Origin of the sequence: Parvularcula maris, assembly GCF_024505085.1 — a bacterium.
Classification (GTDB): domain Bacteria; phylum Pseudomonadota; class Alphaproteobacteria; order Caulobacterales; family Parvularculaceae; genus Parvularcula; species Parvularcula maris.
The window spans coordinates 57672-499732 of the sequence record NZ_JANIBC010000002.1; the positions used below are offsets into that span (position 1 = coordinate 57672).

Sequence of the window (442061 nt, forward strand, 5' to 3'; positions counted from 1 at the left end):
GCGCCGTCGAGCGCGCCGCCTGCCCCGGCGCAGGCGCCTGCGGGGGTCAGTTCACGGCCAACACCATGGCCATGGCGTTGGCCTTTCTGGGTCTCGCCCCGTTCGGCGCAGGAGACGTCCCCGCCGCCCATCCAGGCAAGGCTGACGAAGCGAAGAGATGTGGGCAGATGATAGCCGAAGCTGCAAAGGGTAGCGGCGCCCGGCACTTCGTCACGGAAGCGTCGCTTCAGAACGCTGCCACCGCCGTGGTCGCCTCGGGCGGCAGCACCAACGCCGTGCTGCACCTCGCCGCGATCGCCGCCGAGACCCATGTCCCCTTCGAGATCGAGACCTTCGACCGGCTCAGCCGCGAGGTCCCCATCATCACGGACCTCAAACCCGGCGGACGCTTTTTGGCCCAGGACCTCTTCGAGGCGGGGGGCTGCCGCCTCTTCGGCCAGCGTCTGAAGGAAGCCGGGTTTCTCGCCGATACACCGACCGTCAGTGGCAAGAGCCTTTTCGAGGAGCTTTCGTCGGCAGTCGAGACGAAGGACCAAGAGGTCGTCCGAAGCGTGAACGAGCCGGTCAAGGAGCGCGGCGGGCTTTCCATCCTCTATGGAGAAGTCGCCCCAGAGGGGGCGGTGCTCAAGACCGCGGGCCACACCGCCACCCGCTTCGAAGGCCCCGCGCGCATCTTCGACAGCGAGGAAGAAGCCTTCGCCGCCGTCCAGTCGGGCCGGATAGAGGAGGGCGACGTGGTCGTCATCCGCTGGGAGGGTCCAAGAGGCGGCCCCGGCATGAGAGAGATGCTGCAGGTGACGGCGGCCCTCGCCGGGCAGGGGCTGGCCGGTAAGGTTGCTCTTCTCACGGACGGCAGGTTCTCCGGCGCCTCCCACGGCTTCGTCGTCGGCCACTGCGCACCGGAGGCGGCCGTAGGCGGACCGATTGCCAGGCTTCGAGAGGGTGATCGGATCAGCTTCGATGCCGAGACCCGCCGTATCGACGTGGATGCCGACCTTCGCAGCCGAGCCCCCGTCCCCCGCCCCTCCTCCGCCCCGGCGGTTCAGGGCGTCTTCGCCAAATATGCCCGTCTCGCTGGATCGGCCAGCCGCGGCGCCACCACCATGCAGGAGAACTCGTGATGACCGAAACCTTGAGAGCCTACACCCAAGCCGACGCTACACCCGTCCTACAGGGTACACGGATCGCCGTTATCGGCTATGGCAGCCAGGGCCGTGCCCATGCCATGAACCTGCACGACTCGGGGCTGGACGTGGTGATCGGCGCTAGGCCCGACGGCCCCTCCCATGGCAGGGCGATGGCCGATGGTTTCGAGGTCGCCTCACCGGTGGATGCGGCGAAGCAGGCACAGTTCATTGCCATGACGGCTCCCGATATGGCCCACCGAGAGATCTTCCAGGACGCCATCGCGCCGAACCTCGACGAGGGCGACACGCTGATGTTCGCCCACGGATTCTCCGTGCTCTACGGTCATGTCAGGCCTCCCAAAGGCATCGATGTCATCCTCGTCGCGCCCAAGGGGCCTGGCGACCTCGTCCGCAAGGAGTATGAGCGGGACCGCGGCGTGCCGTGTCTCTTCGCGGTCCACCAGGACGCGACCGGCAAGGCCCATGAGAAAGCCATCGCCTACGCCCATGGCCTGGGCGGCACGCGGGCCGCTCTGTTCGAGACGAGCTTCAAGGACGAGACGGAGACGGATCTTTTCGGCGAGCAGGCGGTTCTCTGCGGCGGCGCCACCGAGCTCGTCAAGATGGGCTACGAGACCCTGGTCGAGGCGGGCTATCCGCGAGAGCTCGCATATTACGAGTGCCTGCACGAGCTCAAGCTGATCGTGGACCTTCTCTACGAGGGCGGCATCACCAAGATGCACGAGTTCATCTCCGAGACCGCGATCTACGGCGATCTGCGCTCGGGCCGCAGGATCATCAACGAGGAGACCCGCGAGCGTATGCGGACGATCCTCTCGGAGATCCAATCCGGCCAGTTCGCCCGCGAGTGGGACGAAGAGAACGCCGCCGGCCGGCCGGTCTATAACCAGCGCCTGCAGGAGGACTTCGACCATTCCATCGAAGAGGTGGGCAAGATGCTCCGGGGACATATGACCTGGCTTCAAGAAGACGCTCGCACGGCGGCTATGGAGGCAGCGGAATGAGCACCTCACCGGCAGCCCGAACCCCCGTCTCAAGCCAAGCCAAGGATAAGCCGAAGGCGGAGAAAGCGCAGCCCGAACCCTCCAAGCCCAACCCCTTCGCCTTCTTCAAGGGAGCGGCGCCGTGACCGCTGCGGCCAAACCCTTATTGGTGGAAGAGGAGGCGGTGGCGACGAAGCCCCGAACCGGCGCGCATGTTCTTGTCGATGCCATCGCAGCGCAGGGGACGGAGCTCGTCTTTGGCTATCCCGGCGGCGCCATCATGCCGGTCTATGACGCCCTTCCCGGCTCGGCGCTCCGCCACATCCTCTGTAGGCACGAGCAGGCCTGCGCCTTCGCTGCTGCCGGATACGGACGGATGACGGGAAAGCCGGGCGTCTGTCTGGCCACGTCGGGGCCTGGGGCGACGAACCTCGTCACCGGCATCGCCGATGCCTTCATGGACTCCGTCCCCATGGTCGCGATCACTGGCCAGGTCGCTCAGCCAATCATGGGCACCGATGCCTTCCAGGAGATCGACACGTTCGGCATCACCATGCCCATCGTCAAGCACAGCTACATCGTCAGGGCCGTGAGCGATATACCGTCGGTGGTGGCCGAGGCCTTCCAGATCGCCGGCACGGGCAGGCCAGGTCCGGTTCTCATTGACCTTCCCAAAGACGTGCAGCAGGCGATGTGCGACATGCCGCCCACCGTTCTGGACGCGCCCGCCCCCCTGCCGCTCGATGAGGAAGGCCTGCGCCGCGCCGAGGCCGCCGTGAGCGTGGCCGAGCGGCCCCTCTTCTACTTGGGCGGAGGGATCACCAGGGCCGGGGCTACCGAAGCCGTCAGACGCATGGTCGAGCGCAGCGGCATCCCCGCCGTCTGTACCCTGCACGGAAACGGGGTTCTGCCGACCGGGCACGAGCAGCTCTTGGGCATGGTGGGGATGCACGGTGCCCAGGCAGCAAACCACGCGGTGCAGCAGTGCGACCTTCTCATCAATATTGGCGGGCGCTTCGACGACCGCGCCACGGGCCGCCTCGACGGTTTCGCCCCCCACGCGTCGGTGGTGCATTTCGACTGTGACCGCAGTGAGGTCTCCAAGCTGCGCCACGCCGACGTCTCCGTAGGCGGATCGCTGAAACATGCGGTCAAGAGCTTCCGGCCCGAAGCCCAAGCTATCGCTCCATGGCTCGGCGAAGTCTATGAGAAGCGGCGGGCCACACCCCACCGCTACGACGCACCCGGAGAGGGCGTCTACGCCCCGGCCCTGCTGAAAGAGCTGTCCGAGAAAGCGGGCAAGCGGTTCGTCGCCGTGCCCGATGTAGGTCAGCATCAGATGTGGACGGCGCAGCACTGCGAGTTCTCCCGGCCCGAAGCGCACCTCACCTCCGGCGGCCTCGGCTCCATGGGGTTCAGCCTGCCGACGGCCATAGGCGCACAGCTCGCCGAGCCGGACGCCGTGGTGGTGTCCATTTCCGGCGATGGCGGCATCATGATGAACATCCAGGAGCTTGCCACCCTTCGCCGCTACGGCATCCCGCTGAAAGTCGTCGTGATCGACAATGCACGCCTCGGCATGGTCCGTCAGTGGCAGGAGCTGTTCTTCGACGGCAACTTCTCCGAGGTGGACCTCTCCGACAACCCCGACTTCGCCCGCGTGGCTGAAGCGTTCGGGATCGAAGCCTTGACGGTCTCCCAGCGTTCCGAGGTCACCCCCGGTATCGAGCGGCTCCTTGCCGCCGAGGGACCGATCCTCATGCATGTCGTCATCGACCCCGCCGAGAATGTCTGGCCGCTGGTGCCGCCCGGCCATGCCAACCACCAGATGATGGAGGGCTGACCCCATGAGCATCCGTCCGCGCGGCAATATGCGCCGCGGCACCATCGAGACGCTGACCATCGCTTCCGACGATGTGAACGGCACGCTACGGCGCATCTGGACCGTGATCGAACAGCGCGGCTGGAACGTCCGTTCACTGCTCGTCAAGGAGGTCGAGGGCGGGGTGGAGACCCGCGTGCAGGTCTCACCCACGGGCAACCACCGCTCTATCGAGACGCTCCGCCATCAGATCGAACGCCTGATCAATGTCCGCTTCGTCCGTCTGGAACGCCGAAGCCGCGAGCAGCCGAGCCAGTGGAAGGAGATCCCCTATGGCACGGTCATCTGAGCTGAAGGCGGTCGTCAGTGAGCTGCCGAACCCGTTCGGTCTGCCCGAAGAAGTCTGGCGTTCGATTCTGGAGAAGCGCGACCCGGCCTGGCGCCGCATCCTCACCCCGCCCTGCCTGCGCAGCGAGAAGCTATCCGAGCTGACGGGCTGCGATCTTCACCTCCAGCTCGAGACCATGCAGGTCACCGGGTCGTTCAAGGAGCGCGGTGCCCTTTCCAAACTTCTGTCGCTGACGGAAGAAGAGCGCGCTGCCGGTGTGGTGGCTGCCTCCGCAGGCAACCATGCCCAGGGGCTGGCGCGGCACGCCAAGTTGCTCGGCATCCACGCCGTCATCGTCATGCCGAAGCGCACCCCACTGGTGAAGATCGAGGAGACCAAGCGCTACGGCGCGGAGATCGTTCTTTACGGAGAGGGTTTTGAGGAAGCCTCGGAGGAAGCGGAGCGCCGCGTGCGGGAGGACGGCCTCACACTGGTCCATCCTTTCGACGATCCCTTTGTCTCCGCAGGCCAGGGCACCATCGCTGCCGAGATGCTCGATGCCGTTCCCGACCTGGACGTCCTTATTGTACCTATCGGCGGCGGCGGCCTCATCGCAGGTATGGCGGCAGCGGCGAAGGAGCGCCGCCCGGACATCGAAGTGATCGGTGTCCAGGCCGACCTCTATCCAGGAATGCTCAACGCGCTCGAAGGCTGGGCGCGGCCTTGCGGCGGCATGACCTTGGCGGAGGGTATCGCCGTCTGCCGTCCCGGTTCCCTGACCCGCGAAGTCGTCCGTACCCATGTGGACCGGATCATCACGGTGGACGAGCAGCACCTGGAGCGGGCTCTCTGCCTTCTTCTCAACACGCAGAAGGTTCTTGCGGAGGGCGCAGGCGCCTCGGGCCTGGCCGCTGTCTTGGCCCACCCGCAGCTCTTCGAGGGCCGGAAGGTCGGCTCGGTGGTTTGCGGAGGCAATATCGACGCGCGGCTCATCTCGGCCATCCTGATGCGGGACCTTGCGCGTCAGAAGCGTTTGGCACGGCTGCGCGTCGTTCTGATGGACGTACCCGGAGAGCTCACCCGTGTGGCCTCGGCCATCGGTGAGGCTGGGGGCAACGTCATCGACGTCTCCTACCACAAGGTCTTCAACGATCTGCCTGCCAAGGAAACCCATCTCGACATCTCCGTCGAGGCCACAGGCCACGACCACATGAACCAGATCATCGGCGCGCTGAAGGCCGAGGGTCTGACCGCCGTTACCGCCAACTACTGACCCCCGAGCGAGACCATCATGACCTACGAGCCCCCTGCCCATGTCCGCATTTTCGACACCACACTGAGGGACGGAGAGCAGAGCCCCGGCTTCTCCATGACCATGAAGGGCAAGCTGAAGATGGCGAGGGTGCTCTCCGCCCTGAACGTCGATGTGATCGAGGCGGGGTTTGCTGCCGCCTCGCCGGGCGATTTCGAGGCGGTTCAGGCGGTGGCCTCCGAGGCCGAAGGCCCCATCGTCTGCTCCCTCGCCAGGGTCAATGAGCGGGACATCGACCGCGCGGCGGAAGCACTGGAGCCCGCCCGGCGCAAGCGCGCCCATGTCTTCATCGGCACCAGCCCCACCCACCGGGAGCATAAGCTCCGTATGCGAAAGGGGGAGGTCCTCGACGCCATCGACCACGGGGTCAGGCATGCGCGGCAGATCTTCGGCGATGTGGAGTTCTCCGCCGAGGACGCCATGCGAACGGAGAAGACCTTCCTCGCCGAATGCCTCAAGACGGCCGCGGAGGCAGGCGCCAAGACCCTCAACGTTCCCGACACGGTGGGCTACTTCACACCGGAGGAGACCTTCGATGTCTTCAGCTATCTGATCGATGCGGTGGAGCCGGAGGACGACGTCATCTTCTCCACCCATTGCCACGACGACCTTGGCATGGCGGTCGCCAACAGCTTGGCCGCAGTGCGGGCGGGTGTGCGCCAGATCGAGTGCACCATCAACGGTATCGGCGAGCGGGCAGGCAACTGCGCCATGGAGGAGGCAGTGATGGCCCTTCGTACCCGGAAGGATACCTACGGCGTCACCACCCAGCTTGATACAGCCAGGTTCTACGAAGCCTCTCGCCTGCTCGAGGACATCACCGGCGAGAAGGTCCAACGCAACAAGGCTGTGGTCGGGCGCAACGCCTTCGCCCATGAAGCGGGCATCCACCAGCACGGCATGCTGTCCAACCGCAAGACCTACGAGATCATGTGCCCGGAAGATGTCGGTGCACCCATCTCCTCTCTCGTCCTGGGCAAGCATTCAGGTAAGCACGCCCTCTTCGCCCGGTTGGAGGAGCTCGGTCACGAGGTAGGTATCGAGGCCCGCGAGCCCGTCTTCGCCGCTTTCAAGCTCCTGGCCGATCAGCATCACGAGGTGTCGGACGACCAGCTCCGCACCCTCGTCTCCGGGGCATCGAACAGGGTGACGGTGGCATCCTGATGGCCAAGACCCTGTTTCAGAAGGTCTGGGAGCGGAACGTCGTTCGAGAAGAGCGGACCGACAGCCCGGCGATCCTTCATGTCGGCCTTCATCTCATCCACGAGGTGACGAGCCCCCAGGCTTTCTCGGTGCTCGACGAGCGGGGCCTGACGGTGAGGCGGCCCGACCTCACCCTAGCGACCATCGACCACTCCGTACCCACCTTACCTGCGGACGAGGCGGGCCGCCCGCCCTACGCTACGCCGGAGGCGGAGCATCAGGTCGAAACCCTGCGCCGCAACTGCGCCCGCCACGGCATCGAGCTCTTGGATATCGGCGATCCCCGCCGCGGCATCGTGCATATGGTGGGGCCTGAGCTAGGGCGGACGCACCCCGGTAGCGTGGTGGTATGCGGTGACAGCCATACCTCCACTCATGGGGCGTTCGGCGCTCTGGCGTTCGGGATCGGCACGACGGAGGTCGGGCACGTTCTGGCGACCCAGTGCCTGTTCCAGCGGAGGCCCAGGACGCTGCGCGTGCTGTTCGAAGGCAGGACCGCGCCCGATGTGACGGCCAAGGATATGGCGTTGGCGGTGATCGCCAAGCTCGGCATGGATGGCGGTACGGGCCATGTCATCGAGTACGCGGGCGATGCCGTCCGCAGGCTGTCGATGGAGGGGCGCATGACCCTCTGCAACCTCTCCATCGAGGCGGGGGCGAGAGCGGGCATGGTGGCGCCCGACGAGGTGACCCTCGCCTATCTCAAGGACCGCTCGGGCACACCCCAGGACTGGGACGCTGCGTGCGGGCAGTGGCTTTCCCTGCGTAGCGACGAGGGAGCGGCTTTCGACAAGGAGGTCATCATCGACGCTGCCGCCATCCGTCCGATGGTCACCTACGGCGTCAGCCCGCATGAGGGCGTCTCCGCTGACGGCGCCGTGCCGAGCGACGTTCGCGCCGAAGCCGCCGCCTATATGAAACTCGGTCCCGGACAGAAACTAGGTGAGGTCGAGATCGACCGGGTCTTCGTGGGCTCCTGCACCAATGGCCGCCTTGAAGACCTGCGCGCAGCAGCGCATGTCCTTCGCGGGCGGAAGGTTTCTTCGGGGGTGACCATGCTGGTCGTTCCCGGCTCCGAGGAGGTCAAGCGCCGAGCCGAAGCCGAGGGTCTCCGCGAGCTCTTCACTGCAGCCGGTGCGCAGTGGCGGGAGCCCGGCTGCTCGATGTGCATCGCGATGAACGGCGACAGGGGTATGCCGGGGGAGCTGGTGGTCTCGACCTCGAACAGGAACTTCAAAGGGCGGCAGGGCGACGGCGCACGTACCGTCCTGGCCAGCCCCGCCACCGCCGCAGCCAGCGCGGTCATGGGCAGGATCGCCCATGCGGGGATGCTGGAGGCGGAGCAGTGACCGAACCTTTCACGAGGCTGACGAGCCGCACGCTGGCGCTGCCCGAGAACAATATCGACACCGATCAGATCATCCCGGCGAAGTTTCTGACCACGACGGACAAGGAGGGTCTGGGACGCCGCTGCTTCTACTCCTGGCGTTTCGATGAGGCGGGCCATGAGACGGACCATCCGCTCAATAAAGCCGATATGTCCGTCCACCGCATTCTGGTGGCGGGTGACAATTTCGGATGCGGCAGCTCCCGCGAGCACGCGCCTTGGGCGCTCGCCGCGTTCGGTGTGGGGGCGGTCATCAGCACCTCCTTCGGCGATATCTTCCGCTCCAACGCTCTCAAGAACGGGCTGTTGCCGGTCGAGGTGCCGGGCGACACCTTGCAGCGCTTGATGCTGCATGAGGGCGAGGAGGTCACGGTCGATCTGGAGGCCGAGGTTCTGCGGTTCGGCAACCAGGAGGTCGCCTTCGAAACGGAGCCCTTCGCTAGGCGCTGTCTTCTGGGTGGGACGGACTCCCTCGGCGCCCTTCTCTCGGCTCTGCCCGACATCGAAGCCTTCGAGGCTCGCAGGGAGGAGCGAGGGTGAGACTGAACATCGTCGTCCTACCAGGAGACGGGATCGGTCCGGAAGTCACCGGCGCCGCGCTCGACATCCTCGAAGCCGTCTCGAGATCCGAGGGTATCGAGCTTCAGCACCGGGACTATCCTTTCGGCGGGGCCGCCATCGACGCTTGCGGCCAGCCTTTGCCCGAGGAGACACTTCGGGCGTGCTTGGCCTCGGACGGTGTTCTGCTCGGCGCGGTGGGCGGCCCCGGCTACGACGAAGCGGCCAAGAGGGGCGCCCCTCGCCCCGAACAGGGGCTCCTCGGTCTGCGCAGGGAGATGAACCTCTTCGCCAACCTCCGTCCCTCGCGGCTCTATCCAGGCCTCGAGGCGGCGTCCCCCCTTCGCGAGGAGGTCGTCGCGGGCACGGACATCCTGATCGTCAGGGAGCTGACGGGCGGCCTTTACTTCGGTGAGCGCGAGGAGGGTACGGTCAGCGCGCTCGACCGCCTGCCCTACAGCGCCGAGGAGGTCGAGCGGGTGGCGAGAGCGGCGGTCCAGGCGGCGAAGGGGCGCAGCGGCAAGCTGGTCTCGGTCGACAAGGCCAACGTGCTCGCCACCTCCCGCCTCTGGCGTATGGTCGTGGACAGGGTGGCGGCAGAGGAAGGCATGGAGGTCGAGCACATCCTGGTGGACGCCATGGCGATGTATCTCGTCAGCGAGCCCTCCCGCTTCGATGTGGTGCTGACGGAGAACCTCTTCGGTGACATCCTCTCCGATCAGGCCTCCGCCGTGGCCGGATCGGTGGGCCTCGCCCCCTCCGCCTCGCTCAGCGATCCGGGCCGGCCCGGTCTCTTCGAGCCGATCCACGGCAGCGCGCCGGATATCGCCGGGCAGGGCATCGCCAACCCCATCGGTGCCATCCTCTCCGCGGCTCTTCTCCTGCGCTACGCCATAGGTGCCGAGACGGCAGCCCGGAAGATCGAAGGAGCGGTAGAGGCGGCGCTCGCGGCGGGGCTTCGAACCCGCGACCTCGGCGGCCGGGCGACCACCATGGAGGCTACGAAGGCGGTCCTGCAGCAGCTCTAGCCGTGGCCGTAGCGGCCATGATAGGCGCTCCTGTCACCAGCAGGAACGCGCCATGAGCAGCCAGGAACAGATCGTCATCGTCGGCGCCGGTCACGGAGGGACCACGGCTGCGGTAGAGTTGCGAAGCCGAGGTTTCGAGGGCGGGATCGTTCTTCTCTCGGACGAACCGGTGGAGCCCTATGAGCGCCCGCCCCTCTCCAAGGCGTGGCTGACCGCGGACGGCGCGGAGAAGGACAGCCTCTACGGGCTCGACACGCTCTCGGAGCGCGGCATCGACCTCAGACTGGGTGCCAAGGCCGAAACGTTGGACCTTGCTGCGAGATCGCTTCGGCTGGGGGACGGTAGCGAGCTGACCTACTCGGCGCTAATCCTCGCCACCGGCAGCCAGGCACGGAAACTGCCCATCTCCGGCATGGAGTGCGAGAACGTCTTCAGCTTGCGGACGGCCGGTGATGCCGATGCGCTGAGGGCCGCCCTCGTTCCGGGCAGCAAGCTGGTGGTCGTAGGCGCAGGCTATATCGGGCTGGAAGTCGCGGCCTCCGCCAGGAAGCTGGGCGCGGACGTCACCATCGTGGAGCTGGCCGACCGCTGCATGCCCCGCACGGCCAGCGTCACCATTTCCGACTTCTACCATCAGTACCATGAGGAGCACGGTGTTGCCTTCGTGCTGAAGGACGGTGTGAGCGCGCTGGAGGCGGAGGGAGACCACGTGACCGGCGTCGCGCTCAGCTCCGGCTCGGTTCTTCCTGCGGACGCCGTCCTGATCGCAGCAGGCGGGGTTCCCGATGACATTCTCGCACAGCAGGCGGGTATCGCCTGCGACAACGGCATCCTCACGGATGAGAACGGGCGCACCAGTGATCCATCCGTATACGCCATCGGCGATGCAGCCCGAAGGCCTACGCCGTGGGCGGAGGAGGCGCTGCGGCTCGAAAGCGTGCACAGCGCCTTGGAGATGGCGCGCCTAGTCGCGGCGGACATCACCGGCAGCCAGCCTCCGGCGCTACAGCCTCCCTGGTTCTGGTCCGATCAGTACGACCTCAAGCTTCAGATCGTCGGCCTCGTCACCCCCGGCTTCGAACAGATCAAGCGGCATACGGAGGGCAGTCTCTCCGTCTTCCACCTCAAGGGCGACGAGCTCATGGCGGTGGAGGCGGTCAACGATCCGCGTGCCTATATGTTAGGGCGTACCGCACTGTCGAAAGGGTTGGCGGTGGACCGCCATGTTCTGAGCGATCCCGAGGCCGATCTGAAGAACGCTCTTCTTCGCTAAGGGGTGGGTGTGCTCATCCCAGGAGCGATCGCCCTCTCGCTGCCGCTTCTTCCCTCGAACAGTTTGGTGAGGAAGAGCGCGCTTACGCCGTGCACGACGATGCTGAGGCCGACCGTCAGGTAGATGACGGCGATGAGCCGGTCGGCCACCGGCATGCCCGCCTCCTCGAAGACGAAAACGGTGAAGAGCACCGAGGCGAGACCCCTCGGCCCGAACCAGCCTAGGAACAGCTTGTCGCGGGTTTTCAGCCCCGCTCCGGTCAGGGAGAGGAAAACTGGCACGATACGGATAACCGTCACGCTGAGAACCGCGTAGAGCGCCGTCGCCCAACTCAGCTCGCTGAGCGCTCCGGGCAGAAGACTTGCTCCGAACACCGCAAAGACCAGCAGCGCGAGGGTCTGCCCCTCCGCCTCCATGAACTCGGTCAGGAAGGACGCGCTGCTCTTCAACCGGTAGCCGAAGACCAGCCCACCTACGAAAGCGGCGATGAAGCCGTTGCCGCCGATCAGCTCGGCGAGGAGGTAAGTCGCTGCCGCCAGGGCGATGGTGGCCGTGCCTGTGGCTGCTTTCTCGGTCCATCCCCGTTCGTCGGCGTAGTCGAGGAGCGCCGCTCCCCCTGCCCCGACCAACGCGCCCGCCGCAGGCCCCAAAAGAAGCTGCCCTGCCACGAAGAGCGCCCAGTTGACGTCGAGCTCGGCGCTGTGCCCGAGCCGCGCCACGCAGGCGAAGAACAGGATCAGCGGCAGGACCAGCCCATCATTCATCCCGCTCTCGACGGTGAGGATGCGGCGAAGCCTTTCCGGCACGCGCTCGCTGGTGATGACCGCCTGGCCTAGCGCTGCGTCGGTCGGGGTCAGGATGGCTGCTAAGAGAGCAGCCTGCCAGAGCTCCACCCCCAGAGGCAGCACCAGTGCCGCTGCGGTCCCTGCCGCCGCCACAAGAGGGATGCCGATGAACAGCATGCGGCTCGGCACGGAGAGGTCCATCGACAGCGCCTTGGCGTCGACCTTCGATGCATCGGTGAAGAGCACTAGGATCAGGGTGAACTCCGCCAGAAGGTTCAGGGTCTCGTTCTCGAAATCGAGCGCCAGCGCCCCCGCTCCAGCCGGGCCTAGGGCCAGCCCGATCGCCATGAAGAGGATCGGCGCGGTCACAATGGTGCTAGCGATCCTCCGGGAGAACGCCGCATAGGCGACCAGCGCCGCGCATAGCAGCAGCAAGGTGAGCTGGTTCATGGGCCTTCCTCCGTGCCAGCTTCTTCGCGGATTTGAGCGGGTTAGTTACTTCCGCCCCCACCGGCTCGGTCGGGTTCCGGCGTAACCGCGGGGGGCGGATCGGAGGCGTTGAGGATACTGCACGTCCTCATGGCGCAAGCTCGATCAGGAGCTAACATAAGCGAAGTGTTATGTTCCTGCCGCCCCGCGGCAGCTCACCAAAGCTAAGCTCCTATGTATCGCTCTCTACTCCTGACCCTCCTCCTGCTGGCTGCTGCCTGTGGCGGCGGCGGCGAGCCCGCTTCAGGCCAAGCAGACGCTCTCCCCGTCAGAACCCAGAAGCCCGAGGCTCGCGAGGTGGTGCTGTGGGACGAGTATATCGGCCGCTTCGAGGCGGTAGAGAGAGCCGAGTTGCGTCCCCGCGTCTCCGGCTATCTCGAAGAGGTCCATTTCGAGGACGGCGCCATGGTGGAGGAAGGGCAGCTCCTCTTCACCATCGACCAGCGCCCTTTCCAGGCGACCCTCGACCAGGCCCGCTCCTCCTTCGAGCAGGTGCGCACCAACCAGCGCCTCGCCGATGCGGAGCTGAGCCGCGCCAAGCAGCTTCTCGATGCGAGAGCAGGCTCCCAGGAGGAGTACGACCGCGCGCTTCAGGCAAGGGACGCCGCGCGGGCCAGCCTCGCCGGGGCCGAGGCCGAGGTGCGCCGGGCACAGCTCGACATGGGCTTCACCGAGGTCAAGGCTCCCATCTCCGGCCGCATCGGCCAGCGCCGGATCGACCGCGGCAACCTCATCACCGCCGGGGAGACCGTGCTCACGACCATCGTGGCGGTGGACCCGATCCACTTCACCTTCACCGGTACCGAGGGCGACTACCTCAACTATGTCCGCCTCGCCCGGCAGGGGAACCGGCCTAGCTCTCGCGACGCGCCGAACCCCGTTCAGATCAAGATCGAGGGCGCCGAGAGCTACGATGTCCGAGGCGAGATGGACTTCGTCGACAACGAGATCGACGCCAGCACCGGCACGATCGTCGGGCGGGCCATCGTCCGCAACGAGGAGTCGATCCTGACCCCCGGCATGTTCGGCGAGATGAGGCTTTACGGCCGCGACCCCTTCGAGGCGATGGTGATCCCCGACCGGGCCGTGCAGTTCGACCAGGACAAGCAGTTCGTCTGGGTCATCGGCGAGGACGGCAACTCGGCCATGCGCTTCGTGGAGCTCGGGCGGCTGCTCGGCGACAATATGCGGATCATCGACGGAGGCTTGGAGGCCGATGCGGACGTCATCGTCGGCGGCTTCACCAATCTGCGGCCCGGCACACCGGTGGTCTCGAAGGCTCCCGAGGAGCAGCCCGCCAGCGTCGCCCAGGCCTCGGAGCAGTAAACGCCGTGCCGATCTCCAACTTCTTCATCGACCGCCCGATCTTCGCCTCGGTGATCTCGATCATCACCATGATCGTCGGGTTCATCTCCTATGTCGCGCTTCCGGTGGCGCAGTTCCCCGAAGTGGCCCCGCCCACGGTGCAGGTGAGCGCGACCTATCCCGGAGCCTCCGCCGACACGGTGGCCAAGACCGTGGCCACGCCCATCGAGCAGGAGATCAACGGCGTCGAGGGCATGATCTACATGCAGAGCCAGGCGGTGGACGGTCAGGTCACGACCACCATCAGCTTCGCGCAAGGCACCAATATCGACGACGCCCAGGTGCTGGTGCAGAACCGGGTGGCGAGGGCCGAGCCGCGCCTGCCCGAGCCGGTCCGCCGCCTGGGCGTGGTCACCCAGAAGTCCTCGCCGGACTTCCTCATGGTGATCCATCTCCTGTCGCCTGACGAGACCTATGACCAGCTCTACGTCTCGAACTATGCGACGCTGCAGGTGCGCGACCGCCTCTCGCGGGTGGACGGGGTGGGGCAGGTGCTGGTCTTCGGCGCCCGCGACTACGCCATGCGCATCTGGATCGACCCGCACAAGGCGGCGGAGCTCGACCTCTCCGTCGGCGACATCGTCCGCTCCTTGCGCGCGCAGAATGTGCAGGTGGCCTCGGGCACGCTGGGCCAGTCCCCCATCGCCGACCCCAGCGCCTTCCAGCTCGCCGTGCAGACTCAAGGCCGCCTCACCGCGCCGGAGGAGTTCGGCAACATCATCATCCGCTCCGACGGCGAGGACTCCCTCGTCAGGGTGCGGGATGTCGCAAGGGTCGAGCTCGGCGCCCAGGACTACAACACCAACGCCTATCTCGATAACCAGCCCGCCGTCGCCATGGCGATCTTCCAGCGGCCGGGATCGAACGCCCTGACCACCGCTGGTGAAGTGCTGGAGCTGATCGAGGACCTGTCCGGCGACTTCCCCCCCGGCCTCGAATACCAAGTCATCTACAACCCGACGGAGTTCGTCGATCAGTCCGTGAAGGCAGTCTACCGTACGCTCTTCGAAGCCACCCTTCTGGTCGTTTTGGTGGTCTTCATCTTCCTGCAAAGCGTCCGCGCTGCCATGATCCCGGTGATCGCCATTCCGGTGTCGCTGATCGGCACCTTCGCGATCATGAACGCCTTCGGCTTCTCCCTGAACACGCTCTCGCTGTTTGGCCTCGTCCTCGCCATCGGCATCGTCGTGGATGACGCCATCGTCGTCGTCGAGAACGTCGAGCGCAATCTGGAACAGGGCAAATCGCCTAGGGAGGCGACGAGGGACTCCATGGCCGAGATCGGCGGCGCACTGATCGCCACCTCACTGGTCCTCTGCGCTGTGTTCGTTCCGACCGCCTTCATTCCAGGGCTGTCGGGCGCCTTCTATCGCCAGTTTGCCCTGACCATTGCCGCTTCGACGGTCATCTCGACCATTGTCTCGTTGACGCTCAGCCCGGCCATGGCGACCCTTCTTCTGAGGCCGAAGGAAGAGGGCGAGAGCAACCGTCCGGCCTTCCTCAAACCGCTCGATGAATTCTTCGGCTGGTTCAACCGCGGCTTCGACAGGCTGTCGTCCACCTATGCCGACTGGGTCTGCCGGGTGGTGAGAAGAGGTTTGATCGCCGGAGCCGTCTACGGCGTGCTCCTCTTAGCCACAGTGGGTGTCTTTCGTGCCGTACCCGGCGGCTTCGTTCCCGCCCAGGACCAGGGCTATCTCATCACCGTGGTCAACCTGCCCCAGGGCGCCTCCCTTCAGCGCACGGACGAGATTGTCCAGAAGGTGACTGCGCTGGGGCTAGAGGTCGAAGGCGTCGAGCACGCCGCGCAGTTCGCAGGCTTCAACGGCGCCACCTTCACCAACGCCTCGAACGCCGGCGCCATCTTCTTTACCATGTCCGATTTTGGCACGAGACCCGGCTATCTCGACATCCAGAACGAGCTTCAGCAGAAGCTCGCCGGAGCCATCGACGAGGCTTTCGTCCTGGTGATCGCGCCGCCGCCCATCCGCGGCATCGGTAACGGCTCGGGCTTCAAAATGATGGTCCAGGACCGCACCGGGGCGGGCCTGCCTGCCCTGCAGCAGGCTGCCTTCTCCCTCATGATGGCCGCGAACGAGGACCCCGACCTGCGCAACGTCATCACCTTCTTCGAAACCTCGACGCCGCAGATCTATCTCGACATCGACCGTCAGAAGGCGGAGCTGATGGGGCTTCCCGTCAGCAATGTGTTCGAGGCGCTGGAGGGGTATCTCGGCTCCTCCTTCATCAACGACTTCAACTATCTCGGCCGCACCTACCGCGTCACGGCGCAGGCTGACGATGTCTTCCGGCGGGACGTCGACGATATCTCCGCCTACTACGCCCGCAACGCGCAGGGCGAGATGGTCCCCGTCGGCGCCGTCGCCGAGGCGGAGCGGACCACCGGTGCATCGCGGGTCCTCCGCTTCAACCTCTACCCGTCCGCCGCCGTGCAGGGAGAGCCCGTCATCGGGGTCTCCTCCGGCGAGGCCATCGCCCGCATGGAAGCGCTGGCCGAGGAGGTGCTGCCGCCCGGCTTCGGGTTCGAATGGACGGAGATCGCCTACCAGCAGACCAGCGCCGGGAACACGGGCTCGCTCGCCTTCGTCCTCGCGGTGGTGTTCGTCTTCCTCTTCCTGGCTGCGCAGTATGAGAGCCTCACCCTGCCCCTCGCGGTGATCCTCATCGTGCCCATGGGCCTTCTTTCCGCCATGGTCGGCGTGATGGTGGCGGGGCAGGCCAACACCATCCTGACACAGATCGGTCTCGTGGTGCTGATCGGCCTTGCCACGAAGAACGCTGTCCTGATCGTCGAGTTCGCCAAGCAGCTTCAAGAGCGCGAGGGCATGAGCCGCTACGCCGCCGCCACCGAGGCCGCTAAGATCCGCCTGCGTCCGGTCCTGATGACGGCCTTCTCCTTTATCCTGGGTGTGTTGCCGCTGGTGCTCGCCAGCGGTGCCGGTGCGGAGATGCGCAACGTCCTCGGCGTGGCCGTCTTCGCGGGCATGCTGGGCGTGACGCTGTTCGGCCTGTTCCTCACGCCCGTCTTCTACGTGTTCGCCGCCTGGATTGAGGAGAAGATGGAGGGGCGGGGTAAAGACAAAGAGCTCGATAGCTCCACCCAGATGGGAGCTGCGGAATGAGGCGCGTTCTGATCGCCGCCGTTCTTCTTGGCGGCTGCACCATCATCGGACCCGACTACGAAGAGCCGTCTACGGAAGGCTATACAGACGGAGCTTTCCTCGAAAGCGAGGGATACGCAAGCGAGGCGCCTCTATCGGACTGGTGGACGGCCTTCGACGATGAAAGCCTGGACGCCTTCGTCGCCCTTGCCATCGCGCAGAACAACGAGCTCGGCGCCGCGCTGGCCAATGTCAACGCGGCGAGGGCGCAGGTCGGTCTGAGGCGTCTCGACCGCCTCCCCTTCGACACGATTACTTCCGTTTACAACGTTCAGCGCCAGTCCGCGACCACGTTAGCTGCGGGCTTTGGCGATGAGGGCGGCTTCGACATCGGCGACGAGCTCCTACCTACCATCGACATCTTCAGCATCTCCGCCGCAGCGAGCTGGGAGGTCGATCTCTGGGGGCGGATCACCCGCGGGATCAATGTGGCTGAGGCCCGCTTCGGTGAGGCTCAGGCGCAGCTTGCCGACCTTCAGACCATCGTCATCGCCGAGACCGTCGACGCCTATATCGGCCTTCGCGGTACCCAGGAGCAGCTCGACGTTGCGCGCGAGAACGCCCGCAACCAGCGCGAGACGGTGAAGCTCGTCACCGCCCGCCGCGATGCAGGCCGCGGCACGGATCTCGATGTGGAGCGCGCGCAGTCGCAGCTTGCCGTCACCCTCGCCGCCATCCCGCCCCTGGAGGCCGCCGTGGCGCAGGAGCGCTATAGGCTGGGCGTCCTTGTCGGTGAGACCCCCGCCCGCATCGCGGCAATGACCCAGGAGAACCGCCCGCTTCCCAGCATCGAGAGGGCGCTGCCGGTGGGGGATATGAGCGCCCTTCTGGAACGGCGGCCCGACATCCGGGCGGCCGAGCGTTCCCTGGCGGCAGCCACCGAAGAGATCGGCCTGCAGATGACTTCGGCCTTCCCTAGGGTTCAGCTTCTCGGCGGCATCGGTGTGCAGAGCGTCGAGTTCGAGAACACCTTCACCGAGCAGGCCATCAACTTCTCCTACGGCCCGTCGATCACCTGGTCCCTGACCGACCTTCTGCGGTTCAGGCAGACCGTCAGGGCCGCCTCCGCACGGGCCGAAGGCGCCTTCGATACCTACGAGCAGACCATCCTCTCCGCCCTCGCCGAGACCGAAACGGCCCTGGCTTCGCAGCGCGCCGCCCAGCGGCAGCTCGTTGCCCTTGCCGAAGCCGAGCGCGCCAGCACCGCGGCGGCAAGGCTCGCAAGGCTTCGCTTCGAGAACGGCGCCTCTGACTTTCTCGCCGTGCTGGATGCCGAGCGGCGGCAGCTCGAAGCGGCCACTGACCTCGCCGCCGCGCGGATCGGCACGGCCAGAGCGCAGATCACCGTCTTCCGTACCCTGCGCGCCGGTCCAGGCCTGATGGTGGCGGAGGCGCAGCCCGAGCGAGAGCGGCCCCGCTAGGTCCCGTTCAAGCCGAGTCCTGCAGATAGGCGTGGACCGCCGAGATACACACCGAGCCCTCGCCAACTCCCGAGGCGACCCGCTTCACCGAGCCGGAGCGTACATCGCCGACAGCGAAGATGCCGGGTTCGGACGTATCGAAAGGTCCGGCCTCGTCGCCTCTGGGTGATACGGCCGCACCGGTCCGAACGAAGCCGCGCTCATCAAGCTCGAGACAGTCACCGAGCCACTCCGTGTTCGGCACGGCGCCGATCATCACAAAGACATTGCCGATGGCCTTGGTCTCCTGCTCGCCGCTCGTCCGGTTGCGCCAGGTCACCTCTTCCAGCATCCGCCTGCCGCTGAGTGCGGTGAGTTCAGTCTCCGTATGCAGCGTGATGCGCGAGGACTGCTCGATCCGGCTGACCAGATAGTCCGACATCGACGCAGCCAAGCCATCAGAACGCACCAAAACGTGCACGTGGCTCGCATGGCGCGAGAGAAAGACCGCCGCCTGCCCCGCGGAGTTGCCGCCGCCCACCACCACGACCTCCTGCGCCTGACAGAGCTGCGCCTCTAATGCGGTCGCGGCATAGTGGATACCCTGGCCCTCGAACTTCTCGTAGCCTGGCAGGTCCAGCTTGCGGTACGTGGCGCCGCTGGCCACGATCGCGGCGCTGGCGCATACGGACTGTCCGTCCTGGGTGGTGATCCTGATGAGGCGGCCCTCCTTCTTGATCGTCTCGGCGGCCCTGGCGATTGCGAAGGTCGCACCGAACTTCTGCGCTTGGATCCAGGCTCTGCCTGCTAGGGCTTGCCCGGAGATGCCCGTGGGGAAGCCGAGATAGTTCTCGATCTTCGAGCTGGTCCCCGCCTGGCCGCCCGGCGCCTCGGTCTCGATGACGATGGTGTCGAGCGCTTCGGAGGCCGCGTAAACGGCCGCCGACAGCCCAGACGGCCCCGCCCCGATCACCACCAGATCGTAGCAGTGATCCGGGTCGAGAGGAACGGTGATGCCCAGCGCATCGGCCAGCTCCGCCGTCGAAGGGTTGTGATAGACACGGCCGTCGCTCGTCCTGACCGCCGGAAGAGTGCTGACATGCATCGAGCACTCGCGCGCATAGGCAGCGGCATCGTCACTGGACGCTTCGAGCAGCCTTGCCGGGTAGCCGTTGCGCGCCAGAAAGCGCCTGATACGCACCGTATCGCGCCCGTTCGGCTCGCCGATCACGGTGACCGCCGCCTCGTCGTGCAGAAGAAAAGCCGTACGCCTCAGGATGAAGGCCCGCATCATCAGCTCGCCAATGTCCTGCTCGGTGGAGGACATGCGCCGGAACTGCTGCCGGTCCAGCCTGACAAGACGGCTCGGTCCCGATGTCTGTCCACTGACGAGAATCTTGGAGCGGTTGAAAAGATCCAGCTCACCGGTGAACTGGTGCACGCCGTGGGTAGTGATGACTTTCTCTTCGCCCTCGGCATCCATGTCGATGATGTCGATACCGCCTTCGAGCACCAAGAAGAAATCCGCCTCGCGGTCGCCGCGCTGGAATAGAACCTCGCCAGCGCCGTAATCGGCGGTCTGTCCGTAGCCCGCGATCCGGGCGATCTGCTCTTCGTTCAGTGTGGGGAAGGTCTGCCGCCGCCGCTGATAAGGATCGGATGCATCGGCCGGGGCCGCGTCCTCCGCCGCCTCTCTTGCCCCTTCGATGGCGCTGTCAGCCGTCTGCTCCATGATGTGGTCTCCTGTTCGGAGAACAGGATAGGCGTCCTGCGCCGCGCTTGCCACATCGGCGGTCAGCAGCCGACCTGAACCTGATACGGGTTCAGGTCTCGGAGCAGGTGCCGTCCATCTCCGCGATCCACTGGTTCAGCAGCGCCAGCCCTTCTTCATGCACCAGGCTGCGGCCGAGCTCGGGCATCATGGCGCCCGGATCGGTCGAGCCGACGCGGTAGGTCAGGATCGAGGCTTCGGGCCTCCCCGGCTCGATGCCGAAGCGGTGCCCACCCGTGCCGGAGCCTGCAGCGATCGGCGGCTTGCACCTTCCCACTGCAGCGCCGGTGGCGCCTAGGCTGAGATCGAGGCCCGACGTATCGGCGGGGCCTTGGGGGTTGTGACAGTGGGCACAATTGGCGGCGAGATAGCTGCGTGCGCGCTGGTCCAGCGATGCCGAGGCATCGTCCCAGCGGGTCTGCACCACGGCAGGCTCATCACCCAACGTGACGAAGCCCGCCTCAGCCAGCCGTAAAAGCTGCTCGCCCTCTTCGTCGCCGACCACCTCACGGCGGCTAAGCTGCCCGGCAGTGGGTCCAAGCGGCTCGATCCGTCCCGATGCGGCGTCAGGCGCATGGCACCCGGCGCACTGGTTCTCGTTCGGCACCACATAGGCGAAAGGTCCCGCCTGCTGATGATCCGCCAGTGTCAGCGGCACCACTGCGCCCGTGCGCTTGAGCGTGGCTTCCGTCTGCTCTTCGTTCCAGACATAGGAGACAGGATGCCAACCGTCCTCGCGCCTGACGAGGAGCCTGGTCTCGATCAGACGGTGGGTAGACAGATCGACCTCGCTACTAAGATCGACGCTCTGATAGGCTGCGGCCGTCACCGTACCGTCCTCGCCTTCTGGATAGTAGAAGGTCTTGGTGATGACGGTGCCCACGGGGAAGTCCAGACTGCCTTCCTCGCCGATACTGGCCGAGCCGGACAGCATCCACACCGTCCGCAGCTTGCTGGCGTAGTCGGTAAAAAGAGGGGTATTGAGGGTGTAGGGCTCGACACCCTCGCCCAGGATCAACCTCCCCTTCTCGACCTGAAGCGCCCCCCAGGCGGAAAGCGTGGGGGGGTTCGCTTCCGGATGGAAGGAGGGCCGCACCCGCTCCTGCCCACAGGCGGTCAGAAGCATCAGTACCGAGATGAGCAAGTACCGCAAGCCGCTACTCCGCTGAGGCGAGCCTGACGGCTTTAAGGCGAGGAAGCGAGCAGTCGAAGGGGGCGCTCTCGACACTGATGTTCTTCGAGCTGTTCGGCAGGTCGGCGTTCAGGACCTTGGCGCCCTCGTCCTGGATGCAGATCTGCGGGTCGCGGCCTTCGGCGGCGTAGCCGTCCCACAGCACATGGGGAAAGCTGCCGCCGGGGCCGAACTTCAGCAGTTTCAGCGCTTTCAGCTCTGCGCCGTCGGGCTTGTCGCCGCCTCCAGACAGGCGGTTGGAGTGGAAATGGATGCGCTCGGGATAGGGGTCGAAGCTGTCCGACCAGCTATTGTCCGCATAATTCGATGCGTAGACGGAAGAGATGATGACATTAGCCGTGCGGTTGTCGCGTATGTCGTTGTCGAAGACCTCCACATCGTCATGGCTGTTGATGACGATGCCCGAGCCTGCGGGGATGGAGGCCACCGGGGTACCGGGATGACCGAAATTGCGCAGGTCGTTCTCATACACCTCGTTGCCGTAGATCCTCACCCTGCCGCCCTCCTGACTGAGGTTCGGCATGTTGAAGACCAGAATACCGCCGGTATTGTCCGTCGCCACATTGCCGTAGACATCCGCGTCTTGCGTGTTCTCGATCTCGATACCGGCGACGTTGCGCTCAGCCCGGTTGTTCCGCACCACGACGTTCTTCGACTGACCCACATAGATGCCTGCGTCCGAGGCGCCGATGGCCACCGAATCCTCGATCAGAACGTTCGTGGTCTGAACGGGGTAGAAGCCGTAGGCGCCGTTCTCGGTCTTAGGCTCGCCGGTCCACTCGACCCGCACCCGGCGGATGACGACCCCGTCAGCCTCGTTGATTTTGAGCGCGTCGCCGATCGTGTCCTCGATCGCCATGTCCTCGATGGTGAAGTCGTCGGCGGTGACGAGAAGCCCCTCCGCGCCTGCCACCTGACCCGCGAAGCTCAGCACGGTCTCCTCCATGCCCGCCCCGCGGATGGTCACGCCGTCCGCTGTCAGTGAGAGACCCCGGTCGAGGGCGTAGCGCCCCGCGGGGATCTCGATCACGTCGCCAGGTTTTGCGTCGAGAAGTTGAAGCTGGAGCTCCTCCTGAAAGCTCTCATCGGTCGCCTCGGCGACCCTGGCCGTATCCTCGCTTCCGCAGGCGGCAAGAGTGACGAGCGAAAGTCCCAGAAGCAGATGGCGCATATTCAGTCTCCTCCAGCCCGAAAGATGAGCCAAGCTCGCTTTTCTGGCAAGGTCTTTTGCTGCTAGAGGTAGCATGTGCCGAGCCTTACCCAGCGCCCCCCGCCCCGCCAGCAACGTGCCGAGGCGAAACGCCAGTCCATCCTCGACGCGGCCGAACGTGTGCTCGTAGGCCGCACGCCAAGCGAGCTGACCACCAAGGAGATCGCAGCCGAGGCGGGCGTGCCCATCGGCTCGCTCTACCGCTACTTCGCCAATCTCGACGACCTGCTCGGCGCGATGATGGAGCGCTTCAACGAAGAGACCCTCGAAGCGTTGGCGACGGCGGGGATGCGCAGCGACGACTGGCGCGGCGGCGTGCGCCTGGTGATGGGCGTCATCAAGAAGATGCATCAGCGTCACCCCATCTACGGCGCAGTGGCCGCGGCGCTGACCGCCTCCCCCCATACCGGCGAGCCGGTTCGGCGGGCCTTGATGGAGAGCTTGGGCCAGGCCCTCCCCCATGCAGAAGCCAAGCGTATCGAGCGCTTGGCCATAACGGCCTACCTCATCGTGGAGGCAGCCGAGCGGCACTACCATGACGGGGGAAGACAGTCGCCCTGGCTGTTCGACGAGGCGGAGACTGCCATCGAGGCCTATCTCGGCCGGTATCTCGGCGGCTGACCGCAGGGCCCACAAAAAAGCCCGCCTTTCGGCGGGCTTCTTCGTCAGATCGGGAAGCCGATCTTAGAACATGTCCATTTCAGGATCGATGATCGTGGTGGTGCCGTTCCGGTTCTTGGCCCAGGCTTCCGGGGTGGAACGCGGGTCGATCGGACGCTCTTTGCCGTAGGACACGACGGAGATGCGGGCCGGGGAGACACCGAGGCCGACGAGGAAGGACTTGGCAGCTTCTGCGCGGCGCTCGCCGAGGGCGAGGTTGTACTCACGCGTGCCGCGCTCGTCAGCATTGCCGGCGATGCGGAAGTTGTAGTCCATGTTCTCGGGCATCATCATGAACGCGGCCTGGCGGCGAAGAACGGCCTGGGCGTCCGCGGTGAGGTTGTACTGGTCGTAGCCGTAGAAGACGCGGTTGCCGACGTTCTGCTCGAGCTCCATCTTGGCGACTTCGATGCCGGAGACGACCGGCTCTTCGATCACCGGCTCCTCGACGACGACGATGTCTTCTTCGGGAGTGGTGCTGCAAGCAGCGAGAAGGGCCATCGAGGCGACTGCGCCCAAGGTCCCCAGTTTGGTGAGTTTCATGGCTAATGCTCCGCTTTGCCTTTACCCGGGGACGTCTGCCCCGCCCTGACTCGGCTTGAGTTTGCCCCCAAGCCGCGATGATCTTTGGTCCATAATTCCCAAGATGAAACAGCGAAGGTGCCGTTTCCGCTCGAGTTCATGGTTAATTCCTGTTCACGCTACTCTGGCTTGCGCCCACGATCAATGATCATCGGCGCAAATTGTTAACCCTTAGTTCAAGCGCGGCGACCAGGCTGGATCGGAGGCTTCCGTCGGCGTCTGGATGCGGCGCAAATTCTGGCCCGTCAGGTCGATGGCGAAGAGACGGACCGGCCCACCGGGATACTCCTCCCGATGAAAGGCCAAAACACGGCCGTTTGGTGACCATGTCGGGCCCTCGACGAGGTAGCTCTCGGTCAGGAGACGCTCGCCTGAACCGTCGGGAGCCACGACACCGATATAGAACTTGCCCTTGTGCTGGCGGGTGAAGGCGATGAGGTCGCCGCGGGGTGACCAGACGGGCGTGCCGTAGGTGCCCTGGCCGAAAGTGATTCGGCGTTGGTCCGAGCCGTCGGCGTTCATCACATAGACCTGCTGACTGCCGCCACGGTCCGAGGCGAAGGCGATCTTGTCGCCGCGGGGGGACATGGAGGGCGAGACGTCGATGGCCGGGTTCGAGGTCAGGCGCTGCAGGCGGCCCGAGATCGGATCGAGATAGGCGACGTCCGAATTGCCGTTGCGGGCGAAGCTGACCAGCAGACGATCGCCATCGGGGGTGAAGCGGGGCGCAAACGTCATGCCGGGGAAGTCACCGACTTCGCGCTGCACGCCGGTCTCGATGTTGAAGAGATAGACCTTGGCCGGGCGGTCCTCGAACAGGGCGAGATAGGTGATCTCCTGCTCGTTGGGGGAGAAGCGCGGCGTCAGCACGTTGTAGGGGAGCCCCTGGGTCAGGGTCTGGGGGTTGTAGCCGTCCTGATCCATGATGACGAGCTGCTTCTTGCGGTCGGTCTTGGGACCGGTCTCGCCCACATAGACGAGGCGGCTGTCGAAATAGCCCGCCTCGCCGGTGAGCTGGGTGTAGACGAAGTCCGAGACCTTGTGCGCGGCGCGGCGCCAGTTCTCGCGCGGGGTCTTGTAGGCGACCGAGGCGACCTGCTGGTTGCCGACCACGTCCCAGAGGCGGGTGTTGATCTGCACCCTTCCGTCGCCGAGGTCCACGACCTCACCGGCCAGGAGCACACGCGCACCGATCACCCGCCAGTCGGCGAAGCGCGGCGTCACATTGATGTTGGTGATGTTCTCGATGAAGGCTTCCTCGCCGATCGGCGCCAGCAGCCCCGAATTGCGAAGGTCCGTCTCGATGACCCCGGAGATCTCCCCGCCGAGATCGGCGTCGGTCTCGCTGACATAGTCCGGGATGGCGATCGGCATGGGGTCCGTGCGGCCCCTGGTGACGTCGATCTCCACCTGCGCGCTGGCCATGACCGGCGCGAAGGCGAGCGTCATGGCGAGAGCGATCTGTCTCAGCATCGTGGCGCTACCTCTTCGTTGAAATTCCCTGCGGGTCCATGACTACCAAGGCCCGCATCATTAGAAAACCGTGCAAACTGTTCAGGTTCAGTGGCCCGAACGCGCCTACATCACCCCTTGCGGCGTGAAGTTCAGCGTGATCTCCGACCAGACATAGTACCGCTCCTGGGGGAGGAAATCGTAGGGTGCGCAGGCGGTCACGGCCTGCACCGCGCGGTCGCGCGTCGTCTTCCACCAAGTGTTGCCCGACAGGCTGATCTGCGCGTTGTTAAGGACCCTGGGCTGGCCGATGATCTCTCCCTCGCGATCGAGCTTGAAGTTGACCCGGACCACAAGCTTCTCGGCATCCGGCACACCAGTGGGCTGGTTGTAGCAGCTCTCCGCCATGCGGGCGCGGATGAGGTCCTCCTCCATCGCCGTAAGCGTATCGCCGAGGCCGATCTGCTCCTGATCGCGCAGACCCTCGGCGTCGAGCACCTCGGAAGGCGCCTTGCGATCGTCCTCTTCCTCGAGGTCCACCAGCGCATCGTCCAGGCCGGAGAAGAAGTCGTCCTCCTGCTTCGGCTTGTCCTGGGTCTCCTGCTTGGGCGGCTCCGGTTTTTGTTCAGGCTCGGGTTTAGGCTGCTCGGGCTCGGGAGTGGGTTCAGGCTCGGGCTGCGGCGTCTCCTCGATGGGCTGAGGCACCGGCACGGGATCGGGCAGCTCCGCCACCTCGATGTCGTCGCGCAGGGGCGCGGGGTCCTCGGCCACCTCCTCGGACTTCTGGTCGGCCTTGACCGAGACCATCTCACCGAACTCCGCTTCCGAGATCAGGTTGACCGGCACCACGGCGCGGTAGGCCACCTCGGGCACCGCCAGGAACGGCGCCACGATGAAGCCCGCGGCAAGGATGCCGACATGCAACAGCGCAGAGATGAAGGTCGCGTAGCGCAAACGGGCCTGCCCTTAGCTATTGCCGGGCTCCCCTGCCCGGCACCTGTTCTAACCGTTGTCGTTGACCAGTCCGAAGTCGCGGAAACCTGCGGCCTGGATGCGCCCCAGCACCTTGGCCACGTCGTCGTAGAGAACCCGCTTGTCCGCCCGGACATAGATCGTCTGGTCGTAGCCGGTCTGGGCGATGGCGGAGAGGTGCGAGATCAGATCGTCATAGGCGACCTCGGTCTCCTGCACGAAGATCTTGCCGTCCGCCGTGATCGAGATGGTCAGGGGCTCGACCTCCTCGGTCATGGCCTGGGCCTCGGTCTCGGGCAGCTCGACGTCGATGCCCACCGTGAGGAGCGGCGCCGCCACCATGAAGATGATGAGCAGCACCAGCATGACATCGACCAGCGGCGTCACGTTGATCTCGGACATGGGCGCGGAGGAGCGCTTGAGCTTGGAGCCCGAGAAGCCCCCGCCTCCGCCTGGCATCAGACCACCGGCCATGGCTCAGCGGCCTCCGTCGGCCTGGCGGCTGAGGATGGCGGTGAACTCGCCGGTGAAGCCCTCGACGCGGGTGATGTAGCTGTTGAGCGCCGCCGTGTAGCGGTTGTAGCCGACCACCGCCGGGATGGCGGCGACGAGGCCGATGGCCGTTGCGAACAGCGCCTCGGCGATGCCGGGGGCCACGACGGCAAGGTTGGCATCGCCGGTCTGGGCAATGCCCTGGAACGAGTTCATGATGCCCCAGACGGTGCCGAAGAGACCCACGAAGGGCGCGACCGAGCCGACGGTCGCCAGCACTGGAAGCTGGCTCGAAGCCTTCTCTAGTTCCCTTTGGGCCTCGGCCATCATGCGGCGCTCGGCGCGCTGGACGAGGGACGGGGCGAAGCCTCCCGAGGGCTGGTTCTTGGCGAACTCGTCCATGCCGGCGACGAAAACGCGGGCCATCGGATGGTCGAGACGGTCCTTGAGACGGCGATAGAGGTCGTCGAGCGGCCGGCCCGAATAGAACTGCTCCTCGAACTTCTTCGCCTTGCCCCGAAGCCGCGAGAAGGTCAGCGACTTGTCGATGATGATGGCCCAGGACCAGACACTGGCCAGGGCGAGCGCGATCATGACGGCTTTGACCACCGGGTCGGCCTGCATGAACATGGCGACCGCACCGAACTCCGTGCCGATCGCGTTCTGCGCGACGACCTCTTCTTCCATCACTGACTCCTAAATTCGCCCCGAAGGCGCCCTTACCCTGCCTAGACGTAAACCGTCTTTATTAACCAGTTCTACACGAGGTCGCTCACCATTTCGAGACCGGATGTGGGGGGTTTCTCTCTCAAATGGTTCAGCCGAACCCGTAGGAGCGATGGCGAAGCCATCCGCCTTGCCAGGCTGAGCGGCGGAAAGCTTCGCGTTCCGCCCTACGAAGCTTCAGTCGATCAGTCCCAGCGCCAGGCCCCGGAGCGCAGCCGTCACCCGGTCGCCCACATGCAGCTTCCTGAAGATCCGGCGCACATAGGTGTCCACCGTGTTGGGGCTGAGGTCGAGGATCTCCGCCATCACCCCGTTGGACTTGCCCTTGGCGATCCAGGCGAGGATCTCCCGCTCGCGCTCGGACAGCTTGGCGTAGCTCGGCAGCTTGGCGGTCAGGAGCTCGCAGTAGCGCAGGTGAGCGATCTGCGAGATGAAGTGGAAGCGGTTGATCTCGGTCTCGTCGGCGATGGCCTTCCCGCTGCCGCCGCCGATGCCGACATAGCCGTTGCGGCCATGGGGGCCGAAGACGGCGATGGCGAAGCCGTCCCCGAGGTTCTCTTCCTTCAGGATCTCCACATAGCGCTCCTCCGCCTCGGTCAGGTCGCGGTAGCGGCCCACCTCGCTCCACCGGAAGGGGCGGCACGCATCGAGGGCATGGCGGGGGATCGGATCGACCTTGTAGAGCTGCTCCTTCTTGTACCGCCTCACCCAGCTGCTGGGAAAACCGTTGGTCACCACCGGCACCCAGTCCGAGTGGTCCGAAGCACCGGGCGCCGGCATGTGGTGGTAGCTGATCATGGTGGCGCCCAGCTTGTCGAAGACGTCGATGCAGAGCGATCCGAGCTGATCGGTATGGCGGCACTTCCTGGCGGCTTCGGCGAAATTTAGCAGGCTGTCTCCTCCAGAACCGAAGTCCTGAAGCTCCCATTCTATCGTATCGTCGTCACTAAAAGGCATCTTGGCCGACCGGTCTACGGCTTCGTTCATGGGGTAAACAGTATCACTCAACACGGTAGAAGAATTCCTCGTCAGGATGACATCCTCTCCCTTCGCAAGGAAGACGTATATGGTTACCTGAACTGTACAAAAGGTCGCGCCCTTTCATTTGTGATCAGCCGCGCTACGTTTTATCATCACAGAAAAAAGTTCCAGGTACTCACTCGCAGTACTGCATTTTCCTGTTGCACCGCAGCGATTGACCCGAGCGGGGCTCCGTTGCACAGGGGGCGCGAGTTTCGAGGAGCACTCCCATGGCCATCAATGTCGCGATCGTAGGCGCCACCGGTATGGTTGGCCAGGAGCTTCTGGCCATTCTGGCGGAGCGACTTTTCCCCGCCGACGAGGTGGTGGCCCTCGCCTCGCGCAACTCCCTCGGCCGCGAGGTCAGCTACGGCGACAGGACGCTGAAGTGCCGCGACCTCGCCCAGTTCGACTTCAAGAACACCGCCGTCGCCATCTTCGCGGCGGGCGGCGACATCTCCAAGGAGTACGCGCCGAAGGCGGCGGCAGCCGGGGCCATCGTCATCGACAACTCCTCCGCCTTCCGTCTCGACCCGGACGTTCCACTGGTGGTGCCAGAGGTGAACCCCGAGGCTGTCGAGGGCTTCGGTAAGCGCCGCATCATCGCCAACCCGAACTGCTCCACCGCTCAGCTCGTCGTCGCGCTCAAGCCGCTTCACGACCGTGCACGGATCAAGCGGGTGGTGGTCTCGACCTACCAGTCGGTCTCGGGCGCTGGCAAGGAGGCCGCCGACGAGCTCTTCCGCCAGACCAAGGGCATCTTCGTCGGCGACGATGCGACCCCTGAGCACTTCACCAAGCAGATCGCCTTCAACGTCATCCCCCATATCGACGTCTTCATGGATGACGGCTCGACCAGGGAAGAGTTCAAGATGACGGCGGAGACGAAGAAGATCCTCGACCCCAAGATCAAGCTCACCGCCACGGCTGTCCGTGTACCCGTCTTCGTCGGCCACTCCGAGGCGGTGAATATCGAGTTCGAAGAGCCCCTCGACGCCGGCGAGGCCCGCAAGATCCTGCGCGAGGCGCCTGGCTGCCTCGTGGTCGATAAGCGCGAGGACGGGGGCTATGTCACGCCGGTGGAGTGCGTCGGCGACTTCGCCACCTTCATCAGCCGTATCCGTGACGACTCGACCGCGGACAACGCCATCAATATGTGGGTGGTGTCCGACAATCTGCGAAAGGGCGCCGCGCTCAACGCGGTGCAGATCGCGGAGCTGCTGCTCAACCGAGGTCTCCTCGGAGAGAGCGTACAGCTTCACTAGCGAGCCGCGGCGGACCATTCCTACCAGCAGGTCGCGCGCCGCAACCAAGCGTGCGGCCTGCACATAAACAAAAGTTAGCCCCGATCCCGTGTCCTTTCTCCGGCGCGCTCCGAACCTTTGTTCGTAGCCGAAGACGACAACTGTCCACGACACGGAGGTGTCCGATGAAAAGCCCCCTTACCCTCGCCCTCGTCGGCAGCGCCGCGCTCCTGGCCGCCTGCACGACCGCCACGCCGTTCAAGGAAGCCAGCAAGTCCGGCGCGCCTGGATATAGCGACGTGAAGATCAGCTCGTCCGTCTACCGGGTCTCGTTCAAAGGCAACTCCCAGACCGAGCGTGAGACGGTCGAGAACTCGCTTCTCTTCCGCTCTGCGCAGATCGCCGAGCAGAACGGCGCGCCCTTCTTCCAGATCATCGACCGCGACGTCGACCGGCAGTTCGTCGAGAACGATGCAATCGACACGGATGGGTTCACCCTGGCCGGATACAGCGTCGAGGACCCCTACCAGGCGGGCACGGATGCCAACTTCCACAACGCCCGCTTCAGAGGCGGCTTTCACGGACGCGGGTTCAGGGGACGCGGGTTCGCCGGACGGGGCTTCAGGGGCAGAACTTTCCGGGGCGGCTTCCACGGCACCGGTTTCAGCTATTACGGCGGCGGTTTCCGCGGCAGCGTCAGCGAGCGTTTCGAGGCGATCGCCTATATTCGTCTCTACGGCAACGATCCGGAAGTGACCGGGGCGGTGTTCGAAACGCAGACGGTGCTTGCTTCGCTCCGTCCCAGGATTACCTTCCCGAAGGAGGGCTAAAACCTCACCTTCGGCTCCTGCTGACCTCACCGAAGGCAGCGGGGGTCCGTCGATGAGATGAGGGCGCTCGTCGTTTCTGGCTTTCGAAGCACGCACAGCACCCGCTACGCTGCGGTCATGACCTCCCTTGCCCTCTCCTTCATCGCCGCTGCATCGCTTCAGAATGCGGGGGGTCCCTGCTCCGCCGAGGTGTACCAGCAGTACGATTTCTGGCTTGGGCATTGGGAGGTCATGTCCGGAGACACCCCTGCCGGACGAAGCGTGATCGAGAAGACGCCGACCGGCTGCGGCATTGTTCAGCACTGGACGGCCGCGGACGGCCAGACGGGAGTCAGCGTCAGCCACTACGAGGCCAGCGATGGCAGGTGGCACCAGACCTGGGTCGGCGACACCTTCTCGGTCCGCTATGCCGGCGGCCTCGACCGGCAAGGCGCCATGGTCCTGGAAGGAACCCTCTCTGCCTTTGGGTCGGACCTGAGCCTTCCTTTTCGGGGCCGCTGGCTCCCCGTCGGCGACGACCGGATCGTGCAGCGCTTCCACTACCGCGATGCCGAGACCGGCGAGTGGAAGGACTGGTTTCAGGGCACCTCCCGCCGCCTGCCTGCGGCGGAGAGCCCGGCGGGAGAAGCCGAACGATAGGCGGCTCCCGCCTGTTGTCTCCACCTAACAAGAAGTGGAGACCCCATGAGCGGCATCGAGAAACTGAACGCCAACGAGCACAAACCGGGCAGCCATGGCGAGGCCCTGGCCATGAGCAATGGCGACATGGCCCTGCGCATCTGGTTCGAGGGCAAGACCGACAAGAAGGACCTGCACGCCTCTGACTACGAGACCATCGGCTACGTCATCGAAGGCGAAGCGAAGCTGCACTCCGAGGGCGAGACCCTTCACCTCACCCAAGGCGATAGCTGGCGCGTGCCGAAGGGTGAGATGCACGCCTACGAGATCGAAGACAGCTTCCGCGCCGTGGAGGTGACGAGCCCGCCCGCCAGAGGCGCGGCGCTCGGCGGTCACGGCCACGCCCCCGCTTGAGGCCCCTTACCGTTGAAGGGCGGAGCAGCCGGTTTTGAACGAGCTGCTCCGTCTCGACACGCCAGCGGGCCTCGCCGCGGCTATCATCATCAGCGCGCTGGTGATCGTTGCTGCTGGCACGAGGCTCTCCGGCGTCGCCGACCGTATCGCCGACCGCACGGGCCTCGGCGAGGCCATGGTCGGCGCTGTTCTTCTCGGTGCCGCCACCTCGCTGCCCGGCCTGATCGTCTCGGTCACGGCTGCGGCGAACGGCTATGCCAGCCTCGCCGTCGCCAACTCCCTGGGCGGGATCGCCGCGCAGACCTTCTTCCTAGTGGTCGCGGATGCCACCTACCGGCGCGCCAATCTCGAGCACGCCGCCGCCTCTATCGAGAACCTCATCCAGTCCACCGTGCTGATGGGCTGCCTGGCCCTCTTGGTCATGGCTGCCTCGGCTCCCTCGCTGAGCCTGTTCTCCATCCACCCGATCAGCATCGGTATCTTCGCCCTCTACCTCTTCGGCCTCAACGTCACCAGGCGGGCACGCCAGCTTCCGGGCTGGAAGCCTCGCCGGACTTCGGAGACTGAGTTCGACGAACCGAATGGCGAGAATACGAGAAGCAGCCTATCGTTACTGTTCGCGAGCTTCACCGTCCTCGCCCTGGTCACCGGCGCGGCAGGCTTCGTCGTCGGAAGGGCGGCCGAGAGCGCCACCTCGATCTACGGACTGGAGGAGAGCGTGGCCGGAGCGTTCCTGGCGGCCATCGTGACCTCCCTCCCCGAACTCGTCACCACCATCGCAGCGGTAAGAAGAGGCGCTCTGACCTTGGCGGTGGGAGGGATCATCGGCGGCAACGCCTTCGACGTGCTGTTCATCAGCGCGGCCGATATCGCCTATCGGGAGGGGCCGATCTACGCCGCCATCAGCCGGGACCAGCTCTTCCAGACCGGGCTAGCCCTCACCATGACCGCGGTCCTGCTGATGGGTCTTCTGCGCCGGGAGAAACACGGGCCAGCCCGCCTCGGCTTCGAGACGGTGCTGATCGGCCTCCTCTACCTCGCAGGCTCCGCCGTCCTCTTCCTGTAGCGGTACGAACCGCGCTAGGTTGAAGGCTGGGCAGGCTGCTCGATCAGATGCTGGCGCATATAGCCGCCGGGCTTGGTCTTGGCGATGCTGAAGTTCATGGCCAGAAGGCCGACGCAGACAGCGGCAGCCGCAAACGCGAGACGTGCCCTGACCGGTCGGCGCCGGAAGATGTAGCGGCGCTGCGAAAACGAACCCATGGTGACCTCCCTCACAAGATCAGGGAGACACCATCGCAACCTATTGGGGCGAAAGTGGGGCAGGGTTGCAGTTCCCTGCCCGCCTCACCTTCAAGATCTAGGCGGCGATGTACTGGCCGCCGTTCTGGGTGAGGGTCGCGCCCGTGATGAACCCTGCGTTCTCACCGGCCAAGAAGCTGACCGCCGCGGCAATCTCTTCGGGCTGGCCGAGGCGCCCGACGGGGATGCCCGCGACGATGCTGTCCAGCACCTCCTTCTTCATCGCGCCGACCATCTCGGTCTCGATATAGCCGGGCGCGATGGCGTTCACGGTGATCCCCTTGCGCGCGGTTTCCTGGGCAAGGGCGCGGGTGAAGCCGAGAAGCCCGGCCTTTGCGGCGGAGTAGTTCACCTGCCCGAACTGACCCTTCTGGCCGTTGATCGAGCTGATGTTGACGATCCTGCCATAGCCTCGGTCGCGCATGCCGTTGATGAGGGGCCGCGTCATGTAGAAGACGCTGTCGAGATTGGTGGAGACGACCTGGCTCCACTGCTCGGCCGTCATCTTGTGGAAGGCGCCGTCGCGCGTGATGCCGGCATTGTTCACCAGCACCGAGACGCCGCCATGATCGCTCTCGATCTTTCCGATGACCTCCTCGCAGGCCGAAGCGTCGGACACGTCGCACTGATAGGTGGCGACGCCGATCTCGTCGGCGCATTTCTGTGCGGCCTCGGCGTTGCCGCCATAGATGGCCGCGACGGTCATGCCGTCCTCGCGCAGGCGTTTCGAGATGGCGTAGCCGATACCGCGGGTTCCGCCGGTAACGATGGCAACGTGGCTCATGGGTTTCCTCCCGGAAGGCTTGTTGTTCGAGAAGCCTTAGCGGCCCCCACGCGAGAGACCAGCATCATGCGCAGCCGGAACGGGAGGTGGTCCGCTCAGTGCGAGGGAGAGCCTAGTTCAGCGGTCGATCGTGATCTGGGGCAGCCTTGCCGCCCGCGGCGCTGGGCCGTCCGACCTGCTCCCCGCGGCGCATGGCGGATCGCTCGCTTTCCCGCTGCACCTCTTCGAGGATCTCCTCGTCGCGTTCGGCCAGGCTCGCCTTCAGCCGGTCGCGCTCTTGCTCGATGCAGCGCTGAGCCGCCTCCTCCGAGACATCCCGGCAGCGGTCATAAGCCTCCGCCTCCACGTAGCGCCCGGTGCTGGTGCAGGCTGCGGACATCAGGAAGACGGAGAGAAGAACGAGGCGCATGACAAAGAGCATATCGGCTACACCCAGACGACGCTAGCTGAAAAAAAGTGAGCTTTCAGGCGCGTAGGAACAGCAGTCGCCCGGCTTGTCTATGAGGACGAAGCCGACCTTTACGGATGGGTTACCATAGGTTAGGCGGCAAACACGGTTTCGTGAACCGTCGCAAACCCTGGGGGGAACAGGATGAAAAAGATGATCGCGCTCGCAGTGAGCGCTGTAGCAGCACTTGGTGCCGCCAACGCTGCCGTCGTGATCGGCGCCGATGCCGATACGTTCGTGCGCAACGGCTCCGACTCGGACGAAAACTACGGCAGCCTGCAGAACCTGCTGGTCAAGCGCCAGGGAGCGCCGAACTTCGAGCGGGAGGCTTTTGTCCGCTTCGATCTGTCGAACTTCAGCGGCAGCTTCATCGGTGCCGTTCTCGGCCTGACCCAGACCAACGACAACGACCAGCAGATCCGCGTCTTCGGCCTCAACGACGGCCGCGACGGCTGGGACGAGAGCACCGTGACCTGGGACAGCTCCGGCGCCCTCCGCGACCGTTCGCTGGCCACCGATCTTGGCACCATCGACCTTACCCAGGGCGGCACCGGCGATGCGCTGACGCTTTCGGGCACGGCACTGGAGACCTTCCTTGCCAACAATATTGGCATGGATGGACTCGTGACCTTCCTCCTCGTCAGTACACGCGGTAGCGATACCCAGCCTGCCATCGTGCGCGCACGCGAGAACATTCTCGGCGGCGGTCCCACCCTGGCGCTGGACGGCACGGTCCCCGTTCCGGCAGCAGCGCTTCTCTTCGCCCCGGTCGCAGGCATCGCAGCCCTGCGCCGTCGCCGCGCGAAGTAACGCTTTTTGTACTGAGTAAAAGAAAGGTGGGCCTCGGCCCACCTTTTTTCGTTTTAAGCCCCCGGCTGGCTACTCTTGAACGACCGGAGGCGAGGCGGTTACTTCGCCCACGAAGTAGTAGCCATCGAAACGACCCTCATCCACGCCGCCCTCGACTAGCGTGATGGAGGGTGCCGTAGCCCCCTCCGGCAGTAACCGGCTCTGACGGACAGGTTTGACACCGCCGTTGACCCAAGCTTCGCCGCCGGAGGTCATGCTGACCAGGGTCACCGTGCCCTCGGGTAACAGCATGGCTGCGTTGTCCGTATCGCCCAGAAAATCGAAGCGCGTCTTGCTGGCATGAATGCTGCCGACGAGCACGACGGCGCGGTCATAATCATCCGTGAACGCAGCATCAAGCTCTTCGGCCATGCGAGCGTCACGGACTCTCTGAAGGGCATGGGGCGGTAGGTTCTGATACCACGCGACGACTTCCTCCTGGGGAGCATCGACAGGACCATTGAGGTCACGCATCACATCGAAATCGTCGAAGAAAACGAGATCGACGCCGTCCATCTTGTCCAAAGCCAGGAGGAGGCCCAGCATAGCCTCACTGCCCCGGCCGTCGCTAGCGTAGAGCCGCCAAGTGGGGGCCATCGCCTCCTTGATCGCAGCTCCAGGGTCTTCCGACGCCAGGGCAGCCTCCACTGCAGCAGCATCGCCGGGCTGAAACTCAAGACCCACCAAGGTCCTGCCGCCCCGAGCGGATACGGCGCACACATAGCTTTCGAACAGGTCCGGTATCTCTTCGGTGCCGTGGCTCTCACCGAAGAGCAGGAACTGCCCTTCGGCCGCCTCCGCGACCTCCTGCCAACCGTCAGGCGCGTTGCAGGCACTCGCCGACCGGTCTTCGGTCGTGGCACAGGCCGAAAGCAGCACGGACAGCCCAGCTATCCCCATCCATAGACGCACGGCATATTCCTCCTCATCGCCCTGAGAACGATAGGCAGGAGCACTGGGCTGTCAACGCAGTAAAGCTGTGTGTGCGTTTACAAAAAAGGCGGGCCGAAGCCCGCCTTTCGATTGTTAGTGGGTCACCACCGAGCCCGGATCTTCCGTACCCGGCTCCGCTGCAGGAGACTGCTTCTTCAGCGCCTCCTCCTCCGGGTTCCACTCGATGGGGGTGAGCGGTCCGGTGAGGGCATGCTTCAGCACCTCGTCCACATGCTCGACAGGGATGACCTCGAGCTTGGAGAGGATGTTCTCCGGCACGTCGGCCAGGTCCTTCTCGTTCTCCTCGGGGATCAGCACCGTCTTCACGCCCGCACGGGAAGCCGCGAGCAGCTTCTCCTTGAGGCCGCCAATCGCGAGCACCCTGCCCCGCAAGCTGATCTCGCCGGTCATGGCAATGTCCTTGCGGATGGGAATACCCGTCAGGGCCGAGACGATGGCTGTGGCCATGGCGACACCGGCGGAGGGGCCGTCCTTGGGCGTGGCACCTTCGGGAACGTGGATGTGGATGTCCGTCGTCTCGAAGAGCGTCGGCTTGATGCCGAACTCCACCGCGCGCGAACGAACGTAGGAGGCCGCTGCCGAAACGCTCTCCTTCATCACCTCTTTGAGGTTGCCGGTGGGCGTCATGCGGCCCTTGCCCGGCATAGTGACACCCTCGATCTTAAGAATGTCGCCGCCCACGGACGTCCAGGCGAGGCCCGTGACCACGCCGACCGCGTCGTCGCCGTCGATCTCACCGTAGCGGAACTTGGAGACGCCAGCGAAGTCGCCGAGATTGTCCTCGGTCACCATGACCTTCTCGGCACTATCCTCCATCTCGAGCTTGGTCACCGCCTTACGGGCGAGGTTGGCAAGCTCGCGTTCGAGCGAACGCACACCGGCTTCGCGGGTGTAAAGACGGATCAGCTTCATCAGCGCGTCCGGCTCGATGACGAACTCATCCTCCTTGAGGCCGTGCTCCTTCATCTTGCGCGGAATGATGTGGCGCGTGGCGATCTCCATCTTCTCGTCCTCGGTATAGCCGGGGATACGGATGATCTCCATCCGGTCGAGAAGCGGTTGGGGCATGTTCAGCGAGTTCGCCGTGGTGACGAACATGATGTCGCTGAGGTCGTAGTCCACCTCGAGATAGTGGTCCGAGAACGTATCGTTCTGCGCCGGATCCAGCACCTCCAGAAGCGCCGCGGACGGATCGCCTCTGAAATCGTTACCCATCTTGTCGATCTCGTCGAGGAGGAAGAGCGGGTTGGTCTTCTTCACCTTCTTCATCGACTGGATGATCTTGCCGGGCATGGAGCCGATATAGGTCCGGCGGTGGCCACGGATCTCGCTCTCGTCACGCACGCCGCCGAGCGACACACGGACGAACTCGCGGTTGGTCGCCTCGGCCACAGACTTACCGAGCGAGGTCTTACCGACACCGGGAGGGCCGACGAGGCAGAGGATCGGACCCTTCAGCTTGCCGGTACGCTTCTGCACGGCGAGGTACTCGATGATCCGTTCCTTGACCTTGTCGAGGCCGTAGTGATCGCGGTCGAGCACTTCCTGGGCTTTGGGAAGGTCGGCCTTCACCTTGCCCTTGGTGCCCCACGGGATCGATAGCAGCCAGTCGAGATAGTTGCGCACCACGGTGCTTTCCGCCGACATGGGCGACATCTGGCGCAGCTTCTTCAGCTCGCCCTGGGCCTTCTCTTTGGCGGCCTTGGAGAGCTTGGTGTTCTCTATCTTCTCTTCGAGCTCGGTCAGCTCATCCTTGCCCTCGTCGCCGTCGCCGAGCTCCTTCTGGATGGCCTTCATCTGCTCGTTGAGATAGTACTCACGCTGGGTCTTCTCCATCTGGCGTTTGACACGTCCACGGATCTTCTTCTCGACCTGAAGCACGCTCATCTCGCCTTCCATGAAGCCGTAGACGGCTTCCAGGCGCTGGGGCACGGAGGTGATCTCCAGAAGCTCCTGCTTCTCGGCGATCTTGAGGTTGAGGTGGCTGGCCACCGTGTCGGCGAGCTTCGACGCGTCGTCGATCTGGCCGATCGAGACGATGACCTCGGGGCTGACCCGCTTGTTGAGCTTCACATAGCTCTCGAACTGGGTATTCACGGAACGGGACAGCGCTTCGACCTCGGCCTCGTCGCCTTCGGCCTCGTCGAGCTCGACGGCCTCGGCCTCGAAATACTCTTCTTCCGCCGTGTACTGCGTGATCTCGGCTCTACGCCCGCCCTCGACCAGCACCTTGACCGTGCCGTCGGGCAGCTTGAGAAGCTGCAGAACTTTCGCGATCACACCGATCGCGTAGATGTCGGATGTTTGCGGATCGTCATTGCCCGCGTCTTTCTGCGCGACGAGCAGGATCTCGCGGTCGGCTTCCATCACCGTCTCCAGAGCGCGCACGGATTTCTCGCGGCCCACGAAGAGGGGAACGACCATATGGGGGAACACGACGATGTCGCGCAGGGGCAGGACCGGATAGGCCCGTGTGTCTTCACTCATGAAGAACTCCTTTCGGCAGTCTTCCGGGAAGGCCGCCCGGAACATGATAGGCGCGGCCTCGCCACCGCTGCGCCCGGAATAGAACTCACACAACGGTCTCAACGATGTCGGGTGCCGGGACGTTCCTTACAAGCGCTGCTTTACCACAGCACGGATGACGGAAGCGTCACCTTTGATCTCACGGCGCGCGGCGCCTCCGATGGGGCGAGCCATACGGCTCGGGACCGCAGTCGCGGCCCTTTCCGCGGCTAGGTTGGTCGGTTGGGAAGCTGGAATTCATGGGTGCGCTCGCTTTCAGACGCTTTCCCACGGCTTGTCCGTGGGACCCATCTCCTTGGGCTCGAAAAGAGAGCCAATGCTGGAGTTGGGTCCTACGAACGTCGCTGCGCGCCGCCGTAGGAAAGCGCCGAAATGGGGACGAACCTAACCCGCCTGTGCCCGCTCCCAGTCCTTCGGCAGGAGCTTCGCCGAGACCGCGAACAGCACCACTGCCAGCACCCACGGCACGGAGAGCGTCCAGAGCGCCATGCGTAGCGCCTCGAGCTGGCTGAGATTGGTTGCGGCGAACCGGTCCCAGATCCAGCCCGTATAGGTCGGCCCGCCGCCTAGGGCGATCAGGTTGAGAACGAAGAAGAAGACCGCCGTCGAGGTCGCCCTCACCGAGACCCCGGCCAGGTTCTGCGCCACCGAGAAGCTCGGCCCGAGATAGAAGCCGAGGAAGAAGATATGCGCCGACAAAAGCGCGAAGAAGACAAACGCCGAGCCTGTCATCCAGGCCAGCGCGATGGCGAGCGCGGCGATGCCGATGGTGACCGCCGGGACGAGGCCGTAGGCGCCTACGCTGCGTTTGCCGAAATGGTCGGCGACGACCCCGCCCAGATACGTCCCCCCGGCGTAGAAGATGGCGTTGCCGACGCCGAGCCCGATCAGCAGCCAGAAGAGCGGCAGCTCGGAGAACATGCCCGCCATCTGGTTCGGCACGCCGACGATATAGGCCATGACGAAGTTCGACACCGAGTAGGAGCCGAAGCTCGCAAACGCCACGCCGAACGCCATGGTCCAGTAGCTCGGCACCTTGGCGAGGCGCGAGAGCCCCTCCTTGAAGGTCAGCTTCTCCACCTTGGCACCGGCATCGAGGCGCCCCCGCTCGGGCTCCGGTACCAGCCGCTTGACCAGGAAAGCGAAGGGCAGGCCCACCGCCCCCACCACCACGAAGGCCGTGCGCCACTCCACCGTGCCGCCCGACACGAAGAACGCGTTGACGAAGTAGGCGAACATGATGCCGAAGGGGATGCCGAGCGAGTAGGTCGCCAGCGCCTTGCCCCGCTCCTTCGGCGCGTAGAGGTCGGAGAGAAGCGAGTGGCTAGGCGGCGAGCAGCCCGCCTCCCCCACCGCCACGCCGATGCGCAGGAGCGCCAGGGCGAAGAAGCCGCCCGCAAAGCCCGTGAGCATGGTGAAGAAGCTCCAGGTCGCAAGGCTCAGCGCGATGATCGTCACCCGGTCGAAGGTGATCGAGAACGATCCGAACTTCATGGTTCTGGTGTTGTCGACCAATCCTGCCAGCGGGATGCCGACAAAGGTGTAGAACACCGCGAAGACCGCGCCCGTCAGGAGGCCGATCTGTGTGCCCGTCAGCCCCAGATCGCCCTGGATAAAGGGTGCCAGCACGCCCAGGATCTGGCGGTCGATGAAGTTGAAGGCATAGACCACGGTGAGGAGGCCGAGCACGGCCCCCCGGTTCTGCAATTTCGCCACGCGCCCTGCCCTCCCGGCTTTCGTTTTGCGCGAGCCTGCCTAGTGTCGCAGCCGAGGACAAGAACGAAGCGCCACCACTGGTGCAGAAAGGTGGGTATGGCCTTTGCCGATAGAGCCGATCAGCTCGCGACCGATTGGGCCGCGGCCCTCGACGACCGCGCGCCGATCAGCGACGAGGTCCTGCGCGACGCCGCCCTCGTCAGCTTCCTCACCAAGCCGGACGTCCAGTGGCGCTTCATCCGCCGCTGCCTGGAAGAGGCCCGGACCGACTACACGCTGGTGCATATCGGCGCCGGTCCGCTGGAGCATCTCCTCGCCAAGGAAGGTGCCGCCTTCATTGGTCAGGTGGAGCTTCTGGCCGCCAATAGCGAGCGGTTCGGGCTCGCTCTGCACGGCTGCGCCCGTAACAAGATCGAGGAAGAGGTATGGCAGCGCGTGCTGGCGGCTAGAGCTGCGGTCGAAGAGCCGGTATGGCTGGACGCGATCTTTCGCACCTCCCATGACATTCGCATAGAAGTAGAGAAGCTGGCCCTCGCATACCTCAAGGAGGTGAGGGACAGACGGCGTTCTTGACGACAGATGGCGCTTCCGACGAAGGCCTGACATCAGAAACGAAGAGGAGAGACCCATGCGCGCACTGATGTCCGTGACCCCCGGCGGGCCGGAAACGCTCGAGCTCCGCGAGATGGAGACCCCTGTCCCCGGCAAGGGGCAGGCGCTGGTCCGCATCCACGCGGCGGGCTGCAACTTCCCCGACACGCTGATCATCAAGGACCTCTACCAGTTCAAGCCCAAGCGCCCCTTCGCCCCCGGCGGCGAGGCGGCCGGGGTGGTCGAGGCCGTCGGCGAGGGCGCGGACGAGAGGCTCGTCGGCCAGCGAGTCGCCACCTCCGTCGGTGCGTTCGGCGGCTACGCCACCCACGCCCTGGTGGATGCGGGCATGGTCATGCCGATCCCCGAAGAGCTGCCCTTCGACGTCGCGGCGGGCTTCATCATGACCTACGGCACGAGCTACTACGCGCTCAAGGACCGGGCGAAGCTTCAGCGCGGCGAGACCCTGGTGGTGCTAGGCGCGGCAGGCGGCGTAGGCTCGGCAGCGGTCGAGCTAGGCAAGGCCATGGGCGCGAAGGTCGTCGCCTGCGTCAGCTCCGAGAGCAAAGCCAAGTTCTGCAGGGCCCTCGGCGCCGACGAGACCATCGTCTACCCCCGCGAGCTGGACCGCGATGCATCGAAGCTCCTCGCGGGCGCCATCAAGGAGAAGACCGGCGGCGGCGCGGACGTGCTCTACGACCCCGTGGGCGGCGCCTATTGCGAGCCCGCCCTGCGCGCTATGGCGTGGGAGGGGCGCTACCTAGTGGTCGGCTTCCCGGCGGGCATTCCGAACCCGCCGCTCAACCTCACCCTCCTCAAGAGCTGCCAGATCATGGGCGTCTTCTGGGGCGCCGCCGTGATGCGCGACCCCGCAGGTCACGCTCAGAACATGGGCGAGATCACCACCATGATGAAGGAGGGCACGCTGAAGCCGCGCATCACCAAGACCTTCCCGCTCGAAGAAGGCGCCGAGGCGCTGAAGCTCCTCGAAGGCCGCGAGGCGACGGGGAAGATCGTCCTGACGATGGGTTAGCGGGCCAAGCCCCTAACCCACCATCTGCATGGTCACCCACTCCGCCACGAGCGCGGCCTTAGGCTCGCCCTCGATCTCGACCTCGACTTTGTAGGTCAGCACATGGGTGCCGGGGCGGGGCTCCTTGTGAGCGTCGAGGACGAAGTGTCCTCGCACGCGCTTGCCCGCACGAACCGGGTTGAGGAAGCGGACCTTGTTGAAACCGTAGTTCACCCCCGCGGTGATGCCTTCGAGGACGAACGTGGTCTCGCTGGCGAGCTTCGACAGCATGGAGAGCGTCAGGAAACCGTGGGCGATGGTGCCGCCGAAGGGGGTCGCCTTGGCCGCTTCCTCGTCCACATGGATGAACTGGTGATCCTCGGTGACGTCGGCGAAGGCGTTGATTCGCTGCTGGTCGATCAGCACCCAGTCCGAGGTCAGGCGTGTGTTGCCAATTTGCGACATGAGGCTATCGACTGTGACTGAGTTCATAGCAACGCCCTTTCAAGGCCAGCGGTTTCGGGTATGGATTAAGATAAACGCAACGCCGTCGTTCGGGGTCTAGGGTGCATTTAGTCCTCCGCACAACACCAGGCGGCGCTGGGTCTTAACGGGCTCTCAAGGTCCGTGAAACAAACCGGTCCCGTCATAAGCGGGCACGAAACTGTGTCCGCAGCGGCACTCTAGGGAGGAATACCGTGAACAAAGCCCTTTTCCTTGCCACGACGGCACTCTTCAGCGTCTCGGCAGTCGGCACCGCCGCTGCCCAGGACGTTGACGAGATCGTCGTGACCGCCACCAAGCGTGAGCAGACCCTGCAGGAAGTTCCGATCGCCGTCTCCGTGATCCAGGAAGACACCATCGAGAACGCGCAGATCCAGGACGCCATCGACCTTCAGTCCGTCGTCCCCTCGCTTCGTGTCAGCCAGCTCGAGCGTACCTCGAACACCACCTTCATCATCCGCGGCTTCGGCTCGGGCGCCAATAACCCCGGCATCGAGCCCTCGGTCGCCGTGTTCATCGACGGCGTGTTCCGCACCCGTGCAGGCTCGGCCCTGGACGACTTCCTCGCGCTTGAGCGCATCGAGGTCCTGAAGGGTCCGCAGTCGACCCTGTTCGGCAAGAACGCCTCCGCCGGTGTGGTCTCGGTCGTCACCAAGAAGCCCGAGTACAACTGGAACGGCGTCGTCGAAGGCACGCTCGGCAATTTCGACCAGCGCATTGTCAAGGGCTACCTGACCGGCCCGATCAACGACATCTTCGCCTTCTCGCTCTCCGGCACCTATAACGAGCGTGACGGCTACTTCGAGAACCTCGGCGACACCGCCGACTACAACAACCGCGACCGCTACAGCCTCCGCGGCCAGCTTCTCGCCCAGCCCACCGACAATCTCGAGTTCCGCCTCATCGCCGACTATGCCGAGATCGACGAGCGCTGCTGCGGCACCGCGCGCGTCACCGACGGTGACGCCGGCGCCATCATCCGCGACCTTCTCGGCGGTCAGACCCCTAATGTCGGCGCGTTCGACTACGTCATCGCCAACGACGTCGAGAACAACAACGAGATCGTCAACTCCGGCCTCTCCTTCCAGGCCGAGTGGGACATCAACCCCGATGTCTCCCTGACCTATATCGGCGCGCTGCGTCGCTACGACGACTTCGTCGACTATGAGGGCGACTTCACCACCCTCTCCACCCTCGGCACGAACATCCGCGGCGTGAACAGCGATACCATGACCCACGAGCTTCGCCTCAGCGGGGTCAAGGATCGCTTCAGCTACCTTTTGGGCGCCTACTACTTCAACGAGGACCTGGTCATCAACGATGCCCGCCTCTATGGCGACGACACGCGGAACTACGTCGACCTGCTTTCCGCGGCGCTCGCTGGTGAGTTCGTCGAGGTCGCGCCTGGCGTGAACATTCCGAACGCAGCCGCCAGCCCGATCACGGCGCTCGAAGTCGGCCTCGGCCTGCCCGTCGGTCAGACCTTCTGGCAGGACGGCGGCGGTACCTTCTTCACCGCCGAGCAGGACGACGAGCAGTGGCAGCTCTTCGGTCAGTTCGACTTCGAGGTCACCGACCGTCTGACCCTGACCGCAGGCGTCGCCTGGTTCAACGCGGACAAGGCCGTCGACTTTCGCAATGTCGGCCGCACCAACCCGTTCTCGGACCTGAACTTCGTCGATATCGGCTTCGGCCAGGCCTTCGGCGCGGCGGTGAACGGTCTGCTGACCTCGCCTCTGGCGGCAGCGGTTCCCGATCCCAGCGTCTTCGCCAACGGCATCACGCCTGACGCCATCGCCGCCTACAGCGCGGCGGCCGCTCTGTCGGACGGTGCCCTTCCCTCGGTCGCAGCCCTTCAGGCGGCGGCTGCGGACCCCGAGCAGAACCCGCTCCTGGGTCTGTTCCCGGCGCTGCAGCCCCTCGGGCCGCTCACCCCGTTCCCGAACTCCGTCGAGGACGGCACGAGCTCCGACAGCGACGTGCCCTACACCCTGCGCGCGTCCTACGACCTGACCGACCGGACCAACATCTACCTCAGCTACGCGACCGGCTTCAAAGCCACCTCGTGGAACCTGACGCCGGATACCCGTCCGTTCGCTCAAGACTTCTCCGCTCTCCTCGCTTCCGGCGAGCTGGCGGCTGACGGTGTCGGCGGGCAGCCGGTGGTCAACACGGCCATCGCGCTCCAGTCGCTGGGCATCCCCAACCAGTACACCGGCACCCGCTTCGCCGAGCCTGAGACCACCAAGGTGCTCGAGTTCGGTCTGAAGACCCGCTTCGCTTGGGGCTCGCTGAACACGGCCGTGTTCCGCCAGATCGTCGAGGACCTTCAGAGCTCGATCTTCCAGGGCACGGGCTTCGTCGTCTCCAACGCCGGTGAGCAGGAAGCCATCGGTTTCGAGTTCGACGCCGTGATCCAGCCGCCGATGATCGAAGGCCTCACCTTCAACATCGCCGGTCTCTACCTGGACTCGCAGTTCAACGACTTCCCCAACGCTTCGGTCCTCATCGGCGGTGAAGCCGATCTGGCCGACGGCGTCGCGGACGGCATCGGCAACCTCGATGGCGAGCGTCCTGCGGGCGTGCCCGAGTTCTCCGGCTCCTTCGGTGCCGAGTACCGCGTGCCGCTCAGCGCCGGTGAGCTCTTCATCCGTGGTGACTACCAGTATGAGAGCAACGTGCAGGTCGTGCAGAACGTCCCGGAAGAGACGCTCTCCCGCGAGATCGGCATGCTCAACGCTTCGATCGGCGTGCAGCTCGACAACGGCCTCGAAGCGCTGGTCTGGGCTCGCAACCTGAACGAGGACGAGTTCTTCACCTCGGGCTTCCCGACCACGCTGCAGCCGGGCTCCATCTCGGCCTATCCGAACATGCCGCGCACCTACGGCGTGACGGTCCGCAAGCGCTTCTAAGCTTCGCACTCCAACAAGAAGAAAGCCCCGCCGAGCGATCGGCGGGGCTTTTTGTATCTAGGCGAATGGCGGGAACAGAGCGGCTAGCCTGGTAACCCTCCGTCAGCGAACGATTTCAGCCCTTAGCAGGCGCGTAGAAAGCCAGCTTGTTGCCGTCGAGGTCGCGGGCATAGGCCATGTAGAACTGCTCGCCGCGCACGCCCGGCTCGCCCTCGTCTTCGCCGCCGAGCTCCAACGCCTTGGCATGCAGGCTGTCCACCTTCTCCCGCGACCCAGCAAGAAGGGCCACCATCATGCCGTTGCCGACACTGGCCTTCTCGCCGTTGAAGGGCTTGGTCAGCACGATGAGCGGCTCGGAGAAGTTCTTGCCGATGCCCACCTGCTGATCGCCCTCCATCAGGACGTTCGCCTCCAAGATGGAGAGCAGCTCCGCATAGAAATCTTTGGCTTTCGGTAGATCGTTCGTGCCGATGGTCACGTAGGCCAGCATGGGTTTCTCCTCTTGCTGTTGATGGTGTTCAGCTACATCCCGACGAGGCACCGCAGCTCTCGCAGCGCAGGCACGTGCCGTTGCGGACGAGCGTGAACTGTCCGCACTCACCGCAGGCATCACCTTCATAGCCCTTGAGGCGGGCCTCTTCCTGCTCGCTGCGTTCAGGCACCGCCTGGAGCCGGGGCGCCTGCTTCGGAGCTTCAGTCTTGGTCGGTGCGTCCTCGTTCTCGCCCTCGCCCGCGCTGTCCTTGTTGCGGAAGCGGTCAAAGTCGCCGCCGCGCAGGACCACGAGGTTGTCCATCGCCTGACTGCGGGTCAGACCCTTCGAGATGAAGCGCTGCGCCTCCTTCTCGACGCCCTCCTTCTCCACTCCGCTGCCCAGGCCGAACGTGCCCTCTCCCTCCGGCACGTGGCCGAGGTCGGAGCGGCCGAGATAGGAGATGGCCAGCTCACGGAAGATATAGTCGAGGAGCGAGGTCGCGTTCTTGATCCGGTCGTTGCCCTGCACCGGCCCTGCAGGCTCGAAGCGGGTAAAGAGATAGGCATCGACGAACTCCTCCAGCGGCACGCCGTATTGGAGGCCTAGAGAGATCGCGATGGCGAAGTTGTTCATCAGCGACCGGAAGGCCGCGCCCTCCTTGTGCATGTCGATGAAGATCTCGCCTAGCTCGCCGTCCTCGAACTCCCCCGTATGCAGATAGACCTTGTGGCCGCCGATGATCGCCTTCTGGATATACCCCTTGCGCCGGTCGGGCAGCTTGCGGCGTCCGGGGCCGCGCTCGATGACCTTCTGCACGACCCGCTCGGCGAAGACCCGGCCCCGCTCTCCGGGGTTCATCTCGGCGAAGTCCTCCGTATCGAGCTCATCGGCCCCGGCCAGCACGCTGGAGAGCGGCTGGCTCAGCTTCGAGCCGTCGCGGTAGAGGGCCACCGCCTTGAGCCCGAGCGCATGGGCGCTCTCATAGGCTGTCAGGCAGTCCCGCACGCTGGCACTGGCGGGAAGGTTGACCGTCTTCGAGATGGCGCCAGACACGAAGGGCTGCACCGCCGCCATCATCTCCACATGGGCGCCGACGCTGAGTGCCCTCGTGCCGATCTTGCCGCAGGGCGCCGCGCAGTCGAAGACCGGCAGGTGCTCGCGCTTGAGATGCGGTGCGCCCTCCAGGGTCATCGTCCCGCAGCAGTAGAGGCTCGCCCGGTGCACATCCTCGTCGGAAAAACCCAGATCCCTCAGCGTTCTGTAGCCGGACTGGTAGAGCTGCTCGTCGTCGAAGCCGAGCGTACCCCGCATGAAGCTCTCGCCCAGCACATCGGCGGTGAAGGCGTAGGTCATGTCGAAGGCGCCTTCGAGCGCCGCCTCCAGCGCCTCGATCTGCCGCTCGCCAAAGCCCTCGTCGCGCAAGGAGTCGAAGGAGACACCCGGTGCATCCTCGAGCGTCGCCCGACCCAGAGCATAGGTCTGCATGTCGGCGATCTCGGCTTCGGAGTAGCCCAGTGTCCTCAGCGCTCTTGGCACGGAGCGGTTGATAATCTTGACCGTGCCTCCCCCAACGAGCTGCTTGAACTTGACCAGCGCATAGTCGGGCTCGATCCCCGTGGTGTCACAGTCCATCAGCAGGCCGATGGTCCCGGTCGGCGCGATGGCGGAGAGCTGCGCGTTGCGAAGCCCCTTCGCCTCTACCAGCGCAGCTCCCTCAGCGAGCGCCGAAGCGGCGGCTTCTGCCAGCCCCGCGAAGGGGACGCGGGCGGACTCCAGAACCGGAGGAACAACCTTCAGCTCGCGGAAGACACCTCTTCCCGCGGCGGCGAGGTGGTTGCGCATCACCTTCTCCACCGAGCCGCTATTGGCCTCGTACCGGTCGAAGGCGCCGATCTCACCGGCCATCTCGGCGGAGGTCTTCATGGCGACCCCCTGCATCAGGGCCATGATCGCGCCTCCGGCGGCGCGCCCCGCATCGCTGTCATAGGGCAGGCCGCAGGACATGAGGAGGCCCCCTAGATTGGCGAAACCGAGCCCCAGCGTGCGGTAGCGGTGGCTGCGCTCGGCGATGGCGGCGGAGGGGTAGCTCGCCATGCCGACGGAGATCTCGAGCGCGATCGTTAGAAGGCGGCTGGCCTGGGCGAGACCCTCGTGATCGAAGCCGCCGTCCTGCTTCAAGAACTTCAGAAGGTTGATGCTGGCAAGGTTGCAGGCCGTGTCGTCGAGGAAGAGGTACTCGGAACAGGGGTTCGACGCCCTGATCTCTCCGTCGGCAGCGCAAGTGTGCCAGTCGTTGATCGTGTCCGCGAACTGCACGCCGGGATCGGCGGAGGCCCAGGCGGCCTCGCCGATCTCCTGCCAGAGCTCACCGGCGTTCACCGTGCGGACCACCTTGCCGTCGAGGCGCCTGGTCAGCTTCCAGTCTTCGCCCTTTTCGGCAGCGTCGAGGAAGGCATCTGTCACCCTCACCGAAAGGTTGGCGTTCTGCCCACTGACCGTGCGGTAGCCCTCGCTGTCCCAGTCCACGGTGAAGACCTGCGTCTCCGGCCCCTTGCCCGAGGCTGCGAGCATCCGCAGGGCACGGTCGATGAGCCCTGCGGGCACCGCGTCGCGCTTCGCACGGCTCACCGCACGGCGCAGCTTCTCGTTCGAGCGCAGGTCGAAGGAGGAGTTCTCGAGCCCTTCCCCTACCGCCGAGGTGATGGCGCGCAGGTGCCGCTCGATCACGGCGGAGCCTGCGGCGAGCGCTGCGACCTTCTCCTCCTCACGCCGCTTCCAGGTGATGAACTCCTCGATGTCGGGATGGTCCGCATCGAGAACGACCATCTTGGCCGCCCGCCTGGTTGTGCCGCCGGATTTGATAGCGCCTGCCGCGCTGTCGGCGACTTTCAGGAAGCTGATGAGGCCGGAGGTCGTCCCCCCGCCGGAAAGCGGCTCGCCCGCCGAACGCAGCTTGGAGAAGTTGGATCCCGAGCCCGAGCCGTATTTGAACAGCTTCGCCTCGCGGGTGATGAGATCGAAGATGCCGTCCTTGCCGATCAACGAGTCCTCGACCGACTGGATGAAGCAGGCATGGGGCTGGGGGTGGGCGTAGACGTCTTCCACCTCCACGACCTCACCGGCCTTCTCGTCGAAGCGGTAGTGCCCCCGCCCGTCAGCAGACAGACCATAGGCCCAGTGGAGCCCCGTCGAGAACCACTGCGGCGAGTTGGGCGCGGCGATCTGGTGGCGCAGCATGGCCGCGATCTCATCGCGGAAGGTCAGCGCGTCCTCGGCGCCGAAGAGCCCCTGTTTGATACCGTGATAGGCCCAGGCCGAGGCGATGCGGCCGAAGGCCTGCTCGGCATCGGTCTCGGGGCCGAAGGAGGCACCCTCTTCCGGCTCGCGCCGCTGCAGCTCCTGCGGGATGCCGTCCTCCGGCACCGGGCGGGTGGAGGAGGGAACGCCGCGCTTGCGGAAGTACTTGCGCACCAGAATGTCGCCTGCGAGCGCGCTGAAGGTCTCGGGAAGGTCCGCCTCGATCTGCCCGCTCTCCAGCGCGATGCTGCGCCGCTCCGCTTTGATCGTTCCGAGCTTGGCGAAATGAGGGGTGATCTTCATGGCGGCTGAAACCTCCGAGAACCGGCGTCGTGCAGGACTGAGTTGGAGAGTGTCGCGCCCTGCGCCAAGTCATTTTGCGTTCAGCGGCGGTCTGTCCAGGCCGGGTGAACTGCAACCACCGGCTCATTTATGCATTTTTGGTTAACAAGCCGGATGACAAATCGTCAGTCGCGAATTAGGATAGCCGTCACAAGTTTTAGGAGTGGGGCCGAAGCATGGGCGAAGGGGTGTTCGCCGGCAGCGATCGTACTGGCAGCGGCGACGAGCCGCGCGAGGTTCGCGGCACGGTCAAATGGTTCGATCAGACCAAGGGCTACGGCTTCATCACCCCCGATGACGGCGGCTCCGACATCATGATCCACAGCTCCTGCCTGCGCTCTTCCGGCGTCGAGAACCCCGAAGAGGGAGACGCCATCACCTGCGAGGCGATCCGCCGGGACAAGGGGCTGCAGGCCACCAAGATCCTCAACCTCACCTGCTCGGAGAAGCGTCCCGTGCCGAGCCAGATCCCGCCGCGCGACCTGCCCGACGGACCGTTGACCACGGTGACGGTCAAGTGGTTCAGCCGCGCCAAGGGCTACGGCTTTCTGCAGGAAGAGGGCTCCTCCGAGGACATCTTCGTCCATATGGAGACTGTCCGTGCTGGCGGCTTTTCGGAGCTCGAGACCGGCCAGCGCCTCGATGCCAGCCTCGTCCGCGGACCGAAGGGCTGGATGGCCAAGGCCGTGGCGCCCCACCGGGCTCACTGAGACTTGGCAAAAGCGGCGGCCCAGGGCGGCTTTCTCGCCCCTGACCCCTTGCCTTTTCCCCACCTCCGCGTTACCCGCCGCGGCTACCGAATTTCTCGCTTAGGGCGGCCTGACCCATGAAAAAAGACATTCACCCCGAGTACCACATGATCACCGTCACCATGACGGACGGCTCCACCTTCCAGACGCGCTCCACCTGGGGCAAGGAAGGCGACACGCTGAACCTGGACATCGACCCCTCCAGCCACCCGGCCTGGACCGGTGGCCCGCAGAAGATCTCCGACAAGGGCCGCGTCTCGAAGTTCAAGAACAAGTTCGGCAATTTCGGGCTCTAGGCTAGTTCTCTCTTAAGTTATCCTGCCCTTCGGGGCAGTGCGATCGCATGTGTCTGAGAGTAGTTCGGCCGTCATCCCGGAAAGCCATTAGGCTTATCCGGGACCCATGGACCAAACCATTGCTCTTGCTTGGCTCGGTTAGTCCATGGGTCCCGGCTCTCCGCTGCGCTACGGCCGGGATGACGCCAGAATACACCATATGCAATTGCTCTCCCCCTCAGGGAGGAGGTAGTTCTTATCCCTTCTATCTCTCCCGATAACGCCCCCCAACCAGCCACCCTGAGCCGAGCGCTGGCTATCGCCTGGCCAGCCAGCCTGGCTGCCATCATCACCCCGCTTCTGGGTCTGATCGACGTGGCGGTGCTCGCTAGAGCCGCCGAAACCGAAGCCTTGGCCGGTGCGTCCCTGGCAGGGGCGGTCTTTTCCCTTCTCTATTGGAGCTTCGGCTTCCTGCGCATGAGCCTCTCCGGGCTCTCCGCCCAGGCGCTCGGTGAGGACAACGAAGCCAGGCTAAGGCGCTACCTGCTACAGGGTCTCCTCATCGGCGCAGGCGCCGGGCTTCTCCTTCTGCTGCTGGGCATCCCGATCCAGGCGGCGGCGAGGCTCGTGCTGGTGGAGGGGTCCGAGGCGTCCCCCGGCGCTGCCGCCGCCATGGACACCTATATCGGCATCAGGCTTCTCGCGGCTCCCTTCGCTGTCGCCACCACGGCGATCCTAGGCTGGCTCACCGGCCAGGGTCGGACCCGGCTCCTCATGCTGGTCACCAGCGCCATCGCGCTGATCAACGCAGGGCTCAGCGTCCTTTTCGTTCTTGGGTTGGGCTACGGCATCGCTGGCCTAGCGGCTGCCACGGCGCTTGCCGAGACCGCGGGCTTCCTGATTGGGCTGGCCTGCGTGGCCCACGTGGCAGGCAGTCGCGGCGGATGGCGGTCGGGCTGGCCGCTCGCCAGCATCCGCGAGGGGATCGGCGTAGTCCTCGGCCTCAACCGGGACATCTTCCTGCGTACCGTGCTTCTCGACATCGTGTTCCTGAGCTTCGCCCGGTTCGGCGCGGAGCTCGGCGATCTGACCTTGGCCGCCAACCACGTCCTTCTGAACTTGGTCCTGACCGCCACCCTCCTTCTCGACGGCCCGGCCATCGCCGCCGAGACCTTTGTCGGTCAGGCGGCCGGGGCCAGCGGCGACCGGAGCCGCCTGTTCGCCAGCGCCTGGCGAAGCGCGCTCGCGCCCGCGGTGCTTCTGGCTCTCACCCTGTGCGCGGTGCTGATTGTGTTCGGACAGCCGCTTCTCACCCTGACCATTGGCGATCAGGCGGGCGGGGCGGAGGTCCTCTCCGAGGCCCGCCGCTTCCTCCCCTGGCTCGCCCTCATGCCGGTCACGGTGGCCGGAGCTTACTATCTCGACGGCGTCTTCATCGGCGCGACCAGGGGCCGGGACCTGCGCAACACGATGGCGGTGAGCACGCTCTTCTTCCTCGGCACGGCGCTTCACCTGACGGACCGCTTCGGCAATCACGGCCTTTGGGCGGCACTGCTTCTCTTCATGCTGGTGAGAACCGCCGCGCTTCTGACCCGCTGGCCTTCTCTCGCAGCCCAGATCACCGCGCCGCGCGACGTCAAGGCAGGTTGAGCGCTTCTTGCGCCGAGGCCTTCGAAGCCCCAAACGAGACCCATGGCCAACCCGCTCACCATCCTGGCGAACCCCGACACGTTCAAGCGCTGGACGAAGCCGCTCATCCTGCCCATAGGGATCGCGGCCGTCGTTCTGCTGCTCGCTGGCAGCTTCGTCGGCCTCTTCGCTTCGCCGCCCGATTTCCGGCAGGGCGAGAGCGTGCGCATCATGTATGTCCACGTGCCCGCCGCCTGGATGGCGCTGCAGACCTACGCCCTCATCGCGGGCGCGAGCCTCGTCAGCTTTATCTGGCGGCACCGCCTGGCCGATGTGGTGGCGCGGGAGATGGCGCCCCTTGGCCTCCTCTTCACCCTCCTCGCCATCGCGACGGGCGCGCTCTGGGGCAAGGTCACCTGGGGCGTGTTCTGGGACTGGGACGCGCGGATGACCTCGATGCTGGTCCTGGCCTTCCTCTATGCAGGCTACATCGCCGTCTGGCAGATCATCGACAATGACTGGACCGCAGCCAAGACCGCCGGGATCCTCGCCATGCTGGGCGCTGTGAACCTGCCGATCATCAAGTTCTCGGTGGATTGGTGGGACAGCCTTCACCAGAAGGCCACGGTCATCAAGGAGGGCGGCCCCTCCATGCCCGCCTCCATGCTGCTGCCGCTCTTCCTGATGGCGTTCGGCTACATCGCCTTCTTCGGCGCCGTGGTCCTGATGCGCAGTCACACGGCCCTCGCCCGCAAGAAGGCCCCCGCCCGCAAGGTTTCCAGCGTCCGCATGGAGGAGGCCCCGGCCGCGTCATGACCCCGAACATGGCCCCCTATATCGCCCTCGCCTGGCTCCTCTCCGCGGGCAGCCTCGCCGCTGTCGCGGCGCTGACCGTTCGCGCCTATCGCCGCCGGAACCGCTAGCATCATGGCCACCCCGTTCGAGAAGCGCCGTCGCCGCAGCCTCTTCCTCACCCTGGTGCTGCCAGCCTTCGCAGGCGCCGCTGCGCTGTCCCTCTGGGCGGTGACCAAGACTCAGGTCTATGCTTACGCGCCCAGCAGCCTGCCCGCTCCCGCCGAACTCGGTGACCGGGAGGTGCGGCTGGCTGGGCTGGTGCAGGAGGGCACGTTGAGCATAAGCGAGGACGATCTGGTGGTCTTCACCGTCACCGACGGCGCGGCCAGCGTGCCGGTGACCTTCGAGGGCATCCTTCCAGCCCTGGTCGCCGAAAACGAAGGTATCATCGCCCAAGGTCGCCTTCAGCCCGAAGGTATCTTCCGCGCCGAGACCGTGCTCGCCCGCCACGACGAGAACTACGAGGCCCCCGAGGTGACCAAGGCCTTGCAGGAAGCGGCGGAGAAGAACGCTGACCTCTAGCCAACAGCCGGAGGCTCTCTCTTCCGCCCCTCCCCTCATCGCCATGGGCCGGTTCTGGAGCGTCTTTACCGCTCAGACCCTGGGCGCCTTCGCCGACAACTGCCTGCGCAACGCGGCCATCGTCGCGATCATCGCCACCGTGGGCGCGGGTTCGAGCGATACACCGTTCTACTTTTTCGGGGATCTCGCCAAGGAGGCGGGCACCATCGTCTCGGTCGGTTTCACCCTGCCGATCTTCCTCTTCGCCATGGTCTCCGGCCAGCTCGCTGACCGGCTGCCCCGGCACGTCATGGCGAGGCGACTGAAGTTTCTCGAGCTGATCCTGATGTCCCTCGCGGCGCTCTGGTTCTTTCTCGGCCAGGCCCTGCCGCTGGTGCTGACCTTGGCCGTCATGGGCGCGCAGACGGCGTTCTTCCAGCCCGTCCGCTTCGCCCTCATGCCGCAGTACTTCCCGCCCGAACGTTTGGCGCGAGCCAACGGCATCATGCAGGCCGGGACCTTCATCGCCATCGTCACGGGGCTGGGGCTCGGCGGCTACTTCTTCATGGTCGAGGGCGGCAGGCTGATCGTGTCCGTGATGCTCATCGGCGCCGCGGTCATCGGTGCGCTGGCTGCGACGAGGCTACCGCCGGCTCCCCCGCCCGGACGGGAGAAGGTGGACTGGAACATCCTGGGCGTCGCCTGGCGCTACACGGTGGAGGCCGGGAAAGTGCCGGGCGTCCTCTGGCCCATCCTCGCCAACGGCTATTTCTGGCTCGTCGGCGCGCTGCTTCTCGCGCATATGCCGATCTTCATGCTGACCCAGCTCAATGGTTCGGAGCAGGACTACGCGCTTCTCAACGCCGTCTTCGCGCTGGGCGCGGGGATCGGCTCGATCATCGCGGGGCTTCTAGCGCCGCGCCTGCGCGATCCGAAGTTCATGAGCGGCATCGCCCTCGGTGTCGGCATGGCGGCGCTGATCGGCGTCTATCTTTACACCCGCACACCCTTCGAGGGCAGCTTCGAACTCTTCGGCGCGCGGGGAGTACCGCTCGTTCTTCTCTTCGTCGTCGCCTCTGCCGCCAACGGGGTCTTCGCCGTGCCCATGCTGGCGAGCTTCCAGGCCAATGCACCCAAACCCATCAGCGCCCGGATCATGGGCGTCGCCAACATGGTCAACGGCCTCTTCGCCACCGTCGGCGCGATCCTGGCGACGGTGTTCAGAAGGCTTGGCGCAGACCCGGCGGAGATGTTCCTGGTGCTCGCCGGGATGGGGGCGTGCGTGCTGATCATTATGGTGTGGCGGTACCGGCGGTATCAGAGCGCTGACGCTCGGGGTCTTTAGCGACAGTTCGCCAACGACGGCTTCCCATGGTCGCGCAGCGATCCATGGGACCCACCTCCCTAGGCCTCAAGTAAGTGTCTCGTCTGGTGATGGGTCCCGCGGACAAGCCGTGGGAAACCGTCTCCTGGATTAACCGTTCGGGTTGCCATCCACGGAGTTCCACAGCGACGCACACGGAATGCGCCGCTTGTCGCAGCGGTCGGCGTACTTCTTGGTGATCTCGGTCACCTCTTCGAAGAGGCCCTTGTCCAGGGTGATCGGCTCGAGCCCGAGGTCGATGAAGCTGTCATTGGAGACGTGTAGGTCGTTCTCGTCCGCCTCGTTGCGGGGGTTGTCGACCTGGTCGATCTCCGCGCCGGTCATCTCAGCGATCATGTTGGCAAGATCGCGCACGCGGTGGGTCTCCACCATCTGGTTGCGGATCTTCACCCGGTCACCCCGCTCCGGCGGGTTGTCCACGGCAAGCTCGACGCAGCGCACCGTGTCCTGGATATGGATGAAGGCGCGCGTCTGACCCCCCGTTCCGTGCACGGTCAGCGGATAGCCGATGGCGGCCTGCATCAGGAAGCGGTTGAGCACCGTGCCGTAATCGCCGTCATAGTCGAAGCGGTTGATCAGCGCCGGGTCGCGCCGGGTCTCTTCGGTCTGTGTGCCCCAGACGATGCCCTGGTGAAGGTCCGTGATCCGCAGCTTGTCGTTCTTGGCATAGTACTGGAAGAACAAAGCGTCCTGGGTCTTGGTCATGTGGTAGATCGAGCCCGGATTGGCCGGATAGAGGATCTCGGTCTCCACCTCGCCGTTCTCACCGGCATCCACCTTCACGTTGAGATAGCCCTCGGGAATCTTCATCCCCGCTGTGCCGTAGCCGTAGACGCCCATCGTGCCGAGATGGACCACGTGGATGTCGAGGCCGGTCTCGACGATCGCGGCCAGCAAATTGTGGGTGGCGTTGAGGTTGTTGTCGACCGTGTACCGCTTATGGTTCGCGGACTTCATCGAGTAGGGGGCGGCGCGCTGCTCGGCGAAGTGGACCACGGCGTCGGGCTTGTAGCTCGCCAGCAGGTCACGGAAGGCGTCGTAGTCCTTGGCCACGTCCAGGGTCGAGGCTTCGATCTTGTTGTTCGAGACCCGCTGCCATGCCTCTAGGCGGTCGGAGAGGCTCGCGATGGGGGTGAGGGACTGGACCTCCAGCTCGATATCGATCTTACGGCGCGAGAGGTTGTCCACGATCATCACATCGTGCCCACGGGCCGAAAGATGCAGCGCCGTCGGCCATCCGCAAAAACCGTCGCCGCCGAGGATCATCAGCTTCATCACGTACCGTCCCTGTCTGAAAGCGAAGGCGCTCTTAGAAGGCTTGTTGCAGTGCCGCAACAGCGGAACGTGTTTCGGAGCTTCATTCTGTCAAGAAAGCTAGGGTGCCTAGTAGGCGTTCTCAGGCTTCAGCACGGCTTTTACCGTCAGCACCAGAATGCGCAGATCGAACCAGAGCGACCAGTTCTCGATATATTCGAGGTCGCATTTGAGCCGCGCTTCCATCTTCTCTGGCTCGTTGGTCTCGCCGCGGAAGCCGTTGACCTGCGCCCAGCCGGTCATGCCCGGCTTGACCCGGTGACGGGCGGCGTAGTCCTTGATCAGCTTGGAGTAGTAGGCGTCGTGCTTGAGCGCGTGGGGACGCGGGCCGACAAGGCTCATCTGGCCGCGCAGCACGTTGATGAGCTGGGGTAGCTCGTCGAGGGAGGTCTTGCGCAGGAACGCGCCCACCTTGGTGATCCGGTCGTCGTCCTTGGTGGCCTGTTTGACGTCGTCGCCGTCCTCCATGACCCGCATGGAGCGGAACTTCATAATGGGGAAGATGTCGCCAGCCATGCCTTGGCGCCGCTGGACGAAGAAGATCGGCCCCTTGCTGTCGAGGCGCACAGCGATGGCGCAGGCCAGCATGACCGGCGACAGCGCCAGCAGCATGAGGAAGGAGAGGATCCGGTCCTCCAGCATCTTGGTGAAAGTATCCCAGCCGGAGATCGGCCGCCGCTGCACCACATAGGTCGGCACCTTGCCGATCGATTCGGTCCGCCCCGTGCGCTGCACCCAGAGGGGGTGCGGCCCCAGGCTCACGTGAACCGGGAGCTGCCGCAGCTGGTCGAGAAGCTTGGCGAGGCTCTTATCTGTGTCGTCGCCGCGCGGACAGACGATGATGTCGTCCACCATGCCGCCCTCGACCATGCGCTGCAGGCCCAGGAAGTCGGGTGTGTCAGGTGCTTCGAGGTTCTCCGGTTCGTAGCTGCGGACGATCTCGACGCTGGTTTCGGTGCTGACCGCGCGGGCGGAGAAGAAGTGGGTCCGGCTCGGATTGCCCACGAAAACCAGGCGGCGGCAAAGGAGGCCGCCTGCCTTGGACAGGCTGCGCAGGATCCTCGCCATCACGAAGCGGGAGACGACCACGGAGCCGCCGCCCATCAACGCCCAAGCGATCAGCCAGCCGCGGGAGAGGAACTGAGTCAGACCTAGCGAGTAGCAGGCCGCCACGAAGCTCAACATGATCAGGCCGAACCGCCACACGACCCCGCGTACGGTTCCCCAGCTATCGATGAGCTGGTCGAAGCGGAAATAGCCGCCCTGACGCAGCGCCTCGGTGTAGACCAGACTAGTCAGGAACCCGACGGCACAGAGCGCGATCAGGCGAGGCTCGGTCACCATACCGTCCGGCAGCGTGACCAGGGTGGCAAACGGCGTCGCAGCCACCGCTGCGCTGGTAACGATGACGATCTGCAGCAGGGCAGCCAGGTCTGCGCATACGTCGCGGGAGATACCTCGGCGTCGCCGAGGACCGGTTTGTATGTCGTCGGTGGCAGTGATCGACATCGGAACGGCACCTCTCCTGACGCCATGACGGTTCAAGCTGGAAACTTGTCCCGAAGAAAGCAAATTGTGTACCACCTGTAGGTTACAGACCTTCTTCCCTACCATCGCTAGGAGTTCGCGTGTCCCCTCTCAAAAATGTCATGGTCGAGGCTGCTCTCGCCGGAAGCCGTGTGGTTCTCGATGTTTACGAGCGCGGCGCCGCCGTCAAGGAGAAGGCCGACGGCTCCCCCGTGACCGAAGCCGACGAGAAGGCCGAGGCCGCAATCCTCGATGTACTACATCGAGGCGCGGCCACGATCCCGATCATCGCCGAGGAGAGCGTCGCCGGAGGGCAGGTGCCCAAGGCCTCGCCAATTTTCTTCCTCGTTGACCCCTTGGACGGCACGAAGGAGTTCGTTCAGCGCACCGGCGAGTTCACCGTGAACATCGCCCTGATCGAAGACGGCGTACCGGCGGCGGGCGTCGTCACTGTGCCCGCTCAGGGCATGCTCTACTTCGGCGACGCGACCGAAGCTTTCAGGCAGCGCTACGACTTCGCCTCCGGGACCGCGAAAGGCGAAGAAGAAATGATCGCCGTCCGTTCGGCCCCTGACAGCGGCGCGATCGCCATGACATCGAGGTCCCACGGAAGCACGGAGACCCAAGCCATGCTGAAGCGCCTCGGCGTCACCGATGTTCTCCCGGCGGGCTCCTCACTCAAGTTCTGCGCCATCGCGGAGGGACGGGCGGACCTCTATCCCCGGCTGGGGCGCACCATGGAGTGGGATACGGCGGCTGCCCACGCCGTGCTGCGCGCGGCGGGCGGCGAGGTCTACGTGTTCGACGGGCAAAAGCGTGGTCCGGCGCTGGCCTACGGCAAGGAGGAGCGGGGGTTCGACAACCCTCATTTCCTCGCCGTGGGGGGTTGAGCGCTGACCACTAGCCTAGAGGATGAGATCAGGGCGGAGGGGCGGAGGCTCGGTTTCGACGCGGTCCGCTTCACCGCTGCGGAGCTCCCATCTTCCGTGCTGGCGCGGCTCCGCGAAGCCCTGGAGCAGGGTCGCCACGGCACCATGGCCTGGATGGAGGACCGGCTGGAGAAGCGGGCACAGCCCCGTGCCCTCTGGCCCGAAGCTCGCTCGGTCATCGCGCTCGGGGTGAACTACGGTCCCGACCAGGACCCGCTGGAGAAACTGACGCGGACGGATAGGGGCAACATCTCGGTCTACGCTCAGGGCGACGACTATCATGACGTCATCAAAAAGCGCCTCAAGGCGCTCGGCCGTTGGATGGCAGAGCGTTACGGCTGTCATCTCAAGGTCTTCGTCGACACTGCCCCCGTCTCGGAGAAACCTCTGGCCGAGCAGGCAGGTCTAGGGTGGCAGGGCAAGCACACGAACCTCGTCAGCCGGGAGTTCGGTAGCTGGCTGTTCCTAGGCGTGATCTACACCGATCTCGATCTTCGCGCCGATGAGGCGGAGAGCGATCACTGCGGCTCCTGCCGCGCCTGCTTGGAGGCCTGCCCGACCGATGCGTTTCCGGCGCCCTACCAGCTCGATGCCCGGCGGTGCATCAGCTACCTGACCATCGAGCATCACGGACCCATCCCCAACGAGTTCAGGCGGGCCATGGGTAACCGCATCTATGGCTGCGACGACTGCCTGGCGGTCTGTCCCTGGAACAAGTTCGCCGAACGCGGACGAGAGGCGAAGCTTCACGCGATGGAGGAGCTGCGCGAGCCGCCACTGACCGAACTCGTCCAGCTCGACGATGCAGGGTTCCGAGCGCTTTTCCGCAAGTCGCCGGTCAAGCGGATTGGTCGTGATCGGTTCGTGCGGAACGTCCTCATCGCGCTGGGCAACGAAGGCGACTCCCATCACCTTCAGTATGCAGAAGAACTACGGGGCGACCCTTCCTTCGTGGTGGCCGAAGCGGCCGACTGGGCGGTGAAGGAGATCAGCTCCTCAACAAAAAAACCTGCCTCCTGATGAGGAGGCAGGTCTTCGATCCTTCTACAGAAGGAGTTTGGCTTAGGCGGCGTTGCGGCGACGGCGCGCTGCGGCGAAACCACCAATGGCGGTTGCTAGCAGGATGCCCGCACCCGGAACCGGGACGACTTGGTCTGCGGTGCTCTCACCGGCGACGACCGTCAGGGTGAACGGAATGGTGCCGGTGAAGGCGCCAGCGGTGACGATCACCGAGAAGGCATCCGCCGTGTTGAAATCGTCGAAGTTGATCGTCCCGGAGTCGACCGAACCACCTTCTTCGATGTCGAGGGCGCTGGAGGTGCCGTTGGCGCTGACCAGAAGCACTTCGAGAAGACCACTTGCCGCGGTGGCGGAGAAGCTGACGTCGAAGTTCAGTGCACCGCCACCAATGGCGTTCGGCACGAAATCGTACTGGATGGTTTGCTCACCTTCGCTACCGAACAGGAAGCCCGTGTCGTTGAAGGTGTTCCCGACGAACAGGTCAAACGGACCGGTTTCGCCTACATCCATACCGTCGATGAAAGCTGCATTGGCAGCACCCGACATCACACCAAGAGCTGCCGCGGCAGCCACAATCTGTTTGAACATACTATGGTTCCCCATGTTTTCGACCGGCTGAGACATTCAGCTATTGGTAACAATGCATCTTGTGTCATGTCCGTTCCGCAATGGGCAGTAGGGAGCCGTACACAAACCGTTGAGGAACCGTTAATGGCGCGTTTTTTTACAGACCGGTAGCAAACCAAACCGCGCACGCGCGGAATTGTTCCGTACCTTTCCGTGAGTACACACGTATTCCGTGCAGGGAAGCTCCGTTCACGGTTCTGTGAACTGGCGTTTCCGTATGGGTGATTCCAATACCCAGCCTAATACCCCGACAATCCGAAGTTCACGGATCAGTGAACGAAAAAAGGGCGCCTGTGGGCGCCCCTCATCCGATCTATCGCAGCAGGTCCTAGCGCGGCGCCAGCACCATCATCATCTGGCGGCCTTCGAGCTTCGGCATCGCCTCCACCTTGGTGGTCTCCTCGAAGTCTTCGCGGACCTTGTTGAGGAGCTCCATGCCCCGTTCCTGGTGAGCCATCTCACGGCCACGGAAGCGCAGCGTGACCTTCACCTTGTCGCCCTCGTCGAAGAAGCGGCGCATGGCCTTGGTCTTCACCTCGTAGTCGTGCTTGTCGATGTTCGGGCGCATCTTGATCTCTTTGATCTCGACGACCTTCTGCTTCTTCTTGGCCTCGGCCTTCTTCTTCTGCTGCTGGTACTTGTGCTTGCCCCAGTCCATGAGCTTGCACACGGGGGTGTCGCCCTGGTTGACCTCGACGAGGTCCAGTCCTGCACGCGCAGCCAGCTCCATCCCCTGCTCGGGGGTCATCGGGCCTTGCTTCTCGCCTTCCTGGTCGATCACCAGGATCTTGGCGGCCCGGATCTGGTCGTTCATTCTCGGCCCCGTCTGCTTCGGCGGGGTCATGTTCATCGGTCTGCGTGCGATGGGGCGGTCTCCTTCTATCGCTGTTCTCGCGGCATGGTGCCACGCCGATAGATAAGCAAACCTTTCGCCCCGTTCAATCGCCAGTTGGGGCACAGCTCGGCGAGGTCAGGCGAAAGCCTGCCCCTGTGACCGGGAAGCCCCGCCCATGAGGCCCATATTAAGGAGCGTCCTGACCGCAAGCTCGGGCGCCACGTTCTGCATGCTCGTGGCCGTGAGCTTCACCACCTGCCGCCCGTAGAGCGCATCGCTGGCGAGGTCTTCGGAGGCCGGAAGCAGAACCAGGCCCGGCGTTCCGGCAGCAGCCACGAGATGCAGCTCCTCGGAGGGTCCGGCCAGGAAGAACCGGGCATGGCCTGCCAGCACGGCGAGCTGGGCCGCATCGGTCTTGCCCGTGAGGTCCACCGCAGCCCTGCCGCCCGCGCGGGACTGCTCCACGGCGTACTGCATGATGTCGTAGGCGTAGGAGCTGAGCTCCTGGCTGCCGATGATGACGGGGGTGACCCCTTCGGCGGCCAGCGACGCCGCCACGGTGCCGTAATACTCGGCAGGCCAGCGGTGCTGCGGGTTCTCGGAGGGGATAAAGAGAGCGAAGGCGCCGGAGATGCCGAACCAGCTCGGATCCATGTTGGCCCCGCCCTCCTGGGCGCTCAGCCAGCTCAGGCTCGGTAAGCGCTCTTCAAGGGGCAGCCCGCTGTCACGCAGCAGCTTGCGCACGGCCGGACCGGCAAAGGGTCCCGGCGCCAGCAGCTTCTTCGGCGAGGAGAGCTTGGGGCCGACCCATTGCGGGCCGCGAAAGCCCTTGAGAGACGAGCGCAGATCGCCGCTCTCCTTGGTGCCGTCGAGGTCGTAACCGAGATTGTAACCGATCTTCTTGAGCTGGCCTGCGAACTGCTTGCGCTCCTCGCTCTGCATGGTGTCGCGGGTGGCCACCACGCGGTCGAAATAGGGCGCGGCCTTGGCCAGGCGCTGAAGGCTAGCGGAGGTGACGAGGTCGATCGTGGCGCGAGGATGCGCCTCGCGGATCGAGGCGAAGACCGGCTCGGCCTCGATGAACTGGCGCAGGCCCGCCCGCTTGATCACCAGAATGCGTGAAGCACCACCCTTCATGCGCGCCATAGTTCTAGCCCTTCTGCCCTAACAGCCTTTCATAGACGAGGAGGGTCGATGTGGTCATCGCCTCGATCGTGAATTTTTGTCCTGCATGCTGCGTGCCGCGCTCGCCCATGGCCCGCCGCCCTTCGGCTCCCAAAGCGTGTAGCTTCCCTAACGCCTTGGCAAGGGCTTCGGCGTCCCCCGGCGGGACAAGATAGCCCGTCTCGCCGTCCAGGACGGTCTCGAGGCTTCCCCCATGGGCCGTAGCGATAACCGGCTTGCCCATGGCGGAAGCCTCGATCGCCACCCGGCCGAAGGCCTCGGGATCGGTACTCGCGGAGACCACGACGTCGGAGGCGGCCAGAAGGGCGGGAACGTCGTCCGTCGCCGGCATCAGCTCGACGACGCCCTGAAGTCCCGCCTCGGCGATCCGGCGGCGCAGCCCGTCCACATAGTCCGGCTTCTCGTCCATCCGCCCCGCCATCAGGACCCGAAGCGGCACATCGGGCCGCTCTTCGCGAAAGAGCCGGGCCGCCTCGATCAGGACCCCCTGCCCCTTCCAGCCCGTGAAGCGCCCAGGCATCACAACCTTGAACCCCTCCCCGAACCGCAAGGAGAAGGGCCTTATCCGCTCCTCGCCGACAGAAGCTGGATCGAAGCGCTCCAAATCGGCACCCCTGGGGATCGTCACCATGCGGGAGCCGTCGAAATAGGGCAGACCCTCATACTGCTTGCGCACGTGTTGCGCCGTGAAGGCCGAGTTTGCGATCACCGCGTCGCCGCGCACCATCACCGAGTTGTAGCGCCGTTTGATGGCGGTCTTGGCGCCGTAGGTGCCGTGATAGGTGGTGACGAACGGCGTCCCCGTTCGCCTCGCCGCGAAGAAGGCGGACCAGGCAGGCGCGCGGCTCCTTGCGTGAATGATGTTTACGCCTCGCTCTTTCACCAGATCCGCCAGGTCCCTGGCGTTCTGCGCTAGAAGCAGTGGGTTCTTGCTCTCCACGGGCATCGCAATGTGCTCCGAGCCGCCCTGCTCTAGCTCCTCCACCATGCCGCCGCCCGAGGAGACCACCAGCGAGGTGCCCCCCGCCCTCACGAAGGCCGCGCCGACCTCCAGCGTCGTCCGCTCCGCCCCGCCGCCCTTGAGCTTGGGGATCACCTGAAGAAGCGTTCTGCCGGTCATGTCGGGGGCTGAGGTCATGGCGCTCCCCTTCGGGCGTTCGCGGGAGGGGGGCAAGTGACCTCCGTCATCCCGGAAGCCGAAGGCTATCCGGGATCTATGGACCAAACGTCTGCTGCGAGTCCTCGCGCCCTCCATTGTCAGTAGTCAGTCCATGGGTCCCGGATAAGTGCTTCGCACTTTCCGGGATGACGAGGTTGGTCACTGATGACACCTGCCCCGGCCCGCTCTACCTTCCCATCATGACCTCAGAACCAAGCTTCGTCCAAGGCCCTAACGGCCAGATCGCCTACCGCATGCAAGAGGGCGAAGGCCCCATCGGCGTCTGGCTAGGCGGCTACGCCTCGGACATGCTCGGCACCAAAGCGCAGGCGCTTGCGGCTTCGGCAGAGGAGGCCGGGCGCGCCTTTCTCCGCTTCGACTATACCGGCCACGGCGAGAGCGAGGGGGATTTCGAGGAGGGCACGGTCTCGCGCTGGTACAAAGACGCCGAGACCGCCATCGCCGAGGCGGCGCCGGGCAAGAAGGTGCTGATCGGCTCCTCCATGGGCGGCTGGGTCACGCTTCTCTACGCCCTGCGGCACCCCGAGGAGCTGGCGGGCATGATCCTCATCGCCCCTGCCCCCGACTTCACCGAGAAGCTCGTCTATCCCCGCTTCAGCAGCGAGCAGCGCACGGTCCTTGAAAGCGACGGGGTTCTCAGAACCGGCACCAGCGGCCATCCGGCCGAGACCTATACCCAAGGGCTCTTCGTCGACGGCAGACAGAACCTCATCCTGGGCGAGACCATCCCCGTCCCCTGCCCCGTGCGCATCCTCCACGGCATGGAGGACGACGTGGTGCCTACTTCCCACGTCCTGGAGCTGGCCGAGCGGATCGACTGCCCCTCCCTCACCGTCACCCTGGTGAAGGGCGGCGATCACCGCCTGTCGTCCCCGGAGGACATCGAGCGGCTGACGTCGTTGTTCCTGAACTTCCCCGGTGACGGAACGATCACTCGTCATCAACACAAGCCCGGCATAACCAACAGGCCATGAAACTTCCCGTCTCCGTTCCTCTGCAGCGAAGCTTCGCGGTCCTGACCTGGGAGCGCGCCGTTCCGGCGTTTCTTCCACTGGCGGTCGCCGCATCGGTGGTCTTCGCGCTCCTCTGGACCGGAGCCTACGCCTTCCTGCCGCCGCTCTGGCATGCGGCCGCCCTGACGATCAGCGCGGCGGTCCTTCTGTTCCTGGCAGCCTGGGGCGGCAGGCGCTTCCGCTTCCCCAAGCGCGGCGAGACCCTGCGCCGGATCGAGGAGCGCTCGAACCTCAGGCCCGGCATCTTAGACGGGGTCTATGCGAGGCCCTTCGAGGGCGAGGAGACCGCCCCCCTCTGGATCGCCTCGCGCGAGCGTCTGCTCCAGTCCGTGGGCAGCCCCAAGGCGCCCCTGCCCCGCCTGCCCCTACGCAAGATCGATCCCTACTGGCTGCGCTACCTGGCTCTGGCCCTGGTCGCGGGGAGCCTGCTTCTCACCCTGGGCAGGATGGACGGCCTGCGCGCCAGCCTCGATCCCGGCTTCGTCTATGACGAGCCGGTGATGGTGGCGGCCTGGATCGAGCCCCCCGCTTATACCGGGCTCAGGCCGCAGACCGTCGATCTCAACCGCGCCAACGCCAATCTCGGTCTGGCTGCGGGCAGCGTCCTCCACGTGAAGCTGGAGGACCCAAGCGGCAGGCGCGCGCGAGGGGTTCTCACCCTGAGGGATGAGGAAGGCCGCCGGACCCGGCTCCGCCCTAGCGGAGAGGAGAACGGCTACGACCTCGAACTCACCGAGAACACCCTCCTGCAGATCAATGCGCGCGGCCGTTCCTCCCTCGTCAGGCTGCTCGTGCGCCCCGATCAGGTGCCGCAGGTGCGCCTGGTCGGCGAGCCGGAGACCGCCACCGGCCTCGTGCGCCTGGACGTCGAGACGGTGGACGACTTCCCGCTGAAAGAAGGCCGCCTGATCCTGTCGCTCCTCCCCGGCCAGCGGATCAGCCCCGACGCTCCCGCCGTCGAGAGAGACATCGCCGAGGAGCCGCAGATCATCAGCCTCCCCGAACTCGCCGGTACCCCAGGCGAACGAACGGTCGAGGCGGGCACCGAGGAGCACCCCTGGTCCGGCCTTTTGGTCAAGGCCGAGCTCGAAGTGACCGACGGTCTCGGTCAGAGCGCGAAGAGCGAGCCCTTCGCCTTCACCATGCCCGAGCGCACCTTCTACAGCCCCCTCAGCCGCGCGGTGATCGAGGAGCGGCGCAAGCTGGCCATGGCCCCCTCCTCCCTTAACCGAACGTCCGATCTGTTTGCCGGGCTGGTCGAAGCGCCGGATCTCTTCGACCTGCGCCTCTCCGAGCACCTTATGCTGAAGGCCGCCGCCGAGGCCGTCGCCGCCGCAAGGGTGCGCGATGTCCCGGACCTGATCGACACGCTCTGGCCTCTGGCGATAGAGCTAGAGGATGACGGTCTCGCCCTTGCCAAAGCCAGGCTGGACGAGGCCGAGGAAGCCCTGCGCGAGGCGCTGCGCAACGGCGCCTCTCAAGAGGAGATCGCTCAGCGGATCGCCGATCTCCGCCAGGCCATGAACGACTATATCGCGGCGCTGGCCGAGACCGACTACGCCGATGCCGACCCTGACGAGGGCGGCCCCTCCATGGGTCAGACCGACCTCGAGGAGCTTCTCGACCAGATGCAGGAGCTCGCCGAGAACGATCTGCGCGGCGAGGCGGAGGAGCTACTACGTCAGCTCGAGGCGCTGCTTCAGGACCTCCAGATCGCCCGCGGCGGCGAAGGTGGTCAGCAGCAGTCCGGCGGTCAGGGGCAGGGACAAGGCGGCCAGGGCCAGCCCGGCGGCGAAGGCGGCACGGGCGGACGGGGCCAGCAATCCCTCTCCGGCACCGGCGACATCCTGCAGAAGCAGCGCGAGCTGACCGACCGTACGTTTTCAGCCCGGCGCGGCGAGGAGCCTGGGGCAGGCAGTCTGTCGGGCGATCAGGAGGCCCTCGCCGACGAGCTCGGCGCCTTGGCCGAAGGTCTGCCACAGGAAGGCGAAGGCGCCCGCGAGAACTTCGAGGCTGCCGAGGAGTCCATGCGCGCCGCCGCGAGGGCCCTGGGCCAGGGCCGCTACGGCCTCGCCGAAGCCCTTCAGGAGCGCGCCATGGGACAGCTCCGCGAGGCGGGGACCGAGCTGGCCGAGGCCTTTGGCGAGGGCGAAGAAGGAGACGAGGCCGCCACCGATCCGCTGGGCCGAGCGGTGGCGGGCGAGGGTGCGAGAAATCCGGAAGATTTCGGCCTCTACGACCCCGAACGAATCAGGGCGCTGATCGAGCAGATCAGGCAGAGGCTCGAGCAGCCGAACCTCAGCGAGGCCGAGCGGGACTATCTGGAGAGCCTGCTGGAGCGGTTCTAAGGCTTCCTCGCTACCGCCATCCCGGAAAGCCGCGAGGCTTATCCGGGATCCATGGACGGAAGTAGCAACTTAAGAGGACCGACCGGCCCATGGGTCCCGGCTCTCCGCTCCGCTACGGCCGGGATGACGAGGGAAACTCCTAAAACCCGCCGCCAGCCGTCCAACCAGGCGACACCATCGGCATGTCGAGGGCCGGAACGCTGGGCTCCTTGGGGCTCAGGAGACGCACGGTCCTCGTACCCTCGGGCAGCAGCGCCCGCACGGTGAAGGGTCGTTCGGCGCCGGGGGGGAGGCTCGCCGTGCCAAGGCGGAGCTGCTCCTCCACCGCCACCCGCGTACCGGCGAGCTGGATCGTCACCTCGGGCTCCACCATCTCCTCGCCGATATTGCGGACCACGCCGGAGAGCTCCACGGCGGGGCCTTCGCTCGACTGGACGTAGCGGCTCGTGACGCCGGAGAAATCGAGGCCCGGCAGAAGCTCGGCGGCGACCATCTCGGCGGGCTTCAGCGTCTCATAGGCGAGGTAGCCGACGCTCGCCGCCATGATGGCGCAGGACCAGCCGAGGAGAAGGCTGGCCAGCCGCTTGCGGGTCTTCGGAGCGCGTTCATCCGCTGCCGGTTTAGCAGCCTGGCGGTGAAGCCCGCCGCGCTCCGCTGCCGCCTCGACCATGGCGAGAAGCTGGTTGGCGGGCGAAGACGAGCGGTCACGCAAACCTGCCAGGTCCTCGGCGTCGCGGAGCTTGGCACGGCGGCGGGGTTTGGAGCTTTGTTGAGGGCGATCTTCTCGCCACGCGGGAAGAGTCATTGCACTTCACCTCCGAAAGCGGGCAAACGGGGCCGATGCAGTCCGACCCCTCCCAGCCCATTGTCAGTTTCGACGACGTCCACCTCACCTATGACGGTGAGCGCGATGTGCTGCGCGGCACGAGGATGAGCCTCGGCACGGGAGATTTCCGCTTCCTCACCGGCCCCTCGGGTGCGGGTAAGACCAGCCTTCTCAAGCTGATCTACGCGGCCCACCGACCCACCTCGGGGAGCGTCGAAGTGTTCGGCCACGATCTCAGCGCCATGCCCGCCGACGAGATGCCGAAACTGCGCCGCCGCATCGGCGTCGTGTTCCAGGAGTTTCGTCTTCTCGACCATCTCACCGCCTTCGAAAACGTGGCGCTGCCGATGCGGGTGCTCGGCGTCAGTCCCAACAACTATCGCGATGACGTTGTGGAACTCTTAAGCTGGGTGGGGCTCGCGCACCGCATCGACGCGCAGCCCACCGTGCTGTCAGGCGGCGAGAAGCAGCGCGTCGCCCTGGCAAGGGCGCTGGTCAGCAAGCCCGACCTCATCCTCGCCGACGAGCCCACAGGGAACGTGGACCCGGTGATGGGCGAGAAGATCATGCGGCTCCTTCTGGAGCTCAACCGCCTCGGCACGGCCGTCGTGGTGGCGACCCATGACCTAGGGCTGGTGCGCGGTCTCAAACAGCCGATTCTCCGTTTGAAGGACGGCCAGGTGAACCTCCACGCCCCCATCCAGGACGAGCCCCAGGCAGTGGCGGGGGCGGCGCAATGAGCGAGACCGAAGAGACCGGCCCCGGCGTTCGCTCCGGCAACACGCCGATCATTCCAGGCAGCGGGGTGAGCGGCATCTCTCTCGCCCTGGTCATCGGCGTGCTCGCCTTCCTCGCTGGGATCGCCCTCACCGGTTTCTTCGCCGTGGACGCTGCCGTGGACGGCTGGTCGGGCGAGCTGACGGGCACGGTCACCGTGCAGGTCCGCGGCATGACGCCGGAGGAGATCGAGACCGGAGCGGAGGAGGTGATCTCCCTCCTCCGCTCGACGGACGGCATGAGCAATGTGACCCGCCTCCCTCGCGAAGAAGCGGAGGCGCTTCTCGAACCTTGGCTCGGCAGCGGCAACCTGCCCGAGGAGCTCCCCCTCCCCGCCCTCATCACCGGCGACGTCACCCACGAGCTGCGCCGCGATCTCGAGCCCTTGCGCGAGGCTTTGGCCGAAGCCGTGCCCCTCTCCAGCCTCAACGACCACAGCGCCTGGACCGACGAGCTGATCGCCGCCGCAGGCCGTCTAAGGAGCCTCGCTTTCCTCGCCTTCGTGCTCGTGGTGCTAGCTGCCTCCGCCGTGATCGTCTTCGCGGCCAGGGCAGGCCTCGCAGCCCATCGGGGCGTCGTGGAAGTGCTTCACCTTGTGGGCGCCACGGACGGGTTCATCGCCCGCCAGATCGGCAACCGCTACCTGGCGCTGGGCGCGCTGGGCGGCGCAGGCGGCGCGCTCCTGGCTTGGCTCGCCACCAAGTTCCTCGCCGTGGTCACCGACGATGCAGGCGGCTTCCTGCCCGCCTTCTCGATCGACGCGAGCACGGCGCTTTGGCTGCTGACGATACCTCTTCTTCTAGGCGGGCTGGCGACGATCTCGGCAAGGATCGCAGTGCTCAGAACGCTGAAGGGTGGCGACCGCTTCGTGGTGTAGGGCGGATTGCGAAGCCATCCGCCGTTCGAAGAGCTGGCGCCTGCGCGGCGGAAAGCTTCGCGTTCCGCCCTACGCCGGTTCAAGCCGCCGCGTCGTCCAGGGTCCAGTCGGGCCGGACATAGTGGCAGGTATAGCCGTTGGGGTATTTCTGCAGGTAGTCCTGATGAAACTCCTCTGCCCGCCAGAAGGGGCCGGCGGGGCCCAGCTCGGTGACCACGGGGCCAGGCCATTTGCCCGAGGCCTCGACCTCACCGATCACCCGCTCGGCTGCGGCCTTCTGCTCGTCATCGGCGTACCAGATGGCCGAGCGGTACTGGCTGCCGCGGTCGTTGCCCTGGCGGTCCTTGGTGGTCGGATCGTGGATCTGGAGGAACCAGCGCAGCAGCTTCTCATAGCTCATTACGGAAGGGTCGTAGGTGATCTCCACCGCCTCCGCATGGCCAGTGCGGCCGGTCTTCACATCGTTGTAGGTCGGGTTGTCGAGCGCTCCGCCCGCATAGCCAACTTGCGTCTTCACCACGCCGGGCTGGTTCCGGATCAACTCCTCCATGCCCCAGAAACAGCCGCCCGCCAGCACTGCCGTCTTCGTCTCAGCCATGATCGCATCTCCCGGTAATGAGCCAGGTGTGGATGTAGAGGCGCCCTGCGTAACCACAATGGGGGTCGGGAACGAAAGAGTTAGCAAAGCGTTAGGCACGTGGAAGGAACTGGGCAAAGGGTAGTGGACGATGGCCTTCGACCGTTCGGATTTTCAGGGCGCCATGCTCTATTTCGCGGGCACGACCTTCGTGGCCTCCGTGCTCCTGGGCAATGAGGGCATGAGCCTTGCCGAGTACACCGGCATGGCCAAGGAGGCTTTCGGCCGCCACGTGCCCGAGGACCTGCAGGTCCTAAACGACGTTCTCTCCGTCCCCGTCGGCGAGTACCGCATGCCCGAGAGCCTCGATGAGTGGCTGGCCAAGGGCAACGCGGTGCTGATGAGCCTCGGCTGGTCCATCAGCACGCTCGGCGCCGCCCTCCTCCGCCGCCTTCAGACCATCGGCCTCGTCATCCTCGCCACCGTCAGCGGACGGAGCGGTCAGGAGGCGCTGATGATGTGGGACCAGACCATGGGCAGCCAGGAGACCGCCGCGCTTCTCCTGCAGGGCGCAGCCTTCGCCTTCGCCAGCCTCGGCATCCTGGGCCGCGCCAAGGCCATGGCCTTCGCCAAGCGCAAGTTCGGCAAGGTCGTGCCCGCGACACTGCGGTAAATTTCATTTACGAAGATGAGGCGTTTACATCGTTTGCAAGCAGACGGATGCGTGAGCGTTCTTCGCTCCTACCCCTCAGCCTACCGGCAGCTCCCCCTCTGGGAGGGGGAGCGAAGAAGTGAGCGGCGTTGGTTCTGCTTCCCTTCCCTACGCGAGTGGGGAGGTGCCCGAAGGGCGGAGGGGGCTGCTCGCGTTTGAAAAAGAGACCAACGCCAAAATAAAGCCCGGCTGGCGAACCAGCCGGGCTTCCCCCGATCAGCTTAGAAGACGCCCTAGCGGCTTCTAAGCTGCGTCCTGTTCCGTGGTATAGGTTGCGGTGGTCACGGTACCGTCGAGCTTGAAGCCTGCGACCACGCGGTCGAGCTGGTCGAACTCGTGCTTGGCTTCGCCGATGGCGTGGTTGTTGCGGTCGACCAGGGTGTTGTTGCCCTGGGTGAGCCTGTCGAGGTCGGCCATGGCGGCGTTGATCTCGCGCAGGGTCAGGTTCTGGCTGTCGGTCGCCTGGCTGATCTCGTCGATCAGGGCGACATTGCCTGCCACCTCCTCGACGATGATCTTGAGGTCGTCGGCAGCCTTGCTAACGAGTTCCACCCCGCCCTTGATCTCCTCATTGGACTGACCGATGAGCTGGCCGATCTCCTTGGACGCGTTGGCGGTGGACTGAGCGAGGTTCCTCACCTCCGACGCCACCACGGCGAAGCCCTTGCCCGCTTCCCCGGCTCTTGCGGCTTCGACCGAAGCGTTGAGCGCCAGAAGGTTGGTCTGGAAGGCGATCGATTCGATCACGGAGGTGATCTCGGTCACCTTCTTGGAGGACTTGGCCACCCGGTCCATCGCCTCGTTGGCGCGGGTCATGACCTCGCCGCCCTCTTCGGCCCTGGCCTGGGTCGTCCGTGCACCCTCGCGCATCTCAGAAGTCCTTTTGGCAGTCTGCTCGACCGTGTTGGTGAAGCTCTGAAGGCTCGCGGAGGTCTCCTCTAGGGTCGCGGCCTGGGTGGAGGTCTGCGAGGAAAGCTCGTCCACCGAGGCCATCAGCTCACCGAGCGAGCTGCCGACCTTGGTCGAGGTCTGGCGCAGGTTGAGAAGCACGTTGCGCAGGCCGTCGGCGGAGAAGTTCACCCCGTCCTTCAGCTCGGCAAACGCGCCGTCGAAATCCGTCTGCACCCGCTGGGTCAGGTCGGAGTCCTGCAGCGCCCTCAAGACAAAGATCGTCTCTTCAAGGCCGCCCTTCACCGTTTCGACCAGCGAGTTCAGGTTCTGGGCAAGATCGTTCAGCTCCTCGTCGTCGAAATCGGCTTCGACGGTCTTGGAGAAGTCCCCGGCCTGGGCCGCACGGACCACCTCGCCAATGGAGGAGCCGAGCTTCTGGATCATCGCCCGGCGTTCCGCCTCGGCCCGCTCCTGCGCCTCGATCTCCTGCTGGCGCTGGCGCTCGGCAGCGGCCTCGCGCTCTTCCTGGGCGCGGCGTTCGGCCTCGGCGCGCTCTTCGAGGCGGCGCTTCTCTTCCTCCGCCTTCTCGCGCAGGGCCTTGGCTTCGGCCTCCTGGCGCTTCTTCTCGGCGATGCGCTCGCGCTCGGCGGCCTCTTCCTTGAGCTGGCGCTCCCGCTCTTCGGCCTCGGCCTTCTCCTGGCGGCGGCGCTCTTCTTCCTGGCGCTGGCGTTCGGCGGCGGCTTCGCGCTCCTGGCGGGCGAGCTCTTCGGCCTCCGCCTTCTCGCGCATCAGGCGGGCCTCTTCTTCCATCCGCTGACGCTCGGCCTCGGCCTCACGCTCGCGCTGGCGCTCGCGCTCTTCCATCTCGCGCTGAGCCGCTTCCTCCTTGAGCTGGCGCTCACGCTCGGCAGCAGCCTCGCGCTCGGCACGAGCGCGCTCTTCGGCCTCACGGCGCTCCTTCTCAGCCTTCGCCTCGGCCACACGGCGCTGCTCGGCAGCCTCGCGCTCCCGGCGCTCCGCTTCGAGGGCGGCTTCCTGGGCGGCTAGCATCTCCTTGTTGACTTCTTCGGCTTTGATGGCGTTCTCGCGGAAGATCTCCAGTGCCCTCGCCATGGTGCCGATCTCGTCCTGGACCTTGAGGCCTTCGGGCTTCGAGCTGAGATCGCCCTCGGCCACCTTGTCCATCACCGCGGACAGACCGTCCATGCGGCGAAGAATCCCTCTGTGGACGTAGAAATAGGCGAGCCATACGGCCATCCCCAGGCTGACGACGGTCAGCACGGAAAGGATCATGGAGTTGGTCTCGACGGTGTTCAGCGTGCGTCCCGCAGCAGCCGACGCGCTGGTCGAGATGTCGCTGAGAAGCTGGGCGATCGCCTCGCTCTGACGGACGACCGCGGCTTCAGCCTTGGCCTTGGCGACCTCGGCCGCCGCAGCGGCTTCGAGCTCGCCCTGGCGCACGGCGAAGATGCCGCCCTCTTCGCCCACGGCCAGGAAGCGCGTGGCGAAGTCGCGCACCGCCGGGGTGGCTGCGTCCTTCAGAATGGCGATGTTGATGCGGATGTCGTCCGCATAGTCGAAATAGGTGCTCTCCAGCGCCGCGATGTCGTTGGTGGTGCCAGCGACGGCTACATCCGCGTAAAGAGTAGCGAGGAAGTTGGCGGACAGCCCCAGGCGAAGAAGGGTCTCCACATCCGCGCCGGAGGCGCCGTCAATGGCGTCCTCGACGCTGTCCTGGAGGCCGGTGCGCAGCTCGGAGGCATCTTCCCTCAACTCACGGCGCTGGGTCTGGAGGGACAAGAAGGAGGCGCGCGCATCGTTCACCGAACGGGCGGCGCCCAAAAGCGAGGTCCTCGCCTCTTCCAGGCTGATCAGATGGCTTTCGCTGGCGATGTCGGCATCGAGCCCGCCAACGATGGAGGCCGAGCTGTCGAAGCGGTCGCGGAAGGCGTTGTAGCTCTCCTCACGGACGATGTCGTTCTCGGCAGTAGTCAGTCTACCAACATCGTCGCTCATCCTTTCGGAGACGGCGGCGAGGTTGCTAGCGAGAGTGGTCTGGGGCAGCTTCTTCATGCTGACCTGGCGCACGGCATCGAGGGTGGTGAACAGCGCCACCACCGCCACGGCCAGGGTCACAAGTTGCAAGAGCGCCGAAGCGGTCAGCCCGCTCAACAGTCTTGCCCGGATCGTTGTAAATCGCTTCATCTGCCCCAGCCCGCTCTCTCTTTGTTGGTCCTATGACGGACCGATCAGCCTTCCATCTTGAAGGCGACTTTTTTGACAATGCCGGTTGCCGGCTTGCCAGCCTCGAACTTCCAGCGCTGCACCGCGCGGGTGGCTGCGCCTTCGAAAATGCCCGCCGGCTCCGCCGACACGACGTTCACCGCGGTGACCGCGCCGCTGCCGTCCACGTCGATGCTGACGATGACGTGGCCTTCGAGGTCACGGCGTTCCGCAGCACGCGGATAGTCAGGCGCAATGGCCTTGATGATGGCAGGCTCTTCAGCGAAGGCCGTGCCGAAGCTCATCGATCCCAGGAAGACTGCCGCTGCTGCAGCAGGAATCGAAGCGCGAGCAGCGTTCTTGGTTTTGCTCATAGCTCTCTCCACAAAAGCCGGAACCCCCTTCCGGCGATTGGCAGTGTTTAGGAGAGACGAGTTAAGTTACCGTCTAGAAGCATCGAAAGACAGAGAACTAGTCGGGTAAGACTTGGTAAAGGACGTTGAAGGCTTCCTTGCCGCAGCGCAGCAACCCTTGCAAAACGGTGCGTTCAAGGATGTTCCGTCCCATGACGAGACACAAGCCAGGGCGGCGAGGCCTTGCTCGCCGCCCTTGTTTTCATGCTTACCGGCCTGGGAAGACGGCCGTTTCAGTTGATCAGACGGCTCTCGGGCGTCCTCATGGACGAAGCCTGCTCACCCCCGAGGCGAAACGCCTCACGCGAGCGCATGGGCTTGCCGTCGAGCAAGAGACCCTCCTCATCGGCGGAGAGCCTCAGCGTGCTGCCGTCCCGTACCTCGCCGGACAGGATCGCCTCGGCGAGGGGGTCCTGGACCGCTTTCTGGATCACCCGCTTCAAGGGCCGGGCGCCGAAGGCCGGATCGTAGCCCGCCGCCGCGAGCCAGTCCCGCGCCTTGTCGTCGAGCTCGATCTCGATCTTGCGCTCGGCGAGGAGCTTTTCGAGGCGAGCCATCTGGATATCGACGATCCCCCCCATCTGCTCCCGCTTGAGGCGGGAGAAAAGAATGATCTCATCAAGGCGGTTGAGGAATTCAGGCCGGAAGGCGGCGCGCACCGCGTCCATGACCTGCGGACGGACAGCTTCCACCTCCTGATCCTCGCCCAGCGCCGTCATGAACTCCGCCCCGAGGTTCGAGGTCAGGATGATCAGCGTGTTGCGGAAATCCACCACCCGGCCCTGACTGTCGGTCAGACGGCCTTCGTCCAGCACCTGGAGGAGGATGTTGAAGACGTCAGGGTGCGCCTTCTCCACCTCGTCGAACAGGACGACCTGATACGGCCTACGCCTGACGGCCTCGGTCAAAACGCCGCCCTCCTCATAGCCGACATAGCCCGGAGGCGCGCCGACCAGGCGGCTGACCGCGTGCTTCTCCATGTACTCGGACATGTCGATCCGCTGAATCGCCTGGTCGTCATCGAAGAGGAAGCTGGCCAGGGACTTGGTCAGCTCGGTCTTGCCGACCCCGGTCGGGCCGAGGAAGAGGAAGCTGCCGAGAGGGCGGTTGGGGTCCTGCAGACCCGCCCTCGCACGGCGCACGGCGGCGGAGACGGCGGTGACCGCCTCGTCCTGGCCGACCACGCGGGCATGGAGCTGCTCCTCCATCTGCAAGAGCTTGTCGCGTTCGCCCTCCAGCATCTTGGCGGCGGGGATGCCGGTCCAGCGGGAGACCACCTGGGCCACCGCGTCGCCGTCCACAACTTCCTGAACCAGGTCGCCGGGATCGCGGGCCTGGGCCTCCTCGATCTCGCGTTGCACCTGAGGGATGCGACCGTATTTGAGCTCGGACGCACGACCCAGATCGCCGGTGCGCTCGGCATCAGCCAGCTCCGCCCGCAGACGGTCGAGCTGCTCCTTTAGTTCGGTGGCAGAGGCAAGCGCTTGGCGCTCGGCTTCCCACTTCGTGGTCAGCTCGGCGGATTCCTGCTCCAGCTCCGCCAGCTCGGCTTCGAGCGTGGACAGACGGTCCTTGGACGCCGCATCCTCTTCTTTGAGGAGCGCCTCGCGCTCGATCTTCATCTGAATGATCTGCCGGTCGAGGGCGTCGAGCTCCTCGGGCTTCGAATCCACCGCCATGCGCAGGCGGGAAGCCGCCTCGTCCACAAGATCGATGGCCTTGTCCGGCAGGAACCGGTCGGTGATGTAGCGGTTGGAGAGCTGCGCCGCCGCCACGATCGCGCCGTCGGAGATGCGCACCCCGTGGTGCAGCTCGTACTTCTCCTTGAGGCCGCGCAGGATGGAGACCGTGTCCTCCACACTCGGCTCACTGACGAAGACCGCCTGGAAACGGCGGGCGAGCGCCGCGTCCTTCTCCACATGCTTTCTGTACTCATCGAGGGTCGTCGCGCCGATGCAATGCAGCTCGCCGCGAGCCAGCGCAGGCTTCAAAAGGTTCGACGCATCCATCGCGCCGTCGGATTTGCCCGCGCCGACCAGCGTGTGCATCTCGTCGATGAAGAGGATGATGCCGCCATCGGCGGCCTGCACTTCTTGCAGGACGGCCTTCAGCCGCTCCTCGAACTCGCCGCGATATTTCGCGCCCGCGATCAGCGAGCCCATATCGAGGCTGAGAAGGCTCTTGTCCTTGAGGCTCTCCGGCACGTCGCCATCGACGATGCGCAGAGCGAGGCCTTCCGCGATGGCGGTCTTACCGACGCCGGGCTCACCGATGAGGACGGGGTTGTTCTTGGTCCGCCGAGAGAGGATCTGCATCGAGCGGCGGATCTCCTCGTCGCGCCCGATAATGGGGTCGAGCTTGCCCTCCCGCGCCCTCTCGGTGAGGTCGGCGGCGTAGCGCTTGAGGGCGTCATAGGCTTGCTCGGCCGACGCGCTGTCGGCGGTCCGGCCCTTGCGGATGTCGTTGATGGCGGCGTTGAGGTTCTGCGGCGTCACCTTAGCCTTGGCGAGCGCGTCCTTGGCCGAGCCCTCCATGGCGAGGGCCACGAGCAGCCGCTCGGCTGTGACGAAGCTGTCGCCCGCCTTCTTGGCGATCTCCTCGGCACGGGCGAGCACCTTGCCGGTATCCTGGGCAAGATAGGTCTGCGCGCCCTGCCCCTCGACCTGGGGCAGCTTGGACAGCGCCTGGTCGGAGAGCTGCAGCGCCGCGGCGGGATCGCCGCCGGCCTTTCTGATGAGGTTGGAAGCCAGCCCCTCGCTGTCGTCCAGAAGCGCCTTCAGGACGTGGTGGGGGGTGATCTGCTGGTGGCTTTCCCGGACGGCAATCGTCTGGGCAGCCTGGATGAGACCGCGTGCGCGGTCGGTGAAGTTCTCAAATTGCATAGCGACCTCTCTTGAGCATCGTGAAATCCGGCGTCCCATTTCGGCAACGCCTCACGAGAAATGGAGGTTCGGAGGGTGGTGTTCAAGTTGGGGGCTAAGGGGAAGGTGTGGGGACAATGGAAGCGGGTGGTTACCTCTCCCGTTTACGGGAGAGGTCAAAGGCTTGCTTCAGCAAGGCTTTGGGTGAGGGCTTCAGCGAAGCCGTCCTGCCCCGCCCAGTGGGAAACATAGCGCTTAGAACACCCTCACCCTCGGTCCCTCTCCCGCCGGGCGGGAGAGGGAGGCGCTAGCGGCAACGGCCCCAGCCCTTGCGATGCACCGCACTTCCCGCCAAGCGGGGGCGTTAACCGATCGGGAGTCCGTCCATGTCCGCTTCGTCCTCGCTTCGCTTCCTTCTCGCAGCCGTCAGCAGCGCCGCGCTGCTCGCCGCCTGCAGCAGCGAAGAACGGGAGCCTGTGGCCCCCGGCGGCGAAACCCTGGAGACCCCTGCCGCCCAGAGCCAGGCCGACAGCGACATCCGCAGCGCCGATGAGAGCTTCGACCTCATCATCGAGGAGAGCTCCCGCGAGTATTTCCGCCTCCGCCCTTCGGCTGCGAGCCAGGCTGCCATCACCGACGAAGAGGCGGGCGGGCGCTATAAGGACCGCTTCGAGACCCCAGGCCTCGCCGGAGTGGAGGAACGCCGCGCGGCTTCCGAACGGATGGAAGAGCGCCTGGGCCGCATCGACATCAGCGAGCTGAGCCCCGCCAACCAGGAAGCCTACAAGGTCATGCTCGCCAAGAGCGAGGCCGTCACGGAGGCCTACGCCGTGGCCGATGCGGCGGGCTATGTCCTCGACCCGTTCAACTACTACAGCCCCTACAACATCACCCAGATCTTCGGCGTGCACGTGAACCTGCCGCAGTTCATGACCAATGTGCACAAGCTGGAGACGGCGGACGATGTGGAGGCCTATCTCTCACGCCTCGACCTCTTCTACGAGGTCTTCGAGGGCGAGATCGAGATCTTCCAGGCCAACGCCGCCGCGGGCGTTCTGCCCCCTGACTACGCGATCACCGGCGCCATCGCCAATGCCGCCCGCTTCATCGAGGGGGACCCGGTGGAGAACGTGCTGGTCACCCATCTGCGCGGCGCGCTCGAAGGCATGAATGTCGAAGGTGCCGAGGAGTTCGTAGAGCGCGCCGTGGGCGCCGTCGAAACCTCCGTCTTACCGGCCTATGAGGCGCTGATCGAGACCCTCCGCAGCTTCGAAGAGCAAGCGGTCCATGACGCCGGTATCTGGGACCTGCCCCGCGGCGGCGAGCTCTATGCGGCACTCGTCAAGGTGAACGGCGAGACCGAGTTCTCACCGTCAGAGGTCCACGATATCGGCCTTTCGGAAGTCGCGCGTATCCATGAGGATATGGGCGCTCTGTTCGAGCAGATCGGCCTCACCGAAGGCAGGGTCGGCCAGCGGCTTTCGGCCCTGACCGCCGACCCGGACCAGGTCTTTCCGAACACCGATGAGGGCCGCGAGGAGCTTCTCGCCTATGTCCGCGACCTTGCCGCCAAGGCGGAGGAGGTGATGGGCGACTACTTCCTCGTCACTCCGTCGAGCCCCGTCGAGGTCGTCCGCGTGCCCGAATATGCCGAACAGGGCGCACCCGGCGGCTACTACAACTCCCCGGCCGAGGATGGCTCCCGTCCGGGCCGCTATTTCATCAATTTGCGCGACACGGCGACACAGCCCAAGTTCTCCCTGCCCACCCTCACCTATCACGAGGCCGTCCCCGGACACCACTTCCAGCTCGCTCTGGCGACGGACGAGAAGGACACCCCCCTCCGTGTGCGTCAGGAAGCCTCCACCAACGGCTTCGTCGAGGGTTGGGCGCTCTACTCCGAAAGCTTCGCCGAGGAGATCGGTCTTTACGAGGACGATCCCTACGGCGACCTGGGCCGTTTGCGGGACGAGCTCTTCCGCGCCGTGCGCCTGGTGGTCGATACGGGCATGCACCACAAACAGTGGAGCCGCGAGGAGGCCATCGACTACATGGTTAAGAACGCGGGCATGGAGCCGTCGGGCGTCGCCATCGAGATCGAGCGCTACTCGGTCTGGCCCGGTCAGGCCCTAGGCTACAAGCTCGGCATGCTGAAGATCCAGCAGCTCCGCCGCGAAGCCGAAGCAGCGCTCGGCGAGGACTTCGACGTCGCCGCCTTCCACTACCAGGTGCTGCGGGGCGGCGGCGCGCCTATCCCTGTGCTGGAAGAGCGGATCGACGCATGGGTTGCCGAGGGCGGACCGCGTCCGGTTTTGAATTAAGTCCCCGCTTCCAGCGCCGTCATCCCGGAAAGTACGCAGTACTTATCCGGGACCCATGGACCGGACTTGCTCACTCATTGAAATAGTAGGTCCATGGGTCCCGGCTCTTCGCCCTTTGGGCTGCGGCCGGGATGACGGTGTGAAGTTTGCTCACAAAGCCGCCCGCACATCCCTTTGCAGCTCCGGCAGCACCTCCTCCTCGAACCAGAGGTTCTTCCTAAGCCACGCCGTGTTGCGCCAGCTCGGATGAGGCAGGACGTAGAGCTTCGCCCCGGTCACCGGATCGCGCGGATAGTCCCTCCACGCACGCACGGTCTCGGTCAGTGTCTTCCGGCGCTGGCCCGCTAAGTGCCAGTTCTGGCTGTAGCTGCCGATCAGCAGGGCCAGCTTCAGCTTACCTTCGAGATGCCGCAGGATACGCTCACGCCAGATCTCTGCGCAGACCTTGGGGGGCGGCAAATCCCCTCCCCGTCCCGTCGGCCCGGTGCCGTCATAACCGGGAAAGCAAAACGCCATCGGCGCAATGGCAAACCGCCCGCTGTCATAGAACTGCGCCTCGTCCACTCCGAGCCAGGCGCGAAGCCTGACCCCCGAGGGGTCGAGAAACGGCTTGCCGCCCCGGTGCGCGAGGTTGCCCGGCGCTTGGCTAAAGATGCCGATCCGCGCGCCCTCGGGGAGCTGGAAGATCGGCCTCGCCTCGGGGATCAGCCCCACGCGCTCGCAGTGGCGGCAGCGGGCGAGAGCCGCCTTGTCCGCCTCGAAGCTCCTACGCGTTGCCAATGGTGTCGAGGTCGACGTCGAGGATGGCCATGTGGAAGTCGTAGGAGAGGTCCTCGTCCTCGTCGTCGCGGGAGAGGACGCCGATGAACTCCTCGCCGACATAGACCTCGGCGCTGTCCTCCTTGTTGGGACGGCCGCGCACGGTGAGGCTCTCGTCGTTGAAGCGCTGGCGGAGATAGACCTGAAGGCGTTCGATCTCTTGGGACTGCATGGGCGGCTCCTTTCGGCGGCGTTCGGCTTTCGGTTTGCAACGGGGATGGGGTGTCCTAGGGGGCGCGTCAACAGCCCTCCTAAGGAAGCCCCCATGCGTCACCTCGTTCTGATCTTCGCTGCCTCCCTCCTTCTCGTCGCATGCAGCGCTGAGGACACAAACGCTCAGGGTGAAGCGCAAGAGGGCTTTATCCGCCTACCCGCCGAAGGGGCGGGGATGACGGCGGGCTACCTGACCGTCGAGGTCGAGGAGGCGGACATCCTCACCGGCGTCAGCGTCGAGGGTGTGGCGCGCACGGAGATGCACATCTCCTTCGAAGAGGACGGCATCAACCGCATGCGCCGGGTCGAGGGCTTCGAAGTCTCGCCCGGCGAACCCCTCGTGCTGGAGCCCCGCGGAAAGCACCTCATGCTGATCGGCATCGACGAGGCGATGAAGGAAGGGGAGAGCCGCGAGGTCACCCTAACCTTCGAGAGCGGACGGTCGCAGACGGTCGAGCTGCCGGTGAGAGGGTTGGCTCCTGGGAGGGGGCACCAGCACTGAATATGGGCATTGGTGCTACGCCCTTTCCTGAATGAACGTAGATCGTCTCAAGTGTCGTCAGGCGTCATCCCGGCCGTGGTGAAGCGGAGAGCCGGGACCCATGGACCAACCTCTTCACTAGTAGATACGAGCGGTCTGTGGATCCCGGATAAGCCTGAAGGCTTTCCGGGATGACGTACAAGTACCGTTGCGCCTAAAGCACCCGCCCCGCCACCGCCTTCAGCTTCTTCACCACCTCAGGGTCACGCGCCTCCTTCGGCGTCACGATCGCGTAGTCGAGGCAGGTCTCGATACCGTCCGGGCACGGCGTACGTTCGGGGCCAATCAGCTTGGTGATCTCGTCCACCGTCTTCTGCGCGTGAACCCGGTTCTTGGCGAGGATCGCTAGGACCGAGGCCACATCCACCGCGCCGTGGTCCTCGTGCCAGCAGTCGTAATCCGTCACCATGCCGAGGATCGCGTAGGGGAGCTCCGCCTCCCGCGCCAGCTTCGCCTCAGGCATGGCGGTCATGCCGATGATGTCCATCCCCCAAGCTCTGTAGAGCTCGCTCTCCGCAAGGGTCGAGAACTGCGGCCCCTCCATGGCGAGGTAGGTGCCGCCCCGGTGCACCTTGGTCCCCGCTGCCTCAGCAGCCTTGGCCGCTTCCTCCGACAGGCGAGAGCAAACGGGGTGCGCCATCGACACATGGGCCACGCAGCCCTCCTCGAAGAAGCTCGAAGGCCGGCCCTTCGTTCTGTCCACGAACTGGTCCGCCGCGACGAAATGGCCAGGCGCCAGCTCCTCCTTGAACGATCCGCAGGCGGACAGGCTGAGCACATCTGTGGCGCCTAGCATCTTGGCCGCCGCGATATTGGCGCGCGCGTTGAGGCCCGAGGGCGGAACCGTGTGCCCCTTGCCGTGGCGCGACAGGAAGAGAACCCTCACGCCGTTCAGCTCACCGATGGTCACCGGCGCCGAGGGGCTGCCCCAGGGCGTCTCCACCTCCCTTTCCTCCTCGATGGTCAGGCCGGGCATCTCATAGACACCGGAGCCGCCGAAGACGGCAAGACAGGTGGGGCGGGTCTGGTCGGTCATGGGGGCGCTCCGAAGGCAAAGCCCTCCGCTAGCAAAGCCGAAGGCGGGTGCAAACCGTGCGCCGCCGACTTGTATCACTCGGGCGCTTCTGTTCGAAGATGCTCCAAACCAGGGAGCGCCAGCATGAGCAAACACATTGTCGCCGTGGCCCAGGGGGCGGGGCCGATGTTCGACCTTCGCGGCACGATCGAGCGCTTCGGTGAGATACTGACTGAGGCCAAGGCCTCCGGCGCCGAGCTCGTGGTCTTCCCCGAAGCCTTCATCGGCGGCTATCCCAAGGGCATCGATTTCGGCTTGCGGCTCGGCTCCCGCAGCGATGAGGGCCGTGAGATGTTCCGCCTTTACGCCGAAAGCTGCCCCGTACGCGGCGACGAGACCTTCCGTGAGCTGAGCGCAGTGGTAGCCGAGGAAGGTGTTGCCGTATGCCTCGGCCTGATCGAACGCGAAGGCGGAACGCTCTACTGCTCCGCCGTTTTCTTCGAGCGGAACGGAGAGATCAAGGGCATCCACCGTAAACTGGTCCCTACCGCCTTGGAGCGCTGCGTCTGGGGCCGGGGCAGCGCGGCCGACCTTCCGGTGCCGGAGCTTTCGGTCGGCAAGGCCTGCTCAGCGATCTGCTGGGAGAACTACATGCCGCTCCTGCGCGCTCACTACGCAGCGCAGGCCCCTAATTTCTACTGTGCGCCGACCGTGGACGACCGCGATGTCTGGCTACCCACCATGCAGCATATAGCACTAGAGACGAGAAGTTTCGTCCTCTCCGCCTGCCAGCATCTACGCCGTGGACAGATCGATGTGCCCGGTTACGAAGCGGTGCAGGGCAATAGTCAAGACACGGTGCTGATCCGCGGCGGTAGCATGATCGTCTCACCCATGGGTGAGGTTCTGGCCGGACCGCTTTACGGTGAGGACGGGGTCCTGGTTGCGGAGATCGACAAGCAGGACCTCCTCCGTGCCCGCTTCGACATGGACAATGGCGGGCATTATACGCGCCCTGACGTTTTTACGTTTGGTTTGAGGAGGTAGCCCCCTCCGCCCTTCGGGCACCTCCCCCATGGAATGGGGGAGGGAGTGAAATCAGCGTTGCCCTCTATCTCGCTTCCCCTCCCCGAGGGGAAGCTGCCGGTAGGCTGAAGGGGAGGGAAGCGGAGCGTCAGTAAATCGGGAACCGCCCGGTTAGCGCTTCGACCTCGCCGCGGACCTCATCCTCAAGCGCCGTCGTGTCCCCGCCCTCGGCGAGCCCGTCCAGCACGCGGGCGATCAGACGTCCGGTCTCCTGGAACTCGGCCACGCCGAAGCCGCGGGTGGTGGCCGCGGGCGTCCCCAGGCGGATGCCTGACGTCACCGTGGGTTTCTCAGGATCGTTCGGCACGCCGTTCTTGTTGCAGGTCATGCCCGCCCGCTCGAGCGCTTCCTCGGCCGCGTTGCCCTTCACGCCCTTGGGACGGAGGTCCACCAGCATCACATGGGTGTCGGTCCCGCCGGAGACCACGGCGTAGCCCGCCTCGACCAGCACCGCGGCCAGCGCCTTCGCGTTCTCAATCACCTGTTTGGTGTAAAGCTTGAAGTCCGGCGTCAGCGCCTCGCCGAAGGCAGCCGCCTTGCCCGCGATGACATGCATGAGCGGGCCGCCCTGAAGGCCGGGGAAGAGGGCCGAGCGGAACTTCTTCGCAAGATCCTTCTCATTCGTCAGGATGATACCGCCCCTCGGGCCGCGCAGGGTCTTGTGGGTGGTCGAGGTCACCGCATGAGCGTGGGGCACCGGCGAGGGGTAGTGGCCGCCCGCCACGAGGCCTGCGAAATGCGCCATGTCCACGAGGAAGTAGGCGCCGACCTCGTCCGCAATCTTCCGGAAACCAGCGAAATCGATGACCCGGCTATAGGCCGAACCGCCAGCGATGATGAGCTGCGGCTTCTCCGCCAGGGCGATCTCCCGCACCCGGTCCATGTCGATGAGGTGGTCCTCCTCGCCGACGCCGTAATGGACGGCCTCGAACCACTTGCCCGACTGGTTGACCTTGGCGCCGTGGGTGAGGTGGCCGCCCGCGGCCAGGTCGAGGCCCAGGATCTTCTCGCCGGGCTTCAGCAGCGCCATGAACACCGCCTGGTTGGCCTGGCTGCCCGAGTGGGGCTGGACGATCGCCTCCTCGGCGCCGAACAAACGCTTGGCCCGGTCGATGGCGAGCTGCTCCACCTCGTCCACGAACTCGCAGCCGCCATAGTAGCGGCGGCCCGGATAGCCCTCGGCGTACTTGTTGGTGAGCACCGAGCCTTGCGCGTCGAGGACAGCCTGGCTGACAATATTTTCCGAGGCGATCAGTTCGATCTGTTTCTGCTGCCGCTCCAGCTCCTTCTGCATCATCTCGAACAGTGCAGGATCGGTACTCTTCAGCCCCGCTTCGAAGGTGAAGGGACTGGCGCTGAGGTCGTTGGCAGTGCTCATGGTGATTCTTTCCGCCGTCGGCAAAGGTAGAGGAAACCGGTCCCTACGCTGCCTTCGCGCCGACGGAAAGGGGACAGATCGGCCCTCTTTTCCCTATGCAACTACTGTTTGTCCCCTAATCGGGTCACACGCTTCTGCCAGAAAAAACTATTTTTCTTCTTGTGGTAACTGGCAAATCTACCTAAGCGAAATAAATTACGAGTAGTCGCAGTTATCCAAGTGACTGTAGAGAGCCAACCGGCTCGGTAATCTTAAGGAAGTTCAAGAAAACCTATGAGCGAAGAAAACACCAGCGAGAACGTCCTGGATCAGCACGAGACTCTGGCGCTGACCGCCGACATCGTCTCCGCGTTCGTCAGCAACAACTCAGTCCCTGCCGACCAACTGCAAGAGCTTCTGTCGAACACGTTTCAAACGCTTAATAATCTAGGCACCGCCCCCAAAGAAGAAGAATCGCCGCAGAAGCCTGCCGTTCCCGTCAAGAAGTCGGTGACCGACGATTACCTGGTCTGCCTCGAAGACGGCAAGCAGCTCAAGATGCTGAAGCGCTACCTTCGCACCCAGTACAATCTCAGCCCCGAAGAGTACCGCCGCAAGTGGAACCTCCCCGCCGACTACCCCATGGTCGCGCCGAACTACGCCAAGCGCCGTTCGGAGTTCGCGAAGCAGATCGGCCTCGGTACCCAGGGTGGCCGCAAAGCGGCGAAGAAAACCAGCCGGAAGAAGGCTGCGTAAGCTCGCGGGTTTACTGAGAATTCGCACGATGAAGGGCGGCCTGGATGATCGGGCCGCCCTTTTTGTTGGCTGCCTTGCGAATAGGTACCGCGGTTACCGATCCAACTCTCCGATAGCGAGCCACCTTCAAACGGCGGTGTCAGTAATCTTTCACCTCAGTTGGTTGCTTACTCATCTCTCCCTCCGGGAGAGATCGACATCTATGATGTCGAGTGAGGGCGAGTAGCAGGCGAAGCTTGCTATATGAAAGCCCTGACCCGAAGCCCGCTGCGCAGCCTTTGGCCTTTTTCCGGAAGGAGAGGCAGTTGCAGTGCCGCCACTGCGCGTAGAGCTGAAGCTCATCCACTACTTTCTTTTAGCGTTAGTGCCTCTTGCGAACACACGTGGCCCCCTCCGCCCTTCGGGCACCTCCCCCACTGGCGTAGGGGAGGAACACAGCACCAGCGCCGCTCCCTACGTCGCTCCCCCCTCCTCGTGGTCGGTTTGCCGTAGGCAAAAACATTCGGTCCGGGGAACCGAATGTAGACGGAGAAGGCCACGGCATTGGCGAGGGGGAGCTGCCGGTAGGCTGAGGGGGAGGAAGGTACTAACACGCAAGTCTCCGCCTGTTTGCGAGCGATACAAACGCCTTTTATCTTACGGTGCTAACGCCGCAGGCCGAATGCCAGCAAAAACCAAGCTGCCTAACTTCTATCTACTCGCCCCCCAAGCACTGCCCCACCCGTTCGGGACGGCCGAGCTGGTTCATCCCGGTCCGCCAGCAGCGGTCGTAGACCGAGCAGTAGCAGGCGGAGATCTCCACCGCCTCTCGTAGGGTCTGGACAGTCGTGAAAGCCGCCTCCTGCGCGCCTTCCGCATTGGGATCCCAGCTCACCTCGTAGAGGAGAAACGTGTCGCCGCCGCCCAGCACCTGACCCTGGATCGGTGCGGTCCAGAACTCCGCCTTCCCGGCCGTGTCCTCGACGTTGAACTTGAGGTCCTCCGCCGTCCGCACTTCTTCGCCGTTCCAGGCGATTCGGCCCCGGTCGATGAAGGCAGGGCCGATGCCGACGTTCGACACCTCGATTCGGAAGCTTCGGACTTCGTCGTCGTTCCTGAACGGTGTCTCGATTTTGACGATAGGCAGGACGGAGGCCGCCTGCTGTCGCCGCACGCTCCGCGCCTCGTCCCACGCCACGAAGAGCGAGGCCACGGCCACGACGATCGCGCTGATCGAGCCGATGGTCTCGAAGTTCAGCTTTCTCACCGCTTCACCACCTCAAGCTCCTGCCGCGCTCACCGCGGTCGTTCGGACAAAACGGGCTATGCCGCCTTCTTCCGCTGGGTCCACCGCACACCCCAGATCGCGATCTCGTAGAGGAGGAGGATCGTGCCCCCCAGTGCGATCTGGCTCATCGGATCCGGCGGCGTGAGGAAGGCAGCCACGAGGAAGATGAGCACGATGGCGTAGCGGCGGTTCTTCACCAGGAACTTGTCGTCGATTAGCCCCGCCTGGCCGAGTAGCATCAGCACCACGGGAAGCTGGAAGGCGAAGCCGAAGCCGATCATCAGCGAGACGGCGAGGTTGAGATAGTCGCCCACCTTGACGAAGAGGTTGTAGCTCGCCTGCGCACCCTCCTCCGCCCGGTTCTCGATGCCGAGGGCGAAGTCGAGCACCAGGGGCAGGATCATCTGATGGACCAGCGCGATGCCCAGGATGAACAGTACCGGCATGGCGAAGAGGAAGGGCAGAATCGCCCGCCGCTCGGACTTGTAGAGGCCCGGCGCCACGAAAGCGTAGAGCTGATAGGCGGTGATCGGAAAACTGATCATCAGCGCCGCGAAGAAGCTGAGCTTCACCTGCGCGAAGAAGAGCTCCAGCGGGAAGTAGTTGAGGACCGCGTCCTCCTGCCCGGCCTGCTCCAACGCGGTGACGTAGGGCAGCGTCAGAAGGTTGTAGAGCGGTGCGCTGACCAGAAAGCAGAGCACGAAGGTCACAGCCAGGACGCCGACCACGATCAGCAGCCGGTTGCGCAGCTCGGTCAGGTGCTCGATCAGCGGCGCGCGGCTGTCCTCGATGACGCTCGCGCCGTCATCGTCGTCGATGAGGTCGGGCGGCAGGGTGTCCTCAGCCATGGGAGGACGCCTTCTCTTCCCCGTCCTCGGCGGACGCTTCAGGGTCGGTCAGATCGTCCTCATCATCATCGTGCAAATGATCGAGCTCGTCTTCGTCCGTATGAGGCGCAGCCTGCGAAGGGGCCGCAGGCACGGTGGCGCTGCGCACATCGTCTTCGAGGTCGCGCATGGCGGACTTGATCTGCTCCGTGGGCGAGGCCTTCTTCAGGTTCTCGATCTCCTGCCGCATCTCCTCCATCTCGGCCTCGCGGGCCATCTGGCTGAGACCGGCGCGGAACTCGTCGGCCAGGCGGCGGGCCTTCCCCACCATCTGACCGGCGCCGTAGAGAAACTTCGGCAGATCCTTCGGCCCCACCACGAGGAGCACGAGAACCGCGAGAACCAGAAGCTCCGGCAGCCCTAGCTGCGGAACGAGGCTCATTTGGTCTTCGCCTGCTCCGTCTTCGGCTCGACGATCTCAGGTTCGACGGCGCCCTCCTTCTTCGCTTCCAGCGAGGCGCGGCTGGCCTCGGTGGAGGCCTCCTTGTCCTCGTCAGCCATGCCGGAGCGGAAGGATTTGAGGCCCTTGGCCAGGTCTTCCATCATGTTGGAAAAACGCCCCCGCCCGCCAAACAGGAGAAGAACGAGAACAAGAACGAGCGCGATCTGAAGCCAGCCGGGAACCATGGGTCAGTCTCCTACCCTAACGGACGTAACAGCGCCTTACCTGACGCTACCCGCCCGATAGTTCAAGCACAGGAGTATGAAGATACCCGCGCAGTCCTTGATGCAATGCTGAACAGCCGTTCGATGGAACTTGTGACTGCGCCGTGACGTCCCCCTGTCTCACCAAAGCGTAAAGGTAGCGGCCTCGCGCAGGCTGCCCTTGCCGCTGCGACCGGCGCAGGCTCCTGGCTGCGCCTTGCTGTCCACCGACGGCTCGCCCGAGGAAGGACAGGACGATGGAAGAACATTTCGGATTCGGCGAGGGCGGTCCCACCGCGGAGACGGCCCAGCACCTGATCGCTCACATGCCGCTCTCTATGGTGATCGCCGATCCCAACCGCCCGGACTGCCCGATCGTCTACGTCAACCGGGCCTTCACCGAAGTGACCGGCTACAGCCCGACCTTCGCGGTCGGCAGGAACTGCCGCTTTCTGCAGGGTGAGAACCGCGACCAGAAGGCCAGGGAGACACTCCGCCGCGCCATCGAGAACCGGCGGTCCTGCGCCGTCGACATCGTCAACTACCGGGCCGACGGGCGGAAGTTCTACAACCGGCTGATGATCGGACCGGTGCACGATCCGAGGGGCGAGGTCTTCGCCTTCATCGGCGTTCAGACCGAGCTCTCCGACCAGCAACAGATATCCAACGTCACCGCCGAGGAGGCGAATGCCATCCTGCAGGAGACCCAGCACCGGGTGAAGAACCATCTGAGCATGGTCGCGGCGATGATCCGCTTTCAGGAGCAGGACGACGACCCCGTCGAGACCTATGACATCCTGGCCCGGCAGGTCGAATCGCTCAGCCTTCTCTACGACGAGTTCTCCGCCCACGAGGTCGACAAGAAGGGCAGCTACGACGTCGTCTCGGCGGGCGCCTATATCAGCCCTGTCGCGGCCACGGTCGGTGCCCTGGACGGACGCAAATCGGTCCGCCTCAACGTCGATACGGAGGCTGTCTACATGAGGACCAACGACGCCGCCGCCCTCGGCCTGTTGACGTCGGAAATCCTCTCCAACGTCCTCCAGCACGCCTTCGAGGACCGCCCGGAGGGTCTGGTGGATGTGCGGCTGAAGTCGCTGACCAACGGACTTCTGCGTCTCGTCGTCACCGATGACGGCGTCGGCCTGCGGGACAAAGAATGGCCGGCCTAGGGAAATCTCGGCGCCAAGATCGTCCGCTCTCTGGTCTCCAAGCTCGGCGCCGATCTGAACGTGAACACCGGCGCCGGCGGTACCTCGATCACCGTAGACGTGCCCTACACGCTGGCCACCGGGTCGACGCCCAAGGCGAGCGTCAGATCGTGGAAAGCGACCACAACACCGAAGCGAAGGTTCCCGAGGGACCTCCGCGCAGCTAGGCAGCTATCTTACCGATGGCGGTCGCTGCCGAATATGATCGGTGCTGACCCGGCGTCACCCGTGATGTCGTAGGCTTCGCCCTGCCAGGGGGTCAGGCCGGGCGAGCCTCGATAGGCCAGAAGATAGTCCATGGCATCCGCGCCGCTCCCCGCCGCTTCCCAACGGAACACATAGGTCAGGTAGCCCGACGTCCCGGTCAGGCGCCGCCCCTCCTGATAGGGCGAGCCCACAAGGCCGATCGGGTAGAGAGCGGCCCTCTCCTCTCCCAGCGTCGCCATGATCTCCCCCGCCCCGCGCACCCGCTGAGCGTAAGGGTTCTCCACCTCCATAGGCAGCCAGACATAGGCCTGCCCTTCCGGACCTTGTAGCTGGCTCGGCAGCGCGGAGGCGGGCATCATGTTGAAGCACTGGCCGAAGCAGAGGGTGGAGATCGTCAATACCTCACCGGCATAGGGCTCGGCATCGTCCTGCAGCCACATGGACAGCGGCGTCACACCGTTGATGGGCGTCTCCGAGCCGTGGAACAGGCCCCAGAGCCCCGCGAACCTCGCCTCCTCGAAGCCGGGCATGGCCGCGAGCGCCCGCATGTTGGCCTTCATCACGGCGTATCGGCCCGCGTCTTCCGCGTGCGTCAGGTCCATCAGTGAACGGTTGATCGCATCGGCCGAGCGGAACGAGCCCAGATCGGCGGCGGGGCCATCTCCCCTGTTGGGCATCGGCAGCGCATCTTCGTCCGGCCGCGCTTTGTCGATACCGATCAGGCGGAAGGATCTGTCTTCGGGCCAAGCCTGCTGCATCGCGCGGAAGCGCTCGAACTTCTCAAAGAACTCGCGGTTGCCCCACTGGGCCTCCATCGCCGCGAAACGGTCGAAGACGGCGCGCAGATAGGTGTCATCGCCCGTATCGAGGTAATGGTTGGCGGCGATCGCCTCACGCGGCGTCATCTCCGCCAGGTACCAGCGCGCAGGACCTCGCTCCTGAAGATGCTGCATCAGCCCGGCATCGAAGCGCTGCGGCAGCGCGTAGCCGTGCATCTCGCTCAGGATGATGTAGCGGGCTTCGTAGTCATTCTCGGCCAAAACCAGACCCAGATCGGCAGCATCCGGATCGAGAACGGTCTCATGCGCTTCGAGATAGGCCCTGAACGGACCCGACGTCGCCTTCTCCGTCGCCACATCGTACCAAGGCAGGGCGGCGATCAGAACGACGACCAAAAGAACGAAAGCCGCCAAGCCCCCGACGATCCGAACAACCCACCGCATGTCTATCCACCCCACCTGAACTCCGCGCAATGTAGAGTGCGCGTGAGGGGAACGCTAGTGGCGCAACCGCTCCCATTCCACTTGTACCCGCCGTTATCCCGGCCGTAGCGAAGCGGAGAGCCGGGACCCATGGACCATAGGTAGTCTCGCGTTCACCGGTCAGTCTTGTAACGAGGCGGCAAGTTCATGGGTCCCGGATAGCTCTGCGAGCTTCCGGGATGACACGGAGAGGCCGGGACCATCCTACGGCTTCACGCCGCTTCGCCGTCCTCTTCCAGCTCGTCGCCCTCTTCACCGCTGGGCCTCGGCACGTCGAAGCCGGGCGGTAGCGTCCCTTCGAGGAGGCCTTGGGCCTTGAGGTCCTGGAGGCCCGGTAGGTCGCCCACCGTATCGAGGTCGAAGTGCTCGAGAAAGGCGGGCGTCGTGCCGTAGAGGAGCGGCCTTCCCGGTGCGTCCCGGCGGCCGCGCATCTTCACCCAGCCAAGCTGCATGAGCTGGTCGAGGGAGCCCTTGGAGACGGCGACGCCCCTCACCTCCTCGATGTCGGCGCGACTGCAGGGCTGGTGGTAGGCGATGATGGCAAGGGTCTCGAGTGCGGGCCGCGAGAGCTTTCGCGTGGTCTCCTGATGGGTGACCAGCACCTGGGCGCAGTCCTCGGCGGTGACGAACTGCCACCGGCCCGAGACCTGGCGCAGGTGAATGCCCCGGTCCTGATAGTGGCCCTGCAGCTCCTGCAGCAGCGGCGCCACGGGTCCTCCGGGCACACGGTCGGCGATGACGGTCTCGCTGAGCGGCTCGGGCGAGGCGAAAAGGAGCGCCTCGATGCGGCGGAGGCGCTGAGCCTCGGCGATGCCTTGGGCTTCGGGCTCGAGCGCCAGCTCGGCCTCCTCGAAGGCTTGCTCGTCTTCGGCGTGGAGCTCGCTCACGACGCGGCCCTGACCATGACCGGGGCGAAGGCCTCGTCCTGGCGGACCTCGCACTGGCCGTCGCGGGCCGCCTCCAGGGCGGCGGTGAAGGTCGAGGCCACCACCGAGCCCTCCGGAGCACGGAAGGGGTTGGGCATGGCGATCCGGCCGATCTCCTGCCACTCCTCGCTCGCGCTGAGAATCTCGCGCAGCTTCTCGCGGGCCTCTTCGATGCGCAGGAGCGGGATGGGGTCGGCGCGCTTCTCCGGCGGGGCTGCGCGCAGGCGCTGCACCGAGTAGGCCTGGAGGAGGTCGTAGAGCTCGGCCGCCGTGTGGGTGGTGCGGCGCACCTCGGTGCCGCGCACGCCGCGAGGGAAGACGTCACGGCCCAGAAGCCTGCGCCCGGTCAGCGCCCTTGCCGCCTTGCGCATGGCGTCGAGGCGCCGCAGGCGGTGGGCCAGAAGCTCGGCGATCTCCTCACCGGAGAGTTCCTCGTCGTCGTCCTGCTTGGGCAGCAGAAGCCGGGTCTTCAGATAGGTCAGCCAGCTCGCCATGACGAGGTAGTCGGCGGCGAGCTGCAGATTGCGCGAGCGCGCCTCTTCGACAAAGCGGATATACTGCTCGGCGAGGGCCAGGACGGAGATCTCGCGCAGGTCCACCTTCTGGCGGTGGGCGAGGTCGAGGAGCGCGTCGAGCGGCCCCTCATAGCCTTCGAGACGGAGGATCAGGGTCTCGGTGGGATCGGAGGCCCCCGCCTCCTCCTCGAACTCTGGTACCTGATCGTCGAACAAAGCTGCCCCCAGTGTGACGGTTCCGCTCAGTTAGAACGAGTCGCGCCGCGAACGCACGTTAAACTCCGCGAACCAGGCAGTCCTGCCCCTTGGCCTTGAGGCTCCGGCAGTAGGCGTCGGCGTCGGACTTCGATGTGAAGGGGCCGATGCGCAGGCGGTGATAGGTCCGGCCCTTCACTTCGGCCACTTGGATGTCCGGGCTCTTGCCGGAGAGAAGCCCGCCCATGCGGCTGCCGAGGCTGTCGAAGTAGTCGAGGGCCGCCTTGTTGCTGTCGAAGGCGCCGACCTGGACCACATGGGTCGCAGCGGCCGCGGCCGCCGGTGCGGGGCGCTGCTGGACCGGCTGGACGGCGGGGCGCTGCTCGACGGTGCGGACGACAGGGTCCTGGCGGACCGGCGTCTGGGCTGCGGCGACGGCGGGCTTCTGCCGCGGCGGCTCGGAGGCTTGCCGCTGCTGGGTGGTCTCGGACGTGGAGGCGGTCGAGGCCCGCTCGGCCACGGTCTCCTGCCGCACCGGCTCACGGCGAGCGGCCGTCGGCGCGCCCGAGTAGCCGTTAAGGGCGTCGCGCGAGGGGTTCTCTTCGGTCACCGTGCGGGTAGTAGAGTTGCCGGCGAGAAGGTCCTGGACTTCCTGGCGGGTGCCGTCGCGGTTGGCCGTCAAAGGAACGTCCTCTGCGATCGGGGTCGGGTCGGCGACCACGGCAGGCAGCGTCTCGGAGGCGGCGATCCCCGTCGCCATGCCCTGGCGGTAGGCGTAGTAGACCACCAGAGCGAACACCATCAGGAGCGTGGCGAGAATGGCCAGGATGGTGAAGCCGGACAGGCCGTCCTCTTCATCGTCGAAAATGCTACCGGGCTGGGCTACGGTGCTGGACATCGCTTGGGTCCTCGAAAATTGGTTTGTTAAGCGTTTGGCCCATCAAAGGTAAACGCCGCATTAACCATCGAGGCAAGGTTGGGGAGAAAATCTTGGTGCCTCCCTCTCCCCCGCGGGGAGAGGGACCGAGGGTGAGGGGCCTTCGAAGTGCAGAAGCTCACGCGAAGCAAAGCACCGAACGGCTTCGCCGAGGCCCCCACCCGAAATCAAATAGATTTCGACCTCTCCCGCGGGCGGGAGAGGTGAGCTTCCCGAACTACAAAAAACTCCGCGACAGGTCGAACAGACGCTTGTGCTCGTGGATGGCGTAGCGGTCGGTCATGCCGGCGATGTAGTCGCAGACGACGCGAAGGCGCTTCTCCCGCCCCTCCCCTTCCAGCCGTTCGAACCAGGCGGGGGGCAGGATCTCCGGCTCCTCCGCATAAAGATCGAAGAGATCTCTTACGATGCGCTTGGCCTGGGAGCGGACCTGGTTGACCTTGTGGTGGCGGTACATGCGGGTGAAGAGGAAGCGGCGGAGCTCGGTCATCTCCTCGGTCATGGCGTCGGAGAAAGCCGCCGTCGGCTGCTTCGCATGACGGATATCGTCAGCGTGCTGCGGGTTCAGCTCTTCGAGGCGGCGGGAGGTCTCTTCGAGCACATCCGCCACCATGCGGCCGATCAGGGCGCTGATGGCTTCGGCGATCTGCACCTCCTTCGGCTCGCCCGGCCAGTCCTGACGCGCCTGCCGCAGAGCCGGACCGAGCAGCGGCACCTCCATCGCCTCGTCGAAGCTGAAGAGCCCGGCGCGAAGCCCGTCATCGCTGTCATGGTTGTTGTAGGCGATGTCGTCGGCTAGCGCCGCGAGCTGCGCCTCGAGGCTGGGGAAGGTATGAAGCCAGAGGTCCTGGCGCTCCGCATACTCACGAATGGCAACGGGCACCTCTTCCTCCTTGCCGCGGAGGCTGCCTGTGAGGGGACCGTTATGCTTGACCACACCCTCCAGGGTCTCCCAGGTGAGGTTGAGGCCGAGATAGGCCCCGTGCTGACGTTCGAGCTTGGTCAGAAGGCGGAGGGTCTGGGCGTTGTGGTCGAACCCCCCTGCCCCCTCCATGCAGGCCTTCAGCACGTCCTCGCCGGTATGGCCGAAGGGCGGGTGGCCGAGGTCATGGCTGAGGGCCACCACTTCGGCCAAATCCTCGTCGAGCTTCAGGGTGCGCGACATGGCGCGGGCGATCTGGCTGACTTCGAGGCTGTGGGTCAGGCGGGTTCGGTAGTGGTCCCCCTCGTGGAAGACGAAGACCTGCGTCTTGTGCTTGAGGCGCCGGAAGGCCACCGTGTGCAGCACCCGGTCGCGGTCGCGCTGAAACGGTGTCCGCCCCTTGCTGTCGGTCTCCGGGTAGAGCCTGCCTCGGGTCTCGTGCGCACGGGCGGCGAAGGGGGCGAGAGGCGCGGGAAAAGCGAGCGGCATGAAAGCCTCCGGCAGAGAAACGAGACACGGCTGCGCCGATTCCAGGTCGAGCGTCGAGTCGCTTCTTGCGAAGCATTCGCAAATGAACGTGATGTTCTACCCCGTCATGTTTCAGTCAATACAAATACACAGTCACGCTGTACACGTACCTTTCGTATCTCTGCAATAAAACCGACACGTTCCGCGCTTACGCCTCGCCTATGCTACACGCTTAGGGAGTATGGCAGGTGAGAGCTTCATCCAGCACCGAACCGAACAATCTCGACAACAGTGCGATGCACGACGACAAGGAGAACGTCGGCAGCAACCGCTCAGGCAACAGACCGTTTGCGGACATTCTCGCCCGGACCCCGTCGCGCAGGCACATGCTGCAGGGATCGCTGGCCACGGCGGCGGCCGGTTTCCTCGTCCCCAACGTCATCGGCAAGGCCGAGGCCCAGGGGTTCGGCCGCAACCAGGACCTCATCGACTTCAAGACCGTCAGCCTGGCAGAGGCACAGACCGACCTCGCCAGCCCCAGCATCTCCGACGACTACGAGTACCAGGTGCTGATCCCCTGGGGCACGCCGATCGAGCCCGGCATCGTGCGGGAGTTCGACGGCGATCCGAACAACCGTCCGACCTCGGCCGAAGCGCCGCTTCAGGTGGGTATCGGCCATGACGGCATGTGGTACTTCCCCCTGGACGATCAGGGCCGCGGCAGGGGCAGCAGCTTCCGCCGCAACCTCTTCTCCTCGAACGAGGGGATGCTGTGCGTGAACCACGAGTTCGGTCAGACCTCGACGGTGCTGGGCAAGGTGGTGCCGGAGAGCCTCGACGATGTCCGCATCATGCAGGCCGTGCACGGCGTGTCGGTGGTCAAGATCGAGCGCGCCGGCAACGGAAGGTGGGACGTCGCGGCCAGCAAGAACGCTCGCCGCATCACCGTGAACACCCCTGTCGCCTTCAGCGGCCCGGTCGCAGGCTCGGAGCAGCTCGACAACGAGAACGGCAATATCCCCCTCGGCACGGTGAACAATTGCGGCTCCGGCCCAACCCCTTGGGGCACCTATCTGACCTGCGAGGAGAACTTCAACGGCTATTTCGGCGTACAGGGATCGATCAACGGTTCGGATACCGTGCCCCAGCCCGAAACCTTCAGCTTCCGCGATGCGCTCTCCGTTCAGGGGCTCGACCGCTACGGTTTCGACAATGACGGCTTCAACTACTACTGGCACGAGTTCGACGGACGCTTCGACCTCTCCGATGAGGAGTACGCGAACGAGCACAAGCGCTTCGGCTGGATCGTCGAGATCGACCCGATGAACGCCCGCCAGGTGCCGACCAAGCGCACTGCCATGGGCCGCTTCAAGCACGAGGCCGTCGCCATCGGCACCTCGCGCCGTGGCCGCGCCGTGCCCTTCGGTACGGACGGCCAGGTGGTCGCCTATATGGGCGACGACGAGCGCTTCGACTACTGCTACCGCTTCGTCTCGGACGAGACCTCCTGGCAGCGGGCCATCGCCCAGGGCCGCAACCCGCTGGACTTCGGAAAGCTGTTCGTCGCCAAGTTCTTCGAACCGGCCGAGGGCTCCTTGGAGGGGCGCGGCGAGTGGCTCGAGATCACCCGCAACGACCCCCTTCTCGCCGCTGCGTTCAAGGACGATGCGGAGATGCTGGTCTTCACCAGGATCGCAGCGGACATCCTCGGCGCGACGCCCATGGACAGGCCCGAATGGACCACGATCGGCGCCCGGAACGGCTGGCCCGACGGATCGGTCTACTGGACGCTGACCAACAACTCCCGGCGAGACGGCGGCACCGGCTTCCGCCCCGGCGTCTCGCCTAGCGGTGGTCAATCCTTCAATCTCGGTGCCGAAGGTCCCAACACGGAGGTCGACAACCCTGACGGCTACATCCTCAAGACCACGGATGATGGCCGCGGCTATACGGGCAAGGGCTTCTCGTGGGAGGTCTTCATCCTCGCCTCCTCCACGAGGGACACGGAGAACGTCTTCACCGACCCCGATGCGGCCTATGCCGACCCCTTCGGACGCCTCTTCATCGGCACGGATGGCGGCCAGCCCAACGGCATCAACAACCAGCTCGTCGTCTTCGACACCACCAAACCGGATGCGGAGCCGCAACGCCTCTTCACCGGCGTGGACGGTGACGAGATCACCGGCTGGGCGACCACGCCGGACTACCGCACCGCCTTCACCAACTCCCAGCACCCCGGCAATGGCGACCCCTCGGTCACCAACTTCCCGGCCCCGCGGGACAACTTCACCATCCCGCGCGACTGCACGGTGGTGATCCGCCGCAAGGACGGAGGTGTGGTGGGTTCGTAAGAACCGCCTACTGACAAAAGAAATGGACCCCTGCGGCTTACCCGCAGGAGGTTCTTCGTTTAGAAGGCTAGGCCGACTTGCTCAGCGGGCCGAACACGTCCTGGATCGCCTTGATGAGCTGCGCAGGCTCGAAGGGTTTGAGCAGGTAGTTGTTCATCTTCAGCGCGACCCCCTCTTCGAGGATCGTCCGCGTGGCCTTACCCGTGATAAGAATGAAGCCGACCTTCTGCGTCTTCGGGTTCTGGCGCAGGGCGTAGAGGAGGTCGATACCGGACATCTTCGGCATGTTGTAGTCCGAGATGACCAGATGCGCCGGGTCCTCGCGCATCATCTGCAGCGCCTCTTTACCATCCTCGGCGTAGCGAATGTTGGCGATCCCCACCGACGCGAGGGTCTGGGTGATCAAGCCGCGGCTGATCGACATGTCATCGACCACCAGAACCTTCAAGACCTTGACCAGCGACATGGCGCTCTGCTCCCTGCATGACCGGTTCGCCCGGTCTTGTTGTTTCTAGCACGGGAGCGTTAACGCCCCCCTTCCGTGTGCGGCATTCTGCCTTAACGCGGGCTACCGCCTGCGATAGGTCGTGAGGCCCGCAGGCTCGAACATCTCGCGCGCCGGGCCTGCAATGCGCTCCGAATGGCCGATCATCAGATGCCCGCCCGGCTTGATCGCGGAAGCGAAGCGCTGCCAGAGGACCGCCTTGGTAGCCTCGTCGAAATAGATCACGACGTTGCGGCAGAAGACGGCGTCGAACTGTCCCGACATGGGCCAGTGCTGCATCAGGTTCAGCGTCTTGAAGGTGGTCATGGAGCGCAGCGTGTCGCGCACCACATAGCGGTCCGCATTCGGGCCCCAGCCGGTCTCGAAATACTTGCTGAGAAGTCCGCTTTCGACCGGACGGACGATGTGCTTCTCATAGGCGCCGCGTTTGGCGTGGTCGACCACGTCGCTGTCGATATCGGTCGCTAGGATGTGCACGTCGCGCTGGGCCAGCTCCGGTGCGTGGCGCAGCAGGGCGAGCGCGACCGAGTAGGGCTCCTCCCCCGTCGAGCATCCCGCCGACCAGATGCGGTAGGACCTGCCCGAACTCGTCGCCTGTACCGCTTCGGGGCCTAGCACATTCGTGACCGTATCGAGATGGTGGGGCTCACGGAAGAAGTGGGTGAGGTTGGTGGTCAGCGCGTTGACGAGCTGCCGCCGCTCGGACTTCGCACCCGACCCCTGCACGTAGAGCACGTACTCGTAGAACGATTTGAGCCCCAGCGCCCTCAGGCGCTTGGTCAGCCGCGAGTAGACGAGGCTCATCTTCGTCGAGGGCAGGAAGATGCCCGCCTCGTCGTAGAGGATACCCTTGATCTGCTTGAAGTCCGTATCGGTGTACGGAAACTCCTGCTGACGTGCTTCTGCTGTCACGTTCTTCTCCTGGACTGCCGCGTTCAAGCGACCTGGGCCATCTGCTGGGGCAGGATCTGCTTGAGGTCCACGAAGCGGATCATCTGCTCCTCGCGGGCCACGACGTTCTTGATGAAGGTACGGGCCTGGTCCGAACCGATATTCGGCGTGGGCTGAAGATCGTCCGAGCCGATGGACATGATGTCCGAGACCGCGTCCACCAGAAGCCCGAAGAGCTGCCCCTCCACCTGCGCGACGATGATGACGTTGCGCTCGGAGGGCTCGGTGAGCTCGAAGCCCAGCCGCGCGCCGAGGTCGATGATGGGCAGCACCGCGCCGCGGAGGTTGATCACCCCGCGCACATAGGAGGGCGCGTGGGGAAGCCTAGTGGCGGGCGTCCAGCCCCTGATCTCCCGCACGGACATGATGTCCACGCAGTACTCGTCATTGTGCACCTTGAAGGCGATGACCTCGGTCATGAACTGGGTGTGTTCGGTCACAGGTTCGGCCATGATGGGTTCTCCTATGCGGCGCCGGCGAGGGGCGAGGGTGCGGCGACCATGCCCGCATCGGCCGTCAGATCGTTGACGTCGAGGATGAGGGCGATCTGCCCATCCCCCAGGATGGTGGCGGCGGCGACGCCCTGAATGCGTCCGTAGTTGTCCTGCAGGCCCTTGATGACGACCTGGCGCTGATCGACGATATCGTCCACCGCGAAGGCGAACTCCTGACCGTGATCGTTCTCGACCAGGAGCATGACCTTGCCGACGAAGCTCTCCAAAGGCTCGCGGTAGCCGAGCGCGGCGCCCACATCGAGGACGGGCACGAAGCTGCCGCGCACGAAGATGACCTGCTCGCCGCCGATGTTCTGGATGTCCTCCGCTTCGGGACGAAGGCTCTCCGCCACCGACGAGAGAGGCAGGACGCTGGTTTGGCCGGCCACGTTGATCAGCATGCCGTCGAGAACCGCGAGGGTCAGCGGCAGCGAGATGGTGAAGGTGGTCCCCTCCCCCGGCGCCGAGACCATGGAGATGCGGCCGCCGAGCGCGTTGATCTCGCGCTTGACCACATCCATGCCAACGCCGCGGCCAGAGACCTGGCTGATCGTGGCGGCCGTCGAGAAGCCCGGCGCGAAGAGGAGCTGGTCGATCTCGGCATCGGCAAGCTGCGCGTCCTCGGCGATGATACCCTTCTCGATGGCTTTCTTGCGCACGGCCTCGCGGTTCACCCCGCCGCCATCGTCCTTGACCGTCAGGACCACGCGGCCGGACTGGTGCTCGGCGGAGAGCTTGATCGTGCCCTCGGGCGGCTTGCCTGCGGCGGTGCGCTTCTCCGTGTCCTCCACGCCGTGGTCGACGGCGTTGCGGATCATGTGCGTCAGCGGCTCGGCCAGTCGCTCAATGACGGTCTTGTCGACCTCGGTCTGCTCGCCTTCGGTCACGAGGCGGACTTTCTTGCCGCAGACCTGCGCGGCCGACCGGGCGATCTGACCCATGCGCATGAACATGGAGCGCACGGGCTCGGCGCGGATGGCCATGACGCTCTCCTGCAGCTCACGTGTCAGCGCACGGAACTCGTCGAGGCCGGAGAGGAGATCACGGTTGTCCGTGGAGAGATGATGGCTCTCGACGGCGGAGGTCAGCATGGACTGGCTGATGACCAGCTCGGAGACCAGGTTGATGAGGCGGTCGACACGGGCAAGCTCGACCCGGACCACCGGCTTGGGCTGAACCGCCTGACGCGCAGGCGCAGGAGCCGCAGGCTTAGCCGGTTCGGGCTCGGCGGGTTTGACCTCGAGCTCAGGCTCAGGCGCTTCCGCCGCCACGACTTCCGGCTCGGACTCCGCTGCCGCTTCGGCTTCGAAGTCGATGAAGCCGCCCGCCTCCTCTGAAGCTCCGGGCTCGTCATCCGGTTCGGAGGGAAGCGCGATGGTGACTTCCGCCATCTCGATCTCGGGGGCGGAGGGCGCTTCGGCAGCCTCTACGACACCCACTTTCGCCTCGATCTCGCAGTCCTCGTCCACGAACTCGAAGATCTCTTCGACCACGCCGGGCCTGACCGTGACGTCTAGGGCCAGCGACCAGCTCAGATAGGCCGCCTCCGGATCGAGCTCGGCGAAGCCAGGGACGCCCGAGACATCCGCCTCGACCGTCACCGGCTCTTCGGAAAGCTCTGTCACCTCACGGATGAAGGGGGCGGCGTCGTTGCCGCGTTCGAAGAAGCTGCTCTTCGGTTTGAAGCGGACGAGAAGCTGCGGCTCGCCCTCCTCCTCGCCTTCTTCATCCGGGGCAGCTTCGAACTGCGCCAGGATGTCGAGCGGGTCGGCGGCCGTCTCTTCGGGCTCTCCCCCTAGCGCCGGTAGCTCGAGCTCCGGCAGCTCGATCTCGGCAGCACCGCCAACGGCGACCGGCTTGAAGATTTCCGAAGGGTCGAACGCTTCTTCTTCGGGGCAGACCTCCTCGAAGGCCTTAGCGACGGCTTCGATCTCGGCAGCGTCCGCCTCCAACCCGCCGTTCTCCGCACCGATCAGGACCGTGAGAAGATCCTTGCCGCGCAGGAAAAGCTGGCAGAGGTCGGGGTCCAGCTTCAGCTCGCCCGAACGCACATGGTCCAGCGCCGTCTCGAAGACGTGGGCGCTGTCGGTGATGGCCGACATGCCGAAGGCACCGGCCCCGCCCTTGATCGAGTGGACCGCGCGGAAGGCGGAGTTGACGAGCTCCTCGTCCTCCACCCCCTGTTCGAGGGCGAGAAGATCCGTCTCCAGCTTTTCGAGCAGCTCGTCGCATTCGAGGAAGAAGGTCTCCCTCAGCTCTGCCATCGGATCGGACACGGCCCCGCCCCTTCTTCAGCCTACGCCGCGAGGCGCTTGACGGCGGAGATCAGGCGCTCGTCGTGGAAGGGCTTGGCCATCCACCCGCTTGCGCCCAGGGCACGAGCCTTGTTCTTGAGTTCGGGCGCGGTCTCCGAAGAGATCACCAGGATCGGCGTCATCTTGTAGCGCGCATCGGCCCGCACGCCCTTGATGAAGCCGAGGCCGTCCATGATCGGCATGTTCATGTCCGTGGTGATCATGTCCGGCTGCACCTCAGCGAGACGCTTGAGGCCGTGCTGGCCGTCCTCGGCCAGGTGCACCTCGTAGCCTGCGCCCTTCAGCACGTGCTCGATCATCGTACGGACAGTCAGGCTGTCCTCTACCGCCAAGATCTTCAGGGTCACCCTATGCCCTCCCGGTTGCCGGCACGCCCAGAAGCTCCAGGTCGATGCCGAGTGTCTTCGCGCTCTCACAAAAGGCAGACGACGGATCGACCACCTCGAAATCAACGGACCGGGAGCCCCAGTCCTTCACTGCGGCGATGAGGATCTGCATGACCAGCACGCCGATCTGCTCCACCTTGGAAGCGTCGAGCACCACCGTGTCGGAGGCGTGCTGCTTCAGCTTGCCGTAGAGCTCCGGCGCCGCCCGAGAGGCGAGCTTCGGCTCCAAGGTAATCTCGCAGTAACCGCCCTCTTGGCTCACCGTCTGTTATCCTTCATACTTCACACGCTGCGCCCACTTGCCCTTGCGCACGCCGTTTTCCCTGATAGCAAAGCGCGGTTACTTTGCTTTTAATGAGGCCCCGCTGCCTCAGGAGGCGATGGTGGTGATCTCGCAGACCCCGGTGGAGGGGCTGAAGCGCACGCGCCTGGCCGATCCGCCACCGACATCCTTGCGGATGATCGGCACCCGTTTCTCGCGTAGCCAGGCCAAAGCGTAGGCTGTGTTCTCCGTACCGATCGGTTTCATGTTGTTGAGAACGTCCGAGCCTCCCGCAACGATGGCCTGAAGGCGCGAAAAGCTGCAGCCCACCTGGCAGAGGCTCTCGGCCAGGAGCGGCACGGCGACGTCGCCGTAGCGTGTGTCGTCGCTCGGCGTCTCCGGCGCTTCGGCCAGCAGGAAGTGCGTGATGCCGCCCTTCAGCGACTGCTGATCGAACAGGCACACGGCGATGCAGCTTCCCAGAAGGGTCGAGTAGACCACGGCCGGATCGCCGGACCAGGCGATGCCGCCGACGCCGATCAGGGTGGGCGGTGCGCCGCGGGAGCGCTGATGATCCGTTGCGAACCTCATGAGGCGTTCTTCAGTCTGCTCTGGCGGCAAGGGTCGAGAACCGCGTCCGCGATCTTCCCGAGGGCGATCGGGCGCTCCACCGCGCCGAGCTCCAGCGCCATGCGCGGCATGCCGTAGACGACGCTGGTAGCCTCGTCTTGGGCTACCGTGGAGCCGCCCGACTTCTTGATGGCAAGAAGCCCCTCCGCGCCGTCCCGCCCCATCCCCGTGAGAAGAGCCGCCACCGCCGAAGAGCCGAAGGCATCAGCCGCCGAATGAAAAAGAACGTCAACGGAGGGTCTGAAGCCGTTAACCGGCGGGCGGTCCTCCACCATGGCGATGTCGGGGCTCTTCCGGCTCACCCTGAGGTGAGCATCGCCGGGTGCGATCAGGATACGGCCCGGTTCGATCTTGGCCCCCGAATAGGCCACCAGGACCCGCGCGGAGCAGACCGAGCTCAGACGCTGAGCGAAGAGCTTCACGAACTTCTCCGGCATGTGCTGGACGACCAGCGTGGGCGGGCAGTTCTTCGGGAACTGACGAAGCACGCTGACGAGGGCGTCCACACCGCCTGTGGATGCTCCGAGGAAGATCCGCTTCTTCGGTCTGAAGAGCGGCTCCTGCTGGCAGGACTGGCCGCCGAACTCGTCCGTGCTCGCGGCTGCGTCCTTAATCTTCTGAGGCAGCGCTTCGAACAGCGCGAGACCCGATGCGCCGGCCGGTTTGAAGAGGCAGTGAGCGGCGCCGAGCCCCAAGGCCTGCTGCTCGATCGCCTCCGCGTTCTCGGTCTTGGAGGTGACCACCACCACGGGAAGCGGCCTCAATCGCATGACCTTCTCCAGGAAGGTCAGCCCGTCCATCCCCGGCATCTCGATGTCCAGGGTGGCTACATCCGGGTTCAGCGTCTTGATAGCCTCCCGCGCGCCATAGGCATCACCCGCATAGCCCACCACCTCGATGTCGTCGTGCTTCGAGAGAGCATGGGCCATCAGGGCACGCATGGTCGCACTGTCGTCAATGATCAGGACCCGAACGGGCCTCGCTACACCACCACCAGCCATCAGAGCCGTCCCCGCTTGCCCTCTCTACATGCCGGCCACTCACACCGGCACCGAGTTCTTCTTGTTCTACGGGTGCAGCGGGCCACTCTACCAACGTACACCAATTGTCAGTATGGACGGGAAGCCTTAAAACTCTTCCCAGTTGTCATCGAGGTTTTCGAACTTTTCCGCCGCTCCGCCAACGCCTGCGAAGAAGGCTTGGGCCGCTTCGCGCTGCTGGATGACCGGAGGCTGAGCAGGCACGGAGGCCGTGGACGGCTCCTCGCCATCGCCGTTGGTCTGCGGGGTGACAGCCACCTTGATCTCGGCACCGGTATCGAAATGGGTGACCCGTTCGATGAGCGCCGCCGAGGACTGCGCCAGACGGTGGCTTGCCGCCGTGGATTGCTCCACCATGGCCGCGTTCTCCTGGGTCACCTCGTCCATGCGGTTCATGGCCTGGTTCACCTCGAGGAGGCTGGTGGACTGCTCCTTCGCGGACTCGGCGATGTTGGCGACCAGGGCGGTCACGCTCTCCACACGGGTGACGATAGCGCTTAGCGCCTCGCCCGCTCGCCCGACCAGGTCCACGCCTCTCTCCACCTGCTCGGAGGATGTCGAGATGAGCTGCTTGATCTCCTTGGCCGCGTCGGAGGAGCGCTGGGCCAGCGCCCTGACCTCCTGGGCGACCACGGCGAAGCCCCTGCCCGCGTCTCCGGCGCGAGCGGCCTCGACGCCTGCGTTCAGTGCAAGGAGGTTCGTCTGGAAGGCGATGTCGTCGATGACCGTGATGATCTGGCTGATGTGGGAGGACGACTTCTCGATCTCGCCCATGGCAGCCACGGCGCTGGAGACCACCTCGCCGGAAACTTGCGCTTCCTCGCGAGTGTCCGACGCCACACGGCTCGCTTCGGCAGCGCCCTCCGCCGTGGTGCGCACCGTGCTGGTGATCTGGTCGAGGGCTGCAGCCGTCTCCTCCAGGGTCGCCGCCTGGTTCTCGGTCCTTTTGGAGAGATCGTCCGCGCCCTTGCTGATGTCGCCCGAGCCGTGCTGGATCGTCTCCGCCGTGACGACGATCGCCTCCATCACCTCCCGTAGGCGGGCGATGGCCTGGTTGAAGTCCGTGCGAAGCTGCTCGTACTGGCGCGGGAAGGTGTCGTCGATCTCCTGGTTGAGGACGCCGTTGGAGAGACCTTCGAGGGCGCTGGCGAGACGGGTGACTACCTCCTCCTGCTCCTGGGAGGTGCGGATACGGAGCTCCTCACCGGCCCGCAGCTTGCTGACCGCATCGTTGAAGTCGTAGCGGATCTGGCGGTAGTCCTCCGGGAACAGATCGTTCAGCTCCACGGAGAGGTCACCTTCGGAAAGCGATTTGAGACCGCGGGCCAGGTGGGTGACGACCTGCTCGTTCTCCTTGGTGACGCGTGCCTGCTCCAACTCGGCTTGGCGGTGGGTCGCGACCCGTTCGGTGACATCGGTCGCTACCTTGACCACCTTGTAGACCTCGCCCGCACTGTTCCTGATGGGAACATAGCTGGCCTGCAGGAAGACCCGCTCGCCGCTTTTCGTGCGGCGTTCGATCTCGCCGATCTGGTGTTCCCCGCGGGCCAGCTCCGTCCAGAAACCGGCATAGGCGGCGCTTTGCGCTTCCTCTCCGCCGACGAAGATGCGGTGGTACTCGCCCACGACCTCCTCGAGACGGTAGCCCATGCGGTCGAGAAACACGGCGTTCGCCGTCGTTACCATGCCTTCGGGGGTGAACTCGATGATGGCCTGCCGTTTGTCGAGTGCGTCCACCAGGCTCGTGGCCGCACTCGCTTCGGTGACGTCGTTCCACTCCATCGTGTAGCCGACATGCTCGCCGCGGCGGTCGTGAACCATGCCCATCCGCAGGTCGAACTCCAGCCCGCCCACGGCGAGGCTGATGCGAAGCGGCAGGTTCGCCGGATCGTTCAAACGGTCGAAGAAGGCGCTTTCGATGGCTTCGAACTTGCGGACCGAAAGGCCAACCAGGCGCTCGGCGTCAAACTCGGACCAGTGAGGTCCAAAACTCTCGGCGTTCTGCATGAACAGCTCGGTCGCCGCGGGGTTGATGTGTTGGATCACGAGGTCACGGGACAGAAGTGTGATCGGCGCCGAACCCTGCTCGAACGTGGCGCTTTTACAAGCGGCTTCCTCGGCTAGCACTTCGGCCTCGGTGATGTCGGCCGCGAACTTCACCACCCTGACGGGTCTGCCCGAGGCGTCGAGGACCGGGTTGTAGGTAGCTTGAATATGGACGGCCTTGCCGCCCTTGCCGACCCGCTGATACCGGCCGCTATCGAACTCGCCGCGGCCAAGCTTCGCCCAGAACGCTCGGTAGGCGTCGCTCGAGCGCTCTTCTTCGGTGACGAAGATCGAGTGGTGGCGGCCTACGACCTCCGCGCGCGTATAGCCGAGGCTGTCGAGGAACAGATCGTTCGCATCGAGAATGTTGCCCTCGAGGTCGAACTCGACCATTGCCTGGCTGCGATCCAGCGCAGCCAACAGCGCCTTCCGGCGCAAATCCTCATCGGTCTGATCGGTCACGTCCGCCGCCGTCTGGACGATCTTGACGACCTCGCCATCGGCACCCAGGACGGGCATGTAGGTTGCGTGCAGCCAGACCACCTCGCCGTCCTTGGCGAAACGCCTGAAGGTCCCGCTCTGCGGGGTGCCGCTGCGAAGTTTCGCCCAGAACTCCGTATAGGAAGAGGTCGCCGCCTCGCCGCGGCCCGCAAGCAGCGAGTGCGGCTTGCCGACGACTTCCTCGCGGGCATAGCCGAACCAGCCGAGTATGATGTCGTTCGCACTCAGAACGGTTCCGTCCGGGGAGAACTCGATCAGCCCTTGGTTCCTGTCCACCGCTTCGAGGAGGCGCTCGCGAGCCGCCTCTTCGGTCACTTCGCGCCACTCGGCGACGTTGCCGCCATGCGATCCGTCGGCGGACCAGACACCGCTCACCGTCAGCTCGACGGCCCGGTCACCAGAGGTAACGGAGATGCTCAGCGGCAGCTTCGCGCGGTCGGCGAAGGCGCGGCGCTGCTCGGCCATGTCCCTGCCGAAGAGGTGCATCTCCTCACCGGCGCCGCGTGCCGCCACGGCGGGCCAGCGCGAAGCCAGCTCCCGGTGCTCCTTCGTCATCACCCGCATGGCGCGGTTGGCAGCCACCATCCGTCCTTCCGGGTCGAGGACCAGCGTCGCAGTCGGCGCGTTCTGGAAGCGGGCCTCGGCCTTCGAGGCTGCCGCTTCAGCGTTCTTCAGCGTGGAGAAGTCCTGGAAACAGACCGCGATGCGGCCATCGGCGTCGGCCCCGCTCGCCTCCACCTCGACGGCGGTGCCGTCCTTGCGGAGAAGCTTGATCGTACCGGCGGCCTCCTCGCCCCCGGCCATTTCGTTCCAGAACGTGTCGGCATCGGCGCAGAACTCGTCCCAGCGGAGGGTCTTGGCCTCTTCCTCGTCATAGCCCGTAAGGGAGAGAAACCCCCTCCCCGCTTCCAGCAGCTTGCCCTCACCGGAGAAGACCGCCCGCGCCACCGCCTTGTCGGTCAGGGCCAGAACGGCGGAGGCCTCCTTGGCCTGCGCAGCGGACGCTTCGGCCAGAACGGCGGCTTCGCCTGCTCGCTCCTCGGCACCCTTCAGCACCGAACCCACGGCTTCCTTCAGCAGGGGCGCGTGAAGATGCGCCTCCGTACCCTTGGCCTTGAGCGCTGCGATATCGGCCTCGATCGCCGTGAGGGCGGCTGCGCTTCTCTTCTGCGCGAGGGCGGCACCGAAACCTGAGCCTGCCGCGAGGGCCGCAAAGGCGATGGCAGCGGCACCGGTGATGCCGGGAAGGACGGAGAGGTAGGCGAACCCGGCCGCTGCTGCGGCGAGCCCCCCTGCCAGCACCGCAAGTTTCGCCAACCGGCCGCCATCTGCTCTCTTCGTCACGTCTCGCACTCCTGCCCTGGAACCAGACGCCATGCCACAAGATGGCTAAGGTCCTCTTACGCAAGCCCGAACAACGCCGCACTTCGCCGTAAGGCCGGGGTCTTCCCTCGGAAGCCTGCGGCTCCTATCTTCACCCCATGGACGGAGAGACCCTGCCCCAACCGATCACCATGACCGACCGCGCAGCCACGCGGGTGGCCGAGATCCTGAGCGGCGAGCCCGAGGGCTCGATGTTGCGGATCGCGGTGCTCGGCGGCGGCTGCTCGGGCTTCCAGTACAGCTTCGAGATCGTCACCGAAGACGAGGAGAGCGACCTGGTCCTTGCCGACAAAGGCGCGAAAATCGTCATCGACGAGGTCAGCCAGCAATACATGCCCGGCGCGGTCATCGACTTCGCCGACGAGCTGATCGCCGCCGCCTTCAAGATCGACAACCCCCTGGCCAAGACCGGCTGCGGCTGCGGCACGTCGTTTAGTATTTGAGGCGTTGCTTCACCTCATCCAGTGAAGACCCCGCCTTCCGTCATCCCGGAAAGCCAAGGCTTATCCGGGACCCATGGACCATACGCCCCAATAAACGGGTCCGGTAGGTCCATGGGTCCCGGCTCTCCTTTCAGTCGGCCGGGATGACGGCGGCAAGATGCAAAGGCACAGAGACTCCCTCGCCAACCACAATCCCCTGGCCTCCCCCGCCCAACACCGTCTAAGCGCCACGCATCAAGGGAAGGGAGCCCCTCATGACCGCCGTTCTGCCGCCGCTCTTCATCATGGTCGCGCTTGCGATCGTCACCGTCTTCCTGCTGGCGGCGTTCCGCATCATCCCCTCGCTCTCCGACAAGGCGTTGGCCAAGGAAGCTGCCAAGGGGCGGAAGGACGTCTTCTCCCCCCGCTCGAAGCTCTTCGCCGACAACCTCCAGAACCAGTTCGAGACGCCGGTATTGTTCTACGCGGCGGTGCTGCTGGCGATCATTACCGAGCCGGTGTCCGACTGGTTCATCACCCTCGCCTGGGTCTATGCGATCGCCCGCGTGCTTCACACGATCGTCCATGTGACGGTGAACATCGTCATCGTCAGGCTGGCGCTCTTCACGGTGTCCGTCGTGGTACTGATCCTGATGTGGGTGTCGCTTCACAACAATCTGATGGGCTGAGCGCCGGTGAAGATCGCGACCTTCAACGTCAACTCGGTCAAGGCGCGCCTGCCCCGTGTCCTGCACTGGTTCGAGGAGGCGGCTCCGGACGTGGCCGTCCTGCAGGAGATCAAATGCGTGGACGAAGCATTTCCGCGCGAGGCTTTCGAGGATCTCGGCTACCATGTCGAGGTACACGGACAGAAGACCTACAATGGCGTGGCGTTCCTCTCAAAACACCCGGTAGAAGAGGTTCAACGCGGCCTGCCCGGCTTCGAGGACGAGCAGTCCCGCTATATCGAGGCGCTGGTGGTGCCGGATGAAGCCGAGCCGGTGCGCGTCGGCGGGCTCTACATGCCCAACGGCAACCCCGCGCCGGGGCCGAAATGGGACTACAAGCTCAGCTTCATCGAAGCGCTGACCCAGCACATGGAAGATCGTCTTGCCGCGGAGGAAGCGTTCCTGGTAGCCGGCGACTACAACATCATCCCTGACCCCACCGGCGTCTACGACCCGGACCGCTGGCGGGAGGACGCCCTCTTCCGCCCCGAGGCGAGAGCCGCGCTGCGCCGTATGCTGAACCTCGGCTACACCAGCGCCGTGCACGCGCTGATGGCGGAGAACTACTACACCTTTTGGGACTATCAGGGCGGGGCGTGGAAGAAGAACAACGGCCTGCAGATCGACCACCTCCTCCTGACCCCCGAAGCTGCCGACCGGCTGGAGGCGGCAGGGGTGGATACGGATGTGCGCGACCCGGAGGTGGGTCCTTCGGAGGCGAAACCCTCCGACCACGTACCGGTCTGGGTGGAGCTGTCGTAGGGCGTCAGCAGCTAGCGCCTCCCTCTCCCGTTTACGGGAGAGGGACCGAGGGTGAGGGCTTCGTAGGCGGTTTGCGGTAGCAAACGAAAGGGTCCGGAAGGCCTTTTCGAGCCGAAGAAGGCAGCGGCAGCGGCAAAGATATAAGCGTTGCCGGACGGCTTCGCCGATCCCCTCACCCGAAATCGAAGATTTCGACCTCTCCCGCAAGCGGGAGAGGTAAGGACATCTGCTACTCCCGCTCGCTCGCCACTTGCTCCACCTCTTCCCAGACCCGCATTGCATTGCCCGAGAGGATCTTCTTCACCTCTTCCTCCGAGTACCCACGACCCAGAAGCCCCTCGACCAGAACCGGAAAGCTCGCCGCATCCTTGAGGCCCGTAGGCAGGCTGTCCCCCACCCCATCATAGTCCGAGCCGATGCCCACATGGTCGATACCGGCCAGGCGCACGGCACGGTCGATATGATCGAGCACGTCCTCAAGGTCAGCATAGGGATAGGGGTTAGCCTCGTTCCAGGCCGCCACATAGCCCATGCGCCCTTCATCCGTGGCCGTCCCGCCGCCACGCTCGACGGCAGCCTCGTAAGCGGCATCGGCGGCGCTGCGCCGCTCATTGGCGTCCTTGGTCAGGAACGAAGAGCCGAAATTGATCATCACGACCCCGCCCTTCTTACCCAGCTCACGCACCATCCGGTCGGACATGTTGCGCTCAAAGCCGGGGGTGAAGTGCCTCAGCGATGAGTGGCTGGCAATCACCGGCGCACGGCTGATGCGCATCACATCGTCGAAGGCCTCGTCGGAGATGTGGCTGACATCCACCATGATGCCGAGATCGTTCATCCTGCTGACCATCATCTCGCCAAAGGGCGACAAGCCGCCCCAGCGGCGCTCCTCGTCATAGGAGCTGTCGGAGATGTGGTTCACCTTGGAATGGGTGAGCGTGATGTAGCGGATGCCCCTGTCGTAGAAGTGCTGAAGATTGCCGAGGTCCCCCTCGATCGGCGCGCCGTTCTCCATGCCCAAGGGAAGCGCGATCTTGCCCTCGCCGGTGATGCGCCGGACATCAGCCGGGGACTTGGCGATCTCGAACTTGTCCGGGTGCTGGAAGGTCAGCCCTTCGATGAGGCCGATCAGGCGGTCGGCCTGGGCCTTGGCGCCGCCGGTCTCCTGGTAGGTCGCTGCTACATAGATCGACATGAAGGGCGCGTTGAGCCCGCCCTCCATCGCGCGGGGGTAGTCGAAGTCGCCCGCCTCAGTGGCCTCGCCCACATCCTCGCCGGAGCGCGCCACCCGGTAGGGCACGTCGACATGGCCGTCGAGAATGATGGTCTCCTGCGCGATGCGCCGGGCCTGGTCCGAGGGCTCAGGCTGCAGCGCGGCAAGGGCGGCGGAGAGGAGGAGGGCCGAAAGCGTCATGAACTGGTTCCCGTGGTGTCATCTGAGCGCTCGGCCTAACAGAGGCAGCCCAAGCCTGCCACGAAGCGTTACAGCATCGCTAAGTTGCCAAAACGCCGCGCGGCCAGCATGGTCTCGCCCATGAAAACGCTCGCTCTTCTCACCGCCTCCGCCCTCGCCTTCACCGCTCCGGCCTTCGCGCAGAGCCTCAAGGAGGACGCGGCAGCGGACTGGAAGAACCTGAAGCCGCTCTACGAGCACCTGCACGCCAACCCCGAGCTGTCGTTCCAGGAGGTCGAGACCGCCCGCCGCATGGCGCGGGAGCTGAGGAACCTAGGCTACAAGGTGACGGAGAAGGTGGGCCGCACTGGGGTGGTCGGCGTGCTGCAGAACGGCGAGGGTCCGGTGGTGATGGTGCGTGCAGACATGGACGGCCTGCCGGTCATCGAAGATACAGGCCTCCCCTACGCCTCGACGGCGCGAGGCAAGAACCGCTTCGGCGAAGAGCAGCCGATCATGCATGCCTGCGGCCACGACGTGCACATGACCTCGCTGATCGGCACGCTGCGCCAGCTCGGCACCCGCAAGGATGAGTGGTCGGGCACCATCGTCGCCGTTCTTCAGCCTGCCGAGGAGATCGGTGAGGGCGCGAAGGCGATGCTGGACGACGGGCTCTACCGCCGCTTTCCCAAGCCCGACTACGTGCTCGGGCTCCACGACGCCGCCGCCATGCCAGCAGGTACGGTGGGCTACGCGCCCGGCTACGCGCTTGCCAATGTGGACAGCGTCGATATCTATGTGAAGGGCGTGGGCGGGCACGGCGCCTATCCGCACACGACCAAAGACCCGATCGTCGTCGCCTCTCAGATCGTCACCGCGCTCCAGACCCTGGTCAGCCGCGAGACCGACCCCCAGGACAGCGCCGTGGTGACCGTCGGCGCCTTCCAGGCGGGGGCCAAGCACAACATCATCTCCAACGAGGCGCATCTTCAGCTCACGGTCAGAAGCTACTCCGACGCGACCCGCGAGCGGTTGATCGAGGGCATCAAGCGGATCGCCCGCGCCCAGGCCATGTCCGTAGGCCTCCCCGAAGAGCTGATGCCCACGGTGGAGGTGGCCGAGCCCTATATCCCCGCCACCTTCAACGATGAGGCTTTGTCCGAACGCGCCGCCGCGGCGATGACCGCAGCCCTGGGCGAGGGGAAGGTGCTCAACACGCCCCCCGTGATGGGCGGGGAGGACTTCTCCCAGTTCGGACGCACCAGCGACGACATCCCCACACTGATCTTCTGGGTGGGTGCGGTGGATTCCGAGACCTTCGCCAAGTCCCAGACGGGAGAGGTCAGTCTACCCTCCCTCCACTCTCCCTTCTTTGCTCCGGCGGCCGAGCCCACGATCACCACCGGAGTGACGGCGATGACCGCGGCGGTGCTGGATCTGATGGGTACGGAGGGTGATGCCGAGGAGGGTGAGGATACGCGGTAGCTTCGCTCTCCCCTCTCCCGCTTGCGGGAGAGGGGCCGGGGGTGAGGGCATGCTGCGCTCGCTATCGCAGGACTTTGCTTCGCTACGGCTTCGCCGATGCCCTCACCCAAAATCATAGATTTTGACCTCTCCCGCACGCGGGAGAGGTAGACAATTAGTCAACCTGGCTAGGCGCCAGCAGCAGCGCGTTGGCCAGCATCAGATCGAGCCCGCCCAAGTAAGCCCTGGTCGTCGGGTCTTGGGTGAAGCCTATCACCATCCCGTCACCTGCCCTCGCGCTCACCAGGAAGGGCTTGCGGCCGATCTGGGTACGGACATCGTCCCAGAGATAACCCGAGGCGAGCACGTCGTCCGCGCCCTTATAGGTGAAGACATTGGTGCCCTCATCCCGCCTCAGCGGCGCGTAGATGGTGTTGCCGCGGAAGAGGACCGTGGCCTCTTCATAGCCTGCGCTGAGGAGGCTGTCCTCGTTGGCATCGGTGCTGAGGAGCACGCCCGGCACATAGTCGGGCCTGCCGGGGGCACCGGCGATGGCTTTCTCGTAGTCTTCTTCGGACCAGAGTTCCGTCCCCGCAGCGGGGCTATCGCTCGAGCCGCTCGGCTCCTCTCCCACCTTGTTTTCGCGGCGAAGAGGCAGAAGGCCTGCATCCTCCGACGTAAGAACGTCGAGGGCTGAGCCGAACCCGATCAGCACGCCGCCATCCTCTGCGAAAGCCTTCACGGCTCGTGTTCCGCCTGAACCGAGCATCTGCCCGAAGCTCCCGCGGATCTCTGGGACCACCAGGACGTCATAGGCGGAGAGGTCGGCACGGCCCATGCTCCTAACACGGATCGGCGTGACCGGCACACCGAGCCTTCGCTCCATCACATAGCGGGCCGAGCCGACGGATAGCGGCGAGGTCCCCTCGCCCCAGGCCATAGCGACCTTGGGCATGTCGAGCGCGGTGAAGCTGCCGGAGCCGACATTCGGGCCTTCTTCCACCCAGCTCGTCTCCATCGGGACGAGCTCGCCCCCATGCTCCTGCCGGAGGCTCACCAGCGTGCTCCGCATATCGTCAGGGTTCGATCCGTTGGGGAAGACCACGCTGCCGCGCGGGAACTTCCGCTCGTTCTGGACGAAAGGCTCTATGGTCACTCGCCCGTCAAGGCCTGCGGCGAGGGCCGCCACCAGAAGGCGGGCCTGCCCCGCTCCCTCCCAGGGCAGCACATAGCCGTAACCGGCGCGCAGCAGTTGATCATCTCCCTCAGGCATGGCGAACACCTCGAGGGCGTCCTCATCCACCCGGCGGCAGGACGTGAAAGTCACGCCGTCCATGAGCGGCATGGACCAGGCGGTGACGTCGTAGAGCTCATGCGGCAAACCGCGGCTGCGCCGGTCTTCCTGGGCAGCGATAAAGTCCTCCGCCATCGGCGTGTCGGGATCGAGCAGCGTACGGACCAGGCGGCCGTCGGGCTGCGCCTTGTCCACAACGATGGCACCCTCCTCATAGTTCGTTCCGCAAATATTGCTGCCAGGCTCCGCCATCTGCACTTCGATGCCCTGCATCTGAAGCTTCTCGGCGAGCCTGTCCGCCTGCGCAGGCCTGATCCTCCGGTCGATGACGGCGTAGCGGTCCTCCGCTCCCTCGTTCATCTCGATGGCCGTGGCGCGGTCTTCTGCCATGGCGCTGAGGAAGCGCTCCTTGTTCTCGGCCACCGCCCGCGCGGTCGTCAGGGTGGCGAGGAAGTGGTTCTTGACCCCGTCCTGATAGGTGAGCTCGGAGCCGTCGGCGCGGTCGTGCTTCAGCCCGCGAGCCGAGGACTGCTCGAAGGTCATCGCCACCGCGCCCCGAAGGCCCGGCCACATATCGCCGTAACCGGGGTAGAGGTTGTCGAAGACCTCGCGTGTGAAATAGTCCGTACCCTCCTCGTCGAAGACATCGGCGATCATCCGCCCGATGATCGCCTGGCCCTCGCGGGAACGCTCCGAGAGCTGAGGGTTGTAGGGGCGAGCAGCCGGGGGAAAGTAATAGGAGCTGTCCGAGCCCATCTCGTGGGCATCGACGAAGACCACCGGGTTCCATTCGGCCACCGCCTGCACCTTGCCGCGGGTCTCGGGCTGGCTGAGGGTGAACCAGTCGCGGTTCATGTCGAAGAGGTAGTGGTTGAAGCGCCCGCCAGGCCACTCCTCGTCACGCTCCGCCGAGTAGCGGTCGCCTTGCACTGCGAGGCCTCTCGCCTGTTCGAAGTGATGGGTGAAGCGGGCTCTTCCGTCGGGGTTCTGCACGGGGTCGATGATGACCACGGTCTCGGCGAGGATACGCTCGACATCGGCGTCGCCCTCGGCGGCGAGGAGGTGGTAGGCCACCTGAAGCCCCGCATCGGTAGAGCTGATCTCGTTGCCGTGGACGCCATAGGAGAGCCAGGTGATGGCGGGCAGGTCCGCGATCAGCTCGTCGCGCTTGTCATCGCTCAGCGTACCGCTGGCGAGCCGGGCCATCCCCTCCTTGATCTCGTCGAGGCGGGCGATGTTCTCCTCGGAGGAGATCATGCCGTAGACGAGCGGCCTGCCCTCCCAGCTTTCGGCGTAGCGGTAGAGGCGCATGCGGTCGGGCGAGGCCCGGCGGAGGCGGCGCATATAGTCCAGCGCGTCCTCCGGCTTGGTTATCTCCAGTCCGGGCTCATGGCCCGCGACTTCCGCAAGGGTCGGCACGTCCTCGCTATACTCCACCTCGACACCGGGAAGCTGCGCTGCGGCGGTGCCGAGCATGAGAAGTGCAGAACAGAAAATACGCATGGTGACCCTCGTCAGCTTCCCGAAGGGGGTGGTGTAGGGGAACTAAGCTAAAGAACCAATGGCGTGGGGCGATTGGGTTAGCGTGACCCGTCATCCCGGAAAGTGCGTAGCACTTATCCGGGACCCATGGCCGGGGGGCTCAAACTGGAGCGACGGCGCACTTTTGAACTAGCTTTTGGTCCATAGGTCCCGGATAGCCTTCGGCTTCCGGGATGACGGGTTGCTTACGATGCGCCAATCCCCCATCCGCCCACCATGCGCTTTCTCCAGGATAACGCCCGCTGGATTGGTGGGGGATTTCTTCTGACGCTCTTCTCGGGCTTCGGGCAGACGATCTTCATCGGCGCCTCGGGGGGAGAGCTGCGCGAGGCTTTCGGCATGACCAATGGCGAGTGGGGCAACCTCTACGGCCTCGCCACCTTGGGCAGCGCCGCTGTCCTGCCCTTCGTGGGCAAGGTGATGGATGTCCGCCCCGGCTGGCAGGTGGCGGCCGTGGTGATCCCGCTTCTGGCGACAGCCTGCGTCTCCATGGCGCTTGCCTCCTCGGTGCTGATGCTGGGGGTGAGCCTCTTTCTCCTTCGCCTCCTAGGCCAGGGCATGATGAGCCATATCGCCCTGACCGAGACCGCGCGCTGGTTCGCAGCCTCGCGGGGCAAGGCGATCTCCTTCGTGGTGCTCGGTTTCCAGGCGCAAGAGGCAGTGCTGCCCCTGACCTTCACGCTTCTGGTCGCGAGCTATGGATACCAGGTGGGGTGGCTCGCCGGAGCAGCGGTCCTGATCTTTCTCGCCTGGCCCGCGATCGTGTGGCTCCTGAAGAAGCCCCGCGAACCCGAAGGCGAAGCCGTCACCGCCAAAAGCCGTGCCCGCGACTGGACCCGCGGCGAGGTGCTGCGCGACCCGCTCTTCTACGCCATGAGCACCGGCGTGCTGGCGCCGCCTTTCATCGGCACGACCCTGTTCTTCCACCGCGACCACCTGGCCGAGCTGCGCGGGCTCTCCGACCAGGTGATGGGCGCGGGCATCCCGGTCATGGCCGCGCTCACCGTGGGCTTCGCGCTTCTGACGGGCAGGCTGGTGGACCGCTTCGGCGCGGTGCGCCTCCTGCCCGTGGTGATGATGCCTTTGGCGCTCGGCTGCCTGGCGGTCGCCTTCCTGGACGGAAGCCTCGGCGTCATCGTCTTCTTCGGCCTGTTCGGCGTCAGCTACGGCTTCGCCACCACCCTGTTCGGCTCCTTATGGCCCGAGGTCTACGGCACCAGATATCTTGGCGCGATCCGCTCGGTCACCCAGTCGGCCATGGTCTTCGCCACCGCCCTTGGCCCCTGGATCACAGGGGCGCTGATCGACCGGGGCGTCTCCCTTCCAAGCCAGTTCGGCTGGATGGCGTTCTACTGCGCGGGCGTGTTCGGGCTTCTGATCCTGGCCTCCAGGGGCTTTGCGAAACGAACTGCCGCGGAGCCAAAAACTGTAGCAGCATCAAGCGTTTGAGGGGATAGTTTTCCTACCCATTCGCCACTTGAACTACGCGGCAAAACGGAACATCTTCGGAACATGGCCGTATCCGAAAAGACCATCGCCAAGCTCAAGATCCTCGCCGACGCGGCGAAGTACGATGCCTCCTGCGCCTCCTCCGGCAGCAAGAAGCGCGACAGCCGGGACGGCAAGGGTGTCGGCTCGATCGAGGGCATGGGTATCTGCCACGCCTATGCGCCGGACGGCCGGTGCATCAGTCTTTTGAAGGTGCTGCTGACCAACTCCTGCATCTTCGACTGCGCCTACTGCATTAACCGGGCGAGCTCCGGGGTCGAGCGGGCGCGCTTCACCCCGCAGGAAGTCGCGGACCTGACCGTCGAGTTCTACAAGCGCAACTATATCGAGGGGCTTTTCCTCAGCTCGGGGATCATCCGCTCCCCCGACTACACGATGGAGCAGATCGTCGAGGTTGCTCGAATCTTACGCGAGGAGCACGACTTCGGCGGCTATATGCACCTCAAGACGATCCCCGAAGCCTCGCCCGAGCTGATCGAGGCGGCGGGGCGCCATGCCGACCGGGTGTCGATCAATATCGAGCTGCCTACCGCGAACAGCCTGAAGAAGCTCGCGCCGGAGAAGGACCGCGGCGGCATCGAAGATGCCATGGCGGGCCTCAAGGACGCGATCGAGGCCCATAAGCGCGAGAAGACTCTCCGTGCCAAACCAAAACTGTTCGCGCCGGGCGGCCAGTCCACCCAGATGATCGTCGGCGCCGACAAAGAAGACGATGCGCAGGTGCTTACCACCGCCACCGACCTCTACGACAAGCACCGCTTGCGGAGGGTCTACTACTCTGCCTTCTCGCCCATCCCCGACAGCAAGCCCGGCATGCCGGTGAACAAGCCGCCGCTGATCCGTGAGCACCGCCTCTACCAAGCGGACTGGCTGACGAGGTTCTACGGGTTCCGGCGCGACGAGATCATCTCCACCATGGATGGCGGCATGCTCGACCTTGCCGCGGACCCCAAGCTGATCTGGGCGCTGAAGAACCAGGGCTTCTTCCCCATCGACGTGAACTCGGCGACCAAGGAGGAGCTGCTGCGCATCCCCGGCGTCGGCACCAAGGGGGTGGAGAAGATCCTCGCCGCCCGCCGCTTCGGCCGCCTGCGCTATGACGACCTGACGCGGGTCGCGGCCTCGGTGCGCAAGATTAGGCCTTTCGTCACGGCGCTGGACTGGACGCCTACCTCGCTTCTCGAATCCGGGGCGCTCGAAGCGCGGATGAAGAAGCCCGCCGAGCAGCAGGACCTCTTCGCCGCGGCGGCCTAGGTCAGTGCTGATCCGCTTTCCTGTAGTGGCTCGTCCGGCGGAGGGCTGGGCGCTCGACGAGGTGCCATAGTAGCACGCTCGCGCCGAGGGTGCATAAGACCGAGGCCGCTACGGCGAGGGCGGGGCTCTCTTCGAACAGGCCGCTCGCCACCAGGCTCTGGATGATCGGGAAGTGGCAGATATAAATGCCGTAGGAGAAGTCTCCGTACCGCGTGACCGGCAGGGCGATGCCTGGAGACCAGGCCAGCCATGCGATGACCCCGGCCAGCCCTACCGGCCGGAGGAACGCCCCTTCGGGAACGAAGAAGGACAGCACCGTCAGGACCAATGCGGCGGCGCCGACCCGGCTCAGATGGGTACGGATCACCTGCTGCCAGTGCCAGAGCGCCATCCCGGCGGTGAAGTAGGCCATCTGGCCGGGAAGCTGCCTTGCCAGGATGGCGAGGATGGGCCTGCCCGTCTCTTCCGCCGCGATGAGGAAGCCGAGATGCCAGAGCTCTCCGCCGATATAGAAGACTGCGAGCAGCCCTGAGAGAAAGGCTGTGCGGCGCTCCGCGGTCCAGGCCAGGAGCGGACCGAGGATGACGAGGGCGATGTAGAACATCACCTCGATCTTCAGGGTCCAGAGCGATCCGTTGACCGCCTCGAACCGCTGCCCCTCGAAAAGCCCCGGCAGGTCGGGGTGGAGGAAGTTCAGGAAAGCGAGGTTCGCCGCGAGATACCGGGCCACTCCCCCCGCCTCCCCGCCGAGCAGCATGGCGATCAGCGAGGGCACAAGGATCACCGCCGCGTAGGCCGGGTAGAGCCTCCTGATGCGCTTGCCGGCATAGTCGGCGATGGAGGCCGAGCGCTGCCACGATCCGTATACCAGGGCGCCGGAGAGGATGAAAAATCCCTGGACGGACAGTTCGGCAAACCGTCCGAGAAGACGCTCCAGCTCCCCCGACGAATCGAGGGACGCCAGGACGACCAGGTGGTAGACCGCCACCGCCGCGGCGAAGACGAGACGAATGGCATCGAAACGGTTGGCGCTCACCCCGCGGGGCTTATGGACGGGCGCGCGGGTTGGCAAGCGGCCCCGCCGGGCGGCAGCGGGTCAGTTCGAAACGAAAGCGGCAGTCTTCTTGGTTGAGGGGGTCTGGTCGCCTTTCTCTCCCTTTGGGAGAGATCGACATCTTCGATGTCGAGTGAGGGCGAGTGATGGGATGAGTTTAGTTCCTCGAAGGCCCTCACCCGAAGCCTGCTACGCAGCCTTCGACCTCTCCCAGAGGGAGAGGTAGGGGTGGTGCCAGTTCTCTGCCTGGATGTTCGAACTGACCACTACCCGCTAGGCGGGTGCGTATCTTCAGGATCTGGGTAGGGCAGCCGCCCTCGCCGCACCCACCGTCCCTCGCTCTCTCGCGGCTGCCGGAAGCGGGGGCGCTTGGGGCGATCCGGGGACAGGCAGCCGCCCTAGGGCGTCAGCGCTTCCTCTTGTCGGCTTTCTGAGCCTCCTCGATCTGGCGCAGGCGCAGATCGTCATACTCCGTCCACCACGGGGCGAGGATACGTTTGGCCCGGCGCTTGGCGCAGGGCGTGTAGGTGTAGCGTCGGGGCATCAAAGGTTCCTTCTCGTAGGGCGGACGGCAAAGCCGGCCGCGTTCGGGGGCGGGCGTTGTCAGCGCGGCCGGCTGCGCCGTCCGCCCTACGTCCCCATCCGCCGTCATCCCGGAAGGCGAAGGCTATCCGGGACCCATGGACGGAGGGTTCGTAGGCGTTAGGCGGTCGCTTCGTGTTGCTGGCGTTCGGTCCATGGGTCCCGGATCGCTACGCGTCCGGGATGACGATGGGAGAAACCAGGCACGCCGAAACGTCCGCCCGAGGTCGGTTGTTCGTAANCGTAGACGTTCTGCGGTCGCTCTGTGCGGCAGCCTTCGGTCCATGGGTCCCGGATCGCTACGCGTCCGGGATGACGGCGGGAGAAACCAGGCACGCCGAAGCGCCCGCCCACGGTCGGTTGTCAGCTGGTCCGGGGTGTCCCGCGCGCCTCGTTGCCGAAGCGAGGGAAGAGGTTGTAAACTGTGCTTCCGCATGATCGGCTCCCACACCGATACGAGGCGCGCGGTACGGCGGACCATTCCGGTGGGAATGCAGGGGCCAATCCTTAGCTCACCCCGATGGCTGCCGTGATCCTCTGGCCGCGTTAGCCGGACGCACCAGCTCGCTTCCCCGAAGGGCACCAACACCCGCCGCAGCGACAAGCAGGAAGGTCAGGCGCCCACCGCCCCGGTCTTGTCGCAACGGTCGTTATTTAACGTGGGTGCAACGGAAGAGGATAAATTTCTCAAGCCAACATCTGACTCGACCTCGGAGAGCTTGCGAGCTAGAACGTTTTGAGAACACCCGTATTGGTATTTTTTAGAATCCGTCTAATCGCATTTCATGTTTCCTCCGTTCGATCCACGTGCTGTTTGCAACCTACTGCTGGATGAAGCTGACCATCGCGGTGTGCAGATTTCGAACTTGGCTTTGCAAAAGCTGCTATACTTTACGCACGGCTTGTTTCTGCAACGCACCGGCGAACCGCTAGTATCAGGATACTTTGAGGCATGGCGCTACGGCCCGGTCCATCCGGGATCATACGCCGCTTTCAAAAAATACGGTGCAGGGATCATTTGCGGGCGAGCTTCGAAGATCAACCCTCTGACGGAACAAGAGACGCAACTGCCAGCAGTCCGGGATAAAAATGTGCTTGCAGTGACAGGGCAAATCATTGCTACGCTCGGTCATATGACTGCAGGACAGCTAGTTGATTTGTCACACGTAGCAGGCTCGCCTTGGGCAGCAGTAGTCGAGTGCGGGGAAGCAACAGCAAACTTTGGGCTTCGTATACCGAACGAATTGATCCGAGAAAAATTCAATCAACACAAAATGCAAATCGGGCATGCCCCAAGACTGAGTGAGATCGCCGATGACGAACCGTTCAATCCCTGAGCAAGACCTTGCGCGCATCGCCCCAATGGGTCGAGACGAGAAAAGAGCTGCACTTCAGCGCCTGAAGAAAGGTTGGCCACCCTACAGCTACTCCCACGTCCGCAATGCTTTCGGCAGCATACTGAACCTGAAGGTCGGATTGTTTCCAGACGCAGAGAAGATTCCCCTGGATGCGATTTTGGCCGGAATAAAAGATAGCTGCAGGAAGGAACGCAACTTTGAAGACGCGTACAAAGCCAACGCCGAAGTTGCAAAATGCCTAAGATCTTTCGCTGATAGAGAAGAGATTATAGGCAGACCTCACGATTTTATTCCCATCTCAATCGGGACGTCACGGAAGTTATGTTACTGGTCGCCTATGGTCCTCCAGCTACGGAGTCAAACTTGCGTGCCACTCCTTGACGTAAGAAAGGTAGAGAAACTCACCGTAGATGCTAAGAGGTTTGCTTTCTCTACAATGCACCAACGTATTCGCGAAGGCAACCCTGACTTCGCTGACGTGAACCTAGCCATCATCACTCTTTCCGCTGGACGAAACAAGAAGCGAGTAGCCAATTTCGAGTTTGCAGATCAGTATGACCTCTTCAGCTACGCACAGTTAGATCAAATGGTCCGCGAAACCTACGAGATTTGGAATGATATTTGGTCTGAGCGAGCTGCTCAAGCCAAGGAAGAAGCGTCGAGCGACAGTAATCTTGGCCCGCTCTTTGCGAACATAGCGTAAGGTCAAGGTACGCTACACCTTACCGTCCGCTAGGCGAGTAACCCCCGTCGCTTACTGTCTCTTGCACCCAATCCCCTCCCCCGCCATAGCCCTGCGTTCACTCTTCAACCCGGCGGACACATCATGGGCTTCAAATGCGGCATTGTCGGGCTTCCCAATGTGGGCAAGTCGACGCTTTTCAACGCGCTGACCAAGACGGCGGCGGCGCAGGCGGCGAACTATCCTTTCTGCACCATCGAGCCCAATGTGGGGGATGTGGCGGTGCCCGAGCCTCGGCTCCAGAAGCTCGCCGAGATCGCGAAGTCCGCCGAGATCATCCCCTCGCGGCTTCAGTTCGTGGACATTGCCGGGCTGGTGCGTGGCGCCTCCAAGGGGGAAGGCCTCGGCAACCAGTTCCTGGCCAATATCCGCGAGGTGGACGCGGTGGCCTATGTGCTGCGCTGCTTCGAGGATGACGACATTACGCACGTCGAAGGTCGGATCGACCCCATCGCCGACTACGAGACGGTGGAGACGGAGCTGATGCTGGCCGATCTCGAGAGCCTGGAGAAGCGCCGGGCGAACCTCGAGAAGAAGGCCAAGGGGCAGGACAAGGAGGCTAAGAAGACCCTGGTCCTGGTCGACCGGGCGCTGGCCGAGCTGCGCGAGGGGCGGCCTGCACGCGCGGCGGAGGTCTCGAAGGACGAGATGAAGGCCTGGCGAGGGCTGCAGCTCCTGACCACCAAGCCGATCCTGTTCGTGGCCAATGTCGATGAGGATTCCGCCGGCGAAGGCAACGAATACTCAAGCAAAGTCCTGCAAGAAGCCAAGATGCAGAACGCCGCCGCCGTCGTGATCTCCGCGAAGATCGAATCGGAGCTCGCCACCTTGGACGACGAGGAGGCGGCGGAGTTCCTGAGTGAGATAGGGTTACAGGAGCCAGGGCTGAACCGGCTCATCAGGGCGGGCTACGAGCTCCTCGGACTTCACACTTACTTTACTGCAGGCCCGAAAGAGGCGCGTGCGTGGACAATCCGCAAAGGCGCCCTTGCCCCGGAGGCCGCGGGAGTTATCCATACAGACTTCGAGAAGAAGTTTATTCGAGCCGAAACCATCGCTTACGAGGATTATGTCTCACTGGGCGGCGAAACGCCTGCCAAGGAGGCCGGGAAGCAGCGGATCGAGGGCAAGGACTACGAGGTGCGCGACGGCGACGTGATGCACTTCCGAACCGGGAACTAGGCCGCAGGGCCTTTGGGGTTGAACAGGGAACCTAAGATCATGGCAAACGACGATCACGGGCTGTCGGGACTGTTCGGCGATGACGGCGTTCCTGCGACCAGCAAGCCGAAGGCGCCCGCCGCGGTGCCTGCCGATGACGACCTCCCCCCGGTGATCGACGACGCCGACAAGTCGCCCCTGGACCTTCTGGCGGACAAGATCGGCCTCGACCTCACGGAAGAGGACGATGACGAGCTGCCCCCCGCCGCAGCCGAGGCGGAGGACGAGCCCGAGGCCTTCCACCGCTCGCCGTTCCAGGCCGAGGCACCTGCGGATGAGGCGGAGGAGCCTGCGTCCGAGGCGCACGACCCCTTCTCCATCGCACTGACCCAAGGCGCGGTCGGCCCCATCGGGATGGGCGCGGGCGAGGAGGTGAGCCCCCAGGCCGCCGCGATGCCCCTGCCCCGTACGGCTCCCCCGGCCGAGGCGCACCAGGGCGGCATCCTCTGCTTCCTGGTCTCGGGCGACGACGATCGCGGGCGCAAGAGAACCCTCGAAGCGCTGAACGTGGCCGCGGGCAACGGCGCGGTGCGCCTGCGCTCCCTGCCCGAAGAGCCCGAAGAGATGGACCGGGTGCTGGAAGACGCGCTCAGCACCACCGATTGCGACTATGTGGCGTTCCTGTCGGGGGGCACCGAGCCCGCCGATGACTGGGCGCTGGAGTGCTCCAAGGCGTTTGCCGAGCTGCCCAAGACGGGCGCGCTCAGCGTCTGCGCCGCCAATGCCGACCCGCTGAGCCCCTGGGCCAGGGTGGCGTTCTTCATGGACGAGGCGGAGCGCAAAAAGGGCCGCAGCCAGGGCTCGGACACGATGGTGTTCAGGAAGAGCGTTCTGCGGGAGCTGCATGAGCAGCTCGGCCCGATCCTGCGCGACGGGCACCTGCTCGACGCGATCTCCGGCCGTGGCCACCGCATCAACCCCGCCACCGAGGCGCGCGTGTCGATCGCGACGCCCTCGGACCGCCGCGAGGTGATGCGCCGCGTCCGCCTGCAGGCCAAGCGTTCGGCCAGCCTCCAGGCACGGAAGATGAACCCGGTCGTCCGCTACCTCATGGTACCGGCCATGTTCCTCAGCAGCCCCTTCCGCCTGATGGCTGTGCGCAAGGCGGCCAAGGAGGCCGTCGGCGGGGCGCAGTTCCGCGAGGTAGCCTCCAAGGCGATGATGGCTGTCCTCGCCGACCGGCGCGTGCGCGCGATGACGCTGCTGACCGGCGGGAAGTAGGGCTGGGTTTCTTGTCTCTCCCTTGGAAGAGACCGACATCTTCGATGTCGAGAAGAGGGCTACAGTCCGTCTACTCCCCTCTCCCCAAATCAAAGATTTGGACCTCTCCCGAGGGAGAGGTTACGGCTCTTCCTTGAGCTTCCCTCTCATCCGCAAACTCTCCCGGTTGAGCGTGTGCAGGTCAGCCCGGCCCTCCATGACCTCATGCCCCAGCTCCAACGCCTCCCGCAGCATCCCCTCCGGCGCGTGGCGGTAGGCTGGGCGCTTCTCGATCACCTCGTACCAGACCCGGCCCGCGGCGTTGTCGAGCAGGATGCGCTGGAAGCAGTGGTCGAAGCGCACCGGCCAGTCCCTGTCCTTCGCCGCTTCGGGCATCGCCTTACGGGTCAGCTTCAGCCAGTCCTGTTCGAGCTGCTCGCGCTTCATGCGCTCTCTCCCTTTGACGCTCGGCGCGCATCCCGCCAATGTGCGGCGCTGGCGCGAGGTTCCACCTGAGAGGACCCGCGCGGAGGACGAACGGGGCGAGCGTGAGCGAGAGCGTAGGACGGCGCGGATTTCTGAAGAAGGCGGCGCTTGGGGCGCCCTTGCTACTGGCTGGGTGCGACTGCGCCGAGCGCTGCGCCGCCGTAGCCCCAGCCCAGGCCGTAGCCGGGATCGAGCCGCGTCGGCTGAAGATGGTGACCACCTGGCCCAAGGACTTTCCCGGCCTCGGCGACGCAGCGGAGCGGACAGCGGATTTCATACGCGATCTGACCGGCGGGGCCATCGACATCAAGGTCTTTGCTGCCGGGGAGCTGGTGGGTGCGTTCGATGTCTTCGATGCGGTGGCATCGGGCGCGGCGGATCTCTATCACGGTGCGGACTACTACTGGACGTCGAAGTCCCGCGCCTATCCCTACTTCACCGCCGTCCCCTTCGGCATGACCGTGACCGAGCAGGTCGGCTGGCTGGAGGCCGGCGGCGGGCAGGAGCTGTGGGACCGGCTAGCCGAGCCTTTCGGCATCAAGCCCTTCGCCTCGGGCAATACAGGCCACCAGCTCGGCGGCTGGTTCAAGCGGGAGCTCACCGATGTGGACGGCCTGCGCGGTCTCAAGATCCGTATGCCCGGTATCGGCGGTGAGGTGATGAGAAGAGCGGGGGCCTCGCCCGTGCTTCTTCCGGGGTCGGAGCTCTACCAGTCGCTCCAGTCCGGCGCCATCGACGCGACCGAGTGGGTGGGTCCGTGGAACGACCTCGCCATGGGTTTCTACCGCGAAGCGCAGTACTATATGTGGCCTGGCTTTCACGAGCCTAACGCGCAGCTTTCCGTGGGCATGAATCTCGACCTCTGGAACTCGATGAGCGCGCAGGAGCAGGCGATCATCAAGGCCGCCATGCGCTCGGCCAACCATGAGAGCATCGGCACCTATGTCATCCGCAACGCCGACGCCCTCGGTGTGCTGACTGAGGAGCACGGCGCACGGCTGACCCCCATGCCGGACGATGTGATGGCCCTTCTCGCGGAGAAAACGCTCGAGGTGCTGGAGGAGATCGCGGAGAGCTCGCCCATCGCGCGCGAGATCCATGAGAGCTATATGGGCACACTGAGGAAAACCATGCCGCTGACGGCCATCACCGATGCCGCCTTTATCGACGCTCGCCAGAGGCTGATCCGATGAAGGTCTGGCCTTTCTCTACCCTGAGGAACCCCGAGGCTCCCCTCCCCCTCGTCGTGCTGTCCGGATGGGCGACGGCCACCATCCCGGCGCTCTTGCTGGTGCTGGTGGCGCAGCAGATCCTGCCGCCGGAGATGTTCGAGCGCGTCGGTGACGAGGTGTGGTCGGACGAGTTGCCCGTCTGGGCCAATGTCGGAGGCGTCGTGCTCTTCGCGCCGGTGGTCGAGACGTTGATGATGGCCATCGGCTTCGCGCTCATGTCTCTCGTCCGTGTGCCCCCTGGCTGGCAGATCGCGGCGCAGACCGTCGCCTGGGGCATTCTACACGGCTCGATCGCTGCCGCCTGGGGCATCGCGCCCACCTGGATCTTCTTCGTCCTCAGCGTCATCTGGATCGGACAGCGGCCCGCCTCCTGGTGGAAGTCCTTCTTCGCCGTCACACTGGTCCATATGCTGAACAATGCTCTGGCCGCTATCGACCTCGTCAGGACGCAAGCTGGCGGATGACGGCTAAGCTTCTCGTCATTGCCCTGCTTTTGCTGCCGCTCTTCGCAGCGCCCTTCTCGGCGGCTGTGCGCGAGGCTTTGAGGCGCATCGTCGGCGCAGGCTTTTGGATCGCCGGGGCCTGCGTTCTGCCGCTGCTCGTGGTGCAGCTCGGCGTGGTGCTCCTGCGCTCGGTCTTCTCGGTCAGCTTCATCTGGCTTCAGGAGAGCACGCTCTACCTCTTCGGCGCCATGTTCCTCCTTTCGTCCGGGGCGCTGCTGCTGCGCGACGGCCATGTGCGGGTGGACATCTTCTACGGCAAGGCTGGTGAGAAGCGCCAGGCGCTGGTCGATCTTGTCGGCATGCTGATATTCGTCTTGCCGCTGTCCGTCCTCATCATCTGGGTGAGCTGGCGCTATGTGGGGACGAGTTGGACGCAGCTCGAGCGCAGCCAGGAGACCTCGGGTCTGCACATCGTCTATATTCTCAAGTCGCTGATCCCGGCCTTTGCCGTCATGCTCCTCTTCGCGGGGGAGCTGCGGGCGGCGGAGCTTCTGAACAAGCTGCGGGGCCGGGGGTGATCGAGGACCTGATCCTCTGCTTCTGCGCCTGCGCGACATGGCTCGACATCGCCATGGTCGTGGTGCTGTGCGCGCTCTTGCTGGCGGGGTTCCCGGCGGCCTTCACCCTGGCGGGGACGGCCCTCGTCTTTGCACTGATCGGCCTGGCCATGGGGGTTTTGGACCCGACCTTTATCGGCGAGCCCTACCCCATCCGCATCTTCGGTATCGTCAAGAACCAGGTGCTGCTCGCCGTGCCGCTCTTCGTGCTGATGGGCGTGGTGCTCGAGCGGGCCAGGATCGCCGAGGAGCTGCTCGAGACCACGGCGAGGCTGTTCGGGCCGCTGCCGGGGGGCCTCGGCATCGGGGTGATGATCGTGGGTGCGCTTCTCGCTGCATCCACCGGCATTGTGGGTGCTACGGTGGTAACCATGGGACTCCTCAGCCTGCCGACCATGCTGAGGCGCGGCTACTCACCCGCGCTGGCCTCGGGGTCGATTGCGGCGGCAGGGACCTTGGGTCAGGTGATCCCGCCGTCGATCGTTCTGATCCTGCTTGGCGACGTCATGAGCAACGCCTATCAGGAAGCGCAGATCAGCCAGGGGGTTTTCTCACCCGAGCCTATCTCCGTGGGCGATCTTTTTGCCGGGGCGCTTATACCGGGCCTCGTGCTGGTAGGGCTCTATCTTCTCTATCTCGTGGCGGTGGCCTTTCTTAGGCCCTCGGCTAGCCCCGCTGTGCCTGACGAGGACCACTATAGCTGGGCCGAGGGCGCGAAGGCGGCAGCCAGGACCCTGCCTGCGCCGCTGCTCCTCATCATCGCCGTGCTCGGCTCGATTCTCACGGGCGCGGCGACGGCCACCGAGGCCTCGGCCATTGGGGCGGCGGGGGCGTTTCTGATCGCAGGCAGCAAGCGGAGCATTGCAGAGGGGTGGAAGAGGCATCTAGCGACCGCAGGGATTGCCGCGGCGGTGGTCCTGTTCCTGCTGGCTGCGAATTTCGACCTGCGCCTGGGCCGGGAAGCGTCGACGGCGGACAGCGTCGCCATCTTGCTGGCCGCCATCGCCACTCTCGTTCTTCTGGCGGGGCTCTTCGTCAGCTTCTGGTCCATGGGGCGGAAGCTGCTGCAGCCTGTCCTGGAGCAGACCACGCAGGTGACCTCCATGGTCTTCACCATCCTCATCGGCGCGGCGCTGTTCAGCCTCGTCTTCCGAGGGCTGGGCGGCGACGAGACCGTGGCGGCGGCGCTGGAAGCAGCGCCAGGCGGCACCGTGGGTGCGCTGGTCATGGTCATGGTGGTGATGTTCGTCCTCGGCTTCTTCCTCGACTTCATCGAGATCACGCTTGTGGTCGTGCCGCTGGTGGCGCCGCCGCTGCTAATGGCGGGGGTGGACCCGGTGTGGCTCGGCGTGCTGATGGCGGTGAACCTGCAGACGAGCTTCCTCACACCGCCCTTCGGCTTCGCACTGTTCTATCTGAGGGGTGTGGCCCCGGAAGGGGTGAGCACCGCGGCGATCTACCGGGGGGCGCTGCCCTTCGTCATGATCCAGATCGCAATGCTGCTGATCCTTGCGCTTGTGCCGACCCTGGCCACATGGCTACCGGAACGCATCTACGGCTAAGACTTCTACCCCTTTGAGGTGACCCATGTTTCAGACCTTCGATCCCGTCTCCGACCGCTCTTTCGCCGGTAAGCACCTGCCGCTGCTTCGTGAGAGGCTGAAGGCCCTGGGCCTCGACGGCTTCCTGGTGCCCCATGAGGACGAGTATCTGAACGAGTACCTGCCGGACCATGCCGAGAGGCTGATGTGGCTGACGGGGTTCTCGGGGTCGGCGGGTTCGGCGGTTGTGCTGTCAGGCAAGGCAGCGGCCTTCTCCGATGGGCGCTACTCGATCCAGCTTCCCGCCCAGGTGGACGACCAGCATTTCGAGCTGCTGATGACCCATGACGTGACGCCCTCCGACTGGCTTCGTCAGAACGCGGAGGAGGGGCAGGTGATCGGCTACGACCCCATGCTGTTCTCCGAAGCGGCGCTGAAGCCGTTCCAGAAGGCGGCGGCGAAGAAGGGGTTCACCCTTAAGCCCGTCCGGCCCAACCCCATTGACGAGGCCTGGCAGGACCGCCCGGACGAGCCGACCGCCAAGATCAACCCCCACCCGCTAGAGTTGGCCGGAGAGGATGCAGCCGACAAGCGCACGCGCATTGGCGAGGACGTGGCAGAAGCAGGAGCGGACTTGGCCCTTCTCACCTCCCCCTCCTCTCTCGCGTGGCTGTTCAACATTCGCGGCGGCGACGTGCATGCCGCGCCCCTGCCCCTGGGCCGGGCGATCATACACAGGGACGGCCAGGCGGAGCTCTTCGTCCGTCCCGAGAAGGTCACCGACGAGCTGCGCAGCCATCTCGGCAACGAGGTCGCCCTCCACGCTGAAGCCCAAGTGGACACCCGCCTTGCCGTGCTGGCGAAGGAGGGCAAGTCGGTGCTGGTCGATCCTGGCCTCACGCCGGTTTTCTACCTGTCCGCCGTCGAGGAGGCTGGCGGCAAGGTGGTGCGCGGCGCCGACCCCGTCTCCCTACCCCGCGCCATCAAGAACGAGGCCGAGCTGCAGGGCGCCCGCGAGGCTCACCTGCGCGACGGCGCCGCCATCACAGAGTTCCTTCGTTGGCTGAGCATCGAAGCGCCGAAGGAGACCGTCACCGAGATCGCCGCCGCGCAGAGGCTCGAAAGTTTCCGCCGCGAGACGGGTGTCCTGAAGGACATCAGCTTCGACACGATCTCGGCCTCGGGTCCCCACGGTGCCATGGCGCACTACCGGGTGACCTCAGCCACCGACCGCACGCTGAAGAAAGGCGAGCTGTTTCTCATCGACTCGGGCGGTCAGTACCAGGACGGCACGACGGACATCACCCGCGTGGCCGCCATCGGCGAGCCGACCCCGGAGATGCGCGAGCGCTACACGCTGGTCCTCAAGGGCCATATCGGGCTAGCTCGAGCGCGCTTTCCGAAGGGCACGTCAGGGCACGCCCTTGATGCATTGGCGAGGCTGCCGCTCTGGATGGCAGGGCTCGACTACGACCACGGCACAGGCCACGGGGTGGGCAGCTTCCTCTCCGTCCATGAGGGGCCGCAGAAGATCTCCAAGCACGCCATCGACCAGGCCCTCGAGCCGGGCATGATCTGCTCGAACGAGCCCGGCTACTACAAGGAGGGCGAGTACGGCATCCGCATCGAGAACCTAGTGGTGGTCACCGAGGCAGCTCCGATCGAGGGCGGGGACGCCGATCGTTCCATGATGGGGTTCGAGAACCTGACCTTCGCGCCACTCGAAAGAGAGCTTATCGAAAGTGAACTACTCACCCGTGACGAAAGGGAATGGGTCGATGACTACCATTCGCAAGTGTTTGACCGTATCTCTGAATACTTGACCGAAGATACGAGAGACTGGCTCTCTTCTCGCTGCAGACCGCTGTGATGAGCGAATTTGTCGCACCGTGAGCGATACTGACACATTGCTCACTCTCCACGGCCCACGTTATCAGAGAGGGCATCTTTCGTCATGGGTGAACTAGGGCTAGGGTTCAGGGCAAGTGGACAATAACACACTGGAGAGGATGAAAGTCAGCGCGTTCGAGCGGTTTCCCATCGCCTTCGTGCTGACCAACCCGAACATGGACGACAACCCCATTGTCTATGTGAACCGGGCATTCGAGCGGCTGACCGGCTACACAGCCGAGGTGGCGATCGGGCAGAACTGCCGGTTCCTGCAAGGTCCTGATACGGACAGTGAGGTGGTGGCTGAGCTGGGAGATGCCATCAAGGAGCGGCAAGGATACCGCACGGAGCTTCTGAACTACCGGGCCGATGGCTCGACCTTCATGAACGAGCTCCTGATCGAGCCGATCCACGATGATGAAGGCCAGCTTCAGGCCTTCCTGGGGCTGCAGCGCCAGGCCGGTGTCAGCGCCGCGGCCCAGCACCGGGCGGAGAAGCAGCTTCAGGAGATCCAGCACCGGGTGAAGAACCACCTGCAGATGGTGGTCTCGATGATCCGCCTACAGAGCCAGAAGGCCCAGGGCGCCGACCCCAGCATCGACTACGCCGCCCTCGCCTATCGGGTCGAGACGCTGCAGCTTCTCTACCAGGAGATGAACAAGACCTCCGAGCACGCCGAGGTGCCCATCGGCGCCTATCTCAGCCGCATCGCGACGACGATCGGGCATCTCGAGGGCCGCGAGAACATCCGCCTCAACATCGCCACCGAGAGCTTCTACGTGCCGGTGGAGACGGCGGCCCGGGTCGGCCTTCTGGCCTCGGAGATCATCACCAACGCCTATCAGCACGCCTTCCAGAACCGCAAGGCTGGGCTGGTCGAGGTCAGCCTGCGCCAGCTTTCGGGCGGCGTCATGCGGCTGGAGGTGATGGATGACGGCGTCGGCCTGCCCGAGGGGGTCGAATGGCCCAAGGGCAACACGATGGGCGCCACCATCGTCGCCTCGCTCCTGAAGGGTGTCGAAGGCACGATCAATATCGCGCGGGGGGTTGCGGGAACGACGATCAGCGTCGATGTTCCGTTACCCGACAGCCGCGCGAAACATGAAAACTAGCCTTCTCGCCCTTCTTCTTTTCTTCCAGCCGCCGCTGACGCCCGAAGTGGTGAAGGCGGAGGTGGTGGCCACCTATCCGCACGAGACGACGGCGTTCACCCAAGGCCTGCTGTTCGCGGATGGCGTGCTGATCGAGAGCACGGGCCGGGAGGGGCAGTCGCGCCTGCGCAAGCTGTCCATCCGCACCGGACGCCCGCTGATGGAGGTGGCCCTGCCGGACGAGGTGTTCGGCGAGGGCACGGCGCGGGTCGGCGAGCGGCTAATCACCCTCACCTGGCGCTCCGGCGAGGCCTATGTCTACGACCTTCAGACCCTCGAGGAGGTCGGCAAGTTCTCCTATGAGGGAGAGGGCTGGGGCCTCACCTATGACGGCGAGCGCCTCATCATGAGCGACGGCTCGGACCGCCTGCGGTTTCTCGACCCCGAGACCTTCGAGGAGATCGGCGAGGTCGAGGTGACGCTCTCCGGGCAGAAGATCGGACGGCTGAACGAGCTCGAATATGTGGACGGGCGGGTCTGGGCCAACGTCTTCATGCAGGACTTCCTGGTACGGATCGACCCCGAGACCGGCGCCATCGACCAGGTGGCGGACCTTCAGGGCCTGTACCCCCGTGCCCTGCGCAAGAGCCCGATCAACGACGTCCTCAACGGTATCGCCTATGAGGAGAGCTCGGGGCGGCTCTTCGTCACGGGTAAGAACTGGCCCAACATGTACGAAATCAAGCTGACCCCCAAGGAAGCGGAGTAGCCCTATGCCCGGTCTGTGGTTTTCCGAGTTCGAGGAGGGTCAGGTCTTCGACCATGAGTGGACACGGACGATCACGGAGGCGGACAATACCTGGTTCAGCCTCGCCACCATGAACCCGCAACCGCTCCATATCGACCACCACAAGGCGGCGGAGACCGAGTTCGGCAAGCCGCTGGTCAACAGCCTCTTCACCCTTGGCTGCCTCATCGGCATGACGGTGAACGACACGACGCTGAACACCACCGTCGCGAACCTCGGGATGGAGAAGGTGCGCTTCCCCGCACCCGTCTTCCACGGCGACACGGTGAAGGCGAAGACGACGGTGGTCGGTATACGGTCTTCCAAGTCGCGGCCCGGTCAGGGCATCGTCACCTTTCTGCACGAGATGTTCAAGCAGGACGGCACGTTGGTCGCCTCCTGCGAGCGCGCCGCGCTGATGATGGCGAAGCCGGACGCCTAAGGGCTAACCGCGGCCCCCGGCAAAGGCCGAGGCCACCTTGGCGAGAAGCGCTCTTGCATCGCCCTCCCCTTCGCTCCCCGTCTGCCTGCTGCCGCCCGGTTGAGCGCCTTCGGGCAGAGCTTGGGGCGTGAAGGCTTGCGGCCAGGGCAGCATGGGGTCGAGGAGTAGCGCCTCACCTGCCCTCAAAGAGCGCAGGGCCAGCTCGATAGCCTCTGTACCCGCCCCTTCCGCCTTGGCGCCGTGGGTGGCGATGCCCGACTGTCCGGACGCGAAGGTTCTAGCGGTGGTGAGGCTGGCGAAATGGGCGGAGGGCTCAGGCGCCTCGCCCATGAGGCGGTCGACCTGATGGGCGGCGAAGAGAACGGGGATGCGGCCGCCGGAGGTCTTGGCGAGGGTCTTGGCGAAGCGCTGGATGATCTTCGCCGCGGGCCGGTGCAGCTCCGGGACGAGGTTGCCGAGCTGGCAGACGGTCATGGGCGGGCGGCCATCGGGCAGGCGGAAGAGGTTCTGCACCACCATGTCGGCGTCGAGCGCGTCGGCTTCCTCGCTGAGGAAGAGAGCCAGCCGGTCGTCCTCGCGCGCGCGGCGAAGCCTGGCGGAGAGCGAAGAGGCCGGCTTGGTATCGTCCTGGCTGGCAGAGCCGATACGATCGAGCTCGGCGATCAGGGAGCGAAGCTGCCCCCCCTGCCCCCTCACCGCCATGCGCAGCAAACGGCGCTCGTCCTCGGACAGAGGCTCCTGCACGGCGCCCAGTACGGCGGCTATCTCGTCCGCGTTCAGAAGACCGATGGGAGCGAGGCCTAAGCTGAGATCGACCACGCTGGCGGCGCCGCCAAAGCTGTCCGTAAAAAGATCGTCCGGGTCGAGGACGATCAGCCTGGCGGGGAAGGAGCCGAGCAGCAGTTTGCGGATGATGAGGGCGAAGAGCGGCGCAGTCTGAAGCGGCTGTCCGGCGATCACCAAGCCGTCGCGCATCAGGTGCTGGAGTTCGAGAGACAGGGGCCGCTCGCCTGCTGCAAGGTTCAGCGGCTCCTTGAGAGCCGCTTCGCGCGCCTCGATGGCCTCGCGCTCGTCCAGCAGCCTGGCGCTGGCTCCGACGCTCGGGCAGGTGACGCGGGCCATGGGGATGCCCGCCTCGAGACTGCCCAGAAGCCGCACCTCGGCGAACACGATCTCGACCTGGCCGGGCTCGGTCAGGCCCGCCGGGGTTTCCATCGCCGCCACCGAGGCGATGATCGGGGTGATCCCTTCGATGGCGATCAGCGTGCCGATGGTCAGGTTGGCGGCGCGCGCCAAGGTCGCAGGAAAGGCAAGGATGGCCGTCTCTGCACTGACCGACGCGACCACGCCCTCCAGGCGGCTGCCGCCCTGGCTCGGAACTGCGCTGTTGGCACCCGTCACGCTGCGCGCTCCTCTGCCAGGGAGGGGCAGAACAAGGACAGCTTGCTGCCGCCTTCTTCAGTCTCTGTAGTAAGCTCGCAGCCGAGACGCTTGACCTGACGGACCAGGTCTTCCTGGTACACGTTCGATGAGCAGCCAAGCTCGTCCACGACTTCGAACGTGACGGTGATACCGGGAAGCTCGCCGCGCTCCGCCCTGGCCGCGCAGCTAATGGCGCGGCGGGCCTTGCCGCCATCGGTGAGGTGGTCGAAGACCAGCCCGAGCGCGCGTTCCAAGTCCTGCGGCGGCACAATCAACGTGGGAAGGACGTCTGCGATGTCCGCGCGACTGACGAAAACGGACTTGGTCCTAGCTGCCAGGACTTCCTTCAGAACGGGGAGGAGATCCGTGCTCGGCTCTTCTTTTCGAGGAGTATCCGCGCCCGCCGCCGCCCGCAGGATGGCGTCGATCCGCTCCAGAAGCACGCCTGCCGAGTTCAGCACGTGATCGAGATACTCCGCTCTCTTCTCATCACCGAGGTCCGGCTGCTCCTTCACGAGGCCGGTGAAGCCGGTGATGGCGTTGAGGGGAGTACGGAGCTCATGGTTGAGGCCGGAAAGGAAGGCGCTCTTCGCGGCGATGGCCTGCCTGGCCTCAGCTTGCGCGACGGTCAGTTCCTGGCGCAGCTCCAGGATGCGCTGCTTTCGGCCATAAGCCGCGGCATAGGCCTTGAGGGAGCGACCGTCTCTCTCTCCTGCCGCCAAACGCATGCCGCACCCTGTTCCTTACCGAGATGGTTCGGGATTAGGGTTACGGCAGGCATACTTAACCGGTCGTTAAGCCAGGAGGAACTGGGTTCTGCTCGAGGATCTCCTCCTTGCGGGCCTTGATCTGGTCCGTATCCCCTGCTGGCTGCGTGCGGCCCTCGGCCACCTCTGGCGGAACATAGGCCAGCACGCGGTCGCCAAGCTTAGGGATGAGGGGGCTGTCCGAGGTCGCAAAGACGATCTGCTCGTCGCGCTCGATCAGCATCATCAGGCTTTCGTCCCCCAGCGCCTCTTTCAGCATCTCCGCCGTGTACTCTTCGGAGACGCGGGTGAGCTGGAAGGCCCAGCCGTTATAGTGGCGCTGCATCAGCTCATCGAGGGAGACCGGCTTGCCGAAGAGCGAGCGGCCCTGAAGCGCGTAGGAGACGGCGCGGCGGTGCTCGCCCGTGCCCTTCGAGGAGAGCTGGAAGGTGCGGGTGCGGTCGAGCTCGTGGGCGAGGTCGGTGCAGACGAGGGCGTTGTGGCTGTCATTGGCCGTCACGGCCAAGAGCGTGTCGTAGCGGACGAACTCCACATGATGCTCGGTCACCTCGGAGAGGATCTCGCCGTAGAACGTCTCGAGCCCGGCGTTCCTGGCCGAACGGAGGGCACGGTAGCTCGAGTCGGAGATGAGGACCGGGATGCCCATCTCGCGCAGCTTCTCGCCCAGGGCCGTCGACCAGGCCGAACCGCCGACGATGAGGAAGCCCGGCCGCCCCGCCTGGGCGAGGCCCAAGGCCCGCGCCAGGGGCGTGATCGAGAAGCCGTGGGCGATGACGGTGGCGAAGACCATGGCGAAGGCCAGCGGCACCATCTTCTCGCCGTCTTCATAGCCGATCTCCACCATCTTGGCGGCGAAGAGGCCCGAGACCGCCACGGCGACGATGCCCCTCGGCGCGATCCAGCCGACGAGCAGCCGCTCCTTGAAGGTGGGGTTGGTGCCGATCATGGAGAGGAAGACGGCGATCGGCCTCACCAGAAGCAGCATGGCCAGCACGAACAAGCCGTCCTGGAGGGTCAGGCTGGTCAGGGTCTCAATGGTGAGGTTCGCCGTCAGGACGACGAACACGCCGGAGACGAAGAGAACGGCGATGTTCTCCTTGAACTGGCGAAGCTGGTTGATCGAGGGCAGCTTGGCGTTGGCCAGGGTTACGCCCATGGCGGTGACGGAGAGAAGGCCGCCCTCCTCCTGAAAGCCGTTGGCGACCGCGAAGCAGACCAGCACCGAGCCGAGCAGCACAGGCGTCTTGAGGAACTCCGGCACCCAGCCCTTGCGGAAGGCCTGAGCTGCGAAAAGGCCCATGATGACGCCGAGCCCGGTAGAGAGGAGCGCGCCCAGGATGAGGCTGCCGATGACCTGGTAGCTCGCCACGTCGACGCCGATATGGGCGATGTGCAGCGTCTCATAGACGAAGACGGCGAGGAGCGCGCCGAGGGGGTCGTTGACGATCCCCTCCCAGCGCAGCAGCGTCGCTGGGCGGCTGGACAGCTTCGCCTGACGCAGGAGCGGCATGATGACGGTGGGGCCGGTGACGACCATGATGCCGGAGAAGAGTGCCGCGGTCTCGAAGGAGAGACCTGCGATCTTCCAGGCGGCCAGGAAACCGAGGCCCCAAGCGATGAAGACGCCGGGGAAGACGAGGCGCCTGACACCGCGCCCGACCTCGCGCAGCTCGTCGAATTTGAGCTGCAGGCCCCCTTCGAAGAGGATGATGCCGACCGCAATGGAGATGAGCGGCTGGTAGAGCTCGCCGAAGCTCTCTTCGGGCCTGATCCATCCGAACACGGGACCGATCAGGATGCCCGCGATGGACATCAGGACGATGGCCGGAAGGTTGAAACGCCAGGCCAGCCACTGGGCGGCGATGCCCGCGAAGCCGATCAGCGTGACGACGAAGACGATGTTGTCCAAGGACGGCTCCAACTCAGAGTGAGCTCACCTCTCCCGCTTGCGGGAGAGGTCAAAGGCTGCGCAGCAGGCTTTGGGTGAGGGGATCGGCGAAGCCGTGGTGATCCAGATGACGACCAGCGTTGCGCTTCGAAGGCCCTCACCCTCGGTCCCTCTCCCGCGGGGTCGGGAGAGGGAGGCGGTACAAGCTATGCCGCGCTTTGCAAACTCAAGCGTCCTTGAAGTTCGGCTGGCGCTTCTCGACGAAGGCTTTCATGCCCTCCTTCTGGTCCTGGGTGGCGAAGACCGAGTGGAAGACTCGGCGCTCGAAGCGGACGCCTTCGGAGAGGGGCACCTCGAAGGCGCGGTTGACGCTCTCCTTGACCATCATGGCGATGGGGCGGGAGTAGCCGGCGATCTTCTTGGCCGCCTCCATGGCGGTGTCCATCAGCTCGGCCTTCGGCACAATGCGCGCGACGAGGCCGCAGCGCTCGGCCTCCTCGGCGCCCATCATCCGTCCGGTGAGGCACATATCCATCGCCTTGGCCTTGCCGATGAACTTGGCCATGCGCTGGGTGCCGCCTGCGCCGGGAATGGCGCCGATGGTGATCTCGGGCTGGCCAAATTTCGCATTGTCCGCGGCGATGATGAAGTCGCACATCATGGCGAGCTCGCAGCCCCCGCCGAGGGCGTAACCGGCCACCGCTGCGATGAGTGGCTTACGGGTGCGTGAGGCCTGCTCCCAGTTGGCGGTGATGAAGTCCTCGGTATAGGCTTCGACGAAGCTCTTATCGGCCATCTCCTTGATGTCGGCGCCGGCGGCGAAGGCCTTCTCCGAGCCGGTCAGCACGATGGCGCTGATCTGGTTGTCCTCGTCGGCCGCCTTCAGCGCGTCGGTCAGCTCGTCCATCAACTCCCTGTTGAAGGCGTTGAGCGCCTCGGGACGGGAGAGCCTGATGACCCGGACACGCTCGTCGGTCTGGACCTCTAAGGTATTGTAAGCCATAGTCTTTTCCATATTCTGTAAGCAGAGCCATGGCCCCGCCAAGCCGTCCGCATAGACCCGCCCAACCCGGCTCGCAACCGCCGAGCCGCAGCCGCGGCCTTTTGCGGGCACGGGCGGGGGTGACGGGGGGCACAAGCGTCGCTATCTGCTCAGCTCGACTTCTCAGATAGGAGTTCTCGATGGAACTGATCCTCGCCGCCGGAACGGGCAACCCGCTCCACATCTTCACCTCGCCGAGCCTTCTCATCATCATCCTGTTCGTTGTGGTCTTCGCGGGCCTCAACATTCTCGAGAAAGGGCGCTGGGACTGAGCCCTCTAGGGACCTGTCCGCCCCTTTATGGCTGAAGCCGCTCTTCTCCTCCTCGTAGGTCTCGTCATTCTTCTCACCGCCGGGGAGTTCCTCGTGCGCGGTGCGTCCGGCCTTGCGGCCATCGCCAAGATACCGCCCCTGATCATCGGCCTGACCGTGGTGGCCTTCGGCACCTCAGCGCCGGAGCTGGTGGTGACGGTGGACGCGGTGGCGTCGGATGCTGCGGGCATCGCGCTCGGCAACATCGTCGGCTCGAACATCGCCAACGTGCTTCTGGTCCTGGGACTTCCGGCTATCCTGCTGCCGATCAGCATGAACGTGCCCAAGCTCCGGCGGCACGGCATTGCGCTTCTCGTAGCCACGGCGCTTTTCTGCGCGATGGTCTACTGGAACGGCAAGATCGGCATGCCGGAGGCCTACGCCTTCACCGGCGGGATGCTGGTCTACTTCCTGATGATGTGGCGCGAAGCGCGCAAGGGCGGCGACGCATCGCTGGTAGCCGAGGGGGAGACGGTGACGGCGCCCAAGCTGCCGTTGGTCCTGCTTTTCACGGCGCTGGGGCTCGTGGGCCTGCCCCTCGGCGCGACGCTTCTGGTCAATAACGGCGAGGCCATCGCCACGATGATGGGCGTGCGTCAGGAGATCATCGGTCTGACCATTATCGCCTTCGGCACCTCCCTGCCCGAGCTTGCCACGGTGCTGGCCGCCGCGTTCAAGAAGGACGCGGATGTGTCGGCGGGGACCATCATCGGCTCGAACATCTTCAACATGCTCTTCGTCGGCGCCGCCGCAGGCTATGTCGGGACGAGCGCCTTCACCGAGACGGCGCTGAGGATCGACCTGCCGGTGATGATCGCGGCGACCCTGCTGATCAGCGGGCTGATCCTCCTCAGGAAGCCGTTCGGCAGGGTGATCGGTCTTCTGAGCGTCATCGCCTATGTGGGCTACATCGCCTTCATCGGCACGGCGGCAGGTTGAGCCATGCGGGCGGTTCTGATCACCGGCGGTGCCATCAGGGTCGGGCGGGCTATCGCCGAAGCTTGCGCCGAGGCGGGATGGCAGCCGGTCATCCACTATAACAGCTCGGCCGGCTCGGCTGAGGAGCTGGCCAAGAAGCTCGGTACTGTGGCTGTCGGCCAGAACCTCTCCCAGGAAGGCGCGGGCGAGAAGCTGATCGCTGCTGCGGTAGAGAAACTAGGTCGACCCCTGACGGGTCTCGTCAACTCCGCCGCGATCTTCGAGCACGATACGGCGGGCGAGGCGACCGAGGAGGCGCTTTACAAGCACTTCCGCATCAACGCCGTGGCGCCCATGATGACCGCGAAAGCTTTCGCCAAGCAGGCCCCGGACGGCGGCGCGGTGGTCAACATCCTCGACCAGAAGCTTTTCATTCTGAACGCGGACCATTTCAGCTATACGGTGAGCAAGCAGGCGCTGCACGGCGCGACCTTGACCATGGCGAGGGCCTTCGCCCCCAAGGTGCGGGTGGTCGGCGTGGCACCCGGCTACAACCTCCCCTCCCCCGGCCAGCCGGAGGAAGTGTTCGAGCGGCTGGCGCCCACGGTCAACGTGCTGGAGCGCCGCCTGACACCGGAAGATGTCGCCGAAACCGTCCTCTTTGCGCTTCAGCACCGCGCCATTACGGGCCAGGTGCTGATCGCCGACAATGGCGAGCACCTCAAGGCGAGCCCGCGCGACGTCATGTTCTCGGAATAATGCCGTGTACCTACCGCCCCTTCAGCAAGGCCACTACACCGTCTTCCTCGAAGACTTGCGCCGCCATGTGAAGCTCGGCGTCCTGGACCATGAAGTGCGCCCGCAGCTCGTCAGCTTCAGCATAGCCGCCATCATCAAGCGGCTAGGCCCCGGTGACGGGATCGAGGATGTGGTGGACTACGACCATCTCCGCCAGGCCGTCATCACCCTGACGGAAGACACCCATTTCGGGCTGCAGGAGACCCTCTGCGAGGCGCTGATCGAGGAGATCGGACGGCATAAAGGCGTGCACGGCGTGGTGGCGGAGACTCGCAAGCTCTCCGTCTACCCCGACGCCGAGGCCGTGGGCTGCCGCATGGAGCGGATCGAAGAGGGGGTGCTTCGCTGATGTACGAGCAGCGCTACCGCTTCTTCTTCGAGGCTGCCCATGAGCTCGGCGGCAATGTCGCGGGCGACGACCACCCTTACGCGCGGGTCCACGGACACAGCTTCGAAGTGCTCCTGATCCTGCGCGGCGAGGAGGTCGGGCCGAAAGGTTGGCTTACGGACTTCGCCTTGGTCCGCGCCGAAGCCGATGACCTGCGCCGCACGCTGGACCACGCCTTCCTCAACCATATCGAGGGGCTGGAAGTGCCGACGCTGGAGAACCTCTCCCACTACATCTTCGAGCGTAGCCGCAAGGCACTGGACAAGCTCGCCGCGGTGGAGGTGGCCCGGCCCTCCCTGGGCGAGAGCGCGCGCTACGAGCCCTAAAAGCCGTTCTCGTCGAGGAAGCGGTACACCGCGTCCTTGGTCTGCGCCGACCGTTCGGGGTCGCGCAGGAAGAAATGGCCGCGATCGGGCTGCGGCAGGAACTCGACCGCAGCTCCCACATCGCGCGCTGCACTGACGAAGGCTTCTGCCTCTTCGAAGGAGCAGTCCGTATCGTACTCGGCGTTGGCCATGAAGATGGGCGGGCCTTCCGGGTTGGGGGCGAAGCGGGGCGAGAGGCGTCTTGCGTTGTCCATGCCGCCGGAAAGGCGCACCGTATAGGGATCGTTGGTGAGGTCGGTACAGCCGGAGATCGCCGCGACCAGGTCCGGCGCTGCCGCGTCAGGTGCGAAGCTGGCCGCCGCGAGGGACAGATGCGCACCCGCCGAGAAGCCCGCCGCCCCGATGCGCTCAGGGTCGATGCCGTACTCGCTTGCGTTCTCCTTCAGCCAACGGATGGCGTCGAGCGTGTCCTCGTAGCTGTCCGGAATGGTGGAGCCGTGGCGCCCCTCGACCCGGTACTCAACCTGCGCCACCGCCATGCCGCGCTCCTTGAACCAGGCGCAGGGTCCGCACCAGTTCCACGAGCCGAAGGACCAGCCGCCGCCATGAAACCATAGCATGGCCGGGCGCGGCTCGCTGGCACCGTCGGGAAGGTAGAGGTGAAGTTCGAGGTCGTGTCCCTCGGCCGTCTTGAACACCTCGATGATGTGCCCTTCGCGTTCGTCCTGATACGCTTCGGTTTGACGGAGAAGCGCGTCCGTCTCCTCCCCCGGACAACTCTTGGCGATCTGCGCAGGCTCGTCCGTCAGGCCGTCCGCTTCGTAGTACTCCAGCCAGTCGGCTAAGGCCTCGCGCTCCAGAAAACAGCGGATTTCATCGTTTCTGAACCGGCGGTTGATCAGGAGTTTGGCCGTCAAATTGCGCGTGCCGTCGTTCAGCCTACCCTTGCGTCGCTCGATGAGGTCGAAGGCGTCCTTGTTCCGCTTACGGACGAGGAAAGAGCTGTACTCTTCAAGGCCTAAAAGATCCGGACGCCCCAGATCGAGCCGCCTCAGATAGCGGTCATAGCCTCGGCTGGGCTCGTAGTCTGGGTGGTCTGCAAGATCGCGGTGATAGTTCGGGTAGAGAAGCCTGCCCACCGCCCACTCGTAGAGTATGCGGGCCTGGTAGCGTTCTGCCGCTTGGTCGTCATCGTAGCGCGGCACGGCGCGGAGACGGGCCTGCCACCGCTCTAGCTCCTCATGCCAAGCATGGATGAAGGCGTCTTCTTCTAGCGTCGCCATCTGCCGGAAGGTCGGGCCGAGCTCTTCCGTCCAGGCCGCCACGACCTCGTCGGCGGTCTCGACTGCCTCCGTAGGCTGAAGGGTGAAGAGGAGGGCTGCGATCAGGGGAAGGACGGTCATGGATGTCTCGTTCGGTCTTATGCCCGGCTTTCAAGGCCTCCGGGTAGCGAAGGGTTCAGGTGAACACCACCACGGACTGGCGGTGGGAGGCGACCGGGCGCAGGCTTCGGTCCCAGACCGTCATCTTCTGGCTGGACCATCCGCCCCCGGCCCATTCGGCCGATGTCTCGACCAGGTACCATCCGTCCTCTGTCTGCGGATCGTCGGATAGGAGATCGACCTGCCAAGTGACCGAGCTGACCGGGGCCGGACCCTCGATAACCGGCGCGATGGCTGGAGGCTGAATGTCGGCGAGGGCGATGAGGGGAAGGATGCCTGCTCGTGCTTCCTCGTCTCTGTGGCGCACCCACCAGAAGCTGCGATGCTCGCCCCTTCCGCTGAAGGGCACGCCGCCGCGGGCGATGTGGATATCGAACTGCGACAGGAAGGCAGGGAAAGACGAGCCGGTGGGTAGCAGCTTGGACGGATCGAGCGGCGGAAGGTCCGGGGGGCTGAGATCGAGATGGGCGATCTTGCTCTCTCTCGCCGCGCCGAACACCAGAAGCGCGCGGGTGGCAAGGCCCGCCTCCGCGCGCAGGTCGGCGGCGACGAAGCTGGTGGATTTGCCCTGACGAAGAAGCTCGCAGGCGATTACCGCCTTCCCCGCCGCCGGCCCGACGAAGCCGATCTGGGCGGAGCGTAGGGGCGGAAGCCCCGAGAAGGCGTTCTGGGCTGCGGCCAGGCACATGGATGCGGTCAGCCCGCCGTAAGCGGTGCGGCCCTGAGACCATTCGGGCGGGATCGCCTGATGGTAGGTGCCGCCCTCTTCCCTCATCGACGCGATCAGCTCGGTGAAACGCACGTCACTCTCCTCCTCGGCCTTTCGCCTTCCGGCTCTGCGTGGCAAGGCGCGGCGATGACCACCCGCCCCTCCCGAAAAGTCTTTACCGGCGAAGCGACCTTCATGAAGGGGGTCGTCGACATTGCCGGGCTACCGCCTGCCGATCTCGGCGAGTTCGCCTTTGCCGGACGATCGAATGTAGGCAAGTCCTCGCTGCTCAACGCGCTGATGAACCGGCGCGGTTTGGCGCGGACCTCGAACACGCCTGGACGGACCCAGGAGGTCAACTTCTTCGACATTGGCGGGCGGTTCAGGCTCGTGGACCTTCCGGGCTACGGCTATGCGCGGGCCTCGCGCAGCAAGGTCGATGCCTGGACGGACCTCATCTTCGACTACCTGACGGGGCGGCCGAACCTGCTGCGCGTCTTCCTGCTGGTGGACAGCCGCCACGGGCTGAAGCCGGTGGACGAGGAGGCGATGGCGCTCCTCGACGAGGCGGCGGTGAGCTACCAGATCGTCCTGACCAAGACCGACAAGATCAAGGAGACCGGGGTCACGTTCCGGCTGAACGAGGTCGGCGAGGCCCTGGCCAAGCGGCCTGCTGCCCACCCGGAGGTGCTGGCTACTTCGTCGGAGAAGAAGCACGGCCTCGATACGGTGCGGAGCAAGATGCTCGAGGCGCTGGAGGGGTGGCGGGGGTAGGTCACTATCGCCTGCCTCTCCCGCCCCGCGGGGTTGGGTGTACACAATCGACGGACCGAGGGTGAGGGTGTTCTGAGCGCAGGTCTTTATGAAGAGCGTTCCAGAACGGCTTCGCCGAGGCCCTCACCCGAAATCGAAGATTTCGACCTCTCCCGCAGGGCGGGAGAGGTGACAAGCGGCCTAAGCCGCATGGCTGAAGGTCACGCCCTTGTGGACGCCGACATCGGGGAGCTGGTCGTCCATCAGGTTCGCCTTGGCGATCTCCCAGCCGAACTTCATCGAGCTGCCGGTGGAGCCCCAGACTTCGCCGTCCTGGAGGTCGTACTGAAGGAGGCAGAGGGTCGGGTCGTCCTGGCCGTCCTTGTACCAGGCGGCAACGATCGGGTTCCAGAACTGGTCGATCTTGGCGCGGTCGTTGTTCTCGCGCAGCGTGCCCTTCACGCAGGCATGGTAGTCGTGATCCTTGCCGACGACGTGGAAATGAGCGGTGGTGTGACCCTTGCGCAGCTCCTCGACGAGCTCGCTGTCGGTCTTGGCGTAGATCCAGAGGCGGTTCGTGCCCTCCTCGTGGCTGGCTGCCATGGGCTGGGCGTGGAGACCCGCATCCATGAGGTGCAGCATGCCTGCGGGGACGTTGTCGAGCTGCTCGAAGAACTGCTTCTCGGGATTGGCTTCGGTCTCTTTCAGGTCAACCATCAGGTGCCTCCTTGTGATGCGTAGGAGGGCAACAGGGCGGCGGAGCAGCCGGTTCCGAGCCGGCGGAAAAGCGAGGCCGCCCGGTGCGTGCGGCGCTGGTCACGGCGATCGGATGGTGCGACACTTTGCCGGTTCGCTTCACAGGGAGCGAAAAGGCGGGCCTCGTGCACCTGACGGAGAGGCCACCTGTAACCATTGCGGAGGCTCGCGCGGATATGGTCACAGAAGACAAAGGTGAAACCATGAACGCCAAGCCCAAGCTACGCGTCGTCGAGGGAAGCGAAGCTCCCCGCTCCGCCACGGACCTGTCCCATCTGGGACCCCTGATGGCGCGTGCTCAGAAAGGCGACAAGCGGGCCTATCAGGAAGTGCTCAAGGCCTGCGACGCCTGGCTGCGCATCTTTCTCGCCCGCCGTGTCGCCCCCGACGCTGTCGAGGACGTCGCCCAGGAGGCCCTGATGGCCCTCCATAAGAAGCGGCATACCTACGATCCCACCAAGCCGTTCGCGCCCTGGTTCGTCGCCATTGCGCGCTACAAATGGCTCGACAAGCTCCGCCGCCACTACCGCGCGGAGGAGGTCGAGCTGGAGGATCAGGCAGCGGTCGGAGGCCATGAAAGCGCAGTCATGTCGAAGATTGTTCTCGAACGCCTTCTGTCTCACATCCCTGAAAACCAAGCTCAAGCCATTCGCCTGGCCAAGATCGAGGGCCACGCCCTCGACGAGATCGCCGAGATGACGGGGCAGTCCCTCTCCTCGGTCAAGGTCCGTATCCACCGCGGTATGAAGCGAATGATGAAACGTCTGGAAGAAGCGAATGCCTAGCTACGAAAACCCCTCCTCTGCGTCGCTGATCGACGGGCTCACGGCGAGCCTCGCTCCGGTCTCGCGCCGCCGCCCGACCCGTGAAGCGCTCATGCTGGCCGGTATCCTGGCCCTGCAGCTGGTCGGCACCTACCTCTTCATCAGCAGCAGCACCTCGGCGGTGTTCACCCACAACCCCACCATGGCCTTCGCCAAGACCGGCCTCTTCGCCGCGCTGACGATCGGTTTTGCCGCCCTCGCCTTCCGCAGCTTCGAGCCCACGGCGCCGCGCCAGAAGAAACTGGCCCTCGCCATTGGCGGCGCGCTAGCTGGGTTCGCGGTGCTGAGCCTCGACCGCAGCTTCGGGGGCAGCGCCCAGGCCATCTTGATGCCGTCGAAGGGGATCACCTGCCTGGTCAGCTCGATCAGCTTCTCCCTGCCGATGTTCATCGGGCTGACCTTCTTCATGCGGGGGGCAGCGCCCACCAGCCCGAAGATGACCGCCCTGTTCATCGGCATCGCCTCGGGTAGCTGGGGGGCCTTCCTCTACGGCCTGCAGTGCCCCTTCATGAACCTGGGCTACGTCGCCCTCTGGTACGGAGGCGCCATCGCCCTCACCACCCTAGCCGCGGCAGCACTCCTGCCGCGGTTCGCGCGTTGGTAGGGAGGGTTATGATTGAGTGGCGCTACCGGCTCGCTACTCGCGAGCCTACTTGAGCGCCGGCTCGACTTCGCTTTCGCTTCGCTCGCGTACTTCGGGGGCAAGGCAGTTCCGCAGTGCGGCTCGCGCGAGCGTGCCGCCTTGCCATTTTTGCGGTCGCGATAAGTCGGCGGTACGCTTCGCGAACCGCCCTACATGATCGAAACTACTTCGATCCCAGCCCACAGGCGGTGATGCCGCCGTCGATGCGGAACTCCGAACCCGTGACGAAGCGGGCCTCGTCCGAGGCGAGGTAGGTGGCCATGGCGGCCACCTCGTCCGGCTCGCCGAGGCGCTTCATCGGGATGTTCCGTACCAGAGCCTTCTCGCCCTCTTCCTGGCTGCCCTTGAGCTGGATCATCGGGTCGAGGATCGGTGTCCGTGTAAAGACGGGATGGATCGAGTTGCAGTTGATCTGGTAGCCGTTCCTTGCGCAGTGGAGCGCGATCGACTTGCCCATCATGGCGACGCCTGCCTTGGCGACGTTGTAGCTGAGGAAGTTGCCGTCGGCCATCAGTCCGGCCACCGACGAGATGATGATGATCGAGGCGGGCGCGTTGTCCTTGAGGTAGGGCATGGCGGCCTGGGTGCCGAGGAACACCGAGTCCATGTCGATGGCGCAGACCTTCCGGTACATCTCGTAGCTCTCGGTCTCGACATTCCCGAAACTGCCTATGCCGGCATTGTGGACGAGGACGTTGATGCCGTCCATCTCCTCCGCCGCTGCCTCCAGGGCCTGTTTCCAGGCGAAGGGGTCGGTGACGTCGTGCTCGATGCCTGCCGCCGCGCCGATGCGCTCGGCTTCCTGGCTCACTTTATCGAGCTGAATGTCCGTGAGCGTTACATCGGCGCCCTCGCGCATGAACATCTCGCCCATGGCCAGGCCGAGCCCCTGGGCCCCGCCGGTGATGAAGGCTTTCTTGCCCGCTAGTCGTTTGGACATGTCGTTTCCTCTAGTTTGTTCGTGTGCGCCTCTCCTCCCCTTCAGGGGGGGTGGCCACGTAGCGGTCGGAGGGGAGTAGCGAAGAAGGACTTTGCTAGTGGATGGTCCCCCTCCGCCCCTCCGGGGCACCTCCCCCTGGGAGGGGGAGGAAGGCCTGTGCCTTACCCCTTGCGTACCTCGTCCATGGCCTTTTGCAGCGCGTCGGTCATCGCCTTGCGGATGTCCTGGTCGCTGATGTCGTTCTTGGGCAGGTCGGCGCGTAGCTTTTCGAAGACGTCGTTGTCGCCGGGCTCCTTGAGGTCGGCGCGGATCACCGATTTGGCGTACTCGTCGGCATCGCCTGCGGTCTTGCCGAGCTTCTCGGCGGCCCAGAGGCCGACATAGCGGTCGCGCTTGGCCTCGACCTTGAAGCGCTTCTCCTGGTCGTGGGCGAACTCGTTCTCGAAGGCCTGCTCGCGGTTGTCGAAGGTGGTCATGGCCGTCTCCCCATCTTGTCACTCACCACTTAGCTAGGCGTCTTCGCGGCGCCGCGAAAGCGCTTTGCCCCGGCTTGTGAGGCGTGTTAGCAGCGCTCGCTCCAAGGCGGAGCCCATCAGGGGGCGCTTCGCCCACCCCTATTGACGATTGAGGAGCCACGATGGCCCGCGGCAAGCAGATCTACGAAGGCAAGGCCAAGATACTCTATGAGGGGCCGGAGCCTGGCACGCTGATCCAGTTCTTCAAGGACGACGCCACCGCCTTCAACGCGCAGAAGCATGCCGTTCTTGAGGGCAAGGGCGTCCTCAACAACCGCATCTCCGAGTTCATCATGATCGGGCTCGAGCGGATCGGCATCCCCACCCACTTCATCAAGCGCATCAACATGCGCGAGCAGCTCATCCGCCATGTGGAGATCATCCCGCTCGAGGTAGTCGTGCGCAACGTGGCGGCGGGCTCGCTGTCCAAGCGCCTCGGTATCAAGGAGGGCGAGCAGCTTCCCCGCTCCGTGGTCGAGTTCTACTTCAAGGACGACAAGCTCGGCGACCCGATGGTCTCCGAGGACCACATCACCGCCTGGGGCTGGGCCTCCCCCCAGGAGATCGACGACATGATGGCCTATGCCCTCAGGGTGAACGACTATCTGTCGGGCCTCTTCGCGGCGGCGGGTATCCGGCTTGTGGACTTCAAGCTGGAGTTCGGACGGCAGTACGAGAACGACATGGTGCGGCTGATCCTCGCCGACGAGATCAGCCCCGATTCGTGCCGCCTCTGGGACCTCGGCTCGGGCGAGATCATGGACAAAGACCGCTTCCGCAAGGATCTCGGCGATGTGGTCGAGGGCTACCGGGAGGTGGCGAGGCGCCTCGGGATTCTGCGCGGTGACGACGCTCCGTCCGGCGAGCCCGGCCCCAAACTGGTCAGCGACAACGGAAAGGCTCCCTCATGAAGGTTCGGGTTCTCATCACGCTCAAGAACGGTGTCCTGGACCCGCAAGGCAAGGCTATCGAGGGGGCGCTTCACGGCATGGGCTTCGATGGGGCGTCGGGTGTGCGCCAGGGCAAGCTGATCGAGCTCGACGTGACCGACGCCTCCTCGGCTGCCGATGCCGAGGAGAAGGCGCGGGCTATGTGCGACAAGCTTCTCGCGAACCCGGTGATGGAGAGCTACACGGTCGAGGTGCTGGACGCGGCCTGAGGGGTCGCTGCCGGTCCGGACGCTAGCTCCCATGCGGGTCATCTCTGCCTCCGGGAGAGATCGACATCTTCGATGTCGAGTAGAGAGCTGAGCTGGCTTTACAGAAAACTCTCACCCGAAGCCTGTGCCATGCAGCCTTCGACCTCTCCCGAAGGGAAAGGTGTGCTTAGTACCGAACCTCGTCGCTAGTCCGCGCCGCCGGGGATGGCCGTCTCGGTAATCTCCGGCCCGCCGGCATCGTTCCTGATCTCCGGGGCCTTGCTGAGGTCGACATCGTCACCGGCGCGGCGGAGCTTCTCTTCCGGGGTCAGCTCGGCCACCTGGTTCCTGCTACTGGCGGCGTTGGCGGCCTGGATCTGCTCCAGCTCCTGACCGTGGCGGCGGAAGGCGCGGTAGGTATCGCGGTACCAAGGGCTACCAGGGTAGTTGTAGCCCAGGATCGCCGCATGGCGCTTCGCCTCGTCCAGAAGACCGAGCTCGAGATAAGCCTCGACCGAGCGGTGCAGCGCCTCCTCGGTGTGGCCGGTGCGCTGGTACTTCTCCAGGACGTTGTTGAAACGTCCTAGGGCCGCCACATGCTGGTTCTGCTTCAGATACCAGCGGCCGATATCCATCTCCTTGCCCGCCAGATGGTCCTGGGTGAGGTCGAGCTTGAGCTGGGCGTCGCGGGCGTATTCGGTCTCGGGGTAGCGGCGGATGACGTCGGTGAGGGCATCGCGGGCCTCACGGGTGATCTGCTGGTCGCGGCCCACATCGCGGATACGCTCGTAGTAGTTCATCGCCTTGAGGTAGTAGGCGTAGCCCGCGTCCTTGTTGCCAGGGTGGATCGCCAGGAAGCGGTCGATCGTGCCGAGCGAAGCCTCCCAGTCGCCGACGAGATACTCCGAATAGGCCGTCATCAGCATGGCTCGCCTGGCCCAGGCCGAGTAGGGGTGCTGGCGCTCGACCTCGGCGAAATAGGCGATGGCGTCGTCGTAGCGGCGCCGTTTGATGGCCTTGGTGCCTTCGGAGTAGAGCTGCTCCACCGGCTGCTCGACATAGGCGAAGCGGTCCGTCCCGGTCCCGTCCGATGCGCAGGCAGTCAGCGTGGCCGCCGCGACGGTAAGAAGTGCAAGACGGAAAAGCTTCATCGAACGAACCCCTTAGCCCCGCCCTGCCGCGGAACACGTAACCCTAGCTCGCGACCTTGTAAGGCCCAACACGCCAGGTTGCAAAGTGAATGCCGGGAAGGGTTGCGCCTTCGGGCCGACGGCTCAGCCGACAGCGGCGATGCGCTCTTCGACCGCCACCGGCGTCAGGGCCTGGGCCAGCATGGTGTTGATGGTGTGGCCCGGCTTGTAGGCGGTGATCTTACACCCCAGCGGTACGCCCATGAGATAGAGATCGCCGATCAGATCGAGCGCTTTATGACGCACGAACTCGCGCTCCATGCGGAGGCCGCCCTCGTTGAGGACGCGGCCCTCGTCGATGACCACGGCGTTGTCGAGGCTGCCGCCGCGGGCCAGGCCGATGGTGCGCAGGTACTCGACATCCTTGAGGAAGGTGAAGGTGCGGGCCGCCGCCACCTCGCGGAGGACCGTCTCGCGGTCGCCCTCGATCAGGATGCGCTGCTCGCCGATGGCCGGGTCGTCGAAGGCGATGGTCACGTCCAGCACGAGGTCCGCGCCGCAACCGTCCTCGAGAGGCTCGGCGGTCAGGAAGGCGTCGCCGAGGGTGACGGTGACCGTATCGCTCGGCTGCACCGGCTCCACAGTCGAGGGGAAGACGAGCACGCCGACGGCCTCGATCGCATCGACAAAGCAGGCGGCGGAGCCGTCCAGGATCGGGATCTCGGGACCGGACACGGACACCTTCGCCTCGGTGATGCCGAGCATGGCGAAGGCCGCCATCAGATGCTCTACGGTGGAGACGGAAGCCCCGTATCCATTGGTCAGCACGGTACCGAGCTGGGTCTTAGTCACAAGATGGGGATCGGCTGGCACGGTCCTTGCAGCCACAGGACCATCGAGGTCAGAACGGATGAAGGAGATGCCCGCTCCGGGCGCTGCCGGTTCGATGACCAGATCGGCGGTCTCCCCCGAATGGAGACCGACGCCTTGAAGCCGAACCGTCGCTCTGACGGTTGCAGCCGCACGTGTGTCGTTGGCTGGTTCGTCGAACATGCCTACACCCTTACTCCCTGCCAGGTTTACCTAGGGTGACGATGCTGCGAATGCGAAGTGACGCTTTGTTTCCCGCTGTTACCGGAATCAAGCCAATCTGACTAAGCCGTGAGAATTGTCACTCTACTGTGACAGACTTGGCCAGGTTCCTCGGCTGGTCCACATCCGTGCCCTTCAGCACCGCCGTGTGGTAGGCGAGAAGCTGGATCGGGACGGCGTAGAGGAGCGGCGCGAGATCCGGCTCCACCTCCGGCAGGATGAAGCTGCCCAGGAGATCCTCTTCGTAACCGGCCCTCGCGGCTCCCTCCTCGGAGGTCAGCAGCAGGCACTTGGCGCCGCGGGCGATCACCTCGTGCATGTTGGAGACAGTCTTGTCGAAATGCTTGTCGAGGGGGGCGATGACCACCACCGGGACATGCTCGTCGATCAGCGCGATGGGGCCGTGCTTGAGCTCGCCGGCGGCGTAGCCTTCGGCGTGGATGTAGCTGATCTCCTTGAGCTTCAGCGCGCCCTCGAGAGCGAGGGGGAAGCTGACGCCGCGGCCGAGATAGAGAACGTCGCGGGCGGGCTGGAGGTGGTGGCTGAGCTCTTCGATGCGTTCGTCGTGGACGAGCACGTCGGCCATCAGGCGGGGTATGCTGAGAAGACCGCGAACGAGACGCTTCTCCTCCGTCGGCGTCAGCGTACCGCGCGCCTTGCCGGCGGCGATGGCGATGGAAGCGAGGGTGGCGAGCTGGCAGGTGAAGGCCTTGGTCGAGGCGACGCCGATCTCGGGGCCTGCCTTGATCGGGAAGATGCCGTCGGCCTCCCTCGCCATGGAGCTCTCGGTGACGTTGACGACGGCGCCGACCACCGCGCCCGCCGCCTTGGCGTCGCGCAGGGCAGCGAGGGTGTCCGCGGTCTCGCCGGACTGGCTGATGAAGAGTGCCGCCGCATTGTCACCATAAGGAACATCGCGGTAGCGGAGTTCCGACGCGATGTCGATCTCGACGGGAAGCTTCGCCCAGCTCTCGAACCAGTAGCGGGCGACGAGCCCTGCGAGATAGGCGGTGCCGCAGCCCGAGATGGTCAGGCGGTCGATGCTCGCAAAGTCGATGGTGCTTGCAGGAAGCTCGACGATCTCGTCCGCAGGCCGCACATAGGTGGCGATGGCATGGGAGAGGATTTCAGGCTGCTCGGCGATCTCCTTGGCCATGAAGTGGCGGTGGTTGCCCTTGCCGACGAGCGCGGCGGAGGCGTCGGACAGGCTTTCCGTTCGCTGAACTTCCGCACCGGTCTGATCGAAGACCGAAGCGCCCTTGGTCGTGAGGATAGCGCGGTCGCCCTCCTCGAGATAGGTGATCCGCCGGGTGAAGGGGGCGAGCGCGATGGCGTCGGAGCCGATCATCATCTCGCCGTCGCCATGGCCGAGGACCAGGGGGCTGCCCTGGCGTGCGCAGTAGAGATGCCCCGGCTCGTCAGCGAAGACGACCCCGAGGGCAAAGGCCCCTTCGAGCTGAGCCAGCGTATGTTCGAAGGCCGAAGACGGGCTGCTGCCCTCGCCCAGCGCCTCCTCGAGAAGCCTGGCGACGACCTCCGTGTCCGTCTCGCTCTCGAAGGAGACGCCGGTTCCGGCTAGCCGGTCGCGCAGGCTGCGGAAGTTCTCGATGATGCCGTTATGGACCACCGCCACCTTGCGGCTGCCGTGGGGGTGGGCGTTATCCTCCGTAGGCCGACCATGGGTCGCCCAGCGGGTGTGGCCGATGCCGGTGGTGCCGGACAGGGGCTCCTCGTCGAGCTTGGTCTCGAGGTTGACGAGCTTGCCCACGGCGCGGCGGCGCTCGACCCCGCCCCCGGTCAGGGCCGCGATCCCGGCGCTGTCATAGCCGCGATATTCGAGCCTTCTCAGCCCCTCGATGAGGCGGTGAGAAACGTCGCGATCGCTGACGAAACCTACGATGCCGCACATGGTCTATTTCCCGTTCTTCTGGCGGAAGGCCGCTGCCCAGCCTTCGATGTTGCGCTGCTTGCCTCTTGCGACGCCCAGGGCATCGGCCTCGACATTCCTGGTGATGACCGAGCCCGAGCCGGTGAAGCCGCCATCCGCGATCGTCACCGGCGCCACGAGCATGGTGCTCGACCCGATGAAGCAGTTCGCTCCAATGGTGGTCTTGTACTTGCCGTAGCCGTCGTAGTTGCAGGTGATCGTCCCTGCACCGACATTCGTGCCGGCACCGATCTCGACATCGCCGAGATAGGTGAGGTGCCCGGCCTTCACGCCCTCGCCGAGGACGGCTTTCTTGGTTTCGACGAAGTTGCCGATGGCTGATTTCGGTCCGAGCTTCGTACCCTGACGGAGCCTGGCAAAGGGGCCTGCCGCCGAGGCCTCCTCCATGACCGCTCCTTCGAGGTGCGAGAAGGGTTTGACCTCCACGCCCCGCTCGAGCCTCACGCCGGGGCCGAAGACGACGTTCTGGCCGATGACGCAGTCAGGGGCGATCTCGGTGTCGTAGGCGAGGTAGACCGAACGCGGATCGCTCATGGTGACGCCCGCCTCCATCAGCTCGCGGCGGCGGCGGTCCTGGAAGATGCGCTCGGCCTCGGCTAGCTCCACCCGGTTGTTGACGCCGAGCACCTCGTCCTCCGGCGCGGTCTCGACCAGCACCCGGCCGCCCGCCTCGCGAATCAGCCCGGCGAGGTCGGTGAGGTAGTACTCCTCATTGGCGTTGTCGTTCTGCAGCTTGGGAAGCTCCGAAGCCAGGTAGTTCGAATCGAAGGCCATGACGCCCGAATTGCAGAGGCGTACCGCCAGCTCCTCGGGCGAGGCGTCCTTGGCCTCGCGGATATGCTGAAGCTCACCCGCCTCGTTGGTGATGAGGCGGCCATAGGGGCCGGGGTCTTGGGGTTCGAAACCTAGAACGACCAGACCGGCACCGTCTTCGATGCGCCGGGTCATCCGGCGAAGGGTCTCCTCGGTCAGGAGCGGGGTGTCGCCGTAGAGGACCAGAACCGTGCCCTCGAAGCCGTCAAGAAGAGGCATGGCCTGGCGCACCGCATCGCCGGTGCCCTGCGGGGGGTCCTGAACGGCGATCTCCGCCCGCTCGTCGAGGGCCGGAAGCGCCGTGCGGACCTTCTCGCCGCCCGCGCCGATCACCACACCGAGGCGCTCGGCGTCGAGGCGCCGCGCGACGCGCAGGCAGTGGCCTAGCATGGGAAGATGGGCAATCTTGTGCAGCACCTTCGGCGTCTCAGAGCGCATCCGGCTTCCGTGCCCGGCAGCAAGAACGATGACGGCAAGGGCTGACATGGAGACTCCTGGGCTTTTGCGTCTGCGAGATGGCCCTTTGGCGCACCCCCTGTCACCTCACAAGCGGTGAGCGCTTGCAACCTTGCAATCCTTGTGCCCGGCGTGTCTTTCCGCGGCTTAAGGGAAGTTGCGTTTCCCCTTTGCGGCCCGGCGAACTAGATGGCCCGCCATGACGAAGCTTAGCGACACCGTGGTCATCTTCGACCTCGACGGAACACTCATCGACAGCGCGCCCGACCTCACCGCCGCGCTCAACCGTGCCCTTCTGAGAGAGGGGCTGGACGAGATCGACGAGAGCAAGGTGAAGGCGCTGGTCGGCGAGGGAGCCAGGGCGCTTCTGGAGAAGGGCTTCGCCCTCCAGGGCAAGTGCTTTCCCGCGGGACGGCGAGGCGACGACATCGTTGCGGGGTATATCGACGACTACCAGCGCCGCCTCAGCGAGCGCTCGGCGCCTTTCCCGAAGGTGCGGGAGACGCTGGAACGTCTGAAGGCGCGCGGGGCGGCGCTGGCCGTCTGCACCAACAAGCTCGAGTGCCTGGCCGAACCGGTCCTCGCGGACTTCCAGCTACGTCAGTATTTCCAGATGGTGGTGGCCGCGGATACGTTTGAGGAGAAGAAGCCCTCTCCCCTACCCCTCGTCAACATCGTCGAGGAAACCCGCAGACCGCGGGCGGTACTGATCGGCGATACCTATACGGACCTGGCGGCAGCGGATGCTGCCCACATGCCCTGCCTTATCGCCCGCTTCGGCTATGGCCAGCATGACAGGCGCCTCTCGGAAGCTGCTCATTTCGACAGCTTCGAACAACTACCTGCCCTGATCGGCGGGCTATGGAGCGAGGCTTAAACCCTCGCTTCATCCCGCTTGGGCATGCCATTGACCATGTTGCTGCGGACATCGAAACGGGACGAGCGCATGGTGGAGACGAAGCCCTCTTGGACGAGCTTGATATCGACGTCGTAGCCCTGCTTCCGCCAGTAGTCGCGGATCATGGATTGCAGGCGGACGGCGCCGTCGTTGGAGCAGTAATCGGACATGAACCGGTTCCTCCCTTATGCTGATCGCGTCATATGCGCTCAGACACGGGGCTGTCTATAAGAATCTGCCAAAACGTTACGGTATCCGGCCATAACAGTTCGGTGAACGCCGGAACTATACGCAAAACCGAGATTGAACAGATTGTGATAACATTCGGACTTGATTCCAGGAAGATCGCCACAGGTCAGAAAAGATCATGACGCAGCGCGGCGAACACTTCCGCTTCGGACCGGTGACCACCGAGGGGCAGACCGTCCGGTTCGGCTTCACCTGCAGCCGCTACGGCAGCTTCACCGAGGAGGTGACGTTCTCCAGCCCCGCGCCTGACGCGCCCATGCTGCTCACCCTTCTGCAGGTCGCGCTCGGCGTCAGCACCTACAAGGCCGCGGCGGCGGAACGGGTCACCTTCCCGCCCCTCACCAAGGAAGGCCGCGCCATGGCCGAGGCGCTTTATACCGAAGGGCTGGCGGAGTTCTTCGTGCGCGCAGACCTCCCCTACCCGCCCCTAACGAAGTTCGAAGGAGAGATCCTGCCCTTCATGAGGGGCGAGCCGAGCGGCACGGCTGCGCCGCTCGTCGCTTTCGGCGGGGGCAAGGACAGCTACGTGGCCGGCGTCATCGTCGAGGAGGCGGACGGCGAGGCTCCCGCTTACGCTTCGGTGGTGCTGTCCGATGCCGTCGAAGAGGTGCTGCGCAGGACCGCCCCGAGCGAGCTTCTCATCGTCAGGCGGAAGCTGGATCCCGAGCTCCTCGCGCTCAAGGAAGGTTTCTCCGGCCACGTGCCGATCACGGCCATCAACATTCTGATCCTGACGATCGAGGGGCTGCTGCGCGGTTCCAAAGCAGTGCTCTTCGCCAATGAGCGCTCCGCCGACGAGCCGACCATGAGCGTTGGCGGGATCGAGGCGAACCATCAGTACTCGAAGTCCTCCGCCTTCGAAGTGCTGGTCCGCCGGGCGGTGGAGACGGCGGGAACCGAGGCGCCGCTCAGCTACTCGGTGCTCCGCCCCTATTCGGAGCTTTGGATCGGGCGCGCCTTCGCCGGTCTGAAGGAGCCCTTCGGACGGTTCACGAGCTGCAACCGGAACTTCCGCCTCGCAGGCGATGCCGAGCGCCGCTGGTGCGGTGAGTGCGCCAAATGCGCCTTCACCTCGCTGATCCTCTCTCCTTTTCTGAGCCGGGAAGAGATGCTGGCCATCTTCGGCGAGAACTTTCTGGACCGCAGCCAGCTTCAGCACTTCTACCGCGAGCTGGTGGGACTCTCCGACCAGAAGCCCTGGGACTGTGTCGGCACCATCGCCGAGTGCCGCGCTGCGCTCTTCCGCGCCGGGGGGCGTGACCTTTTCGCTGAAACGGCGGCCGTGAGAGACCTTCTGCCGTCCGTTCTTTCCCAGGAGACGGAGGAGAGCTTACGGGAGCGCTGGGCCGAAGCCATGAAGGCCGAGCCGCCGGGGGAGCTGCCGAGGCGCTACGCGGACGCAGGAGAGAAGCTGACGTGAGGTTTCTTCTTCACGGCGCCGGTGTGGAGACCCGCGCGGCGGCAGAGGGTCTTCGTCAGCGAAGCCGCGGCGATCTTGCGCTCTACGCGCCGCAAGGGGGGGAGATCGAAAGGTTGGCCCCCCTGTCCGATCCTGAGGCGGACCGGTTTCTCGAAGGGGCCGTCTATCTCCGCTCGCCGGGCATCCCTCCGCGCGACGCTTTCTATCAGCACGCTGAAGAGAAGGCCGCCCTGGTGACGACCCCCACCGGCTGGTGGCTGAAGGAGGAGGCGAGCCCGAACACGGTGACGGTGACGGGCACCAAGGGCAAGAGCACCACCACCGCGCTTCTGGCCGACTGCCTTGTGGCGGCCGGTCGCAGTGCCGCGGCCTACGGCAATATCGGCCGCCCTCCCCTTTCCGCCGAGCCTGTGAGTGAAGAGTTTCCGGTGCTGGAGCTCTCCTCCTACATGATGCACGATCTTCCTGAGGCGGAGCATCTCCACCTGGTCACTAGTCTCTATGAGGACCACCTCGACTGGCACGGCGGCAGGGCGGCCTACCATGCTGCCAAGCTCAGGCCGTTTCGGCGGGATCGTCCAGCCAGGGGTCTGGCGCCGCGCGCGGTCATCGAAGCCTACGGTTTACCTTCTTCCGTCACGGCTATCGAGGAGGTGGTGTCGCCGGAGCTTCATCTGGGTAGCCGCCTGATCGACGCCGGTCCCCCCGAGAGCGGGTTCACGGGCGGGCCGCTCCGCCTGGCGCTTCAGGCGGCAGCGGCGGCCACCGCGATCCTCGTCGGGGAAGGCGCAGCGGCGCTCGCCGCGAGCGAGGCGGCGGCAAACTTCAAGGGCCTGCCGTCGCGCCAGTCGCTCGTTCCGTCAGAAGACGGAAGGCTCTGGATCGACGACGCCCTCGCCACCATCCCCGAGGCGGTCGTCAGCGTGCTGTCGAGGTTCGAGGGCAGGAAGGTCACCCTCATCCTAGGCGGCGCGGACCGGGGCATCGACTACACCCCGTTGGAAGAGGCACTGGCCGCGAGCGAGGATGTCGCCGCCATCGCTTTCGGCCCCGTCGCGGCCCGCTTCCGCTTTCCCTACCTTCCCGCTGAAACGCTGGAGGCGGCGTTGGAAGAGGCGGCGACGCGGACGCCCGAGGGCGGGGTCATCCTCTTCTCACCGGCGGCGCCCAGCGCCCCGCCGCACAAGGACTATAAAGAGCGCTCAGCGATCTTTCGCGCGGCGGCGGGGGCCGCGCGCTAAGCAAGCCTTCATTCAGCAGCGTCTTCGGGGTGACGAAGATGCCTTCCTCAGGCGCCAGGGGCGGCGCTCCTCACGTCCTCGGCCACATGGGAGAGGAACTTCTCGAAGTTGTCGCGGAACATGGCGGCGAGTTTCCGGGCCTGCTCGTCATAGCGCCCGGCATCGCACCAGGTGCTGCGCGGGTCGAGGATCGTCTTGTCCACGCCTTTGACCTCGACGGGCACCAGGAAGCCGAAGTTCTCGTCCTCGCGGAAGGTGGCTTCGTTGAGCGAGCCGTCGAGCGCCGCGTCGAGCAGCTTGCGCGTCGCGTTGATCGGCATACGGTGCCCCTCGCCGTGCGGGCCGCCAGTCCAGCCGGTGTTGACCAGCCAGCAGGTCGCGCCGGTGTCGTCGATCCGCTCGCGCAGAAGCTCTCCGTAGACCGAGGGGTGGCGCGGCATGAAGGGCGCGCCGAAGCAGGTGGAGAAGGTCGCCGTGGGCTCGGTCACGCCGCGCTCGGTGCCCGCCACCTTGGCCGTGTAGCCGGACAGGAAGTGGTACATGGCCTGGGGCGTCGAGAGCTTGGCGATGGGCGGCATGACGCCGAAGGCGTCGCAGGTCAGCATGATGACGTTGTGCGCGTGGCCGGACTGGCCGTTCTCGACGATGTTCGGGATGGCGTGGATCGGGTAGGCGCCGCGGGAGTTCTCCGCGTAGGCCGCATCGTCGAGGTCGAGCTCGCGGGTGCGCGGATCCATGACGACGTTCTCGAGCACCGTGCCCCACTGGCGCGTCGTCGCGTAGATCTCCGGCTCCATCTTCTCCGACAGGCGGATCATCTTGGCGTAGCAGCCGCCCTCGAAGTTGAAGAGGCCGTCCTTCGTCCATCCGTGCTCGTCGTCACCCACGAGCTTGCGCTTGGGGTCGGCGGAGAGGGTCGTCTTGCCGGTTCCCGAAAGCCCGAAGAAGACGGCGGCGTCCCCCTCCTCGCCCACATTGACCGAGCAGTGCATGGGTAGGACGTCCCGCTCGGGCAGGATGTAGTTGAGCAGGGTGAAGACGGATTTCTTCGTCTCACCCGCATAGGCGGTGCCGCCGATCAGGATCAGCTTCTCGGCGAAGTTGACGCCGATCACCGTCTCGGAGTTCGTGCCGTGGCGGGCGGGGTCGGCCTTGAAGCTCGGCAGGTTGATGATGGTGTACTCGGCTTCGAAGTCCTGAAGCTCCGCGTCCGTCGGGCGGCGCAGGAGGTGGCGGATGAAGAGGTTGTGCCAGGCGAGCTCGTTCACCACACGGACGGAGATGCGGTGGGCGGGGTCCGCGCCGCCGAAGAGGTCCTGGACGAACACTTCGCGGCCTTCGAGGTGGCTTTTGAAGTCCTCCCACAAGGCGGCGAACTGCGCTGGCTCGATGGACGCGTTGTTGTCCCACCAGATCGTGTCCTCGGTGCTCTGGTCGCGGACGGTGAACTTGTCCTTGGCCGAGCGGCCCGTGTGGGCGCCGGTCCTGACGACCAGGGGGCCGCCCTTGGCCACCTCGCCCTCGCCGCGCAGCAGCGCCGTCTCGTAGAGAGCGGCCTCCTTCAGATTGTAGTGGACCTTGCCGGGGTTCTTGACCCCCAGCTCTGCGAGCACGCGCGCGCCGTCGTTCATGGCTAGTTCTCCCTGTGGTCATCTCTGTGGGCGAGCTTGTCCTGCACCTCGCCCCGAGATGCTTTGTTTCCTGCCGCCTTAGAGCAAGACCTATGCCGTTGGCGAGGGTGGGAAACCGGCGACCAAAAGGTAGAAGCGTGATCACTCACGCCTTCCCGGTTGGCTCGCCGAAGCGAGCCCTACTCGGTTTCGAAGCGTTGCAGGAGAGCAACACTAGGCTACCGAATACAATCGAATGTATTTCGTGGATTGTATGGTTTCCAAGAACCGGTAGCGTCTGTGGTGACGGCGCCCGTCAGTGGCTGCCGCAGAGGAACGACCAGGGAGAAAACCATGAGAACGACCCGTACGAGCCTTCTGGCTTCCTGCGCCCTGCTGGCTATGGCCACGAGCCACGCCGCCGCACAGGACAGTGTCGGCGACGAGATCGAAGACCAGATCATCGTCACCGGTGTGCCCCGCGCCACCACGCAGCTTCAGTCGACCGCCTCCGTCACCGCGCTCGCCCCCGAGGAGCTGGAGCGCGCCGCCCCCCGCTCCACTGCCGAATTGTTCCGTGCCCTGCCCGGCATCCAGGTCGAGCCCTCCTCGGGCGATGCCAACACCAACCTCAAAGTGCGCGGCCTGCCCATCAGCGCGGGCGGCTCGCGCTACGTGTCCTTCCAGGAGGACGGCTTCCCCACCCTTCTCGTGGGCGACGTCTCTTTCGCCACCGCGGACAGCTTCCTGCGCTTCGACCGCACGGTGAGCACCGTGCAGTCGATCCGCGGCGGTTCGGCCTCGACCACCGCGCCCAACGCTCCAGGCGGCATCATCAACCTGATCTCCAAGACCGGCGAGCGCCAGGGCGGCTCGGCGGCGATCACCACGGGCCTCAGCTACAACTCCGTACGCGGCGACTTCGAGTACGGCATGCCGCTAAACGACAACTGGTCGGCCCATATCGGCGGTTTCGTGCGCACCGGCGAGGGCGTGCGCGAGGCACCTTCGGGTACGGAGGAAGGCGGTCAGGTCAAGGCGACGCTTGCGGGCGATTTCGACCGGGGCTCGGTGAGCTTCCACTTCAAGCATCTCAACGACCGTGTACCGACTTACCTGCCGATCCCGGCACGCTTCGACGGCAACGGCTTCGAAGAGGTCGGCGTCGATTTCGGCGACGGCACGCTGTTCTTCGATCCGACCGATTTCGCCAACCGGGTGGACGGCGTCGACGAGACGAACGGCGACGGCTTCGAGGCGGAGATGACATCCATCGCCGTGGTCGGTGAGTATGATCTGACTGACACGCTGACGGCGACCTTCCGTCACCGGACGGCCAAGATCGACGGCAATTTCGCCTCCCCCTTCCCCGCCACTGCCTTCGACGACCCCGAAGCGGGGCCGTCGGCCACGGTGGTCTACTTCAACACGCAGCTTCGGGACTTCGACAACAGCTTCACCGAGGCCAGCCTGACCAAGGATCTGGACATCGTCCAGATCAGGGCCGGGGTGAATGTCGACAGCCAGGACATCAACTCGAACTGGAACTTCAACCAGTACAATATTCGCCTCGATGACGACCGGACCCTGTTCGACCAGGGCGACAGCGTGAACGGCGTCCTCTTCGGCAACCCCGCCTTCGGAAACTGCTGCACCAGGTCCTACGATTTCGAGATCGACCTCGTCTCCCCCTTCATCGACCTGACCGGCGAGTGGGAGAACCTCTCCTGGGATGTCAGCTACCGCCACAACAGCTATGAGGTGGACGGAAGTTTCGCCGAGGTCGCCGTCCAGGCGCCACAGGACATCAACGGCGACGGCACGATCGGTCAGAACGAGCAGGCCGTGAACACCATCGGCACGCCGAGCCTCGCCAATTACGACGTGGACTTCGACGCCTGGTCGGTGGGCCTCAACTACGAGGTGATGCCGGGCCTCGCCATCTTCGGGAACGTGGCCGAGGGCGGCTCGCTCTCCTCACCCGACCGGATCACCGGCAACTTGCTGCCGAACGGCACGGTGGTGGACGAGGCGGCCTTCAGCCGGGTCGAGCAGTGGGAGGTGGGCGTCAAATACCGCAATGGCCCGCTCAGCCTCTTCGTCACCTACTTCAGCGCCGACACCACCGAGGCGGCGGAGTTCGAGGTGACCACCCAGAACGTCCTCGAGAACAGTTTCGAGGCGGACGGCGTGGAGATCGAGGGCAGCTACGAGTTCGCCAACGGCCTCGGCATTCGGGCCAACGCCACCTTCCAGGACGCCGAGATCGTGGCCAGCAACGATCCGAGCGTCATCGGCAACACACCCCGCCGCCAGGCCGACTACATCTTCAACGTCTCGCCCTATTACGAGGCGGAGCGCTGGTCGGTGGGCGCCAACATCTTCGGCACGGACGACACCTTCGTTCAGAACAACAACGATCTGAGCTTCGACAGCTACACGGTGACGAGCCTCTTCGGCCGCTTCGATCTGACCGAGAACGTCACCCTCGCCGCCGACATCAACAACCTCTTCGACAATGAGGGCTTCACCGAGGGCGAGGAGGGCTCGGCGGCGGCTGGCGACTTCGTTCGCATCCGGCCGATCAACGGACGGACGGCGAGCCTGACCCTTAGCTACCGCTTCTGACCGGTACTCCCTTACGGGGCAAAAGCGAGAGGGCCGTCCCGGTTGCCGGGGCGGCCCCTTTTCATCGCCGCGGCATCACCGCTAGGACGGGCGCCACGCTACCCACGAGGAGCGGCGCGATGTCCCGCAAACCCACCATGGCCGAGCTCGCCAGGATCGCCGAGGTCGACGCCTCCACGGTCTCCCGCGCCCTGGCAGGCAGCCCGCGGGTGAAGGAAGCCACCAAGGAGCATATCCGCCGCGTGGCCGAGGAGATCGGCTACGAGATCAACGTCTCCGCAAGAAACCTCCGCAAGCGCTCGACCGAGACCATCGGTATCGTGGTGCCTATCGACCCGACCAGGGGGCAGACGATCTCCGACCCCTTCTATCTGGAGATGCTGGGCGCGGTGTCGGCGGCGGCGGCCAAGCGGGGATACGACCTCCTCCTGACCATTCCCCAAAGCGACGAGAAGGTGGCGGAGCGGAGGCTTCTCACCTCGGGCAAGGTGGACGGCCTCATCATCATCGGACAGGCTGGCCGCAAGGAGCGGCTGAACGCCCTGGCTCAGTCCACGGACCGTATCGTGGTCTGGGGGGGCATCCTGGAGGATGCGCGCTACACCATCGTCGGCAGCGACAATATCGAGGGAGGGCGCCAGGCGGTGCGCCATCTTCTTTCGCTGGGCCGCAAGCGCGTTCTCTTCATCGGCGACAGGGCGCTGCCGGAGGTGGCCCTGCGCCATGACGGTCTGGTCCGGGCGCATGAGGAGCTAGGCGTTCCTCTCGACCCTTCCCTCTACCTGCCCTTGGGCTTCGGTGCGCCGGACACCGCAAGAGAAGTCCGCCGTCTGATCGAAGAAGGCGTCTCGTTCGATGCGGTCTTCGCCGCCTCCGACGTCCTCGCCATCGCAGCGATGTCGGCGCTGCGGGAGGCAGGCCTCAGCATTCCGGGCGATGTGGCTGTGGTCGGCTACGACAATATCGGCGCCTCATCCTCTGCCCTGCCGCCGCTTACCACGGTCTCGCAGCATATCGGCACGGGCGGCGAGCTGATGGTGGAGCTCCTCCTGCGGAAGATCAGGGGGGAGGAGGCCGCTTCACGGCTCACGCCGACGGAGCTGATCGTCAGGCAGTCGACGCACTGACGAGCGGCCGCATGTGCTCCGCAGTTTCCCTGCCGAAGAGGATCTCGACAGGGGGAGCGAAGGTGAGCTGAAGCTCGGACGAAGCCATCTCCGTATTAGGAGCGATCAGAGTGGCTCGCCCGGCATGGTGGTCGATCAGCCCGAACTCTCCGCCGAAGAGGTGCCGGGTGCCGGGTAGGACCGCGCCCTCTGCGCTATAAGGCTCCCACGGCCCATCGAAGCCGGGTGCCCTGAACAGACGCAGCTCCTTGCTGACCTCCTCGTCCGGCTGGTCCTCGCGCAGACGGTTGCAGGTGGACGTCAGCATCAGGAGCGATCCGTCCTTCGGGTCCTGATAGACCTTAGGCACCTCGGACTGGGTGTAGTCCTGCGCGTCCGGCGGAACGATCGGCTCGAGGAGGGTATCCAGCTCCAGAACTCCGTTCCGGCGAACCACGCGAGCCTGCGCCACGGCGGGCTCGCTCGGGCCGGTCTTCGCCGCCCAGTAGACACGGTAGACGTCCGGCTCCTCCTCCACGAAGAAGGGGTCGCGCCAGGCGAGGATCGGGCCTCCCTCCTCTCCTAGGGCGCTGCCCAGGCTGTCCTTAGGGCCGAGATAGTACCCCTTACGGAGGATCTCGCCGTAGTCCCGTTCCGGGTCGGACAGGACGACCGCCATGTCAGGATGCGCCCTGCCCATGGCTGGCGCTTCGAAGGCGCAGATGGACTGGATGAACGGACAATCCCGCCCAGCCCGGCGCACGCCGGTGAAGCCGAACAGAAGGTTTCCACCTTTCAGGTGAGCGGAGCCGCTCCATACATTGTGGTGGGAGACACTCGCCGGGTCGTCCGAAGGCTGAAGGTAGGCGCCGAGATCCTGCCAGGAGCGCCCCTCATCCTTCGAGACGAAGCGCCGAACATGGAAAGGGTAGTCGTTCCGCTGGCTCGGCCGGATAGGAGCACCTTCGGCGTTCAGCCTGGAAAGCGCCAAGGTGAAGAGGTGCAACTCTTCGCGGTCCTGATAGGTCCACGCGTCCCAGAGCCAAAGCTTGGGATGCTTGATCCCTTCTCGGAACAGCTCGCGCGAGGGCGGGGGAACGGGGACGGTGTCGGCATGGCTCATCGTGGCCTCTCAATACTCGAGCACATCGGCACGTTCCAGTGCGGGGCCTGCCGGGTTGCGCAGCAGATTGAAGACGCAACCTGCGAACAGGAGGAGGCTGAAGCCGGTCGCGAGCATGAAGCCGATGCGCAGATCGCCGCCGCCGAAGCGGTCGCTGACGAACGCCATCGCCAAAGGAGCGAGCGCCGCAGAGGCGGCGGTGAAGAACAAGGTCACCCCCGCCACCGCTCCGTGGTCGGACTTGCCGTAGCAACTGATCGCCTTAGAGTTGAGGGTCGGATAGATCATGGACATGAAAAGGCCCGAGAGGGGCAGGAGGTAGACCGCTGCCGTCTGGCCACCCGCCATGCTGCCTGCGAAGCAGAGGAAGATGATGCCGGTGAAGAGCGCCAAGACCGGCTTCCAATCGAAGCGGCTCAGCACCGCCACGCCCAGGAACCTGCCCCCTGCCCTCAGCACGAAGAAGATCATCACCGCATAGGCTGCGAAGAAACCGGTCATTCCTTCGGCAGTGAAGTTTTCGAGGAAGGTCGGCAGCCAGACGAAGATCGCCACCTCCGACGCGACATAGAGGGCGATGGCCAGGGAGAAGCCGAGGGCGTGCGGGCTTCTCATCAATGACAAGGTGTGGGTGAGGCCCGGCTTCTCCTCTCCTGTCCCGGCCGTGGGCGGAAAGCTCGTCCTCGCCATGGCCAGCACCATGCCTGCACAGAACATCGCCGCGATGATGTAGAGCCAGCGCCAGCTCATGCCGGACTGATCGAGGAAGACGACAAGCGCAGGCCCGACGATGGCGCCCACGCCAAAGAAGCCCTCTACGGCGTTCATCTTCTTGGTGTGGTCGCTGGTCGAACTGGAGATGTCGCCGATCACCGCCAACCCCGCCGTCTTGAAGATGCCGATGGCGAAGCCGGACACGAAGAGCAAAAGCGTATAGAGACGAAACGACGTGCCAGCGAAGAAGAGCGCGCTAGCGATCCCGTAGAGGGAGAGGCCCAGAACGATCGTCCGCTTTCGCCCGATCTTGTCGGACAGAAACCCAAGGGCCACACCGCTGAAGGCGATCGCCACCATGGTCGCCCAGTGGAAGGCTGCAGCCTGGGTGTTGGTGATGCCAAGCTCGCCGCGCGCGATGGAGATGATCTCGCCCACCGCATCGGTCGTCATCCCGAACATGAAGAACATGCCGAAGACCAGGAAGGTCACCAGACCGTAGCCTTCGCGGCTCACCGCCGCTGTGGTAGCGCTGCTCATGTTTCGGCTCCCGCAAGGGGTCTTGCCCGCCCCTTGATCGGCAGCCTACATGTAATGCCAATCGATTGGCAAGCGGCGCTAGCGACGGGGATGGATGTGAGTGAGAGAGAACTGATCGCGGGGATCGACGCGGGCGGAACCACCTTCAAGCTCGGCATCGCCGAGAAGGTCGGCACGGAACTTCTGGACAAGACCAGGGTGCCGACCGCCCAGCCGGCCGCGACCATCGCAGCCAGCATAGAGGCGCTCAAGGAGATGGCGCGGCGGGCTGGGGGCCGGATCGTGCGGGTCGGCATTGCGAGCTTTGGCCCGGTGGATGTGGATTCGGGCTCGGAAAGCTACGGCTCGCTGCTGGCAACGCCTAAACCCGGTTGGTCGGCGGTGGAGCTTCTAAGCGAGGTCGCGCATGGTCTTGGCGCGAGGGGGGTTCTCGACACCGATGTGAACGGGGCGCTGGAAGCGGAGATGGCCTATGGCGCCGCTGCTGGTCTCAGCCGGGCGGCCTATGTCACCGTGGGGACCGGCATCGGCGTCGGCATCCTGACAGGTGGAGGCTTCGCGGGTAGACCCGGCCATCCCGAGCTCGGCCATATCAGGGTAGCGAGGCATGCCGAGGATACGGACTATGCCGGACGGTGCAGCTTTCACGGGGACTGCCTGGAGGGGCTTGCCTCCGCCCCGGCGCTGGAGGAGCGGTTCGGCCCGCTACCGGCGCTCGGGGAAGAGCATGAAGCCTGGCGGATCGCGGGGTTCTACCTGGCGCAGCTCGCGATGACGCTGAGCCTGGGATACCGCCTCGAACGGATCGTCTTCGGCGGCGGGGTCATGCTGGCTCCTGCTCTCCTTGGCGAGGTCAGACGGTGTACTGAAGAGCTCAACGCAGGATACCTGCCGGAAGCCGCCAACGCAGAAGGCCTGATCGCGCGGGCCGCCCTCGGGGACGATGCAGGGCTGATCGGCGCCCTTCATCTCACGGGGCGGCTGGAGCGGTAGGCGTTACGCCTCGTCCAGCCAGTGCTCCAGGCTCGGCAGACCTTGCAGCCCGGTCTTGAGCGCCTCGTCCCAACCCATCGAGATAGAGGCGTAGGTCTCGTCATGCTCATCGATGCGGCGCTCCGTCCTGATGCGGAGGGCGTCGTTCTCGATCACGGTCAGGTCGAGCGGCAGGCCGACGGAGAGGTTCGATCTGACCGTGAGGTCCATCGAGACGAGCGCCGTCCGCAGGCCCACGGCCAGGGAGGTGCCGTGCGAGAGCGTGCGGTCGATGATCGGCTTGCCGTACTTGGTCTCGCCGATCTGGAAGTAGGGCGTGTCCTCACCGCACTCGATAAAGTTGCCGGCCGAGTAGACGAGGAAGAGCCGCATCGGCTCTCCGCCAATCTGCCCGCCGATGATGATCGAGGCGCCTGAGGAGGCGCCCGCGTTCTCGATGGCCGCGCCGTGGATGTCGATGAGCTGACGCATCTCCTGCCCGACGAGCTCGGCCAGCCTTGCGAGGCTGGGGACGTTCATGATCGTCTCGGTCTGCCCGTCCGTGCCCCCCGCCCCTAGGGCGACGGCGCGGTTGAGGTGGTCGATCACGCTCTGAGTGATGGAGAGGTTGCCCGCGCTCATCAGCACGATGGCCCTGTCCTCCCCCTGCCAGGTGAAGGTCTTCTTGTAGCGGGAGATGTTGTCGACCCCCGCATTGGTGCGCGTGTCCGAGAGGCAGACGAGGCCGGCATCGAGCTTGAGGGCGATACAGTAGGTCATGGCGAATCCAGATTGTCCGGATGCGCTCTTACTGCTGCGCCTGTCCGATAGCTACCGATGCCGTCAGGGTTTCTTCGGCGTAACCCTCGATAGCCCCGATAACCGGCGCCGCGCGGCCAGCATCCAGGTGGCAAATCAGTCGAACGTGATCCTGGGTCGGGCAGGTTCGGTTGGCGATATCGAAGCCGACCCAGCCGAGACCCTCAACGAAAGCCTCCGCCCAGCCGTGGGTCTCGGTGAGGTCATCCCCCTCCCCCGCCACGTAGTAGCCCGCCACATAGCGCGCCGGTATTCCCAGGCTCCGCGCCGCGGCGATGAACACATGGGCGTGGTCCTGACAGACCCCCGCTCCCTGCTCGAGAGCGGCGGCGGCGCTCGTCGCCATGTTCGTGCTGGCCGGTTTGTACTCGACGGCGTCGCGGACACTGGCGGAAAGGCTGTGAAGGGTTTCCAGCGTATCGCTGCGCCGAGCCGCGCTGGCGAGGTCCTTGATTGCGGTGTCCGTTGCTGTGAGATCCGTCGTTCTGAGAAAAAGTTCCGCAGGCGCTCTTTCCTTGAGCCCCCGGACGACGCCCTGATCCTGGCGCCGCACGACAATTCCTTCGGCGATCACCTCCACCTCGGAGATACCGCCGTCGCAGGACCAGAGAGCCTCCTTCACGCCAGCCGCATCGGTGAAGTTCGGCTCGATCGGTTGGTCATTGGCTGTGACTTGCCAGCTCTCCACCGTCTGCCCTTCGTACCCGGAAGGAAAAAGACGAAGGCGCATGACCGCCGCTACCGCCTGCGGCTCATAGGCGTAGCGTGTGACGTGGCGGATCGAAAGGCGGATGGGGTCGGTCATGGGGGCCTCAAAAACCGTAGACCAAGGACGTGGCCGAGTGGATGTCGAGGACGCTCTTCAGGGTCTCCTGCACGAACTCGTGCAGGCCGTCCGCAAACACCTCGTCCATATCGGTGTCGGCAAGGCGGGCGTGAAGGCGCTCGGCACGGTTCTGCGCTTCGGTACGCTGATTATAGCGTAGCGCCAGCCTGCCTAGCGTATCGGCAGCCTCGGTGATGCAAAGGGCCACGGAGCGGGGGAAGGACCGGTTGAGGACAAGAAGGTCCGCCACGTTCCACGCGGTGACGTCGCCGCGATAGACGTGGTGGTAGGCCCTCAGCGCGGAGGCTGCGAAGAGCAGCGAGTTCCACTGGTGAAAGTCCCGGCCCCCGCCGACCACGTCGCGTTCCGGCAGAAGGGCGAAGTACTTCACTTCGAGAAGCCGCAGCGCCATGGCGGCCCGCTCCAGCGCTCCGCCGAGCTTGATGAAGTCGTAGCGGTCGTCGCGCAGCATGGTCGTCTCGACCGAGCCGCGAAAGGCGGCGGCCCGCTTCTGGGCCCATTCGAGATAGTCAGGCAGGGAAGAAGAGGCCTCGGCCTCGGGCACTTTCTCCAGCGCCCGCCACTCATCGTTAAGTGCTTCCCAGGCCTGCCGGGTCAGCGCCGTTCTCTCCGCCCGCGCATTGCTGCGAGCAAGGGTGAGGGCGGAGCGTACGGACGATCCTCCCTCCTCATCGAGCAGCAAAATACGGACGGCTTCGCGGCGTCCAACCTCCTCGCTCTCCGTAAGCGGCACACCGGCAGCCTTAAGCACCGATAGCCAGTCCTGGCGGGTGGCGGAGCCGGGCAGCATGGTCATCCTGGCGCCCATATCGAGCAGCCTGGCGGTCGCGTCCGCCCGCTCGACATAGCGGCCCGTCCAGTAGAGGTTGGCGGCGGTGCGCGAGAGCATTAGGCGCCTCCCCCGTGGGGGGCGTCGCCGGCCAGAACCCAAGTGTCTTTCACTCCTCCGCCCTGGGACGAGTTGACCACCAGGCTACCCTCCCGCATGGCCACGCGAGTGAGCCCTCCCGGTGTCAGCCTCACCTCACGACCCACGAGGCAGTAAGGACGGAGGTCGACATGACGCCCGGCGATCTTGCCCCCCGTGAAGGTGGGCGCGGTGGAGAGATCGAGCGTGGGCTGAGCGATGAAGCCCGCCGGGTCCGCCTCGAGCCTCTTGCGGTAGGCGGCGACCTCCTTCTCGGTGGCACGGGGGCCGATCAGCATGCCGTAGCCGCCGGAGCCGTCCACCTCCTTGACGACGAGGTCCGCGAGGTTCTCCAGCGTGTAGGAGAGCGCGTCCGGCTCAGCACATTTATAGGTCGGCACGGTGTCGAGGATAGGTTTCTCGCCGAGATAGAAGTCGATCATCTCCGGCACATAGGTGTAGATGGCCTTGTCGTCGGCGACCCCTGATCCGGGTGCCGAGCAAAGCGTGACGCCGCCCGAGAGGTAGACATTCATCAGGCCTGGCACACCGAGGGCAGAGTCGGACCTGAACGCCAGGGGATCGAGGAAGTCGTCGTCGATCCGCCTGTAGATGACGTCGACGATCTCCAGACCCTTCGTCGTCCGCCGCCAGACCCGGCCGTCGCGTACCCTGAGGTCCCGCGGCTCGACGAGGTCCACGCCCATCAGATCGGCAAGGAAGCTGTGCTCGTAATAGGCGGAGTTGAACGGCCCCGGTGTCAGCACCACCACCTGCGGGTCCTGGCGGCAGGCGGGCGGCGCGACCTCCTCTAGGGTCCGGCGCAGATCGTCCGGGTACCCATCGACGGCGCGCACCGCCCCCTCGCCGAAGAGGTCGGGGAACATCCTCGCCATGATCTCTCGGTTCTCGAGCATGTAGGAGACGCCCGAGGGGGTGCGGCAGTTGTCTTCGAGCACCTGCCAGTCGTCCTCTCCGGTGCGCACGAGGTCGATGCCGACGATATGGGAGTAGACTTTTCCCGGCGGGTCGAAACCGATCATCTCCGGGACGAAGGCCAGGTTCTGGATCACCAGCTCCGCCGGGATGCGCCCGGCACGGAGGATCTCGCGGCGGTGGTAGACGTCGTAGAGAAAGGCGTTGAGCGCCTTGGCGCGCTGCTCGATGCCCTGGGAAAGCCGTGCCCACTCCGAAGCGCCGATGACCCGCGGGATCAGATCGAAGGGGATGAGGCGCTCAGGGTCGCCGCCCTCACCGTAGACGGCGAAGGTGATGCCGATCCGGCGGAACAGCGCCTCCGCCTCCTTGGCGCGAAGTTCCAGAAGCGGCTGACCGATCTCCTCCAGCCAGGATGCCACCTGGGTGTAGGGCGCACGGATGCCGCTGTTCGAGTGCATCTCGTCGAAGGGGATAAGGCCTCCCAAACGTCAAAGAAACAGGCTGGGCCGGGTGCTAGCGCGATGCAAGGCCGGGATACAGAAGGGCGAGTTGACAATAGCGGGAGGCGTTTTGTCGGCTGTGAAGGACAGTTCCTGCTACCCAATCAGGCCTGATCCTATGCTGACAAGGTTGCACAGCGCGACCGTCCCAGCGCTCATCCATTTGCCGAGCGGCAGGAACCGTAAGACTCTTCCGATGGTTACGTAGTCTCCGACACGGAAGACAGGTCATGGACGAGAAAGAGCGGATATTCTTCGCAGACTGGGAGGGGATCGCCGAAGTCGTCATCGTCTCGCCACTGATCTACGGCCTGGTGATCCTGTTCGTGCGCATCAGCGGTAAGCGGACGACCGGCGAGATGAACAATTTCGACTGGATCCTGACGGTGGCCATGGGCTCCATCGTCGCGTCCGGCATCGTCATCAACACAGTCGAGCTGGCCGAGACCGTCAGCGCCATCGCGGTCCTGATCGGCCTTCAGTACATCCTGACCAAGCTGACCCACCGCTCCTCGAAGGTGTCGAACATCGTCAAATCGCCGCCGAGGGTCCTCGTCTACCGGGGGGTCATCGACGAGAAGGCGATGCAGGCGGAGCGGATCACGAAGGAGGAGATCGCCGCCGTTCTGCGGCAGAACGACATTCCCCGCTTGGACGCCATCGAGTTTCTTGTCCTCGAGAATACCGGCCAGTTCAGCATCCTCTCACGGGTGGCGGCGGAGGCGAGCGTGGACGAGGTGGTGATGACCGAAGAGATGAGAAACGTAGCGCAGCGCTAGTTTCGCAGGGCCTCCACCCGCATAACATGTGACGCATTTCGGACATCGGTGAAGGAATCAAGCACACCCAGGAACCAACCACGCTGCGGCCCGTTCATGGACTCGCTCACCTAGCGGGGAACCCATATGGACGCGCTTCACCACAACATCGAAAACTTCGCGGCGTTTCCGCATCCGGCCTACCAGCTCATCGCCGTGCTGCTGATGGTGGGCTACGGAGCGCATCTTGCGTTCTCGGTCTACTTCCTGGCCGCCTCCACCCAGATCGCGCCGCGCTACCGCCTGGTGCCGTGGTTCTCCGCGGTGGTGATGCTGGCGGCGGGCCTCAGCCTCTTCCGCGAGTTCTCGGTATGGAGCGAGACCATGGTCTTCACCGGCGAGGACTGGCGCCGGGACAGCCAGGAGGTGTTCTCCAACGCCTACCGCTACGCCAACTGGACGATCACCATCCCGCTCCTCCTGGCGCAGCTCCTGATCGCGTTGAAGCTGCCCCGAGCCAGCATGCACAAGCTGCTGCCCAAGCTGGTCCTCGCCGCGATCGCGATGATCTGGACGGGTCTCGTCGGCCAGTTCTACGAGCAGGCCAGCATCGCCACGATGCTCGTCTGGGGCGCGATCTCCACCGTGCCCTTCGTCTATCTCGTCATCGCGGTGCAGAAGGAGCTGAAGGCCGCAAAGGGCCGCACCCCCGTCATTCTGCACCCGTGGCTGGACAAGATGTTCCCCTACTTCCTGTTCTTCTGGGGCCTCTACGCCCTGGCCTATATGGTGCCTGCCTTCTCCGACGGCGCGGCGGCTGCGGTGGTCAGGCAGTTCATGTACACCGTGGCGGACGTCTTCTCGAAGCTGGTCTACGGCCTCATCCTGTCCCGCTTCGTCCTGAGGCTGAGCGCTGCGGAGGGCTACGCCCCCGCTGCCGAGGCCCTCGGCCCCGACTGGTCGGCAACCGAGCCCGTGCCGGCTCACGCGACGACCGCACCTGCCGCCACGGCGGCCGAGACGGCCTAAACGGGTGGCGCTTCTCCCCCGCCTTCCGAGCCCAGGCTTCGCCCTGTTAGCGCTCGCCGGGGCGGGGGCGGCGCTTACGGCGCTGCCGAGCTCCTGGACCTTGGCGGCGGCCTTCCTGCTGATCGGCGTGATCGGCCTGCCCCACGGAGCCTCGGACACCGCACTGGCAGCGCCGCGTTGGCGAGCGGCCTTCGGGAAGGCAGGACTTGCGCTGTTCCTGGCGGCCTATCTCGGAGCGGCGCTGGCTGCCTATCTCTTCTGGGTCAGCTTTCCTTTGGCCGGGCTGGCTGCCTTCCTGGTTCTCTCCGCCTACCATTTCGGTCACGACGACCTGCCGCCGCCCTTGAGAGGGAAGAGCGCGCTGGGCAGCCCCGAGGGCTGGCTTCGTGGAACGATGGTCCTCGGCGGCCCGGCGATCTTCTACCGGCCGGAGGTACAAGCGATCTTCGAAGCGCTTCTTCCTGGGGCGGAAGGTGAGGGTGCGGCCCTTCTCGCCTCCTTGCTTCAGATCGCTGGTCTCCTCGCTCTGCCGCTGAGCCTCGCTGCCGCCGTCCGCGACCGAGGGCAGCGCAGCAGTTTCCTTCGCTCCGTCATCTGTCTGGTGCCGTTTCCGCCGCTCGTCGGCTTCTCGCTCTACTTCGCCTTCGTCCATAGCCTGCATCAGACCGCCGAGCGCGGCACCAGGATGGGCGCAGGGTCGCTGCGGGACTATCTGGGGCGTTGCTGGCCGTTCGTAGCCGGAGGGGTCTTGGTGATGGCCGTTGTCGGCTCTGCCCTGGTCGCTGCGCCCGAGCGGGCCACCGCGACCCTCTTCATCGGCCTGGCCGTCCTGACCTTTCCCCATATCCTCTTCGGCGGCACGCCGAGGTCTGCGCCGGTCCGTAAAGATCCGTACCCGCCTCGTACCCTCACCCGCCTTTCTTGTGAAACGCCCTGAAACTAAAGGACCAACCCATGCCGAACATCGAGAACTACCTCACCTTCGAGCACTGGCATTTCGACTATGTCCGGCACATCTTCACCCTGACGGTTGCGGTGTTCGGCGCGGGGCTCGTCTACTTCCTCCTCAGCGCAAGGAACGTCGCGCCTCGATACCGGGCGAGCTCCTACCTCTCTGCGGTCGTCATGGTTTCGGCCACCTACGAGATATTCTCCTTGTGGCTCGGATGGGACAGCTCCTTCGCCTATAACGGCAGCGAGTGGGCACTGGTCGAGGGGAAGGTCTTCTCCAACGGCTACCGCTACGCCAACTGGTGTATCGACGTGCCGATGCTCCTGACCCAGCTCCTCATCGTCGCGGGCTTTGCAGGACAGAAGTTCTGGTCGAACTGGTGGCAGTTCACCGCCGCCGGTCTCCTGATGATCTTCACGGGTTATATCGGCCAGTACTACGAGCCGCAGGTGGCCGGTCTTGAAGACGGCTCCACCATGCCGTTCTGGATCTGGGGCCTCGTCAGCTCGGTCTTCTACGCCTGGATCGTCTACCTGACCATCAAGGTCACGCTGAACCCCCATGGCGATATGCCGGTGCGGGCACGTAAAGAGCTGCGCAATGTGGGTATCCTGCTGATCGTCTCCTGGACCCTCTACCCCTTCGCCTACGGATGGCCGGCCTGGCAGCCGGATGCGGACGGTGTCGTCGTGCGCCAGACGCTCTACACCCTCGCCGACATCTTCTCGAAGCTCGTCTACGGCGTGATGCTGGGCCGGGTGGCCCTGATGCGCAGCGCCTATGAGGGCTTCCCCTCGGCCATCGAGGTCGGCGGGGACCAGGCACTCACCAGCGATGAGAGAAAGCGTATCACAGCCTGAATGGAGCGCCGCTTTCGTTTACGGACCGTTCTGCTGCTGGCGCTGCGGTTCGGCCCGGCCCTCGTCCTTCTTCTCACCCCTGCCCTCCTCGTGGCTCTGTTCGGCCGCGAGGTCGGCGTGGCGCTCGTGCTCGTCGCCGGTATCGTGCCGTGTATCGGAGCTAGCCTCGCCATTCGCCGACGCCCTCCCCCGAAGGAGACCTCGGCAGCCGAGTCCGTCGCCGCCGTCACCCTGACCTTCGCCCTGGCGGGGGTCCTCCTGGCGCCGGTCTATCTAGTCAGTGGTCTGGGCTTTACCGATGCGGTGTTCGAGGGTGTTTCCGGCATCACCTCGACGGGTCTCTCACGCTACAGCGCGCCCGAAGACCTCGCTTTTCCGGTTCTCTTCACGAGATCATGGAGCCAGTGGGTCGGCGGCTACGCCATCATCGCGCTGGTCGCAGCGGTGCTCTCACCGGCCATGAAAGCCAGCAAGGATATCGGCGCTCTCAACGTCGAGGCCGATGACCGCGACATGAAAAAGGCGAGCCTCGTGACCCTCGCCGCCTATACCGGGCTGACGGCGCTCGTCATCGTCGGTCTCCTCGTCACCGGCACCGATGCGAAGAACGCCGTCCTCTTCGGCCTGTCGGCCACACCCACCGGCGGCTTCGCTCCCCATGCGGACAGCGCCGCCATCCTCAGCCGCGAGAGTGTGATCGTCCTCGCCCTCTTCTTCACGCTCAGCGCCCTGGCCCTGACCGATCTCACCATGCCCGACGGCAAGAGAAGGGAGCGGCTAGGCAAGCTCGGTGCCGTTCTCCTCGCCATTATCGCCCTGACCATGGTCAGCACGGTCACCCTGCGCTTCGGCGATGATCTGAGCTGGTTCGACAGCGCCTTCACCGCCCTCTCCGCGCAGACGACCACGGGCTTCAACACCGTGCCGACGGACGAGCTGAGCCTTAGCAGCCGATCGGTCCTGATGCTGAACATGTTCGTGGGCGGTGATGTCGGCTCGTCGGGCGGCGGGGTCAAGATCCTGCGCCTTCTCATGCTGTCGGCACTGGTGCTGCACATCGCCAAACACGCCCGGCGGGAGTTCTGGCCCGATGACAGCGTCCGCATCACCCTCGCCGTGCTTGCGGGGTTCGTCATCGTCATCATCGTCGGAGCCCTACTCATGATGCTGCTCGGCGCATCCTTCATGGACGCCCTGTTCGAGATGATCTCGGCGGTAGGCACGGTGGGCCTTTCCGCAGGACTGACAGGAGACCCGCCTCACCAAGCGGCGATCTGGGTCCTGACGATAGGGATGATCCTGGGCCGAACCGAAGTCCTCCTGCTCGCGCTGCTGCTTGTCAGGGGAAGGAAGAGGAGCTGACGGCGCAGCGGCAGACGATACACGCCGGAAGGTTCGAACCCTCACCGAGCAAAGTCGACAGATTGGCGTTAGGCAGCCCGCCTAACGCCGTTCGACTTCGAGTTTCTGGACCTCCGTGCCGATCGCCCAGATGGTTGCGCCATCTGGATGCTCGACCACGGAGAAGTTGTTGGCGGCCGGTGCGATCGGTACGGGCTGCCAGCTAGAGCCGCCATCCGTGGTCTGAAAGCCTCCGGCCATCGTGCCGACGAAGCCGGACCGCTCGTCCACAAAGCCGATCCCGAACTGCCGAGCGTTGGCGTTCTCGACGAGGGGCAGCTCCGTCCACGTCCTGCCGCCGTCTTCGGTCTTGAGGACGAGCTGCTGGGGGTTGCTTGGATCGTAGGACATGACAGTAGCGTAGCCTGTCTCTTCCGTGGGAAAGCTCGCCTTCCAGATCAGCTCGCCAGGACGGCCTGAACGGTAGACCTCGCTCCAGCTCTCACCGCCGTCTTCGGTCCGCAGGATCAGCCCTTCGGTAGATGCGGGGTCACGCCCCGTCGAGGCGAAGACGAGGCCTTCGAACTCGGTGAGGAAGACCACGTCGAGCACCATCCCGGCCTGGGCCGAAAGGTCGATCGAGGTGAAGCTTTCGCCGCCATCCACCGATCGCAGCATCCCGGTAGGGCCGCCAACCCGCCCGGCGGCGTGGATGATCATCCGGTTTTCGAGCTTGCCTTGAAACACCCGGTCCGTTCGAAGGATGTCGATGGCGCAGACGCCGGTTATCGGAGCTCCGTCAACGGCTACGGGCGTCCAGGTCGAACCGCCATCATCGGTTCGGTAGAGCGGTGTGTCATCGGACACGCCCGGATAGTAGTCCGTACCGATATTGCCGACGAACCCTGTCCTATCATCGAGGAAAGCCAATGCCCTGATGAACGTGCCCGGCTGATGGCGGACGAGGCTCCACGAAGCACCGCCATCGGTCGTGGCGTAGAGCTCGCCCTGTCCCGTTCCGTACCAAGCGCGGTCGCGGTCGACGACGGCGATATCGTCACGTTTGCCTGGGTAGGCTTCGGTATCGAGGGTCTGCCAGGCACTGCCCGTCAGATCGTAACCACGCGGCGTGGAAGGAGGGTCAACCGGTGTGCTGGCACACGCCGTCAACACGAGCACACCGATGGAAGGCACCAGTTTGTTCATCATGAGCTCCTCCCATCCATCCTTCAATTGGCCTCACCGACGACCGAGCGTCCCAGGTCTTCCGTCGGTGTACGTCTATGTATCTGCAGGACCACGAACAGTTCGATGAGAAGCACGACGGTTGCTATGCCGAGACTTACCAGTCCGGGCGTTCCGAGCGCGTCGAGGTAGTCGGAGGTCACGAGGTGTGTCGGGAAGTAGAGCGCGTGAAGCCCTACGCGGCCGATCATGAAGTCACGCGCTCTTGGCGACCATAGGAAGACCAGGAACCCGGTGATGAGAAGAAGCAGGCTGTAGACCGCGCCTACGACGTGATCGACGATCTCCAGGTCTTCGTAGTAGCGGATCTGGGCCGCGGTCGCACCTACGGCCTCGCCGTCGATCGTCCCTGCGCCGATGGCCAGCGTGGTCCCGATGTTCGAGAACTCGAACAAGGCTTGGAGAATGAGCACTGCTCCGAAGACGAAGCGCCAAAGAGGCTTCTTCCGCATGGCCGGCCCGGTCATGAGCCCACCACCCCGTAATAGCTCAGGATCACATAGATCATGCGTCCGACCCCGAAGCCGGCGAAGAAGATGACGAACTTCATCTGCCAGTTCATTCGGTCCCAAGTTTTGCTTTGTATACCCATGCTGTTCTCCTTCGCAGCTTTCATGCGCTACCAAATCGAGACCCGATCCTTCGGAGGAAGGTAGAGGTCGTCCTCAGGCGTTACTTCGAACGCTCCGTACCAGGCGTCCATGTTCCTCACGACGCCGTTCGCCCTGTACTTGCTTGGGCTGTGGGGGTCGGCGGAGACGATGTATTGCAGGAACTCCGGGCGGTCCTGGCTGCGCCAGACCTGAGCCCAGGAGAGAAAGAACCGCTGCTCGCCGGTGAAACCGCCTCTCAGAGGCGCTTCCTCTCCCCCGAGCGAGATACGGTAGGCTTCGAGCGCGATCGACAGGCCGCCCAGGTCGCCGATATTCTCGCCCATGGTCAGTTGCGGGTTGACGAAGATACCGGGCAGCGGTTCGTAGGCGGCATATTGCTGACCTAGAACGGAAGCCTTCGTGGTGAACGCCTCGCTATCCGCCGCTGTCCACCAGTCGCGCTGCACACCGGCATAGTCGTAGGCGCGGCCCTGATCGTCAAACCCGTGGCCGATCTCGTGACCGATCACCCCGCCAATGGCTCCATAGTTGACGGCAGGGTCGGCGTTCGGATCGAAGAACGGCGGCTGGAGGATGGCCGCAGGAAAGACGATCTCGTTGAGGTCGGGACGGTAGTAAGCGTTGATCTCCTGCGGGTTCATCGCCCACTCGTCGCGGTCGACCGGCCCCTTCAGACGCTCGATCGAATAGGCATGTTCGAACAGCGCCGAGCGCTTGGCGTTGCCGATCGCATCGTCCGGCCGCACCTCCAGCCCTGAGTAGTCACGCCATTCGTCAGGGTAACCCACCTTCACCCGCATGCTGTCGAGTTTGCGCAGGGCCTCCGCCTTGGTCTCGTCACCCATCCAGTCGAGCGCCGTCAGGCGTATACGGAACGCCTCCTTGAGATTTCCGACGAGGTCTTCGACCTGCCGTTTCGAGCTTTCGGGGAAGTGGCGCTCGACATAGACCCTGCCGATGGCCTCGCCGAGCGCGCCGCTGGTGGCGCTGATGCCCCGCTTCCACATCTCGCGCTGCTCGGTCTGCCCCGTCACAGCGCCCGTGAGGGCGAAGGAGGCCTGGTCGAACGCATCGGGCAGGATGCTGGCATAGCTCAGCGCAAGGGCTAGGCGTAGGTGGTCCTTGACGGTCTCGAGGTCCGCAGCTTGCAGGATGTCGATCCCGTTCGCGATCGCATCGGGTTGCACGACTACGACCTCTGAGATCCGCCCGGCACCGAGCGTTTGAAAGTAGCCGCGCCAGTCCAGCTCCCCGAGGCCGTCGAGCTCGCCGACCTGCCGGAGGTTGTAGGTCAGCTCGGGCCGGCGGTTCTTCTCCGGCTTCCAGTGCACCGCCGCGAAGCGCTGCTGAAGTTCGAAGACGTTCCGTGCCCGTGCCTCCGTATCGTCCTCACCCAGAAGACCGAGCACGGCTTCGAAGGTGCCGCGAAGAACCTGCCTCGCGTTCTCGAACTGCGGCTCCTCGTAGAAGCTTTTGGGCAGGACCGCACCAGCCTGGCTGAGATAGAGGACGTAGCGGTCGGGTCTCTTCACATCGACGCCGACCGAGGCCGAGAACGCCAACGATCCAGAGGTGCCGGGGGTTGCAAGATAGGTCAGCACCGCCTCGAACGACGAAAGCGCGTCGATACGCTGAAGGTCCGCGCGGATCGGCTCGAGCCCTCGCGACTCGATGGTCTCACGGTCGGTAAAGGCCTTGTAGAAGGCTCCGATCTTCTCTTCGACCGTACCCGGTTTTGCAGCTTTCGCTGCATCTTCGATGATCCGGCGCTGGCGCTCCTCGGTCTTCTCGAAGGTCACGGTGAAGCTGTTATAGGACGGGTACTGACCTGGTATCTCGAACGTATCGAGCCATCTTCCGTTCACGTAGCGGTAGAAGTCGTCCCCCGGATCGACATCGGCATCGAGGTGAACGAGCTCCACCCCCCAGTCTCCCAGCTCGGCCGCGCGGGATGACTGAACCGCGTCCCTCTCCAGCGGCGGCCCATCGGTCGCGCAGGCTAACAGGCAAACGCTGGTGAGAAGCGCGGCCGCAAAGGGAACGCCGCGACGAACGTTGAACATCTTCTATCCTCCCGAGCCGCAAGACTGCTCTGCGGTATCTCGGAAAACGATAAGAAGGGTGACGCATCGGCGAAAGCCGGGCGGGTTCTGTTTCGCAAGAACTGTCCTGCGACAGTCTGTACCTTCTCAGCCGCCTCGCGGCTCTTCGCTCGGGGGACAACCGAAGAAGGCCGCATAGGCTCTGCCGAAAGCCCTGACGGAGCCGAAACCGAGGCGCGCGGAGGTCTCGGTCACCGACAGGCCGCGGCGAAGCTCCGCCCTCGCCGCTTCGAGACGCAGGCGCCGATGGAAGCCCATGGGCGTCTCGCCGAAGGCCGCGGCGAAGGTTCGCGCCAGTTGGAACGGCGAGACGCCGACCTCACGGGCCACCTCGGTGAGCTTGACGCTGCGGTGTCGGTTGTCGGCAAGGAAGACCCTGGCATGGCTGGCGCGGTTCACCCGATCGGCCCCCGTCGCGGCCTTCGCGCCGCCCAGAAGCGGAGCCGTCAGCGCGTAGTGCTGGGTCAGCGCTAGGAGGTGAGCCTCGGCCCACCGCCCGAACCCTTCGGGCAAGTCCGCGTCGCCGCTCCCCTTCAGTGCCCGGTCGCATAGGTCCTGCAGGGCCAGCCCGAGTCTCGTGTCCTCGGCTCTCAGCACAAAACCCGTTTCCCATCCCGCCGAGCCAGCGCTGTGCCGGGCGCCCGACGCGTCCGGCGGAAGCGACAGACAGAGACCGGCAGCCTGGTCGCGAATGCCGCCGATCACGGGCTGCTCGGTCTCCAAGATCATGAGGGCACCAGCGGGCAGACGCAGCCGCTTCGGGCCGATCTCGTAGTACTCCTCCCCCTCGCGAACGAGTTTCACGCTCATCGCTCGGGAATAGGCAGGCGACCAGCCGCGTCCAAGATCGGAGGCCACGACGAACCCGCTCCTGGTCCGCCTTTCGTCTTTGCGGTGAGCTCTCAACTGCTCGATTGTTCTCACGGACGGCCCCATGTTTTGCGAATAGGATAACACATCTGCCCTTCGAAAGCTGCGTGGCCTGTTGTTCGACTGCGATATCGCAAACACGTTTGAAAACGCTGTCGATTTCATTCGAGAAGTTTTCGATGTGTGTATATGCGGGACGAACTACCTTGATAGGCTGATTGCGTCCGCACTGAGCAGAGCCGTTCGAGGCTCCGCATCGCTGGATGACCCGATCGAGACGACCTTCAGTAGTTTGAAGGCCTTCGCTAGCAGAAGCGGGACATAGCCTGTTCGTCGCGCATTGGCGTATACATCGAACAAGTCTTGCCGGGGCATGTGTCTGAACGATGTTCGAGGGTCTCTATTTTGGTTGGCGGACGGCCCTGCTCGGTATGGCCGTTGCGCCGACGCTTCTCATCGCCTTCGCGCTTTTCCGAACGGCGTCCCACCGGCAGTCCAATCAGCTTCTGGGCGTGCTGCTTCTGGTGCTGGTGGGGGTCGTGACGCCCTGGATCATCGGTTTTGCAGGCTTCTACGACCGGTGGCCGGAGCTGACCTCGGCGCCGTTCGCGATCACCCTGGCGATCGCGCCGCTCTTCTACGGATACCTCACGGTACTCGTGACGGGCGCTTTTCCGAGCTTCTGGCGCCTCCATCTGGCGCCTGCGGCGTTACAGTTCGCGGTTCTCTTCAGCGGTTTCCTACTACCCCTACCTCTCAAGACCGCCTGGTCGATGGCCCGCGCGCCGATCGTGAACCCTGCCACCGATGCCGCGTTCGTCGTCGGCATGGTGGTGTATGGCTGGCTCTGTCTCGACCTCATCGGCCATTACCAGACTGCGCTCGCTGCCAGCAGAAGCGACGATGCCCGCTTCGCGCTGCCTTGGCTGCGCAACGTGGTGGCAGCGGGCGGAGCCCTTTTTGCCGCCGGCATCTTATCGAAGGGCGTCGGCCTGTTCGTACCGCTCGGATATGAGGGTCTTCTCTATCTGCATGCCGCTCTCGCTCTCATCGCTCTCTACCTCGCCGTGGAGGGTTGGAGGCATAGCCGGCTCACCTTCCCTCGCTTGGGCGATTTGCAAGCCGATAGCCCGGCGCCGCCTTCCCCACCGGAGGCGCAGAACTGGAGCGCGAGGGGGCAGGTCTGGCGCTGCCGGATCGAGGAGGAGGGATGGGCCACAGAGCCGGATCTGACCATTGCGGAGCTCGCCCAGCGCCTCGGCACCAACACCCACTACCTGTCGCGAGCCCTCAACGAGGGCCTTGGGGTGAACTTCTCGACTTTCGTCAACGGGCTTCGCGCCGAGGTGGTGGCTGCTCGCTTGGAAGCTGGCGATGAAAGGGCGCTGATCGACATCGCGTTGGAGGCAGGCTTCGGCTCGAAGGCGACCTTCAACCGGGTGTTTCGGCAGTCGTTCGGCATGAGCCCGACGGCCTACCGGGCTGCGGTGTCTCAAAACCAAAAGAACGAGCTGCGCGCCGGAATCTGAGGCGCGGGCACTGCTCAAGTTCGGCCAGAACCTCCTCGGTCAGCAGGTAGCGAGGCTCTTCATGGATCGGCGGCACCTTCTTCAGATGGCGGCCTGCCTGCCGCTTTTCGGCACTTCCACGGCGTGCTCGAGAGCACCTGCCGAGCGGCTATCGGACGTCGAGGTCCTGCGGCTTGCCCTGTCGATCCATCCAGGGGTCTACCGGTATGCGGCCCCGGACGAGGTGGAACGCGGCCTGACGAACCTCGAGCCCGTGCTCGGTTCCGATGCTTCGCTGGAGCAGCAGTATCTGCAGCTCACCGCCTTTCTAGCAACCTTGCGTTGCGGACACACCGTGGTGAACCCGTTCAATCAGTCGGAGAAGGTTCGAGACCTCGTCTATCGCCGCCCAACGCGCCTGCCGTTCCTGTTCAAGTGGCTGGGCAGCGAGATGGTCGTGACCGACGCTGCCGAGGAGGCCAGCATGACCCCCGGTACGGTGGTCCTTTCGATCGACGGCGTGCCAGCCGGGGCTATGCTCGAACGGCTGGTGCGCTACGTCGGAGCGGATGGCGGCAATGACGGCAAGCGAAGGGCCGCACTCGAAGTTCAGGGCCGGGCTCCGTTCGAGACCTTCGATATCCTTCAGGGCCTGCTCTATCCGCCCGAGAACGGCGCGTTCGATCTTCGTGTCCGCGGCACGGACGGCAGCGAACGCGCCCTCCGCGCGCCTGCCATCAGTGCCGAGCAGCGGCTGGCCATTCTGCCGCCGGAGCCGGAAAACGGTGAAGCGGTCTGGACATGCGACGAGGACCGGAACGGCATCGGCACTTTGACCATGCCCAACTGGGCGCTTTTCAACACGTCCTGGGACTGGCGAGGCTGGCTGTCGGAGAAGCTCGACAGGGCCTTGCGCCTTCGGGGGATGGTGGTCGACATCCGAGGCGTGGGAGGCGGTCTTTCCTGCGGCGATCCCATTCTCCGGCGCCTGATGGATGAGGACATCGTGCTCGACGACTACCGTTCGCTGGTGCGGTTCCAGCGTTCTCCTCAAGCGCTCGACCCCTACATCTTCGCGCCGTGGAACGGGTTCAAGCGGCTCGGGCGGGGCGCTCCGCCTATCGATGACGGGTTCTACGACCTCTCGGCCAAGGGCAAGCCGCGCACGATCACGCCGGTTGCGCCGAGACTGACCATACCCACGGCAGTCCTTGTCGACGCGATGAACAGCTCCGCCACGTTCACCTTTGCACGGCATATCAAAGCGCACGGCCTAGCGCGTCTGTTCGGCTCCGAGACCGGCGGAAACCTCAAAGGCATCAATGCCGGAGCGGTGTTCTTCGTCACCCTGCCGGATAGCGGCCTGACGATCGACCTTCCGCTGATCGGTCAGTACCCCGTCAGTCCGCAAGCGGACAGAGGTGTGCTGCCTGACAGCGCCGTCTACGAGACCGCCGCCGATATCGCCGAGGGAAAGGATGTGGTGTTGGCGAGCGCCAAAGACTGGATCCTGACGGATGGGCAAGGAGGTTGAGAGGTTCCGAGCACTCTTGAGAAACTCGCAGCGCGAACCACGTCTACGGGTTTCGTCGGCGTGGTTTGTAGCGACCAGGAGATGAGCTGAAGTTCGCCAACACGCTGTAATGGCGGGCTATACAGCCTTTCGGTGCAGGCAGCCGGTCTCACAATGTTAGCGCAAAGCAGATTTGCGGTGGGAACGCGACGTCCTGCCGCGATTTGCTGCTGTAAATGTGAAGCCTGCGGTTCGCGCGGGCAGAGATCTTGCTCTATCTGCCTCCTATGAGAACCTTCTTAGCCCTCACAGTCCTGCTTCTTGCGGCATGCTCCGACGGTGCCGACGAGGAGGGGCGCTTCGGTGGGCCTCAGGCGAGCACCATCGTCCCCTTCGAGGTCGCCTATCTCGAGGATGCCCGCACCGTGCAGGCGGTCGGCACCGCCCGCGCCAGGGCGCAGGCGACGGTGCGCGCCGAGACCGCCGGTGTGGTCGAGGAGGTCCTTTTCGAGGCCGGGCAGTTCGTCGAGGCCGGTGCTCCCCTCATCGCCCTCGAGGCCGAGGACGAGCGCCTCGCTGTGCGTCTGGCCGATGTCACGGTCCGGGAGGCGGAGCAGCTTCTGGCCCGCTACCGACGGATCGAGGACACGGGCGCCGTGTCGGACAGCGCCATCGACGAGGCCCGCACCCAGCTCGAAGCTGCGAAGATCAACCTCGAACAGGCTCAGCTCAGGCTGGCGGAGCGCACGGTCAGGGCGCCCTTCGACGGCTATGTGGGCCTGAGCGACGTCGATCCCGGCAACAGGGTCGGACCCGACACGGTACTGACCGCTATCGACGACCGGCGCCTTCTCTATGTCGACTTCAACGCCCCCGAGGAGGTGTTCGGACAGCTCGGCAGCGGCGACAGGATCACCGTCCGCCCCTTCACCGCGGAGGGTCCGCTCAAAGCCGAGATCGTGCTTCTGGACAGCCGCGTCGACAATGCCAGCCGGGCCTTTCGGGTCCGGGCCGCACTGCCCAATGAGGACGACCGGCTTCGACCCGGTATGAGCTTCGATGTGACCTTCAACATACCCGGTCGGCAGTACCCGGCAGTGCCCGAGGCCGCGATCGTCTGGGGGGCGAACGGCTCCTTCATCTGGGCAGTCGAGGACGACAAGGCCTCGAGGGTGCCGGTGCAGATCGTCTCGCGTCGGGAGGGGCAGGTCCTGATCGACGCGCCGCTCGATAGGGGGAGTGTCATCGTCGCCGAAGGGGTGCAGAAGGTCCGCGAGGGCAGCACGGTGAGCTTCGCCAAGGCCTCCTCCCGCTCCGGCAGCACCGCCGGTGTCGCGGTCGGCAGCAGCCTGTGATCTCCTCCCTTCCTGCCTTCGCGGTCAAGCGCCCGCTTTTCGCTGGCGTCCTCAACCTCCTGATCGTCATCGCAGGCCTAGCGGCGATCTTCGGCGTCGAAGTCCGCGAGATGCCCGATGTCGACCGGCCGATCGTCTCGGTACGGGCGGTCTTCCCCGGCGCCGCACCGGAAACGATGGATGCGGAGGTCACCTCGGTTCTCGAAGGTGCGGTGGCGAGGGTGTCGGGGGTAGAGGACATCCGATCCTCCTCGGAAGAGAACAACGCGCGCATCCGTGTCTCCTTCCGTCCTGGTACGGACCTCGACACGGCGGCCAACGACGTGCGCGAGGCCATCGCCCAGGTGAGCCGCAACCTGCCCGACCGGGTCGAGCAGCTCTCCGTGACGAAGGCCGATGACGATGCCGACCCCATCCTGCAGCTCGCGGTCCTCGCCCCGACCCTCAGCGAGGACGAGGTCACCTTCCTGATCGATAACGCCATCGCGCCGGAGCTTCAGGCCATTGAAGGGGTTGCTTCGGTGGGCCGTTTCGGTGCTCGGGAGAGGCAGCTCCGGGTGGTGATCGATCCCTTACGGCTCAGCCGCTACGGCCTCACCGTCGGCGACGTCGCAGCGGCGCTCAGGTCCGCCCCCTTCGACGTGCCGGTGGGCAGCTTCGCCTCCCGCGATCAATCGCTCATCGTCCGCGCCGAGGCGACGGCAGCCACGCCCGAACGCATCAAACAGATCATCCTCAGGGACCAGATCACGGTGGGCGATGTGGCCGAAGCCTATTTCGCACCGGCCGACGCGACGAACTTCACTCGCCTCAATGGCCAACCGGTCGTCGGGCTTTCCATCGTGAGGCAGGCCCAGTCCAACACCATCGAGATCTCGACGGAGGTGAAGAAGGCCGTCGAGCGCATCAACCGCCGCCTCGATAACGCCGAGGTGCTGGTCTACACGGACGATGCGGTCTTCATCACCGCCAGCGTCCGCGAGGTCATCACCAGCCTCTTCATCACGGTGGCCGTGGTCATGGGGACCATCTTCGTCTTCTTCGGATCGGCTCGAGCGACGCTCATCCCGTCTCTCGCCATCCCCGTGGCCCTGATCGGCACGCTGGCGGGCATCTACATCCTCGGCTTCTCGGTCAACGTGCTGACCCTTCTCGCCCTCGTTCTAGCCACCGGTCTCATCGTCGACGACGCCATCGTGGTGCTGGAGAACGTGCAGAAGAAGAGAGGCGAGGGGCAGGGGCGCAGGGCCGCGGCGGTGACTGGTACCAGCCAGGTCTTCTTCGCGGTGGTCGCGACCACAGCCGTCCTGGTGTCGGTCTTCGTCCCAATCAGCTTCCTGCCGTCAGAGGTAGGGCGTCTCTTCCGCGAGTTCGGCTTCGTTCTCGCCATCGCCGTCGTCATCTCGAGCTTCATCGCCCTGACTCTCGTACCGGCCCTCGCCTCCCGGATGGGGACGGGCCGGGACAGTCTGCCGCCGCGCGTCTCCCGCTTCGGCGGGGCGGTGCAGCGAGGCTATGACCGCGCGCTGGGTGTCTGTCTTTCGCGTCCTCTTCTATCCGTGGGTGTCGGTGTTTTCGCTGCTGGTGCGGCGGCGTTTCTCTACCCGGTCCTCGACAAGGAGCTGACCCCGCCTGAGGACCGCGGCCAGGTCTTCGTCTTTGCCCGAGGGCCGGACGGCGTCGGCCTCGACTTCATGAACCGCCAGGCGGCGCTGATGGAAGAGATCGTCGCGCCCTACGCCGAAGAGGGCGGCCCCGTGGAGGGCGTCTTCACCGTGGTCGGACGGTACGACCCGAACATCGTCTACATGACCCTGCCTCTCAAGAGCTGGGAGGACCGAAAGGTGGGTCAGGAGGAGCTGATCGCCGAGCTTCGCGGGCCGCTCGAAGAGATACCGGGGGTGCGCGGAAGCCCCTTTGGCCGGGGCAGCCTTCAGCTCGGCTGGGGCGGCTCTCGCAACGGGGTCCAGGTCGCGCTCACGGGCGGCGACTATCTACGGATCTTCGAGTCCGCCCGCGACCTCTCCGACCGCATCGAGGCGGAGAGCAACATCCTTCTCAACCCCGAGATCAGCTACCAGCCCACCCAGCCCCAGATCGCGATCAAGGTAGACCGTCAGCGCGCGGCCGATCTCGGTGTCGATCTCGATGAGCTGTCGGTGACGCTCCGCTCCATGGTGGGCGGCGACGAGATCGTCGATCTCAATGTAGGCGACCGGGCCATCCCTGTCCTCCTCTCCGCCGAGACCGGATCGGTGACCGACCCCTCCGACCTTCAGAACCTCTTCATCCGCACAGGGAGCGGCCAGCTCGTGCCTCTCTCGTCCATGACCGAGATCGTCGAGGAAGGGGTCGCTGCCGAACTCGACCGTACCGAGCAGCGCCGCGCCATCGAGCTCGAGGCGGACATCGCCGACGGCGTCACCCTCGAAGAGGCGGTGAGCGAGATCGAGCGGCTCGCGGACGAAACCCTGCCCGATACCATCGACATGCTCCTTCAGGGCGATGCGGCAGGTCTTCAGGAGACCTCGAACGAGCTTCTTCTCACCTACGGCTTCGCCTTCGTGATCGTCTTCCTCGTCCTGGTCGCCCAGTTCGAGAGCCTGACCTCCGCGGTGGTGGTGCTCCTCTCCGTGCCCTTCGCTCTGGCTGCCGCGCTCTTTGCGCTGTTCCTGACAGGCACCTCACTCAACATCTTCAGCCAGATCGGGCTCGTCATGCTGATCGGACTGATGGCCAAGAACGGCATTCTGATGGTGGAGTTCGCCGACCAGCTTCGCGCCGAAGGGCGCAAACTCGGCGAGGCGACTCTGGAGGCTGCCTCGAGGCGCCTGAGGCCCATCGTCATGACGCTGATCTCCACCGTGCTCGGCGCGGTACCGCTCATCCTCTCCTCCGGCGCGGGGGCCGAGGCGCGCCAAGCCATCGGCTGGGTGGTGTTCGGCGGATTGGGTCTTGCCGGGCTCTTCACCCTTTTTCTCACCCCGGTCATCTACCTGCTCGTCGCACGCTTCGGCGCGGTGCGGAGCGCTGAGACCGAGGCGTTGGAGCAGGAGCTGAAAGCGGCCGAAGCGCTGTGAGGCTTCTCTCTTTTGCTGCCATAGGGGTTCTTGCCGCCTGCGCCGCCGGACCGGACTACCGCCGACCCGAGATCCCGCTGCCGACCGGTTTCGCCGGGGAGCTTCAGAAATCCGGCGCCGATGTCTGGTGGGAGGGTTTCGGCGACGAGACCCTCACGCGGCTCGTCGGTGACGCGCTCGCCGCAAACCTCACCGTCGAGGCGGCCTCTGCACGGGTCGACCGCGCCCGCGCGCTTTTGGGCGCTCAGGTTTCGGACTTTTTCCCTGTAGTGGACGGCGAGGTAAGCGGCCGGGCGGTAGATGGCGCGGAGCCCACGGCCCAGGCAGGCGGTACGCTCTCCTTCAACCCCGATCTTTTCGGCCGTACAAGGAGAAGCGTGGAAGCCGCCAGAGCGCAGCTCGCCGCCGCGGATGCGAGCCGAGACGACGCGGCACGGATCGCGGTCTTTCTCACCACCTCGACCTATCTCGAACTCCGCCGGACCGAGGCGCGGCTCGAACTTCTCGAGCAGTCTCTCGATCTTCAGCAGCAGACCTTGAGGATCGTGCGCCTACGCGCCGATGCGGGCCTCGCCGCCGATCTTGATGTGCGCCGGGCTGCCGCCGACCTCGCCAGAACCCGCGCGCAGACAGGCCCCCTGGCCGCTGCCCGCCGCGACGCCGTCCTTACCCTGGCGGTCCTCACCGCCCGTATGCCAGGTACGGAAGAGGCGGAGATCGAGCCGCGTCCCGACGTACCGCTCTACGAAGGGGGGCCGCCCCTCGGCCTCCCCGCAGACCTTCTCCGTACAAGGCCCGATCTTCGCGCTGCCGAGCGGCAGCTTGCCGCCTCGACGGCAGCCATCGGTATAGAAGCCGCCGACCTCTACCCGCGCCTCACCATTGGCGGCACCCTCGCCGAAAGCTTGACCGGCGGCGGGGCGGTTCAGCTCGCCACCGGCATCCTCGACATACCCGTCCTCGATTTCGGTCGCAGACGCGCCGAAGTGAGGGCCGCTCGAGCAAGTGCCGAGGAGGCGCTGGCTAACTACCGCCTCACGCTCCTCACCGCCGTGCAGGATGTGGAGAGCGCGCTTCTCGCCATCGACGCCGCCGAGGCCCAACGCGCCGACCTAGCCGCCGCCGCCGAGGCTTCCGAGGCCGCCTTCGATCAGCTTCAGGCTCTCTATACGGAGGGCCTCGCCACCCTGATCGACGTCCTTGACGCCCAGCGCCAGCTCATCGGCAGCCGGGAAGCCTTCACCGACTCCACCGCCAGCCTGGCCCAGTCCTATACCCAACTCTACACCGCCCTAGGATTTACGGCTTCAGGTAAATCAAGCTGAGCACGGATGCCAGCTCTATTTAGCCATTAGTATCTACAAGGAACTATCTCACGTCTTATTTTTCGCTAGTAATTGATGAGTACAGTGATTAGTTTTTAGCTGTGCTACTGAAAATGCTTGGTATATTATAAGTACAAACAGTATAAATATTATAGAACAGTATAAGGCTTAGGAAATTCATAAAATCGGTTTAGTAAACTACTGGATATATCCAGTAAGCCTGTCCTCTACGCAGGATCGAACCCACCGGTTTGGTACCCACAGCTCTGCTAGAACCGCATTAAACTGCCGCCAGAGGCCAGTCGATGGTCTATCACCAAGCGGCAGTTCTTCAGTCTCGGCTCAAACCACGGTGCTTCTGCGCCTTGCAGCACCGAACAGAGCAGCCGCACCGATGAACAGGGGCAGCGCTGCTGGCACCGGCACTTCGCTGTCGATCAGTAGGGGATCGAACCGGTAGGTGAAGTTGTCAGTCGCGAAGACATCGAACCAGCGGGTCGGGTTCTCGATGATCATGTAGGAAGCGATGGCTGCCCCGAAATCGACCCCCCAGAACTGGTAGAGCAGCTCGCCCCCCGGCATCGTCAGGTCGATACTGGCGATGAGGTCGTCAGCAGCGTCGTAAAAGTCGAGGCTGGTCTTCTTGTCGGTCACGAAGTTGTCGCCCAGATTGCCGATCCCGCGGAAGTCTGCACCGAACGCGCTCAGTGGAAGGGTGAAGTCGATCCTCGGTGCTACATAGGTCTGCGGGTCCATCTGACCGGCCGTCATGTGAACGAAGGATGTTCCGTCTACTTGATAGTTCTCCCAGGGCAGCGGGTTCTGAACGAGTGACGTGAGGGTCTCACCGTTGTGGACCGAGTAGAGGCCCGTCTCGCGGAAGGTGAAGATGCCGACCGATGCGTCCTCCGAATGGAAGGGTAGCTCGTCGATGGTGTTGAAGTCCTGCGCGCCGTTCGGATCGACAGCGCTCACGTAGCTGTCCCGGTCCGTATAGACGGTGGCCGCGTGGACGGATGAAAGCGTTGCCAGTGAGCAAAAGGTACTGATGGTGAGTTTGCGGATCATGGGGTTCTCCTTGTCTCCGGCAGCTCGCCGGCTTCCTCTCCATGAGCCCTGCCCTTGTCCGTCTTTTGTCAGTCCCGGTATCATTTGTATCGTCCGCAGAACGTTCTATCCCCCATGAAGAAAGGCGAGCCAAGAAGGCTCGCCTTTCCTGTATTGTACTGAGTATGTCGGTTATTGCAGGTTCAGCGCGCCGCCGCACCGCTCAGGCACCGTCACTGTGACGGCTGCATCGTTGTTGTCCTCGTTGCGCTCAGGTACTTCGTAGTCCGCGTCCAGGAATGCTCTCAGCGTGTAGGTGCCGGACGGCAAGAGAACGGACCCGGCCGAGAGAAGCTTTGAGCCTTTCGCGAGACCTGCATGACTTGCGATGCCCGCTACCCTGCCGGGGATGACGAGCCGGTTGTGGAACGCTGCGGCGCTGGTCTTGCCGACATTGTGGACATCGTAGGCGTAGCGGAAACGGCAGCCCTGCCCGGTGATGTCGGTGGCACCGGTCTCCTCCAAGGTAATCTCACCACCCCACGCGGCCTTCACCCCGCCAAGCTCGATGCCTTCACGCGTGATGAGGTCAGGCCCGTAGTCCGGCTCGAACTCTGCCTCCACCGTATCGCGGCAGGAGGCCTTGTAGCGCCTGGTCGCGATCTTGGTCTGCCCCTCGATCTTCGCCTCGATGGCGATGATCGGGTTCTGGTCGAAGGTCAGCACGTCCTTTGCCTCGAGGCCGCCATTCGTCGCGACTTTGGTCTGAATGCTCGCAGCGATATCAGAAGCGATCCCCTCCTCCACCGGCACTGCGTAGGGCAGCTCGATCTGGTCGATGTTCTTGATGTCGCGCTGCATCCACGGGCTGATCGGCTTCCCGTTCTTCAAGAAGCGGTAGGTCAGCACGCGCTTCTGCTTCGGCTTCTCGTTGAAGCGGAGACGTGCGAGTGCGTTCACGTTACGGGGACAGATACCGACCGACTGCGGAGGATCGACCTTGATGCTGGCTTCCGTGATCTGGACCTTCTCGAGAATTTCCCCGTCACCGCCTACCGGGACGGCGGGGGTGTAGGTGATCGAGCGGTCGCCCTCATAGCGGTAGGTGATCCGCACCATGGTCTCGGCAGTGTCGTAGTGCGGGAGCGGGTTCGCCGGATGCTTGGCCGGGTCGAGGAACGTGCAGGCACCGACGAAGGAGATCGGCACATCGACGCTGACCTTCTGGTTCTTCCGCATGAAGGCGACACGGTCACCCCCTCCCGCCACATGCTCCTCAAGCGCGGTCAGGAAGACGGTTTCGCCGTCAATCGGCTTCGAGGCTCCATCGGGAGGACTGACCAGCTTGGCTATGGGCACGGCGAGATCACTGGTGTTGCCACGGCTTTTCAGCTCGTCGCTGTTCTGGAAGGCCGCGTTGCGCAGCTCATAGGATCGGGGCTGGACCTTCGGCCACTCGATACCGTGGTAGTAGGTCTTCTTGTCGAAGTAGCCGCTACTGGCAGCGCCCGCTTTGCCGAGCCAAAGATGGGAGCCCTGGGGCCAGGAGAAGGTCTTCTTACGGTTGATGGCGAGCTCCTGGACAAAGGTCTTGTCCTTCCAGCCGCAGTGATAGATCGGGAAGATGTCTTCGAACACCACTTCGTCTTGCAGGTGACCGATCTTGAAGTCCTTCGGGTCGGTGCTTCCTGAAACGTTCGTTATATCGACGAACACTTCGTTCTGGGGTAGGTTGACCACGATGGACTTGAAAACGTCTTCGAGAAAATAGGGCTCGGCATGGGCTGAGTGGTTGGCGAGGCTGGCGCCGGCCAGGAGGGCCAGTTTGAGAGAGCGGGACATGTCGGTTCCTTTCAGTGTCTGGCCTGCCGAACCGGTGTGGGGGCAGGCTCTGTACTGAGGAATGACACTGGTTCTTGTCGGTCGAATGTCTGATTGGTATCAGGATGATTTCTTTTCAGCACTTTCTGATGGGCGATTCGGCACCTTGGAGCTTCGCTGGCATCGGTGATACAATAGATACAAAACTCCCCTCGACCGACACAAGATTGATGAAGAGGAAAGCTACCACCGCTTGCATGAAACAGCTTGGCGGCCCCGCGATGAACACTTACCGTGCGTGCGAAAGACAAGACCTGTCCATTGTCGGGCAGCCATCTGTTTGCGGAGGAAGAAGATGATACCAGAACCTCTCTCTCCGGCTGACCAAGGCGGTGATCTGAAGAACTTACTATTCGAGCATCTCGATGAGGGCCTTCTTGTTCTCGACCCGTCCGGTATGGTCGAGTTGGTGACAGCGCGCGCTGAAGAGCTTCTCTTTAGTCCCGCAGGTATTGCGCCCTCTCCCGGCATGCCCATCGGCGAACTCGTCGAGGCCTTGGTCGAGAGCGATCTCGTCGTGGTGCCGGATGAAGTGGGGAAGGTCGAGTACGCTACATTAGTCGAAAGTGCCATTCGTCAGAACAGGAAGAATGTGCAGATGGGTCGCCGCGACCTCCCCGCGCTGCGCATCTCTTGCCGGGAACTGCCCGATGGCCGCCGCTTCATCAGCATGATTGAGCATGTGCTCGACCTTCTTGAGCCGATCGCCACGATGAAACCGGCGTTGTCCCATACGGATCAACTCCCTGTCGTCGTGGCCCGCGAGGGTTTCGAGGTTCCTGGACAGCTCTCCGAGGCGCTCGAGTTCCTGGAGGAAGGTTTCGCCCTTTACGACAAGGAAGACCGCTTCATTCTTTGTAACCGGAAGTTCTGTGAACTGCTTTTCGTCGATCCTGAAGCCCGCCCTCGTCCCGGCGAGCTGATGGACGACATCGTCTTGCGTGCAGGTCGGACCAACGCCAACAGGGGGATGCCGGAGGGCATGACCATTGAGGAGTACTCGGCCGCTGCGACCGCAGCCTTCAAAGCGCTGTCCAAGAATGTTCAGTACGAACTCAATGATGGGCGCATCATGGAGGTCAGCGGACACCGCACCAAGAACGGCGGCTCGCTCTTCACCACACTCGACGTCACCGAGCGGGAGGCGGCAGCTAAGGAGGCGGAGCATCAGCGGGCGGTTGCACACCAGAACGAGAAACTGTCGGCCTTGGGCGAGCTCTTGGCCGGCGTGGCCCACGAGCTCAACAACCCCCTCTCCATTGTGGTGGGGTTCTCGCAGATGCTGGAGAGCGAGCTGACGGGGGAGAAGCAGCTCCGGCGCATTGGGAAGATCCGCACTGCCGCCGAAAGGAGCGCGCGCATCGTCAAGACCTTTCTTGCCATGGCCCGTCAGCGCCCGGCCCGCATCGAACCGGCGAGCCCCGCCGAGCTGATGGAGAACGCCGCCGAGATCGCCACCTACGGGTTCAGGGCGGACGGGGGTGAGGTCAGTCTCAGACTGAGCTACGACACGGCGGACGTGCTGGTGGATAAGGACCAGCTCGTGCAGGTGCTCTCCAACCTGATCGTCAACGCCGAACAGGCGATGAAAGGTGCTCCCGATCCCGGACGCATGGTGCTCTCGGTTATGCAGCGGGGAGCACGGATCGATATGGAGGTCACCGATAACGGCGTCGGCATGGACGAGGCGACCAGGGCCAGGGTCTTCGAACCCTTCTTCACCACCAAGGGGGTAGGCGAAGGAACCGGCTTCGGTCTCGCCTTCTGCCACCGGATCGTCGCCGCCCATGGGGGAGAGCTGAAGGCAAGTTCCGCCCCCGGCGAAGGCAGCAGCTTCGTCGTGTCCCTGCCCGCTGCCCCGCCTTCGGCATTGGCTACGAGGGCGCCGATGAGGGACGCGGGAACTCATGCTAGTCTGAGGGTGCTGGTCGTGGATGACGAGCGCGACGTGGCCGATCTGGTCGCCGAGATGCTCACTGACCGCGGCCACCAAGTCACCTGCGCCTACGCACCGACCGAGGCGGTGAAGCGTGCGCAGACGGAGGGCTTCGATCTAGTCATCTCCGATATGAAGATGCCAGGCATGATGGGGGATGCACTGATGAAGCTCATCATCGAGACACGCCCCGCTATGAAAGGCCGCTTCGGCTTCATCACCGGCGACAGCCTTTCGGAAGGGGTACGGAGTTTTCTGGATGAGGGAAGCCACCCCTTTATCGAGAAGCCCATCGCGGCGGACGAGTTCGATGCTCTGCTCGCCCGCCTGACGAAGCAGGTGCAGCCTTGACCGATCCGCGCATTCTCGTCTGTGACGACGATACCGACCTCCGCGAGATGATCTGCGAGTATCTCGGCGAACGCGGCTTCAAAGCTGAAACCTGCGAGGATGGCCGTAGCCTTCTCGAGGCAGTAAAGGTCGATCCGCCCGCCCTTGCGGTGCTGGACGTCCGTATGCCTGGTATGGACGGGATCGCGGTCTTGAAGGAGCTTCGCAGCCGCTACGCCTTTCCCGTCATTATGCTGACGGCAGCAGCCGAGACCGTGGACCGGATCGTCGGGCTGGAGCTCGGCGCCGACGACTATATCGGCAAACCGGTCGATCTTAGGGAGCTGGAGGCGCGTATCAAGACCGTTCTACGGCGCATGCAGGCCAATCCGGTTGCAGAACACTATCAGTCAACATTGGAAGGTCACTGTGCGATCGGACCCCACACCCTAGATCTGAGCGGAGCACGTCTCATTGCGGAAGGGGGTGAAGACATTCCCATGACGGCCATGGAGTTCAGCCTTCTAAAGGTTCTGTCGGACAATCGCGGAAGAGTGGTCACGCGGGAAAGACTGCTCGACGAGGCACATGAACGCGGTTGGGACCCGTTCGACCGATCCATTGATCTGAGGGTCTCGCGCTTGAGAAAGAAGATCGAGCGCAACCCTGCCAAACCGGAGATCATCAAGACCGTCAGGGGCCTCGGCTACATGCTGATCTGATCCGTTATTTGTCGCAGCCGAAGGTACGTACCCGTCGGAAGCTAGGCCCTTCCTCGGAGACCTTCCGATTTATTAGCCGGAGATCCGCTCCCAAAGCCAGGCGTCCCCGACATCCTCGTCGGTCGTCAGCCCGGTCTGCAGGAAACCAGCCCTCTCCAGAATGACCGTGGACGGTCCAGTTTGGGGCAGCGTCTTGGCGGTAAGGGTCAGTGTTCTGTCCTCCGCTAAAGCGATCTGCACCAGTTCCTGCGCCGCCATCGTACCAAAACCTCTACCCTCGTGTTCCGGCAGCGTGTAATAGGCAATCTCGACTCTACCGCCCTGTGGCCTACCGATAAAAGCGCCGCCGCCGACCGGTACGTCATCGGCGATCGCGCCGTAACCCACCCAGGGAGAATGGTAGCCGATCTTTCGGTAGAGAGCGCCGTGGCCTGACAGTTCTCAACGAACGCAGGCGGCAAGGCGGAGGACGTTTCGGTACATAAGCGACCCTCCTCGTCACACCGGGATAGTTTGAAGCTTTTCATTATTGTATACCAGCACAGAACAGATATTCTGTCTACGTTCTTAATGTAGTGGTCTCTGAGATTTAGATCGCTGATCACCGAAGAGATCAAACCTGCACCAGATGCTGTTCGGGCCATTGAAGTCGATAGCCGCAACAAAGAGTATTACTCCAGTTCCATAGCGCCACGACGAATGGGCGTCCGTTCCAATACGGACGGATCACTTGCTGTGAAAGCAGGAAACAGGACTCTATGCAGAGCGGCTCTGCAATAGACTGTCACCTCGCTTTTCGATGCGCCAGTAGGAATCTTGGTTGTACAAGCCGAACGGCCGCCTCGGATCCTCTATGTACGAGTAGCGATAAACCATAATCACGGTTAGGAAGGATCTAGAAAGAACCCATTTTCATGTCGGACCATGCCTATAATGCAACTTACGTGCGTTTCCGTACAAGGGTGTATTAGTTTGATGGAGAGCAAGGCCCCACCATGCTGTGGAACACCCAACTCACGGCACGTCACGAGATTACCAGCTAGGGCGAAGAGGGCAAGCTCTATGGAGCGGGTAGCGGGAATCGAACCCGCATCCTCAGCTTGGAAGGCTGCTGCACTACCATTGTGCTATACCCGCAGGAAAGGCGCGCCTAGCATCCTTTCTCGCCGGGTGCAAAGGTTGTTCTGAAACGGTTGGGGAGAGCCAGATGAGGAAGCTGCTGTTAGGGGTTGGAGGTTTTCTGCTGGTTCTTGTTCTCCTGCATGGGGTGCGTTTGAGCCGGTTTGCGGACCTTTACCAGACGAGGCAGTCGGTGCTGGTCGGAGCGTGCACCGAGTTCGCCTTGGTTCCCGGCGCGGAGGATATGGTCTCTGTTTCGGGCGGGGTGTTCCTCTCCTCGGTCGATCGGCGAGGCTTCGAAGACGGTTGGCGGCCCGGTATCTACTGGTGGCCTGACGGCGGCGAGATCGAGCTGGCGAGCCTCGATGCGCCGGACGACTTCAAGCCGCACGGGCTTTCTTTGTGGGAGGGTCCGGACGAGACCATCCTCTACGCCATCAGCCATCCAGGCGGGCTCTACAGCGAGGCGGAAAGTGGCCCCTCCCATACGGTCGAGGTTTTCGCTGTTAGTGAGGGAAGGCTCAGCCATCGCCGTACACTGACCCATCCTTTGTTCCGCTCACCGAACGATCTAGCGGTCTTCGCCGAGGACGGGTTCTATATCACCAATGACAAACGCTGGATCGGCGGGCTGAGGGGAGCGATGGAGACCTACCTGCTGCTTCCGGTGGCGGACGTGGTGCGGTTCGAGCGGGGAAGCGCGCGCATCGTCGCCGACGGTCTCAACTATGCCAACGGCATCGCCCTGTCCGAAGACAGAGGAACGCTCTACGTCAACGAGGTTCAGGGGCGGCGGATGCGTGCCTATGACGTCGGGGAGAACGGTGACCTTGCAGAGCGCACCCGCTTCTCGATGGGAAGCGCACCCGACAATGTCACAATTGCCAAAGGCGGCAGCCTCATCAGTGCAGGGATCAGCGACGCATTCCGCTTCGAAGCCTTTCGCGACGAGAAGGCTGATGATGCCCCCTCCCTTATTCTCCGCGTAGACCCGAAGAGCGGCGAGAAGGAGACGCTGTTCTATGACGATAGCGGACAGATCTCCGGCGCCACCGTCGGACTACAGCACGGAAGCGAGCTCCTGATCGGAACGGCTTACGGCCGCCACGTTGCGCGCTGCCCCTACCCCGCCGGGTAGCGTTCGGCCACCGCTTCGAGGCGGGCTACGGCCCGCTCCAACCGCTCTTCCACGCCTGGATCTCTGTCCTCGGCGCGCGGCTGCAAGACAGCGAGCATGGCTGTCATCAGTGTCTCGATAATCCGAGACGAGGCCGCATCCTCCCCGCGGGCGAGGGCGGAGCGTGCGGCGTAGTCGAGCGTGCCGAAGAAGAGGTCGCGCAGCAGTTTGGGGTTCGCCGAGGCCGTGAACACGCCCTCCGATCTCCCCCTTTCGATCACCCCGTCGAACACCCGGACATAACCTAGGCGGTCGGTGGCCGCCGTCAGGCCCTCGCCGGCATGGGCGAGATACAAAGTCAGCTCGAAGAGCTTCCGATCACCCATGATCCGGTCCAGCGTGTAGCTCGCCAAGGTCTCGAGCTGCAGAACGGGATCGGTTTCGGCCCTCACCACCTTCTGCGCACCGCGCCTGAGATCGTCCCAGTGCCTAGCGACCACCGCCTCGAACAGAGCCTCCTTGTTGCGGTAGTAGAGGTAGAGCGTGCCCTCGGCCACCTGCGCGGCTTTGGCGATCTCGGCCATGCGGGCCGCCTTGAGGCCGCCGAGCAGGAATGCTTTAGTAGCGGCCTGAAGGATCGCCTCCTCCTTCTCAGCGAGCTTCTCGCGCCTTGTTTGTGTACGGCTCATCTAGAGCCCCATCTGGCGCACGGCGAGGTCCTTCATGATCTCCTCCGAGCCGCCGCCAATGGCCATGACCTTCACCTCACGGTAGGCGCGCTCGATCCTGTTGCCGCGAAGATAGCCCGCCCCGCCCATGATCTGCATCGCCTCGGAGGCGACATATTCGAGGGTCTTGGTGGCGAGGAACTTGGCCTTGGACAGCTCCGCGACCGGCATATCGCCCTCGTTGATCGACCAGCAGATCTGGTTGGCATAGGCGTCGAGCGCGTCGATACGCGCGCTCATCTCGGCGATCTTGTGACGGATGGCCTGGCGGGTGATCAGGGGACGTCCGAAGGTCACCCGCTCCTTCGCCCAGGCCACGGCATCGTCCATGCAGACCCTGGCTGAGCCGAGCGAACCGCAGACAATGGCCAGCCGCTCCAGGTTGAAGTTCTGCATGATGGCCATGAAGCCCATATTCTCCGGGCCGATCATATCCTCATCGGGGACGAAAACGTCGTCGAAATACAAGGTGGCCGTGTCGGAGCACCACCAGCCCATCTTGCGCTCGATGGCGGTGCGAGTGAAGCCTTCGGCGCCCCATTCGAGGAAGAAGAGGGACACGCCGCCGAGACCCTCGCCGCCCGTCCGGGCACCGACGATGAAGTAGTCCGAGGTCATGCCGCCGGTGATGAAGGTCTTGGAGCCGGAGATGCGCCAACCGCCCTCCACCCTTTCGGCTTTCGTCGTCAGGCTCGCCACGTCCGAGCCGCCGCCGGGCTCGGTGATGCAGAGGCTGGCGCTCGCCCTGCCGGAGGTCAGCTCTGGGACGATCCGGTCCCTGATGCCAGCGCGCGCATGCTGGACGACGGGGTTGATGGCCACGGTGCGGATATTGAGGGCCGCGCCGATGCCGCCCGCGCCGCACTCAGCCAGCTCCTCCGCCCAGATCTTGCGCATGAAGGCATCGTCGAAGCCGAGACCACCGAGTTCTTCGGGGATACCGAAGCCGAACACCCCCAGCTCCGCTGTCTTCTGATGGAGCTCCCAGGGGATCACGCCTGCCTCATCCCAAGCGTCCGCAAAAGGGGTGATCTCTTTAGCCACAAAGTCCCGCACCGTTTTGCGAAACGCCCGGCGCTCGTCCGTATCGAAGGGGTTCTTCATGCCTTAGCTCCTGCTTGCTGAAGCACACTCATTTAGAATGAGGCTTGCTCAGCGGCGGCGTCAAGGGTTAGGCAGGGGGCGGCGTAGTGAGAAGGTCCGGCGCGATGAAGATAGGCGGTGCCAGCGGCTATTGGGGCGACAGCGCGCGCTCGACGCCGCAACTTCTGGGCGCGAATGTCGACGTTCTGGTCTATGACTACCTCGCTGAGATCACCATGAGCCTCCTGGCGAGAGCCCGCATGAAGGACCCGGAGAAGGGCGGCTACGCTAGGGACTTCGTGACGGAAGCCATGGCGCCGCACCTGGCCCAGATCGCTGAGAAGAAGGTCAAGGTGCTGAGCAATGCAGGTGGGGTGAACCCGAAGGCCTGCGCGGAGGCACTTCGGCAGCTCGTCAAGGAGAAAGGTTTGGATCTCACCGTCGCCGTGGTGGAGGGCGATGATCTCATCGGCCGTAAGGAGGAGATCGCCAAGGGTGGTCCGCCTGAGATGTTCAGCGGGAAGGCCTTCCCCCACCCCGCCGCGATCGTCAGCATGAATGCCTATCTCGGCGCGGTGCCAATCGCGAAGGCTCTCGATGCGGGAGCGGACATCGTCGTCACCGGGCGCTGTGTGGACAGCGCCCTGACCTTAGGTGCTCTGATGCACCGGTTCGGCTGGCCTGCGAACGACTACGACCTTCTGGCGGTGGGAAGCCTGGTAGGGCACCTTCTCGAATGCGGCGCCCAAGCGACGGGCGGCAACTTCACCGACTGGCGCGACGTGCCGGACCGCGCCCATATCGGCTACCCCATCGCCGAGGTCTCCCCGGACGGCGCTGCGCGCATCACCAAACCCGACGGAACCGGCGGTCTCGTCAGTAGAGAGACCGTGGCGGAGCAGCTTCTCTACGAGATCGGCGATCCGTCAGACTATCAGCTCCCTGATGTTCGCTGTGACTTTACCAATGTGATCATCGCGGAGGATGGCGAGGGGGGCGTCGTGGTGAGCGGCGCGAAAGGCCGTGCGCCCTCCCCTCGGCTCAAAGTCTCGGCTACCCATCTGTCCGGCTGGCGCGGCGGTCTCACGCCGAGCTTCTACGGCTTCGAAGCCGCCGAGAAGGCGGAAGCCTTCGCAAACGACGCGGTCGAGAGAGCGCAGGAACGGCTAGAAGGCGCAGGCCTTCCCCCCTTTACCGAGGTCAGCACGGAGGTGCTCGGCTCGGGCACGCAGTTCGGCGAAGGAGGCGAGGCAGATGAGGTGGTCCTGAAGCTCGCCGTCCGCCATCCCGACGCCGAAGGGGTAGGAGCGCTTCTCAAGGAAGCCGCGGGCCTGGGGCTCTCCGCACCGCCCGGTCTTTGCGGCTTCGCGGGGACGAGGCCCAAGCCCTCGCCGGTGGTAGAGTTGTTCTCGTTCCTCATCCCCAAAGAAGACGTGGAACCGAACTACGACACAGGCGACGGCCCGATCCGTGTTCCGTTTACGGCAGGCAGCGATAGCAGAGCCGAGCCAGTCTCTACCGAGATCGCCAGTCCGTCAGGGGACGAACCGATGGTCACCGTCCTCCTCATCGAGGCCGCCGTTGCGCGCTCCGGTGACAAGGGCAACGACGCCAATATCGGCGTGATTGCACGGCATAAAGATATTCTTCCTTATCTTTGGGCGCAGCTGACCGAGAACGTCGTGGCCGAACGCTTCGCCCATGTCCTGGAAGGCCCGGTGGAGCGGTACCTGATGGAAGGGTCTGGGGCGATCAACTTCGTGCTTAAGAAGTCCTTAGGGGGCGGCGGCATCGCCTCCCTGCGCAACGACCCGCAGGGCAAGGGCTTCAGTCAGGTCATGCTGACGATCCCCGTGCGCGTACCCGAGCGCCTTCTGGCGGAGGTACTGCCGTGAGCGTCTTCACCTCCAAGACCGATACGAAATCGGACAGCTTCGCGGCCAACCGCGAGGCCATGGGGGAGCTCACCAGCCGCCTGGCCGAGCTCAACGGCCGCGGTGCAGCGCTTTCTGCACGGAAGGCGGAGAAGTTCGCCGAGGCGGGCAAGCTCCTGCCGCGGGACCGCCTCGCAGCCCTCCTCGATCCAGGCTCGCCCTTTCTGACCATCGGCAACCTCACCGGCTATATGGTCGACACAGACAAAGAGGAGCGCTCCGTTCCCGGATCGACCATCATCGCTGGCATCGGTACTATTGCCGGGCGGCGCTGCATGGTGGCGGTGGACGACAGCGCCATCAAGGCAGGCGCGCTGACTGTCGGCTCGGCGCAGCGCATCATCCGCTGCGAGCGCATCGCCCTTCGCCAGGGCCTGCCCTTCGTCCACCTGGTCGAGAGCGCGGGCGGCGACCTCAAGGCCTATACGGTCGAAGGGTTCGTGGAGGGGGGAGAGATCTTCGCCAATCTCGCGCGCCTCTCCGCAGCAGGCATTCCGACCATCGCCGTGCTGCACGGCTCCTCCACGGCGGGGGGCGCGTACATGCCCGGACTGTCCGACTACGTGGTGGCGGTGGAGGGCGAAGGGAAAGCCTTCCTCGCCGGCCCTCCCCTTCTGAAAGCCGCCACCGGTGAGATTGCAGGGGATGACGAACTCGGCGGCGCGAAGATGCATGCGGAGGTCTCCGGCCTCGCGGACATTCTGGTACCCGACGACCGGGAGGGCGTTCTGGCCGCGCGCGAGGTGATCGGCAGGCTTCCGCCCACCCCGGAAGTTAGGGCCGAGGACTATACCGAACCCCTCTACCCCGCCGAGGAGCTGCTCGGCATCGTGCCAGCCGACTACCGCAGTCCTTTCGACGCGCGCGAGGTCGTCGCCCGGATCGTGGACGGCTCGGACTTCACCGAGTTCAAGGAGCGGATCGGTTCGGCGACGGTCTGTCTCTTCGCCTTGATCATGGGCCACAGGGTAGGTATCCTCACCAATAACGGTCCCATCGACAATCAGGGTGCGCATAAGGCGACCCAGTTCCTGCAGCTCTGCGACAGCTCGCAGACGCCTGTACTCTTCCTGCAGAACACGACCGGCTACATGGTCGGGGTGGAGACCGAGCGCGGGGGGATGATCAAGAACGGCTCGAAGATGATCCAGGCCGTCGCTAATATCCGTGTGCCCCGGATCACTCTCCAGATCGGCGCCAGCTTCGGTGCCGGAAACTACGGCATGTGCGGGCGCGGCTTCGACCCGGACTTTTGCTTCCTCTGGCCCAATGCGAAGACCGGGGTGATGGGCGGAGAGCAGGCTGGGCGCGTGATGCGCATCGTCGCCGAGGACGCCGCCAAGGCGAAGGGAGAGGAGCCGAACGAACAGATGCTCGCCTTCCAGGAAGCCGCCCTCAAGCACCATTTCGACGGCCAGTCCGACGCCTTCACCAGCTCTGGCCGCAACTGCGACGACGGAGTCATCGACCCGCGCGACAGCCGCGCCGTGCTAGGCATGGTGCTGGCCGTTTGCGCGGAGGCGAAAGCAAGAACCCTTCACCCGAACGCCTTCGGCGTTGCGAGGATGTAGATGACTGCTCTCACCCAACATGATCTTCTGCACACCGATCTCGATGATGGCTGGCTGCGTCTCACCATGGACGACCCGGAGAAGCGCAACGCTCTCTCCACGGAGATGGCGGGCGCCCTCCTGGAAACCCTGACAGCCGTCCGCGATGACCGCAGCGTCCGAGGTATCACGCTGCAGGGTTCGAATCGTATCTTCTGCTCCGGCGGCGACCTGAAGGGGATGGCCGGGCACATCATGGGCGGCGACCGCGAAACCATCCGCACGATGAGCGAGGTGGGCGGGCGCCTCTTCGCGGCTTTCGCCAGCCAGCCGCAGGTGACCCTCGTGTTGATCGACGGCTCCGCTATGGCGGGGGGGCTTGGTCTTGCCTGCTGCGCCGATTTCGTGGCGGTAACCCCAGCGGCCAAGTTCGCCTTCACCGAGGTAAGGCTCGGTATCCCCCCGGCGCAGATCGCCCCCTTCGTCGTGAGGCGGGTCGGGCTCGTCGCGGCGAAGAAGCTGATGCTGACGGGTTCGTCCTTCGGCGGCGAGAAGGCGGCGGAGATAGGCCTCGCCGACGCGCTCGTGGCCGACGGTGAAGCGCTGGAAGCCTATGAACAGGCGTTGGCCGAACAGGTTCGCGGCTGCGCGCCGGGGGCCGTCGCAGCCACTAAGGAACTCGCCATCAGGGCGGCGGAGCACCCCCCTCACACCCTTGCAGAGGAAGCGGCGCAAGTCTTCACCGACTGCCTCCTCTCCGACGAAGGACGGGAAGGCATCGCGAGCTTCGCCCAGAAGCGGAAGCCGAGCTGGGCGCCCCATGACTGATCGCTTCTCCTCCGTCCTGATCGCCAACCGGGGCGAGATTGCGTGCCGAATCATCCGTACCGCGAAGGTACTAGGCTACCGGACGGTAGCCGTCGCGTCGGACGCCGACCGGGACGCACTGCATACGGAGCTAGCTGACGAGGTCGTTCGGATCGGAGGGTTTCACCCTGGTGAGAGCTACTTGGATCAGACGAAAATTCTGGATGCCGCAAGAAGAAGCAGTGCCGAGGCGATCCACCCTGGCTACGGCTTCCTGTCGGAGAACGCAGGCTTTGCCCGTGCCTGCCGTGAGGCCGGGCTCATCTTCATCGGCCCCTCGCCCGAAGCCATCGAGCTGATGGGGGACAAGGCTAGGGCCAAGCGCGCGATGATCGCTGCGGGCGTGCCCTGCATCCCAGGTTACGAGGACGAGGATCAGGACGAGGCGCGCTTCGTAGAGGCTGCCGAAGCGGCGGGCTACCCGGTCATGGTGAAGGCTGCTGCAGGCGGCGGCGGTCGCGGTATGCGGATCGTCCGTCGTGCGGAGGAGCTTTCCTCCGCCCTTAAGGCTGCGAAGGCCGAAGCCGAGAGCGCGTTCGGATCTTCCGGCCTCATTCTGGAGAAGGCCGTCGAGAACGCCCGGCATGTCGAAGTCCAGGTCTTCGGCGACAGCCATGGCACCATCATCCATCTCGGCGAGCGGGACTGCTCCCTGCAGCGTCGCCATCAGAAGGTGATCGAGGAAGCTCCTTCTCCGGCCGTCAGCGAAGAGCTCCGCCGCAAGATGGGCGAGGCAGCCATCAGGGCAGCAGCGGCGGTGAGCTATGAGGGTGCGGGCACGGTCGAGTTCCTGCTGGCCGATGACGGCTCGTTCTACTTTCTGGAGATGAACACCCGCCTTCAAGTCGAACATCCAGTGACGGAGGAGGTGCTCGGCCTCGACCTCGTGGAACTGCAGCTTCGGGTGGCCCAGGGACTGCCTCTAGGTCTGCAGCAGGAGGACGTGACCCTCCTTGGCCATGCCATCGAAGCCAGGCTCTACGCCGAGGACCCGGCGGCGGGCTTCCTGCCCTCGATCGGCAAGATCGCTCTGTTCGAACCAGGGGAAGGTCTGCGGACGGATACGGGCGTTCGGACGGGCAGCGAGGTGACCCCCTATTACGACTCCATGCTGGCCAAGCTGATTGCCCACGGACGAACGCGGGAGGAGGCTGTCCGAAAGCTTCTCGCAGGACTTGACGACACGGTCTGCTTCGGTCCGCTCACCAATCTGCGCTACCTGAAGGAGTTGATCCGCAGCGAGACTTTCCGCAGCGGGGAGGCGCGAACGACGACCATCGACGGGATGGAGCCGCCGGAGCGGCCAAGCCCGACGGCGGAGCAGCTTGCCCTCATCGGAGCACTGATCACCACCGATCAAGCCGCACGCGGCCCTTCCGTTCCGGAAAGCTTGCGCTTCTTTTCGAGCAGCGAGCGGATCGTTCGTACGGTGCTTATCGAGATGAACGGTATCGCCCATGCGCTTCGTGTCGCAGGCGGCCCCCACCATTTCGAGGTCGGTGATATCGAGGTCACCCTTCCACCACTAGAGGGCCAACGAGGCACGGCAGAGCTCGGAGGGAAGTCTACCCCCTTCGCTTTCGCCGCCGACGAAGACACCTACCATCTGTCCTTCCCCGAGATGGATGTAAGCGTGCAAGATGTCACCTACCGCCGGGGTGCGGGCAAGGACGAGGCGGGAGCAGGAGCCGTCACCGCCTCCATGCATGGTCAGCTTACTGATGTGTTTATTCAGGAGGGTCAGCGGGTCGAAAAAGGCCAGAAGCTTCTCATCCTCGAGGCCATGAAGATGCAGCACGAGATCACCGCGCCGACCACGGGGACTGTGAGCGAGGTGCGTGCAAAGGCCGGAACCCAGGTCGCCAGCGGAGACCTCCTGGTCACGATCGAGATAGAGGCGGAGGAGCCATCATGAAGTCACCCATCTGCGAGATGTTCGGGATCGAGTTTCCCCTCCTCGCCTTCAGTCACTGCCGCGATGTGGTGGCAGCGGTCTCCCGCGCAGGCGGCATGGGGGTCTTCGGCGCTGTCAATCACCCCCCGGAGCTGCTGGAGGAGGAGCTCGCCTGGATCGACGATCATGTGGACGGCAAGCCCTACGGCCTCGACCTCATCGTCCCCAACGCCACCGCGCTTCAGGCAGGGCCTGTGGACAAGGACGCACTTCTTTCCATGGTGCCAGAGGAGCACAAGAACTTCGCAGCGGACCTTCTGGAGAAGAGCGGCGTCTCCACCAATACGCTCGAGCAGAGCCGCCGCGAGCATCTTCACTTCACGGACAACCTCACGCCTCACGGTGCGGAGGCCGTGCTCGACGTGGCCCTTGCCCACCCTATCAAGCTGATGGTCAACGCATTGGGCGTTCCGCCCGAGATCATGCTTCAGAAGGGCCGAGAGCACGGCGTGGCCGTCGGTGCGCTAGTCGGCTCGGCGAAGCATGCAGCGCGGCAGGTCGAGGCGGGCGTGGATGTGCTGATCGCGGCGGGCGGCGAGGCAGGCGGGCATTGCGGTGAGGTCTCGACCATCGTTCTCGTTCCCGAAGTTGTCCGCGCCGCGGAAGGCACGCCGGTGCTGGCCGCTGGCGGCATCGCCACGGGCGCGCAGATGGCGGGTCTGATGGCCATGGGCGCGGCGGGCGCCTGGTGCGGCTCGGTCTGGCTGACGACCTCGGAGGCGGAGACCAGCCAGTCCGTCAAAGAGAAGATGCTTACCGCCACCTCCGCCGACACGGTCCGCTCCCGCTCGCGCACCGGCAAGCCCTCCCGGCAGCTGAAAAGTCCCTGGACCGAAAGTTGGGATAAGGAGGGGCCGGCACCCCTGCCCATGCCGCTCCAGACCCTGGTCACCGAACCCGCTCTGAGGCATCTCGACAAGCTCGCGGACGGCGGCCATGAGGGGGCGAAAGAGCTCTCCACCTACTGGGTCGGCCAGGCGGTCGGTCTGATGAACGAGACCGAGAGCGCAGGCCGGGTGGTGCAGCGCTTCAAGGAGGAGTTCGCGGAAGCCTATGAGCGTCTGGCCGAGGCGCTCGGCGAATGATTCCCGTCGCACACGACTTCCTCGCTGAAAGCTACGCGCTCTCCTCCGTGCTCAACCGTCCGGATCTCGACTGGGACCGCGAGCTGCTTTTCAAGGGCTGGACCGCCAACCAGATCGTGCGCCACCTCCACCTCTGGAACCAGGCAGCCCTCCTCAGCCTAACCGATGAAGCGGGCTTCCAGACCATGCTGACCGAAGCCATGCCGGTCATGATGAGCGGCGGGCTGCGCGCCTATGAGGACCAGCGCTATGGCGAGCTCGAAGGCGAGGCGCTGCGCAAGGCGTGGCTGACGGGCGCGGAGGAGACGGCTGATGCTTTCGCGAAGGCTGACCCCGACCGTCGCCTGCCCTGGGTCGGGCCTCCCATGAGCGCCTCCTCCTCCATCGGTGCGCGGCTCATGGAGACCTGGGCGCACGGCCAGGCGATCTACGACGATCTCGGCATCGAGCGGCGGGACGAGGACCGCATCGAGGAGATCGCCACCTTGGGTGTGCGAACCTTCGGTTGGACCTACGCCGTACGCGGACAGGACAAACCCTCTACCAAGCCCTATGTGGAGCTGACCGCGCCCTCGGGGGCTGTCTGGCGCTTCAACGAGGAGCGCGACGACGAGCGGATCGAAGGTCCGGCGACCGCCTTCTGTCAGGTGGTGACTCAGACCCGCAACATCGCCGACGTGCCGCTTCGGGTGACGGGCGAGGTTGCGAAGGACTGGATGAGCAAGGCACAGTGCTTCGCAGGCGCCGCCGAGACGCCGCCGCCGCCAGGCATGAGGCGCCCTAGGGGAGAGAGTGAATGACAGAACACAGAACGAGCGGCGACCCCTCGATCGCCTATGAGGTGGACGGGCCGGAAGGCGGCGAGGCGGTCCTGATGCTGAACGGCCTGGGCATGCAGCTCACCCAGTGGCCCCAAGCGTTCCTCGACGGACTGCACGGCGCAGGCTTCCGCACCGTCAGAGTCGACAACCGCGACGTCGGTCTGTCCGGCAAGCTGGCGGGTGTGAGAGCCCCGAACCCCTGGCTGCAGCTCGGCATGGGGATTTTCGGCATGTCGGCCGGCGCACCCTACTCTCTAGCCGACATGGCCGACGACGCAGCGTCGGTCATTGATGAAATGGGCCTCGTCAAGGCGCACGTCCTAGGCCTCTCCATGGGCGGGATCATCGGCCAGATGCTCGCCTCGCGGCACCCTGACAAGGTGGACCGGCTGACGCTCTTCATGACCACCACCGGCAACCGCAGCCTGCCTCTGCCCAAGGGCGAGGCCCGCAAGATCCTGATGTCCCGCGAGGCCGCCCCCTCGAGCCGCGAGGAGGCCGTCGAGCGCATGGTAGCCAAATGGCAGTACTTCATCACCGCCGATGGCGGCATGAGCCTGGACGAACTGCGCGCCTTCCACGCCGCCGCCGTCGAGCGGGGGATGGACCACGAAGGCTGGCACCGCCAGCTCGCCGCCATCCTGGAGACAGGCGACCTGCGAAAGCACAGCCGGACGATCAAGGCGCCGACGCTGGTCATTCACGGCAGCGAGGACAAACTCGTTCCCACCGAAGCGGGAAAGGACGTCCACGCCCAGATCGAAGGCTCCAAGCTAGAGATCATTGAGGGCATGGGCCACGACCTGCCCCCCCGGCACATGCCCCGTCTCGTTGCTCTCGTGACGGAACACTTACGCGGCGACACCTAACCTAGGTTAGAAAGCGTCCCTTTCGCTCAGTACCAGTCGTGATTGGAACAGCTTCCAGCCGATTGGCCGCTTGTCGCGGGCCGCACCCAACCTACCCTCCTGTCCGGTCAGAAAATACCTGTCTCTACCCGGACTGGAGGGAACCAGCAGATGCACGGACAATTAGGAGTGGCCATTGTCGGCCTAGGAGGCGCTGTGGCGTCCACGGCTGCGGCGGGCATCGAGCTCCTCAAGCTCGGCAAAGCGGATGAGACCGGCTTGCCCTTGGGAGACCTGCCAGGCCTCGTTCCCTATACGGGCATGACGTTCGGCGGGTGGGATCTCTATGCGGAGGATCTCCTGGCTGCTGCCAAGCACCACAAGGTTCTGGACCGCGATCAGATCGACGACGCCGAGGAAGCGCTGGCGAAGATCAAGCCGTGGCCTGCCATGGGCGACGCCAGTTTCTGCTCGGGCGTCGACGGGGAGCACCGCCACGGAGACCTCTCTCACCGGGAGAAGATCGACTGCCTCATCGAGGATCTAGTACGCTTCAGGGAGGAGAGCGGCGGCTCTGCCGTTCTCATCAACCTCGCCTCGGTCGAGCGTACGCCTGACCGTCAGAACCCGATCTATCACATCAAGGAGGCGTTCGAGGCGGCCCTCGACGCCTCCGATCCCGAGATCAGCCCGGCCATGCTCTACGCCTATGCGGCCATCAAGTGCGGTGTGCCCTACGGCAACTTCACGCCCAGCTTCTCGGGCGACGTGCCCGCGCTGATCGCCATGGCGGAGGAGGCCGGCGTGCCGCTTGCCGGCAAGGACGGCAAAACCGGCCAGACCTTCATGAAGACCGTGCTGGCCCCCGCCTTTCGCGACCGTGCGCTGAGGATCGACGGCTGGTACTCCACCAACATTCTCGGCAACCGCGACGGCGAGGCGCTCAACGAGCCGAACAGCCTCGCCTCGAAGATCGAAACCAAGGGCGACGTCCTGAACTCGATCGTCGGCTACGATGTCGGATCGCACCTCGTACAAATCAACTACTACAAGCCGCGCGGTGACGAGAAGGAGGCCTGGGACAATATCGACGTCTCAGGCTTCCTCGGACGTCCCATGCAGATCAAGCTGAACTTCCTCTGCCGCGACAGCGTGCTCGCAGCGCCCCTGGTGATCGAGATCGCCCGCTGCCTGGACCTCGCCAAACGGCGTGGCGAGGGCGGCATTCTCGAACCGTTGGGCGTGTTCTTCAAGGCGCCCATGACGCAGCCCGGCCAGACTGTCCAGCACGCCTTCCCCGAGCAGCAGGCTGCCCTTCAGACCTGGCTCGCCGGTGAGACCATGCAGCAGAGCTACGATGCAGCCCGCGCCGCAGCCGAGTAGTTTTCCGGCTCACCTGCCCCCCTCGGCCGCCACTCGCCTAGCGAGGGCGGCCTCCCTCTTCCCAGCGCTTCAGGACCTCAAACGCATGCGGCGCGCCGGCGCCCAAGGCTCGCTGGCGGAGCAGGCGTTCCTCGAGGGTTGGTCGCTTCTGACCGCTGGTGCCGAGCCTTACCAGGCTGCCCAGCTTCTGCTGCGCCGCGCCCTTCTGGACAACCAGTTCGCCGGTCTTCGCCGCGAGGAACTCGAGGAAGTGCTCGACCAAGAGCGGGCCGCCGCGATCGAGGCCGCCGCGCTAGCCAAGTCCGTGGAGGGATCGTTCGAGGACCACCCTCTTCTGGGCGAGGCTGGAAAGCCTGTCGTAACCACGGGAGACGTCCCCGCCTTCGCGGCCCTCCTGGCCGAACAGCCAAGGGCCGGAGCAACCCATCCGACCGAGGGGCGCCTCTTCCTCTACCCGCCCGAGAGCCATGCCGAGCACTGCTGGGGCGTGGCGATCTACGCTATCCTTCTGGCACCCTCCTTCGGCGCCGATATCGGCACCGTCTACCTCGCGGCGATGGGACATCATCTGCACAATGCCTACCTGCCCGATGGCGGGTTCGCCGGTGAGATGCTTCTGGAGCCTCACCTCCAAGCGGTCATGCAGGGTTTTAGAAAGAAGGCGCTCGCCGAGCTACCTGTTTCGCTGGCAGACGAGCTGAACGAAGCCCACGACATCATCTCCGCCTCAGCCGCGCCGGAAGCCATGGCGTTCCATGCGGCTGATGTCTTGGACAGGGTGCTGGATGTGCGGTGGCGGGCGCAAGCTGCCGGCTTCACGCTCGACATCGCCACGAAGACATACGGTCTGGTGCATGAAGGCCCGCACAAGGACTACCACGAGACGGTCCTCACCGCCGCGAAGATCGACCCGTGCTGAATCTCTTCGATCCGGATACAGGCAGCCCGCTTAGCTACCGAGAAGCGAACCTGCTGTGCTCGGCGGAAGGCAAGCTCTGGCCCGTGATCGAGGGCATTCCATGGCTACGAACAAACCGGGAGGAGATGAGGCTCGAGGCGACTAGTCTCATCGAGGCAGGCCGGATAGAAGACGCGACGCTCACCCTCCTGCGTGACCAGGACGATTTCTGCCCGACCCCTCCGCCTTCGCACGAAGACGTTCGAGCCATGCTGAACGACCGAGAAGCGACCTTCCGCAGCAGCATGGAGGCGCTCGCCTATGGACGGGTCGCCAGCTACTTCGCCCACCGCTGGTCCGCGCCTACCTATCTCAGCGGCCTGGCGCTGATGGCTATGGTGGCCGAGCCTGGGGTGCCCCTTATCGAGGTCGCCTGCGGTACGGGACAGCTTATCGCTGAGGCAGCAAAGCGGGGCTTTGCGACCTATGCCAGCGACGTGGTCTTCTCTAAATGCTGGCTCGGCAAGAAGTTCATCAGCTCAGAAACGAGCTTCATCTGCTGTGACGCCGTATCCGGATCACCACCCTTGCGCATCGAGGGCCAGGGGAGCGTCTTCTGCCACGACGCCTTCTACTTCTTCCCCGATAAGCAGGCTTCCCTCGACGGAATGAGGCTTCTGGCTGACGGCGGACGGGTCGGGATCGGTCATGCGCATACGGACACAGACCCGACAGGGATCGCCGGTACGCCGCTTCCCATCGCTGACTACAAGGCACTGTCGCCTGGAGCTTCTTTCTTCTCCGATGACGTACTGACTGACGCCATCATCGGCAATCACCAACCGGAGGAAGGGGCGGAAGAGGCCGACGCAGTAAGCTTCGTGGAGGGCGGGGCACCGCTCGATGCCCTTCGCTTCGCCTTACCCGCTGCCGCTGCCCTTCGCCGCAACCCCCTCCTTCGGGAGCGAGAGGGCACGTACGGCCCGCACTGGCCCGATGAGGGTTTCGCCGCGGAATACGCCGGAGCAGGATATCTGTCAGGAGAGGGGACGCTTCCCGCCGACGGTGCCCTATTATCTCAGCATCATCATGCAGCGAGACACCGCCTGCTCCTCGACCTTCCGGAGCGGTGGTGATGATCCGTTTGGGTATCATCGGTGCCGGATGGGTAGCCAGAGACTTCGCTCTGCCTGCGATCGAAGCGGCTCAGGACGGGACGCTCGTCGCCGTCGCCGATCCGAAGGAGGGCGTTCCGGGTTACCCTCAATATCAAGACCACCAAGCCATGCTGGACGCAGAAAAGCTCGACGCAATTTATGTGGCGAGCCCCAACCATCTGCACCCGCAGCACGTGCTAGACGCCCTCCATACTGGCTGCCACGTGCTCTGCGAGAAGCCCCTCGCCATCGCAAGCTCCGACGCCGAGGAGATGGCGGCGCTGGCGACCCGTCGCGGGTTGGTTCTGCAGACGGCTTTCGATCAGCGCCACCACCCGGCTCACCGCCTGATGAAGCAGCTCGTCCAGGAAGGAACGCTCGGTACACTGACGCAGGTCCGTATCGACTACGCCTGCTGGGTCGATGAGGAGTTCCTTCCGGACAACTGGCGGATCGAGGCGGAGCGGGCGGGCGGCGGCGCGGTCATCGACCTGGCTCCTCACGGGCTCGACCTCGTCGAGTATCTCACCGGGGAGAGGCTGACCACTCTTCATGTCCTCCGCCAGAGGCGTCTTCACGGCTACGCCGTCGATGACGGGGGCGTCCTGACCGGCCGCACGGAGAGCGGCATCCTTCTCTCCCAGACCGTCGGCTACAACCGCCCGGAGAAACTGCCGCGGCGGCGATTGGAGATCATCGGGAGCGAGGGCATCCTCCTGGCCGAGAATACGATGGGACAGACCCCTGGAGGATGTCTCACCCTCACGACCTCCTCCGGCGAGCGCCGCTCCATAGAGTTCGGGCAGACACCGCCTTTCGAAGCGCAGTTCGACAGCTTCTTCGAAGCCTGTAACGCGAGAAAATCCGATCGTCTCCCTACAGAGGACGCAAGGCTCGTGGCGCTCCTGGAACAGGGGTTCGAGGGGGACGCGGCATGGCGCTGACCCACTACGCCTGCACCCATTGCGGCGGATGGCTCCTTTGGTTCGAGGGGAAGCAGCCCCTCTCCTGCCCCGTCTGCATGGATCCCCGCAACGCGCTGCCGGAGAACGGCTTCTCCTTCGTTACCTTGGCCGAAGCTCAGTCGGGCCGCACCACCGAAATCACGAGGGTCGCTCCCAACCTTCGTGTCGCAAGGGAGACACCGGCGCTGGGCCTCGGCTCTGCCGGATGGCTCGTCAGTACGGACAGCGGAACCGTCTCCATCGAGGCTGCAGGGTGCTACTCCGATAGTGCCTTGTCGGAGATAGGCTCGCTTCACCGGATCGCTGCCACCCACCCGCACGGCTACGGCGCGATGTGGCAGCTTCAAGCCCATAGCAGCGCGCCGGTCAGTATACACCGCCTCGATATACCGCATACCAAAGCCTTCAAGGTCACCATGCCCCTCGATGATCAGGGGCACCTAGCTCCCTCCATCCGCTACCGGAAGCTTGGGGGACACTATGATGGTCAGTGTGCCTTCTATGACGAGGAAGGCGCATGCCTGTTCCTCGGCGATGCACTCAAGGTCGACTATGGCACTAGCGGGGAAGCTGTTGCCCTCTCGGTTCATAAAGGGTTCCACTACGCCATTCCGCTGACGCACAGTGAGATACGCCGCTACAGGGAAGTCGCCGAAAGCTTTCCGTTCCGGAACGTCGCCACGACGTTCGATTATGCGGAAGGGTTGAGCCGCGAGTTCGTTCTCGCCTTCTACGACAAGCTGCTCAGTATGCCGCTCACCACCGAACCCATCAGGATCGACAGCCTATGACCGAAACCCTTCAGCGTGCCGCCGACCTCTACCGACAAGGGCTTCCTTCGGGCGAGTTCTGCGAGTTCGCCATCGAGGGATGCGATGCTTTGCGAACGGGTGTGCATCTGATGCGCTCAGGCTTGTCCCGGAGCGGGGGCCCGTTCGTTTGCGGTATGGGCTATGGAAGCAGCCAGTTCGAAGCTGCCGTCAGTGCCCGCGGCGAGCTGTTCGAGATGATCACCCTGGCCGACGCAGCGAAGGAGTGGACGCACACCGAAGGAACGTTCGAGGAGGTCGACGGTAAAGAAGGCTTCCCTGCTATCGACCCCTACGGCCTCGTTCTGCCTGTCGGACTAGATGATGTGGACCGGCACCGCTTCGTTTGGACGGACGTCAGGAACCTCCTCACCGACGAGACGTTCTGGGCACCGATCGAGTTTGTTGCAAGCTCACGCGCCGCCCTTCCGAGCGGCTACCAAGCGGTCACACCTCCGATCAGCAACGGCAACGGTGCCGGGGATAGCGAAGCGCGGGGGATCACCCACGGTCTTTTGGAGCTCTGCCAGAGGGACGGCAACGCATCGAGCTTCAGGGCGCTCGATCAGGGACGGATCCTCGAGAACCCGCCCCTCGATCCCGATACTGCGCAACTGGTGGCAAGGCTTCAGGAACGGGGCTTTACGATCCTGTTCAAGCTCGCCGATCTGTCCGTCGGGATACCGAGCGTCTACGCCATTCCCGTCGTGGAGGGAGAGGACAACCCCCTTGCCATGACCGCCTGCGGCGAGGCAGCCGATCCAGATCTGCCCCTCGCGCTACGCAAGGCTCTGCTGGAGGCGCTGGCGGCGCGAGCACGCAAGGTGTTCAGCCACGACACGACCGGTGTCCACCGGCACTATGAGCCTAGCGTCGTTTCGGAACGGGCGGCCAAGATCGACCCGGCACAGGAAGAACCGAGGGCTGTCGAAGCGATGCAGGAGCTTCTGGCGCTCTCGCCTAGGCAGGTTCGAGAGCGCCTCGAAAGCACCGTCTACCGAAGAGATCGCACCTTCCCGAGTTCGTCGCTCGATACGGCGCGCCTTCCCAACGAGCCTGAGGACCGGGTCCGCTATATGCTGGACCGCTTGCAGGCAGAGAACATGACGGCCTACGCTAAAACCGTTAGGCGGGGCGATGCCTACGCTGCGAAAGTCCTCGTGCCGGGCATCGAGATGGAGCTAGCCAGCTTCTACCGCCTCGGCGTTCGCGGCGCGAGGCGCCTTCTGGAAAGGGGCGACCCGCTGCTGAGACACCAACCGGGACCGGGTCGGCAAAAGCTTACTCTTCGCCCGGAGCAAGAGGCGGAGCTGGGCGGCCCCCTCTATCTCGACAAGGAGCGCCTCGACCGCATCACCGCTCCCCTCTACTTCCTCTACCGCGAGCCCACACCAGGGGTCACCCGCGTAATGGCCGGTCGTAGGGATGCGGCATGAGCTTGCGGTTTGCCTACAATACCAATGGTTGCGCCAACCACCGGCTCTATGACGCCATCGAGCTGATTGGCGCCTCCGGCTATGACGGGGTGGCGCTCACCCTCGATTGGCACCACCTCGATCCGTTTGCGGATAGCTGGCACGAAGACACGATAGCCCTCAAACGGCATCTGCAGAGCGCCGGTCTTGGCAGCGTGATCGAGACCGGTGCCCGGTACCTTCTCGACCCCCGCCGCAAGCACGAGCCTACTCTGGTCAGTGACGATGCGGAGGGCCGCGCGCGGCGCATTCGTTTCCTTCAGCGAGCGGTGGAGATCGCAGATATTCTGGAAAGCGAGGCCGTCTCGTTCTGGGCCGGTGTTCCGCATACCGCTTCGGCCCGAAGCGAAGCCTTCCAGCGTCTCGTTGAGGGAACGGCCGAGGTGACCAGCTACGCTGAGAAGTACGGTGTGATCCCAGCCTTCGAACCGGAGCCCGGTATGGCTATCGAAACCGTGTTGGAGTTTCTCGAGCTGAAGAATGCGGTGGAGGAGTTAGGCGGCCCTCTGCAACTGGCCTTGGACGTCGGGCATCTGTGGGTGACGGGCGAGAGCGATCCGGCTGAAGCTCCGGTTACGTATCAAGAGCATATCGGCACCGCCGCCATCGAGGGCATGAACCGGGGGATACACATCCATCTCCCCTTCGGCGAAGGCGACCTCGATGTTCCGGAAGTTCTGAGATCGTTTCAGAGCATCCGCTTCGACCGGCTCCTCTGCGTCGAACTGTCGCGTGAATCGCCCCGCGCGCACGAGGCTGTTCCCCAGTCTATTCATTGGCTCAAGGAGCATCTGTCATGAGAGTCTGTTTTTTCTCGAGACGGTACTTTCCTGCGGTCTCCGGCATGTCCGTCTACGCCTACAACTTCATCAGAGGCATGCGCGACCTCGGCCACGAGATCACCATGCTGTCCCAGTACCGCGGAGACGCGCCCGGTATCGCCATCTATGGGGGCGGCACGCCCCCTCCTACACAAGGCGTACGGACGATCGGCTTCAGGTCGAAGGGTGAGGAGCTTGCCCCCCACGGGCAGCCTGCCGACTTCGAGCGCGATCTCAACGAACTCGTCTCCGCGTGCATAGAAGCTCACCGGGAGCGGCCCTTCGACATCCTTCACGCTCAGTATGCCTATCCCACCGGTCTGGCCGCACTGATCGCAGGTGAGCGGCTCGGCCTTCCGGTGATTGTCTCGATCCAGGGCGGTGATGGTCACTGGGTCGGGCTCTGCTGCGAGACCCACCGCCGCGCCATGCAGGCCGTGCTGGACCACGCCAACGCGGTGATTATCGGCTGTAAGAGCTTTCGGGACGAGGTCATTGGCAACCACGGCACGGATGCCGAGCGTTTCACCATCGTGCCGGGAGCGGTCAGTACAAGCCGGTTCTTCCCCTCTCAGCGCCCCGAAAACACGCCGCTACGGCTTCTCTTTCACGGTAGAGCCGACAGGCGTAAAGGTCTGATCGACACCCTGGAGAGCTGGAAACTGCTCTGCGAGCGGAACGTCGCCTTCGAAGGGGTGGTCTCCGGCGTAGGCCCCGATCTCGATGAGGCGGAACACTTCGTCGCCGCGAACGGTCTCGAGGAAAAGGTCGAGATAATGGGCGCAGCGGACTACTCGGCGGTCCCGTCCATCTACCGACAGTGCGATCTGTTCGTGACACCGACCTATGCCGAGGGTTTCTCGAACACCGTGCTCGAAGCAATGGCTTCGGGCCTGCCGGTCATTGGCGGCCGGGCCGTGGGGGTGGTGGATGCCATCGAACACGAGCGCAACGGCCTTCTAGTAGAGCCAGGCGACGCCACCGGTCTCGCCGATCTGCAACAGCCGCTCATCGACGACAAGGCGCTCCGCGAACGTCTTCGAGAAGCTGCGAAGAGGGACGTCACCGAGAGGTACAGTTGGCCGGTCGTCTGCCGATCCATCGAGAAGGTCTACGAACGCGCCCTCGGACAGCTCCCCCTCCCTGACTGGGAAGCCGTGTACGATCCTTCCATCGAGCTCGCCCAAGCCGATCCCACCTGCCGCTTCAGGGCGGCACCGCACCTTCTCTAGGGTTCGGCGTGAGGATCGTCGCCCTCTCCCCGCACCTCGATGATGCGGCTTTCTCCGTAGGCGGTCTGCTCGCCCGTCTCGCCGGCTCGCATGAAGTCGAGGTCCACACGCTGCTCGCCGGAGGTGTCCACCCGGCGGAGGGGTTCGCTTTAGCCTGTCAGCTCGATAAGGGGCTCTCGCGGCAGACCGACTACATGGCTCTTCGTCGTGAGGAGGACCTAGCGGCTGCCAGCATACTTGGCGTTCGGTCTTTCCACCATCAGCTCTGCGAAGCGCCCAACCGAGGCTACCACGATGCCGCTTCTCTCTTCGGTGAAGCAGTGCCGAACGATCCGCTCACGTCCCAACTCGCTCACATGCTGCCGGAGATCGTGGAGGGCGCAGACTTGGTGCTCGCCCCTTTCTGCCACGGCAACCATATCGACCACGTCCTTGTCAGGGCAGCCGCCGAGAAAACTTGCGCGGATCGGCTTCTTCTCTGGCGCGATCTTCCTTACGCGGTCCGCTGCCCCGATCCGAGCAGCGAGTGGGTTAGTGTGCGGGTGAGCGATCATCTCGGTGTCAAGATCGACGCCTGTCTCGCCTACGCATCGCAGATCGGCTTCCAGTTCGGCTCTCCGGAAGCCGCCCGCCAAGCTATTCTGAGGGATACGCAGCGCATAGGAGGCGAGCTTGTCCTGCCTTGCTCGGACGCCGCAAGGGCTGCTCTAGGGGCGCTAGCGCCGCCCGTTACCAAACAATCACAAGCGCAACCCGTCTCCTGATCCCCCTGACCCCGGCGGTTCTAAAGCTCCACATCCGAAGGAGTGCCGCCTCGGTCAAGGGTTCCAGGAACAGGGTCTGAGCTTGCGTGTTCCGATCTAGTCATCACCCTGCCCCTCAAAAGGACCAAGATGAGCTTCACCCCCGCCACGAACCTGTCGGCAGCTTCGTCTGAGGCGCTCACGGTTGCCTATGTCAGCACCCTGCCGCCCCGGCAGTGTGGGTTGGCCACCTTCTGTACGGCTCTCGAAGACGCGGTCAGCCGTGCCGCCCGGTCCTACTCCGTGCCGGTCCCCGTTCTGGAGAGCAACCTCGCCCCCGATGGCCCCTCCATCGTCCGCGATGATGTCGACAGCTACATAAAGGCGGCTCAGCAGCTCAATCAGCTTCCCGTCGATATCGTCTGCATTCAGCATGAGTTCGGAATATTCGGCGGTGCGTCGGGTTCTCTTCTAGGCCGCTTCCTCTCGACGCTCGACAAACCCGTCATCAGTATACTCCATACGATACTTCCCGATCCGAGCGAGGATCAGCGGCGGGCCATGGACGCCGTAATCGCAGGCTCCGCCAAGCTCGTCACCATGTCGCAGAAAGGGCGGAGATTTCTGAAAGAAGTGTACGGCGTTCCGGAGGAAAAGATCGTGCTCATCGAGCACGGCTTCTACCGCCGGACCGCTACCGATCCGGAAGCGCAGAAGAAGCAAGTGGGCCTGGGCGGCAAGAAAGTGCTTCTCACCTTCGGCCTCGTTTCCGCTGGTAAGGGTATTGAAACCGCCATCTCCGCCCTGCCCGATATCGTCAAACTTCATCCGGACCTCGTCTACGTCATCGCTGGCGCCACCCACCCGGCGGTGCTGCGTGACGAGGGGGAACGCTATCGCGACAGCCTCGTCCAACTGGCGGAGGAGTTGGGCGTCGTAGAGCACCTCCACTTCGTCAACCGCTTCATGGAGGATGGTGAGCTACTCGACTGGCTCTCTCTCGCCGATGTCTACGTCACCCCCTACCCCAATCTTCGGCAGATCACATCGGGCACGCTGAGCTTCGCCTTCGGCAACGGCGTTCCCGTGGTCTCGACGCCCTACTGGCATGCCGAGGAACTCTTGGCGGACGGGCGCGGCTGCCTCGTCCCGCCGCATGATCCAGAAGCCATGGCGTCGGCGATCACGGGGCTGCTCTCCGATGACGAGAAGCGCCTCGCCATGGCCGATCGCGCCCGCGCTTATGCCGACGCTTTCACTTGGGAGGCGACCGGTCACCGCTATGCCGAACTGATGCAGAAAGTGTCGTCGGACTGGCGTAGCCGACGCAAGCTGCACTTCGTCGATTTCAGCCGCAACGCGCCTGCGGCCAGCATCGAGCTCCCCTTCGCTCATCTCTCCCGTCTCAACGACGGTGTCGGCATCGCTCAGCATGCGGTCCACAAGATCCCAGACCGCCGCCACGGCTACTGCACCGATGACTGCGCACGCATGCTGATGGTCGTAGCGCCCGCCACCGGGCGAAGCGAGACACCCCCCGCCGCGGCGCGCTCCGCCTATACTTGCGCCGCGTTTCTCGAGCATGCCTGGAACGAGGAGGAGGTGCGCTTCCGCAACTTCATGTCCTACGACCGCAACTGGCTCGATCAGGGCGGGTCGGACGACAGCAACGGGCGAGCGCTCTGGGCCTTGGGCCTCACCAGCGCCCGCGCCGGTGACGAGGGGCTGAGGGCATGGGCGGAGAACGCCTATCTTCGCGCCCGCCCCCTGAGGGAGAATCTTCAGTCGCCACGTAGCCTGGCCTTCGCCGTTCTGGCGGAACACGAGCGCCGCCGCGTCTACGGACCCGATGGGGACGATCCCTTCTTGCGTCTGGGTAAGCACCTGATGCACCAGCGCGGCGAGATAGCCGCCCGCCAGCCCGACTGGGTGTGGTTCGAAACGGCGCTCAGCTACGACAATGCACGCCTGCCCCAGGGTCTTCTTCTGGCAGCGGAAGTGATGAAACGAGAGGACTGGATGGAGGAAGGGCTCAAGACCCTCCGCTGGCTCTGCGAGCTTCAGTGGAAGGGCGACTTCTTCAACTTCATCGGTACCAGGAACTTCGGTCAGGACTACACGGCGTTCCACAAGATCGACGAGCAGCCCATCGAAGCCGCCGCCCTGGTCGACGCAGCCGTCGCCGCCTACCGGTTCTCTCGCGATGAGAGCTGGGCGGATATCGCCGAGCAGGCCTATGCCTGGTTCCTCGGCCAGAACCGGCTGCGGCTTCCCCTCGCCGATATGAGCGACGGCTCCTGTCTCGACGGCCTCCACGCGGAGCGAGGAAACCAGAACTGCGGGGCGGAGAGCACGCTTGCCCTCCACCAGGCGAGCCTGTCCATCAGGGACCTGCGCCGCCTCACCTTGAACGAACAGAGCGACCACCTCGAACAGGTGGCCGGGGGACAGACCATATGAAACTGATCGACGGAGCAAGGCTGCAGGATCTTTCGCTGCCGCCCGACCAGGAGGCTGTGCTGCTGCAGCCCTTCGGACCGGTCGTCATCCGCGCGCCCTATGTCTCGAACGAGAGCGGCAAGGTCCGCTCCGCCGCGGAACGCCTGCTCGCGCTGTCGGACGAAGAGTGCGAAGCGCTTCTCGCCAAGGTCCGTGATCAGTTCGGTCGTAGGCACCGCAACTTCGACCAGATCATCTGCGAGCGCTGGGACAAGGTTCGCTTCGCCCTTCTCGATGCGGACAAATACGACGAGACGCGCCGCTACCTGATCGGCGCGTTCTTCATGAGCGAGTACACCTTCAAATCGACCGCCTATTTCAACCCCTCCGTCGTTCGGCACCCGGACGATAAGGACGGCGACGAGATGAAGGTCATCCTCTCCGTCCGCGCCGTAGGCGAGGGGCATATCTCCTCGGTGGCTTTCCGCGAGGGCGTCATCAAGCCCGACGGCACCCTGGAGGTGGCAGAGCCCGATGGGGTCTACGAACGCGGCGAGCTCTCCGGCCTGCGCATGCGGGAGGGTTCGATGACCGAGTGCAAAATCGCAGACGTGAACTTTCTGCACGGCGGCCCACTCAGCTCACGTATCCTCTTTCCCCTCACCGCCGCCACCTCGAACGGTATCGAAGACCTTCGTCTGGTCGAGATGGACGACGGAAGCGGCTATTACGGCACCTATACCGCCTATGACGGGCGCCATATCGCCTCGCAGATGCTTCATACGGAGGACTTCGAGACCTTCTCGCTCTCCGACATGGAAGGCGATGCCGTCGGCAACAAGGGCATGGCGCTCTTCCCCTCCAAGATCGGCGGTCACTACGCCATGCTCGGCCGCCAGGACGCGGAGAAGGTCTGGCTTCTCTATTCCGACCAACTCGGCCACTGGTCAGGAGGCGAGGTGCTGCTCGAGCCTCGCTACGAGTGGGAGTTCATGCATATGGGCAATTGCGGCTCGCCCATGCGGACCGATGAGGGATGGCTCATCCTTACCCACGGCGTCGGCCCTGTCCGCGAGTACACGATCGGGGCCGCCCTTCTCGATCTCGACGATCCGTCCAAGGTGATCGGCCGGACTTCCGTCCCGCTGGTCGGGACGGACGACCAGGACCGCCATGGCTATGTCCCTAACGCGGTCTATAGCTGCGGTGGGATCGTCCACAACGATCGGCTCATTATGCCGTTCGGCCTCGCTGACTACGAAGTGAGATGCGTCGACGTCGGTGTCCGCGATCTGATCGACCAGATGGAAAACTAGGGCGGGACCTCAGGCCTCACTGCGCCCGGCGATTGCCAGCAGCGCGGCAACGCGCAACGCTAACGCTATGTCTGCCGCATATCTCAACGCCGTCGCCAGTGCGAACCCGCCCCACGAGGTCCACGGGCTGTTCAAGACCTTCGCGAGGCGTCAGATCACCGACCGCAGACGCGTGCTCCTCGACCGCATGCTGGAGAGGTCGGGGATCGAGGCACGCTACTCACCGCTCGAACCGCTTGAGACCGAAGCCAGCATGGATGCGGAGGACTTCTACCGTTACGGCAGCTTCCCGCCGACCAGTGCACGGATGGCCCTCTACGACCGGGAGGCCGCCCCCCTTGCGGAGAAAGCCGTCAGGGCCTTACGCGCCGATCTGGACGGCGTGACCCACCTTCTGGTCACCACCTGCACAGGCTTGTCCGCACCCGGCATCGACCTTCAGCTTACGGAGCGCCTAGGCTTGAATCCATCGGTTGAGCGGACCGTCATCGGGTTCATGGGATGCTACGCAGCCATCAACGCTCTTCGACTAGCGAGGCAGATCGTGCTGGCAGAACCGGACGCTAAGGTACTGTGCGTATCGGTCGAGCTCTGTACACTGCATCTTCACGAGACCGACGACCTCGAGAAAGTGCTCTCCTTCTCGATCTTCGGCGATGGTGCGGCAGCGGCCTTGGTGACTGCCGATCCTGAGGGCTTCCGCCTCGACAGTTTCAAGACCACGACCATGCCGGACGATCGTTCGCTCATCACCTGGCAGGTGGGGGACACCGGCTTCGACATGCACCTATCCGGGGAAACGCCCGCTGCCCTCCGCCGAGGTCTGCCGACGGCTATGCAGGCGCTCTCACAGGAAGGGACGGATGATATTGATCTGTGGGCGGTTCACCCAGGAGGAAAATCTATTCTCGACGCGGTTGAGAGCTCCTTGGAGTTGCAGCCGCACGCCCTCGAACCGTCGCGGGAGATCCTCCGCCGCTTCGGCAATATGTCGTCGGCTACGGTGCTCTTCGTCCTCGAACACATGTTGCAAAGCGAGCCCGAACCCGGAGCCAAAGGCATCACCATGGCGTTCGGCCCCGGCCTGACCGCCGAGACCATGCGCTTCACCGCTGCAGGTTGAGGTCTCATGCTGCCGCCAGCGCTCACCACGTCCTACGCTCAAAGGATCGAGCCCAGCGCGATGCCCGAACGGATGGACGGCGAGACATCCTTCGAACTGTTCGACGCCACACTAAAGAGCCTGGCTTCGGTCAACGTGGTGAGCCTTGGCTACCGCCCTATCACCGGTTTTCTCGCGCGGTATCTGAAGCTCCGTCCACCCACAGAAAAGCTGCATATCGTGGACATCGGCTCGGGTCACGGCGATGGGCTGCGCCGAGCCGCCGAGTTTTTGGATAAGCACGGCGTCGCCGCCACCCTCAGCGGCGTCGACATGAACCCGCATGCCGCCGCATCGGCGTCCAAGATCGAAACCCAATATACGCATGTCGACATCGAGTGGATCACCGCGGACGTCTTCGACTACATCGAGAATGCTCCGCCCCCTGACATCGTGATGAGTTCGTTGTTCTGTCATCACCTGGACAGCGACGACATCCCGCCGTTTCTGAGTTGGATGGACCGGACCGCCAAGAAAGGCTGGCTGATCAACGATCTCTACCGTAGCCGCCTAGCGTCTTGCGGCTTCTTCGCCCTGGCCCACCTCTCCCTCCGGCACCCGGTGGTCCGCCACGACGGGCCGGTCAGCTTCGCCCGCAGTTTCCGAAGGCCCGAATGGCAGCGTTTCCTATCGGAAGCTGGCGTGACCGACGCCCGCATCGGAATGGGAGCACCCTTCCGCCTGTGTATCGAGAAGATCCGTGCGCCCTGATATGATCATCATCGGCGGCGGGCTGGCTGGCGGCACCGCAGCCTGGCATCTCGCACGAGGCGGGGCAGCAGTCACCCTCATCGAGCGGACTACCGAGCCCCACGACAAGGTATGCGGTGAGTTTCTCTCCGGTGAGGCCCTCGGTGAGCTGCGCTCTATGGGTATCGAGCCTCGAGACCATGGTGCTGCTTCCCTGACGCGCGTCAGAACCGCTGCGCGTGGAGACGCCTCCGCCGCGCCGCTCCCGTTCGAAGCCGTGTCACTCAGTAGGCGTATTCTAGACGAGCTTGTCCTGCAGCGCGCCGCGGAGGCAGGAGCCGATATCCTCAGGGGGGTGACCGTGCGAGCGGCGACGCCTGACAGTGTTCTTCTTCGCGATGGGGACAGCATCCACGCACCCGCGGTGATCGTCGCTACGGGGAAGCACGATCTCAGCCAGCACAAGCGCCCACCCGGCCGCCATGACGGCATGGTCGGCATCAAGACCTACCTGGCCGTCCGTCCAAGCGTCATGGCCGATCTAAGGTCTACAGTAGACGTTGTTTTCTTCCCTGGTGGGTATATCGGTTTTCAAGAGGTGGAGGGTAGTCGGATCAACGCCTGCCTCGCCGCTGAGCAATGGGCTCTCAGCGAGGCTGGGGGAGACCCTACCGCGCTCCTTCGCCGGGTTGCGCAGCAGTCCGAGCACGCACATCGTATTTTCGCCGACTGTTCGTTTCTCCTCGAAAAGCCGCTTGCCGTAGGAAGAATACCTTACGGCCTGGTCCGCTCACGAACCGATGGTCTCTACTATATCGGCGACCAAGCCGCCGTCATCCCGTCCTTCTGCGGCGAGGGGATGGGTCTTGCCCTTCGCAGCGGCCGTCTGGTGGCCGAAGCCGTGCTCTCCGGCCGCTCGGCCACGGATTTTCAGTCCAGCTTCGCTCGCTTGGCGGGCAGGCGCGTCAAGGCTGCCGCGACCCTGTCCGCTATCCTGGCCAAACCCTCGGCGCAGCGCCTTGCGGCCGGGCTTGCGGGGGCTGCGCCCTTCCTCGTTACCGCTCTAGCAGCGGCGACGCGCACTCCCCCTACCCCGCAAGCGAGCGGCCACGTGCTAGCTCAGTGAGAGTCTCACCCCTCCCCGTATCACCCTGCCAGGTGCAGGCAGCCCGATCTGAGGCAGCACCAATGCGTCGAAGATGTTGTCTGCACGCAGATAGATCTCGGCGCCAGAACCAGGCCCCTCACCCAACCGGTAGCTGACCTCGGCATCCACGGTGGTGGCGGGCGGAAGAGGTACAGCGTCCCCCGCATCGTCGCGCGACCAGGCTCGTCCCCGGTGCTGAATGCGGACCAACCCACCTACCGAGTGCTCGGGTCTGTAGCTGAGCTGCCCGCGAAGCAGCACTTCAGGCCTCTCCTCAACGAACTCCCCTGCCTCTTGCGGCCTAAGGTCAAGAAAGGTTCCTGTCAGGTCGGCGGCCCATGCCGCTCCAGGACTCCAAGATAGAAGTCCCCCTACGCCCAACGTCCGTATGCCTCCTTCGTTGATCCTCATACGTTGCGAAGGGCTACCACGCACAGCTCGCTGACCGATCGTCCGATCCGACCACTCTGCAAAGGGGGTGAGAGATACCCGAAGCTGCCGCCCAGTCCGCACAACCCCAGCCTCGACCATGTACCGGCGTTCAGCTCGCAAGTCAGGATTGATGACGAAGCGGCCCAACGCCTCCCCGTAAAGCTCACGCTGACTGGGCAGTCTGCCGAGCTTCGCGGCTCCGGCGCTGAGCGTCCAGTTCGCACCCGCTTGATAGTTTAGGCTCGTCCGCAGGCTTACGACTTTCTGGTCCGGTGCCCTCTCTCGGTCACCAGAGCGGGTCGTCGTGAAACCCTCCCAGCGGACCGAGGCGTCACCGCTCCACCTCGCGCCACCCAAACCGGCGTCAGCCCAAACAGCTTGGGTTCGTCGTTCGAAGGTTTCCCTTCCATCCGAAACCAGGCGGACAGCATCTTCTCGCAACTCCCCGCCGACGGAAACCGAGGCCGCACCGAACCGGCGCGAACCGCTGCTCCGTATCCCGGTCGAGCGGCTGCGGTTCTCGCTGGTTTCAGCAAGCTCCGCATAGGTTTCATCCGTAAACGCTTCGATGGACCGCTGGCGGCTATGATGCCATGCCTGTCCGTCAAGCCGTGCGCCTGCAAGGAGACGGCTTCCGCCCATGCCGGCAACGATACGGTCGTCTTCGGGCACGCGCCAGTACCGCACCTGCGATATGTCCGGATTTATATGACCTTCGGGCGGCACCCCGTAACGCGCGAAGGAAGCCAGGACGAACCCGCTCGCGCTCCACTCCTTCCCGGCGACCGAGCCGAGGCCGAGAAGAGCGTTTCGCTCCAAGTCCGAGTTGGTGCGCCTCTCCCCTTCGTCCTGATAGAACGGAAGGTCGGCATCTGCAGATAGCGGAAACGAGTTCCTCGAAAGTCGTGAGAGCGCCAAGGCCCCGTTGCGGCGACCGAGCACGAGCTCTCCCGCCCGGTACCCTCTGGTTCCGCCCTCCGCCTCGACCAGCAAAGCTTCGGACGGTTGGCTCAATGTCAGCTCCACCGACGAGGCGCTGCCGATCGCCGCATGCCCTCTGGGATAAGATGCCGCGCTGCTTATCAGGGCGGCAGGCAGAGGCGCGAAATCGACCCTGCCGTCCCAAGGGTCGTTCAGGGGAACGCCGTTGAGCGTAACACTCGTCTCCCGCTCACTTCTCCCGCGGATGCTGGCAACCGCCTCGCCGCGGGAGTTGACGGAGATACTGGTCTGAGGCAGCGCCTCCACGATGGCCTTCAGGCTTCGGGGCCTGAGGGCCTGAACGTCCTCTCCGTCGAGCAGGAGGACAGGCGCGTGAGCCAGCTTCTCGCCGCGCACGACCATCAGATCGTCAGGCGTTTCCGCCGCCAGCACCGCCCCCTGGAGGAGCAGTGCCGAAACGGCGCAGGCAGACTTACTCAGACGGAAGGTCCGCACCGGACGTCCACGGCGCACCGGCTTCCTCTAGCGCGTCCTCCATCGCCGGAATGGCTTCGGAACGAAGTTCACGCAGCTCGGCGATCACGTCGCGTAGACCTTCCTCGGCCCATTCGATGGACTGAACATGCTGCGGGGTTGGACCGTAGGTCGAGTCCCTCACGCCGCTGACAGTGTAGGACAGCCGGTCGAACACAGTGGCCTGCTGCTGCTGGCCGATCGCGTTCTTCGCTTCATTGCCGTAGAGCTCCTCCGAAAGCTTAGCTGTCCGTGAGCGGAGGTCCGAGAGATCGTCCATCAGCTCTTCGGGTGCAGAGGAGCGGCGAATGGCGGTCGCCATCATGCCGAGCTTCTCCTCCATCTCCTCATGCACGTTCTGGGCTGCGGAGAGGCGCATCTGCAGCTTCTCGATCCGCCCCCAGAAGGCTGCGACCTCCTCCGGCGATGCTCCTTCAAGAGCACCCTCGCGCATACGAACGACCTCGAACTCCTGCGGTCCAACCAGCTCTTCGGTCTCGCCCCGGTGGCGCTTGGACAGGGACACGGTGTAGGTGCCAGGAGACACCATCCAGCCGCTGTCGCGCTCGGCACTTGCAGAGGCCGACGTGACGGCCCTCGGATTGGGCTTGGTCAGGTCCCAGGCCATACGGTGGAGGCCTTTCTTCGCGGCTCCTTCCAAACGGCGAACGACGGAGCCTTTCTCGTCGCGGACGGTGAGGATGACCTTGGGCTTCTCCTCGTTCATCTCTTCCGTAAGCTGCTCGAAGCTTGGCATGGCCGTGCTTTCCTGATCTTTCTCCGCCTCCTGACGCTCCTCCTCCATCGTCTTGAGGTCGTCGCGCAGATAGTAGGTGAAGACCGCGCCGAAGGGCGGGTTGTCGGCGGTGAAGTAGCCGTCGCCCTGGCTCGCCTTGCCTTCGTCGCCCAGCGGCTGCTCCTCGATATACCAGAGCGCATCACGGCCGGGCCAGAGCATGGCTTCCTGCTCGAGGCTCTCCGGGTCGATATCGCGCAGGGGCGAGATATCGTCGAGGACGTAGAAGCCGCGACCGAAGGAGGCTGCGACCAGATCGTCCTCGCGCCGCTGAATGGTGATGTCGCGCAGGCTGATGGTCGGAAGACCCGTGGACAGCTCCGTCCATTTCTCCCCACCGTCGACGGTCACGAAGGCGCCGAACTCGGTGGCGGCGAAGAGGAGGTCTTCGTCCTCGTGGTCCTGGACGATGCGCCAGACCAGATGCTCTTCGGGCAGATCGCCCGCCAGGCTCTGCCACGTTTCGCCGCGATCCTCCGACTTCAGAAGGTAGGGCGCGTAGTCGCCGTATTTGTGGTTGTCGAGCGCCACATAGACCGTGTCTTCGTCATGCAGGTCGGCGCGGATATCGTTGACGAAGGCCGTCTCCGGCACGCCAGGCAGGGCGCCCACCTCGACGCGACGCCAGTTCTCGCCGCCATCCTCGGTGATCTGAATGATGCCGTCATCGGTACCGATATAGAGAAGGTCCTCGTCCATTGGGCTTTCGCCGAAGGAGGTGATCGTGTTGTAGTTGGACATGGCGTAGAGGTCCCAGCCCGCGTCCCATGACCACTGACGATCCATCACCGGCAGCTCGACCCGGCGCTCGTCGCGGGTCAGGTCACCTGAGATCGCCGTCCAGCTATCACCGCGATCGTCCGAACGCCACACGCGCTGCGAGGAGAAGTAGAGCCTCGTCGGCTCGTGCTGGCTGACGAAGATCGGCGCGTCCCAGTTGAAGCGCTCATAGGGCTCGCCCGGCTTGGCGTGGGGCTTCACATAGACCCGCTCGCCGGTGGTTCGGTCGACCCGCATCAGGTTCCCCTGCTGCCACTGGGCGTAGACGATATCGGGGTTGCCGGGCTCGGTCGCGGACTGGTGGCCGTCGCCGCCCAGCGTGATGAACCAGTCGGCATTGCGGATGCCGTTCACATTGGCGGTCCTGGAAGGTCCGCCTTGGGAGTTGTTGTCCTGGGTCCCTCCGTAGACGTTGTAGAACGGCTCGGCATCGTCGACCGCCACTTTATAGAACTGCGTGATCGGCAGATTGTCGATGAAGCGCCATGTCTCGCGCCCGTCATAGCTCTCATAGATGCCGCCATCCGAACCGAACAGCACGTAGTCCGGATCGTCGGGACGGAAGGCCAGCGCGTGGTCGTCGACGTGCTTGGTCGAGTTGTTGATATACTCAAAGGTCTTGCCGTGGTCGTTCGACACCTGGGTATAGTTCGACAGGAGGTAGATCTGCCCCTCCTTGTGCGGATTGGCGTAGAGCTCCTGGTAGTAGTGCGGGCCGGTGCCGCCGGAGACGGCGTCGGACTGCTTCGTCCACGAAGCGCCGCGGTCGTTCGACATATAGACCCCGCCCTCGCGGCGGTCGAGCTCGATCGCCGCATAGACGATGTCCGGGTTCTGGGGAGAGAGGGCCAGACCGATCTTGCCCATATTGCCGCTCGGCAGGCCAGAGGTGAGCTCTGTCCAGGTCTTGCCGCCGTCCTCGGACACATGGATGCCGCTCTCCGGCCCGGTGCCGACATAGTTCGCCACGGTCCGGTGGTGCTGCCATGTCGCCGCATAAAGACGATCAGGGTCGCGCGGGTCCATGATGAGGTCGGTCACGCCGGTGAAGTCTCCGGCGCTCAGCGTGTTCTCCCAGGTCTCGCCGCCATCCTCGGAACGGTAGAAGCCGCGCTCGCCGCCGCCGGACCAGAGAGGTCCCTGGCTCGCCACGTAGAGGACGTCCGGGTCCTCGGGATGCACGATGATCTTGGAGATGTGCTCGGAATCCTCGAGGCCGAGATGCTCCCAGGACTGACCGCCATCCCTCGAGCGGTAGACGCCGTCACCCCAGGAGATGTGGCGCCCGCCGTGGTTCTCGCCGGTGCCCACATAGATGACGTCTTCGTTGTGGGGGCTGAGCGCGATCTCGCCGATGGCGTAGACGTCCTGCCCGTCGAAGAGGGGCTTCCAGGTGGTACCGGCGTTCTCGGTCTTCCAGACGCCGCCGGAGCCCACGCCCACATACCAGGTCGCGGGGTCGGAGGGGACGATCTCGATATCGGCGATCCTACCGCTCATCAGCGCCGGGCCGATGGAGCGCCATTTCATGCCTGAAATCACCTCGGAGGGAATGACGGCCTCGCTGTCCTTATGGTCGTCGGCGAACGCCTGTCCCAGCGCAGCAAGCCCTGCGCAGCCGAGCAGCAGTCCCTTGATACCCATATCTCGTCCCTTACCCATCATGTTTCCCATTCGATCCTTATCAGCTAACGATAAAGAATGTGACAGTGTTGGCCAGTAGGGTAAGCAGTCGCATCCCTTCCCCGCCATTGGGAGCAGTCCGCCGCGTGAAGGCACAGAAGCTACTTCGTCAGATTCACCGCTGGGCCTCGCCGCTCATCATGCTGCCGCTCGGCCTTGTGATCGCCACCGGCATCCTGCTGATGCTCAAGAAGGACATCGACTGGATTCAGCCCCCCACCGCACGCGGGCAGGTGGCGGACCAGATACCGACGCAGAGCTTCGAGGCCCTGTTCGCCGCGGCCTCGGGCGTGCCGCAGCTCGAGCTCTCCGGCTGGGGCAGCCTCGACCGGGTGGACGTCAAGCCGGACAAGGGCGTGGTGAAGTTCGTCGCCGCCAACGGCTGGGAGGCACAGGTAGACACCGCCACCGCCGAGGTGGTGCAGGTCGCCTATCGCCGCTCGGACCTGATCGAGAGCCTCCATGACGGCTCGTTCTTCGCCGGATGGACGAAGAAGTGGGTCTTCCTGCCCTCCGGGGTGGTGCTGTTGGTTCTCTGGGGGACGGGCATCTACCTCTTCTTCCTGCCCCATTGGAAGCGCCGCCAGAAGCGACTCGCCAGACGAAGCTAGGCTTTGCCTGAGATCGAGAAAGCGTAGGCGCTCCCTGGTCTGTAGAGGAACCAGGGGGTGGGAAACAGTCGTGATCGCAACCCCCTTGCGCGCACCCATCCAATGAATTAGTTGCACAAACAACTATCGGTGCACGGCCACGAGCCTTGCCCGAACGAGAGGAGCGGTTCCATGGAGATGCCTACCGGCGAGAGCCCTGCCTTCCATAGGGCCAGCCAGGCCCCGGCGGATGACTACACTATCCCCCAGGACTGGGAGAGCTACACGGCGGAGGAGCACGGCACCTGGGATACGCTCTACAAGCGTCTGATGAAGGTGCTGCCGGGCCGGGCTGACCAGGCGTTCATCGACGGCCTCAAGGCTCTCGACCTGGGCCGCGGCGGCATTCCCCATTTCGAGCGCATGTCCGACGAGCTTGAAACCCTCACCGGCTGGCGCGTCGTCGCCGTACCGGGCCTGGTGCCGGATGAGGTCTTCTTCGACCACCTTGCCAACCGGCGCTTCCCGGCGGGCAACTTCATCAGGAAGCCGGACCAGCTAGACTATATCCAAGAGCCCGATGTCTTTCACGACGTCTTCGGCCATGTGCCGATGCTCACCAACCCGGTATTCGCCGACTATATCCAGGCCTACGGCCAGGGTGGCCTGAAGAGCCTGAACTCGGGCTGTCTGAAGAACCTCGCCGCGCTCTACTGGTACACGGTGGAGTTCGGCCTGATCGAGGGCGAGGACGGCCTGCGCATCTACGGCGCGGGCATCGTCTCCTCCCCCGCCGAGAGCGTCTTCAGCTTGGAGGACCCCTCCCCCAACCGTCTCGGTTTCGACGTGCCGCGCCTCATGCGCACGGACTACCGGATCGACGACTTCCAGCAGACCTACTTCGTCATCAAAAGCTACGAAGACCTCCTGGAGCGCACCCAGCGTACGGAGTTCTCTCCCCTCTACGACAAGCTGCACGAGGAGGGCTGCGCGGGCAGCTACCGCCACACCCCGGCCGACGTGCTGGAGAGCGATAAGGTCTACACAAGCGGCACCCAGGCCTATGCAGACAAGGGCGGGCGCTTCGCCGAGAAGTAGTCCGCCCACCACATCATCTTTCGAGGCCGCCGCCTCACCCTCTTTCTGGAGACAATCATGGCTGATCTGTTCGAAAACCCCGCAGGCCTCGACGGCTTCGAATTCCTGGAGTTCTGCGCCCCCGAGAAAGGGCTGCTCGAACCCATCTTCGAGCGCATGGGCTTCACTAAGGTTGCCCGTCACCGCTCCAAGGATGTCGAGCTCTGGCGCCAGGGCGGCATCAACCTCCTTACCAACTACGAGAAGGGCACCCCCGCCTGGCACTTCGCGCAGGAGCACGGACCTTCCGCCTGCGGCATGGCCTTCCGCTGCCGCGACGCCGCCAAGGCTTATGACCATGTCATCAGCCAGGGCGCCGAGGCTGTGACCGTGCCCGTCGGCCCGATGGAGCTGCGCATCCCTGCCATCCGCGGTATCGGCGGCGCGCTGGTCTACCTCGTGGACCGGTATGAGGGTTCGGAGCGTGCTTCCAACCTCTCCATCTACGACATCGACTTTGAGTGGCTCACGGACGATCGTAACCCGGTGGGCGCAGGCTTCGAGGTGATCGACCACCTTACCCACAATGTCTATCAGGGCCGCATGGATCACTGGGCGGACTGGTATGGCCGTCTGTTCAACTTCCGTGAGATTCGCTTCTTCGACATCAAGGGCGAGTATACGGGCCTGACCTCCCGTGCACTGACGGCTCCTGACGGCAAGATCCGCATCCCCCTCAACCAGGAGGGCGAGAACGGCAAGGGCCAGATCGAGGAGTTCCTGGTCGCCATGAAGGGCGAGGGCATTCAGCACATCGCACTGAGCTCGCAGAACCTCCTCGAGAGCTGGGACATCCTCAAATCCAAGGGCCAGCCCTTCATGACCGCCCCGCCCGCCACCTATTACGAGATGCTAGACGAGCGTCTTCCAGGCCACGGCGAGCCCGTCGAAGAGCTGCAGAAGCGCGGCATTCTGCTCGACGGCTCGACCGAGAACGACGACCCCCGCCTTCTCCTGCAGATCTTCTCCGAGACCATGATCGGCCCCGCCTTCTTCGAGTTCATCCAGCGCAAGAAGGATGAGGGTTTCGGCGAGGGCAACTTCAAGGCGCTCTTCGAGTCGATTGAGCGCGATCAGCTCGCCCGCGGTGTGCTGAAACAGAAGGAAGACGCCTGATGGCCGATCTCGACCAGGTGGCGAAGGCTCCGGCCCTCAACGGTATCCACCACGTGGCCTACCGTTGCCGCGATGCGAAAGAGACGGTGAATTTCTACCGCCGCGTCCTCGGCATGGGCTTCCAGCTCGCCATCGCCGAGGACGAGGTCCCCTCCACCGGCGAGCCCGACCCCTATATGCATGTCTTCCTCGACGCAGGGCGAGGCAATGTCCTCGCTTTCTTCGAGCTTCCCACCAAGGAGGCGATGGGCCGCGACGAGAAGACACCCCTCTGGGTGCAGCACATTGCGTTCGATGTTCCGACCATGGACGATCTGATGGCCGCCAAATCCCGCGCCGAGGCCGAGGGGCTGGAAGTGCTCGGCCCTACCAATCACGGCATCTTCAAGTCGATCTACTTCTTCGATCCCAACGGTCATCGGGTCGAGCTCGCCTGCCAGACCGGCACCGCCGAAGAGATGAAGAAGCTCAAGGATGTCGCCGACATCATGCTCGACGAGTGGGCCGAGACGAAGAAGGCCCCTCGCCACGCAGCCTGGCTGCATGAGAAGGCACGCGACGAGCACTGACCTTTCCGTGAGCGAGACCCTGAGCCATCCTACCGAGGAAGAGGAGGTCCTGGATCTCTTCAGCCTCTCGCGCTTTCTCCCCTACCGCATCGTCGCGCTGGGCCAAGCCATGGGGCAGGGCTTGGCAGCGGAGTATGCGGAAGAGTTCGGCCTCTCCATTGCCGAATGGCGCACCCTTGCGGTGATCGGTCAGTACCGTGAAGCCTTGGCATCCCAAGTGGTTGCGGAAACGCCTATGGACAAAGCCACTATCAGCCGGGCGGTGAGCAGCCTGGCGGATCGGGGACTCGTCCTCCGTGCTCCGCATCAAGGCGATCGGCGCGCCTCGCTTCTCCGTCTGACGGCCGAGGGAGAGCGCACCTTTCGAAGCGTGGCAGGGCGCGCCCTGGCCTATGAGCGCTCGCTTCTTTCTGCCCTGACGGATGAAGAGCAGCGCGCCTTGAACGCGCTGCTCGACAAGCTGTCCTCCGCCTCCGGGCAGGCCGATAGAACTTAAGCCCGCTTGCGGCGAAGGAAGGCCGCTGCCGCTAGCCCCGCTGCGATCCCGACGCCCGGAACCGGCACCTCCGCCGTGTCCAGGGTATCGAAGGTGACCGACCAGTCCGTGAACGAACCGATATTGTCGTCGTTGAAGTAGTCGTAGACGAACAGGCTCAGGTTGACTGATCCTGTGGCCGAGCCGATCAGCTCGGCGAAGCTCGTCACCCCCTCCATTCCCAGAAAATCCGTGAAGTAGCTGTTGGCGATGTAGTCGTAACGGTCCGTAGGCCGGTAGGTACCGCTGACCAGGTTTTCGAGCGGCACCTCCTCGCTGGCATTCTCGTCGAAGGTGAGATCGACATTCGTCACCGCCACTGGCGAGAAATCGAAAGAGTTGCCGGAGCGCAGCACGATCCCCCTCTCCAGGCTTGCGAAATTTCCGCCTGCAGGACCGATGGCCAGCACCCAGTCAACATCCCTCCAGCTATCGTGGGTCAGGCCTTCGATGCTCACAGTGAGGTTCGTGATCGTCTCAATGTCGTCGACGGTGATCGAAGGCAAGAACGGAGACGCGTAGCCGAAATCATCGCCGCTACCCAGAGGGTCGACAACAACGGGCGAACCGTAGTTGATGGTGGTCGATGCGTGGGCCGCGCCCAGCATGGTGAAGCTGGCTGCCAGTGCGAGAACAGTCGTTTTCATGGTTCGTCTTCCCCTTTTTACGGAACAAGCACCAAGCCTGCCTCCATCCCGTCCGTGTCGGGAGTAGCCTTGCGACCGGACCCCGCCTCGGCGAGACTGAAGCTAGAGGTAGCGACGAAGAGCCGAAGAGGTGCGACGAAACCGGTAGCGTCCCGCAAGGGTTCGGGTCACACTTCACGGCTCGCACTGGATGGTACATGCTGAACTGGAAGCACTCCTGGATCCTCCTGGCGATCAGCGCCGGGAGCTGGTCGCTCTTCTACGCGTTCTACACCGGGCTGACCCTCTTCGAAGGCAACGTACCTCCTGATCTCGCCCAGCGCGGGCTCGTCTACACGGTCAGCGCCGCTCTCACCTTCTTCGCCAGTCTACGCCTGACGGGGTCGGCACCCAGGCGGAAGAGACTGGCCTGGCTGCCTATCAGCGCGCTGACGCTCGGCATCTGCCTGCTTCACGGCCTGTTGGGCGGCGCCGTTTACAAGCTTTTCCCTCCCACACGGGCTTGGGAGGGCTACCCCTTCGCCGCCCTCATAGGGGCGGGGGTGCTCTACGGCAGTCCTATCGTTCTGTGTACGATGCTGGGCGCCGGCACCGTGCATCTGGTCGACCGGCTGGGAACGCTGAAGCGCCTCACTCTGGAGAAGGACCTCGCCGCCCAGCGCGCGCAGCTCGAGAACCTGAGAGGCCAACTCCACCCCCATTTCCTCTTCAACACCCTCAACTCGGTCGCAGCCCTCATCACCGCCGGGCGCAATGACGATGGGGAGGTCATGGTGCTGCGCCTGGCCGCCCTCCTCCGCCGTTCACTCGATATGGACATCGCCGCGGTCATTCCGTTTCAGGAAGAAGTCGAGGCCGCCCTCGAATATATGGAGATCGAGAAGGTGCGCTTCGAGGACCGGATGCGGGTAGAGGTGCATATCCCGCCGGAAGCTAAGGACGTTCCCGTCCTTCCCTTCCTCCTCCAACCTGTTCTCGAAAACGCCGTGAAGCATGCCGTTTCGAAGGTTCAGGACATGGTGACGATCACCCTGAGGGCCGAGGTCAGGGAAGATCGCCTCATCGTCGAGGTAGCCAATGACGGCCCGCCTCTTCAACCGGCCGGCAGCCCCCGCCGCGGCATAGGCCTCGAGAACGTCCGTAAGCGGCTCGAAGTCGCCTACCGGGAGAAGACGAACCTCTCGATTGCCAACCGGCCCGGCAGCGGCGTTGTCACCACCATTACCCTTCCTTCGAGAGGTCCCGACCATGCGTAGAGTTCTTGTCGTCGACGACGAAAGCCTAGCCAGGCAGCGCCTGAGCCACCTCGTCGGACGCGTCGACGGCTTCGTCCTCTGCGGCGAAGCCCGAAACAGCGAGGAAGCTCTCCGCCTACAGCAGAAGGAGGGGGCGGACATCCTCCTTCTCGACATCGAGATGCCTGGCGGGAGCGGCCTGAACCTCGCCTACCGTCTTTCCACGGAAGAAGCGCCTCCAGAGCTCGTCTTCGTCACGGCCTTTGCGGAGTACGCCGTCGACGCCTTCGAGCGCGGCGCCATCGACTACGTCCTTAAACCCGTCCGTCTGGACCGTCTTTCCGAGGCGCTGAACCGTGCCGACAAGCAGCTTGCGCTCCGCACGGCCGAAGAGAGGGCCGCACGCCTGCAGGAGGCGCTGACCGCCTTTAAGGGAGAGGGGGAGCCCGAGGACCTCTGGATCAAGAACGGCGGATCGGAGATGCGCCTCAGCCGCTCCGACATCCGCTACGCCTCGTCGGACCGCGACTACGTCTACATCGTCGCCCAGAGCGGCAGCTACCATATCCGCTCCACCATGACCGGGCTCGCAAAGAAGCTTGGCGACGCCTCGTTCCTCCGTATTCACCGCTCCCATGTGGTTCGAAAGGAGGAGATCAGGGGGTTCTCGAGGGTCGCGCCCGACCGCTTCGAGGTCGAGCTCAACAATGGCGACGCGCTGCCCGTCGGGGCCAGCTACGTCTCGAAGGTCAGAGAGCTGATCGGTTAGAGCTGCAGGCAGCGCGTCGAAGCGCTGCCTGCTTAGTTTTAGCGGCCTTCCTGATCGTTGAAGTAGCGGAAGAACTCCGAGTCCGGGGACAGGATGATCGTCGTCTGACCATCCTGAAGCGCCTGCTCATAGGCCGTCAGCGACCGGTAGAAGGCGAAGAACTCCGGGTCCCTCGTATAGGCCTGGTTGTAGATCGCGTTGCGCTGGCCGTCGGCGGCGCCCCTGATACGTTGCGATTCCTCGCGGGCGGCGGCGGTGATCTGCACCACCTCCTTCTCGGCGGAGGCGGTGATCTCACGCGCCTGACGCTCGCCCTCGGCCCTGATGCTTTCGGCCTGCTGGTTGTAGTCCGAGATCATCCGCTCATAGACGTTCTCGGCGTTCTCCTGGGGGAAGTCCGCCTGGCGGATACGCACGTCGATGATCCGTACGCCAAGCGCCCTCGCCTCCTCGGAGACGGCGGCCTGGATGGCGGCCATCAGCTCGCCGCGGCGCTCGGTGATGATGTCGCGGATCTGCACCTCGCCGAGCACCTGGCGAACCGCCTCGCCCAAGACCGCGCCGATCCTGGTGTCGAACCGCTCCCGGATCTCGAGCGCGTTGGTGGAGACGCCTGAGAGACGCTGGAAGTAGAGAAGCGGATCGGCGATCTCGTAGCGCACGAAGGCGTCGACCAGGAGCCGCTCCTCATTGGCAACAATCACCTCAACGGGGGCAGCGTCGAAGTTCAGGTTCTTGGCGCTGAAGCGGACGACGTTCTGGACCACGGGGGTCTTGAAGTGAAGGCCGGCGTCCTCCGACGGGATGGTCTTAACCGGGTCACCGAACTGCAGGACGATGGCCTGCTCGTCCTCCTTGACGGTGAACAGCGCGCTCGAGGCGATGATCAGCCCGACGATAACGAAGGCGAGGACGGCGTAGCTGAGGTTCTTCATTCCTGGCCTCCGGGCTGGCGCTGCTGCGGCTGGGACGAGCCCGACGTGCGCCGCGGTCTGTTCTGCTGCGCCTCGCGGGCGAGCTCGTTGAGGTTGAGATAGGGCAGCGTGCCGCCCGCATCGTCGTCGATGACCACCTTGTTCATGTCGCCCAGGACCCGCTCCATGGTCTCAAGATACATGCGCTGGCGGGTCACCTCGGGGGCCTTGGCGTACTCGTCATAGATGGCGTTGAAGCGGGCCGCGTCACCATTGGCCTCGGCCACCACGCGGGCGGCATAGGCTTCGGCGTCGAGGACGATCTGGCGCGCCTCACCCTGCGCCACGGGGATCTGCCGGTTGGCGATCCCTTGCGCCACGTTGACCTGGCGCTCGGCTTGGGAGTTGGCGTCGATCACGTCGCGCTGGGCAGGGACCACGCGCTCGGGCGGGCTGGCCGTGCCGAAGTTCACGCGGATGATGTTGACGCCGCTATCATAGCTGTCGAGCGTGTTCTGAAGGATCTCCGCCGTACGCTGATTGACCAGCGCCCTGCCGCGGGAGACGATGGGCTCGAACTCGTTCGCGCCGACCACTTCGCGCAGCGCCGCCTCCGCAGCGGCCCGCACCGTGACCGAGGGCTCCTCGATATTGAAGAGATACTTTGCCGCGTTGGGCAGGGTCTCGTCACCGCCGTCCCAGGTCTCGTCGGGTTTGACCTCGTAGTTCACCGTCATGTTCACATCGACGATGTTGAGGTCCGAGGTCAGCATGGAGACGCGGCTGGAATTGCCGCCGATGCGCACCTCGCGGTCCGCCACCACGTCCACCTTCTCGGCATTCTGGATGGGCCAGGGCACGTGCCAGTTGAGGCCGGGTCCGGTCAGACCGGTGAAGTTGCCGAAGGTGGTCACCACCCCCCGCTCGCCGGGCTTCACCTGGTAGATGCCGGAGAAGAGCCACAGGGCGATGATGCCTGCGATCACCAGACCGAAGACGGGACCAGAAGGCGCGGTGACGCCGCCGCCCCCTCCCGCGCCGCCGCCGCGGCCGCGGCCGAAACGCTCGCGTCCCGAGCGCAGCAGCTCTTCGAGATCGGGGCTCGTCGGTCCGCGGCGTGGGCCGTTTCCGCCCCCTCCGCCGCCGCCATTGTTGCCGCCGCCATTGTTTCCGTTAGGTCGGCCCCAAGGGCCGGGGTTGTTGGGTCCGCCTGAGGGCTTATCAGTCCAGGGCATCAGTCCGCCGTTCTGGGGCGAAGGGCCATGATGGCTCCTCCGCAACTTCGAGGAAATCTTGCTTATGAGCAGCACTCTATATGAGGCGTTGAAATCTTCGCGCAACGATCCAAGGCGGTTTGCGTCATGATGCGCCGTTTCAAGGAAGCCGCGAGGCAGGGCCGGGTCGAGAACGCCCTTCGCAAAGCCTTGGCTGAAAAGGGCCTCGCCGCCGAGATCACCATCCGGGCGCTGGAAGGCCGTATCTCCGCCGCCGTGGTGCTGAAGGAGGGCCTCGGCGCGCAGGATCCCGCCGCCTTGGAGGCGGAGTTGCTTGGGGCCTCGGGTGCCGACCGGCTGACTCTGGTGACCACGGCTCACGAGAACGCTGGCAGTTCGGGCAGACCGGCCCCTCTCAAACCTGCTCCGGCAAGGGGCGGCCATGCCGACCCCCTAGGCCTCGGCGCGAAGGTCCAGGCCAGACCCTCCCCGCAGCGGCCCAACGGGGTCCGAGCGGTCATCGCCGTCGCATCGGGTAAGGGCGGCGTCGGCAAGAGCACCGTGGCCGCCTCCCTGGCGCTGCGTCTGAGCGAGCAGGGCCTGAGGGTCGGCATCCTCGACCTCGACATTCACGGCCCCTCCCTCCCCGTCCTCTTCCCCCGCGAGGAGAAGCTGAGGGGCGAGGAGGGCCGCGTTATCCCCGCAGAGGCCGAAGGTCTCAAGCTCGTCTCCCTGGGCTACATGGTGGACGAGCGGCAGGCGGTGGCCTGGCGCGGGCCGATGGTCATGAACGCCGCCCGCCAGCTCATCGACGAGACCGATTGGGGTGAGCTCGACATCCTCATCGTCGACACCCCGCCGGGGACGGGGGATGCGCACCTCTCCATGATCCAGCGGCTAAAGCTTGACGGCGCCGTCCTGGTCGCGACCCCCTCACCCCTCGCCCTGGCCGATGTCCGCCGGGGGGCCAGCCTGTTCGAGAAGGCGGGCACCCCCCTTCTCGGCGTGGTGGTGAACATGACCGGCGGGCCGATGGGCGACGACCTGCCGCCCGGCCTTGCCGAGGAGCTGGGGCTCGATGTTCTGGACAGGACGCCTCTCTCCCCAGGGGTCGCTTCCCTTCCCTTCCGCAAAGAGAGCGGCGCAACTCTCGAAGGCACCACTCAGGCCGTCACCGCGCTGTTCGCTCAGCTAAAAGGTGACAGCGGCGCGCGAAGCGATTAGGCGCGGGGCTATGACCGACGGAACCGAACTCGACTATGCCTGGCTCACCCAGAACGCGATGCGCGGCGTCGTCCGGGAGGTGCTCGGCATCACCAGGGAGCTCGGCGCGCTGCCGGGCGAGCACCACTTCTACATCGAGTTCGACACCAACATGCCCGGCGTCGGCATCGCCGACAGCCTTAAGTCGCAGTACCCCGACCGCATGACCATCGTCCTGCAGCACCAGTTCGAGGGGCTGGAGGTGGAAGAGGAGCACTTCCAGGTCGTCTTGAAGTTTAAGGGTGTGCCGGAAATGCTCACCATCCCGTTCGCGGCGGTTACCCAGTTCGCCGATCCCTCGGCCAGTTTTGTCCTTCAGTTTCAACCCATCGACACGCTGGAGGGCGGAAACGACGTCGACGAAGCGCCGGCGGAAGACGAACCAAACCCTCCCGAGGACAACCCGCCCTCCGGCGGCGCCGACGTGGTCAGCCTCGACCGTTTTCGCAAGAAGTAGTTGAAAAACCTATCTATTTCTTGGTTCGCGCGGCTTCTGCAGAAAACCGGCTTCCTGAATAAGTTAACGCTTGCTCCGCGAATCGGACGCCGTCTAGACTCACCTAAGCGTGTGGGCAGTAGGCGCGCGCGGGCGATTAATCTTTATGAAAGCTAATGGCTGTTAGGCTGAACGAAAGCTTCACAGGGCCGCCTCCTTGCGCGGCATTGACCTAACGGACGAGGAGGACAGGTTCCAATGAGGGTTCTGCTGATCGAGGACGACGGCGCGACGGCACAGAGCATCGAGCTGATGCTTAAGTCGGACGGCTTCAACTGCTACACCACCGATCTCGGTGAAGAGGGTGTCGATCTCGGCAAGCTCTACGACTACGACATCATCCTTCTGGACCTGAACCTGCCCGACATGACCGGCTTCGACGTGCTCAAGCAGCTCCGCGTAGCCAAGGTCGGCACGCCGATCCTCATCCTCACCGGCCTCGGCGACACCGAGAATAAGGTCCGGGGCCTCGGTTTCGGCGCCGACGACTACATGACCAAGCCGTTCCACAAGGACGAGCTCGTCGCCCGCATCCACGCCATCGTCCGCCGCTCCAAGGGCCACAGCCAGTCGATCATCAACACCGGCACCCTCTCGGTGAACCTCGACGCGAAGACGGTGGAAGTCGCCGGCCAGCGCGTCCACCTCACCGGCAAAGAGTATCAGATGCTGGAACTCCTCTCCCTGCGCAAGGGCACGACCCTGACCAAGGAGATGTTCCTCAACCACCTCTACGGCGGCATGGACGAGCCCGAACTGAAGATTATCGACGTCTTCATCTGCAAGCTGCGCAAGAAGCTCTCGGCTGCGACCAGCGGCGAGCACTACATCGAAACCGTCTGGGGCCGCGGCTACGTCCTGCGCGACCCGGCAGAGGAGAAGGGCGCAGCGTAAGCCAGCCCGCAATCCTTGCGAGTACCCAACGGACCCTACGGGGTCCGTTTTTCGTTGCGCAGAAAGGCGTTCTATCGCCGCTGTTCGAAAGCTTAATATTGCATTTACCACCTTGCGCCCGCCATATTATCACACAACCAGAGGCAGGGTTCGTTGTGGCGGTATTCAAAGGTAGCAAGGTTTTCCATCTGTTGGCGGCGGTCGCGCTGCTGGGCGTCGCTTCCTGCGGCGGGAGCGGCGGCGGGGGTTCGACCGCTCCGGTCAGGCGCCCCTCGCCTCCCCCCACGACGAACACCCCGCCGAGCTGGACCCCAGGGGTCTTCGCCGCCTCCAGCAGCTTCGAGCAGCGCTGTGAGCGCCCACGCACCGGCGTGGATATCGAAGGCAACCCCTTCCCCGACCGTGCAGGGTCGGTCCTAGAAGAGAACCACTGGCTGCGCTCCTGGACGGACGAGACTTATCTCTGGAACAACGAGGTCCCGGACCAGAACCCGGCCAATTTCGACGATCCGCTCGACTACTTCGCCGAGCTTCGCACCACGGCGCGGACCCCGTCGGGTACGCCCAAGGACAACTTCCACTTCTCCCAGTCCACCGAGGACTTCCTCCGCTCGCGCAACTCGGCTGGCTCCTCTGGCTACGGCTTCAGCCTGGCGGCGATCAGAACGACCGCGCCGCGGGACTACCGCATCCGCTACGTCGATCCCGGCACGCCCGCGGCGGCGGTGGTCGGCGGCGAGCAGCAGTTCAAGCGCGGCACCCGCATCCTCGAGGTGGACGGCAACGACCTCGTCAATGGCAGCAACACCGAGGCGCTCAATGATGGCCTCTTCCCGGAGAACGACGGCGAGACCCACACCTTCCTCGTTCAGGATGCAGGCTCGACCCAGACGCGGCTCGTGACCATCACCTCCGCCAATGTCGCCCGCGTGCCGGTCATCGAGACGAAGGTGATCGACGATGGCGGGGTGCGTGTCGGCTACATCGTCTTCAACACCTACAGCCCGTTCTCCTCGGAGGAGGCGATCATCGACGCTGTCCAGACCCTCTCCGATGCCAATGTCGAGGAGCTGGTGCTAGACCTTCGCTATAATGGCGGCGGGCTTCTCGCGGTCGCCTCGCAGCTCAGCTACATGATCGCGGGACCGAGCTTCACCAGCGGCAAGTATTTCGAGCGCCTGCGCTTCCAGGCCGATGCGGGGAACACCAACCCCGTTACCGGCCAGCGCAACGACCCCACGCCCTTCTACACCACCGGCCTCGGATTCTCGGCAGCCGAGGGGCGGCAGCTTCCCCTCCTGCCCGATGTGAACCGGGTCTTCGTTCTGTCGACAGACCGCACCTGCTCGGCGTCCGAGGCCACCATCAACGGGCTGCGCGGCGTCGGTTTCCCGGTCGTGCTGATCGGCGACACCACCTGCGGCAAGCCCTTCGGCTTCTACCCCACCGACAATTGCGGCGAGACCTACTACACGATCCAGTTCCAGGGCGTGAACTTCGAAGGGTTCGGCGACTACCAGGACGGCTTCGTCCCCGACAGCAGCACATCGTCCATCGGCGAGCGCCTGCCGGGCTGCCGCGTCTCCGACGATCTCAGCTTCCAGCTCGGCGACGAGAGCGAGCCGCTTCTCGCCGCCGCTCTCGCCTACCGCCGCACGGGCGCCTGCCCCACGACGCTGGCCACTTCATCGGCGAGAGCCCTGATCGAGACCCGCTCGAAGGAGCCCGGCATCGTGCGCTTCCCCGCTGAGGACCTTCTCTCGGTCAACCGAGACATGCGCCTCCCCGGCGGCGAGACCCTTTGACCCGGCTGGCGGCGCTGGTTGCGGGGCTGTCGGCGGCGGCTTGCCAGACCTCGGCCCAGACCCAGGAAACCCCGGCGGCACTCGACCCCGACCGGATGGACGAGGTCGCTGCCCTGGTCGCGGAAGCGGTGGGTAAGGCTTCGGTCGAACTTGGCGTATCGTCCGATCCGGGACGGGTGGTCATCCTGCCCCCGCCCCCTGGCCCCTACGAGGACCGAAGCCCCGCTATGCCGAGGACTTTCCAGGCGGTGCTTAGGGACGATACCTGTCTTCTGGTCCAGACGGATGGGGAGCTGGAGGTAGAGCTGCCGCAAGGGGTTTGCCTACCACTCTAAAAGGCTTTCTGCCGCCTTCCCATGGTCCGCGAAGCGGATCCGTGGGACGCATCATCCGCATGGAATGATCTCGCGGCGCTAGTGGGAGTTGGGTCCCACGGTCTCCGGCTATGCCTGGGCCGTGGGAAAGCGTCGATAGAAAAGCAGCTCAGCTCTCTTTGTCGACCTGGTGGTACTCGAGCTCCACCGGGGTCGCCCGGCCGAAGATCGAGACCGACACCTTAAGGCGGGCATTGTCCTGGTCCACGTCCTCGACCACGCCGGAGAAGCTGGCGAAGGGGCCGTCGATGACTTTGACCATCTCGCCGACCTCGTAGATGACCGACGGCTTGACGGGTGCGGCGTCGCCCTCCTCCATCGTGCCGAGGATGCGATCGACCTCGCGCTGGGAGATCGGCAGCGGCTTCTTGCCCGATCCCAGGAAGCCGGTGACCTTGTTAGTCTCGTTGACCACGTGGAAGGTCTGGTCGTTCATCACCATCTTCACCAGGACATAGCCGGGGAAGTAGCGGCGCTCGGTGTTCACCTTACGGCCACGGCGCACCTCGACCACCTCCTCGGTGGGCACCAGCACGTCCTCGAACAGGTCGCTCAGACCCTTCTCGGCGGCGGCGGCTTTGATGGAGTCCGCCACCTTCTTCTCGAAGTTGGAGTAGGCGTGGACGATGTACCACTTGGCTTCGGACATCGAGATCGTTCCTAAAACAGGTTGAGGGAGAGGATGCGGGGGACCACGAAGCGCAGGATCTGGTCCACCGAGAAGAAGAAGACGCTCATGATGGCGACCATGATCAGCACCATGATGGTTGAGACCATGGTCTCGCCGCGGGTGGTCCAGGTAACCTTCTGCATCTCGGCGCGGACCTGCTTGTAGAACTCGAACGGGCCGACGGACTTCTTCTTGACCGGGGCGCCCGCCTCGGACTTGGCCGAGCGGCTTCCGCCCTCGCCGGCGTCGATGGTCTCGGGTGTCAGGCGCGCCTGGGCGCCCGTCCCGGCGACGCGGTTCGATTTGACTTTGCGGCGGTTCTTCGACTTCGGCATCGGTCAGGCTGACCCCATCTTGAACTGACAGCCGCCCGCGTCGCCTCTGGTGAGGATCGGCGCTTCGAGCTGTCGGGAAGGCCCCGGAAGTGCGCGCTTCGAGGTGCGAAGTCAAGCCGGGAAGCGTCGGGACGTTTTTGTGCCTCACGCGCCAAGGGCGCTCCGGCGGGGCGGCGAACGATCGCCGGGCACCCGGTCGGGTGCCTTCCCGCGGCGCCGTCAGTTCGCTGGGAACATGCTTCGCCGCCGCGCTTTCCTTCCCCTTCAGGGGGCTTCGTAGCTGGTTTGCCGTAGGCAAAACTTTCGATCCAGTGGATCGAAAGTAGGCGCAGAAGGCTACGGTAGTGGCTGCCAGAAGGGCGGAGGGGGCGTCGAGGCAGCAGCCCAACCTCTCCCCCTAGAAATGCGAGCGAAGCGAAAGCGAAGTCGAGCCGGCTCTCAAGTAGGCCCGCGGGTAGCGGGCCGGTAGGGCCACTAGATTAATGCTTCCGGTCGCCTCTTCCCAGGAAGTACCCCACCGCCCCGGCAGCCACGGCGCCGATCCCGACGGCGGCGAACCTCGCCACGTCCCCGTCCACGATCAGCGCCTTATCCTTCGCCTTGTGGTCGTAGGAGCCATGAGCGCCGAACATGCCCTCGCCGGGCTCGTAGGCGTAGCCATCGGTTTTGTTGTCGATGGTCCTGGGCTGCTTCGACGTCTGATCGTCGGCGCCGGAGCTGGCGAGCTGGCGGTCGAGGAGCTGCGGCATGCCTTGCCCGCCCAGGAACACGGCGAGCGCGGGCAGCCCCACGAAGAGCTCCCGCGGCCCCTCCTTCGCGGCTCTGACTACGGCCTTGGCGACGGTCTCGGGCTGGAAGATGGGCTCGGTGGGCTGGGGCTTGTTGGGCAGCGAGGTGTCGGCCCAGTCGAACTGGGGCGTGTTGATGCCCGAGGGGTGGACCATGGACACGGTAACCGAGGAGCCCTCGGCGATCAGCTCGGTGCGCAGCGCTTCGGAAGCTGCCTTTGCCGCATGCTTGGCGGCGCAGTAGGCGGACTGGAGCGGGATGGCCCTATAGGCGAGGCCGGAGCCCACATTGACGATGGCGCCCCTGTCCCTTGGCCGCATATATTTTAGGGCGGCCATCATGCCGTGCACCTGTCCCAGATAGGTCACCTCCATGACCCGTCTGATGTCGCTCGGCTCCATCTCCCAGAAGCGCTTGATCACCGTGGTCATGGCGTTGTTGACCCAGACGGCGATCGGCCCCTGGGCCTCGTCGATCTCTCTGGCTGTCGCCATCACCGCGTCGGCATCGGCCACGTCGCAGGGGTAGGACCGCGCGTCCACGCCGTAGGCGGACAGCTCTTCGGCAGCTTTTTCGAGCCGCTCTTCCCCACGCGCGAGCAAAGCGAGGTCGTATCCGTTCTGTGCGAACAATTCCGCGCAGGCGCGACCGATCCCGGCGCTGCCCCCCGTGATGACAACGCAACCTTTCCCGATCGTCATAGTATAGCTTCCTTTGTAAATCCTTGGATAAGAAGGCGATCAGCCTACAGCGGTTCCAGCCGTCATGCGGCTTTGCAGCGGTTCCTCTCGCAGGCGTGAGGTTTTCGTTCGGTTCCCGGACGAACGAGCCTCTCGCGCGTCCGTGAAGTTCTGTACCCGACCCTCCCCCCGTGTCGCCGTGTTAACGAAGCGTGTGTCATGCACGGAAAATAGAACGAGGGAACTCATGAAGAAACTTCTCGCGATTGGTCTTTCGGCTGCCCTGATGGCTGGTGTCTCGCACGCTGCCACGATTACCGGCGGTCAGACCACGATCACGCTTACCGCGGTGGAAGAGCTCGGACTGGAAACCGAGGCCGTCGGCGAAGCCCAGGACTTTTCCGAAGCGTTCGACCAGCCGGTCTTCACCATCCTGATTACCGGTGACGAGCTGACCTTCGGCGCCAGCGAAGACGAGCTGAACGGCACGATCACCCACGGTCTCAACGACGGCATCGCGCTGAGCAGCGGCGCCACCACGGTGACGCTGACGAACTTCGTGCTGGACTTCGACAACAACCTGATCACGGCGAATGTCACTGCCGGCGCCATGAGCTTCGACGACGCTGCCGTGTTCGAGTTCGAGCTGCCTGACGATCTGCCCCCCGGCGAAGGCCCGCTGGAAGTGGCTGACGACCTTAGCGGTGTCACCTTCACCCTGACCGATACGGCGCTGACGCTGCTTTCGACCGCCTTCGGGACCCTGCCGATCGACGGCGACTTCCCGATCGGCAACTTCGAGACCAACCCGGAAGCCGTTCCGGTCCCGGCCGCCGCGCTTCTCTTCGCGCCGCTGGCAGCAGGCTTCATCGCCCGCCGCCGCCGCAAGGCTGCCTAAGCCTTTCCGACTGAAGCTGAGACGGAAAAGGGGAGCCCTTCGGCTCCCCTTTTTCTTTGTGCGAATAATAGGCTCTCTTACATATTCGGGTAGTTCGGACCCCCGCCGCCCTCGGGCGTGTGCCAGACGATATTCTGGGCCGGGTCCTTGATGTCGCAGGTCTTGCAGTGGACACAGTTCTGGGCGTTGATCTGGAAGACCTGTTTGCCGCCGTCCTCCACATACTCGTAGACCCCCGCCGGGCAGTAGCGCTGGGACGGCCCTGCATATTCCGGCAGCTCTACCGTGTAGGGCACCTGATCGTCCTTGAGCCGAAGGTGCGCAGGCTGATCTTCCTCATGGTTGGTGAAGCTGTAGCTGACGGAGGTCAGCCGGTCGAAGGTCAGGACCCCGTCGGGCTTGGGATAGTCGATGGGTTTGTGCTGGGACGCAGGCTCGGTGCTCTGAGCATCGGTCTTGCCGTGGCCCAGCGTGCCGAAGAAGGAGACACCGCCGAGCCCCATCCCTTTGCCGAGGATGTTCATCCAGAGGTCCATACCCGTCAGGCTGATGGCGCCGAGGATCGTTCCGTATTTGGACCAAAGCGGTTTGGCGTTGCGCACTGTGTGCAGCTCGTCGCGCACCCAGGAGGTGTCGTAGCGCTCCTGATAGCCGATGAGCTCGTCGCCCTGGCGGCCCTCATGCACCGCCTCGAAGGCCGCTTCGGCGGCCATCATGCCGGTCTTCATGGCGTTGTGGTTGCCCTTGATCCGCGGCACGTTGACGAAGCCCGCCGAGCAGCCGATCAGCGCCCCGCCTGGGAAAGTCAGCTTGGGAACGGACTGGAAGCCGCCCTCCGAGATCGCCCGCGCGCCGTAGGCCACGCGCTCGCCGCCCTCCAGGAATTTCGAGATCTCCGGATGGGTCTTGAAGCGCTGGAACTCCTGATACGGAGCGAGATAGGGGTTCTTGTAGTTGAGGTGCACGACGTAGCCGATGGAGACGTAGTTGTCGCCGAAATGGTACATCCAAGAGCCGCCGCCCGTATCGTTCTTCAGCGGCCAACCGAAGGTGTGCTGAACGAAGCCCTTCTTGAAGTGCTCGTCCTTGACCTTCCAGAGCTCCTTGAGGCCGATGCCGTATTTCTGGGGCTCCTTGCCGTCGTCGAGGCCGAACTCCTTGATGAGCTGCTTCGAGCAGGAGCCGCGCACCCCTTCCGCAAACAGAACATATTTGCCCAGAAGCTCCATGCCGGGCTCGTAGGAGCCCTTCTTCTCGCCGTCACGGCCGATGCCGACCTCGCCGACGATCACGCCGGCCACGGAGTTGTCCTCACGGCGCACCGTGCGCGACGCGGCCATCATGGGGTAGACCTCGACGCCCATCCCTTCGGCCTTCTCGCCTAGCCAGCGGCAGACATTGGCCATCGAGACGGCATAGCAGCCATGGTTCTTCAGCATGGAGGGCAGCGCGAAGTTCGGCAGCGGCATCGAGCCTGACGGGCCGAGATAGAGGAACCGCTCGGACGTCACCGGGCTGTCGATCGGGCAGTCCGCGTCGCTCTCCCAGTCAGGCAGCAGCTCGTTCAGTGCGCGTGGGTCGAGCACCGCGCCGGAGAGGATATGCGCGCCGACCTCGGAGCCCTTCTCCACCACCACGACGGAGATCTCCTTGCCAGTCTCTTCCTCGAGCTGCTTCAGACGGATCGCCGCAGAGAGCCCCGCCGGGCCTGCGCCCACGATGACCACGTCGAACTCCATGCTCTCGCGTTCTACGGGGGTGTCGTCGTACATGCTGTGCCACCTGTTCGTGCTTCGTTTGCTGCGCTGCATATGCCGCAGAAGCTTGAAAAAAGCCATGCGGCTATTTTTGGCTCATGAATTTCGTGCCTTCCTCCCCCTGCGAAGTGGAGGAAAGAACCCTGATACCTCACGGGAACAACAGTTGTCCTTCACCCCTGGCCCGTGCAGAATCCCCCCCATGGCAGCAGGCAGGTCAGACGAGGCGGAAGCGATCCTACGCTTCTACGAGGAGGCGGGGGTAACCACCGCCGAAGCCGAGACCTCCGGCGGCCTTTGGACGATGAAAGACGAGGAGCCTGCGTCTAAGAAAGCGCCGAGCCGCACCGCCGCTCCCTCTCCACCAATCGCGAGCAAAGCTGCCCCCGCCAGCGCCGCCGACGGCCTCGCCGATGCCGAACAGGCCGCCGGTTCCGCGCAAACCCTCGAGGAGCTCTGCCAAGCCATCGCTGCCTTCGAGGGCTGTTCCCTCAAACACGGCGCCCGCGGCCCGGTCATCTACGACGGTATCCTGGGCGCCGACGTGCTAGTACTAGGCGAGGCACCAGGCGCCGAGGAAGACCGCATCGGCAAGCCCTATGTGGGCCGCTCGGGCCAGCTTCTCGACCGGATGCTGGCCGCTATCGACCTCTCCCGCGCGCCGAAGGAGGGTCAGGGGGCGGTCTGCCTCTCCAACGCCGTCTACTGGCGCCCGCCGTCGAACCGGAACCCCAGCAAGGCCGAGGTCGCCACCTGCCTACCCTTCATGAAGCGCTTCATCGAGCTTTCCCGTCCGAAACTCGTTCTCCTCACAGGCAATGTCCCCAACCAGGCGCTCTTCCCGGACGCCCCCGGTATCACCCGCGACCGGGGCAAGGTGAAGGTCCACGAAACCTCAGACGGTCAGAAGATTACCGCCCTGCCCCTCTTCCACCCCGCCTTCCTGCTGCGCCAGCCGATCCAAAAGCGCTGGGCCTGGCGCGATCTTCTGACGGCGAAAGCAACGCTTAACGAAACCCTGTCCTAACTCCGCCCCATTCCCCTTCCAGGAGAGCTAAGTGATCAAACGCGTTCTTCTTGCCTGTTCCGCCCTTCTCGGCAGCGCCTTCGCGGCCGAGGCCGACGTGCTGTCCGATGCCGACGAGAAGCGCTACCGCGACGTCTTCATGCTCCAGGACGCAGGCCGCATGAGCGATGCCGACAAGATCATCGAGAAGATCGAGGATCCCATCCTGCTCGGCTATGTCCTCGAGCAGCGCTACATGCACCCGACGGCCTACCGAAGCTCCTACTCGGAACTCTCGCGCTGGCTCTCATCCTACGCGGACCACCCCGATGCGCGGCGCATCTACAGCCTCGCCATGAAGCGCAGACCCAGCGGCGCCAGGCCCCAGCGGCCCGTCTCCAGGCGCTGGCGCACCAGCTCCACCACGATCCTGACACCGGATCTTCAGGCCGACTATGACAGCCTGAGGGGCGGCAGGAAGGAAGCCGTGCGCCGCATCGAGGGGCGCATCCGCTACCTCCTCGGCAAGGACCGGCCCACCCAGGCGCTCGCCTATCTCAACGATCCGCGCCAATTCAACCAGCTCACCTCGCGCCAGACCGACCGCATCCGCGGCTGGATCGCCGAGAGCTACTATGTCCACGGCAAGCTGTCCGACGCGCAGCGACTGGCCGAGCAAGCGGCCAACCGCTCAGGCACCTCCGCCGTCATGGCCCAGTGGACGGCGGGTCTCGTCGCCTGGCGCCGCGGCGATATGGAAAAGGCCTTCCGCTACCACTCGGCCATGGCCGACGAGCCGCATCAAACCTCGAGCCTTCGGGCAGGCGCCGCCTTCTGGGCCGCCCGCGCAGCCCTCGCCACGGGGCGGTCCGACGAAGCGCTCCTCTATCTCGACGTCGCCGCGAGCTACCCCCTCACCTTCTACGGACAGCTCGCCCTCGGCCAGCTCGGCCAGGGTTCGGGCGTCGACTGGTCACCCATCGAGCTGACGGAGGGCGATCTCGACCAGCTCCTCGACAAGAACCCGCGCATCACCCGCGCCATCGCCCTGTCGGAGGTGGGTCGTCATACCGACGCCGCCATGGAGCTGCGCTACGCCCATGGCGAGCTGAAACCCGAGGACGACCGCGCGCTTCTGGCCCTCGCGGGGCAGCTCAACACACCCTCTGCCCAGGTCCACCTCTCCGAGGCGACGGCCATCCGTGAGGACACCTCCCGCGCCCTCTGGGCCTCGCTCTATCCGGTGCCGGAAGGCTTCGAGCCGAATGGCGGCTTCGAGATCGACAAGGCGGTGCTGTTCGGCCTCATCCGGCAGGAGTCGAAGTTCTCGAACCGCGCCCGCTCCCGCGTGGGTGCTGCGGGCCTGATGCAGCTCATGCCAAGGACCGCGAGCTACATCACCGGCGACCGCCGCCTGATGCAGCGCGGCTCCAAGGCCTCCGAGCGCCTCTACGATCCGGGCTACAACATGCAGCTCGGCCAGTCCTACGTGCAGATGCTGCTGACCGAGTACAATAAGGGCGCAGGCGACATGTTCGAGATGGCGCTGAGCTACAATTGGGGGCCAGGCAATTTCCGCCGCTACAAGGCCCGCGCGGGGATCGACGACCAGCTTCTCCTGCTCGAGAGCGTGCCCAACAAGGAAGCACGTCAGTTCGTGGACGTGGTGATGACCAATATCTGGGTCTATCGCGACCGCCTCGGCGAGCCTGCCCCCGACCGGGATGCGGCTTCCGCAGGGCAGAGGCCGATCTATCAGAGCGTACGGTAGCTTCCATCAGTCATCCCGGAAAGCACGCAGTGCTTATCCGGGATCCACGGCCTGCGGTTTCTATAGAGACAACGGACGGGACATTTTGAACAGCTAGGTCCATGGGTCCCGGATAGCCTCCGGCTTCCGGGATGACGAACTCAGCTCGCTCTCAACACACCCTACAGCTTTCGCTGGCACACTCTCCCAGCACCCCGCTAAGAGCCAGGACGCGATGAAGAGCTTCTCCCTCTCCTCCGAGTTCCCCTTCCCTGCGGATGTGGTGTTCGAGGACGTCCTCAAATACTGGCGCCTGGCCGAGCTGGAGACGGGCCGCGAGGGCTTCACCCACTTCCCCGACCGCATGGTGCGCGAGGGTGACCTCATCGTCCTCCCCTACCGGATGATGGGGGTGAAGATCTTCGACTACCGTATCGAGGTCACCCGCGTGGACCTGCGCGAACGCATCCTGACGAGCGAGGAGACCGGCGGCCCCATCCGCTCCTGGCGCCACCGCATCGACGTGCGCCCCATGGAGGGCGACACCTGCTGCTATACCGACCGCGTCACCATCGACGCAGGCCCCCTCACCCCCTGGATCGCCGAAAGCGCCCGAACGATGTACGAGCGGCGCCAGACCCTGAGGGCCGAGACCCTGGCCGAGGCGTAGCCGCCTGGCCAAGCCGACCGGGTTCTTAGGAAGCGCGGTTGGCTTTGGCGCCCGTTCTACGGATCACCCTCCCGTCCGAAGGCCCTTCCCTTAACTTCTCGTTGAGGTTAGGGTGTCCGAAGGGCCAAAGGGGTGGTTGACGGCATGACGCGTATCGAGACGATCTTCGGCGGTTTCCTGGCCGTGGCCGTATTGTCGGTCTTCGCCTTCGTGTTCTTCGGATCGACGACGGACGGGACAGCCTCCTCGTCGACTTCCAGCACGGCGAGCCGCGGCGCTTTCGTTCGCACCAGCGTGGCGACCCTTCTCGATGAGGACCGGGCGGAGGAGTACGAGATCCCCGCCACCGCCTGCGGCTGCTACAATATGGGCTACGACCTCATCCGCTCCAACGTGAAGGCCGGTACCGAACTTTTCGAGGGTCAGGTCCAGGCCTGCTACGACCGGGTGGGGCCGATGGGTGCCGAAGCGCTGTCCGACGGCGCCATGGCCGCCTCCGCCGTGCCGCGCGAGCGCAAGAGCTGTCGCGCCGGCGACTATATCGCGCGCTAGCTCTTTCCAGCCCCTTCGGCCCTTAGGGGCCGGTTCATCAGCTTGGCGATGGTTTCGTCGACCCCGTCGCGCCCCTCGACAATAGCAGCAACCCCTTCGCAAATCGGCATCTCCACCCCCGCCGCCCTAGCCTTCTCGGTGAGCGGCCTCGCGGTGGCCGCCCCCTCCGCCACGCTGCGCTGGCTTCGAAGATAAGCGGCAGGTTCCGCCCCCTGGCCGAGCGCCAGCCCGAGTGAGAAGTTGCGCGACTGGGGCGAGTTGGCGGTGAGCACGAGGTCGCCAAGCCCCGAAAGGCCGGACAAGGTCTCCTGCTTTGCCCCCATCGCAAGCCCGAAACGCTGGAGCTCGGCGAAGCCGCGGGCGATCAGCGCCGCCTTGGCACTCTCGCCGAAGCCCTTGCCGATGGCGATGCCGCAGGCGATGGCGAGGACGTTCTTCACCGCGCCGCCTATCTCGGCGCCAAACGGGTCGTCCGAGGCGTAGAGCCGGAAGTTCGCCGCGGAGACGAGGGACAGCCAGCGCTCTCGCTCGGCCTGGCTCTCGCAGGCGAGGGTCACCGCGGTGGGCAGGCCCCGCGCCACATCGGCGGCGAAGCTGGGGCCGGAGAGGACCGCGCCCCTCGCTTCGGGCCAGGCCTCGGCCAGCACCTCGTGCATCGGCATAAGCGTGCTGCGCTCCAGGCCCTTCGAGCAGAGGGCGACGGGCAGCGCTGCCTCGGATGAGGCCTGCCGCAGCTCTTCCATCCAGTGGCGCGCATGCTGGGCGGGCACGACGAAGAGGCAGGCGTCGCTGCCCGCGACATCGACCAGATCGCTGCTAGGCGTGAGGAGGTCCGGCAGGGGCACGCCCGGCAGATAGGCCTCGTTCTCCCCCGCCTCGGCCACGGCTTCCGCCTTGTCCGGCGAGCGCATCCAGAGGCGGACCTCATGCCCCTCCCTGGCGAGCAGCACTCCCAGAGCCGTACCCCAGGAGCCGGCACCGGCTACGAAAACCCGGCTCATACCTTGGCTCCCCTCTTGCCCCGACCGATGACCGGTGCCGCCTCACCATCGAGGGGCCAGCGCGGGCGGGGCGCCAGGGCCAGTGCGTCCTCCTGGGAAGGGGCGAGCCCGGCGGCATGGAGCTGATAGCCCGCCAGGGCGATCATCGCCGCGTTGTCGGTGCAGTAGCGTAGGGCGGGCGCCTTGAACGAGGCGCCCGAGCGCTCCGCCAGCGCTTCGAGCTCGCTCCGCAGCACGCTGTTGGAAGCGACGCCCCCCGCCGCCACCAGCGCCTTGGCGCCGCTTTGGGCGAGGGCGCGTTCGGTCTGGCGGATGAGATGGGCGATAGCGGCCTTCTGGAAGGAGGCGGCGAGGTCGGCCTTGGTGCTCTCGTTCAACGGTGCGGCCTCCTGCGCGGCCTGACGAACGGCGGTCTTCATGCCGGAGAAGCTGAAGTCGTAGCCCTCCCGTCCGAGAAGGGGCCTCGGCATGGCGAACCGCTCGGCGTCGCCATCGCGAGCCAGCCGCTCGATGGCGGGGCCGCCCGGTGCCGGCAGGCCCATCAGCTTGGCCGTCTTGTCGAAGGCCTCGCCGGCCGCGTCGTCGATGGTGGTGCCGAGGCGCCTTGCCTGCCCCGGCCCCTCAATGATCAAGAGCTGGGTGTGCCCGCCGCTGACAAGGAGGAGGAGGTAGGGCAGCTCCGCCCCGCCCTCGAGACCGACGGAAAGGGCGTGGCCCTCCAGATGGTTCACCGGCACGAGCGGGACGCCGCTAGCGATGCTGAGCCCCTTGGCGAAGGTGAAGCCCGCCATCACCCCGCCGATCAGGCCCGGTCCGGCGGTCGCCGCGATTAGGGAGAGGTCGGGGACGCTCACCTCGGCTTCGGCGAGCGCCTCCTCGGCCACGATGTCGATGAGGTCGGCATGGGCTCTCGCGGCGATCTCAGGGACGACGCCGCCAAAAGGAGCGTGAGCTGCATCCTGCCCCCTAACGATCGAAGACAGAACCTCGACGTCCTCACCGATGCACAGCACTGCCGCGGCGGTGTCGTCGCAGCTCGACTCGAGGCCCAGGACCAGTTGCGGTTGCTCACTCATCCGGCGGGGGATAGCAGCGCGGTGATGATCCAGAAACCCGTCACCATCGCCTCACGCCGCTCGCCCCTCGCCGTCGCCCAGGCCGAAGCCGTACGCGCCATGCTGGGCAAGGCTGCGGAGCTGAGGGAGGCGGCGTGGGAGGAGAGCTTCCCCATCAAGACCTTCGTGACCATCGGCGACCGCAACATGGCGGGCTCCCTGGCGGAGGTCGGCGGCAAGGGCCTCTTCGTGAAGGAGATCGAGATGGCGCTCCTGACGAGGGAGGCCGACATCGCCGTCCACTCCATGAAGGACATGCCCGCCGAGATGCCGAAGGGCCTGGTCCAGGCGTGTGTACCGGAGCGGGAGGACCCACGCGACGCCTTCGTCTCACTGACCGGCGCGAATATCGAAGAGCTTCCTGAAGGGGCACGGGTCGGCACGAGTTCGATCCGTAGGGCCTCTCAGCTTCTCGCCCGCCGCCCCGACCTGAAGGTCGTCCCTTTCAGGGGGAACGTGGCGACGAGGCTGAGCAAGCTGGAACGGGGCGAGGCGCTGGGCACCTTTCTGGCCGAGGCAGGCCTGAAGCGGTTGGGCCGGAACGAGGTCAAGCGCTGCCCCATCGAGACGGATGTGATGCTGCCTGCACTGGGTCAGGGAGCCTTGTGCATCCAAACCAGGGAGGATGACGAGACCTCCCGCGAGCTTTGCCGAGGCTTCAACGACGACGCGGCGGAGATCGCCACAACCGCGGAGCGGGCCTTCGTCGGCAGGCTCGACGGATCCTGCCGAACGCCGATGGCAGGGCTCGCCGAGCTTGACGGCGACAGGCTTCGGTTCAGGGCCGAGATCCTGCATCCCGATGGACACCTCCGCTGCGACACCGAGAGGGACGCGAGTCTTGGCGGTAAGGACCATGACGAGCGCCTCCTCACCGCCTTCGCCCTAGGGGCCGAGGCGGCGGAGGACATTCTCGGCCGCGCCGAGCCGGACCTTCTTCATGCCATCGGGCAGTAGCTTCCACGCCTTGCTGGTGGTGAGGCCCGAGCCTGAGGCTACGGCCTTCGCGAGGCTTCTGGAGGGACGAGTGAGCACGCAGGTTCTGCCCTGCCCGGTCACCCGGATCGTCTTGCTTCCCGCCAAATTACCAATAGAGAACTTCGATACCGTCCTTCTCACCTCGCCGCGTGCGGTGCCTGCTGCGGTAGCAGCCGGTCTGCCGGTACTGGCGGTGGGAGAGAAGACCGCAAAGGCTGCTGCGGCGGCAGGGCTGACCATTATTGCCGCCGGTGCCGGGAGGGTGACTCAAGATCTGCCCTCCCTCCTGCCCCGAACCGCGTCGGTGCTGCATCTGGCCGGGGAGGATATCGCCGTGGACCCGGCGCCCTTCTTTGCGGCGCGCGGACATGCCTACCGCCGGGAGACCGTCTACAGGGCGGAGCCCCTGCCCTCCCTCCCCCAGGACGCCGAAGAATGCCTCCGCCGACCAGGCGAGCTGGCGGCGATCTTCCTCTCCGCGCGCAACGCCGCCCTCTTCGCCGGACTGGCAAGGCCTCTTCTCGAAGGGGAGGAGCTGCGCCTCACGGCCTTCTGTATGAGCGAGCGCATCGCTGCAGCCGCCGCCCATACTGGCCTTTTCGGTAATGTGTTGAACGCCGATGCCAGAGGCCCCTCGGCCTTCGTTGACTTCATCACGCCGCGCTGCACATAACGCCTAGAGATGGCGGAACGCTTGGGGTTCTGCCCGTTGAGCACAGTGACACAAGGGGGCTTTCGTGGCCGACGACGACAAGAAGAACGACGAGACCGAGACCCCCGCCGCCGAGGACGAGACGCCCGCTGAAGCCTCCGCTTCCGCCGACCACGACGACGCCGTCGAGGCGGAGATCGTCGAGGAGCAGGACGAGGAGCCGGTCGTCAAAACCTTCGAGCCAGAAGGCCGTGCCGGCGAGCCGGTGAACGACAATCGCCACGAAGCCGACAACCCGGAGAAGAGCGGCTCCGTCATGCCCTTCATCGTCGTCGGCGGTCTCGCCGCCGTGGTGGTCGCCGCCGTCATCTTCTTCGCCGACGCCGCCGATACCGGACCGAGCGTTGAGGAGGATGGGACGGTGCTGGCCAGCGAAGGCGGCGATGCCGTCCTCTTCCCCGGCAACGAGCTCGCCGGCAGCGAAGGCAATGGCGGCCCTGCCCTCCCCCGCCAACCCGCAACGCCCCGCACTTCCTCCAGCGAGTCAGCCGCACCGGCCCGGCCTCGGCAGGAAGCGCCCAGGGCGACCGAGGCGGAACCTACGCCCGCCGAGCCGCAGCCGGAGCAGCCGGTCGTCGCCGAGGCCCAACCTGCGGAGGAGAACGAGCAGCCCGACCAGCAGCCGTCCGGCGAAAACACGGCGCCTTCCGAAGAGGCGCAGGCGCTCATTGCATCCTTGAACCAGGCCGCGAGTGAAGGTTCGCAACGCTCCGCTGCGCAGGAGCAGGGCGAAGAGGAACAGAACAACCAGGCTCAGACTGCGGATGCTGCCCAGGCAGAAGAGACCGCCGACGACAGCCAGGCTGCCGAAGCCCTGATCGCCTCCTTGCGCCGCCGTTCGGCCGAGAGGGAGGTCGAGCGCCAGGCCGAGGCTGAAGCTGCCGCCGAGACCGAACGCCAGGAACAGCTCGCCGCTGCCGAGGCGGAGCGGGCCGCACGCCGGGAAGCGCGAGAGCAGGCCGCCGCTCTGCGTCAGGAAGCCGAAGCGCGCCGCGCCGCGCAGGAGGAAGAGCGCCGTGCCGAGCTCGAACGCCAGCGCCAGGAACAGGAAGCGGCCCGCCTTGCCGCCGCTCAGGCCCAGGAGGATGAAGGCGCCACCGAAGAAGAGGCCGAGGCTGCCAAGGACAATGCGGAGGCTTCCCGCCAACGGGTCGCAGGCCTTCGCCGCCTGGCCGAGCAGCGCGCCGCCCAGCGCCGGGCCGCCGAGCGCGGCGAGGAAGCGCCCGCTCAGGAGGAAGCCACTCAGACCGAAGCCCAGACAGCGCCCGCTCCGGTGGCCGTCATCCCCGAGGAGCGGATCGAGGACCTCCGCCGCGAGCTGGCCCGCGACGTGAGCCAGGAGGTCGAAGGCGTGCGCTCCAGCGTGCTGGCCGAGACCGAGGAGGTCATCGACACCCGCCTCGCCGAGACCCGCGAGCAGATCCAGCAGACCGAGCGCGCCGTCACCGAAACCCAGCGCGCGGTGCAGGAGACCGAGCAGGGCCTGAACGAGATCGGCGAGCGCGTCTCCGAGACGACCCGCGTGGTCTCCCAGACCCAGGCTCAGGTGCAGGAGACCAATGAGCGCCTCGCCCAGCTGCAGCAGAGCCTCACCGAGCAGCAGAGCAGCAGCCAGGAACGCCTCGCCGCGCTCGACACCCGCATCAGCGAGCTGGCGGTGCGGGACATCGACGTGACCCGCCGCCGCGACCTCCTGATCGCGCTGACCCAGCTCGCCGAGAACGTCGATGAGGGCCGCCCCTTCCGCCGTCAGCTCAACGCCGTCGAATCGATCACCGGCGGCACGGACGACCTCGCCGCCCTGCGCGTCTTCGCCGACCAAGGCATCCCCACCACCGATGCGCTGCGGGCTGGCTTCGACGATGCCGCCCGCGCGGCGCTCGCGGGGACCAAGCGTGACGAGGCCGACGGCGTCTTCGGCAAGTTCGCCGCCAACGTCTCCAGCCTCTTCACCGTCCGCCCCGTAGGTGATGTCGAAGGCGACACCACCGGCGCCATCATCGCCCGCGCCGAGGCTCGTCTGGACGAGGGCGACGTCGATGCCGCCACCACCGAGCTGCGCAGCCTGGAAGGCCAGGCCGAGGAGGCATTTGCGGGGTGGCTCGCCGCCGCCGAGGCTCGCGCCGTGGCCCAGCGTGGCTTGGCTCAGCTCGAAAAACAGGTGACGGGACCGTCGAACGAGTAGACGAGGACCGAGCGGACGTGTTGGCGATCCAGAAGGAGTAAACGATGATCAAGGTCTTCCTCTGGATCGTCTTCGCCCTCATTGCGGTCTGGGGCGCGAGCGAGCTGGCCGGGCTCGACGGCTTCACCGTGCTGGAGCTCGAAGGCACCCGCGTGGACGTGCCGACCGGGCTCCTCCTAGGCCTTATCGCCGGATCGCTGGTCTTCTTCTTCTTCAGCGGCACGACAGCCGCATGGCTGGCCGGGCTGCCCTCCCGCATCAAGCGGCGCGGCCGGGACCGGCGCCGCGACCGGGGCATGATCGCCCTTGCGCGCGGTCTCGAAGCTGTAGCCGCAGGTGACGCCGCCGACGCCCAGCGCCATGCCCGCTCCGCTACCAAGGCGCTGAACGAGCCGGCCCTCACCCGGCTTCTGACGGCCCAGGCCGCGCAGCTCGCAGGCGACAACGAGACCGCGCAGCTTAGCTACACCGCCATGCTGGAGGCGCCCGAGACGGAGTTTCTCGGCCTACGCGGCCTCTATATGCAGGCGATCGAGCGCGGCGACCGCGAGGAGGCCCTGGCCCATGCCGAGCGGGCCTTCGAGCTACGACCCGGCACCGCCTGGGCCTTCGAGAGCGTTCTCAAGCTGAACCTCGAACGCGGCGCTTGGGGCGATGCCCTCGAAGCGCTGCGCCTCGCCAAGCAGAACTCGATCGCCGAAGGTCTCGAATACCGGCGCATGGAAGCGGCGCTTCTGACGGCGCAGGCCTACGCCGCCAACGACGCAGGCGACGCCGACACCGCCCGCAAGGATGCGGAGGCGGCGCTCAAGAAGGCCCCCGCCCTCACCCCCGCCGCAGCCCTCGCCGCCGAGAACGAGCTCGCCGCCGGGCACCGGGCCAAGGCCGCGAAGATCCTCGACAATGCCTGGGAGACAGAGCCGCATCCGGGCCTCGCCGCCGTGCTGCGCCGCATCTTCTCGCACGAGCGGACCGAGCGGCTCCAAGGCCGCCTGGCCAAGCTCGCCGAGCGCAACCCCGACCACCCCGAAAGCGTACTGCTCCTGGCCCGGGTGCAGCTCGATGGGGGCGATGCTGCAGCCGCCCAGGATACCCTGGCGCCGCTCCTTGCCGGGCGTCCGAACCGCCGGGTCCTGACCCTGATGGCCGAGATCGCCGAGAAGCGCTACGGCGACGCTGCCGCGAAGCCCTGGTTCGACCGCGCCGCAAGGGCGCCCGCCGAGGCGATCACAGGCCTCGACGGCTCCTTCCACTACACCAGCGAGGGCTGGCGGCGGCTCATCCGCGAGTTCTCCGAGCACGCCCGCCTCGCTCCGCCGCCGCTAGAGGTGGAGACCCCCGAGCTGCCCGCCGATGAGGTGAAAGCGCTGCTCGCGCCGCCCGCGCCGACCCTGGAGGAGATGGCGGAGGACGAAGAGACGGCCCTCCCGGCTCCGGAGGATGCCGACCTCATCGAAACCGAGGCCTCGCCCGAGACTACCGAAGGGACCGAAGAGGGCAGCGGCGAAGCCGAAGTGACGGTACTCACCCCGCCACCGGCCGACTTCGTCCTTCCTGACGGCGAAAAGGACGAGACTACCGAAAAGAAAAGCGCGGCCTCCGCTTAGGAAGACCGCGCTCTTCAGAACTCAGGCGTGAGCTCTGGTTAGAGGCCTGCGGTCTCCTTGACCCAGGCATCGAGCTGCGACTTTGGCGCCGCGCCCACCTTGGTGCCGATGATCTCGCCGTCCTTGAACAGCATCAGGGTCGGCACGCCCCGCACGCCGTACTGGCCGGGGGTGTTGGGGTTGTTGTCGATATCGACCTTAGCCACGGTCAGCTTGCCCGCATGCTCGCCCGCGATCTCTTCGAGGGCGGGGGCGATCTGCTTACACGGGCCGCACCAGGTCGCCCAGAAGTCAACAAGGACGGGGCCTTCGGCGCTCAGGACGTCGTCCTGGAAGCTTTGGTCGGTGACGGTTTTCGTACTCATGGCGAATTCCTTTCGTCGGCGAACATAAGACGCCGCTGGAGCGCCGCAAGGCATGAGCGATTCTGGAGGAAGAGTCAGCGCTCCTCATGAAGTTCGAAAACCGTTGGGCCTGCGGTGTAGACCAAGAGCGGCTGGACCGCACGGCTTGGAAAGAGCCGCCGCAGAAGCTGAGCGTAGAGCTCGGTCTGCTGGCGGTGAGCACGGGGGATGTCGGCGCTGCTCTCCGGCACCCAGCGCGTGGTCTTGAACTCGGCGAGGATGACCTTTTGATCGGTTACCAAAAGCCGGTCGATCTCGCCGCTGATCGTCTGCCCTCCGATCTCGCCCTGGATCGACACCTCGCCCTGGGCACCCGGCCCGAAGAGCTGCGTCAGTTCCGTCCGCTTCAGGACGGTCAGGGTGGCCGCGAGAACCTCTTTCTGTTCCTCATCGTCCAGCCCCCTGCCCTCGCGGCGCAGGATCTCTGCGGCGACCTCCACCCAGTCCTCCGTATCGTGGGAAGGAAGGACCTCCAGGAGGCGGTGGATCAGGATGCCGCGCAGACGCGGATCGCCGGAGGCGGGCGTCCGAGCGATCCGTCCCCTCACATCCTCTTCCCTGTCGCCTAAGAGAGAGGGATAGACGACGGTCGGCGCCGCTTCCTTCTCGGCGCGCCTTTCCAACCAGGGTGGCGGCGCAGCGTAACGGGCCTCGGCCTTCGAGTCCTCGATAGCCGCGACTTCAGCCTCAACGCAGTAGCGCTTCTTCGTACGGCCGTCATCCAAGGGAATGGTCTGCACCGGGTGGTCCTTAGCCATCTCGCCTAGCGCGTCGCCCACCATGGCGTGCCAAGACGAGGGGCCGCTCCCCTTCGGCTCCTTTCCTCCGCACACGACCAGGTGCTCTGCGGAGCGGGTCATCGCCACGTAGAGAAGGCGGTGATACTCTTCGATACGGCGCTCGTCGCTTTCCGCACAAAGATCGCTAATGGCCGAAGGACGGTCTCCGGCAGAGGAGGGCACCAGCACTGGCAGAACGGCTCCGCCCTCTCCCGTCATCGTCACCCAGGGGTTGGTCTTAAAAACGTCCGAGCTTCGTTTGAGATAGTCCGCATCACCGATATAGACGAGAGGCGCCTCCAGACCCTTCGCTCCGTGAACGGTCATGACCCGGACGCCGCCCGTCTCGTCACCGGCCACTTCGCGCTTGATCTCGCGCTGCAGCTTCTCCGCATGCCGCAGGAAGCCGTGGATGCTGCGCGGCTCCTGCTCCTCGAAGGCGAGCGCCTCTTCGAGAAAGGCGTCGGCCGCCTCTCGGTAGCCGTCGCCAAGACGCCGTCTGAACCTGGTCCTGCCGGTAAGGCCGTCCGGCGCGCCGTCGAGCGCCGCGGAAAGAAGGCCGTAAGGACCCGTGCGGCTGCCTGCGTCGAGGAGAGACTGAAGCTCGGGGGCGGCAATGTCCGCCAGGCTGCCGAGCCTTCCTCCCCTTCCCTGCTGCTCGCGCACCGCCTTCCAGAGGCGCGAGGCGCCGCGCTCACGGTGAAGGGCTAAAAGGTCCTCATCCGTCCACCCCCACATGGGTGATTTGAGAAGCACGGCGAGGCTGAAGCAGTCGTCCCTGTTCGCCGCGAAACGAAGCAGGCAGATGAGGTCCTTGACCGCGACGTCCTCGTTGATGGCGATCCGGTCCGTACCGGCACAAGGCACCCCTGCCTCGGCCAGCGTACGGATCGTCTCGCGGAAGCGCGGGCCACGGCGTTGAAACAGGACCATGACGTCCGAGGGCTGAAGCCGGGCGCCCTCGCGGCAGGCCAGCGGCGGAGGGCCGTCCAGCTTGGCCTTGATGTCCGCGGCGATGGCCTCGGCGACGCGCCGGTCCTCGCTGGTCGCGGACGGCGCGTCGACGCCTCTGTTCCAGACGGGCGGCTTCTCCTTGTCGATCTTGGGGAAGTGGTCCCACAGCTCGACCGAGCCGGGAAACGCAGGCTTGGATGAGACATGATCCGCATACCCGCCAGCCACTGCCCTGAACCGCTCGTTGCGGAACACCGCATCCACCGTGCTGAGGACCGGCTGGGAGGTGCGGAAAGAGAGGTAGAGCTCACGCGCGGCCAAGTGGTCGGCCATGACGGCCCGGTAGGCCTCGCGGTTCTCGTTGAAGAGCGCCGCCTCCGCCCCGTTGAAGGCGTAGATGGACTGCTTGGGATCACCCACCACGAACAAGGTCCGTGCACGCTCCCGCCCGGTGCTCTCTGGCTCGGCGGAGACGATCTCCTCCACCAGCCTTCGGAAAAGCTCCCACTGCACGGGCGAGGTGTCCTGGGCCTCGTCGAGGAGGACATGCTCGATACCGGCATCGAGCTTGTACTGGATCCAAGGGAACTGCGTGTCGGTAAGAAGCTCCAACGTGCGCTCGACGAGATCATCGTAGTCTAGGGCGTTACGCTCGGCTTTCTTAACCTGGTAGGCCGTCAGTACGCCAATCGCCAGACGGTCCATGTGCTCGTTCTCGCGGTAGCAGTCGAGGGCCTTGAGGCGATCCTGCCCATCTTCGATATGGGCGCAGTAGGCATCCCAGCGGCTTTCCCAGTTGGCGATCTTCGTGCTTGCCTTGGTGAGACCCTGCTTCTGCCTCGTTCCGGTTTTGGTATGCAGGGCGGAGAAACGAAGATGATCCGGGTGAGGATCGCTTTCCACTATATCAGCCAGCGCTTGAGCCAGTTTGCCTGCCGTGGCGTTGAGCTCGGGGAACACCTGAAGGATCTCCCGCGTCAGGCTGTCGCTCTTCAGTCGGGTCAGGCACTCCTCAGCGATCGCCATCTCGCAGTCGTCCTTACACCCCGTCGCCTGGCGAAGCACCGTACCGAGATCGGTGCTGCCGATGCTCAGCGAGCGGAGCCCCCTGGTCTTTGCAGCGTAGGAAAGAAGGGCGCGCTCCAAGGTCAGCCCGCTAAAGTTTCCAGGCTCCTCCGCCTCGCCCTGAAACCTCTTGGTTGCCGAGCGGAAGCTGTCATGGAGCGGATGGTTCCCATCGGCGGCGTCCAGAGCGAAGTCGCGGACCACTTCGGTCAGCAGCGCCTGGGCCTCGTCCTCTTCGAGCGGCACGAAACCCACCGCCAGCCCCGCCTCTGCCGGAAACCGGCCAAGAATCGAGGCGCAGAGGCTGTGGATGGTCTGGATCTTCAGACCGCCGGGGCTCTCCAGCGCCTTGGCGAAGAGACGTCGCGCGCCAGCGAGTTCGGAAGTAGGCGGCGTCTCACCCGTCACCTCTTCGATCGCTTTGGCAAGCTCGCCATCGTCCTTGAGCGCCCACTCGCTCAGCATACCAAGCAGCCGCTCGGCCATCTCGGCAGCGGCGGCCTTGGTGTAGGTGATGCAGACGATGCTGGCCGGCGGCGAGCCCGCCAGAAGCTGTCTGATCACACGCCGCACGAGCACGTAGGTCTTGCCCGTACCGGCATTGGCCGAGACCCAGGCCGAGGTAGCCGGGTTGCCGACCTCGCGCTGGATACGGATGGTGGCTTCGAGCTCACTCATCGCCCTGGTCCTTGATCCACTCGCCGCGCCTCGCCAGCCAGTCGAACGGTGTATCCGTGTCGTCCCTGTAGGGATGAAGCTGGGATGGGAAGGAGGTCGTTCCCGTATAGACCGTCCCTAGCCAGTCACGGAACTTCTCTTCAAACTGATAAAGCTCTTCGCGCAACTTGTCCCCCTCCTGCCAACTATCGTCACGCCCCTTGCCGGATACAAGGCCGTCCGCGTTGCTGCCTGTAAGCTTGACAAAGGAGACCTGGCGGACCGGGGTCCGGCCTAGGCCTTCGAACGCCCCGTCCTGCAGCATCAGTGCGGTGAGGTAGAGCTGCGGCGAGTACTGCTTCTGCTCCTTCAGGCTGGCGGAGCCGCCTTTCTTGTAGTCGATCACGTGCAGTGATCCGTCCTCGAACCGGTCGATGCGGTCGGCGCGCGCGGTGATCTCGATGCTACCGCCGCCGTGTTCGAAGGTCCAGACCCCCTGCTCCTCGATGGCCGCCGGGGACGAGCGCTCTCTCGCTTCGGTTTCGAAGGCCTCGAAGTTGGTCAGCGCCTGGTCGAGAAACTTCGCGTTGAGCTGCTGCTGCACCGCAGGCATGTCGTAGCGCTGCATGATATCGGGGAGCAGTTCACGGAGCTTCTCGATGATGTCGTGCGTGGGTGTACCGCCTTCAGCGGCGACGAAGTCCTCCAGGAGGGCGTGGAGCATGGAGCCGCGCTCCGCATGGGAGAACGGCTCGGCGTAGCTTGGCAGCGGACGCAGAGCCAGGATACGGCTGACGAAGATCTCATACGGGTCGCGCAGCCAGGTGCTGATCGCGCTGACCGAGAGGCGTTTGGGGAGAAGGTCCGCTTCCGCTCGGGGGGCGGGCCGGGGCACCGGTTGGGCCTCTCCGTGAGAGCCGTAGCGATGACGTGCCAGCGCGGAGAGACGGGGAGCTGCGTCGTGCCGCCCCTCCTTGTCGATCTGTCCAAGGAAGCTCTCCAGACGGACCATCAGCCGCGAGGCCCTGGCAGGGGACCGCCCCTGCCTCGCCGACCGGGTCAGCAGAACCTCGGGCTGTGCGGCAAAGTCCAGAAAATCGTGGGCCACCCGGCCTATATCGAGCTCGGGTTCGGGCAGACCCAGATGCTTCCTCATGCCGCGCGAGAGGAAGGGGTCCACCGGCGCCTCTACCGGCCAGACGCCCTCCTGAAGACCTCCGACCACGACCAGATCAGCCGTCTGAAGACGCGCTTCGAGGAGGCCGTAGATGGCGAGACGCGGGTGCTGGCCGCCGGGGGGGCGGATGCTGACCCCGTCGAGAAGCGCGTCGAACACTTCCGGGTAGTCCTGAAGCGTCGTTCTCCCAAGATCGACGCCGCCTTCGAGGAGGTCCGCGAGATGGGCCTCCAGCGCCTCCCCGTCCTCGAAGCGGAAAAGCCTCTCCTCGCCTTCTTCTTCCGAAGTTGCAGCAAGCTCTGTGGCGGCAGCTAGGTGAAGCCTCAGAAGATCGGCGACGGAAGACGGCGCCGGGCCGGGGATCTCCATGATGTTGCGGAGCCGACCCAGCAATATCCGTACTCGGTCCGTTCGCTCGGCGTGACGGTCCGAACGCCCGGAGAAGGGACGCCAATCGTCACCCAGCGAACGCTCGAGCCCGTCCCACCCTTCGCGCGGCTCGCGGCCCCTGAGGAAGAGGTCGAAAGCTTGCACCATGGGACGCCGCTCCTCGGACGACAGTCCCGCACCGAAGAGCTGGTGCCCTACGAGCCCCGCCAGCGAGACGGCGTCGGAGGGACGGACCATGACCTTGGCGACGAGGCGAAGAAAGGTGGCGCGGTAGGAACCCCGAAGCGGGGTACCGCCGCTATCGTCGATCTCGATGCCCCATCCGCCGAGCCGGGACGCGACCCGCCGCGCCAGAAGGCGGTCTGCGGTGACGAGGTAGGCGCTCTTTCCCTCCTCCTCCAGCACCTCGCGCAGGGCCAGCGCGATGAAGTCGGCCTCTTCCTCCGTCGTCGCCGCTTTGGCGTAGGACAGTCCGTGAAGGGCGTCTTCGGAAAGGTGCTCCTCCTTGAACCGCTGGAAGCTCTCCGCCCAGTTCGCCGTGGCTTCGGCGGGGGTGAGCGCCAGGGAGAGGAGTGCGGTACGCCCGCGATGACGCGCATCACTTCCCTGGTCGGGGGTGAGGTCCACGACGTCCCCGCGGGAGATACCGCCGAAAGCCTCGTCGAGCAGGCATTTGAAGACGTGCTGGGGATGGGGCGCCTCGATGGCGTCCCACGCCTCCGAAGCCAAGCCGAAGTCCAACCCCGGTAGGATGACGGCGCCGTTGGGCAACCTTGAGATACAGGACAGGAAGTCCACGGAAGACGGGGTGGTTCCCAAGAACCCGGCGGCGAGGACCAGCTCGTCCGTCTGCGTCTCGGCCAGACGGGCACAGAGGTCCCGAAGCAGTGTGGCCCGGCGAGCACGCCCGTCGAGATAGCCCTCCTCCCCAAGCCAACGGGGATAGTCTTCAGTCACCACACGGAGGGTCTTGACCAACCGTTTCCAGTGAGCCGCCCCCTCTTCGATGTCCGGCGACTGCTCGAGCTTCGCGATGGCATCCTTGGTGACGCCGTGCTCGGACAGAAGGTCCGACGTCTTCGACAGCTCCGCCGCTGCCCGGAGGGCGCCTGCCCAACTGATCGGCCTCTCCTCTTTCGCGCAAACCTTCTGGTAGATGGCCGCCAGCTTCAACCGCTTGGCCGTCGAGGAGGGGGCGGGCGGAACGATGCCGGAAGCGAAGCGCGCGGGCGGCATGTCCTCCTCGTCGAGGTCGGCCGTAGCGGTGATCTTAGGTAGCAGCATCACCCCCTGAGGTGCCGCCGAGGCGAAAGCCTGCTTCAGCGAGCGGACGGCCCGGCGTGAGGGCACGAAGATCCGTACCCGCGGCAGGTCTTCGATCCGGCTCCGGAAGTCGGAGAGGAGCGCTGCCACCAGATCCGCGAAGAAGGGCCGACCAGGGGCCATCCCGTAGACGGTCGGCTCGCTGCGTGCTGCCTTCGAGAAGATCACCGAACCCTCAACCTTGCCGCTCGCCCAGCCTTTCCTCGGCTGCGGCGTGGCCTTCGGGATCGCCCACATGCATCCACTCGCCGGTGTGGACGATCCCCCTCATCCGTCCAGATGCCTCGGCTTTTGACCAGAACGCCCGCGTACTGACCGGCTCGATGGGGGAGCCTTCGAAGAGGCTGCGGCGGAGGATCTGAAGCCCTGTGAACACTAGAGGCTGTTCTTCCCGCATAGGGACGACTTTGCCCGATCCATCGAGCGAGAAGTCGCCCTTGCCAGGGTAACCCGATGTCCGGTCCTTCGGCACCAAAAGGAGGAGCACGTCAGTCTTCTCGTTCCAGGCCTTCGCTAGAGCATCGGCGGGGTTGCCGCCGAGGAGGATGGCATCGGTATTGGTGCTGAAGAAGGCCTCTCCCAGGTGCGGTAGCGCCTTGAGAATGCCGCCGCCGGTTTCGAGGAGCTGCTCGCGCTCGTCGGAGACGACTACTTCGACCTCTGAGACCGCGCCGAGATGCGCCTCGAGCTGGTCCGCACGGTGATGAACGTTGACCACGGCGCGATTCACGCCCCCCGCCGCCAACGTCTCGAAGGCGTAGTCGATCAGCGGCTTGCCAGCCACCTTGATCAGAGGCTTCGGGGTCTCGGGATCGAGCGATCTGATCCGTGTACCAAGCCCCGCCGCCAGCACCATGGCCGTGTCGATTCTCATGGCTGGAGAAGCTCCGGGGCCACGCGCTCTAGGACTTCGCGGACGGGGCGAAGGGGCTCGCGCGCCAGGTCCTGGGCGAAGTGGTGTCGCACCCGGCTCATCATCGCAGCGTAGCGTTTCTTGCCAACCTCGTGGATCAGACGGGCGAAGAGGCCGAGGATCTTCGCGTTGCGCTGCGCGCCCAGTACCGCGTAGTCCGTCTCGAAGCCTCGCGCATCCTCCGCACCCGACACGCCGCGCTCGTAGACAAGCTCCGCCGCCCGCTCGCCGACATCGCGTCTGGCGTCCTCGATCAGCGAGACCCAGTCGTAGGCAGCCTGGCCGACCATCATGTCCTGAAAGTCGAGAACTCCGACCCCCTCTTCCGTCAGCAGGAGGTTCTCGGCATGGAAGTCGCGGTGAACGAAGTGGCGGGGAGTAGAGAGCTGGCCGAGGACCTCGCGCCAAGCGGCCAGAAGCTCCGCTGTGTCCTGCTCGCAAAGGACCCGTCCGAGTTCTTTCGGAAGGTACCACCGGTCCAGAAGGCCCGCTTCGGTCTCGTAGGCGAGCCGGTCATAGGCCTGTACCGGCCAGGTACCAGTGAAATCCGCCGCCGGTTTGCTGCGTAGCACGTCCAGGACATCGGCGGCTGCAAGGTAGAGCTTCTCCTCCGCCTGCTGATCAGCAGCGGCCTCGGTGAGAAGCCTGCCTTCGAGCTCGGAGACGATGGCGAAGCCGCGCTCGAGATCGCAGGCCAGAACGCTCGGCACCTGAATGCCTCGTTCGCCGAGAATGGTCGCCGTCTCGCGATAGGCGACGAGGGAGTTGGCCGAACCCCTCACGCAGGCGCCGTAGCCGAGCCGCAAGCGCTGGCGCTCGTCAGCCTCCGGAGGACAGGGGGGCTCCTTCGCCGCGTCCGCCGCGTCCATGAGCAGCGCAGGCGACGGTCCGCCTTCGAGCCGGTAGTACTGCCTGGTCGAGGCGTCTGCGGTGAGGGGTGTGGGGACGGCGGCCGCGAAGGGTGTCGAGCCGAGGAAGTCGGCGCGCTCGCGGCTGCGCTTGTCCGTCTGCAACGCTGCCTCCGCCATCACGCCGGCTCCTCAAACATAGGGGAGAGGCGGGCGGCCCAGTCGCCGTCCTTCCAGCCAAAGCGAACCATCCGTATGCCCTCCTTCTCTTCCTCGATCGTCAGATCGAGCGCGTCTCCGGGGAAGATCGCTTCCGCCCGCTCCGGCCACTCGACCAAGGTGATCCCTGCCTCGATGAGGTCTTCCAACCCGAGCTCGAAAGCCTGCTCAAAAGCTTCGAGCCGGTAAAGGTCAACGTGGTGAACGGGAATGTCCATTTCGTAAAGTTCGACCAGGGCGTAGGTGGGTGAGCCCACGTCGATCCTCGCGCCCGCCAGCGCTTGAATGATGCTGCGGGCCAGGGTGGTCTTTCCGGCACCGAGGTCGCCGCGAAGCAGAAGGCAGTCCCCTCGGCGAAGGATAGGAGCGAGGGAGCGGCCGAGCGCTCCCATCGCGTCCTCGCTCCCGACCCGCCTTTCCATGTCTGCCCCGCCTCCGAACGTGCCGCGACCCAAGGATGCAGCCGCAAACCGTTTTCCCGCGCCGGGTTGGAAGTCGGCGCCGCCTCATCTAGATGCCCCCGATAACGAAAGGGAAGTGCCCGTGGTCAAGATCACCTTCATCGAACATAGCGGCGCCGAGCACGAGGTGGACGCGAAGGAGGGGCTGACCCTCATGGAGGTCGCGGTGAAGGCCGGGGTGCCGGGCATCGACGCCGATTGCGGCGGCGCCTGCGCCTGCGCCACCTGTCACGTCTATGTCGATGAGGGCTTCACCTCGAAGACCGGCGAGCCCTCCCCCATGGAGGAGTCGATGCTCGACTTCGCCTCGGAGCGCCAGGACAACTCCCGCCTCTCCTGCCAGATCGGGGTGAAGAGCGACCTTGAGGGCATGCGGGTGAAGATACCGGAGTTCCAAGGCTGAGCGCCGCCGCTCCCCTCCCCGAAGAGGGTCTGCCGCCGGACGGCAGGCCCGAGGTCACCCTCGCCGTCACCCGCGGCGCCACTCGGCTGGTGCTCGATCTCGGCTATGCGCCGATGCTGGAGCTCTCCCTTCCCAACGGACGCCGGGCGGACATCGCCGGGGTCTCCAGGAAGGGCGAGATCGTCATGGTCGAGGTCAAGTCTTGCAAAGCAGACTTTGAAGTCGACAACAAATGGCCAGAGTACAAAGACTACTGCGATCTCTTTTACTTCGCGGTTCCTGAGGACTTTCCTGTCGAGTACTTACCGGAGGAGGAAGGACTGATCATCGCCGACGGCTTCGGCGGTGCGGTGGTGCGCCCTGCCCTGAAGGATCCCTTGGCCGGAGCCAGGCGCAAACAGACCCTGATCCGCATCGCTCGCAAGGCAGCATTCCGCGCGCTCAGCTAAGCTATTCTAAAGTCTTACCGCCGGGAAACCTAGGAAAAGCCCCCTGAAACGAAATGCGGCGGCACCATGGGGGATTGGTGCCGCCGCGGATTCCAAAGGCCGATCGCACTCCGCCTTCGAACAGGCAGCGACGTATTGGGTGGGGGGATCGCGCTGCCTGGAACTATTGCTAGCCTAGTATTCGCCCCCCTGCAACCATCTTTCTTCTAACTGTTCTTTAGTCACGGGGTCAGCTCTTGCTGCAGCGCAGCATGGGACGGCAGAACCTTCGCAGCGCCCACGGCGAGCAGCCGATCGCCGTGACCGCCGAAACAGTGCCCGCCCCCCGTGAAACCGAAGGCCTGCATGCCCGCGGCGAGTGCGGCCTCGACCCCGTAGACGCTGTCCTCGATGACCAAACAGCTCGCCGGATCCGTCCCGAGCCTGTCGGCGGCGTAGAGGAAAATGTCGGGGGCGGGTTTGCCCTGCGACACAATGTCCGCGGAGTAGACATGCTCGCCGAAGAGCGGCTTGAGCCCGAAGCGCTCCACCTTGCTGTCGAGGAACGCCTGCTTCGACGAGGAGGCCACGGCAACGCGGCAGTCGGCGGCTATCGCGGCCCTTACCGACTGGGCGGCTCCGGGTACCGCCTGCATGGTGTGCTTGGCCGCCCGGCGAGCCGCGATCATGCCTTCGAACAGCGCCTCGCTCTCTTCCTCATCGGGCGCACGCCCCAGGACATCGGCGTAGTCCTGGACCAGTTCTTCGCGGAAGCGGTCGTCGCGCTTGCCGGTGTAGCGGCGGATGATCTCCTCCGCTGAAAAGGAAAAGCCCCGGTCCCTGAGGAACCGGGCGCTTTCTTCGAGGCCGACGACCTCGCTATCCACGAGGACGCCGTCGCAGTCGAACAGGACGGCGTCCCAGGAAGCCACGAACTTAAGCGCCGAGGCTGGCGAGATAGGCGAGGAGCAGGAGGGCCACGATGTTGGTGATCTTGATCATCGGGTTCACCGCCGGGCCCGCCGTGTCCTTGTAGGGGTCACCCACCGTGTCGCCGGTGACGGCTGCCTTGTGGGCTTCGGAGCCTTTGCCGCCGTGGTGGCCGTCCTCGATATACTTCTTTGCGTTGTCCCATGCGCCGCCGCCGGCGGTCATGGAGAGGGCGAGGAAGAGACCGGTGATGATGACGCCCATCAGCATGGCGCCGACCGCTGCGAGCGCCTGGCCTGTGCCTGCCACCGCGCCGACGCAGAAGTAGAGCACGATGGGGCCGAGGATCGGCAGGAGCGAGGGGACAATCATCTCCTTGATGGCGGCACCCGTGAGAAGGTTCACGGCGCGACCGTAGTCCGGCTTCTCCGTCCGGTCCATGATGCCCGGCTTCTCCTTGAACTGGCGGCGCACCTCCTCGACGATGGCCGAAGCCGCCCGGCCCACCGCCTGCATGGCGAGGGAGCCGAAAAGGAAGGGCAGAAGCCCGCCGAAGAAGAGACCCACGATGACGTAAGGGTTGATCAGCGAGTAGTCCGGCACGATCCCCTCGAAGAAGGGGTAGGTCTCCGGGTTCGCCGCAAAGTAGCGAAGGTCCTCCGCATAGGCCGCGAACAGCACCAGCGCGCCGAGACCCGCCGAGCCGATGGCGTAACCCTTAGTGACGGCCTTGGTGGTGTTGCCGACCGCATCCAGCGCGTCGGTGGTGTCACGCACCGAGCCTTCGAGCTCACTCATCTCGGCGATGCCGCCCGCATTGTCAGTGACGGGGCCGAAGGCGTCGAGGGCCACGATCATACCTGCCAGCGCCAGCATGGTCGTCACCGCGATGGCGATGCCGTAGAGACCGGCCAAGCTGAACGCTGTGATGATGCCGATGATGATGATGATCGCCGGGATGGCGGTCGCCTCCATTGAGACGGCGAGGCCCTGGATCACATTGGTGCCGTGGCCGGACTCCGATGCCTTGGCGACGGACTTGACGGGCCTGAACCCGGTGCCGGTGTAGTACTCGGTCACCCAGACGATGGCGCCGGTGACGGCGAGGCCGATGATGCCGCACCAGAAGAGGCTCATGCCCGTGAAGGTCTTGAGCCCTTCACCGCCCACACCGGGCATGAAGAACTCCTCGCCGAAGGGCACGACCAGCGCCGTGACGATGAGAAGAGCGATGATCGAGAGACCGCCGGTGACAATCAGGCCCTTGTAGAGCGCGCCCATCACATTGGTGGACCCCTTGCCGAGCTTGACGAAGTAGGTGCCCGCGATCGAGGTCAGGATGCACGAGCCCCCAATGGCCAGCGGGTAGAGCATGAAGCGCTGCACCGCCGAGAGCGAGCCCTCCTCCGCCGGAAGACCGACGAAGATGATCGAGGCCAGCACCATGGTGGCGGCGATGGTCACGACATAGGTCTCGAAGAGGTCGGCGGCCATGCCCGCGCAGTCGCCGACATTGTCGCCTACGTTGTCCGCGATGGTGGCGGCGTTCCTGGGGTCGTCCTCGGGGATGCCAGCTTCAACCTTGCCAACGAGGTCGCCGCCCACGTCAGCGCCCTTGGTGAAGATACCGCCGCCGAGACGGGCGAAGACGGAGATGAGCGAGGCGCCCAAGCTGAGCGAGATCAGGCCGTTGACGACCCGGCGGCTCTCCTCCTCGAAACCCAAGGGGCCGGTGAGGAGCGCGAAATAGACCGCGAGGCCCAGAAGGGCGAGGCCAGCGACCAGCATGCCGGTCACGGCGCCCGCCTTGAAGGCGATGTCGAGGCCCTGTTGGAGGCCGTGACGCGAGGCCTCCGTGGTGCGCACATTGGCCCTCACCGAGATGAGCATGCCGATGAAGCCAGCGGCGCCTGAGAGCACCGCGCCGAGGACGAAGCCCACCGCGGGCACGAAATCGCCGCGGAAGAAGATGAGGAGCAGCACCGTGGCGATGACGCCGACAATGGCGATGGTGGTGTACTGGCGGGTCAGATAGGCCGAAGCGCCTTCCTGGATGGCGCCAGCGATCTCCTGCATGCGCTCGTTACCGGCGGGCGCGGCCAGCACCTGCCTTGTGGTGTAGATGCCGTAGGCCACGGCAGCCAGCCCCGCCAGGATGACGAGAAACAGTGAAAAGCCCATGGATGCTCCCCTGAACAGTTGAACCCCGCATGCGCCGTTGCGCCGCGGTTTTGACGTGTGGGCTTGGCAGCGCTCGCGCGCAAAATCAACGCAAGGGAGCCATGTGCTGCGCCGCAGGAGTGAAGAAATAGCAGTTCGCGCGAAGGGGCGGTCTCGTCACGAGAGCTTTGCGTTGCCGACCCTTGGACAGCTCTCCATGCGAAGCCAGATGAGGGGCAGAGAAGGAGCCCTGCCATGACCGAGGAACGCCGCATCATCTTCATCAGCCCCGGCCTGCCCACCTCCGACGGGGCGGGGGTCAAGCTGACCCGGATGCTGGGCACCAACCGGCTGCCCGATCTCGACCCTTTCCTGATGCTCGACCATTTCGGCTCGGAGGAGGCGGCAGACTATATCGCAGGCTTTCCCGACCACCCTCACCGCGGCTTCGAGACCGTGACGGTGATGAAGGAGGGCCGCATGCGCCACCGCGACAGCCGCGGCCATGAGGGCGTGGTCGGCCCCGGCGGCATCCAGTGGATGACCACGGGGCGCGGTCTCATCCACTCCGAGATGCCCGAGCAGAAGGAGGGTGCCATGTCCGGCTTCCAGCTCTGGGTGAACCTTCCGGCGGCGAAGAAGATGATCGAGCCGCGCTGGTTCGATCACCAAGCGGAGAGCGTACCGGTGGAGGCCCGCGAGGGCGCCTCGGTGCGGGTGCTCTCCGGGCAGACCTCCCGAGGCAGCGAAGGCCCGGCGGTCTCGGCGGCGCAGGAGGAGCTCGGCATCCTTCTTCTGGACGTGCGGCTCGAACCGGGGGCGTCGTTCGAAGAGCCCCTGCCCCACGGGCACAACGCCTTCGTCGCTGCCTATGAAGGTCAGCTTCAGGGGAAAGAGGGCGAGCTAGCCGCCCCCGCCATCGGGGTGCTCTCCCGTGGCGATGTCCTTCGCCTGCAAGCGGGAATTGAGGGAGCCAGCTTCCTCCTCGCTGCCGCCGCCCCCATCGGCGAGCCCATCGCCCGCCACGGCCCCTTCGTGATGAACACCCAAGACGAGCTGCGAACGGCGTTCAGCGACTTTCAAAGCGGACGGCTGGGGTAGCCTCGTCATCCCGGAAAGGACGCAGTCCTTATCCGGGACCCATGGACCGGTGATCGTCATAGGCTCGACCGTTCCGCAGTTTATCACCCTCAGTCCGTGGATCCCGGATAGCCTTCGGCTTCCGGGATGACGGCTGGAAGCCACATTCTCCTGTTGCAATGCAGCCCCCCGCTTCCCCCCAAAGGCGGTGCGGGCTACCAAATCGTAGCCTGCCTCCCCTAGGAGGACCGATCAGTTCCGGAGATTGCCCCCGCGTGACCACGATAGCCGACCGTTTCCGCCTGCCCTGCGGCGTGTCCCTCAAGAACCGTCTCGCCAAGGCGGCCATGACCGAGCAGATCGCGGGGCCGAGCCATCTGCCCAATGAGGGGCATGTGCGCCTCTACAAGCGCTGGGCCGAGGGCGGGCCGGGCCTCATCATCACCGGTAATGTCCAGGTGGACCGGCGGCACCTGGAGCACCCCGGCAACATCGTCATCGACAAGAAGCTCGGCGACCCGACTATGAAGTGGCTGCGCGCCTTCGCCTCCGCCGCCCAGGAGAACGGCGCCCGCGCACTGATGCAGATCAGCCATGCGGGCCGGCAAACGCCCAAGCTGATCAACCCGAGCCCCCTCGCCCCCTCCGGCATCAAGGTGAAGCTGCCCGGCGATCAGTTCGGCGAGCCCCGCTCCATGACCACGGCGCAGATCGACGAGGTGATGGGCCGCTTCGTCCTCGCCGCCCAAGTGGCCTCCGAGGCGGGCTTCTCGGGCGTGCAGGTCCACGCCGCCCACGGCTACCTTCTGTCGAGCTTCCTCAGCCCCCTGGCGAACAAGCGCTCGGACCGCTATGGCGGCGCGCTGGAGAACCGGGCGCGGCCCCTCCTCCACATCGTCGAGCGCATCCGCGCCGAGCTGCCCGAGGACTTCATTCTCTCCGTCAAGCTCAACTCGGCCGATTTCCAGCGCGGCGGTCTGACCACGGAAGACAGTCTGCGCATTGTCGAGTGGTTGGAAGAAGAAGGCATCGACCTTCTGGAGATCTCCGGCGGCAGCTACGAACAGCCTGCCATGATGAACATGGACGGGATGGAGAAGCGCCATGAGGAGGGCAAAGCCGAGAGCACCAAGGAGCGCGAGGCCTACTTCCTATCCTTTGCCGAAGCGGTCCGTGAGCGGTCCAACGTGCCGCTCATGGTCACGGGCGGCTTCAGAAGCCGCCGTGCCATGGACGAGGCGCTGGAGGGCGGCGCCTGCGACGTCATCGGCCTGGCCAGACCTCTCTGTGTGCGTCCTGACTTGCCCAACGACCTTCTCGCCGGTGAGAATGAGGCGGCGAAGGCCTATGAGAAGAGCCTCGCTATCGGCCCCGGCGTCCTTTCCCCGCGCTCGCCGATCAAGTTCATCAAGGCACTGAACGGTTTTGCCGTGATGAGCTTCTTCTACGAGAACATCGCCCGCATGGCGGACGGCCAGAAACCGGTGGAGGAGATGCCTCTCCTGCGTACCTTCATCAAACAGCAGAAGCAGACGGCCAAGATGGCCAGGGCGCTGAGGTCCTGATGCCCCACGGACTTCCCGACGAGCTGGAGATCGACCGCGCCGAGGTCATGAACGGCGCCGAAGCCGCAGCCGACCGTCTGACCGCTCTTTACGAGGAGCAGGTCGAGATCATCCGCGAGCGGTTCGACGCCTTCGTCGCTGGCCGCGCCATCGAGCAGGCCAAGGGCTACGGCGTCTACCCCTGCATCCACGCACGCATCTCGGCCGAGAAGTCGACCCTGACCTCCTCCCTGGCGCTGGGGCAGGTGGCGAGCGAGCACGCGTTTGCCACCGCCGTCACGCACCCGCGACTGTTCCGTAGCTATTTCATCCGGCAACTGAGCAAGGTGATCGACACTTACGGGGCGGAGATTACGGTCGGCCTGTCGAACCGTCCTATCCCCCTGCCCTTCGCCATGGAGGCGGCCACCGCGAACCTGACCGAGGAGCAGCGCGACGCGCTGCAGCGGCACTTCTTCACCCCCGACCTCGTCTCCACCAATGACGACATCGTTGACGGCAAGGCGATCCTCGACCGCTCAGGCCCACTGCCCCTCTCCATGTTCACGGCGGAGCGTACGGACTACTCCCTCAACCGCATCCGCCACTATACCGCGACGGACCCGGAGCATTTTCAGCCCTTCGTCCTTCTGACCAACTACCAGCGCTATGTGGACGAGTTCGTCATCTGGGCAAAGGAAGAAGTATCTGCAGGGCGTGCGGAGCTTCTGGTGGAGCCGGGCGGCCGGGTGACTGGCGCCGACGGCGAACCCTCCGCCCCGCCCGCGCCCAAGCTGCCGCAGATGCCTGCCTACCATCTGGTGCGCAAGGGCCAGCGCGGCGTGACCCTCGTCAATATCGGCGTCGGCCCTTCCAACGCCAAGACGATCACGGATCATCTTGCAGTGCTACGCCCCCATGTTTGGCTGATGATCGGCCATTGCGGCGGGCTGAGGCGTACCCAGCGGCTAGGCGACTATGTCCTGGCACACGCTTACCTGCGCGAGGACAGGGTCCTCGACCACGCCTTGCCGCCCTCGATCCCGCTGCCGACCCTGGCCGAGGTGCAGCTCGCGCTGAGCCAGGCGGTCTCGGATGAGACGGGCCTCTCCGGCGCCGAACTCAAACAGCATCTGCGCACCGGCACGGTGGTGACCACGGACGATCGGAACTGGGAGCTGCGCTTCGAAGAGCTGGCCGTGCTTCTCAACCAGTCCCGCGCCATCGCCATCGACATGGAGAGCGCCACCGTCGCCGCGGCAGGCTACCGCTACCGCGTGCCCTACGGCACCCTCCTCTGCGTCTCCGACCGCCCCATCCATGGCGAGATCAAGCTGCCGGGCATGGCCAACGCCTTCTACCAGGCTCGGGTCGGCCAGCACCTCAAGATCGGTCTACGGACCTTGGAGCTTCTCAGGTCCGAGGCAGACAAGGGGTCGTTGCACTCGCGGAAGCTGAGGAGCTTCGACGAGCCGCTGTTCCGCTGAGGCACCTTAAGGGAACGCTGAGCACACCGGCGGCTATGTTTCAGCGCTACCTGGCTTGCGGGCAGTAGCGCTGGAGGTAGTCCTGGTGGGTGGGAAGCTGCGCCACCGTCTTGGTCACGTTGTCCCTGATGTGGCGTAAGAACCCGCGCAGCTCCTCCTCCGGCATGGCGTCGGCGATGGGGTGGTAGGTCTCGGGGGTGAGCCCCTGGCCGAGCATCACCTGCGTCCAGCTGTTCTCGGCGAAGAGCTGGTCGTTGGCGCGGAAGACCCGACCCGTCTCGCGGAAGAGGTCGAGGCGGTGCTGCAGCGTCTTCGGCAGCTCAAGCCGCCGCATGTGCCGCCAAAAGGGTGTGTCCTCCCGCTCGGTCAGGACGTAGTGCAGCACGATGAAGTCGCGGATGTGCTCGAGCTCGTAGAAGGTCTGCTCGTTGAACTCGTCCACGTCCGCCCGGCTCACACCATCATGAGGGAACATCTGCAGCAGGCGGTGGATGGAGCGCTGGATGAGGTGGATCGAGGTCGACTCCAGCGGCTCGATGAACCCGCTGGAGAGGCCGATGGCGACGCAGTTGCGGTGCCAATGGCTGCGCCTCGTACCTGTCCTGAAGCGGATGACCCGCAGCTCGGTCATGCGCTCGGTCAGGCCTTCCTCATCCAGCAGGCTCAGGAGCTTTGCCTGCCCTTCATCCTCGGACATGAAGCGGCTGGAGAAGACGATGCCGTTGCCGGTGCGGTGCTGCAGCGGGATCTGCCAGCGCCAGCCCGCCTCGTGCGCGACGGCTCTCGTATAGGGAACGGGGTCGCGCACGGACTTCGTCTGTACCGCGATAGCCCGGTCGCAGGGCAAAAGGTGGGTCCAGTCGTCATAGCCGACACCCAGGGCGCCCTCCATGAGAAGCGCCCGGAAGCCCGTGCAGTCGATGAAGAGGTCGCCCTCGATGACGGTCCCGTCCTGCATGGTGATCGAGGCGATATCGCCGTCATCGCCAAGGTCGACCGTCCCGATACGGCCTTCTTTCCTGGTGACGCCGTCCCCCTCCGCCATACGGCGCAGGAACCGTGCGAAGGCCGAGCTGTCGATATGGAAGGCGTAGTTGAGGCCGAGCTTCGGCAGGTGGGCGAAACGCCCCTCCTCCGCCGCGATCAACTCCAGGCAGTAGTCGCCGAACTCCTCCGCCATGCCGAGCGCCTCGCCGCGCCGCCAGAAATGCTGGAAGCCCGCCGTCCAGTGGTCCTTGCCGGTGATGCCGAAGGAGTGGATGTAGCGGTGGTCCGGCGTGCGCCAGTTCTCGAACGCGATGCCGAGCTTGAACGTTCCGCCCACCTCCCGCATGAAACTGGCCTCGTCGATACCCAAGAGGCGGTTGTAGGTGAGAAGCGTCGGGATCGTCGCCTCGCCGACGCCGACCGTACCGATCTCCTCGCTCTCGATCAGGGTGACATCGGCGACGTTCTTCAAGGTACGCCCGATAGCGGCGGCGGTCATCCAGCCTGCCGTCCCCCCTCCGGCGATCACCACGCGCTGGCGTTTGTCCGTTCTCATCATAAGTCTCAGCGGTTCAGCCGGTTGAGCAGGAACGCTCTCGTCCTGCGAGCCAGGTTCTCGTCGATAGGAGAGAGAATACCCCTTGCATGTTCGGGAATGTGCGCACGCGCCGCCTCCGCATCGCCGAAGACGTAGTGCTCGAAGAGATCACGCCAGATCATGCGCTCGTTCTCCGGCAGATCGCGTAGGGTCAGCATGGCGTGGTTGAGGACGTCTTGGGGCGTGCCGAGATAGCTCGGCACCGTCCGCCACCAATAGTTCACCAGCATGTTGAAAGCGCCGAACGCCTCCACATGGTGCCACCACATGGACGGGATGAAGAGCGCGTCGCCCGGCTCGAGGTCTGCCTGCTGAGCATGCTCCAAAGCATCGGCGAAGCGCGGAAACCGTTCATCGTCAGGGTTCTTCAGGTCCACGAGGCTGATCGGCCTGCCCGCCGGGGTCAGCTCGAACGGCCCAACATAGAGGTTGGGCGTCTGGTCGGGCGGGAAGAGCGTGAAGCGGCGCTTGCCCGCTGCCACACAGGCGATGTTGAGCGGCAGGTCGTTATGGGCCGCGATCCTCGTCTGTGTACCGATCCAGACGGAGATGAGCGGGTCCTCGGCACCGGCGATCGAAAGCTCGTTCTCACCAAGGAAGCCGGGGAGCGCGCGGTTAGCCTCCACCGAGGCAAGATAGATGAGCGGCGGCTCGTCCTGGGAGCCGAAGTGCAGCACACGGTCTAGTATCTCCCCGAGCGGCGCCTGCCCACGCTGGACGTTCTCACCGTCGAACCGGTCGCTATAGAAGATGCGTCCGCCAAGCTCCGGCGGGCCTGCCGCCACAGGAAAGGCCCCCTGCCCTTCGAAGCGCCTGAGATAGAAGCGGATCTCCTGATCCGACGACCGTGCCGCCTCTACTGCTGGCCAGTGGCTGACGAGGCCTCGCAGGATCACGGGCTCGTTCAGTGCCGTGATCTCTTCAGGCACCGCCCCGTCATAGGGTCCCTTAACCTCCCGGACGGAAGGTAGGCCGGACGGACCTGCACGAGAGGCGGTGTTCGTCATGCCGCCCTGTCCTTACGCGCCACCAGACTGCCGAGCTGGTTCATAGAAGCGACCATCATGAAGAGAGGCTGCAGATAGCCGCGACCCTGCAGCCTACCAAGCTCCTCAGCAGACAGAGCGGTCAGCCGCTCTTCAGCGATGGTGCTGTAACCGGCCAGGCGCCCCGTCTCGCCGCTTCGAAGTTCGACATCGAGGGTGAAGGGCTCGATCAGACCCATCTCTTCCAGCATGTCTGAGAAAGGCGCCACCTGCTGCTCCGCCTCGTGAACGTCGCCGAGAAGGCCGGCGATCTCCGAGAGGAAAGGTGTCTGCCCGCCCTGTTCGAGGAACACCCTCTCGCCCCCGTCCCTGGTCACCCGCGGATGGTCGAGGTCGATGTGAACCTCCATCTGATCCGTACCCCCCTGGGGAAGGCCGATCAGGAAGGGCTGCATCCGCATGTAGAGGGGAACGTAGAGCGCATCCCAACCCTCCTCGTCGAGAAACAGGTTCTCGCCCTGCTGAAGACCGAAAAGCGCGAAGGGCCGGTAGAAGGGCTCCTCCCCGATCCGGCTGAGAACGATGGGGTAGCTCGACTGCACCTGTCTGAACTCGCTTGGGAAAACGGGGCACGCCATGACGGCGTCGCCGAGCTCCGCGCCCCACCCGCGGTTAACCTCCAGCGCGGCATGGTCGATATTGTTGAGCTGTACACGGTTGGCCATGCTGGTCGGTGTCCTCAGTCTGCGGTCAGTACGTCGAGCAGTTCGCGGTTGCTGGGCAAGCCTGCGAGGCACTGCTCGGTCGTTCGGGCGATGTTGGTCAGCGTGCCGCGAATGGCCTGCGGGTCGTCCTTGCGGCGGCGTCTTACAGGCGGCGCGGTCTCGAAACCCATGCCGTAGAGCACATAGGCGTAGCTTGCGGCGGGGAAGATCTCCCGCGACTGCTGAAAATCCTCCCGGCTCGGCGGTTCGAACCGCCACTGCCCCAGAAGCTCGTGCAGACGCTCCGGCCATGTCGATGGATCGCGATGCGCCTGCCAGTAGGGCTCGCTTCTGCGGCTGAGCACATAGTGCAGCTTGAGGAAGTCGACGATCCGCTCCCATCGGTAGGCGAAGCGGCCGTTGAAACGTGCCGCAGCGAGCGGCAGCGCGGCTCTGTTCTCCGGCAGCGTGTCGCTGAGCATCGAGGCCATCAGCTCGATCATGACGATGGCGGATGCCTCCAGCGGCTCGACGAAGCCCGCCGCCATGCCGATAGCCGCCACGTTGCCGGACCACGGCTTCTCTCTGTAGGCGGAGCGGAACTTGATCAGGCGTGCCTCTTCGCCCGATAGGGAGGTGCCGGGAGAGACCCTCTGCAGATAGTCCGATAGGGCGTGCCGCGCCTCCTCTTCGGAGGAGTGCTGGGACGAGAAGACGTGGCCGATGCCTCGCCGGGTCTGAAGTGCGATGTCCCAGACCCAGCCCGCTCCGAGCGCCGTGGCCGTCGTCTGGGAAGCCACCGCCTCCCTTTCCTCCTGGAACGGAAGATGAACCGCCAGCGCCCGGTCGTTGAAGAGGACGTCCGATACATCGGTCACCCCCGCCCCCTCGGTTCTGCCGATCAGGAGCGCACGGCTGCCGCTGCAATCAGCGAAGAAATCGCCCTCGATCCGCTGGCCGTCCGTGGTCAGTACAGCTTGAACCATACCGCCCTGCGAGGTCACGACATCCTCGATATCCGCCGGTATGTGGCGAACGCCGAGTACGGAGGTTGCGTGCTGCTTCAGAAGCTCGGCGAAGGCCGGGGCGTCGAGGTGGTAGCCGTAATTGGCGACGGCTGCGTATTCGGGGGTCGAGGCCTGCTTGGGCGCGCGGTTCGCCTGGCAGAGCGCTGCCTGGTGACTGGCTACCTCGTGGAACGCCACACCAGTTCCCACCGTGCGCCAGAGGCTGAGCACATCCACCTCGTCCTCGTTCGGCGGCGCCTCGAAAGGATGGTAGTAGCTGTCGCCCTCTTCCCCACTCACCCAGCTGTCGAAACGAGAGCCCTGCTTGAAGGAAGCGTTGCACCGCTTCAGGAAAGTCCGCTCACTGATGCCGATACGCCGCAGCGTGTCGCGCAGGCTCGGCCAGGTTCCCTCGCCTACGCCGAGGATGCCGATGCGGGGGCTCTCCACCACGGTGACCTGCAGGCCGTTCGCCTGCGAAGCGCAGTGGTCGGCGGCCAGGATCGAGGCCGTCAGCCATCCGGCCGTGCCCCCGCCCACCACGACCACGCGTCTGATCGCGCCCTGGGCTTCCTCCGTGTTCGGTAGCGTGCTTTCCGTGTTCATCTCCAAGGTGCCCTAGCACAAACGATCATACCCGGCACGGTGGCCGGGTATGATGTCTTCTCAAGGTGAAAGATCGCCGCACCGCATGGGAGGAACAGTGCGGTCGAACTTACCCGCCTTAGAAGGTATAGCGAACGCCGACATTGTAACGCGGCCCGTTCTGGGTGGCGAAGTTCACATAGGCGGCACTGTTGCCGACCACCGTCCGGGTCTCGTTGAGGACGTTGATGCCCTCGACATAGGCGGTCAGCTTGTCCGTGACATCGTAGCTCGCGCTGAAGTCGAGCTGGCCGTAGGCCTCGACGAAGAGCGGGTTGTTGGCTTCGCCGTTCACCCCGAAGGTCGAGGCCAGGAACTCGTCGCGCCAGTTATAGGCGAGACGGGCCTGGATACCGTCCTTGTCGTAGAAGCCGACGAGGTTGTAGCTGTCCGACAGACCGGTGAGGGCGAAGACCTGCTCACCCGACCCTGCGCTGGCCGCGCCGGGCTGGTTCGGATCGAAGGTCACGTCGCCGTCCACGATCGTATAGTTGGCGATAAAGCCGAAGCCGGTCTCGCCGAAGACATGCTGCCAGGCGAACTCCCAGCCGTCCACCGAGCGGGTTTCCTCGTCATTGATCGGACGGTTGATCTGGAACTGCAGCAGCGGATCCTCACCGGCCACACCGAAGATGTTGCCTGTGGTGTTCCCGGCAACATCCGTACCCGTCACCTCGAAAGTGTTCGGATCGGCATTGTCGAAGATCCACTGCCGGATGGCGACCAGGTCTTCATCCGACCCCAAAGCAGCGACCGCTGCGTTCCAGCGCGCACCGCCGACGGGGGTGTAGATGTCGAACGGCGTGTCAAAGATCGTCTCGACACCGTTGAAGTTCTCGACCTCTTTCCAGAAGTAGCCCACCGAGATGTAGCTCGCGTCGTTGTAGTAGTACTCCGCAGAGAAATCGAGGTTGGTCGAGAGAAACGGCTCGAGAGCGGGGTTGCCCGCGCTGCCGTCGCCCCCGTCAATGCGGAAGAGCTGCGCCACGGTCTGACCACCCTGAATGTCCGCATAGGACGGACGGGTCATTGTCTTGCTGTAGGACGCACGCAGAACGACATCGTCATGCGGGTTGACCTGGAAGTCGATGGCCGGGAGCCAGAAGTCGTAGTCGCCTTCGAGCTGCGTGAAGTCGCGGTTCTCGGGATCGTTGACGCCCAAGAGACCGAACTCGTTGGCCGCGACCCACTGGGTGCCCGTGGGGATCGGAACGAGCGCTTCCGAGGTGACATCCGTCTGCTCGTAGCGCACACCGGCGATGATGCTGGCGGGCATCGAGCCGATCATGAACTCGGTGTCGATCTCGATGAAGGCCGAGTAGCTCTCTTCCTCGGTGCGCCGGTCGGTCGCCACGGGAACGTCGTTGATGCAGTTGCCATCGCCGCCACAGATCGGACCGAAGGTGCCGATGGACTGGTCCATGATGGAAATGAGGCGCTCGAAGTCCACCACGAAGAACTCGCCGGGAATGCCCTGATAGCCGCCAAACTGATCGAAGTTCGATGCCAGATTGGTCCGCTCCCAGATATCGTCGGGGTAGTCGTCCGGCGAGCCGACGCCGCCCCAGCTATCACGCTGGTTGTTGGAGAAGGTCGATTGGAAGTCGTTCTTCGTCGCTGTCAGACCGAAGTCGATGCTGCGGACGATCGACTCGTCGAAGGCGTAGGTCGCGACGATCTGCGCCTGGTCGATCTCGGTGCGGATGAAGCTGTCCTGGAAGGTCGAGCCGGTGCCGAGCATGCGCGCGGCGGCGATGTTGCTCGATCCGTCCTGGAAACCGAGGGCCAGGGTGGGGATCTCGGTGCGGAAGTCGAGGTCCTGACGCCTCAGGCTGAAATCCGCCGTGGACACCACGCCGGACGTGCCGAACGGGCTGTTCGAGCCGGACTCGGCGCTGGAGCTGTGAATGTCGAAGACGACGCTGAGGTTCTCGGTCGCCTCCCACTCGGCGTTGAAGCCCACGGAGTTCTTCTCGCTGAGCGTGCCGGTGCGCGCCGTGCCCATGGAGAGGTCGGTGCCCGCATCGCCGAAGTCCTCGTTGTAGAAGAGGATGTCGGAGATCGGGCCGTCGCCCCATGCGCTGGTCGTGTTGCCGTGGTTGAACCAGACCGAGAGGTCCGAGGTCCGGGTATCGATCTCGTTGCGCGAGTAGAAGTAGTCGAGGGTGGTCGTCAGCGTATCGATCGGGCGGTACTGAAGCGAGACCTGGCCGTTGATCCGCTCACGCTCGATGCCGACGAGGCTATAGTTCGCGTTCTGGGGAACGGCGTAGACGTCGTTGTCGCCGGGGCGGTTCTCAGCGCGTCCGTCGCGGGGCAGCGTGCCCCAGTTGTTGTCGGAGCCGAGATAGGCACCGCGCCACCCGCTGGTGGTGCCGAACTGGGCGAAGCCGCTCTCGCGCTTCTGGTAGGCACCGGTGATCGCCACACCGACTTTGTCTTCGAGGAAGGTGTTCGAGTAGAAGCCGGAGAACTCAGGGGTCACGGCAGGATCACCGCCGTCGAGCTCGGTGATCGAATCGTCGATCACCGCCTTGGCGCCGAGTGAGAGCTTCATGCCGGGAGCATCGAGCGGACGCGCGGTGAGGATGTTCAGTGTCGAGCCAATACCGCCGGTGGGCAGGGCCGCGCGGCCTGTCTTGTAGACCCGGACGCCGGCGATGCCTTCCGAAGCGAGGTCGGCGAAGTCGAAGCTCCGCGAGGACGGCGCGCCGCCTTCGAGGAAGGCCGTCGGCATCTGACGACCGTTGAGGAGGACGAGGTTGTACTGGGGACCGAAGCCGCGGACGGTGACGGTGCTGCCCTCGCCGTTACGCCGGTCGATGGAGACGCCGGAGATACGCTGCAGCGACTCGGCGAGGTTGGTGTCCGGAAACTCGCCGATGTCCTCGGCGGTGATGGCATCGACCACGCCCTGGCCGTCGCGCTTGATGTCCGAGCTAGCAGCCAGCGCCTTGCGGATGCCGCGGACGATGATCACGTCGTCGGCGAGCGCCGTATCGGCGGAGTTTCCTTCCTCTGCCTCCACGTCCTGGGCGAAGGCCGGCGCCGTGACCGCCAGCGCCGAAAGGCTCGTGAATAGAGCCAGCGAAGTCTTCAGACCTCTGATGTTCGTTCCTTGTTTCACGTTGCCCTCCCTGGCGGTGTGTTCTCGTTAGCGAGCCTGGGTTTCCCACGGCCCTTGGGGTTTCCCGTTCCACTCGGTATCGGTGAGACAGGCCTTGCCGCTTTCGCGGTCTCCACGGCACTCCTCCACGCGCACCCAGTCGATGAGCAGGCGGGAGGGGAACGACTTCCGATCGAAGCCGCCATCGTTGGATTTCTCGGCGAGGTTGCCCCCCACCGCGTAGTTCAGCATCAGGTAGAAGGGCTGGTCGAAGGGCGCGAAGCTCCGCCCTCGAGCCTCTTCGGATGCGGTATGCCACTCATCGGCGTCGATGCGCATGAAGAGCTCGCCATCGACCAGCCACTGAATGCGATCCTCCGCCCACTCGACCGTGTAGACATGCCAGTCGTCAGCAGGCGTTCCTTCAGCCATCTCGTCTGCTTTGAGGAAGAGGTAGGTGTTGTCGGGCGCTCTATCGCCGAAGTGAAGGGCGCCGGAGGTCCGGGTCTCGATACCCGCCTCGCACTCCTCGCAAGGCGTGCCGAGATTGACCGCCTCCATGATGTCGATCTCGCCCGAAAGCGGCCACTGACCGTAGACGCTGCTCTCCGGCATCATCCAGAAGGCCGGCCAGGTACCCTGCCCTTCGGGAAGCTTCATGCGTGCGGAGAAACGGCCGTACTTCCATGAAGCCAGACCCTTCGTGCGGACCTTGCCCGACGTGTAGCGCCTGGTCGTCTCGCCCTCGCCGAGATAGGCGAGCTCGTCCGGGTAGGTCGGACCGGTGAAGCGCTCGCGCTTGGCGATGAGATGGAGCGCGCCGTCTTCGACGCGGATGTTGCGCTGACGGTCCGTATAGCACTGGCGCTCGTTATTGCCGCCGCCCCAGCAGGAGATTTCAGGCTGCCACTTGCTGCGGTCCAGCTCCGTGCCGTCAAAATCGTCCTGCCAGACGACTTCCCACTGGGCATCGTCAGAGGCTGCCCGAGCCTCTTCCACGCCATACAGTATGCTGAACAGCCCGAAGGCTGCTGCCGCAAGCGACACGCCACATTCCTCCCGATCGAGCGGGTTCTGCTCCCGCACATTTTTATACGTTAAGAGGACAACACCGAGCGGCTCATCTCAAGCGCCTTGCGGTAGAACGGACTTCTCCTGCGCCGAAGCGGACCAAACCGGATCATCTGCCGCAGACTGTGCGAAAGAGTGGCGCTGTTTCGCCGCACCCTTTCGCGCCTGCAGCATCACCGCTCACTGAGGGTGAAGCTCGCGGAGAGCGCCGTGTCCGAGGACCCGCCGACCATCACGTCGAACGCACCCGGCTCGACCAGGAACTCGCCTCTCGGGTCGTAGAAGCCCAGCTCCTTTTCGGTCAGCTCGAACCGGATAGTCCGCGACTGACCGGGCCGCAGGGAGACCTTCTCGAAGCCTTTCAGCTCCTTGACCGGCCTGCTGACGCTGGCCACCCGGTCGCGGATATAGAGCTGCGCGACCTCCTTGGCCTCGTGGTTGCCTGTATTGCGAAGCCGGACGGAGACCTCGAAGCCGTTGCCCTTCTCCCGCACGCGCAGGCGGTCGTATTCGAAGGAGGAGTAGCTCAGTCCGTGTCCGAACGGATAGAGCGGCGCGTTGCTCTCATCCATGTAGTGGGACCAGAAGACCTCCGTGCGCGGACCGGGGCGGCCCGTGTTCAAGGCGTTGTAGTAGATGGGGATCTGTCCCACCGAACGGGGGAAGGTCATGGGCAGCTTGCCGCTGGGCGAGACCTTGCCGGTGAGAAGGTTGGCGAGCGCCGTGCCGCTCTCCTGACCCAGATGCCAGGCTTGGAGGATGGCGGGCACGTTCTCGTCAGCCCAGGTCAGCACCAAGGGCCGCCCGCTCATCACCACCAGCACCGTGTTGGGGTTGGCTTCGACCACCTTCTCCAGAAGCTCCTGCTGCAGGCCCGGAAATCCGAGCTCCGCGCGGCTTCGCGCCTCGCCGCTGTGATAGGCGTCCTCGCCGAGGACCAGCACCACCTTGTCGGCGGCGGCCGCCGCGCGCACCGCCTCCTCCATGCCGGAGCGGTCGGTCATGTTGACCTCGATCTCGGTGGCGAAGTTCGTGTCGCTGGTCTCCAGCACGACGCCGGGCTCATGGTCGAAGGCGATACCAGCGGCTTCGAACCCCTCCACCACCGAGACGGCGCTGTCCTTCTCAGCCTTCGCGCGCCAGTTGCCCAGGGGGCTGTCCTTATCGTCGGCCAGCGGTCCGATCAGGGCGATGCGCTCGCCCTCTTTGAGGGGTAGCAGCCCGCCCTCGTTCTTGAGAAGCACGGCCGATTCCTCGGCGACCCGCCGCGAGACGTCGCGGTGCTCGGGGTCGCTGAGCACCTCGGCCTCCCGCGCCTCGTCGATATAACGGAAAGGGTCGTCGAAGAGCCCCAGATCCACCTTCGCCTGCAGCACCCGGCGCACCGCATCGTCCACCAGCCCCTCATCCACGATGCCTGTCTCGACCAAGCCTTCGAGATGCTCGAAATAGGCGTAGCTCTCCATGTCCATATCCGATCCGCCGAGGATCGAGAGCCTCGCTGCGTCCTCGAGATCGGCTGCGAAACCGTGGTCGATCATCTCGCGGCCTGAGCCCCAGTCGGAGACGACGAAGCCCTCGAACCCCCACCGGTCCTTGAGGATGTCGCGCTGCAGGAAATCATCCGCCGTCGCCGGAATGCCGTTGAGGGTGTTGAAGGCGTTCATCACCGTGAGCGCCCCCGCCTCCTCGATCCCGGCCTTGAAGGGCGGCAGCACCGTGTTGAAGAGGGTCACCGTGCCGAGCTCGGCGGCGTTGTAGTCCTTGCCCGCCTCGGCAAACCCGTAGGCCGCGAAGTGCTTGAGGCAGGCCGCGATCGTGTCGACGGCGGAGAGGTCCTCGCCCTGGAAACCCCTCACCCGCGCCACCGCGATGCGCGAGCCAAGATAGGGGTCCTCGCCCGCGCCCTCCATCACCCGGCCCCAGCGCGGATCGCGGCTGATGTCGACCATGGGCGCGAAGGTCCAGTTGAGCCCTTGGGCCGCGGCTTCCTCGGCAGCGACCGCGGCGCTCTGGCCGATGAGGTCCATATTCCAGCTCGCCGCCTCAGCTAGAGGGATCGGGAACATCGTTTTGTGACCGTGGATCACGTCATAGGCGAAGACCATGGGGATCTTCAGCCGCGAGTTCTCCATCGCGTAGGTCTGGATGGTGCGCACATCCTCCGCCCCCACCACGTTGAGCATCGAGCCGACGATGCCCTTCTCGACGGCTGCGAACTTCCGCTCTTCCATATCACCCGTAGGTGCCGGCCCGGTGGGGTCCCAGAAGCCGTTGAACTGGACGAGCTGACCGACCTTCTCCTCCAGCGTCATCCGGTCGAGCAGCGCCTCGACATCGGTGCCCGCTTCCTCCGCAGGCTGAGCGGAACCGATGGCGAGGGCGGCAAAGGAGACGAAGGCGTTCAGCATGGGCGTTCCTCATGGGCTTGTTCTGTTTGCCCCACTCTTCGAAAAGAAGACCGGCGCGGCAAGGCCAGCGCGGTGAAGCGGACTTTTCCAGCGGTGAAACGGACAGGACCGATCACCGAGACTTCATTTCATCCGGCCTGACAGCGTCTTGACGCCGTCACGGTAGGTCCGGCTGGACTTCACCTCGGCCCCGCTCTCCAGCACGATCCGGGCCTCTCCCTTGGTCATCGGGTGGATCTCCCGAACCCACGCTGCCGAGACGATGGCCGAGCGGTGCACGCGGATGAAAAGGTCTGCCGGGAGCTCGTTCTGAAGCCGGTTCATCGGCCTTCTGACGGCGTACTCACGGTCCTTGGTATGCAGCAGGCAGTAGTCGCCAGCGGCCTCGATCCAGCCGATCTCCTCGAAGCGCAACACATAGGTCCGCCCGCCATCCCTGACGCTGATGGTGGGAACGTTGGCGGCGCGGTCCTGGCTTTCCGGCGGGTAGACGGCCAGCGCCTTGCTGGGTCCGCCGATCACCCGGTGGAGGCGCAGCGCCTTCTCCACGGCCCTTCCCACCCGTTCCTGATCGAGGGGTTTGAGGAGGAAGTCGATGGCGTCCACATCGAACGCCTCGAGCGCGTATTCGGGATGGGCCGTGGCGAAAATCAGCAGCGGCTTGGGCTCGGCGGTCAGCCTGCGGTAGGCCTCGACCCCCGACCGGCCCGGCATCTCCACGTCGAAGACCGTTAAATCCACCCCGCCGCGGTCGATGACGGCTGCTGCTTCGTCAATGGACTGGACGGCGGCCACCACCTCGATCTCACCGGTGGCGATCAGGAGATCGCGCATCAGTTCAAGCGCCGGAGGCTCGTCGTCGCAGATCACGGTTTTCAGCATCGCTAACGCGGCGTTGTGGACCCGACCGCTCATCCTTGTCCAGAGCTTGCCTGTCTTCGCAAAGGGCGCACTTGCCTCTAGACTGCTGCCATGTCGCTGTTTCCGAACCTGCCCCACTCCCCGGCCCTGCGTTCCCGCGAGGGGCAGTACTGGATCTCTCAAGTCGTGGGATGGGCCGGGCTGGCGCTCCTCAGCTATCTCAGCCTGACGCTGTGGTACAATCCGGGCGAGCTGGTACCGGCATTCCACACCATCCTCCAGTCCGTCCTTGGGCTGATGGTCAGCCACGTGCTGCGGCTGGTATCGAGGTGGTCCTGGAGGAAACCTCTCTCTTTGAGGGTCGGCGTCAATATCCTCGGCGTGGCGATGGCGGCCCTGGTCTGGACCGCGCTGCGCCTCCAGACCTTCACCTGGCTCACCGGCGAGGTGGTCAATCCGGGCGATTGGGGCGGCTGGTTCTTCGCCTCGATGATGGTCTTCGGCTCCTGGCTCTTCTGCTACCACGCGGTAAAATTCTACCGCCAGGCGATCGAACAGCGCGAGCGGGCGCAGCAGGAGAAGGTCAAACGGCTCGAAGCCGAGGCGTTGTTCCGTGAGACGAAGATGCGCATGCTGCAGTACCAGCTCAACCCGCATTTTCTCTTCAACGCCCTCAACTCGGTCACTGCCAGGGTCCACAGGGGGGACCAGAAAAGCGCCGTGCTGATGCTGAGCCGGATCGGCGAGTTTTTACGGCTCTCCTTGGAGCAGGACGAAAGACTTCAGCACACGCTGGAAGAGGAAGAGGAGATGGTCTGTCTCTATCTCGAGATCGAGAAGGCGCGGTTCGGAGACCGCCTCGTCACCCACTTCCGGATCGACGAGAACGCCAGCCGGGCCGTTGTCCCGACCCTGCTTCTCCAGCCCCTGGTGGAGAACGCGATCAAGCACGGCGTGAGCCTCTCCCTCAGGACGACGACCATCGAAGTCGTCGCGGAACGGCGCGGAGACCGCCTCCACCTCTGCGTCAGGGATGACGGCTCGGGCAACCCCTCCGAAGGGCGCGTTCTCGCATCCCGGCGGGAGGGGATAGGGCTCAACAATGTGGAGGAGCGGCTGAGCTCCACCTATAGGGGCGATTTTACCCTGACCTACGGGCCGAGGACGGACCAGGGTTTCAAGGTGCTGATCGACGTCCCGTTCAGGGAGCTCTCCTTCGAAGAGGCCGGCCTGGAGGCCGCAGAGTAGTCAGCTAAGCCGCAAGACCTTCCCGCCTGCCGCCTCCGCGTCCTCTTCATCGTGGGTGACCAAGAGGCAAGGGAGGGAACGCTCACGGACCAGGCCGAGGGTAAGCTCGCGCACCTCCCCTCTCAGGTCTCGATCGAGCGCGGAGAAGGGTTCGTCGAGAAGAACGGCGCGGGGCTCGGCGATCAGGGTTCGGACCAAAGCGACCCTAGCCCGCTCGCCGCCAGACATCTGTTCGGGATATACCCCTGCCAAGTGTTCCGCCCCTACGCTACCCAGCGCTTGGAGCGCCCACGCCGCCCTCTCGGGCTTCTTGCCGCCGCTGGGCATAGCGAAGAGGAGGTTCCGAAGAGCCGTCATGTGCGGGAACAGCGCGGCGTCCTGGAAGACGATACCCACCCGTCGCTTTTCAGGCCGGAGGTCGCCGATAGGTTGACCGTTCAAGATGACCTGACCGCCGGTTTCCACCCCCGGCGCCGCCGTCCCGCTAAGAAAGCTGAGGAGCGTGGACTTACCCGAACCGCTGCGTCCGAGAACGGTCAGGCACTCACCGCCTTCTACTTCGAAGCTGACATCCCGGTAGAGCTCCCTACCCGGAAGGCTGGCCCATGCTTCCTTGATCTCAAGCATGGCCCGAGCCCCTTTTCGATGCAGCACGCCGAACGCCTTCGCTCAGTAGCAGGAGCAGGATAGGAAGGCTTGTCAGCATCAGCGCGAACGCACCTGCCATGCGCCGGTCGCCCGCGGCAAGCGCCACCCCTTCGGTGGTGAGGCTCGCCACCCGCCCCGCTCCGCCCACGAGGGTGGGCAGGTAGAGGCCCACCGAGATGATCGCGGTCAGGAACAGGCTGGCGGCGATGGCGGGCGCTAGAAGAGGTAGGCGGATGGTCAGAAAGGCTCGCCGCCGCGTCGCGCCGAGGCTGCGCGCGGCTCGCTCGAGGTTGGCGGGTATGGCCGCGTCCGCTGCGCGCAGCAGAAGAAACGCATACGGCACTGCATAGACCAAGTGCAGCAGCAGCGCTCCCATCAGCCCCCCATCGGCCCGCCACAGCGTCAGCACGGTGCCGAGCCCGAACATCAACACCGGCTCGGGCACGAGAAGCAGGCTCAGCAGCACAGCGGTCAGAATGCGGCTCAGCAGCGCCCGTCCGCGCACCAGCTCGCCGGCACCGAGCCCGATCAGGGTGGCGATCGGTGCACTGAGGACCGCCAGAAGACCGCTGGTCGCGAACGGACCGGTCAGAAGCTCGCCCTGTTGTCGCCAGAGGGTCAGCGTGAGGCTTCTCGGAAGAAGGTCGGGAAAACGCCAGGGACCGGCGAAGGAGGACAGGCACAAACCCAAAAGCCCGAGCACGGCAGCGACGAGAAGCCCCAGACAGGCATAGCGGACGGGCCGGATCAGCCGCTCACCGAACCCCGAACGGCGCCCCGTCTGCAGCCTCGTTCTCATGATAGCGCCTCCCGCCCTCAACGCTGCCTCCCAGATCGCAGCAGCCGCTAACGCGATCAGCACCAGGAGCAGCGATCCCGCCGCCAGGGTGCTGCGGGCGGAGAGGTCGGGGTCGGTGAACCACTCGATCAGCCTGACGGGTAGAGGTGCTCCCAAGGTAGGGCCGAGGATCAGGCCCTGCTCGCTGGCGCCCACGGCGTAGACCAAGGCGATCAGGGCTGCGATGCCGGTCTGCTTGTGGATGAGCGGCATCTGCACTGAGAGCCAGCCCCGTAAGGGGCGGTAGCCCAGCGCCGCCGTCTGCGCAGCCAGGCGCTCTGTCGGAAGAGTTCTAATAGCCGTCAGCACCATGATGAAGAGGAACGGCAGCTCCTTCGCGGCGAGGCCCAGGGTGAGAGCGATTCCGAAAGGATCGCCAGGCACCGGAAACTGCGGCGGCGCTTCCCAGCCGAAAAAGGGACTGACAGCTCGCGCCAGAAGGCCTGAAGGCGCCAGGAGGAAGGCGAGCCCGAGGGCGACGGCGGTATGGGGCACCGCGAGGAGGAGCTTCATGGCCCCCTCCCGCTTGGCGCTATGTTCTGCCGCCAACGCCGCTAGGGCCATGGCCCCGCCATAGGCGATGGCCGTGGCGGCGAGGCCGGTTGTCAGGGACAGAAGAGCGCTGCGGCCGATGCCGGGGGCGGCAAGAAGAGATCTCAGCCCCTCCCCCGTCCATCTCGAAGCTCCGCCTACGGCCTGTCCTATCGTCAGCAGCAGGGCGCTCGCCAGGACGGCCGCCGCGAGGCCGGATGTGAGAGCTGCACCTAATAGCCCAGCCCAGTCCTGAACGTCCCGCCGCCGCCTCGGCATCATCGGCGGTAGCGCTCCTGCCAGGCTGCCTCCAAGCGCTCCGTCCACTGAGGGTGGGGTTCGGCGAGCATGATGGCTGGAACAGGCGGCGCTTCCGCCCCCGTCAGAGCGAGAACCGGGCTGTCACCCCAAACTTCGGGGTCGGCCTTCCTCGCCTGCGCCTCCTCGCTGAGAAGAAAGTTGACGACCGCCAGCGCCCCTGCCTTATGGGCCGCATTGCTCGGTATGGCGAGGAAGTGGGCGTTGCCGAGAGTGCCGCTTTCGAAGGTGTAGGCCTCGACCGTTTCGGGGAGCTGCCCCCTCGCCACCGCGCTCGCCGCATCGGTGGGGTTGAAGGCCATGGTGACGAAAACCTCGCCATCGGCCAGGAGCTGGCGCTGGGCAGGTGCCGAGGACGGAAAATCGCGGCCGCCCCGCCAGAGATGGGGGTGAAGCTCGTCGAGATAGGAGGAGAGCTTCTCCCAGACGACGCCGAAACTCTCCTCCGTAGGCTGCTCATTCAGCAGCGGCTTCAACTCGTCATCGCTGAGAACGATCTGTTTCAAAAATGTCGTCCCGGTGAAGTCCGGGGGAGCGGGATAGGTGAACCTCCCCTCATTCTCCTCCGCCCACGACAGAAGCTCGTCGGGCGAGGCGGGGGGCTTCGCCGCCACCGCGCGGTCCGCCGCGAAAGTCAGGTAGGAGCGTCCCCACGGCGCCTCGTAGCCCTCGGTCGGTACCGCGAAGTCGGTGCGGAGGGTCGCATCCCCTTCGAAGTCGATCGCCTCCGCCGAAGGCAGCCGCTCCGCGAAGGGGCCGTAGAGAAGCCCAGCCTCCTTCAGCGCCGCGAAGTTCTCGCCGTTGATCCACAGAAGATCCACCGTGCCGCCTTCGGTCCGCCCAGCCGCCTCTTCGGAGAGGATGCGGCTCACGGCTTCCGCGGTATCGTTCAGCTTGACGTGGCGAAGCGTCACACCCTGCCGCTCGGACAGCTCCTCCCCCGCCCAACGCAGATAGGCGTTGATGCGCGGATCACCGCCCCAGGCGTTGAGATAGACCGTCTGACCCTCCGCCCGCTCCAGCACTTCGTCCCAGGAGGCCTCAACCGAGAGGGGTGCGGCGGGTTTTTGTGCACCGCCGCAACTTTGCAACACCAAGAGAAGAATCGCAGCCAAGAGCTGTCGCCGAACTATCACAATCGCCCCCCTTTATGCCAAAGCGGCGCCTTCACTCCTGTCCGGTCTGTAACCAGGCTTCAACACCGCGCGAACAGCGCCTCATCACTTTCGCAGGGATTCGACCATGGGTTACCTTCTTTCCGGCGTTGCAGCAGCCGCGCTTCTTCTCCCCGTTCAGGCCTCGGCGCAGCCGGCAGAGATGGACGACGTCATCACCGTCACCGCGCAGAAGCGCGAGCAGACCCTCGCCGAGGTGCCGCTCTCGGTCGATGTCATCTCCGACGATGAGCTCGACAACATCACCGCCAACGGCGCGGACATCCTCTTTCTCGCCAGCCGCACCCCCAGCCTCTACGCCGAGGGCTCCTTTGGCCGGGTCTTCCCCCGCTTCTACATTCGCGGCCTCGGCAACTCAGACTTCGACCTCAACGCCAACCAGCCCGTCTCCGTGGTGCGCGACGAGGTGGTGCTGGAGAACCCGATCCTGAAGGGCCAGCCGATCTTCGACCTCGACCGCATCGAGGTGCTGCGCGGACCGCAGGGCACGCTCTTCGGCCGCAACACCCCCGCCGGTATCGTCAAGTTCGAGACCGCCAAGCCGACCTTCGAGCCCGAAGGCTATGCCCGCCTCTCTTACGGCAGCTTCGACACCTATGATGCCGAGGCCGCCGTCAGCGGACCGCTCACCGACAAGCTCGCGGGCAGGCTCTCCTTCCTCGCGCAAGGGCGCAACGACTTCGTCGACAACACCTTCGAGGACGGCCCCATCGACGGCTTCGAGAACTTCACCAGCTACGCCGCCCGCGCTCAGCTCCTCTACAACCACAGCGACGACATGCGCTTCCTCCTGAACGTCCACGGCTACGAGCTCGATGGCGGTAGCCGGACCTTCCGCGCCAACGCCATCGCGCCGGGCGGCGGCTTCGCCGACGGTTTCGACCGCCGCGAGGCGGCCCAGGACGGCATCCAGTTCCTGCGCACCGAGCAGTATGGCGGCAGCTTCCGCAGCGAGTGGGATGTCGGCCCCGGCACGCTGACCTCGATCACCGCCTATGAGAGCGTCACCGTGGATGCCCGCGGCGACGTGGACGGCGGCTTCGGCGCCGATTTCGCGCCGCCCTCGGGACCTGGCTCGATTCCAGGACCTGCTGGCGACCCGGACAACATCTCCATCCCTTTCCCCGCTGAGAGCCAGGACAACATCTCGGACCACTACCAGTTCACCTCCGAGACCCGCTACGCCTTTCCGGCCACGGACAGCATCGACCTCATTCTGGGTACGTTCTTCTTCCGCGAGGAGCTCGAGATCGAGAGCTTCAGCTTCGACACGCTGGCGGGCAACGTCATCAACGGCTTCGCTATCCAGGACCAGGAGACCGACGCCTACGCCGCCTTCGGCTCGGCGGAGTGGCGTGCCACGGACCGCGTGACCATCAATGCGGGCCTGAGGGTCAGCCGCGAGGAGCGCGACTTCGAAGCCAGCCGAATCGTCGGCCCCTTCGGTGCGCCGCCCCTCGGCCCGATCGAAGCTGACCTCGAAGACACCCAGGTCACCGGCGACTTCTCTATGCGCTATCAGCTTACGGATGGTCTCTCGGTCTACGGCCGCTACGCCCGCGGCTTCCGCGCGCCCAACGCCCAAGGCCGGGTGGTCTTCGGCGACTTCGTGACCGTGGCCGATACCGAGACCATCGACAGCGTCGAGCTCGGCACCAAATACGACCTGCCCGAGGGTCTCGGCTTCGTCAGCGCCACCCTCTTCGGCTTCAACACCAACGACCAGCAGCTCACGGCCGTTGGCGGCGCGGGCAACTTCAACCAGCTCCTCAACGCCGACGGCGTCGTAGGCTGGGGCGTGGAGATCGACGGCGCCATCGAGCCGGTGGAGAACCTCTCCATCACCTTCGGCTACAGCTTCAACGACACCCGCATCGACGACGAGCTTCTCGAGGTGGGCATCTGCGGCTCTCCGTGTACGCCGACCGATCCGATCAATCCGCTGACGGGCAACGCGCAGATCGACGGCAACCCGCTGCCCAACGCGCCCGAGCACATCGCCAACGCCGCCGCGCGCTACGAGGTGCCGGTCAGCACGGGGATGGTCTACGGCTTCGTCGACTGGGCCTACCGTTCGGAGATCAACTTCTTCCTCTATGAGAGCGAAGAGTTCCGCTCCGGCGACAAGTCCGAGGTCGGCGCACGCCTCGGCTATGTGCACGGCGAGGGCGGCTTCGAAGTGTCCGCCTTCGGACGGAACATCTTCAACGAGCGCGTCTTCGACGGCGCGGTGGACTTCAACAACTTCACCGGCTTCGTCAACGACCCCGCCACCTGGGGCGTCGAAGCGCTGGTGCGGTTCTAAAGAAGAGAGGGGCTAAGGCCCGTTATTGCTTACCTCTCCCGCCTCGCGGGAGAGGTCAAAACCTGGCGCAGTCAGGTTTTGGGTGAGGGCCTCGGCGAAGCCGTTCTGCAAGGCTAGTCATCAAGACTCGCGCTCAGAACCCCCTCACCCTCGGTCCCTCTCCCGTGAACGGGAGAGGGAGGCGGTAGAGGCACGACCAGAAACCCTGCCCAGCACGCTTTCGATATTGCCGATCAGCCGCTCCATCACCGGGTCCGCACGCCCCTCGTCGCGGCGCACCACCCACATCTCGAACAGCATACCTTCGACCGGTCCGTAGACCTCCACCAGATGCTCCGCATCGAGACCGATGAAGCGGGGCAGGAGGGCCAGTGCCCGATTGTGATGGGTCGCCTCCAGAACCAGGGCCGTCGAATTCATCCGAAAACGGACAGCCTCCCCGCCGATATGCTCGGTCACCCATGTCGCGCTCGGCAGGCCCGCCATGGTGGCGGCGAGGCTGATCCAGGCTTCGCCGCGCAGCTCGTCGAAGGTTTCGAACCGGCGTTCGCCATAGTGCTCACCGGCACCGAAGACGGAGAACCGGCCGTAGCCCTCGGCCCTCAGCCTTCTCGCCTTAAGAGGCCCGGATGCTGGTCTCTTGTTGCGCAGGGCCAGATCCGCTTCGCCCTTCGTGAGGTCCACAAACCTGTTGGTGGGGCGTAGCTCGATCTCCACCCCTTCCAGCCCCTCGCCCAGCACGGAAAGCCGCTTGGAGAGGAAGCCGCCGATCAGCTCGCCGCAGGTCACCGCGATCCGGCGCCGCCCCGACCGGCCCTCCGTGAGCTGACGCTCGAACCGCTGCACCGCAGCGCGCATGTCCCCGGCGGGGCCAGCCAGCGACCGCGCCAGCTCCGTAGGTGCCGCGCCTTCGAGACCCCTGACGAAAAGCGAACCGCCAAGCTTTCCCTCTAGCGCCTTGATCCGGCGGCTGATGGTTGCCTGGGTCGTCCCCTCGGCCCGCGCCGCTTCGGAGAAGCTGCCGTGCCGCAGCACCGCTTCGAGCCATCTGATGTCCTGCCAGTCCGTCACGCCGCGCCCCGGTTAGCCATACATAAGCGTATAGCCCCATCCGCTGGCGGGGAATACCGCCCGGCGCAGCCATGGCGCATCTCCTAGTCACCGGCCTCAACCCTCAAGGAGCCAGACCATGACGAACCTCAACGGAAAGATCGCCCTCATCACCGGCGGCAGCCGCAGCCTCGGCCGCAACGCCGCCCAGCACCTCGCCAATAAGGGCGCCGACATCATCATCACCTATGTCCGCAACGAAGAAGCTGCCGCGGAGACGGTGCGAGACCTCGAGGCCCGCGGCGTCCGCGCCGCCGCCCTCCAGGTGGACCTCGAAGGCAGCGCCAGCATCGCTTCCTTCACGGAGCAGTTCAAACATCAGCTCAATGAATGGAGCGCCGAGCGCTTCGACATCCTCGTCAACAATGCGGGCATTACCTCCGAGCACCCCTTCGGCCAGATCCCCGAAGCGGAGCTCGACCGCCTCTACGACACCAACTACAAGAGCCTCGTCCTCCTCACCCAGGCGCTGGAGCCGCTCATCAACGACGACGGGCGGATCATCACCATGGGCACGGGGCTGACCCGCGTCACCTTCGCTCCCATGGTGGTCTATGCCGGGATGAAGGCGGCGGTGGAGACCTTCACCCGCTACCTCGCCCAGGACCTCGGCAAGAGAGGGATCACGGTGAACGCCGTGGCGCCCGGCGGCATCGACAACGACTTCAACGCCGACCGCTTCGAGAAGATGCCGCAGATGAAGGGGATCCTAGCCGAGAACACGGCCCTGGGGCGGATAGGCCGCACCGAGGATATCGGTCCGATCACGGCCTTTCTCGCCTCGGACGAGGCAGGCTGGATCACGGGCCAGAGGATCGAGGCAAGCGGCGGCTTCAAGCTCTGACCGCTCGCTGGCCGAACGGGTTTAACGAACCGTTCACCAAACTTTCCCTAACCTTCCCCCGGACCGTCTCACTCTTCTTCGATCCGGGGGAAACCCATGCGCTTCTGGCCACGCCGACTTGCCCTATCGTTCCTGATGCTGAGCGTCATTACCGCGCTCACCGCCCTCATGCCGGCCCGCGCTGAAAACGAGAGCCGCACGGGCTACTCAGGCTACCCCGTCCCCCGCTTCGTCGCGCTGAAGAAAGACGAGGTCTACGGACGGGCCGGTCCTGGTCTCGACGTGGTGGTGATCTACAAGAAGCGCGGCCTCCCTGTGAAGGTCATCGCCGAGACCTCCGACAATGTCTGGCGCCGGGTCGAGGACCATATGGGCCGCCGCGTCTGGATCAACCGCTCCATGCTCGCCGAGAACCGCCACGCCGTGGCCATGCAGCCCTCCATCCTCTTCGCAGGACCCACCCAGGCGGCGCTGCCTCGGGCACGGATCGAGCCCGGCGTCATGGCGGCGCTGGAGGAGTGCGAGGGCGGCTGGTGCCGCATCAAGACCAAGGACTATCGCGGCTGGACCGAAGCCAGCACCCTCTGGGGCGCAGGGCTCTAGCTCTCGATATATTCTGTATACTCACGGCGCAGGAGAGCCAGCTTCGGATCGATATAGGTCCGGCAGAACGGCGCATCGGGCCGCGACCTGCGGTAGTTGAGAAACCGCTTCTCGTTCAGTTGGAAACCTCGCAGGGGCAGAACCTTGGTCACCGGCTCGAAACCGAGCGAAGATGCGACCCCTCCCAGGACCGCCGTGACCTCTCCTGCCATCTCTTCATTCGTCACGTAGACGGCACTACGGTACTTCTCACGCATGGAATGATCCGAACCCGACGCATGGGTGCGCAGGTGGATCTCCAGAAGGGCAGCCAGCGGGATGATCTCGCGGTCGACCTGCAGCAGCACCCCTTCCGACGGCGCATCGTCCGGTGGGTCGCTCCACAGAAAACCCTGCCGCACGTCAGAGACCCCGCGCAGGGACTGGAACACCGCTTCAGTGCACCAATGGCACCCCCCGCCAAGGCCTAGCTCGTTGATCTTCATGCCCTGGAGATGGGAAGGGCCGGGTCCAGGTCAAAGCCTAGCACCCATCTCTCCCTCCGGGAGAGGTGACCAGAAAACCTAACCCCCACCCCCTTCGTTCTTGTTTGCGAAACCTCGCGGCCTTAACCCTATCCGCTTAGCCCGGCGGAGCCCCCCTTGCGGTCACTACTGAAGTCCCTCGCCACGGTGTCCGGCCTGACGCTGCTCAGCCGCCTGTTCGGCTTTGTCCGCCAGCTGATCCTCGCAGGCGTCCTGGGCGCGTCCGGCAACCCGGTGGCCGATGCCTTCATGGCCGCCTTCCGCCTGCCCAACATGTTCAGGCGCCTCCTCGCCGAGGGCTCGTTCCAGGCCGCCTTCGTGCCCCTCTTCCAGGGCGCCGAGGCGGACGGCGACCGCGAGGCAGCCAAGGCCTTCGCCGAGGACATCCTCGCCTGGCTGGTCTTGATCCTGACCACGCTCTCGGCGCTGATCATGATCTTCACCCCGGTGGCGATCTCGATCCTCACCTCGGGCTTCAGGGACGACCCGGAGCGCTTCGACCTCGCTGTCCTCTACGCGCGGATCATGTTCCCCTACCTTGCCTGCATGTCGGTGGTGGGGCTCTACGGCGGGATGCTGAACGCCATCGGCCGTTTCGCCGTGGCAGCGGCCGCCCCGCTCCTCCTCAATATCTGCATGATCACCGCCATGCTGGCCACGGCGCGGATGGAGGTGGAGGTGACCGGCCTCTACCTCTCCGTCGGCATCCTGATCTCCGGCGTCCTCCAGCTCCTCGCCCTGGTCTGGGGAGCCGCCCGCTCCCAGCTCCTCCTGCGCCTGCGCCTTCCCCGCTTCAGCCGCGCCGCCAAGCGCATGCTGGCGCTCGGCACCCCCGGCTTCATCGCCGCCTCGGCGCTGCAGGTGAACGCCATTGTCGGCACCAATATCGCCAGCCAGCAGAACGGCGCCGTCTCCTGGCTCGCCTATGCTGACCAGCTCTACCAGCTCCCCCTAGGCATGATCGGCATCGCCCTCGGCGTGGTGCTGATGCCCGCCATAGGACGAGCCCTCAAATCGGGCGACGAGCTGAAGGCCCGCAGGACGCTAGAGCAGGGCTTCCTCACCGCCCTCTTCTTCGCCCTGCCCGCGGGCGCGGGGCTCGTCGTGCTCGGCGAGTTCGTGGCGGAGGCTCTGTTCCAGGACTTGGCAGGGCTCGCCACCAGAAGCCTCGGCGCGGGCCGCTCGGCGTTCAACGACCGCGACGTGGAGATGGTGGGCGCGGCGCTCTTCATCTTCGGCTTCGGCGTCCCCGCCTTCGTTCTTCAGAAGGTCTTCGCCGCCGCCTTCTTCGCGCGGGAGGACACAGCCACGCCGATGAAGTTCGCCCTCGTCTCGATCACCCTCAACGCGGTCATCTCCATCGCCTTCTTCCCGGTGATCGCCTTTCTCAGCGTACCGGCGGGAACCGTGGTGGCGAGCTGGACCGAGGTGGCGCTCCTCTCCACCACCTTGAGGCGGCGCGGCGTGGTCCAGTTCCGCCATCTCTTCGGAAGGCTTCTGGGGATCGCCGTCTCGACGGCGGCCTTGGTGGCTGCCCTCCTCGCAGCGCTCCGATACAGGGCGGAGGCCGAGGCGGCGCTCTTCGGTCAAAGCTGGCTCCTCCTCTTCGCCGTGGCGGGGGCGGGGGCGGTGCTCTACCTCGTGCTGGGGTTCCTGCTCCGGGCGATCAGGCTGCGGGATTTCAGGGGGGCTTAGGAAAAGCGGGACGCGGCTCATCTCTCATCTCTCCCTTCGGGAGAGATCGACATCTTCGATGTCGAGTGAGGGCGAGCAGCGGACAAAGCTATTTCCTCGAACGCCCTCACCCGAAGCCTGCCGCAGCAGGCTTCGACCTCTCCCGGAGGGAGAGGTGGGCCAGAGCACCGTAAGCTCCTCCCCTTCCCTATTCAGCAACTTGTGGCATAGTGCCCCTTGGGCACAGGCACGGCAGGGTTATGGCGCGTTCTTTCGATCAACATGTCCGCTTCAGCGGGTCCTTCGGCACGGTTCTGAAGATGCTGATGGTGATCGGCTTTGTCGGGCTGATCGTCTTCTACCTTTCGCCGCTGAGCCCGCAGCCGAACAACCTCCTGACCGAGGCCTTCCTCGCCAACCCCTATCTCAACGGCTTGATCCTAGGCGTCTTGGGCCTCGGCATCATCTACTTCCTGAACCAGGCCACCGAGGTCGATCCCGCCATCGGCTGGATCAAGCGGGTGAGGAACTCCGTCGACAGCGCCCACACCGTGGTCCCGCGGGCGCCGAAGATCATCTCCACCGCCGCCTTCGTCCTCCATGAAAGCCAGTGGCCCCAGCGCCCCCTGACCCCCTCGCAGAAGACCTCGATCCTCGACTCGCTCTCGCTGCGGATCGACGAACGTGCCGATATCGGCCGCTACATCACCAATGTCCTCGTCTTTCTCGGGCTGCTCGGCACCTTTTGGGGCCTTCTGGGCACAGTCTCCGGTGTGGCCGACGTCATCTCGTCGCTCGCGGCCAGCGGCGGCGAGGGCTCGGCATCGGACGCGGTCGCCCAGCTCATCACCAACCTCAAAGGCCCGCTCGACGGCATGAGCACGGCGTTCAGCTCGTCCCTCTTCGGCCTCGGCGGCAGCCTGGTGCTCGGCATCCTCGCCCTCTTCGCAGGCCAGGCGCAGAACCAGCTCTACACCAGCCTAGAGGACTGGCTCTCGCTGCAGACCAACGACAACGCCAATGGCGGGCCCGCCCCCGAGGGCGGCTCGGCGCACTACTCCGCCGCCGAGATCGACCACACGCTGCAGCGTCTCGAGGCGGCCATCACCAAGCTGGCCTCGGCCCAGCACGAGGGCGCGGGCGCCGTGCAGCAGGAGATCCGCCAGCTCGGCCGCACGCTGCTCGAGGGCACGCGCGGGGGCAGGAGCTAGCCCGTGCCCCGCCGGCGTTCCCGAGGCGGCGAGGCGGCCATCTGGCCGGGCTTCGTCGACGGTCTCTCCTCCCTCATCCTGGTCCTCATGGTGGTGCTGTCGCTCTTCGTGGTGGCGCAGTTCTACTTAGGCGAGGAGCTGACCCAGAAGGACAGCGAGCTGGCGCGGCTTCAGTCGCGCATCGCCTCTCTCGCCGACCAGCTTGGCCTGTTGGAACTGGAGAACGCCGAGCTGCGCGGCCAGGTGACGTCCCTCACCGGTCTTTTGGAGGAGAAAGAGGCCGAGATCGCCGCGCTCACCGGGCGCCTCGCCGAAGCCGAGAGCGCCGTGGCCGCCTCTGCCGAGGAGCTCGAGGCCGAAAAAGCCCTCAGTGAGGACCAGAAGTCCGAGATCGCCACCCTCAACGCCCAGCTCGCCGCCTTGCGCAAGCAGCTCGCCTCCCTGCAGGAGGCGCTCGAAGCCGCCGAGGCCAAGGACCTCGAGCAGCAGGCCCAGATCGAGAACCTCTCGACCCGCCTCAACGCCGCCCTCGCCAGAAAAGTCCAGGAGCTGGCCGAGGTGCGCTCGCGCTTCTTCGAGAGCATGCGGGAGGTCCTGCGCGACAACCCCAACATCAAGGTCGAGGGCGACCGCTTCATCCTGGGCTCGGACCTTCTCTTCGGCTCTTGCTCCGCGAGCCTTTCGGAGCGCGGCCGCTCGGAGCTGCGCCGGGTGGCAAATGAGCTCATCAAACTGGAGCGCTCGATCCAGAACCTCGACAACCAGGAAGGCGTGCGCGGCTGGATCATCCGCGTCGACGGCCATGCCGACCAGCTCCCCCTAGGACCCAACTGCCGGGTGCTCTTCGACAGCAACTGGGAGCTCTCCACCGAGCGGGCGCTCTCGGTCGTGCGCTACCTTGAGAACCAGGGCGTGCCGGGCAACCGCTTGGTGGCGGCAGGCTTCGGCGACGAGTACCCCCTCTACGGCGGGCGCGACGCAGCCAGCCTAGCTGGCAACCGACGCATCGAGCTGAAGATCACTCAGCGTTAGCAGAACATGCAGACGGCAGCTTCTCATCCTCGCGCCTAAGAAGCGCTGCCATGCACCAACGCATGTCAGCATGGCGCAAGAACTCACTTCTAGTGAACGTTAGCTGATCAATATGATTACTGAGCAGTTCATCGACCCCTTCGATGGCGGCGATGCGCTTCGATAGCCTCAGCTGCTCTTCCTGTTTTAGGTCCGCGACACAGCCTCGATCAAGATACAGCCATCCAGACGCCCTTTCGTCCTTGCAGGTCCGTCTCACTGCTTGAACATCCTTTGGTGAGAGCGCGGAACGTAAAGCCTTTCGGTATGGTGCGGTAGCGTCGAAACGAAGGTGGTCACCGTCAGCCGACAGAATTTTCAACGCCTGTTTCCGTGTGTCACTATCAAGGGCAGTCAAGGCATCGGCGCCGATCAGGTCACTCAGTACCTCCCAAGTCAGATCGATCCCGGTCGATTCCGAGGCCAGAACGGCACTCGTGATGAAGCGCTCGCTGTCCCGGTCCTCTGCCATCCGCGCAACCTGCGCGTACTCGATGACCGCACCGAGATAGTCTGCTGCCGCGTCCAAGCCATCCGCCTCGTTCTCGAAGATCGGAGCGAGGTCCGACACAAGCCGATGCGCGGTCTTCTTTCGCAGATTTTGTTCGTTGTAGGCGTCGCCAACCAGAACGAGCACGACGCCGATGGCAAGGAGAGCTGCCTCGACCAGCTTTTCGAGCCAGTTGATGCTTCTCCACTGTGACTCAACACTCATGCACCCCTCCCATTAAGCTCTAGTCTACGGCGGTATTCACCGCCGGACCACCCTCCGACCATACCCCTGCATCGGCGTGGGACGAAGGCTCCATTCACGCCGTGCAGCTATGGCAAACTAAACATTGATACCGCAGATTCCTCTCCGAGAACGCCGACCACAGCTGAATAATCTATTATCCTTCAAACCCTTAAGTGGTTTCCCACGATTAACTGCGTTTTCCGGCTGGTTTTCCCACGACTCACGGCATAGGTCTTGCTGACGGAGGCCGTATGATGACCGCGGACACACTTCTCAAACGAGCCGAGCGCCTCAGCGAGCGCTCCGGCCTGTCGATCACCACCATCTCACGCAAGCTCCTCAACGACGGCAAGGGGCTTGAGCGCATCAGGAACGGGGGCGGAATGACCCAGAAGACCCTAGACCAGGCGACCGAGCGGCTGGACGCCCTCGAAGTCGCCGAGACCCCTCGTGCCAAGGAGCTTCTCAGCCCCGAGGCGATGACCCATCTCGACCGGCTGGAGGCCGAAGCCATCCACATCATGCGCGAGGTGGTGGCCGAGGTGGAGAACCCGGTCATGCTGTACTCGATCGGCAAGGACAGCGCGGTGATGCTGCATCTGGCGCTCAAGGCCTTCTACCCGGCCAAGCCCCCCTTCCCCCTCCTGCATGTCGATACGACCTACAAGTTCCGCCAGATGATCGAGTTCCGCGACGCGCTGCCCGAGCGCCTAGGCGTCGACCTCCGCGTCTGGAAGAACGAGGAGGGCATCGCCAAAGGTGTGAACCCCTTTACCCACGGCTCGGCCGTGCACACGGACATCATGAAGACCCAGGCCCTCAAGCAGGCCCTCAGCCACTACAAGTTCGACGCGGCTTTTGGGGGCGCGCGGCGCGACGAGGAGAAGTCCCGCGCCAAGGAGCGGATCTTCAGCTTCCGGACGGCCGATCACCGCTGGGACCCCAAAAACCAGCGCCCCGAGCTCTGGAACATCTACAACACGCGCACCGCGCCGGGGGAGAGCACGCGGGTCTTCCCGATCTCGAACTGGACCGAGCTCGACGTCTGGCAGTACATCGCCCGCGAGAACATTGACATGGTGCCGCTCTACTTCGCAGGCGTCCGCCCCGTGGTCGAGCGCGACGGTACGCTGATCATGGTCGATGACGACCGCATGCCGCTCCATCCCGGCGAGAAGCCGATGGAGAAGATGGTCCGCTTCCGGACGCTCGGCTGCTACCCGCTCACCGGTGCCGTGGAGAGCTCCGCCGACACCCTGCCCAAGATCATCGAAGAGATGCTTCTCTCCAGAAGCTCCGAGCGCCAGGGCCGGGTCATCGACCACGACCAGTCCGCCTCGATGGAGAAGAAGAAACAAGAGGGATACTTCTAATGGACGGCTCGGTTTTCAACGAAGGCGACGACATCCACGAGTACCTCGCCCAGCACGAGAAGAAGGACATGCTGCGCTTCCTGACCTGCGGGTCGGTGGACGACGGCAAGTCGACCCTGATCGGCAGGCTCCTGCACGACGCTAAGTCTATCTTCGACGACCAGCTCGAGACGCTGGGTTCGGACAGCAAGAAGTTCGGCACCCAAGGCGGCGAGATCGACTTCGCCCTCCTCGTCGATGGCCTCGCGGCGGAGCGCGAGCAGGGCATCACCATCGATGTCGCCTACCGCTTCTTCTCCACCGACAAGCGCAAGTTCATCGTCGCTGACACCCCCGGCCACGAGCAGTACACGCGCAACATGGCCACCGGCGCCTCTACGGCGGATCTCGCGATCATCCTGATCGACGCCCGCCACGGCGTCCTGCCCCAGACCAAGCGCCACAGCTTCATCTGCTCGCTGCTCGGTATCCGGAACGTCGTCGTAGCCATCAACAAGATGGACATCGTCGATTTCCGCGAGGACAAGTTCCGCGCGATCGAGGAGGACTACCGGGAGTTCGCCAGGCAGCTCGACTTCGAGACGATCGTCTGCATGCCGCTCTCGGCGCTCAAGGGCGACAACATCCTCACCAAGTCCGAGAAGACGCCATGGTATGACGGCTCGGCACTTCTTCCCTATCTCGAAACGGTCAAGACCGAGCGCAAGGACGGCCAGCCCTTCCGCATGCCTGTTCAGTGGGTCAACCGCCCCAATCTCGACTTCCGCGGCTTTGCCGGCACGGTGGTCTCCGGTGAGGTGCGTCCCGGCGACGAGGTGGTGATCCTGCCCTCCGGCAAGCGCACCAAGGTCGCGCGCATCGTCACCCGTGAGGGGGACCTCGCCTTCGCCGACAAGAACCGCGCGGTCACCCTGACCTTGGAGGACGAGGTCGACGCCAGCCGCGGCGACGTGATCGCCGCTGCGGGCAGCCCCGCCGAGCAGGCGGGCCAGCTGCAGGCCAAGATTATCTGGATGGACGAGGAGGAGATGCTGCCAGGGCGGCAGTACATCCTCAAGTCCAACAACCGGATGATCCCGGCGCAGATCACCGACCTCAAGCACCGCATCGACGTCAACACGCTGGAGCACCTCTCGGGCAAGACGCTGAAGCTCAACGAGATCGGCGAGTGCAACCTCTCGCTCACCCAGCGCCTGGTCTTCGATCCCTACCAGGACAACAAGGCGATGGGCAGCTTCATCCTGATCGACCGGCTGACCAACACGACGGTCGGTGTGGGGATGATCGACTACGCGCTTCGCCGTTCGAAGAACGTGCACTGGCAGGCGCTCGAGGTCGACAAGGAGGCGCGCCGCAAGCTGACCGGCCAGAAGAGCGCCATGCTCTGGTTCACCGGCCTTTCGGGCTCGGGCAAATCGACGGTCGCGAACCTGGTCGAGAAGCGCCTGCACGACCTCGGCAAGCTGACCTATGTCATGGACGGCGACAATATCCGCCACGGCCTCAACCGGGACCTGGGCTTCACCGATGCCGACCGCGTGGAGAACGTCCGCCGCGTGGGCGAAGCGGCCAAGCTGATGGTCGACGCGGGCGTCATCACCCTCGTCTCCTTCATCTCTCCGTTTGCCAACGAACGCCGTGCCGTCCGTGAGCGGATGGAGGACGGCGAGTTCATCGAGGTCTATGTCTCGACCCCGTTGGAGGTCGCCGAGCAGCGCGATGTGAAGGGTCTCTACAAGAAAGCCCGCAAGGGTGAGATCAAGAACTTCACCGGCATCGACAGCCCCTACGAGCCGCCGGTGAGCCCGGAGATCGACATCGACACCTCAGAGGTTGCCGCCGAAAAGGCCGCCGAGATGATCGTCGAGTATCTCGACAGGAACGGCTATCTGGGTTGATCGGGAGAGGGCTCCTAAGCCCCTCCCCCTCAGCCTACCGGCAGCTCCCCCTCGGGGAGGGGGAGCGAAGTAGAGAAGGGCGTATGGACTGCTTCCCTCCCCTACTCGTGGGGGAGGTGCCCGAAGGGGGGAGGGGGCCGGCCCTTACCCCATAGGGCGCTCCGTATTCTGCGCAGCAGCAATCAGCCAACGCTCATTCTGCTTCTCCAGCAGAAACGACAGACGCCCTCGGCTACTCTGCTTCTCTCCGTCTTCACGCAGCACCGCCCCATCGATCCGGTAGGCGCACTCGACGTAGGCGAGTTCTGTAGTCTGCCTATGAGTCCGAAGCTCCGTGATGGTCAGCTCAGCCTCCTTTAAACCTTTTTGAAAAGCACCGGCATGGGCCCTCTCGATCTCAGCAGGGCTGTTCATCAGCTTGCCGTAGATATTGGTGAAGTGGGCGTCCGTTGCCATCAGTCTTCGGATCTCTTCCGCCTGCTTGCTGTTCCAGGCCTTCACAAATCCTCGGACAACGTCCTGCGGGTCACTCACGGCGCGGCTCCTTGTGCGTCGAGCATGTTCTCCAGCACCTGAAGCTGGTCCGCCTCGGCGGGGGGCTTGTCCCAGCGCAGACGGTTGATGCGAGGAAAGCGCATGGCCACCCCCGATTTGTGGCGCGGCGAGCGCTGCAGGCCCTCGAACGCCACCTCCAGCACCAACCCCTTCTCCTTGTTCGCTGTCACCGAGCGCACGGGGCCGAAGCGGTCTATCGTGTTGTCACGGACGAACTTGTCGATCTTCTTCAGCTCCTGATCCGTGTACCCGTGATAGGCTTTGCCGACGGGAATGAGCTCCCCCTCCCGCCAGCAGCCGAAGGTGTAGTCGGAGTAGAAGCTCGAGCGCTTGCCCGAACCGCGCTGAGCATACATCAGCACGGCATCGACGAGGTAGGGCTCCTTCTTCCACTTCCACCAGTACCCCTTGGGACGACCCGGAAGGTAGGGTGCGTCATTCAACTTGAGCATGACGCCTTCGATGGCAGCGATCGGCGGATCCGAACGCATGCGCTCCAGCTCCTCCCAGCCCGACGCCTCGATCCGTTCGGAGACATCCACTCGCCCCCTTCCCTCGCTGAGCAGCTCCTCAAGACGCACCCGTCGCTCATCCAGCGTCCGCTCGCGCAGATCCTCCCCCTCCGCCCAAAGAAGGTCGTAGGCACGGACAAAGGCCGGATGGGTCTTCAGCATCTTGGCACTGACGGTCTTGCGGTTGAGGCGCTGCTGCAGATCGTTGAATGGGCGCACCTTGAACCGGTCCGTGGTGAGAGGATCATAGATCAGCAGCTCTCCGTCGATGGCGGCATCCACGGGAAAGCCCTCGATCACGTCCGGGAAAGCGCCGGAGATGTCGTCTCCCGTGCGCGAGTAGAGTCGCGCCTCGTCGCCGTCGCGCACGAGCTGCACGCGGATGCCGTCCCATTTCCACTCCTTCCGCATACGGGAGAGGTCGATCTTCGGCTTGTCCAGCTCCTCCACCGGATGGCTCAGCATGACCGGGCGGAAGGGCGCGCGCATGGCGTTGACCGGTTTCTCCGCGCGGCCTTCGAGCCAGGCGAAAAGCTCCTCATAGGGAGTGGTGAGACCGTGCCAGAGCTCTTCGATCTCTTGCGGCTCCACCCCGCCATACTCAGCCAGCGCCACCTTCACGAGGCGCGAGGCGACGCCGATCCGAAGCCCGCCGGAGATCAGCTTGATCAGTGCCCAGCGTCCGGAGGGGTCGAGCGCGTCGAGCCAGCGCTCCAGAAGCTGCGGCGCCTCGGCCTTGGTGGTCTCGTTCAGCTCCTCGATCACCTCGGACAAGGAGGGCACGTAGTTCGCCCCCCGCTTCTGCGGCCAGATCAGCGCCGCCGTCTCGGCGCTGTCGCCTGTGTAGTCGCGGGAGAGGTCGTAGAGCACGGGGTCGACCCGGCTCGTGACCAGCGCCTTGATGGCCGCGGGCTTGAGGGTCTTCACCTCCAGGTCGCGGGTGATCGCCGCCACCGCCCAGCCCCGCTCGGGATCGGGCACGTCGGCGAAGTAGTCCTTGAGGAGCTGCACCTTGGCGTTGCGGGAAGGGGTGAAGATCAGCCGGTCGAGCAGCTCGGCGAAACGGTTCATGAGGGGGATGTAGGGTTCAAGAGAGAGCCGTCATCCCGGAAGCCGAAGGCTATCCGGGACCCATGGACCATAGACGATGCAAGGCGTTCAACCGCCGGGGTTTGCCTCAAAAGGCAGGCCATAGGTCCCGGATAACGCTGCGCGTTTCCGGGATGACGGCAAGCGGGAACCCTACGGAAGCAGCGTCTCGTAGAAGAGCCGGTCCCCCCGGCGCACTAGAATCTTCACCGGACCCGAGCGGGCGTCGCGCAACTTCTCCAGCCGCTCGCTCACAGTCTCGACGGTCTCCGCCTGCTCCCAGCCGATCTCCAGGATCACGTCGCCCGGCTGCAGCGAGGAGTGGCCGGTCAGGTGGTTGGCGACGCCGGTCACCATTACGCCCTTAATGTTCTCGGGTAGGTCGTAGCGGCTGGCGATGTCGGCGGAGACGGTCTGCAGCTTGAGGCCCGCCATCTCCACATTGCCGCTGTCTTCGGAAAGGCTCGCCATGCGCGCCTCGCGCGTGACCAGGGTGACCCGGAGGGACACCCGCTTGCCGCCCCGGTTGACCACCAGGGGGATCGCCTCGCCGATCGGCGCGTCGGCGATCCGGCGGGTGAGATCCCGGCGACCGCTGATGGCGTTGTCGTCGAAGCGCAGGATCACGTCTCCAGTCTGCAGGCCCGCCAGCGCCGCCGGGCCGTCGGAGACCGCGATGCCCGTGACCAGCGCGCCCGCGCCCCGCTTTAGGCCCAGCCGCTCTCGGGTCGGCCCGTCCACGTCATCCAGAAACGCACCGAGATAGCCGCGCGTCGTCCGCCCTGTCTTGATGAGCTGGCCCACCACCGGCGCCGCCAGCTCCGAAGGCACGGCGAAGCCCACCCCGACGCTGCCGCCGGACTGGCTGAAGATCACGGTGTTGATGCCGATCACCCGTCCGCGGCGGTCGAACAGCGGCCCGCCCGAATTGCCGCGATTGATGGCGGCATCGGTCTGGATGAACTTGTCATAGAGCCCCGCGCCGATGTCCCGGCTCTGCCCCGAGACGATGCCTGCGGAAACCGAGGAGCCGAGCCCGAAGGGGTTGCCGATGGCCAGCACCCAGTCGCCGACCCGCATCCCCTCGCTGTCGCCGAAGGTCAGCGCGTTGAAGCGGCGGTCGGGGTCGACAATCTCCAGCACGGCCAGGTCCGTCTCGGCATCCGTGCCGCGCACCTTCACCCGGTAGGGCCGGTCGTCGCCGAAGATCACCACGAGGTTGCTGCCTGCGTTCTCGATGACGTGGTTGTTGGTCACGATCATGCCGCGGCTATCCACCACGAAGCCCGAGCCCAGCGCCCTCGGCTCGGCATTGAGGCTGGCGCCCGGCGGCAGGGAGGAGACGTTGACCACCGAAGGAAGGACGTCCTCGACCAGGTCCGCGAAGCTGTCGGGCGCGGCGGCTGCCTCGATCGGCAGCGCGATCACGAGAGCGGCGGCGAACAGCCGGACGGCGGTCGCGAGGTCCTTGAACATGGTCAGCCCTTCCCTTGCTGCCCCTTGGTTACCGCAGATTAGGGTTCAGCGGAAGGGTCGAGATAGCTTGCCAATTGACAGTCAACCTGCCGAGTTTCACCCTCCTCCCATGAACGAGCATGTGCAAACGAGCGAGATACTCGAGGAGATACTCCGCGAGGCCAAGGCGGAGACGACGGCTGACGGCAAACCTATAAGCAAGGAGCTGAAGCAGCTGATCGAACGAAGCCTTCAACAACCTGATTGGGAAGCCATCAAGAAGCGGATGAAGGGTGTTCCCAAAATCACGCTGAACCCCACTGCCACAGAGATCATTCGAGAGGAACGCGACAGCAGATGATCGTTATCGATGCGTCGCTGACCATCGATCTCTGTCTAAGCGTCGAGGGTGATGAAGCGGTCTTAGCGGAAGTCCGCAATGAAGGCGTCAGTCTCGTTGCGCCGGAAATTCTGGATCTTGAACTTGTTCATACGCTGCGCCGACTGGTTCGAAGAAGGGTTCTAGAAACACCGCGAGCAAGTAGGGCGCTCCAACTCTTCGCGGATCTTCAGATCAAACGGTTTCCTCACGCAGCACTTTTGCCGCGAATTTGGGACCTGCGAGACAATCTCGGTGCCTATGACGCTGCCTATTTCGCCCTGGCTGAGTGGCTCGATGCGCCCCTGTGGACCAGAGACAAGAAGTTCGCCTCTGTCCCGACCCATGGCGCCGCCATCCGCGTCCTCTAGCCGCGCTCCTTGCGCCCCTCCCCTCCTTACCCTAATTGGGTTCCACGAAACCGAGCTTTCGGGGCGGGGTGAAAGTCCCCACCGGCGGTGATCGGGGAGCCTCCCCGTCAGCCCGCGAGCCGACGCCGATAGGCGCAAGTCCTTGAGGCGGAAGCAGGAACCGGTGCGATTCCGGTGCCGACGGTCATAGTCCGGATGGTAGAAAGCTTGGCCTGCCCGCCGCTTCGGCGCGCCTGTCGGGGCGCTTCGAGCGGCGTGCGCTTTTGCGCCCCTGGGTGCGCCTGACGCTGTGCTTGCGCGGCGCTATCGGGCGCATTCCGGTCGCGGAAGCCGGTCGGCTGTGCGCCCCTCCCAAGAAAGCTCACCACCGGGCCGCCGCGCCCAAAAGTTGAGGAGCGCCGCGCTGACCAGCGACGCCGGACATATCTTACGCGCCGTGGAGCTGGCGCGCCGGGCCGAGGGCTTCACCCATCCCAACCCCATGGTGGGCTGCGTCCTGGTGCGCGATGGCGGAGTCGTCTCCGAGGGCTGGCACAAGGGGCCGGGGCAGGATCACGCCGAGGCCATGGCGCTGCGCCTCGCAGCCGAGAAGGCCCGCGGCACCACCGCCTATGTCACGCTGGAGCCCTGCAACCATTACGGCCGCACGCCCCCCTGCTCGAAGGCGCTGATCGAGGCGGGCGTGGCCGAGGTCGTCTATGGCCTGCGCGACGTGAACCCCGAGGCTGAAGGAGGAGCCGCCGCCTTGCGTGCTGCCGGGATCGAAGCGCGCCTCACCGAGAGCCGCGAAGCCCGCTCCGCCTGCGCCGAGCTGGTGCGCCCCTGGGTACACAGCCTTCGCTGCCACCGCCCCTGGGTCACCGCCAAGGTCGCCATGTCCCTCGACGGTTTCACAGCCACCGAGGCTGGCGAGTCGAAATGGATCACCGGCAAGGAAGCGCGCGCCAGAGGGCACGACCTCCGCCAGCGCACCGGCGCGATCATGGTCGGCAGCGGCACGATGCTGGCCGACGACCCCAGCCTCGATGCGAGGCCGGAAGGCCGCAAGGCAGCGCCGAGCCTGAAGGTTGTCCTGGACAGCCAGCTCCGCACCCCCACGGATGCCAAGCTGCTGAAGAGCTTCGGCCCAGCCCTCATCATCGGCCATGAGGGCGCTGATCCGGCCAGAGCCGACGTACTCCGCGAAGCAGGAGCGGAAGTCGAGCTGCTGCCCGGCGAAAACAACTGCCCCGATCTCCTCGCGGCTCTCCGCCTCCTGAAGAAGCGCGACATCACCGACCTGATGATCGAGGGCGGCGGCACCCTCCTCGGCGCAGCCTTCACAGCAGGCATCGTGGATGAGGTCTGGGCCTTCATCGCTCCCGTCATCCTGGGCGGCGGCAGAAACGCCGCCTCCGGCGCACCGTTTCAGCGCCTCCGAGACGCCTACCGCCTCCAATGCCTCACCGCCGAACCCGTGGGCCAGGACATCCTCCTGCGCGGCCTGCGCCAGAGAAAGGTACCGTAGATGTTCACCGGACTGATCGAAGAGATAGGCGAGGTGGTCTCGCTAGACACCCGTGACGAAGGCACCGACCTCACCGTGCGCGGCCCCCTGGTCGTCTCCGACGCGAAGCTGGGCGACAGCATCGCCGTCGAGGGCGTCTGCCTCACCGTCACGGACTTCACAGAGGACACCGCCACCTTCGGCCTTGCGCCGGAGACCCTGCGCCGGACGGGGCTTGGCAGTCTGAAGGAAGGCGACCCCGTCAACCTCGAACGCGCGCTCCTCCCCACCACGCGCCTGGGCGGGCACTATGTCCAAGGCCACGTGGACGGAACGGGCCGCCTGCGAAGCATTGAAGAGGACGGCGACGCCCTCTGGGTCACCATCGAGGCGCAGCGCGAGCTGCTGCGCTACATCGTCGAAAAAGCCTACATCACCGTGGACGGAGCGAGCCTGACCGTCACGGCGGTCGACGAGGAAACTTTCTCCGTCATGCTCGTCCGCCACACCCAGGCGCTCATCACCCTGCCAACCAAGAAGCCGGGTGCCGCCATCAACCTAGAAGCCGACATCATGGCGAAGTTCGCCGAGAAAATCCTGAAGGAGCAAAGCCGATGAGCCGTCCAAAAGGTGGGCCGTTCGGCCAACTCAGAGACTACGAGAACGACCAGTTCTCGGCGGTTTGCATACCGGAGATGGTTCTTTGGTTGCAGAAACTCGAAGCAGATCTCGGACGAAAACTAACGGAGGCCGAGTTTGAACCTGCCAAGGCGAAGTGTCCTGCCATCCTTATGGAAACAGATGACGCCGATCAGATGCGCAAGGGAAGGCACGCGGTCGACGATTTAAATTGGAACGAATGGAAAGCGGTAGGCAGCCGCTTAGGAGAAACCGAATGACTGGATTTGTAAGTGTCGAGGCCGCCGCCGAAGAGCTGCGCCAGGGCCGTTTCGTCATCATCGCCGACGACGAGGGCCGCGAGAACGAGGGCGACCTCGTCATCGCCGCCGAGTTCGCCGATGCCGCCGCCGTCAATTTCTGCGCCGTGCATGGAAGGGGCCTCATCTGCTGTGCCCTCGACCCCGCGATCATCGAGCACCTGAAGCTCAAACCCATGGTCCCGCAGGAGGACAACCAGTCCGGCTTCGGTACCGCCTTCACCGTGTCGGTCGAGGCGCGGGAGGGGGTCACCACCGGCATCTCCGCAGGCGACCGTGCCCGGACCATCGAGGTGCTGATCGATCCTGAAGCGAGGCCCTCGGACCTTGTCTCCCCCGGCCACATGTTCCCCCTTCGCGCCCATCCAGGTGGCGTCCGCGCCCGCGGCGGCCAGACCGAAGCCTCCGTCGAGCTCTCCAAGATCGCAGGTCTTCGCCCCGGCGCGGTCATCTGTGAGGTGATGAACGAGGACGGCACCATGGCGAGGCGCGACGACCTTCTCGCCTTCTCCGAGAAGCACAACATCCCCATCACCACCACCGAGGCGATCAAGGAGTATCTGATCGGCCTCTCCAGCATGGCGGCGGAGTAGCCATGGCCTCGCGCCAGGAAACCGTCGACTATATCGTCGAACAAACGTCGGATGCAGGGGACGTCCGTGCCAGGAGGATGTTCGGCGAGTACGGCATGCACTGCGACGGCAAGTTCGTGGCGCTGATCTGCGACGACCGGTTCTTCGTCAAGGCGACGAAGCCCGGCCTGGCCCTCCTCGGCGAGCACGAGACCGCCGCGCCCTATGACGGCGCGAAACCCTACCCCATCGTCTCCGAAGAGCGTTGGGACGACCGCGCCTTCATGAGCGAGTTGATCCGGGTCACGGCAAGTGCCCTGCCCGCCCCCAAACCAAAGAAGAAAGCCAAGACATGAAACGCATCGAAGGAAGCGGCTCCGGCGCCAGCCTGCGCATCTGCGTCATCGACACCCAATGGAACGACTTCATCGTCGGCAGGCTGACGGAGGGCGCACTCGCCACCCTGCACCGTAGCGGAGTCGACGACGGCAACATCGCCCACGTCACCGTACCCGGCGCGTTCGAGCTGCCGCTCGCCTGCAAGACCGCCGCTGAAACCGGCCGCTACGACGCCATCGTCGCGCTCGGCTGCGTCATCAGAGGCGCCACCACCCACTACGATTTCGTCGCGGGCGAGGCAGCGAAGGGCATCGCCAAGGTGGGTCTTGACACCGGCGTCCCGGTCGTCTTCGGCGTGCTGACCACCGAGACCATCGAGCAGGCCATCGAGCGCGCCGGCACCAAGCTCGGCAATAAGGGCGCCGAAGCCGCCGCCTGCGCCGTCGAGACCGCCAACACCCTCAAAGCGATCAAGGAGGCCGAGTGATGGCCGAGCGCCCCACCCGCGAAGACGCCCAAGCCGCCGTCCGTACCTTGCTCGCCTATATCGGCGACGACCCCGACCGCGAGGGCCTGATCGACACGCCCAAGCGCTTCGTCAAGGCCTATGACGACTGGTTCAAGGGGTACAAGGAGGACCCCGAAGAGGTTCTCTCGCGCACCTTCGAGGAGGTGGAGGGCTATGACGACCTCGTGCTCCTCAAGGACATCAAGCTCGAGAGCCACTGCGAGCACCACGTGGCTCCCATCCTCGGCAAGGCGCACGTCGCCTACCTGCCCGAGGGCCGGGTTGTCGGCCTCTCCAAGCTCGCCCGCCTGGTCGACATCTACGCCAAGCGCCTGCAGAGCCAAGAAATCCTCAACGAGCAGATCGCCCGCACCATCGAGAAGGTGCTCAAGCCTCGCGGCGTGGCGGTGGTCATCGACGCCACCCACCAGTGCATCTCGACCAGAGGAACGCATAAGGACGAAGTGTCCTGCGTGACCCGGACGTTCCTTGGCGAGTTTAAGACCGATCCGAGGCTCGAGGACCGGTTCTTCCGGCTGATTGGGTCGTAGCGCCTCGGCCCCCTCAGCCTGCCGGCAGCTCCCCCACCAGTGGGGGAGCGAAGTAGATAGCCAACGCCGGTCACAGCCTCCCTCCCCCATCCCATGGGGGAGGTGCCCGAAGGGCGGAGGGGGCAGCTACCCCGTCAGCTCGTCCATTCGCTGATTCATCGCCTCCGGCATCCGCCGGGGGCGGCCTTCGAGCGTGATGACCGCCACCGTCACCACAGCCTCAGCGAGCAGCGTCTCTCCGCGCCATATCTTCTGATCAAAGATCATCTTGGCACCCTTCGCACTTTGAAGAATCGTCTCCACAGTGATAATGTCGTCCAGCTTCGCGGGCACCTTGTAGCGGATGTCGAGCCCCGCCACGGCGAAGGTGCAGGGATCGTCCGTCTCCATCAGCGCGCCCAGGTCCGAGAAGCTGGCCCGCAGCGCCTCCGTCCGCCCTCGCTCGAAATACTTCACGTAGTTCGCGTGGTAGACGATGCCGGTGACATCGGTGTCTTCGAAATAGATGCGGTAGTCGGAGCGGTTGGTTCGCAAGGGGTGCATCAGAAAAGCTCCGGGTCTCGGGTGGGGGCGGCAAGGCCTAAATGCTTCCAAGCGCGGTCGCTGATGACGCGGCCCCTGGGGGTTCGCTGGATGAAGCCCTGTTGCAGAAGGTAGGGCTCGATCACGTCCTCGATGGCGTCGCGCCCCTCGGAAAGGCTGGCTGCAATCGTCTCCACACCGACGGGCCCGCCGCCGAAATGCTCGGCGATAGTACGCAGGTAGCGGCGGTCGAGACCGTCGAGGCCCCGCTCGTCCACGTCGAGCCTCGCCAGCGCCTTGGCCGCCACTTCGCGGTCGATCGTGCCGTCACCCTCCACGGCGGCCACGTCGCGGACCCGGCGAAGAAGACGCCCGGTGATCCTCGGTGTACCACGGCTTCGGCGGGCGATCTCCATTGCGCCGTCATCGGTAATGGACGTGCCGAGCTTCGTCGCCGCGCGCCGCACGATCCGCGAGAGGTCCTCCGGCTCGTAGAAGTCGAGCCTGAGCGGAATGCCGAAGCGGTCCAGAAGCGGCTTGGTCAGTAGTCCCGAGCGAGTCGTGGCGCCCACCAAGGTAAAGCGCGGCAGGTCGATCTTGACCGAGCGCGCGGACGGCCCTTCGCCGATGATGAGGTCGAGGTGGAAATCCTCCATGGCCGGGTAGAGGATCTCCTCGACGGCCGGTGTCAGCCGGTGGATCTCGTCGATGAAGAGCACGTCCCTCGCCTCAAGCCCCGTGAGGAGCGCCGCCAGGTCCCCCGCCTTGGAGATGACCGGGCCGGAGGTGGCGCGGAAACCGACACCGAGCTCGTTAGCCACGATCTGCGCCAGGGTCGTTTTGCCGAGGCCGGGCGGGCCGAAGAAGAGGGCGTGGTCCATCGCCTCGTCCCGGCCCTTGGCCGCCTCGACGAAGACGGAGAGGTTGTCCGTGACGCTCCGCTGGCCGACAAAATCCTTGAGGTATTTCGGGCGCAGCGCCGCGTCGTCGTCCGTAGGCTGACGCTCAGGCTCGGTGATCCGCTCGTCGGTCATCTCGGCGCCAGCAGTTTGAGGGCGGCGGGGATGAGGGCCTCGACCGGCATGTCTTCATCGCTGCCCTTGGCATCGGCCACGGCAGCACGCGCGGACGCCTCATCATAGCCGAGATTGACGAGCGCCGATACCGCCTCGTAGCCCGCACCCGTCACCTGGCTCGCCGCAGGATGGCTCGCTTCCGGCACGGCCAGGGGTGCGCGGCCCGCGAAGACACCCGCGGTCTTGTCCTTCAACTCGGTGACGATCCGTGTAGCAAGCTTCGGCCCCACGCCCTGTGCCCGCGCCACGGCCGTCTTGTCGCCGAGGGTGATCGCGTCGAGCAGGGCGCCGGGCTTGAGCACCTGCAAGATCGCCAGCGCCGCCTTGCTACCCACCCCTTGCACGCTCTGCAGCATACGGAAGCAGCGGCGCTCGTCCTCGGTCTCGAAAGCGACGAGGCGGATGAAGGTTTCAGCCACCAGGGTCTCGACGGCCACGGCGACATCCTCCCCCACCACCATCTTGGCGAGGGTCCGCGGCGCGCAGCCAACCTCGTAGCCGACGCCGTTCACGTCGATGATCGCCGTATCCGCGCTGACGCTCAGCACAGAGCCTTTCAGGTGACCGATCATGACGCCGTCAGCATCCGCGCCTTGCGGTGGAAGGAGTGGCACAGGGCGATGGCCAGCGCGTCGGCGGCATCGGCGCTCTCGGCGCGGCTGCCTGGCAGCAGCCTCGATACCATGTCGGAAACTTGGGTCTTGTCCGCATGGCCGGTGCCGACCACGGACTTCTTGATCAGGTTGGCCGCGTACTCTGCCACCTCGATCCCGTACCGCGCGGGGGCGAGAAGGCACACACCCCTTGCCTGGCCGAGCTTCAGCGCGGAGCGAGGGTCGCGGTTGACGAAGGTCTCTTCGACGGCGGCCTCCTGGGGTTTCTGATCGTTCAGCACACGTTCCAGACCGTCCAGCAGAGCACACAGCCTTGTCGCCAGCTCGTCCTTCGGCGAGGGGCTGATCCGGCCCGATGCGATATAGCGCAAACGGCTGCCCTCCGCCTCGATGACCCCCCAGCCGCAATGGCGAAGGCCAGGGTCGATGCCGATGATGCGCACGCTGCTCATGGGAGGACACGCTTTGTTCTCATGGTGTTTGTCATGCCCCGCGCTGCTCGATGTCGCAAGGCCCCTCTCCCCACATCGAAGATGTAGACCTCTCCCTAGGGAGAGGTGGTAGCGTCCTACGAAAGCGCCTCGACAAAGGCGCGCATCCCCGCGGCAGGGCCGCCTTCGGCGTTCCAGATCGCGCTAGAGATAGCCACGAAATCCGCTCCCGCCTCCACCAGTCCCCTCGCGGTAGCCGGGGTGATCCCGCCAATCGCCACCTGGGGGACGGTCGCCATGGCCTGCCACCTTGTCAGCACGTCCGGCTCGGCGTGGTGAAGGGATTCCTTCGTGCTCGTCGGGAAGAAGGCGCCGAAGGCGACATAGTCCGCCCCCGCCTCGCCCGCTTCCATGGCAAGGTGGATCGAGCCGTGACAGGTGACGCCGATATCCTTGCCCTCTCCCAGAAGCTTGCGCGCCTCGGCGACGGTGCCGTCGGACTGGCCGAGATGCACGCCGTCCGCCCCTGCCAGCTTGGCAAGATCAGCCCGGTCGTTGACGAGGAAGCCTGTCCCCATCCGCTCGCAGACCGGCATGAGCGCTTCGGCAGCGCGCAGCACCTCATCGTCGGAAGCGCCCTTCAGGCGGAGCTGCAGGCATGCCGCCTCGGCGTTCGTGCCCGCGCCCTCGCCGAGGACGGCGGCGAGCTGCTCAGTGAAGGCGTCGAGGTCGTGAACGGCTGGCGGCGTGATAAGGTAGAGGAGGCCTTGGGACATGGGCCGGCTTTAGGCGAGCCTCCGCGCGCCGTCATCCCGGAAAGCCGAAGGCTTATCCGGGACCCATAGCCTGACGAATGCTGAAGAGAAGAAGACGGAAACAGTCCTTGGATCCCGGATAGCGCTGCGCGCTTCCGGGATGACGGGGTGCTACGCCGCCTGCGGCTGCACCAGGGACAGAAGGCGCTCCTGGGACAGACCCGCATAGACAGGGTCCGGCACGATGTTCAGCTCCTCGCGCACCTCGCGCAAAGGCCTGTCGAGGAGCGCCGGGAAGTCGGTGACGATGAGGTCCGCCGAGCGCTCGCCCATCAGCCTTGCATTGGTCATGATCTTGAAGACCGGAATCTCCGGCGCCTCGGACTTGATACGGAAGCTCGCCAGTGCCGCGAGGTACCGGATGCCCCGCGCCCCGCTGATCCTGGTGGTGTAGTTGAGAAGCGCCGCCTCGCCCAAGCTGTCCCGGTTGTAGCCCGTCAGCACGTGGTACATGTCGTGGGTCAGGTTCTGGAACCAGATGAAGGCCGCGTATTCGGGATAGGCGGCCTTGAACTCTTCGGTGATGAGCCCGTCCGCGTGGTAGGCCTCGGACACGCCGTCGGTGCGCAGGTTCTCGCGGTCCATGAACTCGGCATAGGTCCGCCCCACCGTGCCCACGGGCAGCTCCCGCAACCGCGCCCGGTCGTCAAGCGCCCGCAAAATATAGGTCGGGTCTTCCCCCGTCAGGATCTCCCCGTTACGGCTCGCCATCCACCGCTTGAAGGCGGGAAGCATGCTGAGGCCGGCGATATTGGCGCTGAACTTGAAGACCTGGGAGGTGTCCTCCTTGTCCCGCATCAGCCCGAAAAAGGCAGCCAGCGATTTGTCCGGCCTGATCGGCGGCGGGGGCGGGAACATACCGTCACGATAGGCCATCGCTAAATCCTCCATCGCTCGTTGTCGTTCAGTGCATGACGGACGCAAAACCTGTACCGGCTTTCGCTGCCATGCACTCCTAGGGAGCAATGCTCTAAACTGTGGGCCGGTTCGGCTTCGGTCTAGAGGATGATCGCCTATCATTGTTATGCGCTTGGTCGATATGGCGAGGCCTCGCCATGAACCGGGGGGCCGCCTCCGTGGCGATCCGCGCCTCCGAGATGACGGCCCGCAAGGACACGGGGTCCTGCACCGGCGGCGTCCACACCCCCGAGCCGCCCGAGCCGTTGATCTCGAGTTTGCCGTAGCCAAAGATGCGCGAGAAGATGCTCTGGTGCAGGTTCACGTTCTCGAGCGAGGAGAGCGGGATCTCGTTGGTGTAGCGGCTGATCACCCCGGACTTGAAGATGATCCTCTGGGTCGTCACCCCGAACTCGGTGGTCTGCATGTAGATCTGGCTGACCAGGAACAAGAGCCCGCCGAACGTGCCGATCATCATCGACCCCACGGCGATCACCGCGTTCGCCTCCCCCTGCAGCGCCCGCCACAGGAACCACGCCACCGGCCAGATCCCCACGGCGAAGAGGATGCTCCAGGACAAAAGCCGCATCAGCCACGGAAACCGCGCGATGAGAATGAGGTTCTCGTGCTCGGGCAGGCTCTTGGAGACGTAAGGGGTGAACAGGGCGGGGCTCCGGTGCAGCTAGCAGTGAGGATGTAGCACGGGAAAGATAACGTTCGGCATAGGAAAGCCGTGAGGGCGGAGGCCGTAACGACTTGGCTCCCCGCAGAAATCCACGCAATCTAACAAACTCGGGCACATCATCGGCATGAATGGGGAAGAGGCAGGTAGTGAGCGTACAAAGAGTACAAGGTTTCCTGAACGAGCTCAGCCGTCTTCGGCAGATGGCCGGGCACGTGAACGAGCAGACGATCCGCCCTGCCTTCCGAGACCTCCTCAGGGATTGGTGCCGAAGCGAGGAGCTGCACCTTCTAGAGGAGCACCCCCACACCACCGCCAAGAACAGGACCGTCTATCCCGACGGGACCATCGTCCACGATCTGCGCGTTCCCCACGGCTACTGGGAGGCGAAGGACACCAAGGACGATCTCGACGAAGAGATCGCGGACAAGCTCCGCAAGGGCTACCCAGACACCAACATCATCTACGAGAACGCAGCCGTCGCGGTCCTCCGCCAGAACGGGCGCTCGGTCATGCGCACGGACATGACCGAGCCGGAGGGCCTGTCCGAGCTTCTGACCCTGTTCTTCCGCTGGGAGCGGCCGGAGATCCGCGACTGGCGCTCCGCCGTGCGCCAGTTCCAAGCCGACCTCCCCGCCGTCGTCGAGCAGCTGCGTGAGCAGATCAGCGCTGCCTATGCCGCCAATGACGACTTCAGGGACAAGGCCGAAGACTTCCTCGACCACGCGCGCAGCACCATCAATCCGATGATCGGCGAGGCCGACATCCGCGAGATGCTGATCCAGCACGTCCTGACCGAGGACATCTTCAACCACGTCTTCAACGACAGCGATTTCCACCGCGAGAACAACGTCGCCAAGACCCTCTACGATCTCGAGAAGCTGTTCTTCAGGGGCAAGGTCAAGCGCGGCACCCTCAAGGCGCTTGAGCCCTACTACGCCGCCATCCGCGCCGCCGCCGCCTCGATCACCTCCCACTGCTAGAAGCAGAAGTTCCTCAAGATCATCTATGAGGGCTTCTACCAGATCTACAACCCGAAGGCCGCCGACCGCCTGGGCGTGGTCTACACGCCGAACGAGATCGTCCGCTTCATGATCGACGGGGCGGACTGGCTCTGCCGCGAGCATTTCGGCCGCGGGCTGATCGACGAGGACGTACACATCCTCGACCCCTGCACCGGCACGGGCACCTATGTCTGCGAGCTTTTGGAGAGCTTCCGCGGCTCCCCGGACAAGATGCGCCGCAAATACGAAAAAGAGATCCACGCCAACGAGGTGGCGATCCTCCCTTACTACGTCGCCAACCTCAACATCGAGGCGACCTATGCTGAGATCGCCGGTCAGTATAAGGAGTATGAGAACCTCTGCTTCGTCGATACCCTCGACAACGTCGCCGCCCTAGGGCTGAGGCGCGGTCACCAGCACGACATGTTCGCCGGCGTCTCGGACGAGAACATCAAGCGCGTGCGGGAGCAGAACAAGCGGACGATCAGTGTGGTGATCGGCAACCCGCCCTACAACGCCAACCAGCAGAACGAGAACGAGAACAACAAGAACCGCACCTATCCGCGCATCGACCAGTCCATCAAGGACACCTATGTCAAGCAGTCCACGGCCCAGAAGACCAAGGTCTACGACATGTATGCCCGCTTCTTCCGCTGGGCCACGGACCGGCTGGGCGATGACGGTGTGATCGCGTTTGTGACGAACTCAAGCTTCGTGGACTCCAAAACCTTCGATGGGTTCCGCAAGGTGATGGGGGCAGTCTTCGATGAGATTTGGGTGGTCGATCTGAAGGGCAACGCACGTACGAGCGGGGAACGACGCCGTCAGGAAGCCGGAAACATCTTTGATGATCAGATCAAGGTGGGCGTAGCCATCAGCTTCTTCGTCAAGAAGAAGAAGCGCGGAAAGAAGAAACCTGCCCTCATTCGCTACGATGCCGTTCCTGATTACTTTGGCGTTGATAATAAGCGCACTTGGCTGACATCTACACCGCTGTCGGAGCGCGTAATGACCACCGTTACCCCCTCCACGCGGGGCAACTGGATCAACCAGGTCGAGAACGAGTGGGACGACCTGCTGCCCCTCGCGGACAAGAAGGTGAAGTCGGCGAGACCTGGAGCGCCGCAGAAGGCTGTGTTCAAATTATACGGGAACGGAATAAATACGGCACGTGATGAATGGGTTGTGAGAGATGACGCTACCGAACTCCTTACGGCAGCAAACGTAGCGTATCATCTGATTGACTACGCCGACGCTGACGAACCGAACGTAGAAAATGGCATGAAGTGGTCGCGCAACTTGAAAAGGAAGAGAAAGCGCAACCTTGCTGAGAAACTGGATAAGAAATTTGTAGAAACATATGAATACAGGCCTTTCCGAAAGAGGAACGTTTACTTATCGCCTCTCCTTATTGATGAACAAGGATATTGGAAGAAGCAAGGATGTATTAACAACAAACATGTTGCTTTCCCAGCTGCAGGAAGTTTTCGATGCCTAGCATCTGACCGCGCTATGGACTTTCACTTCATAGGCGACGCACGTGTAGTTTCACGCTACCGCTACAACGACGAAGGCCAGCGGATCGACAACATCACCGACTGGGCGCTGCGCAAGTTCCAGGAGCGCTACGGCAAGGAGGTTACCAAGGACGCGATCTTCGCCTACTGCTACGCCGTGCTGCACGACCCGGTCTACCGCGAGACCTACGCCATCAACCTGAAGCGAGAGCTGCCGAGGATCCCCTTCTACGAAGGCTTCGAGCGCTGGTGCGCCTGGGGGCAGACGCTTCTGGACCTCCATATCGGCTATGAGGAGGTGGCGCCTCACCCCCTCACCCGCATCGACGAGCCGAACCCCCGCCGCGCCGAGGGCACCGCCCCCAAGGTCATCCTGCGCAGCGATCACGGGGCGGGTACTATAACGCTGGACGCGGACACCAAGCTCACCGGCGTGCCCGAAGAGGCCTGGGACTATGTCCTAGGCAACCGGACGGCCATCGACTGGGTGCTCGATCAGCACAAGGAAAAGAAGATCCGCGACGAGACCGTCCGCCGCCTCTTCGACACCTACCGCTTCGCCGACCACAAGGAGCGGGTGATCGACCTTCTGGCGCGGGTCACTACCGTCAGTATTGAGACCGTCGCGATCACCAACGCCATGGCCGCCGCCAAGAGGGATTAGCGTAGGACGGCTGCCCGCGCGTTGATCGTCTGGTGCGGCACCCTCTCCGGCAGCCGCGTTCGTGCGTTGCCGCCCGCGCCTCAAACTTCGTGCACACACAAAAAGACCGCCGACCCTTCACGGGCACGGCGGTCTTTCTACTTATTGAGTTGTAACCTCTACGGACCGGAACTTACGCCTCGTCCTCCATCGCCTCGGTCCAGGCGCCCTTCTGGGCCAGGCCGTTCATCTTGGCCCGGTGTGCGAAGGCGCGCTGGGCGGCCTCTGCATTGCCCTTATCGCCCTTCCAGGTGTCGAGCGTCGAGGCCTGCAGCGCACGGCCGTAGGAGAAGCTCAGTGCCCAGGGCATCTGGTCGGCGAAGTCCCGGTTCATGGTGTTGAGGTTCTCGGTCGCCTCACGCTCGGACTGGCCGCCGGAAAGGAAGACGATCCCGGGCACCGCCGCCGGAACCGAATTGCGGAAGCAGCGCACGGTCTTCTCGGCGATCTCGTCCGTGGACGCCTGTTTATCGGACTTCTTGCCGGCGATGACCATATTGGGCTTGAGGATCGTGCCCTCGAGGGCGACGCGGGCTTCGAACAGGGCGGTGTAGAGGATCTTCAGCCCCTGCTCCGTCACCTCGTAGCAGCGGTCGATATCGTGGTCGCCATCCATCAGGACTTCAGGCTCGACGATCGGCACGATGCGTTGCTCCTGACAGAGAGCCGCGTAGCGCGCGAGCGCGTGCATATTGGCCGTGAGGCAGGAGTAGCTCGGCATGGTGCGGTCGCCGCCGCGGCTGATGTCGATCACCGCGCGCCATTTGGCAAAGCGCGCGCCGAGCTGGTGGTACTCGGCCAGGCGCTCGCGCAGGCCGGTCAGGCCCTCGGTCACCTTCTCGCCGGGGTGGAAGGCGAGGTCTTTGGCGCCCATATCCACCTTGATGCCTGGGACGGAGCCAGCCTGTTCGATGAGCTTCACCAGCGGCGTACCATCGGCAGCCTTCTGACGAATGGTCTCGTCATAGAGGATGACGCCGGAGATGTTCTCGCTCATCGCGTCTTCGGTACGGAAGAGTAGCTCGCGGTAGTCGCGGCGGTTATCCTCGGTGCTCTCCAGACCGATCGAATCGAAGCGCTTCTTAATCGTGCCGGTCGACTCGTCCGCCGCCAGAATACCCTTGCCCGGATGCACCATGGTGCGGGCGATGCCGTTGAGTTCGTCCAGAAGTTCGTTGTTCATCTTATCCCCGTTGGGTTCGGGCGGTGCTAGGGTTCCCCTCACCGCTTCTTCTCCGTTGGGCAGTCGCCTGCCCCGATCACTACTTCTCCAGCGCCTTCACGCCGGGCAGCTCCTTGCCTTCCATCCATTCAAGGAACGCGCCGCCGGCGGCTGAGACATAGGTAAAGTCGTCCGTCACATCGGCCATGGCGAGGGCCGCCACCGTGTCCCCGCCGCCCGCGACGGAGGTCAGCTTGCCCTGTTTGGATAGCTTGGCCGCGTACTGAGCGAGCTCCACCGTGCCGGTGTGGAAGGGCTCGGTCTCGAAGGCGCCGAGGGGGCCGTTCCAGATGAGGGTCTTGCAGCCCTCCAGCGCCTCGGCATAGCTGTTCACGCTGTCCGGGCCGAGGTCGAGGATCATCTCGTTCGGCTCCACCGCATCCGCGGCGCGCACCTTGGTGGGCACACCGGCCATGAACTCCTCGGCGACGACCACATCCTTGGGCAGAAGGATGTCGCAGCCCGCTTCAGTGGCCTTGGCCATGATCTCCTGGGCGGTGGGCACGAGGTCGGGTTCAGCCAGGGACTTGCCGATCTCGAAGCCCATGGCGAGGAGGAACGTGTTCGCCATGCCGCCGCCGACGACCAGCTTGTCCGCCTTGGTGACGAGGTTCTGTAGGACGTCGATCTTGGAGCTGACCTTCGCCCCGCCGACCACGGCCATCATGGGCCGCTCAGGCTGGCCGAGGGCCGCCTGTAGATAGTCGAGCTCCCGCGCCATGGCGAGACCTGCCGCAGACGGAAGATGCCGCGCCACCCCTTCAGTCGAGGCATGCGCTCGGTGCGCGGCGGAGAAGGCGTCGTTGATGTAGACGTCGCCCAGCGTCGCGATCTCGGCGGCGAAGCCAGGCTCGTTGGCCTCCTCGCCGCTGTGAAAGCGGGTGTTCTCAAGGATCAGAATGTCGCCGTCCGCCATCTGGTCCACGGCCTTCCTCGCCCGCTCGCCGGTCGTGGCATCGATGAAGGAAACCCGGCGCTGAAGCGCATTGGCAGCCGCCTGGGCCACATGCTCCATGGACATCTCAGGCCGGACCTCGCCCTTGGGACGCCCGAAATGGGAGAGAAGGATCACCTTCGCCCCTGCATCGGCGAGGCGCTCGATGGTGGGCTTCGCCGCCAGCAGCCGGGTCTCGTCGGTGACGCGGCCGTCCTGCATCGGCACGTTGAAATCGACCCGGACCAGGGCGCGTTTGCCGGAGATATCCCCGAGGTCGTCGATGGTTCTAAAAGCCATGCTCGTTCTTTCGCATGGCGGGGCGGCAGAGCGCCGCTCCGCCGCCTGATGTTTAGTTTAGAGGTACTTGCCCATAGCCAGCGCCGTGTCGGCCATGCGGGTGGAGAAGCCCCACTCATTGTCGTACCAGCTCAGCACGCGGACGAGGCCGCCATCGACGATCTGGGTCTGAAGGCTGGCGAAGGTCGAGCTGTGCGGGTCGTGCATGAAGTCGCCGGAGACGAGCTTCTCGTCCGTGTAGCCCAGAACACCCTTGAGGGCGCCTTCGGAGGCTTCCTTCATGGCGCCGTTGATCTCCTCGACGGAGGTCTCGCGGCTCGGCACGAAGTTGAGGTCCACCACCGAGACGTTCGGGGTCGGCACGCGCACGGAGGAGCCGTCGAGCTTGCCCTTCAGCTCGGGGATGACGAGGCCAAGCGCCTTCGCCGCACCGGTCGAGGTGGGGATCATGTTCTGCGCCGCCGCCCTCGCCCGGTAGAGGTCCTTGTGCATCGTGTCCAAGGTCGGCTGGTCGCCGGTATAGGAGTGGATCGTGGTCATGTAGCCGCGCTCGATACCGCAGGTCTCCATCAGGACCTTGGCGACCGGAGCGAGGCAGTTGGTCGTGCACGAACCGTTGGAGACGATCTTGTCGTCAGCCGAGAGGGTGTCGTGGTTCACCCCGTAGACGATGGTCTTCACATCCGCCGTGGACGGAGCAGAGACAAGCACCCGCTTGGCGCCTGCATCGAGGTGAGCCGAGGCCTTGTCGGGCGCGGTGAAGATGCCGGTGCATTCGAAGACGATGTCCACGCCCTTGTCGCCCCAGGCGAGGTCCGCGGGGTTGCGCTCGGCAGAGACATTGATCGTCTTGCCGTCGATGGTCATCGAGCCGTCGCCCGCCTCGACGCGGCCAGGGAAGCGGCCGTGCAGGGTGTCGTAGGCGAGAAGATGGGCGTTGGTTTCGACCGGGCCGAGATCGTTGATGGCCACGACCTCGATGTCACCGCGATTGTGCTCCAGGATCGAGCGCAGGGTCAGGCGTCCGATGCGGCCGAAGCCGTTGATGCCAACTTTCAGGGTCATGTCAGTTTCCTTCGATCAGTGCGCGGACCTTGGCCGCCGCGTTCTTGGCCGTGATGCCGAAATGCTCGTAGAGTTCTTGGTAGGGGCCGGAGGCGCCGAAGCTCTCCATGCCGAGGAAGTCCCATTTTATGCCGCCGAGGCTGAGAAGCTCGCCCCAGCCCATCTGGATGCCCGCCTCGATCCCGAGGCGCGGTTTCGTGCCGAGCGTGTCTGCAATATGCGTGCCGTCCGCGCTGAGGAAATCCTCCGCACAGTTCATCGAGACGACCCGTACCGGCGTGCCCTCGGATGCGAGCTGGTCGGCGGCGGCAAGGGCGATCTCGACCTCGGAGCCCGTGGCGATGATGGTGGCCTGGTAGTCCTCCGCATCACGCAGGACATAGGCGCCGGTGTTGGCGAACGCGGCTTCCGCGCTCTTGGTCACCATCGGCAGTCCCTGGCGGGTGAGGGCGAGGACCGAGGGGCCCTGATAGGAGAGCGCCGCGCCCCAGGCCGCCGCCGTCTCCGCCTCGTCGGCGGGACGGTAGACTTTGAGGCCCGGAATGGCGCGCAGGGAGGCGAGATGCTCCACCGGTTGGTGGGTCGGACCGTCCTCGCCCAGCCCGATCGAGTCGTGGGTCAAAACATAGATCACCCTCGTTCCCATAAGCGCAGCGAGGCGCATGGAGGGGCGCATATAGTCCGCGAACACCAGGAAGGTGCCGCCGTAGGGGATCACCCCTCCGTGCAGGGACATGCCGTTCATCATCGCGGCCATGCCGTGCTCGCGAATGCCGTAGTGGACATAGCGCCCGGCCGGGTTCTCCGCATCGAGAATACCGAGTTCCGCCGTCTTGGTGTTATTCGATCCGGTCAGGTCCGCAGAGCCGCCGACGGTCAGCGTGGTCGCCTCGTTGACCACATCGAGGCAGTTCTGGGACGCCTTGCGGGTGGCGACCTTCGCGTCTTCGGCCACGACCTTGTCCGCAAGCTGTTTCAACGCGGCGAGGGCATCCGCCGGGTCGCCCTTCATCGCGGCATCGAAGCCAGCCTTGTTCGAGGAGGCCGAGAGCCGGTCCTCCCACTCTCCGCGAGCCTTCGCACCACGGCTGCCCGCCTCGCGCCACGCCTCCATGACGTCCGAAGGCACCTCGAAGGGTTCGTGCTGCCAACCGAGGGCCTGACGAGCCGCGGCGATGCCTTCCTGGCCGAGGGGAGATCCGTGCACGCCGGAGGTTCCGGCCTTCGGACCCGCGCCCTTGCCGATGGTGGTCCGGCAGGCGATCAGCACCGGGCGGTCCGAGCCCTTGGCTTCCGTCAAAGCGCGGTCCACCGCCTCCATGTCGTGGCCGTCGCAGCGCATGGTGCGCCAGCCGCAGGCCTCGAAGCGGGCGATCTGGTCGGTCTTGTCCGAGAGGCTGATCTTGCCGTCGATGGAGATGTCGTTGTCGTCCCACAGCACGACGAGCTTGCCGAGCTTCTGGTGCCCGGCAAAGGAGATCACCTCCTGGCTGATCCCCTCCATCAGGCAGCCGTCACCGGCGATGGTGTAGGTCATGTGATCGACTACGTCCGAGCCGTAGCGCGCCGCAAGGTGCTTCTCGGCGAGCGCCATGCCGACCGCGTTGCCGAGGCCCTGGCCCAAAGGCCCGGTGGTGGTCTCGATGCCCACCGCGTGGCCGTATTCGGGATGGCCCGCGGTCTTCGCGCCGAGCTGGCGGAAGCGCTTGAGCTCCTCGATGGTCATGCCCTCAAAGCCGAGGAGGTGCAGCAGGCTGTACTGCAGCATCGAGCCGTGGCCCGCCGAGAGCACGAAGCGGTCGCGGTCCGGCCAGTTCGGCTCGGCTGCGTCGAACTTCATGTGCTTGGTGAACAGCACCGTCGCCACGTCTGCCATGCCGAGGGGCATGCCGGGATGGCCGGAGTTCGCCTTCTCCACCGCATCCATGGAAAGCGCGGCAATGGCCGCCGCCATGCGCTGCTCGATCGACGTGTCGGCCATAAGGGGGCTCTCCTTGATGAGGGCGAGTGTTCAGCTTTCGCGGAACCGGATGCTCCCGACTCGCTTCGGGGTCAAGCCGCGGGAGGTGGACAATCCTGCGATCAAGCGCCGTCTTGCGCCCTTCGCGCTGAGGCCGTAGCTGCCATCCGAAACCACGAATTCTACAGCCACCGGGCGACCCATGCTTCAAGACAAAGACCGCATCTTCCAGAACCTCTACGGCCTGCGCGACCCCTTCCTAGAGGGCGCGAAGCAGCGCGGCGCGTGGAACGCGACCAAGGAGATGCTGGATCAGGGGCCTGAGTGGATTATAAACCAGACGAAGGAGTCGGGGCTACGCGGACGCGGCGGCGCCGGGTTCTCCACCGGTCTCAAATGGTCCTTCATGCCCAAGGAGGTGAAGGACCGTCCGCACTACCTCGTGGTCAATGCCGACGAAAGCGAGCCCGGCACCTGCAAGGACCGGGAGATCATGCGCCACGACCCGCACCTCCTGATCGAGGGGTGCCTGGTGGCGAGCTACGCCATGAAGGCCCATGCCTGCTACATCTACATTCGCGGCGAGTACATCTTCGAGCGCGAGCAGCTCCAGAAGGCCATCGACGAGGCCTATGAGGCCAAGCTGATCGGCCGTGACAACATCCACGGCTGGGACTTCGACCTCTATCTCGCCCACGGCGCAGGCGCCTATATCTGCGGCGAGGAGACGGCGCTTCTCGAGAGCCTCGAGGGCAAGAAAGGCCAGCCGCGCCTCAAACCCCCCTTCCCCGCAGGGGCGGGCCTCTATGGCTGCCCGACCACGGTGAACAACGTCGAGTCGATCGCGGTGGTGCCGACGATCCTCCGCCGGGGCGCTGGCTGGTTCAAGAGCTTCGGCCGCCCGAACAACCACGGCACCAAGGTCTTCTGTATCTCAGGCCACGTGAACAAGCCGTGCAACGTCGAAGAAGAGATGTCGATCCCGCTCAAGACCCTGATCGATCGCCATTGCGGCGGGGTCAGGGGCGGCTGGGACAACCTCAAGGCGGTGATCCCCGGCGGATCCTCGGTGCGCTGCCTGCCCAAGGACATCTGCGACGACGTGCTGATGGATTTCGATGCCCTGCGCGAGCACCAGTCTGGCCTCGGCACTGCGGCGGTCATCGTCATGGACAAGTCCACGGACATGGTCAAAGCCATCGCCCGCATCGCCTATTTCTACAAGCATGAGAGCTGCGGCCAGTGCACGCCTTGCCGCGAGGGCACGGGCTGGATGTGGCGGGTCCTCACCCGCATGGCCGAAGGCGATGCCGAGATGGGCGAGATCGACAAGCTGCTCGACGTGGCCGGTCAGATCGAGGGACACACCATCTGCGCCCTAGGCGACGCCGCCGCCTGGCCGGTGCAGGGTCTCATCCAGCACTTCCGCCACGAGATCGAAGAGAAGATCACGAACTACCGTAGAGCCCCGGCAGCGGTACAGGTGCCTTATATGGCCGCCGAGTAGAAGGTCGGCTCGAACATCTTCGTAGGGAACTGACACTCTTCCCACCTCTCCCTCCGGGAGAGGTTGAAGCCTGCTATGCAGGCTTCGGGTGAGGGCGCTGGTGGGGCTACCTCAGTGTGCCGCTCGCCCTCACTCGACATCGAAGATGTCGATCTCTCCCGGAGGGAGAGATGACCAAGCGACCATCGTGAGCGCCGAGTGCGAGCACCGTCGTCGTCGAGACTGACTCGCCTACCCGGCGCTGACCGCCCAGCCTATTACTCAGGGATATAGGCCGGCAGCTTCGGCTGCAGCTCTTCCTTGTAGATCTCGGCTAGCCTTGCATCGGCGTCGGCCACCGTCTCGTCCGGGTGGATCGGCGTCATCATCCTGATCATAGCGCCGTCCGAACGCTGGGTCGTGGCCACATCGTACATGAGGACGACCTTCATCCAGATCTCGTCGGCGATATTCCGGCCACGCTGGTTGTACCAGTAGTAGACGAGGTAGCGCACCTGGTCCTTCTTCATGACGATGCGGTTGAAGGCGTGGCCCATGGCGTTGCCTTCGCCGGGGGAGACGATCTCCTGCACCTCGAACTGCCAGCCGCCGCCGGGCAGGCACTGACGCGGTGAGTGCCAGGACTGGCCGTTGCGCTGCGCCATGAGATAGGCGGTGTAGAGGTTGATCTGCTCGCCTTCGGGGCTCTGCAGGTCGAGCACGATGTAGTCGTCGGCGCCCAGAACGCCCTCGGTACGAACGTCGAGGGGTTTCTCCTGAACGTCCCAGCCTTCGGATCGCAGCTCCAGCGCGAGCCCGTCGAAGCTCTCGCGGTCGGGGGCGTAGTTGGGCTGCTCGGTGGTGTGGATCAGGACGGCGACCGCCGCGACGAGTGCGGCCGCGCCGCCCGCCATCATCATGAACAGGTTGCGGTTCCAAGGCTGCCTGGGCGCGATCGGCGAGCACTCGGGCGGGCCGAGGGTGGCGAGGACGTTCTTCTGGCCAGAGAAGCGGGCGAGAAGCACGATCAGACCCAGCAGGATCGCGATGCACATGATGAAGACCACATAGCCTTCGAAGAAGTGCAGCAGCCCTTCGGTGTGGGAGGTGTCGCCGCCGGAGGTCAGAACGCCGGTCAGGGCGATCCTGAAGCTGTTCATGAAGATGGTGATCGGGATGGTACTGAGCAGCACCAGAGCGCGCTGCCAGAGCGGGCCTTTATAGAAGTAGGCCGCCAGCGCCCCGAGGCTCAGGAAGGGGAAGAGGTAGCGAAGACCGGAGCACGCCTCGACCACCTGCAGCTTGGTCACGCCGAGGTCGATGACGTTGCCGGTCAGGAGCACCGGAATGCCGAACATGCGGATCATCGCCACGCCGAGCTCGGAGGACCAGAGCTGGAACGTCCAGGAGGTGACCGTGATGATCCAGAAGGGCGGCGGGATCATGAAGAGGAGGAAGGCGAGCGGGAAGAAGGCCGCCCTGGTGAACGACACGCCGCCGAACAGAAGCGCCGCCCCGAAGATGCTGACGATCAAGCCGACCTGCTCGATCAGGAAGATCTGCGTGGTCTGGTAGCCCACCACCAGAAGCGCCGAGAGGCCGATCATCACGAGACCGGCCCAGTGCGGCTTGCCCAGGCTCTCGCGCAGGGCCTCGCGGCGGTCCCAGAGCAGATAGGCCGTGATCAGCGGGATGAAGTAGGAGTGGCTGAGCTCCTGCTGCATGCCCCACCGCTCGAACAGGTTCATGATCCCCATATGGAACAGGAAGACCAGGGCCAGGAGCAGCGCCCCGCCTACGGCATAGGGCTGCCAGTCGAAATCGGAACGGCTCGGCGTTTGGACGGTGGTGCTCAAAGCGGATCTCTCAGTTCGGAACAACGTTCCCGCGCCCGTGCAGGAAACGTGCAGGCCCAGCTCTAGGGCAATGACGCGCCGGTAGCAACGCACGCCTGCCTCTACCACCAGTCAGTTAAGGGTCTTCCCCCGGAAAACCACCTCGAAGATGCGTCCCCGTTGGCACTGGTGCTTTGCGCCCCGATCCTCTAACCGCCCCAGAACTTCTTTCGCGCCCACGACCGAGTGACCATGACCGAGCTTCGAACCATCAAAGTCAACGGCCGCGAGATCGACGTCGATCCGCGCCTCACCCTGCTGCAGGCCTGCGAGGAAGCGGGCGAGGAGATCCCCCGCTTCTGCTACCATGAGCGCCTGTCGGTGGCGGGCAACTGCCGCATGTGCCTGATCGAGGTGAAGGGCGGCCCGCCCAAGCCCGTCGCCTCCTGCGCTCAGAACGTGCGCGATCTGCGCCCCGGCCCCGACGGCCAGCCGCCTGAGCTCTTCACCAACACGCCCATGGTCAAGAAGGCGCGCGAGGGGGTGATGGAGTTCCTGCTGATCAACCACCCGCTCGACTGCCCCATCTGCGACCAGGGCGGCGAGTGCGACCTGCAGGACCAGGCCATGGCCTATGGCCGGGGCGGCTCGCGCTTCGAGGAGAACAAGCGCGCCGTCGAAGAGAAGTATATGGGGCCTCTGATTAAGACGATCATGACCCGCTGCATCCAGTGCACACGCTGCGTGCGCTTCGCGACGGAGGTCGCAGGCGTCGACGATCTAGGCCTCGTCAACCGCGGCGAGAACGCGGAGATCACCACCTATCTTGAGAAATCCGTCGGCTCGGAGCTGACCGGCAACCTCATCGACATCTGCCCCGTGGGCGCCCTCACCTCCAAACCCTACGCCTATACGGCCCGGCCCTGGGAGCTGAAGAAGGTCGAGACCATCGACGTCATGGACGCCATGGGCTCGAACATCCGGGTCGATGTGCGCGGGCGCCAGGTCATGCGCATCCTCCCCCGCGTCCATGACGGCATCAACGAGGAGTGGCTGGCCGACAAGTCGCGCTTCATCTGGGACGGCCTCGCCAAGCGCCGCCTCGACAAGCCCTATATCCGCGAGGCGGGCAAGCTTCGCCCGGCGAGCTGGGACGAGGCGTTCGGCGTGATCGCCGCGCGGCTTGAGACCACCGCGCCGGAGAAGGTCGCGGCGATTGCGGGAGACCTCGTCTCCGCCGAACCGGTCAAAGCCCTCAAGGACCTGATGGGCAAGATCGGCACGCCGCATCTGGACTGCCGCCAGGACGGCGGCTCCTACGGTGTGCTGCCGAACGGTGAGCGGGCGCCGCGTTCCTCCTACACCTTCGCGCCGGGTATCGGGGCCATCGACGAGGCGGACATGGTGCTGCTGATCGGCACCAACCCGCGTATCGAAGCACCGCTTCTCAACGCGCGCATCCGCAAGAACTGGCTCGCTAAGATGGACCTCGATGTCGGGGTCGTCGGTGAGCACCACGACCTCTCCTATGAGAGCGTTCATCTGGGCAGTAATGCCGGAACCCTCTCCACGCTGATGGATGAGAAAGGCGGCTTCGCGGAGAAGCTGCGCAATGCCGAGCGTCCGCTGATCATCCTCGGCGCAGGCGCCCTCACCCGCGGCGACGGCCACGCGGTCATGGAGGCGGCGCTCAAGCTCGCGAAGAGCGTCGGCGCGAGCGGCGGCGAGTGGAACGGCTTTGGCGTGCTGCACAGTGCGGCGGGCCGCGTGGGCGCGCTCGACCTCGGCTTCCTGCCGGGTGAAAGCGGCCGCGACTTCGCCGGTATCCTCGAAGGTGCGGCCTCCGGTGATATCGAGGTCGTCTACAATCTCGGCTGCGACGAGGCGGATCTTTCGGCCCTCGAAAAGGCCTTCGTCATCTACCAGGGCCACCACGGCGATGCGGGCGCGAAGACCGCCGATGTCATCCTTCCGGGTGCCGCCTATGTCGAGCAGCCTGGCCTCTACGCCAACCTCGAGGGCCGGGTGCAGATGGCCAACCGGGTCTACTTCCCCTTCGGCGAGGCCAAGGACGACTGGGCGATCCTCCGTGCCCTGTCCGAACGGGTGGGCCATACCCTGCCCTATGACGACCTCTTCGCCCTCCGCCAGGCGATGATCGAGGATGCCCCCTCCTTCGGCTCGCTCGATACGCTGGAGAAGGTAGAAGCGCCGTCTGCGGACCTCTTCGGCGGCGCTACGCTCTCGAACGAGCCCTTCGGCGTGGTCTTTGGCAGCTACTACAAGACCAACCCCATCGCCCGCGCCTCGGACATCATGGATGAGTGCGAGAAAGCCGGTGTGCCGCAGCCTACGCAGATCGCTGCGGAGTAGAGGCTGCGCCTGAGGTCATCTCTCCCTCGGGAGAGATCGACATCTATGATGTCGAGAGAGGGGTTAAAGCCACTAGAGCAGTATCCCCTCTCCCCAAATCAGCAGATTTGGACCTCTCCCAAGGGAGAGGTTTAACCGGTAGCTACTGCGGCTTCTTACTCGAAGCCGGGGCCTTCCACCGTGTAGCCGCGCGCGGCGAGCATCTCCGGCACGCCGTCCTCGCCGATCAGGTGGCCTGCGCCCACGGCGACGAAGTCCGTGCCCGAACCTTCGAGCTCGGTGACTAGGGCATCGACCCAGCGCTGGTTCCGCTGCACCAGGAGCACTTGGTAGAGCTCTTCGGAGACATCGCGCATCCCGTCGATGATGAAGTCCTCGAGCCCCGAGACGTCACCGGCGGCCCAGTCCTGGGCGAAGGCCTGGAGCTCGGCCTGGCCGTTGTCGATCTGCTCGATCGTGCTCTTCAAGAACGCGACCTCCGTGTCTTCGTCGAGGTTGGCGAAGAAGCTGAACTGCTCTTCAGGCGTCTCGAAGGCCTTCTCCTTGCTGTCGTCCACATCGGCGGCGAGCACCATCTCCGCACCGCTGCCCGGCTGGAAGCCGTCCTGCATCAGGTCGAGGGCGCCGATGGTGACCGCGGCGAGCCAGGGGCGCATCTGCTCCATCTGGGCGACGGGGAAGCCGATCTGCTCGGCCACCCGCTCGAGCTCGGCATAGGTCTCCTCGTCCAGACGCTCGGAAAGCGGCTGATCCTGGGACATGCCGTACTCCATGATGACAGGCTGTATGGCGGCCTGGTCCTGAAGCTGGGAGGGCAGGATCTCGAACCAGACCTCCTCGGCCTCAGCCAGCGCCTGTTCCATCTCGGCGCTGCGCCATTCGAGGTCTTCGGGCAGGAAGTGGATGGTGGGGAAGAGCGTGACCGTGCTGTCCTCGTCGGTCACGGTCCAGAAGGGCGCGCCCCCCGTACCGGCGCCGGTGGTCTCGGTCATGCCGGTGTCAGGGGCGGTTTCTTCGGCTTCGACGCGCTCGATTTCGGCCGCGTCGTCGGCGGGTTCGCCGCCGCAGGCCGCCAAGGCAAAAGCCAGGGCGCCGAGCCCCGCCGTCATGTTCAGATGTTTCATGGTCGTTCCTTCGGGTCAGACTTCGTCCTAGGAACGCCTCCATAGGGTCAGTCGGTTCGCCGTGCGAGCCAGACTTGCACGCTTTCTTTTGATCGCGCTGAAGCCCAAAAGCCCCCCGCCGACCCAGAAACTGATCTCTGCCACCCCGGCGAGCGCCGCGGTCGAGGCAATGACCTGCGCCTTGTCCCACTCGCCCTCAGCCGCCGCAACGCCTAGAAGAACCGCCAGAAGAATGCAGGAGAAGCTGACCGCCAACATACCGTAGGCCAGTGTTTTGGTCTGGATCATGGTCTCGTCCCTGCTTCTGCCTACGCGTGAATCATCGCCGATCACGTTTCCGCTAGTCAAGTTACGGAAAACTATCGGCCGTGCTGGTTGACGGTGGCGCCGGGAGGTTTCGTTCGTGTTAGAGGGCGCCATGACCGATGCCCTGCGCCTGACTAGAAACGGCCCCGTCGCCACCCTGACCCTCTCCAACCCGCAAAAGCGCAACGCCATGGGGGCTGCGTTCTGGGAGGACTTGCCGGACACGGTGGAGGAGCTGTCGGGCAGCGGCGAGTGCCGGGCGCTGGTGATCGACGCCGAAGGCCCGGTGTTCAGCTCGGGCATCGACCTCGGCATGTTTCAGAACGTGAGAAAAGACGGGCTGGGCGCCGCCGCGGGTCTCGACGCCTACGCGCTCATCCTGCGCATGCAGCGGGCCTTCACCGCCATTGAGAAGGCGCGCATGCCGGTGATCGCCGCCATCCAGGGCGGCTGCATCGGCGGCGGGGTCGACCTCGCCACCGCCTGCTGCATCAGGCTCGCGAGCGAGGACGCCTACTTCTCCGTCTACGAGATCAATATCGGCATGACCGCCGATGTCGGCACCTTTCCGCGGCTTCTGAACCACCTACCTGAAGGTGTGGTCCGTGAGCTGAGCTATACGGGGAGGAAGATGGGGGCGGTCGAGGCCCAGCAGCGGGGGCTCGTCAACCGCATCTACCTCGATGCCGAAGCCGTCCGCGCCGCCGCTCAGGAGATGGCGGAAGAGATCGCCTCCAAGGCACCCATGGCTGTCTACGGAACGAAAGACATCATCACCTATGCCCGCGACCACGCAACGGACGAGGCCTTGGACCGCATCGCGCTATGGAACGCTTCGAACCTTCAGCCTTCGGAGCTGATGGCGGCCATGGCAGCGAAGCAGACCGGCGAGCCAGGGCAGTTTGCGAGCCTACCGCCGAAGCGGCGGGTGGATGGGAAGTAGGCCGAGACATCTAACTGTCGCGTAAGCATTCATTACAAGACGCTTTCCCACGGCTTGTCCGTGGGACCCAACTCCAGGCGTTTCACCTGGCACACTCGTTGGGAGATGGGTCCCATGGATCGCTACACGACCATGGGAAAGCGTCTGAAGCAAGGGGCTGGGTTCGGAGACTAAACCCGCTCCGCCGCCGCGATCTTGCGCCGTGCCGCCTTGATCACCGGGATCTCGATCATCTTGCCGTCGAGGAGCGCCACGCCGCCGCCTGCTGCGTCGAAGGCCTCGACCACTCTCCTCGCCTGCGCCAGCTCATCCTCCGTAGGCGCCAGGGCCTCATGGATAGGCTGAAGCTGCGCTGGGTGGATCGCCGCGCGGGCGTGGATGCCGAGGCCCTTTGCCCGACGGGTCTCGCGCTGGAGGCCGTCTGGGTCCTTCACATCGAGATAGGGCACATCGAACAGCACCTTACCCGCTGCCCCGAAGGCCGCCGCGCATCTTGATCGTCCGTAGAGGTGGCTTTCCCATGACAGGTCGCAGCCGATCTCTCCGGCAAGGTCGATGGCGCCGTAGATCGCACCCACCACCGCCGGGTGATCCGCGATGGCCTCGGCCATTCCCAGCGAGCGGGCCGTCTCCATCACCACGATGATGTTGTCCGTCCCTGACGCTTCGCGCAGACGGTCGATGTCCCCGAGGGCCATGGGTTTGGGCAGCATGACGAAGTCTACACCGCCCGCGCCTTTCAGGGCCGCCAGATCGTCGGCGAAATAGTCCGTATCGGCACCGTTGACGCGCAAGCCGATGGCTCGGCCGTCATCGCCGCGCCCCGCAAGATAGAACAGCACCGCCCCCCTCGCCTCTTCCTTTCCCTCGGGCGCCACCGCGTCCTCGAGGTCGATGCAGACGAGGTCCGCCCCTGCCGAGGCCGCCTTGTCGAAGCGGTCGGGCCGGGAGCCGGGGACGAAGAGGAGGCTGCGCCAGAGGCTTCGGTCGGGAAGGCTCACTCGACCCCCGCCGACAGCGCATCGTCAATGTCCTTGGCGCTGTGGCGCTCTTTGAGCTGCTTGTCCTCATTGCCCCAGACCTTGGACACGATCATGCCGCGGCGGACCCCTTCGCGCCCCTTGAGCTGCTTGGACCAGCGCTGCACGTTCTCGTATTCGTGTACGGAGAGAAAGGTGTCGGCATCGCCGTAGAGCTTGCCGAGGGCGAGCGCTCCGTACCAGGGCCAGATGGCCATGTCGGCGATGGAGTAGTCGTCTCCGGCGATGAACTCATGGCGGCCAAGCTGCTTGTCGAGCACATCCATCTGCCGCTTCACCTCCATGGCGTAGCGATCGATCGGGTACTGATACTTCTCAGGCGCGTAGTTGTAGAAGTGCCCGAAGCCGCCCCCCAGGAACGGCGCCGAGCCCATCTGCCAGAAAAGCCAGTTCATGACGCTCGTGCGCTCAGGCCCTGTCGTCGGCAGGAAGGCGCCGAACTTCTCGGCCAGATAGACCATGATCGAGCCGCTCTCGAAGACGTTCACTTGGGGCGTAACGCTGCGGTCGACCATGGCGGGGATTTTGGAGTTGGGGTTCACCTCGACGAAGCCGGAGCCGAACTGGTCGCCCTCGCCGATATGGATCAGCCAGGCATCGTACTCGGCGTCGCTCATGCCCTTTTGCAAGAGCTCTTCGAAGAGCAGCGTCACCTTGATGCCGTTGGGCGTGCCGATGGAGTAGAGCTGGTGCGGGTGCTCGCCGACGGGCAGCTCCTTGTCGTGGGTCGCGCCGGAGACAGGGCGGTTGATCGAGGCGAACTTGCCGCCGCTCTCCTTGTCCCAGGTCCAGACTTTCGGCGGGGTGTAGACGTCGCTCATGGCTTTGCTCCGGCAGATGCTTGCCTGCCGGACTTAAGGGGCCGGGGCGCCGGTGTCAGGTGCGCAAGGCAGTGTTGCGCCAAGAGCGTCGTAGGGCGGTTTGCGAAGCCAACCGCCTGGCTCGTGGCAGAAAGCGTCGCGTTCCGCTCTACAGATCGAGCTCAGCTTCGAGCGCGCGGCTTTGAATGAAGTGCTTCCGCGGCTCGACCACGTCACCCATCAGCTTGGTGAAGGTCTCGTCGGCCCGGTCGGCCTCTTCGATCCGTACCTGGAGGAGCTGGCGGGCGTCGGCATCTAGCGTCGTCTCCCAGAGCTGCTCCGGGTTCATCTCGCCGAGGCCCTTGTAGCGCTGCAGGGTGATGCCCTTGCCGCCGACGCGGCGGAGTTCGGCCAGGAAGTCAAGCGGTCCGTAGACGGTCATCTCCGTCTCGCCCCGGCGCAAGGTGGCGGGACCGGCGAAGGCATCGCGCACGGCTTCGGCTGCTTCGGCCAGGCGGCGGGCATCGGCGCCGACGCGCAGCTCCTGGGTGAGGACATAGGCCTCCTTCACCCCGCGCACCTCGCGGGCGAGGACCACATCGCCGCCCTCGTCGAGGCGCGCGTTCCAGCCGCGCTCGTACTCTTCGGAGATGTCGTCCAAGCGCGTTTGCAGCCTGCCGAGTGCTTCGCCTGAAGGCTCCTCTTCGCCCAGCACGCCTTCCAGTGCGGCGAGCACTAGCACGTCACGGCGCAGCCAGGCGGGGAAGCTTTCGACCCGCTGCGCCACCGTCCTTGCACTGTCGATCAGGGCAGCCAGATCAATGCCAATCCGCTGCTCGCCCTCGGCCGTGACGAACACCGCCCCGTCCACACCTTCCGAGTAGAGATAGTCAGCCAGTGCCTTCTCATCGAGGAGGTACTGCGCCGACTTGCCCTTCTCCGCCCGGTAGAGGGGCGGCTGGGCGATATAGAGGTGGCCGCGCCGGATTACCTCCGGCATCTGACGATAGAAAAAGGTGAGAAGCAGTGTACGGATATGCGCGCCGTCCACATCGGCGTCGGTCATGATGACGATCTTGTGGTAGCGCAGCTTGTCGATCTTGAAGTCGTCGCGTCCGATACCTGTCCCCAGCGCGGTGATCAGCGTACCGACCTCCGCCGAGGACAGCATCTTGTCGAAGCGTGCCCGCTCGACATTGAGGATCTTACCCTTGAGGGGCAGGATCGCCTGGTTCTCACGGTTCCGCGCCTGCTTGGCCGAGCCGCCCGCCGAGTCGCCCTCGACCAGGAAAAGCTCGGATTTGGCCGGGTCGCGCTCCTGACAGTCAGCCAGCTTTCCGGGTAGGGAGGATACGTCGAGCGCGCCCTTGCGGCGGGTCAGTTCGCGAGCCTTGCGCGCGGCCTCCCTAGCAGCAGCGGCCTCGATGACCTTGCCGACGAGCTGCTTGGCCTCGGCAGGGTGCTCCTCGAACCAGGTGGCAAGCTCCGCGCCCACGACCGTTTCCACCACGGGCCTGACTTCGGAGGAGACGAGCTTGTCTTTGGTCTGTGAGCTGAACTTCGGATCGGGCACCTTGACCGAGACGATGGCCGTCAGCCCTTCACGCGCATCGTCACCGGAAAGGGTCACCTTCTCGCGCTTCAAAAGCCCCGAGGACTGGGCATAGCCGTTGACCACGCGGGTCAGCGCCGCACGGAAACCGGCTAGGTGGGTACCGCCGTCGCGCTGGGGGATGTTGTTCGTGAAGGTCAGGACCTTCTCGTGGTAGCTGTCGTTCCACCACATGGCGACCTCGACGGAGATGCCGTCGCGGTCCGCCTCCATGGTGATCGGCTCACGGACGAGGGGCTGTTTGGAGGCGTCGATATGCTTGACGAAGGCGACGAGGCCTCCCTCATAGTGAAGCTCCTCCGTCTTCGGCTCGGCATGGCGCCGGTCGGTGATGACGATGCGCACGCCGGAGTTCAGGAAGGCAAGCTCGCGCAGCCGCCGCTCCAGGGTCTCGTAGTCGAACTCGGTGGTGGTGAAGGTCTCCTTGGACGGAAGGAACGTCACCTCCGTACCCGAATGGTCGGCGTCGCCCACCACCTTCAGGTCCTCGTCCGCCTCGCCATGGCGGAAGGTCATCTCGTGGGTCTTGCCGTTCCGCCAGATGCGCAGATCCAGCCGCTCGGACAGGGCGTTGACCACCGAGACGCCCACGCCGTGCAGCCCGCCAGAGACCTTGTAGGAGTTCTGGTCGAACTTACCGCCAGCATGGAGCTGGGTCATGATGACCTGCGCCGCCGAGACCCCCTCCTCCTCATGAATGGCGGTGGGGATGCCGCGGCCGTTGTCGCGCACGGTGACCGAGCCGTCATCGTTGAGGAAGACCTCCACATGGTCGGCATAGCCCGCCAGCGCCTCGTCGATGGCGTTGTCCACCACCTCATAGACCATGTGGTGCAGGCCCGAGCCGTCATCGGTGTCGCCGATATACATGCCCGGCCGCTTGCGCACGGCGTCGAGCCCCTTGAGCACCTTGATCGAGTCGGCGCCGTACTCTTCGGCGCCGTTTGATGGGGTTTGGGGGGCTTCGGAAGCGGCCATTTCGGATCCAAAAATATCGCGTGTGATTCACGTATGAATATAGGCTTTCGAACCGCCGAACCCAAGCGTTTTCGCGGTGTTCGGTCGGGTTGCGCTAGGCCAGCGAGCCTATCTGCCCGGCGCCGGGGCGGAGGTGGTCCATATCCGGCAGGAAGGGTGCGAAAGCCGCCTCGTCCGTCCCGGTGAGAAAGGCCTGAAGGCCAAGCTTCTCAAGGGTTTGCGCCAGTGCCTCGCGGCGGGTTTCGTCCAGATGGGCTGCGATCTCGTCAAGCAGCAGCACGAGCGCCGAGCCCCCCTGTCCCTTCGCCGCCGCAGCCCTCGCCAGGATGAGCCCGATCAGGAGCGCTTTTTGCTCGCCCGTGGAGCAAAGCTTGGCCGGCATGGCCTTGCCGAGATGGGTGACGACGAGGTCCGAGCGGTGCGGGCCGACCAGGGTTCGCTTGGCGTCACGGTCGATGCGGCGGTTGCCCTGAAGGCGTGCTCTGAAGGCCTCCATCGCCGCCTCCGGGCCTTTCTCCCCGAGCATTAGGTCCACATCCCCTTCGATGAAGACCGAGGCCTGGGGGAAAGCCTCCTGACGCAGGGCTTCATAGCCTCGAGCTAGGCTCTCCGCCGTCTCACGCCTAGTGCCAGCGATCTTCACCCCCGAGGCGGCCATTTCGCTTTCGAGGGCTGAAAGGACCTGCGGCGGCGCGCCCTGCTCTAGCGCCGCCATGCGCTGGCGCATCGCTTTCTCGTAGCGGGCCGTATCCTCCGCATGGGCGGATGAGCCTGCGGCAGCGATGCGGTCGAGGAAGCGGCGGCGGTCGCCGGGCGCATCCATGAAGAGCCGGTCCATCGCCGGGGTAAGCCATAGGAAGCGGAGGAGGTCCGTCAGCGTGCCCGCTTTGCGCACGGGCTCACCGTCGATGCGGATCTCGCGCTTGTCGAAGCGGGGCGGCGGGATGGTCACCACCAAGCGCCGCTCATCCTCCCCGTCATCGCAGAGGGTGATACCAGCACCGGCGCCTTCCTCCGCCCCCTGACGGACCACTTCGGGAAGGCGAGAGCGGCGCAGGGTCCGGCCCGGCCCGAAGAGGGTCAGCGCCTCGAGGAGGTTCGTCTTGCCCGCACCGTTCGGCCCCGTGATGACCACGGAGCGCCCCGACAGATCGGCCTGAAAGCTTTCATAGGAGCGGATGTTGCGCAGAGTGAGCGCGGTGATGCGCACCCTGACCGCCTCCCGGTCAGACCCGCAGCGGCATCAGCACGTAGAGCGCGCTCTCATCTTCATCGTCGCGGATCACCGTGGGCGAGGCGGTGTCGGCGAAGGCGAAGGTCACCGTCTCGCCGTCGATTTGCGAGGTGATGTCGAGGAGATACTTGGCGTTGAAGCCGATCTCGATGGCGTCGCTCTGATAGTCCACGGCCAGCTCCTCGGTCGCGGTGCCGGTCTCGGGGCTGTTGACGTCGAGGGTCAGCTTATCCGCATCGAGAGCAAGCTTGACCGAGCGAGTCTTGTCCGCGGACACGGTCGAGACCCGGTCCACAGCCTTCGCGAAATCCGAAGGTGCAACACGCATCATCTTGTCGTTCCCCTGCGGAATGACCCGCGCGTAGTCAGGGAAGGTGCCGTCGATCAGCTTGGTGGTGAAGGCGATGTCCTCGAAGGTGAAGCGCACCCGGCCTGGCGCCACCAGCATCTCCACCGTCGAGCCCGCATCGTCGAGAAGCCTGCGAAGCTCGATCACCGCCTTGCGCGGCACGATGATGCCCTGAAGGCCCTCCGCCCCCTGAGGAAGCTTGCTGTCGAGCCGCGCCAAGCGGTGCCCATCGGTGGCCACGGCGCGAAGGGACGCATGCCCCCCATCCTCGAACGCATGCATGTAGATGCCGTTGAGGTAGTAGCGCGTCTCCTCCTGGCTCATGGCGAAGCGGGCCTTGTCGATGAGACGCGCCAGCTCGTCCGTCTCCACATGGAAACGCTGGCCGTCCTCGGCCTGGGGCAGCGAGGGAAAGTCGTCCTCGGGCAAAACAGCCAGGGAGAAGTCCGATGTCCCAGCGGAGAGCCGCAGGCGGCCTGCGCCGGTCTTCTCCAGCGCGACTTGCGTTCCGTCAGGCAGCTTCTTGACGATGTCGAACAGCGTGCCCGCCGCCGTCGTGGCGCTGCCAGGGGCGTCGGTGTCGGCGGGCACCTTCTCCACGATCTCGATGTCGAGGTCGGTGGCGGTCAGCGACAGGGTCCCGCCGTCAGCCTTGAGCAGCACGTTGGAGAGGATGGGGATGGTGTTGCGCCGCTCCACGACGGATTGGACGTGGGAGAGGGCTTTGAGAAGCGTTCCGCGCTCGATGGTGACTTTCACGGGGTACTGGCTCCTGGCTTGGCCGGTGATGCGGCCTGTCGAATCGCTACCGCCCTTGGGCGGGGCGTGGACAAGAGCATATCGCGCGAAACAAGGCTAGGGCCGGGTTTGGCGTGGTGCAGTGGGGACAAACTGTAGGGCGGCTCGCGCAGCGTGCCGCCCTACAATCCTGTTGCTCCAATCAGTCCCGGCCGAACTCGTCGAAGATCTCGGAGATGCGGGTGCCGAAGGTGGCATCGCTGCCCGCGAGAATCTCGGCGGTGCGGATCGAGTGCATCACCGTGGTGTGGTCGCGGCCGATCATCGAGCCGATGGCGGTGAGCGGCGTGTCGGTCAGTTTGCGGACGGCGAAGCAGAAGGCGTGCCGTGCCCGGACGATCGGCTGCTTACGCGAGCGGCCCATCAGCTCGTCCTTGGCGAGATCGAAGGTCTTGACGGTGAAGTCGAGGATCGCCTCGGGGGTGGCCTGGGGCTTGCGCTTGCTGAGGTGGTCGGAAAGCAGGGTACGGACGCTCTCATCGTCGAGCTCCCCGCCGAAATCGGCACGGGCTTCGGCGGCGACCTGGACCAAGCTCAGCGCGCCTTCGAGCTCACGGACGGAATCCTCGCAGCGGCGGGCGATAAAGTCGAGATGACGGGTGGGCACCGCCGTGCCGGTGCTGTCGGCGGCCTCTTCGGCGAACTGCTTGGCGATCTTGGTACGGAGGGCGAGGTCCGGCTTGCCCATGGCGACGCAGAGGCCGCCGGCCAGGCGGCTGGCAAGGCGGGGCGAAACCCCCGTCTCCGCCATCTTGGAGGGCGGCAGGGCACCGGCGACCATGACCTGCTTGCCCGCGCTCTTCAGCCGGTCGATGAGGCAGTCGAGCTCCTCCATCGTCCGCTTACGGCCTCTCAGAAGGTGGATGTCATCCACCAATAGCATGTCCGTGTTCTGAAGGAAGCTGCGCAGCTCCTTGTAGCTCTTCGAGATGAAGGCCTCGCACATATCCGCCATCAGGGCGTCATAGGTGAGGTAGAGCACGTTGTCGTTCGGGCGCTGGCGCAGCCATTCCTGGCCCACCGCGTTGAGAAGATGGGTCTTGCCGCGCCCCGCGGCGCCGTGGATCGTCGTCACGGACGGACTCTGCGCCTCCAGCACCTTCATGGCGGCGCGGTAGGCGAGGCTGTTGGTCTCGTTGGTGCGGAAACGGTCAAGGGTCATGCCCTGGGCGAAGGTCGCCGCGCCCTCGGCATCGAAGCTGGGTCGCTGGGCCTTGGCGGGCTTCGCCCCGCGGGGCTGGTCCGCGCGCCTGGTGCTGACGGGCATCCGGCGGGCCGCAGGCTTGGGCGCCGAGGCGTCCGCCGCGCTCGCCGACGCATGGTTCATACCGAGCTCGGGCGCACCCTTTATGTCGAGGTTCTTGACCGGGCTGATGCTGTCGGACCACATCTGGCGCATACGGACGAGGTAGCGCTGGGAGATCAGGCTGGCGGAGAAGCGTGTCGGCGCACAGAGCGTGACCTGCTCGTCGCTCGACTCGACCAGGCTCAGGCGGTCGAAATAGCTGTCATAGATGGCAGGGCCGAACTGCTCTTTAAGCTGCGTTTTGAACTGCGAAAACTGCTGCGTGGTCTGAGCGTTTTGCATGTCGAACCTATCCAATAGGGAATCGTTCGGCCCGAAGAGGCGAGCCGTGGAGGATTATCGTTTCAAGAGACAGCCGACGCCCGCCGACTGGGTTACCATATCGGCTGCGGGAGCCGAGAGTCTAGCGAAAACGACCCGAGGCCGAACCTTTCGCAGTCACAATAACGTACGCAGAACAATCAGTAAAAAGCTGGTTAAGAACGCAACAATTTTGGCGCTTCTGCGTCATTTTTTTCTCCCTAGATATGGCACCTGCCCGTGCCCGCCTACGAGGATCAAACTGCCCTGATAGACGAAAGATGACAAGCCGGTGACGCACCAGGAGATGGATTCGTTAATGGGGCCGGCAAGGGGGAAAACCGCTCAGAATCAGGAAGATTCAGCATGGCCGTTTCAGACTCACAGAAGAGAATCTTTTTCCACAGATCAGAGCAGTTATCCCGCGCAACAAAAAAGGCCGCCCACGGAGTGTAGGCAGCCTTCAAAAGGTTTGTTCCGCTAGCGGAAGGAAGCTTACGCGCTCAGAGCAGCGACCCGCTTGCTCAGCCGGGAGACCTTCCTCGACGCGGTGTTCTTGTGCATCACGCCCTTAGAAACGGCGCGCATGATTTCCGACTCGGCCGTGCGCAGGGCTTCCTGGGCAGCGCCGCGGTCACCGGTGGCGACGGCTTCTTCGAACTTGCGGATATAGGTACGCACACGAGAGCGGCGCGACTTGTTCACAGCCGTGCGCCGCTCGATCTTGCGGACCATTTTCTGTGCCGACGTGGTGTTGGCCATGGGCGGGTGAGATCCTTCTCGACGAAAAACGAGCGCGCGGCATACAAACCCGCCCCGCCCCCGTCAACGTGGAACTTGCGCTTTTTTCGGTTAGCGCTGGCAGGCGCTGCAGTAGAAGGTGGAGCGGCCGCCCTGCACCAGCCGTTTGACCGTCGCCCCGCAGCGACGGCACGCCTCGCCCTCCCGGTCATAGACATCGAAGCGCTGCTGGAAGCTGCCCTCCCCCCCATCGGCATGGGCGTAGTCGCGCAAGGTGGAGCCCCCCGCCTCGATGGCCTCGTCGAGCACGTCGTGGATGGCAGCTGTCAGCGCCGCCGCCCTCCCCTCGCCCACCGTGCCCGCCTGACGTTTGGGGCTGAGTTTCGCCCGGTAGAGCGCCTCGCAGACATAGATATTGCCGAGCCCCGCCACGACCCGCTGGTCAAGAAGCGCCGCTTTGAGGGGCGTCTTCTTGCCCGTGAGGCGCCTTCGAAGCTCGGGCGCGGTAAGGTCCGTGCGCAGCGGCTCCGGTCCCAGATGACCGAGCCTCGGTGACCGGGAGACGTCCCCACTCGGCAGCAGCTCGATGAAGCCGAAGCGCCTCGGATCGGCATAGGTCAGGCGGAACGCCTCTCCTTCCTTGCTCCTCAGTCCGACTTCGAGGTGCTCGTGTCCCTTAGGCGGGTCGGGGGCGTAGAAGGCGCCGGGCCGAACCTCCGCCGCGCCGGAAAGGGTGAAGCGACCCGTCATGCCGAGATGGGCCAGAAGGGTCTCGCCGGTGCTGAGCGGCATAAGCAGGTACTTGGCGCGCCGGTCGACGGACAAGATCTCCGCCCCGACAAGGCGCTCGGCCATCCTGTCGGGGAAGGGAAAGCGCAGATCGGGACGCCGCTGATCGACATGGGTGACGACCGCGCCGGTAAGTCGAGGCGCAAGGCCCCGCCTGACGGTCTCGACTTCGGGGAGCTCAGGCATGGCCCCGCCTAGAGCGCAGCGCCACAAAAGGGAATCCGGTTTCCTACCGGGGGAGAGCGCCCATCATGGCGTTCTTCTCGACGGCGTCGAGAAGGTCGAGGGACCGGATGAAGGCCTCCGCCTCCTTGCGGCTCGCCCCCTCGTCGCGGGAGAGCGGCATGGTGTGGGCACGGCCACGCTCGCGGACCTCGTCGAGCTCGGACTGCACCGCACCGGCGGCGATCCCGCGCAGGATCTCGGCACCGCGATCGGTGACTTCGAGGGCGGCGATCGGACCGCCGCGCTTCTCGAAGGTGATGATCGCCCGGCCGGGAAGGCGCGCGCTGGTGATATTGAACGCTTCTTCCGATTCAGCTTCCGGACGCTCTTTCTGGCGCCCTAAAAGTCCCATCAACATGTCCAACCCCTCGCTCGAAAGCTAACGGTCGCAAGACCGATGCCAGAAGGCTACAATGGAAAAAGCAATGTTGGGAAGAGCAAACAACGCTCTTTTCACACATATGTGCGGGAACTTTTGGAACATTCGTGCATCAGAAAGCACTTTCGCGCGCGTTGTGTTCTACCGTTACGGTTTTAGCGAGTTTGTTACTCTGGTTGCAGTCCTCAGGCCGCCTCACGTCACGGTTGGCTTCGGCCACCTTCTTCAGAACCGCCTCCGGGCGGCGGTGGGAGAGCGGTCCCGTTTTGAACCCGGCCAGGGTCAAAAGCATCTGCCGCCGCAGGAACGGGAGACGGTAGAGCCGGGCGAAGGCTGCGTCCCTGAGAGGCGGCAGCAGCGAGCTGTCCGACTGGAAGAACGGCGTCAGGGCGCGGCTCATCTGCTGGTAGAAGCCCCAGCACCCGGCCCGCTGCCGAACGAAGGCGCGCAGGGCAGCATCCACATGCTCTGAAGCCGCTATGGCCTCCGCGAGGGCGACCCCGTCCTGGATGGCGAGGTTCGCTCCCTGGCCGAGCTGCGGGCTCATACCGTGGGCGGCGTCGCCGAGAAAGACGATGCCCTCGCCGGCGGGGGCGGAGAGAACCACGTCGTTATAGGTGGCGGGGACGAGGTCGCCCGGCTTCTCGAAGACACCGATCTCCTCCTCGATCTCCGGCCAGATGGAGGAGACTTCACGGCGCCACGCGGCCATGTCGGTTTCCGGCCATTCCTGGAGCTGCGCGATGGGCAGGCTCCAGAAGAAGGCGGCCAGCGGCCCCTCCCCTTTCGGGCCTCGGCCGATGGGCAGGCGGCCGATCATCTTGGCCGCGCCGCGGTAGCGCTGCTGCAGCACGGTCTCATGCCCCCGCCTCATCGGCATGATCCCCCAGACCGCCCCGAAGGGGTAGGGCTTGGCCCGCTCCGTCCGCCCCGGCTCGCGCAGCACCGAGCGGGCGCCGGAGGCATCCACCACGAGATCGAAGGGGCCGAGCTCGCCTTCTTCCGCGGCTAACACGCGCTTGCCGTCCTGCAAGCGGTGCCCGGTCACCATCCTGCCGGTGACGAGCGCCGCCCCTTCGAGAAGGGCCGCCTCGAGCAGCCTATCGAAGAGAACGCCGCGGTGAATGCCGAAGCCGAAGGCGCCGGGATGAAGGTCGGGATAGGCGACATCGAACACCGCGCGGCCTTTCTCCGTGCGGCCGTCAAGGCGTAGGATAGGCTGACCGGCGCCCAGGACCTCGTCCAGAAGACCGAGCTCGCCTAGGGCCGCAAGACCAGGGGGCTGAAGGAGCAGGCCCGCGCCCAGCGGCTTCGGATCGCCAAAGCGCTCGATCAGGGTCACCTCGTGCCCCTGCCGCCTCAAAGCGATGGCCGCCGCCATGCCCCCAAGGCCGCAGCCGACGATCGCGATGCGCAACATTCCTAACATGCTGTCATGTGTGGTGATGCGGAAGGGTCGTTCCAAGGGGCGGGGTGACGCAGCGGCGCGTTCGAGCGGCGTATCGGTGGTTTGGTCCGGGAGGAGGTCAGGCAGCACTGAAACCCGCCCGCCAGGGCTTGGCGGCGGCTGCGTGGTGGTGGAGGCTGGAGCGGATGGGTCATCGTCGCTTCAGTCTGGTTGTGTAGGCTGCAACGCTGCACCATCCGCTCCCGGTGCGCTGACGAGAGGCCGGCTGCGGAAGGGGGCTCTGGGTCCCTTACAGGGCAGTCAGCGCTTCAAGCTCTCGCTGCCCATCTCTGTCAGAAGGGTCCCACCTTACCGGGATGAACCTCCCTCCCCGGAAGCGATCCGAGGGAGATGCGCAGAGCACCGCCTCCCCGCCTGAACAAGCTACCGGTCAGCTCCACCATGCGGGAAGAAGCAGGGAGACTATACGGGAATACGAAGGGGCGGGGATAAGTGGGTGTGCGGCGGCCCCCTCCGCCCCTTACGGGGCACCTCCCCCACGGGGTGGGGGAGGGAAGCAGCGCTTCGTAGGGCGGTTCGCGAAGCGTGCCGCCGTTCACGAGGCCCCAACCGTTGCAAGGCGGCACGCTTCGCGAGCCGCCCTACGGGCCGTGCCTTGCTCCCTCCGTCATCCCGGACAGCAAAGCTGATCCGGGACCCATGGACTGGGGCGGGCAAACCGCGCTCCCGCTGTTCCGGTGACTACCCATAGGCCATGGGTCCCGGATAGCGCTGCGCTCTTCCGGGATGACGGGGGAAGAAAGAGAAGGGCGGCCCCTGGCGGGACCGCCCTTCTCCAATTTTGCCAGTGAGCGAGACTTCTTAGAAGTCCATGCCGCCGCCAACGGATCGGCCTTGGCCGATCCGTCAGCTTGTTCTTGCATGGGCGCTACCGCTCACTTCGCTCGCTGTTTGAGCGCCGGGCGGAAGCCAACTTCTAAGCGCTGCTTAGAAGTCCATGCCGCCCATGCCGCCCATGCCGCCGCCGGGCATGGCGGGGGCGCCGCTGTCTTTCTTCGGCGCGTCGGCGATCATGGCTTCCGTGGTGATCAGGAGGCCGGCCACGGAGGCTGCGTCCTGGAGCGCGGTGCGGACCACTTTGGCCGGGTCGACGATGCCGGCCTGGAGCAGGTCACCATACTCTTCGGTCTGGGCGTTGAAGCCGTAGGTGTTGCTGCTTTGCTCGAGCAGCTTGCCGACCACGATGGAGCCTTCGACACCGGCGTTCTCGACGATCTGACGCAGCGGCGCCTGGAGGGCGCGGCGGACGATGTTGATGCCGGCTTCCTGGTCGGCGTTCTCGCCGGTCAGGCCTTCGAGAGCTTTGGAGGCGTAGAGAAGCGCCGTGCCGCCGCCGGGGACGATGCCTTCTTCCACGGCCGCGCGGGTAGCGTTCAGGGCGTCATCGACGCGATCCTTGCGCTCTTTCACTTCCACTTCCGTAGCGCCGCCGACCTTGATGACCGCAACACCGCCGGCGAGCTTCGCCAGGCGCTCCTGCAGCTTCTCACGGTCGTAGTCGGACGAGGTGTCCTCGATCTGCTGGCGGATCTGCGAGGTGCGGGCTTCGATGTCCGACTTCTCGCCGACGCCGTCAACAATGGTGGTGTCGTCCTTGTTGATGACGACACGCTTGGCCGTGCCGAGCATGTCGAGGCCGACATTCTCGAGCTTGATGCCGAGATCCTCGGAGACGACCTGGCCGCCGGTGAGGATGGCGATGTCTTCCAGCATGGCCTTGCGGCGATCGCCGAAGCCGGGAGCCTTGACGGCTGCGACCTTCAGGCCGCCGCGCAGCTTGTTGACGACGAGGGTGGCGAGGGCTTCGCCTTCGACGTCCTCAGCGATGATGAGCAGAGGACGGGAAGACTGAACGACGCTTTCCAGCAGCGGAAGCATGGCCTGCAGGTTGGAGAGCTTCTTCTCGTGAAGGAGGATGTAGGGGTCTTCGAGCTCGACCGACATCTTCTCGGCGTTGGTCACGAAGTAGGGCGAGAGGTAGCCGCGGTCGAACTGCATGCCTTCGACGACGTCGAGTTCGGTCTCGGCGGTCTTGCTCTCTTCGACCGTGATGACGCCTTCATTGCCGACCTTGTCCATGGCGTGGGCGATCATCTCGCCGATGGAGGCTTCGCCATTGGCCGAGATGGTGCCGACCTGGGTGATGCCCTGGCTGCCTTCGACCGGTTTGGCGTTGGACTTGATGGTCTCGAGGACGCGGGCCACGGCGGTGTCGACGCCGCGCTTGAGGTCCATCGGGTTCATGCCGGCGGCGACGTATTTGGCGCCTTCCTTGACGATGGCTTGGGCGAGGACGGTGGCGGTGGTGGTGCCGTCACCGGCGACGTCGTTGGTCTTGGAAGCGACTTCCTTGACCATCTGCGCGCCCATGTTCTCGAACTTGTCTTCGAGCTCGATCTCCTTGGCGACGGAGACGCCGTCCTTGGTCACGCGGGGGGCGCCGAAGCTCTTCTCGATGACCACGTTGCGGCCTTTCGGGCCGAGGGTCACCTTGACGGCGTTGGCGAGGATATCGACGCCTTTGAGCATGCGCTCACGGGCATCGGCTTCGAAGCGGACTTCTTTAGCTGCCATGTTTCAATTCCTTGGTGTTCAGGTTGATGCTTGCGACTCTAGGCCCCGGACGCGCGTCCGGTTCAGGCTGCACACCGGCTGTGTCCGGGAGCTCCTTCTGCATAGGAGCCAACGCCGAACCGGCCGGGACCGCCCCTCGGCGTCAGCCGAGGATACCGAGGATGTCGCTTTCCTTCATGATGAGCAGGTCTTCGCCGTTCAGCTTGACCTCGGTGCCGGACCATTTGCCGAACAGGATCTTGTCGCCGGCCTGGACGTCGAGGGGCGTGATGTCGCCGTTCTCGGAGCGGGTGCCGGAGCCGACGGAGACGACTTCGCCCTGCTGCGGCTTTTCCTTGGCGGTGTCGGGGATGATGATCCCGCCAGCGGTCTTCTCGTCCTCTTCGGTGCGGCGCACGAGAACCCGGTCGTGGAGCGGTCTGAAAGCCATGAATGCTCTCCCGTTTGATGTGGTCTGATCGAGATGCAGCCGGTTAGCACTCACGCGGCCCGGCTGCTAACGAGCTACTTAAGGGCTGCCGGGCGAGCGTCAATAAGTTTGATGCGGAGATTTTCGTAGGGTGGTTCGCGCCACAAAAGACTGCTTAGGCGTGAAGTTGGGCCTCTGTGTCGAACGCCGCATCCGGCTTGCGCTTGCCCCTTCCGGGATGAGGTCCACGCAAGAAAGGCTACAGAGTTTCCTAACGCCTCGTTCATCAACCTTGCGATTCCGTGATCGTAGGATAGTATCACGAGCATGACCCGCGCCTTTCTCGTGACCGCCCTAGGAGCCGCCGCCCTCGCACTTTCCGCCTGCGAGACCACCCCTTCGGCCGGTTCAGCTGGATCGCAAGGCGACCTTCCGGCGCCACTCGGTGCGGCGCCAGGCTTTGCCCCCGAAGCCAGCCTCCAGCTCTGCCCGCGCATGACGGTGAGCAACGCCCCCGCCGCCGATGCGGAAGGTAGCGTCAGAGGCTACCACCCCTTCGCCGATATTGGCGGGGTGGCGGTGCTCGTGAACCCGGCACCGAAGGCCTGCCTCAGCTCCGCCTTCGGGCAGCGCAGCGGCAGGCTGCACAAGGGTCTCGACTACCAAAGCGATCCGGCAGGTCCGGTCCTGGCCGCCCAGGCGGGGACGGTGGTCGAGTCCGGCTACCGCGACGATTACGGCCAGTATGTCCTGATCGACCACGGAAGCGGGGTCTTCACCCGCTACGCCCACCTCGCCACCCTGACCGGCGCCGCCCGAGAAGGAAGAGTGGTCCAGCTCGGCGTCATGGGCAACACGGCGAGCTACCGCATCCCGGTGCACCTGCATTTCGAGGTACTGACCGGCGACTACGCCACGGCGAAGAAGAGCTTCGGCCTCAAGCCGGTCGACCCGCTGAAAAGCGTGAAGGCCCGTGCCGCGAGCTGAGCTTGGTTCTCTCTCCCGCGGGAGAGATCGACATTCATAGTGTCGAGAAAGGGGAAGCAGCCTGGCTTTCCTCCCCTCTCGCCCAATCGGAAGATTTGGACCTCTCCCCAGGGAGAGGTAGAGCCGCTTCATGACCGATGAGGAAGCGATGGAGCGCGCGATGGAGCTGGCCAGGGCGGCGGCGGAGGCTGGCGAGGTGCCTGTGGGCGCCGTGCTGCTGAGTGCCGAGGGGCAGGTTCTGGCCGAAGCGCATAACGCGCCTATCACCCGCTGCGACCCCTCGGCCCACGCCGAGATGCTGGCGCTGCGCCAGGGGGCGGAGGCGCTCGGCAACTACCGCCTCACCGGCTGCACCTTGGTGGTGACCCTGGAGCCCTGCGCCATGTGCGCGGGCGCCATCAGCCATGCACGCATCGGGCGGCTCGTCTACGGAGCCTCCGACCCCAAGGGCGGGGCGGTGGCGCACGGGCCGGAGCTGTTCGAGCAGCCGACCCTCCACCACCGGCCCGAGGTCTCAGGCGGTTTGCGGGCGGAGGAGGCTGGCGGTCTCCTCAAGGGTTTCTTCCGTCTGCGCCGCCGGTGAGCGGGTCAGCTTGAAGGCTGCGCCCGCGCCGATCAGGGCTGCGATGGTGCCGGTGAGGCCGCCGGGGAAGGTCAGGGCGAGGCCCTGGGCCATGGCGACGATGTTCACGCCGAGGGCCACGACACCGGCGAGGATGGAGACACCGCCCAGCACTTTCGATAGCCCGCTGCTCCGTTTCAGGAGCGCGTAGCCAAGACCGGCTGCGCCCGCGCCGAGAAGAGCCTTGCCGAGGAAGAAAAAGAAGAAGGACAGGTTCAGGACGCCGATGGTGAGGGCGAAGTTCGCCTCGCCCGCCGTGCCGAAATTGCGGAACAGGCCGATGCCAATGGCCGTCGAGACGAGACCGGCGATGCTGCCGAAGGCGACGGCGTTCCATGAGGCCCGCTCGGAACCAGCCTGCTGGGCGAGACCCAAAGCGGCGATGGCCCCGATGGCGAAGCCCACCGTTTCGGTCAGCCACACGGTGACGATCTCGCTCCAGCGGTTCGTCACATAGGCCTCGAAGCCCGCATAGCCCGGCTCGGACGGGCCGCCGAGGGTGCTCATATAGACGGCGGTGGTGGCGACGGGGATGAGAAGCCCGGCGGTCGCGGCGATGCCGGCCCGGCTTCTCTCGGCACTGTTGTTCATGTCAGCTTCCTTTCCGGCCTGTCATGGGCCGATCTGCGTTGGGCCATCATTCGCTGGGGCGGGCCGATCGGTTACACGCGAAGAGCCGTCTGGCAGCGGAAGCTCTTTGACCCCCTCCCCCGCTGCGTGCGAAGACGGGCCGAACGAGGAAACATCCGAAGGAAGCGCCATGCATTTCGAGCACTCCGACAAGACCAAGGATCTGATCCGCCGGGTCGAGGACTTCATGTCGGCCCATGTCTGGGACGGCTACGAGACCTATAAGAAGCAGCACGCCGAGCTGCGCGCGAAGGGCGACCCCTGGCAGATCCCCCCGGTGATCGAGGAGCTCAAGGACAAGGCGAAGGATGCAGGCCTCTGGAACATGTTCCTGCCCGACAAAGAGCTTGGCGCGGGGCTGACCAACCTCGAATACGCGCCGATCGCGGAAGTAACCGGCAAGTGCCACATCGCGCCGGAGGTCTTCAACTGCGCCGCCCCCGATACGGGTAACATGGAGGTGCTCTACAAGTACGGCACCGACGCGCAGAAGGAGGAGTGGCTGATGCCGCTCCTCGACGGCAAGATCCGCTCGGCCTTCCTCATGACCGAGCCTGCGGTGGCCTCCTCGGACGCGACGAATATCGAGTGCCGCATCGAGCGCGACGGCGACGAGTATGTCATCAACGGGCGCAAATGGTGGAGCTCCGGCGCGGGCGATCCTCGGTGTGCCATCTATATCGTGATGGGTAAGACGGACCCCTCCGAGGCGACCTATAAGCAGCAGTCGATGATCCTCGTGCCCGCGAACACGCCCGGTATCACGGTGGAGCGTCACCTGCCCGTCTTCGGCTATGACGATGCACCCCACGGCCATATGGAGGTCGTGCTCGACAATGTCCGCGTGCCTGCCTCAAACATGCTGCTCGGCGAGGGTCGCGGCTTCGAGATCGCCCAAGGGCGCCTAGGGCCGGGCCGCATCCACCACTGCATGAGGACGATCGGCGCGGCCGAGCGGGCGCTCGAAGCCATGGTCCGGCGCCTCGGCAGCCGCGAGGCGTTCGGCAAGCCGGTCATCAAGCACTCCATCTGGGAACAGAGGATCGGCGAGGCGCGCATCAATATCGAGATGACCCGTCTCCTCTGCCTCAAAGCCGCCTGGATGATGGACACGGCGGGCAACAAGGCCGCAAAGGGCGAGATCGCCATGATCAAGGTGGCAGCGCCGAACATGTGCCTCAAGATCATCGACGACGCGATCCAGGCCCATGGCGGCGCAGGCGTCTCGGACGATTTCCACTTGGCCGAGATCTACGCGCATATGAGGACGCTGCGCCTCGCAGACGGGCCGGACGAGGTGCACAACAGGGCGATCTCACGGCTGGAGGCGGGACGCTACTTCAACCGCGACGGCTCTGAAGTGGTGCACGGAGCACAGGCCGGATACGGGCAGACATCTTAGTTGAGAGGCGCTACCGTCGGCCTGACCGGCCTCCTACTTGAGCGCTTCGTAGCCGGTCCACCTCAGGTGGAAGAAAAGGTCCGGGGGACCTTTTCTAGGCGGAGAAGGCCACGGCAGTGGCGCTCGACTTCGCTGCGCTCCGCTCGCGTTCTTCGGGGGCGAGGTGATACTCGTAGGGTGGACGCTGGCAGGCGGCCACCTCTTCAGGGGCAAAACGCCGCGCAAGGTGGCCGCTGCTCGCGTCCACCCTACGGGGAGAAGATAGTTTCAGCCTACGCCGCTTTCGTGGCGCGCCCTGCGTTCCAGGCGAAAGGCTGGAAGGCCTTGTCCACCGGCGTGTCGGCGATGTGGTTGACGTAGTTGGACAGCACCTTCTGGGACAGGCCGAGAATCACGTCGAGCACGGCGCGTTTGTCGAAGCCTGCGGCGTAGAAGGCCTCGAGGTCGTCCTTGGACACCTCGCCTTTCTCGCGCACCACGGACAGGGTGAACTGGCGCAGGGCCTCGAGGCGGCTGTCCGCCAGCGGACGTTCCTCGCGCAGAGCATTGGTGACGTCGTCGGAGACGCCTTGGCTCTTCGCAATGGCTGTATGGGCCGGCACGCAGTAGTGGCAGTGGTTCTCGACATTGATCGTCTGCCAGACCACCGTGCGCTCCTCATTGGTGAAGGAGGTCGCCTGGAAGAGCTCGTGCAGCTTCTGATAGGCCTCCAAGTGCTGCGGGCTCTCCGCCATCACGCCGTGGAGGTTGGGGATGGAGCCGAAGGCCTTTTGCGAGCCCTCGAGCAGCGGCTTGGAGCCTTCGGGGGCTGACTGGATATCGTGGATGGTGAAGTCGGACATGGTCGTTCTCCTGATGACGCTACGCTGACAAACGCGCAGCCCTGATGGGTGCTTTCGGCACCTGACAGGGGCATCTTCGCCAAGGACACGGCGAGGTTTCTTCGGCCACGCAGGCGTGAGAATGGTGGCCCCGCCAAAGCGGGAGAACGAGGGGAAGCCTCGACGGGGCCGTAGAGGGAGAGGTTAGTCGCTCTCGCCTTCATCATCGTCGGTCTCGATCTCGACCGAGCCTTCTGCGCCGAGGACCATGGCGCCGCTGGTGCAGGCGGCTTCCGTCTTCGCCTTGGCCTTCACCTCATCGCCCTCGGCGAGCATGGCGTAGAACTCCGCGCTGCCGGTCTCGACATCCCCGATCTCGAAGCCGTCCGGCTCGGAGAGGCCTGTCGTCTCGACGGTTACGTCCAGAAGCTCGAAGCTGACGCCGCTATTGATGGCACCGACAGGAGCCTTCAGCGAGCAGCCCTCGCCGATGTCGCGGCGGCGGGAGACCTTGGTCCATACCACCTCGCCGTTCTCGTCCGTGTAGCCCATGGCCCGGACCTTATCCATGACCTGAAGGCGGGCGATGAAGTCGACGGGCTTGAGGCTGCGGCCTGCGCCCTGCTGGGCGAGCTTGTCCTGGACGCGACTGTCCTCGGTCGGGGTGACGACCACGCCGAGGCGCGTGGTGAAGCTGCCCGTGCCCGTGTCGATCGAGGCGATCTCGTCCACGATGGCGACGTTGTTCTCGACCTCCACCTCGAACTCGTCGAGCGTGAGAACGCCGCGGCCGTCGAAGGTGCCCTCGATTTCGATCCGCTGGCCGACAAAGGGGACGAGCGCGGAGGCGTCGTAGACTTCGAAGGTCTGTCCCGAAACGACGATCGCGTGGATGTCGAGCGTGCTGGTATCGACACGGTCCAGGATGCCTTCGATCTCGAAAGCCTCGCCGTCCTCACCGAAACCCTGTTCGGCGCCCAGCTCGATCTCGACGGCGATGTAGTTGTCGTTCTCGTCGATGTCGGCCTTCACCTCGACAAAGGTGCCGACAAGGTTCTGGCTGATGACGAGGTCGTCTTTCACCTCGGTGGCGGCGGTCACCTCGAAGCGGGCCTCGTTGATGACGATGGCCTCGCCGTTGCCGATGACCTCGTCGACGAAGCCCTTGACCTCGATCTCGTCGCCGTCCTCGTCCGGGTCGCCCGCTTCCTGGCGCTCGAGAAGATCGACGCGGCTGGCGATGAGGCCGTCGGCGGTCACCGTGCCCGAGACCTCGACGAAGACCGCGCCTCCATGGGCCGGGGAGAGATCGGTCAGGTCGAAGACATTGTCGCCGTTTCTGTCCGTGAAGTCCTCGGAGAGCACGGTCAGCTCATCGACCACCACGTTCTGGCCGACCACCTTGAAGCTGCCCAGAAGCGGATCGTCGGCATCGGCGTCGATCCGCACGACGGGGCCGCGAATGTCCTCGTCATACTCGACCTCGTCCGCCTCATAGGTGCCGTTGGCGAGACGCCTCGCCTCGATACGGACCCTGTGGCCGAGCTTGAGGAGGGACTGGCCGCCGCCCACGCCGTTCTGACCCTCGACCTGGACGATGGTGGAGTTCAGCACCTCGAATTTCTTGCCGCCCACATGGATGGAGCCGAAGCCGGTGATCGGCCCTTCCACCGTGACCTTCTGGGGAGCGTTGCCTCCGCTCTGCTGGTTCGGGGTGTCCCTGGTGGGATCGGCGGGGTCGTCGCTGGAGCCGCCGCCGCAGGCGGCAAGTGCGGCTGCAAGCGCGATCATCGATGCGCGAAGCGTAAGTTTCATGAATTCCTGCCCTTTTGTTCTTGCCCTGAAGCCGCCTATCCAAACGAACACGCAGCCGTGAGGCGAATGAGTTTTTGGCAAGCCGCCGGCACCCACCGGTAGCTTGTGGCTTGGGGAGAAAATGAGCGGCGGTTCTCACCGGGCGGTTCGCAGACGCTGTCGGACTTGTTTCAAATGCCCGCCGACAGCCCTCCTATCGTCCTTTCCGAAAACGACGAGCTTTCACCTGCCCTCACCCTCACTCGGCTCTGGCCCTCCTAGGTCCAGGCGCCTTAGGTCGAACCCATGAACGAGGTCCCGCCCATCATCCTTTGCAGCGCCGGCATCGTCGTCGGCGCGCTATCGCTACTGATCGCAGCGCTTTTGAGGGCGAAGGCGGGGCGGGCGGTGACGTTTTGGGGCGTTCTCTTCTCGGCCTCGGTCATCGGGCTGTCTCTCGAGGACCTGCTGCCGCCGCCCTACGACCACGGCGCGGGGCTGGCGGCCACCTTGATGGCGGGGAGCTTCTGGCCCTTTACGCTCTACCTCTTCGGCACGGACCGACGGAGGGAGGTCGTGCTCGGGCCGATGGCGGTGATCATGACCGTCTTTGTTGTTGGGCACCTCTTTCCCATCCACCGGGAGGCCATGCTGGTGCACCGCTTCGTCATGATCGCTATCGGCGCCATGGTGGTGGGACTGGTCTGGCGCAGCGAGGAGGACGACCTCGACCCGGTGCGGCGGCAGATCAGACGCCCGCTGATCGGGCTGATCGGCGTCTGGGTGGTCTTCGTGTCGTTCCTCGGCGCGCTGGCGAGTTTCGGGCTGCGGCCCGATGCCTTTCTCTTCGTGGACGAGATGGGCACGGCGGTGATCGCGCTCATCGGCACGATCCTGTTCACCGCGCCGCGGCCAGGTCTCTTCGCCGCGCCTAGAGCGGCGCCGCCGCAGCCGGAGCTGAAGCAGCACGCCGACACCCGCCTCCTCGAAGCCCTGCGCCGGGCCATGGAGGAGGACGAAGCCTGGCGCGAGGAGGGTCTGACCGTGGGCGCCCTGGCCGAGAAGCTCGGCACCCAGGAGCACCACCTCCGGCCCCTCATCAACCGCGAGCTCGGCTACCGGAACTTCGCCGCCTTCATCAACGAGCACCGACTGAGGGAGGCCAAGAGACGGCTGCGGGCGGAGGAGCACGCCTCGGACACGGTGGCGAGCATCGCCTTTGCCTGCGGCTTCGCCTCCCTCGGCCCCTTCGGCCGGGCCTTCAAGGCGGCGGAGGGGGTGACGCCGTCGCAGTACCGCCGGGGGGCTGGCCGATCCTCGAAAAAGCTCACCGATTTCGAAGAAGGGGGCGCTAGGTCCGGGATCGGCGAGACGGAGACCTCCCGCCCCGGCAGTCTGCAGGTCGATGCCTGACAACAAGGAGACGAGCCATGGACATTCTGACCGAGTGGGCGATGCGCGTGCCCCACGGCATCGTCCGCGACCTGGAGCGCTACGCCATCGCAACGCTGATCGTCTGGTTCGTGTTGTGGGTGGCGCTGCGCTCGGTGCTGCACTTCCGCAAGATCAGAGAGGACAGCCCGGCCCGCTCGCAGATGCTGATGGAGTTCCTGCACTCGCTTCGTTCCATCGCCATCTTCTCGGTGATGGGGTCCCTCATCTGGCTCGTCTACCGGCTGGACCTCGCCCCCTGGGAGGAGGTGAACGAGAGGCTCACCGGCCCTTACTGGTTCTGGGGGTCGATCGCGGCGATGATCGTGGCCCACGACGCCTACTACTACTGGACCCACCGCTGGATGCACCAGCCGAGGAACTTCCGCCTCTGGCACCGGCGCCACCATCGTTCGAACAACCCCTCCCCCTTCACCGCCTACAGCTTCGACATCCGCGAGGCGGCGCTGATGGTGAGCTTCATCCTGGGCTGGGAGCTGATCGTGCCGAACCCGCATGGCTCAACGGGGATGTACGTCATGATCCTCCTGTTCAAGAACACGCTCTTGCATTCGGGCTACGAGCTGATGCCGCGCTGGAGGGGGAAACCGCTCCTCGACTGGATGACGACGACCGTGCATCACGACCTCCACCACAAGCGGGCGGGCACGAATTTCGGGCTCTACTTCACCTGGTGGGACCGCTGGGGCGGCACCGAGGACCCCACCTACCACGCCGAGTTCGACCGGGTGACGAGCCAGTGGGGCAGAAAGAAGCTCCCCCTCGCCCCCGCCGCGCCGCTGGTCTGAAGCCCCTTCCCCTCCGCCGTCATCCCGGAAGGCGCACAGCGCCTATCCGGGACCCATGGAACGGGCCGAACAAGCTACGCTGCCGTTGTAGCTGCAGTCACCCATAGGCCATGGGTCCCGACTCTTCGGCCGGGATGACGGCGCATCCTCCTTGTGCAAACCCGCGCTACTCGTGAAGAGAGGGAGAAGGTCCGGCAACAAGGAGCCCGCCATGCGCAAGGTCTATGTCCTCATCAAATGCGAGCTCGGCAGAGCCTATGAGGTGGCGGAGAAGCTGGGCTGGCTGGAGCGGGGGCCGGAGGTGGACTCGATCTCCGGCGAGCACGACCTCATCGCGAGGCTCTATCTCGAGCATGACGAGGATATCGGCCGGGTGATCGCCAACGAGATCCACGCGGTACCGGGCATCAAGGACACCCAGACCCTGATCTGCTTCAAGGCCTTCTCCAAGGACGAGGGTCCCAAGGCCGAGTGAACCTCTGGCCCGGTCGTCTGTTCAGCTTTCAGCGGCCACACGAGGAGGAGCCTGACCATGGCGCAGCAGCACGCAGCGAGGGCAGAGACCGGCGGTGATATGGACGATGCCCTGCGCGAGCGCTTCGAATGGCTGCCCTACAGGCTCCTAGGCGGGGCGGCTCTTTTGGGCTGCGCTGCGGCCCTCATCGCCGACGTGGTGATGTGGTTTCTCGTGGAGGGCTACTCGCCGGCGGCGCAGACCATCAGCGAGCTTGGGGCGGGGCCTCACCAGGCCGTCCAGGACGGCGGGATCACGGCGTTCTCGATCGGCACGGCCCTCCTCGGGCTGGGGCTGACCCTGCGCGGGCGCGGCGGACGGACGGCCATGTCGGTCCGGGCGGCGGTGTTCCTCCTGGCCGTGGTGATCGCCGCCATCGCGCTCTATAACGAGTACGGCGACGGGGACACGGACGGGCTGGAGATCCACCGCTATCTTCTGGGGGCGCTCTACCTCCTCGTGCCCTTCATCCTTTTCTTCGGCCACCGCGCAGCCCCCATTAGGCATAAGAGCACCAAACAGGTCTGCCGCTACGCCGCCATCGGCTGGCTGGTGCTGGCGCCCCTCTTCTTCGTGGTCCCCGAGGGCTGGAACGGCGCCTATGAGCGGGCACTGGCTCTGGTGCTCGTGGGGGCGGTGGGCATCTCCGCCTGGCGCCTCTTCCGCAGCCCGGCGGAAGAGACCGACTAGCCGCGAGGCTGTCCCCCGATTACGGGGCCGGGCAGAGCGGCTCTCTCGAAGCATCTCGAACGGTTCGCTTCATCAACAGGCAGGAATTGTTCTGCCCGTTTTACGGCCTAATTTGAGACAACAGCGCTACAGACCGCGCCATTACTGGTTTTCATCGGCCCCAACTTTTTTATAGTTAAGTCATATTAGCTATCTCTTTTAGTACGTTTTTATAAAAGTCCGACGCAGATTGCCCTCAGAACGAACGAGGGCGATATGGCCATGCTACGCAAGACACTGATGATGACCGCGGCGAGCACCGTGCTGACGACGGGGGTCTCGTCTGCTCAAACGAGCAGCGGTGAGGAAGCCGTAGCTTTCAAACCCATGTTCGGGGACATCGTGGCTTTCCAGGGCGATATCCTTCCCTTCACCCGCATGACCAACTCGCTGACGGGGGACATCACTCCTTTTGCTGGCGACTTGGTTCCCTTTGCTGGAGATCTGGTCCCCTTCACGGGCGATCTCATCCCCTTCGCCGGCGACTTCCAGCCCTTTCACGGCGACTTCACCCCGTTCTACGGCGACATCAGCCCCTTCTGGGGGGACATCACCCCGTTCTGGGGCGACATCATGCCCTTCCGCGGCGACACTTCGCTGAGCGGCGACATCGTTCCCTTCTGGGGCGACCTCATCCCCTTCGCCGACGGCGACGTGGTCGAGGGCGGCCTCGGCAACTACTGGGCCGAGATCGGCCCGATGTGGGGCGACATCTACGCTTTCTGGGGCGACACCGCCGAGGCCTCCTCGCCCGACTGGGAGAACGTCCGCGACGAGTTTGCGGGCCTCGTCTCCTTTAGCGCCGAGCGCTGGGGCACCGCCGTCGCTCAAGAGACCGGCAAGGACTTCTACCAGGGCTTCGCCAACGAGCTTCTCAGCGCCTTCGGCCTGGACCTCGACGACCCCGCCTCCTTCGCAGAGATGGACGCCGCCAGCCGCTCGGCCTTCTTCATGGCCTGGTATGACGGCCTCATGGCCTTCAGCGGGATCGACCAGATCGACCACTGGATGCCGCAGATAGGTTGGAGCCCGCTTCTGACCCAGGAGCAGGGCGCCGGGCGCGACGCCCGCGTCGGTCTGATCGACGCCTCGATCAGCCTGCAGGAGGACACGTTCGAGTACCTCGTCCATGCCGGCGGGTACGAGGTCGAGACTACCGGTCACGGCGCCGCCGTCGCCAGCCTGATCGCCGCCCGCCACGATGGTCAGGGCACGATGGGCATCGCGCCGAACGCCACCGTCTACGCCTACAACCCCTTCGATGCGACGGGTACGGCAGACACGCCGGACATCGCCGATGCTGTCAGCACGCTCGCCGGTATGGGTGTCAGCGTCATCAACATGTCGCTCGGCGTTCCGGGTGCCACCTTCCACCAGGATCTGGCGGACGTGATGACCGATCCGGGCCTTCGCGCCTTTGCCAATGACGTTCTGGTGGTCACCGCCGCCGGTAACGAAGGCGCCGTGCAGACCACGGATGTTGTCTGGGGCCAGGGCGGTCTTCTGACCAGCAACCTGATCCTCGTCGGCTCGGTAGATGTCACCGGCCAGATCTCCAGCTTCTCCAACCGTCCGGGCGAGGCCTGCTTCGTCTCCGCAAGCGGCAACTGCGCCGAGGGCGACCGCCTGATGGACCGCTTCCTGGTCGCTCCCGGCGAACTTCTTCTGGTGGCGGACAATCAGGGCGGCACCATGCGGGCCAGCGGCACGTCGTTTGCCGCGCCGCTCGTCACCGGCGCCATCTCGCTTCTCCACGACCGCTGGCCCTGGCTGCAGCAGCACCCCGAGGAGACGGCGGAGATCATTTTCGCCACCGCCCAGGACCTCGGCGAAGAAGGCGTCGACGCGGTCTACGGCCACGGTCTTCTCGATGTGGAGGCGTCCCAGTCGCCCATCGACTTCGCCGACCTCACCGTCTACGCAGGCAACAGTAACATCGCCTACCGCACCAGCATGGGCCGTGTGAAGGATGCCGTCCTCGATCCGGGTACGCTCGATCTTCTCGACAACGGCGGCTACTACCTCATCGCCTTCGAGAATGTCGGCGATACGAGCCGGGACTTCCGCGTACCGCTGAGCCAGATGCTGCACGGGGTGAACACCTCCCTGTTCGGCCGTGTCGAGACCTTCCAGCGCCACGTCGCCCGCAGGCTGATGGACTGGGCGCACACGACGAGCGCTGCGGGCTTCGCGCCGCAGACCCTGGCTGCCACCCGCGAGTGGAGCCTCAGCTTCACCCCCACCGGCACGGGTCAGGGCGAAGGCTTCATCCGCTTCCATTCGGAAGAAGACGGCCTGACCATGGTCGGCGGCCTCGGCACCGGGCTTCACAATCTCAGCCAGGTCGAGGGCTTCACCGCCCCCGACGCCTTCGATCCGCGCCGCGGCGGCGCCAACCCGATGCTGGGTCTTGCCGCAGGCGGCAGCTTCGCTGCCGTCGCCAAGGAGCTGACGGGCAGCCTCAGCCTGACGGTCGGCTACGCAGGCACGCCGTTGGAGCAGGTGCAGCAGGACCTCTTCACCGGCGCGCCGATGAACGGTGAGCGGACCTTCGCGGTACAGAACAACGTCGCGGCCCACACCGAGCTCTCCTACGCTCCCAGCGAGCGCATGACCCTCGGTTTCGGCGTCACCGCGCTCAACGAAGGCGACAGCGTCCTCGGTGCCCAGGGCGGCGGCGCGCTCGCCGTCGGCGAGAGCACGAGCAGCGTCGGTCTGACCCTTTCGGGGCGCCTTGGCCTGACCGAGCGTCTCGGCCTCTCCGCCACGGCCACCGGCATGCGCGCGCTGGCCACCGACACGAACCAGGCGGGTCTGGGCGTCGCAGGCGGCGGCATCCTCGCCAGCTCCTTCCGCGTCGAGGCCAACATGACCTCGCTCCTCAAGGAAGGCGACCGCGTCACCCTCGCGGCCATCCAGCCCCTCAATGTCGAGGCCGGTGCGCTGAGCTTCAACCAGGCCCAGGTCACCGACCGCGAGACCGGCGAGCTCGGCATGGCGTCGAACGAGTGGGGCCTGTCCGGCGGACCGCGCCACCTCGCCTTCGAGAGCGCCTACGCCGCCTCGTTCAGGGACGACCGGATGCAGCTCTCCGCCTTCACCCGCTACGACCTTAACGATGTGGACATGACAGGCAGGCACAATGCTCTGTCAGTGGGTGCGCGCCTGGCGTTCACCTACTGAGCCTTGGGGAAGGGGCTGAAGGGGAACGCAGTGCACAAGCCGCGGCTTTCATCGCGAAACGGGGGCAGGCCATGGCGGTCTGCCTTCGGCCTGATCGCCCTTGGCATCTGCGCCGCCATCCAGCAGCCCGCCTGGGGCGCTGGGGACAGCGCTAAGCCCGAAGCGGTAGAGGCGGCTGAGCCCGAAAACCCGTCGAGCCTTACCGGCAGCGGCGATCAGGGCGGCGGCAGCGCGCCGGAGCCGCAGGACTATAAGGGCTTCGTCGAGCGGGCCAAAAGCGCCATGATGACCGCGCCCGAGGAGGCCTTCCAGGCCGCGGAGAAGAGCTACGCCCTCGCCGCTGCCGGGGCATCCGACCAGACCGAAGCCATGGCGACCTCCCTCTGGCTCAAGGCCGAAGCGGGTCTTCGCACCGGAAGGGGGGACGAGGCCGCCGAGGCTGCGCGCCTTGGCCTATCGCTCATAGAGGACCGCCCGGACCTCGCCCTTCTTGCCGCCGACCTCACCCTCGCCAGGGGCCGGATCGCCGGGCAGGACGGCGATATCGAGCTCGCCGTGCGCAGCTACCACGAGGCGTACGATCTCTATGTGACGCTGGGGAATGCCAGGAAGGAGAGCCTCACCCTTCAGTCCCTCGGCTCCGTCCACCGCGATGCGGAGAGCTACGAGAAGGCGCTGGACTTCTTCAACCGTGCCAAGATGGTCTATGACGGCGACGACATCGTCCGCCTCTCCATCACCAACAATGTCGGCAACATCCTCCGCGATACGGGGAAGTATGACGAGGCCATGGAGCGCTTCGACGAGGCCGTCGAGATCGCGACGGAGATGGGAAGCGACGTCCTCGTGGCAAGGGTTCTGACCAATGTCGCGCAGCTCGAACTGGAGCGCGGACGGCTGGATGCCATGGAGGAGGTCATCGAGCGCGCCGGCGCCCTCCTGCAGACCGAAGAAGGCGCGCGCTGGCTGCGCTTCGTTCACGGGGCGGAGGCCGAACTCGCCCTTGCCAAGGGCGATACGGTGAGGGCGCTCAGCGCTCTCAAGCTCGGCTTCGAAGGCATCGACCCGACCACGACCACTATGGCCTTCCGCGAGATGCACCAAACGGCGGCCAACGCCTACGACCGCGCGGGTCTCTACCGGCTGGCCTTCGTTCACCTGACCCAGTTCAAGCGCCTTTCCGACGAGGCCAAGTCCCTCTCCACTTCGGCCAACCTCGCCCTTCTGGGTGCGGAGTTCCAGTTTGCCGAGCAGAAGCTCAACATCACTCGCCTGGAGAACCAGTCCCGCGTGACCATGGCCGAGCTCGACGCGGCCGAGGCCAAGCAGCGCTCCTTGCGCGCGATCATCGTCAGCGGCGGACTGGTCCTCATGGTGGCGGGCGCCATGGGCTTCCTGACCATCCGCAACCAAGAGAAGATCAAGCGCATCAACGGCGATCTGTCCGAGACCGTCTCGAAGCTGAGCGAGGAGATCGGCGCCCGCGAGCAGGTCGAGAAGGACCTGATCGTGGCGCGCGACAAGGCCGAGGACGCCGACCGGATGAAGTCGGTCTTCCTCGCTACGATGAGCCATGAGCTCAGAACACCGATGAACGGCATTCTGGGCTTCACCGAGGTCCTCCTGTCCGGCGATCTGACCGAGGAGCAGCGCGAGCAGATCGAGATCATCGACCAGTCCTCCGGCTCGCTCCTGACGCTGATCAACGACATCCTCGATATCAGCCAGCTCGAGGCGGGCAAGTTCAAGCTGCGCGAGATGGATTTTGACCTCCGGGTCACCGCCTTCAACGCCGTCAAGCTGCTGCGAGCCAGGGCGCTCGAGAAGCACCTCTCCCTCATCGTCGATGTGGAGGAGGACGTGCCCGCCCAGGTGCATGGCGACGAGGACCGGCTGCGCCAGATCATCCTCAACCTCGTCGGCAACGCGGTGAAGTTCACCGAGCAGGGCTGCGTCGTCCTCAGGGTGATGCGCGGCGATGCGCCCGGCGAGATACGCTTCGAGGTCCATGACAGCGGCATCGGCATCCCCCAGGACAAGATCGCGACCCTCTTCGACCGCTTCTCCCAGGTGGACGGCAGCCATACCCGCAAGCATGCGGGATCGGGCCTCGGCCTCGCCATCTCCAAGGAGCTCAGCCACGCCATGGGCGGCACCATCGCCTGCAGCTCCGAGCCGGGCGTGGGCAGCGTCTTCTCCTTCACGGCCCGGCTCATCCCCGAGGGTGCAGCGGCGAGCGAGCCGATCAAGCAGCGCTATGCGGGCCGCCAGGTCGCGCTTCTCGATCCCCTTCCCCTGCGCCGCGAGGCGATCGCCCGCATCGCCGCACGCAGCGGCGCCGAAGTGCTCCGCCTGCCCAAGCCCGCCGAGGTGGCGGGGGCGGATCTGGTGCTCGTAGGAGGCGACGGGACGAGCTGCGCCGCCAAGGACGCGGCGGTGGTTCGCCAGTCGGGAGCGGAGCCTGCCAAGGTGCTCGGCTACGGCCTGCAGGACAAGGCCGCCTCGGGCTCGATCGGCTCTATCCTCGACCCCATCATCACCAATCCGAGCCTCGGCAAGGCCATGAACGCTGTCCTCCTGGGTGAAGGAGAGGAACACAAAGAGCGTAAGACGGTCTCGGCCATGCGCTCGGGCAGCGCCAAGGCGATGACCGAGGACCTGACCGGGCGCAAGGTGCTGATCGTGGACGACGTGGCCGCGAACAGGAAGCTGGTGGAGTGCATCCTCAAGCAGTTCGGGGTGGCTTGCGTTCTGGTCGAGAACGGCCAGGAGGCTGTGGAGGCCGCGCAGCACGAGAGCTTCGGGATCATCCTCATGGACGTCTTCATGCCCGTCATGGGCGGGCTGGAGGCGGCCCGCACCATCAAGCGCGGCGGCGGGCTGAACGCCAGCACGCCCATCTTCGCCCTCACCGCCTCCCCCTCGGCGAGCGAGCGGCAGGAGGCTCTCGACGCAGGCATGAACGGCGTCCTCACCAAGCCCATCGACGTCGCCAAGCTGCGCAAGGTGGTGGTGGATACGCTGACCGGGCGGCTCGACCCCGGCGCCCATCTGGCGGAAGAGGCCTAGGGGCCGGACCCCGGACTATCCCCGCCGTGCAAACCCGCTATATGCGCGGGTTATGAGCAACCACATCCTTCCGCCCGACATCCTGGAGAACGCGAAAGCCTGGCCTATCCAAGAGGCCAAGGCCCTGAAGAAGCGCCTGGACAAGACGGCCAAGAAGGACGGCCTCGTCACCTTCGAGACCGGCTACGGCCCCTCCGGCCCGCCCCATATCGGCACCTTCGGCGAGGTGGCGCGGACCTCCTTCGTGCGCCATGCCTTCAGTGCGCTTTACCCGGATTATGAGACGCGGATCCTCTCGGTCTCGGACGATATGGATGGTATGCGGAAGCTTCCTCCTGTTCCAGGTGCTGACGCGCTCGAGCCCTATCTGCAGCAGCCCCTTTCCCGCGTGCCCGATCCGGCAGGCGAGGCTGAGAGCTTTGCCGGGGCCAACAACGCAAAGTTGCAGGCCTTTCTCGACCGCTTCGGCTTCGATTACGAGTTCATCTCAGCGAGCGATGCTTACAATTCAGGCCGCAAGGACGGCGCGCTGATCCGTATGCTGGAAGTCTATGACGAGGTCATGGACATCATCCTACCGACCTTGGGTGAGGAGCGGCGGGCGACGTATTCTCCGATCCTGCCCATCAGTCCGGATAGCGGGCGGGTTCTTTACGTTCCGCTCCTCGAACGAGACGCGGCTTCGGGCACGATCGTCTATGAGGACGAGGACGGCACGCGCCGCGAGCAGAAGGTCACTAGAGGACAGGCGAAGCTTCAGTGGAAAGCCGACTGGGCCGGGCACTGGTATGCTTTCGATACGGATTATGAGATGTCCGGCGAGGACCTGACCGAGAGCGTGCGGCTGTCCCGCCGGATCATCCAAGCCATGGGTAAGGAGCCGCCCGTGGGCTTCAACTACCAGCTCTTCCTGGACGAAGAGGGCAAGAAGATCTCCAAGACCAAGGGCAACGGCCTGACGATCGAGGAGTGGCTACGCTATGCCTCGCCCGCGAGCCTGCAGCTCTTCAACTTCTCAGCGCCGAAGAAGGCCAAGAAGCTCTATTTCGACATCATCCCGAAGACGGCGGACGAGTACTGGTCCCATGTGGAGAAGTTCGCGGACCAGGAAGATGCGAAGCGTGCGGACAACCCAGCCTTCTTCATCCACCAGGGCGATGTCCCTTCCGTCACCCCGCCGGTGAGCTTCTCGCTGCTCCTCAACATCGTCGATGCCTCGGGTACGTCCGACCCCGAAGTGCTGCGCGGCTTCGTGGCCAAGTACCGGCCGGACGCGAGCGAAGAAGAGATGGCGGCGCTCGAGCCCATGCTCGGCTACGCGGTGAACTACTTCCAGGACTTCGTGCTGCCGAAGAAGAGCTTCCGTGCGCCTACTGATGAGGAGCGCGCGGCGCTCGAGTTCCTGGTGCAGCGCTTCTCCGAAGTGGGCGAGGACGAGGCGGAGGACGTCTACCAGACCATCGTCTTCGATGCGGGCAAGGCACAAGGGTTCGAGAACATGCGCGGCTGGTTCAAGGCCCTCTACGAGGTGGTGTTCGGCCAGTCCGAAGGCCCGCGCATGGGGCCGTTCGTCAAGATCTACGGCCCGCGGGAGACGGCGGAGCTGATCGGCCGTGCCCTGAAGAGAGAGGCTTAGCGTGCAGGCGGCGGAGCAGCTCGAAGAGGGTCTGGCGGAGGTCGGTCAGAGCCTCGAGGAGGTGGGTGAGAAAATCGCCCCCGCCGCCGAACGCACCGAGACCCTGCTGACGCAGATCTGGGAGCTCCTGCCGCTTCTGGCGGTGGCGATCGTGGCCGTCTGCCTGTTCTACCTCGCAGGGCGCTTTTTAGGGTCGCGGGACTTTCTGACCAAGCGGCTGTCCCGCGGCAGCGACCTGATCGAGGAGCTCCTCCGCCGGGTGATCCCGGTCGTCTTTCTCCTGCTCGGTATCGTCTTTGCCCTGAACATCCTCGATGCGGTGGCGATCCTCTCCGCCATCCTGGGGGCTGCGGGTGTCGTCGGTATCGCAGTGGGTTTTGCCATTCGCGACACGATCGAGAACTTCATCGCCTCGGTCATGCTGTCGATCCGCCAGCCCTTCAGGCCCAAGGACTATGTGGACATTGACGGGCGCCAGGGCTTCGTCGTGCGGTTGACCAGCCGGGCGACGATCCTGATGACCGCCGACGGCGTCTCGGTGCGCATTCCCAACGCCAATGTCTTCAAGGCGGTGATCGTCAACTATACGCGGAATGCGGAGCGCCGGGCGACCTTCCAGCTCGGCATCGACGCCGAGGACGACCCCCAGGCCGCCATCGAGCGGGGCATCGCCCATATGCTGGCCCTGCCCTTCACCCTCAACGAACCCCCGCCCAAGGCCTGGATCGAGGAGGTCGGCGACAGCAACATCCTCCTCACCTACGCCTTCTGGATCGACCAGCGCGAGACGGACTTCCTCAAAGCCAAGTCCGCCGCCATCCGCGTGGTCAAGGACATGCTGGAGGAGGAGGGCTTCACCCTGCCCGAGCCCATCTACCGCCTGCGCATCGACCAGATTCCCGACGCCCTCAAAGCGGTGGTCCACCAGACCGATCAGCCCTTCGAGGAGGCGCCGCCCAGGAAGGAAAGCCCCAAGGCGGCGCAGGTCACGGCGGATACGTCCGTAGACGACACGGTGCAGAAGAAGGTGGATGCCGACCGGGCCGAAGCCAGTGACGATGATCTTCTCAGCGAGGATGCGCCGACGGAGTTCGGCGACCAGGGCGAGGGTGAGAACCCATCCGGCAGGAAATAGCGCACGGGCATGCTGCGCTGGCGAAAAAGGTCAGCGATATAATATCCAGTAGCTTTTTATCGCCTAACGAGATTGCAACCACCAGCGAGCCTGCGGCACCCTGTCCCACTTCAGTACGTAATCAGGGACCTTCCATGACAAGAAAAACAAGCTGGCTCGCAGCCGGTGCTTCCCTTCTGGTGCTCGCCGGCGCGGCCCAGGCCCAGGACGACCTCACCCTCACCGAAACCAAGGCATCGACCGAGCGCGGCATTGCCGCGGCGGGCGGCGATGCGCCAGGCCGGGTGAAGAACTACCTGCGCGGCCAGGGCCTGACCGAGGACGCCATCGGCAGCCTCGAGCTCAAGCGCGAGTGGAAGGGCCGCGGCGGCCGTATCCATATGAGCTTCGAGCAGGTCGTGGACGGCAAGCGCGTCATCGGCTCGCTGGTCAAAGCCTCCGCCGACGCCGAGGGGCGCCTTCTGACGGTCTCCAAGCGCCTCGCGCGAGGCAAGTCGGAACTCGCCAAAGCCAACATCTCCGCCGAGGAAGCGCTCGCTGCCGCCATGGCCGAGAACTTCGCCTCCGGCCCGCGCGGCGGCGTCATCGCCGGGCGCGAAGGCAATCTCGTCACCTTCGAAAGCGAAGCCTTCTTCCACCAGGCCCCCACCGCCGAGGAGGTCGTCATCGCCACCCGCTCAGGCAAGATGGCCCACGGCTGGCTCGTCACCACCTGGTCGGAGGCGGGCAACCAGCTCTTCGAGACGGTGGTCAACGCGAAGGGCAAGGTGGTCTCCGTGGAGAGCCGCACCGCCGAGGACAGCTACAACGTCTTCGCCATCCACCCCGGCGTCTCGAACCAGGCCGTGGTGCAGGGTCCGGCGGCTGGCGGCACGCTCAGCCCGGACGGCTGGCTCGGGTCCGGCGCGCAGTACGCGACGCTCATCTCCGGCAACAATGTCCGCGCCTATCTCGACACCAACAACTCGAACTCACCGGACACGCCTTCGCGGCAGGTGACCGACGGCAACTTCACCACGGTGGCGCTGCTGAACCAGTCGGCCAGCACCGAGATCAACAAGGAAGTGGCCGTTCAGAACCTCTTCTGGCTCAACAACATGATCCACGATGAGCTCTACGCCTTCGGCTTCAACGAGGGTGCGGGCAACTTCCAGGAGAACAATTTCGGACGCGGCGGCGCGGGCTCCGACAGCGTCGAGGCCCAGGCCCAGGACGGCGGCGGCGTCAACAACGCCAACTTCGCCACGCCTTCGGACGGCTCGAACCCGCGGATGCAGATGTATCTGTGGAACACCACCAATCCTGGCCGCGACGGCGACCTCGACGGGGATATCGTCTGGCACGAGTACGGCCACGGCCTCACCTGGCGGATGATCGGCTCCATGTCGGGCTCGATCTCGGGCGCCATCGGTGAGGGCATGTCGGACGTCCTCGCCATCGTCATGACCGATGACGACGCGGTGGGTGAGTACGCCTACGGCAACAACACCGGCATCCGCCGCTACCGCTATGAAGGCTACCCGCTGACCCTGGGCAATTTCTCCGGCAGCTCGGTCCATTCCGACGGTGAGATCTACGCCGCGACCCTGTGGGACCTGAAGAAGCGCTACGCCGCCGCTGGCCATAGCCGCGATGTCCTGATGGGCGATGTCGTGGACGGGATGAACTTCACCGCCCCCGGCCCGGACTACCTCGACATGAGGAACGGCATCCTCGACTCGGCCCCCGCCGACCGCGACTGCCTCGTCTGGGAGAGCTTCGCCGCCTTCGGCATGGGCGAGGGTGCGGCGATGACCGCCGGGCGCTTCTCGGTCAGCGTCACCGAGAGCTTTGCCGTCCCCTCCTCCTGTACGGATGGCGGCGGCGGTGAGCCCCCGGCTCCTGCCGCGCTCACCGCGCTCGACCTCACCTCGGCGACCTCGGGCCGCAAGAACTGGGTGGCGACGGCGAGCCTCACCACCGACACCGCTGGCGCCACGGTGGGTTATAGCTGGACCGGCGGCTCGACCGGCTCCTGCACCACGGACGGCAACGGCTCCTGCACCGTCACCTCGCCGAGCTACCGTCTGGGCAGTGTGACCTCTGCAACCTTCACCGTGCAGACCATCAACGGCGCCGCGGCGACCTCGTCCAACGGCACGGCGCTGAGCGCCACCGTGAACGAGCCCGCTGGCGGCGGCGGCGGTGGTGGTGGCGGGGGCGGCAAAGGCAAGCCGAACAAGAACCGCTAGGCTTCCAGCCCATAGCATCGAAGGAAGGCCTGGCCCCGCGCCGGGCCTTTTTGCTGCCGACGATCTGCCCAGAGAACTGGCACTCAAACCCTCCGAGTGCTGCGTTGTTTTCGGGCCGCAGCGGTCTTTCCTTGCCAAAATGTTGGAAGGTTCCGTCTTGCCGATGATGCTCTCGCAAGCGCACCATCCTATATGTCGGGAGGGGCTCTCGCGCACGATCCTCGCACGCTCGCGGCATTTGCGAGCACGGTGTGACACTACGTTTACGTTTGCGCGTTAACCTTACCCCTCGCTCGGACGAATGTCCGAAGTGATGGCCCGAGTTGTGTGCGGCAGGTTTCGCGGGGTTCGGCGCCCCCGCATCAGATAGCCGGAATGGTGGTTCTTCCGGCGAGAGCATGAGGTGGCAGATATGAGCATGACCGATGGACTGGATGTCTTCGACGCGTTTGCGGAAGGCTATGAGCGGACCAAGCACGAGGAGATGTCGCTGAGAGACTACCTCTTGGCGTGCCGTGACGACGTCATGATGTACGCCTCCCCGGCGGAGCGGATGGTCAAGGCCATCGGCGAGCCGGAGATGATCGACACCTCCAAGGACCCGCGCCTCTCCCGCATCTTCTTCAACCGCACGATCAAGCGCTACAAGGCGTTCGAGCACTTCTACGGCATGGAAGACACGATCGAGCGGATCGTGGGCTATTTCCGCCACGCCGCGCAAGGCCTCGAAGAAAAGCGCCAAGTGCTCTACCTCCTCGGCCCCGTCGGCGGCGGCAAGTCGTCCCTCGCCGAGCGCCTCAAGGACTTGATGGAGGAGTACCCGATCTACGTCCTCAAGGCAGGCGACGAGCTGTCGCCGGTCTTTGAGAGCCCGCTGGGCCTCTTCCAGTCCGACGACCTCAAGGGGCTGCTCGAAGAGAAATACGGCATCGAGAAGCGCCGCCTGACCGGCATCATGAGCCCTTGGGCGGTCAAGCGCCTGGACGAGTTCGGCGGTGACATCTCCAAGTTCTCGGTGGTCAAGCTCTACCCGAGCAAGCTGCGTCAGATCGGCATCACCAAGACCGAGCCGGGCGACGAGAACAACCAGGACATCTCCGCCCTCGTCGGCAAGGTGGACATCCGCAAGCTGGAGCATTTCAGCCAGGACGACACCGACGCCTACTCCTACTCAGGCGGCCTGTGCCATGCGAACCAGGGGCTTTTGGAGTTCGTCGAGATGTTCAAGGCGCCGATCAAGGTGCTCCACCCGCTGCTCACCGCCACCCAAGAAGGCAACTATGTCGGCACGGAGAGCCTCGGCCCCATCCCCTTCACCGGCGTGATCCTGGCGCACTCGAACGAGAGTGAGTGGCAAGCCTTCCGCAACAACAAGAACAACGAGGCCTTCCTCGACCGTATCTCCGTGGTCAAGGTGCCCTATGCGCTGCGCCCCACGGAAGAGACGGCGATCTACGAGAAGCTGCTTCACTCCTCCGAGCTGAAGACCTCGGCCTGCGCCCCTGAGACCCTGCCCATGCTGGCAAGGTTCTCGGTGCTGACACGCCTCAAGGAGCATGAGAACTCCAACCTCTACTCCAAGATGCGGGTCTATGACGGCGAGAAGCTGAAGGACACCGACCCCAAGGCGAAGAGCCACCAGGAGTACCGCGACGCCGCCGGTGTCGACGAGGGCATGGACGGCATCTCGACGCGGTTTGCCTTCAAGGTGCTGTCCGAGACCTTCAATTTTGATACGGAGGAAGTCTCCGCCGATCCCGTGCACCTCATGTATGTGCTGGAGAACGCCATCAAGCGGGAGCAGTTCCCCGACGAGACCGAGAAGAAGTATCTCGAGTTCATCAAGGCCGACCTGTCTCCCCGCTATGCGGACTTCATCGGCAAGGAGATCCAGAAGGCTTATCTCGAAAGCTATGGCGAGTACGGACAGAACCTCTTCGACCGCTACATCTCCTATGCCGATGCGTGGATCGAGGACCAGGACTTCAAGGATCCCGACACGGGCCAACTCCTGGACAGAGCTACCCTCGACACGGAGCTTTCCAAGATCGAAAAGCCCGCAGGTATCGCCAACCCCAAGGACTTCCGCAACGAGGTGGTCAAGTTCGCCCTGCGTGCCCGTGCGGCCAACGGCGGCAAGAACCCGTCCTGGACCTCCTACGAGAAGCTCCGCAGGGTGATCGAGACGCGGATGTTCACCCAAGTGGAGGACCTCCTCCCGGTCATCTCCTTCGACAGCAAGAAGGACTCGGACACCGCGAAGAAGCACGACGACTTCGTCAGCCGCATGGAGGACAGGGGCTACACCCCCCGCCAGGTCCGGCGCCTCGTCGAGTGGTACATGCGGGTGAACAAGGCGGGTTAGTTTGCAGCAGCCCTCTACTGTTCTACCCATTCCCGAGGCCATCGCGCACCCCGCCGATGGCCTCGAACTATTTCGAGTATGGCGATCAACCGAAGCAACCTATGTTGGTTGGTTCGTAGGCGATGAATGGACCAGTACCAATTTTGCCCAAATAACTGCTGACTTCGCCCGTGAATTGATGAACCTCCAGTCTCGAGATGATGCAGTACAGAACTCCGATATTGTCGCATTGGCTCTGGGTGATGTGCATGAACCTCAAGCTGACTTTAGCGGACGGTACGGCGGCACTGCATCTACAAGACCGAATGACGTAGCCGAACACATGCTACCAATTCCGGTGCCTGCTGATGAAATAGAGGATGTCTATGAAGTTGCCCGGGGATGGGCTGACGGCAAGCGGCTTCAGGTATCGCTTCGAGAGGATATCCTCATGGACCATAACAGGGCCGCTTGGATTATCTTGCAGCTTATCCAACACGCTGCGAACGCACTGCAGCAAAGAGATGGCAGGGATTTCGACGACCTAGTGGAAGAAATTTCCGCACAAGTCCGCAACCTCGGTACATAGCAAACCATATTGACTACATACGTAGTCCTTGCTACTCCCCGTTCGATAGGACGGGGAGTTTTCTATGCGTATGATCCTGATGGCTGCTGTTGCAGCGCTACCTGCCGCCGGCAAAGCCGAGGTGCGGACCGGCGACCACGGCATCGTTGTAGCGTCGAACGCCGACAAGACCCAGGAGGCTATGGGAGAGCTGAAAGCCGCCGCGACAGCCTTCGAGCGCACCTTCGGCGTGGCGCCGCCCCGTGGCATCGTCATGGAGGAGGGAAGCTCCGAGCCTGTCGCCGAAGACGGTTTCGCCTGGATCATGCCCTGGGACTTCGGCGGAGCGGAGGAAGGCCCGGATCCGAAGATCGTCGCTTCCATGCGTACACAGATCGTGGAGCAGCTTTCGGCAGGCGGGCGGACGCCTTCCGAGACGGAAGTGGACGCCGTGCTGGCGAAGGGCCTGGCGCAGCTCGGCCCTCGGAAGAAGAAGACCGAGGTCAAACCCCTGCGCCACGAGATCGCCCACGCCCTCTACCGCACGGCTCTCTGGCCTGCGGCGGACGGCCAGCGCCAGTATGGCGGCGGGGCGCCGGACTGGCTGGACGAGATCGCTGCGGTGGCCGCCGAGGACGAGGTGCTGACCGCCAAGCGCCGCGCGCGCTTCGAAGCGATGGCGGCGGACGACCGGCTCATTCCGCTCGAAGAGTTCTTCACCATGGAGCACCCCCTCTTCGGTGCCGTTACGAAGATGCTCGACGAGCGCGGCCGGACGAACGGCGTGATCCGTATGACAGCGGAGGATTTCGAAGCGATGGACGTCGATGTGAAGGGCGCGCCGCTCGACTTCTACGCCCAGGCCCGCGGTGTTCTCGACTATCTGAACCAGGAGGCCACCCAGCCCCACGTCCTGACGGCGATGACTGAGGCCCTTCGCAGCGGCGACACCATGGAGGGGTTCCTGCGGCAACGGGGCGAGGAGTACGGACTACCCCGCGGCCTTCGCGGGATGGAGCGGGAGCTGAAGGCTAGTGCTCGATAGCGGACCGGGCGAGTTCGGCGGCGAGGCTTGCCGCCAGGGCGTTCGACAGGCCGATGACATCGCCGGACTGATCCGCGGTCTGCGGCAGTGCTTCGATCAGCTTGTCAGGACAGGGAAGGATACGCTGGCCCCTGCCCTTCTCGCAGCCGACCCGGTGCACCCGCCGCCCCCCCTCCGTCACAGCGCTGATACGGGCATCGAGAGCCGGCCGGTAGGCGCTCTCCTTATCGTCCCTCGTCAGTCCGAAGGCGGAGGCATCAACACGTAGCAGCACCTCCCCGGAGAGCGGTTCCCTCTCCTCATCGAGGACAGTGAGGGTCAGGGACCGCCCGGCGAACTCCGCCTCCAGCGCCGATAGGAGCCGCTCGCCCGGATCGTAGCTGCCGAGTGCCGCGGCCAACTCCTCTTCACGCCGGGTAGCCCCTTGCGAGGCCATCCGCCTCGCCGCCGCATCGGCGAACAGCCCGGCGAGCGGCACCGCCGAGCCGATCGCTACCGCGACGCTGCGTCCGGTGGAGCCGCGGTCGATGACATCGAGCTGGCGGGGAAGGTCGCCGTCGACGATCAGCACGCTGCGCACCGGCTCGGGGGCCAGGGTCGAGCCGGACGGCCCCCCGGAGCACGCCGTCAGCATAAGGACCGCCAGCCCGCCGGCAATCTTCCTCACGGGCGCCTCAGCCCTTCTTGGCGTTCTCGAGCCCCTCCTGGATCAGGCGCTCGGCCTCCTCCTTGCCCTTCCACTCAATCACCTTCACCCATTTGTTGGGCTCGAGGTCCTTGTAGCGCTCGAAGAAGTGCCAGATACGGTCGCGCATGATCTCGGGCACGTCCTCATAGGTCTTGATGGTGTCGTAGTAACGGGTGAGCTTGGGATGGGGCGCGGCGAGGATCTTCTCGTCGAGCCCTGCCTCGTCCTCCATAAGCAGCACACCGATGGGACGGGCACGGAGCACACAGCCCGGCACCAGCGGGCGGTTGCCGAGGCACATCACATCCACCGGGTCGCCGTCCCCCGACAGCGTGTGAGGCATGAACCCGTAATTGCAGGGGTAGCGCATGGAGGTGTAGAGGAACCGATCGACGAAGATCGCGCCCGACGGCTTGTCGAACTCGTACTTGATGGGCTCGTTCCCCAGGGGGACCTCGATGATGACGTTGATGTCGGTCGGCGGGTTCTCGCCGGCGGGCACTTCGGAGATACGCATGGTGCTTGGCCTTTCTCGGAGGCTCGTGGAGAGCCGAGCTTTGATCCTTTGAACCGCTCTAACGGTTTTTGTGCAGCGCGAAAGGGCCGGGGCGGAGAAGGTGAAAGCGGTTGACCTGAGGGTCCGCTTCTCGCACCCCTCCCGATGCGCGGTTCTGCCCCCCTCCTGCGCCAAACGGAGCTCCTATGGAAGCCAGAGTGATCAGCCTTTCCGAACACGGCCACGACATGACGGCCGAGACCCTGTTCAAGGCGATTTTGCCGGAAGGCCAGAGCAAGCTGCGGGTGGACGACATCTACGCGGCGCTGCGGGTCTGCGGCCTGGAGCGTACCGACAAGCGCATTAAGGAGACCATGCGCAACATCAGGCTGCTGCCGCGCACGGCGGAGCTCGACCTCGAGGCCTTCACCAAGGTGCTGGCGCCGGAGAACGCCACGGTCATCGCAAGGGGCGTGGCGGGCGACTTCATCATCCCCAACTTCGTCTCCTTCCGTCAGCGCCTCTCGCGCATCTTCCGCGAGGTGGAGCACAACCGCGAGGGCAAGGTGGCGGACTACATTCCCCAGCTCGCCCGCGTCGAGCCGGACCTCTGGGGAATGGGGGTCTGCACGGTGGACGGCCAGCAGTTCTCCATGGGCGACAATGACGAGACCTTCTGCGCCCAGTCCTGCTGCAAGCCGATCAGCTACGCGGTGGCGCTCGACCGGCTGGGCCGCGACAAGGTGCACAAGCATGTGGGCCGCGAGCCCTCGGGGCGGGGCTTCAACGAGCTGACCCTCGACGAGAACGGCCTGCCCCACAACCCGATGATCAATGCGGGCGCGATCATGACCTCCTCGCTGATCAGGCCGGAGCTCCCCCTCGCCGACCGCTTCGACCACGTCATGCAGACCTGGCGGAAGCTCTGCGGCGGCAAGCGTGCAGGCTTCGACAATTCGGTCTTCCTGTCCGAGCGGGACAATGCCGACCGCAACTTCGCCCTCGCCTACATGATGCGCGAGCAGGGGGCTTTTCCCAAGGACACGGACCTTCTGCAGACCCTCGACTTCTACTTCCAGCAGTGCTCGATCACCGTCGATGTCAGGCAGATGGCGGTCTTGGCCGCGACGCTCGCCAATGGCGGGGTGTGTCCTGTCACCAACCAGCGTGTGCTGACGTCCGAGACGGTCAAGGACTGCCTCAGCCTGATGTACTCCTGCGGCATGTACGACTTCTCCGGGGAGTACGCCTTCACCGTGGGCATACCTGCGAAGTCCGGCGTGTCCGGAGCGCTCTTCATGGTGGTGCCCGGCATCTGCGGCTTCGCCCTCTACAGCCCGCGCCTCGATGCGCTCGGCAACTCCGTACGCGGCGTGGATTTCTCCAAGCGTCTGGTCGATACCTTCGCCTTCCACACCTATGCGGGCATGGTGGACGACCACGGACTGATCGACCCCAGAAAGCCGCAGGTCGAACGCGATGCCGACGAGGTGGCCTATATGTGCGCCGCCGCGTCCAAGGGAGACCTGGGCGAGCTGCGGCGCCTCGTGGCGGCGGGCGTCGACCCTTCCAGCGCCGACTATGACGGCCGGACGGCGCTGCACCTCGCCGCGTGCTCGGGGCAGGAGGAGGCGCTGCGCTACCTTCTGACCGTCTGCGAGGACTGCTCGCCCAAGGACCGCTGGGGCCACACCCCCCTCGACGAGGCCAGGGGCGGCGGCCATGGCGGGGCGGCGGAGCTTCTGGAAGCCAGCGGGAAATAGCCCGGCGGAAGACCTGCCGCCCAAGCGCAAGAACGCGTGAGGCAGGGGTCTTGCGGCTTGCGGTCATTGGAACTTGGCGGCCAGTCTCACATCGCCTAACCCGCGCCTTGGAACCATAGGAACAAGGGAAGCGCTCATGTTCGAAGACCTCAAGGGCCGCAAGGCCGTCATCACCGGCTCGACCTCGGGGATCGGCCTCGCCTTTGCCGAGGGGCTCGCCAAGATGGGGGTCGACATCACCCTCAACGGCTTCGGCGACCAGGGCGAGATCGAGGACAACCGCGCGAGGATCGCCGGTGAGACAGGGGTCGATGTCCGCTATGACGGCGCCGACATGACCAAGCCCCAGGAGATCCGCGACCTGATCAAAGGAGCCGAGGCGGCCCATGGCCGCGTAGACATCCTCGTCAACAACGCAGGTATCCAGAAGGTCGCGCCCATCGACGAGTATGATGACGAGGTCTGGGACCGGATCATCGCCATCAACCTCACCTCCAACTACCACACGATCAAGGCGGCGCTTCCGGGCATGAAGGAGCGCAAGTTCGGCCGTATCGTGAACATCGCCTCCGCCCACGGCCTCGTCGCCTCGCCGTTCAAGTCGGCCTACAACGCCGCCAAGCACGGCGTGGTCGGCCTGACCAAGACCGTCGCACTTGAGGCGGCCGAGTTCGGGGTCACCTGCAACGCCATCTGCCCCGGCTTCACCTTGACCCCGCTCCTCGAAGCGCAGATGGCCGACAACGCCAAGGCCCGCGGCATCACCGAGGAGGAGGCGAAGGCCAAGCTCCTCAACGACGCCCACGCCACCAAGGAGTTCGTCACCTACGACAACCTCGTCGGCATGCTTGCCTATCTCTGCTCGGATGCAGGCTCGGGCGCGACGGGCTACCCCTACGCCGTCGACGCCGGCTGGACCGCACACTGACGGAGCCTTCAGCGCCCCCCGCCCGCAAGCGGCTCAACCTCGCCCTTCAGGGCGGCGGGGCGCACGGCGCCTTTGCCTGGGGGGTCTGCGACAAGCTGCTCGAAAGCGAGACAATCGAGATCAACGCCATCACCGCCACCTCGGCGGGGGCAATGGTCGGCACCTGCCTCGCCTACGGCTATCATCTGGGTAGGGGCCAAGGCGCGCGCGACAAGCTAGACGAGTTCTGGGAGCGGGTCGCCGACCTTCAGAACCCCTTCGAGCTGCCCATGACCTCGCCGCTCCCCTTCTTCGAGGAGGCGCGGAAGTTCTGGGCCAACCAGACGATGGGCGCGGTGACCTCAGCCTTCTCGCCCTACCAGCTCAACCCCCTCAACTGGAACCCGCTAAGGGACCTCGTGGACGAGGTGGTCGACTTCGAGGCGCTCAGGCAGTGCCGCTCCATCAAGCTGTTCGTCAGCGCAACGAATGTCCGCTCGGGGAAGGTCAAGGTCTTCCCGATGGAGGAGGTGAGCCTCGACGCCTGCATGGCGTCGGCCTGCCTGCCGCACCTCTTCCAGGCGGTGGAGATCGGCGGCGAGGCCTATTGGGACGGGGGCTATATGGGCAACCCCTCCCTCTGGCCGCTCTTCTACGAAACGGAGGTCGAGGATCTCCTTCTCGTCCATATCAACCCGATCGTCCGCTCTGAGCTTCCCACCACCGTGCCGGAGATCGAGAACCGCCTCAACGAGATCACCTTCAACGCCTCTCTCCTGAAGGAGCTGCGCGCCGTCGGCTTCGTGCAGAAGCTGCTGCGTGAGGGCTGGCTGAAGGACGAGTATAAGAGCCAGCTCTCGGACATCCGCTACCACGCCATCCGCGCCGACAAGCTCCTCGACGACTTCCCCCTGGAGACGAAGTTCAACACCGACATCCACTTCCTCCGGGAGCTGAAGGAGATCGGCCGCGAGGCGGCGGCGAAGTGGATAGGCGAGGCCTGGGACAAGCTCGGCGAGGACAGCACCTGTGATCTCAGGGGCGAGTTTCTGGACCTTTAGGCTGCGACCGCACTGCGCTCACCTCTCCCTCCGGGAGAGGTCGAAGGCTGCGCCAGCAGGCTTCGGGTGAGGGCGTTCGAGGGCTGAGTTTAGTCTCGTGCTCGCCCTCACTCGGCATCATAGATGCCGATCTCTCCCGGAGGGAGAGATCGGCAAGGATGAGACCCCCTACTCCTCCTCGCTCAGCGCCTCCAGCCGAGGCTTCAGCTTCTTGACCATCGCCAAGTCGCTGTCCGGCACGGCATCGAGGTTGTCGGCAAGCGAGGACATGCGCTTCAGCATCGAGCGCATCTTGGCAGGGACATATTGCAGCTCGGCATCGCTCATATTGGCGGCCTCGCGCATATCCTTGAGCTCGCCCTTCGACATCTCCGAGCGCATGAAGGCGGCCATGAAGCGGTCGCCCGCTTCGCCGAAGCTCTCCATGGAAGAGAAGCCGTTGCGCTTCACCGAGGCGCGGAAGGGCTGGCCCGCCTCGGGGTGGCCTGCAAGCCGCTCGGCCAGGGAGCTCATGAAGACGATCTTGCCGTCCTCCGACAGAAGCATGTCCATGGCGCCCGCCGGGTCGTCCTCCATGTCGAGGTCGATATCGAAGTCCACATCCTCGTTCTCGTCGGCATAGACCTTCATCTCCTCAAGGACGGTGATGAAGCCCTCCGCCTCCCTCTCGGTCAGGGGGGCGGCGTGGGCGCTGCCGATCACCAGCAGCAGGACGGAGAGAAGACGGAGCATGAGAGGACCCTTCTAGAGTAGCCGCGTGCGCGGGGCAGGCGGGGCGCGTTCGTGGCGCAGCTCGCCGCCCTCGATGGGCGAGGTAAGCTGCTCGCCCTCAGCTTTCCAGCTTCCCACAGCCCGGTCCACCGGCCAGTACACATAATCGGCTTGCGGTCCGGCAATGATCTCGAAGGCCGGGGCGAGGTCGGTCTCATCCACTGTCAGCCACTGGGCGTAGTCGTCAGGCCGAACCACGACCGGGGTGCGGTGGTGGAGCTTCGCCGCCTCCCCTTCCGAGGCGCGGGTCAGGAACGCCGCCGTTCGCAGCTCGCTACCGTCGGCGCCGAGCCAGTCCTCGTAGATGCCCGCCAGGGAGAAGAGCGGCAGCTCCGGCCCGAGCCCGATTACATAGGGCTGTTTGACCCCTCCCTCCTCGCGCCACTCATAGAAGCCGTTCATGGGAAAGAGGCAGTGCCTCCGCCGGAAAGCCGCCTGGAACATCGGCTTCTCGTGGGCGGTTTCGGAGCGGACATTGATCATCGGCTTCTTCAGCCACTTCCCCTCCCGGTCCCAGGAGGGCACGAAGCCCCAGCGCACGAGCTCATAGGCGCGGGTCTCGCCGTTCTGGACGATGATCGGCACGGGCTGGCTCGGCGCGATGTTGTAGCGCGGCGGGGCGTTGTCCCAGGGGACGATGCCGTAGTGCTCGGAAACCTCGTAGGGCGTATCCTTAAGTAGGTAGCGCGCGTTCAAAGGAAGCTCCCATGGTTCAGACACCCGGTTCCCGCCCCATCCTCGCAACCGGCGGGGTCGTTCTCAAGGGCTCTGAGGTGCTTCTGATCCAGCGGGGGCGTGAGCCCTTCAAAGGCCAGTGGTCGATCCCCGGCGGCAAGGTCGAGCATGGCGAGCGGCTGGAGGACGCCGTGCGCCGCGAGGTCATGGAGGAGACCGGCGTGACTTGCGAGGTGCTCGGCTTGATCGGCGTCTTCGAAGCCATGCCCAGGCGGGAGGGGGAGCCGCACTTCGTCATGGCGGACTATGCCTGCCGCTGGGTCTCCGGCGAGCCCCTCGCCGCCGACGACGCCATGGACGCGGCCTTCATGCCGCTGGCAGAGGCCCTCGCCCATGTGGCCTGGGACGAGACCAGGCGGGCCGTGCAAGGGGCGCTTCGCTTCGCTAAGGAGGCAGGATGATCGCCCTCCTCGCCGCCCTCTTCCTCGCCCAGCAGCCCCCGGTCAGCGACGCGCCCGCCGCCGCGGACGTCTATGGCAGGCGCCAGCAGGACCTCATCCTGCTGGCCGCGCGGCTCGGCAGCCTCCACCGCCTCAACCAGGTCTGCCCGAGCTACGGCCAGATCACCGTCTTCCGCGACCGCATGATGGAGGTGGTCGATGTCGAACGCCCGCCCCGCGACACGAAAGAGGCGATGATCGCAGGCTTCAACGACGGCTACCGCCAGATGACCGAGCGGCACATGACATGCTCACTGGAGGCGGAAGAGGATTTCACCAGAGCCGCGCTGTCGGCCCTGTCGATCAGCGACCGGCTGGCGGCGCCTTTGGGGGTTTGAAGGGGTTTCCTCCCCTTCAGGGGAGGTGTCAGCGAGGCTGACGGAGGGGACGACGAACTAAGCGAAGACGATTGATTGACAGTCCCCCTGCGCCCTACGGGCACCTCCCCCTGATAGGGGGAGGAAAGCAGACAACCGGCCTTTCCTACGAAGAACGCGAGCGAAGCGCAGCGAAGCCGAGCCGGCGCTCAAGTAGCGAGCGCGAGCGAGCGGTAGCGCCACTCAACATTACTAGGCCTGCCCTCTGGCAGGCCGGAGCGCCCACAAAAACATTGACCCGCCTCACGTTAGGGTGAACAATTCTTAAAGGGACAGGCAAGGGTGGGTCTTCGGCCATGTGGCGGCTTCTTTCCGCGCTCGTGATTCTGGCGTCGCTGGTGTTCAACGTGTTCGCGTTGACGGCCCTGCTCGACGCCTGGGAGATCGCTGATACGGCCTGGCGGCAGCCTTTTCACCGCCTCGGTGCTCTTTACGAGGTGCCGGTGCGCCTTCTGGCGGAAACGGTGCAGGGGCCGTTATCGGCCCTGGTCGGGGACCGGATCGAGCTGCCCTGCTGGTGGATCCATGTCTTCGCCATGTACGCCTCCTCGGCGGCGGCGATCTATGCCGGGTCGATGGGCCGGGCGGAGCGGGAGAAGCGCGTGGGCGAGATCATGCGCGGGGGCGCTTCGATCTTCTTCCCGCTGGCCATTGTCACCTATCTCGGCAACCTCATCGTCCAAGGCTTTCGCAACCGGATCGTCTCGCGCTTCCTGACCCAGCACAACAAGACCGCCCTCTTCTACGCGGCAGGGGTTCTGGGGATGTATGCAGGCGGCAACTACATCAACGCCGAGATACTGACCGGACCGCCAGCGCCGGGACAGGAGTTCTCGGTCAAGAACGAGGGCACCTGCCGCTTCGGCGACGGCGACATTGTGGATCAGCTCATCCGCGCGGTATCGGCCGAGTAGCAGACTCCGCCGTCATCCCGGACTTTGAAGGCGGTTCACCGTAGGTGAAGCAGAAGGTCCGGGGGACCTTCTGCAGGCGGAGAAGGCCACGGCAGTGGCAAAGGCTATCCGGGACCCATGGATTGGGCTTTCAATACAGAACAAGAGCTCTTTGCGTTTCGGCGGCCAGTCCATGGGTCCCGGATAAGTGCTGCGCACTTTCCGGGATGACGGCGCTGCTATGAACTCCTGATCGTCTCGTCGAAGCGCACGGGCTCCCCAGCCCCTTCCAGGACCACCTCGCCCTCCCACATGACCGTCCGGCCGCGAATGATCGTGCCGATGGGAAAGCCCTGGACCTCGCGGCCCGCAAAAGGCGTCCAGCCGGACTTGTTGGCCATCATCTCGTCCGTGAGGGTCACTTTACGCGAGAGGTCGCACACGGTGATGTCGGCGTCGTAGCCGATGGCGAGCCGGCCCTTGCCGCGAAGCTGGAACAACCGCTGCGCCCCGGCCGAGGTCAGATCCACGAAGCGCTGCAGTGTCATCCGGCCCTTGGCCACATGGTCGAGCATCACCGGCACCAGGGTCTGAACCCCCGGCATGCCGGACGGCGACAGCGGATAGGGCTTCGCCTTCTCCTCGATCGTGTGCGGCGCATGGTCCGAACCCACCACATCGAAGAGCCCCATGCGGAGATAGTGCCACAAAGCCTCCGCATGCTGAGAAGGTCTGATCGGCGGGTTCATCTGCGCCTTGGTGCCGAGCCGATCATAGGCTTCGGGGGCGGAGAGCGTCAGGTGCTGCGGCGTCACCTCGCAGGACGCGATGTCCTTGTTGGCGGCCAGCATGGGCAGCTCGTCCGCGGTGGTCACATGAAGAACGTGCACCCGCCGCCCCGTTTCGCGGGCGATCTTCAGAAGCCGCGTGGTGGACTTCACCGCCGCCTCGACCGAGCGCACCTCGTAATGGGAATGCACGTCGCCCTCGCGGGCGAGCCGCGCATTCGCCTCCATCGTGTCCTCGTCCTCGGAGTGGATCGCCACCCGTCTGCGTCCTGACGAAAGCGCCGCGCGCAGGCCCTCATCGTCCGGCACCAGAAGATTGCCGGTGGAGGCGCCCATGAAGATCTTCACCCCGCAGACACCGGGATGCATCTCGAGCTCGGCGAGGCTCGCCGCATTGTCCGTGGTCGCACCGACATAGAAGGCGTGGTCGCAGTGCATCCGCGCCGCACGCGTCAGCTTGTCCTCGAGCGCCTCGACGGTGGAGGTGGAGGGCTTGGTGTTCGGCATCTCGAAGACGGCGGTGATGCCGCCGAGCACCGCGCCGCGCGAGCCTGTCTCGAGGTCTTCCTTATGCTCCGCCCCCGGCTCGCGGAAATGCACCTGGGTGTCGATGCAGCCGGGAAAGAGGTGCAGCCCGGTGCATTCGATCACCTCGCCGCCGGAAAGGTTCTCGCCGATGGCCGCGATCTTACCGTCCGTGATCGCCACATCGCGGATGCCCGCGCCGTCATGGCCTACGACCGTGCCGCCCTTGAGAACGCGCTCGTAAGCCATCAGCGCTGCAGCCCCAGCATGGGCGGCACCAGAAGCTCCGGGTCCACCGGGGTGCCGTTGTAGTTGACCGTCCAGTGAAGATGCGGCCCCGTGGCCCGGCCGGTCATGCCCACCGCGCCGATCACCTCGCCCTTGGTGACGATCTGCCCCGGCTTCACGTCCACCCGGCTGAGATGCAGCATCGCCGATTCGATCCCCTGGCCGTGGTCGATGAAGATCAGCCCGCCCTCGAAGTACATGTCGCTCTCGGCGAGCGTGATCTTGCCGGTGGAGGGGGCGCGGATATCGGTGCCCTGGAAGTCCATGGGGCTGGTGCCGACGGGGGCTGCGATGTCGGTGCCGGAATGGGGCCTTTTGGGGTCGCCGTTGAGGATGCGCTGCGCGCCCATCTTGCCGGAGATGCGCCCGCGCACCGGCCAGTCCCAGCCCGCCCGCCAGTAAGAGGTCGCGGCCCGGTCGGCCCTTGCCGCCCGCTTCAGCTCCTGGTCGGCGCGGATCTTGGAGAGCTGCTCCTCGGTATAGGGGTTCACCTTGGCCGGATCGAGGTTGTCGATGCGGCTCACCGGAAACTCGCGCTCGCCGATCAGGGGCTTCCGCTCCTCGACCGTGCCGTCGGGATAGGTGAGGACGATATCGGCACGGCCTTCATAGTCGCGTCCGAAACCGAGCGCGAAATGGCCGTCGCTATCCACCGCCACGGGATCGCCGTCGAGGGTCACGCGCGTACCCGGCTCGGTGACCCAGAAGCTCAGCCCCGCCTGCACCAATCGGCCCCTGGTCAGGCTGACCCGCTCGGTCACCACCTCCGCCGGGGCCTCGTCCACCAGATCGTCCTCGACGGGAGGGAGCTCGGTCACGGCGGGCGCCTGCTCCTTCGTAGGCGACAGGCTCGGCGGGGGCGGGGTCTGGGCACAGGCGACCGCGAACAGGCACGGCGCGGCGGTCAGAAGCCATCGGTACATCTAGAAACTCCTCCCCTGGGACAGGGCGTCCTCGCGCGCTTTGTTGGCGGCGGCGGCGTCGGCATAGGGCTGTTGCAGGTCCACGCTCCAGTAGCGCAGCTCCTTCAGCGGGATCACCCGGTCGGTAACCGCGCAGCGCACGAAGGTGCCGGGCTTGAGGACATCGAAATCGGCGTCGAGGTAGCGAAGCTGCGCCTCCCCGCCAGCGCTCAGATCAAGGCTGTTCATGGGGCTTTCGATACGCGCTTGCGGCCCCTGCGCCAAGCTTTCTTCCCCGTCATCCGGGAAGCCGAAGGCTATCCGAGACCCATGGCCGACGGTTTTTCGTCCGGAACGACACCCGAACCTCTGGTGACGACTAGTCCATGGGTCCCGCATAAGCGCTCCGCACTTTCCGGGATGACGAAGCGCAGGTGTTGGGAGCCAAATTCGAACCGGAGCCCCTTTTCCCACAAGGCCAGCGTTGACCCGCGCGAAGGGCAGCTATAGAGGGCGCGGCGATCACTTTCGCGGCGCGCAAACATCGGGGGCGACGTCACGGTTTCATGAGCGACGACGAGGCACAACGCTCTGACCTCTCGGACTTCGGCGACAGGCTCGCCAAGGCCAAGGGCGAAGAGGAGGCGAAGCGAAAGCCCGCCCGCCGGTCAGGCGCCGCAGCCGGTGACGGCCTTCGGGTCGCGATCGAGTTCGTGGTCTCGGTCCTGGTGGGCTGCGGCCTTGGCTACACGATCGGCAGCTTTCTGGGCTCGCCGGTCATCGGCCTTCTGATTGGAATGCCCATCGGCTTCGCCGCGGGCCTGAGGACTGTGTACCGCAGCATGGCAAGACCGCCCGCTGAGGGAGGAGAGAACGAATGAGCTTGGGGCTGAACCTCAACCCGTTGATGGACCGCTTCATCGAGCCTCTGGCGGCTGGACCCATGGAGCAGTTCGAGATCGTGCCGATTTTCGGCCTCGACTTCGCCGAAGCCATCGACCTCAGCTTCACCAATGCCAGCCTGTGGATGCTCATCACCGTGGGCACGGCGCTTCTCTTCTTCACCTTCGCCACCCGTCAGTCCAAGCTGATCCCCGGCTCGGTCCAGTCCATGGGCGAGGTCACCTACGAGTTCGTCGCCAACATGGTGCGCGACACGATGGGCGAGGAGGGGCGCGGCTTCTTCCCCTTCGTCTTCACGCTCTTCATCTTCGTCTTCCTGTGCAACTTCCTCGGCCTCCTGCCCTCCATTCCGGGCTCGCCGACCAGCGTGCACACCTTCACGCCCACGAGCCACATCATCGTCACCTTCACCCTGGCGATCCTGTCGGTGGGCCTCGTGGTGGTCTACGGCGTGTTCAAGCACGGCTTCGGCTTCCTCAAGCTCTTCGCGCCGTCCGGCGTGCCGCTCTGGCTCCTGCCGCTGATCACGCCGATCGAGATCGTCTCGTTCCTGTCGCGCCCGGTCAGCCTCGCCGTCAGGCTTTTCGCCAACATGCTGGCCGGCCACGTGGTGCTCAAGGTCTTCGCCGGCTTCGTCGGCACGCTCCTGACCGCGGGCGGCGTCCTGTCCATCCTCTCCGTGATCCCGCTCCTCGGCATCATCGGGGTGTTCCTTCTGGAGTTCCTGGTGGCGTTCCTCCAGGCCTTCGTCTTCGCCATCCTCACCTGCATCTACCTGCAGGACGCGCTTCACCCGAGCCACTAGGCCGAGCGCTCAACCCTTTCCACCAAACCGCAAACCAACGACTATCTAAGGAGACCATCATGGACGCGGAAGCAGCAAAATATATCGGCGCGGGCCTTGCGGTCCTTCCCCTGTTCGGTGTCGGCATCGGCCTCGGCATCCTGTTCGGCAACTTCATGCAGGGCGCCTTCCGCAACCCGTCGGCCACGTCGGGCCTGACCGGCAACTTCTTCATCGCCTTCGCGCTGACCGAAGCGACGGGCCTCTTCGCCCTCGTCATCGCGTTCCTGATTCTCTTCTCCTAAGATGATCAGGCAGCTCATGGCGGGCGCTGCCGCAGCGCCCCTGCTGCTCGGATCCGCCATGGCCGCAGCCGCTCCAGCCGACGTCGCCGACGCGGCCGGGGTGGAGGCGGAAGGCGGGCTGCCGCAGCTCAACACCGAAACCTATGCCAGCCAGGTCTTCTGGCTGCTGATCGCGTTCCTCATCCTCTACCTTCTGATGTCGCGGATCTTCCTTCCCCGCATCGGCGGCGTGATCGAGGAGCGGCGCCAGCGCATCGCCGACGACTTCGACAAGGCGTCGGAGTTCAAGCGCCAGGCCGAGGACGCCGAGGCCACCTACCGCCAGGCCCTCGCCGATGCGAAGGCCCGCGCGGCCTCGATCGCCCAGGACACGCGCGACCAGATCGACGAGGAGATCAAGTCGATGCAGGCCGACACTGATGCGAAGCTCGAAGCCGAGATCGCCGCGGCCGAAGCCCGCATCGAGGAGACCTCCGCCAAGGCCCAGATGGCCGTGCGCGAAGCCGCGCGTGAGACCACCCGCGCCGTGGTCATGACGTTGATCGACGAGCAGCCGAGCGACGACGCCATCGACGCGGCCCTCAACGCCGCAGCCGGGAGCCGCGTATGATGTTCATCGTTCAGGACGAGGACGTGGTCCGCGAGGCGGGCAAGGAGCTGACCGAGGACGACGGCAGCCGCGAGGCCTATGAGGGCGCGCCGGACTATCCCGGCGAGCACTCTTCGGTCCTTGAGGACACCAATCTCTGGGTCCTGGTCGGCTTTCTGATCGTGCTCGGCATCCTGGTCAGCCAGGGCGTCTTCAAGAAGCTCGGCGGCATGCTGTCAGGCCGTGCCGACACGATCCGCAGCCAGCTCGACGAGGCGCGCTCTCTGCGCGAAGAGGCCCAGCGCCTTCTCGCCGACTACCAGAAGCGCCAGCGCGAAGCGGAAGGCGAGGCCGAGGAAATCATCTCCCAGGCCAAGGCCGATGCGAAGATCATGGCCGCCGACGCCCGCACCAAGCTCGAAGAGCAGGTGGCGCGCCGCACCCAGGCCGCCCACGACCGCATCGCCCGCGCCGAGGCGCAGGCGCTGGCCGATGTCAGGGCGCAGACGGCGGACCTCGCCATCGACGCGGCCCGTGAGATCATTCGCGCCCGCACCGACGGCTCCGCCCAGAAGGCCCTTCTGGACCGCTCGATCGCAGAAGTTCGCGGCAAATTGAATTAACCTGAGGCGACATTTTGGTTAGAGACCCCGTTCGTTCCCAAAAGAACAACGGGGTTTTTTATGCGCCTACTCACATCCGCCTTGATCGGCACCGCCTCGCTGGCCCTGATGGCCTGCGCCTCCACCGACAGCAATGACAGCTTCGCCGACAAGCTCGACGCCATCGAGGACACTTGGCGCGAAGGTCAGTCCGACGTGAAAAAAGGCCAGGAGATGATCGAGGAGGGCAATGACAAGCTCGCCTCCAACCGCAAGCGCCGCGAGCGCGAGATGCGCGGCGCCGAGGAAGGCGAGGAGCGTATCGCCAATCTGCGCGTCCAGATCGCCCAAGCCGCTGCCGGCTCTGAAAGCTCGGCCCGGATCGAAGAGATGTCCGACAAGCTCAACAACCTTCAGAAGAAGGTGAAGGAGCACAAGGAAGAGACCGAGGATGCCGAGGTCGACATCCGTGACGCTCAGAAGAAAATCTCTCGCGGCGAGAGCCTGGTCGCCCGCGGCGAAGCCGCCAAGCGTGATGCCGAAGCCCGCTACCGCGCAGATACGGGCCGCCCGCTGAGCGAGACCCTGGGTGAGAGCCGCTAAAGCGGTTCGCCGCCGAACCGGTTCACCGGTTGGGCAGTTCGCGAAGTGCTTTTCTGAAAACTTGGAACCGGTCGCCCCTTGGCGGCCGGTTTTTTGTTGGCGTTTGTATTATTTGCAAACGTAAGCGCTGCTACTTCCTCCCCCTCAGCCTACCGGCAGCTCCCCCTCGGGGAGGGGGAGCGACATAGAGAACAGGCGGTGGTGCTGCTTCCCTCCCCCACGAGTGGGGGAGGTGCCCGAAGGGCGGAGGGGGCCACCTTCGTTCATAAAATGAACAAACACCCTTTTTCGTAGCTATTCCTTCGTCGCGCCCGCGTGCCGTCCCGTTCGGCTGAGCCGAACCGCCGCGCTGACGACCTGCGCACCGAGGAGCGCCGTCAACGGGATGCCTCCGGCCACGGCCATGGCCCGCGTCGTCGTCTGTCCGCCCTCGGACAGGATCGCGGCGAGGGTCAGAAGCGAGAGCACCGCGCCGAACAGAAGCCTTCCCCGCAAGGAGGGGTCGGTGGTCTGCTCGGCGAACATCGCGATCACATAAGCGCCGCTATCGGCGGAGGTCACGAGGAAGAACGAGACCAGCAGCACGGTGACGATCTGCATGAGGACCGAGAACGGGAACGCTTCGAGGAGGGTGTAGGTCGCCAGGGGGGCGGTTGCGAAGTCCGCCACCCCCAGATCCATGCCCCCCTCCTGCAGGCCAAGGGCAGCGCCGCCCAGAACGGCGAACCAGAGAAGAGTCAGAAGGGACGGAGCGCCCACGGCGGCGAGGACGAAGGCGCGAAGGCTCCGCCCCCTGCTGATCCGCACCAGGAACACGCCGACGAAGGGCGTCCAGGCCACCCACCACAGAAAATAGACCAGCGACCAGGCATCGGTCCACGCCCTCGCCTCCCCCGCCGCCCGCAAGGTGACGGAGAGACCGGGTATGTCGGTGACGTAGCCCGCGGCGCTCTCCCAAAGTGCAGCCGCCACGTCACCGGCAGGCGCGACGATCAGCAGGAAGAGGAGAAGCACTCCTGCCAGCACCATGTTTACGTTGGAGAGGAGCGCAATGCCGCGCCGCAGTCCCAGCGCCGCCGAGGTGAGGAACGCGGCGCTGAGAAGCAGGAGAAAGCCGAGCTGCACACTCGGCCCCGCCTCGAGCCCCGGCACGATCACCCCGACACCGGCCGATACCTGGAAGGCCCCCTGCCCCAGCGATGCGACCAGGCCGAAGACCACGGCGAGGAGCGCGATCAGATCGACGACCCTCGCGGCGGGCGCGGGCAGCCCGGGAAAAGCCGTGCTTGGTAGCGGCGGCTTTCCCGACTTGGCCGACAGAGCGATGGCGATGGTCGCCGCCGCGTAGATCGCCCAGGCATGAAGCCCCCAGTGGAACTGGGTGATGGCGAGGCTCCGCCGCCTCGCTTCGTCCGTCAGCGGCTCGATGCCCTCCCCCGGCGGGGGGCTCGCGAAATGGATGAGGGGCTCGGCTGCTCCCCAGAAGACGAGGCCTGCCCCCATCCCGGCGGCGAACATCATCGCGATCCAGGTCAGCATACGGAACTCGGGCACCTTGTCCGTCCCGCCGATCACCTGACGCCCCCAGGGCAGCATGCAGACTGCCGCGCAGAAGAGAAGGCAGAGATTGGCGAGCAGCAGCGTCCAGCCGCCGAACACGGAGAGAAAGAAGCTGGCGATGCGGGTCAGAAGCTCGGCGAACCCGCTGGGGATGAGGACCGCCAGAAGCGTCGCCCCGCAAAGGGCAAGCGCAACACCCCTGCCGCGGCCGGGGATCATCCGCTTTTCCGCAGAAGAACGAAGGTCACACCGGCAAGGCCCAGCGCCAACCCGTACCAGGTGAGCGCATAGCCGAGATGGGCGTTGCGGAACTCGAGCCGGGTCGTGCCGCCTAGGGGCAGCTCGGTGGGCAGCGTGCTGTCGATGGCGAAGGGGAGGACGGCGTCCTTCCTCCCCGGTGCCAGCTCATCCGCCAGCACCTCGATGCTCCTGGTAAAGAGGAGATTGCTGCCGGCGTCTGGCGCGACGGCTGCGCTCAACCCACGCTCGGGGCCGTAGTTCCTGACGAGGCCGGTGAAGGCCTCGGCGTCGGGCAGCTCGTAGCTCTCCGCCCACTGATCCTGCGGCACGAAACCGCGATTGACGAGAAGAATGCGCCCCTCCGGCTCGTCCAAGGTCATGGCCTGGAACACATAGGCCCCCGCCCGCCCCTCCCAGGTGCCGAAGACATGGGCGACGTCGGGGCTCTCGAACCCGCCGACCGCGCTGACGGGCAGGTACTCCGTATCTTCCCCCGCCTCGGCCCGTCCGAGCGCTTCGGCGATGGAGACAGGCGCAGCGTCCACCCGCGCTTCGGCCTTGGCGATCAGGTCCTCCTTCCACTGAAGACGCTGCACCTGCCAGGTGCCGAGCGTCAGCAGGACCAGAATGGCCGCGCCGGAGAGGGTGAGAAGGAGGGGTTTGGAGGAGAGCGTCACGACGACCGCCCCTCGCCGGCATTGTACTTGTACTGAAGGCCGATCATCAGGCCCTTGGCCGGGCGCAGGGCGGCCAGCATGGCGCCGAAGGTGGCAAGGATCGAGACGAGCGCGACCGCACCCGCCGGCAGGCCGAGGGCGATGCATATCCCAGCCACCAGGACGGCGACCACGCCGCCGAGCAGCGTCAGGAAGAAGGCGGGGCCGTCGCCGGAATCAGCGAAACCAAGGTCCAGACCACAGGCGAGGCAGGAGGGTTTGACCTTGAGCCAGCCCTCGAAGAGCGCCCCCTGCCCGCAGCGGGGACAGCGCCCGGAGGCGGCAGCACCGACCGGGTCCGTGCTGCCGTGATAGGCGCTCACCGGTCCGCTTAGCTCAGGAGGCCCTGATTGCCGAGGACGTAGATGGCGGCGAAGAGGAACAGCCAGACCACGTCCACGAAGTGCCAGTACCATGCCGCCGATTCGAAGCCGAAATGGCGCTGACGGGTGAACTGGCCGCGCAGGCCCCGGATCATGCAGACAGCCAGGAAGATCGTGCCGACGAAGACGTGGAAGCCGTGGAAGCCCGTCGCCATGAAGAAGCTCGAGCCGTAGATCGAGCCGTTGTTAAAGGCGAACATGTTGCCGGCCAGCGCCTCGTAGTACTCGACCACCTGGAACACGGAGAAGATCGCGCCGAGGAACACCGTGGCGATCATGCCCCATTTGAAACCCGAGCGGTCGCCGACCTGAAGCGCGTGGTGTGCCCAGGTCACGGTGGTGCCCGACAGCAGCAGGATCAGCGTGTTGACCAGGGGAAGCTGCCAGGGGTTGAGGGGCTCGACACCGCGCGGCGGCCACTCGCCGTTCAGGGCCAGCGCCTTGGCGTCGTTCTGCAAGGTGGCTGGCAGGCCTTCGGCGTTCAGAAGAGGCGTGCCGTCGGAGAGGAGGATCGCCTCGCCCCCGCCGGGGAAAAGCGCCGCGGCGAAGAAGGCCCAGAACCAGGCGACGAAGAACATCACCTCGGAGAGGATGAACAGCACCACGCCGTAGCGCAGGCCGATGCGCACCACGGTGGAGGTGTTCTCGCCGGTCAGCGATTCCTTGACCACGTCGCGCCACCAGCCGAACATCGAGAACAGCACGCCGCCGAGCCCGGCGATGAACAGCCACGGGCCGGACATGCCGAAGAGCTTGATCTCCGAGTAGCGCCACACCACCGCGCCCAGCATCATCAGCGTTGCGGCAACGGATGCCACCAGGGGCCAGGGGCTTGGGTTGACGAGGTGGTAGTCGTGTTTGACGTCGGCGGCCATCTTGCACTCTTGGGTTGGAGGTTTGCCGCCTGTTATCGCCCAAGCCCCGTGAAGGCAACGTGACTTTCTGGGCTTTTGCTTCGCCCGAGCTCCTGCACAGTTTGGACAGAGCTAAGCGACTATCGCTCCGTCATCTCGGGGCGGCGTAGCCGAGCCCAAGATCCAGAATCGAAGCAGTTGGTAGGGAGGCGCACTCCTCAAAACCTTCCGCCCGATTCTGGATTCCGGGCTCACCCTTCGGGTGCCCCGGAATGACGATAAGCCTCAAGCCGGCTGCGGCGCCGCCCCGATCGGCTCCTCACCGCCCCCGCGGGAGAGTTTCGCGGCGGCTTGGCGAAGGGCGTCCTTCCTGGTGGGGAGGATGTTCTGCGGCTTGATCAAGGCGATCAGGCCCAGTCCGTCGAGCTTCTGGCGCACGGGCTCCGCCATGTTGCACAGATAGACGTGCCGGTTCTCGCCCTCCGCATCCTCGATGATCGAGCGGATGGCGAAGGCGGCCGAAACGTCGAGGGTGGGCATCTGGGCGAAGTCGAGGATCAGCACCTCCTGCCCACCCAGGGTCTGGCGCACCTGGTGGGCGAGGTCGGCGGCCGCGCCGAAGCTGAGCGGTCCGTTGAACTCGAAGATGCGCACCCGGCCCTTGGCCTGCTCGTAGAGTTGGCGCTCCTCCTCGTCGAGGTCGGTGAGGCGCTCCTCGCCCAGGGCTGCAAGCTGGTCCTTGGCGATGTTGTGGACGTAACCGAGGGCAGCCAGGAACACGCCGATACCCACGGCAGCGATCAGATCGACGAAGACCGTCACGGCCAGGACGACCGCCATCAGCACGAGGTCCCAGCGCGGCCCCTTATGGGCCTTCAGGATATAGGCGACGTCGATGATGTCCCAGCCCACCTTGATCAGGATGCCCGCCAGAACGGCATGGGGGATCTCGGCGGCCAGCGGAGTCAGCGCCAGCACCACGGCGAGAAGGACCAGACCGTGGATCATGCCCGAGAGGCGGGTCACGCCGCCGGTCCTGATATTGACCATGGTCCGCATGGTAGCGCCCGCGCCGGGAATGGCGCCGAAGAGACCGGCGATACCGTTGCCGATGCCCTGGCCGATCAGCTCCTTGTTCGAGTCGTGCCGGGTGCGGGTGGCGTTGTCGGCCACGAGGCTGGTGAGCAGGCTATCGATGGCCCCGAGGAGGGCCAGGATGATCGCCGCCTCCAGCACCAGGAACGCCACGCCCCGGTCGAACTGCGGCAGCACGAAGGGCGGCAGCCGGTCGGCGAAGCTGTCGAAGGTGGGCAGCACCTCGGCGAGCTTGGGCACGCCCTCGAAGGGCAGGCCGATGAGCGTTCCGATGATCAGCGCCGCAAGCGCGCCAGGGATGAAGCGGCCAATATTCTTCGGCCAGAAGAAGACGATCAGAAGCGACAGAAGCGCGATGCCCGTGGCGATCAGATTGGGGTTCGCTATAGCGCCGGGGATCGCCTGGATCGCGGCGATCACCCCGCCCCGGTCGGGCTCGGATCCGAAGATGCGGCTCGCCTGAAGAAGGATGATGATGACCCCGATCCCCGACATGAAGCCTGAGATGACGGGGTAGGGCACCAGGCGGATATACTGGCCCACCCGGAAGACGCCGAAGAGGATCTGCAGGATCCCCGCCAGCACCACAGCCGTAAAGATGATGCCCGAGACCTCGGCGAAGCTGGCCGAGCGCTCCAGGGTCAGCTCGCCGACAAGGCCTGCGAAGACCACCACCATTGGCCCCGTCGGCCCGGTGATCTGGGTGTTGGTGCCGCCGAAGGCCGCCGCAAAGAAGCCGGTGATGATGGCGCCCCAGAGCCCCGCGATGGGGCCGGCGCCCGACGCCTCACCGAAGGCGAGGGCGAGCGGAAGCGCGACGATCCCGGCGGTGAGGCCGCCGAAGAGATCGCCTTTTAGATGCTTGAACGTGATCAATGGGAGTGCCCCTCATGAGCATGGGCGGCCTGCATCCGCTCCATGTGGTAGGCGATGCGGTCGTGGTAGCGCTTGGAGACCTTCTCGAACTCGCGGGTCTCGTCGTTATAGGCCAGCACCTCGCCGGTCCTGATGTCGTAGACCCATCCGTGCAGGTGCAGCTTTCCCGCCGCCAGCTTGGCCGCGACCTGGGGGTGGGTCCGCAGGTGCTGGAGCTGCAGGAGGACGTTCTCCTTCAGGAGCTCCTGCATCCGCTCCTCCTCGGTCCAGTTAGCGCCCTTCTCTTCCACGATGGAGACCGCAGCCGAAGCGTAGGACAGCCACCTCTTGGTGTGGGGCAGCTTCTCGAGGGCATCGAGGTTCATCGCGCCCTTCATGGCGCCGCACTCGGTGTGGCCGCAGACGACGATGTGGGGAACGCCCAGGGCGCCGATGGCGAACTCGATCGAAGCGGTCATGCCGCCGGTTTCGGTGGTGTGGGGAGGCACGATGTTCCCTGCGTTCCGGCAGATGAAAAGCTCGCCCGGCGCAGTCTGGGTCATCAGGCTCGGGTCGATCCGGCTGTCCGAGCAGGTAATGAACAGGGCTTCGGGATGCTGTCCCGTGGCGAGCTGTTCGAAGAGCGCCTTCTTCTGGGGGAAGACTTCGTTTTGAAACTTGACGACCCCGGCAACGATACTGGGCATGATGACTCCTTTTATCCGCGCAGCTCGTTCCGCCGCGCGTTTGGTCACACCTACGGGGTTTCGTTCGAAAACCTAAGCGCCGCCTACAGTTTGGACGCGGCATCCTTGAGGGCAGTCATCAGACCCTGTTCGATGACCGGGTGGTAGATAGGGTATCCAGAGAGCTCCTTGACCCCCAGCCCCGCCTCGATCCCCCAGGCCAGAAGGTGGCCGAGATGCTCGGCATCGGGGGCGATCATCTCGGCGCCGAGCAGCTTGCCCGAGGGCTTTTCGGCGTAGAGGCGGATGAGCCCGAGGGCGCGGTCGTCGATCTTGGCGCGGCCCTGGTCGTGGAAGGAGGCGCAGCCGATCGCCAGGTCTCTTCGGTCTTTGAGCTCGCGGAAGGTCTTACCCACCGACGCCATGCTCGGCTCGGTGAAGGCGATGCGCATGGGGGTCTGCGGTTTGACACCGGGCATGTCCGGCCAGGCGCCCGCATTGGCCCCCGCCGCCTCGCCGCTCCGCTCGGCAACGGGGATGGTCATCTCGCCGTCATCGGCGTCGCCCGCGATGAAGACCGGCATGTCCTCATCGCCCTTGCAGCGCCGCGTGACTGGACAGAACTCGGGCACGCCCTTCTCGGAGATGATGCAGCCCGACTCCTCCAGGCAGAGGTCGTCCAGTGCCGCCTCCCGGCCGGTGGCCACGAGCACGTAGTCGAAACGCTCTTCCCTCGTTCCGCCATCCGTCTTCAGCTCCAGGCGGAAGACATCTCCGTCCCAGCCCATCTCGCCGAACTCCGCGTCGGCGTCGATCACCAGGTTCTCGGACATGATGGAGAGCGCCTCGTCCGACACGTCTTCGTCCGAGAGGAACCCCACCTTGCCGCCCTTCGAGTAGCAGTGCACCTCGACGCCGAGATGGGCGAGGGCGGTGGCGATCTCGGCGCCGATCACGCCGGCGCCGAAGACGACCATCTTCTTGGGCAGCTCCTCCAGCTCGAAAATGTCCTCGACGAGGGCGAATCGTCCTCCCGTCCCCTCGCGAATCGGATCGGGCACGACGGGGCGGGAGCCGGTGGCGATGACGATCCGCTCGGCCTCGATGACATCGTTCCCCACCTTGAGCCGGCCCGGCGATTGGAACCGGGCCGCGCCGCAGAGCCAGTGTTCGTCGGGAATCTCGTTGATGGACTGGAGGGTGCTTTCGACGAAGTCGTCGCGCAGGCGGCGGAGACGGCTGAACATCTTCGCGGCGTCCACGGTGACCTCGCCCGGCCGGACCCCGAACTTGGCGGCGGACGCCATGGTCCGGGCCTGTTTGGCGGCGGCGATCAGGAGCTTGGAGGGCATGCACCCCACCCTCGCGCAGGTGGTGCCCAGGGGGCCTTTGTCGATCAGGACGATGCTACCCGTGTACTCTCGGGCGGCCCGGTACGCTGCCAGCCCCGCCGTACCTGCGCCGATCACGGCCAGATCGAAGGTACGCATGAATTGCTCCCGTTCTAATAGAACAGACCAACAACCGGGCAGCGGCCACAGTTGCCTTAAGGAGCGTTTATGTCCTAAAAGATTTTCCGCCGGAAATCAGCGACTTAACCTACTTTACGGGGCCGTTTTCTCGATGGCGACCCGCAGCACGGGCGGGCAGCGGCGCTTCACCTTGCGCAGCGCACCATCGACCTGGCTGAAGCGGCAGCGAAGCTTGCGCACCACGATCTGCACGGGCCTGAAATAGGGAGCGAGGAACAGAAGACCGAAGGCGATCATCAGGAGCCCGACCGGGATGGGCATCGGGAACAACACGATCCCGAAAACGACCAGCACACTGCCCGTGACCTTGTGCAGCAGCGTCAGAAGACTAGCGGTCAGTGCGCCCATACGTCCTTCCTTCTCCCCGGTGCGATCCCGTAACAAACTACACAGGCTCTCGCAATGCTAAACTAGGAGCGATCAGCAGCTTATGAAGGCACCTTACGGCTTTTTCCTCTGCGGCTTAAGGGCTGTTGGCGCCGCCGGGGGACCCTGCCATAGCAGATCATGGCCTACCGATCCCTCCGCGACTTCATCGACAAGCTAGAGGCCGAAGGCGAGCTTCTGCGCGTCTCCGAGCCCGTCTCCACCCATCTCGAGATGACCGCCTTTCACCGTGAGACCCTGCGCCGCGGGGGGCCTGCGATCCTGTTCGAGAACGTGGTGAACGAGGCTGGGGAAAAATCGGACATGCCGGTGCTGGTGAACCTCTTCGGCACCGTGCGCCGGGTGGCCATGGCGGTGACCTTCGGCGGCAAGGAGCGGCGCACCGGGGAGGAGCTGCGCGAGGTGGGCGAGACCCTGGCCTTCCTGCGCCAGCCCGAGCCGCCCCAGGGTCTCAAGGACGCCATGGAGCTCTTTCCGCTTGCGAAACAAGTCTTGGCCATGCGCCCCTCTTCGGTGAAGCGCGCGCCGTGCCAGGAGGTGGTGCTGACCGGCGACGACATCGATCTTCACAAGCTGCCCATCCAGACCTGCTGGCCGGGCGAGCCCGCGCCGCTGATCACCTGGCCGCTCATCGTCACCAAGGGGCCGTCGGACAGGCGCGAGGACGCCTTCAACCTCGGCATCTACCGGATGCAGCGCCTTTCCAGGAACAAGACCATCATGCGCTGGCTCAAGCACCGGGGCGGGGCGCAGCACCACCACCGGTGGAAGGGGGAGAAGAGCGAGCCCCTGCCCGCCGCCGCCGTCCTGGGCGCCGATCCGGGAACGATTCTCGCCGCCGTGACGCCGGTGCCCGACACCCTGTCGGAGTACCAGTTCGCAGGCCTCTTACGCGGCAAGAAGGCCGAGCTCGTGGACTGCAAGACGGTCCCGCTGAAAGTCCCCGCAGAGGCGGAGATCGTCCTCGAAGGCCATGTCAGCCTCGACGAGTACGCCGATGAGGGCCCCTACGGCGACCATACGGGCTACTACAACTCGGTGGAGAAGTTCCCGGTCTTCACTGTCACCGCCATCACCATGCGGCGCGAGCCGATCTACCTCTCCACCTTCACCGGCAGGCCGCCTGACGAGCCCTCGGTGCTCGGCGAGGCGCTGAACGAGGTCTTCATCCCCCTCCTCCAGCAGCAGTTCCCTGAGATCACCGATTTCTGGCTGCCGCCCGAGGGCTGCTCCTACAGGATCGCCGTCATCTCCATGAAGAAGGCCTATGCCGGCCACGCCAAGCGGGTCATGCTCGGCGCCTGGAGCTACCTCCGCCAGTTCATGTACACCAAATGGGTGATCGTCGTGGACGACGACATCGACGCGCGGTCCTGGGAGGATGTCTGGTGGGCGGTCTCCACCAAGATGGACCCGGCGCGGGACATGACCGTGCTCGAGAACACCCCCATCGACTATCTCGACTTCGCCTCGCCGGTTTCAGGCCTGGGATCGAAGGTGGGTCTCGACGCCACCGACAAGTGGGAGGGCGAGACTCACCGGGAGTGGGGAGAGGTTCTGACCATGGACCAGGGGGTCGAGGAGCGGATGCACGCGCTCCTCGACCGCTTGACGCAAACGTCAGGTGCTGCAGACTAACAGTTCCACTAGGGTTGGGCAGTACCTTTGCGTGGCGGATCAGGGCGCTACGTCTTGAGGGCACAGTCTGGACGGTGAATTTGGGCAGAGGCAGCACCTTTTGGATCGGTCTTATGGCCGCGTTCAGCCTCGCCGCTTGCGGCGGCGGAGGCGGCTCCAGCACGCCCCAGCCCCCGGCTCGCAGTCCTGCCCCCGCGCCCTCCCCGCCGCCGCCATCTCCTCCGCCCCCTCCCCCCGCCGAGACCTTCGTCATCACCGGGCAGGGCTTCGCCGACCCCAAGCTTGTGGCGGACAGCGACACCAACTACGCCGGAGGCGGCGGCAGCGGCCTCAGCAACAACTCGCCCGGCACGGCCCAGGCGATCAGCAGCGAGGCGGAGATCAGGGGCTGGATCTACTGCAACGGCGTCGCCAACCCAGGCGGCTGCCAGGCCGGCTCGGACGAGGAGGATTTCTACCGCGCCGAGCTGAAGGCGGGGCAGCGCATCTCGCTCGAGATTGCCGATTTCGACCCCGACCGCACCAACCAGCTCGACCTCGATCTCTATCTTTACGACGATGGGGGGGAGCTCGTGACCTTCTCCTACGCCTTCGCCTCGAAGATCGAGCAGATCATCGTGCCCCAGGACGGCAGCTACTTCATCCGCGCCAACGCGTTTGCAGGGCGGTCGAACTACATCCTCACCGTCTCCCCGCCCGCGACGACGGGTCCGCCCTCGCAGAGTGCGGTCAGGCTCGATACCATGGCAGCCGATCGTCTGACGGTCCTGCGTGACGAAGCGCTCTCCCTCTCCCCCCGCCTGCGACGGGCCGACCGCTCTGCGCTGAACGCGGCGCGGGGCCGTAAGGGCGGAGCGAGGCAACTCTACCTCGACCCGGCGGAGCGAGGAGAAGCTGACGATAGCGAGCGGATCGTCTCCACCCGATATCTCACCGAAGCGCGCCGAAAGGCTTTGGGAGCCGAGGGCCTGCGCCGCTACGAGGCCAAGCTGGCCCTCCTGCGCGAGGTCAAGACCGCCAACACAGCCGCCCAGCGTGAGGTGCTTCAGACCTACGCTTATCCGAGGCTCCACTCCGTGGACCCGCCGCCCAACCCCGACCTTCAGTGGAACCTCGGTGCGGTGCGCTGGCAGCAGGCCCTGGAGGAGATCGAGCTGCGCGAGCCCGGCGGGGTCCGGCGCCCGCTGATCGCCGTTCTCGACAGCGGCGTCCTGTCCTCGCACCCCAAGATCGCGCCCGTTCTCGTGGACGCTCGGGATTTCGTGCCGGACTTCATCGACGGCGACGACTTCGATGCGGAGGCCGAGGAGATCGTCGACCTCAACGATGCCGATAACGACGAGTGCTTCAGCTATCACGGCACCCATGTGGCCTCGATCGCCACGGCCCCTCGCGAGGGCGGCCCGATCAACGGCACCGACATGGTCGGCGGTGCCCCCTTCGCCGATCTGATGATGCTCAAGCTCGGCTACAGCATCGGTGAGCAGTGCGGGCTCATCGTGGGCGACGTACCGGCGGCGATCCGATACGCCGCAGGGCTCCCCAACGTCTCGGGTGAGCTGCCGCCGCGCCGCGCCGACGTCATCAACATGTCCTTCGGCGGTGACGGACCCGACGCCGCCACCAGGCAGGCCATCGCCGAAGCGGTGGCGGCAGGGGTGATCGTCGTGGCCTCCGGCGGCAATGACGGCGACCAGCCCAACGCGACCGATCCGAACTACCCCGCAGCCCTCCCCGACGTCATCGCCGTCGCGGCGACCGATTTCAGCGACAACCGCGCACCCTACTCCTCCTTCTACCCGCAGATCGAGCTTGCGGCCCCCGGCGGTGACAACCGCAACGACAGCAACACGGACGGACGCAGCGATGGGATTATCGGCGCCATCGGACGGGTCAACAACGCCCGCACCTCGGTGCTCCCCCGCTTCGGCCTCTACCAGGGCACCTCCATGGCCTCGCCCATGGCAGCGGCGGGCTTCGCTCTGATGAAGGCGGTCTATCCCGAACTGACCTCGGAACAGGCGCACCGCCTGATCGAGGAGGGGCTCCTCACCGACGACATCGGCGCGCCGGGGCGGGACAACGGGACCGGTTTCGGCCTCGTCAACTACGAGAAGATGGTGGAGACCGCCTTCGCCCTGCGCGACGGGACGCTGAACCTCCGCCCGAGCTTCAGGGCCGAGCCCGCCGCCATCGACTTCGGCAATATCGGCACGGAAGTGGTGCTCACCATCAGCCGCCTGGGCGAGCCCAGCTTCTCGATCACCAATGTGGTGGTCGAGCTTCTCACCCCTTCGGCTCCGGTCGGACCGGCGGCGCCGATCAGTGTCGATGCCCAGGGCTTCGGCACCTACGCCGTGCAGGTCGATCGCCAGGGGCTCGAGGCCGGCTCCTATACCGGTACGGTGTTCATCGAGACCAGCGACGGGCAGAGCAAGACCGTTCCCATCGCGTTCGAGGTCGCCGCCTCCAGTCTCGAAGCCGAAACCGACACGGCCCGCGTTCAGCTTCAGCTCCTCGAAGAGGGCGGCGGCTTCCGCACCGTGCAGAGCTTCAGCTTCGGCGGGGCGGGGCAGTACTTCGATATCTTGGATGTGGAAGCGGGCACCTACCGCCTCCTCTTCAGCACCGATATGGACGGCGACCTGGGCGTCTGCGATCCCGGCGAGCTTGGCGGCACCTTCCCCGGCGGGCCTTGCGATTCGCCAGAGACCTTCGTCGTGCCAGCCGAAACGTCCGAGGCGCTGGAGCTCGTCCTGCAGCGCGCGCCCGAGTAAACCTCAGCCGTTCAAACTGTGCCGCTGGAAGTCCTTGCACGTTAAGGGCTGCGCGCCATACTCCTCATCAGTAGCGGCGGCGCAGGAGTGCGAAGAGCGTGGACGGGTTCGACCATCCCCTAACGGCAGACGTCAGGACGGAAGCCGCGCCCGAGCGCGAGCCGCTCTTCCGCCTGGAGGACGCCCGGCGCTACGCCACCGACCCGATCATCTGGCTGAGCGCCCTGGGTCTCGCCGTCTTCGCGCTGGATTTCATCCTTCACGAGGCCTGCGGCGCGACGGAGGATTTCTGCGCGGCGCCCGGCCGGACGGTGCTGAGCGGCGTGGTCCTTATGCATCTGGTCCTGGGCGGGCTCGCGCTTCGGGCAGCCTTCTCGCGCTACTTCCTCCTGCCGACCCAGCTTCTCGCCATCGTCGTCGCAGCGTTGCCGCTGGCTCATTTCCTGGCGGCAGACCATGATGGACGGGCCGCCGAGATGGTTCTGCCCCCGCCCACCGACCTCTCCTCCATCGAGCTGGCCCTGGCCGAGGCCACGGCGCAGACCCTGCTGCTCGAGGACCGGATCGCCGAGCTCGATGCCGAGCGTGCCCGGCTCGCCATGCCCGGCACCCCCCTCCCCTCGATCGAGGACGTGCGCGAGATCGCTGCCGAGGAGGCGGCCCGCATCGCCGCCGAGGAGGAAGCCGCCCTGAACGAGCGCCTGGTCACCACCGAAGCGGAAATGATCGAGGCCATCGAAGCGCGCCAGCGCCGCAGCGCCGCCCTCGCCAGTGTCGGCCAGCGCATCGCCGCGGCAGGCCCTCTCCTGCGCCCCACCGGCGAGGAAGGCCCGCCCCCGCTGCCCGCCGAGATCGCCGAGGTGGCCGACCGCATGGCTCTCTCCGAAGCGGACCGGCGCAGGCTCGCCACCGATGGCGACGCCCGCACCTGCATCTCGACCAGGCTTGCCGAGCGCGGTCCCCTGGCCGCCCTCAACCAGCGCCTCAATCCCGATCGCCTGGCAAGCTACCTTGCCGTATGTTTCGACGAGTGAGCGAAACCCTCTTTCAGTTCGCCGTGTCAGCAGGGGGACGATGTCGCCCAGAACCCAGGAGCCGATCCTTGCTTCGTTCTCTTTGGCTGTTTGCCTTCGCCCTTCTCGCCGCGTCCTGCGCGGGGGGTTCCGATGCCGGGCGTGAGGCGGCCAGGGGCGGGGTCGCCGGGGCCGCGCCGCCTGCGAAGCCGGTCAGCGAAGCCGCCACCGCCAGCGCATCAGCGGAGCCGAGCGACCTCGACTGCATGGCCATGGCCCTCTACCACGAGGCCAGGGGCGAGGGGGACGCGGCGATGGAGGCGGTGGCCCATGTCATCCGCAACCGGAAGGATGATGACGGCTTCCCCTCGACCGTCTGCGGCGTGGTGAGGCAGGGGGGCGAGACCCCGCCCTGCCAGTTCAGCTTCTGGTGCGACGGGCGCTCCGATGTCGCCCGCAACAAACGCGCCTATACGAGGGCCGAGGCGGCGGCGCGGCGGGTGCTGAGTGGTCAGTCCGCCGACCCGACGGAGGGCGCGCTCTACTTCCACGCCGAAAGGGTGAGCCCGAGCTGGGCGTCATCCTTCCGCGAGACCCACCGCTCCGGCGGGCATATCTTCTTGGCCGAGTAGCCGCCGCAGTCGAGCGTAACCTCGCGCTCCGTCCTGGCGAACAGCTTTTCGTCAGCCCCACGGAGTGTCCCATGCGCCTTGTCTCCCCCACCGTCCACGGTGTGATCGACTACCTCGCAGCCGCGGCCCTGATCCTAGGCCCGCTTCTCCTCTTTCCGTCCGCCACCCCGGACTACGCGGTGATGATCCCGATCGCGGCAGGCGTCGCCCTCATCGCCTATAGTCTCATCACGGACTACGTGCCGAGCGTCAGACGGATCATCCCCTTCCCCGTCCACCTCGCCATCGACCTCACCGCGGGCGCGGTGTTCGTGGTGCTCGCCTTCTTCGGCGGCCTCTTCGGCCTAGTGCAGCTCTTCTACTTGGTGATGGGCGTCGCCGTCATGGCCGTGGTCCTGACCACGAGCCAGGAGAGCGACGAGACCTTCGCACAGTACACGGCCGAGTAGCCGGTACCGAACCCCATACCGGCTGAGCTTCCCTTCAACACTCAGCCGGACCACAGGACCAACGGGCAGCTCCCTCCTCCGCCCGTTGGTCTTGTTTCGCGTATGAGGAGTGCTTCGTCCGCACCAGCACGAAAAGCCGCCCGTGGGCGGTTGTTCGGTTAGCCCCTACCGAAGGGGCGCTGGAGCGGACGGCTTGCCGTCGCATCTCAGTAATCGTTTGTGCGCGAGGCGCACCGTCCGCTCCCGGCGTGGCTGCGAGAGGCCGGCCGCGGGAGGGGGGTCTGGGTCACCTCACATGGCGGTCAGCGCTTCAAGCTCTCGCTGCGTGTTTCTTACGGCCGAGGGCAGCACCTACCCGCTGCCCTTAGGCGCTCTGCCTACGGATGGACTGCGGAATGCAGCCGCCGAGACGAGCCTACCTTACGGGCCTCCCTGGGGCGTCACCCCAGGAGCCACACGCACACACCGTCCCTCCCCCAGGTCGCGTGACGTCCGGACCGCCCCTTCGAGGGGGGAGGAAAGCATGGCCGGAGCATAAGGGACGCGAGCTTCACGGGGATAAGTTGCCGGTGGCCGCCGCCATCAGGCCGGAGAGCCGGTCGAAGCCATCCCTGTTCCGGCGCTTGCGATGCTTGCGAAGCTCCTGTTTGCGCTTGAGGCGGAGCATGGCGAGCTTCTCGGCTTCCTGCGCGAGCTGGCGGCGCTCGAGGGGCGAGAGGCGGGTTCTGGTCTTTCTGGGCATGGGGGGAGTTTGCGGGGGATGGAGCGGGAGGGGATAAGTGACTGCGTCAGAGCTCATCCCCGTCATCCCGGAAAGCGCGTAAGCGCTTATCCGGGACCCATGGACCAAAGCTCTCAGGCTACGCAGTCGTTCCTCGTGAAATCAATCTCAGGCCATGGGTCCCGGATAAACCTTCGGTTTTCCGGGATGACGGCTAGAGCGGACCGAGTTCGAAGAAGAGGTCCCGCCATTCGGGATTCTGTTCCTCGATCAGCTCCAGCTTCCAGGACCGGCGCCAGCGTTTGAGGCGCTTCTCCAAGGTGATCGCCGACTCCATCCGTTCGTGCACATCGTACCAGACGAGGCGTTTGACACGGTGACGCTCCGTGAACCCCTCGATGGCGCCCTCGCGATGCTCCCATACCCTCTTCGCCAGGTTCGAGGTCACGCCGGTATAGAGCGTGCCGTTCTTGTGGCTGGCGAGGATATAGACCGTGGGCCGCATGAGCGGAACGTAGAGTGAACATAGTGGAGCGCAACTCTCTTCAGCAGCGTCATCCCGGAACCCGAAGGGTATCCGGGGCCCATGAACCCGATGGGTCGGTGAACCACCCCCTCCGTCATCCCGGCCGTAGCCCGTAGGGCGAAGAGCCGGGACCCACGGATCACGGGCGATGGTACGAAAAACGGTTGAGCTGCGTGAGCCCGTCGGTCCATGGGTCCCGGATAAGGGCTACGCCCTTTCCGGGATGACGGGGGAGAGGAGCGGTCCGCAAGAGCAACGCCGGACGGCGGATCACCTGCGGTGTTCCGCCCTGCGCCGCCCGTTCATCCGTAGGCTGCATGAAAGCGAAGCTGGACTGCACCACCCACGGGCGGGAGAGGTGCATTCCAGCTTCGCTTTCATGCACCGTACGCTGGCTAGCTAGCTCCGAGTGCCGTATACGGGTTAACCTCTCTTTTCCAGTGGCCGTTCGTCTTTGACGACCCGCCCAGGCGGGGGCTTGAGTTCGGACGTACTGGTAGGAGGACGCGGATTACTATTGCTGGAAGGCAGATTACGCGGGGGATTTTCTTGGTTAGACACGTGGCATCTCCATTGCGACTAAGATTGCATCAATAACTCCCACTAGATACAGTATAGCCACGGGCGCCGATAGGATCAACAGATCCCTTCTAAAATCATCGAGCTTATTGCTCCGTTTTTCGTTCAAAATAGCATTCTTGGCCGCGCACCGTATAAATTCTTTTATCAACTGGTGTGAGTAGTTTGCCAACGCAACAGAGCCATCTATTGCAATATTTTTGTTGCTATAGTTTTGCTCATATTGTTGTTCCCATGCGTCCATAGTCGCTATTTCGTCATATTTGTTCCCTGATACAATTCTCCATAAGCGAAAAGACAGCCAAACAATTAGACAACAGCATATGCTGAAAGCTGCGATTTTCGTTGCCAATGCCCAGCGAGCTAAGCTGTCTACATCAGCCATCCCCCCGAAAGTTGAAGCTACCAAGACTACAAATAAAGAGGTCGGTGGCGCGAACTGCCGATGCAGGACAGCTTTTCTTTTTAGTTCAAACTCATATTGATCCTTGTAGAATTCAAAACGGTCCAAGCCTACCCCCGCATCTTCTCAAACTGAGCCCACACGCCCTCGGTTCCGTGCCAGGCGCCCTTCGTCGCGCCCTTGGAATACTCCGTGGCCCGCGCTTCGAAGAAGTTGGCGTGCTCGACGCCGTTGAGCATCTCGCGGAGCCAGGGGAGGGGGTGTTTCTCGACGCCGTAGACGCGCGGAAGGCCGAGCTGCTCTAGGCGCCAGTCGGCGATGTGGCGGATATAGGATTTGATGTCGTCGGGCGTCATGCCCGGGATGTCGCCTGCCTCGAAGGCGAGGTCGATGAAACGGTCCTCGAGGCCCACCACCGTCTTGCAGCAGTCGACGATGTCGTCGGCCACGGCCTTGGTCAAACAGTTCGTCTCCTGAGCGAAGGTGTGGAAGAGCTTGATCATGCCCTCGCAGTGGAGGCTCTCGTCGCGGATCGACCAGGTGACGATCTGGCCCATGCCCTTCATCTTGTTCTGGCGCGGGAAGTTCATCAGCATGGCGAAGGACGCGAAAAGCTGGAGACCTTCCGTGAACGCACCGAACATGGCCACGGTGCGCGCCACATCGGCCTCGGTCTCGACGCCGAACTGGCCCATATAGTCGTGCTTGTCCGCCATCTCCTTGTAGTCGAGGAAGGCGGAGAACTCGCTCTCGGGCATGCCGATCGTCTCTAGCAGGAGGGCGTAGGCGGCGACGTGGATCGTCTCCATGTTGGAGAAGGCCGCCAGCATCATCTTCACCTCGACGGGTTTGAAGACACGGGCGTAGCGCTCCATGTAGTTGTCGTTCACCTCGACATCGGACTGGGTGAAGAAGCGGAAGATCTGCGTGAGGAGGTTCCGCTCGCCGTCCGAGAGCGCCCGCGCCCAGTCCTTGCAGTCCTCACCCAGGGGCACCTCCTCGGGCATCCAGTGGACCTGCTGCTGCTTCTTCCAGTACTCATAGGCCCAGGGGTAGCGGTGGGGCTTGTAGCCCTTGGACGGGATCAGAAGGCCGGGGGTGTTGCCGTTGGGGTCTAAGGCGTCGAACATTGAAGGTCTCCTGATCGGTGGCGCCCAGGCGGCTTAGCGTGAGTCGCGGGGGCGAGGGTTAACTCTACCATATCTTGTGGCGGGAACACTTCCCACCCCTGTTTGTCCACAAGATGGAGGCGGCTTGCTGTCGCAGCGCCTGTCCCTTACGGCTACGGCCCATGAAGATGATCAAGCTGACCAAGACCAACGATGTGACGATCGCGCTCAACCCCCGCTACATCATCGAGCTCACCTCCAAGGGCGAGAAGGGCTGCGACGTGTCCATCGCCCAGAGGAGCGATCTCGGCGCGAGCGGCGTCCTGCGGGTGAAGGAGAGCTTCGAAGAGGTCCTTCAGCTCGTCGAGCGGGCCTGACGAGACCCAAGATGAGCCTTGGCAAGATCATCCTCTACGCCATGGGCTTGGGCATTCTGGTGGGGCTGATCGTCAGCAAGGTGGCGCCCGACCTCCCTGCCTCGCTGATCGGCATGGTGGTGACCATCTTCGCCACGGTGGCGGCGGGACGGCTCCAGCCCCCTCCCCCTAGGCGGTAGGCTTATCTTGGGTTAGGCTGTCCCCATGGGGATGATCAGGGCGATGGCCGCACTTGCCGCGGCGCTACCGGCAGCAGCAGCGGCGCAGGAAATGGTGGCGGACGATCCGCGCGCCACCTGGACGATCGCGGTCGAGAACGACGGCTATTTCGGCGACGACGACAACTACACGAGCGGCCTGCGCATCGGCTATCTGAGCGGCAACCGGAAGAGCGACGCCTTCGGGCGGTTCTTCGCGCGGCGGCTCCTGCGGGTCGATCCGGCCAGCGAGGGTGTGAAGCTGCGCCGGGGTTTCGCCCTCGCCCAGGAGATCTACACACCCGAGGACCTCGACACGCCGGAGTTCCTGCCCGACCAGCACCCCTATGCAGGCTACCTTTACGGCGAGCTGACCTCGCTGGTAGAGCGGCCCAACCGGGTGGACCTCCTCTCGGTGCAGCTTGGCGTGGTGGGGCCGAGCGCGCTGGGCCAGGAGGGTCAGGACTTCGTCCATAACATCACGGGACGGGAGCTCGCCCAAGGCTGGGACAACCAGATCGAGGACAGCGTCGGGCTGAACCTAACCTATGATCGGCAGCGGCGGTTCTTTCACCTCGGCAACCGCAACGCTTTCGGCCTCGATTGCGTGGGCAATCTAGGCCTCAGCGGGGGCACGGTGAAGACCGCCGCCCGGATCGGCGGAAACCTGCGCTTCGGTGAGAACCTCGGCACCAGCTTCGGCCCGCCCAGGGTGCGCCCCGCCCATGCAGGCTCCGGCTTCTTCGTCCCCCAGGACAAGCGCTCTTGGTACATCTTCGCAGGCGGCCAGGTGGAGGCGGTGGCCCACAACATCTTCCTCGACAACTCGCTGTTCCGCGACAGCGGGCCGGATGTGGGCTCGAACACCATCGTGGCGGACTTCCAGGCGGGCACGGCCATTCAGCTAGGCCGAGCGCAGATCGCCTTCACCTATATCCTCCGTACGCCTGAGTTCGAAGAGCAGGAAGGCAGCCAGCGCTTCGGGGCGTTCTCGATCGCGAAACGGTTTTGAGACTTAATATTTTGGCGCTACCGCTCGCTCGCGCTCGCTACTTGAGCGCTTCGTAGCCGGTTCGCCGTCAGGCGAAAGAAAAGGTCCGGCGGACCTTTTCTAGGCGGAGAAGGCCACGGCAGTGGCGCTTGACTTCGCTGCGCTTCGCTCGCGTTCTTCGCGGCAGTGTTAGTCTGCTGCTTCGCTCCCCCTCAGCCTGCCGGCAGCTCCCCCTCGAAGAGGGGGAGCGAGATAGAAGGCCAACGCTAGTTCTGCTTTCCTCCCCTACGTAGTGGGGGAGGTGCCCGAAGGGCGGAGGGGGCCAGCTACGTTTATTAAGATTTGCCCCCGTCATACCGGTTGTAGCGTAGCGAAGGTGGAGCCGCAAAGCGGATCGACGGACCCGTGGACTGACGGATCAAGCAGCCGCGACGGCTGGTCCGTGGGTCCCGGATAAGCCTGGCGGCTTTCCGGGATGACGGCAGAGAGGCTCGGCTACCCCTTCGGAAAAAGCCCCTGCAGGTTCTCGAGATAGGCCGCCCAGGCCCTTCTGCCCTCCTCGGTCAGGCTGGCGGAGGTGCGAGGTTTTCGGTTCTCGAAGCGCTTGTCGATCGCCACATAGCCTGCCTCCTCGAGCTTGCGCAGGGCCACGGAGAGGTTGCCGTTGGTGGCCTCCAGCGCCTCGGCCAGCTCGGTGAAGAGGGCCGAGCGGACGGAGCTCAGATAGGCCATCACCCCCAGGCGCAACCGCCCGTGGATGACATCGTCGACCTTGCCGGGATCGAAGCCGCCGCTCATGCCTCGTCCGGGGACGGCGCGGGCTCGCCGCGCAGCAGGATGAGGCCGGGGAGAAGGCCGACCAGGGTCACCGCCGCCGCACCGTAGAGGTAGAGCTCGGCCCGCCCGATCAGGGTCAGGCTGACCCCGGCGAGGATCAGGGAGAGAACGGAGACGAAGCGGAACCAGCCGATCTCCGCCGCCCTGCCCGTAACCGCGAAGGCGATGCCGTAGAGGACCAGGGCCACGGCCATGATGGTGTCCATCAGAAGAGCGTCCGCGGCCCCCAGGACCAGTGCCGCCAGCGCCCCCGCCACATAGGTCGAGATGGCGATGCCGACCATGCTCCACGTCTCCCGCGCGACCGTGTTGCCGAAGGACGCAGCCCCTGGCTTGGCCGGGAAGGTCCGGCGAAGGACCACCATCCCCAGGATGCCCACGATGCCGAATGCCAGCCAAAGGAAGCCGAGGGCCTCCCCGCCGAAGGGTGTCCGGCCCGAAGCGATCGCGTAGTGGCCGAGATAGGTGAGGGCGATCAGCCCGCCCCAGAACACCAGATACCTGCCGCTCAGCAGAGGCGCCTTGGTGCCTTTCTGGGCCAGCGCCCTCAGATAGGAGAGGTCCTGCTCGGTGGTCTCGGTCATCATGCCCCTCCCGCGGGATCGTTTTCGTCGGCGAAACGCCGCGGCAGAGGCCGCGGCGCTCGCTTCTTACCGTGCTCAGTAGCTCATGGTGAGGGTGATGTCCGCACCCCCCTCTCCCACGGTGATCCGCGCGTCGCCGAAGGTCGGCTCGCCCATGACGGGGGTGCCGCTGATGGCCCAGCCGTCCACCGGCATGCCCGCCTCGCTCATGTCGAACTGACCGTTGCCGTTGAAGTCGTGCCAGACGCTGACGGCATAGTCGCCGGGGGGCACGTCGAAGCTGAAGGCCATCGAGCCCGCCTCCACATCCTCGGTGATGGTCCCCGCCGTCCCGCGGTTCTGCATGTACTCGGCCTCGCTCTGAACCGAGATGTAGAGCTTGCCGCCCCGGTCCTCGACGCCCTCCAGGCTGACGGAGAGATCGGCGGCGCTCGCCATGCCGGCCATGGCCGCCAGGCTCGAAAGGGAAAGGATTGTCTTGCGGATCATCTGAAACCTCCTCGTGTCCACAACTAGTTTATGGTATAAACCTAATTGGATTACAAGGGGTCGGTGCGGTGAATGTTGGGGGCTCGCGATAAGCGCTGCCGAGGAGGCTGGGAATGCGCTTCGTTGAGCGATTTTGTTGTTTGCAGACAGACCGGAGGCGTGAGCGCTGCCTCCTCCCCCTCAGCCTGCCGGCAGCTCCCCCTCTAGAAAGGGAGCGAAGAAGGGGCGAAGCCGAGTTCTGCTTCCCTCCCCCATACCATGGGGGAGGTGCCCGAAGGGCGGAGGGGGCTGCCAGCGTTTGCAAACGACACCAAAACCGTTTTCCCAAACCGGACCCCACCGAAGAGGCGTCGTGCCCTGCCGGGAAAAGCCGAAGCCTTACGGCCCTGTAGCTCGCCTTTGGGCTCTCGCGCTGTAACTCCCTATCAGACCCCCCCGAAAAGGGGCATGAAGGCGCCGCCCGTTGGTGTCTCGAAAGGAACCCGATGCGCATGCTACTGCCCCTTCTTCTGACCCTCAGCCTCGCCGCCTGCGGCGGCGACCGGTCCCGTCCCGATGTGGCGGCGGCCGCCGTGATCCAAGCGGAGGGACAGGCCGAGGCGCTGGTGGCGGGGGGCTGCTTCTGGTGCGTCGAGTCCGACCTCGAGAAGCTCGACGGCGTCGAGGAGGTCGTCTCCGGCTATGGCGGCGGGACGAGCCCCATGCCGACCTACAAGAACTACGAGCGCGGCGGCCACCGCGAGGTGGCGCTGGTGCGCTACGACCCCAGCGAGATCAGCTACCGCGAGCTGATGGCGTTCTTCCTACGGACGATCGACGTGACCGACGATGGCGGCCAGTTCTGCGACCGCGGCTACGGCTACACCACGGCTGTCTACTACGAGACCGAAGAAGAGCGCGAGATCCTCGCGGAGTTGAAAGCGGAGGCCGAGCGCGAGATCGGCGACGAGGTGGTCACCCCCATCGAGAAGCGGACCACCTTCACCGCCGCCGAGACCTACCACCAGGACTACTACAAGAAGAAGCCCCGTCAGTATGCTGTCTACCGCAGCCTTTGCGGCCGCGACCAGACCGTGCGGCGGCTTTGGGGCGAGGCCGCCGGTGAGCGCCTCGCCGCCAAATAGGAGCTAGGCGGATGGTCTGGAGGCGATCAGCACGCCTCCCAAGAGCACCAGAAAGAGAACGTTCGTCGCGATATTGAGCGGGAAGCCCCAGAAGGCCGAGACCCCGCTGTCGAGCACGAACCAGACGGTCAGCCCCATAAGGCCTGCGTTCCAGATCGCTCTCTTCTCAACCTTCATGGCGATGACGAGCGTCGTGATCCAGCCGGTCATCACCGCGCCGATCAGTCCGTAGGCGAAGTTGATGTAGCGGTCCGTCAGATCCGCCTGAAGCTCCGCAGGCCGCTCGCCGCCGAAGAACATCGCCTCGAACGGGAAGACCCGCGCGAGCTGCGGCAACACGGCGAAGAAGACCAGATAGGCGATGAACCCGGCCATGATGCGGCGCCCGGTCCGGGGCCGAAGGGCGGGGCTTCTACCGGCCGTAGGGGCGGAGAGGGTGGCTGACATGGGTACCTCCTTCGTGTCGTCCTCCCTCGGCTTTTCGGGCTGAGAGGTGCGGAACACCATGACCTCGGAGGTCATGGACAGCCCCCACCATGCCCGGCACAACGGCTCCATGTTCGGTGAAGAGCTCAAAAGGTGGCGCGCCATCAGGCGGATGAGCCAGGAGGACCTCTCGGGCGCCTCCGAAGTTTCCGCCCGCCACCTGTCCTGCCTCGAACGGGGCATTGCGAGGCCGTCGGAGAAGATGGTGCTGCGCCTTTCCGCCGCCCTGTCGCTGCCCTTGCGGGAGCAGAACGGGATGCTGCATGCGGCAGGCTACGCGCCGAGATGGCAGGACGGGGGCGACGAAATCCCGCCCGCGCTGAAACCGGTGATCGACCGGCTTCTCGAGGGCTGTCCGGACCCCGCCTATATCCTCAACGCCCATTACGAGGTGATGCACTGGAACAAGGCGGGGCTGATGGTCCTGGAGCTGATCAAGCCCGGCATCAGAAAAGGCGACGACCTGGCCGCCGCCTTCTTCGGTGACGGGCCACACCGTGAGACCATCTCCAACTACGGCGAGGCGGCGGGGTTCTTCCTCACCCGCCTGCGTGCCGAGGCCGCCGATCAGGGCGAGGACTCCCCCCTCTGGAAGACCGTGCGCCGAGCCGAGGCTGACGAAGCGATCACCATACCGCCCACCGGCGGGGCGGCTTCCCTGCCGGTCATGCCTATAGAGGTCGTCCTGGGCGGACAGACCCTTCGCCTGCTGACGGTCCTTCTCACCTTCGGCTCCCCGCAGGACGCGATGGTGGAGCAGCTCACCATCGAGCAGCTCTTACCCGCCGACGAGGAAACACGCGAGGCGCTGCGCCGGATGAGCGAGGGGCTGGCTCTGGCAGGCTAGGGCCTTGGGCTTCGGCGTCCTAGAGGAGCTCGTTTCTCCCTTTGGCCTGCAGCTCCTCGACGATTCTTTTGACGTCCTGGCTCCGATCCGTGGGCAGAATGAGAACCGCATCCTTCGTGGCCACCACCGTCAGCCCCTCCACCCCGACTGCCGCCACCATGGGAGCATCGGCGGAGGTACGGATGAAGGTGTTCTCGCAGTCGATGCCGATACACCCCTCGCCGATCTTCTGCCCGGCGAACTGCTGCGCCGCCGCCCAGGAGCCGATATCGTTCCAGCCGATGACCACTGGGCTGACGACGGCCGCCTTGGAGGTCTTCTCCATGATGGCGTAGTCGATGCTGTCGCCCTCGACAGCGGCGAACTCCTCTTCAGGCAGACGAACCACGCCCCCCTCGCGGGACGCCGCCTCGAACGCCGCTTTGGTGGCTGCGAGAAGCTGCGGCGCATGGGCTTCCGCCTCGGCGAGGAGGTCCGCTGCGCGGTAGAGGAAGATGCCCGCGTTCCAAGTGTAGCCGCCCTCGGCCAGGTAGCCCTCCGCCGTCTCGCGGTTCGGCTTCTCCACGAAGCGCTCGACGCGGTAGACGCTGTCCGTCAGCGCTTCTGCCTGTTTGATGTAGCCGTAGCCGGTCTCAGGGCCGTCCGGCGAGATGCCTAGGGTGACGAGATAGCCCTTTTCGGCTGCGGCCTGCGCCTTCTTCACCGCCGCGCGGAAAGCTTCGGGATCGGTGATGTGGTGGTCGGCCGGAAGCAGGAGCACGAGGCTGTCCGGTCCGTGTTCCTCCGCGAGCAGCGCCGCCACGATGGCAGCAGGCGCGGTGTTGCGGCCCACGGGCTCGAGCACGACGGTCCCCCTCCCTTGGAGCGTGTCCTGGATCGCCTCCAGGTGAGCGCCCGAACCGATAATGATGGGGTCGGCATACTCCTCGCCGGAGGACCGCTCCAACGTCTCGGCCAGCATGGTCCGGTCCGTGACGAGGGTCTGAAACTGCTTCGGCGCCGCCCTGCGGGATAGGGGCCAGAGCCGCGTCCCCGTTCCTCCTGCCATGACGACGGGTATGATCGTGCTCATCTTCAGCTCCTCTTGCCACGCCGGGAGAACAAGGTTGCGCGCTGCCGGTCAAGTGGCGGCAACGCCAGCTAGGGGGTTCGGTTTGCATGTTTCTTCGGTGGAGAGGCAGCCTTCGGCTGAGCGCGTCTTCGTTGTTTGCAGACAGAAGGAGACTTGAGCCCTGATGGCTCCTCCCCCTCAGCCTGCCGGCAGCTCCCCCTCGGAGAGGGGGAGCGAGATAGAGAGCGGCGTTGGTTCTGCTTCCCTCCCCCACTGGTGGGGGAGGTGCCCGAAGGGCGGAGGGGGCAGCGGCGGCCGTAAACGAGACAACCACAATTGATAGACCGCACACAGCCCACCGCTCACCCTCACTCGACATCNGGCGGCCGTAAACGAGACAACCACAATTGATAGACCGCACACAGCCCACCGCTCACCCTCACTCGACATCGAAGATGTCGATCTCTCCCTAAGGGAGAGATGAGGTGCTCACCCCCAGCGGTGTTGCCTCTCCATTTCTCTGCAAATGCGCACGAATAGACTCGGCTTCGTGAAAGACCCGCAACCTAACCTCAAGCTGCTACACATCTCACAATTCTCACGCAATAGTGAGGACATAGGCAGGCAGAGCTAGGGTTCGGGCACGCAGGCAGTCAGGGCGTCAGGCGGAGAGCAGGCCGCCTGTTCGGCCACAATGTCGCCGCAAGATCGGCTCCGTTCCGCCTCGAGCAGAGACCATGCTTCCGCCCTGATGGGTGGTCGCTTTGTTGAGTGAAGGGGAGAGACGGTATGTTCTCCAGTCGGATCCTGATGGGCGCCGCGTGCGCCGCGCTTCTCACCGGATGCCAGGGCGGCGGTTCGAGTGAGGGAGAGGTGCCCCAAGAGCGCACGGACGCTCCGGTCGAGACCCCCGCCCAGAAGGTAGAGGTGGACCCCCCTATTCCCCCGTCGCCCTCGGACAAGATGAGCCAGGGTGAAGCCGTCGCCTTCTCCCAGCAGGCCGCCTTCGGCGCCAGCTCGAGCGAGCTCGACGAGCTGCGCCAGATCGGTCCCGAGGAGTGGATCGAGCGCCAGATCGACACCCCCCGCCTGCCCTACACGCTGAGGGTCCAGGGCATGGAAGAGAGCCCCCGCGCCCGCGACTTTCAGGTGTTCTTCTGGGAGCGCGCCATCCACGGCGACGATCAACTCCGCCAGCGGATGACCTTCGCCCTGTCGCAGATCGTGGTCATCGGCGTGACCGACGGCACGCTGTCGAAGTCGCGCGAGAGCTTCGCTCTCTATGCCGATCTTCTCAACAGGGAGGCGCTGGGCAACTACTGCGACCTCATCAAGAAGGTGACCTACACCCCCTCCATGGGCCAGTACCTGACCCATCTGGGCAACCGGAAGGCGGACCCCGAGCGGGGCTATGTGCCGGACGAGAACTACGCCCGCGAGGTGATGCAGCTCTTCACGATCGGCCTCGACGAGCTCGACAGCGCCGGGCGTAGCCAGGGCCGCCCCTCCTTCACCGAGGAGGATGTCGAGGCCTTGGCGGCCGTGATGACCGGCTTGAGCTGGCAGGGCACCGACTTCAACAGGCCCAAGGTGTCCGAAGACAACCGCTACCGCCCCATGGCGGCGTTCGACGAGTACCACGAGGACGAACCGAAGGTCTTTCTCGGCCGCTCGATCAGCTTCGGCGCCAATGCCGAGGCCAGCATCGACGAGGCGTTGACCCACCTCCTCTCGCACCCCAATGTCGCGCCCTTCATCAGTAAGCAGCTCATCCAGAAGCTGGTCAGCTCGAACCCGAGCCCGGACTATGTGCGCCGGGTGGCCGAAGCCTTCGAGGCCGGGCGCTACACCATGGCGAGCGGCGCTACCGTGGGGACGGGCAAGCGCTGCGACATGGCCGCGACGGCCGCGGCGATCCTCCTTGACGAGGAAGCGCGCACCCCCGGCCTGAACCCCGACGGCGGCAAGCTGCGCTCGCCGATCCTGCGTCTGGCCTCGTTCCTGAGGGCCTACCGCCGCGACAATGAGGTCTCGCGCGAAGGCGTTGCCCCCTATGCCTGGCAGCTTCAGTGGCTGTCAGACGGCTTGAAGCTCGGTCACAACGCCTTCGCCTCCCCGTCGGTCTTCAACTTCTACAGGCCAGGCTATGTGGCGCCCGGTACCGCTTCGGCGGAGGCGGGGCTGGTCGCGCCGGAGTTTCAGATCGAGACCGCCCCTGCCAGCGTCGGCTATATCAATTTGATCGCCGACTACGCCTACGCGGCGCGCACGTCCGATACCCAGCCGGACATGCTGCTTCTCAACTATGACAGGCTCGATTCCCTTGCGGACGATCCCGAGAAGCTGGTCGCTGAGATCGAGCGTGTGCTGATCGGAAGGCGGCTTCAGGAGGAGGTGCGCCAGGACATTCTGCGCGCGGTCGACCTCGTCTGGTACGGCGGCGACAAGCCCGAGCGCGGACTCGCCAACCGCCGCCGGATCGCGCTCACCATGGCGCTGACCTCCCCCGACTACATGGTCCAACGCTGAGCCGAGGTGACAGAGATGACGGATTTCTCCAGACGCAGCTTTCTCAAGACCTCCGCCCTGGGCCTGACCGCCTCGGCCTTCATGCCTCTCCCCGTGCTCGCGCAGGGCGGGGGCGGCTACAAGGCGCTGGTCTGCATCTTCCTCTATGGCGGGGCGGATACGCACGATGTGCTGATCGGCCAGGACGAGGGCTCCTACCAGGCCTGGGCGGCTGCACGGGAATCGATCGTGGGCCGCTACGGGGAGGGCGAGCTGCCGACGAGCCGCGAACGCAGCGCGCTCCTGGCCCTTCCGGGTACGGCCGGTCAGCCGACCGTGGGCCTTCCCCCCGAGATGTCGGCGGTGAAGGAGCTCTTCGACCAGGGCCAGCTCGCCTTCGCCGCCAATGTCGGCCCGCTCGCCGAGGTGACCGACCGCGCGGGTGTCAAGAACAAGACGGCGCTGCTGCCGAACAAGCTGCGCTCGCATAACGACCAGCAGTCGGTCTGGCAGACCTTCGGCACGGAGGGCGCTCGGATCGGCTGGGGCGGCAGGCTCCTCGACAGGTCCGGAACAAACTCGGCCTACGCAGCGATCTCGACCAGGGGCAACGCCGTCTTCCTCAGCGGGGACGACGTCCGTCCGACCCAGATCCCCTCGAACGGCAACATCAAACAGGCCTGGGGGACGGGCGAGAAGCACTTCGGCTCCGAAGAGCTCGCCTCGATCATGCGCGCCCACTATGCGAGGACCGCGGACGGCTCCCAGAGCCCCTTCATGCGGGACATCGCCCGCTCGAGGGCCAAGGCGGTCGCCACCACCGCCGAGCTTGCACGCCTGATGGAAGGCGCCACCTTGGGCGACACCGTGCGTATCGAGGGCAACGGGCTTTCCCAGCAGCTCGGCACCATCGCCGACCTCATCCAGCTTCGCGGCGATCTCGGTACGGACCGCCAAGTGTTCTTCGCCGGTATGGGCGGCTGGGACACCCACCGCGAGCAGCACCTCAAGATGCCGGTGCTGCTCAACCAGCTCTCCGAAGCCATGGCGTCGTTCCAGCGCGGGCTCGATGCCGCGGGCCTGTCCCAGATGGTGACGACCTTCACCGCCTCGGATTTCGGGCGGACGCTGATCAACAACTCGGCGGGCACGGACCACGGCTGGGGCTCGCACCATATGGTGATGGGCGGCGGCGTCAGCGGCGGGCAGATCGCAGGCACCGTTCCCTCCTTCGAGGAGGAACACGACCACGACTTCCGTCGCGGTGCCCTCATCCCCACCATGGCCACGGAGCAGTACGGCGCCGAGCTCGGACGCTGGTTCGGCCTGTCGGAGGGCGACCTCGACCTCGTCTTCGCCAATAGAGGCCGCTTCGACCGGACGCCGCTGGGCCTCCTCGCTTAGGCCCTACAAGATCAGGGCGCGGATGCCGTAGGCCACCGTACTCACCGCCAGGACGCCTGCCGCCCAGAGGCCGACGAACCACAGCCACTTGCGCAACGGTTCGGGCAGGCGGGCCATCAGTGGTAGCCCTCGTTCGGATCCATCTTGCCGCGGAACACCCAGTAGGCGTAGCCGGTATAGGCGAGGATGATCGGAATGAGGACGCAGGCGCCGACGAACATGAAGATCTGCGACTTGAACGGGGTCGCGGCATCGGCGATCGTCACCTCGGTGGGGATGATATAGGGGTACATCGACACCCCCAGCCCGGCAAAGCATAGGGCGAAGAGCGACAGCGCCAGGATGAAGGGCCTGTACTCGTGCTTGTTCACGGTCAGGGAGCGGAACATCAGGAAGGCGATGGCTGCCACCGCCAGCGGTACCGGCGCGGTGATCAGGATGTTGGGGAAGGTGAACCAGCGCTGGTAATAGGCGTTCTCCAGGAACGGGGTAGCGAGGCTCGCGGCTAAGATAAAGCCGATGGTCCCGATGCCGAAGGTCCAGGCGAACTTGCGCGCGCGCTCCTGAATGTCGCCTTCGAGCTTCATGACGAGCCAGGTGGAGCCTAGAAGGGCGTAGCCGACCACCACCGCGACACCGGTCATGAGAGAGAAGGGCGAGAGCCAGTCGAACCAGCCGCCGCCGTAAGCCCTGCCGTCCACCTCGATGCCCTGCAGCAGCGCGCCTAGCGCCACCCCTTGAGAGAAGGCCGCAACGACGGAGCCGCCGATGAAGGCGAGGTCCCAGTATCTCAGCCAGCGCTTGGTCCGCCAGCGGTACTCGAACGCCACGCCGCGGAAGATCAGGGCCAGGAGCATGGCGATGATCGGCGCGTAGAGCGCGGGCATGATGATGGCGTAGGCCATGGGGAAGGCGGCGAAGAGCCCTCCCCCGCCCAAGACCAGCCAGGTCTCGTTACCGTCCCAGACGGGGGCGACCGAGTTCATCAGGAGGTCGCGCTCCTCCTTCTTCGCAAAGAGGGGGTAGAGGATGCCGAGGCCGAGATCGAAGCCGTCCAGCACCACATAGATGAAGACGGCGGTCGCCAGGAGAAACGCCCAGGAGTTCGCGAGCCAGATCGAGACTTCCATGTGATGCTACTCCGCGGGTCCTGGTTCGGGGTGGGGGGTCTGCACGCCCTCGGCACCGACCTGGGCGGCGGGGGTGATGCCGGAGGTCCTGATCGGACCGTCGCGGGTCTCCTCCATCGTCTCCTCGCCGAGATGCGGCGGGGTGTGCATCAGACGCAGGATGTAGAAGACGCCCGCGCCGAAGACGAAGAAGTAGATGACGATGAAGGCCATCAGCGACGCCCCCACCGCAGGCGCGGCCAGGGGGCTGACGCTGTCGACCGTCCTGAGCTGTCCGTAGACGGTATAGGGCTGGCGTCCCACCTCGGTGGTGATCCAGCCGGCGATGACCGCGACGAGGCCCGCCGGGCTCGTCAGAAGCGCCGCGCGGTGGAGCCATTTGTTGTCGTAGAGGCCCTTCCGCCAGCGGGCATAAAGGCTGAACGCGCCGACGCCGAGCATGAGGAAGCCGAGGCCCACCATGATGCGGAACGACCAGAAGACGATGGCCACGGGGGGCTGCTCGTCATCGGGGATCGTATCGAGCCCCTCCATCGGCGCGTTGGGGTCGTGCTCCAGGATCAGCGAGCTGAGCTTGGGGATGCCTACGGCGTATTTCAGCTCCTGGGCCTCGTCGTCGGGGATACCGAAGAGGTAGAGGGGTGCGCCTTCGGGGTGGCTTTCGTAGTGCCCCTCCATCGCCATCACCTTCTGGGGCTGGTGCTCCAGCGTGTTGAGGCCGTGAAGGTCGCCGAGGACGATCTGAAGCGGCGCCACGATGGCTGCCATCCACATCGCCATGGAGAACATGGTGCGCACGCCGGGGTTCTCGCGCTGACCCCGCAGGAGGTGGTAGGCCCCTACCCCGCCGATGATGAAGGCCGTGGTGAGGTAGGCCGCCGTCAGCGTGTGGGCGAGGCGGTAGGGGAAGCTGGGGTTGAAGATGATCTCCATCCAGTTGACCGGCACGAACTGCCCCGTTTCGCTCACGGCGAAGCCCGCAGGCGTGTGCATCCAGGAGTTCACGGAGAGGATCCAGGTCGCCGACAGCGCCGTGCCGAAGGCGACGGCGAGGCAGGCCACCATGTGAAGGGTCGGCCCCACCCGCTTGCGTCCGAACAGCATGATGCCGAGGAAGCCCGCCTCCAGGAAGAAGGCCGTCAGCACCTCATAGGCCATGAGCGGCCCCAGCACCGGTCCGGCGATATCGCTGAACACGGACCAGTTGGTGCCGAACTGGTAGCTCATGGTGATGCCGGAGACGACGCCCATGGCGAAGGCCACGGCGAAGATCTTGATCCAGAAGTTGAAGAGCCGGAGATAGGCCTCGTCCTTCTTCCAGAGGTAGAGACCGTTCAAGACCGCCAGATAGCTCGCCAGCCCGATCGAGAAGGCCGGGAAGATGAAGTGGAAGGCGACGGTGAAGGCGAACTGGATCCGCGCCAGAAGGACAGCGTCGAACTCGGCGAACATGGGCATCTCCCTGAGCGCCCGCCGCCCCGGCGCGCGCCGCTCAGCTCCTGACCCCTAGGTGGGCCGAAGGCGCCTCGGTGCAAAGCGACATTTGCGCTCATGCGCAACTATCGCTGCCATGAAACCCGGTAGACGGTGCGGGAGCGGAAGGTCTCGCCGGGCAGGAGCGCGGTGCTGGGAAAGCCCGGCTCGTTGGGGCTGTTGGGGAAGGCCTGCGTCTCGAGCGCCGCCCCTGCGTGGGGCGCGAATCTCGGCCCGGAGAGCCCGTCCCCGGTATAGACCTGCAGCCCTGGACGATCGGTGACGACGTCGAGGCGCCGCCCGCTCGCCTCGCAGGTGAGGCGCGCCGCAGGCTCGTCCCGACCGCCGCGCAGGACGAAATTGTGGTCGAGGCCGCCTGCGCCGATGACTTGGCTGAGCGGCACGGGGCGCCGCAGATCGGTCGGGCCGCCGACCTCCTCGATGGTCCCGGTGGGGATGCCGTCGTCGTCGGCGGGGGTGTAGCGGTCGGCTGCCACCTGGAGGCGGTGATCCGCCACCGTTTCCTCCGCACCGAGATTGAAGTAGCCGTGGAAGGTGGGGCTGAAGACGGTTGGCCCCGATGTCCTGGCCGTGGTCTCGAAGGTCAGTTGCGCCACGCCGTCCTGGGCGGTCAGCGTCAGGACCGTCTCCGTCTCCAGCCTGCCCGGAAAGCCCTGGTCGCCGTCCTGCGAGACGAGCCGCAGGGCGAGCTGCGCCTCCCCTGTCACCTCCCCCTCCCAAAGGCGCTCGGAGAACCCGTCCTCGCCGCCGTGGAGGGTGTTGCCGTTCTCGTTGCGGCTCAGCTCGTAGGTCTCTCCGCCCAGCGTGAACCGCCCACCGGCGATCCGGTTGGCGTAGCGGCCGACCAGGACGCCGATATACTCCGTATCGGCCACATACTCCTCGAGGGTATCGAAGCCGAGGAGGATGCTCGACGCGCCGTTCCTGCCCGGCACGATAAAGGACCTGACCGCGCCGCCATAGCTGAGCACCTCGACCGAGCAGGGACCGGCTTCGAGCCTCCAGAGCAGCACCTCCCTCCCGTCCGGCATGGCGCCGAAGGAGCGCTTTGTGACCGACCCCGTCACAGCGGCAGGGCCTCGGCCAGTGTACCCTCCGCAAGCGGCGTATCACCAGGCTGGCAGACGAGACAGGACGCCGCCGCGAGAGGGGTGAGGAGGGCGCTGTCGCCGTGCGGGTCGATATGGAGCTCGCCCTCCGCCATCGCGGCACGGTGCCAGGTCGTGCGCATTCCTGGAGGCGGCAGGGCGGCGGCGAGGGGCGCCCTCATGCTCTCCGTGAAGACATGGCTGCCCCGGCCCGTCAGCGTCCCGATCAGCGGCGCGACCAGCAGCCTCGCCGTCACCATGGCCGATGCCGGGTTGCCGGGCAGACCGGCGATCAGGGTGCGTCCTGCCCGCGCGTGCCAGAAGGGCTTACCGGGCCGCACGTCGATACCGGCGAAGCGCTCCTCGGCCCCTGCCTCCTGGAAGGCTGCGCGGAGGAGGTCCTTCGCACCCACCGAGGCGCCGCCAATGGTGACGATCAGGTCCGCCTCATCGGCAAGCCGCCGGGCTGCCTCGGTCACGGCAGCGAGGTCGTCTCGCAGGTGAAGCCGCCGGGTCACCTCGCCGCCCCACTGCCTGATAAAGGCGGCGATGCCGTAGGAGGCCGCGTCGATGATCTCCGCCGGTTGCGGCTCCCCGCCTGGGGGAACCAGTTCGTCCCCGGAGGATACGATCGCGATCCTCGGCTTTGTGGTGACGCAGAGCTCCGCATGGTTGGCCGCCGCCGCCAGCGCCAGGGCTGCGGGGGTCAGAAGGGTTCCCGGTTTCAGCACCGCGTCCCCTTGTCCGAAATCGAGCCCGGCGGGACGGATGAAGCTCGCCTCGCTCGGCTCTTCGGTGAGGGTGGCTTGGCCGTCTTCCTCGCGCACGATCTCCTGCACCACCACCTTGTCCGCGCTGGCGGGCACCACCCCGCCGGTGAAGATGCGCACCGTCTCGCCTTGGCTGAGCGCCCCTTCATAGGGAGCACCCGCCGGGGCTTCGCCCACCAGCTTGAAGGGGCCGGGCAGGTCGGCCTTTCTGATCGCGTAGCCGTCCATGGCCGAGAGGGCGGAGGGGGGCTGCGCCCGGTAGGCAGCCACCTCTTCCGCGAGCACCCGCCCGAGGGCGTCATCGAGAGGCAGGCGCTCCGTACCGAGCGTACCTGCGCCAGCGAGGAGACGTCTTCTGGCCTCGTCCAGTGAGAGAAGCGGATTTACCATGCTAGGCCTCCCTCCTTTCCCAGTCGCCCGACTTCCCGCCGGTTTTCTTCAGCAGGCGGACGCCTTCGATGACCATGTCTTTCTGAACCGCCTTGAGCATGTCGTAGAGGGTGAGGCAGGCGACGCTTGCCGCGGTCAGCGCCTCCATCTCCACGCCTGTCTGGCCGGTGGTGCGCGCGGTCGCGGTCACGACGAAGCCCGGCAGGCTCTCATCGGGCTCCGCCGTGACCTCGCAGGAGGAGAGCGGCAGGGGGTGGCAAAGGGGGATGAGGTCCGAGGTGCGCTTCGAGCCCTGAATGCCCGCCAGGACGGCGACCTGCCGGGCGTCCCCTTTCCTGCCGCCCTGCATCGCGACCTCCAGGGTCGCCATGCTCATCCGGATACGCCCTTCGGCAACGGCCTCTCGCGCCGTCGAGGGCTTGGCCGAGACGTCCACCATGCGCGGGCGGCCATCCGTATCGAGATGGGTGAGCGTGCTCATCGCTCGCCGAGCCGGGGCAGGATGTCGACGAGGTTGCAGGGGCGGTGGCGGCTGTCGAGCTGCGCAACGATCACTTTGTCCCAGCCGTCGCGGCAAGCCCCCGTGGAGCCCGGCAGGCAGAAGACGAAGGTGCCGCCCGAGCCGTCCCCCTTACGGACGATGCCGGCGCAGGCGCGGCTTTGAAGGGTGGAGAGGCCGACGCTTTCGAACGAGACCTGGTGGAAGATCACCGAGAAGCCGTCGATCTCCTTGGCGAAGAGCGGCCTGACCGCCTCCACCGTGACGTCGCGTCCCGTCAGGCCGGTGCCCCCGGTGGTGATGATCGCGGCGACCTCGTCATCCTCCGCCCAGTCCCGGACCATGCCTGCGATCCGCTCGGCATCGTCCGGCACGATGGCCTTCGCAGCCACCCGGTGGCCCGCGCTCTCGATCCGCTCACGGAGGAGCCCGCCGGAGGTGTCGTCCTCCTCCGTCCTCGTGTCGGAGACGGTGAGAACGGCAATGCCGATGGGTTCGAAGGCGATGCTCTCGTTGATTCCGTATGCCATGCTTCTTAGCCCGTCCACCTCTCTCTATCTTCGATATCCCGCGCCGTCGGCTCGACCCAGCGGGAACCCTCGGCGGTCTCTTCCTTCTTCCAGAAGGGTGCTGCGCTTTTCAAATAGTCCATCACCATGTCCGCCCCCTTGAAGGCTTCGCGCCGGTGGGGAGCGGCAGCGGCTACAAGCACGATCGGCTCCCCCGGCACCATCCGGCCGATCCGGTGGATGATCAGAAGACCGTTGAGACCGAAGCGTCTCACCGCGTCCTGCATGAGCTCCCCTATCCGGCGCTCTGTGTACCCTTCATAATGGCTGAGGGTCAGGCTCTTCGTTCCGCCGCCCCTGACGATGCCGGTGAAGCTCACCAGCCCGCCCGCATCCTGCAGCGAGCGGCGAAAGCGTTCCAGCGCCTCCTCCGGTTCGAAGGGCGCGGCCGGAAGGCGAAGCTCGATCATCCGCCTGACACCGGGGGCAGGAAGGCCAGCTCTGACGCGCCTTCGAGCGCGGCGTCCCCCTTCACCACGCGATCGTCCAGCACATAGACCGTGCTCGGAGCACGAAGGAGCGAAGCCAGCTCGTCGTCCTCTACGGTCAGCCTCTCCACAGCGTCGGCTACCGTCACAAGACCTTCTTCGGAGAGCTCGCGGGGCGGTCCCGCCCGCTCGCCGATCCTGCCCAGAAACACCACCTTCATCCCTCACCCCCCCGTCGTGTTCATGCCGCGCGTGACGGCCTGCGTTCCGGCGGCGTAGGCCTCCTCGAAGCCGTGCCGCTCCGGCTTGCCGAGCAACGCCCTGTCGATCGTGTCGTCAAGAGCCTGCCCGTCACCGCTGCGCAGCACCGAGCGCAGATCGGTACCGTCCTCCTGACCGAGGCACAGGACCAAACGCCCCGTTGCGGTCACCCTCACCCGGTTGCAGCCCTCGCAGAAATTGTTCGTCAGCGGGGTGATGAAACCGAGCCTTCCGCCCGTCTCCGCAACCTCCCAGTAGCGCGACGGCCCGCCCGTGCGGTGAGCCGACGGCGTCAGGGTCCAGCGCTTTTCCAGCTCCTCCCGAACCGCTGATAGTGGTAGGAACTGCCGCCGTCTGTCCACGCCCGTTTCGGCCATGGGCATGACCTCGATGATGCTGACATCATGCCCCTCACCGTGAGCCCAGGCGATGATGCCGGGCAGCTCCTGCGCGTTGTCCTCGCGCAGCGCCACCACGTTGATCTTGATACGGATGCCCTGCTGATGCGCCGCGCCGATCCCGTCCAGCGCCTTCGAAAGGTCCCCGCCCCTGGTCACCCGCCGATAGGTTTCAGGATCGAGGCTGTCGAGGGAGACATTGATCCGCCTCACGCCGCTGTCGGCCAGAAGCACTGCATGCTGAGCCAGCAGGGTGGCGTTGGTGGTGAGGGTTAGCTCATCGAGCGCGCCGCTGCGAACGTGGCGCCCTAGCCTTCGGACGATGCCCGCGAAGTCCCTTCTGACCAGCGGCTCGCCCCCGGTGAGCCTCAGCTTGGAGACTCCTCGGCTGATGAAGGCCTCCGCCAGCCGGTCGATCTCGTCCGGGGTCAGAAGGTCCCTTCTAGGCAGAAAGTCGGGACGCTCCGCCATGCAGTAGGTGCAGCGTAGATCGCAGCGGTCCGTCACCGACAGCCGCAGATAGCTGATGGTCCGCCCCATACCGTCGGTGAGAGGCCTGGCTATCGGCTGTCCGTCATAGGCCATCAGAAGAGCTCCATCTGGACGAGCGCGCGAAGAAGAAGGCGGCAGGCGACGACGAGGATCAGCACGGCCGTCAGTCGGCGGAGGAGTTCCTGGGAGAACCGCACCGAACCGAGGAGCGCCCCCGCCTGCCCGCCGATAAGCACCGCCAAGAGCAGCGGCCAGAAGCTGGCCGCCTCGCCAAGGGCGCCGGTCCCGGCGAGCTTGGAGAACTGCCCCGCCATGCCCGCCGCCGAGTTGACGAGGATAAAGAGCGATGCGGTGCCTGCGATCCGGCGGGCTTCGTCCCAACGGGTCAGATACAGGAGGGGAGCCAGAAAAATGCCCCCGCCAATGCCCACCATCCCCGACAGAAGACCCAAGCCCCCGCCCATCACCGGCTCGCTGACGCGGTAGGCGGAGGGTCTGGGTAGCGCCGCCGCGGACAGGCTAGCAGGCTTCCTCGGAACAGGCGTCAGCATCAGGCACCCCGCCGCAAGAAGCGACACCCCCAAGAGCAGAAGGAAGAGGGTCTCGGGCACAGCCAGGCTGCCCCCGAGCCAAGCCAGCGGAACCGAGGCGGCGCAGAGGGGAAGCGCCTTGGCCCAGGGAAGGGCACCGGCCTTGGCGAACCGCCAGACCCCGCCGCTGACCACGGCGATGTTGCAGCTCAGCGAGACGAGGGGAAGGACGCGGTAGTCCGTGTCCGCCGCCGCGAGAAGCGCCGTGTAGGTCGAGCCCCCGCCAAACCCCACGCTGGCGTAAAGGGCCGCCGTCAAAAGGAAGAGGATGGCAAGGACGCCGGCGCTCATGCGGCAGCCTCCTCAAGGTCCTGAACGGTATCGACATCCCTCAGCTCACCCCGCAGCGCATCTACGAAAAGGGGAGCTGTCTCCTTCCGCCTCAACAAAGACCCGGCCCCCTGGTCTCCCTCCAGCGCCTTGAGTTCAGCGAACCAGGAGCCCGGAAAGCAGGCGGGCGGCGCGACCAGCTCGCCGTCGCGGGAGAGGCAGGGGCGGTCATCCGTACAGGTCTTCAGCACCTCCTCGGCGTGCCTCGCCGAGACAAGCGGCATATCCGCGAGAAGGATTAGCAAGCGGTCAGCCTGCTGCTCGGCCGCATAGGCAGCTCCGATGGCAAGGCTCGTCCCCTGGCCCCGCTCGGGCGCAGGCTGATGAATGTGGTCGATTTCGCCAAGCTCGCGCGCCACCGCGTCCGATCTGACCACCGCTGCAAGACCGTCCAGCGGCAGGGAACGTAAGACTTTCGCAGCGTAGGAGACCAGCGGTTTCCCACGCCAGGGCGCCAGCAGCTTGTCCTCCTCGCCGAACCGGCGCGAGAGCCCGGCCGCCAGAAGAAGACCGACGCGCTTCACGACACGGCCCTTAGATGAGAGGGCTGCTCCTGATACGGATCGAGCCACTCACTCTTATAGGCAGCGACGATGTCCGCCAGGACCGAGACGGCGAGGGTCTGCGGGTCGCGAGCGGAAGGGATGAGACCGATGCGCCCGCGCAGACGCGATATCTCCTTCTCTTCCGTACCGAGAGCGCGTAGGGCTTCCTTTCGCGCCTCCGCCGCCCTGGACGAGCCCTGCGCCCCGACCCAGAAGGCCGGACTGCCGAGGAGCTTGCGAAGCGCTGCGGGCTCCCACTCGTGATCGTGGAAGAAGAGGGCGCTTGCGGTCTGGGCATCTACCGGCATATCGGGCATCCGTCCTGGCACGGACAGGTTCTTCGCGCCGATCACACCTTCCCCGGCCAGCCTTCCGAGCAGCGGAGCGTCGGGGGAGTAGATCAGCACGTCGTAGCCTCCGCCGAGCGCCAGGCGGCAGAAGGCTTCCGCCTCCTCCCCCTTGCCGATCACGACGAGGCGCAGGGGCGGGACCAAGGGCGCGGCGAACAGCTCTCCGTCGTACCCAGCCTGCTGCAGCGGGAGGATGGAGAGCACTCCACCGCGATCAATACCCAGCGCGAAGGCCTCGCGCTCGGCTATACGAGCCGCGGCCTCGCGCAGCACTCCATCGTCAGGGGACGGCAGAAGCAGCACGTCGATCCCCGCCCCGCAAGGCAGGGTGATATCGCGGTAGGGAGACCCCTCACCAAGCCGGACCGTGCGCGGCTCCCCCTCCCTCAGCGCTTCCAGCGCCAGGGCACGTAGGGCCTCTTCGGCGCAGCCAGAGGAGATACTGCCCGCTCGCTCGCCGTCCGGGGCTACGGCCATGAATGAGCCCACGGGCCTGTAGCTCGAACCCGTCACTTTCGTCAGCACGCAAAGTACCCCGCCCCTCTCCGAGAGGAATGCGAGGGGGTGTTGGCGCGGGGCCGGCTCTGGTGGGGCGTGATGCACGCCGGAGCATAACGGCCCCGAACGTCCGCCTTCAACGGGGCGCGCTGCTCAAGGCGCCGCCAGGGCCTTCACATTCGCGCGCTCGGCCTCCGTTGCCTTCTCGGCGGCCAGGATCACCCTCTCGCAGGCGCTCAGCAGCTCGGCCCCGCGCTCGGACAGCCTGGCCCCGCCGCCGCCCTCGCCGCCTGCCGCCTTCTCCACCACCGTGAAGCCTGCCGCGGTGTTCAGCTCCTCGGTCAGCTTCCACACCCGCCGGTAGGACATGCCCAAGGCTTCAGCCGCCCTGCGCAGCGACCCCGCCTCCCGAAGCGCCCGCATCAGCGCCACCTTACCAGGCCCGATCCGCCCCCCGCCGGGCAGGTCAAGACGGATGGAGAGGGTGACATCGCCCGTGCTCATACCCGAAAGACTGGCCCGCCCAGCCCTCCGCCGCAAGCAGCTGAAACGTTTGCCAGACAGCCGGCCTCTGGTAGCCCTAGCGCTTCGGCGGGAGCGGGCAGGCATGGACATCGAAGACTTCATCGAGCGTTGGAAGGGTTCCGGCGGGGCGGAGCGCTCCAACTTTCAAAGCTTCGCTGCCGAACTCTGCCAGCTCTTGGGCGTCCCTACCCCCGACCCGGCGAAGCCCGAGAACGCCCACAACGACTACGTCTTCGAGCGCTCGCTGAAGGACCCCGTGGCGAACAGCACCAAGTTCGTGGACCTCTACAAGCGCGGGCACTTCGTCATGGAGGGCAAGCAGTCCGCCCCCGGCGGCAAGGAGGACGAGAACCAGCTTCGCCTCTTCATCGCGTCGGAGGGCGTGAAGGCAGGCCATGCCGAGCGCAACACCCGCAAGTGGGACCGGGTCATGCGCGCCGCCTTCAACCAGGCGAGGGGCTATGTCGGCATCCTGCCCGAGGGCCATGCCAGCCCGCCCTTCCTGCTGGTGGTGGATGTGGGCCACGCCATCGACGTGTTCGCGGATTTCTCAGGGCGGGGCCGCTACGACCTCTTCCCGGACAGAAAGCGCTACCGCATCTGGCTCGACGATCTGCGCGATGAGAAAGTCAGGGACCGTCTGCGGACGATCTGGACCGACCCCTACAGCCTCGACCCAGCCAGGGAGAGTGCCGAGGTCACGAAGGACATCGCCGAGCGCCTGGCCAGGATCGCCAAGCAGCTCGAGGCGCGCCGCAACGATGACGGCACCCCCCGCCACGAGCCCCAGGAGATCGCCGAGTTCCTGATGCGCTGCCTCTTCTGCATGTTCGCGGAGGATGTGGGCCTTCTCCCCGACCACCGCTTCGAAAAGCTTCTAGAAGAGAGCCGCGAGCGCCCCCTCGACAAGTTCCCCGCCGCCATCGAGGCTTTCTGGCGCGCCATGGATATTGGCGGCGATATCGGCTTCAGCGGCGACAAGTTCCGCAAGTTCAACGGCCGCCTCTTCAAGAACGCGGTCGCGCCAAAAGTCAGCATGGACACCATCGCCGAGCTCCTGGCGGCGGCCAAGCGCGACTGGCAGGCGGTGGAGCCAGCCATCTTCGGCACCCTGCTGGAGCAGGCCCTCGACCCCCGCGAGCGCAAGGAGCTCGGCGCCCACTTCACGCCCCGCGCCTATGTGGAGCGCCTGGTGGTGCCCACCATCATCGAGCCGCTCACGGAGGATTGGAACGCGGCGCAGATCGAGGCGGACCTTCTGGAGCGCAAGGGCGACCACGAGGGCGCGCTCGACGCCATCCGCAGCTTCCACCGCCAGCTCTGCAACACCCGCGTCCTCGACCCCGCCTGCGGCACGGGCAACTTCCTCTATGTGGCGCTGGAGCTGATGAAGAAGCTCGAGGGCGACGTCCTCAACGTGCTCGAGACCTACGGCGGACAGCGAGACCTCGACTTAGACGACGCTACGGTGGAGCCAAGCCAGTTCTTCGGGTTGGAGATCAACCCGCGCGCTGTGCCGATCGCCGAACTCGTTCTGTGGCTTGGCTATCTCAAGTGGCAGATCGCCAATGGCGGCATAGACAGCATCACACCGCCAGTCTTGAAAGCGCATGGCAACATACGGCAGCAAGACGCCCTCCTCGCCTATCACGACAAGACCCTGCAAAGGGACGAGCACGGAAGACCCATCACCCGCTGGGACGGCCACACCCTCAAGAAGCACCCCGTCACCGGCGAGGACGTGCCGGACCCGGACGCCCGAACCGAGGCCTACACCTACGAGAACCCCCGCCGTGCCGAGTGGCCCGAGGCGCATTTCGTGGTCGGCAACCCGCCCTTCATCGGCGGCAAGGACCTGCGCCGCGAGCTCGGCGACGGCTATGCCGAAGCGCTTTGGAAGGCGAGAAAGGACGTGCCCGGCGGCGCCGACCTCGTCATGCATTTCTGGGACGAGGCGGCAACCAGGCTCCTGCGCAAGCCAAGTACGGCTGCGAAGAAGAAAGGCGAGACCAACCCCCTCAGGCGTTTCGGCTTCATCACCACCAACTCCATCACCCAGACCTTCTCCCGCCGGGTCATCGAGCGGCACATGGCCGCGAAGGACCCCCTCCACCTCGCCTTCGCCGTCCCCGACCACCCCTGGCTCAAGGCGACGGACAAGGCCGCCGTGCGCATCGCCATGACCGTGGCCGAGCCGGGTACGGAGGAAGGCACGCTGGCCGAGGTCACAAGCGAGAAAGGTCTGAACACGGACACACCGCTGGTGGAGCTGGAGAGCGAGAAGGGGCTGGTCAAGGCGAACCTGACGTTGGGGGCGAACCTCTCTGAGGTTGTTCCCCTACTAGCAAACTCTCTGGTTGTCGCTCGAGGTGTTCAGACCGTGGGAACGGGATTCATTATCGAAGCACCCATGGTCCGAAAGTTCTCAGAGTCTGAACAAGGAGTGATTGTTCCCTTCTTGAACGGAAGCGACTTAATGCAGAAATCCCGCAATGTCCTCGTGATCGACACTTTCAATCTGTCTAAAGATAATATTCAAGAAAGGTATCAGGGGATTTATTCTCATTTGCTGGAGCATGTTTGGCCAGTACGGCAAACCAATAATCGCCCTTCATATAAGGACCGTTGGTGGCTGTTTGGGGAACCGAGCTTAATCTATCGGGAGGGTGTAGCCCCGCTGGACAGATTCATAGCTAGCTCTCGTACGGCCAAACATCGAGTCTTCTCTTTCCAATCATCTCGGTCAGTGATGGAGAGTAAAGTTATTACGGTAGCGTTGGATACTGCAGAGTCGCTAGCGGTTTTGAGCAGTCGAACTCATATTGTCTACGCGAACGCAGCGGGCGGCTGGCAAGGAGCTGGCAATGATCCCGTGTATCAGCATACCGAAACCTTCGACCCCTTCCCCTTCCCCAATCATCCCTCCCCTGACCGTCTGGCGCAGCTGGGCGAGCGGCTCGATGCTTTCCGTAAGGAGCGTCTGGAGGATTGGGACTGGCTGACCATGACCCGCCTCTACAACGCGCTGGAGCGCTACCGCGAGGCCATGGCTGGTCACGGCGATCTCACGGAAGAAGAGCGCGACATCCATGAGCGGGCGCAGGTGTCGATCCTCGCGGACCTCCACGACGAGATCGACCGGGAGGTCTTGGGCGCCTACGGATGGTCGGACCTCGAAGGCGCCCTCGTCGGCAAGCCCGGCGGCACCACCCCCAGCCAGCTCAAATCGAAGGAGCAAGAGGAGGCCGAAGAAGAGCTCCTCACCCGCCTCGTCGCCCTCAACAAGAGCCGCGCGGAGGAGGAGGCGAGAGGCCATGTCCGCTGGCTCCGCCCCGACTACCAGATCGAGAAACTAGGCCACAAGGTTCCGGGTGCCGAAGATAAGAAGAAGGCTGCCGAGGAGGCCGTACCCGCGGCGGTCAAGCCTTCCTGGCCCAAGGACCCCTTCGAGCAGATCAAACAGGTCCGCGCCCTCCTCCAGGCCGCCAGGAAACCCGTCACGACGGAGACCCTGGTGGTCAGCTTCAAACCCAAGCTCACCAAAGCCCGCACCGAGCGCCTGGGGGACGTCCTAGCCTCCCTCCAGGAAAACGGCCTGGCCTACGAGACAGAAAACGGCTTCACCGCAGCCCGCTAGGCGCAGGGGTAAGCCCTCCACCAAACACCCTCCAGCGCGCAACGCTAGAAAGGGAAGGCACCCGACCGGGTGCCCGGACCGGCCAGGTCCGCCCCGCCGGAGGCGCTGCGCGCCGTGAGGCAAAAAACCGCGAAGCAAGGCACCCAAGCGGGTGCCCGAGCCCAATGGCTCGCGCCGTCGCAGCGCCCCTGCGCGTGAGACAAGAAAGTGGTGCCTGGGGCGGCATGGGATTGGTAGCTTAAGAGCCTGTTCTTAATGCAGTTCTTGGAAGACCCGCCTAGCCGTTACCCGGTATGTTACCCGGTCAGACGATCGTCGGCAGGCTTCTTTAGGCATCATACAGGCTCGACTGCATTGCGATAAAGGCATCACGGATGGCGCGAACGTCACCCAGTTTGGCCCGCGCCTCGCCCATGCCGCCATACCTGTTCTGTAGCGCAGGGGCCAGCGCGCCGGTTCTTAGCTCGCTGATCCCTTCTCGAACGTAGGAGGTCAGCACGCCTTCCAGGAACACTCGCATCTCCTCGCTGAAGCCAGACAACCCTCCTTCGCGCACCGCGTCCGCACGTTCGGCGCGGGCCTTGGGGTCGAGGTCGAAGCGGATATAGGCGAGCACGTCGAAGAGGTCGCTGCCCGGCTTCTGCACTAAGGAGCGCAGCGTCTCCAGATCATCCCGCGCATAGCCCTGGTCAGCCAGTGCCTCCAGGAACGTCTCACGTCGGTCAGGGTTGCGCCATGCGTTGCGCAGGGCGTCCTCGTCCGGGGCTAACTTACCAAGATCGCCGAACAGGTGCTTGATGTAGTCCCCCGCGCTTACCGACTCGCCCTTCAGCCAGTAACGGGTCGTGCCGATATACTTGATCGCGTGGGCCTTGCCGCTGGGCAGCTCGACCACCAGAGGCTCGCTGGGACCGTCCCGCTCCTCTTCGCTTTCCGTTTCCTCGTCCGGCTGGTCTTCAGCGTCCTCCCCTTCGGGCTTCCCGCCGCCCGCGCCCTTGATCTTCTCTTCGGGCTCGCCGTCCCATTCGGGGTCCTCGAACAGCTCCGACGCTTTCACGAAGTCCCAGATGGTGAAGTGGTCCTTGCCGTCGAAGGTCCGTGTGCCGCGCCCGATGATCTGCTTGAACTCGACCATGTTGGTGACGGACCGCAGGAGGACGATGTGCCGGACGTTCCTCGCATCCACCCCGGTGGAGAGCTTCTGCGAGGTCGTCAGCACGGTGGGGATGGTCTTCGCGTTGTCCTGGAAGGTGCGCAGCAGCTCCTCCCCCCTCGCGCCGTCATCGGCGGTCACGCGGACGCAGTAGTTGGGGTTCGTGCTTCCCGCCTCCTCATTGATGAGGTCGCGTAGGAGAGCCGCGTGCCGCTGGGTCGCGCCGAAGACGATGGCCTTCTCGCTCTGATCCACCGCGTGCAGCCACTGGCGGACGCGGGAGCGCTCGCGCGCGGGCATCTCGATTGTGCGGTTGAAGTTGCGCTCCTCGAAGACCTGACCCAGCTCCGGCTCCTGCCCGGACAGCACCTTTCCGTCCCCGTCCCATACCCAGTTATCGTGGCTGCTGGCGATCTGGCGCACCTTGAAGGGGGAGAGGTAGCCGTCCTCGATCCCCTCCTTCAGCGAGTAGACATAGGCGGGTTCGCCGAAATACTTGTAGGTGTCGCGGTTGTCCTCACGCAGGGGCGTGGCGGTCAGGCCCAACTGCACCGCCGGGGCGAAGTGCTCCAGGATGCCGCGCCAGCTCGACTCGTCCCGCGCGCCGCCCCGGTGGCACTCGTCCACCACGATGAAGTCGAAGAAGTCCGGCGGGTACTCGCCGAAGCGGAAGTCGGGTTCGTCCGTGTCCGCGCCGTCCTCGTCATCATCCTTGGGCGGCTTGGTCATGAAGGTCTGGAAGATGGTGAAGAACAGGCTGGCGTTCTTCGGCACCTTGCCTTCCTTCTTGATCTCCTTCGGCTCGATCCGCACCACGGCGTCTTGAGGAAAGGCGCTGAAGGCGTTGATGGCCTGGTCCGCCAGCGTGTTGCGGTCGGCGAGGAAGAGGATGCGGGGCCGCCGTCCGCCCTCGCCGTCCCTGGTCCAGCGGGCCTGGAACAGCTTCCAGGCGATCTGCACCGCGATGCCGGTCTTGCCGGTGCCGGTGGCAAGGGTCAGGAGGATGCGCTTCTCGCCCCGCGCGATACGCTCCAAGACCGCGTCGATGGCCCGGTACTGGTAGTAGCGCGGCTCCCACTTGCCGCCGTCCTCGGCGAAGGGGATGACGCCGAAGCGCCCGCGCCAGTCCGTCTGCTGAGCGCTCTGGGTGCGAGGGGGGAAGGCGCGGTCCCACAGGCCGTCCGGGGTGGGCGGAGCTTCGACGTCCCGTCCCTGCCCCGTCTCAAGGTCCATCTCGTACCAGGCGCGTCCGTTGGTGGAGTAGGCGAAGCGCGCACCGAGCTTGCCCGCATCGTCCTTGGCCTGCTGCAGCCCCTCGCGGTGGGAGAGCCCCGCCCGCTTGGCCTCGACCACGGCGAGGTACTTGCCGCAAACCTCCAGCACATAATCCGCCACCGTCGGCCTGCCCCGCCTGCCACACGACTGAAGCCGCCCCTTGGCGATGGTCTCGCAGCGCACGCGGGCAGGCGCCTCGTCCCAGCCCGCAGCCCTCAGCGCCGGGTCGATCCTCTCGCGCCGCGTCTCGGCTTCGGTCTCGTCGGCATGGGACATGGGGTCAGGTCAGCTCCCCTGCGAAGGCGCGGGAGAGGAGGGAGGATTGCAGGCCGGTGAGGTCGTTGCGTTGGGCAGCATAGCATGCCTCCCCGCGCTCGCTGGCTTCACGCACCTCGTTCATAGCCTCACAAATTGCGGCTTGTACTTCCACGGAAGGATGACATACCCAGAATGCTTTCACTTCCGGATAATAGATCGTTTGGTGGACTGATCCACTTGCGAACCGGCGTATCGCCTCCCCTTGAGCGAGAAGAAGAAGTTGAAGAAATTCCGGCAACAGGTCTTCGCCACAAACCCAGTTGACGAAGTCTTGGCTCGTGGCCGCTGCGACACCAAGCCTCGTTACGTATCCAACTGACGCCGTTCTGGAAAGACAGACCGTCCCTGGGGGGAGAATGCGAGCGCTAGAGTTCGCAATACCTTCTTCGTTCGTATTCTCGTTCGTCGTCGTCAGAACGCTGCCATGCGCACCGCGTGCGTCCTTGATCCCAACCCACGGGATATTGCCGCCCCACCAGTCAGGACGTTTGCGGCTTGGTGTATGGCCGGACTCGAGTCTTGCTAGATCAGTGAGCTTACTCCAGCGCCAGCCTGGTCGAGCTTCGATTTCAGGCGCGAGGACAGAAAGGGAGTAGTCTCCCGTAATGGGTCGCAGCGTTGCTCCGCGCCCGCCCGTTCTTGTTGCACCGTTCTTGGTGTCGGTTTCTTCCCTCATGGACACACGCTCGGGGGTTCGCCCAGCGGTCCAAGTCCTAGCCTCGTTGCGGAACACTCCCCGAAGCGCGGAAAGGAACAACCCCTCCGCGTCCGCCACGTTCGCTTCGACGTTCGCGCGGGCGCGGGCTAGGCCCTCGAAGGCTTCGTCCAGCACCGCCACGATCCGCCGCTGCTCCTCGATCGGGGGGAGGGGGACGGGAACCTTTGCAAGATTTTTTCGGCTGATGCGGCGACGTGTGGTCCCAGTACATAGTTCGTCTACAGCACGTAGGTACGATACGGATTGCATGTAGTAGGTTAGGAATGCAGGTTCCGCATCGCCTGGCTTTGTTCGGATGATGGCACAGTCTACGGCCGTTATCATTCGTTCGCCAGTTTCGGGGACGATACAGCCTCTTCCAACCGGGTCAGGCAATCGCGAGACAAGAATATCGCCTGGCACAACTTCCGTACAAGACAAACGGTCGAATGTTTCATAGTCGATGAAGCGTGCTTTCTCGCGACGATCTTTGAAGTAGCCCGACCCCACGTTGCCAGTTTGCAGCAACCGAATGCCTTCAGGAGCTTGGTCCTTCGTTTCGATCCAGTCGCCATCTGTAAAAGTGCTGCACAACTCCCCCAAAGGCACCTCAGCCCACCCTGCCTTCACAGCATCCCCCTGATGTCCTTCAGGATCGCCGCCGTCTCGGCGTCGCGGGCCAGCATAACGTCGATGATCTCCTCGGGGCTGCGCAGGGGGGGCGGCTTCCGGCGCGTTGGGGTTGCGCACGGAGAGGTCGAGCGTGTCCTGGTCGAGGTCGCTTACCTCCACGGACCAGCTCTTCTCGCTATCCGCTTTGTCCTTCTGCAGGCGGACGAAATCGGCGAGGTCGTCATCGGTGAGGGGACTGGTCTTGCCGAGCTTCCGGCCTGGGTCCAGCTGGTAGTACCAGATGCGCCTCGTCGCCTCGCCGCGCTCGAAGAACAGGACCACCGTCTTCACCCCCGCCCCCTGGAACGTGCCGCCGGGCAGGTCGAGAATGGTGTGAAGGTTGCACTCCTCTAATAGCTCCCGCCGCAGCGCAACGCTGGCATTGTCCGTGTTGCTCAGCACCGTGTTCTTGATGACCACGCCCGCACGCCCACCGCCCTTCAGCTTGCGGACGAAATGCTGGGTGAAGAGGTAGGCGGTCTCGCCGCTACGGATGGGAAAGTTGTGCTGAACCTCTTTCCGCTCCCCGCCGCCAAAGGGCGGGTTGGCGAGGATCACGTCGTGCTGGTCGGCGGGGCCGTAGTCGAGCACGTTCTCGGTCAGGGTGTTGGTGTGGCGGATGTTCGGCGCCTCGACCCCGTGCAGGATCATGTTCATCACACCGATGATATAGGCGAGGGACTTCTTCTCCTGCCCGTAGAAGGTCTCGTTCTGAAGCCGCTCGCGGTCGGCCGCCGTTCTGGCCTGCTTCTCCATCGCCTCATAAGCTTCGCACAGGAAGCCTGCCGACCCCGCCGCCCCATCATAGACCGTCTCCCCGATCCTGGGCTGCAGGACCTCGATCATGGCGCGGATGAGCGGGCGGGGGGTGTAGTACTCGCCCCCGTTCCGCCCGGCATTGCCCATGCGCTTGATGCGGTCCTCGTAGAGGGAGGACAGCTCGTGCCGCTGGGCCTGCGTGCCGAAGGACAGCGCATCGACCTCGTCCAGCACGTCGCGAAGGGAATAGCCGGAGCGGAACTTGGACCTGATCTCGGTGAAGACCTCGCCGATCTTGTAGGCGAGGGTCGAGGGGTCCGCGCTCTTGAAGTCGGAGAGGTAGGGGAAGAGCTCATCATCCACGAAGGCAATGAGGTCGTCCCCCATCATCGCCGCGTCATGGTCGAAGCTGCCGTCCGCATCCTTCGGCGCCGCCCAATCGGCCCAGCGGTAGCCCTCCTCCAGGGTGGGGGAGTAGTCCTTACCCTCCAGCGCCGCCCGGTCCGCCCGCTCGCTTTCGAGGTCGTCGAGGTATTTCAGGAACAGGACCCAGGAGGTCTGCTCGGCATAGTCTAGCTCCGACGACATGCCCTCATCGTTGCGAAGGGCACGGTCGATCTTGTTGAACGCGTTCTCGTACATGGCACCACTGTCTAACCAAGCGGACAGAGTGGCGCGCTGCGTGCCCGCGGACAAGCGAAGAGGTTAGCCGGGGCCATGCCCGCGCGGCACGTCCTCCAGCCGCTCGGCAACCTGCCAGTCCGCTTGTCGCAGGCGGTCATAGGTCTTCTGGTGCATCCCCTTCGGCTTTGGCGGGAAGAAGTCGAGGATGCCGTCGTCGCTTCCCAGCTTCTCGCGTACCCGCATGGCCGATGCGAGCCCCGGCACGCGGAAGCGCTCGTACTGGCTTTCGTAGGTCGCCTGGTGGCAGCTTCGGCAGGCGAAGGGCGAGCCGTAGAGAACGCGGGCGCGGGCATGGCAGGAGGGGCAGGAGAACCAGCGCCGCTGCCCGCCCATCTTCTGCCCGGTGAAGGCCCAGCCGATGCGCTGTCGCTTATCCTGCCACTCCTCACCAGGGCGGCGGGTGCGGTAGATGAGAGTGAAGGCGTCCTCGTCCACCTGATAGCTGATCGTGGAATGGGTGTGCCCGCCTCGCGACCATGTCAGCGTACCGGCGCGAAAGCCGCCCCCCTCGCTCTTCAGATGGTCCAGCACCCCCCAGCGGCGAAGGTCCGCAAGGTCGATGCTGAGAAGCTCGCTCGTCTTGGTCGCGCACCGCGACCGCGCCGCCCCCGATCCGTAACCGCCCATGCCGTTCAGCCCTTCCTGCTTTCTGGCAATCATGTGGAAAGTTGAAGTCTGGCCCGTTCCGGGGCGAGCGGGAAGATGTTCAGAACTGTTCAGGTTGAGCGGGGGCGGCGCTGTTGGATTGGCAGCGGAAAACGGCAGATAAAACCGTCAGTAGCAGTTCTGCCTGCACCTACGCCGGTGACCCGATCCGCTCTACCTTAGCAGCGGCTAATGAGGCGACCACAGCACAGCCCCAATCAGGCCGCCGAGCTACCCCCTCTTCGGCGATGACGGGACCTGTCAGCAGCTGAAGAAGGGAACAGACCGACCCCGCGTGTGAGGAGCAACCAGCACACCAAGAACGGGCATTCCGAGGATCGGTGCATCTCCGGCGCATCAGGGCTACACCACGTATCCGCCGTAGACCGCTCAACCGCTGGCTTCCAGCACCCATCGGATACCGATAACCGAACAGCGCGACGATCCCGGACGAGCCCTCAACCCCGCACCAACACTGGCACAGAGCGCCCAAAGCACCACGTGCGTTGTGTGTGATCAGGCACAAGCGGCACGCCGGGCCATCAACGGGAGAACAAGACGATGCTCTTTGGGGAAGATCAGGTTTGGGTTTCTGCCCAGTGACGAAAGGTTATGAGAACCTCCGCAAGGTTTCTCGGGCCTCCCGAACCCTTGAACTTACCGCTCTCGATCCGGCATTTCAGCCAGTCGTTTTCGCTTCGCTCGATATCGACGGTTAGGAAGTTCCTGCCTTCGAGATAGGTGCCGACATAGTCGATCTCGACGATCCATCCGGGATTGTCAGACGTCTCCACTTTGATCCCATACTCATGTTCCCAGTCGCCGTCGCACTGACGAGTGAACCAGTCTTCGATCCAAGCTAAGTGATCCTGTTTAAAGGGTATCGGCTTGCTCATTGTCAGCCCTTACTTTGGAAGCTCGTCAGTTCGTGCAGGACGAACATCTTTCGTGCCCTTTTCATGGACGTGAGGGGTGGGGACTGAAGTTCCATCCTTGTTCGTGTGTGGCTTTCCAGTGACATCGACACGCTTGACTTGATCAAAGCCCGTCGGGTTTTTGTCATTCGGTCGCCACTGAGCATGACCTGTCACATTCCCGTCTCCGTCGCGTTTGACTGTCGAATGTTCGCCAGAAGCATCAGGGTCCGGTTTTAGACGATTACCGCCCCGTCCGGCGCCGCCACAGTTGTGCACCAGCACGCGCTCTTCGCCAACGAAGTAGGTGTGGAAGTCGGCGACGGTGAGGTTGTAGGTGGCGTCGATCCGGTTC

Annotated in this window: 396 protein-coding genes, 1 tRNA gene, 2 pseudogenes and 1 riboswitch (1 of these 400 only partly in view); of the genes and pseudogenes, 200 read left to right on the forward strand and 199 right to left on the reverse strand. The window is 65.0% G+C overall.

Annotated elements, in window-relative coordinates:
- The 11 genes in view from ilvD to NOG11_RS03725 are tightly spaced (at most 52 nt apart) and all read left to right on the forward strand, a layout consistent with a single transcriptional unit that may run on beyond the window.
- Positions 1-1121 carry the 3' portion of a dihydroxy-acid dehydratase gene (ilvD, locus tag NOG11_RS03675; RefSeq protein WP_256618296.1) on the forward strand. Its footprint begins 538 nt before the window's first position, so only the last 1121 of its 1659 coding nucleotides appear in the window; its start codon lies off the left edge, out of view; its stop codon occupies positions 1119-1121.
- A complete protein-coding gene (ilvC, locus tag NOG11_RS03680) occupies positions 1121-2152 on the forward strand; it encodes a ketol-acid reductoisomerase (RefSeq protein ID WP_256618297.1) in 1032 nt (343 codons plus the stop codon). The genes ilvD and ilvC overlap by 1 nt, the downstream gene beginning before the upstream one ends.
- Positions 2149-2277, forward strand: coding sequence for a hypothetical protein (locus NOG11_RS03685; RefSeq protein WP_256618298.1), 129 nt, complete (start codon positions 2149-2151; stop codon positions 2275-2277). The genes ilvC and NOG11_RS03685 overlap by 4 nt, the downstream gene beginning before the upstream one ends.
- Positions 2274-3974, forward strand: a complete 1701-nt coding sequence (gene ilvG, locus NOG11_RS03690; RefSeq protein WP_370468220.1) for an acetolactate synthase 2 catalytic subunit — start codon at positions 2274-2276, stop codon at positions 3972-3974. The genes NOG11_RS03685 and ilvG overlap by 4 nt, the downstream gene beginning before the upstream one ends.
- 4 nt (positions 3975-3978) lie before the next feature.
- Positions 3979-4302, forward strand: coding sequence for an ACT domain-containing protein (locus NOG11_RS03695; protein ID WP_256618299.1), 324 nt, complete (start codon positions 3979-3981; stop codon positions 4300-4302).
- Positions 4286-5554, forward strand: a complete 1269-nt coding sequence (locus NOG11_RS03700) for a threonine ammonia-lyase (RefSeq protein WP_256618300.1) — start codon at positions 4286-4288, stop codon at positions 5552-5554. Before NOG11_RS03695 ends, NOG11_RS03700 begins: the two co-directional genes overlap by 17 nt.
- A gap of 18 nt (positions 5555-5572) precedes the next feature.
- Positions 5573-6757, forward strand: a complete 1185-nt coding sequence (locus NOG11_RS03705; RefSeq protein ID WP_256618301.1) for a 2-isopropylmalate synthase — start codon at positions 5573-5575, stop codon at positions 6755-6757.
- The gene (gene leuC, locus NOG11_RS03710; RefSeq protein WP_256618303.1) at positions 6757-8145 is read left to right on the forward strand and encodes a 3-isopropylmalate dehydratase large subunit; all 1389 of its coding nucleotides are present in this window, start codon (positions 6757-6759) and stop codon (positions 8143-8145) included. The genes NOG11_RS03705 and leuC overlap by 1 nt, the downstream gene beginning before the upstream one ends.
- A complete protein-coding gene (leuD, locus tag NOG11_RS03715; RefSeq protein ID WP_256618304.1) occupies positions 8142-8723 on the forward strand; it encodes a 3-isopropylmalate dehydratase small subunit in 582 nt (193 codons plus the stop codon). Before leuC ends, leuD begins: the two co-directional genes overlap by 4 nt.
- Complete coding sequence (gene leuB / locus NOG11_RS03720) at positions 8720-9769, forward strand: 3-isopropylmalate dehydrogenase (RefSeq protein ID WP_256618305.1); 1050 nt, start codon at positions 8720-8722, stop codon at positions 9767-9769. The genes leuD and leuB overlap by 4 nt, the downstream gene beginning before the upstream one ends.
- 52 nt (positions 9770-9821) lie before the next feature.
- Entirely contained in the window at positions 9822-11042 is a 1221-nt protein-coding gene (locus NOG11_RS03725; RefSeq protein ID WP_256618306.1) for an NAD(P)/FAD-dependent oxidoreductase, read from the forward strand.
- Here NOG11_RS03725 and NOG11_RS03730 read toward each other — a convergent pair.
- Positions 11039-12277, reverse strand: coding sequence for a cation:proton antiporter domain-containing protein (locus tag NOG11_RS03730; RefSeq protein WP_256618307.1), 1239 nt, complete (start codon positions 12275-12277; stop codon positions 11039-11041). The two genes, NOG11_RS03725 and NOG11_RS03730, sit on opposite strands and share 4 nt — an antisense overlap.
- A gap of 213 nt (positions 12278-12490) precedes the next feature.
- On the opposite strand from NOG11_RS03730, the gene NOG11_RS03735 reads away from it, so the two are divergent.
- Genes NOG11_RS03735 through NOG11_RS03745 form a run of 3 tightly spaced genes read left to right on the forward strand, consistent with a single transcriptional unit; the run spans position 12491 to position 18284 of the window.
- Entirely contained in the window at positions 12491-13642 is a 1152-nt protein-coding gene (locus NOG11_RS03735; protein ID WP_256618309.1) for an efflux RND transporter periplasmic adaptor subunit, read from the forward strand.
- 5 nt (positions 13643-13647) lie between these two features.
- Positions 13648-16824, forward strand: a complete 3177-nt coding sequence (locus tag NOG11_RS03740; protein ID WP_256618310.1) for an efflux RND transporter permease subunit — start codon at positions 13648-13650, stop codon at positions 16822-16824.
- Entirely contained in the window at positions 16821-18284 is a 1464-nt protein-coding gene (locus NOG11_RS03745) for an efflux transporter outer membrane subunit (protein ID WP_256618311.1), read from the forward strand. The genes NOG11_RS03740 and NOG11_RS03745 overlap by 4 nt, the downstream gene beginning before the upstream one ends.
- 7 nt (positions 18285-18291) lie before the next feature.
- Here the strand turns inward: NOG11_RS03745 and NOG11_RS03750 are convergent, their stop codons facing one another.
- The 3 genes from NOG11_RS03750 to NOG11_RS03760 all read right to left on the reverse strand — a co-directional run bounded on the left by NOG11_RS03750 (position 18292) and on the right by NOG11_RS03760 (position 22397).
- Entirely contained in the window at positions 18292-19995 is a 1704-nt protein-coding gene (locus NOG11_RS03750) for an FAD-dependent oxidoreductase (protein ID WP_256618313.1), read from the reverse strand.
- Positions 19996-20086: 91 nt separating this feature from the next.
- Positions 20087-21187: an SO2930 family diheme c-type cytochrome gene (locus NOG11_RS03755; RefSeq protein ID WP_256618315.1), complete on the reverse strand. Its 1101-nt coding sequence runs from the start codon at positions 21185-21187 to the stop codon at positions 20087-20089.
- Positions 21188-21191: 4 nt separating this feature from the next.
- Positions 21192-22397, reverse strand: coding sequence for a parallel beta-helix domain-containing protein (locus NOG11_RS03760; RefSeq protein ID WP_256618316.1), 1206 nt, complete (start codon positions 22395-22397; stop codon positions 21192-21194).
- 75 nt (positions 22398-22472) lie between these two features.
- Between NOG11_RS03760 and NOG11_RS03765 the strand changes: the two genes are divergently transcribed.
- The gene (locus tag NOG11_RS03765) at positions 22473-23057 is read left to right on the forward strand and encodes a TetR/AcrR family transcriptional regulator (RefSeq protein ID WP_256618318.1); all 585 of its coding nucleotides are present in this window, start codon (positions 22473-22475) and stop codon (positions 23055-23057) included.
- A 63-nt stretch (positions 23058-23120) separates the two neighbouring features.
- Here the strand turns inward: NOG11_RS03765 and NOG11_RS03770 are convergent, their stop codons facing one another.
- The 6 genes from NOG11_RS03770 to NOG11_RS03795 form a co-directional block, all read right to left on the reverse strand.
- A complete protein-coding gene (locus NOG11_RS03770) occupies positions 23121-23639 on the reverse strand; it encodes an OmpA family protein (RefSeq protein ID WP_256618319.1) in 519 nt (172 codons plus the stop codon).
- 210 nt (positions 23640-23849) lie between these two features.
- Positions 23850-25151 (reverse strand): Tol-Pal system beta propeller repeat protein TolB, encoded by a 1302-nt coding sequence (tolB, locus tag NOG11_RS03775; RefSeq protein ID WP_256618320.1) that lies wholly within the window; start codon positions 25149-25151, stop codon positions 23850-23852.
- Positions 25152-25256: 105 nt separating this feature from the next.
- A complete protein-coding gene (gene tolA / locus NOG11_RS03780; RefSeq protein WP_256618321.1) occupies positions 25257-26084 on the reverse strand; it encodes a cell envelope integrity protein TolA in 828 nt (275 codons plus the stop codon).
- A 48-nt stretch (positions 26085-26132) separates the two neighbouring features.
- The gene (tolR, locus tag NOG11_RS03785; RefSeq protein WP_256618322.1) at positions 26133-26576 is read right to left on the reverse strand and encodes a protein TolR; all 444 of its coding nucleotides are present in this window, start codon (positions 26574-26576) and stop codon (positions 26133-26135) included.
- A gap of 3 nt (positions 26577-26579) precedes the next feature.
- Positions 26580-27281 carry a protein TolQ gene (gene tolQ / locus NOG11_RS03790; RefSeq protein WP_256618323.1) on the reverse strand — a complete coding sequence of 234 codons (702 nt, stop codon included), beginning with the start codon at positions 27279-27281 and terminating at the stop codon, positions 26580-26582.
- Positions 27282-27497: 216 nt separating this feature from the next.
- Positions 27498-28307 carry a LuxR family transcriptional regulator gene (locus tag NOG11_RS03795; protein WP_256618324.1) on the reverse strand — a complete coding sequence of 270 codons (810 nt, stop codon included), beginning with the start codon at positions 28305-28307 and terminating at the stop codon, positions 27498-27500.
- Positions 28308-28570: 263 nt separating this feature from the next.
- On the opposite strand from NOG11_RS03795, the gene NOG11_RS03800 reads away from it, so the two are divergent.
- The 5 genes from NOG11_RS03800 (at position 28571) to NOG11_RS03820 (ending at position 32512) form a co-directional block, all read left to right on the forward strand.
- The gene (locus tag NOG11_RS03800; RefSeq protein WP_256618325.1) at positions 28571-29605 is read left to right on the forward strand and encodes an aspartate-semialdehyde dehydrogenase; all 1035 of its coding nucleotides are present in this window, start codon (positions 28571-28573) and stop codon (positions 29603-29605) included.
- A gap of 164 nt (positions 29606-29769) precedes the next feature.
- Positions 29770-30414 carry a CC0125/CC1285 family lipoprotein gene (locus tag NOG11_RS03805; protein ID WP_256618326.1) on the forward strand — a complete coding sequence of 215 codons (645 nt, stop codon included), beginning with the start codon at positions 29770-29772 and terminating at the stop codon, positions 30412-30414.
- A gap of 117 nt (positions 30415-30531) precedes the next feature.
- Positions 30532-31053: a hypothetical protein gene (locus tag NOG11_RS03810; RefSeq protein WP_256618327.1), complete on the forward strand. Its 522-nt coding sequence runs from the start codon at positions 30532-30534 to the stop codon at positions 31051-31053.
- A 45-nt stretch (positions 31054-31098) separates the two neighbouring features.
- The gene (locus NOG11_RS03815; protein WP_256618329.1) at positions 31099-31446 is read left to right on the forward strand and encodes a cupin domain-containing protein; all 348 of its coding nucleotides are present in this window, start codon (positions 31099-31101) and stop codon (positions 31444-31446) included.
- A gap of 34 nt (positions 31447-31480) precedes the next feature.
- Complete coding sequence (locus tag NOG11_RS03820) at positions 31481-32512, forward strand: sodium:calcium antiporter (protein WP_256618331.1); 1032 nt, start codon at positions 31481-31483, stop codon at positions 32510-32512.
- 14 nt (positions 32513-32526) lie between these two features.
- Here the strand turns inward: NOG11_RS03820 and NOG11_RS03825 are convergent, their stop codons facing one another.
- The 3 genes from NOG11_RS03825 to NOG11_RS03835 form a co-directional block, all read right to left on the reverse strand.
- A complete protein-coding gene (locus NOG11_RS03825) occupies positions 32527-32709 on the reverse strand; it encodes a hypothetical protein (RefSeq protein ID WP_256618334.1) in 183 nt (60 codons plus the stop codon).
- A gap of 97 nt (positions 32710-32806) precedes the next feature.
- Complete coding sequence (gene phbB, locus NOG11_RS03830; RefSeq protein ID WP_256618335.1) at positions 32807-33532, reverse strand: acetoacetyl-CoA reductase; 726 nt, start codon at positions 33530-33532, stop codon at positions 32807-32809.
- A 112-nt stretch (positions 33533-33644) separates the two neighbouring features.
- Positions 33645-33941, reverse strand: a complete 297-nt coding sequence (locus tag NOG11_RS03835) for a hypothetical protein (RefSeq protein ID WP_256618337.1) — start codon at positions 33939-33941, stop codon at positions 33645-33647.
- 192 nt (positions 33942-34133) lie between these two features.
- Between NOG11_RS03835 and NOG11_RS03840 the strand changes: the two genes are divergently transcribed.
- Entirely contained in the window at positions 34134-34790 is a 657-nt protein-coding gene (locus tag NOG11_RS03840; protein WP_256618338.1) for a CBM96 family carbohydrate-binding protein, read from the forward strand.
- 69 nt (positions 34791-34859) lie between these two features.
- Here NOG11_RS03840 and NOG11_RS03845 read toward each other — a convergent pair whose 3' ends face one another.
- The 3 genes from NOG11_RS03845 to NOG11_RS03855 all read right to left on the reverse strand — a co-directional run bounded on the left by NOG11_RS03845 (position 34860) and on the right by NOG11_RS03855 (position 40025).
- Positions 34860-35741 carry a hypothetical protein gene (locus NOG11_RS03845; RefSeq protein ID WP_256618339.1) on the reverse strand — a complete coding sequence of 294 codons (882 nt, stop codon included), beginning with the start codon at positions 35739-35741 and terminating at the stop codon, positions 34860-34862.
- 114 nt (positions 35742-35855) lie between these two features.
- Positions 35856-38270, reverse strand: coding sequence for an endopeptidase La (gene lon, locus NOG11_RS03850; RefSeq protein ID WP_256618340.1), 2415 nt, complete (start codon positions 38268-38270; stop codon positions 35856-35858).
- A 423-nt stretch (positions 38271-38693) separates the two neighbouring features.
- Complete coding sequence (locus NOG11_RS03855; RefSeq protein ID WP_256618341.1) at positions 38694-40025, reverse strand: spinster family MFS transporter; 1332 nt, start codon at positions 40023-40025, stop codon at positions 38694-38696.
- A gap of 96 nt (positions 40026-40121) precedes the next feature.
- Between NOG11_RS03855 and NOG11_RS03860 the strand changes: the two genes are divergently transcribed.
- A complete protein-coding gene (locus tag NOG11_RS03860) occupies positions 40122-40598 on the forward strand; it encodes a DUF6869 domain-containing protein (RefSeq protein ID WP_256618343.1) in 477 nt (158 codons plus the stop codon).
- A 55-nt stretch (positions 40599-40653) separates the two neighbouring features.
- Complete coding sequence (locus tag NOG11_RS03865) at positions 40654-41649, forward strand: NADPH:quinone oxidoreductase family protein (RefSeq protein WP_256618344.1); 996 nt, start codon at positions 40654-40656, stop codon at positions 41647-41649.
- 12 nt (positions 41650-41661) lie between these two features.
- Here NOG11_RS03865 and NOG11_RS03870 read toward each other — a convergent pair whose 3' ends face one another.
- Positions 41662-42120 carry a MaoC family dehydratase gene (locus NOG11_RS03870; RefSeq protein ID WP_256618346.1) on the reverse strand — a complete coding sequence of 153 codons (459 nt, stop codon included), beginning with the start codon at positions 42118-42120 and terminating at the stop codon, positions 41662-41664.
- Between the two features lie 206 nt (positions 42121-42326).
- Between NOG11_RS03870 and NOG11_RS03875 the strand changes: the two genes are divergently transcribed.
- Complete coding sequence (locus NOG11_RS03875) at positions 42327-45044, forward strand: TonB-dependent receptor (RefSeq protein WP_256618348.1); 2718 nt, start codon at positions 42327-42329, stop codon at positions 45042-45044.
- A gap of 115 nt (positions 45045-45159) precedes the next feature.
- Here NOG11_RS03875 and NOG11_RS03880 read toward each other — a convergent pair whose 3' ends face one another.
- Positions 45160-45534, reverse strand: coding sequence for a VOC family protein (locus tag NOG11_RS03880; protein ID WP_256618350.1), 375 nt, complete (start codon positions 45532-45534; stop codon positions 45160-45162).
- Positions 45535-45562: 28 nt separating this feature from the next.
- A complete protein-coding gene (locus tag NOG11_RS03885) occupies positions 45563-49117 on the reverse strand; it encodes an adenosylcobalamin-dependent ribonucleoside-diphosphate reductase (RefSeq protein WP_256618351.1) in 3555 nt (1184 codons plus the stop codon).
- A gap of 215 nt (positions 49118-49332) precedes the next feature.
- On the opposite strand from NOG11_RS03885, the gene NOG11_RS03890 reads away from it, so the two are divergent.
- The 6 genes from NOG11_RS03890 (at position 49333) to NOG11_RS03915 (ending at position 54510) form a co-directional block, all read left to right on the forward strand.
- Entirely contained in the window at positions 49333-49866 is a 534-nt protein-coding gene (locus tag NOG11_RS03890) for a cold-shock protein (protein ID WP_256618352.1), read from the forward strand.
- Between the two features lie 116 nt (positions 49867-49982).
- Positions 49983-50201 carry a 50S ribosomal protein L31 gene (rpmE, locus tag NOG11_RS03895; protein ID WP_256618353.1) on the forward strand — a complete coding sequence of 73 codons (219 nt, stop codon included), beginning with the start codon at positions 49983-49985 and terminating at the stop codon, positions 50199-50201.
- A gap of 315 nt (positions 50202-50516) precedes the next feature.
- The gene (locus tag NOG11_RS03900; RefSeq protein WP_256618727.1) at positions 50517-51830 is read left to right on the forward strand and encodes an MATE family efflux transporter; all 1314 of its coding nucleotides are present in this window, start codon (positions 50517-50519) and stop codon (positions 51828-51830) included.
- 42 nt (positions 51831-51872) lie between these two features.
- On the forward strand, positions 51873-52625 hold the full coding sequence (gene ccmC, locus NOG11_RS03905) for a heme ABC transporter permease CcmC (RefSeq protein ID WP_256618354.1): 753 nt from the start codon (positions 51873-51875) through the stop codon (positions 52623-52625).
- Positions 52626-52736: 111 nt separating this feature from the next.
- Positions 52737-53186: a cytochrome c maturation protein CcmE gene (locus NOG11_RS03910; protein ID WP_256618355.1), complete on the forward strand. Its 450-nt coding sequence runs from the start codon at positions 52737-52739 to the stop codon at positions 53184-53186.
- Between the two features lie 43 nt (positions 53187-53229).
- Positions 53230-54510, forward strand: a complete 1281-nt coding sequence (locus NOG11_RS03915) for an MFS transporter (protein WP_256618357.1) — start codon at positions 53230-53232, stop codon at positions 54508-54510.
- A gap of 129 nt (positions 54511-54639) precedes the next feature.
- Here NOG11_RS03915 and NOG11_RS03920 read toward each other — a convergent pair whose 3' ends face one another.
- Positions 54640-55824, reverse strand: a complete 1185-nt coding sequence (locus tag NOG11_RS03920) for an NAD-dependent epimerase/dehydratase family protein (protein ID WP_256618360.1) — start codon at positions 55822-55824, stop codon at positions 54640-54642.
- A gap of 108 nt (positions 55825-55932) precedes the next feature.
- Positions 55933-57372, reverse strand: a complete 1440-nt coding sequence (locus tag NOG11_RS03925; protein WP_256618362.1) for an undecaprenyl-phosphate glucose phosphotransferase — start codon at positions 57370-57372, stop codon at positions 55933-55935.
- Positions 57373-57491: 119 nt separating this feature from the next.
- On the opposite strand from NOG11_RS03925, the gene cysQ reads away from it, so the two are divergent.
- Entirely contained in the window at positions 57492-58280 is a 789-nt protein-coding gene (gene cysQ / locus NOG11_RS03930; protein WP_256618363.1) for a 3'(2'),5'-bisphosphate nucleotidase CysQ, read from the forward strand.
- A gap of 3 nt (positions 58281-58283) precedes the next feature.
- A complete protein-coding gene (gene queG / locus NOG11_RS03935; protein WP_305888913.1) occupies positions 58284-59339 on the forward strand; it encodes a tRNA epoxyqueuosine(34) reductase QueG in 1056 nt (351 codons plus the stop codon).
- Positions 59340-59381: 42 nt separating this feature from the next.
- On the opposite strand, the gene NOG11_RS03940 is transcribed toward queG, so the two are convergent.
- The 4 genes from NOG11_RS03940 to NOG11_RS03955 form a co-directional block, all read right to left on the reverse strand.
- On the reverse strand, positions 59382-59927 hold the full coding sequence (locus NOG11_RS03940) for a PEP-CTERM sorting domain-containing protein (protein WP_256618365.1): 546 nt from the start codon (positions 59925-59927) through the stop codon (positions 59382-59384).
- Positions 59928-60294: 367 nt separating this feature from the next.
- A complete protein-coding gene (gene infC, locus NOG11_RS03945) occupies positions 60295-60816 on the reverse strand; it encodes a translation initiation factor IF-3 (RefSeq protein ID WP_370468221.1) in 522 nt (173 codons plus the stop codon).
- Positions 60817-60936: 120 nt separating this feature from the next.
- Complete coding sequence (locus tag NOG11_RS03950) at positions 60937-61947, reverse strand: glycosyltransferase family 9 protein (protein WP_256618369.1); 1011 nt, start codon at positions 61945-61947, stop codon at positions 60937-60939.
- 4 nt (positions 61948-61951) lie between these two features.
- Positions 61952-63124 (reverse strand): glycosyltransferase family 4 protein, encoded by a 1173-nt coding sequence (locus NOG11_RS03955; protein WP_256618370.1) that lies wholly within the window; start codon positions 63122-63124, stop codon positions 61952-61954.
- 221 nt (positions 63125-63345) lie between these two features.
- Here NOG11_RS03955 and NOG11_RS03960 point away from each other — a divergent pair, with 221 nt between their 5' ends.
- Both NOG11_RS03960 and NOG11_RS03965 read left to right on the forward strand, forming a co-directional pair.
- A complete protein-coding gene (locus tag NOG11_RS03960; RefSeq protein WP_256618371.1) occupies positions 63346-64140 on the forward strand; it encodes an alpha/beta hydrolase in 795 nt (264 codons plus the stop codon).
- Positions 64137-66527 carry a DUF4175 domain-containing protein gene (locus NOG11_RS03965; protein WP_256618372.1) on the forward strand — a complete coding sequence of 797 codons (2391 nt, stop codon included), beginning with the start codon at positions 64137-64139 and terminating at the stop codon, positions 66525-66527. The genes NOG11_RS03960 and NOG11_RS03965 overlap by 4 nt, the downstream gene beginning before the upstream one ends.
- A gap of 139 nt (positions 66528-66666) precedes the next feature.
- On the opposite strand, the gene NOG11_RS03970 is transcribed toward NOG11_RS03965, so the two are convergent.
- On the reverse strand, positions 66667-67332 hold the full coding sequence (locus NOG11_RS03970; protein ID WP_256618373.1) for a hypothetical protein: 666 nt from the start codon (positions 67330-67332) through the stop codon (positions 66667-66669).
- Positions 67333-67367: 35 nt separating this feature from the next.
- Here NOG11_RS03970 and ftsE point away from each other — a divergent pair, with 35 nt between their 5' ends.
- Together ftsE and NOG11_RS03980 are read left to right on the forward strand one after the other, a co-directional pair.
- Complete coding sequence (ftsE, locus tag NOG11_RS03975; protein ID WP_256618374.1) at positions 67368-68093, forward strand: cell division ATP-binding protein FtsE; 726 nt, start codon at positions 67368-67370, stop codon at positions 68091-68093.
- Positions 68090-69007 carry a cell division protein FtsX gene (locus NOG11_RS03980; protein ID WP_256618375.1) on the forward strand — a complete coding sequence of 306 codons (918 nt, stop codon included), beginning with the start codon at positions 68090-68092 and terminating at the stop codon, positions 69005-69007. Before ftsE ends, NOG11_RS03980 begins: the two co-directional genes overlap by 4 nt.
- A gap of 79 nt (positions 69008-69086) precedes the next feature.
- On the opposite strand, the gene msrA (NOG11_RS03985) is transcribed toward NOG11_RS03980, so the two are convergent.
- Positions 69087-69605, reverse strand: a complete 519-nt coding sequence (gene msrA, locus NOG11_RS03985; protein WP_256618376.1) for a peptide-methionine (S)-S-oxide reductase MsrA — start codon at positions 69603-69605, stop codon at positions 69087-69089.
- Positions 69606-69735: 130 nt separating this feature from the next.
- On the opposite strand from msrA (NOG11_RS03985), the gene NOG11_RS03990 reads away from it, so the two are divergent.
- Positions 69736-70257, forward strand: coding sequence for a hypothetical protein (locus NOG11_RS03990; protein WP_256618377.1), 522 nt, complete (start codon positions 69736-69738; stop codon positions 70255-70257).
- Positions 70258-70539: 282 nt separating this feature from the next.
- Here the strand turns inward: NOG11_RS03990 and NOG11_RS03995 are convergent, their stop codons facing one another.
- From NOG11_RS03995 to clpB, 3 genes are all read right to left on the reverse strand, one after another.
- Positions 70540-73392, reverse strand: coding sequence for a methyl-accepting chemotaxis protein (locus tag NOG11_RS03995; RefSeq protein WP_256618378.1), 2853 nt, complete (start codon positions 73390-73392; stop codon positions 70540-70542).
- 44 nt (positions 73393-73436) lie between these two features.
- On the reverse strand, positions 73437-73784 hold the full coding sequence (locus NOG11_RS04000) for a TonB family protein (RefSeq protein ID WP_256618379.1): 348 nt from the start codon (positions 73782-73784) through the stop codon (positions 73437-73439).
- A gap of 272 nt (positions 73785-74056) precedes the next feature.
- Entirely contained in the window at positions 74057-76705 is a 2649-nt protein-coding gene (gene clpB / locus NOG11_RS04005) for an ATP-dependent chaperone ClpB (protein ID WP_256618380.1), read from the reverse strand.
- Positions 76706-77070: 365 nt separating this feature from the next.
- On the opposite strand from clpB, the gene NOG11_RS04010 reads away from it, so the two are divergent.
- Entirely contained in the window at positions 77071-79005 is a 1935-nt protein-coding gene (locus NOG11_RS04010) for a DUF885 domain-containing protein (RefSeq protein ID WP_256618382.1), read from the forward strand.
- A gap of 150 nt (positions 79006-79155) precedes the next feature.
- Here NOG11_RS04010 and NOG11_RS04015 read toward each other — a convergent pair whose 3' ends face one another.
- Together NOG11_RS04015 and NOG11_RS04020 are read right to left on the reverse strand one after the other, a co-directional pair.
- On the reverse strand, positions 79156-79785 hold the full coding sequence (locus NOG11_RS04015) for a uracil-DNA glycosylase family protein (protein WP_256618384.1): 630 nt from the start codon (positions 79783-79785) through the stop codon (positions 79156-79158).
- Positions 79772-79996, reverse strand: a complete 225-nt coding sequence (locus tag NOG11_RS04020) for a DUF3126 family protein (protein WP_256618385.1) — start codon at positions 79994-79996, stop codon at positions 79772-79774. Before NOG11_RS04020 ends, NOG11_RS04015 begins: the two co-directional genes overlap by 14 nt.
- A gap of 93 nt (positions 79997-80089) precedes the next feature.
- Between NOG11_RS04020 and NOG11_RS04025 the strand changes: the two genes are divergently transcribed.
- Positions 80090-80539 (forward strand): copper chaperone PCu(A)C, encoded by a 450-nt coding sequence (locus NOG11_RS04025; protein WP_256618386.1) that lies wholly within the window; start codon positions 80090-80092, stop codon positions 80537-80539.
- Between the two features lie 193 nt (positions 80540-80732).
- Here the strand turns inward: NOG11_RS04025 and NOG11_RS04030 are convergent, their stop codons facing one another.
- Entirely contained in the window at positions 80733-81614 is an 882-nt protein-coding gene (locus tag NOG11_RS04030; protein ID WP_256618390.1) for an S-methyl-5'-thioadenosine phosphorylase, read from the reverse strand.
- 123 nt (positions 81615-81737) lie between these two features.
- Between NOG11_RS04030 and NOG11_RS04035 the strand changes: the two genes are divergently transcribed.
- Positions 81738-82640: a carbon-nitrogen hydrolase family protein gene (locus tag NOG11_RS04035; RefSeq protein ID WP_256618391.1), complete on the forward strand. Its 903-nt coding sequence runs from the start codon at positions 81738-81740 to the stop codon at positions 82638-82640.
- Positions 82641-82767: 127 nt separating this feature from the next.
- Here NOG11_RS04035 and glyA read toward each other — a convergent pair whose 3' ends face one another.
- A complete protein-coding gene (gene glyA / locus NOG11_RS04040; RefSeq protein ID WP_256618394.1) occupies positions 82768-84057 on the reverse strand; it encodes a serine hydroxymethyltransferase in 1290 nt (429 codons plus the stop codon).
- A 273-nt stretch (positions 84058-84330) separates the two neighbouring features.
- Here glyA and NOG11_RS04045 point away from each other — a divergent pair, with 273 nt between their 5' ends.
- Positions 84331-84792 (forward strand): Ros/MucR family transcriptional regulator, encoded by a 462-nt coding sequence (locus NOG11_RS04045; RefSeq protein WP_256618397.1) that lies wholly within the window; start codon positions 84331-84333, stop codon positions 84790-84792.
- A gap of 694 nt (positions 84793-85486) precedes the next feature.
- Here the strand turns inward: NOG11_RS04045 and NOG11_RS04050 are convergent.
- Genes NOG11_RS04050 through NOG11_RS04065 form a run of 4 tightly spaced genes read right to left on the reverse strand, consistent with a single transcriptional unit; the run spans position 85487 to position 87573 of the window.
- The gene (locus tag NOG11_RS04050; protein ID WP_256618398.1) at positions 85487-86038 is read right to left on the reverse strand and encodes a hypothetical protein; all 552 of its coding nucleotides are present in this window, start codon (positions 86036-86038) and stop codon (positions 85487-85489) included.
- A gap of 56 nt (positions 86039-86094) precedes the next feature.
- Positions 86095-86907 (reverse strand): twin-arginine translocase subunit TatC, encoded by an 813-nt coding sequence (gene tatC / locus NOG11_RS04055; RefSeq protein WP_256618399.1) that lies wholly within the window; start codon positions 86905-86907, stop codon positions 86095-86097.
- Positions 86900-87328, reverse strand: a complete 429-nt coding sequence (tatB, locus tag NOG11_RS04060) for a Sec-independent protein translocase protein TatB (RefSeq protein WP_256618401.1) — start codon at positions 87326-87328, stop codon at positions 86900-86902. The genes tatC and tatB overlap by 8 nt, the downstream gene beginning before the upstream one ends.
- Complete coding sequence (locus tag NOG11_RS04065) at positions 87325-87573, reverse strand: twin-arginine translocase TatA/TatE family subunit (protein WP_256618402.1); 249 nt, start codon at positions 87571-87573, stop codon at positions 87325-87327. The genes tatB and NOG11_RS04065 overlap by 4 nt, the downstream gene beginning before the upstream one ends.
- Before the next feature lie 275 nt (positions 87574-87848).
- Between NOG11_RS04065 and NOG11_RS04070 the strand changes: the two genes are divergently transcribed.
- Complete coding sequence (locus NOG11_RS04070) at positions 87849-88763, forward strand: PAS domain-containing protein (protein WP_256618403.1); 915 nt, start codon at positions 87849-87851, stop codon at positions 88761-88763.
- Between the two features lie 215 nt (positions 88764-88978).
- Here the strand turns inward: NOG11_RS04070 and NOG11_RS04075 are convergent, their stop codons facing one another.
- The 5 genes from NOG11_RS04075 to NOG11_RS04095 all read right to left on the reverse strand — a co-directional run bounded on the left by NOG11_RS04075 (position 88979) and on the right by NOG11_RS04095 (position 94255).
- Entirely contained in the window at positions 88979-90232 is a 1254-nt protein-coding gene (locus tag NOG11_RS04075) for a hypothetical protein (protein ID WP_256618405.1), read from the reverse strand.
- Between the two features lie 251 nt (positions 90233-90483).
- Positions 90484-91158: an SMC-Scp complex subunit ScpB gene (gene scpB, locus NOG11_RS04080; RefSeq protein ID WP_256618406.1), complete on the reverse strand. Its 675-nt coding sequence runs from the start codon at positions 91156-91158 to the stop codon at positions 90484-90486.
- A complete protein-coding gene (locus NOG11_RS04085; protein WP_256618407.1) occupies positions 91155-91928 on the reverse strand; it encodes a segregation and condensation protein A in 774 nt (257 codons plus the stop codon). Before NOG11_RS04085 ends, scpB begins: the two co-directional genes overlap by 4 nt.
- A 58-nt stretch (positions 91929-91986) precedes the next feature.
- Positions 91987-92805 (reverse strand): SPOR domain-containing protein, encoded by an 819-nt coding sequence (locus NOG11_RS04090; RefSeq protein ID WP_256618408.1) that lies wholly within the window; start codon positions 92803-92805, stop codon positions 91987-91989.
- A gap of 256 nt (positions 92806-93061) precedes the next feature.
- Positions 93062-94255: a deoxyguanosinetriphosphate triphosphohydrolase gene (locus NOG11_RS04095; protein ID WP_256618409.1), complete on the reverse strand. Its 1194-nt coding sequence runs from the start codon at positions 94253-94255 to the stop codon at positions 93062-93064.
- 227 nt (positions 94256-94482) lie between these two features.
- On the opposite strand from NOG11_RS04095, the gene NOG11_RS04100 reads away from it, so the two are divergent.
- Complete coding sequence (locus NOG11_RS04100; protein ID WP_256618410.1) at positions 94483-96585, forward strand: PhoX family protein; 2103 nt, start codon at positions 94483-94485, stop codon at positions 96583-96585.
- A 67-nt stretch (positions 96586-96652) separates the two neighbouring features.
- Here the strand turns inward: NOG11_RS04100 and NOG11_RS04105 are convergent, their stop codons facing one another.
- From NOG11_RS04105 to NOG11_RS04150, 9 genes are all read right to left on the reverse strand, one after another.
- Positions 96653-97051, reverse strand: coding sequence for a response regulator (locus tag NOG11_RS04105; RefSeq protein ID WP_256618411.1), 399 nt, complete (start codon positions 97049-97051; stop codon positions 96653-96655).
- A 102-nt stretch (positions 97052-97153) separates the two neighbouring features.
- On the reverse strand, positions 97154-98002 hold the full coding sequence (locus NOG11_RS04110) for a CheR family methyltransferase (protein WP_256618412.1): 849 nt from the start codon (positions 98000-98002) through the stop codon (positions 97154-97156).
- A gap of 23 nt (positions 98003-98025) precedes the next feature.
- Positions 98026-98493 carry a chemotaxis protein CheW gene (locus NOG11_RS04115; RefSeq protein WP_256618413.1) on the reverse strand — a complete coding sequence of 156 codons (468 nt, stop codon included), beginning with the start codon at positions 98491-98493 and terminating at the stop codon, positions 98026-98028.
- Positions 98494-98504: 11 nt separating this feature from the next.
- On the reverse strand, positions 98505-100811 hold the full coding sequence (locus NOG11_RS04120) for a chemotaxis protein CheA (RefSeq protein ID WP_256618414.1): 2307 nt from the start codon (positions 100809-100811) through the stop codon (positions 98505-98507).
- 20 nt (positions 100812-100831) lie between these two features.
- On the reverse strand, positions 100832-101197 hold the full coding sequence (locus NOG11_RS04125; RefSeq protein ID WP_256618415.1) for a response regulator: 366 nt from the start codon (positions 101195-101197) through the stop codon (positions 100832-100834).
- 1 nt (position 101198) lies between these two features.
- Positions 101199-101498, reverse strand: a complete 300-nt coding sequence (locus tag NOG11_RS04130) for an STAS domain-containing protein (protein ID WP_256618416.1) — start codon at positions 101496-101498, stop codon at positions 101199-101201.
- 108 nt (positions 101499-101606) lie between these two features.
- A complete protein-coding gene (locus tag NOG11_RS04135; RefSeq protein ID WP_256618417.1) occupies positions 101607-102089 on the reverse strand; it encodes a chemotaxis protein CheD in 483 nt (160 codons plus the stop codon).
- Positions 102086-103129 carry a chemotaxis-specific protein-glutamate methyltransferase CheB gene (gene cheB, locus NOG11_RS04140; RefSeq protein ID WP_256618418.1) on the reverse strand — a complete coding sequence of 348 codons (1044 nt, stop codon included), beginning with the start codon at positions 103127-103129 and terminating at the stop codon, positions 102086-102088. Before cheB ends, NOG11_RS04135 begins: the two co-directional genes overlap by 4 nt.
- Positions 103130-103255: 126 nt before the next feature.
- Positions 103256-107059, reverse strand: coding sequence for a methyl-accepting chemotaxis protein (locus tag NOG11_RS04150; RefSeq protein WP_370468223.1), 3804 nt, complete (start codon positions 107057-107059; stop codon positions 103256-103258).
- A gap of 137 nt (positions 107060-107196) precedes the next feature.
- Between NOG11_RS04150 and NOG11_RS04155 the strand changes: the two genes are divergently transcribed.
- The 3 genes from NOG11_RS04155 (at position 107197) to xth (ending at position 109010) form a co-directional block, all read left to right on the forward strand.
- Positions 107197-107541 carry a HesB/IscA family protein gene (locus NOG11_RS04155; RefSeq protein ID WP_256618419.1) on the forward strand — a complete coding sequence of 115 codons (345 nt, stop codon included), beginning with the start codon at positions 107197-107199 and terminating at the stop codon, positions 107539-107541.
- Between the two features lie 254 nt (positions 107542-107795).
- A complete protein-coding gene (locus tag NOG11_RS04160) occupies positions 107796-108209 on the forward strand; it encodes an MAPEG family protein (RefSeq protein WP_256618420.1) in 414 nt (137 codons plus the stop codon).
- A 6-nt stretch (positions 108210-108215) separates the two neighbouring features.
- Entirely contained in the window at positions 108216-109010 is a 795-nt protein-coding gene (gene xth / locus NOG11_RS04165) for an exodeoxyribonuclease III (protein ID WP_256618421.1), read from the forward strand.
- A 229-nt stretch (positions 109011-109239) separates the two neighbouring features.
- On the opposite strand, the gene NOG11_RS04170 is transcribed toward xth, so the two are convergent.
- Positions 109240-110424, reverse strand: coding sequence for a dipeptidase (locus tag NOG11_RS04170; protein WP_256618422.1), 1185 nt, complete (start codon positions 110422-110424; stop codon positions 109240-109242).
- 120 nt (positions 110425-110544) lie between these two features.
- Between NOG11_RS04170 and NOG11_RS04175 the strand changes: the two genes are divergently transcribed.
- Positions 110545-111888, forward strand: coding sequence for an amidohydrolase (locus tag NOG11_RS04175; RefSeq protein WP_256618423.1), 1344 nt, complete (start codon positions 110545-110547; stop codon positions 111886-111888).
- Positions 111889-112042: 154 nt separating this feature from the next.
- On the opposite strand, the gene NOG11_RS04180 is transcribed toward NOG11_RS04175, so the two are convergent.
- Positions 112043-114664 carry a M14 family metallopeptidase gene (locus NOG11_RS04180; protein ID WP_256618424.1) on the reverse strand — a complete coding sequence of 874 codons (2622 nt, stop codon included), beginning with the start codon at positions 114662-114664 and terminating at the stop codon, positions 112043-112045.
- A gap of 255 nt (positions 114665-114919) precedes the next feature.
- On the opposite strand from NOG11_RS04180, the gene NOG11_RS04185 reads away from it, so the two are divergent.
- Together NOG11_RS04185 and NOG11_RS04190 are read left to right on the forward strand one after the other, a co-directional pair.
- Positions 114920-116152: an MFS transporter gene (locus NOG11_RS04185; protein WP_256618425.1), complete on the forward strand. Its 1233-nt coding sequence runs from the start codon at positions 114920-114922 to the stop codon at positions 116150-116152.
- A 63-nt stretch (positions 116153-116215) separates the two neighbouring features.
- Positions 116216-117466, forward strand: coding sequence for a putative DNA modification/repair radical SAM protein (locus NOG11_RS04190; RefSeq protein ID WP_256618426.1), 1251 nt, complete (start codon positions 116216-116218; stop codon positions 117464-117466).
- 1 nt (position 117467) lies between these two features.
- Here the strand turns inward: NOG11_RS04190 and NOG11_RS04195 are convergent, their stop codons facing one another.
- Both NOG11_RS04195 and NOG11_RS04200 read right to left on the reverse strand, forming a co-directional pair.
- Positions 117468-118502 carry an acyltransferase family protein gene (locus NOG11_RS04195; RefSeq protein WP_256618427.1) on the reverse strand — a complete coding sequence of 345 codons (1035 nt, stop codon included), beginning with the start codon at positions 118500-118502 and terminating at the stop codon, positions 117468-117470.
- Between the two features lie 424 nt (positions 118503-118926).
- Positions 118927-119064, reverse strand: a complete 138-nt coding sequence (locus tag NOG11_RS04200; RefSeq protein WP_256618428.1) for a hypothetical protein — start codon at positions 119062-119064, stop codon at positions 118927-118929.
- Positions 119065-119887: 823 nt separating this feature from the next.
- Here NOG11_RS04200 and socA point away from each other — a divergent pair.
- The 4 genes from socA (at position 119888) to NOG11_RS04220 (ending at position 123644) form a co-directional block, all read left to right on the forward strand.
- Positions 119888-120439 carry a type VI toxin-antitoxin system SocA family antitoxin gene (gene socA, locus NOG11_RS04205; protein ID WP_256618429.1) on the forward strand — a complete coding sequence of 184 codons (552 nt, stop codon included), beginning with the start codon at positions 119888-119890 and terminating at the stop codon, positions 120437-120439.
- Positions 120417-121163, forward strand: coding sequence for a type VI toxin-antitoxin system SocB family DNA replication inhibitor toxin (socB, locus tag NOG11_RS04210; RefSeq protein WP_256618431.1), 747 nt, complete (start codon positions 120417-120419; stop codon positions 121161-121163). The genes socA and socB overlap by 23 nt, the downstream gene beginning before the upstream one ends.
- 123 nt (positions 121164-121286) lie before the next feature.
- On the forward strand, positions 121287-122384 hold the full coding sequence (ychF, locus tag NOG11_RS04215; protein WP_256618432.1) for a redox-regulated ATPase YchF: 1098 nt from the start codon (positions 121287-121289) through the stop codon (positions 122382-122384).
- Between the two features lie 39 nt (positions 122385-122423).
- The gene (locus NOG11_RS04220; RefSeq protein WP_256618433.1) at positions 122424-123644 is read left to right on the forward strand and encodes a hypothetical protein; all 1221 of its coding nucleotides are present in this window, start codon (positions 122424-122426) and stop codon (positions 123642-123644) included.
- Between the two features lie 120 nt (positions 123645-123764).
- Here the strand turns inward: NOG11_RS04220 and NOG11_RS04225 are convergent, their stop codons facing one another.
- Entirely contained in the window at positions 123765-124070 is a 306-nt protein-coding gene (locus NOG11_RS04225; protein WP_256618434.1) for a hypothetical protein, read from the reverse strand.
- A 101-nt stretch (positions 124071-124171) separates the two neighbouring features.
- Here NOG11_RS04225 and NOG11_RS04230 point away from each other — a divergent pair, with 101 nt between their 5' ends.
- From NOG11_RS04230 to NOG11_RS04265, 8 genes are all read left to right on the forward strand, one after another.
- Complete coding sequence (locus tag NOG11_RS04230; protein WP_256618435.1) at positions 124172-125302, forward strand: TRAP transporter substrate-binding protein; 1131 nt, start codon at positions 124172-124174, stop codon at positions 125300-125302.
- Complete coding sequence (locus tag NOG11_RS04235; protein WP_256618436.1) at positions 125299-125805, forward strand: hypothetical protein; 507 nt, start codon at positions 125299-125301, stop codon at positions 125803-125805. Before NOG11_RS04230 ends, NOG11_RS04235 begins: the two co-directional genes overlap by 4 nt.
- The gene (locus NOG11_RS04240; protein WP_256618437.1) at positions 125802-126362 is read left to right on the forward strand and encodes a TRAP transporter small permease subunit; all 561 of its coding nucleotides are present in this window, start codon (positions 125802-125804) and stop codon (positions 126360-126362) included. Before NOG11_RS04235 ends, NOG11_RS04240 begins: the two co-directional genes overlap by 4 nt.
- Positions 126363-126415: 53 nt before the next feature.
- Positions 126416-127963, forward strand: coding sequence for a TRAP transporter large permease (locus NOG11_RS04245; RefSeq protein ID WP_305888920.1), 1548 nt, complete (start codon positions 126416-126418; stop codon positions 127961-127963).
- 25 nt (positions 127964-127988) lie between these two features.
- On the forward strand, positions 127989-129812 hold the full coding sequence (locus tag NOG11_RS04250; protein WP_256618439.1) for an aminopeptidase P family protein: 1824 nt from the start codon (positions 127989-127991) through the stop codon (positions 129810-129812).
- Between the two features lie 139 nt (positions 129813-129951).
- Positions 129952-130944 (forward strand): PAS domain-containing protein, encoded by a 993-nt coding sequence (locus NOG11_RS04255; RefSeq protein ID WP_256618440.1) that lies wholly within the window; start codon positions 129952-129954, stop codon positions 130942-130944.
- Positions 130934-131692, forward strand: a complete 759-nt coding sequence (locus NOG11_RS04260; RefSeq protein ID WP_256618441.1) for a glutaminyl-peptide cyclotransferase — start codon at positions 130934-130936, stop codon at positions 131690-131692. The genes NOG11_RS04255 and NOG11_RS04260 overlap by 11 nt, the downstream gene beginning before the upstream one ends.
- Positions 131693-131696: 4 nt before the next feature.
- Positions 131697-132152, forward strand: coding sequence for a MaoC family dehydratase (locus tag NOG11_RS04265; RefSeq protein WP_256618442.1), 456 nt, complete (start codon positions 131697-131699; stop codon positions 132150-132152).
- Between the two features lie 3 nt (positions 132153-132155).
- On the opposite strand, the gene NOG11_RS04270 is transcribed toward NOG11_RS04265, so the two are convergent.
- From NOG11_RS04270 to NOG11_RS04285, 4 genes are all read right to left on the reverse strand, one after another.
- On the reverse strand, positions 132156-133553 hold the full coding sequence (locus tag NOG11_RS04270) for a hypothetical protein (protein WP_256618443.1): 1398 nt from the start codon (positions 133551-133553) through the stop codon (positions 132156-132158).
- Positions 133550-134302 (reverse strand): sensor histidine kinase, encoded by a 753-nt coding sequence (locus NOG11_RS04275; RefSeq protein WP_256618444.1) that lies wholly within the window; start codon positions 134300-134302, stop codon positions 133550-133552. The genes NOG11_RS04270 and NOG11_RS04275 overlap by 4 nt, the downstream gene beginning before the upstream one ends.
- A gap of 55 nt (positions 134303-134357) precedes the next feature.
- Positions 134358-136250, reverse strand: a complete 1893-nt coding sequence (locus tag NOG11_RS04280) for a cation:proton antiporter (protein ID WP_256618445.1) — start codon at positions 136248-136250, stop codon at positions 134358-134360.
- A 205-nt stretch (positions 136251-136455) separates the two neighbouring features.
- Positions 136456-137232: an enoyl-CoA hydratase gene (locus tag NOG11_RS04285; RefSeq protein WP_256618446.1), complete on the reverse strand. Its 777-nt coding sequence runs from the start codon at positions 137230-137232 to the stop codon at positions 136456-136458.
- Between the two features lie 179 nt (positions 137233-137411).
- Here NOG11_RS04285 and NOG11_RS04290 point away from each other — a divergent pair, with 179 nt between their 5' ends.
- From NOG11_RS04290 to NOG11_RS04310, 5 genes are read left to right on the forward strand one after another with little or no spacing between them, the layout of a single operon-like run.
- Positions 137412-137543, forward strand: coding sequence for a hypothetical protein (locus NOG11_RS04290; RefSeq protein ID WP_256618447.1), 132 nt, complete (start codon positions 137412-137414; stop codon positions 137541-137543).
- A 27-nt stretch (positions 137544-137570) separates the two neighbouring features.
- A complete protein-coding gene (locus NOG11_RS04295) occupies positions 137571-138521 on the forward strand; it encodes a calcium/sodium antiporter (protein ID WP_256618448.1) in 951 nt (316 codons plus the stop codon).
- Between the two features lie 3 nt (positions 138522-138524).
- Complete coding sequence (locus tag NOG11_RS04300) at positions 138525-139259, forward strand: SDR family oxidoreductase (protein WP_256618449.1); 735 nt, start codon at positions 138525-138527, stop codon at positions 139257-139259.
- A gap of 4 nt (positions 139260-139263) precedes the next feature.
- Positions 139264-139647, forward strand: coding sequence for a dihydroneopterin aldolase (locus NOG11_RS04305; protein WP_256618450.1), 384 nt, complete (start codon positions 139264-139266; stop codon positions 139645-139647).
- Positions 139647-140012: a 6-pyruvoyl trahydropterin synthase family protein gene (locus tag NOG11_RS04310; protein WP_256618451.1), complete on the forward strand. Its 366-nt coding sequence runs from the start codon at positions 139647-139649 to the stop codon at positions 140010-140012. The genes NOG11_RS04305 and NOG11_RS04310 overlap by 1 nt, the downstream gene beginning before the upstream one ends.
- Here NOG11_RS04310 and NOG11_RS04315 read toward each other — a convergent pair.
- Both NOG11_RS04315 and NOG11_RS04320 read right to left on the reverse strand, forming a co-directional pair.
- The gene (locus tag NOG11_RS04315) at positions 140009-141415 is read right to left on the reverse strand and encodes an alpha/beta hydrolase (protein WP_256618452.1); all 1407 of its coding nucleotides are present in this window, start codon (positions 141413-141415) and stop codon (positions 140009-140011) included. The genes NOG11_RS04310 and NOG11_RS04315 overlap by 4 nt on opposite strands.
- A 55-nt stretch (positions 141416-141470) precedes the next feature.
- On the reverse strand, positions 141471-142256 hold the full coding sequence (locus NOG11_RS04320) for a thioesterase family protein (RefSeq protein WP_256618453.1): 786 nt from the start codon (positions 142254-142256) through the stop codon (positions 141471-141473).
- A gap of 54 nt (positions 142257-142310) precedes the next feature.
- Between NOG11_RS04320 and yihA the strand changes: the two genes are divergently transcribed.
- The gene (yihA, locus tag NOG11_RS04325) at positions 142311-142937 is read left to right on the forward strand and encodes a ribosome biogenesis GTP-binding protein YihA/YsxC (protein WP_256618454.1); all 627 of its coding nucleotides are present in this window, start codon (positions 142311-142313) and stop codon (positions 142935-142937) included.
- Between the two features lie 180 nt (positions 142938-143117).
- On the opposite strand, the gene NOG11_RS04330 is transcribed toward yihA, so the two are convergent.
- Entirely contained in the window at positions 143118-143633 is a 516-nt protein-coding gene (locus NOG11_RS04330; RefSeq protein ID WP_256618455.1) for a pyridoxamine 5'-phosphate oxidase family protein, read from the reverse strand.
- Positions 143634-143875: 242 nt separating this feature from the next.
- Between NOG11_RS04330 and NOG11_RS04335 the strand changes: the two genes are divergently transcribed.
- The gene (locus tag NOG11_RS04335; RefSeq protein ID WP_256618456.1) at positions 143876-144457 is read left to right on the forward strand and encodes a sigma-70 family RNA polymerase sigma factor; all 582 of its coding nucleotides are present in this window, start codon (positions 143876-143878) and stop codon (positions 144455-144457) included.
- Positions 144450-145100, forward strand: a complete 651-nt coding sequence (locus tag NOG11_RS04340) for an NrsF family protein (RefSeq protein ID WP_256618457.1) — start codon at positions 144450-144452, stop codon at positions 145098-145100. Before NOG11_RS04335 ends, NOG11_RS04340 begins: the two co-directional genes overlap by 8 nt.
- Before the next feature lie 202 nt (positions 145101-145302).
- Here the strand turns inward: NOG11_RS04340 and NOG11_RS04345 are convergent, their stop codons facing one another.
- Both NOG11_RS04345 and NOG11_RS04350 read right to left on the reverse strand, forming a co-directional pair.
- Positions 145303-146079, reverse strand: coding sequence for an SDR family oxidoreductase (locus tag NOG11_RS04345; protein ID WP_256618458.1), 777 nt, complete (start codon positions 146077-146079; stop codon positions 145303-145305).
- Positions 146080-146240: 161 nt separating this feature from the next.
- Positions 146241-146555, reverse strand: a complete 315-nt coding sequence (locus NOG11_RS04350; protein WP_256618459.1) for a DUF1476 domain-containing protein — start codon at positions 146553-146555, stop codon at positions 146241-146243.
- 161 nt (positions 146556-146716) lie between these two features.
- Between NOG11_RS04350 and purC the strand changes: the two genes are divergently transcribed.
- Together purC and purS are read left to right on the forward strand one after the other, a co-directional pair.
- On the forward strand, positions 146717-147505 hold the full coding sequence (gene purC / locus NOG11_RS04355; protein ID WP_256618460.1) for a phosphoribosylaminoimidazolesuccinocarboxamide synthase: 789 nt from the start codon (positions 146717-146719) through the stop codon (positions 147503-147505).
- Entirely contained in the window at positions 147502-147753 is a 252-nt protein-coding gene (purS, locus tag NOG11_RS04360; RefSeq protein WP_256618461.1) for a phosphoribosylformylglycinamidine synthase subunit PurS, read from the forward strand. The genes purC and purS overlap by 4 nt, the downstream gene beginning before the upstream one ends.
- A 185-nt stretch (positions 147754-147938) precedes the next feature.
- Here the strand turns inward: purS and NOG11_RS04365 are convergent, their stop codons facing one another.
- The 4 genes from NOG11_RS04365 to glmU all read right to left on the reverse strand — a co-directional run bounded on the left by NOG11_RS04365 (position 147939) and on the right by glmU (position 153201).
- A complete protein-coding gene (locus NOG11_RS04365; RefSeq protein WP_256618462.1) occupies positions 147939-148883 on the reverse strand; it encodes an outer membrane protein assembly factor BamD in 945 nt (314 codons plus the stop codon).
- 123 nt (positions 148884-149006) lie between these two features.
- Positions 149007-149915, reverse strand: coding sequence for a UDP-3-O-acyl-N-acetylglucosamine deacetylase (gene lpxC, locus NOG11_RS04370; protein WP_256618463.1), 909 nt, complete (start codon positions 149913-149915; stop codon positions 149007-149009).
- A 118-nt stretch (positions 149916-150033) separates the two neighbouring features.
- The gene (glmS, locus tag NOG11_RS04375; protein ID WP_256618464.1) at positions 150034-151863 is read right to left on the reverse strand and encodes a glutamine--fructose-6-phosphate transaminase (isomerizing); all 1830 of its coding nucleotides are present in this window, start codon (positions 151861-151863) and stop codon (positions 150034-150036) included.
- Positions 151864-151866: 3 nt separating this feature from the next.
- Positions 151867-153201, reverse strand: coding sequence for a bifunctional UDP-N-acetylglucosamine diphosphorylase/glucosamine-1-phosphate N-acetyltransferase GlmU (gene glmU, locus NOG11_RS04380; RefSeq protein WP_256618465.1), 1335 nt, complete (start codon positions 153199-153201; stop codon positions 151867-151869).
- A gap of 169 nt (positions 153202-153370) precedes the next feature.
- Between glmU and NOG11_RS04385 the strand changes: the two genes are divergently transcribed.
- Positions 153371-154048, forward strand: a complete 678-nt coding sequence (locus tag NOG11_RS04385) for an HAD-IA family hydrolase (RefSeq protein ID WP_256618466.1) — start codon at positions 153371-153373, stop codon at positions 154046-154048.
- Here NOG11_RS04385 and NOG11_RS04390 read toward each other — a convergent pair.
- Positions 154045-154239: a hypothetical protein gene (locus NOG11_RS04390; protein ID WP_256618467.1), complete on the reverse strand. Its 195-nt coding sequence runs from the start codon at positions 154237-154239 to the stop codon at positions 154045-154047. The two genes, NOG11_RS04385 and NOG11_RS04390, sit on opposite strands and share 4 nt — an antisense overlap.
- Positions 154240-154436: 197 nt before the next feature.
- Here NOG11_RS04390 and NOG11_RS04395 point away from each other — a divergent pair, with 197 nt between their 5' ends.
- A complete protein-coding gene (locus tag NOG11_RS04395; protein WP_256618468.1) occupies positions 154437-155738 on the forward strand; it encodes a MurL-like N-terminal domain-containing in 1302 nt (433 codons plus the stop codon).
- A complete protein-coding gene (locus NOG11_RS04400) occupies positions 155735-156979 on the forward strand; it encodes a Mur ligase family protein (RefSeq protein ID WP_256618469.1) in 1245 nt (414 codons plus the stop codon). Before NOG11_RS04395 ends, NOG11_RS04400 begins: the two co-directional genes overlap by 4 nt.
- 47 nt (positions 156980-157026) lie before the next feature.
- Here the strand turns inward: NOG11_RS04400 and NOG11_RS04405 are convergent, their stop codons facing one another.
- Positions 157027-158610 carry a phosphoenolpyruvate carboxykinase gene (locus NOG11_RS04405; protein ID WP_256618470.1) on the reverse strand — a complete coding sequence of 528 codons (1584 nt, stop codon included), beginning with the start codon at positions 158608-158610 and terminating at the stop codon, positions 157027-157029.
- 333 nt (positions 158611-158943) lie between these two features.
- On the opposite strand from NOG11_RS04405, the gene NOG11_RS04410 reads away from it, so the two are divergent.
- Positions 158944-161217 carry a TonB-dependent receptor gene (locus tag NOG11_RS04410; protein WP_256618471.1) on the forward strand — a complete coding sequence of 758 codons (2274 nt, stop codon included), beginning with the start codon at positions 158944-158946 and terminating at the stop codon, positions 161215-161217.
- Positions 161218-161336: 119 nt separating this feature from the next.
- Positions 161337-162344, forward strand: coding sequence for a LacI family DNA-binding transcriptional regulator (locus NOG11_RS04415; RefSeq protein ID WP_256618472.1), 1008 nt, complete (start codon positions 161337-161339; stop codon positions 162342-162344).
- Here NOG11_RS04415 and NOG11_RS04420 read toward each other — a convergent pair.
- Both NOG11_RS04420 and NOG11_RS04425 read right to left on the reverse strand, forming a co-directional pair.
- Positions 162325-163446 carry a glycoside hydrolase family protein gene (locus NOG11_RS04420; RefSeq protein ID WP_256618473.1) on the reverse strand — a complete coding sequence of 374 codons (1122 nt, stop codon included), beginning with the start codon at positions 163444-163446 and terminating at the stop codon, positions 162325-162327. The genes NOG11_RS04415 and NOG11_RS04420 overlap by 20 nt on opposite strands.
- 9 nt (positions 163447-163455) lie before the next feature.
- Entirely contained in the window at positions 163456-164700 is a 1245-nt protein-coding gene (locus NOG11_RS04425; protein ID WP_256618474.1) for an MFS transporter, read from the reverse strand.
- A 96-nt stretch (positions 164701-164796) separates the two neighbouring features.
- Here NOG11_RS04425 and NOG11_RS04430 point away from each other — a divergent pair, with 96 nt between their 5' ends.
- A complete protein-coding gene (locus NOG11_RS04430; protein ID WP_256618475.1) occupies positions 164797-165693 on the forward strand; it encodes an ROK family protein in 897 nt (298 codons plus the stop codon).
- 3 nt (positions 165694-165696) lie between these two features.
- On the opposite strand, the gene NOG11_RS04435 is transcribed toward NOG11_RS04430, so the two are convergent.
- From NOG11_RS04435 to NOG11_RS04450, 4 genes are read right to left on the reverse strand one after another with little or no spacing between them, the layout of a single operon-like run.
- Entirely contained in the window at positions 165697-166452 is a 756-nt protein-coding gene (locus tag NOG11_RS04435) for a proteasome-type protease (RefSeq protein WP_256618476.1), read from the reverse strand.
- Between the two features lie 28 nt (positions 166453-166480).
- Complete coding sequence (locus NOG11_RS04440; RefSeq protein ID WP_256618477.1) at positions 166481-167296, reverse strand: transglutaminase family protein; 816 nt, start codon at positions 167294-167296, stop codon at positions 166481-166483.
- A 7-nt stretch (positions 167297-167303) separates the two neighbouring features.
- A complete protein-coding gene (locus tag NOG11_RS04445; RefSeq protein ID WP_256618478.1) occupies positions 167304-168227 on the reverse strand; it encodes an alpha-E domain-containing protein in 924 nt (307 codons plus the stop codon).
- Complete coding sequence (locus tag NOG11_RS04450; protein WP_370468229.1) at positions 168227-169657, reverse strand: circularly permuted type 2 ATP-grasp protein; 1431 nt, start codon at positions 169655-169657, stop codon at positions 168227-168229. Before NOG11_RS04450 ends, NOG11_RS04445 begins: the two co-directional genes overlap by 1 nt.
- A 257-nt stretch (positions 169658-169914) precedes the next feature.
- Here NOG11_RS04450 and NOG11_RS04455 point away from each other — a divergent pair, with 257 nt between their 5' ends.
- From NOG11_RS04455 to NOG11_RS04475, 5 genes are all read left to right on the forward strand, one after another.
- Positions 169915-170463 carry a DUF421 domain-containing protein gene (locus tag NOG11_RS04455; RefSeq protein ID WP_256618480.1) on the forward strand — a complete coding sequence of 183 codons (549 nt, stop codon included), beginning with the start codon at positions 169915-169917 and terminating at the stop codon, positions 170461-170463.
- Positions 170464-170589: 126 nt separating this feature from the next.
- Positions 170590-171471: a bacteriorhodopsin gene (locus tag NOG11_RS04460; protein WP_256618481.1), complete on the forward strand. Its 882-nt coding sequence runs from the start codon at positions 170590-170592 to the stop codon at positions 171469-171471.
- A 4-nt stretch (positions 171472-171475) separates the two neighbouring features.
- Positions 171476-172408: a Brp/Blh family beta-carotene 15,15'-dioxygenase gene (locus tag NOG11_RS04465; RefSeq protein WP_256618482.1), complete on the forward strand. Its 933-nt coding sequence runs from the start codon at positions 171476-171478 to the stop codon at positions 172406-172408.
- A 17-nt stretch (positions 172409-172425) separates the two neighbouring features.
- A complete protein-coding gene (locus NOG11_RS04470) occupies positions 172426-173283 on the forward strand; it encodes a bacteriorhodopsin (protein WP_256618483.1) in 858 nt (285 codons plus the stop codon).
- Complete coding sequence (locus tag NOG11_RS04475) at positions 173284-174645, forward strand: potassium transporter TrkG (RefSeq protein ID WP_256618484.1); 1362 nt, start codon at positions 173284-173286, stop codon at positions 174643-174645.
- An 81-nt stretch (positions 174646-174726) separates the two neighbouring features.
- Here the strand turns inward: NOG11_RS04475 and NOG11_RS04480 are convergent, their stop codons facing one another.
- From NOG11_RS04480 to NOG11_RS04500, 5 genes are all read right to left on the reverse strand, one after another.
- Positions 174727-175833: a WD40/YVTN/BNR-like repeat-containing protein gene (locus NOG11_RS04480; RefSeq protein ID WP_256618485.1), complete on the reverse strand. Its 1107-nt coding sequence runs from the start codon at positions 175831-175833 to the stop codon at positions 174727-174729.
- Between the two features lie 20 nt (positions 175834-175853).
- The gene (locus NOG11_RS04485) at positions 175854-176336 is read right to left on the reverse strand and encodes a hypothetical protein (protein ID WP_256618486.1); all 483 of its coding nucleotides are present in this window, start codon (positions 176334-176336) and stop codon (positions 175854-175856) included.
- Positions 176333-176461 carry a hypothetical protein gene (locus tag NOG11_RS04490; RefSeq protein ID WP_256618487.1) on the reverse strand — a complete coding sequence of 43 codons (129 nt, stop codon included), beginning with the start codon at positions 176459-176461 and terminating at the stop codon, positions 176333-176335. The genes NOG11_RS04485 and NOG11_RS04490 overlap by 4 nt, the downstream gene beginning before the upstream one ends.
- A gap of 27 nt (positions 176462-176488) precedes the next feature.
- Positions 176489-178546, reverse strand: a complete 2058-nt coding sequence (locus NOG11_RS04495) for a M13 family metallopeptidase (protein ID WP_256618488.1) — start codon at positions 178544-178546, stop codon at positions 176489-176491.
- Between the two features lie 126 nt (positions 178547-178672).
- A complete protein-coding gene (locus NOG11_RS04500) occupies positions 178673-179395 on the reverse strand; it encodes a helix-turn-helix transcriptional regulator (RefSeq protein ID WP_256618489.1) in 723 nt (240 codons plus the stop codon).
- A 446-nt stretch (positions 179396-179841) separates the two neighbouring features.
- Between NOG11_RS04500 and NOG11_RS04505 the strand changes: the two genes are divergently transcribed.
- From NOG11_RS04505 to NOG11_RS04525, 5 genes are all read left to right on the forward strand, one after another.
- Entirely contained in the window at positions 179842-180984 is a 1143-nt protein-coding gene (locus NOG11_RS04505; protein ID WP_256618490.1) for a helix-turn-helix transcriptional regulator, read from the forward strand.
- 61 nt (positions 180985-181045) lie between these two features.
- The gene (locus NOG11_RS04510) at positions 181046-182497 is read left to right on the forward strand and encodes a S41 family peptidase (RefSeq protein WP_256618491.1); all 1452 of its coding nucleotides are present in this window, start codon (positions 181046-181048) and stop codon (positions 182495-182497) included.
- Positions 182498-182763: 266 nt separating this feature from the next.
- Positions 182764-183831: an efflux RND transporter periplasmic adaptor subunit gene (locus NOG11_RS04515; protein ID WP_256618492.1), complete on the forward strand. Its 1068-nt coding sequence runs from the start codon at positions 182764-182766 to the stop codon at positions 183829-183831.
- Positions 183828-186911, forward strand: a complete 3084-nt coding sequence (locus tag NOG11_RS04520) for an efflux RND transporter permease subunit (protein WP_256618493.1) — start codon at positions 183828-183830, stop codon at positions 186909-186911. Before NOG11_RS04515 ends, NOG11_RS04520 begins: the two co-directional genes overlap by 4 nt.
- Positions 186908-188236, forward strand: coding sequence for an efflux transporter outer membrane subunit (locus NOG11_RS04525; protein ID WP_256618494.1), 1329 nt, complete (start codon positions 186908-186910; stop codon positions 188234-188236). Before NOG11_RS04520 ends, NOG11_RS04525 begins: the two co-directional genes overlap by 4 nt.
- A 342-nt stretch (positions 188237-188578) precedes the next feature.
- Here the strand turns inward: NOG11_RS04525 and NOG11_RS04530 are convergent, their stop codons facing one another.
- Together NOG11_RS04530 and NOG11_RS04535 are read right to left on the reverse strand one after the other, a co-directional pair.
- Positions 188579-189304: a VPLPA-CTERM sorting domain-containing protein gene (locus NOG11_RS04530; protein ID WP_256618495.1), complete on the reverse strand. Its 726-nt coding sequence runs from the start codon at positions 189302-189304 to the stop codon at positions 188579-188581.
- 171 nt (positions 189305-189475) lie between these two features.
- Positions 189476-191125, reverse strand: a complete 1650-nt coding sequence (locus tag NOG11_RS04535) for a CARDB domain-containing protein (RefSeq protein WP_256618496.1) — start codon at positions 191123-191125, stop codon at positions 189476-189478.
- Between the two features lie 334 nt (positions 191126-191459).
- On the opposite strand from NOG11_RS04535, the gene NOG11_RS04540 reads away from it, so the two are divergent.
- Positions 191460-193451, forward strand: a complete 1992-nt coding sequence (locus NOG11_RS04540; RefSeq protein ID WP_256618497.1) for an ATP-binding protein — start codon at positions 191460-191462, stop codon at positions 193449-193451.
- Positions 193448-194152 (forward strand): response regulator, encoded by a 705-nt coding sequence (locus NOG11_RS04545; protein WP_256618498.1) that lies wholly within the window; start codon positions 193448-193450, stop codon positions 194150-194152. Before NOG11_RS04540 ends, NOG11_RS04545 begins: the two co-directional genes overlap by 4 nt.
- 72 nt (positions 194153-194224) lie before the next feature.
- Here the strand turns inward: NOG11_RS04545 and NOG11_RS04550 are convergent, their stop codons facing one another.
- Positions 194225-194539: a GNAT family N-acetyltransferase gene (locus NOG11_RS04550; RefSeq protein ID WP_256618499.1), complete on the reverse strand. Its 315-nt coding sequence runs from the start codon at positions 194537-194539 to the stop codon at positions 194225-194227.
- Between the two features lie 676 nt (positions 194540-195215).
- Positions 195216-195289 (reverse strand) — tRNA-Gly (locus NOG11_RS04555).
- 136 nt (positions 195290-195425) lie between these two features.
- Between NOG11_RS04555 and NOG11_RS04560 the strand changes: the two genes are divergently transcribed.
- On the forward strand, positions 195426-196409 hold the full coding sequence (locus NOG11_RS04560; RefSeq protein ID WP_256618500.1) for an SMP-30/gluconolactonase/LRE family protein: 984 nt from the start codon (positions 195426-195428) through the stop codon (positions 196407-196409).
- On the opposite strand, the gene NOG11_RS04565 is transcribed toward NOG11_RS04560, so the two are convergent.
- Entirely contained in the window at positions 196394-197077 is a 684-nt protein-coding gene (locus tag NOG11_RS04565; protein ID WP_256618501.1) for a TetR/AcrR family transcriptional regulator, read from the reverse strand. The genes NOG11_RS04560 and NOG11_RS04565 overlap by 16 nt on opposite strands.
- Positions 197078-198220, reverse strand: coding sequence for an acyl-CoA dehydrogenase family protein (locus tag NOG11_RS04570; RefSeq protein WP_256618502.1), 1143 nt, complete (start codon positions 198218-198220; stop codon positions 197078-197080).
- A 104-nt stretch (positions 198221-198324) separates the two neighbouring features.
- Here NOG11_RS04570 and NOG11_RS04575 point away from each other — a divergent pair, with 104 nt between their 5' ends.
- From NOG11_RS04575 to NOG11_RS04675, 21 genes are all read left to right on the forward strand, one after another.
- Positions 198325-200094: an acyclic terpene utilization AtuA family protein gene (locus tag NOG11_RS04575; protein ID WP_256618503.1), complete on the forward strand. Its 1770-nt coding sequence runs from the start codon at positions 198325-198327 to the stop codon at positions 200092-200094.
- Complete coding sequence (locus NOG11_RS04580; protein ID WP_256618504.1) at positions 200091-201704, forward strand: acyl-CoA carboxylase subunit beta; 1614 nt, start codon at positions 200091-200093, stop codon at positions 201702-201704. The genes NOG11_RS04575 and NOG11_RS04580 overlap by 4 nt, the downstream gene beginning before the upstream one ends.
- The gene (locus NOG11_RS04585; RefSeq protein ID WP_256618505.1) at positions 201705-202511 is read left to right on the forward strand and encodes an enoyl-CoA hydratase/isomerase family protein; all 807 of its coding nucleotides are present in this window, start codon (positions 201705-201707) and stop codon (positions 202509-202511) included.
- The gene (locus NOG11_RS04590; RefSeq protein WP_256618506.1) at positions 202504-204465 is read left to right on the forward strand and encodes an acetyl/propionyl/methylcrotonyl-CoA carboxylase subunit alpha; all 1962 of its coding nucleotides are present in this window, start codon (positions 202504-202506) and stop codon (positions 204463-204465) included. The genes NOG11_RS04585 and NOG11_RS04590 overlap by 8 nt, the downstream gene beginning before the upstream one ends.
- Positions 204462-205589 carry an NAD(P)H-dependent flavin oxidoreductase gene (locus tag NOG11_RS04595; protein WP_256618507.1) on the forward strand — a complete coding sequence of 376 codons (1128 nt, stop codon included), beginning with the start codon at positions 204462-204464 and terminating at the stop codon, positions 205587-205589. Before NOG11_RS04590 ends, NOG11_RS04595 begins: the two co-directional genes overlap by 4 nt.
- Positions 205586-206389 carry a TIGR03084 family metal-binding protein gene (locus NOG11_RS04600; RefSeq protein WP_256618508.1) on the forward strand — a complete coding sequence of 268 codons (804 nt, stop codon included), beginning with the start codon at positions 205586-205588 and terminating at the stop codon, positions 206387-206389. The genes NOG11_RS04595 and NOG11_RS04600 overlap by 4 nt, the downstream gene beginning before the upstream one ends.
- The gene (locus NOG11_RS04605; RefSeq protein ID WP_256618509.1) at positions 206386-207279 is read left to right on the forward strand and encodes an alpha/beta fold hydrolase; all 894 of its coding nucleotides are present in this window, start codon (positions 206386-206388) and stop codon (positions 207277-207279) included. Before NOG11_RS04600 ends, NOG11_RS04605 begins: the two co-directional genes overlap by 4 nt.
- Before the next feature lie 150 nt (positions 207280-207429).
- Entirely contained in the window at positions 207430-208641 is a 1212-nt protein-coding gene (locus tag NOG11_RS04610; RefSeq protein WP_305888898.1) for an inositol-3-phosphate synthase, read from the forward strand.
- Positions 208616-209560: an HD domain-containing protein gene (locus NOG11_RS04615; protein WP_256618511.1), complete on the forward strand. Its 945-nt coding sequence runs from the start codon at positions 208616-208618 to the stop codon at positions 209558-209560. Before NOG11_RS04610 ends, NOG11_RS04615 begins: the two co-directional genes overlap by 26 nt.
- Complete coding sequence (locus NOG11_RS04620; RefSeq protein ID WP_256618512.1) at positions 209554-210675, forward strand: class I SAM-dependent methyltransferase; 1122 nt, start codon at positions 209554-209556, stop codon at positions 210673-210675. Before NOG11_RS04615 ends, NOG11_RS04620 begins: the two co-directional genes overlap by 7 nt.
- Positions 210675-211640: a Gfo/Idh/MocA family protein gene (locus NOG11_RS04625; RefSeq protein ID WP_256618513.1), complete on the forward strand. Its 966-nt coding sequence runs from the start codon at positions 210675-210677 to the stop codon at positions 211638-211640. Before NOG11_RS04620 ends, NOG11_RS04625 begins: the two co-directional genes overlap by 1 nt.
- On the forward strand, positions 211631-212452 hold the full coding sequence (locus NOG11_RS04630; protein ID WP_256618514.1) for an MBL fold metallo-hydrolase: 822 nt from the start codon (positions 211631-211633) through the stop codon (positions 212450-212452). The genes NOG11_RS04625 and NOG11_RS04630 overlap by 10 nt, the downstream gene beginning before the upstream one ends.
- On the forward strand, positions 212449-213906 hold the full coding sequence (locus NOG11_RS04635; RefSeq protein ID WP_256618515.1) for a YcaO-like family protein: 1458 nt from the start codon (positions 212449-212451) through the stop codon (positions 213904-213906). Before NOG11_RS04630 ends, NOG11_RS04635 begins: the two co-directional genes overlap by 4 nt.
- On the forward strand, positions 213903-214745 hold the full coding sequence (locus tag NOG11_RS04640) for a sugar phosphate isomerase/epimerase family protein (protein WP_256618516.1): 843 nt from the start codon (positions 213903-213905) through the stop codon (positions 214743-214745). Before NOG11_RS04635 ends, NOG11_RS04640 begins: the two co-directional genes overlap by 4 nt.
- Positions 214742-215998, forward strand: a complete 1257-nt coding sequence (locus NOG11_RS04645; RefSeq protein WP_256618517.1) for a glycosyltransferase family 4 protein — start codon at positions 214742-214744, stop codon at positions 215996-215998. Before NOG11_RS04640 ends, NOG11_RS04645 begins: the two co-directional genes overlap by 4 nt.
- A gap of 8 nt (positions 215999-216006) precedes the next feature.
- Entirely contained in the window at positions 216007-216762 is a 756-nt protein-coding gene (locus NOG11_RS04650) for a PIG-L deacetylase family protein (RefSeq protein WP_256618518.1), read from the forward strand.
- 129 nt (positions 216763-216891) lie between these two features.
- Complete coding sequence (locus NOG11_RS04655; RefSeq protein WP_256618519.1) at positions 216892-219201, forward strand: glycosyltransferase family 4 protein; 2310 nt, start codon at positions 216892-216894, stop codon at positions 219199-219201.
- Positions 219198-220496, forward strand: a complete 1299-nt coding sequence (locus tag NOG11_RS04660) for a glycoside hydrolase family 130 protein (RefSeq protein WP_256618520.1) — start codon at positions 219198-219200, stop codon at positions 220494-220496. Before NOG11_RS04655 ends, NOG11_RS04660 begins: the two co-directional genes overlap by 4 nt.
- 31 nt (positions 220497-220527) lie before the next feature.
- A complete protein-coding gene (locus NOG11_RS04665) occupies positions 220528-221619 on the forward strand; it encodes a type III polyketide synthase (RefSeq protein ID WP_256618729.1) in 1092 nt (363 codons plus the stop codon).
- 6 nt (positions 221620-221625) lie between these two features.
- Positions 221626-222369, forward strand: a complete 744-nt coding sequence (locus NOG11_RS04670) for a methyltransferase domain-containing protein (protein ID WP_256618521.1) — start codon at positions 221626-221628, stop codon at positions 222367-222369.
- A 1-nt stretch (position 222370) separates the two neighbouring features.
- Complete coding sequence (locus NOG11_RS04675) at positions 222371-223474, forward strand: NAD(P)/FAD-dependent oxidoreductase (protein WP_256618522.1); 1104 nt, start codon at positions 222371-222373, stop codon at positions 223472-223474.
- Here the strand turns inward: NOG11_RS04675 and NOG11_RS04680 are convergent.
- Both NOG11_RS04680 and NOG11_RS04685 read right to left on the reverse strand, forming a co-directional pair.
- Positions 223463-225382: a TonB-dependent receptor plug domain-containing protein gene (locus NOG11_RS04680; RefSeq protein ID WP_256618523.1), complete on the reverse strand. Its 1920-nt coding sequence runs from the start codon at positions 225380-225382 to the stop codon at positions 223463-223465. The two genes, NOG11_RS04675 and NOG11_RS04680, sit on opposite strands and share 12 nt — an antisense overlap.
- A complete protein-coding gene (locus NOG11_RS04685) occupies positions 225342-228602 on the reverse strand; it encodes a VPS10 domain-containing protein (protein WP_256618524.1) in 3261 nt (1086 codons plus the stop codon). Before NOG11_RS04685 ends, NOG11_RS04680 begins: the two co-directional genes overlap by 41 nt.
- A 125-nt stretch (positions 228603-228727) precedes the next feature.
- Here NOG11_RS04685 and NOG11_RS04690 point away from each other — a divergent pair, with 125 nt between their 5' ends.
- The 5 genes from NOG11_RS04690 (at position 228728) to NOG11_RS04710 (ending at position 232549) form a co-directional block, all read left to right on the forward strand.
- Positions 228728-229252: a PepSY domain-containing protein gene (locus NOG11_RS04690; RefSeq protein WP_256618525.1), complete on the forward strand. Its 525-nt coding sequence runs from the start codon at positions 228728-228730 to the stop codon at positions 229250-229252.
- A 177-nt stretch (positions 229253-229429) separates the two neighbouring features.
- On the forward strand, positions 229430-230329 hold the full coding sequence (gene phhA / locus NOG11_RS04695; protein WP_370468230.1) for a phenylalanine 4-monooxygenase: 900 nt from the start codon (positions 229430-229432) through the stop codon (positions 230327-230329).
- 57 nt (positions 230330-230386) lie between these two features.
- Positions 230387-231484 (forward strand): 4-hydroxyphenylpyruvate dioxygenase, encoded by a 1098-nt coding sequence (gene hppD / locus NOG11_RS04700; protein WP_256618527.1) that lies wholly within the window; start codon positions 230387-230389, stop codon positions 231482-231484.
- Complete coding sequence (locus NOG11_RS04705) at positions 231484-232053, forward strand: VOC family protein (protein WP_256618528.1); 570 nt, start codon at positions 231484-231486, stop codon at positions 232051-232053. Before hppD ends, NOG11_RS04705 begins: the two co-directional genes overlap by 1 nt.
- Positions 232054-232060: 7 nt before the next feature.
- Positions 232061-232549 carry a MarR family winged helix-turn-helix transcriptional regulator gene (locus NOG11_RS04710; protein WP_256618529.1) on the forward strand — a complete coding sequence of 163 codons (489 nt, stop codon included), beginning with the start codon at positions 232061-232063 and terminating at the stop codon, positions 232547-232549.
- On the opposite strand, the gene NOG11_RS04715 is transcribed toward NOG11_RS04710, so the two are convergent.
- Positions 232546-233235 carry a hypothetical protein gene (locus tag NOG11_RS04715; RefSeq protein ID WP_256618530.1) on the reverse strand — a complete coding sequence of 230 codons (690 nt, stop codon included), beginning with the start codon at positions 233233-233235 and terminating at the stop codon, positions 232546-232548. The genes NOG11_RS04710 and NOG11_RS04715 overlap by 4 nt on opposite strands.
- A 197-nt stretch (positions 233236-233432) precedes the next feature.
- Here NOG11_RS04715 and NOG11_RS04720 point away from each other — a divergent pair, with 197 nt between their 5' ends.
- Together NOG11_RS04720 and NOG11_RS04725 are read left to right on the forward strand one after the other, a co-directional pair.
- A complete protein-coding gene (locus NOG11_RS04720) occupies positions 233433-234491 on the forward strand; it encodes a sensor histidine kinase (protein ID WP_256618531.1) in 1059 nt (352 codons plus the stop codon).
- On the forward strand, positions 234484-235239 hold the full coding sequence (locus NOG11_RS04725; RefSeq protein WP_256618532.1) for a LytR/AlgR family response regulator transcription factor: 756 nt from the start codon (positions 234484-234486) through the stop codon (positions 235237-235239). Before NOG11_RS04720 ends, NOG11_RS04725 begins: the two co-directional genes overlap by 8 nt.
- 38 nt (positions 235240-235277) lie before the next feature.
- On the opposite strand, the gene hflC is transcribed toward NOG11_RS04725, so the two are convergent.
- Both hflC and hflK read right to left on the reverse strand, forming a co-directional pair.
- Entirely contained in the window at positions 235278-236174 is an 897-nt protein-coding gene (gene hflC / locus NOG11_RS04730; protein ID WP_256618533.1) for a protease modulator HflC, read from the reverse strand.
- Positions 236171-237388, reverse strand: coding sequence for an FtsH protease activity modulator HflK (gene hflK / locus NOG11_RS04735; RefSeq protein WP_256618534.1), 1218 nt, complete (start codon positions 237386-237388; stop codon positions 236171-236173). The genes hflC and hflK overlap by 4 nt, the downstream gene beginning before the upstream one ends.
- Before the next feature lie 126 nt (positions 237389-237514).
- On the opposite strand from hflK, the gene NOG11_RS04740 reads away from it, so the two are divergent.
- From NOG11_RS04740 to NOG11_RS04760, 5 genes are all read left to right on the forward strand, one after another.
- A complete protein-coding gene (locus tag NOG11_RS04740; RefSeq protein WP_256618535.1) occupies positions 237515-238591 on the forward strand; it encodes a P-loop NTPase in 1077 nt (358 codons plus the stop codon).
- A 10-nt stretch (positions 238592-238601) separates the two neighbouring features.
- Positions 238602-239087: an SspB family protein gene (locus NOG11_RS04745; protein WP_256618536.1), complete on the forward strand. Its 486-nt coding sequence runs from the start codon at positions 238602-238604 to the stop codon at positions 239085-239087.
- Between the two features lie 237 nt (positions 239088-239324).
- Positions 239325-240020: a response regulator transcription factor CtrA gene (gene ctrA, locus NOG11_RS04750; protein ID WP_256618537.1), complete on the forward strand. Its 696-nt coding sequence runs from the start codon at positions 239325-239327 to the stop codon at positions 240018-240020.
- Between the two features lie 191 nt (positions 240021-240211).
- Positions 240212-241825: a S41 family peptidase gene (locus NOG11_RS04755; protein ID WP_256618538.1), complete on the forward strand. Its 1614-nt coding sequence runs from the start codon at positions 240212-240214 to the stop codon at positions 241823-241825.
- Entirely contained in the window at positions 241822-242160 is a 339-nt protein-coding gene (locus NOG11_RS04760) for a hypothetical protein (protein WP_256618539.1), read from the forward strand. Before NOG11_RS04755 ends, NOG11_RS04760 begins: the two co-directional genes overlap by 4 nt.
- A gap of 148 nt (positions 242161-242308) precedes the next feature.
- On the opposite strand, the gene nusG is transcribed toward NOG11_RS04760, so the two are convergent.
- From nusG to NOG11_RS04775, 3 genes are all read right to left on the reverse strand, one after another.
- Entirely contained in the window at positions 242309-242848 is a 540-nt protein-coding gene (nusG, locus tag NOG11_RS04765) for a transcription termination/antitermination protein NusG (protein ID WP_256618540.1), read from the reverse strand.
- Positions 242849-242859: 11 nt separating this feature from the next.
- A complete protein-coding gene (gene secE, locus NOG11_RS04770) occupies positions 242860-243204 on the reverse strand; it encodes a preprotein translocase subunit SecE (protein ID WP_256618541.1) in 345 nt (114 codons plus the stop codon).
- A 479-nt stretch (positions 243205-243683) separates the two neighbouring features.
- On the reverse strand, positions 243684-244694 hold the full coding sequence (locus tag NOG11_RS04775; protein ID WP_256618542.1) for an SDR family oxidoreductase: 1011 nt from the start codon (positions 244692-244694) through the stop codon (positions 243684-243686).
- A gap of 226 nt (positions 244695-244920) precedes the next feature.
- On the opposite strand from NOG11_RS04775, the gene NOG11_RS04780 reads away from it, so the two are divergent.
- Positions 244921-245571, forward strand: coding sequence for an early set domain-containing protein (locus tag NOG11_RS04780; protein WP_256618543.1), 651 nt, complete (start codon positions 244921-244923; stop codon positions 245569-245571).
- Positions 245572-245648: 77 nt separating this feature from the next.
- Here the strand turns inward: NOG11_RS04780 and NOG11_RS04785 are convergent, their stop codons facing one another.
- The gene (locus NOG11_RS04785; RefSeq protein ID WP_370468231.1) at positions 245649-247343 is read right to left on the reverse strand and encodes an electron transfer flavoprotein-ubiquinone oxidoreductase; all 1695 of its coding nucleotides are present in this window, start codon (positions 247341-247343) and stop codon (positions 245649-245651) included.
- Positions 247344-247530: 187 nt separating this feature from the next.
- Here NOG11_RS04785 and NOG11_RS04790 point away from each other — a divergent pair, with 187 nt between their 5' ends.
- The 4 genes from NOG11_RS04790 (at position 247531) to NOG11_RS04805 (ending at position 251306) form a co-directional block, all read left to right on the forward strand.
- Entirely contained in the window at positions 247531-248355 is an 825-nt protein-coding gene (locus tag NOG11_RS04790) for a uracil-DNA glycosylase (protein WP_305888900.1), read from the forward strand.
- 31 nt (positions 248356-248386) lie between these two features.
- Positions 248387-250105, forward strand: coding sequence for a transglycosylase SLT domain-containing protein (locus tag NOG11_RS15110; protein ID WP_256618545.1), 1719 nt, complete (start codon positions 248387-248389; stop codon positions 250103-250105).
- 214 nt (positions 250106-250319) lie between these two features.
- Positions 250320-250754 carry an SRPBCC family protein gene (locus tag NOG11_RS04800; protein WP_256618546.1) on the forward strand — a complete coding sequence of 145 codons (435 nt, stop codon included), beginning with the start codon at positions 250320-250322 and terminating at the stop codon, positions 250752-250754.
- Positions 250755-250898: 144 nt separating this feature from the next.
- Positions 250899-251306: a hypothetical protein gene (locus tag NOG11_RS04805; protein WP_256618547.1), complete on the forward strand. Its 408-nt coding sequence runs from the start codon at positions 250899-250901 to the stop codon at positions 251304-251306.
- Here NOG11_RS04805 and NOG11_RS04810 read toward each other — a convergent pair.
- Both NOG11_RS04810 and tsaD read right to left on the reverse strand, forming a co-directional pair.
- On the reverse strand, positions 251303-252307 hold the full coding sequence (locus tag NOG11_RS04810) for an NAD(P)H-dependent glycerol-3-phosphate dehydrogenase (protein ID WP_256618548.1): 1005 nt from the start codon (positions 252305-252307) through the stop codon (positions 251303-251305). The genes NOG11_RS04805 and NOG11_RS04810 overlap by 4 nt on opposite strands.
- Positions 252304-253383, reverse strand: a complete 1080-nt coding sequence (gene tsaD, locus NOG11_RS04815) for a tRNA (adenosine(37)-N6)-threonylcarbamoyltransferase complex transferase subunit TsaD (protein ID WP_256618549.1) — start codon at positions 253381-253383, stop codon at positions 252304-252306. Before tsaD ends, NOG11_RS04810 begins: the two co-directional genes overlap by 4 nt.
- Positions 253384-253407: 24 nt before the next feature.
- Here tsaD and hemC point away from each other — a divergent pair, with 24 nt between their 5' ends.
- The 4 genes from hemC (at position 253408) to NOG11_RS04835 (ending at position 258904) form a co-directional block, all read left to right on the forward strand.
- Positions 253408-254379 (forward strand): hydroxymethylbilane synthase, encoded by a 972-nt coding sequence (hemC, locus tag NOG11_RS04820; RefSeq protein WP_256618550.1) that lies wholly within the window; start codon positions 253408-253410, stop codon positions 254377-254379.
- 70 nt (positions 254380-254449) lie between these two features.
- Positions 254450-255073 carry a uroporphyrinogen-III synthase gene (locus NOG11_RS04825; protein ID WP_256618551.1) on the forward strand — a complete coding sequence of 208 codons (624 nt, stop codon included), beginning with the start codon at positions 254450-254452 and terminating at the stop codon, positions 255071-255073.
- Between the two features lie 64 nt (positions 255074-255137).
- Positions 255138-257297: a mitofilin family membrane protein gene (locus NOG11_RS04830; protein ID WP_256618552.1), complete on the forward strand. Its 2160-nt coding sequence runs from the start codon at positions 255138-255140 to the stop codon at positions 257295-257297.
- A 44-nt stretch (positions 257298-257341) separates the two neighbouring features.
- Positions 257342-258904 carry a heme biosynthesis protein HemY gene (locus tag NOG11_RS04835; protein WP_256618553.1) on the forward strand — a complete coding sequence of 521 codons (1563 nt, stop codon included), beginning with the start codon at positions 257342-257344 and terminating at the stop codon, positions 258902-258904.
- A 38-nt stretch (positions 258905-258942) separates the two neighbouring features.
- On the opposite strand, the gene trxA is transcribed toward NOG11_RS04835, so the two are convergent.
- The 6 genes from trxA to tsaE form a co-directional block, all read right to left on the reverse strand.
- A complete protein-coding gene (gene trxA, locus NOG11_RS04840; protein ID WP_256618554.1) occupies positions 258943-259269 on the reverse strand; it encodes a thioredoxin TrxA in 327 nt (108 codons plus the stop codon).
- A gap of 74 nt (positions 259270-259343) precedes the next feature.
- Positions 259344-262784 carry a double-strand break repair helicase AddA gene (gene addA, locus NOG11_RS04845; protein ID WP_256618555.1) on the reverse strand — a complete coding sequence of 1147 codons (3441 nt, stop codon included), beginning with the start codon at positions 262782-262784 and terminating at the stop codon, positions 259344-259346.
- Positions 262777-265890: a double-strand break repair protein AddB gene (addB, locus tag NOG11_RS04850; protein ID WP_256618556.1), complete on the reverse strand. Its 3114-nt coding sequence runs from the start codon at positions 265888-265890 to the stop codon at positions 262777-262779. Before addB ends, addA begins: the two co-directional genes overlap by 8 nt.
- A complete protein-coding gene (locus NOG11_RS04855; RefSeq protein WP_256618557.1) occupies positions 265829-266527 on the reverse strand; it encodes a nucleotidyltransferase family protein in 699 nt (232 codons plus the stop codon). Before NOG11_RS04855 ends, addB begins: the two co-directional genes overlap by 62 nt.
- A complete protein-coding gene (locus NOG11_RS04860; protein ID WP_256618558.1) occupies positions 266524-267594 on the reverse strand; it encodes an aminoglycoside phosphotransferase family protein in 1071 nt (356 codons plus the stop codon). Before NOG11_RS04860 ends, NOG11_RS04855 begins: the two co-directional genes overlap by 4 nt.
- The gene (tsaE, locus tag NOG11_RS04865) at positions 267594-268055 is read right to left on the reverse strand and encodes a tRNA (adenosine(37)-N6)-threonylcarbamoyltransferase complex ATPase subunit type 1 TsaE (protein ID WP_256618559.1); all 462 of its coding nucleotides are present in this window, start codon (positions 268053-268055) and stop codon (positions 267594-267596) included. The genes NOG11_RS04860 and tsaE overlap by 1 nt, the downstream gene beginning before the upstream one ends.
- A gap of 121 nt (positions 268056-268176) precedes the next feature.
- On the opposite strand from tsaE, the gene NOG11_RS04870 reads away from it, so the two are divergent.
- Positions 268177-268497, forward strand: a complete 321-nt coding sequence (locus tag NOG11_RS04870; RefSeq protein ID WP_256618560.1) for a 2Fe-2S iron-sulfur cluster-binding protein — start codon at positions 268177-268179, stop codon at positions 268495-268497.
- Between the two features lie 29 nt (positions 268498-268526).
- The gene (locus NOG11_RS04875; protein WP_256618731.1) at positions 268527-268946 is read left to right on the forward strand and encodes an MmcB family DNA repair protein; all 420 of its coding nucleotides are present in this window, start codon (positions 268527-268529) and stop codon (positions 268944-268946) included.
- A 221-nt stretch (positions 268947-269167) separates the two neighbouring features.
- On the opposite strand, the gene NOG11_RS04880 is transcribed toward NOG11_RS04875, so the two are convergent.
- The gene (locus NOG11_RS04880; RefSeq protein ID WP_256618562.1) at positions 269168-269857 is read right to left on the reverse strand and encodes an HAD family hydrolase; all 690 of its coding nucleotides are present in this window, start codon (positions 269855-269857) and stop codon (positions 269168-269170) included.
- A 4-nt stretch (positions 269858-269861) separates the two neighbouring features.
- On the reverse strand, positions 269862-272036 hold the full coding sequence (locus NOG11_RS04885; protein ID WP_256618563.1) for a sodium-translocating pyrophosphatase: 2175 nt from the start codon (positions 272034-272036) through the stop codon (positions 269862-269864).
- A gap of 234 nt (positions 272037-272270) precedes the next feature.
- Between NOG11_RS04885 and NOG11_RS04890 the strand changes: the two genes are divergently transcribed.
- The 3 genes from NOG11_RS04890 to NOG11_RS04900 all read left to right on the forward strand — a co-directional run bounded on the left by NOG11_RS04890 (position 272271) and on the right by NOG11_RS04900 (position 276126).
- Entirely contained in the window at positions 272271-273116 is an 846-nt protein-coding gene (locus tag NOG11_RS04890) for a pirin family protein (protein WP_256618564.1), read from the forward strand.
- A 254-nt stretch (positions 273117-273370) separates the two neighbouring features.
- Positions 273371-274660 (forward strand): NADH:flavin oxidoreductase/NADH oxidase family protein, encoded by a 1290-nt coding sequence (locus NOG11_RS04895; RefSeq protein ID WP_256618566.1) that lies wholly within the window; start codon positions 273371-273373, stop codon positions 274658-274660.
- Positions 274660-276126 (forward strand): AMP nucleosidase, encoded by a 1467-nt coding sequence (locus tag NOG11_RS04900; protein WP_256618567.1) that lies wholly within the window; start codon positions 274660-274662, stop codon positions 276124-276126. Before NOG11_RS04895 ends, NOG11_RS04900 begins: the two co-directional genes overlap by 1 nt.
- A 46-nt stretch (positions 276127-276172) precedes the next feature.
- Here NOG11_RS04900 and NOG11_RS04905 read toward each other — a convergent pair whose 3' ends face one another.
- The 8 genes from NOG11_RS04905 to NOG11_RS04940 form a co-directional block, all read right to left on the reverse strand.
- Entirely contained in the window at positions 276173-277669 is a 1497-nt protein-coding gene (locus tag NOG11_RS04905) for a tryptophan halogenase family protein (RefSeq protein WP_256618568.1), read from the reverse strand.
- A gap of 8 nt (positions 277670-277677) precedes the next feature.
- Positions 277678-278718, reverse strand: a complete 1041-nt coding sequence (locus NOG11_RS04910; protein WP_256618569.1) for a cupin-like domain-containing protein — start codon at positions 278716-278718, stop codon at positions 277678-277680.
- On the reverse strand, positions 278715-279422 hold the full coding sequence (locus tag NOG11_RS04915; protein ID WP_256618570.1) for a SapC family protein: 708 nt from the start codon (positions 279420-279422) through the stop codon (positions 278715-278717). The genes NOG11_RS04910 and NOG11_RS04915 overlap by 4 nt, the downstream gene beginning before the upstream one ends.
- 14 nt (positions 279423-279436) lie before the next feature.
- Positions 279437-281014 carry a tryptophan halogenase family protein gene (locus NOG11_RS04920; protein ID WP_256618571.1) on the reverse strand — a complete coding sequence of 526 codons (1578 nt, stop codon included), beginning with the start codon at positions 281012-281014 and terminating at the stop codon, positions 279437-279439.
- Between the two features lie 118 nt (positions 281015-281132).
- Positions 281133-284180, reverse strand: a complete 3048-nt coding sequence (locus NOG11_RS04925) for a TonB-dependent receptor (protein ID WP_256618572.1) — start codon at positions 284178-284180, stop codon at positions 281133-281135.
- Between the two features lie 27 nt (positions 284181-284207).
- On the reverse strand, positions 284208-285206 hold the full coding sequence (locus tag NOG11_RS04930) for a glycoside hydrolase family 16 protein (RefSeq protein ID WP_256618573.1): 999 nt from the start codon (positions 285204-285206) through the stop codon (positions 284208-284210).
- Positions 285207-285403: 197 nt separating this feature from the next.
- Entirely contained in the window at positions 285404-287641 is a 2238-nt protein-coding gene (gene bglX / locus NOG11_RS04935; protein WP_256618574.1) for a beta-glucosidase BglX, read from the reverse strand.
- Positions 287642-287764: 123 nt separating this feature from the next.
- A complete protein-coding gene (locus tag NOG11_RS04940) occupies positions 287765-288523 on the reverse strand; it encodes a LytR/AlgR family response regulator transcription factor (protein ID WP_256618575.1) in 759 nt (252 codons plus the stop codon).
- 90 nt (positions 288524-288613) lie between these two features.
- On the opposite strand from NOG11_RS04940, the gene NOG11_RS04945 reads away from it, so the two are divergent.
- Positions 288614-289750: a sensor histidine kinase gene (locus NOG11_RS04945; protein ID WP_256618576.1), complete on the forward strand. Its 1137-nt coding sequence runs from the start codon at positions 288614-288616 to the stop codon at positions 289748-289750.
- On the opposite strand, the gene NOG11_RS04950 is transcribed toward NOG11_RS04945, so the two are convergent.
- From NOG11_RS04950 to NOG11_RS04960, 3 genes are read right to left on the reverse strand one after another with little or no spacing between them, the layout of a single operon-like run.
- Positions 289751-290377 carry an ATP-binding cassette domain-containing protein gene (locus tag NOG11_RS04950; protein WP_256618577.1) on the reverse strand — a complete coding sequence of 209 codons (627 nt, stop codon included), beginning with the start codon at positions 290375-290377 and terminating at the stop codon, positions 289751-289753.
- Complete coding sequence (locus NOG11_RS04955) at positions 290370-292049, reverse strand: ABC transporter permease subunit (protein WP_256618578.1); 1680 nt, start codon at positions 292047-292049, stop codon at positions 290370-290372. Before NOG11_RS04955 ends, NOG11_RS04950 begins: the two co-directional genes overlap by 8 nt.
- Entirely contained in the window at positions 292046-293200 is a 1155-nt protein-coding gene (locus tag NOG11_RS04960; protein WP_256618579.1) for an ABC transporter substrate-binding protein, read from the reverse strand. Before NOG11_RS04960 ends, NOG11_RS04955 begins: the two co-directional genes overlap by 4 nt.
- Positions 293201-293327: 127 nt before the next feature.
- Here NOG11_RS04960 and NOG11_RS04965 point away from each other — a divergent pair, with 127 nt between their 5' ends.
- Positions 293328-295565 carry a TonB-dependent receptor gene (locus NOG11_RS04965; RefSeq protein ID WP_256618580.1) on the forward strand — a complete coding sequence of 746 codons (2238 nt, stop codon included), beginning with the start codon at positions 293328-293330 and terminating at the stop codon, positions 295563-295565.
- A 144-nt stretch (positions 295566-295709) separates the two neighbouring features.
- Here NOG11_RS04965 and NOG11_RS04970 read toward each other — a convergent pair whose 3' ends face one another.
- A complete protein-coding gene (locus tag NOG11_RS04970) occupies positions 295710-296636 on the reverse strand; it encodes a LysR family transcriptional regulator (RefSeq protein WP_256618581.1) in 927 nt (308 codons plus the stop codon).
- Positions 296637-296754: 118 nt separating this feature from the next.
- On the opposite strand from NOG11_RS04970, the gene NOG11_RS04975 reads away from it, so the two are divergent.
- Positions 296755-297519, forward strand: a complete 765-nt coding sequence (locus NOG11_RS04975) for an SDR family NAD(P)-dependent oxidoreductase (RefSeq protein ID WP_256618582.1) — start codon at positions 296755-296757, stop codon at positions 297517-297519.
- 135 nt (positions 297520-297654) lie between these two features.
- Positions 297655-298122, forward strand: a complete 468-nt coding sequence (locus tag NOG11_RS04980; protein WP_256618583.1) for an SH3 domain-containing protein — start codon at positions 297655-297657, stop codon at positions 298120-298122.
- Here the strand turns inward: NOG11_RS04980 and NOG11_RS04985 are convergent.
- On the reverse strand, positions 298119-298607 hold the full coding sequence (locus tag NOG11_RS04985; protein ID WP_256618586.1) for a peptide-methionine (S)-S-oxide reductase: 489 nt from the start codon (positions 298605-298607) through the stop codon (positions 298119-298121). The genes NOG11_RS04980 and NOG11_RS04985 overlap by 4 nt on opposite strands.
- Positions 298608-298763: 156 nt before the next feature.
- On the opposite strand from NOG11_RS04985, the gene murJ reads away from it, so the two are divergent.
- From murJ to NOG11_RS05000, 3 genes are all read left to right on the forward strand, one after another.
- Positions 298764-300341: a murein biosynthesis integral membrane protein MurJ gene (gene murJ, locus NOG11_RS04990; RefSeq protein WP_256618587.1), complete on the forward strand. Its 1578-nt coding sequence runs from the start codon at positions 298764-298766 to the stop codon at positions 300339-300341.
- A 239-nt stretch (positions 300342-300580) separates the two neighbouring features.
- A complete protein-coding gene (locus tag NOG11_RS04995) occupies positions 300581-301531 on the forward strand; it encodes a MotA/TolQ/ExbB proton channel family protein (protein ID WP_256618588.1) in 951 nt (316 codons plus the stop codon).
- 3 nt (positions 301532-301534) lie between these two features.
- Positions 301535-302563: a peptidoglycan -binding protein gene (locus NOG11_RS05000; protein WP_256618589.1), complete on the forward strand. Its 1029-nt coding sequence runs from the start codon at positions 301535-301537 to the stop codon at positions 302561-302563.
- Here the strand turns inward: NOG11_RS05000 and NOG11_RS05005 are convergent.
- The gene (locus NOG11_RS05005; protein ID WP_256618590.1) at positions 302550-303317 is read right to left on the reverse strand and encodes a hypothetical protein; all 768 of its coding nucleotides are present in this window, start codon (positions 303315-303317) and stop codon (positions 302550-302552) included. The genes NOG11_RS05000 and NOG11_RS05005 overlap by 14 nt on opposite strands.
- 275 nt (positions 303318-303592) lie before the next feature.
- Between NOG11_RS05005 and cysD the strand changes: the two genes are divergently transcribed.
- Together cysD and cysN are read left to right on the forward strand one after the other, a co-directional pair.
- Entirely contained in the window at positions 303593-304711 is a 1119-nt protein-coding gene (gene cysD / locus NOG11_RS05010) for a sulfate adenylyltransferase subunit CysD (RefSeq protein ID WP_256618591.1), read from the forward strand.
- A complete protein-coding gene (gene cysN / locus NOG11_RS05015; protein WP_256618592.1) occupies positions 304711-306609 on the forward strand; it encodes a sulfate adenylyltransferase subunit CysN in 1899 nt (632 codons plus the stop codon). Before cysD ends, cysN begins: the two co-directional genes overlap by 1 nt.
- Before the next feature lie 144 nt (positions 306610-306753).
- Here the strand turns inward: cysN and NOG11_RS05020 are convergent, their stop codons facing one another.
- The 3 genes from NOG11_RS05020 to NOG11_RS05030 form a co-directional block, all read right to left on the reverse strand.
- Complete coding sequence (locus NOG11_RS05020) at positions 306754-307143, reverse strand: YybH family protein (protein WP_256618593.1); 390 nt, start codon at positions 307141-307143, stop codon at positions 306754-306756.
- Entirely contained in the window at positions 307140-308747 is a 1608-nt protein-coding gene (locus NOG11_RS05025) for a cisplatin damage response ATP-dependent DNA ligase (protein ID WP_256618594.1), read from the reverse strand. The genes NOG11_RS05020 and NOG11_RS05025 overlap by 4 nt, the downstream gene beginning before the upstream one ends.
- A 171-nt stretch (positions 308748-308918) precedes the next feature.
- Positions 308919-310241 (reverse strand): trypsin-like peptidase domain-containing protein, encoded by a 1323-nt coding sequence (locus NOG11_RS05030; protein WP_256618595.1) that lies wholly within the window; start codon positions 310239-310241, stop codon positions 308919-308921.
- Positions 310242-310350: 109 nt separating this feature from the next.
- Between NOG11_RS05030 and NOG11_RS05035 the strand changes: the two genes are divergently transcribed.
- The 9 genes from NOG11_RS05035 to folE all read left to right on the forward strand — a co-directional run bounded on the left by NOG11_RS05035 (position 310351) and on the right by folE (position 315364).
- Positions 310351-310581 carry a hypothetical protein gene (locus tag NOG11_RS05035; RefSeq protein ID WP_256618596.1) on the forward strand — a complete coding sequence of 77 codons (231 nt, stop codon included), beginning with the start codon at positions 310351-310353 and terminating at the stop codon, positions 310579-310581.
- Positions 310578-310970 (forward strand): type II toxin-antitoxin system VapC family toxin, encoded by a 393-nt coding sequence (locus tag NOG11_RS05040; protein ID WP_256618597.1) that lies wholly within the window; start codon positions 310578-310580, stop codon positions 310968-310970. The genes NOG11_RS05035 and NOG11_RS05040 overlap by 4 nt, the downstream gene beginning before the upstream one ends.
- Positions 310971-311020: 50 nt before the next feature.
- Positions 311021-311181: riboswitch (FMN riboswitch) on the forward strand.
- Between the two features lie 177 nt (positions 311182-311358).
- A complete protein-coding gene (gene ribD, locus NOG11_RS05045) occupies positions 311359-312477 on the forward strand; it encodes a bifunctional diaminohydroxyphosphoribosylaminopyrimidine deaminase/5-amino-6-(5-phosphoribosylamino)uracil reductase RibD (protein WP_256618598.1) in 1119 nt (372 codons plus the stop codon).
- Positions 312478-313074 (forward strand): riboflavin synthase, encoded by a 597-nt coding sequence (locus NOG11_RS05050; RefSeq protein WP_256618599.1) that lies wholly within the window; start codon positions 312478-312480, stop codon positions 313072-313074. It begins immediately after the preceding gene.
- On the forward strand, positions 313071-313355 hold the full coding sequence (locus tag NOG11_RS05055) for a hypothetical protein (protein ID WP_256618600.1): 285 nt from the start codon (positions 313071-313073) through the stop codon (positions 313353-313355). Before NOG11_RS05050 ends, NOG11_RS05055 begins: the two co-directional genes overlap by 4 nt.
- Positions 313352-313987, forward strand: a complete 636-nt coding sequence (gene ribB, locus NOG11_RS05060; RefSeq protein ID WP_256618601.1) for a 3,4-dihydroxy-2-butanone-4-phosphate synthase — start codon at positions 313352-313354, stop codon at positions 313985-313987. The genes NOG11_RS05055 and ribB overlap by 4 nt, the downstream gene beginning before the upstream one ends.
- Positions 313988-313989: 2 nt before the next feature.
- The gene (locus NOG11_RS05065) at positions 313990-314322 is read left to right on the forward strand and encodes a TfoX/Sxy family protein (RefSeq protein WP_256618602.1); all 333 of its coding nucleotides are present in this window, start codon (positions 313990-313992) and stop codon (positions 314320-314322) included.
- Positions 314319-314792: a 6,7-dimethyl-8-ribityllumazine synthase gene (ribH, locus tag NOG11_RS05070; RefSeq protein WP_256618603.1), complete on the forward strand. Its 474-nt coding sequence runs from the start codon at positions 314319-314321 to the stop codon at positions 314790-314792. Before NOG11_RS05065 ends, ribH begins: the two co-directional genes overlap by 4 nt.
- The gene (folE, locus tag NOG11_RS05075; RefSeq protein ID WP_256618604.1) at positions 314792-315364 is read left to right on the forward strand and encodes a GTP cyclohydrolase I FolE; all 573 of its coding nucleotides are present in this window, start codon (positions 314792-314794) and stop codon (positions 315362-315364) included. Before ribH ends, folE begins: the two co-directional genes overlap by 1 nt.
- Positions 315365-315490: 126 nt before the next feature.
- On the opposite strand, the gene NOG11_RS05080 is transcribed toward folE, so the two are convergent.
- The 7 genes from NOG11_RS05080 to NOG11_RS05110 all read right to left on the reverse strand — a co-directional run bounded on the left by NOG11_RS05080 (position 315491) and on the right by NOG11_RS05110 (position 320308).
- On the reverse strand, positions 315491-315907 hold the full coding sequence (locus tag NOG11_RS05080; RefSeq protein WP_256618605.1) for a YbgC/FadM family acyl-CoA thioesterase: 417 nt from the start codon (positions 315905-315907) through the stop codon (positions 315491-315493).
- Entirely contained in the window at positions 315907-316920 is a 1014-nt protein-coding gene (gene ruvB / locus NOG11_RS05085; RefSeq protein ID WP_256618606.1) for a Holliday junction branch migration DNA helicase RuvB, read from the reverse strand. The genes NOG11_RS05080 and ruvB overlap by 1 nt, the downstream gene beginning before the upstream one ends.
- Positions 316917-317510 carry a Holliday junction branch migration protein RuvA gene (gene ruvA / locus NOG11_RS05090; RefSeq protein WP_256618607.1) on the reverse strand — a complete coding sequence of 198 codons (594 nt, stop codon included), beginning with the start codon at positions 317508-317510 and terminating at the stop codon, positions 316917-316919. Before ruvA ends, ruvB begins: the two co-directional genes overlap by 4 nt.
- Before the next feature lie 20 nt (positions 317511-317530).
- A complete protein-coding gene (gene ruvC, locus NOG11_RS05095; protein ID WP_256618608.1) occupies positions 317531-318028 on the reverse strand; it encodes a crossover junction endodeoxyribonuclease RuvC in 498 nt (165 codons plus the stop codon).
- 116 nt (positions 318029-318144) lie between these two features.
- Entirely contained in the window at positions 318145-318783 is a 639-nt protein-coding gene (gene thiE / locus NOG11_RS05100) for a thiamine phosphate synthase (protein WP_256618609.1), read from the reverse strand.
- Between the two features lie 150 nt (positions 318784-318933).
- Positions 318934-319698, reverse strand: coding sequence for a Coq4 family protein (locus tag NOG11_RS05105; protein WP_256618610.1), 765 nt, complete (start codon positions 319696-319698; stop codon positions 318934-318936).
- Between the two features lie 94 nt (positions 319699-319792).
- Positions 319793-320308 (reverse strand): PH domain-containing protein, encoded by a 516-nt coding sequence (locus NOG11_RS05110; protein WP_256618611.1) that lies wholly within the window; start codon positions 320306-320308, stop codon positions 319793-319795.
- 242 nt (positions 320309-320550) lie between these two features.
- On the opposite strand from NOG11_RS05110, the gene NOG11_RS05115 reads away from it, so the two are divergent.
- Both NOG11_RS05115 and NOG11_RS15115 read left to right on the forward strand, forming a co-directional pair.
- The gene (locus NOG11_RS05115) at positions 320551-321384 is read left to right on the forward strand and encodes a hypothetical protein (protein WP_256618612.1); all 834 of its coding nucleotides are present in this window, start codon (positions 320551-320553) and stop codon (positions 321382-321384) included.
- A 21-nt stretch (positions 321385-321405) separates the two neighbouring features.
- Complete coding sequence (locus NOG11_RS15115) at positions 321406-323586, forward strand: type ISP restriction/modification enzyme (RefSeq protein WP_256618732.1); 2181 nt, start codon at positions 321406-321408, stop codon at positions 323584-323586.
- A gap of 172 nt (positions 323587-323758) precedes the next feature.
- Here NOG11_RS15115 and NOG11_RS05125 read toward each other — a convergent pair whose 3' ends face one another.
- From NOG11_RS05125 to tkt, 4 genes are all read right to left on the reverse strand, one after another.
- On the reverse strand, positions 323759-324808 hold the full coding sequence (locus NOG11_RS05125; protein ID WP_256618613.1) for a class I fructose-bisphosphate aldolase: 1050 nt from the start codon (positions 324806-324808) through the stop codon (positions 323759-323761).
- Positions 324809-324887: 79 nt separating this feature from the next.
- Positions 324888-326081, reverse strand: coding sequence for a phosphoglycerate kinase (locus NOG11_RS05130; RefSeq protein WP_256618614.1), 1194 nt, complete (start codon positions 326079-326081; stop codon positions 324888-324890).
- Positions 326082-326138: 57 nt separating this feature from the next.
- On the reverse strand, positions 326139-327146 hold the full coding sequence (gene gap, locus NOG11_RS05135; protein WP_256618615.1) for a type I glyceraldehyde-3-phosphate dehydrogenase: 1008 nt from the start codon (positions 327144-327146) through the stop codon (positions 326139-326141).
- 1 nt (position 327147) lies between these two features.
- On the reverse strand, positions 327148-329127 hold the full coding sequence (gene tkt / locus NOG11_RS05140; RefSeq protein WP_256618616.1) for a transketolase: 1980 nt from the start codon (positions 329125-329127) through the stop codon (positions 327148-327150).
- Positions 329128-329308: 181 nt separating this feature from the next.
- On the opposite strand from tkt, the gene nuoF reads away from it, so the two are divergent.
- A complete protein-coding gene (gene nuoF, locus NOG11_RS05145; protein WP_256618617.1) occupies positions 329309-330613 on the forward strand; it encodes an NADH-quinone oxidoreductase subunit NuoF in 1305 nt (434 codons plus the stop codon).
- 257 nt (positions 330614-330870) lie between these two features.
- On the opposite strand, the gene xrtD is transcribed toward nuoF, so the two are convergent.
- Positions 330871-332448, reverse strand: a complete 1578-nt coding sequence (gene xrtD, locus NOG11_RS05150; protein ID WP_256618618.1) for a VPLPA-CTERM-specific exosortase XrtD — start codon at positions 332446-332448, stop codon at positions 330871-330873.
- Between the two features lie 231 nt (positions 332449-332679).
- On the opposite strand from xrtD, the gene nuoG reads away from it, so the two are divergent.
- Complete coding sequence (nuoG, locus tag NOG11_RS05155) at positions 332680-334800, forward strand: NADH-quinone oxidoreductase subunit NuoG (RefSeq protein ID WP_256618619.1); 2121 nt, start codon at positions 332680-332682, stop codon at positions 334798-334800.
- 155 nt (positions 334801-334955) lie between these two features.
- Here the strand turns inward: nuoG and NOG11_RS05160 are convergent, their stop codons facing one another.
- Positions 334956-335924 carry a TraB/GumN family protein gene (locus NOG11_RS05160; protein ID WP_256618620.1) on the reverse strand — a complete coding sequence of 323 codons (969 nt, stop codon included), beginning with the start codon at positions 335922-335924 and terminating at the stop codon, positions 334956-334958.
- A 27-nt stretch (positions 335925-335951) separates the two neighbouring features.
- The gene (locus NOG11_RS05165; RefSeq protein WP_256618621.1) at positions 335952-336212 is read right to left on the reverse strand and encodes a hypothetical protein; all 261 of its coding nucleotides are present in this window, start codon (positions 336210-336212) and stop codon (positions 335952-335954) included.
- A gap of 130 nt (positions 336213-336342) precedes the next feature.
- Here NOG11_RS05165 and NOG11_RS05170 point away from each other — a divergent pair, with 130 nt between their 5' ends.
- Entirely contained in the window at positions 336343-337173 is an 831-nt protein-coding gene (locus NOG11_RS05170; RefSeq protein ID WP_256618622.1) for an enoyl-CoA hydratase-related protein, read from the forward strand.
- Positions 337174-337343: 170 nt separating this feature from the next.
- Here NOG11_RS05170 and NOG11_RS05175 read toward each other — a convergent pair whose 3' ends face one another.
- The 12 genes from NOG11_RS05175 to groES all read right to left on the reverse strand — a co-directional run bounded on the left by NOG11_RS05175 (position 337344) and on the right by groES (position 352196).
- Entirely contained in the window at positions 337344-338174 is an 831-nt protein-coding gene (locus NOG11_RS05175) for an HpcH/HpaI aldolase/citrate lyase family protein (protein ID WP_256618623.1), read from the reverse strand.
- Positions 338171-339034: a glutathione-dependent disulfide-bond oxidoreductase gene (gene yghU / locus NOG11_RS05180; RefSeq protein ID WP_256618624.1), complete on the reverse strand. Its 864-nt coding sequence runs from the start codon at positions 339032-339034 to the stop codon at positions 338171-338173. Before yghU ends, NOG11_RS05175 begins: the two co-directional genes overlap by 4 nt.
- Before the next feature lie 148 nt (positions 339035-339182).
- On the reverse strand, positions 339183-341603 hold the full coding sequence (gene gyrB / locus NOG11_RS05185; protein WP_256618625.1) for a DNA topoisomerase (ATP-hydrolyzing) subunit B: 2421 nt from the start codon (positions 341601-341603) through the stop codon (positions 339183-339185).
- 94 nt (positions 341604-341697) lie between these two features.
- Positions 341698-342813, reverse strand: a complete 1116-nt coding sequence (recF, locus tag NOG11_RS05190; protein WP_256618626.1) for a DNA replication/repair protein RecF — start codon at positions 342811-342813, stop codon at positions 341698-341700.
- A gap of 16 nt (positions 342814-342829) precedes the next feature.
- Positions 342830-343945, reverse strand: a complete 1116-nt coding sequence (gene dnaN / locus NOG11_RS05195; RefSeq protein WP_256618627.1) for a DNA polymerase III subunit beta — start codon at positions 343943-343945, stop codon at positions 342830-342832.
- Between the two features lie 181 nt (positions 343946-344126).
- On the reverse strand, positions 344127-345572 hold the full coding sequence (locus NOG11_RS05200) for a DnaA ATPase domain-containing protein (protein WP_256618628.1): 1446 nt from the start codon (positions 345570-345572) through the stop codon (positions 344127-344129).
- 513 nt (positions 345573-346085) lie between these two features.
- Positions 346086-346352, reverse strand: coding sequence for a 30S ribosomal protein S20 (rpsT, locus tag NOG11_RS05205; protein ID WP_256618629.1), 267 nt, complete (start codon positions 346350-346352; stop codon positions 346086-346088).
- 90 nt (positions 346353-346442) lie between these two features.
- The gene (gene mutM / locus NOG11_RS05210; protein ID WP_256618630.1) at positions 346443-347306 is read right to left on the reverse strand and encodes a bifunctional DNA-formamidopyrimidine glycosylase/DNA-(apurinic or apyrimidinic site) lyase; all 864 of its coding nucleotides are present in this window, start codon (positions 347304-347306) and stop codon (positions 346443-346445) included.
- Positions 347307-347349: 43 nt separating this feature from the next.
- Positions 347350-347703, reverse strand: coding sequence for a hypothetical protein (locus NOG11_RS05215; protein WP_256618631.1), 354 nt, complete (start codon positions 347701-347703; stop codon positions 347350-347352).
- Between the two features lie 133 nt (positions 347704-347836).
- Positions 347837-349144: an FAD-dependent oxidoreductase gene (locus NOG11_RS05220; protein WP_256618632.1), complete on the reverse strand. Its 1308-nt coding sequence runs from the start codon at positions 349142-349144 to the stop codon at positions 347837-347839.
- A gap of 975 nt (positions 349145-350119) precedes the next feature.
- A complete protein-coding gene (gene groL, locus NOG11_RS05225) occupies positions 350120-351766 on the reverse strand; it encodes a chaperonin GroEL (protein WP_256618633.1) in 1647 nt (548 codons plus the stop codon).
- 142 nt (positions 351767-351908) lie between these two features.
- Positions 351909-352196 carry a co-chaperone GroES gene (gene groES / locus NOG11_RS05230; protein WP_256618634.1) on the reverse strand — a complete coding sequence of 96 codons (288 nt, stop codon included), beginning with the start codon at positions 352194-352196 and terminating at the stop codon, positions 351909-351911.
- 306 nt (positions 352197-352502) lie between these two features.
- On the opposite strand from groES, the gene NOG11_RS05235 reads away from it, so the two are divergent.
- A complete protein-coding gene (locus tag NOG11_RS05235; RefSeq protein WP_256618635.1) occupies positions 352503-353162 on the forward strand; it encodes a M23 family metallopeptidase in 660 nt (219 codons plus the stop codon).
- Between the two features lie 130 nt (positions 353163-353292).
- Positions 353293-353745, forward strand: a complete 453-nt coding sequence (tadA, locus tag NOG11_RS05240) for a tRNA adenosine(34) deaminase TadA (protein WP_256618636.1) — start codon at positions 353293-353295, stop codon at positions 353743-353745.
- Here tadA and NOG11_RS05245 read toward each other — a convergent pair.
- On the reverse strand, positions 353677-354375 hold the full coding sequence (locus tag NOG11_RS05245) for a hypothetical protein (protein WP_256618637.1): 699 nt from the start codon (positions 354373-354375) through the stop codon (positions 353677-353679). The genes tadA and NOG11_RS05245 overlap by 69 nt on opposite strands.
- A gap of 169 nt (positions 354376-354544) precedes the next feature.
- Between NOG11_RS05245 and NOG11_RS05250 the strand changes: the two genes are divergently transcribed.
- Entirely contained in the window at positions 354545-355816 is a 1272-nt protein-coding gene (locus NOG11_RS05250; protein ID WP_256618638.1) for an acyl-CoA dehydrogenase family protein, read from the forward strand.
- A 94-nt stretch (positions 355817-355910) separates the two neighbouring features.
- On the opposite strand, the gene NOG11_RS05255 is transcribed toward NOG11_RS05250, so the two are convergent.
- From NOG11_RS05255 to NOG11_RS05265, 3 genes are all read right to left on the reverse strand, one after another.
- Positions 355911-356063 carry a hypothetical protein gene (locus tag NOG11_RS05255; RefSeq protein WP_256618639.1) on the reverse strand — a complete coding sequence of 51 codons (153 nt, stop codon included), beginning with the start codon at positions 356061-356063 and terminating at the stop codon, positions 355911-355913.
- A 25-nt stretch (positions 356064-356088) separates the two neighbouring features.
- On the reverse strand, positions 356089-356658 hold the full coding sequence (locus NOG11_RS05260) for a carboxymuconolactone decarboxylase family protein (protein WP_256618640.1): 570 nt from the start codon (positions 356656-356658) through the stop codon (positions 356089-356091).
- Positions 356659-356841: 183 nt separating this feature from the next.
- A complete protein-coding gene (locus tag NOG11_RS05265; protein WP_256618641.1) occupies positions 356842-358452 on the reverse strand; it encodes a DUF5666 domain-containing protein in 1611 nt (536 codons plus the stop codon).
- 285 nt (positions 358453-358737) lie between these two features.
- Between NOG11_RS05265 and NOG11_RS05270 the strand changes: the two genes are divergently transcribed.
- The 12 genes from NOG11_RS05270 to NOG11_RS05325 all read left to right on the forward strand — a co-directional run bounded on the left by NOG11_RS05270 (position 358738) and on the right by NOG11_RS05325 (position 377125).
- Positions 358738-359844, forward strand: a complete 1107-nt coding sequence (locus NOG11_RS05270; protein ID WP_256618642.1) for a helix-turn-helix domain-containing protein — start codon at positions 358738-358740, stop codon at positions 359842-359844.
- Positions 359845-359861: 17 nt separating this feature from the next.
- Complete coding sequence (locus NOG11_RS05275; RefSeq protein ID WP_256618643.1) at positions 359862-360671, forward strand: sterol desaturase family protein; 810 nt, start codon at positions 359862-359864, stop codon at positions 360669-360671.
- A 211-nt stretch (positions 360672-360882) separates the two neighbouring features.
- The gene (locus NOG11_RS05280; protein WP_256618644.1) at positions 360883-361146 is read left to right on the forward strand and encodes an Lrp/AsnC ligand binding domain-containing protein; all 264 of its coding nucleotides are present in this window, start codon (positions 360883-360885) and stop codon (positions 361144-361146) included.
- 57 nt (positions 361147-361203) lie between these two features.
- Positions 361204-361875, forward strand: a complete 672-nt coding sequence (locus tag NOG11_RS05285) for a DUF998 domain-containing protein (protein WP_256618645.1) — start codon at positions 361204-361206, stop codon at positions 361873-361875.
- A 255-nt stretch (positions 361876-362130) separates the two neighbouring features.
- Entirely contained in the window at positions 362131-365097 is a 2967-nt protein-coding gene (locus tag NOG11_RS05290; RefSeq protein ID WP_256618646.1) for a S8 family peptidase, read from the forward strand.
- A 30-nt stretch (positions 365098-365127) separates the two neighbouring features.
- Complete coding sequence (locus tag NOG11_RS05295) at positions 365128-368166, forward strand: tetratricopeptide repeat-containing hybrid sensor histidine kinase/response regulator (RefSeq protein WP_256618647.1); 3039 nt, start codon at positions 365128-365130, stop codon at positions 368164-368166.
- A gap of 52 nt (positions 368167-368218) precedes the next feature.
- A complete protein-coding gene (locus NOG11_RS05300) occupies positions 368219-369802 on the forward strand; it encodes a lysine--tRNA ligase (protein ID WP_256618648.1) in 1584 nt (527 codons plus the stop codon).
- A 1-nt stretch (position 369803) separates the two neighbouring features.
- On the forward strand, positions 369804-370937 hold the full coding sequence (locus tag NOG11_RS05305) for a mechanosensitive ion channel family protein (protein ID WP_256618649.1): 1134 nt from the start codon (positions 369804-369806) through the stop codon (positions 370935-370937).
- A 134-nt stretch (positions 370938-371071) separates the two neighbouring features.
- On the forward strand, positions 371072-373168 hold the full coding sequence (locus NOG11_RS05310; RefSeq protein WP_256618650.1) for a M36 family metallopeptidase: 2097 nt from the start codon (positions 371072-371074) through the stop codon (positions 373166-373168).
- A gap of 418 nt (positions 373169-373586) precedes the next feature.
- Positions 373587-375533, forward strand: coding sequence for a PrkA family serine protein kinase (locus NOG11_RS05315; protein WP_370468232.1), 1947 nt, complete (start codon positions 373587-373589; stop codon positions 375531-375533).
- Position 375534: 1 nt separating this feature from the next.
- Positions 375535-376101 carry a DUF5076 domain-containing protein gene (locus NOG11_RS05320; protein WP_256618651.1) on the forward strand — a complete coding sequence of 189 codons (567 nt, stop codon included), beginning with the start codon at positions 375535-375537 and terminating at the stop codon, positions 376099-376101.
- A 64-nt stretch (positions 376102-376165) separates the two neighbouring features.
- Positions 376166-377125 (forward strand): hypothetical protein, encoded by a 960-nt coding sequence (locus NOG11_RS05325; RefSeq protein ID WP_256618652.1) that lies wholly within the window; start codon positions 376166-376168, stop codon positions 377123-377125.
- Here the strand turns inward: NOG11_RS05325 and NOG11_RS05330 are convergent.
- Both NOG11_RS05330 and ppa read right to left on the reverse strand, forming a co-directional pair.
- Positions 377112-377792, reverse strand: a complete 681-nt coding sequence (locus NOG11_RS05330; RefSeq protein WP_256618653.1) for a YajG family lipoprotein — start codon at positions 377790-377792, stop codon at positions 377112-377114. The genes NOG11_RS05325 and NOG11_RS05330 overlap by 14 nt on opposite strands.
- A 7-nt stretch (positions 377793-377799) precedes the next feature.
- Positions 377800-378330, reverse strand: coding sequence for an inorganic diphosphatase (gene ppa, locus NOG11_RS05335; protein ID WP_256618654.1), 531 nt, complete (start codon positions 378328-378330; stop codon positions 377800-377802).
- 185 nt (positions 378331-378515) lie between these two features.
- On the opposite strand from ppa, the gene glsA reads away from it, so the two are divergent.
- The 3 genes from glsA (at position 378516) to NOG11_RS05350 (ending at position 382040) form a co-directional block, all read left to right on the forward strand.
- Positions 378516-380072 carry a glutaminase A gene (glsA, locus tag NOG11_RS05340; protein WP_256618656.1) on the forward strand — a complete coding sequence of 519 codons (1557 nt, stop codon included), beginning with the start codon at positions 378516-378518 and terminating at the stop codon, positions 380070-380072.
- Positions 380073-380208: 136 nt separating this feature from the next.
- The gene (locus NOG11_RS05345; protein ID WP_256618657.1) at positions 380209-381000 is read left to right on the forward strand and encodes a 3-hydroxybutyrate dehydrogenase; all 792 of its coding nucleotides are present in this window, start codon (positions 380209-380211) and stop codon (positions 380998-381000) included.
- Positions 380997-382040, forward strand: coding sequence for a patatin-like phospholipase family protein (locus NOG11_RS05350; RefSeq protein ID WP_256618734.1), 1044 nt, complete (start codon positions 380997-380999; stop codon positions 382038-382040). Before NOG11_RS05345 ends, NOG11_RS05350 begins: the two co-directional genes overlap by 4 nt.
- A gap of 168 nt (positions 382041-382208) precedes the next feature.
- Here the strand turns inward: NOG11_RS05350 and NOG11_RS05355 are convergent, their stop codons facing one another.
- A complete protein-coding gene (locus NOG11_RS05355) occupies positions 382209-382772 on the reverse strand; it encodes a hypothetical protein (RefSeq protein WP_256618658.1) in 564 nt (187 codons plus the stop codon).
- A gap of 12 nt (positions 382773-382784) precedes the next feature.
- On the reverse strand, positions 382785-383507 hold the full coding sequence (locus NOG11_RS05360; protein WP_256618659.1) for an SOS response-associated peptidase: 723 nt from the start codon (positions 383505-383507) through the stop codon (positions 382785-382787).
- 11 nt (positions 383508-383518) lie between these two features.
- Between NOG11_RS05360 and NOG11_RS05365 the strand changes: the two genes are divergently transcribed.
- From NOG11_RS05365 to NOG11_RS05375, 3 genes are all read left to right on the forward strand, one after another.
- Positions 383519-383947 (forward strand): NUDIX hydrolase, encoded by a 429-nt coding sequence (locus tag NOG11_RS05365; protein WP_256618660.1) that lies wholly within the window; start codon positions 383519-383521, stop codon positions 383945-383947.
- Positions 383944-384324, forward strand: a complete 381-nt coding sequence (locus NOG11_RS05370) for a TIGR02301 family protein (protein ID WP_256618661.1) — start codon at positions 383944-383946, stop codon at positions 384322-384324. The genes NOG11_RS05365 and NOG11_RS05370 overlap by 4 nt, the downstream gene beginning before the upstream one ends.
- 335 nt (positions 384325-384659) lie before the next feature.
- Complete coding sequence (locus NOG11_RS05375) at positions 384660-385277, forward strand: hypothetical protein (RefSeq protein WP_256618662.1); 618 nt, start codon at positions 384660-384662, stop codon at positions 385275-385277.
- A gap of 218 nt (positions 385278-385495) precedes the next feature.
- Here the strand turns inward: NOG11_RS05375 and NOG11_RS05380 are convergent, their stop codons facing one another.
- From NOG11_RS05380 to NOG11_RS05390, 3 genes are read right to left on the reverse strand one after another with little or no spacing between them, the layout of a single operon-like run.
- Entirely contained in the window at positions 385496-386818 is a 1323-nt protein-coding gene (locus NOG11_RS05380) for a dihydroorotase (protein ID WP_256618663.1), read from the reverse strand.
- Positions 386818-387780, reverse strand: coding sequence for a M23 family metallopeptidase (locus NOG11_RS05385; RefSeq protein ID WP_256618664.1), 963 nt, complete (start codon positions 387778-387780; stop codon positions 386818-386820). Before NOG11_RS05385 ends, NOG11_RS05380 begins: the two co-directional genes overlap by 1 nt.
- Complete coding sequence (locus NOG11_RS05390; RefSeq protein ID WP_256618666.1) at positions 387781-388008, reverse strand: DUF2093 domain-containing protein; 228 nt, start codon at positions 388006-388008, stop codon at positions 387781-387783.
- 317 nt (positions 388009-388325) lie between these two features.
- Between NOG11_RS05390 and NOG11_RS05395 the strand changes: the two genes are divergently transcribed.
- The 6 genes from NOG11_RS05395 to NOG11_RS05420 are packed head-to-tail and all read left to right on the forward strand — an operon-like array spanning position 388326 to position 391545.
- Positions 388326-388640: an AtpZ/AtpI family protein gene (locus NOG11_RS05395; protein WP_256618667.1), complete on the forward strand. Its 315-nt coding sequence runs from the start codon at positions 388326-388328 to the stop codon at positions 388638-388640.
- Positions 388641-388666: 26 nt separating this feature from the next.
- Positions 388667-389467, forward strand: a complete 801-nt coding sequence (locus NOG11_RS05400) for a F0F1 ATP synthase subunit A (protein WP_370468233.1) — start codon at positions 388667-388669, stop codon at positions 389465-389467.
- A 59-nt stretch (positions 389468-389526) separates the two neighbouring features.
- Positions 389527-389751, forward strand: coding sequence for a F0F1 ATP synthase subunit C (locus NOG11_RS05405; protein ID WP_256618669.1), 225 nt, complete (start codon positions 389527-389529; stop codon positions 389749-389751).
- Position 389752: 1 nt separating this feature from the next.
- Positions 389753-390361: a F0F1 ATP synthase subunit B family protein gene (locus tag NOG11_RS05410; RefSeq protein ID WP_256618670.1), complete on the forward strand. Its 609-nt coding sequence runs from the start codon at positions 389753-389755 to the stop codon at positions 390359-390361.
- Positions 390358-390963: a F0F1 ATP synthase subunit B family protein gene (locus tag NOG11_RS05415; RefSeq protein ID WP_256618671.1), complete on the forward strand. Its 606-nt coding sequence runs from the start codon at positions 390358-390360 to the stop codon at positions 390961-390963. The genes NOG11_RS05410 and NOG11_RS05415 overlap by 4 nt, the downstream gene beginning before the upstream one ends.
- A gap of 60 nt (positions 390964-391023) precedes the next feature.
- Complete coding sequence (locus NOG11_RS05420; protein ID WP_256618672.1) at positions 391024-391545, forward strand: hypothetical protein; 522 nt, start codon at positions 391024-391026, stop codon at positions 391543-391545.
- Between the two features lie 294 nt (positions 391546-391839).
- On the opposite strand, the gene NOG11_RS05425 is transcribed toward NOG11_RS05420, so the two are convergent.
- The 8 genes from NOG11_RS05425 to NOG11_RS05460 form a co-directional block, all read right to left on the reverse strand.
- Complete coding sequence (locus NOG11_RS05425) at positions 391840-393324, reverse strand: BCCT family transporter (protein WP_256618673.1); 1485 nt, start codon at positions 393322-393324, stop codon at positions 391840-391842.
- Positions 393321-394022: an SURF1 family protein gene (locus NOG11_RS05430; protein WP_256618674.1), complete on the reverse strand. Its 702-nt coding sequence runs from the start codon at positions 394020-394022 to the stop codon at positions 393321-393323. Before NOG11_RS05430 ends, NOG11_RS05425 begins: the two co-directional genes overlap by 4 nt.
- Positions 394019-394384 (reverse strand): DUF983 domain-containing protein, encoded by a 366-nt coding sequence (locus NOG11_RS05435; RefSeq protein WP_256618675.1) that lies wholly within the window; start codon positions 394382-394384, stop codon positions 394019-394021. Before NOG11_RS05435 ends, NOG11_RS05430 begins: the two co-directional genes overlap by 4 nt.
- 8 nt (positions 394385-394392) lie before the next feature.
- Positions 394393-395319 carry a cytochrome c oxidase subunit 3 gene (locus tag NOG11_RS05440; RefSeq protein WP_256618676.1) on the reverse strand — a complete coding sequence of 309 codons (927 nt, stop codon included), beginning with the start codon at positions 395317-395319 and terminating at the stop codon, positions 394393-394395.
- A gap of 264 nt (positions 395320-395583) precedes the next feature.
- Positions 395584-397269, reverse strand: a complete 1686-nt coding sequence (locus tag NOG11_RS05445) for a SulP family inorganic anion transporter (RefSeq protein WP_256618677.1) — start codon at positions 397267-397269, stop codon at positions 395584-395586.
- Positions 397266-397955 carry a carbonic anhydrase gene (locus NOG11_RS05450; RefSeq protein ID WP_256618678.1) on the reverse strand — a complete coding sequence of 230 codons (690 nt, stop codon included), beginning with the start codon at positions 397953-397955 and terminating at the stop codon, positions 397266-397268. Before NOG11_RS05450 ends, NOG11_RS05445 begins: the two co-directional genes overlap by 4 nt.
- Before the next feature lie 83 nt (positions 397956-398038).
- Positions 398039-399424 (reverse strand): dihydrolipoyl dehydrogenase, encoded by a 1386-nt coding sequence (locus tag NOG11_RS05455; protein WP_256618679.1) that lies wholly within the window; start codon positions 399422-399424, stop codon positions 398039-398041.
- Positions 399425-399538: 114 nt separating this feature from the next.
- Entirely contained in the window at positions 399539-399814 is a 276-nt protein-coding gene (locus tag NOG11_RS05460) for a PGPGW domain-containing protein (RefSeq protein ID WP_256618680.1), read from the reverse strand.
- Positions 399815-399973: 159 nt separating this feature from the next.
- On the opposite strand from NOG11_RS05460, the gene NOG11_RS05465 reads away from it, so the two are divergent.
- The 5 genes from NOG11_RS05465 to NOG11_RS05485 all read left to right on the forward strand — a co-directional run bounded on the left by NOG11_RS05465 (position 399974) and on the right by NOG11_RS05485 (position 406362).
- Positions 399974-401491 (forward strand): UbiD family decarboxylase, encoded by a 1518-nt coding sequence (locus tag NOG11_RS05465; protein WP_256618681.1) that lies wholly within the window; start codon positions 399974-399976, stop codon positions 401489-401491.
- Between the two features lie 113 nt (positions 401492-401604).
- Entirely contained in the window at positions 401605-404268 is a 2664-nt protein-coding gene (locus NOG11_RS05470; protein ID WP_256618682.1) for a S8 family serine peptidase, read from the forward strand.
- Positions 404269-404366: 98 nt separating this feature from the next.
- Positions 404367-405302 carry a hypothetical protein gene (locus NOG11_RS05475; protein WP_256618683.1) on the forward strand — a complete coding sequence of 312 codons (936 nt, stop codon included), beginning with the start codon at positions 404367-404369 and terminating at the stop codon, positions 405300-405302.
- A 68-nt stretch (positions 405303-405370) separates the two neighbouring features.
- A complete protein-coding gene (locus tag NOG11_RS05480; protein ID WP_256618684.1) occupies positions 405371-405913 on the forward strand; it encodes a cell wall hydrolase in 543 nt (180 codons plus the stop codon).
- 71 nt (positions 405914-405984) lie between these two features.
- Positions 405985-406362 carry a hypothetical protein gene (locus NOG11_RS05485; RefSeq protein WP_256618685.1) on the forward strand — a complete coding sequence of 126 codons (378 nt, stop codon included), beginning with the start codon at positions 405985-405987 and terminating at the stop codon, positions 406360-406362.
- Between the two features lie 550 nt (positions 406363-406912).
- Here NOG11_RS05485 and NOG11_RS05490 read toward each other — a convergent pair.
- The 4 genes from NOG11_RS05490 to NOG11_RS05505 all read right to left on the reverse strand — a co-directional run bounded on the left by NOG11_RS05490 (position 406913) and on the right by NOG11_RS05505 (position 409721).
- Positions 406913-407104, reverse strand: coding sequence for a hypothetical protein (locus NOG11_RS05490; protein WP_256618686.1), 192 nt, complete (start codon positions 407102-407104; stop codon positions 406913-406915).
- A 193-nt stretch (positions 407105-407297) separates the two neighbouring features.
- On the reverse strand, positions 407298-407588 hold the full coding sequence (locus tag NOG11_RS05495) for a GIY-YIG nuclease family protein (RefSeq protein ID WP_256618687.1): 291 nt from the start codon (positions 407586-407588) through the stop codon (positions 407298-407300).
- A gap of 574 nt (positions 407589-408162) precedes the next feature.
- Positions 408163-408699, reverse strand: coding sequence for a hypothetical protein (locus NOG11_RS05500; protein WP_256618688.1), 537 nt, complete (start codon positions 408697-408699; stop codon positions 408163-408165).
- 2 nt (positions 408700-408701) lie between these two features.
- A complete protein-coding gene (locus NOG11_RS05505; RefSeq protein ID WP_256618689.1) occupies positions 408702-409721 on the reverse strand; it encodes a ribonucleotide-diphosphate reductase subunit beta in 1020 nt (339 codons plus the stop codon).
- A gap of 161 nt (positions 409722-409882) precedes the next feature.
- Between NOG11_RS05505 and NOG11_RS05510 the strand changes: the two genes are divergently transcribed.
- From NOG11_RS05510 to NOG11_RS05520, 3 genes are read left to right on the forward strand one after another with little or no spacing between them, the layout of a single operon-like run.
- A complete protein-coding gene (locus NOG11_RS05510; protein ID WP_256618690.1) occupies positions 409883-410077 on the forward strand; it encodes a hypothetical protein in 195 nt (64 codons plus the stop codon).
- An 11-nt stretch (positions 410078-410088) separates the two neighbouring features.
- On the forward strand, positions 410089-410256 hold the full coding sequence (locus NOG11_RS05515; RefSeq protein WP_256618691.1) for a hypothetical protein: 168 nt from the start codon (positions 410089-410091) through the stop codon (positions 410254-410256).
- A gap of 43 nt (positions 410257-410299) precedes the next feature.
- Positions 410300-411286: a lipid A deacylase LpxR family protein gene (locus NOG11_RS05520; protein WP_256618692.1), complete on the forward strand. Its 987-nt coding sequence runs from the start codon at positions 410300-410302 to the stop codon at positions 411284-411286.
- A 474-nt stretch (positions 411287-411760) separates the two neighbouring features.
- Here the strand turns inward: NOG11_RS05520 and NOG11_RS05525 are convergent, their stop codons facing one another.
- The 3 genes from NOG11_RS05525 to NOG11_RS05535 form a co-directional block, all read right to left on the reverse strand.
- Entirely contained in the window at positions 411761-412063 is a 303-nt protein-coding gene (locus NOG11_RS05525) for a winged helix-turn-helix domain-containing protein (RefSeq protein ID WP_256618693.1), read from the reverse strand.
- Complete coding sequence (locus tag NOG11_RS05530) at positions 412060-412686, reverse strand: hypothetical protein (RefSeq protein WP_256618694.1); 627 nt, start codon at positions 412684-412686, stop codon at positions 412060-412062. The genes NOG11_RS05525 and NOG11_RS05530 overlap by 4 nt, the downstream gene beginning before the upstream one ends.
- A 75-nt stretch (positions 412687-412761) precedes the next feature.
- Positions 412762-413175: a DUF2141 domain-containing protein gene (locus NOG11_RS05535; protein ID WP_256618695.1), complete on the reverse strand. Its 414-nt coding sequence runs from the start codon at positions 413173-413175 to the stop codon at positions 412762-412764.
- 491 nt (positions 413176-413666) lie between these two features.
- Here NOG11_RS05535 and msrA (NOG11_RS05540) point away from each other — a divergent pair, with 491 nt between their 5' ends.
- Positions 413667-414299: a peptide-methionine (S)-S-oxide reductase MsrA gene (gene msrA, locus NOG11_RS05540; protein ID WP_256618696.1), complete on the forward strand. Its 633-nt coding sequence runs from the start codon at positions 413667-413669 to the stop codon at positions 414297-414299.
- A gap of 3 nt (positions 414300-414302) precedes the next feature.
- Here the strand turns inward: msrA (NOG11_RS05540) and NOG11_RS05545 are convergent, their stop codons facing one another.
- A complete protein-coding gene (locus tag NOG11_RS05545; protein WP_256618697.1) occupies positions 414303-414821 on the reverse strand; it encodes a hypothetical protein in 519 nt (172 codons plus the stop codon).
- Between NOG11_RS05545 and NOG11_RS05550 the strand changes: the two genes are divergently transcribed.
- A complete protein-coding gene (locus NOG11_RS05550) occupies positions 414805-415632 on the forward strand; it encodes a helix-turn-helix domain-containing protein (protein ID WP_256618698.1) in 828 nt (275 codons plus the stop codon). The genes NOG11_RS05545 and NOG11_RS05550 overlap by 17 nt on opposite strands.
- A gap of 19 nt (positions 415633-415651) precedes the next feature.
- Here NOG11_RS05550 and NOG11_RS05555 read toward each other — a convergent pair whose 3' ends face one another.
- Positions 415652-416704 (reverse strand): mannose-1-phosphate guanylyltransferase/mannose-6-phosphate isomerase, encoded by a 1053-nt coding sequence (locus NOG11_RS05555; protein WP_256618700.1) that lies wholly within the window; start codon positions 416702-416704, stop codon positions 415652-415654.
- Positions 416705-417472: 768 nt separating this feature from the next.
- Between NOG11_RS05555 and NOG11_RS05560 the strand changes: the two genes are divergently transcribed.
- Together NOG11_RS05560 and NOG11_RS05565 are read left to right on the forward strand one after the other, a co-directional pair.
- Entirely contained in the window at positions 417473-419212 is a 1740-nt protein-coding gene (locus NOG11_RS05560; protein WP_256618701.1) for a DUF1800 domain-containing protein, read from the forward strand.
- Between the two features lie 15 nt (positions 419213-419227).
- Positions 419228-420595 (forward strand): DUF1501 domain-containing protein, encoded by a 1368-nt coding sequence (locus tag NOG11_RS05565; protein ID WP_256618702.1) that lies wholly within the window; start codon positions 419228-419230, stop codon positions 420593-420595.
- A 3-nt stretch (positions 420596-420598) separates the two neighbouring features.
- On the opposite strand, the gene NOG11_RS05570 is transcribed toward NOG11_RS05565, so the two are convergent.
- From NOG11_RS05570 to NOG11_RS05635, 14 genes are all read right to left on the reverse strand, one after another.
- Positions 420599-420712, reverse strand: coding sequence for a DUF2474 domain-containing protein (locus NOG11_RS05570; protein WP_256618703.1), 114 nt, complete (start codon positions 420710-420712; stop codon positions 420599-420601).
- A complete protein-coding gene (cydB, locus tag NOG11_RS05575; protein WP_256618704.1) occupies positions 420712-421725 on the reverse strand; it encodes a cytochrome d ubiquinol oxidase subunit II in 1014 nt (337 codons plus the stop codon). The genes NOG11_RS05570 and cydB overlap by 1 nt, the downstream gene beginning before the upstream one ends.
- Positions 421726-421731: 6 nt before the next feature.
- Positions 421732-423177, reverse strand: coding sequence for a cytochrome ubiquinol oxidase subunit I (locus NOG11_RS05580; protein WP_256618705.1), 1446 nt, complete (start codon positions 423175-423177; stop codon positions 421732-421734).
- 107 nt (positions 423178-423284) lie between these two features.
- Positions 423285-424286, reverse strand: coding sequence for an aldose epimerase family protein (locus tag NOG11_RS05585; RefSeq protein WP_256618706.1), 1002 nt, complete (start codon positions 424284-424286; stop codon positions 423285-423287).
- Complete coding sequence (locus tag NOG11_RS05590; RefSeq protein ID WP_256618707.1) at positions 424283-425467, reverse strand: molybdopterin molybdotransferase MoeA; 1185 nt, start codon at positions 425465-425467, stop codon at positions 424283-424285. The genes NOG11_RS05585 and NOG11_RS05590 overlap by 4 nt, the downstream gene beginning before the upstream one ends.
- Position 425468: 1 nt before the next feature.
- Positions 425469-425948 (reverse strand): cyclic pyranopterin monophosphate synthase MoaC, encoded by a 480-nt coding sequence (moaC, locus tag NOG11_RS05595; RefSeq protein ID WP_256618708.1) that lies wholly within the window; start codon positions 425946-425948, stop codon positions 425469-425471.
- A complete protein-coding gene (gene moaB / locus NOG11_RS05600) occupies positions 425945-426496 on the reverse strand; it encodes a molybdenum cofactor biosynthesis protein B (protein ID WP_256618709.1) in 552 nt (183 codons plus the stop codon). Before moaB ends, moaC begins: the two co-directional genes overlap by 4 nt.
- Positions 426497-426501: 5 nt before the next feature.
- Entirely contained in the window at positions 426502-426945 is a 444-nt protein-coding gene (locus NOG11_RS05605) for a molybdenum cofactor biosynthesis protein MoaE (RefSeq protein WP_256618710.1), read from the reverse strand.
- Positions 426942-427184 (reverse strand): MoaD/ThiS family protein, encoded by a 243-nt coding sequence (locus tag NOG11_RS05610; RefSeq protein ID WP_256618711.1) that lies wholly within the window; start codon positions 427182-427184, stop codon positions 426942-426944. Before NOG11_RS05610 ends, NOG11_RS05605 begins: the two co-directional genes overlap by 4 nt.
- Before the next feature lie 3 nt (positions 427185-427187).
- Complete coding sequence (moaA, locus tag NOG11_RS05615; protein WP_256618712.1) at positions 427188-428207, reverse strand: GTP 3',8-cyclase MoaA; 1020 nt, start codon at positions 428205-428207, stop codon at positions 427188-427190.
- Positions 428207-428995, reverse strand: a complete 789-nt coding sequence (locus NOG11_RS05620; protein ID WP_256618713.1) for a sulfite exporter TauE/SafE family protein — start codon at positions 428993-428995, stop codon at positions 428207-428209. The genes moaA and NOG11_RS05620 overlap by 1 nt, the downstream gene beginning before the upstream one ends.
- Positions 428992-429558: a nucleotidyltransferase family protein gene (locus NOG11_RS05625; RefSeq protein ID WP_256618714.1), complete on the reverse strand. Its 567-nt coding sequence runs from the start codon at positions 429556-429558 to the stop codon at positions 428992-428994. Before NOG11_RS05625 ends, NOG11_RS05620 begins: the two co-directional genes overlap by 4 nt.
- Positions 429555-430532 (reverse strand): XdhC family protein, encoded by a 978-nt coding sequence (locus NOG11_RS15120; RefSeq protein WP_256618715.1) that lies wholly within the window; start codon positions 430530-430532, stop codon positions 429555-429557. Before NOG11_RS15120 ends, NOG11_RS05625 begins: the two co-directional genes overlap by 4 nt.
- 48 nt (positions 430533-430580) lie before the next feature.
- The gene (locus NOG11_RS05635) at positions 430581-430931 is read right to left on the reverse strand and encodes a winged helix-turn-helix domain-containing protein (RefSeq protein WP_256618716.1); all 351 of its coding nucleotides are present in this window, start codon (positions 430929-430931) and stop codon (positions 430581-430583) included.
- 103 nt (positions 430932-431034) lie between these two features.
- Between NOG11_RS05635 and NOG11_RS05640 the strand changes: the two genes are divergently transcribed.
- Positions 431035-434589: a class I SAM-dependent DNA methyltransferase gene (locus NOG11_RS05640; protein WP_256618717.1), complete on the forward strand. Its 3555-nt coding sequence runs from the start codon at positions 431035-431037 to the stop codon at positions 434587-434589.
- Between the two features lie 328 nt (positions 434590-434917).
- Here the strand turns inward: NOG11_RS05640 and hsdR are convergent, their stop codons facing one another.
- The 6 genes and pseudogenes from hsdR to NOG11_RS05665 form a co-directional block, all read right to left on the reverse strand.
- Entirely contained in the window at positions 434918-437293 is a 2376-nt protein-coding gene (gene hsdR / locus NOG11_RS05645; protein ID WP_256618718.1) for an EcoAI/FtnUII family type I restriction enzme subunit R, read from the reverse strand.
- A gap of 4 nt (positions 437294-437297) precedes the next feature.
- Positions 437298-438662, reverse strand: a complete 1365-nt coding sequence (locus NOG11_RS15125) for a restriction endonuclease subunit S (protein WP_370468228.1) — start codon at positions 438660-438662, stop codon at positions 437298-437300.
- Positions 438659-440105, reverse strand: a pseudogene (locus tag NOG11_RS15130) (class I SAM-dependent DNA methyltransferase). Before NOG11_RS15130 ends, NOG11_RS15125 begins: the two are co-directional and overlap by 4 nt.
- A 63-nt stretch (positions 440106-440168) precedes the next feature.
- On the reverse strand, positions 440169-440807 hold the full coding sequence (locus NOG11_RS05655) for a hypothetical protein (protein WP_256618721.1): 639 nt from the start codon (positions 440805-440807) through the stop codon (positions 440169-440171).
- A gap of 563 nt (positions 440808-441370) precedes the next feature.
- The gene (locus tag NOG11_RS05660) at positions 441371-441688 is read right to left on the reverse strand and encodes an immunity 53 family protein (protein ID WP_256618722.1); all 318 of its coding nucleotides are present in this window, start codon (positions 441686-441688) and stop codon (positions 441371-441373) included.
- Positions 441689-441697: 9 nt separating this feature from the next.
- A pseudogene (locus tag NOG11_RS05665) lies at positions 441698-442061 on the reverse strand (polymorphic toxin type 24 domain-containing protein); the annotation flags it as partial.

Bases quoted from the DNA above. Each gene is read 5' to 3' on its own strand.
- NOG11_RS04590 (WP_256618506.1), top strand. From the start codon at position 202,504: ATGACTGATCGCTTCTCCTCCGTCCTGATCGCCAACCGGGGCGAGATT.
- ftsE (WP_256618374.1), top strand. From the start codon at position 67,368: ATGCAGTCCGACCCCTCCCAGCCCATTGTCAGTTTCGACGACGTCCAC.
- groES (WP_256618634.1), bottom strand. From the start codon at position 352,196: ATGGCTTTCAGACCGCTCCACGACCGGGTTCTCGTGCGCCGCACCGAA.
- NOG11_RS05605 (WP_256618710.1), bottom strand. From the start codon at position 426,945: ATGATCGAGCTTCGCCTTCCGGCCGCGCCCTTCGAACCGGAGGAGGCG.
- NOG11_RS04600 (WP_256618508.1), top strand. From the start codon at position 205,586: ATGATTCCCGTCGCACACGACTTCCTCGCTGAAAGCTACGCGCTCTCC.
- NOG11_RS04885 (WP_256618563.1), bottom strand. From the start codon at position 272,036: ATGGGCTTTTCACTGTTTCTCGTCATCCTGGCGGGGCTGGCTGCCGTG.
- yghU (WP_256618624.1), bottom strand. From the start codon at position 339,034: ATGAGCGACGTCTACACCCCGCCGAAAGTCTGGACCTGGGACAAGGAG.
- NOG11_RS05200 (WP_256618628.1), bottom strand. From the start codon at position 345,572: ATGCAAAACGCTCAGACCACGCAGCAGTTTTCGCAGTTCAAAACGCAG.
- NOG11_RS04340 (WP_256618457.1), top strand. From the start codon at position 144,450: ATGCCTAGCTACGAAAACCCCTCCTCTGCGTCGCTGATCGACGGGCTC.
- NOG11_RS05280 (WP_256618644.1), top strand. From the start codon at position 360,883: ATGCGCAAGGTCTATGTCCTCATCAAATGCGAGCTCGGCAGAGCCTAT.
- NOG11_RS05415 (WP_256618671.1), top strand. From the start codon at position 390,358: ATGATGTTCATCGTTCAGGACGAGGACGTGGTCCGCGAGGCGGGCAAG.
- lon (WP_256618340.1), bottom strand. From the start codon at position 38,270: ATGAGTGAAGACACACGGGCCTATCCGGTCCTGCCCCTGCGCGACATC.
- NOG11_RS05215 (WP_256618631.1), bottom strand. From the start codon at position 347,703: ATGTTGATGGGACTTTTAGGGCGCCAGAAAGAGCGTCCGGAAGCTGAA.
- NOG11_RS05125 (WP_256618613.1), bottom strand. From the start codon at position 324,808: ATGAACAACGAACTTCTGGACGAACTCAACGGCATCGCCCGCACCATG.
- NOG11_RS04835 (WP_256618553.1), top strand. From the start codon at position 257,342: ATGATCAAGGTCTTCCTCTGGATCGTCTTCGCCCTCATTGCGGTCTGG.
- addB (WP_256618556.1), bottom strand. From the start codon at position 265,890: ATGTGGGCGATCCCGAAGGCCACGCCGCAGCCGAGGAAAGGCTGGGCG.
- NOG11_RS04975 (WP_256618582.1), top strand. From the start codon at position 296,755: ATGACGAACCTCAACGGAAAGATCGCCCTCATCACCGGCGGCAGCCGC.
- tolB (WP_256618320.1), bottom strand. From the start codon at position 25,151: ATGCTGAGACAGATCGCTCTCGCCATGACGCTCGCCTTCGCGCCGGTC.
- NOG11_RS03885 (WP_256618351.1), bottom strand. From the start codon at position 49,117: ATGAAGATCACCCCTCATTTCGCCAAGCTCGGAACGATCAAAGCGGAG.
- tolQ (WP_256618323.1), bottom strand. From the start codon at position 27,281: ATGGAAGAAGAGGTCGTCGCGCAGAACGCGATCGGCACGGAGTTCGGT.
- nuoG (WP_256618619.1), top strand. From the start codon at position 332,680: ATGACCGAGCTTCGAACCATCAAAGTCAACGGCCGCGAGATCGACGTC.
- addA (WP_256618555.1), bottom strand. From the start codon at position 262,784: ATGAGTGAGCTCGAAGCCACCATCCGTATCCAGCGCGAGGTCGGCAAC.
- NOG11_RS05635 (WP_256618716.1), bottom strand. From the start codon at position 430,931: ATGAGCACGGGCGATGTCACCCTCTCCATCCGTCTTGACCTGCCCGGC.
- NOG11_RS04335 (WP_256618456.1), top strand. From the start codon at position 143,876: ATGAACGCCAAGCCCAAGCTACGCGTCGTCGAGGGAAGCGAAGCTCCC.
- tsaD (WP_256618549.1), bottom strand. From the start codon at position 253,383: ATGAGTGAGCAACCGCAACTGGTCCTGGGCCTCGAGTCGAGCTGCGAC.
- NOG11_RS05260 (WP_256618640.1), bottom strand. From the start codon at position 356,658: ATGTCCGACTTCACCATCCACGATATCCAGTCAGCCCCCGAAGGCTCC.
- NOG11_RS04625 (WP_256618513.1), top strand. From the start codon at position 210,675: ATGATCCGTTTGGGTATCATCGGTGCCGGATGGGTAGCCAGAGACTTC.
- NOG11_RS05250 (WP_256618638.1), top strand. From the start codon at position 354,545: ATGCATTTCGAGCACTCCGACAAGACCAAGGATCTGATCCGCCGGGTC.
- NOG11_RS05220 (WP_256618632.1), bottom strand. From the start codon at position 349,144: ATGTTGCGCATCGCGATCGTCGGCTGCGGCCTTGGGGGCATGGCGGCG.
- NOG11_RS03880 (WP_256618350.1), bottom strand. From the start codon at position 45,534: ATGCTGGCCTACGTGACCATCGGCACGAACGATCTACCGAAAGCCAAA.
- NOG11_RS03940 (WP_256618365.1), bottom strand. From the start codon at position 59,927: ATGTTCAAACAGATTGTGGCTGCCGCGGCAGCTCTTGGTGTGATGTCG.
- NOG11_RS04265 (WP_256618442.1), top strand. From the start codon at position 131,697: ATGCCCGGTCTGTGGTTTTCCGAGTTCGAGGAGGGTCAGGTCTTCGAC.
- NOG11_RS04610 (WP_305888898.1), top strand. From the start codon at position 207,430: ATGCACGGACAATTAGGAGTGGCCATTGTCGGCCTAGGAGGCGCTGTG.
- NOG11_RS04995 (WP_256618588.1), top strand. From the start codon at position 300,581: ATGGCGCGTTCTTTCGATCAACATGTCCGCTTCAGCGGGTCCTTCGGC.
- NOG11_RS05110 (WP_256618611.1), bottom strand. From the start codon at position 320,308: ATGCGGCTTTTGTCCTGGAGCATCCTCTTCGCCGTGGGGATCTGGCCG.
- rpsT (WP_256618629.1), bottom strand. From the start codon at position 346,352: ATGGCCAACACCACGTCGGCACAGAAAATGGTCCGCAAGATCGAGCGG.
- NOG11_RS03735 (WP_256618309.1), top strand. From the start codon at position 12,491: ATGTATCGCTCTCTACTCCTGACCCTCCTCCTGCTGGCTGCTGCCTGT.
- ychF (WP_256618432.1), top strand. From the start codon at position 121,287: ATGGGCTTCAAATGCGGCATTGTCGGGCTTCCCAATGTGGGCAAGTCG.
- moaA (WP_256618712.1), bottom strand. From the start codon at position 428,207: ATGGCCTATGACGGACAGCCGATAGCCAGGCCTCTCACCGACGGTATG.
- ruvC (WP_256618608.1), bottom strand. From the start codon at position 318,028: ATGAGCAGCGTGCGCATCATCGGCATCGACCCTGGCCTTCGCCATTGC.
- NOG11_RS04070 (WP_256618403.1), top strand. From the start codon at position 87,849: ATGGAAGAACATTTCGGATTCGGCGAGGGCGGTCCCACCGCGGAGACG.
- NOG11_RS05660 (WP_256618722.1), bottom strand. From the start codon at position 441,688: ATGAGCAAGCCGATACCCTTTAAACAGGATCACTTAGCTTGGATCGAA.
- NOG11_RS04645 (WP_256618517.1), top strand. From the start codon at position 214,742: ATGAGAGTCTGTTTTTTCTCGAGACGGTACTTTCCTGCGGTCTCCGGC.
- NOG11_RS04775 (WP_256618542.1), bottom strand. From the start codon at position 244,694: ATGACGATCGGGAAAGGTTGCGTTGTCATCACGGGGGGCAGCGCCGGG.
- NOG11_RS04720 (WP_256618531.1), top strand. From the start codon at position 233,433: ATGCTGAACTGGAAGCACTCCTGGATCCTCCTGGCGATCAGCGCCGGG.
- NOG11_RS04250 (WP_256618439.1), top strand. From the start codon at position 127,989: ATGTTTCAGACCTTCGATCCCGTCTCCGACCGCTCTTTCGCCGGTAAG.
- NOG11_RS03890 (WP_256618352.1), top strand. From the start codon at position 49,333: ATGGGCGAAGGGGTGTTCGCCGGCAGCGATCGTACTGGCAGCGGCGAC.
- NOG11_RS03995 (WP_256618378.1), bottom strand. From the start codon at position 73,392: ATGAAGCGATTTACAACGATCCGGGCAAGACTGTTGAGCGGGCTGACC.
- NOG11_RS05515 (WP_256618691.1), top strand. From the start codon at position 410,089: ATGAGCCTTGGCAAGATCATCCTCTACGCCATGGGCTTGGGCATTCTG.
- NOG11_RS05390 (WP_256618666.1), bottom strand. From the start codon at position 388,008: ATGAACAGCCTTGATCTGAGCGCTGGCGGGGAGGCGCAGCTTCGCTAC.
- clpB (WP_256618380.1), bottom strand. From the start codon at position 76,705: ATGCAATTTGAGAACTTCACCGACCGCGCACGCGGTCTCATCCAGGCT.
- leuC (WP_256618303.1), top strand. From the start codon at position 6,757: ATGGCCAAGACCCTGTTTCAGAAGGTCTGGGAGCGGAACGTCGTTCGA.
- cheB (WP_256618418.1), bottom strand. From the start codon at position 103,129: ATGGCTGGTGGTGGTGTAGCGAGGCCCGTTCGGGTCCTGATCATTGAC.
- NOG11_RS04095 (WP_256618409.1), bottom strand. From the start codon at position 94,255: ATGCCGCTCGCTTTTCCCGCGCCTCTCGCCCCCTTCGCCGCCCGTGCG.
- NOG11_RS04200 (WP_256618428.1), bottom strand. From the start codon at position 119,064: ATGCCCCGACGCTACACCTACACGCCCTGCGCCAAGCGCCGGGCCAAA.
- NOG11_RS05395 (WP_256618667.1), top strand. From the start codon at position 388,326: ATGAGCGACGACGAGGCACAACGCTCTGACCTCTCGGACTTCGGCGAC.
- NOG11_RS03800 (WP_256618325.1), top strand. From the start codon at position 28,571: ATGGCCATCAATGTCGCGATCGTAGGCGCCACCGGTATGGTTGGCCAG.
- NOG11_RS05400 (WP_370468233.1), top strand. From the start codon at position 388,667: ATGGACCGCTTCATCGAGCCTCTGGCGGCTGGACCCATGGAGCAGTTC.
- groL (WP_256618633.1), bottom strand. From the start codon at position 351,766: ATGGCAGCTAAAGAAGTCCGCTTCGAAGCCGATGCCCGTGAGCGCATG.
- NOG11_RS03770 (WP_256618319.1), bottom strand. From the start codon at position 23,639: ATGAAACTCACCAAACTGGGGACCTTGGGCGCAGTCGCCTCGATGGCC.
- NOG11_RS05525 (WP_256618693.1), bottom strand. From the start codon at position 412,063: ATGAGCGGCGGCTTCGATCCCGGCAAGGTCGACGATGTCATCCACGGG.
- phbB (WP_256618335.1), bottom strand. From the start codon at position 33,532: ATGAGCCACGTTGCCATCGTTACCGGCGGAACCCGCGGTATCGGCTAC.
- NOG11_RS05035 (WP_256618596.1), top strand. From the start codon at position 310,351: ATGAACGAGCATGTGCAAACGAGCGAGATACTCGAGGAGATACTCCGC.
- NOG11_RS04535 (WP_256618496.1), bottom strand. From the start codon at position 191,125: ATGTCCCGCTCTCTCAAACTGGCCCTCCTGGCCGGCGCCAGCCTCGCC.
- NOG11_RS04605 (WP_256618509.1), top strand. From the start codon at position 206,386: ATGACAGAACACAGAACGAGCGGCGACCCCTCGATCGCCTATGAGGTG.
- tatC (WP_256618399.1), bottom strand. From the start codon at position 86,907: ATGGCTGAGGACACCCTGCCGCCCGACCTCATCGACGACGATGACGGC.
- NOG11_RS05285 (WP_256618645.1), top strand. From the start codon at position 361,204: ATGGCGCAGCAGCACGCAGCGAGGGCAGAGACCGGCGGTGATATGGAC.
- NOG11_RS04505 (WP_256618490.1), top strand. From the start codon at position 179,842: ATGTTCGAGGGTCTCTATTTTGGTTGGCGGACGGCCCTGCTCGGTATG.
- NOG11_RS04635 (WP_256618515.1), top strand. From the start codon at position 212,449: ATGACCGAAACCCTTCAGCGTGCCGCCGACCTCTACCGACAAGGGCTT.
- NOG11_RS05550 (WP_256618698.1), top strand. From the start codon at position 414,805: ATGACCTCGGAGGTCATGGACAGCCCCCACCATGCCCGGCACAACGGC.
- NOG11_RS04900 (WP_256618567.1), top strand. From the start codon at position 274,660: ATGCCCCACGGACTTCCCGACGAGCTGGAGATCGACCGCGCCGAGGTC.
- NOG11_RS04295 (WP_256618448.1), top strand. From the start codon at position 137,571: ATGGCTGAAGCCGCTCTTCTCCTCCTCGTAGGTCTCGTCATTCTTCTC.
- NOG11_RS05300 (WP_256618648.1), top strand. From the start codon at position 368,219: ATGAGCAACCACATCCTTCCGCCCGACATCCTGGAGAACGCGAAAGCC.
- NOG11_RS03745 (WP_256618311.1), top strand. From the start codon at position 16,821: ATGAGGCGCGTTCTGATCGCCGCCGTTCTTCTTGGCGGCTGCACCATC.
- cydB (WP_256618704.1), bottom strand. From the start codon at position 421,725: ATGGAAGTCTCGATCTGGCTCGCGAACTCCTGGGCGTTTCTCCTGGCG.
- NOG11_RS04630 (WP_256618514.1), top strand. From the start codon at position 211,631: ATGGCGCTGACCCACTACGCCTGCACCCATTGCGGCGGATGGCTCCTT.
- glsA (WP_256618656.1), top strand. From the start codon at position 378,516: ATGGAAGCCAGAGTGATCAGCCTTTCCGAACACGGCCACGACATGACG.
- NOG11_RS03980 (WP_256618375.1), top strand. From the start codon at position 68,090: ATGAGCGAGACCGAAGAGACCGGCCCCGGCGTTCGCTCCGGCAACACG.
- NOG11_RS04675 (WP_256618522.1), top strand. From the start codon at position 222,371: ATGATCATCATCGGCGGCGGGCTGGCTGGCGGCACCGCAGCCTGGCAT.
- NOG11_RS04435 (WP_256618476.1), bottom strand. From the start codon at position 166,452: ATGACCTACTGTATCGCCCTCAAGCTCGATGCCGGCCTCGTCTGCCTC.
- NOG11_RS05470 (WP_256618682.1), top strand. From the start codon at position 401,605: ATGGCCGCGTTCAGCCTCGCCGCTTGCGGCGGCGGAGGCGGCTCCAGC.
- NOG11_RS05440 (WP_256618676.1), bottom strand. From the start codon at position 395,319: ATGGCCGCCGACGTCAAACACGACTACCACCTCGTCAACCCAAGCCCC.
- NOG11_RS04950 (WP_256618577.1), bottom strand. From the start codon at position 290,377: ATGCTTGAGATCAAGGAAGCATGGGCCAGCCTTCCGGGTAGGGAGCTC.
- NOG11_RS05455 (WP_256618679.1), bottom strand. From the start codon at position 399,424: ATGCGTACCTTCGATCTGGCCGTGATCGGCGCAGGTACGGCGGGGCTG.
- NOG11_RS04940 (WP_256618575.1), bottom strand. From the start codon at position 288,523: ATGCTGAAAACCGTGATCTGCGACGACGAGCCTCCGGCGCTTGAACTG.
- NOG11_RS05055 (WP_256618600.1), top strand. From the start codon at position 313,071: ATGAGCCGTCCAAAAGGTGGGCCGTTCGGCCAACTCAGAGACTACGAG.
- NOG11_RS04415 (WP_256618472.1), top strand. From the start codon at position 161,337: ATGTCCCGCAAACCCACCATGGCCGAGCTCGCCAGGATCGCCGAGGTC.
- NOG11_RS04495 (WP_256618488.1), bottom strand. From the start codon at position 178,546: ATGTTCAACGTTCGTCGCGGCGTTCCCTTTGCGGCCGCGCTTCTCACC.
- NOG11_RS03805 (WP_256618326.1), top strand. From the start codon at position 29,770: ATGAAAAGCCCCCTTACCCTCGCCCTCGTCGGCAGCGCCGCGCTCCTG.
- folE (WP_256618604.1), top strand. From the start codon at position 314,792: ATGGCCGAGCGCCCCACCCGCGAAGACGCCCAAGCCGCCGTCCGTACC.
- tkt (WP_256618616.1), bottom strand. From the start codon at position 329,127: ATGGCCGACACGTCGATCGAGCAGCGCATGGCGGCGGCCATTGCCGCG.
- NOG11_RS04260 (WP_256618441.1), top strand. From the start codon at position 130,934: ATGAAAACTAGCCTTCTCGCCCTTCTTCTTTTCTTCCAGCCGCCGCTG.
- NOG11_RS04475 (WP_256618484.1), top strand. From the start codon at position 173,284: ATGGAGCGCCGCTTTCGTTTACGGACCGTTCTGCTGCTGGCGCTGCGG.
- NOG11_RS04300 (WP_256618449.1), top strand. From the start codon at position 138,525: ATGCGGGCGGTTCTGATCACCGGCGGTGCCATCAGGGTCGGGCGGGCT.
- NOG11_RS04640 (WP_256618516.1), top strand. From the start codon at position 213,903: ATGAGCTTGCGGTTTGCCTACAATACCAATGGTTGCGCCAACCACCGG.
- NOG11_RS05245 (WP_256618637.1), bottom strand. From the start codon at position 354,375: ATGAACAACAGTGCCGAGAGAAGCCGGGCCGGCATCGCCGCGACCGCC.
- NOG11_RS04575 (WP_256618503.1), top strand. From the start codon at position 198,325: ATGAAGATAGGCGGTGCCAGCGGCTATTGGGGCGACAGCGCGCGCTCG.
- NOG11_RS04345 (WP_256618458.1), bottom strand. From the start codon at position 146,079: ATGTCCAAACGACTAGCGGGCAAGAAAGCCTTCATCACCGGCGGGGCC.
- nusG (WP_256618540.1), bottom strand. From the start codon at position 242,848: ATGTCCGAAGCCAAGTGGTACATCGTCCACGCCTACTCCAACTTCGAG.
- NOG11_RS04570 (WP_256618502.1), bottom strand. From the start codon at position 198,220: ATGAAGAACCCCTTCGATACGGACGAGCGCCGGGCGTTTCGCAAAACG.
- NOG11_RS04455 (WP_256618480.1), top strand. From the start codon at position 169,915: ATGGACGAGAAAGAGCGGATATTCTTCGCAGACTGGGAGGGGATCGCC.
- purS (WP_256618461.1), top strand. From the start codon at position 147,502: ATGAAGGTTCGGGTTCTCATCACGCTCAAGAACGGTGTCCTGGACCCG.
- NOG11_RS04410 (WP_256618471.1), top strand. From the start codon at position 158,944: ATGAGAACGACCCGTACGAGCCTTCTGGCTTCCTGCGCCCTGCTGGCT.
- NOG11_RS04500 (WP_256618489.1), bottom strand. From the start codon at position 179,395: ATGAGCGTGAAACTCGTTCGCGAGGGGGAGGAGTACTACGAGATCGGC.
- NOG11_RS04105 (WP_256618411.1), bottom strand. From the start codon at position 97,051: ATGTCGCTGGTCAAGGTCTTGAAGGTTCTGGTGGTCGATGACATGTCG.
- NOG11_RS03815 (WP_256618329.1), top strand. From the start codon at position 31,099: ATGAGCGGCATCGAGAAACTGAACGCCAACGAGCACAAACCGGGCAGC.
- NOG11_RS05325 (WP_256618652.1), top strand. From the start codon at position 376,166: ATGCGTATGATCCTGATGGCTGCTGTTGCAGCGCTACCTGCCGCCGGC.
- NOG11_RS05065 (WP_256618602.1), top strand. From the start codon at position 313,990: ATGGCCTCGCGCCAGGAAACCGTCGACTATATCGTCGAACAAACGTCG.
- socB (WP_256618431.1), top strand. From the start codon at position 120,417: ATGACGAACCGTTCAATCCCTGAGCAAGACCTTGCGCGCATCGCCCCA.
- NOG11_RS03920 (WP_256618360.1), bottom strand. From the start codon at position 55,824: ATGAAGCTGATGATCCTCGGCGGCGACGGTTTTTGCGGATGGCCGACG.
- msrA (WP_256618696.1), top strand. From the start codon at position 413,667: ATGCTACTGCCCCTTCTTCTGACCCTCAGCCTCGCCGCCTGCGGCGGC.
- NOG11_RS03915 (WP_256618357.1), top strand. From the start codon at position 53,230: ATGGGCCGGTTCTGGAGCGTCTTTACCGCTCAGACCCTGGGCGCCTTC.
- phhA (WP_370468230.1), top strand. From the start codon at position 229,430: ATGCCTACCGGCGAGAGCCCTGCCTTCCATAGGGCCAGCCAGGCCCCG.
- NOG11_RS04235 (WP_256618436.1), top strand. From the start codon at position 125,299: ATGAAGGTCTGGCCTTTCTCTACCCTGAGGAACCCCGAGGCTCCCCTC.
- ruvB (WP_256618606.1), bottom strand. From the start codon at position 316,920: ATGACCGACGAGCGGATCACCGAGCCTGAGCGTCAGCCTACGGACGAC.
- NOG11_RS05375 (WP_256618662.1), top strand. From the start codon at position 384,660: ATGTGGCGGCTTCTTTCCGCGCTCGTGATTCTGGCGTCGCTGGTGTTC.
- NOG11_RS04490 (WP_256618487.1), bottom strand. From the start codon at position 176,461: ATGGGTATACAAAGCAAAACTTGGGACCGAATGAACTGGCAGATGAAG.
- NOG11_RS04955 (WP_256618578.1), bottom strand. From the start codon at position 292,049: ATGATGCCGAGGCGGCGGCGGGACGTTCAGGACTGGGCTGGGCTATTA.
- NOG11_RS03860 (WP_256618343.1), top strand. From the start codon at position 40,122: ATGGCCTTTGCCGATAGAGCCGATCAGCTCGCGACCGATTGGGCCGCG.
- NOG11_RS04805 (WP_256618547.1), top strand. From the start codon at position 250,899: ATGACGCGTATCGAGACGATCTTCGGCGGTTTCCTGGCCGTGGCCGTA.
- NOG11_RS03700 (WP_256618300.1), top strand. From the start codon at position 4,286: ATGGCACGGTCATCTGAGCTGAAGGCGGTCGTCAGTGAGCTGCCGAAC.
- NOG11_RS04585 (WP_256618505.1), top strand. From the start codon at position 201,705: ATGACTGCTCTCACCCAACATGATCTTCTGCACACCGATCTCGATGAT.
- NOG11_RS03865 (WP_256618344.1), top strand. From the start codon at position 40,654: ATGCGCGCACTGATGTCCGTGACCCCCGGCGGGCCGGAAACGCTCGAG.
- NOG11_RS03955 (WP_256618370.1), bottom strand. From the start codon at position 63,124: ATGACCTCAGCCCCCGACATGACCGGCAGAACGCTTCTTCAGGTGATC.
- ribB (WP_256618601.1), top strand. From the start codon at position 313,352: ATGACTGGATTTGTAAGTGTCGAGGCCGCCGCCGAAGAGCTGCGCCAG.
- NOG11_RS05355 (WP_256618658.1), bottom strand. From the start codon at position 382,772: ATGCTCCGTCTTCTCTCCGTCCTGCTGCTGGTGATCGGCAGCGCCCAC.
- NOG11_RS04780 (WP_256618543.1), top strand. From the start codon at position 244,921: ATGAAGAAACTTCTCGCGATTGGTCTTTCGGCTGCCCTGATGGCTGGT.
- NOG11_RS04330 (WP_256618455.1), bottom strand. From the start codon at position 143,633: ATGGTTGACCTGAAAGAGACCGAAGCCAATCCCGAGAAGCAGTTCTTC.
- NOG11_RS04420 (WP_256618473.1), bottom strand. From the start codon at position 163,446: ATGAGCCATGCCGACACCGTCCCCGTTCCCCCGCCCTCGCGCGAGCTG.
- msrA (WP_256618376.1), bottom strand. From the start codon at position 69,605: ATGGCTGAGACGAAGACGGCAGTGCTGGCGGGCGGCTGTTTCTGGGGC.
- NOG11_RS03730 (WP_256618307.1), bottom strand. From the start codon at position 12,277: ATGAACCAGCTCACCTTGCTGCTGCTATGCGCGGCGCTGGTCGCCTAT.
- NOG11_RS04255 (WP_256618440.1), top strand. From the start codon at position 129,952: ATGAAAGTCAGCGCGTTCGAGCGGTTTCCCATCGCCTTCGTGCTGACC.
- NOG11_RS05105 (WP_256618610.1), bottom strand. From the start codon at position 319,698: ATGGCCTATCGTGACGGTATGTTCCCGCCCCCGCCGCCGATCAGGCCG.
- NOG11_RS03760 (WP_256618316.1), bottom strand. From the start codon at position 22,397: ATGCGCCATCTGCTTCTGGGACTTTCGCTCGTCACTCTTGCCGCCTGC.
- NOG11_RS03950 (WP_256618369.1), bottom strand. From the start codon at position 61,947: ATGGCGCGCATGAAGGGTGGTGCTTCACGCATTCTGGTGATCAAGCGG.
- glmS (WP_256618464.1), bottom strand. From the start codon at position 151,863: ATGTGCGGCATCGTAGGTTTCGTCAGCGATCGCGACGTTTCTCACCGC.
- NOG11_RS05545 (WP_256618697.1), bottom strand. From the start codon at position 414,821: ATGACCTCCGAGGTCATGGTGTTCCGCACCTCTCAGCCCGAAAAGCCG.
- NOG11_RS05275 (WP_256618643.1), top strand. From the start codon at position 359,862: ATGGACATTCTGACCGAGTGGGCGATGCGCGTGCCCCACGGCATCGTC.
- hsdR (WP_256618718.1), bottom strand. From the start codon at position 437,293: ATGTCCCATGCCGACGAGACCGAAGCCGAGACGCGGCGCGAGAGGATC.
- tsaE (WP_256618559.1), bottom strand. From the start codon at position 268,055: ATGGAAAGGCGGGTCGGGAGCGAGGACGCGATGGGAGCGCTCGGCCGC.
- NOG11_RS04915 (WP_256618570.1), bottom strand. From the start codon at position 279,422: ATGGCCAACCGTGTACAGCTCAACAATATCGACCATGCCGCGCTGGAG.
- mutM (WP_256618630.1), bottom strand. From the start codon at position 347,306: ATGCCTGAGCTCCCCGAAGTCGAGACCGTCAGGCGGGGCCTTGCGCCT.
- cysN (WP_256618592.1), top strand. From the start codon at position 304,711: ATGGACGGCTCGGTTTTCAACGAAGGCGACGACATCCACGAGTACCTC.
- NOG11_RS03685 (WP_256618298.1), top strand. From the start codon at position 2,149: ATGAGCACCTCACCGGCAGCCCGAACCCCCGTCTCAAGCCAAGCCAAG.
- NOG11_RS04290 (WP_256618447.1), top strand. From the start codon at position 137,412: ATGGAACTGATCCTCGCCGCCGGAACGGGCAACCCGCTCCACATCTTC.
- NOG11_RS04385 (WP_256618466.1), top strand. From the start codon at position 153,371: ATGACGAAGCTTAGCGACACCGTGGTCATCTTCGACCTCGACGGAACA.
- NOG11_RS04745 (WP_256618536.1), top strand. From the start codon at position 238,602: ATGACCGACGGAACCGAACTCGACTATGCCTGGCTCACCCAGAACGCG.
- NOG11_RS04160 (WP_256618420.1), top strand. From the start codon at position 107,796: ATGACCGCCGTTCTGCCGCCGCTCTTCATCATGGTCGCGCTTGCGATC.
- NOG11_RS05655 (WP_256618721.1), bottom strand. From the start codon at position 440,807: ATGATTGCCAGAAAGCAGGAAGGGCTGAACGGCATGGGCGGTTACGGA.
- NOG11_RS04920 (WP_256618571.1), bottom strand. From the start codon at position 281,014: ATGAACACGGAAAGCACGCTACCGAACACGGAGGAAGCCCAGGGCGCG.
- NOG11_RS04715 (WP_256618530.1), bottom strand. From the start codon at position 233,235: ATGAAAACGACTGTTCTCGCACTGGCAGCCAGCTTCACCATGCTGGGC.
- NOG11_RS04905 (WP_256618568.1), bottom strand. From the start codon at position 277,669: ATGAGAACGGACAAACGCCAGCGCGTGGTGATCGCCGGAGGGGGGACG.
- NOG11_RS05310 (WP_256618650.1), top strand. From the start codon at position 371,072: ATGACAAGAAAAACAAGCTGGCTCGCAGCCGGTGCTTCCCTTCTGGTG.
- NOG11_RS05370 (WP_256618661.1), top strand. From the start codon at position 383,944: ATGATCGCCCTCCTCGCCGCCCTCTTCCTCGCCCAGCAGCCCCCGGTC.
- NOG11_RS04510 (WP_256618491.1), top strand. From the start codon at position 181,046: ATGGATCGGCGGCACCTTCTTCAGATGGCGGCCTGCCTGCCGCTTTTC.
- NOG11_RS04705 (WP_256618528.1), top strand. From the start codon at position 231,484: ATGGCCGATCTCGACCAGGTGGCGAAGGCTCCGGCCCTCAACGGTATC.
- NOG11_RS04685 (WP_256618524.1), bottom strand. From the start codon at position 228,602: ATGGGTATCAAGGGACTGCTGCTCGGCTGCGCAGGGCTTGCTGCGCTG.
- NOG11_RS05345 (WP_256618657.1), top strand. From the start codon at position 380,209: ATGTTCGAAGACCTCAAGGGCCGCAAGGCCGTCATCACCGGCTCGACC.
- NOG11_RS04485 (WP_256618486.1), bottom strand. From the start codon at position 176,336: ATGACCGGGCCGGCCATGCGGAAGAAGCCTCTTTGGCGCTTCGTCTTC.
- trxA (WP_256618554.1), bottom strand. From the start codon at position 259,269: ATGAGTACGAAAACCGTCACCGACCAAAGCTTCCAGGACGACGTCCTG.
- NOG11_RS05380 (WP_256618663.1), bottom strand. From the start codon at position 386,818: ATGGCTTACGAGCGCGTTCTCAAGGGCGGCACGGTCGTAGGCCATGAC.
- tolR (WP_256618322.1), bottom strand. From the start codon at position 26,576: ATGGCCGGTGGTCTGATGCCAGGCGGAGGCGGGGGCTTCTCGGGCTCC.
- NOG11_RS05130 (WP_256618614.1), bottom strand. From the start codon at position 326,081: ATGGCTTTTAGAACCATCGACGACCTCGGGGATATCTCCGGCAAACGC.
- NOG11_RS05530 (WP_256618694.1), bottom strand. From the start codon at position 412,686: ATGACCGAGACCACCGAGCAGGACCTCTCCTATCTGAGGGCGCTGGCC.
- NOG11_RS04615 (WP_256618511.1), top strand. From the start codon at position 208,616: ATGCAGCCCGCGCCGCAGCCGAGTAGTTTTCCGGCTCACCTGCCCCCC.
- NOG11_RS04190 (WP_256618426.1), top strand. From the start codon at position 116,216: ATGGCCGTATCCGAAAAGACCATCGCCAAGCTCAAGATCCTCGCCGAC.
- NOG11_RS03695 (WP_256618299.1), top strand. From the start codon at position 3,979: ATGAGCATCCGTCCGCGCGGCAATATGCGCCGCGGCACCATCGAGACG.
- NOG11_RS05410 (WP_256618670.1), top strand. From the start codon at position 389,753: ATGATCAGGCAGCTCATGGCGGGCGCTGCCGCAGCGCCCCTGCTGCTC.
- NOG11_RS05420 (WP_256618672.1), top strand. From the start codon at position 391,024: ATGCGCCTACTCACATCCGCCTTGATCGGCACCGCCTCGCTGGCCCTG.
- NOG11_RS04980 (WP_256618583.1), top strand. From the start codon at position 297,655: ATGCTGAGCGTCATTACCGCGCTCACCGCCCTCATGCCGGCCCGCGCT.
- NOG11_RS04670 (WP_256618521.1), top strand. From the start codon at position 221,626: ATGCTGCCGCCAGCGCTCACCACGTCCTACGCTCAAAGGATCGAGCCC.
- NOG11_RS04470 (WP_256618483.1), top strand. From the start codon at position 172,426: ATGCCGAACATCGAGAACTACCTCACCTTCGAGCACTGGCATTTCGAC.
- NOG11_RS04800 (WP_256618546.1), top strand. From the start codon at position 250,320: ATGAAGAGCTTCTCCCTCTCCTCCGAGTTCCCCTTCCCTGCGGATGTG.
- NOG11_RS04445 (WP_256618478.1), bottom strand. From the start codon at position 168,227: ATGCTCTCGCGCACCGCCGCCAACCTCTACTGGACGGGCCGCTATGTC.
- NOG11_RS05510 (WP_256618690.1), top strand. From the start codon at position 409,883: ATGAAGATGATCAAGCTGACCAAGACCAACGATGTGACGATCGCGCTC.
- moaC (WP_256618708.1), bottom strand. From the start codon at position 425,948: ATGAGCACGCTCACCCATCTCGATACGGATGGCCGCCCGCGCATGGTG.
- NOG11_RS04285 (WP_256618446.1), bottom strand. From the start codon at position 137,232: ATGGCTTACAATACCTTAGAGGTCCAGACCGACGAGCGTGTCCGGGTC.
- lpxC (WP_256618463.1), bottom strand. From the start codon at position 149,915: ATGTTCGACGAACCAGCCAACGACACACGTGCGGCTGCAACCGTCAGA.
- NOG11_RS05485 (WP_256618685.1), top strand. From the start codon at position 405,985: ATGCGCCTTGTCTCCCCCACCGTCCACGGTGTGATCGACTACCTCGCA.
- NOG11_RS04135 (WP_256618417.1), bottom strand. From the start codon at position 102,089: ATGAGGTTCGCAACGGATCATCAGCGCTCCCGCGGCGCACCGCCCACC.
- ilvC (WP_256618297.1), top strand. From the start codon at position 1,121: ATGACCGAAACCTTGAGAGCCTACACCCAAGCCGACGCTACACCCGTC.
- NOG11_RS04740 (WP_256618535.1), top strand. From the start codon at position 237,515: ATGATGCGCCGTTTCAAGGAAGCCGCGAGGCAGGGCCGGGTCGAGAAC.
- NOG11_RS04025 (WP_256618386.1), top strand. From the start codon at position 80,090: ATGCGTCACCTCGTTCTGATCTTCGCTGCCTCCCTCCTTCTCGTCGCA.
- NOG11_RS03910 (WP_256618355.1), top strand. From the start codon at position 52,737: ATGGCCACCCCGTTCGAGAAGCGCCGTCGCCGCAGCCTCTTCCTCACC.
- NOG11_RS04225 (WP_256618434.1), bottom strand. From the start codon at position 124,070: ATGAAGCGCGAGCAGCTCGAACAGGACTGGCTGAAGCTGACCCGTAAG.
- NOG11_RS05495 (WP_256618687.1), bottom strand. From the start codon at position 407,588: ATGCGGCCCACGGTCTATATCCTCGCCAGCCACAAGAACGGCACGCTC.
- nuoF (WP_256618617.1), top strand. From the start codon at position 329,309: ATGCTTCAAGACAAAGACCGCATCTTCCAGAACCTCTACGGCCTGCGC.
- glmU (WP_256618465.1), bottom strand. From the start codon at position 153,201: ATGTCAGCCCTTGCCGTCATCGTTCTTGCTGCCGGGCACGGAAGCCGG.
- NOG11_RS03925 (WP_256618362.1), bottom strand. From the start codon at position 57,372: ATGTCGATCACTGCCACCGACGACATACAAACCGGTCCTCGGCGACGC.
- NOG11_RS05460 (WP_256618680.1), bottom strand. From the start codon at position 399,814: ATGGGCGCACTGACCGCTAGTCTTCTGACGCTGCTGCACAAGGTCACG.
- NOG11_RS05025 (WP_256618594.1), bottom strand. From the start codon at position 308,747: ATGAACCGTTTCGCCGAGCTGCTCGACCGGCTGATCTTCACCCCTTCC.
- NOG11_RS05505 (WP_256618689.1), bottom strand. From the start codon at position 409,721: ATGTTCGACGCCTTAGACCCCAACGGCAACACCCCCGGCCTTCTGATC.
- NOG11_RS05165 (WP_256618621.1), bottom strand. From the start codon at position 336,212: ATGATCCAGACCAAAACACTGGCCTACGGTATGTTGGCGGTCAGCTTC.
- NOG11_RS04405 (WP_256618470.1), bottom strand. From the start codon at position 158,610: ATGAACGACGGCGCGCGCGTGCTCGCAGAGCTGGGGGTCAAGAACCCC.
- ribH (WP_256618603.1), top strand. From the start codon at position 314,319: ATGAAACGCATCGAAGGAAGCGGCTCCGGCGCCAGCCTGCGCATCTGC.
- NOG11_RS04185 (WP_256618425.1), top strand. From the start codon at position 114,920: ATGCGCTTTCTCCAGGATAACGCCCGCTGGATTGGTGGGGGATTTCTT.
- NOG11_RS04425 (WP_256618474.1), bottom strand. From the start codon at position 164,700: ATGAGCAGCGCTACCACAGCGGCGGTGAGCCGCGAAGGCTACGGTCTG.
- NOG11_RS04395 (WP_256618468.1), top strand. From the start codon at position 154,437: ATGACGCAGCGCGGCGAACACTTCCGCTTCGGACCGGTGACCACCGAG.
- hppD (WP_256618527.1), top strand. From the start codon at position 230,387: ATGGCTGATCTGTTCGAAAACCCCGCAGGCCTCGACGGCTTCGAATTC.
- NOG11_RS03750 (WP_256618313.1), bottom strand. From the start codon at position 19,995: ATGGAGCAGACGGCTGACAGCGCCATCGAAGGGGCAAGAGAGGCGGCG.
- NOG11_RS05490 (WP_256618686.1), bottom strand. From the start codon at position 407,104: ATGCCCAGAAAGACCAGAACCCGCCTCTCGCCCCTCGAGCGCCGCCAG.
- NOG11_RS04785 (WP_370468231.1), bottom strand. From the start codon at position 247,343: ATGTACGACGACACCCCCGTAGAACGCGAGAGCATGGAGTTCGACGTG.
- NOG11_RS04910 (WP_256618569.1), bottom strand. From the start codon at position 278,718: ATGACGAACACCGCCTCTCGTGCAGGTCCGTCCGGCCTACCTTCCGTC.
- secE (WP_256618541.1), bottom strand. From the start codon at position 243,204: ATGCCGAAGTCGAAGAACCGCCGCAAAGTCAAATCGAACCGCGTCGCC.
- NOG11_RS04000 (WP_256618379.1), bottom strand. From the start codon at position 73,784: ATGAGCAAAACCAAGAACGCTGCTCGCGCTTCGATTCCTGCTGCAGCA.
- NOG11_RS04540 (WP_256618497.1), top strand. From the start codon at position 191,460: ATGATACCAGAACCTCTCTCTCCGGCTGACCAAGGCGGTGATCTGAAG.
- NOG11_RS05560 (WP_256618701.1), top strand. From the start codon at position 417,473: ATGTTCTCCAGTCGGATCCTGATGGGCGCCGCGTGCGCCGCGCTTCTC.
- yihA (WP_256618454.1), top strand. From the start codon at position 142,311: ATGACCACCCGCCCCTCCCGAAAAGTCTTTACCGGCGAAGCGACCTTC.
- NOG11_RS03725 (WP_256618306.1), top strand. From the start codon at position 9,822: ATGAGCAGCCAGGAACAGATCGTCATCGTCGGCGCCGGTCACGGAGGG.
- NOG11_RS05365 (WP_256618660.1), top strand. From the start codon at position 383,519: ATGGTTCAGACACCCGGTTCCCGCCCCATCCTCGCAACCGGCGGGGTC.
- NOG11_RS05235 (WP_256618635.1), top strand. From the start codon at position 352,503: ATGACCCGCGCCTTTCTCGTGACCGCCCTAGGAGCCGCCGCCCTCGCA.
- NOG11_RS04655 (WP_256618519.1), top strand. From the start codon at position 216,892: ATGAGCTTCACCCCCGCCACGAACCTGTCGGCAGCTTCGTCTGAGGCG.
- NOG11_RS04045 (WP_256618397.1), top strand. From the start codon at position 84,331: ATGAGCGAAGAAAACACCAGCGAGAACGTCCTGGATCAGCACGAGACT.
- NOG11_RS05590 (WP_256618707.1), bottom strand. From the start codon at position 425,467: ATGGTAAATCCGCTTCTCTCACTGGACGAGGCCAGAAGACGTCTCCTC.
- NOG11_RS03795 (WP_256618324.1), bottom strand. From the start codon at position 28,307: ATGAACGAAGCCGTAGACCGGTCGGCCAAGATGCCTTTTAGTGACGAC.
- NOG11_RS04515 (WP_256618492.1), top strand. From the start codon at position 182,764: ATGAGAACCTTCTTAGCCCTCACAGTCCTGCTTCTTGCGGCATGCTCC.
- gap (WP_256618615.1), bottom strand. From the start codon at position 327,146: ATGACCCTGAAAGTTGGCATCAACGGCTTCGGCCGCATCGGACGCCTG.
- NOG11_RS04725 (WP_256618532.1), top strand. From the start codon at position 234,484: ATGCGTAGAGTTCTTGTCGTCGACGACGAAAGCCTAGCCAGGCAGCGC.
- ppa (WP_256618654.1), bottom strand. From the start codon at position 378,330: ATGCGTATCTCCGAAGTGCCCGCCGGCGAGAACCCGCCGACCGACATC.
- tatB (WP_256618401.1), bottom strand. From the start codon at position 87,328: ATGAGCCTCGTTCCGCAGCTAGGGCTGCCGGAGCTTCTGGTTCTCGCG.
- NOG11_RS03990 (WP_256618377.1), top strand. From the start codon at position 69,736: ATGGCCTTCGACCGTTCGGATTTTCAGGGCGCCATGCTCTATTTCGCG.
- NOG11_RS03965 (WP_256618372.1), top strand. From the start codon at position 64,137: ATGAAACTTCCCGTCTCCGTTCCTCTGCAGCGAAGCTTCGCGGTCCTG.
- NOG11_RS04660 (WP_256618520.1), top strand. From the start codon at position 219,198: ATGAAACTGATCGACGGAGCAAGGCTGCAGGATCTTTCGCTGCCGCCC.
- moaB (WP_256618709.1), bottom strand. From the start codon at position 426,496: ATGGCATACGGAATCAACGAGAGCATCGCCTTCGAACCCATCGGCATT.
- NOG11_RS03835 (WP_256618337.1), bottom strand. From the start codon at position 33,941: ATGCGCCTCGTTCTTCTCTCCGTCTTCCTGATGTCCGCAGCCTGCACC.
- NOG11_RS05620 (WP_256618713.1), bottom strand. From the start codon at position 428,995: ATGAGCGCCGGCGTCCTTGCCATCCTCTTCCTTTTGACGGCGGCCCTT.
- infC (WP_370468221.1), bottom strand. From the start codon at position 60,816: ATGAACATGACCCCGCCGAAGCAGACGGGGCCGAGAATGAACGACCAG.
- NOG11_RS04275 (WP_256618444.1), bottom strand. From the start codon at position 134,302: ATGCGTTTGGCGGCAGGAGAGAGAGACGGTCGCTCCCTCAAGGCCTAT.
- NOG11_RS04365 (WP_256618462.1), bottom strand. From the start codon at position 148,883: ATGAAGCTTTTCCGTCTTGCACTTCTTACCGTCGCGGCGGCCACGCTG.
- NOG11_RS03840 (WP_256618338.1), top strand. From the start codon at position 34,134: ATGATCGCGCTCGCAGTGAGCGCTGTAGCAGCACTTGGTGCCGCCAAC.
- NOG11_RS03810 (WP_256618327.1), top strand. From the start codon at position 30,532: ATGACCTCCCTTGCCCTCTCCTTCATCGCCGCTGCATCGCTTCAGAAT.
- NOG11_RS04245 (WP_305888920.1), top strand. From the start codon at position 126,416: ATGGTCGTGGTGCTGTGCGCGCTCTTGCTGGCGGGGTTCCCGGCGGCC.
- NOG11_RS04565 (WP_256618501.1), bottom strand. From the start codon at position 197,077: ATGAGCCGTACACAAACAAGGCGCGAGAAGCTCGCTGAGAAGGAGGAG.
- NOG11_RS05465 (WP_256618681.1), top strand. From the start codon at position 399,974: ATGGCCTACCGATCCCTCCGCGACTTCATCGACAAGCTAGAGGCCGAA.
- rpmE (WP_256618353.1), top strand. From the start codon at position 49,983: ATGAAAAAAGACATTCACCCCGAGTACCACATGATCACCGTCACCATG.
- gyrB (WP_256618625.1), bottom strand. From the start codon at position 341,603: ATGGCCGCTTCCGAAGCCCCCCAAACCCCATCAAACGGCGCCGAAGAG.
- NOG11_RS04035 (WP_256618391.1), top strand. From the start codon at position 81,738: ATGAGCAAACACATTGTCGCCGTGGCCCAGGGGGCGGGGCCGATGTTC.
- NOG11_RS04390 (WP_256618467.1), bottom strand. From the start codon at position 154,239: ATGTCCGATTACTGCTCCAACGACGGCGCCGTCCGCCTGCAATCCATG.
- NOG11_RS04240 (WP_256618437.1), top strand. From the start codon at position 125,802: ATGACGGCTAAGCTTCTCGTCATTGCCCTGCTTTTGCTGCCGCTCTTC.
- NOG11_RS04595 (WP_256618507.1), top strand. From the start codon at position 204,462: ATGAAGTCACCCATCTGCGAGATGTTCGGGATCGAGTTTCCCCTCCTC.
- NOG11_RS04090 (WP_256618408.1), bottom strand. From the start codon at position 92,805: ATGTCCAGCACCGTAGCCCAGCCCGGTAGCATTTTCGACGATGAAGAG.
- NOG11_RS03705 (WP_256618301.1), top strand. From the start codon at position 5,573: ATGACCTACGAGCCCCCTGCCCATGTCCGCATTTTCGACACCACACTG.
- NOG11_RS05565 (WP_256618702.1), top strand. From the start codon at position 419,228: ATGACGGATTTCTCCAGACGCAGCTTTCTCAAGACCTCCGCCCTGGGC.
- NOG11_RS05030 (WP_256618595.1), bottom strand. From the start codon at position 310,241: ATGTTCAAGGACCTCGCGACCGCCGTCCGGCTGTTCGCCGCCGCTCTC.
- NOG11_RS04810 (WP_256618548.1), bottom strand. From the start codon at position 252,307: ATGAGCCGGGTTTTCGTAGCCGGTGCCGGCTCCTGGGGTACGGCTCTG.
- NOG11_RS04030 (WP_256618390.1), bottom strand. From the start codon at position 81,614: ATGACCGACCAGACCCGCCCCACCTGTCTTGCCGTCTTCGGCGGCTCC.
- NOG11_RS04890 (WP_256618564.1), top strand. From the start codon at position 272,271: ATGACCGAGGAACGCCGCATCATCTTCATCAGCCCCGGCCTGCCCACC.
- NOG11_RS03870 (WP_256618346.1), bottom strand. From the start codon at position 42,120: ATGAACTCAGTCACAGTCGATAGCCTCATGTCGCAAATTGGCAACACA.
- NOG11_RS05385 (WP_256618664.1), bottom strand. From the start codon at position 387,780: ATGTACCGATGGCTTCTGACCGCCGCGCCGTGCCTGTTCGCGGTCGCC.
- NOG11_RS05290 (WP_256618646.1), top strand. From the start codon at position 362,131: ATGGCCATGCTACGCAAGACACTGATGATGACCGCGGCGAGCACCGTG.
- NOG11_RS04945 (WP_256618576.1), top strand. From the start codon at position 288,614: ATGTCGCTGTTTCCGAACCTGCCCCACTCCCCGGCCCTGCGTTCCCGC.
- bglX (WP_256618574.1), bottom strand. From the start codon at position 287,641: ATGCTGAACGCCTTCGTCTCCTTTGCCGCCCTCGCCATCGGTTCCGCT.
- cysD (WP_256618591.1), top strand. From the start codon at position 303,593: ATGACCGCGGACACACTTCTCAAACGAGCCGAGCGCCTCAGCGAGCGC.
- NOG11_RS05640 (WP_256618717.1), top strand. From the start codon at position 431,035: ATGGACATCGAAGACTTCATCGAGCGTTGGAAGGGTTCCGGCGGGGCG.
- NOG11_RS05405 (WP_256618669.1), top strand. From the start codon at position 389,527: ATGGACGCGGAAGCAGCAAAATATATCGGCGCGGGCCTTGCGGTCCTT.
- NOG11_RS05050 (WP_256618599.1), top strand. From the start codon at position 312,478: ATGTTCACCGGACTGATCGAAGAGATAGGCGAGGTGGTCTCGCTAGAC.
- NOG11_RS05555 (WP_256618700.1), bottom strand. From the start codon at position 416,704: ATGAGCACGATCATACCCGTCGTCATGGCAGGAGGAACGGGGACGCGG.
- NOG11_RS05265 (WP_256618641.1), bottom strand. From the start codon at position 358,452: ATGAAACTTACGCTTCGCGCATCGATGATCGCGCTTGCAGCCGCACTT.
- NOG11_RS04065 (WP_256618402.1), bottom strand. From the start codon at position 87,573: ATGGTTCCCGGCTGGCTTCAGATCGCGCTCGTTCTTGTTCTCGTTCTT.
- NOG11_RS04175 (WP_256618423.1), top strand. From the start codon at position 110,545: ATGAAAACGCTCGCTCTTCTCACCGCCTCCGCCCTCGCCTTCACCGCT.
- NOG11_RS05040 (WP_256618597.1), top strand. From the start codon at position 310,578: ATGATCGTTATCGATGCGTCGCTGACCATCGATCTCTGTCTAAGCGTC.
- tadA (WP_256618636.1), top strand. From the start codon at position 353,293: ATGACCGATGAGGAAGCGATGGAGCGCGCGATGGAGCTGGCCAGGGCG.
- NOG11_RS04965 (WP_256618580.1), top strand. From the start codon at position 293,328: ATGGGTTACCTTCTTTCCGGCGTTGCAGCAGCCGCGCTTCTTCTCCCC.
- NOG11_RS04855 (WP_256618557.1), bottom strand. From the start codon at position 266,527: ATGAGAATCGACACGGCCATGGTGCTGGCGGCGGGGCTTGGTACACGG.
- NOG11_RS04530 (WP_256618495.1), bottom strand. From the start codon at position 189,304: ATGATCCGCAAACTCACCATCAGTACCTTTTGCTCACTGGCAACGCTT.
- NOG11_RS04350 (WP_256618459.1), bottom strand. From the start codon at position 146,555: ATGACCACCTTCGACAACCGCGAGCAGGCCTTCGAGAACGAGTTCGCC.
- NOG11_RS04180 (WP_256618424.1), bottom strand. From the start codon at position 114,664: ATGCGTATTTTCTGTTCTGCACTTCTCATGCTCGGCACCGCCGCAGCG.
- NOG11_RS04315 (WP_256618452.1), bottom strand. From the start codon at position 141,415: ATGACCGTCCTTCCCCTGATCGCAGCCCTCCTCTTCACCCTTCAGCCT.
- NOG11_RS04010 (WP_256618382.1), top strand. From the start codon at position 77,071: ATGTCCGCTTCGTCCTCGCTTCGCTTCCTTCTCGCAGCCGTCAGCAGC.
- hflK (WP_256618534.1), bottom strand. From the start codon at position 237,388: ATGCCCTGGACTGATAAGCCCTCAGGCGGACCCAACAACCCCGGCCCT.
- NOG11_RS03960 (WP_256618371.1), top strand. From the start codon at position 63,346: ATGACCTCAGAACCAAGCTTCGTCCAAGGCCCTAACGGCCAGATCGCC.
- ccmC (WP_256618354.1), top strand. From the start codon at position 51,873: ATGGCCAACCCGCTCACCATCCTGGCGAACCCCGACACGTTCAAGCGC.
- NOG11_RS04155 (WP_256618419.1), top strand. From the start codon at position 107,197: ATGGACGGAGAGACCCTGCCCCAACCGATCACCATGACCGACCGCGCA.
- NOG11_RS04170 (WP_256618422.1), bottom strand. From the start codon at position 110,424: ATGACGCTTTCGGCCCTCCTCCTCTCCGCCGCCCTTGCCGCGCTGCAG.
- NOG11_RS05580 (WP_256618705.1), bottom strand. From the start codon at position 423,177: ATGTTCGCCGAGTTCGACGCTGTCCTTCTGGCGCGGATCCAGTTCGCC.
- NOG11_RS04440 (WP_256618477.1), bottom strand. From the start codon at position 167,296: ATGACCGACCCCATCCGCCTTTCGATCCGCCACGTCACACGCTACGCC.
- NOG11_RS04460 (WP_256618481.1), top strand. From the start codon at position 170,590: ATGGACGCGCTTCACCACAACATCGAAAACTTCGCGGCGTTTCCGCAT.
- NOG11_RS04220 (WP_256618433.1), top strand. From the start codon at position 122,424: ATGGCAAACGACGATCACGGGCTGTCGGGACTGTTCGGCGATGACGGC.
- ctrA (WP_256618537.1), top strand. From the start codon at position 239,325: ATGAGGGTTCTGCTGATCGAGGACGACGGCGCGACGGCACAGAGCATC.
- NOG11_RS03825 (WP_256618334.1), bottom strand. From the start codon at position 32,709: ATGGGTTCGTTTTCGCAGCGCCGCTACATCTTCCGGCGCCGACCGGTC.
- NOG11_RS05610 (WP_256618711.1), bottom strand. From the start codon at position 427,184: ATGAAGGTGGTGTTTCTGGGCAGGATCGGCGAGCGGGCGGGACCGCCC.
- NOG11_RS04790 (WP_305888900.1), top strand. From the start codon at position 247,531: ATGGCAGCAGGCAGGTCAGACGAGGCGGAAGCGATCCTACGCTTCTAC.
- NOG11_RS05160 (WP_256618620.1), bottom strand. From the start codon at position 335,924: ATGAAACATCTGAACATGACGGCGGGGCTCGGCGCCCTGGCTTTTGCC.
- NOG11_RS05570 (WP_256618703.1), bottom strand. From the start codon at position 420,712: ATGGCCCGCCTGCCCGAACCGTTGCGCAAGTGGCTGTGGTTCGTCGGC.
- NOG11_RS05005 (WP_256618590.1), bottom strand. From the start codon at position 303,317: ATGAGTGTTGAGTCACAGTGGAGAAGCATCAACTGGCTCGAAAAGCTG.
- NOG11_RS05425 (WP_256618673.1), bottom strand. From the start codon at position 393,324: ATGATCCCCGGCCGCGGCAGGGGTGTTGCGCTTGCCCTTTGCGGGGCG.
- NOG11_RS04480 (WP_256618485.1), bottom strand. From the start codon at position 175,833: ATGATGAACAAACTGGTGCCTTCCATCGGTGTGCTCGTGTTGACGGCG.
- thiE (WP_256618609.1), bottom strand. From the start codon at position 318,783: ATGTCCCAAGGCCTCCTCTACCTTATCACGCCGCCAGCCGTTCACGAC.
- NOG11_RS05315 (WP_370468232.1), top strand. From the start codon at position 373,587: ATGACCGATGGACTGGATGTCTTCGACGCGTTTGCGGAAGGCTATGAG.
- socA (WP_256618429.1), top strand. From the start codon at position 119,888: ATGTTTCCTCCGTTCGATCCACGTGCTGTTTGCAACCTACTGCTGGAT.
- hemC (WP_256618550.1), top strand. From the start codon at position 253,408: ATGATCCAGAAACCCGTCACCATCGCCTCACGCCGCTCGCCCCTCGCC.
- NOG11_RS05535 (WP_256618695.1), bottom strand. From the start codon at position 413,175: ATGATCCGCAAGACAATCCTTTCCCTTTCGAGCCTGGCGGCCATGGCC.
- NOG11_RS04310 (WP_256618451.1), top strand. From the start codon at position 139,647: ATGTACGAGCAGCGCTACCGCTTCTTCTTCGAGGCTGCCCATGAGCTC.
- glyA (WP_256618394.1), bottom strand. From the start codon at position 84,057: ATGAGCACTGCCAACGACCTCAGCGCCAGTCCCTTCACCTTCGAAGCG.
- NOG11_RS05450 (WP_256618678.1), bottom strand. From the start codon at position 397,955: ATGCCCAGTATCGTTGCCGGGGTCGTCAAGTTTCAAAACGAAGTCTTC.
- NOG11_RS05080 (WP_256618605.1), bottom strand. From the start codon at position 315,907: ATGCACCCCTTGCGAACCAACCGCTCCGACTACCGCATCTATTTCGAA.
- hflC (WP_256618533.1), bottom strand. From the start codon at position 236,174: ATGAAGAACCTCAGCTACGCCGTCCTCGCCTTCGTTATCGTCGGGCTG.
- NOG11_RS05170 (WP_256618622.1), top strand. From the start codon at position 336,343: ATGACCGATGCCCTGCGCCTGACTAGAAACGGCCCCGTCGCCACCCTG.
- purC (WP_256618460.1), top strand. From the start codon at position 146,717: ATGGCCCGCGGCAAGCAGATCTACGAAGGCAAGGCCAAGATACTCTAT.
- NOG11_RS04115 (WP_256618413.1), bottom strand. From the start codon at position 98,493: ATGGCCGAACCTGTGACCGAACACACCCAGTTCATGACCGAGGTCATC.
- NOG11_RS04020 (WP_256618385.1), bottom strand. From the start codon at position 79,996: ATGCAGTCCCAAGAGATCGAACGCCTTCAGGTCTATCTCCGCCAGCGC.
- NOG11_RS05270 (WP_256618642.1), top strand. From the start codon at position 358,738: ATGAACGAGGTCCCGCCCATCATCCTTTGCAGCGCCGGCATCGTCGTC.
- NOG11_RS04075 (WP_256618405.1), bottom strand. From the start codon at position 90,232: ATGCGGTGGGTTGTTCGGATCGTCGGGGGCTTGGCGGCTTTCGTTCTT.
- NOG11_RS04860 (WP_256618558.1), bottom strand. From the start codon at position 267,594: ATGGCGGAGGCAGCGTTGCAGACGGACAAGCGCAGCCGCGAGCGCGCC.
- NOG11_RS05520 (WP_256618692.1), top strand. From the start codon at position 410,300: ATGGCCGCACTTGCCGCGGCGCTACCGGCAGCAGCAGCGGCGCAGGAA.
- NOG11_RS03970 (WP_256618373.1), bottom strand. From the start codon at position 67,332: ATGACTCTTCCCGCGTGGCGAGAAGATCGCCCTCAACAAAGCTCCAAA.
- NOG11_RS04985 (WP_256618586.1), bottom strand. From the start codon at position 298,607: ATGAAGATCAACGAGCTAGGCCTTGGCGGGGGGTGCCATTGGTGCACT.